At 71.3% G+C, this 452,876-nt stretch carries 392 protein-coding genes, 1 other RNA gene, 7 pseudogenes and 1 riboswitch (1 of these 401 running past the window's edge); of the genes and pseudogenes, 202 read left to right on the forward strand and 198 right to left on the reverse strand.

Translation table 11 applies throughout. The features are described 5' to 3' along the window. The first annotated feature begins 499 nt into the window (after positions 1-499). Together Q0863_RS05060 and Q0863_RS05065 are read left to right on the forward strand one after the other, a co-directional pair. On the forward strand, positions 500-949 hold the full coding sequence (locus Q0863_RS05060) for a DUF192 domain-containing protein (protein ID WP_298575983.1): 450 nt from the start codon (positions 500-502) through the stop codon (positions 947-949). A gap of 53 nt (positions 950-1,002) precedes the next feature. Further along, complete coding sequence (locus Q0863_RS05065; protein WP_298575986.1) at positions 1,003-1,848, forward strand: tetratricopeptide repeat protein; 846 nt, start codon at positions 1,003-1,005, stop codon at positions 1,846-1,848. A gap of 15 nt (positions 1,849-1,863) precedes the next feature. On the opposite strand, the gene Q0863_RS05070 is transcribed toward Q0863_RS05065, so the two are convergent. Next, a complete protein-coding gene (locus tag Q0863_RS05070) occupies positions 1,864-2,043 on the reverse strand; it encodes a rubredoxin (protein WP_298575988.1) in 180 nt (59 codons plus the stop codon). A 38-nt stretch (positions 2,044-2,081) separates the two neighbouring features. Here Q0863_RS05070 and thiE point away from each other — a divergent pair, with 38 nt between their 5' ends. Genes thiE through Q0863_RS05085 form a run of 3 tightly spaced genes read left to right on the forward strand, consistent with a single transcriptional unit; the run spans position 2,082 to position 4,986 of the window. Continuing rightward, entirely contained in the window at positions 2,082-2,768 is a 687-nt protein-coding gene (gene thiE, locus Q0863_RS05075) for a thiamine phosphate synthase (protein WP_298575990.1), read from the forward strand. Between the two features lie 36 nt (positions 2,769-2,804). Beyond that, a complete protein-coding gene (gene hemL, locus Q0863_RS05080) occupies positions 2,805-4,109 on the forward strand; it encodes a glutamate-1-semialdehyde 2,1-aminomutase (RefSeq protein ID WP_298575993.1) in 1,305 nt (434 codons plus the stop codon). Then, positions 4,093-4,986, forward strand: a complete 894-nt coding sequence (locus Q0863_RS05085; protein WP_298575996.1) for an ion transporter — start codon at positions 4,093-4,095, stop codon at positions 4,984-4,986. The genes hemL and Q0863_RS05085 overlap by 17 nt, the downstream gene beginning before the upstream one ends. 2 nt (positions 4,987-4,988) lie before the next feature. Here the strand turns inward: Q0863_RS05085 and Q0863_RS05090 are convergent, their stop codons facing one another. Both Q0863_RS05090 and Q0863_RS05095 read right to left on the reverse strand, forming a co-directional pair. Beyond that, positions 4,989-6,230, reverse strand: a complete 1,242-nt coding sequence (locus Q0863_RS05090) for an acetylornithine transaminase (RefSeq protein ID WP_298575999.1) — start codon at positions 6,228-6,230, stop codon at positions 4,989-4,991. 142 nt (positions 6,231-6,372) lie between these two features. Continuing rightward, positions 6,373-6,810, reverse strand: a complete 438-nt coding sequence (locus tag Q0863_RS05095; protein ID WP_298576001.1) for a VOC family protein — start codon at positions 6,808-6,810, stop codon at positions 6,373-6,375. A 72-nt stretch (positions 6,811-6,882) separates the two neighbouring features. Here Q0863_RS05095 and Q0863_RS05100 point away from each other — a divergent pair, with 72 nt between their 5' ends. Further along, entirely contained in the window at positions 6,883-8,016 is a 1,134-nt protein-coding gene (locus Q0863_RS05100) for an aminotransferase class I/II-fold pyridoxal phosphate-dependent enzyme (protein WP_298576004.1), read from the forward strand. A 61-nt stretch (positions 8,017-8,077) separates the two neighbouring features. Here Q0863_RS05100 and Q0863_RS05105 read toward each other — a convergent pair whose 3' ends face one another. Next, positions 8,078-8,896, reverse strand: a complete 819-nt coding sequence (locus tag Q0863_RS05105) for an NAD(P)-dependent oxidoreductase (RefSeq protein ID WP_298576006.1) — start codon at positions 8,894-8,896, stop codon at positions 8,078-8,080. An 83-nt stretch (positions 8,897-8,979) separates the two neighbouring features. Then, positions 8,980-9,642 carry a serine/threonine protein kinase gene (locus Q0863_RS05110; protein WP_298576009.1) on the reverse strand — a complete coding sequence of 221 codons (663 nt, stop codon included), beginning with the start codon at positions 9,640-9,642 and terminating at the stop codon, positions 8,980-8,982. 48 nt (positions 9,643-9,690) lie between these two features. Here Q0863_RS05110 and Q0863_RS05115 point away from each other — a divergent pair, with 48 nt between their 5' ends. Then, positions 9,691-11,712, forward strand: coding sequence for a bifunctional DedA family/phosphatase PAP2 family protein (locus tag Q0863_RS05115; protein ID WP_298576012.1), 2,022 nt, complete (start codon positions 9,691-9,693; stop codon positions 11,710-11,712). Between the two features lie 35 nt (positions 11,713-11,747). On the opposite strand, the gene Q0863_RS05120 is transcribed toward Q0863_RS05115, so the two are convergent. Both Q0863_RS05120 and mpl read right to left on the reverse strand, forming a co-directional pair. After that, positions 11,748-12,317, reverse strand: a complete 570-nt coding sequence (locus Q0863_RS05120; protein ID WP_298576015.1) for an LON peptidase substrate-binding domain-containing protein — start codon at positions 12,315-12,317, stop codon at positions 11,748-11,750. Positions 12,318-12,478: 161 nt separating this feature from the next. Then, positions 12,479-13,840: a UDP-N-acetylmuramate:L-alanyl-gamma-D-glutamyl-meso-diaminopimelate ligase gene (mpl, locus tag Q0863_RS05125; protein WP_298576018.1), complete on the reverse strand. Its 1,362-nt coding sequence runs from the start codon at positions 13,838-13,840 to the stop codon at positions 12,479-12,481. A 266-nt stretch (positions 13,841-14,106) separates the two neighbouring features. On the opposite strand from mpl, the gene Q0863_RS05130 reads away from it, so the two are divergent. Then, a complete protein-coding gene (locus tag Q0863_RS05130; RefSeq protein ID WP_298577045.1) occupies positions 14,107-14,481 on the forward strand; it encodes a DUF411 domain-containing protein in 375 nt (124 codons plus the stop codon). Positions 14,482-14,567: 86 nt separating this feature from the next. Here Q0863_RS05130 and Q0863_RS05135 read toward each other — a convergent pair whose 3' ends face one another. Beyond that, complete coding sequence (locus tag Q0863_RS05135; RefSeq protein WP_298576021.1) at positions 14,568-15,146, reverse strand: adenylate kinase; 579 nt, start codon at positions 15,144-15,146, stop codon at positions 14,568-14,570. A gap of 127 nt (positions 15,147-15,273) precedes the next feature. On the opposite strand from Q0863_RS05135, the gene Q0863_RS05140 reads away from it, so the two are divergent. Next, positions 15,274-16,530: a 6-phosphofructokinase gene (locus Q0863_RS05140; RefSeq protein WP_298576023.1), complete on the forward strand. Its 1,257-nt coding sequence runs from the start codon at positions 15,274-15,276 to the stop codon at positions 16,528-16,530. 156 nt (positions 16,531-16,686) lie between these two features. Here Q0863_RS05140 and ilvD read toward each other — a convergent pair whose 3' ends face one another. Next, positions 16,687-18,525: a dihydroxy-acid dehydratase gene (ilvD, locus tag Q0863_RS05145; protein ID WP_298576025.1), complete on the reverse strand. Its 1,839-nt coding sequence runs from the start codon at positions 18,523-18,525 to the stop codon at positions 16,687-16,689. A gap of 366 nt (positions 18,526-18,891) precedes the next feature. On the opposite strand from ilvD, the gene ilvC reads away from it, so the two are divergent. From ilvC to gdhA, 8 genes are all read left to right on the forward strand, one after another. Further along, positions 18,892-19,884 (forward strand): ketol-acid reductoisomerase, encoded by a 993-nt coding sequence (gene ilvC / locus Q0863_RS05150; RefSeq protein WP_298576027.1) that lies wholly within the window; start codon positions 18,892-18,894, stop codon positions 19,882-19,884. Then, positions 19,884-21,650: an acetolactate synthase 2 catalytic subunit gene (gene ilvG / locus Q0863_RS05155; protein WP_298576029.1), complete on the forward strand. Its 1,767-nt coding sequence runs from the start codon at positions 19,884-19,886 to the stop codon at positions 21,648-21,650. Before ilvC ends, ilvG begins: the two co-directional genes overlap by 1 nt. Continuing rightward, entirely contained in the window at positions 21,634-21,870 is a 237-nt protein-coding gene (locus Q0863_RS05160; RefSeq protein WP_298576031.1) for an ACT domain-containing protein, read from the forward strand. The genes ilvG and Q0863_RS05160 overlap by 17 nt, the downstream gene beginning before the upstream one ends. Positions 21,871-21,924: 54 nt before the next feature. Beyond that, a complete protein-coding gene (locus Q0863_RS05165) occupies positions 21,925-22,860 on the forward strand; it encodes an aminotransferase class IV (protein ID WP_298576034.1) in 936 nt (311 codons plus the stop codon). 23 nt (positions 22,861-22,883) lie between these two features. Further along, a complete protein-coding gene (locus Q0863_RS05170) occupies positions 22,884-23,975 on the forward strand; it encodes a threonine dehydratase (RefSeq protein ID WP_298577047.1) in 1,092 nt (363 codons plus the stop codon). Continuing rightward, positions 23,972-25,522, forward strand: a complete 1,551-nt coding sequence (locus Q0863_RS05175) for a 2-isopropylmalate synthase (RefSeq protein WP_298576035.1) — start codon at positions 23,972-23,974, stop codon at positions 25,520-25,522. Before Q0863_RS05170 ends, Q0863_RS05175 begins: the two co-directional genes overlap by 4 nt. A 102-nt stretch (positions 25,523-25,624) precedes the next feature. After that, positions 25,625-26,683 (forward strand): 3-isopropylmalate dehydrogenase, encoded by a 1,059-nt coding sequence (gene leuB, locus Q0863_RS05180; protein WP_298576038.1) that lies wholly within the window; start codon positions 25,625-25,627, stop codon positions 26,681-26,683. Between the two features lie 64 nt (positions 26,684-26,747). Next, entirely contained in the window at positions 26,748-28,088 is a 1,341-nt protein-coding gene (gdhA, locus tag Q0863_RS05185) for an NADP-specific glutamate dehydrogenase (protein WP_298576041.1), read from the forward strand. Positions 28,089-28,169: 81 nt separating this feature from the next. Here gdhA and leuD read toward each other — a convergent pair whose 3' ends face one another. Further along, on the reverse strand, positions 28,170-28,817 hold the full coding sequence (leuD, locus tag Q0863_RS05190; RefSeq protein ID WP_298576044.1) for a 3-isopropylmalate dehydratase small subunit: 648 nt from the start codon (positions 28,815-28,817) through the stop codon (positions 28,170-28,172). Positions 28,818-28,829: 12 nt separating this feature from the next. After that, positions 28,830-30,257 (reverse strand): 3-isopropylmalate dehydratase large subunit, encoded by a 1,428-nt coding sequence (gene leuC / locus Q0863_RS05195; protein WP_298576047.1) that lies wholly within the window; start codon positions 30,255-30,257, stop codon positions 28,830-28,832. A gap of 168 nt (positions 30,258-30,425) precedes the next feature. Here leuC and Q0863_RS05200 point away from each other — a divergent pair, with 168 nt between their 5' ends. Beyond that, positions 30,426-31,304: a LysR family transcriptional regulator gene (locus tag Q0863_RS05200; RefSeq protein ID WP_298576050.1), complete on the forward strand. Its 879-nt coding sequence runs from the start codon at positions 30,426-30,428 to the stop codon at positions 31,302-31,304. A 68-nt stretch (positions 31,305-31,372) separates the two neighbouring features. On the opposite strand, the gene Q0863_RS05205 is transcribed toward Q0863_RS05200, so the two are convergent. Beyond that, the gene (locus Q0863_RS05205) at positions 31,373-34,642 is read right to left on the reverse strand and encodes an efflux RND transporter permease subunit (protein WP_298576052.1); all 3,270 of its coding nucleotides are present in this window, start codon (positions 34,640-34,642) and stop codon (positions 31,373-31,375) included. A 50-nt stretch (positions 34,643-34,692) separates the two neighbouring features. Further along, positions 34,693-35,814: an efflux RND transporter periplasmic adaptor subunit gene (locus tag Q0863_RS05210; protein ID WP_298576055.1), complete on the reverse strand. Its 1,122-nt coding sequence runs from the start codon at positions 35,812-35,814 to the stop codon at positions 34,693-34,695. 79 nt (positions 35,815-35,893) lie between these two features. Here Q0863_RS05210 and Q0863_RS05215 point away from each other — a divergent pair, with 79 nt between their 5' ends. From Q0863_RS05215 to Q0863_RS05225, 3 genes are all read left to right on the forward strand, one after another. Then, the gene (locus Q0863_RS05215; protein ID WP_298576057.1) at positions 35,894-36,559 is read left to right on the forward strand and encodes a TetR/AcrR family transcriptional regulator; all 666 of its coding nucleotides are present in this window, start codon (positions 35,894-35,896) and stop codon (positions 36,557-36,559) included. A gap of 134 nt (positions 36,560-36,693) precedes the next feature. Further along, a complete protein-coding gene (locus Q0863_RS05220) occupies positions 36,694-37,347 on the forward strand; it encodes a protein-L-isoaspartate O-methyltransferase (RefSeq protein WP_298576059.1) in 654 nt (217 codons plus the stop codon). Between the two features lie 32 nt (positions 37,348-37,379). After that, positions 37,380-38,711, forward strand: coding sequence for a TolC family outer membrane protein (locus Q0863_RS05225; RefSeq protein WP_298576060.1), 1,332 nt, complete (start codon positions 37,380-37,382; stop codon positions 38,709-38,711). A gap of 159 nt (positions 38,712-38,870) precedes the next feature. Here Q0863_RS05225 and waaA read toward each other — a convergent pair whose 3' ends face one another. Continuing rightward, complete coding sequence (waaA, locus tag Q0863_RS05230; RefSeq protein ID WP_298576063.1) at positions 38,871-40,175, reverse strand: lipid IV(A) 3-deoxy-D-manno-octulosonic acid transferase; 1,305 nt, start codon at positions 40,173-40,175, stop codon at positions 38,871-38,873. A gap of 195 nt (positions 40,176-40,370) precedes the next feature. Here waaA and lpxL point away from each other — a divergent pair, with 195 nt between their 5' ends. Beyond that, complete coding sequence (gene lpxL / locus Q0863_RS05235) at positions 40,371-41,285, forward strand: LpxL/LpxP family Kdo(2)-lipid IV(A) lauroyl/palmitoleoyl acyltransferase (protein WP_298576065.1); 915 nt, start codon at positions 40,371-40,373, stop codon at positions 41,283-41,285. 134 nt (positions 41,286-41,419) lie between these two features. Here the strand turns inward: lpxL and Q0863_RS05240 are convergent, their stop codons facing one another. From Q0863_RS05240 to Q0863_RS05265, 6 genes are all read right to left on the reverse strand, one after another. Then, entirely contained in the window at positions 41,420-42,760 is a 1,341-nt protein-coding gene (locus Q0863_RS05240; RefSeq protein WP_298576067.1) for an O-antigen ligase, read from the reverse strand. Then, the gene (locus tag Q0863_RS05245) at positions 42,717-43,856 is read right to left on the reverse strand and encodes a glycosyltransferase (RefSeq protein ID WP_298576069.1); all 1,140 of its coding nucleotides are present in this window, start codon (positions 43,854-43,856) and stop codon (positions 42,717-42,719) included. Before Q0863_RS05245 ends, Q0863_RS05240 begins: the two co-directional genes overlap by 44 nt. Before the next feature lie 19 nt (positions 43,857-43,875). Beyond that, positions 43,876-44,076: a zinc-finger domain-containing protein gene (locus tag Q0863_RS05250; protein WP_298576072.1), complete on the reverse strand. Its 201-nt coding sequence runs from the start codon at positions 44,074-44,076 to the stop codon at positions 43,876-43,878. Between the two features lie 87 nt (positions 44,077-44,163). Further along, complete coding sequence (locus tag Q0863_RS05255) at positions 44,164-44,874, reverse strand: pirin family protein (protein WP_298576075.1); 711 nt, start codon at positions 44,872-44,874, stop codon at positions 44,164-44,166. A gap of 9 nt (positions 44,875-44,883) precedes the next feature. Next, complete coding sequence (locus tag Q0863_RS05260; RefSeq protein ID WP_298576078.1) at positions 44,884-45,591, reverse strand: YceI family protein; 708 nt, start codon at positions 45,589-45,591, stop codon at positions 44,884-44,886. Positions 45,592-45,699: 108 nt separating this feature from the next. Further along, on the reverse strand, positions 45,700-46,287 hold the full coding sequence (locus Q0863_RS05265; RefSeq protein WP_298576081.1) for a malonic semialdehyde reductase: 588 nt from the start codon (positions 46,285-46,287) through the stop codon (positions 45,700-45,702). Positions 46,288-46,361: 74 nt separating this feature from the next. Here Q0863_RS05265 and Q0863_RS05270 point away from each other — a divergent pair, with 74 nt between their 5' ends. Next, on the forward strand, positions 46,362-47,351 hold the full coding sequence (locus tag Q0863_RS05270; protein ID WP_298576083.1) for a mitochondrial fission ELM1 family protein: 990 nt from the start codon (positions 46,362-46,364) through the stop codon (positions 47,349-47,351). Between the two features lie 104 nt (positions 47,352-47,455). Here the strand turns inward: Q0863_RS05270 and Q0863_RS05275 are convergent, their stop codons facing one another. Together Q0863_RS05275 and Q0863_RS05280 are read right to left on the reverse strand one after the other, a co-directional pair. Continuing rightward, entirely contained in the window at positions 47,456-47,779 is a 324-nt protein-coding gene (locus Q0863_RS05275) for a hypothetical protein (protein ID WP_298577048.1), read from the reverse strand. A gap of 74 nt (positions 47,780-47,853) precedes the next feature. After that, positions 47,854-49,062: a fatty acid desaturase gene (locus Q0863_RS05280; RefSeq protein WP_298576086.1), complete on the reverse strand. Its 1,209-nt coding sequence runs from the start codon at positions 49,060-49,062 to the stop codon at positions 47,854-47,856. Between the two features lie 107 nt (positions 49,063-49,169). On the opposite strand from Q0863_RS05280, the gene Q0863_RS05285 reads away from it, so the two are divergent. From Q0863_RS05285 to Q0863_RS05300, 4 genes are all read left to right on the forward strand, one after another. Further along, on the forward strand, positions 49,170-49,997 hold the full coding sequence (locus tag Q0863_RS05285; protein WP_298576089.1) for an ATP-binding cassette domain-containing protein: 828 nt from the start codon (positions 49,170-49,172) through the stop codon (positions 49,995-49,997). Beyond that, on the forward strand, positions 49,990-50,802 hold the full coding sequence (gene mutM / locus Q0863_RS05290; RefSeq protein WP_298576093.1) for a bifunctional DNA-formamidopyrimidine glycosylase/DNA-(apurinic or apyrimidinic site) lyase: 813 nt from the start codon (positions 49,990-49,992) through the stop codon (positions 50,800-50,802). The genes Q0863_RS05285 and mutM overlap by 8 nt, the downstream gene beginning before the upstream one ends. A 70-nt stretch (positions 50,803-50,872) precedes the next feature. After that, on the forward strand, positions 50,873-51,433 hold the full coding sequence (locus Q0863_RS05295; RefSeq protein ID WP_298576096.1) for an ECF-type sigma factor: 561 nt from the start codon (positions 50,873-50,875) through the stop codon (positions 51,431-51,433). A gap of 91 nt (positions 51,434-51,524) precedes the next feature. After that, positions 51,525-54,353: a serine/threonine-protein kinase gene (locus tag Q0863_RS05300; RefSeq protein ID WP_298576099.1), complete on the forward strand. Its 2,829-nt coding sequence runs from the start codon at positions 51,525-51,527 to the stop codon at positions 54,351-54,353. Here Q0863_RS05300 and Q0863_RS05305 read toward each other — a convergent pair whose 3' ends face one another. Continuing rightward, on the reverse strand, positions 54,354-54,977 hold the full coding sequence (locus Q0863_RS05305) for a thymidine kinase (protein ID WP_298576102.1): 624 nt from the start codon (positions 54,975-54,977) through the stop codon (positions 54,354-54,356). Positions 54,978-55,118: 141 nt separating this feature from the next. Here Q0863_RS05305 and Q0863_RS05310 point away from each other — a divergent pair, with 141 nt between their 5' ends. The 3 genes from Q0863_RS05310 to Q0863_RS05320 all read left to right on the forward strand — a co-directional run bounded on the left by Q0863_RS05310 (position 55,119) and on the right by Q0863_RS05320 (position 60,284). Then, positions 55,119-57,095: a UvrD-helicase domain-containing protein gene (locus tag Q0863_RS05310; protein WP_298577050.1), complete on the forward strand. Its 1,977-nt coding sequence runs from the start codon at positions 55,119-55,121 to the stop codon at positions 57,093-57,095. Positions 57,096-57,163: 68 nt separating this feature from the next. Continuing rightward, a complete protein-coding gene (locus Q0863_RS05315; protein WP_298576104.1) occupies positions 57,164-58,069 on the forward strand; it encodes a 5'-nucleotidase, lipoprotein e(P4) family in 906 nt (301 codons plus the stop codon). Between the two features lie 451 nt (positions 58,070-58,520). After that, complete coding sequence (locus Q0863_RS05320) at positions 58,521-60,284, forward strand: hypothetical protein (protein ID WP_298576107.1); 1,764 nt, start codon at positions 58,521-58,523, stop codon at positions 60,282-60,284. A 22-nt stretch (positions 60,285-60,306) separates the two neighbouring features. Here Q0863_RS05320 and Q0863_RS05325 read toward each other — a convergent pair whose 3' ends face one another. From Q0863_RS05325 to Q0863_RS05405, 17 genes are all read right to left on the reverse strand, one after another. Continuing rightward, positions 60,307-61,113: a hypothetical protein gene (locus Q0863_RS05325; RefSeq protein ID WP_298576110.1), complete on the reverse strand. Its 807-nt coding sequence runs from the start codon at positions 61,111-61,113 to the stop codon at positions 60,307-60,309. Between the two features lie 51 nt (positions 61,114-61,164). After that, on the reverse strand, positions 61,165-61,593 hold the full coding sequence (locus Q0863_RS05330) for a hypothetical protein (RefSeq protein ID WP_298576112.1): 429 nt from the start codon (positions 61,591-61,593) through the stop codon (positions 61,165-61,167). A gap of 173 nt (positions 61,594-61,766) precedes the next feature. Then, positions 61,767-62,105: a hypothetical protein gene (locus tag Q0863_RS05335; protein ID WP_298576115.1), complete on the reverse strand. Its 339-nt coding sequence runs from the start codon at positions 62,103-62,105 to the stop codon at positions 61,767-61,769. A gap of 77 nt (positions 62,106-62,182) precedes the next feature. Further along, a complete protein-coding gene (locus tag Q0863_RS05340; protein ID WP_298576118.1) occupies positions 62,183-62,791 on the reverse strand; it encodes a hypothetical protein in 609 nt (202 codons plus the stop codon). A 95-nt stretch (positions 62,792-62,886) separates the two neighbouring features. Next, a complete protein-coding gene (locus Q0863_RS05345) occupies positions 62,887-63,336 on the reverse strand; it encodes a hypothetical protein (protein WP_298576120.1) in 450 nt (149 codons plus the stop codon). Between the two features lie 75 nt (positions 63,337-63,411). Continuing rightward, a complete protein-coding gene (locus Q0863_RS05350; protein ID WP_298576123.1) occupies positions 63,412-63,621 on the reverse strand; it encodes a hypothetical protein in 210 nt (69 codons plus the stop codon). Between the two features lie 133 nt (positions 63,622-63,754). Further along, positions 63,755-64,477 (reverse strand): hypothetical protein, encoded by a 723-nt coding sequence (locus tag Q0863_RS05355; RefSeq protein ID WP_298576126.1) that lies wholly within the window; start codon positions 64,475-64,477, stop codon positions 63,755-63,757. Positions 64,478-64,487: 10 nt separating this feature from the next. Next, positions 64,488-64,991 (reverse strand): hypothetical protein, encoded by a 504-nt coding sequence (locus tag Q0863_RS05360; RefSeq protein WP_298576128.1) that lies wholly within the window; start codon positions 64,989-64,991, stop codon positions 64,488-64,490. Further along, positions 64,988-66,343, reverse strand: a complete 1,356-nt coding sequence (locus Q0863_RS05365; RefSeq protein WP_298576130.1) for a FliI/YscN family ATPase — start codon at positions 66,341-66,343, stop codon at positions 64,988-64,990. Before Q0863_RS05365 ends, Q0863_RS05360 begins: the two co-directional genes overlap by 4 nt. Continuing rightward, positions 66,340-67,029: a FliH/SctL family protein gene (locus tag Q0863_RS05370; protein WP_298576132.1), complete on the reverse strand. Its 690-nt coding sequence runs from the start codon at positions 67,027-67,029 to the stop codon at positions 66,340-66,342. Before Q0863_RS05370 ends, Q0863_RS05365 begins: the two co-directional genes overlap by 4 nt. 7 nt (positions 67,030-67,036) lie before the next feature. Beyond that, the gene (locus Q0863_RS05375; protein WP_298576135.1) at positions 67,037-67,672 is read right to left on the reverse strand and encodes a hypothetical protein; all 636 of its coding nucleotides are present in this window, start codon (positions 67,670-67,672) and stop codon (positions 67,037-67,039) included. A 9-nt stretch (positions 67,673-67,681) separates the two neighbouring features. Further along, positions 67,682-68,473 (reverse strand): type III secretion inner membrane ring lipoprotein SctJ, encoded by a 792-nt coding sequence (gene sctJ, locus Q0863_RS05380; RefSeq protein WP_298576137.1) that lies wholly within the window; start codon positions 68,471-68,473, stop codon positions 67,682-67,684. A gap of 19 nt (positions 68,474-68,492) precedes the next feature. Continuing rightward, on the reverse strand, positions 68,493-68,915 hold the full coding sequence (locus Q0863_RS05385; RefSeq protein WP_298576140.1) for a hypothetical protein: 423 nt from the start codon (positions 68,913-68,915) through the stop codon (positions 68,493-68,495). Positions 68,916-69,023: 108 nt separating this feature from the next. Beyond that, entirely contained in the window at positions 69,024-69,356 is a 333-nt protein-coding gene (locus tag Q0863_RS05390; protein ID WP_298576142.1) for a hypothetical protein, read from the reverse strand. A 148-nt stretch (positions 69,357-69,504) separates the two neighbouring features. After that, positions 69,505-70,755 carry an FHA domain-containing protein gene (locus Q0863_RS05395; RefSeq protein ID WP_298576144.1) on the reverse strand — a complete coding sequence of 417 codons (1,251 nt, stop codon included), beginning with the start codon at positions 70,753-70,755 and terminating at the stop codon, positions 69,505-69,507. 68 nt (positions 70,756-70,823) lie between these two features. Then, a complete protein-coding gene (locus Q0863_RS05400; protein WP_298576147.1) occupies positions 70,824-72,881 on the reverse strand; it encodes a flagellar biosynthesis protein FlhA in 2,058 nt (685 codons plus the stop codon). A 232-nt stretch (positions 72,882-73,113) separates the two neighbouring features. Then, positions 73,114-73,554, reverse strand: coding sequence for a flagellar biosynthetic protein FliO (locus tag Q0863_RS05405; RefSeq protein WP_298576150.1), 441 nt, complete (start codon positions 73,552-73,554; stop codon positions 73,114-73,116). 93 nt (positions 73,555-73,647) lie between these two features. On the opposite strand from Q0863_RS05405, the gene Q0863_RS05410 reads away from it, so the two are divergent. The 7 genes and pseudogenes from Q0863_RS05410 (at position 73,648) to sctT (ending at position 78,572) form a co-directional block, all read left to right on the forward strand. Continuing rightward, entirely contained in the window at positions 73,648-74,727 is a 1,080-nt protein-coding gene (locus Q0863_RS05410; protein WP_298576153.1) for an ATP-binding protein, read from the forward strand. Positions 74,728-74,730: 3 nt separating this feature from the next. Beyond that, positions 74,731-75,327, forward strand: coding sequence for a response regulator (locus tag Q0863_RS05415; RefSeq protein ID WP_298576155.1), 597 nt, complete (start codon positions 74,731-74,733; stop codon positions 75,325-75,327). Next, positions 75,320-76,435, forward strand: coding sequence for a type III secretion system cytoplasmic ring protein SctQ (sctQ, locus tag Q0863_RS05420; protein WP_298576157.1), 1,116 nt, complete (start codon positions 75,320-75,322; stop codon positions 76,433-76,435). The genes Q0863_RS05415 and sctQ overlap by 8 nt, the downstream gene beginning before the upstream one ends. Positions 76,436-76,484: 49 nt before the next feature. Continuing rightward, positions 76,485-76,733, forward strand: a pseudogene (locus Q0863_RS18445) (hypothetical protein); the annotation flags it as partial. Positions 76,734-76,757: 24 nt separating this feature from the next. Next, complete coding sequence (locus Q0863_RS05425; protein ID WP_345780518.1) at positions 76,758-77,492, forward strand: hypothetical protein; 735 nt, start codon at positions 76,758-76,760, stop codon at positions 77,490-77,492. Between the two features lie 25 nt (positions 77,493-77,517). Beyond that, positions 77,518-77,784 (forward strand): type III secretion system export apparatus subunit SctS, encoded by a 267-nt coding sequence (sctS, locus tag Q0863_RS05430; protein ID WP_280942213.1) that lies wholly within the window; start codon positions 77,518-77,520, stop codon positions 77,782-77,784. Beyond that, the gene (gene sctT / locus Q0863_RS05435) at positions 77,784-78,572 is read left to right on the forward strand and encodes a type III secretion system export apparatus subunit SctT (RefSeq protein ID WP_298576163.1); all 789 of its coding nucleotides are present in this window, start codon (positions 77,784-77,786) and stop codon (positions 78,570-78,572) included. The genes sctS and sctT overlap by 1 nt, the downstream gene beginning before the upstream one ends. 94 nt (positions 78,573-78,666) lie before the next feature. Here sctT and mdoH read toward each other — a convergent pair whose 3' ends face one another. From mdoH to Q0863_RS05460, 5 genes are all read right to left on the reverse strand, one after another. Continuing rightward, a complete protein-coding gene (gene mdoH, locus Q0863_RS05440; RefSeq protein WP_298576165.1) occupies positions 78,667-80,544 on the reverse strand; it encodes a glucans biosynthesis glucosyltransferase MdoH in 1,878 nt (625 codons plus the stop codon). After that, on the reverse strand, positions 80,541-82,076 hold the full coding sequence (locus Q0863_RS05445; RefSeq protein WP_298576167.1) for a glucan biosynthesis protein: 1,536 nt from the start codon (positions 82,074-82,076) through the stop codon (positions 80,541-80,543). The genes mdoH and Q0863_RS05445 overlap by 4 nt, the downstream gene beginning before the upstream one ends. Positions 82,077-82,163: 87 nt before the next feature. Next, positions 82,164-84,194 (reverse strand): M3 family metallopeptidase, encoded by a 2,031-nt coding sequence (locus Q0863_RS05450; RefSeq protein WP_298576169.1) that lies wholly within the window; start codon positions 84,192-84,194, stop codon positions 82,164-82,166. Positions 84,195-84,347: 153 nt separating this feature from the next. Then, entirely contained in the window at positions 84,348-85,748 is a 1,401-nt protein-coding gene (locus Q0863_RS05455; RefSeq protein WP_298576171.1) for an FAD-linked oxidase C-terminal domain-containing protein, read from the reverse strand. A gap of 315 nt (positions 85,749-86,063) precedes the next feature. Then, positions 86,064-87,452, reverse strand: a complete 1,389-nt coding sequence (locus Q0863_RS05460; protein ID WP_298577051.1) for a serine hydrolase — start codon at positions 87,450-87,452, stop codon at positions 86,064-86,066. Positions 87,453-87,634: 182 nt separating this feature from the next. Between Q0863_RS05460 and Q0863_RS05465 the strand changes: the two genes are divergently transcribed. Both Q0863_RS05465 and Q0863_RS05470 read left to right on the forward strand, forming a co-directional pair. Continuing rightward, positions 87,635-88,396, forward strand: a complete 762-nt coding sequence (locus Q0863_RS05465) for a DUF72 domain-containing protein (RefSeq protein WP_298576173.1) — start codon at positions 87,635-87,637, stop codon at positions 88,394-88,396. Continuing rightward, the gene (locus tag Q0863_RS05470) at positions 88,389-89,120 is read left to right on the forward strand and encodes a DNA-formamidopyrimidine glycosylase family protein (protein ID WP_298576175.1); all 732 of its coding nucleotides are present in this window, start codon (positions 88,389-88,391) and stop codon (positions 89,118-89,120) included. Before Q0863_RS05465 ends, Q0863_RS05470 begins: the two co-directional genes overlap by 8 nt. Positions 89,121-89,159: 39 nt before the next feature. Here Q0863_RS05470 and Q0863_RS05475 read toward each other — a convergent pair whose 3' ends face one another. Then, the gene (locus Q0863_RS05475; RefSeq protein WP_298576177.1) at positions 89,160-90,512 is read right to left on the reverse strand and encodes an MFS transporter; all 1,353 of its coding nucleotides are present in this window, start codon (positions 90,510-90,512) and stop codon (positions 89,160-89,162) included. 11 nt (positions 90,513-90,523) lie between these two features. Further along, on the reverse strand, positions 90,524-91,564 hold the full coding sequence (locus tag Q0863_RS05480; RefSeq protein ID WP_298576179.1) for an SDR family oxidoreductase: 1,041 nt from the start codon (positions 91,562-91,564) through the stop codon (positions 90,524-90,526). Positions 91,565-91,706: 142 nt separating this feature from the next. On the opposite strand from Q0863_RS05480, the gene Q0863_RS05485 reads away from it, so the two are divergent. After that, positions 91,707-92,615 (forward strand): LysR family transcriptional regulator, encoded by a 909-nt coding sequence (locus tag Q0863_RS05485; protein WP_298576181.1) that lies wholly within the window; start codon positions 91,707-91,709, stop codon positions 92,613-92,615. Between the two features lie 559 nt (positions 92,616-93,174). Here the strand turns inward: Q0863_RS05485 and Q0863_RS05490 are convergent. The 3 genes from Q0863_RS05490 to dtd form a co-directional block, all read right to left on the reverse strand. Further along, positions 93,175-93,555: a hypothetical protein gene (locus Q0863_RS05490; protein ID WP_298576183.1), complete on the reverse strand. Its 381-nt coding sequence runs from the start codon at positions 93,553-93,555 to the stop codon at positions 93,175-93,177. A gap of 200 nt (positions 93,556-93,755) precedes the next feature. Next, positions 93,756-95,621 carry an RNA polymerase sigma factor RpoD gene (rpoD, locus tag Q0863_RS05495; protein ID WP_298576185.1) on the reverse strand — a complete coding sequence of 622 codons (1,866 nt, stop codon included), beginning with the start codon at positions 95,619-95,621 and terminating at the stop codon, positions 93,756-93,758. Positions 95,622-95,817: 196 nt separating this feature from the next. Next, on the reverse strand, positions 95,818-96,258 hold the full coding sequence (gene dtd, locus Q0863_RS05500) for a D-aminoacyl-tRNA deacylase (protein WP_298577052.1): 441 nt from the start codon (positions 96,256-96,258) through the stop codon (positions 95,818-95,820). Positions 96,259-96,371: 113 nt separating this feature from the next. Here dtd and Q0863_RS05505 point away from each other — a divergent pair, with 113 nt between their 5' ends. From Q0863_RS05505 to Q0863_RS05515, 3 genes are read left to right on the forward strand one after another with little or no spacing between them, the layout of a single operon-like run. Further along, positions 96,372-97,292 carry a lauroyl acyltransferase gene (locus Q0863_RS05505; RefSeq protein WP_298576187.1) on the forward strand — a complete coding sequence of 307 codons (921 nt, stop codon included), beginning with the start codon at positions 96,372-96,374 and terminating at the stop codon, positions 97,290-97,292. Then, the gene (locus Q0863_RS05510; RefSeq protein WP_298576189.1) at positions 97,289-97,819 is read left to right on the forward strand and encodes a PH domain-containing protein; all 531 of its coding nucleotides are present in this window, start codon (positions 97,289-97,291) and stop codon (positions 97,817-97,819) included. Before Q0863_RS05505 ends, Q0863_RS05510 begins: the two co-directional genes overlap by 4 nt. After that, positions 97,806-99,323, forward strand: coding sequence for a PH domain-containing protein (locus tag Q0863_RS05515; RefSeq protein WP_298576191.1), 1,518 nt, complete (start codon positions 97,806-97,808; stop codon positions 99,321-99,323). The genes Q0863_RS05510 and Q0863_RS05515 overlap by 14 nt, the downstream gene beginning before the upstream one ends. Here the strand turns inward: Q0863_RS05515 and Q0863_RS05520 are convergent. Beyond that, a complete protein-coding gene (locus tag Q0863_RS05520) occupies positions 99,300-100,313 on the reverse strand; it encodes a glycosyltransferase (protein WP_298576193.1) in 1,014 nt (337 codons plus the stop codon). The two genes, Q0863_RS05515 and Q0863_RS05520, sit on opposite strands and share 24 nt — an antisense overlap. A gap of 145 nt (positions 100,314-100,458) precedes the next feature. Beyond that, on the reverse strand, positions 100,459-101,493 hold the full coding sequence (locus Q0863_RS05525) for a CDP-glycerol glycerophosphotransferase family protein (protein ID WP_298576195.1): 1,035 nt from the start codon (positions 101,491-101,493) through the stop codon (positions 100,459-100,461). 123 nt (positions 101,494-101,616) lie between these two features. Here Q0863_RS05525 and Q0863_RS05530 point away from each other — a divergent pair, with 123 nt between their 5' ends. Then, a complete protein-coding gene (locus tag Q0863_RS05530; protein ID WP_298576198.1) occupies positions 101,617-102,672 on the forward strand; it encodes a glycosyltransferase family 9 protein in 1,056 nt (351 codons plus the stop codon). Between the two features lie 21 nt (positions 102,673-102,693). On the opposite strand, the gene rsmB is transcribed toward Q0863_RS05530, so the two are convergent. The 3 genes from rsmB to def are packed head-to-tail and all read right to left on the reverse strand — an operon-like array spanning position 102,694 to position 105,465. Next, on the reverse strand, positions 102,694-104,010 hold the full coding sequence (rsmB, locus tag Q0863_RS05535; RefSeq protein WP_298576200.1) for a 16S rRNA (cytosine(967)-C(5))-methyltransferase RsmB: 1,317 nt from the start codon (positions 104,008-104,010) through the stop codon (positions 102,694-102,696). 1 nt (position 104,011) lies between these two features. After that, positions 104,012-104,938: a methionyl-tRNA formyltransferase gene (fmt, locus tag Q0863_RS05540; protein ID WP_298577054.1), complete on the reverse strand. Its 927-nt coding sequence runs from the start codon at positions 104,936-104,938 to the stop codon at positions 104,012-104,014. A 5-nt stretch (positions 104,939-104,943) separates the two neighbouring features. Next, entirely contained in the window at positions 104,944-105,465 is a 522-nt protein-coding gene (gene def, locus Q0863_RS05545; protein WP_298576202.1) for a peptide deformylase, read from the reverse strand. A gap of 142 nt (positions 105,466-105,607) precedes the next feature. Here def and Q0863_RS05550 point away from each other — a divergent pair, with 142 nt between their 5' ends. The 11 genes and pseudogenes from Q0863_RS05550 to Q0863_RS05600 all read left to right on the forward strand — a co-directional run bounded on the left by Q0863_RS05550 (position 105,608) and on the right by Q0863_RS05600 (position 121,525). Continuing rightward, entirely contained in the window at positions 105,608-106,774 is a 1,167-nt protein-coding gene (locus Q0863_RS05550; RefSeq protein WP_298577056.1) for a LysM peptidoglycan-binding domain-containing protein, read from the forward strand. Positions 106,775-106,851: 77 nt separating this feature from the next. Then, entirely contained in the window at positions 106,852-107,982 is a 1,131-nt protein-coding gene (gene dprA, locus Q0863_RS05555) for a DNA-processing protein DprA (protein WP_298576204.1), read from the forward strand. Between the two features lie 33 nt (positions 107,983-108,015). Continuing rightward, on the forward strand, positions 108,016-108,489 hold the full coding sequence (locus Q0863_RS05560; protein ID WP_298576205.1) for a DUF494 family protein: 474 nt from the start codon (positions 108,016-108,018) through the stop codon (positions 108,487-108,489). Positions 108,490-108,606: 117 nt separating this feature from the next. After that, positions 108,607-109,116, forward strand: coding sequence for a pilin (locus Q0863_RS05565; RefSeq protein ID WP_298576207.1), 510 nt, complete (start codon positions 108,607-108,609; stop codon positions 109,114-109,116). 46 nt (positions 109,117-109,162) lie between these two features. Further along, positions 109,163-110,098 (forward strand): RDD family protein, encoded by a 936-nt coding sequence (locus Q0863_RS05570; protein WP_298576210.1) that lies wholly within the window; start codon positions 109,163-109,165, stop codon positions 110,096-110,098. Between the two features lie 177 nt (positions 110,099-110,275). Next, positions 110,276-112,741, forward strand: a pseudogene (locus Q0863_RS05575) (DNA topoisomerase I); the annotation flags it as partial. A gap of 502 nt (positions 112,742-113,243) precedes the next feature. Next, positions 113,244-113,804: a Sua5/YciO/YrdC/YwlC family protein gene (locus Q0863_RS05580; protein ID WP_298576212.1), complete on the forward strand. Its 561-nt coding sequence runs from the start codon at positions 113,244-113,246 to the stop codon at positions 113,802-113,804. 179 nt (positions 113,805-113,983) lie between these two features. Next, positions 113,984-118,441: a glutamate synthase large subunit gene (gene gltB / locus Q0863_RS05585; RefSeq protein ID WP_298576214.1), complete on the forward strand. Its 4,458-nt coding sequence runs from the start codon at positions 113,984-113,986 to the stop codon at positions 118,439-118,441. A 127-nt stretch (positions 118,442-118,568) separates the two neighbouring features. Further along, positions 118,569-120,050 (forward strand): FAD-dependent oxidoreductase, encoded by a 1,482-nt coding sequence (locus tag Q0863_RS05590; RefSeq protein ID WP_298576216.1) that lies wholly within the window; start codon positions 118,569-118,571, stop codon positions 120,048-120,050. 75 nt (positions 120,051-120,125) lie between these two features. After that, entirely contained in the window at positions 120,126-120,878 is a 753-nt protein-coding gene (locus Q0863_RS05595; protein ID WP_298576218.1) for a DUF4124 domain-containing protein, read from the forward strand. Then, complete coding sequence (locus Q0863_RS05600; RefSeq protein WP_298576220.1) at positions 120,878-121,525, forward strand: DUF4124 domain-containing protein; 648 nt, start codon at positions 120,878-120,880, stop codon at positions 121,523-121,525. The genes Q0863_RS05595 and Q0863_RS05600 overlap by 1 nt, the downstream gene beginning before the upstream one ends. Before the next feature lie 372 nt (positions 121,526-121,897). On the opposite strand, the gene Q0863_RS05605 is transcribed toward Q0863_RS05600, so the two are convergent. From Q0863_RS05605 to Q0863_RS05615, 3 genes are all read right to left on the reverse strand, one after another. Further along, the gene (locus tag Q0863_RS05605) at positions 121,898-122,338 is read right to left on the reverse strand and encodes a VOC family protein (RefSeq protein ID WP_298576222.1); all 441 of its coding nucleotides are present in this window, start codon (positions 122,336-122,338) and stop codon (positions 121,898-121,900) included. 73 nt (positions 122,339-122,411) lie between these two features. After that, the gene (locus Q0863_RS05610; protein WP_298576224.1) at positions 122,412-122,915 is read right to left on the reverse strand and encodes an isoprenylcysteine carboxylmethyltransferase family protein; all 504 of its coding nucleotides are present in this window, start codon (positions 122,913-122,915) and stop codon (positions 122,412-122,414) included. Then, the gene (locus Q0863_RS05615) at positions 122,905-123,681 is read right to left on the reverse strand and encodes an SDR family oxidoreductase (RefSeq protein WP_298576226.1); all 777 of its coding nucleotides are present in this window, start codon (positions 123,679-123,681) and stop codon (positions 122,905-122,907) included. Before Q0863_RS05615 ends, Q0863_RS05610 begins: the two co-directional genes overlap by 11 nt. A 58-nt stretch (positions 123,682-123,739) precedes the next feature. Here Q0863_RS05615 and Q0863_RS05620 point away from each other — a divergent pair, with 58 nt between their 5' ends. After that, positions 123,740-123,874: a hypothetical protein gene (locus tag Q0863_RS05620; protein WP_298576228.1), complete on the forward strand. Its 135-nt coding sequence runs from the start codon at positions 123,740-123,742 to the stop codon at positions 123,872-123,874. A gap of 10 nt (positions 123,875-123,884) precedes the next feature. On the opposite strand, the gene Q0863_RS05625 is transcribed toward Q0863_RS05620, so the two are convergent. The 8 genes from Q0863_RS05625 to Q0863_RS05660 all read right to left on the reverse strand — a co-directional run bounded on the left by Q0863_RS05625 (position 123,885) and on the right by Q0863_RS05660 (position 131,938). Then, positions 123,885-125,012, reverse strand: coding sequence for a cupin domain-containing protein (locus tag Q0863_RS05625; RefSeq protein ID WP_298576230.1), 1,128 nt, complete (start codon positions 125,010-125,012; stop codon positions 123,885-123,887). A gap of 127 nt (positions 125,013-125,139) precedes the next feature. Then, a complete protein-coding gene (gene kduD, locus Q0863_RS05630; protein WP_298576232.1) occupies positions 125,140-125,898 on the reverse strand; it encodes a 2-dehydro-3-deoxy-D-gluconate 5-dehydrogenase KduD in 759 nt (252 codons plus the stop codon). A gap of 22 nt (positions 125,899-125,920) precedes the next feature. Then, on the reverse strand, positions 125,921-126,769 hold the full coding sequence (gene kduI / locus Q0863_RS05635; RefSeq protein ID WP_298576234.1) for a 5-dehydro-4-deoxy-D-glucuronate isomerase: 849 nt from the start codon (positions 126,767-126,769) through the stop codon (positions 125,921-125,923). Positions 126,770-127,089: 320 nt separating this feature from the next. After that, positions 127,090-128,139, reverse strand: a complete 1,050-nt coding sequence (locus Q0863_RS05640) for a LacI family DNA-binding transcriptional regulator (protein ID WP_298576236.1) — start codon at positions 128,137-128,139, stop codon at positions 127,090-127,092. Positions 128,140-128,286: 147 nt separating this feature from the next. Continuing rightward, entirely contained in the window at positions 128,287-129,570 is a 1,284-nt protein-coding gene (locus Q0863_RS05645; protein ID WP_298576238.1) for a TRAP transporter large permease, read from the reverse strand. A gap of 3 nt (positions 129,571-129,573) precedes the next feature. Next, positions 129,574-130,110 (reverse strand): TRAP transporter small permease, encoded by a 537-nt coding sequence (locus tag Q0863_RS05650; RefSeq protein ID WP_298576240.1) that lies wholly within the window; start codon positions 130,108-130,110, stop codon positions 129,574-129,576. A gap of 8 nt (positions 130,111-130,118) precedes the next feature. Then, positions 130,119-131,111, reverse strand: a complete 993-nt coding sequence (locus tag Q0863_RS05655) for a TRAP transporter substrate-binding protein (RefSeq protein ID WP_298576242.1) — start codon at positions 131,109-131,111, stop codon at positions 130,119-130,121. Then, on the reverse strand, positions 131,108-131,938 hold the full coding sequence (locus Q0863_RS05660) for a 2-keto-4-pentenoate hydratase (RefSeq protein WP_298576244.1): 831 nt from the start codon (positions 131,936-131,938) through the stop codon (positions 131,108-131,110). Before Q0863_RS05660 ends, Q0863_RS05655 begins: the two co-directional genes overlap by 4 nt. Positions 131,939-132,088: 150 nt before the next feature. Here Q0863_RS05660 and Q0863_RS05665 point away from each other — a divergent pair, with 150 nt between their 5' ends. Then, complete coding sequence (locus tag Q0863_RS05665; protein WP_298576246.1) at positions 132,089-133,426, forward strand: hypothetical protein; 1,338 nt, start codon at positions 132,089-132,091, stop codon at positions 133,424-133,426. Positions 133,427-133,428: 2 nt separating this feature from the next. After that, complete coding sequence (locus tag Q0863_RS05670) at positions 133,429-135,036, forward strand: carboxylesterase family protein (RefSeq protein ID WP_298576248.1); 1,608 nt, start codon at positions 133,429-133,431, stop codon at positions 135,034-135,036. A 577-nt stretch (positions 135,037-135,613) separates the two neighbouring features. Here Q0863_RS05670 and Q0863_RS05675 read toward each other — a convergent pair. After that, positions 135,614-138,400, reverse strand: coding sequence for a TonB-dependent receptor (locus tag Q0863_RS05675; RefSeq protein WP_298576250.1), 2,787 nt, complete (start codon positions 138,398-138,400; stop codon positions 135,614-135,616). Positions 138,401-138,592: 192 nt separating this feature from the next. Between Q0863_RS05675 and Q0863_RS05680 the strand changes: the two genes are divergently transcribed. Further along, on the forward strand, positions 138,593-139,618 hold the full coding sequence (locus Q0863_RS05680; protein ID WP_298576252.1) for a sugar kinase: 1,026 nt from the start codon (positions 138,593-138,595) through the stop codon (positions 139,616-139,618). 196 nt (positions 139,619-139,814) lie between these two features. Here Q0863_RS05680 and sppA read toward each other — a convergent pair whose 3' ends face one another. Beyond that, positions 139,815-141,701, reverse strand: coding sequence for a signal peptide peptidase SppA (sppA, locus tag Q0863_RS05685; RefSeq protein ID WP_298576254.1), 1,887 nt, complete (start codon positions 141,699-141,701; stop codon positions 139,815-139,817). Positions 141,702-141,756: 55 nt separating this feature from the next. Next, positions 141,757-143,139, reverse strand: a complete 1,383-nt coding sequence (locus Q0863_RS05690; RefSeq protein ID WP_298576256.1) for an MATE family efflux transporter — start codon at positions 143,137-143,139, stop codon at positions 141,757-141,759. Between the two features lie 241 nt (positions 143,140-143,380). Here Q0863_RS05690 and Q0863_RS05695 point away from each other — a divergent pair, with 241 nt between their 5' ends. Further along, positions 143,381-144,607 (forward strand): DUF3667 domain-containing protein, encoded by a 1,227-nt coding sequence (locus Q0863_RS05695; RefSeq protein ID WP_298576258.1) that lies wholly within the window; start codon positions 143,381-143,383, stop codon positions 144,605-144,607. A gap of 169 nt (positions 144,608-144,776) precedes the next feature. Here Q0863_RS05695 and Q0863_RS05700 read toward each other — a convergent pair whose 3' ends face one another. After that, positions 144,777-145,370 (reverse strand): DUF3106 domain-containing protein, encoded by a 594-nt coding sequence (locus tag Q0863_RS05700; RefSeq protein ID WP_298576260.1) that lies wholly within the window; start codon positions 145,368-145,370, stop codon positions 144,777-144,779. Continuing rightward, a complete protein-coding gene (locus Q0863_RS05705; RefSeq protein WP_298576262.1) occupies positions 145,357-146,289 on the reverse strand; it encodes a sigma-70 region 4 domain-containing protein in 933 nt (310 codons plus the stop codon). Before Q0863_RS05705 ends, Q0863_RS05700 begins: the two co-directional genes overlap by 14 nt. A gap of 465 nt (positions 146,290-146,754) precedes the next feature. On the opposite strand from Q0863_RS05705, the gene Q0863_RS05710 reads away from it, so the two are divergent. Beyond that, complete coding sequence (locus Q0863_RS05710; RefSeq protein ID WP_298576265.1) at positions 146,755-148,995, forward strand: primosomal protein N'; 2,241 nt, start codon at positions 146,755-146,757, stop codon at positions 148,993-148,995. On the opposite strand, the gene Q0863_RS05715 is transcribed toward Q0863_RS05710, so the two are convergent. Beyond that, positions 148,989-149,780 (reverse strand): NYN domain-containing protein, encoded by a 792-nt coding sequence (locus Q0863_RS05715; RefSeq protein ID WP_298576267.1) that lies wholly within the window; start codon positions 149,778-149,780, stop codon positions 148,989-148,991. The genes Q0863_RS05710 and Q0863_RS05715 overlap by 7 nt on opposite strands. 136 nt (positions 149,781-149,916) lie before the next feature. Between Q0863_RS05715 and tal the strand changes: the two genes are divergently transcribed. From tal to Q0863_RS05735, 4 genes are all read left to right on the forward strand, one after another. After that, positions 149,917-150,864 (forward strand): transaldolase, encoded by a 948-nt coding sequence (gene tal, locus Q0863_RS05720; RefSeq protein WP_298576269.1) that lies wholly within the window; start codon positions 149,917-149,919, stop codon positions 150,862-150,864. Between the two features lie 184 nt (positions 150,865-151,048). Continuing rightward, complete coding sequence (locus tag Q0863_RS05725; RefSeq protein WP_298576271.1) at positions 151,049-152,317, forward strand: NAD(P)/FAD-dependent oxidoreductase; 1,269 nt, start codon at positions 151,049-151,051, stop codon at positions 152,315-152,317. An 83-nt stretch (positions 152,318-152,400) separates the two neighbouring features. Next, positions 152,401-153,210 carry a zinc transporter ZupT gene (gene zupT, locus Q0863_RS05730; RefSeq protein WP_298576273.1) on the forward strand — a complete coding sequence of 270 codons (810 nt, stop codon included), beginning with the start codon at positions 152,401-152,403 and terminating at the stop codon, positions 153,208-153,210. A gap of 134 nt (positions 153,211-153,344) precedes the next feature. Then, a complete protein-coding gene (locus tag Q0863_RS05735) occupies positions 153,345-154,025 on the forward strand; it encodes a DUF2306 domain-containing protein (protein WP_298576275.1) in 681 nt (226 codons plus the stop codon). Here Q0863_RS05735 and Q0863_RS05740 read toward each other — a convergent pair. From Q0863_RS05740 to Q0863_RS05760, 5 genes are all read right to left on the reverse strand, one after another. Beyond that, positions 153,964-155,046: an AraC family transcriptional regulator gene (locus Q0863_RS05740; RefSeq protein ID WP_298576277.1), complete on the reverse strand. Its 1,083-nt coding sequence runs from the start codon at positions 155,044-155,046 to the stop codon at positions 153,964-153,966. The two genes, Q0863_RS05735 and Q0863_RS05740, sit on opposite strands and share 62 nt — an antisense overlap. Before the next feature lie 97 nt (positions 155,047-155,143). Beyond that, on the reverse strand, positions 155,144-156,034 hold the full coding sequence (gene rpoH / locus Q0863_RS05745; protein ID WP_298576279.1) for an RNA polymerase sigma factor RpoH: 891 nt from the start codon (positions 156,032-156,034) through the stop codon (positions 155,144-155,146). Between the two features lie 246 nt (positions 156,035-156,280). Beyond that, the gene (locus tag Q0863_RS05750; RefSeq protein ID WP_298576281.1) at positions 156,281-158,902 is read right to left on the reverse strand and encodes a TonB-dependent receptor; all 2,622 of its coding nucleotides are present in this window, start codon (positions 158,900-158,902) and stop codon (positions 156,281-156,283) included. Positions 158,903-158,951: 49 nt separating this feature from the next. Beyond that, entirely contained in the window at positions 158,952-159,866 is a 915-nt protein-coding gene (locus Q0863_RS05755; RefSeq protein ID WP_298576283.1) for an AraC family transcriptional regulator, read from the reverse strand. Between the two features lie 54 nt (positions 159,867-159,920). Further along, entirely contained in the window at positions 159,921-162,245 is a 2,325-nt protein-coding gene (locus Q0863_RS05760; protein WP_298576285.1) for a winged helix-turn-helix domain-containing protein, read from the reverse strand. Positions 162,246-162,597: 352 nt separating this feature from the next. Between Q0863_RS05760 and Q0863_RS05765 the strand changes: the two genes are divergently transcribed. After that, positions 162,598-162,969: a hypothetical protein gene (locus Q0863_RS05765; RefSeq protein WP_298576286.1), complete on the forward strand. Its 372-nt coding sequence runs from the start codon at positions 162,598-162,600 to the stop codon at positions 162,967-162,969. 50 nt (positions 162,970-163,019) lie between these two features. Here Q0863_RS05765 and Q0863_RS05770 read toward each other — a convergent pair whose 3' ends face one another. The 3 genes from Q0863_RS05770 to Q0863_RS05780 all read right to left on the reverse strand — a co-directional run bounded on the left by Q0863_RS05770 (position 163,020) and on the right by Q0863_RS05780 (position 166,785). Further along, a complete protein-coding gene (locus tag Q0863_RS05770) occupies positions 163,020-163,616 on the reverse strand; it encodes a DUF4136 domain-containing protein (RefSeq protein WP_298576288.1) in 597 nt (198 codons plus the stop codon). A 254-nt stretch (positions 163,617-163,870) separates the two neighbouring features. Beyond that, on the reverse strand, positions 163,871-165,751 hold the full coding sequence (gene thiC, locus Q0863_RS05775) for a phosphomethylpyrimidine synthase ThiC (protein WP_298576289.1): 1,881 nt from the start codon (positions 165,749-165,751) through the stop codon (positions 163,871-163,873). 73 nt (positions 165,752-165,824) lie between these two features. Beyond that, a riboswitch (TPP riboswitch) is annotated at positions 165,825-165,931 on the reverse strand. A gap of 50 nt (positions 165,932-165,981) precedes the next feature. Further along, entirely contained in the window at positions 165,982-166,785 is an 804-nt protein-coding gene (locus tag Q0863_RS05780) for a hypothetical protein (RefSeq protein WP_298576291.1), read from the reverse strand. Positions 166,786-167,159: 374 nt separating this feature from the next. On the opposite strand from Q0863_RS05780, the gene Q0863_RS05785 reads away from it, so the two are divergent. The 4 genes from Q0863_RS05785 (at position 167,160) to thrC (ending at position 172,301) form a co-directional block, all read left to right on the forward strand. Beyond that, positions 167,160-167,288, forward strand: coding sequence for a hypothetical protein (locus Q0863_RS05785; protein ID WP_298576293.1), 129 nt, complete (start codon positions 167,160-167,162; stop codon positions 167,286-167,288). 89 nt (positions 167,289-167,377) lie between these two features. Further along, positions 167,378-169,942: a bifunctional aspartate kinase/homoserine dehydrogenase I gene (gene thrA / locus Q0863_RS05790; protein WP_298576295.1), complete on the forward strand. Its 2,565-nt coding sequence runs from the start codon at positions 167,378-167,380 to the stop codon at positions 169,940-169,942. Next, a complete protein-coding gene (locus Q0863_RS05795) occupies positions 169,939-170,877 on the forward strand; it encodes a homoserine kinase (protein WP_298576297.1) in 939 nt (312 codons plus the stop codon). The genes thrA and Q0863_RS05795 overlap by 4 nt, the downstream gene beginning before the upstream one ends. Positions 170,878-171,014: 137 nt before the next feature. Beyond that, complete coding sequence (gene thrC, locus Q0863_RS05800; protein WP_298576299.1) at positions 171,015-172,301, forward strand: threonine synthase; 1,287 nt, start codon at positions 171,015-171,017, stop codon at positions 172,299-172,301. 12 nt (positions 172,302-172,313) lie between these two features. Here the strand turns inward: thrC and Q0863_RS05805 are convergent, their stop codons facing one another. Further along, complete coding sequence (locus tag Q0863_RS05805) at positions 172,314-173,636, reverse strand: aminopeptidase P N-terminal domain-containing protein (RefSeq protein ID WP_298576301.1); 1,323 nt, start codon at positions 173,634-173,636, stop codon at positions 172,314-172,316. Positions 173,637-173,741: 105 nt separating this feature from the next. Beyond that, the gene (locus Q0863_RS05810; RefSeq protein ID WP_298576303.1) at positions 173,742-174,275 is read right to left on the reverse strand and encodes a UPF0149 family protein; all 534 of its coding nucleotides are present in this window, start codon (positions 174,273-174,275) and stop codon (positions 173,742-173,744) included. Positions 174,276-174,474: 199 nt separating this feature from the next. Between Q0863_RS05810 and Q0863_RS05815 the strand changes: the two genes are divergently transcribed. The 7 genes from Q0863_RS05815 to rpiA all read left to right on the forward strand — a co-directional run bounded on the left by Q0863_RS05815 (position 174,475) and on the right by rpiA (position 179,486). Continuing rightward, a complete protein-coding gene (locus Q0863_RS05815) occupies positions 174,475-176,655 on the forward strand; it encodes an EAL domain-containing protein (RefSeq protein ID WP_298576306.1) in 2,181 nt (726 codons plus the stop codon). A 30-nt stretch (positions 176,656-176,685) separates the two neighbouring features. Beyond that, positions 176,686-176,907 (forward strand): TIGR02449 family protein, encoded by a 222-nt coding sequence (locus Q0863_RS05820; protein WP_298576308.1) that lies wholly within the window; start codon positions 176,686-176,688, stop codon positions 176,905-176,907. 10 nt (positions 176,908-176,917) lie between these two features. Beyond that, positions 176,918-177,217 (forward strand): cell division protein ZapA, encoded by a 300-nt coding sequence (locus Q0863_RS05825; RefSeq protein WP_298576310.1) that lies wholly within the window; start codon positions 176,918-176,920, stop codon positions 177,215-177,217. Positions 177,218-177,400: 183 nt separating this feature from the next. Continuing rightward, positions 177,401-177,585: non-coding RNA, 6S RNA (gene ssrS / locus Q0863_RS05830), on the forward strand. Between the two features lie 104 nt (positions 177,586-177,689). Continuing rightward, positions 177,690-178,271, forward strand: a complete 582-nt coding sequence (locus Q0863_RS05835; protein ID WP_298576313.1) for a 5-formyltetrahydrofolate cyclo-ligase — start codon at positions 177,690-177,692, stop codon at positions 178,269-178,271. Beyond that, the gene (locus tag Q0863_RS05840) at positions 178,268-178,735 is read left to right on the forward strand and encodes an EVE domain-containing protein (protein ID WP_298576315.1); all 468 of its coding nucleotides are present in this window, start codon (positions 178,268-178,270) and stop codon (positions 178,733-178,735) included. The genes Q0863_RS05835 and Q0863_RS05840 overlap by 4 nt, the downstream gene beginning before the upstream one ends. A 100-nt stretch (positions 178,736-178,835) precedes the next feature. Next, positions 178,836-179,486 carry a ribose-5-phosphate isomerase RpiA gene (rpiA, locus tag Q0863_RS05845; protein WP_298576317.1) on the forward strand — a complete coding sequence of 217 codons (651 nt, stop codon included), beginning with the start codon at positions 178,836-178,838 and terminating at the stop codon, positions 179,484-179,486. A gap of 87 nt (positions 179,487-179,573) precedes the next feature. On the opposite strand, the gene Q0863_RS05850 is transcribed toward rpiA, so the two are convergent. The 3 genes from Q0863_RS05850 to Q0863_RS05860 form a co-directional block, all read right to left on the reverse strand. Then, positions 179,574-179,903: a hypothetical protein gene (locus tag Q0863_RS05850; protein ID WP_298576319.1), complete on the reverse strand. Its 330-nt coding sequence runs from the start codon at positions 179,901-179,903 to the stop codon at positions 179,574-179,576. A gap of 83 nt (positions 179,904-179,986) precedes the next feature. After that, a complete protein-coding gene (locus Q0863_RS05855) occupies positions 179,987-180,907 on the reverse strand; it encodes a patatin-like phospholipase family protein (RefSeq protein ID WP_298576321.1) in 921 nt (306 codons plus the stop codon). Further along, positions 180,904-181,872, reverse strand: a complete 969-nt coding sequence (locus Q0863_RS05860; protein WP_298576323.1) for a YafY family protein — start codon at positions 181,870-181,872, stop codon at positions 180,904-180,906. Before Q0863_RS05860 ends, Q0863_RS05855 begins: the two co-directional genes overlap by 4 nt. A gap of 227 nt (positions 181,873-182,099) precedes the next feature. On the opposite strand from Q0863_RS05860, the gene Q0863_RS05865 reads away from it, so the two are divergent. After that, positions 182,100-183,854 carry an SLC13 family permease gene (locus Q0863_RS05865; RefSeq protein ID WP_298576325.1) on the forward strand — a complete coding sequence of 585 codons (1,755 nt, stop codon included), beginning with the start codon at positions 182,100-182,102 and terminating at the stop codon, positions 183,852-183,854. Positions 183,855-183,951: 97 nt separating this feature from the next. Continuing rightward, positions 183,952-184,629, forward strand: coding sequence for a DUF481 domain-containing protein (locus Q0863_RS05870; protein ID WP_298576327.1), 678 nt, complete (start codon positions 183,952-183,954; stop codon positions 184,627-184,629). A 41-nt stretch (positions 184,630-184,670) separates the two neighbouring features. Here Q0863_RS05870 and hemC read toward each other — a convergent pair whose 3' ends face one another. The 6 genes from hemC to Q0863_RS05900 all read right to left on the reverse strand — a co-directional run bounded on the left by hemC (position 184,671) and on the right by Q0863_RS05900 (position 193,628). Beyond that, positions 184,671-185,585, reverse strand: a complete 915-nt coding sequence (gene hemC, locus Q0863_RS05875; protein ID WP_298576330.1) for a hydroxymethylbilane synthase — start codon at positions 185,583-185,585, stop codon at positions 184,671-184,673. 56 nt (positions 185,586-185,641) lie between these two features. Beyond that, complete coding sequence (locus tag Q0863_RS05880) at positions 185,642-186,373, reverse strand: LytTR family DNA-binding domain-containing protein (protein WP_298576332.1); 732 nt, start codon at positions 186,371-186,373, stop codon at positions 185,642-185,644. A 72-nt stretch (positions 186,374-186,445) separates the two neighbouring features. Next, positions 186,446-187,135, reverse strand: a complete 690-nt coding sequence (locus Q0863_RS05885) for a carboxylesterase (RefSeq protein ID WP_298576335.1) — start codon at positions 187,133-187,135, stop codon at positions 186,446-186,448. Positions 187,136-187,387: 252 nt separating this feature from the next. Continuing rightward, positions 187,388-190,159 (reverse strand): bifunctional [glutamate--ammonia ligase]-adenylyl-L-tyrosine phosphorylase/[glutamate--ammonia-ligase] adenylyltransferase, encoded by a 2,772-nt coding sequence (glnE, locus tag Q0863_RS05890; protein WP_345780516.1) that lies wholly within the window; start codon positions 190,157-190,159, stop codon positions 187,388-187,390. Positions 190,160-190,814: 655 nt separating this feature from the next. Further along, the gene (locus Q0863_RS05895) at positions 190,815-192,443 is read right to left on the reverse strand and encodes an NAD(P)/FAD-dependent oxidoreductase (protein WP_298576337.1); all 1,629 of its coding nucleotides are present in this window, start codon (positions 192,441-192,443) and stop codon (positions 190,815-190,817) included. Between the two features lie 90 nt (positions 192,444-192,533). Further along, positions 192,534-193,628, reverse strand: coding sequence for a UDP-N-acetylglucosamine--N-acetylmuramyl-(pentapeptide) pyrophosphoryl-undecaprenol N-acetylglucosamine transferase (locus Q0863_RS05900; protein ID WP_298576340.1), 1,095 nt, complete (start codon positions 193,626-193,628; stop codon positions 192,534-192,536). Between the two features lie 259 nt (positions 193,629-193,887). Here Q0863_RS05900 and Q0863_RS05905 point away from each other — a divergent pair, with 259 nt between their 5' ends. Next, on the forward strand, positions 193,888-195,402 hold the full coding sequence (locus tag Q0863_RS05905) for an acetyl-CoA hydrolase/transferase family protein (RefSeq protein ID WP_298576343.1): 1,515 nt from the start codon (positions 193,888-193,890) through the stop codon (positions 195,400-195,402). Positions 195,403-195,445: 43 nt separating this feature from the next. Here the strand turns inward: Q0863_RS05905 and Q0863_RS05910 are convergent, their stop codons facing one another. The 4 genes from Q0863_RS05910 to Q0863_RS05925 form a co-directional block, all read right to left on the reverse strand. Beyond that, positions 195,446-195,721, reverse strand: coding sequence for a GIY-YIG nuclease family protein (locus tag Q0863_RS05910; protein WP_298576346.1), 276 nt, complete (start codon positions 195,719-195,721; stop codon positions 195,446-195,448). Between the two features lie 187 nt (positions 195,722-195,908). Beyond that, the gene (groL, locus tag Q0863_RS05915; protein ID WP_298576349.1) at positions 195,909-197,549 is read right to left on the reverse strand and encodes a chaperonin GroEL; all 1,641 of its coding nucleotides are present in this window, start codon (positions 197,547-197,549) and stop codon (positions 195,909-195,911) included. A 143-nt stretch (positions 197,550-197,692) separates the two neighbouring features. Continuing rightward, positions 197,693-197,983: a co-chaperone GroES gene (gene groES / locus Q0863_RS05920; RefSeq protein WP_298576353.1), complete on the reverse strand. Its 291-nt coding sequence runs from the start codon at positions 197,981-197,983 to the stop codon at positions 197,693-197,695. A gap of 710 nt (positions 197,984-198,693) precedes the next feature. Next, positions 198,694-199,167 carry a winged helix-turn-helix transcriptional regulator gene (locus tag Q0863_RS05925; protein WP_298576356.1) on the reverse strand — a complete coding sequence of 158 codons (474 nt, stop codon included), beginning with the start codon at positions 199,165-199,167 and terminating at the stop codon, positions 198,694-198,696. Positions 199,168-199,417: 250 nt separating this feature from the next. On the opposite strand from Q0863_RS05925, the gene Q0863_RS05930 reads away from it, so the two are divergent. Both Q0863_RS05930 and alr read left to right on the forward strand, forming a co-directional pair. Then, entirely contained in the window at positions 199,418-200,701 is a 1,284-nt protein-coding gene (locus Q0863_RS05930) for a D-amino acid dehydrogenase (RefSeq protein WP_298576358.1), read from the forward strand. After that, entirely contained in the window at positions 200,701-201,777 is a 1,077-nt protein-coding gene (alr, locus tag Q0863_RS05935) for an alanine racemase (protein ID WP_298576362.1), read from the forward strand. Before Q0863_RS05930 ends, alr begins: the two co-directional genes overlap by 1 nt. A gap of 72 nt (positions 201,778-201,849) precedes the next feature. On the opposite strand, the gene Q0863_RS05940 is transcribed toward alr, so the two are convergent. Next, positions 201,850-202,335: an acyloxyacyl hydrolase gene (locus Q0863_RS05940; protein WP_298576365.1), complete on the reverse strand. Its 486-nt coding sequence runs from the start codon at positions 202,333-202,335 to the stop codon at positions 201,850-201,852. Between the two features lie 228 nt (positions 202,336-202,563). On the opposite strand from Q0863_RS05940, the gene cutA reads away from it, so the two are divergent. From cutA to Q0863_RS05955, 3 genes are read left to right on the forward strand one after another with little or no spacing between them, the layout of a single operon-like run. After that, positions 202,564-202,893, forward strand: a complete 330-nt coding sequence (cutA, locus tag Q0863_RS05945) for a divalent-cation tolerance protein CutA (protein ID WP_298576368.1) — start codon at positions 202,564-202,566, stop codon at positions 202,891-202,893. After that, positions 202,890-205,286: a protein-disulfide reductase DsbD gene (locus Q0863_RS05950; protein WP_298576371.1), complete on the forward strand. Its 2,397-nt coding sequence runs from the start codon at positions 202,890-202,892 to the stop codon at positions 205,284-205,286. Before cutA ends, Q0863_RS05950 begins: the two co-directional genes overlap by 4 nt. Beyond that, the gene (locus Q0863_RS05955; RefSeq protein WP_298576374.1) at positions 205,283-205,879 is read left to right on the forward strand and encodes a TlpA disulfide reductase family protein; all 597 of its coding nucleotides are present in this window, start codon (positions 205,283-205,285) and stop codon (positions 205,877-205,879) included. Before Q0863_RS05950 ends, Q0863_RS05955 begins: the two co-directional genes overlap by 4 nt. 8 nt (positions 205,880-205,887) lie before the next feature. On the opposite strand, the gene Q0863_RS05960 is transcribed toward Q0863_RS05955, so the two are convergent. Then, positions 205,888-206,505 carry a glutathione S-transferase family protein gene (locus Q0863_RS05960; protein ID WP_298576377.1) on the reverse strand — a complete coding sequence of 206 codons (618 nt, stop codon included), beginning with the start codon at positions 206,503-206,505 and terminating at the stop codon, positions 205,888-205,890. 186 nt (positions 206,506-206,691) lie between these two features. On the opposite strand from Q0863_RS05960, the gene aroQ reads away from it, so the two are divergent. From aroQ to Q0863_RS06000, 8 genes are all read left to right on the forward strand, one after another. Then, on the forward strand, positions 206,692-207,138 hold the full coding sequence (gene aroQ, locus Q0863_RS05965; RefSeq protein WP_298577058.1) for a type II 3-dehydroquinate dehydratase: 447 nt from the start codon (positions 206,692-206,694) through the stop codon (positions 207,136-207,138). 39 nt (positions 207,139-207,177) lie between these two features. Further along, entirely contained in the window at positions 207,178-207,666 is a 489-nt protein-coding gene (gene accB / locus Q0863_RS05970) for an acetyl-CoA carboxylase biotin carboxyl carrier protein (protein WP_298576379.1), read from the forward strand. Positions 207,667-207,707: 41 nt separating this feature from the next. Beyond that, complete coding sequence (locus tag Q0863_RS05975) at positions 207,708-208,139, forward strand: four helix bundle protein (RefSeq protein WP_298576382.1); 432 nt, start codon at positions 207,708-207,710, stop codon at positions 208,137-208,139. Then, on the forward strand, positions 208,129-209,496 hold the full coding sequence (gene accC / locus Q0863_RS05980; protein WP_298576385.1) for an acetyl-CoA carboxylase biotin carboxylase subunit: 1,368 nt from the start codon (positions 208,129-208,131) through the stop codon (positions 209,494-209,496). The genes Q0863_RS05975 and accC overlap by 11 nt, the downstream gene beginning before the upstream one ends. Before the next feature lie 90 nt (positions 209,497-209,586). After that, positions 209,587-209,754 (forward strand): hypothetical protein, encoded by a 168-nt coding sequence (locus tag Q0863_RS05985; RefSeq protein WP_298576387.1) that lies wholly within the window; start codon positions 209,587-209,589, stop codon positions 209,752-209,754. Between the two features lie 12 nt (positions 209,755-209,766). Then, the gene (locus Q0863_RS05990; RefSeq protein ID WP_298576388.1) at positions 209,767-209,973 is read left to right on the forward strand and encodes a hypothetical protein; all 207 of its coding nucleotides are present in this window, start codon (positions 209,767-209,769) and stop codon (positions 209,971-209,973) included. Between the two features lie 106 nt (positions 209,974-210,079). Further along, entirely contained in the window at positions 210,080-211,897 is a 1,818-nt protein-coding gene (locus tag Q0863_RS05995) for a copper resistance system multicopper oxidase (protein ID WP_298576391.1), read from the forward strand. Then, positions 211,894-213,186 (forward strand): copper resistance protein B, encoded by a 1,293-nt coding sequence (locus tag Q0863_RS06000; RefSeq protein WP_298576394.1) that lies wholly within the window; start codon positions 211,894-211,896, stop codon positions 213,184-213,186. Before Q0863_RS05995 ends, Q0863_RS06000 begins: the two co-directional genes overlap by 4 nt. A gap of 213 nt (positions 213,187-213,399) precedes the next feature. Here Q0863_RS06000 and ung read toward each other — a convergent pair whose 3' ends face one another. From ung to rhlB, 5 genes are all read right to left on the reverse strand, one after another. After that, positions 213,400-214,128 carry a uracil-DNA glycosylase gene (ung, locus tag Q0863_RS06005; protein ID WP_298576397.1) on the reverse strand — a complete coding sequence of 243 codons (729 nt, stop codon included), beginning with the start codon at positions 214,126-214,128 and terminating at the stop codon, positions 213,400-213,402. Beyond that, the gene (locus Q0863_RS06010) at positions 214,125-214,970 is read right to left on the reverse strand and encodes a response regulator (RefSeq protein ID WP_298576398.1); all 846 of its coding nucleotides are present in this window, start codon (positions 214,968-214,970) and stop codon (positions 214,125-214,127) included. Before Q0863_RS06010 ends, ung begins: the two co-directional genes overlap by 4 nt. A 6-nt stretch (positions 214,971-214,976) precedes the next feature. Beyond that, positions 214,977-215,924, reverse strand: a complete 948-nt coding sequence (gene ftsX / locus Q0863_RS06015; protein WP_298576401.1) for a permease-like cell division protein FtsX — start codon at positions 215,922-215,924, stop codon at positions 214,977-214,979. Continuing rightward, positions 215,917-216,606: a cell division ATP-binding protein FtsE gene (gene ftsE, locus Q0863_RS06020; RefSeq protein WP_298576404.1), complete on the reverse strand. Its 690-nt coding sequence runs from the start codon at positions 216,604-216,606 to the stop codon at positions 215,917-215,919. Before ftsE ends, ftsX begins: the two co-directional genes overlap by 8 nt. Positions 216,607-217,009: 403 nt before the next feature. Beyond that, complete coding sequence (gene rhlB / locus Q0863_RS06025) at positions 217,010-218,803, reverse strand: ATP-dependent RNA helicase RhlB (protein WP_298576406.1); 1,794 nt, start codon at positions 218,801-218,803, stop codon at positions 217,010-217,012. A 375-nt stretch (positions 218,804-219,178) separates the two neighbouring features. On the opposite strand from rhlB, the gene trxA reads away from it, so the two are divergent. The 3 genes from trxA to Q0863_RS06040 all read left to right on the forward strand — a co-directional run bounded on the left by trxA (position 219,179) and on the right by Q0863_RS06040 (position 222,283). Then, a complete protein-coding gene (gene trxA / locus Q0863_RS06030; protein ID WP_298576408.1) occupies positions 219,179-219,505 on the forward strand; it encodes a thioredoxin TrxA in 327 nt (108 codons plus the stop codon). A gap of 327 nt (positions 219,506-219,832) precedes the next feature. After that, complete coding sequence (gene rho, locus Q0863_RS06035) at positions 219,833-221,533, forward strand: transcription termination factor Rho (RefSeq protein WP_298577060.1); 1,701 nt, start codon at positions 219,833-219,835, stop codon at positions 221,531-221,533. Positions 221,534-221,752: 219 nt separating this feature from the next. After that, entirely contained in the window at positions 221,753-222,283 is a 531-nt protein-coding gene (locus Q0863_RS06040) for a GAF domain-containing protein (RefSeq protein ID WP_298576409.1), read from the forward strand. A gap of 4 nt (positions 222,284-222,287) precedes the next feature. On the opposite strand, the gene Q0863_RS06045 is transcribed toward Q0863_RS06040, so the two are convergent. The 4 genes from Q0863_RS06045 to Q0863_RS06060 form a co-directional block, all read right to left on the reverse strand. Next, complete coding sequence (locus tag Q0863_RS06045; RefSeq protein WP_298576411.1) at positions 222,288-223,208, reverse strand: energy transducer TonB; 921 nt, start codon at positions 223,206-223,208, stop codon at positions 222,288-222,290. Between the two features lie 219 nt (positions 223,209-223,427). Beyond that, the gene (locus Q0863_RS06050) at positions 223,428-224,345 is read right to left on the reverse strand and encodes a TonB family protein (protein WP_298576412.1); all 918 of its coding nucleotides are present in this window, start codon (positions 224,343-224,345) and stop codon (positions 223,428-223,430) included. Positions 224,346-224,496: 151 nt separating this feature from the next. Continuing rightward, entirely contained in the window at positions 224,497-227,790 is a 3,294-nt protein-coding gene (locus Q0863_RS06055; protein ID WP_298576414.1) for an ankyrin repeat domain-containing protein, read from the reverse strand. Then, positions 227,783-228,055 (reverse strand): YcgL domain-containing protein, encoded by a 273-nt coding sequence (locus tag Q0863_RS06060; protein WP_298576415.1) that lies wholly within the window; start codon positions 228,053-228,055, stop codon positions 227,783-227,785. Before Q0863_RS06060 ends, Q0863_RS06055 begins: the two co-directional genes overlap by 8 nt. Before the next feature lie 180 nt (positions 228,056-228,235). Here Q0863_RS06060 and Q0863_RS06065 point away from each other — a divergent pair, with 180 nt between their 5' ends. From Q0863_RS06065 to Q0863_RS06105, 9 genes are all read left to right on the forward strand, one after another. Next, positions 228,236-230,608 carry a prolyl oligopeptidase family serine peptidase gene (locus Q0863_RS06065; protein WP_298576417.1) on the forward strand — a complete coding sequence of 791 codons (2,373 nt, stop codon included), beginning with the start codon at positions 228,236-228,238 and terminating at the stop codon, positions 230,606-230,608. Next, positions 230,605-231,147: a hypothetical protein gene (locus Q0863_RS06070; RefSeq protein ID WP_298576419.1), complete on the forward strand. Its 543-nt coding sequence runs from the start codon at positions 230,605-230,607 to the stop codon at positions 231,145-231,147. The genes Q0863_RS06065 and Q0863_RS06070 overlap by 4 nt, the downstream gene beginning before the upstream one ends. A 45-nt stretch (positions 231,148-231,192) precedes the next feature. Continuing rightward, positions 231,193-232,122 (forward strand): oxygen-dependent coproporphyrinogen oxidase, encoded by a 930-nt coding sequence (gene hemF, locus Q0863_RS06075; RefSeq protein ID WP_298576421.1) that lies wholly within the window; start codon positions 231,193-231,195, stop codon positions 232,120-232,122. Between the two features lie 4 nt (positions 232,123-232,126). Continuing rightward, complete coding sequence (locus Q0863_RS06080) at positions 232,127-232,891, forward strand: YggS family pyridoxal phosphate-dependent enzyme (RefSeq protein ID WP_298576423.1); 765 nt, start codon at positions 232,127-232,129, stop codon at positions 232,889-232,891. After that, on the forward strand, positions 232,888-233,754 hold the full coding sequence (pdxY, locus tag Q0863_RS06085; RefSeq protein ID WP_298576424.1) for a pyridoxal kinase: 867 nt from the start codon (positions 232,888-232,890) through the stop codon (positions 233,752-233,754). Before Q0863_RS06080 ends, pdxY begins: the two co-directional genes overlap by 4 nt. Before the next feature lie 190 nt (positions 233,755-233,944). Next, positions 233,945-235,390, forward strand: coding sequence for a Wadjet anti-phage system protein JetA family protein (locus Q0863_RS06090; protein ID WP_298576425.1), 1,446 nt, complete (start codon positions 233,945-233,947; stop codon positions 235,388-235,390). Continuing rightward, positions 235,387-236,040 carry a DUF4194 domain-containing protein gene (locus Q0863_RS06095; RefSeq protein ID WP_298576427.1) on the forward strand — a complete coding sequence of 218 codons (654 nt, stop codon included), beginning with the start codon at positions 235,387-235,389 and terminating at the stop codon, positions 236,038-236,040. Before Q0863_RS06090 ends, Q0863_RS06095 begins: the two co-directional genes overlap by 4 nt. Next, positions 236,027-239,455, forward strand: coding sequence for an SbcC/MukB-like Walker B domain-containing protein (locus Q0863_RS06100; protein WP_298576429.1), 3,429 nt, complete (start codon positions 236,027-236,029; stop codon positions 239,453-239,455). Before Q0863_RS06095 ends, Q0863_RS06100 begins: the two co-directional genes overlap by 14 nt. Then, entirely contained in the window at positions 239,452-240,693 is a 1,242-nt protein-coding gene (locus tag Q0863_RS06105) for a Wadjet anti-phage system protein JetD domain-containing protein (RefSeq protein ID WP_298576430.1), read from the forward strand. Before Q0863_RS06100 ends, Q0863_RS06105 begins: the two co-directional genes overlap by 4 nt. A gap of 40 nt (positions 240,694-240,733) precedes the next feature. Here Q0863_RS06105 and Q0863_RS06110 read toward each other — a convergent pair. Then, positions 240,734-242,799, reverse strand: a pseudogene (locus tag Q0863_RS06110) (TonB-dependent copper receptor). A 214-nt stretch (positions 242,800-243,013) separates the two neighbouring features. Here Q0863_RS06110 and Q0863_RS06115 point away from each other — a divergent pair. Beyond that, the gene (locus Q0863_RS06115) at positions 243,014-243,253 is read left to right on the forward strand and encodes a hypothetical protein (RefSeq protein ID WP_298576432.1); all 240 of its coding nucleotides are present in this window, start codon (positions 243,014-243,016) and stop codon (positions 243,251-243,253) included. 238 nt (positions 243,254-243,491) lie between these two features. Here the strand turns inward: Q0863_RS06115 and glmS are convergent, their stop codons facing one another. Next, positions 243,492-245,321 (reverse strand): glutamine--fructose-6-phosphate transaminase (isomerizing), encoded by a 1,830-nt coding sequence (gene glmS, locus Q0863_RS06120; protein ID WP_298576434.1) that lies wholly within the window; start codon positions 245,319-245,321, stop codon positions 243,492-243,494. A gap of 178 nt (positions 245,322-245,499) precedes the next feature. Between glmS and Q0863_RS06125 the strand changes: the two genes are divergently transcribed. The 8 genes from Q0863_RS06125 (at position 245,500) to Q0863_RS06160 (ending at position 253,867) form a co-directional block, all read left to right on the forward strand. Further along, entirely contained in the window at positions 245,500-246,795 is a 1,296-nt protein-coding gene (locus Q0863_RS06125) for an efflux RND transporter periplasmic adaptor subunit (protein WP_298576436.1), read from the forward strand. A gap of 1 nt (position 246,796) precedes the next feature. Then, on the forward strand, positions 246,797-247,006 hold the full coding sequence (locus Q0863_RS06130; RefSeq protein WP_298576438.1) for a hypothetical protein: 210 nt from the start codon (positions 246,797-246,799) through the stop codon (positions 247,004-247,006). 108 nt (positions 247,007-247,114) lie between these two features. After that, positions 247,115-247,840: an ABC transporter ATP-binding protein gene (locus Q0863_RS06135; protein WP_298576440.1), complete on the forward strand. Its 726-nt coding sequence runs from the start codon at positions 247,115-247,117 to the stop codon at positions 247,838-247,840. A gap of 63 nt (positions 247,841-247,903) precedes the next feature. After that, positions 247,904-249,205 (forward strand): ABC transporter permease, encoded by a 1,302-nt coding sequence (locus Q0863_RS06140; RefSeq protein WP_298576442.1) that lies wholly within the window; start codon positions 247,904-247,906, stop codon positions 249,203-249,205. Between the two features lie 26 nt (positions 249,206-249,231). Then, a complete protein-coding gene (locus Q0863_RS06145; protein WP_298576444.1) occupies positions 249,232-250,464 on the forward strand; it encodes an FtsX-like permease family protein in 1,233 nt (410 codons plus the stop codon). A gap of 12 nt (positions 250,465-250,476) precedes the next feature. Continuing rightward, positions 250,477-250,971 carry a nuclear transport factor 2 family protein gene (locus Q0863_RS06150; RefSeq protein WP_298576446.1) on the forward strand — a complete coding sequence of 165 codons (495 nt, stop codon included), beginning with the start codon at positions 250,477-250,479 and terminating at the stop codon, positions 250,969-250,971. A gap of 39 nt (positions 250,972-251,010) precedes the next feature. Then, the gene (locus tag Q0863_RS06155; protein WP_298576448.1) at positions 251,011-252,354 is read left to right on the forward strand and encodes a sigma-54 dependent transcriptional regulator; all 1,344 of its coding nucleotides are present in this window, start codon (positions 251,011-251,013) and stop codon (positions 252,352-252,354) included. A 196-nt stretch (positions 252,355-252,550) separates the two neighbouring features. Continuing rightward, on the forward strand, positions 252,551-253,867 hold the full coding sequence (locus tag Q0863_RS06160; protein WP_298576450.1) for an ATP-binding protein: 1,317 nt from the start codon (positions 252,551-252,553) through the stop codon (positions 253,865-253,867). Between the two features lie 249 nt (positions 253,868-254,116). On the opposite strand, the gene glmU is transcribed toward Q0863_RS06160, so the two are convergent. Continuing rightward, positions 254,117-255,484 carry a bifunctional UDP-N-acetylglucosamine diphosphorylase/glucosamine-1-phosphate N-acetyltransferase GlmU gene (gene glmU / locus Q0863_RS06165; protein WP_298576452.1) on the reverse strand — a complete coding sequence of 456 codons (1,368 nt, stop codon included), beginning with the start codon at positions 255,482-255,484 and terminating at the stop codon, positions 254,117-254,119. A 201-nt stretch (positions 255,485-255,685) separates the two neighbouring features. Between glmU and Q0863_RS06170 the strand changes: the two genes are divergently transcribed. Beyond that, positions 255,686-256,069, forward strand: coding sequence for a GtrA family protein (locus Q0863_RS06170; protein WP_298576454.1), 384 nt, complete (start codon positions 255,686-255,688; stop codon positions 256,067-256,069). A gap of 15 nt (positions 256,070-256,084) precedes the next feature. Here Q0863_RS06170 and Q0863_RS06175 read toward each other — a convergent pair whose 3' ends face one another. From Q0863_RS06175 to aceF, 12 genes are all read right to left on the reverse strand, one after another. Further along, a complete protein-coding gene (locus Q0863_RS06175; RefSeq protein WP_298576456.1) occupies positions 256,085-257,248 on the reverse strand; it encodes a P1 family peptidase in 1,164 nt (387 codons plus the stop codon). A 221-nt stretch (positions 257,249-257,469) separates the two neighbouring features. Next, complete coding sequence (locus tag Q0863_RS06180; RefSeq protein WP_298576457.1) at positions 257,470-257,892, reverse strand: F0F1 ATP synthase subunit epsilon; 423 nt, start codon at positions 257,890-257,892, stop codon at positions 257,470-257,472. A gap of 151 nt (positions 257,893-258,043) precedes the next feature. After that, a complete protein-coding gene (gene atpD / locus Q0863_RS06185; RefSeq protein WP_298576459.1) occupies positions 258,044-259,447 on the reverse strand; it encodes a F0F1 ATP synthase subunit beta in 1,404 nt (467 codons plus the stop codon). 147 nt (positions 259,448-259,594) lie between these two features. Next, positions 259,595-260,458, reverse strand: coding sequence for a F0F1 ATP synthase subunit gamma (atpG, locus tag Q0863_RS06190; protein WP_298576461.1), 864 nt, complete (start codon positions 260,456-260,458; stop codon positions 259,595-259,597). 127 nt (positions 260,459-260,585) lie between these two features. Beyond that, positions 260,586-262,151: a F0F1 ATP synthase subunit alpha gene (atpA, locus tag Q0863_RS06195; protein WP_298576462.1), complete on the reverse strand. Its 1,566-nt coding sequence runs from the start codon at positions 262,149-262,151 to the stop codon at positions 260,586-260,588. A gap of 139 nt (positions 262,152-262,290) precedes the next feature. After that, on the reverse strand, positions 262,291-262,818 hold the full coding sequence (locus tag Q0863_RS06200) for a F0F1 ATP synthase subunit delta (RefSeq protein WP_298576464.1): 528 nt from the start codon (positions 262,816-262,818) through the stop codon (positions 262,291-262,293). A gap of 4 nt (positions 262,819-262,822) precedes the next feature. Next, positions 262,823-263,293, reverse strand: coding sequence for a F0F1 ATP synthase subunit B (locus tag Q0863_RS06205; protein ID WP_298576466.1), 471 nt, complete (start codon positions 263,291-263,293; stop codon positions 262,823-262,825). A gap of 116 nt (positions 263,294-263,409) precedes the next feature. Continuing rightward, positions 263,410-263,691: a F0F1 ATP synthase subunit C gene (gene atpE, locus Q0863_RS06210; protein WP_013534007.1), complete on the reverse strand. Its 282-nt coding sequence runs from the start codon at positions 263,689-263,691 to the stop codon at positions 263,410-263,412. A 64-nt stretch (positions 263,692-263,755) separates the two neighbouring features. Then, positions 263,756-264,553: a F0F1 ATP synthase subunit A gene (gene atpB, locus Q0863_RS06215; RefSeq protein WP_298576472.1), complete on the reverse strand. Its 798-nt coding sequence runs from the start codon at positions 264,551-264,553 to the stop codon at positions 263,756-263,758. Positions 264,554-264,586: 33 nt separating this feature from the next. After that, entirely contained in the window at positions 264,587-265,150 is a 564-nt protein-coding gene (locus Q0863_RS06220) for a hypothetical protein (protein ID WP_298576473.1), read from the reverse strand. Positions 265,151-265,494: 344 nt separating this feature from the next. Then, positions 265,495-267,645: a dihydrolipoyl dehydrogenase gene (gene lpdA / locus Q0863_RS06225; RefSeq protein WP_298576475.1), complete on the reverse strand. Its 2,151-nt coding sequence runs from the start codon at positions 267,643-267,645 to the stop codon at positions 265,495-265,497. A gap of 96 nt (positions 267,646-267,741) precedes the next feature. After that, positions 267,742-269,124 carry a dihydrolipoyllysine-residue acetyltransferase gene (aceF, locus tag Q0863_RS06230; RefSeq protein ID WP_298576477.1) on the reverse strand — a complete coding sequence of 461 codons (1,383 nt, stop codon included), beginning with the start codon at positions 269,122-269,124 and terminating at the stop codon, positions 267,742-267,744. 509 nt (positions 269,125-269,633) lie between these two features. Here aceF and Q0863_RS06235 point away from each other — a divergent pair. Then, positions 269,634-270,251, forward strand: coding sequence for an OmpW family outer membrane protein (locus tag Q0863_RS06235; protein ID WP_298576479.1), 618 nt, complete (start codon positions 269,634-269,636; stop codon positions 270,249-270,251). 86 nt (positions 270,252-270,337) lie between these two features. Here Q0863_RS06235 and Q0863_RS06240 read toward each other — a convergent pair whose 3' ends face one another. Genes Q0863_RS06240 through Q0863_RS06255 form a run of 4 tightly spaced genes read right to left on the reverse strand, consistent with a single transcriptional unit; the run spans position 270,338 to position 274,017 of the window. After that, complete coding sequence (locus tag Q0863_RS06240) at positions 270,338-270,889, reverse strand: DUF1453 domain-containing protein (RefSeq protein WP_298576481.1); 552 nt, start codon at positions 270,887-270,889, stop codon at positions 270,338-270,340. 10 nt (positions 270,890-270,899) lie between these two features. Further along, positions 270,900-271,811, reverse strand: a complete 912-nt coding sequence (locus tag Q0863_RS06245) for a DMT family transporter (protein ID WP_298576483.1) — start codon at positions 271,809-271,811, stop codon at positions 270,900-270,902. Then, on the reverse strand, positions 271,811-272,851 hold the full coding sequence (locus Q0863_RS06250) for an NAD(P)-dependent alcohol dehydrogenase (RefSeq protein WP_298576485.1): 1,041 nt from the start codon (positions 272,849-272,851) through the stop codon (positions 271,811-271,813). Before Q0863_RS06250 ends, Q0863_RS06245 begins: the two co-directional genes overlap by 1 nt. Positions 272,852-272,904: 53 nt before the next feature. After that, a complete protein-coding gene (locus Q0863_RS06255) occupies positions 272,905-274,017 on the reverse strand; it encodes a prephenate dehydrogenase (RefSeq protein WP_298576487.1) in 1,113 nt (370 codons plus the stop codon). Between the two features lie 220 nt (positions 274,018-274,237). Between Q0863_RS06255 and Q0863_RS06260 the strand changes: the two genes are divergently transcribed. Together Q0863_RS06260 and Q0863_RS06265 are read left to right on the forward strand one after the other, a co-directional pair. Beyond that, complete coding sequence (locus tag Q0863_RS06260; RefSeq protein WP_298576489.1) at positions 274,238-274,720, forward strand: YajQ family cyclic di-GMP-binding protein; 483 nt, start codon at positions 274,238-274,240, stop codon at positions 274,718-274,720. Further along, entirely contained in the window at positions 274,713-275,306 is a 594-nt protein-coding gene (locus Q0863_RS06265) for a DUF1415 domain-containing protein (RefSeq protein WP_298576491.1), read from the forward strand. The genes Q0863_RS06260 and Q0863_RS06265 overlap by 8 nt, the downstream gene beginning before the upstream one ends. Before the next feature lie 100 nt (positions 275,307-275,406). Here Q0863_RS06265 and Q0863_RS06270 read toward each other — a convergent pair whose 3' ends face one another. From Q0863_RS06270 to Q0863_RS06280, 3 genes are all read right to left on the reverse strand, one after another. Next, positions 275,407-276,069, reverse strand: a complete 663-nt coding sequence (locus tag Q0863_RS06270) for an HAD family phosphatase (protein WP_298577062.1) — start codon at positions 276,067-276,069, stop codon at positions 275,407-275,409. A 23-nt stretch (positions 276,070-276,092) separates the two neighbouring features. Then, positions 276,093-276,803 carry a 16S rRNA pseudouridine(516) synthase gene (locus Q0863_RS06275; protein ID WP_298576493.1) on the reverse strand — a complete coding sequence of 237 codons (711 nt, stop codon included), beginning with the start codon at positions 276,801-276,803 and terminating at the stop codon, positions 276,093-276,095. Positions 276,804-276,864: 61 nt separating this feature from the next. After that, a complete protein-coding gene (locus Q0863_RS06280; RefSeq protein WP_298576495.1) occupies positions 276,865-277,887 on the reverse strand; it encodes a methyltransferase in 1,023 nt (340 codons plus the stop codon). Positions 277,888-278,040: 153 nt separating this feature from the next. On the opposite strand from Q0863_RS06280, the gene Q0863_RS06285 reads away from it, so the two are divergent. Beyond that, a complete protein-coding gene (locus tag Q0863_RS06285; RefSeq protein ID WP_298576496.1) occupies positions 278,041-278,298 on the forward strand; it encodes a hypothetical protein in 258 nt (85 codons plus the stop codon). Between the two features lie 68 nt (positions 278,299-278,366). On the opposite strand, the gene Q0863_RS06290 is transcribed toward Q0863_RS06285, so the two are convergent. Next, positions 278,367-278,810: a hypothetical protein gene (locus tag Q0863_RS06290; protein WP_298576498.1), complete on the reverse strand. Its 444-nt coding sequence runs from the start codon at positions 278,808-278,810 to the stop codon at positions 278,367-278,369. Next, positions 278,807-279,415 (reverse strand): sigma-70 family RNA polymerase sigma factor, encoded by a 609-nt coding sequence (locus tag Q0863_RS06295; RefSeq protein ID WP_298576500.1) that lies wholly within the window; start codon positions 279,413-279,415, stop codon positions 278,807-278,809. Before Q0863_RS06295 ends, Q0863_RS06290 begins: the two co-directional genes overlap by 4 nt. A 138-nt stretch (positions 279,416-279,553) precedes the next feature. Here Q0863_RS06295 and Q0863_RS06300 point away from each other — a divergent pair, with 138 nt between their 5' ends. From Q0863_RS06300 to fabB, 3 genes are all read left to right on the forward strand, one after another. Continuing rightward, positions 279,554-279,880 (forward strand): DUF6249 domain-containing protein, encoded by a 327-nt coding sequence (locus Q0863_RS06300; protein ID WP_298576502.1) that lies wholly within the window; start codon positions 279,554-279,556, stop codon positions 279,878-279,880. A gap of 176 nt (positions 279,881-280,056) precedes the next feature. After that, positions 280,057-280,566, forward strand: a complete 510-nt coding sequence (fabA, locus tag Q0863_RS06305) for a 3-hydroxyacyl-[acyl-carrier-protein] dehydratase FabA (RefSeq protein WP_298576504.1) — start codon at positions 280,057-280,059, stop codon at positions 280,564-280,566. Then, on the forward strand, positions 280,563-281,795 hold the full coding sequence (gene fabB / locus Q0863_RS06310) for a beta-ketoacyl-ACP synthase I (RefSeq protein ID WP_298576505.1): 1,233 nt from the start codon (positions 280,563-280,565) through the stop codon (positions 281,793-281,795). The genes fabA and fabB overlap by 4 nt, the downstream gene beginning before the upstream one ends. Positions 281,796-281,840: 45 nt before the next feature. Here fabB and Q0863_RS06315 read toward each other — a convergent pair whose 3' ends face one another. The 3 genes from Q0863_RS06315 to Q0863_RS06325 all read right to left on the reverse strand — a co-directional run bounded on the left by Q0863_RS06315 (position 281,841) and on the right by Q0863_RS06325 (position 285,454). Continuing rightward, positions 281,841-282,062, reverse strand: a complete 222-nt coding sequence (locus Q0863_RS06315; protein ID WP_298576507.1) for an RNA-binding S4 domain-containing protein — start codon at positions 282,060-282,062, stop codon at positions 281,841-281,843. 130 nt (positions 282,063-282,192) lie between these two features. Further along, a complete protein-coding gene (locus tag Q0863_RS06320; protein WP_298576509.1) occupies positions 282,193-284,718 on the reverse strand; it encodes an FtsX-like permease family protein in 2,526 nt (841 codons plus the stop codon). Between the two features lie 7 nt (positions 284,719-284,725). Then, entirely contained in the window at positions 284,726-285,454 is a 729-nt protein-coding gene (locus tag Q0863_RS06325; protein ID WP_298576511.1) for an ABC transporter ATP-binding protein, read from the reverse strand. Between the two features lie 259 nt (positions 285,455-285,713). Here Q0863_RS06325 and Q0863_RS06330 point away from each other — a divergent pair, with 259 nt between their 5' ends. After that, positions 285,714-286,358 (forward strand): arylesterase, encoded by a 645-nt coding sequence (locus Q0863_RS06330; RefSeq protein ID WP_298576513.1) that lies wholly within the window; start codon positions 285,714-285,716, stop codon positions 286,356-286,358. A gap of 310 nt (positions 286,359-286,668) precedes the next feature. Here the strand turns inward: Q0863_RS06330 and Q0863_RS06335 are convergent, their stop codons facing one another. Further along, positions 286,669-287,361, reverse strand: a complete 693-nt coding sequence (locus Q0863_RS06335) for a M23 family metallopeptidase (protein ID WP_298576515.1) — start codon at positions 287,359-287,361, stop codon at positions 286,669-286,671. A 10-nt stretch (positions 287,362-287,371) separates the two neighbouring features. After that, positions 287,372-288,331: a L,D-transpeptidase gene (locus tag Q0863_RS06340; protein ID WP_298576517.1), complete on the reverse strand. Its 960-nt coding sequence runs from the start codon at positions 288,329-288,331 to the stop codon at positions 287,372-287,374. Between the two features lie 140 nt (positions 288,332-288,471). On the opposite strand from Q0863_RS06340, the gene Q0863_RS06345 reads away from it, so the two are divergent. From Q0863_RS06345 to Q0863_RS06365, 5 genes are all read left to right on the forward strand, one after another. Then, positions 288,472-289,038: a DUF3016 domain-containing protein gene (locus Q0863_RS06345; protein WP_298576518.1), complete on the forward strand. Its 567-nt coding sequence runs from the start codon at positions 288,472-288,474 to the stop codon at positions 289,036-289,038. A 133-nt stretch (positions 289,039-289,171) separates the two neighbouring features. Further along, entirely contained in the window at positions 289,172-289,456 is a 285-nt protein-coding gene (locus Q0863_RS06350; protein WP_298576520.1) for a DUF4031 domain-containing protein, read from the forward strand. Between the two features lie 48 nt (positions 289,457-289,504). Beyond that, positions 289,505-289,753: a DUF3297 family protein gene (locus Q0863_RS06355; protein WP_298576522.1), complete on the forward strand. Its 249-nt coding sequence runs from the start codon at positions 289,505-289,507 to the stop codon at positions 289,751-289,753. A 112-nt stretch (positions 289,754-289,865) separates the two neighbouring features. Beyond that, entirely contained in the window at positions 289,866-290,327 is a 462-nt protein-coding gene (msrB, locus tag Q0863_RS06360) for a peptide-methionine (R)-S-oxide reductase MsrB (protein WP_298576523.1), read from the forward strand. A 22-nt stretch (positions 290,328-290,349) separates the two neighbouring features. Then, positions 290,350-290,745: a YciI family protein gene (locus Q0863_RS06365; RefSeq protein WP_298576525.1), complete on the forward strand. Its 396-nt coding sequence runs from the start codon at positions 290,350-290,352 to the stop codon at positions 290,743-290,745. A 54-nt stretch (positions 290,746-290,799) separates the two neighbouring features. Here the strand turns inward: Q0863_RS06365 and Q0863_RS06370 are convergent, their stop codons facing one another. Continuing rightward, positions 290,800-294,396, reverse strand: coding sequence for an alpha-1,6-glucosidase domain-containing protein (locus tag Q0863_RS06370; protein ID WP_298576527.1), 3,597 nt, complete (start codon positions 294,394-294,396; stop codon positions 290,800-290,802). 414 nt (positions 294,397-294,810) lie between these two features. Here Q0863_RS06370 and Q0863_RS06375 point away from each other — a divergent pair, with 414 nt between their 5' ends. Continuing rightward, positions 294,811-296,013: a serine hydrolase domain-containing protein gene (locus Q0863_RS06375; protein ID WP_298576552.1), complete on the forward strand. Its 1,203-nt coding sequence runs from the start codon at positions 294,811-294,813 to the stop codon at positions 296,011-296,013. Between the two features lie 321 nt (positions 296,014-296,334). After that, positions 296,335-296,958, forward strand: coding sequence for a DUF998 domain-containing protein (locus tag Q0863_RS06380; protein WP_298576554.1), 624 nt, complete (start codon positions 296,335-296,337; stop codon positions 296,956-296,958). Positions 296,959-296,964: 6 nt separating this feature from the next. Here the strand turns inward: Q0863_RS06380 and Q0863_RS06385 are convergent, their stop codons facing one another. Then, positions 296,965-297,357: a hypothetical protein gene (locus Q0863_RS06385; protein WP_298576556.1), complete on the reverse strand. Its 393-nt coding sequence runs from the start codon at positions 297,355-297,357 to the stop codon at positions 296,965-296,967. A gap of 259 nt (positions 297,358-297,616) precedes the next feature. Here Q0863_RS06385 and Q0863_RS06390 point away from each other — a divergent pair, with 259 nt between their 5' ends. The 3 genes from Q0863_RS06390 (at position 297,617) to Q0863_RS06400 (ending at position 299,580) form a co-directional block, all read left to right on the forward strand. Then, positions 297,617-298,378, forward strand: coding sequence for a hypothetical protein (locus tag Q0863_RS06390; RefSeq protein ID WP_298576558.1), 762 nt, complete (start codon positions 297,617-297,619; stop codon positions 298,376-298,378). 190 nt (positions 298,379-298,568) lie between these two features. Then, a complete protein-coding gene (locus Q0863_RS06395; protein WP_298576560.1) occupies positions 298,569-298,781 on the forward strand; it encodes a hypothetical protein in 213 nt (70 codons plus the stop codon). 13 nt (positions 298,782-298,794) lie between these two features. Beyond that, a complete protein-coding gene (locus Q0863_RS06400) occupies positions 298,795-299,580 on the forward strand; it encodes a hypothetical protein (protein ID WP_298576562.1) in 786 nt (261 codons plus the stop codon). A gap of 430 nt (positions 299,581-300,010) precedes the next feature. On the opposite strand, the gene Q0863_RS06405 is transcribed toward Q0863_RS06400, so the two are convergent. The 3 genes from Q0863_RS06405 to Q0863_RS06415 all read right to left on the reverse strand — a co-directional run bounded on the left by Q0863_RS06405 (position 300,011) and on the right by Q0863_RS06415 (position 302,367). Further along, a complete protein-coding gene (locus Q0863_RS06405; RefSeq protein WP_298576564.1) occupies positions 300,011-300,682 on the reverse strand; it encodes an SDR family oxidoreductase in 672 nt (223 codons plus the stop codon). 134 nt (positions 300,683-300,816) lie between these two features. Further along, positions 300,817-301,407, reverse strand: coding sequence for a hypothetical protein (locus Q0863_RS06410; protein WP_298576566.1), 591 nt, complete (start codon positions 301,405-301,407; stop codon positions 300,817-300,819). 150 nt (positions 301,408-301,557) lie between these two features. After that, positions 301,558-302,367 (reverse strand): hypothetical protein, encoded by an 810-nt coding sequence (locus Q0863_RS06415; RefSeq protein WP_298576568.1) that lies wholly within the window; start codon positions 302,365-302,367, stop codon positions 301,558-301,560. 209 nt (positions 302,368-302,576) lie between these two features. On the opposite strand from Q0863_RS06415, the gene Q0863_RS06420 reads away from it, so the two are divergent. From Q0863_RS06420 to Q0863_RS06435, 4 genes are all read left to right on the forward strand, one after another. After that, the gene (locus Q0863_RS06420; RefSeq protein ID WP_298576570.1) at positions 302,577-303,437 is read left to right on the forward strand and encodes a DUF2167 domain-containing protein; all 861 of its coding nucleotides are present in this window, start codon (positions 302,577-302,579) and stop codon (positions 303,435-303,437) included. Next, positions 303,434-304,156, forward strand: coding sequence for a hypothetical protein (locus Q0863_RS06425; RefSeq protein ID WP_298576571.1), 723 nt, complete (start codon positions 303,434-303,436; stop codon positions 304,154-304,156). Before Q0863_RS06420 ends, Q0863_RS06425 begins: the two co-directional genes overlap by 4 nt. Beyond that, positions 304,156-304,497, forward strand: coding sequence for a DnaJ domain-containing protein (locus Q0863_RS06430; RefSeq protein WP_298576572.1), 342 nt, complete (start codon positions 304,156-304,158; stop codon positions 304,495-304,497). Before Q0863_RS06425 ends, Q0863_RS06430 begins: the two co-directional genes overlap by 1 nt. Before the next feature lie 114 nt (positions 304,498-304,611). After that, positions 304,612-305,481, forward strand: coding sequence for an SAM-dependent methyltransferase (locus tag Q0863_RS06435; RefSeq protein ID WP_298576574.1), 870 nt, complete (start codon positions 304,612-304,614; stop codon positions 305,479-305,481). Positions 305,482-305,777: 296 nt separating this feature from the next. On the opposite strand, the gene Q0863_RS06440 is transcribed toward Q0863_RS06435, so the two are convergent. Together Q0863_RS06440 and Q0863_RS06445 are read right to left on the reverse strand one after the other, a co-directional pair. After that, positions 305,778-306,608 carry an arylamine N-acetyltransferase gene (locus tag Q0863_RS06440; protein ID WP_298576576.1) on the reverse strand — a complete coding sequence of 277 codons (831 nt, stop codon included), beginning with the start codon at positions 306,606-306,608 and terminating at the stop codon, positions 305,778-305,780. A gap of 176 nt (positions 306,609-306,784) precedes the next feature. Then, positions 306,785-308,392 carry an MFS transporter gene (locus tag Q0863_RS06445; RefSeq protein ID WP_298576578.1) on the reverse strand — a complete coding sequence of 536 codons (1,608 nt, stop codon included), beginning with the start codon at positions 308,390-308,392 and terminating at the stop codon, positions 306,785-306,787. A gap of 205 nt (positions 308,393-308,597) precedes the next feature. Here Q0863_RS06445 and Q0863_RS06450 point away from each other — a divergent pair, with 205 nt between their 5' ends. Both Q0863_RS06450 and Q0863_RS06455 read left to right on the forward strand, forming a co-directional pair. Continuing rightward, on the forward strand, positions 308,598-309,449 hold the full coding sequence (locus Q0863_RS06450; RefSeq protein WP_298576579.1) for a DUF3883 domain-containing protein: 852 nt from the start codon (positions 308,598-308,600) through the stop codon (positions 309,447-309,449). A gap of 1,078 nt (positions 309,450-310,527) precedes the next feature. Next, on the forward strand, positions 310,528-313,617 hold the full coding sequence (locus Q0863_RS06455) for a DUF3427 domain-containing protein (protein ID WP_298576582.1): 3,090 nt from the start codon (positions 310,528-310,530) through the stop codon (positions 313,615-313,617). Between the two features lie 385 nt (positions 313,618-314,002). Here the strand turns inward: Q0863_RS06455 and aceE are convergent, their stop codons facing one another. Further along, the gene (gene aceE, locus Q0863_RS06460; protein ID WP_298576584.1) at positions 314,003-316,699 is read right to left on the reverse strand and encodes a pyruvate dehydrogenase (acetyl-transferring), homodimeric type; all 2,697 of its coding nucleotides are present in this window, start codon (positions 316,697-316,699) and stop codon (positions 314,003-314,005) included. A 388-nt stretch (positions 316,700-317,087) separates the two neighbouring features. Between aceE and Q0863_RS06465 the strand changes: the two genes are divergently transcribed. Genes Q0863_RS06465 through Q0863_RS06475 form a run of 3 tightly spaced genes read left to right on the forward strand, consistent with a single transcriptional unit; the run spans position 317,088 to position 319,741 of the window. After that, positions 317,088-318,890, forward strand: coding sequence for an ATP-binding protein (locus Q0863_RS06465; protein ID WP_298576586.1), 1,803 nt, complete (start codon positions 317,088-317,090; stop codon positions 318,888-318,890). Continuing rightward, on the forward strand, positions 318,887-319,327 hold the full coding sequence (locus Q0863_RS06470) for a response regulator (protein WP_298576588.1): 441 nt from the start codon (positions 318,887-318,889) through the stop codon (positions 319,325-319,327). The genes Q0863_RS06465 and Q0863_RS06470 overlap by 4 nt, the downstream gene beginning before the upstream one ends. Before the next feature lie 3 nt (positions 319,328-319,330). Further along, complete coding sequence (locus Q0863_RS06475) at positions 319,331-319,741, forward strand: response regulator (RefSeq protein WP_298576590.1); 411 nt, start codon at positions 319,331-319,333, stop codon at positions 319,739-319,741. A gap of 137 nt (positions 319,742-319,878) precedes the next feature. Here Q0863_RS06475 and Q0863_RS06480 read toward each other — a convergent pair whose 3' ends face one another. From Q0863_RS06480 to Q0863_RS06495, 4 genes are all read right to left on the reverse strand, one after another. Then, positions 319,879-320,481, reverse strand: a complete 603-nt coding sequence (locus Q0863_RS06480) for a cytochrome b/b6 domain-containing protein (RefSeq protein ID WP_298576592.1) — start codon at positions 320,479-320,481, stop codon at positions 319,879-319,881. Beyond that, on the reverse strand, positions 320,478-321,563 hold the full coding sequence (locus Q0863_RS06485; protein WP_298576594.1) for a catalase family peroxidase: 1,086 nt from the start codon (positions 321,561-321,563) through the stop codon (positions 320,478-320,480). The genes Q0863_RS06480 and Q0863_RS06485 overlap by 4 nt, the downstream gene beginning before the upstream one ends. Before the next feature lie 303 nt (positions 321,564-321,866). Continuing rightward, positions 321,867-324,182, reverse strand: a complete 2,316-nt coding sequence (locus Q0863_RS06490; protein WP_298576596.1) for an NADP-dependent malic enzyme — start codon at positions 324,180-324,182, stop codon at positions 321,867-321,869. A 159-nt stretch (positions 324,183-324,341) separates the two neighbouring features. Next, positions 324,342-325,580 (reverse strand): flavohemoglobin expression-modulating QEGLA motif protein, encoded by a 1,239-nt coding sequence (locus Q0863_RS06495; RefSeq protein WP_298576598.1) that lies wholly within the window; start codon positions 325,578-325,580, stop codon positions 324,342-324,344. A gap of 130 nt (positions 325,581-325,710) precedes the next feature. Between Q0863_RS06495 and Q0863_RS06500 the strand changes: the two genes are divergently transcribed. Then, entirely contained in the window at positions 325,711-326,943 is a 1,233-nt protein-coding gene (locus Q0863_RS06500; RefSeq protein WP_298576600.1) for a S41 family peptidase, read from the forward strand. A 6-nt stretch (positions 326,944-326,949) separates the two neighbouring features. On the opposite strand, the gene rsgA is transcribed toward Q0863_RS06500, so the two are convergent. Beyond that, positions 326,950-328,050 (reverse strand): ribosome small subunit-dependent GTPase A, encoded by a 1,101-nt coding sequence (gene rsgA, locus Q0863_RS06505; protein ID WP_298576602.1) that lies wholly within the window; start codon positions 328,048-328,050, stop codon positions 326,950-326,952. Positions 328,051-328,147: 97 nt separating this feature from the next. Here rsgA and Q0863_RS06510 point away from each other — a divergent pair, with 97 nt between their 5' ends. From Q0863_RS06510 to Q0863_RS06520, 3 genes are all read left to right on the forward strand, one after another. Next, the gene (locus Q0863_RS06510) at positions 328,148-329,416 is read left to right on the forward strand and encodes an aminotransferase class I/II-fold pyridoxal phosphate-dependent enzyme (protein ID WP_298576604.1); all 1,269 of its coding nucleotides are present in this window, start codon (positions 328,148-328,150) and stop codon (positions 329,414-329,416) included. A 221-nt stretch (positions 329,417-329,637) separates the two neighbouring features. Further along, on the forward strand, positions 329,638-330,270 hold the full coding sequence (locus tag Q0863_RS06515; protein ID WP_298576606.1) for an SGNH/GDSL hydrolase family protein: 633 nt from the start codon (positions 329,638-329,640) through the stop codon (positions 330,268-330,270). Beyond that, positions 330,263-330,970: a class I SAM-dependent methyltransferase gene (locus Q0863_RS06520; RefSeq protein ID WP_298576608.1), complete on the forward strand. Its 708-nt coding sequence runs from the start codon at positions 330,263-330,265 to the stop codon at positions 330,968-330,970. The genes Q0863_RS06515 and Q0863_RS06520 overlap by 8 nt, the downstream gene beginning before the upstream one ends. 164 nt (positions 330,971-331,134) lie before the next feature. Here Q0863_RS06520 and Q0863_RS06525 read toward each other — a convergent pair whose 3' ends face one another. Continuing rightward, positions 331,135-331,914: a polysaccharide deacetylase family protein gene (locus tag Q0863_RS06525; protein ID WP_298576609.1), complete on the reverse strand. Its 780-nt coding sequence runs from the start codon at positions 331,912-331,914 to the stop codon at positions 331,135-331,137. Positions 331,915-332,013: 99 nt separating this feature from the next. Here Q0863_RS06525 and grxD point away from each other — a divergent pair, with 99 nt between their 5' ends. Then, the gene (gene grxD, locus Q0863_RS06530) at positions 332,014-332,940 is read left to right on the forward strand and encodes a Grx4 family monothiol glutaredoxin (RefSeq protein ID WP_298576611.1); all 927 of its coding nucleotides are present in this window, start codon (positions 332,014-332,016) and stop codon (positions 332,938-332,940) included. Between the two features lie 296 nt (positions 332,941-333,236). On the opposite strand, the gene Q0863_RS06535 is transcribed toward grxD, so the two are convergent. Continuing rightward, positions 333,237-333,782 carry a DUF924 family protein gene (locus Q0863_RS06535; protein ID WP_298576612.1) on the reverse strand — a complete coding sequence of 182 codons (546 nt, stop codon included), beginning with the start codon at positions 333,780-333,782 and terminating at the stop codon, positions 333,237-333,239. Between the two features lie 47 nt (positions 333,783-333,829). Further along, positions 333,830-334,606, reverse strand: a complete 777-nt coding sequence (locus tag Q0863_RS06540; RefSeq protein ID WP_298576614.1) for an AMP nucleosidase — start codon at positions 334,604-334,606, stop codon at positions 333,830-333,832. A 212-nt stretch (positions 334,607-334,818) separates the two neighbouring features. Between Q0863_RS06540 and Q0863_RS06545 the strand changes: the two are divergent. The 5 genes and pseudogenes from Q0863_RS06545 to Q0863_RS06565 all read left to right on the forward strand — a co-directional run. Continuing rightward, positions 334,819-336,090 (forward strand): annotated as a pseudogene (locus Q0863_RS06545) (amidohydrolase); the annotation flags it as partial. Then, positions 336,087-337,415: an amidohydrolase family protein gene (locus Q0863_RS06550; protein WP_298576617.1), complete on the forward strand. Its 1,329-nt coding sequence runs from the start codon at positions 336,087-336,089 to the stop codon at positions 337,413-337,415. The pseudogene Q0863_RS06545 and the gene Q0863_RS06550, both read left to right, overlap by 4 nt. A 118-nt stretch (positions 337,416-337,533) precedes the next feature. Continuing rightward, a complete protein-coding gene (locus Q0863_RS06555) occupies positions 337,534-338,475 on the forward strand; it encodes a DegV family protein (protein WP_298576619.1) in 942 nt (313 codons plus the stop codon). A 62-nt stretch (positions 338,476-338,537) separates the two neighbouring features. Beyond that, a complete protein-coding gene (locus Q0863_RS06560; RefSeq protein ID WP_298576621.1) occupies positions 338,538-338,879 on the forward strand; it encodes a hypothetical protein in 342 nt (113 codons plus the stop codon). Further along, positions 338,880-339,563 carry an ATP-binding protein gene (locus tag Q0863_RS06565; RefSeq protein ID WP_298576623.1) on the forward strand — a complete coding sequence of 228 codons (684 nt, stop codon included), beginning with the start codon at positions 338,880-338,882 and terminating at the stop codon, positions 339,561-339,563. It abuts the gene before it with no gap. Positions 339,564-339,606: 43 nt separating this feature from the next. Here Q0863_RS06565 and Q0863_RS06570 read toward each other — a convergent pair whose 3' ends face one another. The 5 genes from Q0863_RS06570 to frmR all read right to left on the reverse strand — a co-directional run bounded on the left by Q0863_RS06570 (position 339,607) and on the right by frmR (position 344,507). Continuing rightward, positions 339,607-341,400: a methyl-accepting chemotaxis protein gene (locus Q0863_RS06570; protein ID WP_298576625.1), complete on the reverse strand. Its 1,794-nt coding sequence runs from the start codon at positions 341,398-341,400 to the stop codon at positions 339,607-339,609. Positions 341,401-341,486: 86 nt separating this feature from the next. Beyond that, positions 341,487-342,317, reverse strand: coding sequence for an S-formylglutathione hydrolase (gene fghA, locus Q0863_RS06575; protein WP_298576627.1), 831 nt, complete (start codon positions 342,315-342,317; stop codon positions 341,487-341,489). Positions 342,318-342,360: 43 nt separating this feature from the next. Beyond that, positions 342,361-343,047, reverse strand: a complete 687-nt coding sequence (locus tag Q0863_RS06580; RefSeq protein ID WP_298576629.1) for an NAD(P)H-binding protein — start codon at positions 343,045-343,047, stop codon at positions 342,361-342,363. A gap of 10 nt (positions 343,048-343,057) precedes the next feature. Then, a complete protein-coding gene (locus Q0863_RS06585; RefSeq protein ID WP_298576631.1) occupies positions 343,058-344,167 on the reverse strand; it encodes an S-(hydroxymethyl)glutathione dehydrogenase/class III alcohol dehydrogenase in 1,110 nt (369 codons plus the stop codon). Positions 344,168-344,231: 64 nt separating this feature from the next. Continuing rightward, positions 344,232-344,507 carry a formaldehyde-responsive transcriptional repressor FrmR gene (frmR, locus tag Q0863_RS06590; protein ID WP_298576633.1) on the reverse strand — a complete coding sequence of 92 codons (276 nt, stop codon included), beginning with the start codon at positions 344,505-344,507 and terminating at the stop codon, positions 344,232-344,234. A gap of 140 nt (positions 344,508-344,647) precedes the next feature. Here frmR and Q0863_RS06595 point away from each other — a divergent pair, with 140 nt between their 5' ends. Both Q0863_RS06595 and Q0863_RS06600 read left to right on the forward strand, forming a co-directional pair. Then, positions 344,648-345,550: an alpha/beta hydrolase-fold protein gene (locus Q0863_RS06595; protein ID WP_298576634.1), complete on the forward strand. Its 903-nt coding sequence runs from the start codon at positions 344,648-344,650 to the stop codon at positions 345,548-345,550. Positions 345,551-345,833: 283 nt separating this feature from the next. After that, positions 345,834-346,784 (forward strand): transposase, encoded by a 951-nt coding sequence (locus tag Q0863_RS06600; RefSeq protein WP_298576636.1) that lies wholly within the window; start codon positions 345,834-345,836, stop codon positions 346,782-346,784. Between the two features lie 270 nt (positions 346,785-347,054). On the opposite strand, the gene Q0863_RS06605 is transcribed toward Q0863_RS06600, so the two are convergent. The 3 genes from Q0863_RS06605 to ppc all read right to left on the reverse strand — a co-directional run bounded on the left by Q0863_RS06605 (position 347,055) and on the right by ppc (position 350,756). After that, complete coding sequence (locus Q0863_RS06605) at positions 347,055-347,330, reverse strand: DUF4326 domain-containing protein (RefSeq protein ID WP_298576638.1); 276 nt, start codon at positions 347,328-347,330, stop codon at positions 347,055-347,057. Between the two features lie 10 nt (positions 347,331-347,340). Then, positions 347,341-347,973 (reverse strand): glutathione S-transferase family protein, encoded by a 633-nt coding sequence (locus Q0863_RS06610; RefSeq protein WP_298576640.1) that lies wholly within the window; start codon positions 347,971-347,973, stop codon positions 347,341-347,343. A gap of 65 nt (positions 347,974-348,038) precedes the next feature. After that, entirely contained in the window at positions 348,039-350,756 is a 2,718-nt protein-coding gene (ppc, locus tag Q0863_RS06615; protein ID WP_298576641.1) for a phosphoenolpyruvate carboxylase, read from the reverse strand. A gap of 116 nt (positions 350,757-350,872) precedes the next feature. Between ppc and Q0863_RS06620 the strand changes: the two genes are divergently transcribed. Next, positions 350,873-351,556 (forward strand): hypothetical protein, encoded by a 684-nt coding sequence (locus Q0863_RS06620; RefSeq protein ID WP_298576643.1) that lies wholly within the window; start codon positions 350,873-350,875, stop codon positions 351,554-351,556. Between the two features lie 36 nt (positions 351,557-351,592). Here Q0863_RS06620 and Q0863_RS06625 read toward each other — a convergent pair whose 3' ends face one another. Then, positions 351,593-352,957 carry a glutamate--cysteine ligase gene (locus Q0863_RS06625; protein ID WP_298576645.1) on the reverse strand — a complete coding sequence of 455 codons (1,365 nt, stop codon included), beginning with the start codon at positions 352,955-352,957 and terminating at the stop codon, positions 351,593-351,595. A 230-nt stretch (positions 352,958-353,187) separates the two neighbouring features. On the opposite strand from Q0863_RS06625, the gene Q0863_RS06630 reads away from it, so the two are divergent. Both Q0863_RS06630 and Q0863_RS06635 read left to right on the forward strand, forming a co-directional pair. Beyond that, positions 353,188-355,023, forward strand: a complete 1,836-nt coding sequence (locus tag Q0863_RS06630) for a glycoside hydrolase family 13 protein (RefSeq protein ID WP_298576647.1) — start codon at positions 353,188-353,190, stop codon at positions 355,021-355,023. A 174-nt stretch (positions 355,024-355,197) separates the two neighbouring features. Then, the gene (locus tag Q0863_RS06635; protein ID WP_298576649.1) at positions 355,198-355,902 is read left to right on the forward strand and encodes a VIT family protein; all 705 of its coding nucleotides are present in this window, start codon (positions 355,198-355,200) and stop codon (positions 355,900-355,902) included. 3 nt (positions 355,903-355,905) lie between these two features. Here the strand turns inward: Q0863_RS06635 and Q0863_RS06640 are convergent, their stop codons facing one another. Beyond that, positions 355,906-356,484, reverse strand: coding sequence for a hypothetical protein (locus Q0863_RS06640; protein ID WP_298576651.1), 579 nt, complete (start codon positions 356,482-356,484; stop codon positions 355,906-355,908). 81 nt (positions 356,485-356,565) lie between these two features. Continuing rightward, complete coding sequence (gene yihA / locus Q0863_RS06645) at positions 356,566-357,171, reverse strand: ribosome biogenesis GTP-binding protein YihA/YsxC (RefSeq protein ID WP_298576653.1); 606 nt, start codon at positions 357,169-357,171, stop codon at positions 356,566-356,568. 159 nt (positions 357,172-357,330) lie between these two features. Between yihA and Q0863_RS06650 the strand changes: the two genes are divergently transcribed. The 4 genes from Q0863_RS06650 (at position 357,331) to Q0863_RS06665 (ending at position 360,590) form a co-directional block, all read left to right on the forward strand. Continuing rightward, positions 357,331-358,233, forward strand: a complete 903-nt coding sequence (locus tag Q0863_RS06650; RefSeq protein WP_298576655.1) for a c-type cytochrome — start codon at positions 357,331-357,333, stop codon at positions 358,231-358,233. Beyond that, positions 358,233-358,910, forward strand: a complete 678-nt coding sequence (locus Q0863_RS06655; RefSeq protein ID WP_298576657.1) for a thiol:disulfide interchange protein DsbA/DsbL — start codon at positions 358,233-358,235, stop codon at positions 358,908-358,910. Before Q0863_RS06650 ends, Q0863_RS06655 begins: the two co-directional genes overlap by 1 nt. Positions 358,911-358,972: 62 nt before the next feature. Beyond that, a complete protein-coding gene (locus tag Q0863_RS06660; RefSeq protein ID WP_298576659.1) occupies positions 358,973-359,818 on the forward strand; it encodes a thiol:disulfide interchange protein DsbA/DsbL in 846 nt (281 codons plus the stop codon). A gap of 13 nt (positions 359,819-359,831) precedes the next feature. Next, the gene (locus tag Q0863_RS06665; protein WP_298576661.1) at positions 359,832-360,590 is read left to right on the forward strand and encodes an endonuclease/exonuclease/phosphatase family protein; all 759 of its coding nucleotides are present in this window, start codon (positions 359,832-359,834) and stop codon (positions 360,588-360,590) included. Positions 360,591-360,637: 47 nt separating this feature from the next. Here Q0863_RS06665 and Q0863_RS06670 read toward each other — a convergent pair whose 3' ends face one another. After that, on the reverse strand, positions 360,638-363,529 hold the full coding sequence (locus Q0863_RS06670) for a TonB-dependent receptor (protein ID WP_298576663.1): 2,892 nt from the start codon (positions 363,527-363,529) through the stop codon (positions 360,638-360,640). 227 nt (positions 363,530-363,756) lie between these two features. On the opposite strand from Q0863_RS06670, the gene plsB reads away from it, so the two are divergent. Continuing rightward, on the forward strand, positions 363,757-366,375 hold the full coding sequence (plsB, locus tag Q0863_RS06675) for a glycerol-3-phosphate 1-O-acyltransferase PlsB (RefSeq protein WP_298576665.1): 2,619 nt from the start codon (positions 363,757-363,759) through the stop codon (positions 366,373-366,375). 88 nt (positions 366,376-366,463) lie between these two features. On the opposite strand, the gene Q0863_RS06680 is transcribed toward plsB, so the two are convergent. Beyond that, positions 366,464-366,670 carry a YdcH family protein gene (locus tag Q0863_RS06680; RefSeq protein WP_298576667.1) on the reverse strand — a complete coding sequence of 69 codons (207 nt, stop codon included), beginning with the start codon at positions 366,668-366,670 and terminating at the stop codon, positions 366,464-366,466. Positions 366,671-366,832: 162 nt separating this feature from the next. On the opposite strand from Q0863_RS06680, the gene bamE reads away from it, so the two are divergent. Then, the gene (gene bamE / locus Q0863_RS06685; protein WP_298576668.1) at positions 366,833-367,429 is read left to right on the forward strand and encodes an outer membrane protein assembly factor BamE; all 597 of its coding nucleotides are present in this window, start codon (positions 366,833-366,835) and stop codon (positions 367,427-367,429) included. A gap of 64 nt (positions 367,430-367,493) precedes the next feature. On the opposite strand, the gene adhP is transcribed toward bamE, so the two are convergent. Further along, positions 367,494-368,522, reverse strand: a complete 1,029-nt coding sequence (gene adhP, locus Q0863_RS06690) for an alcohol dehydrogenase AdhP (RefSeq protein WP_298576670.1) — start codon at positions 368,520-368,522, stop codon at positions 367,494-367,496. A 170-nt stretch (positions 368,523-368,692) separates the two neighbouring features. Between adhP and ttcA the strand changes: the two genes are divergently transcribed. The 4 genes from ttcA to Q0863_RS06710 all read left to right on the forward strand — a co-directional run bounded on the left by ttcA (position 368,693) and on the right by Q0863_RS06710 (position 372,137). Then, positions 368,693-369,586, forward strand: coding sequence for a tRNA 2-thiocytidine(32) synthetase TtcA (gene ttcA / locus Q0863_RS06695; protein WP_298577064.1), 894 nt, complete (start codon positions 368,693-368,695; stop codon positions 369,584-369,586). A gap of 167 nt (positions 369,587-369,753) precedes the next feature. Further along, positions 369,754-370,659, forward strand: a complete 906-nt coding sequence (locus Q0863_RS06700) for a recombination-associated protein RdgC (protein WP_298576672.1) — start codon at positions 369,754-369,756, stop codon at positions 370,657-370,659. Positions 370,660-370,761: 102 nt separating this feature from the next. Next, a complete protein-coding gene (locus Q0863_RS06705) occupies positions 370,762-371,544 on the forward strand; it encodes a SprT family zinc-dependent metalloprotease (RefSeq protein ID WP_298576674.1) in 783 nt (260 codons plus the stop codon). A gap of 68 nt (positions 371,545-371,612) precedes the next feature. Further along, the gene (locus Q0863_RS06710) at positions 371,613-372,137 is read left to right on the forward strand and encodes a hypothetical protein (protein ID WP_298576676.1); all 525 of its coding nucleotides are present in this window, start codon (positions 371,613-371,615) and stop codon (positions 372,135-372,137) included. Positions 372,138-372,153: 16 nt separating this feature from the next. Here Q0863_RS06710 and Q0863_RS06715 read toward each other — a convergent pair whose 3' ends face one another. Beyond that, complete coding sequence (locus tag Q0863_RS06715; RefSeq protein WP_298576677.1) at positions 372,154-373,038, reverse strand: alpha/beta hydrolase; 885 nt, start codon at positions 373,036-373,038, stop codon at positions 372,154-372,156. Further along, on the reverse strand, positions 373,038-374,003 hold the full coding sequence (gene hemH / locus Q0863_RS06720) for a ferrochelatase (protein WP_298576679.1): 966 nt from the start codon (positions 374,001-374,003) through the stop codon (positions 373,038-373,040). Before hemH ends, Q0863_RS06715 begins: the two co-directional genes overlap by 1 nt. Positions 374,004-374,214: 211 nt before the next feature. Here hemH and Q0863_RS06725 point away from each other — a divergent pair, with 211 nt between their 5' ends. The 5 genes and pseudogenes from Q0863_RS06725 (at position 374,215) to Q0863_RS06745 (ending at position 377,441) form a co-directional block, all read left to right on the forward strand. Beyond that, a complete protein-coding gene (locus tag Q0863_RS06725) occupies positions 374,215-375,096 on the forward strand; it encodes a YSC84-related protein (protein WP_298577066.1) in 882 nt (293 codons plus the stop codon). An 84-nt stretch (positions 375,097-375,180) separates the two neighbouring features. Then, positions 375,181-375,390, forward strand: a pseudogene (tatA, locus tag Q0863_RS06730) (Sec-independent protein translocase subunit TatA); the annotation flags it as partial. Positions 375,391-375,440: 50 nt separating this feature from the next. Beyond that, positions 375,441-375,998, forward strand: coding sequence for a Sec-independent protein translocase protein TatB (gene tatB / locus Q0863_RS06735; RefSeq protein WP_298576680.1), 558 nt, complete (start codon positions 375,441-375,443; stop codon positions 375,996-375,998). Beyond that, a complete protein-coding gene (gene tatC, locus Q0863_RS06740; RefSeq protein ID WP_298576682.1) occupies positions 375,982-376,743 on the forward strand; it encodes a twin-arginine translocase subunit TatC in 762 nt (253 codons plus the stop codon). The genes tatB and tatC overlap by 17 nt, the downstream gene beginning before the upstream one ends. Further along, positions 376,740-377,441: an RDD family protein gene (locus tag Q0863_RS06745; RefSeq protein ID WP_298576684.1), complete on the forward strand. Its 702-nt coding sequence runs from the start codon at positions 376,740-376,742 to the stop codon at positions 377,439-377,441. Before tatC ends, Q0863_RS06745 begins: the two co-directional genes overlap by 4 nt. A gap of 121 nt (positions 377,442-377,562) precedes the next feature. On the opposite strand, the gene Q0863_RS06750 is transcribed toward Q0863_RS06745, so the two are convergent. Together Q0863_RS06750 and Q0863_RS06755 are read right to left on the reverse strand one after the other, a co-directional pair. Continuing rightward, positions 377,563-378,480 (reverse strand): hypothetical protein, encoded by a 918-nt coding sequence (locus Q0863_RS06750; RefSeq protein ID WP_298576685.1) that lies wholly within the window; start codon positions 378,478-378,480, stop codon positions 377,563-377,565. A gap of 80 nt (positions 378,481-378,560) precedes the next feature. Beyond that, complete coding sequence (locus tag Q0863_RS06755) at positions 378,561-380,366, reverse strand: GspE/PulE family protein (protein WP_298576687.1); 1,806 nt, start codon at positions 380,364-380,366, stop codon at positions 378,561-378,563. An 88-nt stretch (positions 380,367-380,454) separates the two neighbouring features. Here Q0863_RS06755 and glyQ point away from each other — a divergent pair, with 88 nt between their 5' ends. The 5 genes from glyQ to Q0863_RS06780 all read left to right on the forward strand — a co-directional run bounded on the left by glyQ (position 380,455) and on the right by Q0863_RS06780 (position 390,245). Next, complete coding sequence (gene glyQ, locus Q0863_RS06760) at positions 380,455-381,372, forward strand: glycine--tRNA ligase subunit alpha (RefSeq protein WP_298576689.1); 918 nt, start codon at positions 380,455-380,457, stop codon at positions 381,370-381,372. Then, positions 381,369-382,022 carry a glutathione S-transferase family protein gene (locus tag Q0863_RS06765; protein WP_298576691.1) on the forward strand — a complete coding sequence of 218 codons (654 nt, stop codon included), beginning with the start codon at positions 381,369-381,371 and terminating at the stop codon, positions 382,020-382,022. The genes glyQ and Q0863_RS06765 overlap by 4 nt, the downstream gene beginning before the upstream one ends. Continuing rightward, complete coding sequence (gene glyS, locus Q0863_RS06770; protein WP_298576692.1) at positions 382,019-384,145, forward strand: glycine--tRNA ligase subunit beta; 2,127 nt, start codon at positions 382,019-382,021, stop codon at positions 384,143-384,145. Before Q0863_RS06765 ends, glyS begins: the two co-directional genes overlap by 4 nt. Before the next feature lie 351 nt (positions 384,146-384,496). After that, positions 384,497-386,314, forward strand: a complete 1,818-nt coding sequence (locus Q0863_RS06775; protein WP_298576694.1) for an autotransporter assembly complex family protein — start codon at positions 384,497-384,499, stop codon at positions 386,312-386,314. A gap of 1 nt (position 386,315) precedes the next feature. Continuing rightward, positions 386,316-390,245: a translocation/assembly module TamB domain-containing protein gene (locus tag Q0863_RS06780; RefSeq protein ID WP_298576695.1), complete on the forward strand. Its 3,930-nt coding sequence runs from the start codon at positions 386,316-386,318 to the stop codon at positions 390,243-390,245. A gap of 88 nt (positions 390,246-390,333) precedes the next feature. Here Q0863_RS06780 and Q0863_RS06785 read toward each other — a convergent pair whose 3' ends face one another. From Q0863_RS06785 to oleC, 11 genes are all read right to left on the reverse strand, one after another. Then, on the reverse strand, positions 390,334-390,903 hold the full coding sequence (locus tag Q0863_RS06785; protein WP_298576696.1) for a type 1 glutamine amidotransferase domain-containing protein: 570 nt from the start codon (positions 390,901-390,903) through the stop codon (positions 390,334-390,336). A 145-nt stretch (positions 390,904-391,048) separates the two neighbouring features. Then, the gene (locus Q0863_RS06790) at positions 391,049-392,152 is read right to left on the reverse strand and encodes a toxic anion resistance protein (protein WP_298576697.1); all 1,104 of its coding nucleotides are present in this window, start codon (positions 392,150-392,152) and stop codon (positions 391,049-391,051) included. A 4-nt stretch (positions 392,153-392,156) separates the two neighbouring features. Beyond that, positions 392,157-392,909, reverse strand: a complete 753-nt coding sequence (locus Q0863_RS06795; protein ID WP_298576698.1) for a hypothetical protein — start codon at positions 392,907-392,909, stop codon at positions 392,157-392,159. Beyond that, the gene (locus Q0863_RS06800) at positions 392,906-398,230 is read right to left on the reverse strand and encodes a DNA repair ATPase (RefSeq protein ID WP_298576699.1); all 5,325 of its coding nucleotides are present in this window, start codon (positions 398,228-398,230) and stop codon (positions 392,906-392,908) included. The genes Q0863_RS06795 and Q0863_RS06800 overlap by 4 nt, the downstream gene beginning before the upstream one ends. A 168-nt stretch (positions 398,231-398,398) precedes the next feature. After that, the gene (locus tag Q0863_RS06805) at positions 398,399-400,378 is read right to left on the reverse strand and encodes a hypothetical protein (protein ID WP_298576700.1); all 1,980 of its coding nucleotides are present in this window, start codon (positions 400,376-400,378) and stop codon (positions 398,399-398,401) included. Between the two features lie 30 nt (positions 400,379-400,408). Further along, positions 400,409-401,026, reverse strand: coding sequence for a hypothetical protein (locus tag Q0863_RS06810; protein WP_298576702.1), 618 nt, complete (start codon positions 401,024-401,026; stop codon positions 400,409-400,411). Between the two features lie 183 nt (positions 401,027-401,209). Then, positions 401,210-402,880 carry a ubiquinone biosynthesis regulatory protein kinase UbiB gene (ubiB, locus tag Q0863_RS06815; protein ID WP_298576704.1) on the reverse strand — a complete coding sequence of 557 codons (1,671 nt, stop codon included), beginning with the start codon at positions 402,878-402,880 and terminating at the stop codon, positions 401,210-401,212. Beyond that, entirely contained in the window at positions 402,877-403,521 is a 645-nt protein-coding gene (locus tag Q0863_RS06820) for an SCP2 sterol-binding domain-containing protein (RefSeq protein WP_298576706.1), read from the reverse strand. Before Q0863_RS06820 ends, ubiB begins: the two co-directional genes overlap by 4 nt. A 157-nt stretch (positions 403,522-403,678) precedes the next feature. Beyond that, positions 403,679-403,837 (reverse strand): DUF1328 domain-containing protein, encoded by a 159-nt coding sequence (locus Q0863_RS06825; protein WP_149102795.1) that lies wholly within the window; start codon positions 403,835-403,837, stop codon positions 403,679-403,681. Positions 403,838-403,957: 120 nt separating this feature from the next. After that, positions 403,958-404,983 (reverse strand): 2-alkyl-3-oxoalkanoate reductase, encoded by a 1,026-nt coding sequence (gene oleD / locus Q0863_RS06830; protein WP_298576709.1) that lies wholly within the window; start codon positions 404,981-404,983, stop codon positions 403,958-403,960. Next, a complete protein-coding gene (oleC, locus tag Q0863_RS06835) occupies positions 404,980-406,617 on the reverse strand; it encodes an olefin beta-lactone synthetase (RefSeq protein ID WP_298576711.1) in 1,638 nt (545 codons plus the stop codon). The genes oleD and oleC overlap by 4 nt, the downstream gene beginning before the upstream one ends. Before the next feature lie 136 nt (positions 406,618-406,753). Here oleC and Q0863_RS06840 point away from each other — a divergent pair, with 136 nt between their 5' ends. From Q0863_RS06840 to Q0863_RS06850, 3 genes are all read left to right on the forward strand, one after another. Continuing rightward, positions 406,754-407,404, forward strand: a complete 651-nt coding sequence (locus Q0863_RS06840; RefSeq protein WP_298576712.1) for a TenA family protein — start codon at positions 406,754-406,756, stop codon at positions 407,402-407,404. Beyond that, entirely contained in the window at positions 407,404-408,072 is a 669-nt protein-coding gene (locus Q0863_RS06845; protein ID WP_298576713.1) for a TenA family protein, read from the forward strand. Before Q0863_RS06840 ends, Q0863_RS06845 begins: the two co-directional genes overlap by 1 nt. Positions 408,073-408,165: 93 nt before the next feature. Continuing rightward, positions 408,166-408,594: a YkgJ family cysteine cluster protein gene (locus tag Q0863_RS06850; RefSeq protein WP_298576715.1), complete on the forward strand. Its 429-nt coding sequence runs from the start codon at positions 408,166-408,168 to the stop codon at positions 408,592-408,594. 111 nt (positions 408,595-408,705) lie between these two features. Here the strand turns inward: Q0863_RS06850 and Q0863_RS06855 are convergent, their stop codons facing one another. Continuing rightward, the gene (locus Q0863_RS06855; protein WP_298577067.1) at positions 408,706-409,548 is read right to left on the reverse strand and encodes an alpha/beta fold hydrolase; all 843 of its coding nucleotides are present in this window, start codon (positions 409,546-409,548) and stop codon (positions 408,706-408,708) included. A 209-nt stretch (positions 409,549-409,757) separates the two neighbouring features. Here Q0863_RS06855 and Q0863_RS06860 point away from each other — a divergent pair, with 209 nt between their 5' ends. After that, positions 409,758-410,324, forward strand: a complete 567-nt coding sequence (locus Q0863_RS06860; RefSeq protein WP_298576717.1) for a biliverdin-producing heme oxygenase — start codon at positions 409,758-409,760, stop codon at positions 410,322-410,324. Next, positions 410,321-412,057, forward strand: a complete 1,737-nt coding sequence (locus Q0863_RS06865) for a GAF domain-containing protein (RefSeq protein WP_298576719.1) — start codon at positions 410,321-410,323, stop codon at positions 412,055-412,057. The genes Q0863_RS06860 and Q0863_RS06865 overlap by 4 nt, the downstream gene beginning before the upstream one ends. Before the next feature lie 78 nt (positions 412,058-412,135). On the opposite strand, the gene Q0863_RS06870 is transcribed toward Q0863_RS06865, so the two are convergent. Beyond that, positions 412,136-413,125: a siroheme synthase gene (locus Q0863_RS06870; protein WP_298576721.1), complete on the reverse strand. Its 990-nt coding sequence runs from the start codon at positions 413,123-413,125 to the stop codon at positions 412,136-412,138. A gap of 91 nt (positions 413,126-413,216) precedes the next feature. Between Q0863_RS06870 and Q0863_RS06875 the strand changes: the two genes are divergently transcribed. The 8 genes from Q0863_RS06875 (at position 413,217) to cobA (ending at position 423,440) form a co-directional block, all read left to right on the forward strand. Continuing rightward, positions 413,217-413,792, forward strand: a complete 576-nt coding sequence (locus Q0863_RS06875) for an ANTAR domain-containing protein (protein WP_298576722.1) — start codon at positions 413,217-413,219, stop codon at positions 413,790-413,792. Continuing rightward, positions 413,789-414,853, forward strand: a complete 1,065-nt coding sequence (locus Q0863_RS06880; RefSeq protein WP_298576724.1) for a CmpA/NrtA family ABC transporter substrate-binding protein — start codon at positions 413,789-413,791, stop codon at positions 414,851-414,853. Before Q0863_RS06875 ends, Q0863_RS06880 begins: the two co-directional genes overlap by 4 nt. A gap of 496 nt (positions 414,854-415,349) precedes the next feature. Then, a complete protein-coding gene (locus tag Q0863_RS06885; protein ID WP_298577069.1) occupies positions 415,350-416,519 on the forward strand; it encodes a nitrate/nitrite transporter in 1,170 nt (389 codons plus the stop codon). Further along, a complete protein-coding gene (locus Q0863_RS06890; protein ID WP_298576726.1) occupies positions 416,516-417,004 on the forward strand; it encodes a GNAT family N-acetyltransferase in 489 nt (162 codons plus the stop codon). The genes Q0863_RS06885 and Q0863_RS06890 overlap by 4 nt, the downstream gene beginning before the upstream one ends. Next, positions 417,001-419,472 (forward strand): nitrite reductase large subunit NirB, encoded by a 2,472-nt coding sequence (gene nirB / locus Q0863_RS06895; protein ID WP_298576727.1) that lies wholly within the window; start codon positions 417,001-417,003, stop codon positions 419,470-419,472. Before Q0863_RS06890 ends, nirB begins: the two co-directional genes overlap by 4 nt. Before the next feature lies 1 nt (position 419,473). After that, entirely contained in the window at positions 419,474-419,845 is a 372-nt protein-coding gene (gene nirD, locus Q0863_RS06900; RefSeq protein ID WP_298576728.1) for a nitrite reductase small subunit NirD, read from the forward strand. Beyond that, positions 419,845-422,625, forward strand: coding sequence for a nitrate reductase (locus Q0863_RS06905; protein ID WP_298576730.1), 2,781 nt, complete (start codon positions 419,845-419,847; stop codon positions 422,623-422,625). The genes nirD and Q0863_RS06905 overlap by 1 nt, the downstream gene beginning before the upstream one ends. A gap of 65 nt (positions 422,626-422,690) precedes the next feature. Then, positions 422,691-423,440 (forward strand): uroporphyrinogen-III C-methyltransferase, encoded by a 750-nt coding sequence (gene cobA, locus Q0863_RS06910; protein ID WP_298577071.1) that lies wholly within the window; start codon positions 422,691-422,693, stop codon positions 423,438-423,440. Between the two features lie 21 nt (positions 423,441-423,461). On the opposite strand, the gene Q0863_RS06915 is transcribed toward cobA, so the two are convergent. Further along, positions 423,462-423,707, reverse strand: coding sequence for a hypothetical protein (locus Q0863_RS06915; protein WP_298576731.1), 246 nt, complete (start codon positions 423,705-423,707; stop codon positions 423,462-423,464). A gap of 252 nt (positions 423,708-423,959) precedes the next feature. Here Q0863_RS06915 and Q0863_RS06920 point away from each other — a divergent pair, with 252 nt between their 5' ends. Further along, positions 423,960-424,691 (forward strand): UPF0149 family protein, encoded by a 732-nt coding sequence (locus tag Q0863_RS06920; protein WP_298576733.1) that lies wholly within the window; start codon positions 423,960-423,962, stop codon positions 424,689-424,691. Positions 424,692-424,743: 52 nt separating this feature from the next. Here Q0863_RS06920 and Q0863_RS06925 read toward each other — a convergent pair whose 3' ends face one another. Both Q0863_RS06925 and Q0863_RS06930 read right to left on the reverse strand, forming a co-directional pair. Beyond that, positions 424,744-427,248 carry a DEAD/DEAH box helicase family protein gene (locus Q0863_RS06925; RefSeq protein ID WP_298576734.1) on the reverse strand — a complete coding sequence of 835 codons (2,505 nt, stop codon included), beginning with the start codon at positions 427,246-427,248 and terminating at the stop codon, positions 424,744-424,746. 1 nt (position 427,249) lies between these two features. Beyond that, positions 427,250-427,546, reverse strand: a complete 297-nt coding sequence (locus Q0863_RS06930) for a hypothetical protein (RefSeq protein ID WP_298576736.1) — start codon at positions 427,544-427,546, stop codon at positions 427,250-427,252. Between the two features lie 135 nt (positions 427,547-427,681). On the opposite strand from Q0863_RS06930, the gene Q0863_RS06935 reads away from it, so the two are divergent. Next, positions 427,682-428,632 (forward strand): IS481 family transposase, encoded by a 951-nt coding sequence (locus tag Q0863_RS06935; protein WP_298576738.1) that lies wholly within the window; start codon positions 427,682-427,684, stop codon positions 428,630-428,632. Here Q0863_RS06935 and Q0863_RS06940 read toward each other — a convergent pair. The 7 genes and pseudogenes from Q0863_RS06940 to Q0863_RS06970 form a co-directional block, all read right to left on the reverse strand. Then, a pseudogene (locus tag Q0863_RS06940) lies at positions 428,627-429,934 on the reverse strand (site-specific DNA-methyltransferase); the annotation flags it as partial. The gene Q0863_RS06935 and the pseudogene Q0863_RS06940 overlap by 6 nt on opposite strands. After that, entirely contained in the window at positions 429,931-431,880 is a 1,950-nt protein-coding gene (locus Q0863_RS06945; protein ID WP_298576742.1) for an ATP-binding protein, read from the reverse strand. The gene Q0863_RS06945 and the pseudogene Q0863_RS06940, both read right to left, overlap by 4 nt. Continuing rightward, positions 431,877-432,062, reverse strand: a pseudogene (locus Q0863_RS06950) (hypothetical protein); the annotation flags it as partial. The gene Q0863_RS06945 and the pseudogene Q0863_RS06950, both read right to left, overlap by 4 nt. Before the next feature lie 142 nt (positions 432,063-432,204). Then, positions 432,205-433,374, reverse strand: a complete 1,170-nt coding sequence (locus Q0863_RS06955) for a Fic family protein (RefSeq protein ID WP_298576743.1) — start codon at positions 433,372-433,374, stop codon at positions 432,205-432,207. Positions 433,375-433,538: 164 nt separating this feature from the next. Next, positions 433,539-434,555, reverse strand: a complete 1,017-nt coding sequence (locus tag Q0863_RS06960; RefSeq protein ID WP_298576745.1) for a 3-oxoacyl-ACP synthase III — start codon at positions 434,553-434,555, stop codon at positions 433,539-433,541. A 272-nt stretch (positions 434,556-434,827) separates the two neighbouring features. Further along, on the reverse strand, positions 434,828-435,136 hold the full coding sequence (locus Q0863_RS06965; protein ID WP_298576747.1) for a DUF4156 domain-containing protein: 309 nt from the start codon (positions 435,134-435,136) through the stop codon (positions 434,828-434,830). Positions 435,137-435,449: 313 nt separating this feature from the next. After that, the gene (locus tag Q0863_RS06970; RefSeq protein ID WP_298576748.1) at positions 435,450-438,305 is read right to left on the reverse strand and encodes a pitrilysin family protein; all 2,856 of its coding nucleotides are present in this window, start codon (positions 438,303-438,305) and stop codon (positions 435,450-435,452) included. A gap of 114 nt (positions 438,306-438,419) precedes the next feature. On the opposite strand from Q0863_RS06970, the gene Q0863_RS06975 reads away from it, so the two are divergent. From Q0863_RS06975 to Q0863_RS06990, 4 genes are all read left to right on the forward strand, one after another. Continuing rightward, positions 438,420-439,127 carry an SDR family oxidoreductase gene (locus Q0863_RS06975; RefSeq protein WP_298576750.1) on the forward strand — a complete coding sequence of 236 codons (708 nt, stop codon included), beginning with the start codon at positions 438,420-438,422 and terminating at the stop codon, positions 439,125-439,127. Positions 439,128-439,136: 9 nt separating this feature from the next. Next, the gene (locus tag Q0863_RS06980) at positions 439,137-439,640 is read left to right on the forward strand and encodes a tRNA (cytidine(34)-2'-O)-methyltransferase (RefSeq protein WP_298577072.1); all 504 of its coding nucleotides are present in this window, start codon (positions 439,137-439,139) and stop codon (positions 439,638-439,640) included. A 334-nt stretch (positions 439,641-439,974) separates the two neighbouring features. Then, positions 439,975-440,688: an AraC family transcriptional regulator gene (locus Q0863_RS06985; RefSeq protein ID WP_298577074.1), complete on the forward strand. Its 714-nt coding sequence runs from the start codon at positions 439,975-439,977 to the stop codon at positions 440,686-440,688. 220 nt (positions 440,689-440,908) lie between these two features. Then, positions 440,909-441,469 (forward strand): diffusible signal factor-reguated Ax21 faimly protein, encoded by a 561-nt coding sequence (locus tag Q0863_RS06990; protein ID WP_298576752.1) that lies wholly within the window; start codon positions 440,909-440,911, stop codon positions 441,467-441,469. Between the two features lie 267 nt (positions 441,470-441,736). On the opposite strand, the gene Q0863_RS06995 is transcribed toward Q0863_RS06990, so the two are convergent. From Q0863_RS06995 to Q0863_RS07015, 5 genes are all read right to left on the reverse strand, one after another. Continuing rightward, on the reverse strand, positions 441,737-442,774 hold the full coding sequence (locus Q0863_RS06995; protein WP_298576754.1) for an NAD(P)H-dependent glycerol-3-phosphate dehydrogenase: 1,038 nt from the start codon (positions 442,772-442,774) through the stop codon (positions 441,737-441,739). 3 nt (positions 442,775-442,777) lie between these two features. Next, positions 442,778-443,305 (reverse strand): protein-export chaperone SecB, encoded by a 528-nt coding sequence (secB, locus tag Q0863_RS07000; RefSeq protein WP_298576755.1) that lies wholly within the window; start codon positions 443,303-443,305, stop codon positions 442,778-442,780. 56 nt (positions 443,306-443,361) lie between these two features. Next, a complete protein-coding gene (locus tag Q0863_RS07005; protein ID WP_298576756.1) occupies positions 443,362-443,799 on the reverse strand; it encodes a rhodanese-like domain-containing protein in 438 nt (145 codons plus the stop codon). A gap of 118 nt (positions 443,800-443,917) precedes the next feature. Further along, positions 443,918-444,361 carry a hypothetical protein gene (locus Q0863_RS07010; protein ID WP_298576758.1) on the reverse strand — a complete coding sequence of 148 codons (444 nt, stop codon included), beginning with the start codon at positions 444,359-444,361 and terminating at the stop codon, positions 443,918-443,920. A 32-nt stretch (positions 444,362-444,393) separates the two neighbouring features. Continuing rightward, complete coding sequence (locus Q0863_RS07015; RefSeq protein ID WP_298576760.1) at positions 444,394-444,861, reverse strand: YiiD C-terminal domain-containing protein; 468 nt, start codon at positions 444,859-444,861, stop codon at positions 444,394-444,396. A gap of 70 nt (positions 444,862-444,931) precedes the next feature. On the opposite strand from Q0863_RS07015, the gene Q0863_RS07020 reads away from it, so the two are divergent. The 5 genes from Q0863_RS07020 (at position 444,932) to Q0863_RS07040 (ending at position 449,748) form a co-directional block, all read left to right on the forward strand. Beyond that, on the forward strand, positions 444,932-445,702 hold the full coding sequence (locus tag Q0863_RS07020; RefSeq protein ID WP_298576762.1) for a uroporphyrinogen-III synthase: 771 nt from the start codon (positions 444,932-444,934) through the stop codon (positions 445,700-445,702). Between the two features lie 47 nt (positions 445,703-445,749). After that, the gene (locus tag Q0863_RS07025; RefSeq protein ID WP_298576764.1) at positions 445,750-446,721 is read left to right on the forward strand and encodes a hypothetical protein; all 972 of its coding nucleotides are present in this window, start codon (positions 445,750-445,752) and stop codon (positions 446,719-446,721) included. Between the two features lie 88 nt (positions 446,722-446,809). Further along, positions 446,810-448,063 carry a heme biosynthesis HemY N-terminal domain-containing protein gene (locus Q0863_RS07030; RefSeq protein ID WP_298576766.1) on the forward strand — a complete coding sequence of 418 codons (1,254 nt, stop codon included), beginning with the start codon at positions 446,810-446,812 and terminating at the stop codon, positions 448,061-448,063. 45 nt (positions 448,064-448,108) lie between these two features. After that, positions 448,109-449,347, forward strand: coding sequence for an MgtC/SapB family protein (locus Q0863_RS07035; RefSeq protein WP_298576768.1), 1,239 nt, complete (start codon positions 448,109-448,111; stop codon positions 449,345-449,347). 26 nt (positions 449,348-449,373) lie between these two features. Further along, the gene (locus tag Q0863_RS07040; protein WP_298576769.1) at positions 449,374-449,748 is read left to right on the forward strand and encodes a VOC family protein; all 375 of its coding nucleotides are present in this window, start codon (positions 449,374-449,376) and stop codon (positions 449,746-449,748) included. A 48-nt stretch (positions 449,749-449,796) separates the two neighbouring features. Here the strand turns inward: Q0863_RS07040 and Q0863_RS07045 are convergent, their stop codons facing one another. After that, positions 449,797-451,671 (reverse strand): ATP-binding cassette domain-containing protein, encoded by a 1,875-nt coding sequence (locus Q0863_RS07045; protein WP_298576771.1) that lies wholly within the window; start codon positions 451,669-451,671, stop codon positions 449,797-449,799. Between the two features lie 102 nt (positions 451,672-451,773). Here Q0863_RS07045 and pncB point away from each other — a divergent pair, with 102 nt between their 5' ends. Continuing rightward, on the forward strand, positions 451,774-452,876 hold the 5' portion of the coding sequence (pncB, locus tag Q0863_RS07050) for a nicotinate phosphoribosyltransferase (protein ID WP_298576773.1). Its footprint extends 202 nt past the window's final position; 1,103 of the gene's 1,305 nt are visible here — the first part of the coding sequence; it begins with the start codon at positions 451,774-451,776; its stop codon lies off the right edge, out of view.

Consider the following 452,876-nt stretch of genomic DNA (forward strand, 5'->3'; position numbering starts at 1 on the left):
ACTCGCTTGCATTTGCATGCATTTGAATTGACTTGTTGCTCTGTTACGAACGTCTGCAAGATGGACAACCATCCACCTGCCAGACGCCCGCACAAGTCACCTGCGCACACTGTCAAAGATCTTCGGACACCGGCCTCAGCGCCTGGTTCCGTCCCGAAGCGTTTCGCTTCAGGGAGCCGCACATTCTGCCACGGCCTGCTTGCTTCGTCAACACCCCGTGAGGGGCTTCGACCTCCCTCCAACCCCGCGCCCGAAGGCGTTTCGTTGAAGCGAGCCGCATATTCTAGCCCGTTCCTCGTTTCCGTCAACACCCTTTTTCGAGGGGCTGCCGGGCCGATCGGTGGACCCGTGTGCTTGCGCCTGCGGGTCCCGGTGCTGCGCGGGGCGCGCATTCTGCGCCATTGCCGGTGGCTTGCATAGCCCTGTCGCCAAACGCCGCCTTGACTCTCCCGCGCGGCTGCCGGATGTTGCCCGCTGACCCGCCCACGGAGCCCGCTCCATGCCGTCCTTTCGAACCCTTGCGGCCCTGCTCGCGCTCTCGCTGTCGGGCTGCGCCAGCGCCGATGCGCACTGGGTGGAACTGGCCGGGCACCGCTATACGGTGGAAGTGGCCGACGACGATGCCGAGCGCGCGCGCGGACTGATGTTCCGCGACACGCTGGCCGAGGGCCACGGCATGTTCTTCATCCACGAACGCACCAGTCAGCTGGCGTACTGGATGAAGAACACCCGGATCGCGCTCGACATCCTCTACTTCGACGAGTCGCTGCAGCTGGTCTCGCAGCAGCGCGACGTGCCGCCGTGCACGGGCGGCAATGCCTGCCCCGCCTATCCGAGTACGGCGCCGGCGCGCTACGTGCTGGAACTCAATGCCGGCGAGGCGGCGCGGATCGGGCTGTCCGACGGCGCGCGGCTGGAGCTGTCGCCGGCCCTGCGCGAAATGCGCTGAACCGCGATGGGCCGGCCTTGCGCGCGCCGCCGCGGCGGAGCAGTCTTCCGGGCATGAGCAGGATCCGACAGCTGCCTGAATGGCAGGCGCTCGCCGCCCTCGACGACGCGGCGTTGCCGCTGCTCGACGTGGCGCTGCTGATCGCGCGCGACGAGTATCCCGATCTCGATCCCGGCCGTTACGCGCTGCGGGTGCAGGGCCATGCGTCGCACCTGCGCCGCGCGGTGGAGCGCGAGTCCCGGCTTGCGTTGAAGATGCGCACGATCAACCAGTACCTGTTCGAGGAAGTCGGCTATGCCGGCAACCACGACGAGTACTACGACCCGCGCAACAGCTACATCAACGAGGTGTTCGAGCGGCGCCTGGGCAATCCGATCTCGCTGGCGCTGGTGCAGATGACGGTCACGCGGGAGGTCGGCCTGCCGCTGGACGGCGTCTCGTTCCCCGGGCACTTCCTGGTGCGCCTGCCGGTCGACAACGGCGTGCTGGTGATGGATCCGTTCAACCGCGGACGGCCGCTCGACGTGGACGAACTGCGCGAGCGGGCCAGCGCCCACCTGGGCGGCGGCGTCCCCGATGACGACGCGCTGTCGCAGATCCTCAACCCGGCCTCGAACCGCGCGATCCTGGTGCGCATGCTGCGCAACCTGCACGGCGTCTACCAGAAGCACGGCGACTGGGAGCGCGCAGTGCGCAGCGCCGACCGCGTGCTGCGGCTGCTGCCGGACGATTGCGAAGCGCTGCGCGACCGCGGCGTGGGCTACCTGGAAATCGGCCACCGCGCGGGCGCGCGCGAGGACCTGCAGCGCTACCTGCAGCGCCAGCCGGGCGCGCCCGACGCGGGCCGGATCCGGCTGCGGCTGATCGAAGCGGGACTGCAGCCGGCGCGGCTGCACTGAGCGTCGGCGCGCCGATTACAGCGCGATCATCTCGAAGTCGTCCTTGGTCACGCCGCAATCCGGGCACGTCCAGGTGTCCGGGACGTCCTCCCAGCGCGTGCCCGGCGCGAGGCCGTCGTCGGGCAGGCCGGCCGCTTCGTCGTAGACGAAACCGCAGACCACGCACATCCAGCTGCGGTAGGGCGTGTCGTTCATCGGATAATGGGCGCGCAAGCGTCGGAGGATTCATGCCATTGTCCCATCCCCCGCGCCGGGGCGAAACCGGCGCACGGGCCCCGCGCGGGCTCTACGCGATCACGCCGGACCTGGCCGACACCTCCCTGCTGCTGGCGAAGGTGCAGGCCGCGCTGCCGTGGACGTGCTGGCTGCAGTACCGCAACAAGGCGGCCACGCCGGCGCTGCGGCGGACGCAGCTGGAGGCGCTGATCCCCGCCTGCCGCGCCCATGGGGTCGCGCTGATCGTCAACGACGACTGGCGCCTGGCGGCGGAGTGCGGCGCGGACGGCGCCCATCTGGGCGAGGACGACGGCGACCTGCGTGCGGCGCGCGCGGCGCTGGGTCCGGACGCCATCCTCGGCGCCTCCTGCTACGACTCGCTGGCGCTTGCCCGGCAGGCCGTGGCCGCGGGCGCCTCCTATGTCGCCTTCGGCGCCTTCCATCCCAGCACCACGAAGACCGCGACGCGACGGGCACGGCCTGCGTTGCTGCAGCAGGCCGCAGCCCTGGGCGTGACGCGCGTGGCGATCGGCGGCATCACCCCCGACAATGCGGCGGCGCTGGTCGCTGCCGGCGCCGACCTCATCGCGGTGGTCAGCGGCGTGTTCGGCGCCGATGATCCCGCTGCCGCGGCGCAGGCATACCTGCGCGCGTTCGACCGCAGCAACGCCCTGCCCCGCGACGGCAGCCTGCCGCGCCACTGACGCCTCCATCCGCATTCCGATCCAGGATTTCCGACCATGAACCACGAACGCTCCCACGCCCTGTTCTCCCGCGCGCGCACGCTGCTGCCCGGCGGCGTCAATTCGCCGGTGCGCGCCTTCAAGTCGGTGGGCGGCGAGCCGTTCTTCGTCGCGCGCGCGGACGGCCCGTACCTGTACGACGTCGATGGCAACCGCTACATCGACTACGTCGGTTCGTGGGGGCCGATGATCGTGGGCCACAACCATCCGGCGGTGCGCGAAGCGGTGGCCGACGCGATCGGCAACGGCCTGTCCTACGGCGCGCCGTGCGCAGCCGAAGTGGCGATGGCCGAACGCATCACCGGCCTGGTGCCGTCCTGCGAGATGGTGCGCATGGTCAACTCCGGCACCGAGGCCACGCTCTCGGCGATCCGCCTGGCGCGCGGCGCCACCGGCCGCATGAAGATCGTCAAGTTCGAAGGCTGCTACCACGGCCACGGCGACTCCTTCCTGGTCAAGGCCGGGAGTGCCGCGCTGACCTTCGGGGTGCCGAACTCGCCCGGCGTGCCGAAAACGCTGGCCGACCTCACCCTGACCCTGCCCTACAACGATTTCGATGCGGCCACCGCGCTGTTCGACGAGGCGGGAAGCGAGATCGCCGGCCTGATCATCGAGCCGGTGGTCGGCAACGCCAACTGCCTGCCGCCGCGCGAAGGCTACCTGCAGCACCTGCGCGAGCTGTGCACCCGGCACGGCACGCTGCTGATCTTCGACGAGGTGATGACCGGCTTCCGCGTGGCGCTGGGCGGCGCGCAGGCGCGCTACGGCGTAGTGCCGGACCTGAGCACCTTCGGCAAGATCATCGGTGGCGGCATGCCGGTGGGCGCCTACGGCGGCCGGCGCGAGCTGATGGAGCAGATCGCGCCAGCGGGCCCGGTCTACCAGGCCGGCACGCTGAGCGGCAATCCGGTGGCGATGGCGGCGGGACTGGCGATGCTCGACCTGGTGTCCGCGCCCGGCTTCCACGACCGGCTCGAAGCGACCACCCACGCGCTGTGCGACGGCCTGGAAGCGGCGGCGCGCGCGGCCGGCGTGCCGTTCACCACCACCCGCGTCGGCGCGATGTTCGGGTTGTTCTTCACCGGCGCCCCGGTCGTGGACACCTATGCGCAGGCGGTGGCCTGCGATACGGCCGCGTTCAACCGCTTCTTCCACGGGATGCTCGACCGCGGCGTGTTCCTGGCACCGTCGGCGTTCGAAGCCGGCTTCGTGTCAAGCGCGCACGACGGCGACGTCGTCGCCGCGACGCTTGAGGCCGCGCACGCGGCGTTCCGGAGCCTGGCCGATGCCCCAGCCAGCTGAACCCCGGGCGCCGCAGCCCCGCGACGGCGGCAGCCCGTTCGAGAAGGAGTACCTGCCGGCCTCGACCGAGGGCGCGCGCTACCGCTGGTTCAGGCGCATCTTCCACCACGACGCGCCCGACGAGCGCAATTTCGACCTGGTGCTGATCGCGGTCATCCTCGCCAGCGTCGTGGTCGTCCTGCTCGACAGCGTGCCTTCGATCAAGGCGCGCTGGCACGGCTGGCTGTATGCCGCGGAGTGGGCCTTCACCCTCGCCTTCACCTTCGAGTACGCGGTCCGGCTGTGGGTCGTGAAGCGGCCGCTGCGCTACGCCAAGAGCTTCTTCGGCATCATCGACCTGCTGGCGATCCTGCCCACCTTCCTCTCGCTGCTGTTTCCCGCATCGGCCTCGTTCGCGGTGATCCGGGCGCTGCGCCTGCTGCGCGTGTTCCGGGTCCTGAAGCTGGTCGAGTACTCCAGCGAGGCCGGGGTGCTGATCCAGGCACTGCTGCGCAGCAGGCGCAAGATCTTCGTCTTCATCGCCACCCTGGTCACCATCGTGGTCATCTTCGGCGCGCTGATGTACGTGGTGGAGGGGCCTGATCGCGGCTTCACCAGCATTCCGGCCGGCATGTACTGGGCGATCGTCACCGTCGGCACCGTGGGCTACGGCGACATCGCGCCCGGCACGCCGTTCGGCCGCTTCGTCACCTCGGTGCTGATCGTGATCGGCTACAGCATCATCGCCGTGCCCACCGGCATCTACACCGCGGAGCTGGCGCGCTCGCTGCAGCCCAGGCGCCGCCAGGTGCGCTGCACCGAATGCGGACTGCCGGAACACGAGGCCGACGCCTGGCACTGCCGCAAATGCGGGCGGGCGCTGCCGCACGAGGAGTGACGTTACGGGCGCGCCGGCGGGATCGCCTGGCGCAGGGCGCGCTCCAGCCGCTGCAGGCCCTCGGCCACCTCGGCGTCGGTGATGTTGAGCGGCGGCACGAAACGCAGCACGTCCGGGCCGGCCTGCAGCAGCAGCAGGCCCTGCGCGGCGGCCAGGTCGAGCAGTTCGCCGGCGCGGCCGGCGTGGGCCGGCGCGAGCACCGCGCCCAGCATCAGGCCGCGGCCGCGCACCTGCGAGAACAGGCCGAGTTCGCGGTCCAGCGCCGCCAGGCCCTCGCGCAAGGCCGAGGACTGGCGGCTGACGTTGGCCTGGATCTCCGGCGAGGCCAGCTTGCGCAGCGCGACGCGCGCCACGGCCGCGGCCAGCGGATTGCCGCCGAACGTGGTGCCGTGGTCGCCGAACTGCATCGCCCCGGCCACCTTCGGCCCGGCCAGCATGGCGCCGATCGGGAAGCCGCCGCCCAGCGCCTTGGCCAGGGTGACGATGTCCGGCTCGACCCGGTCGTGCCAGTGCGCGAACAGCGTGCCGGTACGGCCCATGCCGCTCTGGATCTCGTCGAGCACCAGCAGCGCGCCGTGGTGGTCGCACAGCTCGCGCGCCGCGCGCAGGAAGCCCGGCGCCGCCGGCGTGACCCCGCCTTCGCCCTGCACCGGTTCGACCATCACCGCCGCCACGTCGCCGCTGGACATGGCGACCTCGAGCGCGGTCGCGTCGTTGAAGTCCACGTAGCGGAAGCCGCCGGGCAGCGGCTCGTAGCCGGCCTGGTACTTGGGCTGCGCGGTCGCGGTGACGGTGCCCAGGGTGCGGCCGTGGAAACTGCCGCGGAAGGTCACGATCACCCGCCTGGCCGGTTCGCGTCCCTGCGCGGTGGCCCACTTGCGCACCAGCTTGATCGCGGCCTCGTTGGCCTCGGCGCCGGAGTTGCACAGGAACACGCGCTCGGCGAAGCGCGAGGCGGCGACCAGTTCCTCGGCCAGCCGCAGCGGCGGTTCGCTGTAGAAGACGTTGCTGGTGTGCCAGAGGCGACCGGCCTGCGCGGTGAGCGCGGCGACGAGGTCGGGGTCGCCGTGGCCGAGGCTGCAGACCGCGATGCCCGCGGAAAAATCGATGTAGTCGCATCCGTCCAGGTCCCACAGGCGCGCACCCTGGCCCCGATCGAGGATCACCGGCCGCTGGCGGTACACGGGCAGGTAGCGCTGCTGGCCGAGGGCGACCAGGTCGGCGGTGGGATCGGACTGGCTCATGCGCGTGGCGGGACGTGGGAGGGTCGGACATTGTGCCGCGTCGGCGGCCACTGCGCCGGCGTCCCGCGGCGCGCCCGTCCGGTGGCGATGCATTCGGGCCGGGACCGGCGCAGCGGCACTGCCGCGCCGCAGGCCCGCCGCTTCACCAGCTGCCGGTGTTGGGCATGGACGCCCAGGGTTCGGCCGGCGCCAGTGCCTCGCCCTTCTGCAGCAGCTCGATCGAGATCAGGTCGGGCGTGCGCACGAAGGCCATGCGGCCGTCGCGGGGCGGGCGATTGATGGTGACGCCAAGCGACTGCAGGTGCGCGCAGAGCGTGTAGATATCGTCGACCTCGAAGGCGAGGTGGCCGAAGTTGCGGGCGCAACCGTAGTCCTCCGCCGCCGAGCCGTCCTCGGGCGGCCAGTTGTAAGTCAGTTCGACTTCGGCCTCGGGATTTTCGGGAGCGCCGAAGTAGACCAGGGTGAAGCGGCCGGATTCGTTGTCCATGCGCCGGGTCTGGCGCAGGCCCAGGCCCTCGGTGAAGAAGCGGCTGGTCGCGTCGAGGTCGTGGACGCGGATCATGGCGTGGAGATATTTCATGGCGGGTTCCTGTGCGGACGGCAGCGCGTGCGGCTGGCATTATCGCCCTCCCCTCCCGCTTCCGGCGCCGCCATGACCCGCCCGCACCGATTCGACACGCTCGCCGCCCATGCCGGCGTCGCACCCGACCCGGCCAGCGGCGCGCTGTCGCCGCCGCTGCAGCTGGCCACGACGTTCGAGCACGCGCCCGACGCGAGTGCGCCGATGGGCTATCTGTACCAGCGTTACGGCAGCCCCAACCAGACGCAGCTGGAGCAGGCACTGGCGACCCTGGACGGCGCGGCGCGGGCGATGTTCTTCGCCACCGGCATGACCGCCGGCACCACGGCCATGCAGGCGCTGCCGGCCGGCAGCGAGCTGCTGATCGCCGACGACACCTACTTCGGCTACCGCGCGGTCGGCGCGAAGTGGCTGGACCGCTGGGGCGTGCGCCACCGAGTGGTGGACATGACCGACCTCGACGCGTTGCGCGCCGCGGTCACGCCCGACACGCGCCTGCTGTGGGCGGAAACGCCGTCCAATCCGCTGCTCAAGGTCTGCGACATCGCCGCGCTGGCCGACATCGCGCACGACGCGGGCGCGCGGCTGCTGGTCGACGGCACCTTCGCCACCCCGGCGCTGCAGCAGCCGCTGTCGCTAGGCGCGGACATCGTCCTGCACTCGGCGACCAAGTACCTGGGCGGACATGGCGACGTGATGGGCGGGGTGCTGGCGTTCGCGGCCGACGACGACTTCGCCGCCGAGTGCGGCGAGCTGCGCGGCCAGACCGGCAACACCGCCTCGCCGTTCGCGGCGTGGCTGGTGCTGCGCGGGCTGCGCACCCTGCCGGTGCGGGTGGAGCGGCACTGCCGCAACGCGCAGGTGGTGGCGGAGTTCCTGCAGTCGCATGCCGGCGTCGAGGCCGTGCATTACCCCGGCCTGGCCACGCATCCGGGGTACGCCATCGCCGCGCGCCAGATGCGCGGCGGCTTCGGCGGCATGCTGTCGTTCGAGGTGGCGGGCGGACGCGAGGCGGCGCTGGCGGTGGCCGGGCGCCTGTCGCTGTTCACCAACGCGACCTCGCTGGGGTCGACCGAATCGCTGGTCGAGCACCGCGCCTCGATCGAAGGGGCCCAGTCCGCCTCGCCGCAGGGCCTGCTGCGGCTGTCGGTGGGACTGGAAGATCCGCAGGACCTGGTCGAGGACCTGGCGCAGGCGCTGGCCTGAGGCGGCAATCCCGGCGCGGGCCCTGGCTGCGCCGCGTACGGCGCAGGCCGAAGGCGCGCGCTCAGTCCAGGAACAGGTCCGGCAGCAGCGGCTGCGAAGGGTCGACTGCGTAACCGGACAGGTCGGTGATCCCGGCTTCGGCCAGCACTTCGTCGTCGATCAGGAAGCGGCCGGTGAAGTCCTTGGCCGGCCGGCACAGGATCGCGTGCGCGGCATCGGCCATGATCTCCGGCGAGCGGCCGTTGCCGGCCGACACGCCGGGGATCATGTTCAGCGCGTCGGTGGCGATCAGGGTGCGCGGCCACAGCGCGTTGATCGCGACGCCGCGGTCGGCGAACTCCGCCGCCAGGCCCAGCGTGACGAAGCTCATGCCCATCTTCGCCAGGGTGTAACCGGTGTGCGGCGCCCACCACTTCGGATCCAGCGACGGCGGCGGGCACAGGGTCAGGATGTGCGGGTTGGCCGCCTGCAGCAGGTGCGGCAGGCAGGCCTGGGCGCACAGGAAGCTGCCGCGGGCGTTGACCTGCTGCATCAGGTCGAAGCGCTTCATCGGCGTGTCCAGCGCGCCGCGCAGCCAGATCGCGCTGGCGTTGTTGACCAGGATGTCGAGCCCACCGAAGGTGTCCACGGTCTTGGCCACCGCATCGCGGACCTGGTCTTCCTCGCGGATGTCGCAACGGATCGCCAGGGCGCGGCCGCCGGCCGCCTCCACCGCAGCTGCCGCACTGTGGATGGTGCCGGGCAGCCTCGGGTTGGGCACGTCGGACTTGGCGGCGATGACCACGTTGGCGCCGTCGCGGGCGGCGCGCAGCGCGATCGCCAGGCCGATGCCGCGGGACGCGCCGGTGATGAACAGGGTCTTGCCTTGGAGAGCCGGCATTGGGGATTCGGGATTCGTGATTGGCAAAGCCTACCCCAACCCGCCTTTTCGAATCCCCAACCCCGGATCCCCAATGCCGGCTCTCAAGGCTTCGGCCCCTGACCCTCGTTGTCCTCCCACTTGAGCAGCCGCCGGGTCACGAAGCGGTAGACCGGCTTGCCGGTGCGGAACCAGGCGTCACGCACCCACGAACTGCGCTTGAGCAGGCGTCGTTCCACCGGGGTCAGCGCCTCGCGGCAGTACATGCGCTTGTGCTTGAGCAGGTGGCGCAGGTCCTCGCGGTACAGCAGCCGCATCCAGCGCGCGCGCGGGTCGCCGCGGCTGGCGAGCTGGAAGTCGATGATCGCCGGGCGTCCGTCCTCCAGCACCAGCCAGTTGGCTTCCTTGGCCAGGTCGTTGTGGGCGATGCCGCGGCGATGCAGCTGCTGCAGCAGTCGCCGGGCGGCGTGGAACCAGGCCGCGTCGCCGCGCGGCGGCCGCTGGTACATCGCCGCGCCCGCCATGTAGCTGCGATCGAGGCGGCGCCCGTCCCAGGCCAGCAGCTGCGGCACGTCGGCCATGCCGTGGATGGCGCGCAGCGCGAGCGCCTCGCGGCGGGCCAGCCACCAGGCGGGCAGGCGCAGCCAGATCGGCACGTGCGCCAGGTCGCGGCGCACGAACGGGCCGCCCGATCCGCGCATCAGCGAGATGCGGCCGAAGCTGTCGGCCTTGAGCGCGTGGATCTCGGTGGCGGCGTCGCGGTGCATCGCGACAGTGTAGGCGAGCGGTCAGCGGCGGCTGTCATAATCGCCGGCATGGACTCCGGCTGGTTCGACGCCACGCTCGCCTGGATCAGCGCGCACCCCGTCGCGGCCGGCGGCCTCATCTTCCTGATCGCATTCTGCGACGCGATCGTCGTGCTCGGCATCGTGGTGCCGGCCCTGCCGCTGCTGTTCGCGATCGGCGCGCTGATCGGCCTGGGCCACATCGACGGCCCCTACGCCATCACCTGCGCCGCGCTGGGCGCCTTCGCCGGCGACGGCATCGGCTACTGGGTGGGCCGGCGCTGGGGTTCGCGGCTGCGCGAGCACTGGCCGTTCCGCCGCTATCCGCAGCTGCTCGACCGCGGCGAACAGGTGTTCCGCCGGCACGGCATCAAGGGCATCGTGATCGCGCGCTTCGTCGGCGCCATCCGCGCCTTCGTGCCGGCCATCGCCGGCATGCTGGGCATGCGGCCGCGGCGCTACCTGCCGATGAGCCTGCTGGCCTGCGTCCTGTGGGCGGGGCTGTTCCTGGCGCCGGGCTGGATCTTCGGCGCGTCCTACGACGCGGTGGCCGCGGTCGCCGACCGGCTGGTGCTGGTGCTGGGCGGCCTGCTGCTGGTGCTGGCCCTGGCCTGGGCCGGCGTGCTCTACACCTACCGCTGGTTCGATCGCCACGCCAACGCGCTGCTGGCCAGGCTGCTGCGCTGGACCCGGCTGCATCCCCGGCTGGGTCGCTATGCCGCCGCGCTGGTGGATCCGCGGCGCCCGGAATCCTCGTCGCTGATGATCCTGGCTGCCTGCCTGTTGGCAATCGGCTGGGCCTGGTTCGCGCTGCTGGGCACGGTGTGGATGCGCGGCGAACCGCTGGCGCTGGACCTGAGCGTGTTCCAGGCGATGTACACCCTGCGCAATCCGCTGGCCGACCGGCTGATGGCCGGGCTGGCCTCGATCGGCAACTGGGAGGTGCTGCTGCCGGCCGCGTCGCTGGCCCTGCTGTGGCTGCTGTGGCGGCGGCGCTGGATCGCGGCCGCGCACTGGGTGGCCGCGCTCGCGTTCGGCCTGGTGCTGACCACCGGCCTGTCGCAGCTGATCGACATGCCGCTGCCGCCCACCGCGCACAGCGGCTTCGGCTTCCCGTCGGTATCGGTGACGATGACCACGATCACCTTCGGCTTCTTCGCCGTGCTGATCGCGCGCGAACTGCCCGGCCGTAGCCGGGTCTGGCCCTACCTGGTGGCCGGCATCGTCGGGGTGCTGCTGGGTTTCGCCAGGCTGTACCTCGGCGCGCACTGGCTCAGCGACGTGGTCGGCGGGATGCTGCTGGGCATCGTCTGGCTGCTGGTACTGGGCCTGGCCTACCGGCGGCACGTGGCGCGCTCGTTCTGGATGCGGCCGCTGGCGGCGATCTTCTATCTCAGCTTCGCGGTGGCCGCGCTATGGCACGCGCCGCGGGCGGTGGACCCGTTGCTCGAGCGCTTCCATGCGCCGGAGCCGAGCATGGTGCTCGAGCGCGACGCCTGGTGGGAAAGCGGCTGGAGCCAGCTGCCGGCGCAGCGCCGCGAGCGCGACGCCAGTCGCCGCTGGGCGCTGGAAATCCAGGTCGCCGGGCCGCTGGAGCCGCTGCAGGGGCACCTGCAGTCGCTGGGCTGGCGGGTCCAGCCGCAGGCGGACTGGATCGCCACCCTGGGCCTGCTCGATGACGACGCCGCGCCGGCCGACCAGGCGGTGCTGCCGGCCACGCTGGGCTCCGAGGCCGAACGCCTGCTGCTGCGGCGCCCCGCCGGGGACGGGCGGATCCAGGCCCTGCGCCTGTGGCGCGCGCCGGCGCGGCTGGCCGACGGCACGCCGCTGTGGATCGGCACCACCCAGACCCTGTCGTTCGAGCGGCCGCTGGGTGGCCTGTTCGGCATCTGGCTGCCGGTGCTCGACGATGACGCCGCCCACGCCGCGGTGCATCGGGCGCTGACCGGGTTCCCGATGCGGCAGGCGCCGCACCCCGCGACCGGCGCGCCGGTGCTGCGGCTGCGGACCGACCGCGACGCGCTGGCCGGCCACGACAGCCGGCCGCGCTGAGCAGGGCATCCGGCGGCAGGCGTCGGCAGCAACGATCAGCGGATCAGTTCGAACATCGCATCCAGGCGCAGGTCCGGATCGTCCTCTTCCAGCAGCCGCTGGCGCTGCTCCAGGCTGAGCGGCAGCACCTCGGCCAGCCGCCAGCCGACCCAGGCGGCCTCGTCGAACCGCTGTTCCGGCACCGCGAGGTCGACCTCCAACTGCTCCAGGATCCGCCGCAGCACCTCGCCCAGCAGCATGTGCTGGGGCTGCAGTTCGGCAACCGGGTCCGGCTCGCACCAGTCGACCTCGGCCACCACCAGTCCGTTGCCGCGCACCTGGGTGGACGCGACACGGAAGCGGCGGTGGCCGCGCAGGCGCAGGTGCAGCAGGCCGTCGGGGCCGGTGTCGAAGTCCTCGATGCGCGCCTCGGTGCCGCAGGCGGCAGGCACCGCGGGCGCACCGGCCTCGGCGCCCTCGGCGATCATGCACACGCCGAAGCCGCTGCCCTGGCGTCCGCATTCGCGCACCAGGTCGAGGTAGCGCGGCTCGAACACGCGCAGGCCCAGCGCGGCGCCGGGCACCAGCACCGTGTGCAGCGGGAACAGCGGCAGCAGTTCGGCCATGGCGCCAGTCTAGGCCGTCCGCCGCGCAGGTCGCGTCCACGGACGGGGTGTGCGACGATCTGGCCGACCGCGCGGAGCGACCGCCGATGTGGCGACGCGAGGCATTGGCGCGCGCCGTACCGGCTCACGCCGGACGCGCGCGTTCCGCCGGGCCAGCAGGCTCACGCCCCGCGCAGCTGCGCCAGGAACCGGCGCGGCGCGCCGTCGAAGCCGCCGTTGGACATGAACACGACGTGGTCGCCCTCGCCCACAGTGCCCTGCAGAGCCGCCAGCAGCGCGTCGACATCGGCGACCGCGCGCGCCTGCCCGCGCACCGCCGAGACCACGGCGGTCGCGTCCCAGGGCAGTTCCGGCCGGGTCAGGAACACCACCGCATCCGCGCCTGCCAGCGACGGTGCCAGCGCCTCGGCATGCGCGCCCTGCCGCATCGAGTTGCTGCGCGGCTCCATCGCCACCACGATCCGCGCCTGCCCCACCCTGGCGCGCAGGCCCGCCAGCGTGGTCGCGATCGCGGTCGGGTGGTGGGCGAAGTCGTCGTAGACGGTGATCCCGCGCGCCTGCCCCAGCAGCTCCATGCGCCGCTTCACGCCGCGGAAGTCCGCCAGCGCCGGCAGCACCGAGGCCACGTCCACGCCCACCGCCGCGCAGGCGGCCAGCGCGGCCAGGCCGTTGAGCACGTTGTGGTCGCCGAGCAGCGGCCATTCCACCGTGCCCAGCACGCGCCCGTCGCGCAGCACCTCGAACGCGCCGCCGTCCTCGCGCAGCCTGCGCGCCTGCCATTCGAACCCCTCGTCGAAGCCGAAGCGCTCCACCGGCGTCCAGCAGCCCATCTCCAGGGTCTGGCGCAGGTGCGCGTCGTGGCCATTCACGATCAGCCGGCCGCGCCGGGGCACGATCCGCACCAGGTGGTGGAACTGCCGCTGGATCGCGGCCACGTCCGGGAAGATGTCGGCGTGGTCGTACTCGAGGTTGTTGAGGATCGCGACCAGCGGCCGGTAGTGCACGAACTTGCTGCGCTTGTCGAAGAAGGCGGTGTCGTACTCGTCGGCTTCGACCACGAACTCGCGCCCGGCGCCGATCCGCGCGGACATCCCGAAATCCTCCGCCACCCCGCCGATCAGGAAGCCCGGTTCGCGCCCGGCGGCCTGCAGCAGGAAGGCCAGGATGGTCGTGGTGGTGGTCTTGCCGTGGGTGCCGGCCACCGCCAGCACGTCTCGGCCCGGCAGCACCTGTTCGTGCAGCCACTGCGCGCCGGAGGTATAGGCGCGGCCGCTGTCGAGCACCGCCTCCACCGCCGGATTGCCGCGCGAGAGCGCGTTGCCGACCAACACCGTCTCGCAGTCCGCGGAGATGTGGTCGGGCAGGTAGCCCTGGCGCAGGGCGATGCCCAGGCGCTCGAGCTGGGTCGACATCGGCGGATACACCGCCTGGTCGCTGCCTTCGACCTCGTGCCCGAGTTCGCGCGCGAGCGCGGCGACGCCGCCCATGAAGGTGCCGGCGATGCCGAGGATGTGGAGTTTCAAGGCGGACCCTGCGTGCTGCGTGACAGCCGCGCACTTTACCCAAACGCGCGTCCGCCGGCCGGCCTGATCCCGGTCAAGGCCGGTTCCGGCCGGACCGTTAGACTCTGCGCATCGCCCGCCATTGGCCAGACCCTGCCATGACCCGCATTCCCTTCGCCATCGCCGCGCTGGCCCTGCTCCTGGGTGGCTGCGCGGCCGCCGGATCGGCCGGCAAGCCGGGCACGGAGGCCGCTGCCGCAGCGTCCGCGGCCGCGACCCTGCCGTCGATGACCGTGCACAAGCACCCGAGCTGCGGCTGCTGCAGCGTGTGGATCGAGCACGTGCGCGAGGCCGGCTTCCGCGTCGACGTCCGCGATGTCGAGGACATGGCCACCGTGAAGGAGCAGGCCGGCGTGCCCACGGAGGCGGCGTCCTGCCACACCGCCGAAGTCGGCGGGTACTTCATCGAGGGCCACGTGCCGGCCACCGACATCGCCCGCCTGCTGCGCGAGCGTCCGGCCGCGCGGGGCCTGGCCGTGCCGGGCATGCCGCTGGGCTCGCCGGGCATGGAGCATCCCGACGGCCTGGCCCATCCCTACAGCGTGGAGCTGGTGCTGGAAGACGGCAGCGCGCGCGAATTCAGCCGCTATCCCGCGGACTGAGTCGCGCCGGCCCGCCGGGACCCATGCGGCGCCGGCGCCCGGCTTTCCGAGGTGCGGGTGCCGCCTCGGCGGCCATCGCGGGGCCGTCAGCCGACCGCCTTCTCCGGCGCGATCGCCTCGATGATGCGGTTGAAGACCTCGTCCAGGGCACCGACGCCGTCGACGATGGTGAGCTGACCGTGCTGGCGGTAGAACGCGATCACCGGCGCGGTCTGCTGGTCGTACACTTCCAGCCGCTTGCGCACCGATTCGGGATTGTCGTCGGCGCGGCCCTCGGCCTTGGCGCGTCCGGCCAGACGCTCGACGATCTGCTCGTTGTCGACCGTCAGCTGCACCGCCGCATCGAACTTCTGCCCCAGGCTCGCCAGCAGCTCGTCCAGCGCCGCGGCCTGGGCGAGGTTGCGCGGGTAACCGTCGAGGATGAAGCCGGCTTTCGTGTCGTCGCGCGAGAAGCGGTCCTTGAGCATGCCCAGCAGGATGTCGTCGCTGACCAGTTCGCCCCGGGCCATCACTTCCTTGGCCTGCAGGCCCAGCGGGGAGCCCGCGGCCACTTCGGCGCGCAACAGGTCGCCGGTGGAAATATGCGGAACCTGCAGGTGCTCCTTGAGCCTTGCCGCCTGCGTGCCCTTGCCCGAGCCGGGCGCTCCCAACAGTACCAATCGCATCGACGACTCCCAGCAGAACGAGACCGTAAGCGGTCGCGGACCGTTGCTACACTCCGGCCGTCACCGCGGATTCAGCCGCCACTTTAACCTATCGACCCGCCCCTCCGATCCCCTCCAAAAGGCGCATATGGCTTCCGAAACCCTGCTCTACTCCCAGTCCGGCGGTGTCACCGCCGTCATCAACGCCACCGCCTCGGGCGTGATCGCCGAGGCGCGCGCCCGCAAGGTCAAGGTGCTGGCGGCGCGCAACGGCATCCTCGGCGCGCTGCGCGAGGAGCTGGTGGACACCTCGAAGGAGACCGCCGCGACGGTCCGCGGCCTGGCCCACACCCCCGGCGGCGCGTTCGGTTCCTGCCGCTACAAGCTCAAGTCGCTCGAGGCGGACCGGGCGAAGTACGAGCGCCTGCTGGAGGTGTTCCAGGCGCACGACGTGCGGTGGTTCCTCTACAACGGCGGCAACGATTCGGCCGACACCGCCAACAAGGTGTCCCGGCTGGCGGCCGAGTACGGCTATCCGCTGACCTGCATCGGCGTGCCCAAGACCATCGACAACGACCTGGCCGTAACCGACTGCTGCCCGGGCTTCGGCTCGGCCGCCAAGTACACCGCGGTGTCGGTGCGCGAGGCGGCGCTCGACGTGGCGGCGATGGCCGAAACCTCGACCAAGGTGTTCGTCTACGAGGCGATGGGCCGCCATGCCGGCTGGCTGGCTGCCGCGGCCGGCCTGGCCGGCAAGGGGCCGGACGAGGCACCGCACCTGATCCTGTTCCCGGAACGCCCCTACGACGAGGCGGATTTCCTGAAGAACGTGCGGAAAGTGGTCGAACGGGTCGGCTACTGCGTGGTGGTGGCCAGCGAGGGCATCCAGACCGCCGACGGGCGCTTCGTCGCCGATTCGGGCGGCGGCAAGGACTCCTTCGGCCATACCCAGCTGGGCGGCGTGGCCTCGTACCTGGCCGGCAAGGTCAAGGACCAGCTCGGACTCAAGGTGCACTGGACCCTGCCCGACTACCTGCAGCGCAGCGCCCGCCACCTGGCCTCGAAGACCGACGTCGAGCAGGCCATCGCGGTGGGCAAGGCCGCCGTGCAGTTCGCGCTCAAGGGCCAGAACGCCACCATGCCGGTGATCGTGCGCACCTCCGACAAGCCCTACCGCTGGAAGATCGGCAGCGCGCCGCTGGACAAGGTGGCCAACCACGAGAAGACCTTCCCCAAGGGCTACATCCGTCGCGACGGCTACGGCATCACCGACAAGGCCCGCACCTACCTCGAGCCGCTGATCCGCGGCGAGCTGCCGCCGCCGTACGGCCGCGACGGCATCCCGGCCTATGTGTCGCTGAAGAACGTGGCGGTGAAGAAGAAGCTGCCGCGCTGGGAGGGATAGGCTGCGGCACGGCAAGGGCGGGCGCGCGACCTCACTCCCCGGGCGCGCGTCGTCGACGTCCGCGGCGAGGTCCACGGGGGCGCGCCTGTCGCACCCCGGCACGACGGCTGCGCCAATGCACGCCCAGGCGCGTGCCCGCCCCGGGCCAGATGCGCCTCAGCCTTCGAGCAGGGACAGGTTGCGCACGGCTCCCTTGTCGGCACTGGTCGCGAGCAGTGCATACGCCTTGAGCGCGGCGGTGACCTTGCGCGGTCGCGGCAGCGCGGGCTTCCAGCCGGCCGCATCCTGGGCGGCGCGGCGCGCGGCCAGCTCGCCCTGCGGCACCAGCAGTTCGATCGAGCGCGCGGGAATGTCGATGCGGATGCGGTCGCCGTCGCGGACCAGGCCGATCGCGCCGCCAGCCGCAGCTTCGGGCGAGACGTGGCCGATCGACAGGCCCGAGGTGCCGCCGGAGAAGCGGCCGTCGGTGAGCAGGGCGCAGCGCTTGCCCAGGCCCTTCGATTTCAGGTAGCTGGTCGGATACAGCATTTCCTGCATGCCCGGGCCGCCCTTCGGGCCCTCGTAGCGGATCACCACCACCTCGCCCGCCTGCACCTCGTCGCCGAGGATGCCCTGCACCGCCGCGTCCTGGCTCTCGAAAACGCGGGCGCTGCCTTCGAACACGTGGATCGATTCGTCCACGCCCGCGGTCTTCACCACGCAGCCGTCGAGCGCGATGTTGCCGCGGAGCACGGCCAGGCCACCCTCCTCCGAATAGGCCTGCGCGACGGAGCGGATGCAGCCGGCCGCGCGATCGGTATCCAGGGTGGGCCAGCGCGTGGACTGGCTGAACGCGGTCTGCGTCGGGATGCCGGCGGGACCGGCACGGAAGAAGGTCGACACCGCCTCGTCGCCGTTCTGCGTCACATCCCACCTGGCGATCGCCTCTCCCAGCGTCCTGGCGTGCACGGTCGCCGCGCCGGTGTGCAGCAGGCCGCCGCGCGCGAGTTCGCCGAGGATGGCCATGATGCCGCCCGCGCGGTGCACGTCCTCGACGTGGTAGTCCGGCGAGTTCGGCGCCACCTTGCACAGTTGCGGCACCCGCCGCGACAGCCGGTCGATGTCGTCCAGGGTGAAGGGCACGCCCGCTTCCTGCGCCGCGGCCAGCAGGTGCAGGATGGTGTTGGTCGAACCGCCCATCGCGATGTCGAGCGTCATCGCATTCTCGAACGCCTCGAACGTGGCGATGCCGCGTGGCAGCGCACGCTCGTCGCCTGCGCCGTACCAGCGGTGCACGAGTTCGACCGCCGTGCGGCCGGCACGCAGGAACAGTTGCTCGCGGTCTGCGTGCGTGGCCAGCACCGTGCCGTTGCCCGGCAGCGACAGGCCCAGCGCCTCGGTCAGGCAGTTCATCGAGTTGGCGGTGAACATGCCCGAACACGAGCCGCAGGTCGGGCAGGCGCTGCGCTCGACCGCCGCCACCTCCTCGTCGGTGGCCGAGTCGTCGGCCGCCATCACCATTGCGTCCACCAGGTCGAGCTTCTGGTCGGACAGCCGGGTCTTGCCGGCCTCCATCGGGCCGCCGGAGACGAACACGGTCGGGATGTTGAGCCGCAGCGCGGCCATCAGCATGCCGGGCGTGATCTTGTCGCAGTTGGAGATACACACCAGCGCGTCGGCGCAGTGCGCGTTGGCCATGTACTCGACCGAGTCGGCGATGATCTCGCGGCTGGGCAGCGAATACAGCATGCCGTCATGGCCCATCGCGATGCCGTCGTCGACCGCAATGGTGTGGAATTCCTTGGCCACGCCGCCGACGCGCTCGATCTCGCGCGCGACGAGCTGGCCCAGGTCCTTCAGGTGCACGTGACCGGGCACGAACTGGGTGAAGGAGTTGGCGATGGCGATGATGGGTTTCTGGAAATCCTCGTCACGCATGCCAGTGGCGCGCCACAGCGCACGGGCACCGGCCATGTTGCGACCGTGGGTGGAGGTTTTCGAACGGTATTCGGGCATGGACTTCGCGGGGGATGACGCAACGCGTCAAAGCGGGGATTCTGCGGGCTTTGCGACGTTACGGCTGCAATGATTTCACCGGCAACCAAAGCCATGACAATTTGTCAAGCTTTGCGCTTGACAAGCCCCGAAAGGCGGGGTTAGTTTGCAGGAATGTTGCATCGCCACACTCCTGCGACGAATGCCCACGACGCCAACGCGGCGGCCATTCTCGTACTCGTGCTTATTACCTCGCCGACAGGTGCGGGACGATCGGGCGCGTAAGCAGGAAGCGCCAAATCGCAGAACCCCGCACCGCAAGGGCGGGGTTTTTTATTGCCTTGCACCCACCCCCTTCCAACACACCGTTCCGCAGAGAGCCCTGAAATGACCCAGTCTTCCCTTCCCAAGCCCAGCGTCGCCATCGTCGGTTACGGCAGCCAGGGCCGCGCGCATGCGCTGAACCTGCGCGATTCGGGCTTCGACGTGACCGTCGGCCTGCGCGCCGGCGGCCCGACCGAAGCCAAGGCCAAGGCCGACGGCTTCACCGTCAAGACGCCGGCCGAGGCGGTGAAGCACGCCGACCTGGTCGCCGTCCTCACGCCGGACATGGTGCAGCGGCAGGTGTACGAGGAGGCGATCGCGCCGAACATGAAGCCCGGCGCCTGCCTGCTGTTCGCGCACGGGCTGAACGTGCACTTCGACATGATCAAGCCGCGCGAGGACCTGGACGTGGTGCTGGTCGCGCCCAAGGGCCCGGGCGCGCTGGTGCGCCGCGAGTACGAGATCGGCCGCGGCGTGCCGTGCATCTACGCCGTGTACCAGGACAAGAGCGGCAAGGCCCGCGACCTGGCGCTGGCCTACGCCGGCGGCCTGGGCGGCGCGCGCGCCAACCTGATCGAGACCACCTTCAAGGAAGAGACCGAGACCGACCTGTTCGGCGAACAGGCCGTGCTCTGCGGCGGCGCCTCGTCGCTGGTGCAGGCCGGTTTCGAAGTACTGGTCGAAGCGGGCTACCAGCCCGAAATCGCGTATTACGAAGTGCTGCACGAGCTGAAGCTGATCGTCGACCTGTTCTATGAAGGCGGCATCACCCGCATGCTCGAGTTCGTGTCGGAGACCGCGCAGTACGGCGACTACGTCAGCGGTCCGCGCGTGATCGACGCCGGCACCAAGGAGCGCATGCGCGAAGTGCTCAAGGACATCCAGGACGGCACCTTCACCCGCAACTGGGTGGCCGAGCACGAAGCCGGCCTGCCGAACTACAACAGGTTCAAGCAGGCCGACCTCGAGCACCCGATCGAAGTGGTCGGCAAGCAGCTGCGCGCGAAGATGGTGTGGCTGGACAACTCCCCGAAGGATCAGAAAGAGGCCGCGTGATGAACGGTGCGCAGTGGCTGGTGCAGGCGCTCGAGGCCGAGGGCGTTGACGCGCTCTTCGGCTACCCCGGCGGAACGATCATGCCGTTCTACGACGCGCTGCACGGCGCGCCGGCGCTCAAGCACGTGCTGGTACGGCACGAGCAGGGCGCGGCCTTCGCGGCCAACGGCTATGCCCGTGCCAGCGGCCGCGTCGGCGTCTGCGTGGCGACGTCCGGCCCGGGCGCGTCGAACCTGGTGACCGGCATCGCCGACGCCATGTTCGACTCGGTGCCGATGGTGGTCCTCACCGGCCAGGTGCCGACCTTCCTGATGGGCACCGACGCGTTCCAGGAGCTGGACGTGTTCGGCATGACCATGCCGATCGTCAAGCACAGCTTCCTGCCGCGCAGCGTCGACGACCTGCCGCACATGTTCGCCGAGGCGTTCCGCATCGCCCGCAGCGGACGCCCCGGCCCGGTGCTGATCGACCTGCCCAAGGACGTACAGGTGGCCGATGCCTCGCACCTGCCGGTGCATTCGCCGCTGCCGGTCGATCCGGTGCCGGGTCCGCCCGACGCCGCGCTGCACGAGGCCGCCGCACTGATCTCGCAGTGCACCCGGCCTGTGGTCTATGCCGGCGGCGGCGTGGTGCTGGGCGATGCGATCGACGCGTTCCGCGAGTTCGTCGACCTGACCGGCCTGCCCACCGTGCTCACGCTCAAGGCGCTGGGCGCGCTGCCGGCGGCGCATCCGTCCAACCTGGGCATGCTGGGCATGCACGGCAGCCGCGCGGCCAACATGGCGGTGCAGGAATGCGACCTGCTGTTCGTGGTCGGCGCGCGCTTCGACGACCGCGCCACCGGCAAGCTGGCCGAGTTCGCGCCCAATGCGCGAGTGGTGCACCTGGACGGCGACTGCTGCGAGATCGGCAAGCTGCGCAGCGTCGACGTGTCGGTGCCCGGCGACATCGCCGCCAGCCTGAGCCGGCTGGCCGCACCGCTGGCCGCCCAGATGGACGGCCGGCACGCGGCGGCGCGCAAGGCCTGGCGCCAGACCTGCGCCGAGCGGCGCAGCCGACATGCCCCGCGCTACGACGCGCCCGGCGAGAAGGTCTACGCGCCATCGCTGCTCAGGCGCCTGAGCGAACTGGCTCCGCACGCGGTGGTCGCCTGCGACGTCGGCCAGCACCAGATGTGGGTCGCGCAGCACTGGCGCTTCCAGCACCCGCGCCAGCACCTGACCAGTGGCGCGCTGGGCGCGATGGGCTTCGGCCTGCCGGCCGCGATGGGCGCGCAGGTGGAAAGCCCGGCCGCGCAGGTGATCTGCGTCAGCGGCGACGGCTCGTTCATGATGAACATCCAGGAGCTGGCGACGATCCGCCGCTACCGGCTGCCGGTGAAGATCGTGCTGCTCGACAACTCCGCGCTGGGCATGGTCCGGCAGTGGCAGGAACTGTTCTTCGAGAAGCGCTATTCGGAGATCGACCTGTCCGACAACCCGGATTTCGCCGAGGTCGCGCGCGCCTTCGGCATCCAGGCGCTGCACGTGGACAAGGCCGCCGGCGTGGACGCCGCGCTCAAGGCGCTGCTGGCCGCGGAAGGACCGACCCTGCTGCACGTGGCGATCGACACGGCCGCCAACGTCTGGCCGCTGGTGCCGCCGAACCACAACAACGCCCAGATGATGGATCCAGACGATGCCGGCACGCTGGATACCGGCGAACCGTCGACGCCCTCCTCCACTTCGCCGGCCTCCGGGGAGCCGAACAATGCGCTACCAGCTTGATTTCATCCTGCGTCGCGCCGAGGGCGTGCTGCCGCGCGTGCTGGGCGCGACCGAGCGGCGCGGCTTCCGCCCGCTCGCGGTCAACGGCGAGGCCGGTGCCGACGGCGAGCAATGGCGGCTGCGCCTGACCGTCGAGGGCGAGCGGCCCGACGCGACCCTGCAGTCCCAGCTGGCCAAGCTCTACGACTGCCTGTCGGTACAGGTCCAGCCCTGCCCCTGATCGGCACCGCCCTGCCGTCATCACCCCCACCGCGACCCGCCCCACGGACCCCTCATGAGCGCCACCGTCACTCCCATCGCCGAAGCCCACGCCCGTCACGCCGCATCCGCGCAGCCGGCTGCCTCGCCCGCGCAGGCACTCGCCTGGTTCGACGGCGCTCTGGTCGCTGCCGACACGCTGCAGGCCGGCCTGACCACCCATGCCATGCACTACGGCAGCGGCGTGTTCGAGGGTATCCGTGCCTATGCCACCGACGAGGGCGCGTCCGTGTTCCGCCTGCCCGAACACCTCGAGCGCATGCGCCAGGGCGCCGAGATGTTCGGCCTGCCCTTCGATCCGGCGCAGTGCGCGCAGGCCACGCTCGCCACGCTGCGTGCCAACGGCCATCGCGATGCCTACATCCGCCCGCTGGCCTGGTTCGGCGAGGGCAGCTTCGGCCTCGACGTGGAGGGCCACGTGCCGCACCTGATGGTCGCCACCACTGCCACCCAGGTGCATCTCAATGGCAGCCGCGCGCGCCTGGGCGTGGGCCGCTGGCGCCGCAATCCGGCCGACTCGCTGCCGCCGCTCAAGCTCTGCGGCAGCTACGTCAATTCGATCCTGGCCAAGCGCGAGGCCAAGGCGCGCGGCTTCGACGAGGCGCTGTTCACCGACCGCGAGAACAACGTGGTCGAATGCACCGGCGCCAACGTGTTCATGGTCAAGGACGGACGCATCACCGCGGTCGAGCATCGCGACGCCCTGCCCGGCATCACCCGCGACACGCTGCTGCAGCTCAGTGGCGCCGGATCGCGGATGGTGCCGCTGTCGGAGCTGCTGGACGCCGACGAGGTGTTCGCCTGCGGCACCGCCGCCGAGGTGGCGCCGGTCGCGCAGATCGAGGATCGCGTGTATGGCGACAACCCGGTGACGCGCGAACTGCAGGCGCTGTACGGTCGCGTCGTGCGTGGCCAGGAAGCCGCGTACCGCCACTGGCTGACGACGGTCTGATGGACCCTGCCGTAGCCAGCACCATCGACGTGTCCGCCAGCGACGTGCTGGCGGCGCAGGCGCGGCTGCGCAAGTACCTTGACGTCACGCCCACCCATTACGCCGAGCGCTTCGGCACCTGGCTCAAGCTCGAGAACCTGCAGCGCACCGGCTCGTACAAGGTGCGCGGCGCGCTCAACGCGCTGCTGGCCGCGCGCGAACGCGGCGACGACCGCTACGTGATCACCGCCTCGGCGGGCAACCACGCGCAGGGCATGGCCTGGGCGGCCTACCGGCTCGGCATTCCCGCGATCACCGTCATGCCCAGGACCGCGCCGGACACCAAGGTCGCCGGCGTCGCCCACTGGGGCGCCACGGTGCGCCTGCACGGCGAGACCTACGACGAGGCCAAGGCCTTCGCGAAGGAGCTCGCCGAACACAACGGCTTCCGCCTGCTGTCGGCCTTCGACGATCCGGACGTGATCGCCGGCCAGGGCACGGTCGGGCTGGAGATCGCCGCGGCGATGAATCCGGACGTGGTGCTGGTGCCGATCGGCGGGGGCGGCCTGGCCTCCGGCGTGGCGCTGGCGCTCAAGTCGCAGGGCGTGCGCATCGTCGGCGCCCAGGTCGAGGGCGTCGATGCGATGAGCCGCGCGCTCAAGGGCGACCGCAGCCTGGTCGATCCACGCCCCACGCTCGCCGACGGGGTGCGGGTGAAGGAACCGGGCTACCTCACCGAACGCATCCTGCGCGACCTGCTCGATGACGTGGTGATCGTGCGCGAGGCCGAGCTGCGCGAGACGCTGGTGCGGCTGGCGCTGGAAGAACACGTGATCGCCGAAGGCGCGGGCGCGCTCGCGCTGGCCGCGGGCAAGCGCGTGGCGGGCAAGCGCAAGTGCGCGGTCGTGTCCGGCGGCAACGTCGACGCAGGCGTGCTGGCCGCCCTGCTGTCGGAGGTCCGCCCGCGCCCGCCGCGCAAGCCGCGCCGGCGCGTGCGCGAGCGACTTCCCTTGCCGGCGGCGAAGCAACCCCCGCTTCCCGCCGGCCTTCTCCCCGCATCCGATGCACCGTCGCCGCGGCAGAAATCCGCACCGAGTAACATCCGCAAGGACCTTCCCGAGGAACTCCTCGCATGAGCAGCAACCCCGAATTCGTACGCATCTTCGACACCACGCTGCGCGATGGCGAGCAGTCCCCCGGCTGCAGCATGACGCCGCAGCAGAAGGTGGTGATGGCGCGCGCGCTCGCCGAGCTCGGCGTGGACATCATCGAAACCGGATTCCCGGCCAGTTCCCAGTCCGACCGCGACGCCACCGCGCAGATCGTGCGCGAGCTGCGCCACACCACGCTGGCGGTGCTCTCGCGCTGCCTGCCGGGCGACATCCAGGCCTCGGCACGCGCGCTCGAGGGTGCGGCCAGCCCGCGCATCCACGTGTTCCTGTCCACCAGCCCGCTGCACCGCGAGCACAAGCTGCGGATGAGCCGCGAGCAGGTGCTCGACTCGATCGGCACGCACGTGGCGATGGCGCGCCGCTACGTCGACGACATCGAGTTCTCGCCCGAGGACGGCACCCGGACCGAGGAGGACTTCCTGCACGAAGCGGTCGCCGTGGCGATCGCCGCCGGCGCCACCACCATCAACGTGCCCGACACCCTGGGCTACACCACGCCGGAAGAGATCCGCGGCCTGTTCGAGCGCATGATCGGCAACATCCCCGGCGCCCGCGACGTGGTGTTCAGCGCCCACTGCCACAACGACCTGGGCCTGGCGGTCGCGAACTCGCTGGCGGCGATGGAGGGCGGCGCGCGCCAGATCGAATGCACCATCAACGGCATCGGCGAGCGCGCCGGCAACGCCGCGCTGGAAGAACTGGTGATGGCGCTGAAGGTACGCAACGCCTTCTACGACATCGACACCCGCATCGACACGCGCCGCCTGGTACCGACCTCGCAGCTGCTGCAGCGCCTGATCGGCATGCCCGTGCAGCGCAACAAGGCGATCGTGGGCCAGAACGCGTTCGCGCACGAGTCCGGCATCCACCAGCACGGCATGCTGCGCAACCGCAGCACCTACGAGATCATGAATCCCTCCGACGTGGGCTGGCCCGACACCAAGATGGTGCTGGGCCGGCACAGCGGCCGCGCCGCGGTCGGCCACCGCCTGCGCGCACTGGGCTACACGATGGAGGACGAGCAGCTCGACCAGGTGTTCGCCCGCTTCAAGGAGCTGTGCGAGCAGCAGCGGGTGGTCGAGGACGACGACCTGGAGCGCCTGATCGATGGCGGCGTCGTCGGCCAGGGCTACCGGCTCTCGTCGATGACGATCAGCGACCGCGGCCAGCGCGCCAGCGCGCAGGTCGAGCTGTCCGATCCGGACGGCCGCAGGATCAGCGAGAGCGCGCTGGGCGATGGCCCGGTGGATGCGCTGTTCGCCGCGCTGTCCAACGCGACCGGGGTGAAGCTGTCGCTGGAGAGCTACAGCGTGCACAGCGTCGGCCTCGGCGCCGACGCGCAGGGCGAGGCCGCGCTGAGCGTCCATCACGAGGGCGTCGAATACCAGGGCACCGGCACCAGCCGCGACATCATCGAGGCCAGCGCGCTGGCCTGGCTGGACGTGGCCAACCGCATCCTGCGCCGCCAGCCGGCGGCCACGCCCGGTCTCGACAGCCGCGCCAGCGCCTGACCGTTCCGCCCCCGACGGCCCGCGCCTGCGCGCGGCCGCCGGATCGCACACGCCGCGGCGGTCCGCGCCGGCGGCTCCCTTCCACGTCCGCAATCGAAGTCCATGCACGCTGACATCGTCGTACTGCCCGGGGACGGCATCGGCCCCGAGATCATCTCCGCCACCCTTCCCGTCCTCGAGGCCGTCGGCCGCCGCTTCGGCCACGATTTCGCCTTCTCCACGCACGACATCGGCGGCTTCGCCATCGACCGCCACGGCGAGCCGTTGCCGGCGGCGACGCTGGAAGCCGCACGCAAGGCGGACGCCATCCTGCTGGGCGCGGTGGGCGGGCCGAAGTGGTCCGATCCCAACGCGAAGGTGCGCCCGGAACAGGGCCTGCTGGCGATCCGCAAGGCGCTGGGCCTGTTCGCCAACCTGCGCCCGGTCAAGCCGCACGCCGCCGCGCTGGGCGCCTCGCCGATCAAGCCCGAGTTGCTGCAGGGTGTGGACATCGTGGTGGTGCGCGAGCTGACCGGCGGCATCTACTTCGGCGACAAGACCCGCAGCGACACCGAGGCGACCGACCTGTGCCGCTACAGCGTGGCCGAGATCGAGCGCGTGGTGCGCAGCGCAGCGGCGCTCGCCCGCCAGCGCCGCGGCCACCTGACCTCGGTCGACAAGGCCAACGTGCTGGAAACCTCGCGCCTGTGGCGCGACGTGACCACGCGGGTGATGCGCGACGAGTTCGCGGACGTGACGGTCGAGCACCAGCTGGTCGACTCGATGGCCATGCACCTGCTTTCCAAGCCGCGCGCCTACGACGTGATCGTCACCGAGAACATGTTCGGCGACATCCTCACCGACGAGGCCTCGATGCTGGCCGGATCGCTCGGTTTGCTGGCTTCGGCCTCGCTGGGCGCGGGCAAGGTGGGGATCTACGAGCCGATCCATGGTTCGGCACCCGACATCGCCGGCAAGGGCATCGCCAATCCCTACGCCACCATCCTGAGCGCTGCGATGCTGCTGCGCCATTCGCTCGGGCTCGAAGCGGAGGCGGCCGCCGTGGAGGCGGCGGTGTCCGCCGCGCTCGACGCGAGGGTGTTCACCGCCGACCTGGCCGCCGCGGGCGAGGCGGTGGGCACGACCGACGCCGCGCAGGCGGTGATCGAACGCCTCGCCTGAGGCCCACCGCCGGCGCGCAGGGATGCAGCGCCGGCCGACGACATCGAACAGACAGGGGGATGGCATGCCGCTTTCCAGGGACGAGTTTCTTGCGCGCGTCGAGCGTCGCGATCCAGGCCAGCCGGAGTTCCTGCAGGCGGTCAAGGAAGTCACGGCCAGTCTTTGGCCTTTCCTGCAACGCTTTCCCGAGTACGGCCGCGACGGGTTGATGGACCGGCTCGTCGAACCCGAGCGCGTGATCCAGTTCCGCGTGAGCTGGGTGGACGACCACGGCAAGGTGCGGGTCAACCGCGCCTGGCGCGTGCAGCACAGCTCCGCGATCGGCCCGTTCAAGGGCGGCATGCGCCTGCATCCGTCGGTGAACCTGTCGATCCTGAAGTTCCTCGCCTTCGAGCAGACCTTCAAGAACGCCCTGACCACCCTGCCGATGGGCGGCGGCAAGGGCGGCGCCGACTTCGACCCCAAGGGCAAGAGCGATGGCGAGGTGATGCGCTTCTGCCAGGCGCTGATGCTGGAGCTGCACCGGCACCTGGGTCCGGACACCGACGTGCCCGCCGGAGACATCGGCGTGGGCGCGCGCGAGGTCGGCTACATGGCCGGGATGATGAAGAAGCTGTCCAACCACGCCGGCGCGGTGTTCACCGGCAAGGGCCTGTCCTACGGCGGCAGCCTGATGCGTCCCGAGGCGACCGGCTACGGTACGGTGTACTTCGTCGAGCAGATGCTGCACCACGCGCGGCGCGAAACCCAGGGCGCGCGGGTGCTGATCTCCGGTTCGGGCAACGTGGCGCAGTTCGCCGCGCTCAAGGCCGAGGAACTGGGCGGCAAGGTGCTGACCTTCAGCGATTCGGACGGCACCCTGTACGCGCGCGAAGGCTTCGACCCGGACGCGATCCGCGAAGTCGCCGAGCTCAAGAACCTGCGTCGCGGCCGCCTGTCCGAACTGGCGGAGGACGCGCGGTTCGAATACCTGCCCGGCAGGCGGCCGTGGCACATTCCGGCCGAGATCGCCCTGCCCTGCGCCACCCAGAACGAGCTGGACGGCGAGGATGCGCGCACCCTCGTCGGTAACGGCGTGGTCTGCGTAGCCGAAGGCGCGAACATGCCGAGTACGCTGGAGGCGGTGGACGTGTTCCTCGAGTCCGGCACGCTGTACGCGCCGGGCAAGGCCAGCAACGCCGGCGGGGTGGCGACCTCGGGGCTGGAGATGAGCCAGAACGCGCTGCGTCTGTCCTGGCACCACGCCGAGGTCGACGAGCGCCTGCACGCGATCATGAAGGAGATCCACGGCCACTGCGTGCGCCACGGAAAGCGCGAGGACGGCAGCATCAACTACGTCGACGGCGCCAACATCGCCGGCTTCGTCAAGGTCGCCGATGCGATGCTGGCGCAGGGCGTGTACTGACATCGCCACCGCGCGATGCGAGAACGCTGCCCCCGGGCGGCGTTCTTCGTTGCGGCCTCCGGCGGACCGACGGCGCGACGCTCAGCCCAGCGCGTCGAACAGCCAAGGCTGGCTCGCGCGGTGCCGGGCCTCGAACGCGGCGATCGCTTCGTGCTCCTGCAGGGTCAGGCCGATGTCGTCCAGGCCGTTGAACAGGCAGTGCTTGCGGAACGCATCGATCTCGAAGCGGTACTGCACGCCATCGGGGCGCGTCACCGTCTGCGCGGCGAGGTCGACCGCCAGCGAGTAGCCCTCGTTCGCCTCGCACTGCGCGAACAGCGCATCGACCTCCGGCTCCGCCAGCACGATCGGCAGCAGTCCGTTCTTGAAGCTGTTGTTGTAGAAGATGTCGGCGAAACCCGGCGCGATGATGGCGCGGAACCCGTATTCCTCGAGTGCCCAGGGCGCGTGTTCGCGCGAGGAGCCGCAGCCGAAGTTCTCGCGCGCCAGCAGCACGCTGGCGCCGGCGTAGCGCGGGAAGTTGAGCACGAAATCGGGATTGACCGGACGCGTGCTGCTGTCCTGTCCGGGCTGGCCGACGTCGAGGTAGCGCCATTCGTCGAACAGGTTGGGGCCGAAGCCGCTGCGCCGGATCGACTTGAGGAACTGCTTGGGGATGATCTGGTCGGTGTCGACGTTGGCGCGGTCGAGCGGGGCGACCAGGCCGGCGTGGGTAGTGAAGGCTTTCATGTGGTCAGGTCCTCAGGCCGGTGCCAGTTCGCGCACGTCGACGAAGTGGCCGGCGACGGCGGCGGCCGCCGCCATGGCCGGGCTGACCAGGTGGGTGCGCCCGCCGGCGCCCTGTCGCCCTTCGAAGTTGCGGTTGGAGGTCGACGCGCAGTGCTCGCCGCTGCCGAGCCTGTCGGGATTCATCGCCAGGCACATCGAGCAGCCCGGCTCGCGCCATTCGAAACCGGCCTCGATGAAGATACGGTCCAGCCCCTCGGCTTCGGCCTGCGCCTTGACCAGGCCCGAACCCGGCACCACCAACGCCTGCTTCACGCTGGCGGCGACCTTGCGCCCCCTGGCCACCGCCGCGGCGGCGCGCAGGTCCTCGATGCGCGAATTGGTGCATGAGCCGATGAACACGCGGTCGAGCCGGATCGAAGCGATCGGCTGGTTGGGCTGCAGGCCCATGTACCTGAGCGCACGCTCGATCGAATCGCGCTTCACCGGATCGGTTTCGCACGCCGGGTCCGGCACGTTCCGGTCGACGGCCAGCACCATCTCCGGCGAGGTCCCCCAGCTGACCTGCGGCTTGATGTCCTCGGCGCGCAGTTCGACCACCGTGTCGAAGTGCGCGTCGTCGTCGGATACCAGCGTGCGCCACAGCGCCACCGCCGCGTCCCAGTCGGCGCCCTTCGGCGCGAAGGGCCGGCCGCGCACGTACTCGATGGTCTTGTCGTCCACCGCCACCATGCCCACGCGCGCGCCGGCCTCGATCGACATGTTGCAGATGGTCATGCGGCCTTCGATGGACAGCTCGCGGATCGCGCTGCCGGCGAACTCCAGCGCGTGGCCGTTGCCGCCCGCGGTGCCGATCCTGCCGATCACCGCCAGCACGACGTCCTTGGCGGTCACGCCCGGACCGAGCCGGCCTTCGACGCGCACCTGCATGTTCTTCATCTTCTTGGCGACCAGGCACTGCGTGGCCAGCACGTGCTCGACCTCGGAAGTGCCGATGCCGTGCGCCAGCGCGCCGAACGCGCCGTGCGTGGAGGTATGCGAATCGCCGCAGACCACGGTCATGCCGGGCAGGGTCGCGCCCTGTTCTGGACCCACGACGTGAACGATGCCCTGGCGCGCGTCGTTCATCCTGAACTCGAGGATGCCGAAGTCGTCGCAGTTCTCGTCCAGGGTCTGCACCTGCAGGCGCGAGACCTCGTCGACGATCGCCTCCAGGCCGCCCTGCCGTTCGGCCTTCGTGGTCGGCACGTTGTGGTCGGGCGTGGCGATGTTGGCGTCCACCCGCCAGGGCTTGCGCCCGGCCAAGCGCAGGCCTTCGAAGGCCTGCGGCGAGGTGACCTCGTGCAGGATGTGGCGGTCGATGTAGATCAGCGAGGAGCCGTCGTCGCGACGCCGCACTTCGTGCATTTCCCACAGCTTGTCGTACAGGGTCTGGCCGGGCATTTGGCGTGGGTCCTGGTGTCGTTGCGTGGCGCGCGGCGCTTCCCCGCCTCCGTGCGCGAATGCGGCAGCGCGGTGGCCGTCGGGGCGTCTGGTCCAGCCCATCGTAGGCACTTGTTTTCGATAACTCCAATTCATATTTTTCATTCATCGCATAACTGGAACGACTGGATGGACCTCGCCAGCCTGGACGCCTTCGTCGCGGTCGCCGACAGCGGCGGCTTCTCCGCGGCCGGTGAACGGCTGCATCTCACCCAGCCGGCGGTCAGCAAGCGCATCGCGGTGCTGGAGCAGCACCTCGGCCGGCGCCTGTTCGACCGCATCGGCCGCGAGGTCGCGCTGACCGAGGCCGGCCGTGCACTGCTGCCGCGCGCGCGCCGCATCCTCGGCGAGATGGAGGACACGCGGCGCGCCCTGGGCAACCTCGATGCGGACGTGGGCGGCCGGCTCAACCTCGCCACCAGCCACCACATCGGCCTGCACCGGCTGCCACCGATGCTGCGCGCCTTCGTCCACCAACACCCACGGGCGGCAGTGGACATCCGCTTCCTCGATTCCGAACACGCCTGGTCGGAGGTGCTGCACGGGCGGCTGGAGCTCGCGATCACGACGCTTGGCCCCGCCGCGCCCCCGCTGCGCGCGGTGCCGGTGTGGGACGACCCGCTGGAGTTCGTGGTCGCGCCGGACCATCCGCTGGCCGCGCGCGGCCGCGCCACGCTGGCCGAACTGGCGACGCACCCGGCGGTGCTGCCGGACGCCAGCACCTTCACCCACCGGATCGTGGCCGGGCGCTTCGCCGACGAAGGGCTCGCGTTGCGACTGCACATGACCACCAATGCGATGGAAACGCTGAAGATGCTGGCCGGCGTCGGTCTGGCCTGGAGCGTGCTGCCGCACACGATGCTCGATGCGTCGACCGTGGTGCTGCGCGTGCCCGGCACGCGGCTGCGGCGCCGGCTGGGCTACGTGACCCACACCGGGCGCACGCTGTCGAATGCGGCGCGCGCGTTCATGGCGCTGCTGGACGCGGACGCCGCGCGGCGTCGCTGAGCGGCTGCGGCAGCGGACTCGCAATCAGCGGCGGGCGCAGCCGCCCGCCGGCGCGAGACCCGTGGCGTTCAGTGCGCCGGACCGGGCGCCGGCTCGTCCCGGCGCACCTTGAACCAGGCCGCATACAACGCCGGCAGGAACAGCAGGGTCAGCACGGTGGCGACGGCGAGGCCGCCCATGATCGCCACCGCCATCGGCCCGAAGAAGGCGCTGCGCGAGAGCGGGATCATGGCCAGGATCGCCGCCAGCGCGGTCAGCACGATCGGCCGGAAACGCCGCACCGTCGCGTCGATGACCGCGTCCCAGCGCGCGTGCCCGGCGGCGATGTCCTGCTCGATCTGGTCGACCAGGATCACCGAGTTGCGCATGATCATGCCCGCCAGCGCGATCGTGCCCAGCATCGCCACGAAGCCGAACGGCACGCGGAACGCCAGCAGGAACAGCGTCACGCCGACCAGCCCCAGCGGCGCGGTCAGCAGCACCAGCAGCGAGCGCGACAGGCTGCGCAGCTGCAGCATCAGCAGGGTCACCACCACCAGCAGGAACAGCGGCAGGCCGGCCTTGATCGAATCCTGTCCGCGTGCCGAATCCTCGACCGTGCCCCCGGTCTCGAGCAGGTAGCCCGGCGGCAGCGCATCGCGGATGTCCTGCAGCGTGGGCAGGATCTGCGCCACCACCGTCGGCGGAGTGACGCCGTCGCGGATGTCGGCGCGCACGGTGATCGTGGGCAGCCGGTCGCGATGCCAGATGATCCCGTCCTCGTAGCCGTACTCGAGCGTGGCCAGCTGCGACAGCGGCACCGGACCGCCCTCGCCGCCCGGGATCGCCAGGCTGCCCAGCAGCTCCAGGTGGGTGCGCTCTTCGCCGGTGCCACGCAGCAGCACGCCGATCAGCTCGTTGCCCTCGCGGAAGGTGCTCACCTGCAGCCCGCTGAGCGAGCTGGACAGGAATTGCGCGACGCGTTGCGAACTGATGCCCAGCGCGCGCGCGCGATCCTGGTCGATGCGCACGCGCACGACCTTGCTCGGCTCGCTCCAGTCCAGGTGCACGTTGACCAGGTACGGGTTGTCGCGCACGCGGTCGGCCACCTGCGCGGCCAGCTCGCGCACGCGCTCGACGTGTTCGCCCGACACGCGGAACTGCACCGGGTAGCCCACCGGCGGCCCATTCTCGAGCCGGGTCACGCGCAGCTGCAGCTCGGGGAACTGCGACGCCGCCTCGTCGATCAGCCAGGCGCGCACCGCCTCGCGCGAGTCCTGGTCGTGCGTGCGCACCACGAACTGGGCGAAGTTGGTCTGCGGCAGCTGCTGGTCCAGCGGCAGGTAGAAGCGCGGCGAACCGGTGCCGACATAGGCCACGTAGTTGTCGATGCCCTCGCGCCCCTCGAGCAGCGCCTCGAGCCTGCGCACCTGCGCTTCGGTCGCGCGCAGCGAGCTGCCCTCGGCCAGCTCCATGTCGATCATGAGCTCGAGACGGGTCGAGTCGGGGAAGAACTGTTGCGGCACGAAACGGAACAGCGCCAGCGACAGCGCGAAAGCGCCGACCGTCGCGCCGATCACCAGCCAGCGGTGGCGCAGCGACCAGTCCAGCAGGCCGCGGAAACGCTGGTAGAAGCGCGTCTGGTAGGGGTCGTGCGCAGGTGGTGCGACTCCGCCGGCATCTGCTCGTTCGCTCCCTGCCCCGCGCGCGGACGAGGGTTGGGACGGGGGCAGGCCGGTCGCCACGTCCGCAGGCGACGCTTCGCCGCGTGCCCCCGCCCCGGCCCTCGTCCGCATGCGGGGGAGGGAGCGGGAACGCAATCCCGACAGGAATGCCGACGCGCGCCGAAGCACCGACGGCTTGCCGGCATGTCCGTCCATGTCCGGCAGCATCTTCTCGCCCAGCCAGGGGATGAACAGCACGGCCGCGATCCACGACACCACCAGCGCGATCGTCACCACCTCGAACAGCGAACGCGTGTACTCGCCCACCCCCGAGGCGGCGGTCGCGATCGGCAGGAAGCCGGCGGCGGTGACCAGGGTGCCGGTGAGCATCGGGAAGGCGGTATTGGTCCAGGCGAAGCCCGCGGCGCGGAAGCGGTCGAAGCCCTGCTCCATCTTGATCGCCATCATCTCCACCGCGATGATCGCGTCGTCGACCAGCAGCCCCAGCGCCAGCACCAGCGCACCGAGCGAAATCTTGTGCAGGCCGACGCCGAACCACTCCATGACCACGAAGGTCATCGCCAGCACCAGCGGGATCGACACCGCCACCACCAGCCCGGTGCGGAAGCCGAGCGAAAAGAAGCTCACCAAGAGCACGATCGCCACCGCCTCCGCCAGCACCTTGACGAACTCGCCGACCGAATCGCGCACCGCGGCCGGCTGGTCGGTGACCTTGCGCAGCTCCATGCCCGCGGGCAGGGTGCGCTGCAGCCGCTCGAACGCGGCATCGAGGGTGCTGCCCAGGCGCAGGATGTCGCCGCCTTCGCGCATCGACACGCCCAAGCCGATCGCGTCCTGCCCCATGAAGCGCATGCGCGGCGCGGCCGGGTCGGAGAACCCGCGGCTGACGCTGGCGATGTCGCCCAGGCGGACGGTGCGGTCGCCCGCCCGGATCGGGAAGTCGCGGATGTCCTCGACCGAGCCGAAGGCGCCGTCCACGCGCAGCTGCACGCGGTCGCTCGGCGTTTCGAAGAACCCGGCCGGCGAGACCGCATTCTGCTGCGACAGCGCCTGCTGCACCGCCTGCATCGGAATGCCGAGCGTGGCCAGCCGGGTATTGCTGACCTCGATCCAGATCCGTTCGTCCTGCAGTCCGATCAGCTCGACCTTGCCGACGTTGTCGATGCGCTGCAGCTCCAGCTGCACGCGGTCGGCATAGTCCTTGAGCACCGCGTAGTCGAAGCCTTCGCCGGTGAGCGCGTAGATGTTGCCGAAGGTGTCGCCGAACTCGTCGTTGAAGAACGGCCCGACCACGCCCTCGGGCAGGGTCGCGCGGATGTCGCCGACCTTCTTGCGCACCTGGTACCAGAGCTGCGGCACGTCGCGCGAGTGCATCGAATCGCGCGCCATGAAGATCACCTGCGATTCGCCCGGCCGCGAGTACGAGCGGATGTACTCGTACTCGCCGGTTTCCATGAGCTTCTTCTCGATGCGCTCGGTGACCTGGCGCGCGACCTCCTCGGCCGTGGCGCCGGGCCACAGCGTGCGTACCACCATGGCCTTGAAGGTATACGGCGGGTCTTCCGAGCGCCCGAGCTGCAGGTAGGACAGCGCGCCGCCGATCGCGACCACGATCATCGCGTACAGCACCAGGCTGCGGTTGCGCAGCGCCCACTCGGAGAGGTTGAAGCGCATCGGTCAGCGTCCCGCGCGGCCGGCGGCATCGCGGCGCTGGCGGACCGCCGTCACCGCGGCGCGTCCGCGGCCGCGACCACCGGGCGGTTGTCGCGATCGACCGGCGCCACGACCTGGCCTTCGCGCAGCAGATGGCCACCGGCCGCCACCACCCATGCGTCCGCCTCGAGTCCGGACAGCACCGGCACCCGCGACTGGCCGAGCCGCCCGGTTTCCACCGGAACCAGGCGCAGCGCGCCGCTGCCCGGCTCCACCACCCACACCGCATGCCCGCCGGACGCGGCAGGCTGCAGCGCCGACAGCGGCACGCTCAGCGCCGCGCCCTCGCCGTCCTGGCGCACGTACACGCGCGCGCTCTGGCCCAGCGCCACCTGGTCGATGGCGCCCGGCTCCAGCGCGACGCGCGCGGCGAAGGTGCGCGCCTGCGGTTCGGCCGCGGCGGCGATCTCGCGGATGCGGCCCGGCAGGCGCCGGTCCGCCGCGTCCCACAGTTCGACCTCGACCGGCTGCCCCAGGCGGACCTCGCCGATGCGCGATTCGGGCAGCGCGATCGCCACCTCGCGGCCGCCATCTCCGGCCAGGGTGTAGACCGCCTGCCCGGCGGCGACGACCTGCCCGGCCTCGGCCAGGCGGCTGGCGATCACGCCGTCGCGCGGCGCGCGCAACTGCGCGTACGCGGCCTGGTTGCGGGCCACGTCCAGCTGCGCCCGCGCGGCGCGTGCCTGTTCCTCGGCCGCGCGCCAGGCGGAGTCCTGCGCGTCCATGGCCGACTGGCTGACCAGCCGCTCCTGCGCCAGCGCCTGGAAGCGGGCCCGGTCGGCGCGGACGCGCGCCAGTTCGGCCTCGGCGGCCGCCAGCTGCGCGCGCGCAGCCTCGGCCTGCAGGCGCTGGTCGCCCGGATCGAGCTCGGCCAGCACCTGGCCGGCGCGCACGTGCTCGCCGGCATCGACGTGGCGCCGCGCCAGGTTGCCGCCGATACGGAACGCGAGCGGGCTTTCCTCGCGCGCGCGGATTTCGCCGGCATAGGTCGAGACCGCCGCCTCGGCGCCGCCGCGCGGCTGTACGACCAGGACCGGACGCGGCCCGGACGCTTTTTCGTCTTCGCTGCCGCAGGCCGACAGCAGGCCGGCCAGCGCGAGGCCGACGATCCATGCGGGGAAGCAACGTCCCATGGTGTGCATCCGGAGCGCCGTGTGAATGCCAGGACGCGCAGAGTATAAATAGCAAACCGATTAGTCTAGTATTACCTGCATGGCACCCAAGCTTCCGTCCGCAGCCGCGCAGTCCAGGCCCTCCGCCGGCCCCGGCCGCCCCAAGGACCTGGCCAAGCGCGCGGCGATCCTCGATGCCGCCGCACGCATGTTCACCCGGCTCGGCTTCGAAGGCGCCAGCATGGACCAGATCGCGGCCGAGGCCGGCGTGTCCAAGCTCACCGTCTACAGCCATTTCGGCGACAAGGAAGCCCTGTTCGGCGAGGCGGTGCGGCTGGTCTGCGACTCGCTGATGCCCGACGACCTGTTCGTGGCCCATCCGTCGGCGCCGCTGCGCTCGCAGCTGGTCGGGATCGCCCGCGCCTTCTTCACGATGATCACCAGCGAGGAAGCGCTGGCCACGCACCGCATGATGATGAGCCCCGGCGGCGACGAGCGCCTGCGCCAGCTGTTCTGGCAGGCCGGGCCCGAGCGCGTGCAGCGCGCCTTCGCCACCCTCCTCGAGGCGCGCGAGGCCGAACTGGACATTCCCGACCTGGCGCGCGCGGCGCGGCAGTTCTTCGCGCTGCTCAAGGGCGACCTGCACACGCGCATGGCCTGCGGCCTGTGCGAGCGGCCCAGCGCGGCCGGCGTGGACGAACACATCGCGGCCACGGTCGACATGTTCCTGCGCGCCTATGGCCGCGGACCGCGGCCGGTGGCGTGAACCGGCAGGCCATCGGTCGCGGTGACTTCCGGCACTCAGCCGCCCCCGGGCCGCTGGCGATGATGGCCACCGGGGAATTCGCGCGATCCGGCCGGTAGAATCGCGTTCCCTCCCTCCATTTCCCGGACCGCAAGATGACGTTCGATTTCGCCAAGGCCCGCGAGTTCATGGTCGAGCAGCAGATCCGTCCTTGGGACGTGCTCGACGGGCGCGTGCTGGACGTGCTGGCGCGCCTGCCGCGCGAGGCCTTTGTGGGCGAGCGCCACCGGGCCCTGGCCTATGCCGACCTGGAACTGCCGATCGGCCACGGCGAGACCATGTTCAAGCCCGTGCTCGAAGGCCGTGCGCTGCAGGCGCTTGAGCTGCAGGGCGGCGAATCGGTGCTCGAGATCGGTGCCGGCAGCGGCTTCATGGCCGCCTGCCTGGCGTCGCTGGCGCGCGAGGTGGTCGGCATCGAACGCCACGCCGACCTGGCCGAGGCCGCCGGCGACCGCCTGCGTGCGCAGGGCATCGGCAACGCGGCGGTCGTCGCCGCCGACGCATTCGCATGGACGCCCGGCCGCCAGTTCGACGCGATCTGCGTGTCCGGCGCGGTCGACACCATCCCGTCACGTTTCCTCGAATGGCTGCGTCCCGGTGGGCGCATGTTCGTGGTGCAGGGCCGCGCGCCGGCGATGGATGCGGTGCTGGTGCACGGCGACGTCAACGGACACCGCATCGAGTCGTTGTTCGAAACCGGGCTGGCTTACCTGGCCGGCGCCGAGCCGCCGGCAGAATTCCAGTTCTGACACGTTCCCGCATTCTTCGCCAAGGATTCCCGATGCTCCGCCGCCCCCTCGTTCTCTCCCTCGCCCTGGCCCTGTCGTCCGCGCCGGTCTTCGCCGAAGACCTGATGCAGACCTACGAGCTGGCGCGGGTCAACGATCCGCAGCTGTCGATCGCGGAATCCCAGCGCCTGTCGACCCGCGAGAACGCGGTGCAGGCGCGCGCGGCGCTGCTGCCGCAGATCGACGGCACCGCGACCCTGGGCCGTGGCCACGATGCGGGCGAAACCGGCTCCTCGCGCAGCCGCAACTACTCGGCCAGGCTCAGCCAGAGCGTGTTCGACCTCGGCACGATCTCCAACGTGCGCGCGCAGCGCAAGTACGCGATCGCCGCCGACTACGACCTGGAGGCCGCGGGCGACGAACTGATCTCGCGCACCGCCAACGCCTACTTCGACGTGCTGGTGGCGCTTGAAACGCTCAACGCGGCCGAGGCTGCGGAAGCGGCGTTCCAGAAGCAGTTCGACTACGCCGACCGGCGCCTGGAGGTCGGCCTGGCGCCGATCACCGACGTGCACGAGGCCCGCGCCCAGTACGACGGCGCGCGCGCCAACACCATCCTCGCGCGCAACGCCCTGCAGGATGCCTACCAGGCGCTGGCCGAGATCACCGGCACGCCGATCAATGCGCTGCGCGCCCTGCCCGAGGATTTCCGCCCCGAGCTGCCGGCCGGCGGCGACGTGGAAGCCTGGGTGCAGCGCGCCCTCGACACCAACCCGAGCCTGCAGGCGTCCCGGTACGCGGTGCAGGGCGCCGAGCACGGCGTGACCACCGCCCGCGCCGGGCACCTGCCGTCGCTGGGCCTGGGCGTGACCTACAGCAACAACACCGGCTGGTACTCGCCGTCGCCGGGCCAGGTCTCGCTCACCGAGGAAGGCCATTCGATCGGGCTGACGCTGACCGTGCCGATCTTCTCGGGCGGCGCCACCCAGTCGCAGGTGCGCCAGGCCATCAACAGCCGGGACATCGCCCAGGACCAGCTCGAGCAGGGCCGCCGCGCCATCGAGCGCAACACCCGCTATGCCTACCAGGCGCTGGTGGCGGGCATCAGCGAGGTCGAGGCCCGGCGCCTGGCGCTGGTATCGGCGCAGAGCGCCTACGACGCTTCGCAGGTCGGCCTGGAAGTGGGCACCCGCACCGTGATCGACGTGCTGATCAACCAGCAGAACCTGTTCGTCGCGCGGCAGAACTACGCGACCGCGCGCTACAACTACCTGCGCAACCGGCTGCTGCTCGAGCAGGCCGCCGGCACGCTGGACGCGTCCACCGTGCAGGACGTGAATCGCCTGCTGACCGTGGACACCACGGCGCCTGCGCCGCAGCAGTAGGCACACGCGCCGGTGCGACCCCGGAGCCGGCGCCTGCGCCGGCTTCGTCGTTCCGGGCCGCTGCCCCGTGTTCGCCTTGGCAGCAGGAAACAGACACCGCCGCCGCGGGATGGTGTCGCACCTGCGCTCCCGTGCGTGCCGGCGTCGCCGGCCTCCCGGTCAGGCGTCGGCCGCCGGAAGATCCGGCGCGATGACATCCAGCGTGCGCTGCAGCGCGCCCCGGCCGTCGCGCACCAGGGCCAGGCCCGCCTCGCGCATGGCCCCGCGCGCGGCGGTGTCTTCCAGCAGCTGGGCCAGGATGGCCGATACCGCCGCGGGATCCTGACCCACGCGCAGCGCGCCGGCGGCCTGCATCTGCCGCGCGATGTCGGCGAAGTTGTGCAGGTGCGGGCCGCTGGTGACCGGCGTGCCGACCGCCGCCGGCTCGAGCAGGTTGTGCCCGCCGATGTCCTGCAGGCTGCCGCCGACGAAGGCCACGTCGGCGCAGGCGTAGAACTGCTGCAGCTCGCCCAGCGTATCGAGCACGAACACCGCGTCGCCCGCGTCCGGCCACTGCGTCAGCCGGCGCGTGGCCACCCGCCAGCCGGCGTCGACCGCCTGCTGCGCGGCGCCGCGGAACCGTTCGGGATGGCGCGGCGCCCACAGCATCAGCAGGTCCGGCCAGCGCTCGCGCAGGCGCCGGTGCATCTCGAGCACCGGCGCTTCCTCCTCCGGATGGGTGCTGGCGGCGATCCAGACCGGCCGGTCGCCGATGCGCTCGCGGAAGCGGCCGGCCGCAAGCGTGAGCGCTCCGGCATCGATGGCGATGTCGTACTTGAGGTTGCCGGCGACCACCAGCGAAGCCTCCGGCGCGCCCAGCTCGCCGAAGCGGCGCGCGTCGTCCGCCGACTGCGCCACGACCCGGCGCAAGGTGGCCAGCACCCGCGACAGCAGCGGCCGCAGCACGCGATAGCCGCGCAGCGAGCGTTCGGACAGGCGGCCGTTGACCAGGTAGGCCGGGACGCCGGCATCGCGACAGCACAGCAGCAGGTTGGGCCACAGCTCGGTTTCCACCACCAGCGCGATCCGCGGCCGGAAATGCTCGAGGAAGCGGCGCACCGCACCGACGAGGTCGTACGGCAGGTAGACGTGGTCCACGCGCTCGCCCCAGATTGCGCGCACCCGCGCCGAGCCGGTCGGGGTGATGGTGGTCACCAGTAGGCGCCGCTCCGGCGCCGCTTCCAGCAGCGCATTGACCAGTGGCGCGACCGCGTTCACCTCGCCCACCGACACCGCGTGCACCCATACCGGCGTGTCGCGCGCGGGCGTCGCATAGCGCGCATAGCGCTCGCTCCAGCGCTCGAAATAGGCCTCCTGGCGGAAGCCGCGCCAGATCAGGTGATAGACCGTGACGGGTACCAGCAGATACAGCGCCGCCGAGTACAGGCCGCGCAACAGGCGTTCGGTCTTGTCGGCGGCGGGCATGGCGACAGGATAGCGGGAATGGCCGAGCGGCCGGGAGCCGGAGTCCGCGCCTCGTGCGTGCTTGCGGGTGCGCCGGCGATGACGGCGCGGCGCGGCGCGTGGCATAGCGGCGCTGCACGCAAGACTCGCGATGCGCCGCGTCCCTCGCCGTACCGGCGCAGCGTCCCGCCACGCCCCGCCGACTACAATCGGCGCATGGCTTCGGACACCACCCCCCTGCCCCCGCCGCCGCTGTCGCCGCGCCACTGGCCGACGTGGCTGGGCATCGGCCTGATGGCGCTGGCCGCGCGCCTGCCCTGGCTGTGGCAGCGCGCCATCGCGCGCGGCATGGGCACGCTGCTGCGCGTGCTGCTGCGCGACCGGCGCGAGGTGGCCGCACGCAACCTGGCGCTGTGCTTCCCGGAACTGGACGCCGCGGCGCGCGAGGCGCTGCTGCGCGCGCACTTCACCTCGCTGGGCACCGGCCTGTTCGAATTCGCGCGCGCCTGGTGGGGCTCGGTCGATCCGATGCGGCGCGGCCTGACGGTCGAAGGCCTGGAGCACATCGAGGCCGCGCGCGCTGGCGGCCGCGGGGTGATCGTGGTGTCGGGACACTTCAGCACGCTGGAGATCTGCGGCCGGCTGATGTGCGACCACGTGCCGCTGGCCGGCATGTACCGGCCGCACGCCTCGCCGGCCATGGAATGGGCGGTGCGGCGCGGACGCGCGCGCTACGCGGCGGCGATGTTCCCCAAGCAGGACGTACGCGGTGCGGTCCGCCACCTGAAGAAGGGCGGGCTGCTGTGGTATGCGCCCGACCAGGATCCGAGCCGCGGCGAGGCGGTGTTCGTGCCCTTCTTCGGCCAGCCGGCGCACAGCCTCACCTCGACCCATTCGCTGGCGCGGCTGTCGGGCGCGGCGGTCGTGCTGTTCCAGCACCGGCGCCGGGCCGACGGCAGCTATGCGCTGTGCCTGTGGCCGGCGCTGGAAGGATTCCCGTCGAAGGACGCCACCGCCGACACCGCGCGGGTGATCGCCGGGATCGAGGACATGGCGCGTGCGGCCCCCGATCAGTACCTGTGGATCCACCGGCGCTTCAAGCGCCAGCCGGACGGCGGCTCGGTCTACTGAGACATCGCGACCTGACGGCGCGGGACCGCGGCCCGGATTGCGATGCAGGATCAGGTCCGATCACTGCTCGCGAATGCCGACGTCGTGGACAGGCGTCGCCAATGCGCTGGGGCGGGCGCGCAACCGCAGCCGCGTCAGCGCGCCTGCACCGGTTCGCGCCCGGCCAGCAGGCTGCCGGCGTAGAGCGCGGCCAGCAACAGGGTCAGGCCGCCCCAGAACGTGGAATAGAACGCCAGGTGGGTGTTGAACGGGAACACGGTCACCGCCAGCGCCAGCATCGCCGGGCGCGCGCGGTCGCGGGCCTCGGCACCGGCGAAGCGCCAGGCCCGCCAGGCCATCGCCGCGCCGGCCAGCCACAGCAGCAGGCCGAACAGGCCGGTCTCGCTCAACACCTCCAGCACGATCTGGTGCGCGTGGAAGGCCGGGCCTTCGCCCCAGGCCGCCGGTTCGCCGGGCTCCGGGTCGCAGGCCGGGAAGGCGCTGCGGAAGCCGCGCGCACCCACGCCGTTGACCGGGTGCTCGCGCGCCATGCACAGCGCGGCGCCCCAGATGCGGGTGCGGCCGGACAGCGCGGTATCGACGCCGTCGCCGCCGTCCGCGGTCCAGGCCTGGGCGGTCCGCGCCACGCGCTGCTGCACCTGCGGCGAGAACCAGGCCAGCGCCGCCAGCGCGATCGCGCCGGCGGCGAACACGCCCAGCAGCTTCTTCCAGCCCAGCAGGCTCCAGCCGCTGGAGGCCAGCACCAGGGCGAAGGTGATCCACGACGCACGCGAACCGGCGAACAGCACCACCACGCCGACCAGCAGCGCGGCGACGATCCAGCCGGCGCTGCCCAGGCGCCGCCCCGCGAAGTACAGCGCGAACGGCGACAGGCTGGCCAGCACCACGCCCAGCTTGAGGTTGCACGGACCCAGCACGCCGCCGAGGCGGTCGGCGAGCGCGAGCTGCTCGGCGCTGCACATCGGCCGCCCGCTGATGGCCTGCTTGAGCGTGTCGATCCCCCAGAACAGCGGGCTGGTGCCGGTCACCACCTGGATCAGTGCGTCGACGGTCCAGGCCAGCACGATCACCGCCAGCCCGCCGAAGGTGAGCCGGCGCCCGCGCGCCGACGCGACGGCCGAGGCCGCCAGCCACAGGAACGGCAGGTAGCGCAGGTCCACCAGCGACTCGCGGAACGCGCGACCGTGGTCCAGCGCATCGAACGAGGACACCAGCTGCGGCAGCCAGTAGGCGCAGAACAGCACGCTGGTCAGCGCCCAGGCCTGGTGGCTGAGCAGGCGCATGCCGCCGCGGAAGCGCCCGACCAGCAGGTGCACGATTGCCGCCAGCGCGCCCAGCACCATCACCGCTTCGGCGTAGCCCGGCGCCGGCCACAGCGCCACGAACGCCAGCACCCAGTGCGGCGCCCAGCGCCATCCGGCGGACGGCGTCTCAGCGGACAGGGAGGGCGGTGGGATCGTCGCGGAGTTCGTCATAGACCGACAGCGTGGCGTCCTGCATCGCCTGCAGGGTGAAGGGAATGGTATCGGGAAGCGGCGGCGGCCGTTCGAGCAGGGTACGCGCGGCCAGCGCCAGCGCCGGGGCGTCGAAGGGCGGCACCGCCCCGGCCGGCTGCAGGTCGCGCAGCAGTTCGCCGCTGCCGCCATGCTCCCAGCCGAGCACCGGGCGGCCGCAGGAAAGCGCCTCGATCACGGTGCGACCGAAGGCCTCGGGCTTGCGCGAGAGCTGCAGCACCAGGTCGCTGGCCGCATAGGCCGCCGCGATGGCGGAGGTCGGCGGGGTCATCGCCAGCGCGGCCAGCACGCCGTGGCGCCGGGCCTCGTCCTCGAGCTCGGCGATGTAGCGCTCGCGGCCGCGTTCGCGCGCGCCGGGCATCCACAGCCGCGCATCCAGGCCGTTCGCCCGAAGGGTGGCCAGCAGCGCCAGCGCGTCGGCATGGCCCTTGAGCCGGGTGCCGCGCCCCGGCAGGAGCAGCAGCGGGCCGTCGCCGCCGAGCGCCGGATGCTGCGCGGCGATGGCGGCGCGCGCGGCGCGGTCGGGACGCGGCGCGCGCGGGAAGTCGACCGGATCGATCCCGCGCGGCACCAGCCGCAGGCGCAGCGGATCGGTCCCGGGGTAGTGGCGCAGCACGTAGTCGCGTACCGTGCGCGAGACGCAGATCACGCGCTCGCCGCGTGCCATGATCGCGCTGTAGCGCGAGGGCGAGTTGAGTCCGTGGACGGTGGTGACGAAGCGCGGCCGGGCCTCGGCGGGCATGCCGGCCAGCGCGCGCCAGCCCAGCCAGGCCGGCAGCCGCGAGCGTGCGTGCACGATGTCGATCCGCTCGGCGGCGAACAGGCGGCGCAGCTCGGGCACGTGCCGCAGCACCAGCGGCGACTTGCTGCCGATGGCGAGGGTGACGTGCTGCGCGCCGGTCGCGCGCAGCGCGCGCTCGAGCCGGCCGCCGGCCGAGACCACGATGGCGCGGTGGCCGGCGCGTACCAGCGCTTCGGACATCTCGAGGGTGGAACGCTCGACGCCGCCGGACTCCAGCGCCGGCAGCAGTTGCACCACGGCCAGCGGGCGCGGCATGCGGATGCCGCCGGCGACGTCAGTCGACGAGGACGAAGTGCGCGCCGCAGTACGGGCAGTCGCTTTCCCCGCCATCGGCCTCGATCGGCAGGTACACGCGCGGATGCGAGTTCCACAGGGCCATCGACGGCAGCGGGCAGCTCAGGGGCAGGTCGCCGCGACGGACTTCGTAGCGGGTCTGCGCGTTGGCCTGCGTGGTCTGGGGCTGCGTGGCGGTCATGGCGTGCGGGATCCGGAAGAACCGCGGCATTCTAGCGCGGAGCGGCCCGCGGCCGTGAGCGGGCGCCGGGACCGTGGGGCCGCGTCGCTAATGCGGCAGGTCGAACAGCAGCAGGTCGGCGACGCCATCGCCGCTGCCGGCCAGGCGCAGCATGCCGCCCTCGTCCTCGATGCCGATGGCGTCGCCCGCCGCCAGCGCCTGTCCGTCCACCTCGACCGCACCTTCGACCAGGTGCAGCCAGTAGCGGCGCGCCGGATCCAGCGCATGCTCCACTTCGACGCCGCGCGCCAGCCGGGTGCCGCGCAGGCGGGCCTGCTGGCGGATCGCCAGGCTGCCGTCGACCCCGTCGGGCGAGGCCAGCGTGGCCCAGCGGCCCTCGCGCAGCGCCGGATCGAAGGCGCGCTGCGCGTAGCCGGGCTCCAGCCCGGTGGCTGCGGGCAGGATCCAGATCTGCAGGAAATGCACCGGCTCGAGTTCCGAAGCGTTGTACTCGCTGTGCTCGATGCCGCGGCCGGCGCTCATCCACTGCACTTCGCCCGGCCGCAGCACGCCGCTGCTGCCGGTGCTGTCGCGGTGCGCGAGCGCGCCGCTGACCACGTAGCTGAGGATCTCCATGTCCGCGTGCCGGTGCGGCGCGAATCCGCCCCCCGGCGCGACGCGGTCCTCGTTGATCACGCGCAGGGGGCCAAAGCCCATCCACGCAGGATCGTGGTAGTGGCCGAACGAGAACGTGTGCCGGCTCCGCAGCCAGCCGGCGTCGACGTTGCCGCGTCCGGCGGCGGGCCTGGCGATGCGCATTGCCTTGCCTCAGCCGGCCGCCGCCTCGGCAGCCGGGGCAGCGACGGCCGCTTCGGTGGTGATGCGGATCTGCACCTCGTCGCTGACGTTCGGCGCATAGGCTCCCACGCCGAAGTCGCTGCGCTTGATCGTGGTGGTGGCGTCGAAGCCGGCCGCCGCGCGCTTGAGCATCGGATGCTCGCCGAAGCGGTTCATGGTCACGTCGAGCACCACCGGATGGGTGTTGTCCTTGATGGTGAGGTCGCCGGTGACCTTGAGGCGGTTGGGGCCGGCCGGTTCCACGGCGGTGCTGCGGAAGGTCGCGGCCGGGTACTTCTCGGCCTCGAAGAAGTCGGCGCTGCGCAGATGCGCGTCGAAGTCGGCGACGAACGAATTCAGTCCGGTGAGCGGCAGCGTCACCTCGACCGACGAGGCGGCCACGTTGTCGGCGTCATAGACGATGCGGCCTTCGGCCTGGCCGAAATTGGCGACCGGGTTGGAGAAGCCGAAGTGGCTCCACTGCGCGACCACCGTGGTGTGGGTGGGATCGATCACGTAGGTGCCCGACACGCCCTGGACCGCTTCGGGCGCAGGCGCCTGTGCGGGATCGGCAGTGGCGGCGGCGACCTCGGCCGTCGGGCTCGCCGCATCGGCGGGAGCCGGCGGTTCGGCCTGCTGGCAGGCGGCCAGGGCGAGGGTCAGGGCGAGCGGAAGCAGGAGCCTGGGTGCGGTATGCATGGGGTAAGGACCTCGGAAAGCGATGGTGGGAGGGAGGCGCGCGCCACGGACAACGCGCCGCATTCGTACTGCACCGCGGACGGCACCGCCCGCGGGGAAATCATGCGCTCATTCGATCCTTGCGGCTTCGTCGAACGGCAGCCGCGGGGAACGCGGATAGACCGCGGCCGGGTCGCCGTGGCCCAGGTTCACCAGCACGTTGGAGCGGATCGAGGTGCCCTTGAAGAAGGCCTCGTCGACCCTGGCGTTGTCGAAGCCGGTCATCGGCCCGGTATCCAGCCCGAGCGAGCGCGCGGCCATGATCAGGTAGGCGGCCTGCATGCTCGAACCGCGCAGCGCGACGCGCTGCAGCCGCTCCTCCGGCGAGCCCTCGAACCACGACTTGGCGTCCGCGTGCGGGAACAGCACCGGCAGCTTGTCGTAGAAGCGCAGGTCGTGTCCGACGATCACCGTCACCGGCGCCGCCATCGTCTTGGCCAGGTTGCCTTCGCTCAGCGCCGGGCGCAGCTTGTCCTTCGCCTGCGGCGAGGTCACGAACACGAAACGCGCCGGGCAGGCGTTGGCTTCGGTCGGGCCGAGCTTGAGCAGGTCGTAGAGCCGGCGCAGCGTGGCCTCGTCGACCGTGCCCGAGAAGGCGTTGTGGGTGCGCGCGTTGCGGAACAGCTGGTCGAGCGAGGGATCGGGCAGCGGAGTCATGGGCGTCCTGGCGGTAGCGGAATGGCACAGTGTAGTGTTCCATGTGCGGTGCTTTGCTTCACTACTCGCAACTGATGATCGCAAAATTGGAACGATCAGCGTCCCACGACAGCGATTCCCCCCAAATCTGGGCGCTCAGCGACGGCCGGGCCGGCAATGCACGCCAGGCCGAAGCGATGGCGGCCGCCCTGGGCGGCGCGGCGCGGACCCTGCACCTGGAACCGCGCGCGCCCTGGCGCTGGGCGGCTCCGCGGATCCTGCCCGGCGCGCGCGCGGCGTTCGGCCCGGACTTCGCCGAGGCACTCGACAACGCGACTCCGACGCTCGCCATCGGCTGCGGTCGCCAGGCGGCGCTGGCCACGCGGCTGCTGCGCGCCCGCGGCGCCGCGGCCGTGCAGATCCTCGATCCGCGGATCGGCACGCGCCATTGGGACGCCGTCATTGCGCCGGAGCACGACGGGCTGTCCGGCGCCAACGTCATCACCCTGCTCGGCAGCCTGCATCCGGTGGACGACGCCTGGCTGCAGCGCGCGCGCGCCGGGTTCGCCCAGCTTGACCACCTGCCGGGCCCGCGCAGCGTCGTGCTGCTGGGCGGTCCCACCCGCCATGCGCCCTGGACCACAGCCCATCTGGACGCCCTGCTCGGCCGGTTGCTGGAGGTCCGCGCCAGCGAAGGCGGCAGCGTGCTCGCCACCGTCTCGCGCCGCACCCCGACGGCGATCGCGGCGCTGCTGCGCCGGCGCCTGGCCGGCGTACCCGGCCTGCTGTGGACCGGGTCGGCCGACGGCCCCAATCCCTATCCGGGCCTGCTCGCCTGGGCGGACCGGATCGTGTGTTCGCCCGATTCGGTGAACATGGTGTCCGAAGCCTGCGCTACCCGCGTGCCGGTCCACGTGTTCGATGCCGTGCTGGCGCGCAGCCGCCCGCGCCGCTTCCTCGACGCGCTGGCCGCGCGGGGCCGCCTGGGCGCGCTGGATGCGCAACCGCGGATGGTGGAACCGCTGCGCGAAACGCCCAGGGTCGCCGCGGAGATCCGCGCACGGCTGGCGACCGGCCTGGCCTGAGCCAGCGCAGCGTGGCATCGCCGAGACGGTAACGATTGCTACCGGGCTTCGCACGGCCGGAAACGTGGGTATCGCGGCGCGGACGCGGCCCCGAAACGCCGGACTCAGCGCGGCGGCGCCGCCAGCTCGCGCGCGTCGAGGAATCCGTCGCCGTCCACGTCCTGCCGGGCGAAGCGCTCGGCCAGGCGCGCAAGATGCTGCGCGCGCGTCAGCGCCGGGGCCTTGCCGCCCGGCTGCTCCTGCGGCGACAGCACGCCGTCGCCGTCGCGGTCCATGCCGTCGAAGGCATAGCTCATCCAGGCCTGGTACTCGGCCAGCGAGACGCGGCCGTCGCTGTCGCCGTCCATGCGGGCCAGGTACTCGTCGGTCCGCGTGACCTGGGCCAGGCCTGCGACCGGCCACGGAAGCAGGCAGGCCGCCACCACGATCGCGATGCAGCGGCCCCCGGGAAGGTGCGCGGCGCGGCGCCCACCCGCCCGCGGGCGAGGGGCGCCGGATGCCATCAGGCGCGCACCGACTGCAGCGAATAGCCCTTCAGGCGCGCCGCGTAGTCCTGCAGCGCGCGGATGCCGGTCGCCTCGGCTTCGCGGCACCAGGCCTGCAGGTTCTGCAGCGCCTCGTTGGCATTGCTGGTGCGCGCCTCGAGCACGGCGGCGAGCCGGCGCCGGTATTCGACCAGGGTATGGATGCGCGGACGCTGCGAGATCCATGCCTGCATCTGCTCGCGCGCTTCGGGATCGAGCCAGCGGCCGTCGTCGACCAGGCCCTTGCGCAGCTTGCGCGGCAGCAGCGACCGCAGCTTCGCGCCCGCGGCCTGCGCCTCTTCGCGCAGCGCCGGCATCAGCACGTTGCGCTGGTAGTCGGTCATGGCCAGGAAGCGGTGCGCGAGCAGCGCGCGCATGGTGTCGGTGTCGGGCACCTGGATGTTGGGACGCACGTCCAGCGACGGAGCCACGCGCAGCACCTTGGCCAGGCGGACCTTCTCCAGGCTCTTGATCACCACCCAGCCGATGTCCAGTTCCCAGCGGCGCAGGGCGAACTTGGCCGAACTCGGGAAGGCATGGTGGTTGTTGTGCAGTTCCTCGCCGCCGATCCACAGCGCCCAGGGCGTGAGGTTGGTGGCCGTGTCGGTGGTCTCGAAGTTGCGATAGCCCCACCAGTGGCCCAGCCCGTTGACCACGCCCGCGGCCCAGAACGGGATCCAGAGCATCTGGATCGCCCAGACCGCCACGCCGGCGAAGCCGAACAGGCCGAAGGAGATGAACAGCAGCAGGGTCGGGCCGAGCGTCGCGTACGGGGTGTAGAGGTGGCGCTCGAGCCAGTCGTTGGGGGCCCCCTTGCCGTACTGCTCGATGTCCGCGCGCATGCCGCGCGCCTCGCGGTACAGCTCCACGCCGCGCCAGAACACGGTCTTGATGCCCTTGAACTGGGGGCTGTGCGGGTCGTCCTCGGTCTCGCACTTGGCGTGGTGCTTGCGATGGATGGCCACCCATTCGCGGGTGATCATCGAGGTGGTCAGCCACGTCCAGAAACGGAAGAAGTGGGCGATCACGGGGTGGAAGTCCACGCCCCGGTGCGCCTGGCTACGGTGCAGGTACAGGGTGACCGAGAAGATGGTCAGCTGGGTGGCCACCAGGAGGTAGAGCACGAGCTGCCAGAAGCCGAACTGCAGCAGGCCGCCGGCAAGGAAATCGATGTAGGACGCAGGCATGACGGTGTCGAAGCGGAGGGATCCCCGGCATGATGGCGCCCGCGCTGCCGCAAGGCCAGCCCTGCGCGCCCGCAGGGGCCGCCCGGTTCATCCCCATCGACCCGTCCATGACCCAGGCCACACTTTCACCTCCCGCCCTGATCGAACTCGACGAGGCGCGCGTCTGGCGCGATGGCCACCCGGCGCTGGACGGCGTGAGCCTGCGCCTGCCGCAGGGCCGGCATACCGCCATCCTCGGGCCCAACGGCTGCGGCAAGTCGAGCTTCATCCAGCTGCTGACCCGCCAGCTGTACGCGGCCGCGCATGCCGACGGGCGGCCGCCGGTGCGGATCCTCGGCGAGCACCTGTGGGACGTGCGCGCGATCCGCTCCCGGCTCGGCATCGTCACCGGGGCCCTGCACGAAGACCTGCTGTCGCTGCCCGGCCTGGCCGCCCGGGACGTGGTGCTGGGCGCCTTCGACGCCCGCCTGGCGCCCCCTGACGATGAAGTCGAGCCCGCCCGCCTGGCGGCCGCCGACGCCGCGCTGGCGCGGGCCGGCGCGGCGCATCTGGCCGGGCGCGACTACGCCAGCCTGTCCACCGGCGAGGCGCGACGGGTGCTGCTGGCGCGTGCTCTGGTGCACGCGCCGATGGCGCTGCTGCTCGACGAGCCGGCCGCCGGCCTGGACGTGGTGGCGCGGGCGCGCCTGCTGCGGACCCTGCGCCGCCTCGCGGCCGAGGGCGTGACCCTGCTGCTGGTCACCCACCACGCCGAGGAACTGCTGCCCGAGATCGGCCACGTGGTGCTGCTGCGCGAAGGCCGGGTGGTGGCCGACGGACCGCGCGCCGGGGTGCTCGTGCCGGAACTGCTGTCGCAGGCCTTCAGTGCGCCGCTGCGCTTCGTCGACGGCGACGTCCCCGCTTTCGTGCCCGGGCCGGAGACCAGCGATGCCTGAACTGCCCGAAGTCGAGACCACCCGCGCCGGGCTGGCGCCCCACGTCGAGGGCCGGCGGGTGCGCGCGGTCACCCTGCGCCGGCCCGACCTGCGCTGGCCGATCCCGCCCGAGGTGGCCGAACGGCTGCCGGGCCAGCGGATCGACGCCGTGCGCCGCCGCGCGAAGTACCTGCTGCTCGACACGTCCGCCGGCAGCGCGCTGCTGCACCTGGGCATGTCCGGCAGCCTGCGCGTGCTGCCGGCCGATGCCCCGCTGCGCGCCCACGACCACGTCGACGTGCTGCTGGAATCGGGCCAGGTGCTGCGCTTCAACGATCCGCGCCGCTTCGGCTGCTTGCTCTGGCAGCCGCCCGGGGAGGTGCATCCGCTGCTGCACGGGCTGGGGCCGGAGCCGCTGTCGGACGCCTTCGACGGCGATTACCTGTTCGCCCGCAGCCGCGGTCGCCAGGCGCCGGTCAAGACCTTCCTGATGGACCAGCGCATCGTCGTGGGCGTGGGCAACATCTATGCCGCCGAAGCGCTGCACGCGGCCGGGATCTCGCCGCTGCGCGCGGCCGGGCGGGTCTCGCGCGAGCGCTACCGCGCGCTGGCCGATGCCGTGCGGCGCATCCTGGCGCAGGCGATCGACCGCGGCGGCACCACCCTGCGCGACTTCCTGGCCCCGGACGGGGCGCCGGGCTATTTCGAGCAGGAGCTGTCGGCCTACGGCCGCGGCGGCGAACCCTGCCCGCGCTGCGGCCGGCCGCTCCGGCAGGCCAGCATCGGCCAGCGGGCGACGGTCTGGTGCGGCCACTGCCAGCGCTGAGCGGGCGCGATCCCGCGTGCCATGCGCCTTCGCGGTATAGTCCGGGCCGCTGAAGGGAGCACGGCGCCACATGTCCGACACCGCAGATATCACGCTCTGGCTGGACGCGGCCCGCGGCGGCGACCGGGGCGCCCTCGACCAGGTCCTGGCCACGCTGTACCAGGAACTGCACACCATGGCCCGGCGCCAGCTGTCCGGCCAGCTGGGCCAGACCCTCGACGCGACCGCGCTGGTGCACGAGGCCTATCTCAAGCTGATCGGCCGGCGCGAGATCCAGTTCGACGACCGCGCCCACTTCTTCGCCTACGCCGCCTCGGCCATGCGCAGCGTGGTGGTCGACTATGCCCGCCAGCGCCTGGCGCAGAAGCGCGGCGGCGACCTGCACCGCGTCACCGACCTGCCGCACGACCTCGAAGGCGGCCTGCGCATGGACGAGGACATGCTGGCGCTCGACGTCGCCCTCACCCGCCTGGCCGGGGTCGATGCCAAGCTCGCACAGGTGGTCGAGCTGCGCTATTTCGGCGGGCTGTCCGAGGCCGAGATCGCCACCCTGCTGGACCGCTCCGACCGCAGCATCCGCCGCGACTGGCAGAAGGCGCGGATGTACCTGCTGGCCTCGCTGCAGGGCTGACGCCGCCGGACGTGGACGGCCGGGGGGACCAGGTCTTGCGCAGCAGCCGCGCGGCGTTCCGCGGACGTGCCTGCGCACGCGGGCCGCGCTGATGGACGCCGAACGCTGGCAGCGCCTGTCGCCGCTGCTCGACGCACTGCTCGAACTCGACGAGGCCGCGCGCGCCAGCAGCCTGGCGTCGCTGCGCGAGGAGGACGCGCAGCTGGCCGACGACCTCGAGGAGCTGCTGGCGCTCGAGGCCGGCAGCGAGGACTTCCTCTCCGAACCGCTGATCACCCCGCACCCGGGCGTGCACGCCGGCGCCAGCGTCGGTCCCTACGAGCTCGAACGCATGCTCGGCGAGGGCGGCATGGGCCAGGTCTGGCTCGCGCGCCGCGCCGACGGCCTGTACGAGCGCCGGGTCGCGCTGAAGCTGCTGCGCCCGGGCCTGGCCGATCCCGGGCTGCGCCTGCGCTTCACCCGCGAGCGCCAGATCCTGGCGCGGCTCGAGCATCCGCACATCGCGCGCCTGCTCGATGCCGGCATCAGCAGCGACAACCAGCCCTACCTGGCGCTGGAGTACGTCGAGGGCGAGCCGATCACCGACTGGTGCCGCGCGCGCGATCCCGGCGTGGTCACCCGCGTGCAGCTGTTCCTGCAGGTGTGCGAGGCGGTGAGCCACGCGCACACCAACCTGATCGTGCACCGCGACCTCAAGCCGTCCAACATCCTGGTCACGCCGCTGGACGACGTGCGCCTGCTCGACTTCGGCATCGCCAAGCTGCTCGACACGCCGGAGCAGTCGCTCGACCACACCCGCACCGGCCTGCGCGCGTTCACCCTGCACTACGCGGCGCCCGAGCAGATCCGCGGCGAGCCGGTCACCACCATGACCGACGTGTATTCGCTGGGCGTGGTGCTGTACGAGCTGCTCGCCGGTCGCAAGCCCTACCAGCTCAAGCGGCCGAGCGACGCGCAGTGGGAAGAGGCGATCCTGACCGTCGACCCGCAGCGGCCGTCGCTGGCGTTGCAGCGCGACGCCGAGGGCAATACCGCGTCCCCCGCGGTACGCCGGCGCGGGCGCGAGGTGGCGGGCGACCTCGACAACATCGTGCTCAAGGCGCTGGGCAAGAAGCCCGAGCAGCGCTACCCGTCGGTCGAGGCGATGGCGCTGGACCTGCAACGCTGGCTGGACGGCAAGCCGGTGCACGCGCGGCCGCAGAGCATGTCCTACCGCATCGGCAAGTACGTCAGCCGCCATCGCTGGGCGCTGTCGACCGCAGCCGCGGTATCGCTGGTGCTGGTGGCGGCGCTGGGCATCGTCGCCTGGCAGGCCCGGCAGGCGGTGAACGAATCCGCGCGCGCCCAGGCCATGCAGAACTTCGTCGTCGGCCTGTTCGAGAACGCCGGCGGCGTGCCCGCGGGCGCGCCGGTGGACATCCACCGCCTGCTCGACGACGGTGAGCGCCGCATCGAGCGCGAACTGGGCAACCAGCCCGTCGCGCGCGCCGAGCTGCTGGGCGTGGTGGCCAGGCTGCGCTCGGGACTGGGCGACTACGCGGCCGCGCACGACCTGCTGCGGCGCCAGGCCACCCTGGTCGACGCGCTGCCCGATGCGCCGCCGAGCCTGCGCCTGCAGTCGGCCACCGACATGGGCCGGGTGCTGCGCCTGACCGGCGATTCCGCGTCCTGCCTGGCGCGGATGCAGCCGCTGCTGGCACTGGCCCGCCGCAGCGAACATCGCCTGCCGCTGCCGGCATCGGCCTTTTATACCCAGCTCGGCCGCTGCCATGCCGCGGCACGGCGCCTGGAGGACGCGCGCGCGCTGTACCTGCGCTCGCTGTCGCTGCGCCGCGACACCCTGCACGACGACGCTGGCGTGGTCGAGAACCTCGGCGACCTGGCCAACCTGCACGCCGCCGCGGGCGACACCGCGCGCGCGCTGGCCGCCTCGCGCGATGCGCTCGCGCTGCTGCGCAGCACCGTCGGCGAGCGCCACCCGCTGGCGATCGACCTGCTGCGGACGCTGTGCTCGTACGAGCGCGAGTCGAGCAACACCGCGGCCGCCGAACGCGACTGCCGCCGGGCCGTGGAACTGGCCCTGGAGCTGCGCGGCGCGCAGCACCACGCCACCATCGACGCGCGCCGCCAGCTGGCCGCGCTGTACGTCGACCAGGGCCGCCTGGCGGACGCGGAAGCCGAGTTCCGCGACACCCTGGCGTGGCTGGTCGCACGGCTTGGACGGGACCATGTCGACGTCGCGCGCGCGCGCGGATCGCTGGCGATCGTCGCCTGGGAGCGGGGCCAGCTGGACGCGGCGCTCGGCGACCTGGCGCGTTCGGTGGCGACCTGGCGCGCGCAGCGCAGCGAGGTGCAGCTGGCCGGCGGCCTGTTCAACCAGGCGATGATGCTGCACAGCGCCGGGCGCGACGCGGAAGCGCTGCCGCTGCTGTTCGAATCGCTGGAACTGCGGCGCGGCGCATACGGCCATGAACATGGCCTGGCGGGCGACACGCTGCGCCTGCTGGGCGAAGTGCAGGCCGCGCTGGGGCGGGACGAGGCGCTGTCCAGCCTGCAGCAGGCACAGACGCTCACCCGCGCCGGCTACGGCGCCCGGCATTCGCACACCCGACGCGCGGAGATCTCGCTGGCGCGCTACCAGGCGCAGCGGGGCGACGCGGCCGCCCTGACCCGGCTCGACGCGCTGGCCGAACTTCCGCAGCAGGAAGCCGAACTGCGCAAGGCCGGCTGGCTGGCGCGCGCCTACGCGGCCGAGGTGCGCTGCACCACGCCTGCGCAGCGACGGCTCGCCCTGGCCAGTTTGCAGGCGCTGCAGACCCAGGTCGCGCAGGCGCGGCCCGAAGGCGGCGCGCTGACCCGGGAGATCGACGGCCTGCACGCCGCCTGCGTGGGCGGACGCGGCCCCGCGCAGGTGCGCTGATCAGTCCAGCGGCAGCGACGGCTGCAGCGGTTCGATCCGCCCCTCGCCGCGCGAGATCCGCTTGAACTCGGCGCGGCTGACCGACACGTAGCGCTCGTTCCCGCCGATCTCCACCTGCGGCCCTTCGCTCACCGCGAAGCCCTGCCCGTCCACGCGCACCGTCATCGTGGCCTTGCTGCCGCTGTGGCAGATGGTCTTGATCTCGCTGATCTCGTCCGCCCAGGCCAGCAGGTACTGGCTGCCCTCGAACAGCTCGCCGCGGAAATCCGTGCGCAGCCCGTAGCACAGCACCGGCACGCGCAGCGCGTCGACCACCTCGCCCAGCTGCCAGACCTGGGCGCGCCCCAGGAACTGGGCCTCGTCGACGAGCACGCAGTGCAACCGGCCGTGCGCGGCGATGTCGCGCTCGACCAGTGCCTGCAGGTCATCGTCGCGCCCGAACGCCAGCCCGTCGGCCCGGAGCCCGATGCGCGAGGCCACCGTGCCGCTGCCGGCGCGGTGGTCCAGCCGCGGCGTGAGGATCAGCGTGCGCATCCCGCGTTCGCGGTAGTTGTGCGCCGACTGCAGCAGCGTGGTGGTCTTCCCGGCATTCATCGCCGAGTAGTAGAAGTAGAGCTTGGCCATGCCGGAATTCTACCGCCGGCCCGGCGGGCCCGAGGGGCGCCATGCCCGGTTGCAGGCGGCTGGAACCGCGATCGCCGCCGGGGTGAGGCCGGGCTTCGGGATGGGCGGGTAGAATGCGCGGCCGTCTCCCGCAGTTCCATGATGCACGGCCTCAATCCCCAGCAATCCGCCGCGGTCGCGCACTGCGACGGCCCCCTGCTCGTGCTCGCCGGCGCGGGCAGCGGCAAGACCCGGGTGATCGTGGAGAAGATCGCGCACCTGATCGCCACCGGCCGCTACCCGGCCAGGCGCATCGCCGCGATCACCTTCACCAACAAGTCGGCCAAGGAAATGCGCGAGCGCGTGGCCAGGCGCATCAAGGGCGATGCGGCCGAAGGCCTGACCGTCTGCACCTTCCACGCGCTGGGCCTGCGGATCCTGCAGACCGACCACGCCAAGCTCGGCCTGCGCCGCGGCTTCTCGATCTTCGACAGCGACGACACCCTGGCGCAGGTGAAGGACCTGATGCCGGGCGCCAAGCCCGATGCGGTGCAGGCGATGCAGTCGCTGGTGTCGAACATCAAGAATGCGGGCCTGTCGCCGGAACAGGCCGCCGAAGCCGCGCGCAGCGCGCGCGAGCACGAGGCGGCGTCCCTGTACGCGCGCTACCAGCAGCGCCTGGCCGCGTTCAACGCGGTCGATTTCGACGACCTGATCCGGCTGCCGGTGCAGCTGCTCGAATCCGACGAGGACGCCATCGCCGGCTGGCGCGAGCGCATCGGCTACCTGCTGGTCGACGAGTGCCAGGACACCAACGACGCGCAGTACCGCCTGCTCAAGGCGCTGGCCGGACCCAAGGCCAACTTCACCTGCGTGGGCGACGACGATCAGAGCATCTACGCCTGGCGCGGCGCCAACCCGGAAAACCTGACGCAGCTGGGCACCGATTATCCGAACCTGGTGGTGGTCAAACTCGAGCAGAACTACCGCTGCTCCAACCGCGTGCTGCGCGCGGCCAACGCGCTGATCGCCAACAATCCCCACGAGCACCCCAAGACGCTGTGGAGCGCGCAGGCCGACGGCGAGCGCATCCGCATCTGGGAATGCCGCGACGCCGCGCACGAGGCCGAACGCGTGGCCGGCGAGATCCACTTCATCGCCACCGCGCGCAAGGCCGAGTGGGGCGAGTTCTGCATCCTGTTCCGCGGCAACCACCAGTCGCGCGCGCTGGAGAAGGCGCTGCAGCTGCTGCGCGTGCCCTACCACCTGTCGGGCGGCACCGCCTTCCTCGACCGCGGCGAGGTCAAGGACGCGCTGGCCTGGTTGCGGCTGCTGGCCAACCCCGAGGACGATTCGGCGTTCCTGCGCGCGGTGCAGTCGCCCGGCCGCGGCATCGGCGCGGCCTCGCTGGCCAAGCTCGCCGAGATGGCCCAGCACGCGCAGCTGCCGCTGTCGCGCGCAGCCGAGTCGATGGGACTGCTCAAACAGCTGCAGCCGCGCATCGCCAACGCGCTGGGCGCGTTCACCGACATCGTGCGCGACCTGCGCCGTGACGCTACCCGGCTGCCCGCCGCCGAGCTGGTGCGTGCGCTCAACGAGAAGTCCGGGCTGATCGCCTCGCTGCGCGAGCAGTGCAAGAGCGACGAGCTGTTCCGCATCCGCCGCGGCAACCTCGACGAACTGGCCGACTGGTTCGAAGGCACGCGCAGCGCCGGCCCCGGCGAGCTGGCCGCGCAGCTGGCCCTGCTCTCGCACGCCGACAAGGGCGATCCGGGCAACCAGGTGCGGCTGATGAGCCTGCATGCCGCCAAGGGCCTGGAGTTCCGCTACGTGTTCATCGTGGGCATGGACGACAACACCCTGCCGCACGAGGCCAGCCTGGACGAGGGCCGGCTCGACGAGGAGCGGCGCCTGCTGTACGTCGGCATCACCCGCGCCAAGGAGCAGCTGTGGCTGTCCTACAGTCGCGAGGCGCAGCGCTGGGGGGCGAAGCTGCGGCTGGCGCCCAGCCGCTTCTTCGACGAGTTGCCGGCGGCCGAAGTGCAGCGCGACGGCGCCGACCCGGTCGCCGATGCGGCGCGCAAGGCCGAGCGTGCCGACGTGGGCTTCGCCTCGATCCGCGCGCTGCTGGGCGACTGAGCGCCGCGCCGGCCTGCAATACCGCTTCGCTACACTCGCCCTCCCGTTCCGGACCCGAGATTCCACGCATGCGCGCGCAAGCCTTCGCCGCCCCCCTGATCGCCGCCCTGTTCGTCGCGGGCTGCGCCTCGGTGCCCGCCACGCGCCCCGCGCCGGCCGTCGATGCGCCATCAGCGCCCGCCGCGGCAGCGGTGGCCACCGACGACAACCTCAACGCGGTGCTGTGGGTGCAGCGTTCGACCGAGTACCAGGCCAACGCCATCTCGCTGTACCGCGCGGCCACGGCCCGGCTCGACAGCGCCCTGGCCACGCCCGGCTGGGATGCGCTGGTCCCGTCCGAGCGCGCGCAGGCCGCGCCGCTGTCGGACCTGCCGCCCGCGGTGATCATGGACATCGACGAGACCGTGCTCGACAACTCACCGTACCAGGCCAGGCTGGTCGCGGGCGGCGGCGAGTACGACGAGGCCACCTGGTCGGGCTGGGTCGAGGAGCGCAAGGCCCGTCCCGTGCCGGGCGTGCTGGAGTTCGCCCGCGCCGCCCAGGCCCGCGGCGTGACCATCCTGTACCTGTCCAACCGCGCCCAGCACCTGCAGGCCGCGACCCTGGACAACCTGCGCGCGGTCGGCCTGCCGGTGAAGGACGACAGCGTCTTCCTCGGCCTGGGCACGCACGTCGACGGCTGCGAGCAGCACGGTTCCGAGAAGCTCTGCCGGCGGCGCCTGGCCGGACGCGACTACCGGGTGCTGATGCAGTTCGGCGACCAGCTCGGCGATTTCGTCGAGGTGGTCGCGAACACGCCGCAGGCGCGCGCCGCGCTGCTGGACGAACACCGGGCCTGGTTCGGCGAACGCTGGTGGATGCTGGCCAACCCGACCTACGGCTCCTGGGAACCGGCGCTGTTCGACAACGCCTGGCGCGAATCGCGCGACGCACGCCGCCGCCAGAAGCGCGAAGCCTTGATCTTGTCCAATTGAATCAACAAGTTGTGCGGCGTGAATTAAAGTATTGCATCAGGTAACGGGGAGGACTAGGCTGTCCCCGCCACAACAAGTCCTCCGGCTCCGCCGGATTGCGGGAAACCAGCCGGTTTCCCGTTTTTTTTGGGCGCGGAAGCCGGGACCGTGCGACTGCCGATGCCGCCGTCGCTGGACGGATATGGCAGGCGCGCCGCGACCCCGACATCGTTCGCATCCGCCGTGGCTGGTGGCGCGAGGGCGGCAGACTCACCCGACAGGCCCCGCGTTCGGCTGACGCCGGCGGGTTCGGCGGGCTGGACGATGCCGCACCGCCCGACACCCTCGTACGCTGGCGAGTTACGGTTCCGCGCGGACCCTAGGGTCTACCCGGGGTATCGGCCCGCGAAACGGCGTCGTAGCGTTGAAAAGCCACCGGCCGATGCGCCGGCCCCAGTCGCGGGGTATCGCCATGTCGTCCTTCCCGTCGCTGCACGATGCCCTGTCGTCCCTCCTGCCCGGCGCCCGAGGCGGCCCGGAATGGCTGATGCGCGCCGGCATGCTCGGGGCGGGTGGCGATGTCGTCGACATCGACGACCGTCGCGGCGACCCGGCCCGTGGCCACGGGCCGCACGACGTCGACGTCGACCTCGACGCGGTACCCCGCCCCACGCACCCGGCCGATGGCGGCAACGGCTCCGTGCGTCACGGACATTCGGGCACGGACATTCCGGCGCACGCGCGGCAGGCGATGTCCGACGCCCTGCGCGGGCCGGCGCCGCAGCCCTTGGCACCGCCGCAGGGTCAGAGGCCGCTGGAACCTTCCCTGCATGCGCTGGCGCGCGAGCTGCAGGCGCTTCCGCCCAGCGTGATCCGCCAGCTCAGCGACGCGCTCCACAGCCATCCGGAAGCCCTGCGGGCGCTGCCCGCGCAGCCCGAAGCGCTCGCCGCCGTGCTCGCGCGGGCGACTCCCGACACCACCCCCGCGCCGCATGCCGCCGCTGCGGAAGCGCGCCGGCTGGTCCATGGTGGCGAGGGCGCACACCCGGTCCCGCGCGGCCAGGACGCCGACGCACCGCGCGAGGCCCGCCAGGCCGTGCCGCCCGGCGTGGCCTCGGATCCGCGCGCGGCGGGCGAAACCAGGCCGGGCCTGCCGGGCCAGGACCTGCGTCCCGGCATGCCGCCGGCCGAATCGCGGCAGGGCCAGCCCGCGGAGGCGCGGCCGGCCTGGGCGGCCGGCATGGATCCGGCACTGGCGGCAGGCCTGCGCGGCCAGGGCGCCGGCGCCGAGGCGCCGACGCCGGCCGCTGCGCAATCCCGCGCGGACGCGCTGGCCACGCCCCAGCCGTCGTTCGCCCCCGCGGGCAGCACGTCGGCCACCCCCACGACCGCGACGACAGCCACGCCCCTGCCTGCCGGCTCGACCCAGGCGCCCGCGGCTCCGGGACCGCTCGCGCAGGACGTGCCATCGCTGCAGGCCGCGCGTGCGGACGCGGCCGGCACGACCGTCGAACGCGGCGGACAGGGTCCGGGCCTGTCCGGCCTGGGCGGCGTCGCTGCGGGCGTGACCCTGGCGGCCGTGGCCAATCCGGCCGGCACCACCCACGCCCATGCGCCCGACAGCGCGGTCCGGGCGCGAGGGGCGCAGAAAGGGCGCGACCACCAGCGCGACGACCCGGCGCACGAGGGCGGCAACGGGCGCCAGGCGCGCGGCCGCAAGGCGGGAACAGAATCCGATTCGGGCGCGCAGCGTGACAGGGCGGCCTCTGCGGCCTCTGCTGCTGCCGCATCCGTGGCCACAGTGGGCCAGAGCCCGGGAACCGGCGCCGCAACCGCGGGAAGCGTCGATGCGGACAGCGCCGCCGACGCAGGCACGGATCCCCGCCACCCGGCCGGCGCATCGCATTCGCCACCGCAGCAAGGCGCCACCGCAGCCGGGCACACCGTCGAAAGCGGGCCGGCCGGTCGCCCCCTCGCGGACGCGACGGCCACAGCAGCAGCGGCACGCGAGCCGCTCGATCCGGAGGCACGGCAGTCGCGCCAACGGCAGTGGCTCTACTGGTCGCTGATCGCCGTGACCTACGCCTGTCTCGGCGTCGCGCTCGCGACGGTGGCGCCCGACCTGTCGGGGCTGCCAATCGCCCCCGAATCCCTCGGCACCTGGCGCAACGTCCTGACCGGCGCAGGCCTGCTCACCGGGCTGTGGGCCTGGCTGCTGGCACGCCGGATGCGCTAGCCGCCGGTGATCGTCGCCCGCATCAGCCGCCCGGGCCGGCGCGCGCGCCAGCCAGCGGCGGCAGGCTGTCGACGTCCCCCTCGCGCAGGTCGATGCCGTGGCGCGCCAGGAAGTCGGCCGCCACCCGCTCGCCATAGCGCCGCAGCGCCGCGTCCTCCCCTGCCTGCAGCAGGCTGACGTATTCCCGGCTGCGGATCGCGGTGAGCATCGCGGCGCGATCGGCCGCCTCCTGCCGGGCGGCGTCGCCCGCGGCGTCCAGTTCGGCCATCATCTCGGACGACGCGATCGCCTCCCGGATCGCGGGCAACTGCTCGCGGCGCACACGGTCGCGATTGACCACCGCCCAATGCACGGCGTGGTGCATGGCCAGCACGTCCACCAGGTCGTCGCCATCGAGTCCGAGCGACGCCATCGCGGCGTCCGCATCGCGGAACGCTTTGCCGTTTTCCAGCATCGCCTGCAGCTCGCCGCGCGTGGCCTGTTCGAGTGGCCGGTAGTCGCGCAGGAAGGCGTGCACGATCCGGCTGCGAACGGCGTCCGAGCGCTGCAGGGCGTGACCACGCGCGGTATCGGGCACCCCGCGATGCCAGCCCTCGAGGTACAGACGTTCGAAGTGGTCGTCGAAAGCCGGCGCGGAAGACGACCCGGATGCCTCGACGCCCTCCGTCGGCGCACTGTCAGGAGCCGCCCCCGCCTCGCCGGACGACCGGTCCCCGCATCCCGCCAGCAGCGCGAGCAAGGCGATCACCGCCACAACGGGGCCGCCAATCGACCCACGCGACGCTCCCCGCAAGCGCGGAGCGTACGTTGCCGAGATGCGTGGCGTCATGGTCGCGGACAAGACGGTGCCGCCGCCTTTCGAGAGCCGCGGCAACCGCGCCTACTGTCCGTATCGGGCCCGGATCTGCGCGCCATCACGCCGCCCCATTTCGGTGGCGACCTGGCGCAGCCAGCGGTCCGCGCTGGGGCGACCCTCGTTGCGCACGCGGCGTTCGTACTCGGGAAGGAGTTCGGCCCGCCGCCGGTCGATCATGCGGCGCATCTCCTGTTCCAGCGCGACCTCGTCGACGGCGCCCGCCTGGCGCGCGGATCGCGGCAGCACCCGGCCACCGTTCTTCCTGCGCAGGGCTTCCCGATCCACCCAGTCCGGGCCATCGCCCGTGCTCTGGTTGCGCATCATCGCGTGCTGCTGCATCAGGGCCGCCTGGCCACCGGCATCGATCAGCTGGGCGCGTGCCGGCGTCAGGACGCAGGTCGCGGCCAGCAGGCCCAGCGACAGCAGCGCGGCACGCGACGATACCTTCGTCATTGCCTGCATGACTTCCTCCTGGCAAGGGCAACGCGTCGAACCTAGCACCCGCGGGATTAACGCCCCGGCAAGGCCACGTACCTGCGCATGCCGCCGCCGTCTCACGACGACGGCGGGCATATGCCCGCCGTCGCGTACCGCGTCCGGCCGAGGCCGGACGCCATTGCAGCCGGTTACTGCTTGCGGGCCACCTGGGCCATGCCCTCGCCCACCGACTTGATCGCCGTGGACACCGCCTGCGCGGTCTGCGAGAAGATCTGCGACTGGACCTGGAACTCGGTCATCGCCGCCATGTACTCCTCCGACTGCTGCTTCTTGTCGCTGTCGTAGGTGCGCTCCATGGTCTGCTGCGCATCGATCATCTTGCCGGCGCGCGCGGCGAGGATCTTGCCCAGCCCAGCGGCCAGCGCCTCGAACCAGGAGCCGCCCTTGCCGGGCTTGAGCTCGGCCGAGTTGACTTCGCCGTTCTCGATGCGGGTGGTGAACATGTGGAGGATGTAGTTCTGCGTCATGGTCGTGTCCTCTGGGGGTCGTCTGGATGTGTTTCGATCTGATCTTTGCAACTGCGGTGCGGTGACTCAGCGCTCGGTCAGATGCATCCAGGCGGCCCGCGCAGGCGGCGTGACCGTGACTTGGTGATGGACTGCTTGCCCGGCAGGATGGCCGTTTCGCCAATCCCGCCGCCTGCCTGCCGCGCCGGGGCAGCGCCCGACCGCAGCGAGGCCAGCCATTCCATGGCGGCTTGTTCGCCGTCGCGTTCGATCCGCTGCGCGAGCTCGAGCGCAACCTGCACTTCGCGGCTCTGCAGCTGGTTGGTGGCCTCGCCGAACTGGCGGATCAGGCCTTCGCGTTCGTCCTGCGCCAGCAGTCCGTCGAGCGTCAATGCTTCGAGGGTATCCACCCACGCGTTGCGCTCGCTCCCGGTCACCGCGGGCTGCAGATCGGCTTCGGCGACCGCCTTGCGCATATGGGCGATGACGAAATCCAGATCCTCGTCGCCACCTGCCGGTGCGGTCGCACGCAGCGATGCCTCGAGCAGGTCGAGGACCTCACGCTGGGGGTCGTCGCTGCCGGCGCCCGGCTGCGGCGCGACGCCCGGCACTGCCGCAGTGGCGGCGGCTTCCGCGGTGCCGGCGAGCGCGACCGGCCCGCGCGGGGCGGGACGGCTGGCAACTCGACGGGGCGGGCGGATGGCCATGGGCCGGGAGATCCTTCAGAGGGTGAATGCGGGTACGGCGTGAATCGAGTGTCCCCGTCGCCCCCGCAGGCGACAACTGGGGGCGACCCTAGGCATCAGGCTGGCGCGACGGGCGCGCTCAGCGCGGGGATGGTCTGGAACAGCTGACGCATGCGGGTGCCTTCGCGCCGACCTAGCGCCTGGGCGGCTTCGGCCAGCCACGCCTGCGCCGCCTCCACGCCTTCCCGGTCCGTGCGTTCGCGGAATTCGGCCTCCAGCCGCGTCTTCTCTACCTTGAGGTCCGCCAGCAACATGTCGTACTGGCGCAGGATCGCCGCCTCGTCGGCCACGTCCAGGGCGCCCTGCGCACGCAGTTCGCCCAGCGACTCGACGAATTCCTGGCGGCTCAGCGGCAGTGCCCGCCCGTCGGCTTCGACGTTCGCCACGGCAGGCCGCTCGCTGCTGGACGGGGACGGTGCCTCGGCCTGCGCGAACGCGCCGATGTCGAGCGCGGCGCCGCCGTCGTCATGCCGGGTCTGTACGCGCTGGGGGGGACGTCTGGCCATGCTGTGCACCGGTCCTGCAGGAAACGGGAGCAGCGGCCGGCCTGGGCGCGGCCGCTGCCGGGACTGGGCGCGCCGTCAGGCGTCGATGGCGCCCAGGAAGCCGTTGGTGAACGCGGAATTGAACACGTCGTCGAATGCGGAATTACCCGATCCGCCCGACTCGCTGAGAACCGAGCTGACGATGCCGCCGGCCAGCTGGCCGAGCATCGGGTTGCCGGTATAGGCCGTGACCACGGCACTGACCACGGAGGAGAGAACGTCGCTGAGGCCGCTGAGGAAGCTCATGGGGTGACTCCTGTCTGAAGATGATGTCTTGGGGATCGATTCTTCGCAGAGCGCTGGTCCGCGTCTGGGAGTCTGTGGAGAACCTCGGCCCGCTCCAAGCTGGGGCGTTCCCCACCTGGGGTGAACCCTGGCCTCAGCCGTCGAAGTGCGGATCAATCTCGAGCGTGCCGAGGTTCTGTTCGGCGAAGCGCCGTGCCAGCGCCGGTCCCGCTTCGCGGATCGCGTCGTAGCTGTCGCGCGAGCGCACGTCGGCGCGCAGTCGCCAGCCCTCGGCCGTGCGGCTGAGCAGCAGGTCGGTGCCGGGCAGGGTCGCATCGGACATGCGCAGCAGCACCTGGCCATCGCCCTCGCCCGCGGCGCCCTCGACCGCGCACTGGCGGACATGGCGTTCGAGCATCTCCGCCAGCGCGCGTCCGCTGGCCGTCGGCGGCGGTGGCGCGGCCGTCGGCGCCACACCGGACGCATCCCGCAGCGCGGACTGGGCCTGCATCATCGCCAGCAGATCGGCGCCGTCGATGGCGTTGGCACTCATGCCGTGGTGCTCGGTGCCACCCTCCTGCTGTCCGCGGCCGTCGAGGCCGCGCAGCGCGGCCTGTTCGTCGGCGCGCTGTGCGGCGGCGGCCGATGCGTGATGTCCGGTGCCGGCCGGCCCCGGGCGCTGCTCCTGCGCCGGCCGTTCGGGCAGCCCCGCACGGCCTTCCTGGCGGCCGTGCTGCATCAGCTGGCGGAAACGGTCGACCTGTTCCTTCGGCGGCGCCTCGCGCGGCCGCTCGGCGGGACGGTCGGCCTCGGCCGGACGCGTGTCCTGCGCCGGGCGGCTGGAGAGCGATGACGTGCCGGAACGGTCGATGCTCATGCTGCGCTCCTCAATGGCGGCTGCGGCTGATGTGGGCGGCCTGTACCAGGTCGGCTGCGGCGTCCTCTTCGCGGCGCGTTTCCAGCGCCAGCACTTCGCCGCGCCATACGTCCCTGCGCTTCTCCAGCGCGTCCTCGCGCGCCTTCGCGCGGAAGAACTCCTGCATGGCCTCGGCCAGCGCCTGTTCGGCCTGCTGCAGCTTCTGGCGTGCCTGCTGCAGTCGCTGCTGGGCGGCCTGCTCCTGCTCGCCCAGCCAGTCGATGTGCGCCTCGCGCTGCTCCAGCGCCAGCGGGAACGGGATGCCGGGCGGCGGCGGCTCCAGCATGCGCAACCGCTGGCCAGTGCGCTCGCTGCGCAGCCGTACGATGTCCTGCTCGATCCGCTCGCAGGCGTCGCGGCAGTCGCGCACCGCGCGCTGCCGTTCGGCCACCAGCAGCCGCGCCTTGCCGGTGCGGTGCGCGCGCAGCTGCAGCAGCTTGTGCAGGGGATAGCGCTTGCGCGAAGCATCGCTCATGCGAACAGCTTCCTCAGCGTCTCCGACGACTGCGCGAATGGCACGAGTTCGCCGGAGGACTGTTGCAGCAGCTGGCGGATCGGGCCGATGCGCTCGATCGCGAAGTCCGCGTCGGGGTCGGTGCCGCGCTTGTACTCGCCCAGCTGCAGCAGCAGCTCGATGTCCTGGTGCTTGGCCAGCGCCTTGCGCAGCTGCCCGGCGGCGCGCAGGTGGGCCTGATCGACCACGCGCGGCATGGTGCGGCTGAGGCTGGTGAGCACGTCGATCGCCGGATAGTGGTAGGCGGCGGCGAGCTTGCGCGAGAGCACGATGTGGCCATCAAGGATCGAGCGCACTTCCTCGACGATCGGGTCGCCGCCGTCCTCGTCCTCGGCCAGCACGGTGTAGAACGCGGTGATGCTGCCGGTCTCGTTGTTGCCGGCGCGTTCGAACAGCCGCGGCAGGGCGCTGAACACCGACGGCGGGAAGCCGCGCCGCGCCGGCGGCTCGCCGATCGCCAGGCCGACGTCGCGCAGCGCGCGCGCGAAGCGCGTCACCGAATCGAGCAGCAGCAGCACACGCTTGCCCTGGTCGCGGAAGTACTCGGCGATGGCGGTGCCGACCCACGCCGCGCGGCTGCGTTCTAGCGCCGGCCGGTCGGAGGTGGCGACGACGATCACCGACTTGGCCAGCCCGGCATCGCCGAGGTTGTCGCGGATGAACTCGTTGACCTCGCGGCCGCGTTCGCCGACCAGCACGATCACGTTCACCTCGGCGTCGCCGCCGCGCGCCAGCATCCCCAGCAGGGTGCTCTTGCCGCCGCCGGCCACGGCGAAGATGCCCACGCGCTGGCCCTCGCCCGCGGTCATCACCGCGTCGATCGCGCGCACGCCGGTGGAGAACGGGCGCTCGATCAGGTTGCGGGTCAGCGGGTTGGGCGAGGCGGCATAGATCGGCATGTCGACGCCGGCACCGACCGGGCCGCCGTCGTCGATCGGTTCGCCGTGCGCATCAAGGATCCTGCCGAGCAGGCCCGGCCCCGCGCGCACCGACGCCTGGCGCCCGCTGGCGACGATCTCGGTGGTGGCGGAAATCCCGTCGAGCGCGCCCAGCGGCGTGAGCAACGTGTGCTGCCTGGACACGCCGACGACTTCGGCGGCGAGATTGAAGGACGGGTCGCCATCCCCCGGCGGGTTGCGCAGATGGCACAACTCGCCGATCGCGGCCTTCAGTCCGGTGGCACGGATCAGCGTGCCGTAGGCCTCGACGACGCGGCCGACCCGCTGGATCGATTTCACCCCCGCCAGCGCGCTCAGCAACGGGTCGAGCGACTCCTCGCCCGGCGGCTGCACCAGCGCGCCCGGCAGGTTCATCGTTCGGCGCCCGCGGCGCCCACGCCGGCCAGTGCGACGCGGATCGCCTCGATCTGCTGGGCGACGCCGGCGCGCACCTCGCCCGCTTCGGACACCACCACGCAGCTGAGCGGATCGAGGCTTTCGTCGTCGACCAGCTCGATCACGCCCACCGCAGGATGCGCCTGGCGGACCGCACCCAGGCCCGCCTGCACCGACGCGCGCACGTCGGGATGCACGCGGATCAGCAGGAACTGCTCGGCTTGCGCGGCTTCGACCGCCTGCATCACCAGCGGCGGCACCACGCTGGACGCGTCGAAGCCGGGCGCGATCCTGGCGACGATCGCGCAGGCCAGCTCGGAAATGCGGCCTGCCGCCTCGCCCAGCACGCGCGCACGACGTTCGTTGAGCGAGGTCAGCTGCTGGGTCATCTGCTGCTGGGCGCGGCGCAAGCCTTCGGCGAAGCCTTCGGCATGGCCGGCCTCGCGCGCCTGCGCGATGCCGGCCTCGACCTCGTCGTAGAGCGCGTTGACCCGCTCGAGGAGGCTGTCGAGCTCCTCGAGGCTGGCCTGGTGCTGCGGCTTGAGCACGCGTGCCGACAGCGCCCGTTCGAACGCCCGGCGCTCGAACACCGTGACGCTGCCGGCCGCCGGCGCGACGTCGCCGTGCATGGCCGACGCGGCTTCCGCCGCGATCGCGGCGGACACGGGCGCACTAGTCTCCATCGCGGCCCTCATGGTGCGAGACCACCACCAGCAGCGCCTTTTCCGGCAGGTGCGCGGGAGCAGGCTCTTCCCTGGCGTGCAGCAGCCGCGTCCAGTCCGCCAGGGGACGATTGCGACGCTGCGCCCAGGCCAGCAGTTCGCCCCGGCCCTGTCGGTCGAGCACCTCGCCCAGCAGCTCCGGATCGGACAGGAAGCGCGGGTCGGCGAGCAGAGCCTCCCAATGCGCGGACAGCCGGGCGTGGATGTCGTGGGCCACGTGGCCATCCCAGACCGAGCGGTCCAGCGCCAGCAGGTAGCTGTTGCCGAGGCTGCGGCGCAGCCAGCGCACCGGTTCGCGACGGACCTCGGCGCGGATCAGCGGCGCATGGGCCAGCACGCCCAGGTCGCGCACCAGCGCCTGCAGGCGCGGACGCGGCCAGCGCCGCACGATGGCGGCGCTGGTGCCGCCCTGCGGCGCTGGCGCGAACAGGCCGTCCATGCAGTCGGCCGGCAGGCTGCGCAGCAGCAGGCGCCGGCCCAGCCGGCTGGTGGCCGCGCGCGCGGCCAGCGGCGCGTCCAGCCCCGCCTGCGCATCGCCCGCGTGCCAGTCGGGATGGAGTTCGTCGAGCAGTGCCAGCAGCGCCATGTGCGCGCCTCAGCCGTTCCAGAGCCTGCCGCTGTCGCCCGCGGACTGGCGCAGGCGCCGCTGCCGCAGCCTGCCCCAGGCGGCCCAGACTAGGCCGAGCAGGGCCAGCACGCCCAGGCCGACGCCGATCGAGGTGGCATTCGCCGCCGACATCGCCGCCGGCGCGTTCTGCCGCTGCTGCAGGGCGGGCGCGGCAGGCATCGGCACGAACTCGACCGACACCTTGTTGATGTCTTCCAGACCCTCGATGCCGTCCTTGACCACGGTCTTGATGCGCGTCTGCAGGTTCTCCAGGTTGGCGCCCGGCTGCTGGAAGATCACCACCGACGCCGACGAGTCGCTGTCCTCGCCGCCCAGGGGGTCGCGACGGGCCATGGCGATGTGCACGCGCGCGTCGACAACGCCCGGATAGCCGGCCAGCGTGCGCGCCAGCTCCTGCTGGCGGCTGCACAGGTAGCGCGCGTTCTCCTCGATCGAGGACGAGGCGATACCTTCCTTCTTGAACACGTCGCACATCGACACGTACTGCTGGCGCGGCAGGCCGCGGGCCTGCAGCACCTGCATGGCGTGCGCGAAATCGGCGCGGTCGACGCGGATCTCCCATCCGGTCTTGCTCAGCGAGGTCTGCTTCTCGGCGTCGATATTGGCCGACAGCAGGGCGGCAAAGACCTCGTTGGCCTGCCGTTCCTCCAGGTCGCCATACATCGTGACCTTGGTGCAGGCGGCCAGCAGCAGGCAGGCCAGCAGCACGACGCCGGCGCGCGCGGCGCCGGTGCCGCAGCGGAAACGGGAAAGATCCATCAGCGGCGCTCCGGAAAGGTCAGGACTGCTGCCGGAACAGCTGCTGCACGCCGTCGGAGGTGCGGTTGGCCACGTTGGACGTGAGCTGCGACTGGAACAGGAACTGGTGGCACTGCATTGTCATCTCCAGCATCTGCCCGGGCGTCATCTCGGTGGCGCTGGCCGCCATCGCGCGCGACAGCGTCTGGATCTTGCTGGCGGTGCCGTTGAGGCTGTCGAAGGCGTTGACCATCATCTTCGCGGTGGCCGATTCGCCCGCGGGCGCCGCCGGGGTCGCGGCCTGCGCGCCGGCATCGTTGCGCACCGATGGCGCGCCGCCCGCGCGCTCGAGCGCCTGGGCGAACTCGCGGACGTCCACCGCCGCGGCCTGGGGCTGCAGCGCGGGTGCCGCGGCTGGATTGGCGGCCGCGTCCATCGCCGCGACCTGGATTGCATCGATCATGTTGGCTTGCTCCTGGTGCCTGCGCCCGTGGGCGCACCTGCCTGCCGTGGACCGGCGCCCATCCGCGCCGCGACGCGAGGCATCGCGGACAGCGGGTGGCGCGCGCGGTTACTGCTTCCTGGCGACCGCGTTCAGCGACTCGGCCACGCTGTTCTGCGAGGTGGCCGCGTTGTTGGACATGAACTGCATCTTCAGGCTGGCTGCGGTCAGCGCGACCATCTGCGAGGGCTCGTCGGAGCCGGTGCCTATCTGGTCGGACAGCGAGGTGATCTCGGCAGCCTGCGCATCGAGCGTCTGGCCCCACGCGCGCGACATCGCTTCGTACCAGCTGGTGCCGCCGGATCCGCCGCTGCGCGAGCCGGACGGGCCGCCGGGACCGTTGGCGAACGTCGCCACGCCAACGAACTGGTTGATGAGGTTGTTGTCGGTCGGGATCGTCATCGCGATGACTCCTTGTGCATGCGAGGCGCGCGCCTCGGGGGGACTCGGGGGATAGCGGACCGGTTGCACTGCGGAGGCCGGTCGCGCATGGACTGTAGCGGATAAATGTTGCGTCGAATCGGGACCTAGGGTTTACCGCAGGGGATGTTCACATCGTGTCTGCAGCCGCGCCCGCACGCATGCGGCCGCGCCGCGCGAGCGAGGTGGCCGAGGCCGCCAGACCGGTCACCGGCTCGGCTGCGGGGGTCTCCGCCGGCTCCGTCGCGACGTCCGCCGGCGCGGGCGGCGGCGCGGGCGATGGCGTGAGCTTCACCAGGGTGCCGTCGGGCCGGATGACGTGCGCGAACTGGCCGATCGACACCAGTTCGCCCCAGCCTGGCACCACCGCGCCATCGTGGTAGATGTTGCCTTCGGCATCGACGATGTGCGGCGTTTCGCCGCGCACGATCGAGACGATGTGCGCCTTGCCTTCGTCGCCGGCGGGCGCGGCGTCGGCCATGGCGTCCACGGCCGGCGCGCTGAGGTTGACCGGCTCGACCTTGTTGACGCCGGTCTCGATCATCGCGCGCGACGTCAGGAAATCGTGCAGCGCCTTCGGGTCATCGCCCAGTTCGCCGGTCACCCGCACGTTGTTGTTGCCCAGGTATTCGGTGCGCACCGTGTAACCGCCGGTCCGCATCACCTCGGCCACGTCGAGGGCCAGGTCCTGGCCACTGCGCAGGGCGACGCTGGCCGCAAGGCCTTCGCTGGCGATGCGCGCTTCGAACCGCTTGCGCGCGGCCTCGTCGTCGACCGTCCCGGAGAGCACCGCGCGTCCTTCGACATCGCGTCGCACCTCCACTTCGCTCACGTCGAACTCACGGGCCAGTTCGCGCAGGCGATGCTCCACGTCGACCTTGGGCGGCGGCGCGGGCGTCAACGCCGCGATGATCGCCAGCGCCGACAGCGCCAGCACCGCGACACCGGCGATCAGCGGCATGCGGCTGGCGAAGGCCGGCCTGGGACGCGCCAGCGGCGCATCGCTGCCCGGACCGGGCGCCAGCGCCAGCCACTCGACCGCATCGACGCGGCCGAAGGCGATGGCGGCCTGGCCCAGCGCGATGCGCTGCACCTGCGCCACTTCGACCGGATCGCCCGGGTGCAGGGTGCCGCCGGGCAACTCGACCGGGGCATCGAGCGCACGCAGGTGGAAGCGGCCGTCGACGACGTTCAGCAGCGCGTGGTGCGGCGCCACGCCGAGGTCGGCCAGGACCACGTCGCAGTCGTCGCCGCTGCCGATGAGCACCATCTCACGGCGCGACAGCGGGCGGGTGGCGCCGGCATGCAGGCCGGAGACGATCCGCAGCACGGCCGCATCATGGTCGGGGGATTCGGATCTGTCTTTCTCGGTGGAGGACATCGGTTCTGGCTCCTGCGGGCGGGGGACCCCACGGGACGGTCATGGAACGGGACAGCGTCTGGCGCGGCTCAGGCATTGACCTGCCCGGCCTGGACGATGCGAAGGTCCGGTGCGAGCTCCTGGTAGGAGAGCACCGGCAGGTCGAAGAAATCCACCTCGAGCAGCTTGCGCAGGTGGCGGCGCACGTCGAGCGAACACAGCAGCACCGGACGCACGCCCGGCGCCTGGCGCGCCAGGTGCGCGCGCACCTCGTTGCCGAGCCGGCCGGCGAGCTCCGGCGAGATCGCCAGCTGGCTGGCGCCGCCGGCCACGCGCACCGACTGGCGCAGCTTGTCCTCGAGCTCGGGGTGGATCAGCAGCACGTGCAGGTTGCGGTCGGCATCCGACCAGCGCTCGGCGATCTCGCGCTTGAGCGCCACGCGCACGTATTCGGTCAGCAGCACCACGTCCTTCTCGCGGCTGCCCACGTCGGTGATCGCCTCGAACGCATCGCGCAGGTTGCGGATCGGCACGCCTTCCTCGGCCAGCCGCCGCAGCACGTCGGCCACGCGCTGCGGCGCGACCACGCGCAGCATTTCCTTGACCAGGTCGGGATAATCGCGCTGCATCTTGCCGAACAGGTTCGAGGTTTCCTGGATGCCCAGGAAGCTGCCCAGGCGCCGGCGCAGCGCGATGTCCAGGTGCAGGGTCAACACGTCGAGCGGGGCGAGCGCGCCTTCCGCGGCCACCGCTTCGCTCCAGCGGCCGGCCAGCGGCGGGAAGAAGCCGGGCAGCGGTTCGGCGCCGGCCGCCTGCGCCACGAAGCCGCCCGTGCGCGGCAGCCGCCCGGAGGCCACGCGTGCGCCATGCGCGCTGAGCCGGTATTCGGTCTCGGCCAGCGCCGCCGACACGCGCACCACCGGCACCGGCACCGGCACGCCGAACTCGTCGCGCACCCGGCGCGCGGCCTCGGACGCGCGCGTGCGCGGCGGCTCCTGCCCGATGGCCGAGGCCAGCGCCGGCGAGAGTTCCAGCAGCAGCGGCGGCGGAGGCGCGAACTCGTCGGTCTCCACCGGCTTGAGCGCGGCGCTGATCTCCTCGTCGCTGATCCGGAACATGCGCCGCAGGCTCTCGAACTCGTAGCGGTAGCGCCAGGCGCTGTAGCCCACCAGGGCCAGGCCCAGCACCAGGAACACCGGCCACGGGAAGCCGGGCACCAGGGTCATCAGCAGCGCCAGCAGGCCGGTGATCAGGGCCACGCGCGGCTGCGCGCCAACCTGCCGGCTGATCGCGTCGCCCAGGTGGCGGTCGTCGATCTCGCCGGTGGTGCGCGTGACCACCAGGCCCGCGGCCATCGTCGCCAGGATCGCCGGGATCTGCGACACCAGGCCATCGCCGATGGTGAGGATGCTGTAGGTGTGCGTGGCCTGGGCGAGCGACATGTCCTTCTGCAGCACGCCGATGGCCAGGCCGCCCAGCAGGTTGACCAGGATGATGACGATGCCGCAGATCGCGTCGCCCTTGACGAACTTCATCGCGCCGTCGAGCGAGCCGTGCAGCTGGCTCTCGGTCTCCAGCAGGCGCCGCTTGCGTCGCGCCTCGTCCTTGTCGATCAGGCCCGCGCGCAGGTCCGAGTCGATCGAGAGCTGCTTGCCCGGCATCGCGTCGAGGGTGAAGCGCGCCGCCACCTCGGCCACGCGCTCGGAACCCTTGGCGATGACGATGAACTGCACCACGGTGATGATCAGGAACACCACCAGGCCAACGACGAGGTTGTTGCCCGCCACCAGGGTGCCGAAGGTCTCGACGATGTGGCCGCCGTCGGCGTGCAGCAGGATCGACTTGGTGATCGCGATCGAGATCGCCAGCCGGAACAGCGTGGTCAGCAGCAGCACGCTGGGGAAGCTGGAGAAGGCGACCGGATTGGGGATGTAGATGCCCAGCAGCAGCAGGCCGAAGCCGATCGAGATGTTGACCGCCACCAGCGCGTCGATCGCCACCAGCGGCAGCGGCAGGATCATCACGCTGATGATCAGCACCGCGCCGAAGGCGAGGATCACGTCGCTGTAGCCGAGACCCTTGCGGGGCGCGGCGCCATCGGGAGCGGCGAACAGGGAGTTCAGCCAGCTGCGTACGCTTGTGGTCATCCATGGCCCTCGGGGGAAGGGGCGTTGTCGACGTCGCCGGGCGTGGACGCCGCGGACGCTTCCTTCGCATCGGGGGCTGCGATGGGAAGCGCGATCGCGGTGGGCGCGCCACGACACGCACTGCGTGCCGCGTCGTCGGGTGCTACATATATCGTCGCCATGTTATACGCCAGTCAACGGATTGTTGCAGATGACTGCATGCGCTGGAATGTGACCGGGAACACGCGCCGCATCACGGGCGTTTAACCCGGTAACGTTGTAATAGCGACATCGGCGCGGTCTGCTGCGGCGGGGAGCCGTCGGCGGCAGGTCCGAGATCTTCACTGTCCAGGTTGGAGATCAGCGTGACCGCGCCGGCACCGACACCGACGGCGAACGCGCGGCCGGCGCGCGAGCGCAGCACGACGATGCGTTCGCGTGGACCGACCGGCAGCACCTGGACAACGGAAAGGGGCGCGTCCGGCCCGGACAGGCTGAAACGCCTCCGCAGCATCCGCAGCAGGACAAGCAGGCAGACGATGATGAAGGCCAGCGGCAACAGGATCGCCAGCAGTTCCCAGATGTACGGGGTCTGCGTGGGAGCAGGCGCGGCCGCCGCGGCCGCGGCGCTGCCGGCCCAGGGCGCGGCCAGCAGGCACGACAGCGACGGCAGGACGTGGCGTGGACTGGGCATCATCGGAATCGTTCCGTTGGATGGACGGGCGGGCGCCACGTCCGCGATGGCCGCATACCCTAGCAGGCGCGGCGCCGGGCGGAGCGCAGCTGCGTGAGTCCGTCGGCCGCGGGTCGCCGCGTCGCCGCGGATGCGGCATCGACCACGCTCGGCACGATCCTCGACGCGGTGCCGTTCGCCTGCGCCGCGTTCTCGCAGGCCAACGGGGCGCTGGTCGCGGGCAACCGCGGGTTTTCCGATGCGTTCTCGGGACTGCCCGGCCACCGCGACCGCGCCGCCCTGCTGGCCGCGCTGGGCGCCTCCGGGCCGGCCGACGGCGCGGAAGTGCGCGCACCGCACAGCGGTCACTGGTACGCGCTGCACTGGCGTCCGCTGGCCATGGAGAAGGGCGGCGTCGACGTCCTGACCGCAGTCGACATCAGCGAGCGCCTGCAGGCGCTCGACACCCACAAGCACCAGCAGGAAAAACTGCTGTTCACCTCGCGGCTGATGTCGGTGGGCGAGATGGCCGCGACCCTCGCGCACGAGCTCAACCAGCCGCTGGCGGCGATCGTGAACTACCTCAACGGCAGCCTGCGCCTGGTCGGCCAGGCCGGCGGGCCGGCGCAGGTGGAGCGTGCGCTGGTCGCCGCCCGCACCCAGGCCGAACACGCCAGCGCGGTGATCTCGCGGGTGCGCGAGTTCGTGCGCGCGCGCGAACCCCGGCGCGATGCGCACGAGGTCGGCACGATCGCCGGCACCGTGCTGGAACTGCTTCGGCTGGAGGCCGAGCGCCAGCAGCTGTGCATCGAGCTGGCGCTGGCGGAAGACCTGCCCGCGGTCTTCGCCGACCGGGTGATGGTCGAGCAGGTGCTGCTCAACCTGGTGAAGAACGCCATCGAGGCCATGCGTTCGGTGCCCGCGGGCCAGCGCGAACTGCGCATCGAGGGCCGCGTGAACCTCGACGATGAAGTGGAAGTGCGCGTGCTCGACCGCGGCGGCGGCCTGAGCCCGGCCGAGAGCGAGCAGCTGTTCTCGCCCTTCTTCACCACCAAGACCGATGGCCTGGGCATCGGCCTGGCCATCTGCCGCTCGATCATCGAATACCATGAGGGCCGTCTGTTCTTCGAGGCACGCCCGGGTGGCGGCAGCGTATTCGCGTTCACGCTGCCACCGGCGGAAGGGAGGATCTAGGGAATGGCATCGGCGCGGGTGTATCTGGTCGACGACAACGACGGCTTCCGCGATTCGACCGCATGGCTGCTGGAAACCGCCGGCTTCGAGCCGCGGCCGTACGCCTCCGCCGCCGAGTTCCTGGCCGCGTACGAGGGCGAACGCCACGGCGCGCACGAGGAATGCCTGGTGTCCGACATCCGCATGCCGCAGATGAGCGGGCTGCAGCTGCAGGACGAACTGCTCCGGCGCGGCATCCGCCTGCCGCTGGTGTTCGTCACCGCCCACGGCGACGTGCCGCTGGCGGTGGAGGCGATGCGCAAGGGCGCGGCCAACTTCCTGGAGAAGCCCTTCACCGAGGAAGCGCTGACCCACGCCATCCGCGCCGCCTTCGCCAGCCGCCGCGAGCACGCGCCGCTGCACAATCCGGCGCTGGAGAAGCTCAGTCCGCGCGAACGCCAGGTGCTCGACCTGGTGGTCGCCAGCAAGCCCAACAAGATCATTGCCGACATCCTCGGCATCAGCATCAAGACCGTGGAACTGCACCGTGCCAACATGATGGCCAAGCTCGGCGTGCGTTCCCTGCCCGAACTGATGAAGGTGGCACTTGGCCATGGCTGACCACGCGACGTCCACCGCCGGCAAGGGCGCGCGCAAGCGCCGGCCGGCCACCTCTCCCACGGCCGATGCGGGACGCCCGGTGCGGCCGCTGCGCGACGTGCTGCCCGCGCTCGCGCCCGCCCAGGCCGCGGCGCTGCGCAGCTTCTTCGCCGCGCCGCAGACCTGGAGCCTGTCCGGCGGCGGCCTGCTGCAGTTCGTGCCCGGGCGCCCGGCGCCGGCGGCGCAGACCTTCGAGCTTGACGCCGAAGGCACGCGCATCGGCCTGGCGCTGCTGGCGCCCGCGCAGGGCGACGGCCCGCACTGGAGCGACTACCAGGGGCGCTCGCGCGTGCTCGCCTGGAGCCTGGCCCACGAGACCCAGCTGATGCAGCTGAGCGAAGCCTTCGGCGTGGTGCTGACGCCGATCGCCGAGGCCGTCGACGCGCCGCAGGAGCAGGTGCCGCAGCTGTGGCTGGACTTCATCGTCGACGAGGACGCGCCGGAAGGCTCGAGTTCGCGCATGCCCGCGCTGCAGGGCGCGCTGCGCGCGCCGGCCGCATGGATCGAACGGCTGCTGGAGCGCGCCGACCCGCCGGGTGGCGAGGGTCCGCCGCTGGACGGCTGGCGCGGGCTCGGCGTGCCGATCCGCCTGCAGTGGCGGATCGCGCCGCTGCCGTGGGCCGACTGGCGTGCACTCCAGCCCGGCGACGTGCTGGTCGCCGGCCGCCGCAGCCAGCCGCCCGCGGCGGAAGCCTGCACGCACGGCCTCGCCTGGCCGCTGGAACCCGCGACGGGCGGCTGGCGCATCAGCGGCCCTCCCCGCCATTCACAGACCACAGCGCAGGACACCTCCCCCATGAACGATGCCCCCCGCGCCGGCGACGCCGGCGAGACCACCGATCCCGACGCGCTCGCGCGGCGCCTGCCGCTCGAGGTGAGCTTCGAGCTGGGCCGCACCGAACTGCGCGTGGGCGACCTGTCCGCGCTGCAGCCCGGCTACGTGTTCCCGCTGGCCGGCGCGCTGGAAGGCGCCAACGTGATCATCCGCGCCAACGGCCAGACCGTCGGCCAGGGCGAAGTGGTCGCGGTCGGCGACACGCTGGGCGTCCGCCTGCTGGGCTGGAGCTGAGCGGCCCGCGCCGCACGGCCCGACCCGCCCGCGCAACGCAGGAGCGTCCATGGATCTGAGCAGCTACTCCCCCGCCCTCGTCCTCGTCGTCATCGTGGCGCTGGCGCTGGCGCCGTTCGTCGCGGTGATGGTCACCTCGTTCACCAAGATCGTGGTGGTGCTGAGCCTGCTGCGCAACGCGCTCGGGCTGCAGCAGGTGCCGCCGAACGTGGTGATCAACGGCCTGGCCATCGTGCTGTCGATCTACGTGATGTATCCGGTGATCCTGGAAACCTACGACGCGGTCAGTGCGCACCAGCAGGGACGTCCGGTGCCGGCCTCGGTGCAGAAGAAGATCGACGAACGCGAGCAGGAGCAGGAGCGGCGCCGGCAGGCGCTGGCGCGGCGGGCCGCCGAGCGCGCCGCGCAGGCGCCGTCGGACGCGGGGCCGACCCTGGCTCCGTCCGCGGGCGAGCCGGCGCCGGCGAGTCCGGCGGCGGCCGACGCGCTGCGTGCCGAGGCCGAGGCCGTGGCGGCCGGGAATGCGGCCGAGGACGGGGCCGACGGCCCTGGGCCGCTGTTCCGCAACGTCGTCACCAGCTCGGCGCCGGCCGGCACGCCCTCGCCGCCGGCCGCGGCCGCCGCTCCCGAACCGGCCACACCGCTGGTGCCCGCCGGCAGCGAAGGCGCGCGCCTGCTGGCCATGTTCGAAGCGGGCAAGGAACCGCTGCGTGCGTTCCTGATCGACCACTCCAATCCGGCCGAACGCGCGTTCTTCCTGCGCAGCGCGCAGAGCCTGCTTCCCGAGGAACGGCGCGGCTCGCTGAGCGCCAACGACTTCATCGTGGTGGTGCCCGCGTTTACCGTGAGCGAGCTGACCACGGCCTTCCAGATCGGCTTCCTGATCTTCCTGCCGTTCCTGATCATCGACCTGGTGGTGGCCAACATCCTGCTCGCGCTGGGCATGATGATGATGTCGCCCACCACGGTCTCGCTACCGTTCAAGCTGCTGCTGTTCGTGCTGATCGACGGCTGGGCCAAGCTGGTGCACGGCCTGGTGCTGACCTACACGCCCTGACGGGCCGCGCGCGACGGAGGCGAGCATGGGCGAGACACTCGAACTGACCCGGCAAGCGCTGTGGCTGGTACTGATGCTGTCGGGACCGCCGATCGCGGCGGCGGCGATCGTCGGCCTGGTGGTGGCCTTCCTGCAGGCGGCCACCCAGATCCAGGAGCAGACGTTCGCCTACGCGCTGAAGTTCGTGGCGATCGTGCTGGCGCTGTTCGTCACCGGCGCGATGATCGGCGGCACGCTGTACACATACTCGAACCGGATCTTCATCGAGTTCCCGAGCCTGACCCGGCGCTGATGGAGATCTTCGCCTCCGCCGAGACCGCGATGCTGGCCTTGGGCCTGACGCTGCCGCGGATCATCGGCGCGTTCATCATGCTGCCGCTGATCAGCCCGCAGAACATGCCGGCGATGGTGCGCAACAGCTTCCTGGTGAGCCTGGCGATCGTGGCCCTGCCGATCGTGGTGACGGCCGCGCCTGCCGGCACCATGAGCACGCTGTCGTGGCCGGCGCTGGTGGTCAAGGAGCTGTTCATCGGCGTCGCCATCGGCTTCTGCTTCGGCATCGTGTTCTGGGCGATCTCGGCCGCCGGCAACGTCATCGACACCCAGGTCGGCATGAGCATGGCCACCGTGTTCGATCCGATCCAGGGCCACCAGACCTCGCTGCACGCGGAATTCCTGTCGATGTTCGCGGCCTGGGTGTTCATGGCCAGCGGCGCCTTCCTGATCTTCCTAGACCTGCTGATGCAGAGCTACGCGATCTGGCCGCCGACCTCGTTCTACCCGGACCTGCCGGCCGTGGGCATGAACCTGTTCGTGGGCCAGTTCGGCTTCTTCATGACCACGCTGCTGGTGCTGGCCGCGCCGGTGATGGTGATCCTGCTGATCGTCGACCTGTCGTTCGGCCTGGTGAACCGCTACGCGCCGCAGCTCAACGTGTTCGCGCTCACCCTGCCGCTGAAGGCCTGGGCGGCGACCGGCATCATCCTGCTGCTGCTGGGCGTGTACGTGGAGATCCTGGTGCGCCGCCTGCACGACAGCGAGGGCCTGCTGAAACTGCTGCGGCAAACCTTCGGTGGCTAGCGCGAATTCACCCCGGCATGTTCGCGGGACGATGACCACGGTGCGCGTGCCCGGGCGCGGCGACTGACGTCGCGCCCGCAGCCCCGCGCCCGCTTCATTCCGCCTGCCGCAGCGCCTCGGCGCGCTGCAGGATCGCCGGCGGCGCCACCTCCTCGGGCGTGGCGAAGACGCCGGCGCGGCGCAGCCACTGTCCCGGCCGGCGCGCCGAGGTCAGCGCCACCACCGGGATCGACAGCACCATGCCGGCGATGACCGGCGACATCCACGCGGCCAGTCCGGGGGAGACCAGCCAGGCCACCGCGCCGGCGCCCGCACCGAACAGGCTCAGCCCGCCGTAGCGCGCGACCAGCGCCGACAGCGGCAAGGTGCCGTCGTCGCGCCGCTGCGCGTGCCAGCCCGAATCTTTGCCGGCCAGCACTTCGGCCACGCCGCGCGACTGCAGGTACATGGTGATCGGCGCCATCAGCGCGGCCAGCACGGTCTCCAGCAGGGCGCCCGCAGCCAGGCGCAGGCCGCCGCCGAACGCGCGGCGGGTCCGGCCATCCAGCAGCGCCGCGACCAGGCCCAGCAGCTTCGGCCCGAACAGCAGCGCCATGGTCAGGGCGAACACCCAGAGGAAGCGCTCGGGATCGACCCCGCGCCAGTACGCCAGCGGCGCGTAGCCTTGCTCCACGCCGGCCTGCAGCGGGATCGACAGGCCCACCAGCATCAGCATCGCCCACATCGGCGCGGTGAAGTAATGGCCGATGCCGATCATCATGTGGAGCCGGCTGACCGGATGCAGTCCGCGCGCGGGCAGCACCAGCGCGTGCTGCAGGTTGCCCTGGCACCAGCGGCGGTCGCGCACCAGCATGTCGGTCAGCGACGGCGGGCCTTCCTCGTAACTGCCGCCGAGGCCGGGCTCCATGTGCAGCGCCCAGCCGCCGCGCCGCATCAGCGCGGCCTCGACGAAGTCGTGGCTGAGCACGTTGCCGCCGAACGGTTCGCGTCCCTGCAGCGCCGGCAGTCCCGCCGCGGCCGCGAATGCGCGCGTGCGGATCATCGCGTTGTGGCCCCAGTAATTGCTCTCCGCGCCGTGCCACCATGCCACGCCGTGCGCGATCACCGGGCCGTACACGCGCCCGGAGAACTGCTGCATGCGCGCGAAGATGGTGCTGCCGTTGACCACCAGCGGCAGGGTCTGGATCAGCGCGACGTCCGGATGCCGCTCCATCGCCGCGGCCAGGCGCACGATGGTGGCGCCTTCCATCAGGCTGTCGGCGTCGAGGATCAGCATGCTGGCGAACGCGCCGCCGAAGCGCCGGACCCAGCCGGCGATGTTGCCGGCCTTGCGTTCGGCGTTGTCGCGCCGTCGCCGGTAGTAGATCCCGGCATCGCCGCCGAGCCGGGTGCGCAGGTCGAGGAAAGCCTGCTCTTCCGCCGCGGCGATCTCGGGGCGGCGCGTGTCGCTGAGGATGAACAGGTCGAAGCAGGCGCCCTGCCCGGTCGCCAGCACCGACTCGAGGATCGCCTGCACGCCGGCGAAGGTGCGGTGCGGGTCCTCGTTGTAGACGGGCACCAGCAGCGCGGTGCGCGTGGACAGTCGCGGCAGCGGCCCGTCGGTGGACAGCCCCAGCCGCAGCGGGCGCTTGCGCAGCACCCGCACGAAGCCCGGCAGCGCACTGACGCAGGACAGCGCGATCCAGGCGAACAGCGGGACGAACAGCGCCAGCAGCACGCCCTCGAGCACCGAGATGCCGTCCACGCGCAGCAGCCACCACATCTGGTACGCCGCCAGCAGGCCGAGCAGCGCGGTGCCGCCGAACACCAGCGTGCGCCGCAGCCCCATGCGCGGCGGCGTCGTGGGCAGGCGCGGATGCGCCAGCCGGCCGCGGCGCAGGTCCTGCACCGGCATCTCCAGCGGCGCCTCCGGCGGCAGCCAGGGCAGGTCGTCCACCGGCGGATCGATCAGCATCGCCGCGGCCCCGTTCATGCCGGCCACCGCGACAGCCAGGTTTCCGACAGCGGCGCGCCATCGCCATCGAGCAGGCGCGCGCGCAGCTCCACCACCTCGGCCGCGCCGGGCAGCAGTTCGAAACTCAACCGCCAGCGGCCGTTGGCGGCGAGCCGGTAGACCACCGGATTGCGCAGCTCGCCGGCCGAGGCCTGCGCCTCGACCCGCGGCGCGGCGTCCTGCGTGCGGTCCGCCAGGCGGCCACCTTCGAAGTCGATCACGAACATCCTCGGCGCCGCGCCTTCGGCATCGGCCAGGCCGCTGCGGGTGGCGGCCACGCGCGCGAGCTGCGGCAGCCAGGCGTGGTCGGCGCACCAGTGCAGGCGATAGGCGAAGCGGTGTTCGCGACCCGCGGCGAGCGGCGCGCGCGGGCGCCAGAACGCGACGATGTTGTCGGCGAACTCGTTGCCGGTGGGCAGTTCGACCAGGTGCACCTCACCCTCGCCCCAGTCGCCCTGCGGCTCGACCCAGGCGCTGGGCCGCTTCTCGTAGCTGCCCTCGGCATCCTGGAAGGCCTCGAAGCCGCGCTTGCGCTGCATCAGCCCGAAGCCGCGCGGACCATCGTCGCGGAAGCCGCTGTGTTCGACCTGGGCGGGATTGCGCAGCGGCCGCCAGACCTGCTCGCCGGCGCCGTTGAGGATCGCCAGGCCATCGGAGTCGTGCACCGCCGGGCGGAAGTCGTCGATCCCGGCGCGGTCGCCGTGGTCGAACTCGAACATGCTGGTGAGCGGGGCGATGCCGGCGTGGCGCAGCTCCACGCGCGGGAACAGGCGCGCCTCGATGTCCATGACCGTGCGCTCGCCGTCCGGCGTGATCGTGAAGCGGTAGGCGCCGGCCACGCTGGGCCCGTCGAGCAGCGCGTGCACCACCGCCGAGGCGCCGCCCGCGGCGGGCTGCTCGAGCCAGAACGCGCGGAACAGCGGGAACTCCTCCGGCCCGGGCTCACCGGTGCCCAGCGCCAGCCCGCGTGCCGACAGTCCGTAGACCAGGCCACGCGCCACCGCGCGGAAATAGCTGGCGCCCAGGAACACGCACAGCTCGTCGAAATATCCGGCGCGGTTGACCGGCGCATGCAGGCGGAACCCGGCGTAGCCGAGCGCGGGATCCGCCGGCGGCGGCACCTGCGGGCCGAAATCGAACAGTTCGCGCCGGTACGGCAGCGGCGTGGCGCGGCCGTCCTGCACCAGGTGCAGCTCGACCAGGTCCTTGAAGATGAAACCGCGATGGAACAGCTGCGCCTGGAAGGGCGCGCCGGTGTCACGCCACAGCGCCTGTTCGGGGCGGAAGCGGTAGTCGCGGAACTGGTCGTAGTCGATCGTGTCCAGCGACGCGGGCAGCGCGCGCGAAGGCGGCTGGTAGGCGCGCGCGGCCAGCGCCCGCGCCAGTGCGGGCACGGTGTCCTGGTCGAATGCGACCGGCGCCCCGGCCGGCGCGGCCCAGGCGCCGCGCAGCGGCAGGCACAGCAGCAGCGGCAGCGACGTACCGGCCGCGAGCAATTGTCGGCGATGCAAGGGAAGCCTCGTGGGGAGGTCTGAAAACCTCGCATCATTAGACGGGCGGTTGCTTAACGCTGCGTCAACGCCGCCGGCCGCGCGACCTCAGCCGGCCATGCCCGAATGCCGCAACAGCGCCTCGATGCGCGGCGCGCGGCCGCGGAAGGCGTGGAAGTTCTCGGCCGCGCTGCGACTGCCGCCGCGAGCCAGCACTTCGGCGCGGAACCGCGCCCCGGTCGCGGCCACCGCATCGGGCGCCTCCTCGAAGGCGGCATAGGCGTCGGCGCTGAGCACCTCGGCCCACTTGTAGCTGTAGTAGCCGGCCGCGTAGCCGCCGGCGAAGATGTGGCTGAACTGGTGCTGGAACCGGTTCCACGGCGGTGGCAGGTTGACCGCGACTTCGGCCCGCACGCGCTCGAGCAGCGCCTGCACCGGCTCGCGGGCCGGATCGTGTGCGTCGTGCAGCAGCATGTCGAACAGGGCGAACTCCAGCTGGCGCACGGTCGACATCCCGCTCTGGAAGTTCCTCGCCGCCAGCATCCTGTCGAACAGCGCGCGCGGCAGCGGCTCGCCGGTGTCCACGTGCGCGGTCATCGCCTCGACCCGCGGCCATTCCCAGCAGAAGTTCTCCATGAACTGGCTGGGCAGCTCGACCGCGTCCCATTCCACGCCGTTGATCCCGGCTACGCCCAGTTCGCCGACGTCGGTCAGCAGCTGGTGCAGGCCGTGGCCCATCTCGTGGAACAGCGTGGTGACCTCGGCGTGGCTGAACGTCGCCGGGCGGCCGTCGACGCCACGGCCGAAGTTGCAGACCAGGTACACGATCGGCGTCTGCGTGCCACCGGAGCGCTCGCGGCGGTTGCGGCAGTCGTCCATCCACGCGCCGCCGCGCTTGCCCGCGCGCGCGTAGAGGTCGAGGTAGAACTGGCCGACCAGGCGGCCGTCGCCATCGACCAGGCGATGGAAGCGCACGTCCTCGTGCCACACCGGCGCCGTGTCCGGTTCCACGCGCAGGCCGTACAGGTCATGGATCAGGCCGAACAGGCCGGCGAGCACCTTCGGCTCGGTGAAGTACTGCTTCACTTCCTGGGCGGAGTAGCTGTAGCGCGCCTGCCGCAGCCTGTCGGCGGCGAACGCCAGATCCCAGGCTTCGAGCGCGTCGATGCCGAGGTGTTCGCGCGCGAAGGTTTCGAGCTCGGCCCGGTCCCGCTGCGCATGCGGCTTCGCGCGCGCGGCGAGGTCGCGCAGGAAGGCCAGCACTTCGTCCGGGGTGTCGGCCATCTTGGTCGCGAGCGAGTAGCTGGCGTAACGACCGAAGCCGAGCAGCGCAGCGAGCTCCGCGCGCAATGCGAGGATGCGATCGATCAGCGCGCCGTTGTCGAGTGCGGGATCGTCGCCGAGTTCGGATGCACGCACCGCGTTGGCGCGATACAGCGCGGCGCGCAGTTCGCGGTCCTCGGCGTAGGTCTGCACCGGCAGGTATACCGGCATCTGCAGGCCGAGCTTCCAGCCGGGCCTGCCGTCCTTCTCCGCCGCGGCGCGGCAGGCGGCGAGCACGTCGACCGGCAGGCCGGCCAGCCGCGCCTCGTCGTCGACGTACAGGGCAAAGGCATCGGTGGCGTCGAGCACGTTCTGCGAGAAGCGCGCCTGCAGCGCGGCCAGCTCTTCCCGGATTTCGCCGAAGCGCACCTTCTGCGCCTGCGGGAGCTCCGCGCCGCCGAGGCGGAAATCGCGCAGCGCGTTCTCCACCACCTTGCGTCGCGGCTGGTTCCAGTCGGCGAAGCCGGGCGCTTCGGCCAGCCGCCGGTATTGCGCAAACAATGCCTGGTTCTGCCCCAGCGCGCTCCAGAAGCGGGTCACCGCCGGCAGGGTCTCGTTGTAGGCCGCGCGCAGCTCGGGCGTGTTGGCCACCGCCTCCAGGTGGGTGACCTGGTTCCAGGCGCGTGCCAGCCGTTCGGTGGCATCGTCCAGCGGTGCGACGAAGCGCTCCCAGTCCACAGGCTTGACCGTTTCCGCATGCCGGACCGCCGCCTCGGCCTCCGCCAGCAACTGCGTCATGGCCGGCGCGACGTGCGCGGGCCGGATCTCCCCGAAGCGCGGCAGGCCGGAAAAATCGAGCAGCGGGTTGGCGGACATGGCGTGCCTGGGGAAACGGCGGGAGGAACAGGATGCCACGCAGCCGCATGCAGGCCGTGGAACGGGGCGTGCCCGCCCTGCAGCGGCTGGGCACGTGCGTGGCTGGGTCGTTCGCCGGGCCTGCGCGCAGCGGGCGTGCCGCGCCCCTGCGGCTCAGCCGCAGGCCACGTCCGCCGGCGGCAGCACCTTGCCCGGATTGAGGATGCCGTCCGGGTCCAGCGCCGCCTTCACCGCGCGCATCGCCGCCAGGGTCGGGGCATCGAAGGCGCGGGCCATCCAGTCGCGCTTGGCCACGCCGATGCCGTGCTCGCCCGACAGCGTGCCGCCCAACCGCAGCACCAGCTCGAAGAGGCCCTCCGTCGCGGCCGCGGCGCGCGCGGCTTCGGCCGGGTCGTCTGGGTGGTACATGATGTTGACGTGCAGGTTGCCGTTGCCGGCATGCCCGAACGCCACGATCGGCAAGGCGCTCGCGGCGGCCAGCGCCTCGACCCCGGCGACGAGGTCGGCGATGCGCGAGACCGGTACCACCACGTCCTCGTTGATCTTGCCCGGGGCGATCGTGCGCAACGCTGGCGAGAGCGCGCGCCGCGCCGCCCACATGCGGTCGCGCGCGACGCCGTCGGCGGCCACGTCCACCTCCAGCAGGCCTTCGCCGGCGGCGGCGTCGGCCAGCGCCTGCAGCGCATCGGGCAGGCTGTCGTGGCTGCCATCGGCCTCCACCAGCAGCATGGCGCCGGCCTCGGGCAGCGCCACGCCGTGGCCGCGCAGCAGCGCCAGCGCGCTGCCATCCATGAATTCCAGCATCGCCGGCACCTGCGGCTGCCGCATCAGGCGCGAGACCGCGGCGGCGGCCGTCGCGGCGTCGCGGTAGAAGGCGCGCAGGCCCGCGTGCGCCGCCGGGCGCGGATGCAGCCGGAGCGTGGCTTCGACGATCAGCGCCAGCGTGCCCTCGCTGCCGACGATCAGGTGGCCCAGGTCGTAGCCGGTCGCATCCTTGGTCAAGGGACCGCCGCAGCGGATCAGCTCGCCACTGCCGGTGACCGCGACCAGCCCCAGCACGTTGTCGCGGGTGGCCCCGTACTTCACCGCGCGCGGTCCGCCCGCATTGCAGGCCAGGTTGCCGCCGATGGTGCAGCGCTCGAAGCTGGACGGATCCGGCGCCCAGAACAGCCCCAACGGCTGCAGCGCCTGCTGCAGCTGGCCGTTGAGCACGCCCGGCTCGACGATGGCGCAGCGATCGTCGGGCAGGATCTGCAGGATCCGGTCCATGCGTGCGAACGAGACCACCACCCCGCCCTGCAGCGGTACCGCCGCCGCCGTGGTCCCCGTGCCGGCGCCGCGGGCCACCACGGGTACGCGGTGGGCGCGGCAGGCGCGGACGATGGCGACCACCTGGTCGCGGTCGCGCGGCAGCGCCACCGCGTCGGGCATCGACCATTGCCGCGAGTCGTCGCCGCCGTGCGCACGACGCGCCCCCTCGTCGACGCGCCAGCCCTGCGGACCCAGCACGGCGGACAGTTCGGCAAGCAGCGGTTCGGGCAGTGCGGAGGTCATCGTCGAAGTCGGGGCGTCGGGCGACGCGGTGGCAGGCGGACAGGCGCGGCGGCCGGACGAACGGCGCGGGCCCGGCGCGACGCGCGCGCGGGTGCGATCGGCCATTGCGCCCGCTGCGTCGCCGCGGGGCGCAAAGCCTGACGGACTTGCCGGTGCGATTCAATCGGCGCGGGGCGCTGCACAGGCTCGTCCGCGCCAGCGGGCGCGCTGCCGGAAGCGACCACCCTTTCGTCGCGCTGCGCAGCGACGCCTGCGCCGCCGTGCCCGCGGACGTCCGGCGCCGGCCGGAACGTGCCGGGCACCGGCGATTGGCGGCTACCGCACCGGCTGGAGCAGCAGGTCGTGGTAGTCGTAGCTGAAGTCGGCCAGCGGCGAGACGGCCTTCATCGTGACCCGGTCCACCGCGCCGGCCGCGTCGAGCGCGAATGTCACGTAGGCGGGCTCGATCGCCGCGTCGTCCCAGTCCGCGCGGAAGGTGTCGTACTGCCAGTGGCTGAGCGTACCGGTCATGCCCGGGCTGCGGGTGAAGTCGATGCGCAGCCGGCCGCCCTGGTCGCGGATCTTGATCGGGCCGTACCAGGCATCGGCATAGTCGCCGGCGTAGGCGGCGCGCGGCAGCGAAGGCTTCGACGCCGTGCGCGCCTGTTTCGCGCTGTCGGCCAGCAGGGCCAGGCCGCCCTCGAGCCGCGCCTGGTTCCACTGCGAGAACGCGGCGACCCAGTCGCGCGGCGCGAAGCCCAGGTAGTGGTCGAGCAGCTCGTAGCCCAGCCCGCGCAGGACGTCCACGTCCTCGGAGTTGATCTGCAGCGCGATCCCCAGGTCGTGCCCGGGCACCAGCACCACGAAGGCCAGCACGCCGAACACCGCGCCGCCGTGCTGCACCACCCGGACGCCGCGATAGTCCTGCACGCTCCAGCCCAGCGCGTAGCTGGAGAACTGCGGGGTCATCGCCTCGATCGGCGCCGGCCAGGGACGGATCGCGACCGGCACCTGCGGCGTCCACATCTCGCGCGCGCCCGCTTCGCTCCACAGCCGTTCGCCACTGCCGCCCGGCACGGCGCCGAGCGCGAGCTGCGCCTGCATCCAGCGCGCGAAATCCTTTGCGCTCCAGGACAGGCCGCCCGCCGGCGCGCCGACCTGGCCCAGCCCCTCGCGCTCGGGCAGCAGCTGCTGCGCGCCCAGTCCGCGCAGGCGCGGATCGATGCGCGCGTGCGGATGCGCGCGGTTGGCCGTGGCGAAGCGATCGTCCTCGTGGCTGGTGGCGGTGGCCATGCCCAGCGGCGCGAAGATGCGCTCGCGCACGAAGGACTCCCAGTCCTGCCCGCTCACCGCGGCCACCAGTTCGCCGGCGACGATATAGAGGATGTTGTCGTAGGCGTAGGCGCTGCGGAAGCTGGTGGCCGGCCGGATGTGGCGCAGGGCCTGCACGATCTCGGTGCGGCTGCGCGAGCTGCGCGGGATGAACAGCAGGTCGCCCGCGCCAAGGCCCAGGCCGCTGCGGTGCACCAGCAGGTCGCGCACGGTCATCTCGCGCGTGACCCAGGCGTCGTACATGCGGAAGTCCGGCAGGTGGTCGATCACCGGATCGTCCCAGCCGAGCTTGCCCTCGTCGACCAGGATCGCCAGCGCCGCGGCGGTCACCGCCTTGCCGGTGGAGCCGGTGGGAAAGATGCGCGCACCGCAGCCGGCGGCGGCCAGGCCCACCGCGCGCAAGGCGACCGCAAGGAAGTAGCACCGGCCCGCGCGGGACCCGCCTGGCCGTGCCCGCTCCGGGCGCCTCACGGGGCATTGATGGCGGCTGCGTCAGCCTCCCGGCTCCATCGATGCACGAGCCGAACCGGTGCAGCAGGCACTTGCCACGTCCGATCCCTGGCGCCGCTGACGCCATGGCCAACCACCGCATCCGCACCGGCTGCGCGGGCTGGTCGATCGGCACGCCCCAGCGCGGCCTGTTCGGCGATGGCCCGAGCATGCTCGCGCGCTACGCCACGCGTTTCGACATCGCCGAGATCAACTCCTCGTTTTACCGCCCACACCGGCGCGAGACCTGGCAGCGCTGGGCGGCGAGCGTGCCGGCGGGATTCCGTTTCTCGGCCAAGATGCCGCGCACCATCTCGCACGAACTGGCACTGCGTGGCACTGGACCGGCGCTGGACCGGTTCCTCTCCGAAGTAGACGGCCTTGGCCGCAAGCTCGGCGGGCTGTTGCTGCAGCTGCCGCCCAGCCTGGCGTTCGACGCGCGCAGCGCATCGGCCTTCTTCCGGATGCTGCGCAGGCGCAGCGACCTGCCGGTGGCCTGCGAGCCGCGCCATGCCAGCTGGTTCGACGCGCGCGCGTCGGACCTGCTGGCGCAGCATGCGATCGCGCGGGTGGCCGCCGATCCTGCGCGACTGCCGGCGGCCGCGCTTCCGGGCGGCTCCGCAGCGGGCTGGACCTACTGGCGCTGGCACGGCTCGCCGCGCATGTACTACAGCCGCTACGGAGATGACGCTCTTGCCGCACTGGCCGCCCAGGTCGCATCCCGCAAGGGCGCGCCCGCATGGGTGATCTTCGACAACACCGCGCATGGCCACGCCGCCACCGACGCCCTGCGCTTCCAGACCATCGCCGGCGCCACCCGGCGGCGTCCCGGGGGACAACATGCCTGAAGGTCCATCCATCGTCATCCTGCGCGAGGAGGCGGCGCATTTCCGACGCAGGACCGTGCGCCATGTCGAAGGCAACAGCAAGCTCGACCTCCAGCGCATGCAGGGCCGGCGGGTCGTGTCGGTCCGCAGCTGGGGCAAGCATTTCCTGCTCGAGTTCAGCAGCTTCAGCCTGCGCGTGCACATGCTGATGTTCGGCACTTACCGCATCGACGATCCCAAGCCCGACAAGCCGCCTCGCCTGTTGCTGCAGTTCGACAACGGCACGCTGTACTTCTATTCGTCCTCGCTCAAGTACATCGAGGGCCCGCTGGACGACACCTACGACTGGCGCGGCGACGTGATGTCGCCGGACTGGGACCCGGCGCTGGCACGGCGCAAGCTCAAGGCCCAGCCCGACATGCTCGTCTGCGACGCGCTGCTGGAGCAGGACGTGTTCGCCGGCGTGGGCAACATCATCAAGAACGAGGTGCTGTTCCGCATCCGCGTGCACCCCGAGACCCGCATCGGCGACCTGCCGCCGCGCAAGCTCGGCCAGCTCATCGCGCAGGCCCGCGACTACAGCTTCGACTTCCTCGAATGGAAGAAGCAGTACGTGCTGCGCAAGCACTGGCTGGTGCATCGAAAGCGCGACTGCCCCGAATGCGGCAGGCGCCTGGAGCTCGCACACCTCGGCACCCGCCAGCGGCGGACCTTCTGGTGCGGCCACTGCCAGCTGCACTACTGAGCAGCGCAGGTGCGCACGATCGCGCGCCCGCCCGCCACGTCAACGCACCGCACCGGCGCGCGCGATGCCGGCCCCCGGCGCCGGTGCAGGATTGCCACCTCTCGGCTGGCGCCCTCCCAGCGCATCCGCGCGGCCACCGAGGTACCAGCCCAGCGCGCCCCAGGCCAGGGCACAGCCCGCGCCGATCATCGCCACCCACGCCATGCCCGGCCCGAACAGGTCCAGCGCACTCTTGACCCAGGCGCTGGCGGCGTCGCCGCCGCGGTACACCACCGTGTCGATGAATGCCTTGGCCTTGTACTTGCTCTCCGCGTCCAGTGGCGCGAACAGCATTTCCCGGCCCGGCCGCACGAACGCGTGTTCGCCGACGCGGCGCACGACCATCAGCGCGGCCAGCATCGCGAAGCCGGGCGCCAACGCCAACCCGACGAAGCCCACGCAGACCAGCAGCGGCACCCTGGCCAGCAGCACCCGCACGCCCAGCTTCTGCGCGACGCGCCCGGTCACGAAGGCCTGCGCCAGCAGCGCGCCCGCCTGCACCACCATGTCGATCACGCTGAACACCCGCACCTGCTCGTCGCGATCCGGGAACAGCGTCGCCACCAGCCGCGCCTGTTCGAAATAGAGGAAGGTGGTGACGCCCGCCAGCAGCACGACGAAGCCCGACACCGCGAGCAGGTACGGCGAGCGCAGCACGCGGGTGAGTCCGCTGAACGGGTTGCCGGCGACCGGCCTGCGCGTGCTCTCGGCCGGCACCGCGCCCGGCCTGCCGGCGCCGCCGCGTTCGCGCCAGCGCATCAGCGGTCGCTTCAGCGCAAGCGCCACGCCCAGCAGCAGGCCCGCAAGCAGCACCAGCCCGGCGTGCCCCAGCGTGTCGACCAGCAACGCGCCCGTAGCCGGGCCCGCCAGCCCGCCGACACTCGCGCCCGCGGCGATGAAGGCGAACAGGCGCCGCGCCTGCCGCGCATCGAACACGTCGGCCATCACGCTCCAGGTCACGGACACCACGAACAGGTTGTAGACCGAGATCCAGACGTAGAACGCGCGTGCCACCCAGAGGCTGTCGCCAGCGGCATGGAAGGCCAGCGCGAACGCCGCCAGGTTCACGCAGAACACGCCATAGACCCAGCTGGCGAACTGACTGCGCGGCACATGCGCGCTGAGCCATGCGAACAGCGGCACCACCAGCACCGTGGCCGCGAAGGTGGCGGTGAACAGCCACTGCAGCTGGTCGATGCCGGCGGCGATGCCCATCGCCTCGCGCACGGGGCGCAGCATGAAATAGCCGGAGAAGATGCAGAAGAACAGCGCGAATCCGGTGAGCGCCGCGCCGGCTTCCTCCGGCTCGGCATCGATCGCCGAGGCGACGATCCGCGGCATGACGATGGGCATGGCCGCCTCCCTCAGTCGAAGTCGAGGCCGGTCAGGCGCTCGGTCAGCGTCCACAGGCGCGCTGCGGCGTCGGCGTCCTGCGCGGCCGCCGGCACAGTGGCCAGGCCCAGCGGTCCGCGACGCTCGCCATCGGCGGTAGGCCCGTAATAACTTCCGGGTCGGGCTTCGAGGGCGGTCGCGGCATACAGGGTCGACAACGCGCCCTGCGCAGCCGAGTGGTACTGGTCGCGGTCGCGGGCCCAGTTGCGGCCGAACTCGCTGTCCAGGCCCGGGCCGCGGCGGATCAGTTCGGTGACCGCCACGCCCGGGTGCGCGGCGAAGCTGGCGATGCCCCAGCCCGCGGCCTCGCTGCGGCGCTGCAGCTCGAAGGCGAACATCAGGCAGGCCAGCTTGGATTGCGCATAGCTCGCGTAAGGGTCGTAGGCCTGCTCGGAGTGCAGGTCGTCGAAGTCGATGCGGCCGCGCGCGGCGGCGATGCTCGACAGCGTGACGACCCGCGGCGCCTCGCTGCGGCGCAGCAGCGGCAGCAGCTGCGCGGTCAGCGCGAAGTGGCCGATGTAGTTGGTGGCGAGCTGCGCCTCGAAACCGTCGGCCGACACCCCCCGCCCGGGCGGCGCCATGATCGCGGCATTGTTGATCAGCCCATCCAGCCGCGGCAGCGAGGCGCGGAGCCGCTCGCCGAGCGCTCGCACCGAGGCGAGGTCGGCGAGGTCCAACGTCTCGAAGCGCACCTGTGCGCCGGGGTGCGCCTGGCGGATCCGGGCGGCGCTCTCCTCGCCGCGGGCGGTATTGCGGGCGGCGATCACCACCTGCGCGCCAGCGCCCGCCAGCGCCTTGGCATCTTCGTAACCCATGCCGCTGGTGCCGCCGGTGACCAGGAAGATGCGGCCGTCCTGCGCGGGGATGTCGGCCACGCCCCAATCGGGTTCGGGACCGGAGTGCGCGATCGCGCTGCCGGCATGGAGCAGGCCGCCCAGCCCGAGTCCGAGCGCGAACAGGCGGCGGCAGATCCGGCCGCCGGGGGAAAGCGAGGGGCGTCGTGGCTGGTGCATGGTCGATCCTCCTGGTGGAAGCGCGGCCTGCCCGGAGCGGGCGACATCGCGCGGAGGCCATGTTGGGCGCTTGATACCTCTGGATAAACCGGATAAAAGCGAATGCCTTGTACGGCATCCCGTACAGTCAGGGGAGCCCCGCGTGCGCCAGCCGGACCTGAGCGATGTCGCCCTGTTCGCCGCCGTGGTCGAGGCCGGGGGCTTCCGGGCCGCGGCCGAGCGCCGCGGGCTGTCGGCCTCGTCGCTCAGCGACCGCGTCCGCAGGCTGGAACACGACCTGGGACTGCGCCTGCTCCACCGCACCACCCGCAGCGTGACTCCGACCGAAGCGGGCGCGCGACTGCTCGACCGGCTGCGTCCGGCGCTGGCCGAGATCGCGTCGGCCTTCAACGACCTCGACGACAGCACGCAACGCCCGGTCGGCACGCTGCGGCTCAACGTGCCGGTACCGACCGCGCGCTTCGTCCTGCCCGGGCTGATCCCGCCATTCCTGGCGCGCTGCCCCGGGGTCAGCGTGGAGGTCGCGATGGACAACACCCACATCGACGTCCTGGCCGCCGGCTTCGACGCCGGCGTGCGCTACGACGAGAGCCTGGCGCGCGACATGATCGCGGTGCCGATCGGCCCGCGGCGCCAGCGGTTCGTGGCCGCGGCCTCCCCGGCCTACCTGCAGTCGCACGGCCTGCCCGGCCATCCACGCGACCTGCTCGAACATCGCCTGGTCGGCCACCGCTTCGAGAGCGGCAAGCTCGCCGTCTGGGAACTCGAACACGACGGCGCGCGCTTCCGCGTGTCGCCGCACGGCCCGCTGCTGACCTCCTCGCAGTACCTGGAAGTGGCCGCCGCACTCGCCGGCACCGGCATCATCTACACGTTCGAGGAATACCTGCGGCCCCTGCTCGATGCGGGCCGGCTGCAGCCGGTACTCGAATCCTGGTGGCAGTCGTTCGACGGTCCCTACCTGTACTACAACGACCGCCGCCACGTGCCGTCGCCGCTGCGCGCCTTCGTCGCGTTCCTCAGGGAGCAGCAGGCCGGCGCCGTCGACTAGCGCCGGCGGGTCCGGCACGGCCTTGTGCGGCGGCGCGACAGGTACGGAAATGGGCCCACCAGGATTCGAACCTGGAACCAAGGGATTCGCTTTGGCCGGGGGTTTCCTCCCGGAGCGGACTATCTCTTCGCCCTTCGCCGCGGCCGTGGGCCGGGGCGGATGGGGCGCGGGACGCTCGAGCCTGTGATCAAGGGCACTGGAGCCCCCAGGTAGTCTCTGCACCTTCCGGCGGTGTACCGCCGGCTTGGCTCAGGATTGCCACCGTCCGGCATCGCTGCCGCCGCTGCGGTTCCCCTGAATTCATCCCGTTCCCGTCCACGCATTCCTGCGCGGCGGCACCTTGTCGATGAGTCCCCTGCTCTAACCGTTGAGCTATAGGCCCGAACGGGCATCGTAGCAAAGGCGGGCATCGTCGCGACGCGGCGCGACGGATCCGAACACGTTGGCCGCAGGACCCGTGGCGTAAAGAATCGCGCGACCGTGACCCGTCGACGAGTACCGGCCCCGGCCGCGCGACACGAGCCGGGCGGCGCGAGCCGCCCGGTCGTCCGGTGACGGCTTACTGGCCGTCGGTGTTGTTGCGACCATCCGCCGCGGCGTTGGCTTCTTCAGCGGCGTCCTGCGCCTGTTCGGCGGCGTCCGCGGCCTTCTCGGCGGCGTCGGCCAGGTCCTCGCGACGGGTCATGTCGCCATCGGCGCCCATCGCCTGGCCGGCGATCTGGGACGCCGCATCGGCGGCGGCGTCGGCCGCCTCGGTGGCGGCCTGCGCCGACTGCGCGGCGGCCATGTCGCCGGTGGCGGCGGCGCTGTCCGCCGCCTGCTGCGCCTCGGCGGCGGAATTGGCGGCTTCCTGGGCAGAATTCTGGGCCTGGTCGGCGTTGGAGCAGGCGCTCAGGCCAGCGGCCAGGGCAAGCGCGAGGATGGTCTTGGTCGCATTCATTCGGTGATCTCCTGTTGATCGGGCGCTCGCTGCGCCCTCGGGAGGCGACTCTGCCCGGAGGGATGTGGGCGCCGTGCGAATGCCCGCGCGCTCGGACCCGGCACGTTCAGCTTCGGGGCCACCAATGCAGATCGCCCCGGCACGCGTGGGCGGGCCGGGGCGATCGGACGGCATGCAGCGGCCCGTGCGGCCGCGATGCTTCAGTCGATATCGAGGAACGAGCGCAGCTGCTCCGAACGGCTCGGGTGGCGCAGCTTGCGCAGCGCCTTGGCCTCGATCTGGCGGATGCGCTCGCGGGTGACGTCGAACTGCTTGCCCACTTCCTCGAGGGTGTGGTCGGTGTTCATGTCGATGCCGAAGCGCATGCGCAGCACCTTGGCCTCGCGCGGCGTCAGCCCGGCGAGCACGTCGCGCACGGTCTCGGACAGGTTGATGTTGGTGGTAGCCTCGATCGGGGACTCGACGTTGGTGTCCTCGATGAAGTCGCCCAGGTGCGAGTCCTCGTCGTCGCCGATCGGGGTCTCCATGGAGATCGGCTCCTTGGCGATCTTCATGACCTTGCGGATCTTGTCCTCGGGCATGTCCATCTCCTTGGCCAGCTCCTCCGGCGTGGCCTCGCGGCCGTACTGCTGGAGCATCTGCCGGGAAATGCGGTTGAGCTTGTTGATCGTCTCGATCATGTGCACCGGGATGCGGATGGTGCGCGCCTGGTCGGCGATCGAGCGGGTGATCGCCTGGCGGATCCACCAGGTGGCATAGGTCGAGAACTTGTAGCCGCGGCGGTATTCGAACTTGTCCACCGCCTTCATCAGGCCGATGTTGCCTTCCTGGATCAGGTCGAGGAACTGCAGGCCGCGGTTGGTGTACTTCTTGGCGATCGAGATCACCAGGCGCAGGTTGGCCTCGACCATCTCCTTCTTGGCCTTGCGCGCCTTGGCCTCACCGTAGGCCATCGCGCGGTTGATCTCGCGCAGGTCGGCGAGCGTCACCATCATCGCCTTCTCGACGGCGAGGGTGGCCTCCTGCTCGATCACGATCTGGTCCTTCACCTCGCGCATGCCGCTCGACCACTTCTGCTTGCGCTTGAGCACCTCGTCCACCCAGCCCAGGTTGGTCTGGTTGCCTTCCCAGGCGCGGATGAAATCCTTGCGCGGCATCCGCGCGACGCGCGTGGACAGGTCGAGGATGCGGCGCTCGTGGTCCTTGATCTGGCCCACCACGTCGCGCAGCTTCCGCACCAGGGTGTCGGTCAGCGGCAGCGGCAGCTTGAAGGTGGTGAAGATCTCGGCCATTTCCTCGCGCAGCTTCAGCACCGGCTTGGCTTCGGCGCCGCTCTTGGCGTAGGCCTTCTGGAACTTGGCGTAGAGGGCGGCCAGCGCCTCCATGCGGCGCGCGACCTCGGCCGGATCGGGACCGGTGGGGCCGGCTTCCTCGGCCTCGCCGTCGTCGGCGTCGTCTTCCTCGTCGGCCTCGGCATCGTCGGCGGTGGCGGCGTCGCCGCTGTCGGCCACGACCGGTGCCTCGGGGACGGCCTCTTCGAGGTCGTTGAAGCCCACCACCAGTTCGGCCAGGCGCTTCTTGCCGGCCTTGTGCAGTTCGTAGTCCTCGAGCAGCAGCTGTACCGACCAGGGGAAGCTGGCCAGCGAGGACAGCATCTGGTTGAGGCCTTCCTCGATGCGCTTGGCGATGGCGATTTCGCCCTCGCGGGTCAGCAGCTCGACCGTGCCCATCTCGCGCATGTACATGCGCACCGGGTCGGTGGTGCGGCCGCCCTCGGCGTCGAGCGCAGTCAGCGTGGCGGCGGCTTCCTCGGCAGCGGTGTCGTCGACTTCGCGGTTGCCGGTGGAGTCGCCGGTGAGCAGCAGCGATTCGACATCGGGCGCGATCTCGTGGACCTCGATGCCCATGCCGTTGATCATGCCGATGATGTCTTCGATCTGCTCCGGATCGACGAGGTCGTCGGGCAGGTGGTCGTTGACTTCGGCGTAGGTCAGATAGCCCTGTTCCAGCCCCTTGGAGATCAGGAGCTTGATGTCGGACTGCTCGGCTGGACGTTCATTCGCCATGAGGCGCGCACCGGGGAGAAAAGTGAACCCGTAATTATACATCGCCCAGGGGTCGGGGTTCCCCCGCGGGGCTGCTGGCCGCCCCCTGGAAGGGGTGCCGGGAGCCTAGATGGGCCCGGGATGCCCGGTTTTCCAGCCGCGGCGGCGCCCGCCTCGATGTGCCGGCGTTCAGGCTCGCGGCGTCGCGGTCGGGGGCTCAGGCCCTGAGCAGGAAGGTCACCGGTCCGTCGTTGACCAGCCCGACCACCATGTGGGCGCCGAAGCGGCCGGTTTCAACCACCCCGCCATGCTGCGTCCGGCACGCCTCCAGCAGCCGGGCGAAGACGCGCTCGGCCTCGTCCGGGGGGGCTGCGGTGCTGAAGCCGGGGCGCATCCCCGAGCGGGTATCGGCCGCAAGGGTGAACTGGCTGACCAGCAGCAGCCCGCCACCGGTGTCGGCCAGCGACCGGTTCATCCGCCCCTGGTCGTCGGTGAAGACCCGGTAGCCGAGCAGGCGCCCGGTCATCCGCGCCACCTGGGCGTCGCCGTCGCCCGGTTCGACGCCCACCAGCGCGAGCAGCCCGCCGCCCACGCGACCGATCACCTCGCCATCGACGGCCACGCTGGCTTCGGTCACGCGCTGGATCAGGGCAAGCATGGGCATGGGGTCGCAGGCGGGGGACCACAGCCTATCCGGATTCGCCTGCCCGCCCCTGCGCCGGTCGCCGCGCCGGCGCGGGGCGCGTCGCCGCGCCTCGCTACACTGGCACGATGACCGAACTCGCCGCCCGCCTGCTGTACGCACTCGCCGCGCTCGCCGGACGCCTGCCCTGGCCCGTGCTGCGCACGCTCGGCGACGCGCTGGCGTGGCTGTGGCTGCGTACCGGCGCACGCGAGAGCGAGGTCGCGCTGCGCAACCTCGAACTCGCCTATCCCGACCTGCTGCCGGCGCAGCGCGAGGCCTGGCTGCGCGACGTCCTGCGCACGACCGGGCTGCAGACGCTGGACACCCTGCGGCTGTGGACCCGGCCGCACGCCGAAAACCTGGCGCAGCTGCGCGAACGCAGCGGCGAGGCGCTGTTCGACGCGGCGCTGGCCTCGGGGCGCGGCCTGATCGTCGCCGCGCCGCACTTCGGCAACTGGGAGCTGCTGAACCAGTGGCTGGCGGCGAAGACGCCACTGGCGATCCTGTACAAGCCGCCGGAATCGGCGATCGGCGAAGCCTTCCTGCGCCGCGTGCGCGCCGATGCCGACGCCGACCGCATCACCCAGGTCCGGGCCGAGGGCGCCGGCGTGCGCCAGCTGTTCAAGCGGCTGCAGGCCGGCGGCGTGGTGGGGATCCTGCCCGACCAGCAACCCAAGGGCGGCGACGGCGAATTCGCGCCGTTCTTCGGCGTGCAGGCGCTGACCATGACCCTGCTCGGGCGCCTGGCCGCGCGCAGCGGCGCGGTGGTGCTGTTCGCCTGGTGCGAACGCATCGGCGCCGGCCCGGACTACGCGCTGCGGATCGAGGCCGCCTCCCCCGGCGTCGCCGATGCCGACGCCGCGGTGGCGACCGCCGCGCTCAATGCCGACGTCGAGCGCATCGCCCGCCGCGACCCCGCGCAGTACCAGTGGACCTACAAGCGCTTCAAGGCGCGGCCACCGGGCAGCGGCGAACCCAATCCCTACGCCGACCTGGAAGGCCGATGACGCGCGAACCCGACGACCTGTCCGCCCCGGTCGCCCCCGCCGACGCCGACCCGCTGCCCGAAGGCTGGCAACCCCTACCGAAGGCCGCGCGCCGACTGTTCGTGCTGGGCAACGTGCTCGGGATGGGCGCGCTGGCGCTGGGCCTGCTGGTGCCGATCGGACTGCTGGTCGACCACAAGCCGCTGGCGCTCGCGTTGGCCCTGCTGGTGCTGGTGCTGCTGCCGGCGTGGGGCGCGTGGCTGGCATTCCGGCAGTACGCCGCGACCCGCTGGCGGCTGGACGGGGATGGCTACGCGCTGCGCCGCGGCCGCCTCTGGCAGCAGGAAACCTTCGTGCCGAAGTCGCGGGTGCAACACCTCGACCTGCAGCGCGGGCCGATCGAGCGCCGCTTCGGGCTGTCGACGCTGGTGATCCACACCGCCGGCACCCGCTCCAACGCGGTCTCGACCCCGGGGCTGGATGCGGGCGACGCCGAAGCGCTGCGCGACCGGCTCGCGCGCTGGATCGAGCACGATGACCTCGACTGAGCCGACACCCGCGCCGACGCCGGCCAGCGACGTCGCGGCCGGACACGAACGCCGCCTGCATCCGTGGTCGTGGCTGTTCGTCCTGCTCGGCGCGCTGCGCCAGTTCATCGTCCCGCTGCTGGTGCTGATGTTCTTCGGCCGCGGCGACCGCTACGCACTGTGGCCGCTGGTCGGCGTCGGCGTGCTGGCCCTGTTCGCGGTCTGGCAGTACTTCACCTACCGCTACCGGATCGACGGCGACAGCCTCGTGATCCGCAGCGGGCTGCTGGAGCGCAGCCTGCGGCAGGTGCCGTTCTCGCGCATCCACAATGTCGAGCTGCGGCAGACGCTGCTGCATCGCCTGTTCGGCGTGGCCGAGGTGAAGCTCGAATCGGCCGGCGGCGACAAGCCCGAGGCGCAGATGCGCGTGCTGCGGCTCGACGAGGCGCTGGCGCTGGAACGGCTGATCCGCCATCGCGCGCAGGGCGGCGAAGCGGAGGCGCCGGAAGCCGTTGCCGGCGACACCCTGCTCGCGCTGTCCACGCCCGAGATCGTGCGCCTGGGCCTGATCTCCAACCGCGGGATGATCGTGGTCGGCGCGGCCTTTGCGCTGGCGTGGCAGATGTTCCCGGAAGACACGATGGAAAACGCGTTCCGACAGGCCTGGCGCAGCGCGTTCGGGTATGTCGAGCACCTGCATGCCGGCTGGAACACCGCCCTCGCCGTCGCGGGCGTGGTGGTGCTGGCCCTGGTGCTGGTGCGCCTGTTCTCGGTGGTGCTGGCACTGGTGCGCTACCACGGCTTCCGCCTGCAGGCGCTGGGCCGGCGCCTGACGATCGAACGCGGGCTGCTGGCGCGCGTGCGCAGCAGCGTCTCGCGCCGCCGCATCCAGGCCTGGACCCTGCGCGAGGGACTGCTGCACCGCGTGTTCGACCGGCGCTCGCTGTCGATCGACACCGCCGGCGCGCAGGGCGAGGACGGCCAGGCGCAACGCGAACCACCGGAACTCGCGCCGATTGCCACGCCCGCGGCCTGCGATGCGTTGCTGCAGGAACTGCTCGGCGATGGCGCATGGCCACCGGCCGGCTGGCAGCCCCTGCATCCGCGTGCCTGGCAGCGGTTGCTGCTCGGCGACGTGGTGTTCGCCGTGCTGCTCGCCGCCGGGCTGTGCTGGTACGTCGGCCCCTGGGGCCTGCTCGGGCTGCTGTGGCTGCCCTGGGGGGCGTGGCTGGCGCTTCGGCACGCGCGCTTCGCCGGCTACCACATGGACGCGCGCCTGTTCGCGGTGCGCGAAGGCTGGTGGTCGCGCCACTGGCGTTTCGCCGAACTCGACAAGCTGCAGGCGCTGCAGCTGCGCCGCTCGCCGCTGGACCGCTGCTTCGGCATGGCGTCGCTGTGGCTGGATACCGCCGGCGCCGGCGCGATGTCGCCGCCGCTGCGCGTGCGCTACCTGCCCGACGCCGAGGCGCGCGCGCTGTACGTCGCGCTCAATCGCGACGTGTCACGCCGCCCGCTGCGCTGGTAGCGGCGCGGCCGCCGCCGTGCCCGTGATGGCTTCACCGACCGCTTCGACCATCCGGGTCCGGAAGCCGCGGTCGATCGCCTCGTATGCCCGCCGTGCGCGGGCCGACATCGCATCGACCACCACCTCCGGCAATCCCAGCACGCGCTCCACGGCGCGCTCCACGCCCTCGGCATCGACATGGAACCGGCGCGCCAGCCCGAGCTGCCCGATCCGCGCCGGCGGGATCAGCACGCCGTAGTCCGGCCGCACCAGTTCGTTCATCGGTTCGCCATCGGTCGTCAGCATCACCGCGCCCACGCCCAGCGCTTCGACCAGCACGTGGCCGAAGCCTTCCGCCTCCGACGGGCAGACATGGAAGCGGCAGCTGTTCTGCAGGATGCGCAGCTCGTCGTCGCTCAGCCGCCCGACGCGGTGGTCGATGTTCGCCGCGCCCTGCCGGGGCCGCGCGTGCCGGCTGGTCTGCACCACCACCAGGGTCGGCCACTCCGGGTGCCGGCACCAGGCTTCCAGCACCGCCTCGGTGCCCTTGACCGGGCTCTTGCCGGCGAGGTGCAGGAACATGCGTTCGCGCGGCACGCCGGGAAGCCGGCGATCCTGGCTGGTGAAGCCGACATGCCGCGCGTCCACGCCCATGCCCGAGAAGATGCGCTGCGCATGGACGGTCTTGCACAGCATGCCGTCGAGCCGGTGCAGGCTGCCCTGCCACTTGCGGGTCCGGAACCACTCCGGGTTGGGCATCAACAGGTTGCGCCGCGCCAGTGACAGGGTATTCGGATAGACGTGCTCCAGCGACAGCTGCAGGTCGACCCGGCCACGCCAGAAGCGCGCCAGCCGCATGCCGCCGATCTGCAGCGCACGCACGCCCTTCTCGTTGTGGAAGCCGACCGGATCGACCGCGTACCCGGCCTGCCCGAGCAGGTCGGCGAGCAGGTCGAGGTCCTTGGCAAGGCCGTGCCCGTTGCCGCGGGCGAGGATCCGGATCGAGGGCATGGCATGGGCGCCGCGCGGGGGCGTCGGCGAGGTGCGGGGGAGCGCGCAGCTTCCATGGTGGATCGCTGCCGTTCCGTGAACACGTTGGAAATGTGGCGTCGCCGCGCCCCCTCGTTCATCGCGCAGCCAGCCTGCGCGCCCGGCGTCAGCGCCAGCCCGCCGGCCCCCAGTAACCGATGCGCCGACGGATCTTGAGCTTGCGCCACAGGTTCAGCGGCTTGCTGCGGCGGTTGCGCCCGCCGGCGGCGACGAAGGCGTCGATCGCCTCGAGCACGCGCTCGCTGGAGCGGCCATCGCGCCAGGGATGCAGCTGGTCGGCGAACTGCTTCACCGCCGCCATCAGCTCGGGCGGGCGCGACAGCGCGCGCCGGATCGCGGGTTCGAACTGCGCCGGATCGTCGATGTCGATCAGCTGCGGGCCCGGCCGGCGGTTCTTGAACGTCACCACCGGCTTGTAGGTCAGCAGGAACTCGTTGAGCGCCGAGGACGTGTCCGAACACATCACGTCCGCCTCCTCGAACAGGTCGAGGATGTTGTCGTTCTCGGCGAAGACCAGGTGTTCGCCCTGCAGCGCCTTGTACTTCGCGACCATCTCCGGATCCATCTTCGGGTGGAAGGTGACGATCCAGCGCCACTCGCCGCTGCGCGACAGGCGCGCGATCTCGTCGTACAACACCGGCGCCGCGCTCCACGAAGGCGAGAACGTCGAGTGGTAGAGGATCACCGGCGGCTTGCGCATGGGGGCGGGCTCGTTGCCGAGCGAGGCCATGAACGGGTCGATCTTCGGGAACCCGGTTTCCGCCACCGAGAAATGCCCGAGTTTGTGCGAAAGCTCGCCAAAGGCCGCGGTATCGCGCGGGCCGGTGGTGCAGTACAGGTCGAAGAAACCGCGGATGTAGATGTGCCGCGGCTTGCCGGCATCGAAGCCATGGAAGGTTTCCACCTTCACGCCGGGGAAGAAGTGCGGCACCGCGTTGGACGAGGTGATCACCGCGTACGGCTTCCACGCCCGCACCTGCTCGACCGTCAGCAGGGTCTCGTCGGCCGCCAGGTCGCTCGCGCCGGGGCCGTCGAAGAACCACGCGGCCTCGTCGCCGCGGGCGCGGATCGCGGCCTGGATCGGGCGCAGGATGGCCAGCGCGTAGCGTTCGGAACCGTAGAGCAGGTAATGGCGGGGCACGTCGCGCTCCTTGCGCGCTGGCGACGCGGGAGTATCGCATCGCCGCGCCGGCGAAGCCGGCATGCGGACCGGCCATCGCGGTGCCCGTATGATGCGCGCCATGTTCGATACGCACGTCCCGCCATGCCTGCGCGTCCGCTGATCGTCCGCTGCGGCGCCCTTGGCGACATGGTGCTGCTGACCACGCTGATCCGGCTGGTGTCCGCGCGCCACGGCAGCCCGGTCGACCTCGTGAGTTCCGGCGGCTGGACCGCACCACTGCTGCAAGCCGAACCGGCGCTGGGCCATCTCCAGCTCGTCACCAGCCGCAACACGCCCTACTGGCTGTGCCCGAGCCAATGGGCACTGGTGCGCTGGCTGCGGCAGCGCGGGCGCGGGCCGGTCTACCTGGCCGACGTCAACGGCGACATGCCGCGCCTGCTGGCGCGGGGCGGCGTGCATCCCGACGACATCGTGGCGCGGCGACTCGAGGACGATGCGCTGCCGATGCTCTGGCCCGACCGCTGGCTGGCGCTCGGGCAGCAGGATCCGGCGCATCCGTATCCGACCGTCCCGGTGCAGGCCGGGGAGTTCCGGATGCCGCGCCTGGTGGTGCCAGCGCACGAGCGCGAGGCGCTGCTGGCGTGGCGCGCGCAGGAGGATCTCGCCGGTCCGCTTGTGCTGTTCCAGCCCGGCAACAAGCGCACCCACAAGCGCGGCAAGGTGATGACCGCCGACCATCCCAAGCACTGGGATCCGGAGCGCTGGGCCGCCGTGGCCAACGACGTGCTGCAGGCACTGCCGGACGGGCGCGTGCTGCTGTGTGGCTCGCCGCCGGAACACGGCCTGCTCGAGGACATCCGGGCTGCTGCCGGCAACGACCCGCGCATCCGCAACCTGGCGAACGACCTGCCGATCCCGCGCATGCTCGCCGTGCTGGAAGTGGCGCACAGCATGGTGTCGGTCGATACCGGGCCGGCCCACGCCGCCGCCGCACTGGAATGCCCGCTGGTAGTGATGTTCGGCGCGGCGCCACCCGAGCGCTGGCGCCCCATCGGCAACGGTCCGATCACGGTGCTCGGCGGCGAGCGCGGCGACGCCAGCCGCGTGCAGGACATCGCCGCAACGCGCGTGATCGAGGCTTGGCGCGCACTGCCGGGTCGCGGCAGCGCAGGCGCCACCACGCCGCCTGCGCCGTAGCGTTTCGGTGCCGGCGGGCGGTTACGCCGCGTCGCGCTTGCGTACGACCAGGTAGAAGAAACCGTCCATCCCTTCGTCGCCCGGCAGGCGCTGCCGGCCGGGGCCGGATGCGCGACCGAAGTCGTCGCCGAGCGGCGCGACCTCGGCATCGGCATGGCGTTCGAGGAAGGCCGCGGCCTGCGCCGCGTTCTCCGCCTGCAGGACCGAACAGGTCGCGTAGAGCAGGCGGCCACCGGGCGCGAGCAGCGGCCACAGTGCATCGAGCAGGCGTGCCTGCAGCGCCACCAGCGCCGCGAGGTCGGTTGCGCGCCGGTGCAGCAGCACGTCCGGCTGGCGCCGCACGATCCCGGTTGCCGAACACGGCGCGTCGAGCAGGATCGCGTCGAACGGCGTGCCATCCCACCATGACGCGGTGTCGGTGGCATCGGCGGCGAGCAGTCGCGCATCGGCGCCCACGCCGAGCCGGTCGAAGGTGTCGCACACGCGGCGCAGGCGACGCGCGTCCACGTCGAGCGCCGTCAGTTGCAGGGTCGGGTCGCGTTCGAGCAGGTGCGCGGACTTGCCGCCCGGCGCGGCGCAGGCATCGAGCACGCGTCCGCCACGCGGCGGCGACAGGGCGTCGGCCACGCGCTGCGCGGCGGCGTCCTGCACCGACGCATCGCCTTCGGCGAATCCCGGCATCGCCAGCGGCGACACCGGATCGTCCACGCGCAAGGCATCGGGCAGGCCGTCGACGGCGTGCGCATCGATCCCCGCCTCGTGCAGGCGCTGCGCGTACTCCGCCACGCCGGTGCGGGCGCGGTTGACCCGCAGCCAGGTCGGCCCGGGCACGGCGCTGGCCGCGAAGATCGCATCCGCGTCCTGCGGCCAGTCGGCGCGGACCTGCGCCCGCAGCCAGTCCGGCCAGGCGGCATCGGCATCGGCGGCGGGCAGGCCTTCGCGCTGGGCGCGACGCAGCAGCGCGTTCACCAGGCCGGCCTGGTGCGTACGACCCGACGCCCGTGCAGCCTCCACCGTTGCCGCCACCGCGGCATGCGCCGGCAACGCCAGCGCGTCGAGCTGGGCGAAGCCGACGTGCAGCAACGCACGCAGCGGCGCATCGCGGCGCGGCAGCGGTCGCGGCATCCACGCGCCAAGCGCGGCATCGAAGCGATGGCGGTTGCGCAAAGCGGCGAAGCAGATCGCCTCGAGCAGGGCGCGGTCGCGCGGGTCAGGCAGCGTCGGCAGGGCCTGCGCGAGCTCGGCCTTCAGCGAACGCCCGCCATGCAGCACCGCATCGAGCACGGCCGCGGCGCGCACGCGTACCTCCACGCCGGGGCGTTCGCGCGGAGCGGCCATATCAGGACGACGACGCGACGAGATCGCGCCGTGCATTGAGGTAATCGGCGGCGGTGATCGCCTTGCCGCCGGCGCGCTGCAGCGCGCGGATGCGCAGCGCACCCTCGCCGCAGGCGACATCGATGCCGTCGCGACCGGCGAACAGCACCGTGCCCGGTGCCGCGCGATGCGCCAGCGGCAGCGCGACCGCGCCATGGACACGCAGGCGCTCGCCCGCGACCTCGGCCTCGGCCACCGGCCAGGGGTGGAAGGCCCGCACCTTGCGCGCCAGCGCGTCGGCCGGCTGCGTCCAGTCCAGCCGCGCCTCGGCCTTGTCGAGCTTGTGCGCGTAGGTCGCGCCAGCGTCGGGCTGGGGTCGCGGCGCAGGCCGGATGCCGGCGCGCAGCAGCGCCAGTCCGTCGCGCAGCACCTGCGCGCCGAGGTCGGCCAGGCGCGCGTGCAACTGGCCGCCGGTCTCCTGCGGCCCGATCGGCGTGGCCTGCGACAGCAGCACCGGGCCGGTGTCCAGGCCCTGTTCCATCTGCATCAGGCAGACGCCGGTTTCGGCATCGCCGGCCTCGATCGCGCGTTGGATCGGCGCGGCGCCACGCCAGCGCGGCAGCAGCGACGCATGCACGTTCCAGCAGCCGTGGACCGGGAGTTCCAGCACCTTTGGCGGCAGCAGCAGGCCGTAGGCGACCACCACCATCAGGTCGGGCCGCAGGTCGCGCAGTTCGCGTCGCGCCTGCACCGTGCGCAGGGTCTCGGGTTGCAGCACGGGCAGGCCCAGTTCGAGCGCCGCCTGCTTGACCGGCGAGGCCGCCAGCGCGCGCCCGCGCCCCGCAGGGCGGTCGGGCTGGGTATACACCGCCACCACCTCCCCCTGCGCCGCGGCCACGCGCAGCGACGGCACCGCGAAGTCCGGGGTGCCGGCGAAGACGATCCGCAGGGCCATCAGTCGGCGCCGGCCTGCTTGCGCAGCTTCTCGAGCTTCTTGATCGCGCGGTCGCGCTTGAGCGCCGAGAGGTAATCGATGAACAGCTTGCCGTCGAGGTGGTCGACCTCGTGCTGCACGCACGTCGCCAGCAGGCCGTCCACGCGCAGCTCGAACGGCTTGCCGTGGCGGTCGAGCGCCTCGACCACGATGCCGTCGGGGCGGGTGACGTCGGCGAACACGCCGGGAATCGACAGGCAGCCTTCCTGGTGCAGGCGCAGTTCGGTCGAACGCTCGCGCACCACCGGGTTGACGAAGACCAGCGGCTGCTCGCGGCCTTCGGTCACGTCGATCACCATGAAGCGCTGGTGCGTATCGACCTGGGTCGCGGCCAATCCGATGCCCGGCGCCTCGTACATGGTCTGGAACATGTCGTCGAGCAGACGCTGGAAGATCGGATCCTCCAGTTGCGTTGCGTCGACCGGCCGGGCCACGGTCCGGAGCCGGGGGTGGGGATATTCGAGGATCGGGAGCAGGGCCATGTCGGAAAGGTGGCGGCGGTCACAACCGCGCGGAACGGCTGGGCATTGTAGCGCCCCGCAGCTTGCAACCGGCCGCCCCTTTCAGGCTATAGTGCGGCCGCTGCACGGGGAAATCTTCAAGGGGAGCAATTAGATGGCCCGTATGCTTAAGCGCCTGTCTCAGGGGCTCCGCACGACGTGCGTGGTCGCATTGATGACGGTGGCCACCTACGCGACCGCGCAGACGATGCGTGGCGATCATCCGGATACCTATGTCGTCGTCCGCGGGGACACGCTGTGGGATATCGCGGGCCGCTTCCTGCAACGGCCGTGGCTGTGGCCGGAGATCTGGCAGGCCAATCCGCAGATCCACAACCCGCACCTGATCTACCCGGGCGACGTGATCAGCCTGGCCTACCTCAACCGGGTGACCGCGACCGAAGGTCCGCGCGAGGCGACCGCGCAGCCGATCAACGCGATTCCGCTGTCCGACGTCGAGGCCTTCCTGAAGGACCTGCGCGTGGTCGACGACTTCGAGCACCTGCCCTATGTGGTCGGCCTCGAGGAAGACCGCATGCGCGCCACCCAGGGCCAGGTGGCCTACATCCGCGGCCTGCCCGGCGCCAGCGCCGGCCAGCGTTACGCGGTGGTGCGCCCGACCGTGCGCTATACCCACCTGGACCGCAGCGGCCTGTGCTGCGACCTGTTCCACAAGGACGACCTGGACTTCCGCGGCAAGCGCATCGCCGACTTCCAGCAGTACTGGACCAACGTGGTCACCCCCGACAAGGGCCAGGAACTGCTCGGCTACGAGCTGCAGCGGGTCAACGTCGGCACGATCACGCGGGGCGAGGTCGGCGGCATCCAGGCCAGCACCCTGCTGCTGGACGAGACCGGCCGCGAGGTCCGCGTCGGCGACCGGCTGATCCCGGTCGACGCCCAGCCCTACGACCTGCAGTTCTTCCCGCACGCGCCTGCGCAGCAGCTCGAGTACGGCCGCGCACGCGTGCTGGCGGTGGCCGACACCCTCACCCACGGCGGCCCGCGCGACGTGATCGTGCTGTCGGTCGGTGCCCGCGAGGGCGTGGACAACGGCACGGTGTTCTCGCTGTGGCGCGAAGGCACCAACGCCATCGACCGCGTCGAGAAGGGGCCGGACCGCGATGCCGACACCGTGTTCTACGAGAACAAGGTGCGCCTGCCCGACGAGTTCGCCGGCCACGCGATGGTGTTCCGTACCTACGACAAGGTCAGCTACGCGCTGGTGATGGACAGCATCAAGCCCACCCGCATCGGCTACCACCTCAAGCACCCCGACGCGCCCTACTGACGGCGCGGGGTTTTCCGACACAGCACAGCGACGGCGCCCGAGGGCGCCGTCGTCGTCTGTGCGGCACGCTGGGGGCCATGACGCCCGACGACCTCGCCCTGCTGCGCCTGATCGACTGCGGCGGCGCCAGCGCCCCGCGCCGCCGGCTGCTCGAACGCCATGCCGGCCCCGCCGCCGCGCTCTCCGCGGGCCCGCGTGCCTGGCGCGAGGCCGGACTGGAACCGGCCCAGGTGCGCGCGCTGGATGCCGATACCGCGCCCGCGCCGGCACACGCCGACTGGCTGGGCGACCCGCGCCATCGCCTGGTCGGCTGGCACGATCCGGACTACCCCGCCCTGCTGCGCCGCATCGCCAGCCCGCCGCTGGCGCTGTTCGTGGCCGGCGACCCGGGCCTGCTGTGGCACCCGGCCGTGGCCGTGGTCGGCACCCGCGCCCCGACAGCCGGCGGGCGCGACCAGGCGCGCGACTTCGCCCGCACCTTCGCAACGGCCGGCCTGGGCGTGTGCAGCGGACTGGCCGCGGGCATCGACACGATCGCCCACCAGGCGGCGCTGGACGCGGGCGGCATCACCGTGGCGGTGCTGGGCAGCGGCATCGACGTGCCCTATCCACGCTCCAACACCGGCCTGCACCGGGCCATCGCCGAGCACGGCGCGGTGGTGAGCGAACACCCGCCCGGCACCGGCGCCCGACGCGAACACTTCCCGGCCCGCAACCGGATCATCGCCGGGCTGGCGCTGGGCACCGTGGTGGTGGAGGCGGCGCAGCGGTCCGGCGCGCTGATCACCGCGCGCCTGGCCGCCGACGCCGGGCGCGAGGTTTTCGCCCTGCCCGGCTCGATCCGCAACCCGATGGCACGCGGCTGCCACCGCCTGCTGCGCGACGGCGCCACCCTGGTCGAAGCGCCCGGCGAGGTGACGGCCGCGCTCGCGCCGCTGGCCGCCAGCCTGGCCGAGGCCTTGCGCAACCGACTGGCGGCCCCCATCCAGGTGTCCGCGGACCTGGTTCGAGGGTCCGCGGGAAACACCGCGCCGGACGACCCCGACTACCATCGCTTGTGGTCGGCCCTGTGCCACGACCCAAGCCCTATGGATGAATTGCTGGAGCGCACTGGATTGACGACCGCGGAAGTGTCGTCCATGCTCCTGCTCATGGAGCTGGATGGCCGGGTCGTGCACGAGCACGGCAGGTATTCCCGAAAGTCATGACATTTCGCGCCCTCGGGCGCAGGCCGGGGGGAAATGAAAGAGAGCATCCTGGACGTCCTGCTCTATCTGTTCGAACACTATTTCAGCGAGGACGCGGACCTGGTCCGCGACCGCGATTCGCTCCAGACCGGCCTGCTCGAGGCCGGATTCAGCCCGGCGGAAATCAGCAAGGCCTTCGACTGGCTCGATGCGCTGGCCCAGCAGCGGCCAGGCGCCGGCGTGCTGCGCGCGGACGGCCCGGTGCGGGTCTATTTCGGCCCGGAACTCGACAAGCTCGACGTCGACTGCCGCGGCTTCCTGCTGTTCCTGGAGCAGCACGGCGTACTCGACGCCGGCCAGCGCGAACTGGTGCTGGACCGGGCGATGGCCCTGGACCAGGACGAGCTGGACCTGGACGACCTCAAGTGGGTCGTGCTGATGGTGCTGTTCAACCAGCCGGGAATGGAGGCGGCCTACGCCTGGATGGAAACCCAGATGTTCGCCGACGAGCCCGAACCGGTGCACTAGGCGCGCCTGCTCCGGGGCGCCGTCGCGCTCCTGCATCGGGCCCGACCGTGTCCGATGCCCCCGCCCGGATCCCGGTGCGGCTTCCGACCCATCCGCCCCTGCAAGGGACCTGCACGCTTGTCATCGCACATTCCCGGCGCCGGGCCGCCGCCGCTGCCGTCCCGGCCCGTCCGTCCCGCCCCGCCGCCGCGCAAGGGCCTGCATGGCTGCCTGGTCGCCCTGATCGTCGTCGCCTGCCTCGCGATCCCCGCGGTCGCGATCCTCGCCGCGATCGCGATTCCGGCCTACAACGACTACCTGGCGCGGTCGAGGGTGGCCCAGTCGGTGGCCGCGACCGCGCCGCTGCAGCGGGCGGTGGCCGCGTTCGTCGACGGGCGGCGCCGCTGTCCGGCCAACGGCGACCCGGGGTTCGAGGCGGCCGCGACCTACCGCGGGCCGGCGCACGCCTCGATCGTGTTCGGCGAGAGCGACGCGGGCGTATGCGCGATCGAGGTGCTGCTGCAGGACGATCGCCACGAGACGGTGGACGGCTATCGCCTGTGGCTCGAATACGATACGGACTCCGGCGTCTGGCACTGCAGTTCCGAGGCCGGGGACCGTTACCTGCCGACGCACTGCCGCGGCTGAATCATCCGCCGCCGGGGAGCGGCGCGGGACACTGAAGCAAGGGGGAATGACGATGTCCATGTGGTACTACGCCGATGCCGACCATGCGCGGCAGGGGCCGATCGATGCTGCCGAACTGGTCCGCCTGCGCCTGCAGGGCCGCCTGGCCTGGGACACGCTGGTCTGGCGCGAGGGGATGACGGACTGGCAGCCGATGCGCGACTTCGCATCCGAACTGGCCCAGGCAGACGACCGCGCGCCGGCGCTGGCGGGGACCGCGCCCCTTGGCGCGGCCGGTGCGACGGTGCCGCCTGCCGGTGCGGCGGCCGCGACCGAACCGGCCTCGCCCTATTCCCCGCCGGTCGCCTCGGTGACCTCCCACGGGACCGTGGTGGCGGGCGGCGAGGTCGTGCACGCCGGGTTCTGGAAGCGCTTCGCCGCCATGGTGATCGACGGCATGGTGACCGCCGCGGCGTCGTGGGCGATCCAGATCCCGCTGCTGCTGATGGCCGGCGCGGCCGGCGCGATCGGCGGGGACCTGCTCGGCGGCGGCGGGCCGCTGGCGATCGTGCTGCTGTCCTACGGCGTCGGCTTCCTGGTGCCGCTGGTGTACTTCGCCTGGATGCACTCCTCGGCCAGCCAGGCCTCGCTGGGCAAGCTCGCGGTCGGGATCAAGGTCTGCCGCAGTTCCGGCGAACGGCTGGGCTTCTGGCGCGCGTTCTGGCGCTACGGCGCCTACTTCGCCACGGTGGTGTTCAGTTTCGGCCTCGGCGGCCTGGTGTCGGCCCTGACCACCGGCCTGGGACAGCGCAAGCAGGCGCTGCACGACATGATCTGCGACACCCTGGTGGTGGACAAATGGGCCTTCACCGACCGCCCGGACCTGCAGCGCCGGGAGCTGGGCGCGGTCACCTGGGTCATACTGGTGATCGGGCTGGGCCTGCTGGGCCTGCTGCTGATCGGAATCGTGGCCGCTGTCGCAATTCCGGCCATGACCGGCTGATCGGCCGCCGCCCGGCCGCAGGGCGCTTGCTTGACACCGCCATGCGCGCCGTGATTCCACTATAAATGGCGCCGTCCCCGGACGGCGCCACCCCAGCGCCCGGGACCTCCCGGGCGTCGTGTTCTTCACACCCCCAGACTGGCGCGGACCCCAGGTCCGCGTGGAAACCGCACCCCGATGCCCAAGCACCTGCTCATCGTCGAATCGCCGGCCAAGGCCAAGACGATCAACAAGTACCTCGGCAAGGACTTCCAGGTCCTTGCCTCGTACGGCCACGTCCGCGACCTGGTGCCCAAGGAGGGCGCGGTCGATCCGGACGACGGCTTCCGCATGCGCTACGAGCTGATCGAGCGCAACGAGAAGCACGTCGAGGCGATCGCCAAGGCCGCGCGCGGCGCCGACGGCATCTGGCTGGCGACCGACCCGGACCGCGAGGGCGAGGCGATCAGCTGGCACATCGCCGAGATCCTGCGCGAGCGCGGGCTGCTCGAGGGCAAGGCGCTGCAGCGGGTGGTGTTCACCGAGATCACGCCCCGCGCGATCAAGGAAGCGATGGGCCAGCCGCGCGACATCGCCGACGAGCTGGTCGATGCGCAGCAGGCGCGGCGCGCGCTCGACTACCTGGTGGGCTTCAACCTCTCGCCCGTGCTGTGGCGCAAGATCAAGGCCGGGCTGTCGGCCGGGCGGGTGCAGTCGCCGGCGCTGCGCATGATCGTCGAGCGCGAAGAGGAGATCGAGGCGTTCAAGGCGCGCGAGTACTGGACCATCGAGGCCGAATGCGCGCATCCCTCGCAGGGCTTCAGCGCCAAGCTGGTCAAGCTCGACGGGCAGAAGGTCGAGCAGTTCACCATCACCGACGGCGAGACCGCCGAGGACGCACGCGCCCGCATCGCGGCCGCCGCACAGGGCGCGCTGCACGTCACCGACGTGGCCAGCAAGGAGCGCAAGCGCCGCCCGTCGCCGCCGTTCACCACCTCGACCCTGCAGCAGGAAGCCGCGCGCAAGCTCGGCTTCACCACGCGCCGGACCATGCAGGTCGCGCAGAAGCTGTACGAAGGCGTGGCGGTCGGCGAGGAAGGCACGGTCGGCCTGATCACCTACATGCGTACCGACTCGGTGAACCTGTCGCAGGACGCGCTGGGCGAGATCCGCGACGTGATCGCGCGCGACTTCGGCACCGGCTCCGTCCCGGACAAGCCCAACGTGTACCAGACCAAGTCCAAGAACGCGCAGGAAGCGCACGAAGCGGTGCGTCCGACCTCGGCGCTGCGCACGCCCGCGCAGGTCGCGCGGTTCCTGTCCGACGACGAGCGCCGCCTGTACGAGCTGGTGTGGAAGCGCGCGGTCGCCTCGCAGATGATCCCGGCCACGCTCAACACCGTCACCGTCGACCTCGCCGCCGGCGCCGAACACGGCTTCCGCGCATCCGGCACCACCGTGGTGGTGCCCGGCTTCCTCGCCGTGTACGAGGAAGGCAAGGACAGCAAGGGCAAGGAAGACGAGGACGAGGGCCGCAAGCTGCCGGCGATGAAGCTGGGCGACCGCGTGCCGCTCGACCGCGTCCACGCCGACCAGCACTTCACCCAGCCGCCGCCGCGCTTCACCGAGGCCTCGCTGGTCAAGGCGCTGGAGGAATACGGCATCGGCCGTCCCTCCACCTACGCCTCGATCATCCAGACCCTCACCGGCAAGCAGTACGCCGTGCTCGACGGGCGCGCGTTCAAGCCGACCGACGTCGGCCGCGCGGTCAGCAAGTTCCTGAGCAACCACTTCGCCAAGTACGTCGACTACGACTTCACCGCCAACCTCGAGGACGAACTCGATGCGGTGAGCCGCGGCGAGGAGGAGTGGGTGCCGCTGATGGAAAAGTTCTGGGGCCCGTTCAAGGAACAGGTGGACGACAAGAAGGCCACGCTCGACAAGGCCGACGCCGGCAGCGTGCGCGTGCTGGGCGAGGATCCCAAGAGCGGGCGCCAGGTCAGCGCGCGCATCGGCAAGTTCGGGCCGCTGGTGCAGATCGGCACGGTCGAGGACGAGGACAAGCCGCGCTTCGCCTCGCTCAAGCCGGGCCAGAGCATCTACTCGATCAGCTTGGACGAGGCGCTGGAGCTGTTCCTGCTGCCGCGCGTGCTGGGCCAGGACAAGGGCGAGGACGTCAGCGTGGGCATCGGCCGCTTCGGCCCCTTCGCCAGGCGCGGCAGCACCTACGCCTCGCTGACCAAGGAAGACGACCCGTACAAGATCGACCTGGCGCGCGCGGTGTTCCTGGTCGAGGAGAAGGAAGAGATCGCACGCAACCGCGTGATCAAGCAGTTCGATGGCAGCGACATCCAGGTGCTCAACGGCCGCTTCGGCCCCTACATCAGCGATGGCCGCCTCAACGGCAAGATCCCGAAGGACCGCGAGCCGGCCTCGCTCACGCTCGAGGACGTGACCAGGCTGCTGGAGGAAACGGGCAAGCCGGCGCGCCGCGGCTTCGGTGCGAAGAAGGCGGCGAAGAAGGCGACCAGGAAGGAAGCGGCGCCGAAAAAGGCGGCTGCGAAGAAGGCACCGGCCAGCAAGGCCGCGACGAAGAAGGCACCCGCGAAAAAGCCGGCGAAGAAGGCCACCGCCAGGAAGGCGCCCGCGAAGAACCTCGCCCGCCCCTACTCGTCCGACCTGGAGGAAGCCAGGCCCCTGGTGACCGCGGCGAAGTTCGAGCCGGGCAAGAAGCGCGTGGTGAAGAAGGCGGACGACGCGCCGTTCTGAAATCCGTCTTCGGGCACGGCCATCGGCGTTTGGCAACGCCGGCGCGGTGAGCGCACGGGTTGCCGGAGATGGAAAGCAGCCCAAGGAGGCTTCGCGCGAGAGCCGGGCTTCGGCGGTGGAACGCGGCCCGGCTGTCAAACGCGCCCCGTGGGAGCGCGCTCGCGCGCGAAGCACTCGCGACCAGGGTCGCTCCCACGGCAGGTCCGACCCTCAGCCCCGCCCTGCGTCGTCCTCGTCCGTCGAAGGCGAAGGTCCTGTTTCCGCGTTGAACCGATGCTCCTTCGCGGGCATATCGGACGATGCCGGCGCAGCTCCCCACTGCTGCTCACGCCGGCGGCCGGCGGACGGCCCGACCCGGCGGTTGGTATTCGCGCGCCGCATCCCTAAGCTGGCGCCCATGTCCGCGCCGACCGACATTGCCCAGGCCGTTGCTCTCCTGCGGGGCGGCGGCGTGGTCTCCTATCCCACCGAAGGCGTGTGGGGACTGGGCTGCGATCCGTTCGACGAGGCGGCGGTGCTGCGCCTGCTCGCGCTCAAGCAGCGTCCGGTCGACAAGGGGCTGATCCTGGTCGCCGCGACGGTAGCGCAGCTCGATGGACTGCTCGACTGGGACCGGCTCGATCCCGATGTCCGCGACCAGGTGCTCGCCAGCTGGCCGGGCCCGCACACCTGGATCATGCCCGCCACCGCGCGCGTGCCACGCTGGATCACCGGCACCCACGACGGTGTCGCGGTGCGCGTCAGCGCCCACCCGGTGGTGGCCGCGCTGTGCAACGATTACGGCGGCGCGCTGGTGTCGACGAGCGCCAATGTCGGCGGCCTGCCGGCGCCGCGCAACCGGACCGAACTGGCGGCCGAGATCGGTGCCGGCGTCGACGCGATCGTTGCCGGAGAAACCTCCGGACTGGCCCATGCGACCGGCATCCGCGACGCCCGCGACGGTCGCCTGATCCGCTGAAAAACAAGGGCTTTTCCGCACGTCCCGTTACAGCGGAAACCAACTCGGCACGCGCGTTTGCCGCGTCGCACAAATTGTGTTTTATTCGGATCTCGTGGAAGCGCCGTCGGGTCATTCGCGCCCTGGATCCCGGCTTCGATCCCCACGCCACCCGACCACTCCACCACGACGACATGACGATGCGGGCATACCCGGATCGGGGCCTCCACGACCCCGCAAGCGAACACGACAGCTGTGGTTTCGGCCTGATCGCGAAGATCCAGGGCGATCCCGAACGCGCCATCGTCGACATCGCGCTCGAAGCGCTGTCGCGCATGGCGCATCGCGGCGGCGTCGCGGCCGACGGCCTGTCGGGCGACGGCTGCGGCGTGCTGATCCACGGCGCGGACGCGTTCGTGCGCGTGCTGGCGCAGGAATCGGGCTTTCCGCTGCACGCGGGAACGGTCGCCGCCGGCATGGTGTTCCTGCCGCACGCGGATGCCGACGCCGCACGCTGCCGCGACGCGCTCGCCGCGCAGCTGCAGCGCGAAGGCGTGCGCGTGGCCGGCTGGCGCGTGGTGCCGATCGACCTGACCGCCTGCGGCAAGCTGGCGCAGAGCACGGTGCCGCGCATCGAGCAGGTCTTCATCGAATCGGACGGCAGCGACATCGCCGCGCTCGAGCGCGCGCTCTACCTGGCGCGACGGCGCAGCGAGGAGGCGCTGGCCGGCGTGCCCGACTTCTACGTCGTCGGCCTGTCGCCGCGGCTGCTCGGCTACAAGGGCATGGTGCTGCCCAGCCACCTGCGCCAGCTGTTTCCCGATCTCTCGCACCCGGCCCTGGCCGCGCGCGCGGTGGTGTTCCACCAGCGCTTTTCCACCAACACCCTGCCGCGCTGGCCGCTGGCGCACCCGTTCCGCAGGCTCGCCCACAACGGCGAGATCAACAGCATCGAGGGCAACCGGCGCTGGGCGCAGGCGCGCAAGGACGTGTGGCGTTCGCCGCTGCTGGACGTGTCCGAGTTCCAGTCCACCGTGACCCTGCACGGTTCGGATTCGCAGTCGCTCGACAACATGCTCGAGTGGCTGCTGCTCGGCGGCATGGACCTGCCGCAGGCGATGCGCATCCTGATCCCGCCGGCGACCCAGTCGCTGGAGTACAAGGACGCCGACCTGTCCGCGTTCTACGAGTACTACTCGATCAACTCCGAGCCCTGGGACGGCCCGGCCGGCGTGGTGATGTGCGACGGGCGCTTCGCCGCCTGCACGCTCGACCGCAACGGCCTGCGCCCGGCGCGCTGGACGCTGTCGAACGACGGCGTGTTCGTGATCGCTTCCGAGGCGGGCGTGTGGGACCTGCCGCCGGACCAGGTGCAGGCCAAGGGCAAGCTCGGGCCCGGCGAGATGATCGCGATCGACCTCGAGGGCGACCGGCTGCTCGACAGCGAGGCGATCGACGACCTCAACCGCGCGCGCGCGCCGTACAAGCAGTGGCTCAAGCGCGGGATGCGCTGGCTGCACACCGAACTGATCGACCCGGCCCTGACCGACGCGCCGTTCACCCCGGAAATGCTGCTCGCCTTCCAGAAGCTGTTCCAGCTCTCGCGCGAAGAGCAGGAAGCGGTGCTGCGGCCGCTGGCCGAGACCGAGCAGGAGGGCATCGGCTCGATGGGCGACGACGTGCCGATGGCGGCGATCAGCCAGCGCGTGCGCCCGCTCTACGACTGCTTCCGGCAGGCCTTCGCCCAGGTCACCAATCCGCCGATCGACCCGCTGCGCGAGGAGTGCGTGATGACGCTCTCCACTCAGATCGGGCGCGAGGGCAACCTGTTCCTCGACCAGGCCGAGAACGTCGACCACGTGATGCTCAACTCGCCGGTGCTGTCGCAGCGCAAGCTGCACCAGCTGCTGGCGCTGGAGCGCTTCGAGTCGCGGCATCGCTACATCGACCTGTACTTCGACCGCCGCAGCGGGCTGCGCGCCGCGCTGACCCGCATCTGCGCCGAGGCCGAGGCCGCGGTGCGCGCAGGCGTGGAGCTGCTGATCCTCAGCGACCGCCGGCCGCGCCACGGGCACGCCGCGGTGCACGCGCTGCTGGCCACCGGCGCGGTGCACCTGCACCTGGTGCGCCAGGGCCTGCGCTGCGACACCAACCTCATCGTCGAGACCGGCACCGCGCGCGACCCGCACCACTTCGCCTGCCTGATCGGCTTCGGCGCGACCGCGGTCTACCCCTACCTCGCCTACCAGACCCTGGCGGCGCTCGCGCGCCGCGGCCTGCTCGGCGGCAAGACCAGCAACGAGCCGACCCAGTTCGGCCGCAGCTACCGGCGCGGCATCAAGAAAGGCCTGCTCAAGATCCTGTCGAAGATGGGCATCGGCAGCATCGCCAGCTATCGCGGCGCGCAGCTGTTCGAGATCGTCGGGCTGGACGAAGCGGTGGTCGCGCTGTGCTTCGAGGGCACGCCCTCGCGCGTGGGCGGCGCGGGCTTCGCGCGGCTTGAGGCCGACGCCTGGACGCTGGCCGCGCACGGCTGGGACGACACCGCCCTGCCCGAGCCCGGCGGCCTGATGCGCTACGTGCACGGCGGCGAATACCACCAGTACAACCCGGACGTGGTGCAGGCCCTGCAGCGCGCGGTGCTGACCGGCACGCGCGAGGACTGGAAGGTCTACGCCGGCCACGTCGACACCCGCCCACCCGCCGCGCTGCGCGACCTGCTGCGTTTCAGGCCGCTGGGCGCGCCGGTGCCGCTGGACGAAGTGGAACCGGTAGCCTCGATCGTCAGGCGTTTCGACTCGGCCGCGATGAGCCTGGGCGCCCTCTCGCCCGAAGCGCACGAGGCGCTGGCCATCGCCATGAACCGCCTCGGCGGACGCAGCAACTCCGGCGAAGGCGGCGAGGACCCCGCCCGTTACGGCACCGAGAAGCGCAGCAAGATCAAGCAGATCGCGTCGGGCCGCTTCGGCGTCACGCCCGAATACCTGATCAACGCCGAGGTGCTGCAGATCAAGGTCGCGCAGGGCGCCAAGCCTGGCGAGGGCGGCCAGCTTCCCGGCAGCAAGGTCAATCCGCTGATCGCACGGCTGCGCTACGCGCGGCCGGGCATCGGCCTGATCTCGCCGCCGCCGCACCACGACATCTACTCGATCGAGGACCTGGCGCAGCTGATCTTCGACCTGCGCCAGGTCAACCCGACCGCGCTGATCTCGGTGAAGCTGGTCTCGCACGCGGGCGTGGGCACGATCGCCGCGGGCGTGGTCAAGGCCGGCGCCGACCTGATCACCATTTCCGGCCACGACGGCGGTACCGGCGCCAGCCCGCTGGGTTCGATCCGCTATGCCGGCGTGCCCTGGGAGCTGGGCCTGTCGGAGGCGCGGCAGGCACTGCAGGCCAACGAGTTGCGCGAGCGCGTGCTGCTGCAGACCGACGGCGGCCTCAAGACCGGCCTGGACGTGGTCAAGGCGGCGATGCTGGGCGCCGACAGCTTCGGCTTCGGCACCGCGCCGATGATCGCGCTGGGCTGCAAGTACCTGCGCATCTGCCACCTCAACAACTGCGCCACCGGCATCGCCACCCAGGACGAACGCCTGCGCTCGGCCCATTTCACCGGGCTGCCCGAGCGCGTGGAGAACTTCTTCCGCAACGTGGCGCAGGACGTGCGCGAACTGCTGGCGTCGCTGGGCGCGCGGTCGCTGGAGGAGATCACCGGCCGCACCGACCTGCTCGAGCAGCACCTTCGCCAGACCCGCGAGGACGTGGAGATCGACCTGTCGCGGATGCTGGCGCGCGATGCGGCGCAGCCGGCCGCGTACTGCGGCGCGCCCGCGCTGCAGGCGCCGCCTGACGGACTGGCCGCGCGACTGGACGCGGCGCTGTCGGAGGCGATCGAACGCGGCCAGGGCGGCGAGCACGTCGACACCATCCGCAACACCGACCGCAGCATCGGCACGCGCCTGTCGGGGCTGATCGCGCGCCACCACGGCAATGCCGGCATGGCCGCGCGCCCGATCACCCTGCACCTGACCGGCAGCGCCGGCCAGAGCTTCGGCGCCTTCAACGCCGGCGGCCTGCGCCTGCAGCTCGAGGGCGAGGCCAACGACTATGTCGGCAAGGGCATGGCCGGCGGCTGCATCGTGCTGTCGCCGCCACGCGGCAGCGCGTTCGAATCGCGCCACGCGCCGATCCTGGGCAACACCTGCCTGTACGGCGCCACCGGCGGCGAGCTGTACGCGGCGGGGCGCGCGGGCGAGCGCTTCGCCGTGCGCAACTCCGGCGCGGTGGCGGTGGTCGAGGGCGCGGGCGACCACTGCTGCGAGTACATGACCGGCGGCAGCGTGGTGGTGCTCGGCCGCACCGGCCTGAATTTCGGCGCCGGCTTCACCGGTGGCCTGGCCTACGTGCTCGACCTGGAACGCGACTTCGTCGACCGCTACAACCACGAGCTGATCGACATCGTCCGCATCTCGCCGGAAAGCTTCGACAACTACCGCCAGCACCTGACCGAACTGCTGCAGGCGCACGCCAGCCTCACCGGCAGCGCCTGGAGTGCGCGCATCCTCGACGAGTTCCGCGATTTCGTCGGCAAGTTCTGGCTGGTCAAGCCGAAGGCGGCGAGCCTCGAGGCGCTGGCGCACGAGCTGCGCAGGGCGGCGTGATGAGGGCCGGGAATCGGGAATCGGGAATCGGGAACCGGACACGCGGAGGCGTGCCTCCCGACCCATGCGCCGCATTCGCGCGTGGCGCCTTTCCGAATCCCGACTCCCCAATCCCGAATCCCGGCCCATGAGCAAGAAGCAGGTTTTCCAGTTCCTTGATATCCCGCGCGACATGCCGCGCAAGGTGCCGCTGCAGCTGCGCACCGAGGGCGACTGGAACGAGCTGTACGGCAAGTTCGGCCAGGCCGAGGCGGTGCACCAGGCCGGCCGCTGCCTGGATTGCGGCAACCCGTACTGCGAAGCCAAGTGCCCGGTGCACAACTACATCCCCAACTGGCTGGCGCTGGTGGAGGAAGGCCGCATCCTCGAGGCGGCCGCACTGTGCCACGAGACCAATCCGCTGCCCGAGATGTGCGGGCGGGTGTGCCCGCAGGACCGCCTGTGCGAGGGCGCGTGCACGCTCAATGCCGGCTTCGGCGCGGTCACCATCGGCGCGGTCGAGAAGTACATCGTCGATACCGCCTTCGAACAGGGCTGGCGGCCGGACCTGTCCAAGGTCGTGGCCACGGGCCATCGCGTGGCGGTGATCGGCGCCGGTCCGGCGGGCCTGGCCTGCGCCGACCGGCTGGCGCGTGCCGGCATCGCGGCCACGGTGTTCGACCGCTACGAACAGATTGGCGGGCTGCTGCAGTTCGGCATCCCCAGCTTCAAGCTCGACAAGTCGGTGATCGACACGCGCCGCGAAGTGCTGGAAGAGATGGGCGTGCGCTTCAGGCTGGGCGTGGAGGTGGGCCGCGACGTCGCCATCGGCACCCTGCTGTCGGAGTACGACGCGGTCTTCCTCGGCGTGGGCGCCTACCGCTATACCGACGGCGGCCTGCCCGGCCAGGACCTGGACGGGGTGCTGCCCGCGCTGCCGTTCCTGGTGCAGAACGGGCGCCTGGTCACCGGGCGCGAGCCCCACGGCCGGCCGATCGCGGGCTGGGAAGACCAGCTGCAGCTGCCGGCACTGGCCGGCAAGCGCGTGGTCGTGCTGGGCGGCGGCGACACCGGCATGGACTGCGTTCGCTCGGCGGTCCGGCTGGGCGCGGCCAGCGTGACCTGCGCCTACCGCCGCGACGAGGCCAACATGCCCGGCTCGGCGCGCGAGGTGGCCAACGCGCGCGAGGAAGGCGTGCGCTTCCTGTTCAACCGCCAGCCGCTGTCGATCGAGAGCGGCGACGGCCGCCACGCCTGCGGCGTGCGCGTGGTCGAGACGCGACTGGGCACGCCCGACGCGAACGGACGCCAGCGCGCCGAACCCATCGCCGGCAGCGAGTCGGTGATCGAGGCGGACGTGGTGATCATCGCCTTCGGCTTCTCGCCACGGCCGCCGGAATGGCTGGAGGCGCTGGGCGTGAAGGCGCGCGAGAACGGCCGCCTGATCGTCGGCGGCGAGGGCCGCCTGCCCTACCAGACCGCGCACGAGCGCCTGTTCGCCGGCGGCGACTGCGTGCGCGGAGCCGACCTGGTGGTGACCGCGGTGCAGGAAGGCCGCGACGCCGCGGCCGCGATCGCGCGCCAGCTGCGCCGCCAGTCGCAGCCGGCCGCGGCGCTCGACGCGGCCTGATGGCCGACTGAATCGCGGGCACGATCTGCGACGCCCGCGTTTGCAGCGTCCCCCAGGCGCCGGCAAGATGGCCGCATGCGCCCGCTGCCGCCCTGCCGTCTGCTGCTCGCGATGCTCCTGGCCGCCGGCGGCGCGCACGCGGCCGATCCGGTCACGGTGCACCGCTGCGTGGATGCCGATGGCCACGTGACCCTGGGCAACGTGCCCTGCGACGCCGGCAGCACCGCGGAAACCCGCGAGATGCAGCGCCCACAGGATGGCGAACCGCTGGCTCGGCCGGCCCCGCCGCCGCCCGCACCTGCGGCAGTGGCCGCGCCGCAGGTGGTGATCGCGCGCGCCCCGCAGCCGATGTACGAGTGCGTGACCCCCGAGGGGGACCGCTACACCAGCGATACCGGCGACGGCAATCCGCGCTGGGTGCCGCTGTGGACGCTGGGATACCGCGGCGACCGGCGCCGCGGCCACCCGGATGCCGACCGCGGCGGCAGCGCGCTGGGCGAGTACTTCGCCAACCGGCCGCTGGGCGGCTACGTGGGCGCGCCCACCCCGAGACCGGAGCCCCCGTCGGCTGGCGGTGACCACCCGCCACGGCCCGGCCATCCGTCGCGCCCCGGACATGGGATCCACCGCGGTTACGGCGGCGCCGGCACCTGGGTCCGCGACACCTGCCATGCCCTGCCCCAGGCCGAGGTGTGCTCGCGCCTGGTCGATCGCCGCGAGCAGATCCGGCGCCGCTTCTTCAACGCCCAGGAGCGCGAGCGCGACACCCTGCGGGTCGAGGAACGCGGCATCAACGCGCGGCTCGCCGCCGACTGCGCCAGCCACTGATGTGCCGGCTGCTGCTGACTGCCGCGCTGCTGGCGGGCGCATCGCTCGCGCCGGCGCAGGACGCCACCACCATCTACCGCTGCACCGCCGCCAGCGGCGAGGTCACGATCCAGAACGGCACGCCCTGCCCGGCCGGCAGCCGCCAGGAGATTCGCCGCGTCGAGGCATTGCCGACCCGGTCCGCGCCGCCGGCACCCGCCCTGGTAGTGGCCGAGGAGCCGGCCTGGACGCCGCCGCCGCTGGCCGATTTCGAACAGGTCGCCGGTCCCCAGGACGAGGCGATCGCCGGGCCCGAGCGTCCCGAAATGCCGGCGGCGGCGCGGCTGGCGGCCGACGCGCGCCTGCCCCCGCCGCCGATCTACCAGTGCGAGACCTGGGACAACGACAGCTACGTGAGCGAGGATCCGGCGCCCAAGCCGCGCTGCGTGCGCCTGGACACCGGCGGCGTCGGCCAGGCCTGCGAGAACCGCTACGACGCCTGCGCGCGCATCGGACAGAAGGCCGAATGCGCGGGCTGGAAGCGGCGCCAGCGCGAGATCGAATCGGCCTGGCGGCATGCGCGCGCCGGCGACAAGGCGGCGCTGCAGGAAGACTTCGCGCGGGTCACGCGCATCCTCACGGATTCCACCTGCGCGCTGCCGCCCTGAACCGCGGCACGCCGCGAGGGTCGTCGCGCAATACGCCGGGCTGCCGGCAGGGCGGACGGTCCGGGTGCCAGCGCGCGCTTCGGCAGCCGGATCCCCGTGGGAGCGACCTTGGTCGCGAACATTTCCGGTCGCGCAGCCGGAGCGAATGCTACCGATGCGTCGCGGCGCTTCGCGCGCCAGCGCGCTCCCACGGTCGGAGAGTCCTCATGCAGAGCGACCTTGGTCGCGAACGCTTCGCCCCCGTCGCTCCAGGAGGCGAATCCCGTCGAGAGTCGCCGCTTCGCGCGCAAGCGCGTTCCCACGTGGGGAGCGTTTTTCTGTGGGAGCGACCTCGGTCGCGAACGCGGCAGGCGCAGAGGTCGACCGCCGGCATCACTCCGGCGCGTCGAAGCTGATCTTCACCGCCTCGGCGCTGCGCTGCGCGGGTCCGTGGTACACCGCCTCGATGTTGTTGCCGTCCGGGTCGAGCACGAAGGCCGCGTAGTAGCCGGGGTGATAGGGGCGCTCGCCCGGCGCGCCGTGGTCGCGGCCACCGTTGGCCAGGGCCGCGGCGTGGAAGGCCTCGACCATCGCCCGGTCGCGCGCCTGGAAGGCGAAATGGTGGCGGCCGGTCGGCTTGCCCTGCGCGGCCTCGCTGTCGATGCTGGAGACGAACAGTTCGTCGGCCCAGAACCAGGTGTCGCTGCTGCCGCCCAGGGGAATGCCCAGCGTCGCCAGCACCGGTTCGTAGAAGCGGCGGCTGGCGTCGAGGTCCTGCACCACCAGTTGCAGGTGGTCGATGAGGCGGCCGCGGAACAGTTCACTGGTTTCCATGTGCGCATCCGGCTGTCGGGGCGCCCTTCATAGCACCGCCGGGCGCCCTGCGCCAAGGCCGGGCAACGCACGACTAGAGCCAGCGCGGCACGGCGTCGCGATAGGCCAGGTAGTCGCTGCCGAAGCGCGCCTGAAGCCCCGCCTCCTCCCAGGGGATGATCGCCCGCTGCAGGATCCACAGCGGCGCCGGAAGCAGGGCCAGCGCCCACGGCAGGTCGCACATCACGGCCAGGCCGACGTAGCTGGCGAGCATCCCCAGGTAGGCCGGGTTGCGCGTGTACCGGAACGGCCCGGCGCGCACCAGGCCGCTGGGCGCGCCGCCGGGCATGATCGTGGTACGCCGGCGCGCGAACAGCGCGAAGCTCCACAGCACCAGCAGCAATCCCGCATTGGCCAGTACGGTGGCGGCCAGGTGCAGCGCGTCGCGCAGGCCGCCCTGCGGCACGGGCAGGCCCAACAGCGCCTGCAGCAGCCCGCCAGCGGCAAAGGCCAGCAGGCAGTGCAGCGGCGCGGTGGAACGCACCAGCCAGGGCGCCAGGGCGCGCGGCGCGCACGCCGGCGCGACGTCAGAACCCATAGCGCAGGAAGCCTCCGTCCACCGCGATGCATTCGCCGGTGATGTAGGCGGCCGCGGGCAGGCACAGGAACGCGACCGCGGCGGCCACCTCCTCTGGTTCGCCCACGCGCCCCATCGGCGTGCGCAGCAGCACCTCGTCCAGGTAGTCCGGGTCGGACAGCTTGTCGGAGGTGCGGCGCGTGCGGATGTACCAGGGCGCCACCGCGTTCACCCGCACCCCATCCTCGGCCCACTCGACCGCAAGGTTGCGCGTCATCTGGTGCATCGCCGCCTTGCTCATGCCGTAGGGCGCGCCGCTGCGCACATGGGTCAGGCCGGAGACGCTGCCGACGTTGACGATGCACGAGGCCGCATGCACGGTGAGCAGCGGATGGGCATAGCGCGAGAGTTCGAAGGCGCTGAAGAGGTTGACCTCGAAGATCTCGCGCCACTCGTCCTCGGTGTAGTCGTTGGCCGCGCGGGTGAGGTTGCCGCCGGCGTTGTTGACCAGGATGTTCAGGCCCTCGCCCTGGTCCTCGACCCAGTCCAGCACCTCGCGCCGCTGCTCCTCGTCGGCGACGTCGCCGATGAAGGCGCGGATGTCGCCGTCCGGGAACTCCTCGGCCAGCTCGTCGCGCGCGGCCTCCAGCGCGTCGCCGTTGCGCGCGACGATCAGCACGGTGGCGCCGAAACCCAGCAGCTCGCGCGCGATCGCGCGACCGATGCCGGCGCTGCCGCCGGTCACCAGCGCAAGTTGCCCATCCAGGCGCCAGCGGTGCGGATCCATGCTCAGTTCCCCTTGATGTGACCGGCGTAGCATAGCGCCGGACACACAGGAGGCCGCCATGCACGCGATCCGCCGACTGGGCCTGCTCGCCGCGCTGTTCGCCTGCAGCGCCTGCGCGCCACCGTCCGATCCGCCCGAGGAAACCCCGCCCGAACCACGGGCCGCGACCCCGGCGGACGGGTCCGCGCACTGAGGCGCGCCACTCAGGGCTTGCGCGAGGCCTCGTCGAAGACGATGAAGATCACCAGGTCCTCGTCGCCGATCTGTCGCAGCGCGTGGCTGTCGCCGCTGCGGGTCAGGATCGCGTCGCCCGCGCCGACCTCGCGCTCCTGTCCGTTGAGCGTCAGCGCACCGCGACCGGAGAGCACGTAGTAGATCTCGTCCTTGTCGTTGACGTGCGCGCCGATCGTCGCGCCCGGATGCAGCGCGCGCTTGCGGAACACCAGGTCGAAGCCGGTGGCATCCGCGAAGAACGGATACGCCGTCGTGGTGCCCGCGCCGTCGTGCGGACCGGGCTGCGTGGTGGCGATGTCGCGTTCGGCGACCACGACCGAAGGCGAGACCGGCGGCGGCGCGGGCGCCGCGATGCGATGGCAGTCCTGCGGCGCCACCGCGCGCACCGGCGCCCCGGGATCGGCCGCGCGCCATCCGGCCGCCACCAGGCAGGCCACGAGCTGCGCGCCGGCCGCGCTGAAATGGGTGTCGTCGGCCTGCTTCTGCGCCGGCACGTGCATGAAGTACGGCCTGGAGTCCGCGTCGCCCAGCAGGCGCAGCCAGTCCATGCTCGATGCGGCGAGGTCGACCAGGGGCACCCGCTCGCGGCGCGCGAGTTCGCGTACCGCCTGCGGATAGGGCCCGTGTGTGTCCAGCAGCTGGTTGCCGTCGAACTTGCGCCGCGCCACCGGCGTCACCAGTACCGGGGTGGCGCCGCGCTCGCGCGCCAGATCGACGTAGCGCATCAGCCAGCGCGGATACGCGGCCATCGGCTCGCTGTAGCGCGCCGGGTCCTCGACCTTGGCATCGTTGTGGCCGAACTGCACCAGCAGCACGTCGCCCGCGCCCAGCTCGTTGGCGATGCCGTCCAGCCAGCCCTGCTCGATGAAGCTGCGCGCGCTGCGGCCGCTTTGCGCGTGGTTGCGCACCTCCACGCCATCGGCCAGGTAGCGGTGCAGCTGCATGCCCCAACCCTCGCGCGGCGCGCGCGTGGCCGGATACGCGCTGGCGGTCGAGTCGCCGGCGATGAACACACGGACGGGCCGCTCCGCGCCCACGGCGGCGGTGGCGATGCACAGGCCCGCGTACGCGAGCAGCAGCTTGAACCGGTGCGCCATGTCGCGTCCCCGGAAGACCGGCCTCGCGCGCCTCAACACGCGCGGGCGCAGGGCAGGAAGAAGAGGAACGGACGGATCACCACATCGGGGAGGACGTCGATCGTCCGCCCGTTCCGTAAAACCGCGGTCAGCGTGCCAGCCAGCCACCGTCGACCGGGATCACCGCGCCGTTGACGTAGTCCGAGGCACGGCTGGCCAGGAACACCGCGGTGCCGCCCAGGTCGGACGGCTCGCCCCAGCGCGCGGCGGGGATGCGGTCGAGGATCGCCTTGTTGCGCTCGGCATCCGCGCGCAGCTGCGCGGTGTTGTCGGTGGCCATGTAGCCTGGCGCGATCGCGTTGATGTTCACGCCCTTCGCGCCCCACTCGTTGGCCAGCAGCCGGGTGATGCCGGCGATGCCGCTCTTGGACGCGGTGTAGGACGGCACGCGGATGCCGCCCTGGAACGACAGCATCGAGGCGATGTTGATGATCTTGCCGCTGCCCTGGGCGATGAAATGGCGCCCTGCCGCCTGCGACATGAAGAACGCGGACTTGATGTTGACGTTCATCACGTCGTCCCAGTCCTTCTCGCTGAAGTCCACCGCGTCGGCGCGGCGGATCAGGCCGGCGTTGTTGACCAGGATGTCAAGCCCGCCGAGCTGGGCGATGGTGTCCTGCACCAGCCGGCCCACCGGCTCGATCGACATCAGGTTGGCCTCGAGGTTGACGAAGCGGCGTCCGAGCGCGCGCACCTTTTCGCCGGTTTCCGCGGCTTCCACGATGCCGGCGCCGGCGATGTCGGCGCCGGCTTCGGCCAGCGCCAGCGCGATGCCCTGGCCGAGCCCGGTGTTGGCGCCGGTGACCAGCGCGACCTTGCCTTCCAGACTGAAGGGATTGCCTGCCACGTTGTTGCCTCCTGGAGTCGGGTTACTTGAGCTGGCAGATGTCCAGCACGTGCATGTCGGTGTAGTCGAGGTTCTCGCCGCCCATCGCCCAGATGAAGGCGTAGTTGGACGTGCCGGACCCCATGTGGATCGACCACGGCGGCGAGATCACCGCCTCGTCGTTGCCCATGACGATGTGGCGCTGCGCGTCGGGCTGGCCCATGAAGTGGTAGACGCGGTCGTTCTCGCCGAGATCGAAGTAGAAATAGATCTCGCTGCGGCGGTCGTGCAGGTGCGGCGGCATTGTGTTCCAGACGCTGCCCGGCTTGAGCACGGTCAGGCCCAGCAGCAGCTGCGAGGACTGGCAGGTGGCCGGCACGATGAACTGGTAGATGGTGCGCTCGTTGCTGGTCTCCAGCGCGCCGCGATCGAGCGCGACCGCGTCCTTGATCGACAGCTTCTTCGTCTCGAAGCGCGCATGCGCCGGGGTCGAGGTGAGGTAGAACTTGGCGGGACTGGCGGCATCGTCGGACGCGAACGACACATCGGTGCTGCCCATCGCGACGTACAGTCCGTCCTTCGGCCCGAGTGCGTACTCGGTGCCGTCCACGGTGACCTTGCCCGCGCCGGCGCCGACGTTGATCACGCCCAGTTCGCGGCGCTCCAGGAACGGATGGCCCTTGGCCGATTCGGGCTCGGTCTGGTGCGGCAGGACCACCGCCCTGGACACCGGCGCGGCGCCGCCGATCACGAAACGTTCGTTGTGCGAGTAGTTGAGCTGCACCGTGTCCGCGACGAACAGGTTGCCGACCAGGTAGCGGTCGCGCAGCTGGTCGTTGCTGGCGCCATCCATCATGTCGGGGTGGGTGGCGTGGTAGGTCTTGCAGAACATGGCGGGACTCCGTGATTCGGAAGGCCGGCGCAGGCCGGCCAGGGGATCGACGGGGGCCAGTCTACCCATTCTGGTAACCGGTGTCATATTGCGCTGCGGCATGCGTCGGGCAGGCGCGACGGGCGCCAGCCGACGTTCGATCCGTATCGCGGTTGGAACGGCCGATGCCCGGCTGCGACCGTCGCCGGCAGCGCCGGATCGGCCGTCGAAGCCGCCCCGGATGCAGCGCAGGCGGGGACTGGACCGTTCACGCCGACCGCCCGCCGTATCGACAGCCGAAACCCGAAGGCATCCGCCGCCCCCGGAAGGCTCGACTGGCTTTACGCCGGCGGCTGGCAGGAGTCGCGGATCACCAGGTGCGGCCGCACGCTCGCCAGCGGGCGGCTGGCCGACTCGGCCTGCAGCAGCATTGCCGCGGCCATGCGGCCGGTGTCGCGCGTGTCGCGTCGCACCGAGGTCAGCGGCGGCCACAGGCGCGAGGCCAGGGTGCTGTCGTCGTAGCCCACCACCGACAGCTGCTGCGGGATCTGGATCCCGGTGCGCAGCGCCACGCGGTAGACGCCGGCCGCCATCTCGTCGTTGCCGCAGAAGATCGCGGTGGGACGCTTCTTCGCGGCGAGCAGCTTCTCGGCCGCGGCCACGCCCGACTCGAAGGTGTAGCCCGCTTCGACCAGCCGCGATTTCGGCAGCTCGATGCCGCGCCGCTGCAGCGCGCCCACGAAGCCTTCCGTGCGCTCGATCGCCGAGCGGTAGGCCGCGGGGCCGGTGATCATCGCCACGTCGCGGTGGCCGAGGCTCTGCAGGTAGTCGGCCACCTCCGCCGCGCCGTCGCGGTCGTGGGTGACGACCATCTTCTCCGGGCCGTCCAGCGACACCGCGGCGATGCGCGCGTAGCGGCAACCGATCTGGTTGAGCATGTCGCACAGCGCCTGGTCTTCGGACACGCGCGGCACCAGCATCACCCCGTGCAGCTTCTGCTGCTGGACGAAGCGGCGCACGCCGTCGACGTAGTCCGGGCTGCGACTGTCGCAGGGGTGCACCACCAGCTCGAAGCCCGAGTCGCGCAGCGCATCGAGCGCGCCGTACTGGATGTCGACGATGTACTGCGCGGTGGGGTTGTCGTAGATCATCCCGATCAGGAACGAGCGCCGGAACGCCAGCCCCCGCGCCATCGGGTCGGGCACGTAGCCGACCTCGCGCATCAGCGTCTCGACCTTCTCGCGGGTGTCGCTGCGCACCAGCGGCGAATGGTTGATGATCCGCGACACGGTCTTCTTCGACACGCCGGCGAGCCGTGCGATGTCGTTGATGGTGGCCGCCTTGCCCGCGAACGCGGCCTTGGGGCTGTCTTCCCTGGGATTGCGCGACATACCGTTCCTGCCCGGTGATACCGGTTTCCGGGCAGTCTAGCGCGGCGCGGCGCGTTTTGTGGCGGCCGGCGGCGGTCCGGCCCGCCCTGGGGGCCGGGTCCGGAGCGCCAGCAGCTGGATGCGGCCGTCCGGGGCGTGCGGCCCGGCTCAGCTCCGCAGCAGCGCCGGCAGCCACAGCGACAGCTGCGGGAACAGCACCACCCCCAGCAGCACCGCCAGCCCGGCCAGCCAGAACGGCCAGATCGAGCGCAGGCTCTCGGCGATGCTGATCTTGCCGATAGCGGTGCCGACGAACAGCACCGAGCCCACCGGCGGCGTCACCAGCCCCAGGCCGCCGGTCAGCACCAGCACCATGCCGAAGTGCACCGGATGGATGCCGTAGGCCTTGGCCACGGGCAGGAAGATCGGAGTGCAGATCAGGATCATCGGCGCCAGGTCCATGAAGGTGCCCAGCAGCAGCAGGATCAGCACGATCAGCAGCAGCACCGCGTAGCGGCTGTCGGCGATCGACTGCAGCGCCTCGACCGCCGCCACCGGCACCTGCAGGTAGGCCAGCATCCAGCCGAACGCGGCCGCGCAGGCGATCACGAACAGGATCACGCCGGTGGTGCGCGAGGCATGCACGATGGTGTCGATGAACACGCGCCACGGCAGCTGCCGGTACAGCGCCACCGTGACCAGCAGCGCGTACACCACCGCCACCGCTGCGCTCTCGACCGCGGTGAACACGCCGGCCCGGATGCCGACGAAGATCAGCGCGACCAGGCCCAGCCCGGGCAGCGCCGACACCAGCCGCAGCAGCACCGTGCGCACGCCGGGGAAGGGTTCGGTGCCGTAGCCGCGCCGGCGCGCGACCACGTAGCCGGTGAGCATCATCGCCGCGGTCATCAGCAGCGCGGGCAGGATGCCGCCGGCGAACAGGTCGGCGATCGAGATGCCGCCGCCGGCCGCGGCCGAATACAGGATCAGGTTGTGCGAAGGCGGCACCAGCAGCGCCACCAGCGCCGCGGTGATGCTGACGTTGACCGCGAAGTCGCGGTCGTAGCCGCGCTTGACCATCTGCGGGATCATCGTGCCGCCCACCGCCGACACGTCGGCGATGGCCGAGCCGGAGACGCCGCCGAAGAACAGCGACGAGAGCACCGATACCTGTCCCAGTCCGCCGCGCATGCGGCCGACCAGGCCCGCGGCCAGCGCGATCAGGCGTTCGGAAATGCCGCCGCGCATCATGATCTCGCCGGCGAAGACGAACAGCGGAATCGCGATCAGCGAGGCGGTGCCGATGCCGGCCCCCACCTGCTGCACCAGCACCACCGCCGGCAGGTCGAGATAAAGCAGCGTCGCCAGCGATGCCGCGGCCAGGGCATAGGCCACCGGCACGCCGATCACCAGCAGCGCGAGGAACACCACGAACAGCAGCGCGATGCCCATGGCTCAGCCCTCCCCGCCGCGCAGCAGCGCCGGCAGCCGCGCCAGCGCGAACACGCACATCAGTGCGCCGCCCAGCGACAACGGCAGGAGGTTGATGCTCTGCGGCATCGGCGCACCGGCCACGCGCACGTCCAGCCCGTCGGCGAGCAGCACGCCGCCCCAGACGGCCAGCACCCCGCCGATGCCGGCCACCACCACCAGACCGCAGCTGTCCATGAGCCTGCGCACGCCCGGACGCATGGCCTCGGCCAGCAGGTTGAAGCAGAAGTGCCGCTGGGTATGCACGCCCGCCGCGGCGCCCAGGCTCATCGCCGTGCTCAGCAGCAGCAGGGTCACCGGCTCGGTCCAGCTGGGCGAGTTGTTGAACACGTAGCGGGCGACCACCTGCCAGCCCTGCACCACGACGAGCCCCGCCAGCGACAGCGCCGCGATGCCGATCGCCAGGCTGCCGAGGCGGTCGAGCAGGCCGGGCGCCGGCGCCGGCTCGTGGAGGCGGTCGTCGTCGTCGCGGGTCGGGGTGTCGGCCGGGGCTGCAGTCATCTGTGTCCTCATGCGCTGGCGCGGATGCGCGCGTGCAGTGCGTCGATGCGTGGGTCCTTGCGGTACTCGGCGAGCAGCGGCGCGGCGGCGCGGCGGAAGGCCTCCACGTCCACCGCGTTGGCCTCGACGCCTGCGGCCATCACCTGCTCGCGCGCGCTCGCCTCGGACGTATCCCAGGCCTGGCGCATCACCTCGACCGAGCGGCGCGCGGTCTCGCGCAGCAGCTCGCGGTCCGCCGGTGCCAGCGCATCCCAGGTGCGGCGCGAGAGCAGCAGCACGTCCGGCGCGTAGGAATGCTCGCTCTGCGACCAGTAGCGCGCGGCCTCGAAGTGCCGGCTGGAATGGAAGCTGCGGATGTTGTTTTCCGCGCCGTCGATCATGTGCGTCTCCATGCCCGAGTACACCTCGCCCAGCGACAGCGGGGTGGCGTTGGCGCCGAACAGGCGCAGCATGCGGATGAAGATGTCCGACACCGGCACCCGGATCTTCATGCCGTCCAGGTCGGCGGGTGTGCGGATCGGGCGACGCGCGTTGTAGAAGCAACGCGCGCCGGAGTCGTAGATGGCCAGGCCGACCAGATCGCGCGTGCCGAAGCCGTCCAGCACCGCCTGCCCGACCTCGCCATCCATCGCCCGGCGCATGTGCGCCACCGAATCGAACACGTAGGGCAGGCACAGCGCGCGGGTCAGCGGGAAGGCGTTGTTGAGCGCGCCGCTGTAGACGCGGGCGAAATCGATCGCACCGAAACGGGCCATGTCGATGGCCTCCGCCTCGCGCCCCAGCTGGCCGGAGTGGTAGAGCCGGATACGCAGCCGGCCGGCGGTCTCGCGCTCGAGCGTCTCGCCGATCCAGCGCATGGCCTGCACGGTCGGGTAGTCGCTCACGTGCACGTCGGTGGCGGTGAGCAGGCCTTCGCGCGGCGGCGCGGCACTTGCCGGCAGCCGCAATCCGGCGATCGAGGCGAGGCCTGCGCCGGCGGCCAGCAGCTGGCGCCGCTTCATGCCGCGTCGTCCCTCGGTGCGGCGGCCACCACGCGCCCGCTGATCCGGCCGTAGCCGCCGAAGTCCACGCGCACCTGCTGGCCGACCCGGACGTCGTGGATGCCGGTGGCGTTGCCCGTGGCGATCAGGTCGCCGGCCTTGAGCGGACGCCCGCGCCGGGCCGAACGCGACAGCGCGAAGGCGTAGGCGGCGAGCAGCCCGCCGGGCAGGGTCGTGGCGCCGCCGCGGCCGACGCATTCGCCGTCGATCCAGCTGCTCGCGGTCAGCCCGGTCCCGGGGATCGAACGCCAGTCGGGGATCTCGGCGCCCATCACCAGGCCGTTGTTGTTGCCGAAATCCGACACCACCACCCGCGGCCCGAGCTGATTGATCGTGGCCAGCGGGCTGCTGGCGATTTCCAGGCCGACATGCAGCGTGGCGGGGACCGCGCCGGCGGCCGCGGGCGTCCAGTCGAACACGTCGGGCGGGGCGTCCGCTTCCAGCCGCAGTACGTACTCGGCCTCGATCGCGCCGAAGCCACCGACGAAGACCGGCACCTCCGCGTCCTCGACCCGGGTCGTGCACTGGCGGGCATAGATCGGGCCGAGCAGGCGCGCGTCGCCCGAGCCGTCGCGCCGGTCCGGCGCGATGTAGCCGACCTTCCAGCCGACCACGCGGTCCGGCCAGCGCGCGATCGCCAGGTCCTGGACGCGGTAGGCCGCCACCAGGTCGTCGGGAATCACGCCCGGGAAGCCCGGCAGGCTGGCGCCGCGCAGGCGCGCCTCGACGAACGCCGCGGCGATGTCCGCGCCCAGCGGCGCCGTGGATGTCTCGATATTGCTGCTCAAGCCCCCTCCCGGAGAGATGTTGCGGTGCAGATCGCCGCAGCCCGGATGTCCTTGTAAGGTAAACCGGTGTCATCTTCAATGTGCAGTGCGGCATACCGGTGGACATTCCGGTCCCGGCCGCCCGAATCCGCCCGTCCTGGAGCCATCCGTATGCCTGCGATCCACCGAACCCTGCTCTGGTCGAGCGCCCTCGCCTGCCTGCTGGCCATCGTCCTGCCCGCGGCGGCCGCACCGGAGCCGACACCGGCGTTCCCCGGCGCGCAGGGCTGGGCCGCGCATACGCCCGGCGGCCGCGGTGGGCGGATCCTGCGCGTGACCACGCTGGCCGCCGAGGGCCCGGGCTCGTTCCGCGCGGCGGTCGAGGCCGAGGGGCCGCGCATCGTGGTGTTCGAGGTGGGCGGCGTGATCGACCTCGATGTGCAGACCCTGCGCATCACCGAGCCCTATCTCACCATCGCCGGACAGACCGCGCCGGCGCCGGGCATCACCCTGATTCGCGGCGGCCTCGACATCGCCACCCACGACGTCGTCGTGCGCCACATCCGCGTGCGTCCGGGCGACGCGGGCAGGCCGCTGCGCAGCGGCGTGGACTTCGACGCGATCTCCACCGTGCGCGCCGAGAACGTCATCGTCGACCACTGCTCGCTGACCTGGGGCACCGACGAAGGCCTGTCGTCCTCCGGCACCCGCTTCATCGAGGGCGGTACGACGCTGGAGGATTTCCGCAAGGGCACCTCGCGCCGCATCACCTTCAGCAACAACCTCATCGCCGAAGGGCTGGCCTACTCCAGCCACGGGAAGGGCGAGCACTCCAAGGGCACGCTGGTGCACGACCACGTGCAGGACATCCTGATCACCGGCAACCTGTATGCGCACAATTACGAGCGCAACCCGCTGTTCAAGGGCGGAGTCTCCGGGCAGGTGCTCAACAACCTGATCTACAACCCCGGCGCGCGCGCCGCGCACTACAACCTGATCGCCGAGGAGTGGCTGGGCCACGAGTACGCCACCGGCAGCATGATCCTGCGCGGCAACGTGCTGCGCGCCGGGCCGGACACGCGCAAGCTGGCGCTGTTCATGGTCGGCGGCTCGGGCGATGTCGACCTGTTCCTGGAGGACAACCTCGCGGTCGACGTGATCGGCGAGGCGACGATTCCGGAGGTCGGGCGCTACACCACCGCGCCGGTCAAGGTGAGCATGTTGCGCAGCGCGCCGCCGCTGCCGTTCGGGGTGAGCCTGCTGCCTTCGGCCCGGGTGCAGGACGCGGTAATCGCCAATGCCGGCGCCACGCCGTGGAACCGCGACCCGATCGACCGCCGGATCGTCGCCGACGTGGTCGAGGGCCGCGGCGAGATCATCGACAGCCAGGACGAGGTCGGCGGCTATCCGCAGTACGCCGCGACGCGCCGGCCCTTCGTCGAAGCCGAATGGAACCTCGACACGATGGAACCGCACGCCGGTTACGCGCGCGGCGAGCCGCTGCGCTAGGGATGCCGGTGCAGCCGGAACGTCGACGGCTGCTGCGGCTGGCGGCCGTGTCCGCGGCGGCGACCCTCGCCCCGGCCGCCGCATTCGCCGTACCGTCGCCGTCGCCCACGACCAGCCACGCCCGCGTGCGCGGCGGCCGCGTGGCCGGCACGCGCGAGGGCGGCGTGCACGTGTTCCGCGGACTGCGCTACGGCGCCGACACCGGTGCGCAGCGGTTCCTGCCGCCGCGCCGGGAGGCCGCCTGGCGCGGGGTGCACGAGGCCACCGCGTTCGCTGCGTCCGCGCCGCAGCGTGGCGAGGGCGGGTCGGGCAGCGAGGACTGCCTGTTCCTCAACGTGTGGACGCCGGCCCTGCGCGATGGCGGCCGGCGGCCCGTGCTGGTCTACATCCATGGCGGCGGCTTCAGCACCGGCTCGGGCAGCGATCCGCTCTACGACGGCACGCGGCTGTGCCTGCGCGGCGACGTGGTGGTGGTCACGCTCAACCATCGCCTCAATGCCTTCGGCTACCTGTACCTGAAGGACCTGCTGGGTCCCGGTTACGCGGCCTCCGGCAACGCCGGCCAGCTCGACCTGGTGCAGGCGCTGCACTGGGTGCGCGAGCACGCGGTGGAGTTCGGCGGCGATCCGGACAACGTCACCGTGTTCGGCCAGTCCGGCGGCGGCGCCAAGATCGCGACGCTGATGGCGATGCCGTCGGCGCAGGGCCTGTTCCACCGCGCCTGGACCATGAGCGGACAGCAGGTCACGGCGGCGGGCCCGCGCGCGGCGGACGGGCGCGCGCGCCTGCTGCTGGACGCGCTGGGCATCGCCCACGACCGGGCGCGGGCGCTGGCCACGCTGCCGCAGGAGGTGCTGCTGCAGGCCACCGCCACGCGCGATCCTTCGCGGGTCGAGGACACGGCGCTGTACCTGGGGCCGGTAATGGACGACGCGGCGCTGCCGCGGCATCCGTTCTGGCCGGATGCCCCCGCGCAGTCGGCGTCGATCCCGATGGTGATCGGCAACACCCGCGACGAAACGCGCGCCTTCCTCGGCGGCGACCCTGGCAACTTCAGCCTCGACTGGGCCGCGCTGCCGGCGAAACTGCGCACGCAGCAGTTCGTGGACCTCGATCCGGAATCGGTGGTCGCCGGATACCGGCGGCTGTATCCGCACTGCACGCCCAGCGAAATCTTCTTCGCCGCAACCACGGCGGGACGCTCATGGCGCGGCGCGATCGAGGAACTGCAGGTGCGCGCCCGCGATGGACGCGGCAATACCTGGGCCTACCAGCTCGACTGGCATCCGCCCGGCGCCGAAGGCGAGCGCCTGCGCGCATTCCACACCCTCGACATCCCGCTGGTGTTCGACAACATCGGCCAGCCGGGGTCGCGGACCGGCACGACGCTGGCGGCGCAACGGGTGGCCGGCGCCATGGCCGGGGCGCTGCTGGCCTTCGCGCGCACCGGCGATCCGCGCGCGGGCGCGACCGCGGACTGGTCGCCCTACTCGCTGGAGCGGCGCGAGACGATGGTGTTCGCCGGCAGCGCGCGCATGGAGGACGATCCACGCGGCGGTGAACGGCGGCTCTTCGAGCGCGCGCCGTTCGTCCAGCGAGGGACGTTCTGACGCCGCACGGTGGCCATGGGGCTGGATCCGTTCGGATCGTTTGAACGCCCCAGGTCGACTGCACGGACCGTGGCGGGCAGGTGGCCGCGGTCGCTGATCGGCCCACCGGCATGCGGCAGCTGAATCGGCACCGCCCGCTCGTTGCAAGCCCTGTCAGGACCGCCGCGCCGCCGCGCTTGTGGGAGCGACCTTGGTCGCGAATGCCTTCGCGCGCGAGCGCGCTCCCACGGCCGGAGGGATGATCTGCCCTGTCAGGACCGCCGCGCCGCCGCGTTTGTGGGAGCGACCTTGGTCGCGGAATGCCTTCGCGCGCGAGCGCGCTCCCACGGCCGGATGGGTGATCCGCCTGTCAGGACCGCCGCGCCGCCGCGTTTGTGGGAGCGACCCTGGTCGCGAATGCCTTCGCGCGCGAGCGCGCTCCCACGGCCGGATGCCTGATCGGACCTGTCAAGACGGCCGCCGCAGCCGCGCTCTTGTGGGAGCGACCTTGGTGACAAAAAAACGGGGCCCGCAGGGCCCCGATGGAGAGCAGCGATGGGACGCGCCGACCCCGCCCGGGCGGGGCCGGCGGTCCGGGTCAGAACTTGTAGCGGAACCCGACCATGTACTGGCGGCCGGTGTGGGTGTAGGCGATCGGCATGTTGCGCTCGCTGTCCAGCCACAGGTCCGACCACTCGTCGGTCAGGTTGAGGCCCTCGAGCGAGACCGAGAAGTTCTCGTTGATGTTGTACGACAGCGAGGCGTCGACCGTGGTGGTCGCGGCCGCGCCTTCCATGTCGGTGCCTTCGCGGCCGGGGACCAGGTTCATGTACTCGTCGCGGTACGCCGCCGAAACGCGGGCGGAGAACCGGTCGTTGTCGTAGTACAGCGTCGCGTTCCAGGCATTGTTGGACAGGCCGACCATCGGGCCCTTGGCGCTGGGCGCACCCGACGAGGACAGGTACTGGATCTCCGAATCGACGTAGGTGTAGTTGAGCTGCACACCGAAGTCGCTCCAGATCCCCGGCAGGAAGGTGAAAGGCTGCTGGTAGCCGATCTCGAAACCGGTCAGTTCGCCGCCGGGAGTGTTGAGCGGCTGCTGGAACACGAACTCGTCGTCCGGCGTCACGCCCCACTCGGGCAGCAGCAGCGAGGCCGGCAGGCCCGAGGTGTTGAACGGCCGGCTTTCGCGCGAGGTCTGGATGTAGCTGTCGATGTCCTTGTAGAACGCGCCCACCGAGACCAGGCCGCCGTCGCCGAAGTACCACTCCAGGCCGAGGTCGAAGGTCTTGGCGCGGAACGGCTCGACGCGCGGGTTGCCGGTGGTCACCGTGCGCGCACCGCCGGCCACGCTGAAGCTGGTGCCGATGCCGAGGAAGCCGAGGTTGGGCCGGGTCATCACCTCGGCGCCCGCCACGCGCAGCAGCAGGTCGGGCGTCAGTTCGGCGACGAGGTTGAACGACGGCAAGGTATCGGTGTACTTGTGGACCACCTGCCCGGGCGTGTTGATGTCGACCCAGCCGATGCTGGTCAGCTCGGTGTCCACCCGCCGCACGCCAACGTTGCCGCGCACCGGGATCGCGCCGATGTCGAAGTTGAAGTCGCCCTGCAGGAAGAAGCCCAGGCTCTCCTCCTGGATCGCGCGGTTGTTGGCGATCGTGTTGGTCAGGTCGGTGTGGACCGCGTACGGCCCGGCATTGCCGTGGATGCCCATCAGCGCCGCGAACGCCTGCACGTCCGGCACCACCGCGCGGCCCGCGTTGCCGGCGCGGATGTTGTATTCGCGCATCAGCGACGCCAGCGTCGCATCGTCGATGGAAATGCCGGCGACCCCCTCCACGCGACCGCTGCCGGGCGTACCGCGGCCCCATTCTCGGCTCTTGTACTCGTAGCTCTTCCAGTTCACGCCGCCCTTGAGCGTGAAGTAGGGCGACGCCGCCCAGGACAGGTCCATCGTCGCGGTGTCGAAAGTGTTCTCGACGTACTGCGGACGCAGCCGGATCTCGGCCAGGGTCCAGCCGGTGGGGTCGGTCGGATCGAGGTCGCCATAGTCGAACACCGGCAGCCGGTCGTTGCCGCGGTAGTCCCAGCTGTAGCCGTCCACGTTGAACTTGTCGACGATGACCGTGGTCTGGATCGGGTTGTCGTATTCGGACTGCGACATGCCCAGCAGCACGTTCATCTGTACGCTGTCGCTGAAGCCATGCTCGAGCGCTGCGGTGAGCTGGGTGAACTCCGTCGACTGTTCGTCGTAGCGGCCTTCCGAGCGGATGTCGACGTTGTCGAACACGCCATAGACCAGGTTGCCACGGCTGTCGATCTCGCCGTCGCGGACGACGGTCTCCTGCTTGCCCGAGGCGTTGGTGCGGCTGAAGGACACCGCGTTGATGTTGTCCTGCCAGCGGTTGGCGTCGAAACGCGCGTAGAGGCCGTCGAACACCAGTTCGGTGCGCTCGCCGAGCTTGAACTGCAGCGCGCCGGTGATGCCCAGGCGCTCCTGCTCGTGGCGGTAGCTGTTGTAGCGCGGGATGCGCGGATGGTAGACGTCGGGGTCGAGCGCGGCCTGGAACGGCGAATCCTGGTCGAAGAAGTTGGTGGTGCTGTTCTGCGCGGTCCACCAGCGCACCGAATCCGATCCTTCCTCGACCACGGTGCGGTCGGTGTAGGCGATCGACAGCAGCGCGCCGGCATGCCCGTCGGCGAAGGTGTTGCTGACCAGGAACGTGCCGCGCGGGTCGTACTCTTCGGCCAGGGTGTTGTAGCCCATCTGCCCGCCGACGGCCATGGTGAAGCCGTCATAGTCGAACGGGCGCGCGGTGCGCAGGTCGACGGTCGCGCCGAGCGAGCCTTCCTCGATCTCCGCCGCCGAGGTCTTGCGCACCACGAGCTGGGTGAACAGCTCGGACGCGAAGGTGTTGAAGTCGAAGTTGCGCGCGCGGTTCACGCCGCCGGAGGTGTCGGTGCCGCCGCCGGTGGCCAGTCCCTCGATGCCGTTGATGCGCACCCGGGTGAACTGCGGGCCGAGGCCGCGCACCGAGATGTTGCGACCCTCGCCGCCCTCGCGGGTGATCGACACGCCGGGAATGCGCTGCAGCGATTCGGCGAGGTTGAGGTCGGGGAAGTCGGCGATGTCCTCGGCGACGATCGCGTCGACCACGCCCGCCTCGCCGCGCTTGATGTCGACCGCGCGCTCGAGGCTGGCGCGGTATCCGGTCACGACCATCGTGTCCAGGGTCTGCGCGTCCTCCCGCGGCGCGGGCGCGACGTACGCCGCCGGGGCGGCGTCCTGCGCCACCGCCGTCAGCACCTGCGCCTGCAGTGCGAGACCGATGGACAGCGCGAGCAAGGTAACCGGTGTCTTTTTTCCCTTCGAAGCAGCTTGCATAATTCCCCTCCCGTGGTGTCAGACGTAGGCCCTGCAACGGCTGACGGTTGTATGGTGTCGCTGGTCGAATTGCCGAGCGGGCCGAATGACACCGCTGGTCAAAACTAGCAAAACCTTTCCCCGCAAGCATGCTGCGGCGCAAAAGGCCCTACCCGCCCCGGCCTCCGGGGCGCAACGCTGACAGGAGACCCCATGGCCGGTCGTATCGCGTGTTTCGGTGAAATCCTGCTGCGCCTGGCGGCGCCCGGGCGCGAACTGCTGCTGCAGTCGCCCGCGCTGGAAGTACGGATCGGCGGCGCCGAGGCCAACGTCGGCGTCTCGCTGGCGCGCTTCGGCCACGAGGTGTCGATGCTGGGCACCACCGCCGACAACGCGCTGGGCCACGCCGCCCTGGGCGAGCTGCGCCGGCACGGCGTGGACACCCGCGCGGTGCGCGCGGTCGACGGCCGCATGGGCCTGTATTTCCTGGCTGCCGGCGCCGGCCACCGGCCCAGCGAGGTGCTGTACGACCGCGCCGCCTCGGCCTTCGCGATGGCCCCGGCCGCCAGCTACGACTGGCCGACGCTGCTGCAGGGGGCCGGCTGGCTGCACGTTTCCGGGGTGACCCCGGCGCTGGGCGCGGCCACCGCGACCGCGGCCACCGAGGCAGTGCGCGCTGCGGCGGCGCTGGGCGTGCGCGTGTCCTTCGACGGCAACTTCCGGCCCAAGCTGTGGGCGGCATGGGACGGGGATCCGGCGCGGATCCTGCGCCCGCTGCTGGAAGGCGCGGAGATCGCCTTCGCCGACCACCGCGACGTCGACGTGGTGCTGGGCGCCGAGAGCGGCGAGCCGGACGCGCCGCATGCGCAGCGCTTCGCACGCGCGGCGCGGCGCGCCTTCGACGCCTTCCCGCGCCTGCAGCGGCTGGCCTGCACCACGCGCGCCCAGGCCAGCGTGGAGCATCACGCGCTCGGCGCGCTGATGGCCACGCGTGGCGGCGACCTGCACCAGGTCGAGCCGCGCGAGCTGCCCGGCATCGTCGACCGCATCGGCGGCGGCGACGCGTTCGCGGCCGGCGTGCTGCACGGGCTGCTGTCGGGCTGGGACGATGCCGAAAGCCTGCGTTTCGGCCATGCCGCCGGCTGCCTCAAGCATTCGGTACCAGGCGATTTCAACCTCTGCGATGCGCAGGACGTGATGGCGCTGGTACGCGGCGACCGCCTGGACGTGAAGCGCTGAGGCGTCCGGGCACGCACTGCCGGCGCGCTGGCGTCCGCCGGACTGCGGCGCGCGCGCCAACCGGTGCGGAAACGGCAGGGGACCGCCCGATGCGGTGACCCTCAGGCGCCTGCCCGATCCGGGCGGACGATGCGCGCCGACCTGCGCGTGGCTGGCGGCCGCGCAGGCACGAGACCTGCGCGGCGATCCGTCGCGCTCAGATCCCGCAGAAGCAGTGCGCCAGCACCGAGACCGGGGCGCCGTCGCGGGTCTGCAGCACCTGCTCCAGCACGCGCAGGTCGCGCTCGGCCTGCGGCACCGCGCTCGACAGCAGCGAGCGGGCGAACGCCGAATCCTTGATCCAGGCCTGGCCAATGCGGCCCTGCACGAAGCCCGCGAAGAGCTTCTCGAACGGCGTCGCCGCACGCTCGACGTAGCGCACGCGCCACTTGCCGGCCTCGCCCAGCCGCGCCCGTGCGGCCGCGTCGGCCACGGCGGCCTGGATCCCGCCGGCCTCATCCACCAGGCCCCGCTCCATGGCCTGCGCGCCGGTCCACACGCGGCCGCGCGCGACCTCGTCGATCTGCTCGGGCGTCCGGTTGCGGCCCTGGGCCGCGCGGGTGATGAAGTCGCGGTAGCCCTTGTCGATGTAGGCCTGGATCACCTGGCCCACTTCCGGCGACAGCGGCCGGCTGAGGTCGAAGGCGCCGGCCATGCGCGTGGTCGCCACGCCGTCGGTGTGCACGCCGATCTTCTCCAGCGCGCGCGGGAAGGTCGGGATCAGGCCGAAGATGCCGATCGAGCCGGTGATCGTGGACGGGTCGGCGTAAATGCGGTCGGCGTCCATGCTGATCCAGTAGCCGCCGGAGGCGGCCACGTCGCCGAACGACACCACCACGGGCTTGTCCGCGGCCTTGAGGCCGAGGATCTCGCGGCGGATCACTTCCGAGGCATAGGCCGAGCCGCCGGGCGAGTTGACCCGCAGCACCACCGCCTTCACGTCCTCGTCGTCGCGGGCCTCGCGCAGCAGGGCCGCGGTCGATTCGCCGCCCACCCGGCCCGGCGGCTGCCGGCCGTCGAGGATCTCGCCTTCGGCCACCACCACCGCCACCTGCGGACGCGGATCGGCGGCGCGCGGCGGGCCGTCGGCATGGCGCAGGTAATCGAGGTAGCCGACCTGGCGGAAGCCGCCCTGCGCATCCTCGTCCGCCTCGCCACGTACGGCCAGCAGGTTCTCCACCTCTTCCTGCGTCTTCAGCCCGTCGACCAGCTTCTGCTGCAGCGCGTACTGCGCGGTGTCGCCGTTGGCGGCGGTGATGCCGTCGGGCAGGCTGTCGATGTCGGCCGCGAGCTTCGCGGCGCTGGTGCCGCGCAGGCGGGCGACGTCGGCCAGGTAGCGCTGCCACACGTCGCCGCGCCAGAACAGGTCGGCTTCCTTGGCTTCGGGCGAGGCGTCGTCGCGGATGAAGGGCTCGGCGGCGGACTTGTACTCGCCCACCTTGAACAGGTGCATGTCGATGCCGAGCTTGTCCTGCAGGCCTTCGCGGTAGAACTGGCGGTAGCCGCTCAGGCCCAGCAGCAGCACCTCGCCCTGCGGGTCGAGGTAGACCTCGTCGGCGTGCGCGGCCAGCAGGTACTGCGCCTGGGTGAAGCGCTCGCCGAAGGCGACCACCTGCTTGCCCGATTCGCGCAGCGCCTGGATCGCCGCGCCGATCTCGCGGATCGCGGCGAAACCGCTGAAGCCCATGCGGTCCACGCGCAGCAGCACGCGCTCGATGTTGTCGTCCTGGCGCGCGGTCTCCAGCACCTTCAGCACGTCGCGCAGCTGCACTTCCGCCGGTCCCTGGCCGAAGCTGGCCTGCAGCGAGCGGCTCATCGGATCGGAGGTGTACTGCTCCACCAGCACCGCCTCGGGCGCGAAGACCAGGGTGGTGCGCTTGTCCAGCGGCGCCAGGCCCTTGCCGCCCTCGACCACGACCGCCAGCACCAGCAGCAGCAGGAAGAAGAACAGCAGGTTGAGGATCAGCCGGCGGACGAAATTCATGCCGTCCCAGACACCGACGATGGCGCGGGCCACGGGGCCACGCGAAGGGGCTTGACTCATTTGGGGGCTTGCTCGCTGTTCCGGATGCTCAGGGTACCCGGCACGTGCGGGGTTTTCATGCGCCTTTGGTCACCCGGCCGGGTGGCAGGGCCCCGGGCCGGCTGCTGCGCAGCAGGCGCCAGCCCATCAGCACCGCGGCCACCAGCAGGCCGGCGATCAGGCCCAGCCACATGCCCTTCGGGCCCCAGCCCAGGCCGAGGCCCAGCCCGGCGCCCAGCGGCATGCCCACGCCCCAGTAGGCGAGCGCGGCGATGAACATCGGCACGCGGGTGTCCTTGAGCCCGCGCAGGGCGCCGGCCGACAGCACCTGGACCCCGTCCGGGAACTGGAACGCCGCGGCGAACAGCAGCAGCGTCCCGGCCAGCGAGGCCACCGCCAGGTCGCGCGTGTAGACCGCGGCGATCGCGTCGTGCCAGCCCAGCAGCACCGCCGCCGACAGCGCCTGCGTGGCCAGCACCAGCACCAGCCCCGCGCAGGCGGCGCGCCGCACGCCGTGGGCGCCGCGGCCGGCGCCGATCGCATGGCCGACGCGCACGGTGGTGGCCTCGGCCAGGCCGAACGGGATCATGAAGCACAGCGAGGCCACGTTGATCGCGATCTGGTGCGCAGCCACCTCGAGCTCGCCCAGGCGCCCGATCAGCAGCGCGGTGACCACGAACAGGCCGCCTTCCATCGCCACGGTCACGCCGATCGGCAGGCCGGTGCGCAGCAGGCTGGAGATCTCTTCCCGGCGCGGCAGGTCGAAGCGCTCGAACAGGCGCAGCGCCTCGAACCTGCGCGCCCGCGCCAGGTAGACCAGGAACCCGGCCACCTGCAGCCACATCATCGTCGCCGAGGCCAGGCCCAGGCCGCCCGCCCCCATTTCCGGGAAGCCGAACGCGCCGAAGGTCATCGCATAGCCCAGCGGCAGCAGCACCAGCAGCCCGCCGAAGCCGAAGGCCATGGTCGGCAGCGTCCAGTGCAGGCCGTCGCACAGGTAGCGCATGCACAGGTACAGGGTGAGCGCCGGAATGCCCCAGCGGATGCCGTGCAGGAAGGCCGCGGCCGTGGGCCGCACTTCCGGCGCGATGCCCATCGGTTCGAGCGCATGCACCGACAGGCTGAGGAAGGCGAACAGCAGCAGCCCCAGCATCAGCGACAGCCACAGCGCCTGCCGGAACAGCGACCCGACCTCGGCGCGGCGACCGGCGCCATCGAGTTGCGACACCGACGGCGGCAGCGCCATCAGCGTGCCCATCGGCACCATCATCGGCAGCCAGAACATGGCGGTGCCGACCGCGACGCCGGCCAGCGTATTGGTGCCGTGGCGGCCGGCGATGACGTTGTCGACGAAGCCGATCAGGCCGGTGGCGAGGTGGCCGGCGACCAGCGGCGCGGCGAGCACCGCGGTGGTGCGCACTTCGCCGCGGAAGCGCGCCGTCGGGGCGGGCGGAGTCATGGGAGTCGGGGGAGGCGCGACTGCGGCCGGCAGCGATCCAGTGTCGCGCGCTGGCGCCGGGTCGGCGGCGGCCGGTATCTTAACCGCCCGTCCCGTGACCGTCATGGATCGGCGCAGGCTCCGCACGGGTCCACCGCGCCCCGCAGGCGCGCATGTCCGTCCGGGTGGGGTCCGGGCGGAACGCCTGGCCGGCTCTGCCACCTGGAGGGCAAGGGTTGAATCTGTCGAGGACCGCAACGCCATGAGTACATCGCAGCCGCCGCCGGCCGCCGCAGGCCCGAGCCTCCCGCGCGCCGCGCAGGTCGCCTGCGCCAACTGCGGCACCGCCTTGCTCGGAGACCACTGCTACGCCTGCGGGCAGCCGGTGAAGGGGCTGGTGCGCCATTTCTCGAGCCTGGTGGGCGACGTGCTCGACAGCGTGTTCGAGTGGGACGGACGGACGCCGCGCACGCTGTGGCCGCTGCTCGCCCGGCCAGGCTACCTGACCCTGGAATACATCGCCGGACGCCGCATCCGTTACGTCAGTCCGTTCCGGCTGTTCTTCTTCATCGCCGTCGTGACCTTCTTCATCGGCAAGCTGACCCTGAGCTTCGGCGGCGAGAACCCGGTCCAGCTGGGCGGCGATTCCGGCATCGAGACCGCGCGCGACATCGCCGAGGTCGAACAGGCGCGCGACCGGGCGCTGGCCAGACTCGCGGCCGAACGCGCCGAACTGGCACCGAAGATCGCGGTGGCCGAGGACGACGCGCGCATTCCGAACGTCGGCGCGATCACGGGACTGCGCACCGCCGATGCCGCGCTACAGGCCTCCGAGACCGCGATCCGTGCGCAGGCCGACGAGCGCATCGCCGCCTTCCGCAAGGCCGAACAGACCGGCGGCCCGCCGCCCGTCCCGCGCCTGCACCGGCTGCAGTTCAGCGGCAGCGAGCCCTGGGACGCGGAGACCAACCCGGTCCGCATCGCCTCCCTGCCCGGCTTCGCCAACGACTGGATCAACCGCCAGATCGGCCGCCTGGAAAAGAACATCCCGCGCCTGCAGGAAGACCCCGACCTGTTCAAGGACGCGGTGCTCGGCGCGATCCCCTCGACCCTGTTCCTGCTGCTGCCGCTGTTCGCACTGATGCTCAAGGTCGCCTACGTGTTCAAGCGGCGGCTGTACATGGAGCACCTGATCGTGGCGCTGCACAGCCATGCGTTCCTGTGCCTGGCGCTGCTGCTGATGTTCGTGACCATGGGCCTGGAGCACTGGCTGGCGCCGACGCAGCTGGCGGCGCTGATCGCGTTCGACCTGGTCGAGGCCGCGATCTGGATCTGGATGCCGCTGTACCTGCTGCTGATGCAGAAGCGCGTGTATGGGCAGGGCTGGCCGATGACCCTGTTCAAGTTCGGCGTGATCGGGCTGTGCTATTCGATCCTGCTGAGCTTCGGGGCGGTGTTCACGACGATCACCAGCCTGGTCTGGCTGTAGCCGGGAGGGCGATACTGCCCGACGCGTCGGTCGTGCGGGCCGAGCGCGAGTTCGCGCGGACCAGCTGGCGTGGCGGCCGGGACTCGTGCGGCGCATGCTGGCGCTGCCGCTGCCCCGCTGGGCCGTCCCGCGTGCAGGGCGGCGGCCGCGGCACCCTGGCCACGTACGCCTAGGGATCGACGCGCCGGCGCAGCCACTGCGCGCGCTGCGACTGCGGCTGCGCCAGCAGCGCGTCGCGCAGCGCGTCGCGCTCCTGCGGCGGGGTGCGCTGGGCGAGGACGGCCAGATCGTCGCGTGCCTGCGCCGGCAAGGCGCGCAGCACCTGCAGCAGCACGTCGCGCTCCGCCGGCGGCACCTGCGCGAACAGCGCGTGCAGTCGCGGCCAGTCCGCGCCCAGGACCGGACCCAGCAGCCAGCCGCGGGCCATGCCCGCATCGAGTGCGTCGAACCGGGCGCGCAGCGCCTGCTGCTCGGCGACCGGCAGCGAGCGCCAGGTCTCGCGCGCGGCGCGCATGCGCCGGCGTTCGTCCTCGGGCAGCGCGCGCCACGCATCCCAGACCTCGCGGCGTTCGCGCCGCAGCGACTCCGGCAACGCTTCCCACGCCTGCAGCCGCCGCTGCAGCGCTTCGCCCTGTTCGGGGGTGAGCGCGGCCAGCCGCGCCGCGTTGCGCTGCAGCGCATCCGGCGATTGCGCGCCCGCCACCGCGGCTGCCAGCAGCAGCGCCAGGGCCGCCAGGGCCGGGACCGGGCTAGCGCTGCGCATCCACCAGCTCCTGCGAGGCGGCATCGCCATCGACCGCGGTGGTGTCGGGCGCCGCCGGCAGGCCGTCTTCCTGCGCCAGCGCGACCACCAGCCAGGCGTCGAAGGCCGGATCGGCGTCGTCGTCGAAGCTGCCGGTGGCCTGGGCGAGGAGCAGGTCGAGATCGCGATGGCCGGCCAGCGCCTGCGCCGGGTCGAAGCGCGCGGCGGGCGCGTCCGGCGGCGGCAGGTCCTCGACGCGGATGCGGGCCTGGTCGTCGGTCGCCGGCGGGGGCAGCCACGGCCCCCACCAGGTCGCCGCCAGCGCGGCCGCAGTGAGCGCGACTACCGCCAGCGTCGCCGGCCACACCCAGCCCGCGCGCGAATGCGTGGACGGCGGCGGCGTGGGGCGTACCGGACGAGGGCGCAGGCCGTCGCGCAGCATGGCGATGGTTTCCAGGCGCTCGGCCGGCACGGCGCGGATCGCCACCTGCGCGGCCTGGGACAGTTCGCGCCAGGTCTCGGGATCGGCGCTGCCGTCGTCGCGGTGCGGCAGCGCGCGCTGCAGCGCCAACCGGTAGGTCGGCCGGGCGATGCCCAGCACGGCCGCGGCCTCGGATTCGGCCAGGCCGGCCACCACCCGCAGCAGCAGCGCCGCGCGCGGGCCGCTGGCCAGCGCCGCGACCGCGGCGGGCAGGTCGCCCGCGTGGCCGGCGGTACCGCGCAGCTGCGGGGCGGCCAGCAGCATGGCCCAGAACCGGCGCGGCCACTCGGCGAACGGCAGGGTCGGGGCGGCCTGGGCGAAACCGCGCAGGGTGGCGGCCAGGGCGGCGTCGCCGGTCGCGGCATCGCCCCCCTGCCAATGGGCGAACACCACGCCGCGGCGTTCGACGCCGCGCAGGAAAGCGGTCAGGGCAGCACGGGCCGCGGCAGGATCGTTCAAGGATGGAAAACCGGTTTACAGGCCCGGGGGCGGCCTGCTGCGCGCCATGATACGGCCCCCTCCCGCGCCGCCGCCGGGCTTGACGACGGTCTCATTCGCTGATCCGCGCCGGATTGTGCAGGCGCACGTTGTGCACATGCGTCGCGAAAACGTCATACGGACCGGACCGTGAAGCCCGTTTGCGTATGTGAACGCTTTGTTTCACGATCAACTCATTGAATTTATTGAAAAAATGCCGGTTGGCGTTTTTTTCGCCAAGGCAGCTCTTCACCTGCATGGCGCGGCAGAAATGATGCCGGAAAGCGCTTCGTGCACAGACTTATCCACACAAATTGTGGATAAGGGGAAATCCCTTCCCCGCCATCGACTTGCACGCCCTACATCCAATGCGCGGGAACTTGGGCGCGCAAGTCGCCGTCGCCGGCCCGCGCCGGACGAGCGGCCCGCAGTCGCTAGACTTCCGCGGTGTCCGATCCCACGCCCGTCTTCCAGGTTGCCCTGCCGCTGCCGCCGCTGCGGCTGTTCGACTATGCCGCCCCGGCGGGGCACCTGGCCGGCGCGGACGACATCGGGCGGCGGGTGCGGGTGCCGTTCGGGCCCCGCGAACTGGTCGGCGTGGTCGCCGGGGTGGGGTCGGCCGCCCCTGCCCCCGAGGGCCGGCTGCGGCCGGTGCACGAACTGCTCGACGGGACGCCGCTGCTGCACGGCGAACTGCTCGAATCGCTGCGTTGGCTGGCCCGCTATACCCATGCGCCCCTGGGCGAGGTGCTGGCCACGGCGCTGCCTGCGGCGCTGCGTCGCGGCGAACCGCTGCCCGCCACCCATGCCTGGGCCTGGCGCCTGACCGAAACCGGAGCGACCGCCCTGCCCGGCCTGCGCAGCGGCAGCCGGCCGCGGCGCCTGGCCGAACTGCTGGCCGACGCGGTGCGCGACGAGGACGCGCTGGCATCGGTGGTGGAGGACTGGCGCACGGCGGCGCGGGCGCTGGAACGGCGCGGCTACGCCGAGCGCGTGGCCATTCCGGCCTCGGCGCTGGCGCCCGATCCGCGGCCCGGCCCGACGCCCAACGCCGAGCAGCGCGCCGCGATCGAGGCGCTGCGCGAGGCCCGGGGCTTTGCGCCGATGCTGCTCGACGGCGTCACCGGCAGCGGCAAGACCGAGGTCTACCTGCATGCGATCGCCGACTGCCTGGCGCGCGGACGCCAGGCGCTGGTGCTGGTGCCGGAGATCGGGCTGACCCCGCAGCTGCTGGCGCGCTTCCGCGCCCGCCTGGGCGTGCCGGTGCATGCCACCCATTCCGGACTCAACGACAACGAGCGCGCACGGACCTGGGCGGCGGCCTGGCGCGGCGAGGCGCGGGTGATCGTCGGCACCCGCTCGGCGGTGTTCACGCCGCTGCCCGAGGCCGGCCTGATCGTGATCGACGAGGAGCACGACGGCAGCTACAAGCAGCAGGACGGCATCCGCTACCACGCCCGCGACTTCGCCCTGGTGCGCGGCAAGGCGCTGGCGGTACCGGTGCTGCTGGGCAGCGCGACGCCCTCGCTGGAAAGCCTGCACAACGCCGGCGCCGGACGCTACGACTACCTGCGCCTGGCGCGTCGCGCCGGCGATGCGCAGCCGCCCGCGGTGCGCGTGGTGGACGTGCGCAAGCGCGCGCTCGATGCCGGACTGTCGGGGCAGATGCTCGACGCGATCCGCGCGGCGCTCGACAGCGGCGGCCAGGTGCTGGTGTTCCGCAACCGTCGCGGTTACGCGCCGGTGCTGCTGTGCCACGACTGCGGCTGGAGCGCGCAGTGCCCGCGCTGCAGTACCCCCGAACACGGCAGGCCGATGACCGTGCATGCGCAGGGACGCCGCCTGCAGTGCCACCACTGCGGCCATCGCCGGCCCGCACCCCCGGCCTGCCCGGACTGCGCCAGCCTGGCGCTGCAGCCGCAGGGCGCCGGCACCGAGCGCATCGAGGAAGTGCTGGTCGAGAAGTTCCCGGACGTGCCGGTGCTGCGCATCGACCGCGGCAGCACCCAGCGCCGCGATGCCCTGGCGCAGCTGCTGGGCAGCCTCGGCGACCGTCCCGGCATCCTGATCGGCACGCAGATGCTGGCCAAGGGCCACGATCTGCCCGACCTGAGCCTGGTCTGCGTGGTGGGCGTGGACGAAGGGCTGTTCTCGGCCGACTTCCGCGCGCACGAGAAGCTGGCCCAGCTGCTGATCCAGGTGGCCGGGCGCGCCGGACGCGCGCGCCGCGCCGGCGAGGTGCTGCTGCAGACCCACCATGCCGACCATCCGCTGCTGGCCACGCTGATCGCCGGCGGCTATCCGGCCTTCGCCGGCGACGAACTGGCCCAGCGCGAGGCCGCCGGCTTTCCGCCCTACGCGCACCTGGCGCTGCTGCGCGCCGAGTCCAAGCACGCCGAACCGCCGATGGCCTTCCTGCAGGCCGTGCGTCGCCTGCTCGAACCCGCGGCGCGCGCGCGCGGGCCGGCGTCCGCCGACGCCCAGGCGCCCGCGCTCTCGATCAGCGGACCGATGCCGGCGCCGATGCCCAGGCGCGCAGGCATGCACCGTGCCCAGCTGCTGCTGCTGGCGCCGACGCGCCGCGGCCTGCACGCCGCGCTGCAGGACGCGGTGCCGGCGATCCACGCCCTGACCGAAGCGCGCAAGGTGCGCTGGTCGCTGGACGTGGACCCGGCCGACCTCTACTGAGCGCCGCCGCCCGGTCCGGCCTTGCCCGCCGCCGGCGCCTTCGCCGTGCGCCGGCGTCGGCGCGGCTCGGTGCGCGGACGCTCGCGCACCAGCACCTTCTGCCCTTCGCGGCGCACCTCGAACAGTTCCACCGCATCGATCAGCGCGCTCAGGCTGCGGTAGCCGTAGTTGCGCGGATCGAACGACCCCTGGTTGCCGAGGTGGCTGCCCACGCCGCCCAGGTGCGCCCAGCCCTCGTCGTCGGCCACCGCCGCGACCGCGCCGCGCAGCTGGTGCGCCAGCGCCTGGTCGCCCTTGAGTTCGCCCGAGGTCTTGGGCCGCGCCTGGTCGGGCGCCACGTCGCCGTCGTCGCCCAGCTTCTCCAGGAACAGGAAGGTCGAACAGGCCTTCACGAACGGCAGCGGCGTCTGCTTCTGGCCGAAACCGTAGACCGCGTAGCCGTCGTTGCGCAGGCGCATCACCAGCGGGGTGAAGTCGGCGTCGCTCGACACCACCGCGAAGCCGTCCAGGGTGCGCGCGTACATCAGGTCCATCGCGTCGATCACCATCGCCATGTCCGAGGCGTTCTTGCCGGGCGAATAGGCGAACTGCTGGATCGGGCGGATCGCGTACTCGTGCAGCACCTTCTCCCAGCCCATCAGGTTCTGGCTTTTCCAGTTGCCGTAGGCGCGGCGCACGTTGACCACGCCGTGGCGCGCGACCTCGTTGAGGATCGCGTCGATCTTCGCCGCCGGTGCGTTGTCGGCATCGATCAGCAGGGCGATGCGCTTGTCGCTGTCGGCCATGTGGGTTCCCGTGTGTTCGCAGGCATCAGGGTAGCGCGACCCGGACGCGATCGTACGTGCTGAAACCAACACGGCAGGGCCACGATGGATCGGCGACAATACGCACTTCCGCCGCTGCCAGACCGCCCACGCCGACATGCCCAGCCAGCTCGAACAGCTCCGCTCCCTGTCCACCGTCGTCGCCGACACCGGCGACATCGAGGCCATCGCCCGCTTCAAGCCGATGGACGCCACCACCAATCCCTCGCTGCTGTTCAAGGCCGCCTCGCTGCCGGCCTATGCCGCACACGTGGACGGGGCGCTGGCCCGCGCGGCCGGCAGTGGCGAAGCGAAGGTGGCCGACGCCAGCGACCGGCTGGCGGTGGCGATCGGCGGCGAGATCCTCAAGCTGATCCCCGGGCGCGTCTCCACCGAGGTCGACGCGCGCCTGAGCTTCGACACCGAGGCCACCGTCGCCAAGGCGCACCACCTGGTCGGGCTGTACGACCAGGCCGGCGTCGGCCGCGACCGCCTGCTGATCAAGATCGCCTCGACCTGGGAAGGCATCCGCGCCGCCGAACGGCTCGAGCGCGAAGGCATCCACTGCAACCTGACCCTGCTGTTCTCCTTCGCCCAGGCCGTGGCCTGCGCCGAGGCCGGCGTGTACCTGATCTCGCCGTTCGTGGGACGCATCCTCGACTGGCACCTGGCCAACGGCATGGACAAGCCGGCCACGCCGCAGGACGACCCGGGCGTGCAGTCGGTCACCCGCATCTGGCAGTACTACAAGCAGCACGGCTACCAGACGGTGGTGATGGGCGCGAGCTTCCGCAACACAGGCGAAGTGCTGGCCCTGGCCGGCTGCGACCGCCTCACCATCTCGCCAGACCTGCTCGGCGCCCTGGAGGCATCGGACGCGACGGTCGAACGCGCCCTGGTCGAGGGCGGCGAACGCGCGACCGCGCCGGCCGCGCTCGACGAAGCGGGCTTCCGCTGGCAACACAACGAAGACCCGATGGCGACCGAGAAGCTCGCCCAGGGCATCCGCAACTTCGCCGCCGACCAGCGCAAGCTCGAAGCCCAGCTGGCGGCGAAGCTCGGTTGACCGCCCGCGGCTCGTCGCCGCGCGCACGCGCGGTCGACGCCCGCCGGTTTCCCGCCGCAACGGCGCTGCCTCGCACGCAGGGTCGTCGCGAGCGACCCGCGCGCAAGCGCATCGGCCTGGCGTGCATGGTCCGGCGTCGCGTCGCGTCCACGGACGCTTCGCGCCGCGTGCCTGGAATGGACGCATGACCCGGGCGCTTCCGCACGTGGTGATCGTCGGCGGCGGCTTCGCCGGCCTGTGGGCGGCGCGCGCGCTGAAGTCCGCGCCGGTCCGCATCACCCTGGTCGACCGCGGCAACCACCACCTGTTCCAGCCCCTGCTCTACCAGGTCGCCACCGCGGGCCTGTCGGCGCCCGATATCGCCGCGCCGCTGCGGCAGATCCTGCGCCGGCAGAAGAACGTGGTGGTGCGCATGGCCACGGTGGCCCGGATCGACGCGCCGGCCCGGCAGGTCGAACTGGCCGACGGCGCGCGCATCGGTTTCGACTACCTGTTGCTGGCCAGCGGCGCCACCCACGCCTACTTCGGCAACGACCACTGGGCCGAACACGCGCCCGGACTGAAGACGCTCGACGACGCCCTCGAGCTGCGCCGCAAGCTGCTGCTGGCCTTCGAGCGCGCGGAAGCGGCGGCCGATCCCGCCGAGCGCGACGCCTGGCTGAGCTTCGCCATCGTCGGCGGCGGCCCGACCGGCGTTGAACTGGCCGGCACCCTGGCGGAGATCGCGCGCCACACGCTGCAGGGCGAGTTCCGCAACATCGACCCGGCACGCGCGCGGGTGCGGCTGATCGAGGCTGGCCCGCGGGTGCTCTCCTCGTTTCCCGAAGACCTGTCCGCACGTGCGCGTGCGCAGCTCGAGCGGCTCGGCGTGGAAGTGTCGACCGGCGCGGCGGTCGAGGACATCAGCGCCGACGGCTACCGGATCGAAGGCCGCTTCGTGCCCGCGCGGACCGTGGTCTGGGCTGCCGGCGTCGCGGCATCGCCGCTGGCGCGGTGCCTGGACGTGCCGCTCGATCGCGCCGGGCGGATCCGCGTGACGCCCGGGCTCTCGATCCCCGGCCATCCCGACATCTTCGCCGCCGGCGACCTGGCCAGCCTCGACCAGGCCGACGGCAGACCGGTGCCCGGCGTGGCGCCGGCCGCCAAGCAGATGGGCCGGCACGTGGCGAAGGCGATCCGCGCGCGGCTGCAGCAGCGAGATGCGCCAAGCTTCCGCTACCGCGATGCCGGCAACCTGGCGACCATCGGCCGCATGGCCGCGGTAGTCGACCTCGGCGCGGTGCGCTTCTCCGGCATCCTCGCCTGGTGGTTCTGGCTGGTCGCGCACCTGTTCTTCCTGATCGGCTTCCGCAACCGATCGGTGGTGCTGCTCAACTGGTCGGTGGCGTACTGGACCCACCAGCGCGCGGCGCGGATCATCCTCGGCGGCGACGATCGACCCGATACAAAGTAGCGATCGACGCGACGTCCGATGCAGGCGTCGCGCGCACCATGCGCTGGGCTAGGATGTCGCGTCCCCCGGAGCCCACGCCGCGCATGACCGACATCCCGACGCAGAACCTGCTGATCGCGCTCGCAGTGACCACGGTGGCGGGTCTGTTCACCGGCTTCGGCAGCCTGCTGGTGTTCGCGTCGAAGGGACCCAATGCGCGCCTGCTCGCGTTCGGCCTGGCGTTCGCCGGCGGCGCGATGGTGTACGTCTCGCTGGGCGAGATCCTGGGCAAGTCGGTCGCCGCGTTCTCGGCGCAGTTCGGCGACAGGCTCGGCTTCACCTGGGGCACGTTGTCCTTCCTCGGCGGCGTGCTGCTGATCGTGACCATCGATCGCCTCATCCCCAACCCGCACGAACGGCTCGAGGTCGACGATCCCTACTTCCGCGAGCACAACCGCGACTACATCAAGCGCGTCGGCCTGCTGACCGCGATCGCGATCACCGCGCACAATTTCCCGGAAGGCCTGGCGACCTTCTTCGCCACGCTGGAGAACCCCGGGGTGGGCCTGCCGCTGGCCTTCGCGATCGCCATCCACAACATCCCCGAGGGCATCGCCATCGCGGTGCCGGTGTACTTCGCGACCAACAACAGGACCTACGCCTTCATCGCCTGCCTGGTCTCGGGCCTGGCCGAGCCGATCGGCGCGATCATCGGCTACGTCCTGCTGCGCCCGTTCCTGTCCGACGCGGTGTTCGGCGCGGTGTTCGGCCTGATCGCCGGGGTGATGGTGTTCCTGGCCCTGGACGAGCTGCTGCCGGCCGCCAAGCGCTACGCCAAGGGGCACGAGACCGTGTACGGCCTGGTCACCGGCATGGGCGCGCTGGCGATCAGCCTGGTGCTGTTCAAGTGGTGAGCCGCGGCTAGCGGCGTCCGGTCCGGCTGGATCGCACCATCGCGGGCGCCTGGTGGCGTTCGAACCCGCCGGTCCGGACGACCGGCGACGCCCGGTTGCGCAGGCTGCTCCCATCGACCCCGATGGAGAAGCCCATGCGACCGCGCCTGTACGCCCTCGCCACGTCCCTGCCCCTGGCCCTGTTCTCGCTCGCCTGCGTGGCGACCGCCGCCTATGCCTTCGCCTACCTGTTCATGGCGTACCGCAGCGGCGATCCCTTCGCCGCGCAGTTCGCGGTTTCGGGCGTGGACGTCCCGGCGCACTTCTTCGGCGCCGGGCTGGCGCTGCTGCTGGTGCCGCTGCAGCTGAGCCGGGGCGTGCGCCGGCGCTGGCCGGCGCTGCACCGCCTCGGCGGCTGGCTGTCGGCGGTGGCGATCCTGGTCGGCGGCGTCTCGGGGCTGTCGCTGGCCCAGCACGCCCAGGGCGACTGGCCGAGCCGGGCCGGCTTCAGCCTGCTGTCGCTGCTGTGGCTGGGGGTGACCGCGAACGGCATCCGCCTGGCGGTGGTCGGCCAGATCGCCAGGCATCGGCGCTGGATGGCCTATTCGATGGCGCTGACCGCGGGCGCGGTGACCCTGCGGGTGATGCTGGCGCTGGGCACCGGCGTGTTCGGATGGCCGTTCATGCCGGTCTACGTGGGGACGGCGTGGGCCAGCTGGCTGTTCAACCTGGCCCTGTGCGCGTGGCTGCTGCGCCTGCGCGCGCCCGATGCGCTCAGCGTGGCTGCGCGTGGCGGCTCCGGTAGGCGCTGGGCGTCTGGCCAACCATCCGCTTGAACGCGGTGTTGAAGGTCGACTTGGAGGTGAAGCCGGCGTCGTAGGCGATTTCCAGGATGCCGCGCCGGTCGCTGGCGTCGGCAAGGCAGGCGCGGACCGCCTCGATCCGGTGCCGGTTCACGTATTCCCAGAAGTTGCCGCCCAGCCGGCGGTTGATCACCGCCGAGACCAGGTATTCGGGATAGCCGCTGCGTCGCGCGACCTGGGCGATGCCCAGCGCCGGCTCGCGATACAGCGCCTGCTCGGACATCAGCCGGGTCAGCCGCGCCTCGACCTCGTCGAAGCGCGGATCGTCCCCGGCCTCGCCACCGGCCTCGGGCGCCGGCGCTGCCGCATCGCCGAGCGGCTCGGCGACCGGCGGCTGGCCGAGGCTGAACCAGCCGACCACGCAGACCCAGGCCGCGACCGCGGCATAGATCAGGACGTAGTCGACCCCGGGCAGCCGCGCCGTCGCGTGCAGGGCCGCGATGGCCCAGATCACGAACTGGCAGCCGCTCATCGCCGCGAGCCAGCGCAGCGACAGGCGGTCGGCATCCGAGCGCCGGCCGCGCAGCCAGCGCCGGTAGCGGCGCACCTGCCAGGTGGCCGCGGCCAGATAGGACAGGGCGACCGAGAACAGCAGCGGGTCGAACCAGCGCCGGTGCCAGTCGCCGTCGGCCGACACCGGATCGCCCACCAGCCAGCGCCACGTCATCCACGCCAGCAGCAGGCCCAGCCAGACGCCATGCCACAGGTCGCGCAGGCGCGGCGCGCGCCCGCCCACCAGGGTGCGCACGTAGAGGAAGAACAGCGGCGCGTAGGCGAACGGCAGCAGTCGCGCCACCCGGTAGGCCGCGGCAAAGCCGGCGTCGGGCGCGGACATGTGCGCGGCCTTGAGCGCGAGATCCGCGGCGATGATCGCCAGCCACAGCGACAGCACCCGGTTGGCCGGGGTGTTCACCGGGCAGCGCCACAGCACGGGCGCGAGCATCGCGGCCTGCACCGCGCCCACCGCATACAGGAGGATCCAGAAACTGGTCACGTGGCAACCGGGTCGAGCACCGCCGCACAGGGTACAGCGCGCAAAAAACAAAGCCCGGCGCAGGGCCGGGCTTCGCGTGGTGCCGCAGGCGGTCCGGTCAGGCCGTGAACAGCGCCTTCATCTTCTTCAGCGCGTTCGCCTCGACCTGGCGGATGCGCTCGGCCGACACGCCGTACTCGTCGGCCAGTTCCTGCAGCGTGACCTTGCTTTCGGCATCCAGCCAGCGGCGCCGGATGATGTCGCGCGAACGCGCGTCCAGGCGGGTCATGCCCTCGCGCAGCAGCTCGAGCTGGCTGTCCTCGCTGTCCATGCGCTCGTAGGCCTGCGCCGGATCCTCGTCGCGCGAGATCAGGTAGGCGGCCGGCGCGGGCGGCGCGCGGTCGTCGTCCTCGTCCGAGGGCGCATCGAAACCGATGTCGCGACCCGACAGGCGCGACTCCATCTCCAGCACCTCGCGCTCGGAGACGTTGAGGTCCTTGGCCACCGCGCTGACTTCCGCCGCGTTGAGCCAGCCCAGGCGGGTCTTGCTCTTGCGCAGGTTGAAGAACAGCTTGCGCTGCGCCTTGGTGGTGGCGACCTTGACGATGCGCCAGTTCTTGAGGATGAACTCGTGCATCTCGGCGCGGATCCAGTGCACCGCGAAGCTCACCAGGCGCACGCCGATGTCGGGATCGAAGCGCTTGACCGCCTTCATCAGGCCGATGTTGCCTTCCTGGATGAGGTCGCCCAGCTGCAGGCCGTAGCCGCTGTAGCCGCGGGCGACGTGCACCACGAAGCGCAGGTGCGAATGCACCAGCTCGCGGGCGGCGTCGAGATCCTCGCCGTCGCGGTAGCGGCGCGCCAGCGCCTGCTCGTCCTCGGCCGACAGCACCGGGATCTGGTGGACGGCCCCGATATAGGCCTCCAGCGAACCGAGCGGAGTCAGGCCGTTGAAGGCGGCAACCGGCAGGTTGTTGGCAACGAGGGCTTGGGACATGGGCATGCTCATGGGAGGAGTCTAGCAGTCGGCAACTGTGACTGCTAAGGCCTCGGAAAGTTCCCTGTGTTGCACTGCTGGAACGGAGAACCGAGTCTGCGGCGGCCTCCGCGACGGTCCCGTGAATCGCGGCCGCGCCGGCCACGATTCAAAGCGGATCAATGGGTTATGTCGAATCCTGGAGGAGGCCGCAGCGCATCCCTGCGCTGCAACCTGAACGCACCGGAATCCGGCCGGGTGCCGTCCCCGGTCGCCGGCTCAGAAGGTCTGCGCGTAGCGCAGGTACACCGTGCGGCCGTAGGCGTCGTAGAGCTCGAAGTTCCAGGGCCGCCCGCGCACCTCCAGCAGCTCCGGGTAGCGGTCGCCGGCGTTGTTGACCCCGACGGTGATGCTCCCCTGCCACGGCGCCCGGTAGGTCACCGACAAGTCGTGGGTGGTGTAGCTGCCCAGGCGCGAGCCGGGACCGCCGCCGGTGAAGCCGAACGCCGGCGTGGTTCCCGGGTTCTCCTGCGAGTCGATGTAGTTGAGGTTCCAGTTCGCGGTGAGCGCCCCCAGCGTCCAGCTGTTGCGCAGGGTCGCGCGCAGGTCGGGCGAGGCGATCCAGCCGAGGCGGTCCTTGACCGTGGTGCCGTCGGTGACCGTGTAGTCCAGCACCCTGGCCACCTGCAGCCAGTTCTCGAGCCGGCCCGGGTCCCCCAGCTCGATGCGGGTCCGCAGGTTCAGGTCGATGCCGCTGGTTTCCAGGTCGCCCTCGTTGGCGTAGGCGGTGTTGACTTCGCTGATCGACCCGTTCGCCCGCCGCAGCACCGAGGTGCCGGTCGGAAGCGGCATGCCGGCGCTGTCGAAGTTCACCAGCTCCTGGTACTCGATCAGGCGGATGCGGTCCTCGACGTCGATCGAGTAGTAGTCCACGGTCAGGTTCAGCCAGTCCGTCGCATCCCAGGCCAGGCCCACGCTGTACTGGCGCGAGGTCTCCGATTCCAGGTCCATGTTGCCGCTGGACCAGGTGTCGACCTGGTAGCTGACGTCGTCGCTCTGCGGGGCATCGGCGATGTTGTCGCCGTCGGCGTCGCCGCCGCAGTCTGCCGGGCTGTAGCCGAGCACCACGCAGGTGCGGTAGTCGGCCACCTGCTCGGCCGAGAACGCGCGCTTGCCGTGGACGTAGGGCAGCGGCGGCGCACGGAAGCCCTGCCCCACCGACCCGCGCAGGGTCAGGTTGTCCAGCGGCTGCCAGCGCAGCGAGACCTTGGGCGAGACGTCGCTGCCGTAGTCGCTGTAGCGGTCGTAGCGCGCGGCCACGGTGAAGTCGAAGCTGTCGACGATCGGGAACAGCCATTCGGCGTAGGCGGCGTAGATCTCGCGCGAACCGGCGGCCGAATTGCCCGACGAGCCCGCCACCACCCCGGCTTCGGACAGCGAGTCGTAGATGTCGGCGTAGTCCTCCTGCCGGTACTCCGCGCCGAACGCCATCACCGAGGTGCCGCCGCCCATCTCGAACAGGTCGAGCGTGGCGTTGGCGTAGAACTCCTCGATATCGAAGATGCCGTCGCGCGAGGTGGTCGCGGTGAAGCCCTTGACCACTTCCTCCGAGTTGCCGAACGGATCGAACAGGTCGTACGTCCCGTCCGCGACCGCCTGCTCGGCCAGCGGCGTGACGATGTAGCCGCGCCCCAGTTCCTTGAACTTGGCCTTGCTGCGGCGCAGGCCGAAGTCGACGTAGAGCTTGTCGGTGGCCTGCCAGGTGAAGCCCAGGTTGAGGTCGGCGACGCTGTTGTCGACGAAGTTGTCGCGGTTGCCCGCCGCCGCATAGCGGTGGTAGACGAACGCACCGAGGCCGTCGCCCGGCACCGGGTCGTTGGGCGAGCCTTCCGGCACATACAGCGCGCCGGGCGTCGGCGCGAAGCGTCCGAAGCTGTCGGTGGTGCTGTAGCTGCCCGAGGCGTAGACCGACCAGTCCTCGTCGATCCGCCAGCTGCCGCGCGCGAACAGCGACTTGTTCTTGACCGAGGCCTCGTCGGCGGCGACCGCGTTGAAGTCGTACACGCAGTTGTCGCCGTTGCGCCAGAAGTTCGGGTCGTCGCAGGCATAGCCCGGCAGCGCGCCGCCGAACTCGCCCTCCTCGCCCGGATCGGTGGCGCTTTCGAGATAGTAGTTGTTGCCGTAGAACGAGCCGCCGCGGATCGTGCCGCTGATCTGGTCGCGGGTGTAGACCATGTCGCGCGAGTTGGCCGATGCGCCGAGGATCACGCTGCCGCGGTCGGACGAGGTGCCGAATACCAGCGAGGCCTCCTCGGTCTCGCCGCCGCGCACCGCGGGGTTGCCGATGCCGTACCGGACTTCGGCGCCATCGTAGTCCTTGCGCAGGATGACGTTGACCACGCCGCCGATGGCGTCCGAACCGTACAGCGCCGAGGCGCCGTCGGAGAGGATCTCGATGCGCTCCACCGCCGCCAGCGGGATGGTGTTGAGGTCGGCGTTGTTGCCGGTGGACGGGGCGTACGGCACGCGGCGGCCGTCCACGAGCACCAGGGTGCGGTCGGAACCGATGCCGCGCAGGTCGATGTCGGCGGTGGCCTGGGCCGAACTGCCCGACTGCGGACGGAAGTTGCCGAACGACGAGAACGTGGAATCGCGCAGCACGTCGGCCACCGACACGTCGCCGCTGGCGTCGATGGCCGCGCGGTCGATCACGGTCAGCGGCACCGCGCCCTCGATGTCGGCGCGACGGATGCGCGAGCCGGTGACCTGGATGCGGTCGAGGGTCTGGGTGTCGTCGGCGGGGGCGTCCTGGGCGACGGCAGGAAGCGCGGGCAGCGCGCAGGCAATGGCGATCGGCAGCGCCGCGAGCCCGCGGCCACGCGATCGGAACGGGGATGTCATGTGGTGTTCTCCGGATCTCGTTATGTGTGCGTTAAACGCAGCGAGGACGTTACGGCGCCGATGCCGATGCCGCTTGCCGCCTCGTGCCGGTCCGGTTTGCCGCATGTGGCGCGACGGCCACGCGGTAGCGCGATGGCGGCACGCCGAAGCGCGCACGGAAGGCGCGCGAGAAACTGCAGTTGTTCTCGAAGCCGCAGGCCGCGCCCGCCTCGCTCACCGACAGCCGGGTGCCGCGCAACAGCCGCGCCGCGTGCGCCAGGCGCAGGCGGCTGGAGGCCGCCTGCGGGCCTTCGCCGTAAAGCGCCTGGAAGGTCTTGGTGAAGTACCAGACCGAGACGCTGCCCAGGCCGGCGAGTTCGGGAATGCGCATCGGCCGGTCGAGGTTGCCGGCCATGTGCATCCAGGCGCGCTGCATCCGCGCGAAGACCTGGCGGCGGCGCCGCAGCGAGCGGCCCGGACAGCGCTCGACCAGTTCGCGGAACCCCGCCTGCTGCACCGCCAGCAGCCGCAACAGCGGCTCCAGCTGCAGTCGCGCCACCTCCTGGCGCCGGCCCGCATTGCGCGCGAACGGGGCGCAGCGTCGCCATGCGCGCAGCGCGTCGCCACGCGCGCCCGGCGCCATCTGTCCCAGCCCGGTGAACAGTCCGCCGTCCGCCGCGGCCAGCGACTGCAGCCGCGCAGGCAGCGCGATGCCCACGACCAGGCCGTCGGTGCCCGCCTGCAGCAGCGGCCGCGCGTCGCGCTCGAGCACGATCCACTGTCCACGCGCGAGGTTGAAGCGACCCTCGCGGCACGCCAGCGCGGCGCTGCCGCGCAACACCAGCCAGGCGCTGGCGGCCGCGTGGACCACCGCGACGCTGGCGCCGCGGCTGGCCACCACCAGGGTAGCGTCATCATCGCCCGGTCCCGTTCCACCCGCGGCATGCATGCCGCCGCGGTCGCTCCAGATCGTGTGCAACTGCATGGCTGTCTCCTGTGCGGAATCCAGCCACCTGTTTGACGCGTCCGCTTCCGAAATTCAGGAAACCAGCACGAAATCGTGCCGACATCGCCCCGCAGCGCATCCGAAAGTCATGCCGCGCAGCGGGCGATCCATGACTTTCGCCAGGGTCCATCGGCGTTCTGGCACCACCGGCGTCGCCGCAGCGCGCAGCGCCTGCGGCAATCGTGTCCAGCCGATGTCGACGCTCTGCGTCATCGGCAGCCCGAGGTACAGCCAGCGTCCCTGCCCGTCCACCGCGGGCGAGCCGCCGACCGCCACGCCGTCGCGCGAGAGGCAGCTGCCGGGCCCGGCTGCCTGCAGCTCTCGCCACGGCGTCGCGCATCCCGGTTCCGGTCCGATCGAATACGCGCGCCCGCCATGCATGCCCCAGTGGCGGTAGTGCTGCGGTTCGGGCCGCGTGTCGGAGATCCGGGCGATGCCGCGCAGCGAGGCATCGGCGCGCCACAGGCCGGGCGCCGACGGACGGGTGAACACGATCGCGTCGCTGGCCGCGTCGTAGCGGGCCAGGCCGACGTCGTCCTCGGCCGCGAGTTCCCGCCAGTCGTCGCGCGCGTACAGCACCAGCCGCACCCGCCCGCGGCCATCGTCCACGCCCACCAGCAGCCGGTCGGGCCGCGCGGTGTACGCAGCGAACACGGGGCGCGCCGCCGGCACCGGCAGCGCCTGCAGTCGGCCCGAGCCCGCGTCGACCTCGAACAGGCGCTCGCCCGCGCCGGTGCGCCCGAGCACCAGCAGGCTGCGACCATCGCCCGACCACACCGGCGGATGCCGCGGCAGCGGCTGCAGGCCTTCGACCGCGCGCAGGGTGGCGGGCTGGTCGACTTCGCCCAGCCACAGCTGCACCGACATCGAGCGGTCGGACAGGAACGCCAGGGTGCGGCCGTCGGGCGAGATCGAGGGCAGCATGTCGACGCCGCTGGAGGCGAACACCGGCTCGGGCGGCGACTCGCCGCCCGCGTCGAGGCGCGTGCGGAACAGGCCGCTGCGCGACTGGTCGATCTCGAACACCATCGACCAGGCGTCGGCGGCGATGTCCGGGTGCACCGCGTTGCCCATCGGCAACCGCGGCAGCGGCTGCAGGCCGCCATCGGCCAGGCGAAGCATCCAGAGCGTGGATTCGCCGGAGACATGGCTGAGCACCAGCCCGCTGCCGTCGGGCAGCCAGTCCCAGCCGCGGATGTCGCCGCGCAGCCGGGTCAGCGGCCGCGGCGTGCCACCTTCGGCCGGCATGATCCACAGGTCGGCGAGCGACAGGTTGCGGCGGAACACCAGCTGCCGGCCATCGGGCGAGTAGCGCGGCAGCTGGTCGACATCGCCTTCGTCGAAGGCATAGTTCAGCGGTTGCCAGCGCCCCGAGGCGAAGTCGAGCCGTTGCAGCGGCGCGCTGGTGCCGCCGTCGGCGCGTGGACCGCCCATGACCAGGCCGCGGCCGTCGGGCGTCCAGTCGAACTGCGACCAGCTGCCGTGCAGGCAGGGCCCGGCTTCGCGCGGCTCGCCGCCGCTGGCGGCCACCAGCATGAACCGGCAGTCGTCGGGCGAGACGCGGACGAACGCGATGCGCGTGCCGTCGCGCGACCAGACCGGCATGCTGTCGGATTCGCCCGCGCCCGGCTGGGTGAGCGCGCGCGCCGCCGCCTGCGCCACCGGCTGCAGCATCAGGACGCTGTCGCCGTTGGCCCCCGCCTGGGCGAAGGCCACGGTCGAACCATCCGGGGACAGCGCGGGCAGGCGCTCCTGCCCGGGCGTGGACGTGATCGCGCGATAGTCCAGATCGAGCGCGGCGGGCACCTCGGCCACGGCGGCGCCGGACGCCGCATCGCCCGCGGCAAAGGTCCACAGCGTGGCGGCGGCGGCAAGCATCAGCAGGATGGCGGCGGCGGCGAACGCCGACGCCGGCAGCCGTCGGCGCGGCGCTGGCGAAGCGGGTGCCGGTTCCGGTCCCGACGTGTCCATCGCCGCCGATGGGTCGGACGCGGGCTGCATCGCCTCGTCCCCAACCGCCTCGTCGAGCCAGGCCGTGGGTGCGAGCAGGCGATAGCCGGTCTTGGCGATGGTCTCGATGTAGCGCGGCGCGTCGCGGTCGTCTCCGAACGCCTTGCGCAGCTGGGTGATGGCCTGGGTCAGCACATCGTCGGTCGGCATCGTGTCCGGCCAGACCTGCTGGAACAGCGTCTCGCGGGCGACCACGCTGCCGCCGCGCTCCACCAGCACCAGCAGCACCTGCAGCGCCTTGGGCGTGAGCCGGCGCGCTTCGCCGCCCTCGTCGCGCGCCACCATCCGCCGCTGCGTGTCGACTTCGCAATCGAGCACGCGAAGCCGCGTGGCCGTCGGACGGATCACGCGTCGCGGGCCGCGCCGTTCGGCGACGGCACATCGATGGGACGGGAAGTGGCGACCTGACGGTGCATGCGTTCGCGGCGCGGCACATGGGGGGACAGGACCGGCAGGCTCTCACCCCCGATGGCGCACGGCATGTGTCATTGGTAGGGCAAGCGCCGCAGGCAGACGGTTTCAGGCGCAACCGGCCTGGCGCGGGCATGCAGGCCGGCGCGGCGATCCGACATGCGGACATCCACGGCTTTGCCGCTTCCGGCCGCAGCCTCTGGCGGTGGGCACGGGCACTTCAGGCAGATTCGCCGCGGACTGCCGGCGCCTAGCCTGCATCACGTCCCCATACCCAGGAAGACCCCTCATGAAGACCATCGCGATCACCCTCGGCGCGGCCCTGCTCGCCGGCTCGCTGCTGCCCGCCGCCGCCAGCAACGCCAGCGCGCTGCCCGATTGCGTGTCGCTGTCGCCCGCGCACCAGGGCACCCGCGCAGCCGACAACGCGCAGCTCCTGCTCAAGGATGGCGACGCCCATTACCGGGTCGGCTTCAACGGAGCGTGCGACGCGATCGCCCGCAGCTCGCGCATCACCCTGGAAACCAACGGCGAGGCCAACCTGCTGTGCCCGCAGGGCACCACCGTGCGCGCCGCCAACGCCCGCTGCAGCGCTCGCTCGGTGGAACTGATTGAAGCGGACGTTTACGAGCGCAGGGCGCGCATGAACCGGCGCCGCTGAGCGGCCGCGTCCGGAACGCGGCATGTGCGTTGCGGACGGCGACCGTCCCCTTATCGGGGCGCCGGCACCATGCCGGCGCGATACGGATACTGGGCGAAGATGTCCGCCATCGCACCATCGATGCGAGCGCCACGCTCGGCGGCATCGCCGCTGCGCCCGACGCGACCGACCGCGATGCCTTCCCACACCAGGCGGTTGCGCGACGCGTCGATCAGGTCGACGTTGAGCGTGCCCTCGGTGTAGCGGTGCACGTCGGTGCGGTCGCGCCAGTACGGCACCACGTAATAGCCGCGCGCCCGGTAGCTGTAGTAGTAGGCGTAGTCGACCGTGGGCATCGAGGTCACGTCGGTACGCTGCTGCGTGTAGGCGTTGATGTTGAGCCAGAGGTCGGGCTTCTCGGTGGTGAACACGTAGCCGCGCGCTTCCATCTCGGCCCGCGCCGCCGCCTTCATGCGTTCGCTGGACGCGGAACTGTAGCCGCGCGATTCGATCGCCAGCGGCGAGTAGAAGGCGAAGCTGCGGTAGCGGCTGAAGTCGGCTTCCGGATCGGCCTCGGTGGTGATGCGCGGGCCGGTGGCGCAGGCGGCAAGCAGGGCGACCAGGGCGGCGAGGCCCAGGACCCGTGCTGCAAGGCGGAAAGTACTCATGGGCATGGCTCCTGTCGGTCAGGCGGACGCTAGCATGCGCGCCGCTACGCGGAGTGAATGGAACGGGTCCGGCGGCCGGCCGGGCCCGACCGCCGACAGGCGGCGTGCACATGGTCGTGACTGCCGATGGCTCAGGCTTGCACCACCAGCCCGACCGGTCGATCGGGCCTCTCTCTCCGATCCATGTTCAGGCGCCGGGCCCGGCGCCTTTTTTCTTGGTCCAGCATGGCCGCTTCCCTGCCACGGCGTGCGCGTCACCCGGGCCGGTAGACCTCGGCGCCCTGTTGGCGGAACTCGGCCGATTTCGCCGCCATGCCCGCCTCCAGCGCCTGCGTCGCCTCCACGCCCTCCGCGGCAGCGTAGTCGCGCACGTCCTGGGTGATCTTCATCGAGCAGAAGTGCGGGCCGCACATCGAGCAGAAATGCGCCAGCTTGTGCGCGTCCTTCGGCATCGTCTCGTCGTGCATCGACTGCGCCTTCTCGGGATCCAGCCCCAGGTGGAACTGGTCCTCCCAGCGGAACTCGAAGCGCGCCTTGGACAACGCGTTGTCGCGCACCTGCGCGCCGGGATGGCCCTTGGCCAGGTCGGCGGCGTGGGCGGCGATCCTGTAGGCCATGATGCCGTCGCGCACGTCCTCGCGGTTCGGCAGGCCCAGGTGCTCCTTGGGCGTCACGTAGCAGAGCATCGCGGTGCCGTACCAGCCGATCATGGCCGCGCCGATGGCGCTGGTGATGTGGTCGTAGCCCGGCGCGATGTCGGTGGTCAGCGGTCCCAGGGTGTAGAACGGCGCCTCGCCGCACTCGGCCAGCTGCTTGTCCATGTTCTCCTTGATCAGCTGCATCGGCACGTGCCCCGGGCCTTCGATCATGGTCTGCACGTCGTGCTTCCAGGCGATCTTCGTCAGCTCGCCCAGGGTCTCCAGCTCGCCGAACTGTGCGGCGTCGTTGGCATCGGCGATGCAGCCGGGGCGCAGGCCATCGCCCAGAGAGAAGGCGACGTCGTAGGCCTTCATGATCTCGCAGATGTCCTCGAAGTGTTCGTAGAGGAAGCTCTCGCGATGGTGCGCCAGGCACCACTTGGCCATGATCGAGCCGCCGCGCGAGACGATGCCGGTCACCCGCTTCGCGGTCAGCGGCACGTAGCGCAGCAGCACCCCGGCGTGGATGGTAAAGTAGTCCACGCCCTGCTCGGCCTGCTCGATGAGCGTGTCGCGGAAGATCTCCCAGGTCAGCTCCTCCGCGCGGCCGTCGACCTTCTCCAGCGCCTGGTAGATCGGCACCGTGCCGATCGGCACCGGCGAGTTGCGGATGATCCATTCGCGCGTTTCATGGATGTGCTTGCCGGTGGACAGGTCCATCACGTTGTCCGCGCCCCAGCGGATCGCCCACACCAGCTTCTCCACTTCCTCGGCAATGCCGGAGGACACCGCCGAGTTGCCGATGTTGGCGTTGATCTTGGTCAGGAAGTTGCGGCCGATGATCATCGGCTCGCTTTCGGGATGGTTGATGTTGCACGGCAGGATCGCGCGGCCGCGGGCGATCTCGTCGCGCACGAACTCCGGCGTGATCAGCGTCTGGATGCTGGCGCCGAAGGACTCGCCCGGATGCTGGGCCAGCAGGCCGGCATCGCGCACCGCGTCGAGCCGCTGGTTCTCGCGGATGGCGACGTATTCCATCTCGGGCGTGACGATGCCGCGGCGCGCATAGTGCATCTGGGTGACGTTGGCGCCGGTGCGGGCGCGGCGCGGCAGCGCGCGGTTGGGGAAGCGCACCGCGTCGAGCCTGGCGTTGGCCTCGCGTGCGCGGCCGAACTCGGAGCTGAGTGCCTGCAGCGCCTCGCTGTCGCCGCGCGCCTCGATCCAGCGTGCGCGCAGCGGCGGCAGGCCCGCCGCCAGGTCGATGCGCGCATCCGGGTCGGTGTAGGGGCCGGAGGTGTCGTACACGGTGACCGGCGGGTTGTCCTCGCCGCCGAACAGGGTGGGCGTGGACGACTGCGCGATCTCGCGCATCGCGACGCGCACGTCCGGCCGGGATCCTTCGACGAAGATCTTGCGCGAGCCGGGAATGGGCCGGGTGACGGAGGCGGAGAGTTCTCCGGTCTGCTGGATCAGCGAGGCTGCGGGGATGGCGTTCATCGGCGTCGTCCGTTGGCGGCCGCGAGGAATTCGCGGCGCGGAAACGAAGCGAAGACGCAGGCGCCCCGAACCGGGGCGTTGCCGCGAAGCTTCCCTACGCCGGTGTCAGCCGGATCAGGTTCGAAGGGACTGTCTCAATCCGTCCGGCGCCAGGCGCCGCGGATACCCCCGCTTCGTCGACCATTAGACCGCGCCCGCCGCGCCGGCGCCAGCCGCGGCGGGCGCGCGGCTCAGAACGCCAGGGTCACGCCCGCGATCGGGCCGCGGAAGCGCTGGTCCAGGCCCGCCGTGCCGTCGCCGCCATGCTGGCGGACGTTGAGCTTGAACCAGTCGTAGCCGGCGTACAGGCCGAAGTTGTCGGTAAAGCGGTATTCGACCAGCGCATTGGCCCGGCTCAGGTCGCCTTCGTAGTCGTCGAAGTCGCCCCAGTCGGCATCCAGGTACTGGCCCTGCACGACGAAGCGCCAGCGCTGGTCCGGGGTGTTGAAGCCCAGGCGCACGCCCACCACCGGCGCGGTGCCGCTCTCGGTTTCGCGCGCGGTGTAGCGCTCGCCGTCGCTGTCGGCGCGCAGTTCGGCCGCCAGCTTCGCGCGCTGCACGCCGACCTGCAGGCCGATGCTGGTGGTCGGGTTCTCGACCACGGCGAAGTCGTAGACCGCGCCGCCCAGGTCGAACTCGGTATCGAGGGCGGCGGTGGTGCCGGCGGGGATGCTGGTGTCGCCCAAGTCGATGTCCTCGCCCAGCACATAGCTGCGGTCCTGTCCGTAGCGGAAGTAGTTGAACAGCAGGCGGTGGCGGTTGCCGAAACGGAAGGCGCCTTCCACGCGCGGCACGGTCTTCTCGCCGAGCTCGTAGCGCTCGCTCTCGAAGGCGTATTCCTCGCCGCCGAACACGGTATCGGCGGAAAACTGGCTCTCGGCCTTGGCATGCATGCCGCCCAGGCGCAGGGTGAAGCGGTCGTCGTCGGCCTGCGCCGCAAGTGCGGGCGTCAGCAACAGTGCGCCAAGGGCGCAGGAAAGTAGCGTCTTGTTCACGGCATGGATCCTGTGGGGAAGAAAGCGCCAGCAGGTGGCCGGAAATATTGAAAGAGAGCGCGGGTAAAACATGCGTGAGCGCGCGCTGCGAATCGTGAAGGCGCGATTCAGCCGCGCAAGCGTGGTGCCCTGTGGCGACACACCACCGCTGGAAGAATTCCGGCAGGACCTTCGCCATGCCGCAGCGCCGATCGGCGGCGTCCGCAGGATGGACGCGTCGGGCAAGATGCACTGTCCGCGATCTTCGCTGGCGCGCCGGGAGCGTCGCCGGCCATCCGCCGTGCACCCGCCCAGCGACCCGCGACGATGGTTCCCGATGCAATCAAAACTGCGTCTTGACGCGCTGCATCATCGTCCGGTATTCATGACGGACCATGACGAACGTCCCCACCCTCTTCGCGTCCCATGCCGCAGCGCCCCGCGCGCAGGCGGTTGCGATTGCGACGATTATCACCACCACCGGCACCATTGGCGCCGGGGTGCGGACGCGCGTGCAGGATTGATCGACCACGCCGCTCCGCACCCGATCCGGGTGCGGGCCGCACGGCTTCCACCTCGACCGGACGCGGAGCCCAACCGGAGCTTCCAGAGCATGTCGTCCGCACCACAACTTCTCGGCGACGCTGTCGCCTCCGCCGCCTCGTCGGTGCTGGCGGCATTGCGGCCTGCGGCCGCAACCACGCGCGTGCACAAGTTCGGCGGCAGCAGCGTGGCCGACGCCGAACGCATCGCGCGCCTGGCGCCACTGGTCGACGACGGGGCGCAGGTGTGCGTGGTCGTGGTATCGGCCATGGCCGGCACCACCAACGCGCTGGTCGCGATGGCCACGCAGGCCGCCTCCGGACAGGACTGGAGCGGCGACTGGTCGGCGCTGCGCGAGCGCCACCTGCAGACGGCTGACGCCCTCGACCCGGATGGCCGGCACGGCCTGCGCGACGCGGTCGGACGCGATTTCGACGGCCTGCGCGACGACCTCCTCGCCCTGGCCTCGGCGACCGGCGACGTCGCCCCCCTGGTCGCGCAGGTGCATGGCCTCGGTGAGCTCGTGTCCTCGCGGCTGGTGCAAGCCGCGCTCGGCGGCGAAGCCGGCGGCTGGCAGCGGCTGGACGCCCGCGACGTGCTGGTCGTGCATCCGGGCGACATGGGCGTGGGCGTGGACTGGGACGCCTCGCGCGCGCGCTTCGGCGACTGGCGCGCACGCAACCTGCCGGCGCGGGTGGTGGTCACCGGCTTCGTCGCGCGCAACGGCGACGGTCAGAGCACCACGCTGGGCCGCAACGGCAGCGACTACTCCGCGGCGATCTTCGCCAACCTGGCCGATGCCGACGAACTGCTGATCTGGACCGACGTGGACGGCGTGCTGTCGGCCGACCCGCGCCTGGTGCCCGACGCCATGGTGCTGCCGACGATGTCCTACGCCGAGGCCTGCGAACTGGCCTATTTCGGCGCCAAGGTGCTGCATCCGCAGACCATGGCGCCGGTGCAGTCGCGCAGCATCCCGCTGTGCATCCGGAACACGCTCAACCCCGGCGCGCCCGGGACCTGGATCCTGGCCGAGAATCCGGAAGGCGACGCGGCGCTGTCTCCGGTCAAGGGCCTGACCATCGTCCGCGACATGGCGGTGCTCGAGCTCACCGGCAACGGCATGGTCGGCGTGCCCGGCACGGCGGAAAAGCTCTTCGCCGCGCTGCACCGGGCCGGCGTCTCGGTGGTGATGATCTCGCAGGGATCGTCCGAGCATTCGATCTGCTGCGTGGTCCGCGACAGCCAGGTCGAGCGCGCCCGCGCCGCGGTCGAGGCCGCGTTCGCCGATGCCATCGCCGACACCCAGGCGCAGACGGTGCACCTGACCCGCGGCATCGCGATCCTGGCCGCGGTCGGCGACGGCATGGTCGGCATCCCCGGCGTCGCCGCGCGGCTGTTCTCGGCGCTGGCGCAGGCGCGGGTGAACATCCGGGCGATCGCCCAGGGCGCCAGCGAACGCAACATCTCCGTGGCGATCGCCGATGCCGATGCCACCCGCGCGCTGCGCGCCACGCACTCGGCGTTCTGGCTGTCGCCGCAGACGGTGTCCGTGGGCCTGATCGGCCCCGGCCAGGTCGGGCGCGCGCTGCTGTCGCAGATGGCGGCGGTGCTGCCGCGGCTGCGCGCCACCTCCCAGGTCGACCTGCGCCTGCGCGGGATCGCCAACAGCGGCTACATGGCGCTGGACCATTTCGCCATCCATCCCGACGAGGCGACGTCGCGCCTGACCGGCATGACCACGCAGTCGTTCGACGCCTGCGCCTTCGCCGCGCACATCCGCGCCGAGCACATCCCGCATGCGCTGATCGTGGACTGCAGCGGCAGCGACGCGATCGCCCGCCACTATCCGCAGTGGCTCGCGGCCGGCATCCACATCGTGACCCCGAGCAAGCACGCCGGCAGCGGCGACTGGGACCGCTACGTCGCGATCCGCGAGGCGCAGCGCGGCGGCAGCCGCTTCATGTACGAGGCGACCGTCGGTGCGGGGCTGCCGGTGATCAGCACCCTGCGCAACCTGGTCGACACCGGCGACACGGTGCAGGCCATCGACGGCATGCTCTCGGGCACCCTGGCCTGGCTGTTCAACAGCTTCGACGGCAGCCGGCCGTTCTCGGCGCTGGTTCGCGAGGCGCGCGAACTGGGCTATACCGAACCCGACCCGCGCGACGACCTGTCGGGCCTGGACGTGGCGCGCAAGCTGGTGATCCTGGCGCGCGAGGCCGGACGCGAGCTGTCGCTGGACGACGTGCAGATCGAAAGCCTGGTGCCCGAAGCGCTGCAGGGCGTGCCGCGCGATGAATTCCTGGCCCGGCTGGAGGAGCTCGACGCGCCGATGCAGGCGCGGCTGGAAGCGGCCCGGGCGCAGGGACAGTCGCTGCGCCACATCGCGCACCTGTCCAGCGAGGGTGGCGCGCGCGTGGGCGTGGTCGCCCTGCCCGCCACGCACGCCTGCTGCCACACCCGGCTGACCGACAACCTGGTCCAGTTCACCACCGAGCGCTACGCCAGCAACCCGCTGGTCGTGCAGGGGCCCGGGGCCGGGCCGCAGGTCACCGCCGCAGGCGTGTTCGGCGATGTCCTGGCGATCGCGCACTCGCTCAGCGCCGGCGTCGGCGTCGGCGTGCAGGCATGAGCGCATCCGTCCGCGCCTTCGCGCCCGCCAGCGTCGGCAACATCGGGGTCGGATTCGACCTGCTCGGGCACGCCGTCGATGGCCCGCGCGACGTGGCCATGGTGCGCCGCATCGACGAGCCGGTGGTGCGCATCGACTCCATCGGGGGCAGCATCGCCGGGGTCGACCGACTGCCCCTCGAGGCGTCGCGCAACACCGCCGGCGGCGCGCTGATCGCGCTGCGCGAGTCGCTGGCGCTGCCGTTCGGCTTCGCCCTGGCGCTGGACAAGGGCATTCCGCTCGGGTCCGGGCTCGGTGGCTCGGCCGCCTCATGCGTGGCCGCCCTGGTCGCGGCCAATGCGCTGCTCGACGCGCCGCTGCCGCGCGAAGCCCTGTACGGGTTCGCGCTGGACGGCGAGGCGCTCTCCAGCGGCAGCCGCCACGGCGACAACGTGGCGCCGATGCTGCTCGGCGGCGTGGCGGTGGCGACCGCCAGCCGCGCGCTGCGACTGGAAGTCCCCGGGTGGCTGCACGCGGTCGTGGTGCATCCGGACCAGGTACTGGAAACCCGTCGTTCGCGCGAAGCCCTGGCCGCGCCCTACCCGCTGCACGCGCTGGTCGAACAGACCGCGCACCTGGCGCAGTTCCTGCTCGGGCTGCAGCGCGGCGACGCCGAACTGATCCGCGCCGGGCTGCACGACGTGCTGGTGGAGCCGCGGCGGGCGCCGCTGATCCCGGGCTTCGCCGCGGTCAAGGCGGCGGCACTCGACCACGGCGCGCTGGGCTCGAGCATTTCCGGTGGCGGACCCAGCGTGTTCGCCTGGTTCGACTCGCGCGCCGCCGCCGAGCGCGCCGCGCCGTCGATGCGCCAGGGCTTCGTCGATGCCGGCTTCGACGCGCGCGCCTACGTCACCCCGGTGGATGCACCACGCGCCGAGGTGCTGGCGGCGCAGTAGGCGGCGTGCGCACCGCCTCGCCGGTGCGCGGTGGAATCGGCAAGGCGGTCGTGGCAACCGGTACGAGTCCGCGCATCCGCGCGGCGAGAACGCGCCCAGGCGCAAGCGAACCAGTCGTTGGAGGTCGAGCAGGCACCATGGAGTTCATCAGCACCCGCGGGCAGGTCGCGCCCACCCCGATCGATGCCGCGCTGGTCGCGGGACTGGCCCCCGATGGCGGCCTGTACGTGCCCGAAGCGATCCCGACCGTCGACTTCACGGTCCCGGCCGGCACCCTGGCGGCGACCGCGTTGCGCACGCTGGCGCCGTTCTTCGTCGACTCCGCGCTGCGCGGGCGGCTCGAGGCGATCTGCGCCGACGCGTTCTCGTTCGACGCACCGCTGCGTCCGCTCGCCGGCCGAGGCGATCACGTGCTGGAGCTGTTCCACGGGCCGACGGCCGCGTTCAAGGACTACGCCGCGCGCTTCCTGGCGCGCGCGCTGGAAGGGCTGCGCGACCCGGCCTCGCCGCCGACCACGATCCTGGTGGCAACCTCGGGCGACACCGGCGCGGCCGTGGCCGCGGCGTTCCATCGCCGCCCGGGCTTCCGCGTCGTCATCCTGTATCCCGACGGCAAGGTGTCGCCGCGGCAGGCGCACGGACTGGGCTGCTGGGGCGACAACGTCTCGGCCTGGCGCGTCGAGGGCAGCTTCGACGACTGCCAGCGACTGGCCAAGCAGGCGCTGTCGGACGAGGCGTTGCGGGCCAGGGTCGCACTGGGCTCGGCCAACAGCATCAGCCTCGGCCGGCTGCTGCCGCAGGCGGCGTACTACGCGCACGCGGCCAGCCACTTCCACGCCGCGCACCGCCGGACGTTGAACTTCATCGTGCCGACGGGCAACCTCGGCAACGCCAGCGCCGCGTTCGTCGCACGCTCGATGGGTGCGCCGGTCGGCGAGATCCGCCTGGCCTGCAACGCCAACGACACGCTGCCGCGTTACTTCGCCGGTGGCGACTACGCGCCGCACGCCACCCGCGCCACCCTGGCCAACGCCATGGACGTGGGCGCGCCCAGCAACTTCGAACGGCTGCGCCACTGGCACGGGAGCGACGCGCAGCTGCGTGCGGGCTTCGTCGCAGGATCGGTCGACGACGCCACCATCCGCAAGGTGGTCGCCGCGGCGCCGGCGCGCCACGGGATCGTCGCCTGCCCGCATACCGCGACCGCGCTCAGGCTGCTGCAGGACCTGCGCGACGCCGGCGACGTGCGCGACTGGGCGGTGGTGGCCACCGCGCATCCGGCCAAGTTCGAGACCATTGTCGAGCCGCTGGTCGGCCGCGTCGTCGAGCCGCCGCCGGCCCTGGCCGAATGCCTGGCCAGGCCGGCGCAGGCGCAGGCGTTGGCCGCAGACTACGACGCGCTGCGCCGCTTGCTGGAAGGCTGAAGCGCGCCGCGCTCAGCGCGCCATGAACGCCTCGATCTCGTCGGCGCTGCGTGCGAGCTCGCCGGTCAGCACTTCATGGCCGTCGCGGGTGATCGCCACGTCGTCCTCGGTGCGGATGCCGATGCCGCGCCACTTGGCCGCCACGCTGGTGTCGTCGGCGGGAATGTACAGGCCCGGCTCGATGGTGAAGACCATGCCCGGCTCGAGCAGCCGCGACTCGCCGTCGAGCCGGTAATCGCCCACGTCGTGCACGTCCAGGCCCAGCCAGTGCCCGGTCTTGTGCCGGTAGTAGCGCTTGTAGCTGCCGTCGGCGATGTTCTTTTCGAGCTTGCCGCGCAGCAGCCCCAGCCGCAGCAGGCCCTCGGTCAGGGTCTGGACGGCGGCGTCGTGGCCGGCTTCGTAGGGCAGGCCGGGGCGCGCCTGTGCCAGCGCCGCGGCGTAGGCGGCGTCGACCAGGTCGTGCAGCGCGCGCTGGGCCGGGCCGAAGCGCCCGCTGACCGGGAAGGTGCGGGTGATGTCGGCCGCATAGCCGCGGTATTCCGCACCGGCATCCACCAGTACCAGGTCGCCGCTGCGAGCCTGGCCGCGGTTGGCCCGGTAATGCAGCACGCAGGCGTTGGCGCCGGCGCCGACGATGCTGGCGTAGGCGGGCTCGGCGTCGGCCGCGCGGAACACCCGTTCCAGTTCCGCCTGCAGCTCGTACTCGCGCACGCCCGGGCGCGCCGCGCGCATCGCCGCCTCGTGCGCCTGCACGCTGATGTTCGCGGCATGCCGCATCAGCCGGATCTCGTCGCGGGTCTTGAACAGCCGCATCTCGTCGAGCAGGTGGCCCAGCTCCAGGAACTCGTGCGGCGGCTGCGCGCCCAGCCGCACCTGCGCGCGCACGCGGTTGAGCCAGCCGATCAGCTTGAGGTCGAACTCGGTGTCGCGACCGAAGTGGTAGTAGACGCGGGTGCGGCCCTCGAGCAGGCCGGGCAGGATCTCGTCGAGATCGTCGATGGGATAGGCGTCGTCCATGCCGAAGGCCTCGACCGCGCCTTCCGGGCCGGCACGCGGGCCGTCCCAGCCTTCCCGCTCGGGGTCGCGTTCGCGGCAGAACAGCAGCGTCTCGCCGTGAGCCCGACCCGGCACCAGCACCAGCACCGCCTCCGGCTCGGGAAAGCCGGTCAGGTACCACAGGTCCGAATCCTGTCGGTAGGGATAGTGGGTGTCGCGGCTGCGGATCCGCTCGGGCGCCGCCGGCAGCACGAGGATGGCGTCGTCGCCGGCCATGCGCATCAGCTGGCGCCGGCGCCGGGCATAGGCTTGGGCGGAGATGCCGGAGACCGGGCGCATCAGCGCACGTCCGCGCCAGCGGCGCCGGGGGGCAGCGTGCGTGTCGAGGCGGGCGGCAGCGGGCCGCGGACGGAGCAGGCGACAGGCGTCATCGGCACGCGGTGGCTAGTTCAGGCGCCCGCGGTGGCGCGGCCCCAGCGCGCAGTCGCCGTGCAGCAGCAGCACCGCGACGCGCACGTATTCCTCGATCTCGGCCAGTGCGTCCTCGTCTTCCTCGTCGCCGCCTTCCTCGGCCGCCGCGGCCGACAGGCGGACGAGGTCGGCCAGCGCTTCCTGGCCCTCGGCGGACAGCGGCGGGGTCGGCCCGGCGGCCAGGCCGAAGCCGCCGACGAAGCCCCGGCACCAGTCGAACAGGGCACCGCTGCGCTCGTACAGGCTGGCGTCTGCCTCGGGCAGCAGCAGCTCGAAGCCGAATTCCCGATCCTCCAGCTGCGCCACGCTGGCCTCGCGCAGCCGGTCGAACGCGTCGCCTGGCGCCACCGCGTCGATGTCGGCATCGGCCAGCACCCGCGCGAGCCAGTCGGGACCGTCGCTGCCGCCACCGGCCAGCCAGCCGCACAGGCCGCCGTGCAACTCGCTCGCGCCCGTGCCCAGTTCGCGACCGCGGCTGGCCGATTCGACTTCCTGCAGGGGGGGCAAGGCTGGAGGCACAGGCGGTTTCCGGGCGGTGGAACGCAAGTCTAGAACGTCGACGGCGCTGCTGCATGCGGCCGTGCCGCGCGCGATGCGCCTGATCGCGCTTGTTGCGGGCCTGCGCTGGCGCCTACACTCGTCATGTCCATGAACGCTACGCGCAGGGGTTCTCCGCGTGCCGACCAATCCGGGGGATCTCCAGCTCATGGCTGCGGCGGCTGCCGTGCTCGTGCTGCTGGTCGCGCTGGTGGTCATCACCCTGCGCCGTCGCCAGAGCGAGCGCTCCCATGTCGCGCGCCTGCGTGACCGCGAGGAACGGCTGAAGCTCGCCCTGTGGGCCACGGGCGAGCGCTACTGGGACTACGACGTGGCCAGCGGCCGGGTCAACCGCCTGGCGCTGGACACGCACGAGGATACGGGCGGACGCCTGGGCGAGGACGTCGTCGACCTTGGCGCCATCATCCACCCCGACGACCTGCCGGTGGCCCGCCAGCGCATCGCCGAGTACCTGGCCGGCGGTACCGACACCGTGCTCGCCGAGCTGCGCATCGAGCGCGAGGGCGAATGGGTGTGGATGCGCGCCCGCGGGCGGGCGGTGGCCCGCGACGAGCAGGGCAGGATTCTGCGGATCGCCGGCACCGCGCTCAACATCACCGGCACCCGCGCCGCCGAGCGCGAACTGCGCATCTCCAGCGAAGTGCTGCGCAGCATGAACGAGGCGGTCGTGGTGATCGACCGCAACTTCGACTTCGTCTCGGTCAATCCGGCGTTCCTGCGCATGACCGGCTACGAGGAGGACGAGCTGACCGGACGCAACGCCAGCATCCTCGACAGCCTCCAGCACGACGGCGCGTTCTACCAGCACATCCGCGAACAGATCCGGCGCAAGGGCCGCTGGACCGGCGAGATCTGGCAGCGGCGCAGGGATGGCGAGGAATTCCTGTGCCAGATCGAGTCCAGCACGGTCTACGACAAGAACGGCCAGCTGATCCTGTACGTGATCGTGCTCAACGACATCACCCAGCAGAAGCGCGCCGAGCAGGAACTGCGCTACCTGGCCAACTTCGACACCCTGACCAACCTGCCCAACCGCTCGCTGCTGTCCGAGCGCCTGTCGCGGGCGATCGTGCGCGCGCACCGCGAGGACAACCGCATCGCGGTGCTGTTCCTCGACCTCGACCGCTTCAAGGACGTCAACGACTCGCTCGGCCACGCCGCCGGCGACCGCATCCTGCGCGCCGCCGCCGCGCGCCTGCAGCAGACCGTGGGCATGCACCACACGGTCGCCCGGCTGGGCGGCGACGAGTTCACCGTGGTGCTGGAGAACCTCGCCTCGCCCGAGGAAGCCGACCACGTGGCGCGCGAGATCATCATGGCCTTCGAGGCGCCGCTGTTGCTCGACGACCGCCGCGAGATCGCGATTTCGCCCTCGATCGGCATCAGCCTCTACCCCGACCACGCGCACGTGCCGACCGAACTGCTCAAACAGGCCGACACCGCGATGTACCAGGCCAAGGCCGCCGGCCGCCGCACCTTCATGCGCTACGACGACGCGATGGACGTGGTCGTGCGCCAGCGCGCGACCATCTCCGGCGCGCTGCGCAAGGTGCTCGATCGCGGCGAACTGCGCCTTGTGTTCCAGCCGCAGATGGCGCTGGCCCAGGGCCGCATCACCGGCGTGGAGGCGCTGCTGCGCTGGCGCAGCGCAGAGCACGGCGAGATCCCGCCCTCGGATTTCATCCCGATGGCGGAGGAAAGCGGTCTGATCCTGGAGATCGGCGAATGGGTGCTGCGCGAGGCCTGCCTGACCCTCCAGCGCTGGCGCCAGCACGGCCTGACCAACCTCACCGTGTCGGTCAACGTGTCCGTGCTGCAGCTGCTGCGCGGCGACTTCCCCGAAGTGGTGAGCCGCGTGCTGGCCGACATCGACCTGCCGCCGAGCGCGCTCGAGCTGGAGCTGACCGAGAGCGTGCTGATGGCCAATGCCGAGCACGCCGCCGCCAAGCTGCAGTCCTTCCGCGAACTGGGCGTGTCGCTGGCGATCGACGATTTCGGCACGGGCTATTCCTCGCTGGCCTACCTCAAGCGCCTGCCGATCACCACGATCAAGATCGACAAGGCCTTCATCGGCGATCTCACCCACGACCCGGAAGACGCGGCGATCACCAGCACGGTCATCACCATGGCCCACTCGCTGGGCCTGAACGTGGTGGCCGAGGGCGTGGAGACCGACGCCCAGGCGCGCTTCCTGAGCGACCACCAGTGCGACGAGGTCCAGGGCTTCTGGCTGTCGCAGCCGCTGGAGGCGCATGCCTGCCTGGCCTTCATCCGCAACTGGCGCCCGGCCCGCGAGCAGGTGCCGGCGCCGCCGCTGGCCGCGCCTTGACCGCTCCGCGCGGCCTGTTATCGTGCCGCCATGGACCGCCCCGACGTGATCGCCCAGCTCCGCGCGCTCACCGCGCGCATCGACGCGCTGGTCGACCGCGCCCAGAAGCTGTCCGAGGAGAACCGCTCGCTGCGCCAGCAGCACGAGCAGATCTCGGGCGAACGTTCGCAGCTGCTGGCCAAGAACGAGCAGGCGCGCTCGCGGGTCGAGGCGATGATCGCGCGGCTCAAGTCGCTGGAACAGCACACGTGAGCGTGCGCGCATGAGCGGGACCAGCGAGGCGGTCAACGTCCGCCTGCTCGACCGCGAGTACACGGTGGGCGTGTCGGCCGACGGGCGCGAGAGCCTGGTGGCGGCTGCGAAACTGCTCGACGAGCGCATGCGCGAGGTCCGCGGCAGCAACCGCATGGCCGCGGTCGACCGCGTGGCCGTGCTCGCGGCGCTGAACCTGGCGCACGAACTGCAGCAGGTGCGGGTGGAGAACGCACAGCGCGACCGCGAGATGGCCGACCTGCTCGAAAGCCTGCAGCGCAAGCTCGACGACCTGATCGACGCGCGCTGACGCCGCCGCGACGCATGGGTGCCCGTCACGGATGTCACCGCTGCGCCTGAACGCGCTGCGCGGGCCGGGCAACGCGATCCGCCACCGCAATGCGCCGCGCGCGACCGGGCGGAAATGAACCGATGCACGCGGCGCCCGACGAACGGACTTGGCAGGTTTTACCGGCGGGCTATACTTCGTTTGCGTCCTCTGCCGTGATCGACGGCATGCGCAACATTCGCCTTGTCCCTTAATTACGACCACGGGGGCGCGAGGAATCCGGGAGTGCAGGTCCGCCTTGCAGCGGGAAGCCCGATGGAAACCGAACGCTCCCACTTGAACCCCGGGTTCAAGGTCGTTTCGCAGGCATCGGCATGTGCGGAGGACGTATTCATTCCGGTCGCGCGCCGCCACGGATTCCGTCGCGGCGCCGCTTCCAGTGACCCGGCAGGGGCGGTCACAATAGCGCGCATGCTCTTGCGCGGATCCCACCATGAACGATGACCGCGGCGCACTGCGCCGCGAGATGCGCGCACGCCGTCGCGCCCTGCCCGCGGCGACGCGCATCGCCGCGGCGGACGCGCTGGCTTCGCGCCTGCTGGCGTTGCCGTTCGCCCCGCAGGCCGGCGCGGTGGCGGGCTACTGGGCGATGGACGGCGAGATCGCGCTGCACGCCTGGCAGCTGCGCCTGCCGCGCGCCGTGCGCTACTGCCTGCCGGTGCTGCACGCCGACGACACCCTGCGTTTCGCGCCGTGGAAACCCGGCGCGCCGCTGTCGACCAATCGCCACGGCATCCCCGAACCCGACGTGCCCGAAGCCGAACTGCTGCGCCCCGAACAGCTCGACCTCGTGGTCGCGCCGCTGGTTGCGTTCGACGCGGCCGGGCACCGGCTCGGCATGGGCGGCGGCTGGTACGATCGCAGCTTCGCCGCACGCCTGGACCGGCCCGCGCCGCCCCACCTGGTCGGCGCCGCGTTCTCCGTGCAGCAGGCCGACGCGATCCGGCCCGAGGCCTGGGATATCCCGCTCGACGCGGTCTGCACCGAATCCGACACCTTCCTGGTGAGCCCATGAGTCCGCGCAAGCGCTACTGGCTGATGAAGTCCGAACCCACGGATTTCTCGATCGACGACCTCCAGCGCGTCCGCACCGAACCCTGGACCGGCGTGCGCAACTACCAGGCGCGCAACTTCATGCGCCAGATGCAGGTCGGCGACGGCGTGCTGTTCTACCACTCCAACACCGAGGTGCCGGGCATCTACGGGATCGGCGAGGTCGCGAGCGCGCCGTATCCGGACCCGACCCAGTTCCAGAAGAAGTCCAAGTACTTCGACGGGAAGTCCACGCGCGAGCAGCCGCGCTGGGACCTGGTCGACGTGGGCTTCGTGCGCAAGCTGGAGCGTGCGATCCCGCTCGACGAGATCCGCGGGCACGCCGAGGCGCTGGGCGAGGAGTTCGCGCTGATCCGCAAGGGCACGCGCCTGTCGGTGCTGCCCGTGACCGCCGCGCAGTGGAAGCTGCTGCTGGCGCTGGAGTGAGTCCGGTCATCCATTCTCCGCCGCGCCCGGCCAGGCCCGCTCCGGGCCGCCCGGGCTGACCGGCCGCCGCCACCCAACAGACACCCCCCGGGAACCGCACATGTCCGAATCCAAGCGCCTGGCCGGCGAGAAGGCCATCGAATTCGTCGAGGACGGCATGGTTGTCGGCGTCGGCACCGGCTCGACGGTGGCCTACTTCATCGACGCACTGGGCAGGATCCGCGACCGCATCGCCGGCGCGGTATCGAGCTCGGAGCAGAGCACGCAGCAGTTGCGCCGGCTCGGCATCGAGATCCTCGACCTCAATGCCACCGGCCCGCTACCGCTGTACGTCGACGGTGCCGACGAATGCGATCCACGGCGCTGCCTGATCAAGGGTGGCGGCGCGGCGCTGACCCGCGAGAAGATCATCGCCGAGGCCAGCGAGACATTCGTCTGCATCATCGACCCGGCCAAGCAGGTCGACGTGCTGGGCAGGTTCCCGCTGCCGGTCGAGGTGATCCCGATGGCGCGCAGCCTGGTCGGGCGCGAGATCCTGGCCCGGACCGGCGGCCAGCCGGTGTGGCGCGAGGGCGTGGTGACCGACAACGGCAACCTCGTGCTCGACGTGCACAACCTGCGCATCACCGACCCGGTGGCGCTGGAGCGTGAACTCAACCAGATCCCCGGCGTGGTGAGCGTGGGCCTGTTCGCGCGACGCCCCGCCGACGTGGTGATCGTGGGCGGACAGCCGCCGCAGATCCTGCGCTGAGGTCCGGCGACGCCAGGAGTCACGCAGCGCGGGCCGCGTGGTTTCCGGACGGGTCCGTCCCTGGATCCACCCGAAAGACGAAGGTTTTCAGCGCAATGCCAGCGCCGCGAGCAGGCGCGATGCGGGCCGCGGCGCCGGGCCGCGCCTGCGTGCGGCCATGGCCGCGGCCGGACGACGGCGGCGCAGGACAGGGGTCGCGCCGGTCGCGCGGGCGGCCCCGCTGCGCCGCGACAGGCGCAGCGCGGCGGCCATCGCCAGGCCCGAGCCCGGCGCCAGCGCCAGCCACGGCGCCGCCCAGCCCGGCGCCGGCAGCGACAGCATCGCCACCACGCCCAGGAACAGCGCGCCCAGCAGCGCGGCTTCGATGGTGCGCAGCGGCGCCTCGGCGGTGCGGTGCAGCGGGGTCGGTGCGGTCATGGCGGCGGCTCCTGGGTGGGAGCGCAGCCTCGCCCAGGCACATCTCAACGGCTGCGACGGCCGCGGATGGCCGGACGCCGGGCTCAGTAGCCGGCGGTGTCCAGCGCCCGGGTCGCCACGGCGCGGCCGACGTCGATCAGTTCGGCCGCGCGCCAGAATTCGTAGAACTGGCAGACGTCGCGGGGGATGCGGATCAGCAGCTCGGGCGGATCCAGCGCCAGCTGCACGCGCGAGATCTGCGCCTGCATCGTGTCCAGCGAACGCGACATGATCTCGGGCAGCGACATGCGCAGCGCGTCGCCGCCGGCGTCCCCCGCCTCGCCCGCCACCGCGCGTTCCAGCCAGTTGCCGATGCGCGCGCCGAAGCCGGGGCCATCATCCCTCTGCGGCGGCGAAGCCGGTTCGCCCGGCGGACGCCGTGGCCAGCCATGCATGTCCACGGCCACCAGGCGGTGCGCGTCGGCCAGCCGGGTCGCGGTGATCGGCAAGGGCGCCAGCAGGCCGCCGTCGACCAGCGCGCGGCCGTTGACCCGGTGCGGCGTGAACAGTCCCGGGATCGCGAACGAAGCTCGCAGCGCATCCCACAGGCGGCCCTCGCGGATCCAGACCTCGCGCTGACGCTCCAGGTCGACCGCGACCGCGGTGAACTCGACCGGCAGCGTCTCGATCAGCGGATCGCCCACCACCTCGCGCATCGTCTCCACCAGGCGCTGTCCCTGCAGCACGCCCGAGCGCCGCCAGCCCGGATCGAGCAGGCGCAGGAAATCGTTGCGCGACATGGCGCGCAGGCGCTCGTCGAAGGCACGCAGGCGGCCGGCGGCGAAGATCCCGCCGACCAGGGCGCCGCTGGACGATCCGGACACCGCGTCGATGGCGAAGCCGCGCTCCTCCAGCACCTCGATCACGCCGATCTGCGCCAGCCCGCGCGCGCCGCCGGCGCCCAGCGCCAGCGCGATGCGTTCACGCCCGGCCTGCGCGGGGGCGCCCGGTGCGTCGGACGTCACCGTTCGTAGTTCGACAGCGCCAGCTGCAGCAGCGCCTTGGCCTGCTCGCGCAGGGCCGGCGGCGCCACGATCTCGGCGTCCGCACCGTAGTGCAGCACGTCCATCAGCAGTTCGCGCGACGCGCTGTAGGGCAGCTTGAGCTCGTAGCGCCCGTCGGGCAGCAGGCGACCCTGCTGTTGCGAATGCCAGTGTTCGTCGGCCACCCAGCGCGCAGCCTTGGCGCTGAACATGATCGTCGCCACGCCCTTGGCCGGGCCGGAGAAGATGCCGTAGCTGCCGGCCAAGTGGGTGTCGAGTTCGGCCTCGTCGATGTCGCGGGCCGCGGCGTCGAGCACGCGCGCGGTGGCAATGCGGTCGACCGAGAAGCTGCGCAGCGCCTCGCGCTCCTGGTCCCAGGCGTCGAGGTACCAGTTGTCGCGGTAATGGGTGATGCGCTGCGGGGACACGGTGCGCCGGGTCTTCTCGTCGGTGGAGCGGGCGCGGTAGTCGAACGCCAGCTGCTTGCGCTGCAGCACAGCCGAGCAGACGTTGCGGAACACGTGCTCGTCCATGCGCCGGCCGCGGTGCGGCACCACCCGCACCCGCTCGACCGGCCACTGCTTGCCGGCCGAATGCTCGTCGAGCAGCTTGTCGATGCGCGACTGCAGCGGCGCCAGCGCGCTGGACAGCACCCCGCCGGCGCTGCGCGAGAGCAGCTGCTGCGCGGCCAGCAACGCGTGCAGTTCGTCGGAGTTGAGCCACAGCCCGGGCAGTTCGAAGCGGCCGCCCTCCTCCGCGTCGTAGCGAAAGCCGGCCTCGCCATCGCCGACGATCGGCGCCATCAGCGCATCGCGCAGGAACGCCAGGTCGCGGTAGACCGTGGCGCGCGAGCATTCGAGTTCCTCCTGCAGCCGCGCGACCGTCACCGGGTAGCGCGAGGTCTTGAGGATGCGGTGCAGGGACAGGATGCGTTCGTATCGGTCCATGCGGGCGATTATGCGCTGTCCGCGGCCGCTTGGCGCCAGCCGGGCGGGCGCGGAAACGTCCGGCACGGCCTGCGGATTTGCAGCATCGCGGCACCGGCCGCACCATGTGCAGTGGATTTCGCGGGGACATGGCCGGACGTGGCCGACAGGACAACCGGACCGACGACGGCGGAAGCGGGGCGCGCAGACTTGCGTGCGGCCGCCGCGCGCGCGCGCAGGGAGACGCCATGGCCCTGTGGCTGACCCTGGGGATCCTGGCCGGGGCGATCTACCTGTTCGTCACCGAGCGGCTGCGCGTGGACGTGGTCGCGCTGCTGGTGATGACCGCGCTGGTGGTCACCGGCGTACTCAGCATGACGGAGGGGCTGTCGGGCTTCAGCAGCCAGGCCACGATCATGGTCGCGGCAATGTTCGTGCTGAGCGCGTCCCTGCAGCGCAACGGCGCCGTGGCCGCGATCGGCGAGGTCCTGTCCAGGATCCGCTCCCAGTGGCTGTTCCTGCTGGTGATGCTGGTGCTGGTCTCGTGCGTGGCCGCGTTCGTCAACAACACCGCGACGGTGGCCGTGTTCCTGCCGCTGGTGCTGGCCGCCAGCACCGCCAACCGCTGGGCGCCGTCGAAGTTCCTGATCCCGCTGTCCTACATGTCGCAGGCGGCCGGGGTGTGCACGCTGATCGGCACTTCGACCAACCTGCTGGTGGACGCGATGGCGCGAGACGCGGCGGGCGTGGGCTTCACCCTGTTCGAGTTCGCACCGCTGGGCATCGTGTTCGTCGGCATCTGCATGCTGTACCTGATGACGGTCGGACGCTGGCTGCTGCCCGACCGCGGCGTGCCGGGCACCGCGGAGAACGAGCACGTCGGCCGCTACGTCGCCGAGCTGCTGGTGCCGGAGGAGTCGAGCGCCATCGGCCTGCGCCGCAACCAGGTGGTGCCGGCCAGCATCGACGATGCGGTGGTGCTGGAGATCCTGCGCGACGGGCGCGCGGTGTACGGCGCCGATGCCGAGGTGCGCGCCGGCGACCGGCTGCTGTTGCGCGGCGAATGGAAGCACATCGCCGCGGTGCGCAAGGCGCGCCGGCTGAAGTTCGACCACGTCGCACGCGACCTGGACGGCGACATCGACGCCGAACGCGTGCAGGTCGAGGTGATGGTCTCGCCCGGCTCGCACCTGATCGGGCACACGCTGTCGGGGATGCGCTTCGGCCACATGTACCGCGCGCGGGTGCACGGCATCCACCGGCGCCTGCTCGACGTGCGCCAGCCGCTGGACCACGTGCAGCTCAACCTGGGCGACGTGCTGCTGCTGGACGCGCCGGCCCGGGCGATCGAGGACCTGCGCGCGGACAAGGGCATGATCGTGCTGGGCACGCGCAAGCAGGCCCGGCCCGACCCGTTCCGGGCGACGCTGTCGGTGCTGGTGATGGTGGCCACGATCGGGGTGGCCGCGCTGGGCTGGCTGTCGATCGTGGAGGCGGCGCTGGTCGGCTGCGGGGCCCTGCTGGTGTTCGGCCTGATCGAACCGGACGAGGCCTACCGCGCGATCGACTGGCGGGTGATCCTGCTGCTGGCCGGGATCCTTCCGCTGGGCGTGGCGCTGCAGAAGAGCGGCGGCGCGGCACTGGCAGCCGACTTCATGATCGGCACCCTGGGCGGTTTCGGCCCGCTGGCCGCGCTGGCCGCGGTCTACCTGATGACCTCGATCGCCACCGAGTTCATGAGCAACAACGCCTCGGCGGTGCTGGTGGTGCCGATCGCGCTGGCCACCGCCGAATCGATGGGCATCGACCCCAAGCCCCTGCTGGTGGCCGTCGCCTTCGCCGCCTCGACCAGCTTCGCCACGCCGATCAGCTACCAGACCAACACGATGGTGTTCACGGCCGGCGGCTACCGGTTCTCGGACTTCGTGCGCATCGGACTGCCGCTCAACGTGGTGTTCTGCACCGCAGCGATCGTGCTGATCCCGCGCTTCTTCCCGTTCTGAGCGCGGCGCCGGACGGTTTTCGTCTCCGGTTCAGTTGAGATCACGGCCGCGCTTGGCACAATGGCGGCCGGAAATCGTTTCCACCCCTGGAGTCCGGATGCTCGCCAGCTGGTGGCTGGCCGTGATCGGCCTGCCCGTGTTCCTGCAGCCCCTGCCCGAAGCGCCGGACCAGCCGGCGGCGCTGGCGGTCGCCTCCGGGCGGGTGTCGCTGCGCCAGCCCTGCCTGCGCCTGGTCTGCCCCGACGCCGAGTGGCGGCAGTCCCGGCGCACGCTGGCCCGCAGCGACGCGCCCGGCGTGGTGGCCGAGATCAGGCCGCAGCGCCTGCCGCGCCTGGCCACGCGCCGCTTCATCGGCCTGCATTCGCCCGCGTCGCGCCGCGACTGGTTCGACTCCAGCGGCGGCGCCGCCCTGGTCGATGCCCGCTACGGGATGGAGGCGGTCCGCAGCGCGCAGACCCGGATCCAGGTGGAGGTCGGCACCGGCTATCGCCTGCAGCCCTACGCCAACTACGGCACCGCGACGCAGGGACCGGTGGCGATGGGCCAGCTGCGCCTGTCGCAGCGACTGGGCGAGTTCGGCTCGCTGAACCAGCAGGTGCGGGTGGAGCGCGGCCGCGAGAACGCCTACCTGCGCCAGACCATCGGCGTGGACCTGGAGCTGGCCCCGCAATGGTCGCTGCTGGGCGATTTCGAGCTGCGCCACGACACCGCCGGCAACGGCGGGCAGGGCCATACCGACCGGGAAGGCTCGGTCCGGCTGCGCTACGCCTTCTAGGCCGGGCGGAGGCGATCGGCCGCCATCTGGCGCCGCGGCGATCAGGTGTGCGGCGCGAGCAGCGCCCCGGCGCCGTCTTCCAGCAGCCGTCGCGCCACCTCCGCACCCACGCCCGCAGCGTCCTCGCCGCTGGCCTCGGCACGCAGCAGGCGGCCACTGCCGGCATCGCCGACCAGCCCCTGCAGCTGCAGCCGCCCGCCGTCGATTTCCTGGGCGAAGGCCGCCACCGGTACGTGGCAGCTGCCGTGCAGCGCGCGGTTCATTGCCCGCTCGGCCTCGACGCAGCGCCGCGTGGGCGCATGGTCGAGCACCGAAAGCAGGCGCTGCACGGCGGTATCGCCGTCGCGGCTCTCGATCGCGATCGCGCCCTGCGCGGGTGCGGGCAGCCAGCCCGGCGCCAGCAGCCGCGAACGGATCCGCGCCTCCAGCCCCAGCCGCAGCAGGCCCGCGCAGGCGAGCACGATGGCGTCGTAGTCGCCGCCGTCGAGCCGCGCCAGCCGCGTGTTGACGTTGCCGCGCAGGTCGCGCAACTGCAGGTCGGGCCGGCGCGCGCACAGCTGCGCCTGGCGCCGCAGCGACGAGGTGCCGACGCAGGCGCCCTCGGGCAGGTCGTCGATCCCGTCGAAGCGGTTGCTGACGAAGGCATCGGCGGGGTCGGCGCGCTCCAGGATCGCCGGCAGGGCGAAGCCCGGCTCCAGCGCCATCGGCACGTCCTTGAGCGAATGCACCGCGCAATCCGCCTCGCCGCGCTGCATCGCCACTTCCAGCTCCTTGAGGAACAGGCCCTTGCCGCCGATCGCGGCCAGCGAACGGTCCAGCACCTCGTCGCCGCGCGTACTCAGCGGCACCAGCGCGACCTCCAGGCCCGGATGCGCCGCGCGCAGGCGCGCGGCCACGTGTTCGGTCTGCCACAGGGCGAGCGGGCTCTTGCGGGTGGCGATGCGAAGCAGGTCCATGCGCGCATTATCCCCTGCGCGGGCGCCTCGGTGGCGCGACCGCCGGCCTGCGCGGGCTAGAGGCTGCGGATGGTGTCGCGCAGCTGCGCCACGCAGCGGCGGCTGACTTCCAGCGGGCGGTCGCCGTGGCGCAGGATGGCGTGGACGTGGCCGTCCAGCCCGCGCCGCAGCTCGACCAGCTCGTGCCGGGCCACCAGGCAGTTGCGGTGGATGCGCACGAAGCGGTCGCCGAACTCGTCCTCAAGCGACTTGAGCGACTCCTCGATCAGGTCCTCGCCGCGCGCGTGGTGGACCACAACGTACTTCTCCTCGGCCTGCAGGTAGCGCACGTCCTCGACCGGGATCAGCCGCAGGCTGCCGCGCAGCCGCGCGCACAGATGGGTGCGGCGCGCGCCGTCGGTTCCGCCACCGGGCCGGGGCTGGCGGCCAGCGGTCAACGCGCGCGCGCGCTGCAGCGCCGACGCCAGCCGTTCGGCGCGCACCGGCTTGACCAGGTAGTCGACCGCTTCGGCGTCGAAGGCCGACAGCGCGTGCGCATCGTAGGCGGTGCAGAACACCACCGCCGGCCGCGGCTCGAACGCCTGCAGGTGCCGCGCCACTTCCAGCCCGTCGATGCCGGGCATGGCGATGTCGAGCAGGACCAGGTCCGGATCGTGCTCGGCGCAGGCGTGCAGGGTCTGGTGCCCGTCGCCGACCTCGGCCACCACCTCCACGTCGGCCTGCGCGGCCAGCAGCGCCCGCAGGCGCTCGCGGGCAAGCGGTTCGTCGTCTGCGATGACGATCTTCACTGGGGCGTCCGGTTCCAGGAAAAACGTGTCATCGGCATGGTAGCCGCAGCCCGGCCGGCCGCCAAACGCGGCTCAGGCCGCAACCGCAAGCCGCCTGCCGATCCAGTCGCCAAGGTCGCGGATCTCCTCGATGCAGACCGAGTGCGGCATCGGGTAGCGATGGAACTCGACCTCGAAGCCATGCTGGCGCATCCAGGCCGCGCTCTGCTCGCCGGCCGCGAAGGGCACCACCGGATCGGCGGTGCCGTGGGCCATGAACAGCGGCTGCGACTTCGCGGCCGCGGCCAGCGCAGCGGCGGCGGTCGCCGCGCCGGGCAGGTAGGTGGACAGGCCCACCAGGCCGGCCAGCGGGGTCGTGCGGCGCAGGCCGGCGGCGAGGGTGATCGCGCCGCCCTGCGAGAAGCCGGCCAGGAAGATCCGCGAGGCCGGGATGCCGCGCGCGATCTCGCGGTCGATCAGCGCCGTGACCTGGGCGATGGATTCGACCACGCCCTGCTCGTCGGCGCGATTGGCCAGGTCGAAATCGCGGATGTCGTACCAGGCGCGCATGCGGGCGCCGTTGTTGATCGTCACCGCGCGCACCGGCGCATGCGGGAACACGAACCGCATCGCCGGCCAGCCGGGCCGCACCAGTTCGGGCAGGATCGGCACGAAGTCGTTACCGTCGGCGCCCAGGCCGTGCAGCCACAGCACGCTCCACGCCGGATCGGCGCCTGTTTCGCGCTCGATCGTCTCCAGCCACTGCGGCCCACCGTCGCTCATCGCGTTGCGTTCCCTTCGATGCAGCGGCGCACTATAGCGCGCCGGCTGGCGCCGTCCGCTCGACGCGCCGGTTGGTGGCAGCCGCGCAAACGGGGCGCGCGACGACCCGATACGCGCGCCCGCGCGATACGGCATCACCGGGCCAGGGCCGCGACAGGGTGCCGGCAGCGCAGGGGGCATCCTGCGCGAGCGCGACCGGCCCGCCGGGTTCCTCGCGACATCGCCGGCGGACGTCCGCTGCAGGCGTCCGGCTCAGTCCACCAGCCCGTGGCTTCGCCACGCATGGCCGATCACCGCGCGCGCCGCCTGCAGCGGCACATCGAGCGGCACGATGCGCGCGCGCCGGTCGAGCGTGCAGTCCAGGCCGGTGGCAACCAGCAGGGCGTGCGCCTCGCCCAGCGCCTGCGCGGCCTCGGCGTCGAGCACGCCCGCACGCGCCAGCGCCTCGACCAGCAGCGGGGTCGCGCGCGGGAGCAGCAGTTCGGGGCGCGCCACGGCCTCGCGCAGCACCAGGTACTGCAGCAGGAACTCCAGGTCGACCAGGCCGCCCTCGCCCTGCTTGAGGTCGAACAGGCCCTCGCCGCCGCGGTCGAGTTCGGCGCGCATGCGCGCGCGCATCGACACCACGTCCGCGCGCAGCGTGTCCTGCGCGCGCTCGCGACCGAGGGTGGCCGACCTGATGCTGTCGAAGGCCGCGGCAAGTTCCGGATCGCCGGCCACGCAGCGCGCGCGCACCAGCGCCTGGTGTTCCCAGGTCCAGGCGCGTTCGCGCTGGTAGTCGCCATAGCTGGCCAGCGACGACACGAGCAGACCCTTGCCGCCATCGGGACGCAGCCGCACGTCGATGTCGTACAGGCGCCCGGCGCCGGTCACCGCGCCCAGCAGGGCCACGATCTTCTGCGCCAGGCGCGCGAACCAGCGCGGCGCGTCGAGCGGGCGCGGCCCGTCGGACTGCACGTCCAGCGGCGCGTCGTACAGGAACACCAGGTCGAGGTCGGAGCCGAATCCCAGCTCCTCGCCGCCGAGGCTGCCGTAGCCGAGTACCGCGAAGCCCGCGCCGGCGATCGCGCCATGCGCGGCGTGCAGCTCGCGCCGCGCCAGCGCCAGCACGGCCTGCACGATCGCATCGGCCAGCCAGGCCAGCTGGCGCGTACTGTCCTGCGCGGGCTGGCGCCGGTCGAGGGTGGCCAGCGCGATGCGGAAGCTGAGCTGCTGGCGGATCTCGTTGAGCGCGAACAGCGCGGTTTCGGTGTCGTCGGCATCGACCCCGGCGCAGGCCGCCTCGAACAGCTCGCGCGTGGGCAGCGGACCTTCGGCGCGGGCGTCGAGCAGTTCGTCGAGCAGCAGCGGGTGCGCGGCCAGCCGCTCGGCCAGCAGCGCGCTGCGGGTGACTAGGTCGACCAGCCGCGCCAGCGCCGGCGGGTGTTCGTCGAGCAGGGCCAGGTAGCTCGACCGCCGCAGGATGTTGTGCAGCAGCGCCAGCAGCCGCCGGATCGCCTGCAGGGGACGGTCGGCCGGCGCCGAGGCCTGCAGCAGCACCGGCATCACCCGGTCCAGCCGCGCCCGGGTGGCGTCGGACAGTTCGCGCACGCTGGGCGAGCGGGCGAAATCGCGCAGCGCCGCGTCCACGCTGCCGGCATCACCGAACCCGGCGGCCGCCAGCGCATCGGCGCTGCTGCCGTCGGGAAGCGCGCGCCAGTAGGCGGCGATGTCGTGGGCCACGGCGGGCTGCTGCCCCCGCTGCGACAGCAACGCGTCGAATTCCTGGGCGACATCGTCGCGATGCCGGCGGATCTCCGGCTCGAGCGTCTGCCAGTGCGCGTGCCCGAGCCCGCGCGCGATCCGGTCGCGGTCGACATCGGTCGCGGGCAGCACGTGCGTCTGCGCGTCGCGCAGCATCTGCAGCCGGTTCTCCAGCCGGCGCAGGAAGCGGTAGTCGCCCGCCAGCGCCTCGGCGGTGTCGGCGCCGATCTGGCCGGCTTCGCACAGCGCGGCCAGGGCGGGCAGCAGCTGCGGCTGCTGCAGCGCGGGTTCGCGACCGCCGCGGATCAGCTGCAGGGCCTGGGCGAGGAACTCGATCTCGCGGATGCCGCCCGGCCCGCGCTTGACGTCGTCGGCCAGCTCCTGGCGCACGACCTCGGCGGCGATCATCGCCTTCATCTGGCGCAGGCCGTCGAGCGCGCCGAAGTCGAGGTAGCGTCGATAGACGAAGGGGCGCAGCGCTGCCAGGAAGCGCTGCCCCGCCTCCACGTCGCCGGCGACCGGGCGCGCCTTCTGCCAGGCGTAGCGTTCCCAGTCGCGGCCTTCGCGCTGGAAGTACAGCTCCATCGCGGCAAAGCTCATCGCCACGCGCCCGGCATTGCCGAAGGGGCGCAGGCGCAGGTCGACCCGGTGGCAGAAGCCGTCGACGGTCGTCTCGTCGAGCAGCCGCGCCAGCTGCTGCCCCAGTCGCGCGAAATAGTCCTCGGCGGCCAGCATGCGCGTCCCGTCGCTTTCTCCGCCGTGCTCGTAGGCATAGACCAGGTCGATGTCGGAACTGAAGTTGAGCTCGCCGCCGCCGAGCTTGCCCATGCCGAACACGACCAGCCGCACCGGCTGGCCCTCGCCATCACGCACCACGCCATGGCGGCGGGCGAAGTCCTGCTCCAGCGCGTCGAGGGCGATGTGCAGGCACGCTTCGGCTAGGCGCGTGGTGCCGGTGAGCGTGGCATCGACATCGTCGATTCCGAGCACGTCGCGCCAGACCAGGCGGGTCGACTCGGCGCGTCGATACTGGCGCAGCAGGCGCGGCCAGTCGTCGCGACCGTCCGGGTCGAGCACCGGCGGCGCAATCGCCGTCGCGCCGTCGTCGAGCGCCAGCTGCGCGAGCACGGCCGGCTGCTGCACCAGCACGTCGATGGCGAAGTCGCTGGCGATCGCCACCTGCCGCAGCCGTTCGTACAGCGGTCCCTCGCCGGCCAGCGTGGGGAAGCGCGCAAGTGCGCGATCGGCGATCGCCTCGGACTGGGAGCGGGGGTCATCCATGGCGGGATTGTGCAGCAGCGGCGGACCCGCGGCTTCGTTGCCCGGCGCTGGTCCTGCCGGGCCGTGCCTGGCGACGCGCCCGTCCGGAGGGCGCGCTGCGGGGAAGAGGACGAAACGATGCACCCGGTGCTCCGGGCGTCGTCGTCGGGGATCGCGGGATCCCGCGCGCTGCCGGCGGGCGCGCTGCGCGCATGTCGCTGGCACGCGACCGCAGGCGCTGGCCGCCCTTGGGTTCCGCGATGCAGGCTTGCCTGCCCGCGGGACAGTCGGCCGTGGGTGGCGAGAGTGGAGAGCGGCTGCGGATGCACGGGACCTGTCTCTTTCCGCGCGCGTTGCGCCCGCCGTCAAACCAGGCATGCACAGGCGCCGACGACGTCTTCGTCGGCCTGCGCGCCAGGCTCCGGGCAATAAAAAAGCCCGCTCGCAGTTGCCTGCCAGCGGGCTTTGCTCCCTCCCCCACGTCGGGTGCGGGGGCATCGTGAACGATTCGTTACCCCGGTTGCACGCTGCACCGCAAAACGATACCGGCCGGTTTACTAAGCGGTGTGCAGGTCGCGCTCGCCGCACTGCGGTTGGTAACGATTACATCCACGCGAGGAGCCGATGCGTCGAGTGCGTGCCCGCTCTTTGGGCGCGCGCGACGCCGCCCGGGACGTCAGTCCGGCCGCGGCCGGCGCCGCAGGTCGCGTAGGATTTCGCGCGCGGCGTTGCGCCCGGGCAGGCCGGTGACGCCGCCGCCCGGATGGCTGCCGGCGCCGCACAGGTACAGGCCGGGCAGCGCGCCGCGGTAGTTGCCCTGGCCCAGCAGCGGGCGTGCGCTGAACATCTGGTCCAGGCCGAGTGCGCCGTGGAAGATGTCGCCGCCGACCAGGCCGAACTCGCGCTCCAGGTCCAGCGGCGAGAGCGCGCGGTAGCCCAGCACGCTGCGCGCGAAGTTCGGCGCCACCGCGTCCACCGTGTCGATCATCAACCGGGCGACCGTGTCGCGATGTGCGTCCCAGCCGCCCTCGCCCGCCGGCAGTTCCGGATTGACGTGCTGGCAGAACAGGCTCGCCACGTGCTGCCCGGGCGGCGCCAGGGTGTCGTCGAGCGTGGAGGAGATCACCAGCTCGACGATCGGCGCGCGCGCCCAGCCGGGATTGTGGGCACGCGACTTGGCGTCGAAGTAGGCGTTCTCGAAATACTGCAGCGAGGGTCCGACCAGGATCCCGCTCTGGTGATGCGGCTGCAGCCGGGTTCCGGGCGCGGCCGTGAAGTCGGGCAGCTCCGACAGCGCCACGTTCATGCGGAAGGTGCCCGAGCCGCAGCGATAGCGCCCGATGCGTTGCACGGTGTCCTCGTCCAGGTGCGCGGGGGCGACCAGGCGCGTGTACAGCAGCTTCGGGTTGAGGTTGGACACCACGGTCGCGGCGCGCAGCTCGCGGCCACCGGCCAGCACCACGCCGGTCGCGCGGCCGCCTTCCACCAGCACCTGCTCCACCGCCTGCCCGCTGTGGACCTGCACGCCGCGCGCCGCGCACTCGGCCGCGATCGCCTGGGTGATGGCGCCCATGCCGCCGATCGCATGGCCCCACACGCCCGGCTTGCCGTTGGTCTGCCCGAACACGTGGTGCAGCAGCACGTAGGCACTGCCGGGCGTGTACGGACTGGCGAAGTTGCCGACCACCGAATCCCAGCCCAGCGCCGCCTTGAGCGGCGTGGATTCGAACCAGTGGTCGAGCAGTTCGCCTGCGGACTTGGTGAACAGGTCGAGCAGGTCGCGGCGGCCGCGCAGGTCGAGGTGCCGCAGTCGCCGCGCGGCATCCAGCGAAGCCAGCCAGTCGGCCAGCGCCATGCGGTCGCCCAGGTTGGGCGGGGTGCGCTGCATCAGCTCGCGCAGCACCGCGACGACGCGATCGAGCATCGCGCCGTAGCCGGCGAGGCGCTCGATGTCCCGCGGCGACGAGGCCTGCAACGAGGCGGCGGTGTGGCCCTCGCCCAGGCGGAACGCGCTGCCGTCGGGCAGCGGCAGGAAGTTGGCGAAGGGGCGCTCGACCACGCGCAGGCCGTGCCTGGCCAGGCGCAGCTCGGCGATCACCTTCGGATCGAGCAGGCTGACGGTGTAGCTGGCGGTGGAGTTGCGGAAGCCCGGGTGGAACTCCTCGGTGACCGCCGCGCCACCCACCACCGCGCGGCGCTCGAGCACGGCGACGTCCAGGCCGGCGGCGGCGAGATAGGCCGCGCACACCAGGCCGTTGTGGCCCCCTCCGATCACCAGCACGTCGTGGCTGTCGCGCATTCGCATCCTTCCCCGCGGCGAGCCATGCCGCGGCCCATTGTAGGAGCGCCTTCGGGCGTGCTGCGACGCCCGCTGTGCAGGCTCGGCTGCGCTGCCCTACGCCGCGGGCAGCAGGCGCTCGACCGCATCGGCCAGGCGCGCCGCCGCATCGGGGCGTCCGAGCGCGGCGGCGGCGCGGGCGGCGTCGGGCAGCCGCGTGGGGGATTCGAAGGCGTCGCGCAGCACCGCGGCCAGCGTCCCGGGCAGGAGATCGGCTTCCGCGATGTGCCAGCCGACGCCGGCCTGCGCCAGCGTCTGCGCGTTGCGGCGCTGCTCTTCGCGCGCGCCGCCATGCGGCAGGGGCACGAAGATCGCCGGACGGCCGATGGTCAGCAGGTCCGCGGCGGTGGTGGCGCCGGCGCGGGTGACGACCAGGTGCGCGGCGCGCAGGCGCTCGCCCATGTCGTCGAAGAACGGCCGCACGGTCGCGTCGATGCCGGCTTCGCGCAGCTGCGCGGCCAACACGTCGGCATCCTCGCCGCGGTACTGCAGCGACAGCTGCAGCCGCCTGCGCAGTGATTCGGGCAACAGCGCCAGCGCCGGCGGCACCACGCGGCCGAACACCGCGGCGCTCTGGCTGCCGCCGACCACCAGCAATCGCAGCGGACCCTCGGCGTCGAGCGGCGGATAGTCGCCGCGCGCCTGCAGGATCGCCTGCCGCACGGGATTGCCGGTCTCGACGATCCTGGCCGGATCGAATCCCTCGGTGCCCGCGACCTCGGGAAACGAGGTCGCCAGCGCGCTGGCGATGCGCAGCAGCTGCACGTTGGCCTTGCTCAGGCGCGTGGCCTGTTCGTGCAGCAGCAGTGGCAGGCCCAGGCTTCGCGCCGCCAGCGCCGGCGCAAAACTGGGATAGCCACCGAAACCGACCATCACCGCAGCGCGGCGGCGCCTGAGGTCGCGGCGCGCGGCCAGCACGCCACGCAGGATGGTGAACGCGGCCCGGGCCTTTGCCGCAAGGCCGCCTTCGAGCGAGCTGGCGGGCAACACCACGTGCGCGATCCCTTCCAGCGCCCGGGTGAACTGCGCGCCGCGCTGCTCGGTGTGGATGACCACATCGTGGCCGCGCGCCATCAGCTCGCGCGCCAGCGCCTCGGCCGGGAACAGGTGGCCGCCGGTCCCGCCGGCGGCAAGTGCGATCGTGTGTTTCAAGCCGTGCTTCCGACATCCGCGTTGCCGCGGGCCTGCGCGCCGCGGAGGCCGGCATTATGCGTCAGCCGCAGGCGGCGGCAGGACGCGAAGGATCCGGGTCGACCCCCGCGATCGCGCGGCCGGTCCGGCGATGCGCATGCAGGTGCCGGCCAGCGGCGCACTGTCGAAACGCAGCGTCTTCCGCCGCAGGCCGCCTTCGCGCACGGCGACGGGCATTCCGCGGGAGATAATGACGTCCCCATGTCGCCGCAGTGCCCCGATGTCTGAAGAACGGATCCGCAACGCGCCACTCAGGGCGCGCGTGGTCGATGCCGCCACCGCCGCGGCCCATATCGCCCCCGGCAATACCGTCGCCATGAGCGGTTTCACCGGCTCGGGCTATCCCAAGCTGGTGCCGCTGGCGCTGGCCGAGCACATGGGCGTGGCCCACGCCGCCGGCGAGGCCTTCCAGATCAGGCTGCTGACCGGCGCATCCACCGCGCCCGAGCTCGACGGCGCCCTGGCCAAGGTCGACGGCATCGCGCTGCGCCTGCCGTTCCAGAGCGATCCGGATGCACGCCAGCGCATCAACGACGGTTCGCTGGCCTATATCGACGCGCACCTGAGCCACGTCGCCCAGCACGCCTGGTTCGGCTTCTACGGCGATATCGACGTGGCCGTGGTGGAGGCGGTCGCGATCCGCGAGGACGGCAGCATCGTGCCCTCCACCTCGGTCGGCAACAGCAAGACCTGGCTCGACCTGGCGAAGAAGGTGATCGTCGAGGTCAACGCCTGGCAGCCAGCCGAACTGGAAGGCATGCACGACATCTACTACGGCACCGCGCTGCCGCCGCAGCGCAAGCCGATTCCGCTCGAACGTACCGACGACCGCATCGGCGACACCGCGCTGCGCGTGGATCCGGACAAGATCGTCGCGATCGTGATGACCAGCGGTCCGGACCGCAACAGCCCGTTCAGCCCGGCCGACGCCACCAGCGAACAGATCGCCGCGCACCTGATCGACTTCCTGCAGCACGAGGTCGCGCGCGGCCGCCTGCCGCCCAGCCTGCTGCCGCTGCAGTCGGGCGTGGGCAACATCCCCAACGCCGTGCTGGCGGGGCTGGCGCAGAGCGGCTTCCGCGGCCTCACCGCCTTCACCGAAGTGATCCAGGACGGCATGCTCGACCTGCTGCGCAGCGGCGTGCTCGCCAGCGCCTCGTGCACCGGTTTCGCGATGAGTCCGGAGGCGAACGAAGCGTTCAAGCGCGAGATCGACTTCTTCCGGCAGAAGATCATCCTGCGCACGCAGGAGATCTCCAACCATCCCGAACTGGTGCGGCGCCTGGGCTGCATCGGCATGAACGGGATGGTCGAGGTGGACCTGTACGGCAACGTCAACTCGACCCACATCATGGGCAGCCGGATCATGAACGGGATCGGCGGCTCGGGCGACTTCGCCCGCAACGGCTTCCTGTCGATCTTCCTCTCGCCCAGCACCGCCAAGGGCGGCAGCATCAGCTCGATCGTGCCGATGGTCAGCCACGTCGACCACACCGAGCACGATGTGTCGATCATCGTTACCGAACGGGGCCTGGCCGACCTGCGCGGGCTGTCGCCCAAGCAGCGGGCGAAGGTGCTGATCGAACGCTGCGCGCATCCGGACTATCGCGACGCGCTGCAGGACTATTTCGACCGTGCACTGCGCGACAGCTACGGCAAGCACACCCCGCACCTGCTGCCGGAAGCGCTGTCCTGGCACCAGCGCTGGCTCGACAGCGGCTCGATGCTCGGCTGAGCCGCATCGCGACCGGACCGGCGCACGCGCCAATGCGCGCCGTTCACGCGTCGAAGAACGCCCGCTTGCGTTGCCGCGGCAGGCGCTTGAGCTGCCATTCCGCGCGCGAGGCCGCGGCGCGATCGGGATAGGCGCGCTGCGCCAGCAGCTGGAACGGGCCGCGCCCGCGCGTATAGCGCGCGCCCTTGCCGGCCGCATGCGCGCGCAGCCGCGCGGCGACATCGTTGCTGATGCCCGCGTACCAGCTGCCGTCGCCGCATTCGACCAGGTACAGCCACCAGCCATCGCCGCCCTGCCCCTGGGGCTGGGCCGGCGGCACATCGTCCGGACGGGGATGCGTTGGGCAAGCAGGTTCGCGCATGGGCGCAGGATGCCTGAAGCGGGACATCGCGCCCAGCACGACCAGCGGGTGGCCGGGCAGCACGTGCCTCGGCAGGGGCCGTACAAAGAAAAACCCCGCCTCGCGGCGGGGTTTTTCGTGTCGCAGTGGAACGGTTGGCGCTGGATCAGAAATCCATGCCGCCCATGCCGCCCATGCCGCCGCCGCCCGGCATCGCCGGCTCTTCCTTCTTCGGCAGCTCGGCCACCATCGCTTCGGTGGTGATCATCAGGCCGGCGATCGAGGCCGCGTTCTGCAGCGCCGAACGGGTGACCTTGGTCGGGTCGAGGATGCCGAACTCGATCATGTCGCCGTACTCGCCGGTCGCGGCGTTGTAGCCGTAGTTGCCCTTGCCGTCCTTGACCGCATTGAGCACCACGCTGGGCTCTTCACCACAGTTGGTGACGATCTCGCGCAGCGGGGCTTCCATCGCGCGCAGGGCGATCACGATGCCGTGGTTCTGGTCTTCGTTCGCACCCTTGAGCTGGCCGATGGCCTGCAGCGCGCGCACCAGGGCCACGCCGCCGCCCGGGACCACGCCTTCTTCCACCGCCGCACGCGTGGCGTGCAGGGCGTCTTCGACGCGCGCCTTCTTTTCCTTCATCTCGATCTCGGTCGAGGCACCGACCTTGATCACCGCAACGCCGCCGGCCAGCTTGGCCACGCGCTCCTGCAGCTTCTCGCGGTCGTAGTCCGAAGAGGTCTCTTCGATCTGCGCCTTGATCTGCTTGATGCGGGCTTCAATGCCGGCGGTCTCGCCGGCGCCGTCGATGATCGTGGTGTTCTCCTTGGAGACCTGGATCTTCTTGGCGCGGCCGAGGTCGGCGATGGTCGCCTTCTCCAGCTGCAGGCCCACTTCCTCGGAGATCACGGTGCCGCCGGTCAGCACGGCCATGTCTTCGAGCATCGCCTTGCGACGGTCGCCGAAGCCCGGGGCCTTGACGGCGCAGACCTTGACGATGCCGCGGATGGTGTTGACCACCAGGGTCGCCAGCGCCTCGCCCTCGACCTCTTCCGCCACGATCAGCAGCGGCTTGCCGGCCTTGGCCACGCCTTCCAGCACGGGCAGCAGGTCGCGCACGTTCGAGATCTTCTTGTCGTGCAGCAGGATGAAGGGATCATCCAGCTCGGCCGACATCGACTGCTGGTTGTTGATGAAGTACGGCGACAGGTAGCCGCGGTCGAACTGCATGCCCTCGACGACGTCGAGCTCGTTCTCCAGGCCCGAGCCTTCCTCGACCGTGATCACGCCTTCCTTGCCGACCTTCTTCATCGCGTCGGCGATGATGTTGCCGATCGACTCGTCGGAGTTGGCCGAGATCGTGCCGACCTGGGCGATCGCCTTGTCGTCGGCGGTGGGCTTGCTGATCTTCTTCAGCTCTTCCACGGCGGCCTTCACCGCCTGGTCGATGCCGCGCTTGAGGTCCATCGGGTTCATGCCGGCGGCGACCGCCTTGGAACCTTCGCGGATCAGCGCCTGCGCCAGCACGGTGGCGGTGGTGGTGCCGTCGCCGGCGTTGTCGGAGGTCTTGGAAGCGACTTCCTTGACCATCTGCGCGCCCATGTTCTCGAACTTGTCGGCAAGCTCGATTTCCTTGGCGACGGAGACGCCGTCCTTGGTGATGGTCGGGGCGCCGAAGCTCTTCTCGAGCACGACGTTGCGGCCCTTCGGGCCGAGGGTGGCCTTCACGGCATTGGCGAGCGTGTTGACGCCGCGCACCATCTTGGAGCGCGCGTCCTCACCGAAACGGATTTCCTTGGCAGCCATGTTGAAACTCCGGGATTGGGGATTGGGGATTGGGGATTGGGAAAAGCGGAACGACGGATTCGGGACGGGGAAGGATTGCGGGCGCCTGGCGCTCTTACGAATCCCTGATCCCCAATCCCGAATCCCGTCGCGGTGTTCGGCGCTTAGCCGAGCACCGCGAAGATGTCGTCTTCCTTCACCACCAGGTAGTCGGTGCCGTCGAGCTTGACCTCGGTGCCGCTGTACTTGCCGAACAGGACCTGGTCGCCAGCCTTGACCTTGGGCGCGCGCACGCTGCCGTTGTCGAGCACCTTGCCCTCGCCCACGGCGACGACCTCACCCTTGATCGGCTTTTCGGTGGCCGAGTCGGGGATCACGATGCCGCCGGCGGACATCTTTTCTTCTTCCATGCGCTTGATGACCACGCGGTCGTACAGCGGCTTGATGTTGCTCATGTTCAACCCTCGCAAGTGATTGATTGGACTACAAAACGGGCGGCGATGTTAGCACTCTCACACAACGACTGCCAGCATCGCGGGCGCGAAAATCCCGGACGGGCCGGGAGGTGGGCGGAACATGGGGAGGCTTCACGTGGCTTTCAAGGGGGGCAACATGATCCGGCGCCACGCCGGCTTGGCCGGGGGCGCAGGAAGGGCCGGGCCTTGCCAAGACGCGGGGGCCGGATGCGGGTGTGCCCGGCGACGAATGCCCCCCGGTGCCGGCCTGCAGGCCGGCACCTCCTCCTTGATTTCGTCCCCGGGCACACCCGCATCCGCCATGACCCGAGGTAGAGGCCGATGGCAAAGGCAACGGCAACGGAGTGGCGCCGCAGCCCTGCCAATCAGCCAGCCACTGGCTACCCCGGAACCGTCTGACCCTGGCCGCCCGGTGCCCGGCCGGGGATAGTCGACCGGCCACCACCGCTACCGTCAGCCGCGCCACGTCGAGGTCGGCAGGCCCCTGCGGCCAAATCAAGGAGGAGGCCTTCGCCGGGAGGCGGAGGCCGGGGGACATTCGCGGCAGGGGCCTGCCGGCCGCGCGGGGCCCGTCAGGTGCGACGCTCTCTCGAGATTCCGCACGCCTGGACAACCACGACCGCATACCGCACCGCTCCGAGAACCAGGCAGCCGTACGACGCCCGCCAGATCGGGAAAGAGCTTGGGGCTCAGTCCGCCACCGGCAGCTCCAGCGTCTCCTTCACTTCTTCCATGACGATGTAGCTCTTGGACTCGCGCACGTGCGGCAGGGTCAGCAGGGTGCTCCCCAGCAGCTTGCGGTAGGAGGCCATCTCCGAGATCCGGGCCTTGATCAGGTAGTCGAAATCGCCCGAGACCAGGTGGCACTCCAGCACGTTGGGCAGGCGCAGCGCGGCGCGGCGGAACTCCTCGAAGATGTCGCCGGACTTGTAGGCCAGGCTGATCTCCACGAACACCAGCAGGCTGGCCTTCACCGCCGCGGGCGAAAGCCGCGCGTGGTAGCCGGTGATCACGCCGTCGCGCTCGAGGCGGCGCACGCGCTCGGTGCAGGGGGTGGTCGACAGTCCCACGCGTTCGCCCAGCTCGGTGAACGGGATCCGCCCCTCCTGCTGCAGGATGCGCAGGATCCGGCGGTCGATGCGATCGAGTTCGCGTGCCTTCATGGGTGTCCCGCGGGAAGCCGGTTTCCGAGCGATTTTACCTGCCACAGCGCTGCAAAACGGAGAATTTCACTGGATTTTGCTTCCTATACTGGTGGAAGCCCCGGCTTTCTCCTTCCACCGGGTCCAGCGTCGTCGTCCACCCCTCCCGGGCGATGGCGCTGGACTCCGGCCTGCGCGGGAACGGCGTCATCCGCCCCGCCGGCGGCTTCCGATTTCCACCCTTTTTGACCTTTCGTCGAGACCAGAGGCGATGCGCATCCTGATCCTGGGTTCGGGCGTGATTGGCGTGACCAGCGCCTGGTACCTGCGCCAGCAGGGACACGAGGTGGTGGTGGTCGACCGCGAGGCGGCGCCGGCCCTGTCCACCAGTTTCGGCAACGCCGGCCAGGTGTCGCCGGGCTACGCCTCGCCGTGGCCGGCGCCGGGCATCCCGCTCAAGGCGGTGAAGTGGCTGCTCTCGCGGCACGCGCCGCTGGCGATCCGCCCCACCGCCGATCCGGCGCAGTACCGCTGGCTGTGGCAGATGCTGCGCAACTGCACCCATCGCCGCTATGCGGTGAGCAAGGCGCGGATGGTGCGGCTGGCCGAGTACAGCCGCGACTGCCTGGCCGAGCTGCGCGTGGCCACGGGGATCGAGTACGAGCAGCGCACCCTGGGCACGACCCAGCTGTTCCGGACCCAGGCCCAGCTCGACGGCGCGGCGCGCGACATCGCGGTGCTGCGCGAATACGGCGTGCGCTACGAACTGCTCGACCGCGACGGCATCGTGCGCGCCGAACCCGCGCTGGCGCAGGTGCGCGACACGCTGGCGGGGGCGCTGCGCCTGCCCGGCGACGAGACCGGCGACTGCCACCTGTTCACCACCAGGCTGGCGGCCATGGCGGCGGCGGCCGGGGTGGAATTCCGGCAGGGCCAGGACGTCGAGGCGCTGCTGGCCGATGGCGACCGCCTGGCCGGCGTGCGCATCGACGGCCGCGTCGAAACCGCCGACCGCTACGTGCTGGCCCTGGGCAGCTGGTCGCCGCAGCTGCTGGCGCCGCTCGGCATCCGCCTGCCGGTGTATCCGCTCAAGGGCTACTCGCTCACCATCCCGATCACGCGGCCCGAAATGGCGCCGCATTCGACCGTGCTCGACGAAAGCTACAAGGTGGCGATCACCCGCTTCGACGACCGCATCCGCGTGGGCGGCATGGCCGAGGTGTCGGGCTACGACCTGTCGCTGCCGCTGCGCCGGCGCGAGACGCTCGAACTGGTGGTGCGCAGCCTGTACCCGGACGGTGGCGACCTGGCGGCCGCGGAGTTCTGGACCGGCCTGCGCCCGTCCACGCCCGATGGCCCGCCGGTGGTGGGCGCGACGAAATTCCGCAACCTCTGGCTCAACACCGGCCACGGCACCCTGGGCTGGACCATGGCCTGCGGTTCGGCGCGCTACCTGGCCGACCTGATCGACGGACGAACCCCGGCCATCGACACCGAAGGCCTGGACATCGCGCGCTACGGCCGGCCCTGGCCGAACCCGAAGGGACTGCGCTGATGCGCCCCTCGCGCGCCACCATCGACCTGGACGCGCTGCGCCACAACTATCGCCATGCGCGCGCGCTCGGCGGCGGCCGGGCGCTGGCGGTGGTCAAGGCCGACGCCTACGGCCATGGCGCCATCGCCTGCGCGCGCGCGCTCGAGCCGGAGGCCGACGGCTTCGGCGTGGCCTGCATCGAGGAAGCGCTGGAACTGCGCGAAGCCGGGATCCGCGCGCCGATCCTGCTGCTGGAGGGCTTCTTCGACGCCGGCGAACTGCCGCTGATCGAGCACCACGACCTGTGGACGGTCGTCGCATCGCCCTGGCAGGTCGAGTTGCTGGAGCGGCATCGTGCGGCGCGGCCCTGGCGGGTCTGGCTCAAGCTCGACTCGGGCATGCACCGGCTGGGCCTGTCGCCCGCCGAGTATGGCGTCGCGTGGCGCCGCCTGGCCGCACTGCCCTGGATCGAACGGATGGTGGCGATGAGCCACTTTTCGCGCGCCGACGAGCTTGCGCACGCCAGCACGCCGGAACAGCTGGACACCTTCGACGCAGCGCTCGCGCAGCTGCCGCCGGGCGTCCCGGTCAGCCTGGCCAATTCGGCGGCGCTGATGGCGTGGCCGGCGACGCGCCGCGACTGGGTCCGGCCCGGGCTGATGCTCTACGGCTCGCATATGCTCGACGCGCCGCGTGCCGAGGCCGGTGCGCTGCGCGCGGTGATGACACTCGAATCGAAGGTGATCGCAGTGCGCGAACTGGCCGCGGGCGAGCCGATCGGCTACGCCGGGACGTTCACCACCACCCGCCCCACCCGCGTGGGCGTGGTCGCGGCCGGCTATGCCGACGGCTATCCGCAATACGCCACCTCCGGCACGCCCGTGGTCATCGACGGCCAGCCGGGCGAGCTGATCGGGCGCGTGTCCATGGACATGCTGACCATCGACCTGACCGACCATCCGCGCGCCGGCCTGGGCAGCACGGTGGAGCTTTGGGGTCCGCGCCTGCCGGTGGCCGACGTGGCCGCGCGCAGCGGCAACAGTCCCTACCGCCTGCTGACCGGGCTCAAGCGCGTGCCGCGCCTGCATCGCGGCTGAGAACGGCAGGCGCCGCCCCGGACCGGAAGTGACGTACATCCTCGCCGCGAGCGGGCACGACCGCCACGGCGGCTAGAACCGCCACGCCCCCTGCAGCATCGTCTCGCCGTCGTTGGGCTGGTGCAGGCTGGCGTTGGAGATATGCCGGGCCAGCAGCGAGAAGCGGCCCCAGCGCCAGCCGAACGTGCTGATGAACTGCGGATCCCCGGACAGGGCATCGGTCGAGCCGCTCTGCACGCCCACGCCGAAGCCGCCGACCAGGCCGCTCGGCCGTTCGTAGCGCAGGCCGCCGTGGACCAGGGTGACGTCGTCGCCGTTGTCGTAGTCCGAGTCGTTGCGGCCGCGCACGTGCATCGCGCCGAGCTCCCAGTGCAGGGTACCTCCGCGGAATTCGCGCCATTCCGGCAGCCAGGCCAGCGCCACGACCGGCGTGTCCTCGTTGCCGCGGGTCAGCGACACCCCGGCACCGGCTTCGACCTGGGCCGCGGCCGCGACGCTCCAGCCGCACAGGACCGGCAGCATCAGCAGGGCAAGCCGGCGCAATACGACACGTGGCATCGGCGACATGGGCAACCTTGGGCACGCTGGGGTGGGGGAAGAATAATGGCAGCGACGCGGGCGGAATGGTGCGGGTCCCGGCACGCAGCGTTGCGGCAAGTCCGCCAGCGCCGCGCCGCGCGGCCCGGGCAGCCGCGCTCCGGGCACGGGGCCTTCCGCCATCCGCGCGGCTGCGCGACCGGCGTCGGCTATCCTATCCGGCCCCGGAAACCCGATGCCCGCCCTGTCGTGACCGCCCTCGCCTGCCTGTGTACCTGTCCCGATGCCGCGGTCGCCGCGCGCATCGCCGAGGCGCTGGTCGACGAACGGCTCGCCGCCTGCGTGAACGTGTTGCCGGCGGTGGGCTCGGTCTATCGCTGGGACGGCCGGGTCGAGCGCGCCGAGGAGGTGCTGCTGGTCATCAAGACCGTCCGCGCACGGCTCGAGGCGCTGACCACACGCGTGCTCGAACTGCATCCCTACGAACTTCCGGAAGTGATCGCGGTCGATATCGCCGGCGGACTGCCGGCCTACCTGGCCTGGATCGCAGACGCGACCCGCCCCGGAGCCGACGCTTGAACCAATTGACCGCCCACCTGGCCCGCGCCGCCATGCTCGCGCTGCTGGCCTTCGCGCTGCCGGCCCAGGCCGTCGACGAGAGCGAACTGCTGCCTGTCGACGAGGCCTTCGTGCTGCAGGCGCGCGCCGTCGAACGCGGGCGGATCGCGATCGAATGGACGATCGCCGAGGGCTACTACCTGTATCGGCACCGCACCTCGGTGCAGGTCGCCGAGGGCGGCTTCAAGGCCAATCCGCTGGAGCTGCCGCCGGGCAAGCGCCACACCGACGAGTTCTTCGGCGAGGTGGAAACCTATCGCGGCCGCCTCGTCGCCATGCTGACCGGCGCCGCGGCCGACGGCGTGCGCGAACTCGGGCTGCAGGTGAAGTACCAGGGCTGCGCCGACCTCGGCATCTGCTACCCGCCACAGACGCGCACGCTCCGGGTCGCGCTGCCGGCGGGCGATGCCGGCGGATCCGGCGCGGCGCCTGCAGGCGATACGCGGTTCACGGCGCTGGGCCGCAGCCTGGCCGGCGCGGCGCCGACGGGCCTGCGCGGCGTCGACGCCAGCGGCGCGGCGCAGCCGCTGCCGCTGCCGCCGGAACAGGCCTTCGGCTTCGAGGCCATCGCCGGCGACGGCGACACCCTGCTGCTGCGTTTCACCCCCGCCCCCGGCTACTACCTGTATCGCGACCGCAGCAGCTTCCGCGTCGACGGCCACGCCGGCATCGGCGCCGGCGCGCCGGGCTGGCCGCCGGGCGTGGCGCATCGCGACGAGCACTTCGGCGAGGTGGTGGTCTATTTCGACCAGGTCGACGTGCCGCTGCCGCTGCGCCGCACCACCGCCGACGCCGCCACCGTGCGCCTGACCGCGACTTTCCAGGGCTGCCAGGACGAGGGCATCTGCTACCCGCCGATGACGCGCGCGGTGGAGGTGGCCCTGCCGGCCGGAACGGTCGACACGTCGGACGACGCGGCATCGGCCCGACCCGCATCGGAATCGCAGCCGCCGACCGCCGGGGACGACGCAGCGGCGGAACCGGGGGCAGCCGCGTCGGGGTCAGAGTCACCTTCCCCCGAGCGACTCGCAGCCTCGGAAATGGCCGATGGGGAAAGTGACTCTGACCCCACCTCCTCGCCACCTGACGCCTCCGCCGACAACGCCGCGCGCACCGCGCCGCCGGCCAGCGCGCTGCCGGCCGGGGGGGCGCTGGGCGCCCTGCTGCTGGCGCTGCTCGGCGGTCTGGTGCTCAACCTGATGCCCTGCGTGCTGCCGATCCTCTCGCTCAAGGTGCTGGGCCTTGCGCAGAGCGGCGAGAGCCGCGCCCGTGCGCGCAGCCACGCACTCTGGTACACCGCCGGGGTGCTGGTCGCCTTCGCCGCGATCGGCGCGCTGGTGCTGGCGCTGCGCGCCGGCGGCCAGGCGCTGGGCTGGGGCTTCCAGCTGCAGCAGCCGTGGTTCGTGGCGGCGCTGGTGTACCTGATGTTCGCGGTCGGCCTGAGCCTGTCGGGCGTGTTCACCCTCGGCGGCAGGATCGGCAGCGTCGGCCAGGCGCTGGCATCCCGGACCGGGCCAGCCGGCGACTTCTTCACCGGCGTGCTGGCCTGCGTGGTGGCCAGCCCCTGCATCGCGCCGTTCATGGGCGGCGCGCTGGCGTTCGCCTTCACCGCTTCGCCGTGGCTGGCGCTGGCGGTGTTCCTGATGCTCGGCCTGGGGCTGGCGCTGCCGTTCCTGCTGATCGGCTTCGTGCCCGCGCTGGCCGACCGCCTGCCGAGGCCGGGAGCGTGGATGGAGACGTTCAAGCAGGTCCTGGCGTTCCCCATGTACCTGACCGCGATCTGGCTGCTGTGGGTGCTGGGCAAGCAGCGTGGTGTCGATGCGATGGCGCTGGTGACGGTGGGCCTGGCGGTGTTCGCGCTGGCGCTGTGGTGGCACGAGCGCAGGCGCTGGACCGGCGGCGCGGCCGGCCGGCTGCTCGCACTGGCGCTGGCCGTGATGGCGCTGCTGCCGGTCTGGAAGGTCGATTCCATGGCCCCGCCGCAGCGCGCGGCCGAGGCCAGCGTCGACGGGCGCCAGGCCTGGTCCGAGGAGCGCCTGCAGGCGCTGCGCAGCGAAGGCCGCGCCGTGTTCGTCAACATGACCGCCGACTGGTGCGTGACCTGCAAGGCCAACGAGCGCCGGGTACTGTCGCAACCCGCGTTCCGCGCCGCACTCGAGCAGGCCGACGCCGCCTACCTGGTGGGCGACTACACCAACACCGATCCGGCCATCACCGCCTTCCTCGACCGCCACCGGGCGGTGGGCGTGCCGCTGTACGTGGTCTATCCGCGCGGCGGCGGCGAGGGCGAGGTGCTGCCTGCGCTGCTGAACGACGAGATCGTCACCGCGGCGCTGCGCCGGGCCGCGCCATGAAGCTCACCCCGCTCAAGATCGTGCTGGTGGCCGCAACCGCCGGGGCGCTCGGCGTGGTCGTGGGCATGTTCGCCACCGGGCCGGGGCCGCTGCTGGGCAGCGAGTTCGGCCAGCGCGTGCTCAACGATGCGCTGACCGCCAGCACCGCCGTGCCCGAAGGCGTGGAGGTCGCGCGTCGCGGCGAGCCGCTGCCGGCGATCCGGGTGCAGGGCCTCGACGATCCGTCCTTCGACCTGCCCGGCGACTTCGCCGGACGGCCGCTGCTGGTCAACGTCTGGGCCAGCTGGTGCGGCCCGTGCATCAAGGAAATGCCGGAACTCGACCGCTATGCCCGCGCCCAGGGCGAGGCCGGCGTGCAGGTGCTCGGCCTGGCCCTGGACGACCGCCAGGCGGTGCGCGAGTTCCTGCAGCGCGTGCCGGTGGACTATCCGCAGGCGATCGACGCGCCCGGCCCGGCCGATGCCGGCGTGCAGCTGGGCAATCCGAAGGGCGTGCTGCCCTACTCGATCCTGGTGTCGGCCGACGGGCGCCTGCTCAAGCAGAAGATCGGCCCGTTCGAGCACGGCGAGATCGACGCCTGGGCGCGGCCCTGAGCCGAGCGTCAGTCCAGTCCCGCGAAGGGATCGCGCCAGGCCTCGATCTGCTCCAGCCGCGCGTACCACGCGCGCACGTGCGCGAACGGCGCGAGCGGGAGGCCGGCCTGCGCCGCGAACGGCAGCGCCGAGGCCACCCGGAAGTCGGCGTAGGTCGGCGCATCGCCCACCAGCCAGCGGCGCCCGGCGAGGATCCCGTCGAGCACCGCGGCGAAAGGCTGGAACTCGGCGTCCGCCGCCGCGATGGCGGCCTCGTCCGGCGCCCGCGTGAAGTAACGCGGCACCACGATGCGTTCGAAATACCGCACCCCGGCCCAGTGGGTGAAATGGTGGGCGCTCCAGCTGACCCACTGCATCACCTCCTCGCGCCGCGCCTGCGGCCAGAACCCCGGGGCGAAGCGGCCAGACAGCCGCATCGCGATGGCATCGGTTTCCCACAGCGTCAGCGCCGGCTCGACCAGCACCGGCACCCGCGTATTGGGGTTGATGGCGCGGAACGTCGCCTGGTCGCGCCCCATCGGCTCGACCCGGACCAGGCGCACGGGCGCCTGCAGGTAGCGGGCCACCGCTACCGCCACGCGTGGATTGAGGTGGTGCGAGTAGTACAGGATGTCGTCGGTCTGCATGCTGCGCTTCCAGCGGTCGGCCTCTTTCCCGGCGAACGGGCGGGGCGCGGATCGACAACCACGCCGGACACCGGGCTTGACCGGGCGGAAACTCAAACACCCGCTTAAATCCGGCAAACTTCGGCGAACTGGACAGCATCCGCGACATCCCCCAGACTGCGCGCCTTGTCCCGCCCCGCCCGACCGATGGCCCAGCTGCTGCTCCTGCACGGCCCCAACCTCAACCTGCTCGGTACCCGCGAGCCGGAGGTCTACGGGCACGCCACCCTGGCCGACATCGACGCCGACCTCCAGGCGCGCGCCGCCGAGGCGGGCCACGCGCTCGAAAGCCTGCAGTCCAATGCCGAGCACGTCCTGGTCGACCGCATCCAGGCCGCCCGCGGCGACGGCACCGCCTTCATCCTGATCAACCCCGCGGCCTTCACCCACACCAGCGTGGCGATCCGCGACGCGCTGGCGGCGGTGGCGATCCCGTTCATCGAGATCCACCTGTCCAACCCGCATGCCCGCGAGCCCTTCCGCCAGCACAGCTACCTGAGCGACAAGGCGGTCGGCGTGGTCTGCGGCTTCGGCGCCGACAGCTACCGCTACGCGCTCGACGCGGCCCTGCGCCGGCTGCCGGCAGCCGCCTGACCCCTTTTCCTTTTCGCAAGCCCGAACACGAGGCCGTCCATGGACCTTCGCAAGCTCAAGAAACTCATCGAACTGCTCGAGGAATCGAACCTCGCCGAAATCGAGATCAAGGAAGGCGAGGAGTCGGTGCGCCTGTCGCGCGGCAGCAGCGCCGGCGCCCAGATGGTCTATGCGCAAGCGCCCGCACCGGCGCAGGCCCTGCGCGCCGACCAGGTGATGCCGATGCAGTCTCCGGTCGACGCCGCCACCGGAGGCCGCGCCCCGGCGCCGGAGGCCGCGTCCGGCCTGCCGGCCGGGCACGTGGTGACCTCGCCGATGGTCGGCACCTTCTACGCGTCCCCGGCCCCGGACAAGCCGCCCTTCGTCACCGTCGGCCAGGCGGTCAAGGCCGGCGAGACCATCGGCATCATCGAGGCGATGAAGATGTTCAACCCGATCGAGGCCGACGCCTCCGGCACGATCCTGGCGATCGCCTGCGAGAGCGGCCAGCCGGTGGAGTTCGACCAGCCGCTGTTCGTGATCGGCTGAGCCGATCACGACGGGATTCGGGATTGGGGATTCGGGATTTGGTGGAAAACCTGTCGCTGCCGAGACCGCACGAACGCCTGGACGTCTGGCGCGATGCAATGCTGCTCGTGGAAGCGGTCTACCGCGCAACATCCCGGTTTCCGGTGGAGGAACGCTTGGGGCTGACGGCACAGATGCGCAGATGTGCGGTCAGTGTCCCGTCCAATATCGCCGAGGGTGCCGCCCGCCGCTCCACGTCCGAATATCTGCGTTTCCTGTCGATCGCACGCGGCTCCCTTTCAGAACTGTCGACTCAGCTTGAAATTTCCCGCCGCCTTGGTTTCGACGAAGGCTCCGCTATCGATCCGGATCTCCTCGACCGCACGTTCGCGCGCCTCAATGCGTTGATCCGCGCAAACGAAAGACGCCTCCGTGAGCCGGACGACGCGCTTCCCGAATCCCCAATCCCGAATCCCGAATCCCATGCTCGATAAAGTAGTCATCGCCAATCGCGGCGAGATCGCGCTGCGCATCCTGCGCGCCTGCCATGCGCTGGGCATCCGCACCGTCGCCGTGCATTCCACGGTCGATCGCAACCTCAAGCACGTGGCGATGGCGGACGAGTCGGTCTGCATCGGCCCGGCGCCGTCCAACCGCAGCTATCTCGACATGCCTGCGATCATCGCCGCGGCCGAGGTCACCGACGCCCAGGCGATCCACCCCGGCTACGGCTTCCTCAGCGAGAACGCCGACTTCGCCGAGCGCGTCGAGCAGTCGGGCTTCATCTTCATCGGCCCCCGCGCCGAGACCATCCGCCTGATGGGCGACAAAGTCGAGGCGATCCGGGCGATGAAGGAGGCCGGCGTGCCCTGCGTGCCCGGCAGCGGCGGCCCCCTGGGCGACGATCCGGACACCAACCAGCGGATCGCGCGCGAGATCGGCTATCCGGTCATCGTCAAGGCCGCGGGCGGCGGCGGCGGCCGCGGCATGCGCGTGGTGCACACCGAGGCCGCGCTGGCCACGGCGGTGTCCACCACCAAGACCGAGGCCAAGGCCGCGTTCGGCAACGACATGGTCTACATGGAAAAGTTCCTGGAGAACCCGCGCCACGTGGAGATCCAGGTGCTCGCCGATGGCCAGGGCAACGCGATCCATCTGGGCGAGCGCGACTGTTCGATGCAGCGCCGCCACCAGAAGGTGGTGGAGGAAGCGCCGGCGCCGGGGATCAGCGAAGAACAGCGCGCCGAGATCGGCAAGGTCTGCGTCGAGGCCTGCATCCGCATCGGCTACCGCGGCGCGGGCACGTTCGAGTTCCTGTACGAGAACGGCCGCTTCTACTTCATCGAGATGAACACGCGCATCCAGGTCGAGCATCCGGTCACCGAACTGGTCACCGGCATCGACCTGATCCGCGAGCAGCTCAAGATCGCCTCCGGGCAGAAGCTCTCGATCCGCCAGGAAGACGTGGTGCTGCGCGGCCACGCGATCGAATGCCGCATCAACGCCGAGGACCCGGACAGCTTCCTGCCTTCGCCCGGCCTGATCCAGCACTTCCATTCGCCCGGCGGCCCCGGCGTGCGCGTGGACTCGCACATCTACGAGGGCTACACGGTCCCGCCGAACTACGATTCGATGATCGGCAAGCTGATCGTGCACGGCGCCGACCGCGACCAGGCGATCGCGCGGATGCGCGTGGCGCTGAGCGAGATGGTGGTGGACGGCATCAAGACCAACATCCCGCTGCAGCAGCGGATCATGGGCGACGGCGGCTTCCAGGCCGGCGGCCAGAACATCCATTACCTCGAAAAGCGCCTGGCCGAACGCCGGGAAAAGGCGCTGTCGATCGGCTGAACCGGGCGTCGCGCCCCGCCCGCGCGGCGGGGCCGCCCCACCGGCGCTGCGGTATCCTCGCGGCGCCCCCCGTCTCCCGCTTTCCCGCCCATGTTGCCGCCGCTGCTGCGCCTCCTGCTCTGCCTGTGCCTGCTGGTCGACGCCGTCGCCCCGGCCGTCGCGGGCACGCACCTGGCGATGGCGCAGGTCGACACCGTGGGCGCCCCGGCTGCGGCGGCAGGCGATACGCAACCGGCCATGGCGGACTGCCACACGTAGCCCGGGGCGGATGTGGAGCGCGTCGCGCCGGCCGCGCCCGCACAGGACGACGGCTGCCTCGAGCGCTGCCTGGACCTGTGCCTGCAGCATGCCGCGGCGAGCGTTCCGGCCGTGGCGGCGCTGTCCGCGCCCGGCCCCGCCGGGGCGCCTGCGCGCGCGGCCGCCGCGCAGGTCGAGGCGGTGCGCGCGTTCCCGATCCTGCGTCCTCCGATCGGCTGATCGCCGCCGCGCCAGCGGCGCCAGGAGCCCGTCCGCCGACGCGCGCGACGCCTTCCCGACCAGCCAACGTGCGGACGCGCCCGGTCGCCTCCGCCTGGAGCACGACATGATCCATACCAGCCCGCGCCTCGAGCGCGCAGCGACCTCGACCTCGCGCCGCCATTTCGTGCAGGGCCTGCTGCTCGGCGGCGCCGCGCTCGCCGCAGGCACCCTGCGCGTCCCGGCGCAGGCGCGCGAACGCACCCTCGCCACGCCGGGCCAGACCCTGGCAGGCACCGACTTCCAGCTCGATATCGGCACGTCGCTGGTGAATTTCACCGGCCAGCCGCGCCCGGCGATCACCATCAACGGCAGCCTGCCGGCGCCGCTGCTGCGCTGGCGCGAGGGCGACACCGTCAGCCTGCGCGTGACCAACCACCTGCCGCCCGGGACCCAGACCTCGATCCACTGGCACGGCATCCTGCTGCCGGCGAACATGGATGGCGTGCCCGGGATGAGCTTCGACGGCATCCTGCCCGGCGAGTCGTACCTGTATCGCTTCACGCTGAAGCAGTCGGGCACCTACTGGTACCACAGCCATTCGATGCAGCAGGAACAGGCGGGTCTGTACGGCGCGATCATCGTCGACCCGCGCGAACCGGCGCCCTACCAATGGGACCGCGAACACGTGGTGCTGCTGTCGGACTGGACCGATCTCGACCCGGCCGACCTGTTCGCGCGCCTGAAGAAGGCGCCGCACCACGACAACTGGTACAAGCCGACAGTCGCCGACTTCTTCCGCGACGTGCGCCGCGACGGCCTGGCCGCCACGCTCGCCGACCGCCGCGCCTGGGGCGCGATGCGGATGACGCCCAGCGACCTGTCCGACGTCAACGCGCACACCTATACCTACCTGATGAACGGCGTGACCCCGGCGGGCAACTGGACCGGCGAATTCCGTCCCGGAGAGAGAGTGCTGCTGCGCCTGGTCAACGCCTCGGCGATGACCCATTTCGACGTGCGCATCCCCGGCCTGAAGATGACCGTGGTCGCCGCCGACGGCCAGTACGTGCACCCGGTGAGCGTGGACGAGTTGCGCATGGGCGCGGCCGAGACCTACGACGTGATCGTCGAGCCATCCGGGCAGGACGCCTACACGCTCTTCGCCCAGGACATGGGCCGCACCGGCCACGCCCGCGGCACGCTGGCGGTACGTGCCGGCCTGCAGGCGCCGGTGCCGGCGGTGGACCCACGACCGCTGCTGACCATGGACGACATGGGCCACGGCGGGCATGGCCGGCATGCCGCTGCGCCGGAAGGCGGCTGCGGCGCGGCGATGGCGGCCGAAGGTGCCTGCGGCGCCCGGCCCGCGCCCGCGTCGCACGATGCGCATGCCGCGCACGGTGGTGGCGGCATGCAGTCGCATCCGGCCAGCGAGTCGGGCAATCCGCTGGTGGACATGCAGACCATGACGCCGTCGCCACGACTCGACGATCCGGGCATCGGCCTGCGCGGCAACGGCCGCCGCGTGCTGACCTACGCCGACCTGAAGAGCGTGTTCGACGATCCCGACGGCCGCGAACCCGGCCGCACGGTCGAACTGCACCTGACCGGGCACATGGAAAAGTTCTCCTGGTCCTTCGACGGCATCCCCTTCGCCAGCGCCGAGCCGCTGCGACTGAACTACGGCGAGCGGATGCGCATCGTGCTGGTCAACGACACGATGATGCAGCACCCGATCCACCTGCACGGACTGTGGAGCGACCTGGAGGACGAGGCCGGCGGGTTCATGGTGCGCAAGCACACCATCGACATGCCGCCCGGCACCCGCCGCAGCTATCGCGTACGCGCCGACGCGCTGGGGCGCTGGGCCTACCACTGCCACCTGCTCTACCACATGGACGCGGGGATGATGCGCGAAGTGCGCGTGGAGGAAGGCGCATGAGCCGGCCATTCCGCGGCACCCTCGGCCTGCTGCTGGCCTGCGGCCTCAGCGGCGCGGCGCTGGCGCAGCATGCGCATCGCCACGACGCGCACGACCCCACGCATGCCGATGCCGGTCGGCCGGTCGCGGATGCCACGCCACCCGCGTCCGTCGGCGTGCCGGCCTGCTCCCCGGAACACGCCGCCATGGGCCACTGCACGCCGGGCGCCAGCCAAGCCCCCGCCGATGCGCATGACGCGCATGACGCGCACTGGCACAGCGCGGCGCCCGGACAGCCGCAGGTGCACGACCACGGCCAGGGCGAGGGACACGCGAATCATGCCGCGTCGCCACCACCCGCGGCTGCGGCCGGCTGCACGCCGCAGCACGCGGCCATGGGCCACTGCACGCCGGCTGCCAGCGAAGTCCCCGCCGCAGCGCACGAGCAGAATGCGGCACCGGAGCAGCCGCCGCCGCACGACCACGGCCAAGGACACGCGAATCCCGCCGCGTCGCCACCACCCCCGGCCGCGCGCGACTGCACGCCGCAGCACGCGGCGATGGGGCACTGCACACCCTCGCCGGCCGGCGGGACGGTACCGCGCGAGCCCATTCCCGTCGTGACGGAAGACGATCGCAAGGCCGCGTTCCCGGTGCTCGCGCACGGCCACGTGGCGCACGGCGCCACGACCTATACGCGGGTGAAGTTCAACCGCTTCGAGGCCTGGGACAGCGACACGGGCAGCGGCCAGGCCTGGGAAGGCAGCGCGTCGGTCGGCGGCGACCTGCACCGTCTGTGGCTGCGCAGCAGCGGCAGTCGCACTTCCGGCCGCACCGCGTCCGCGAATGCCGAACTGCGCTGGTCGCGGGCGGTCGCGCGCTGGTGGGACGTGGTCGCAGGCGTGCGCCATGACGTCGAGCCGGGACCTGCGCGCACGCGGGGCGCGGTGGGGCTCCAGGGCATCGCGCCCTACCAGTTCGAGGTTTCCGCGCTGGCCTATTTCGGCGAGGGCGGACTCGCCGCCAGGCTGGAGGCCGAGTACGACATGCGCTTCACCAACCGGCTCGTGCTGCAGCCGCTGATCGAAGTGGAGCTGCATGCGCAGGACGATCCGGCACGCGGCATCGGCAGCGGCCTGTCGAAGGCCGAAGCGGGGCTGCGGCTGCGCTACGAGATCACCCGCCGGTTCGCGCCCTACGTCGGGGTCGCGCACGAACGTACGTTCGGGCGCACCGCGCGCTTCCATGAAGCCGAAGGCGAGGACTCGCGCGAGACGCGCCTGGTGGCCGGCGTGCGGTTCTGGTTCTGAAGGGGACCCACCCCGGACGATCCAGCCCCCACCCCCGCCGTCGTCCCCGCGAAGGCGGGGGCCCGGCATCGTCATGGGCTGGGCCGCGCAGGGCGCGGACCGCATCGGTTACGGGTTGACGCGTCGGAGACCAGCCGATGCTGCGCCCTTGCGTGCAGAACAGCGCCTTGTATGGAGCGGCCCGCGTCCACCCGAGGCGACAGCTGGCCGGCTTCAGGCCTCCAGCCGCATCGGCTCCACCGCTTCCAGCTGCGCACGCATCGGCAACGCCCAGTCGATCGGCGTCTGCCCGCGCCTTGCGAGGTACCGGTTGGCCTTCGAGAAGTGTCCGCAGCCGAGGAAGCCGCGATGCGCCGACAGCGGCGAGGGATGCGTGGTGCGCAGCACGCAGTGGCGGCCGGCATCGACGATGCTGCCCTTCTTCTGCGCGTAGCTGCCCCAGAGCAGGAACACCAGGCCCTCGCGCTCGCGGTTGAGCACGTCGACCACGTGGTCGGTGAAACCCTCCCAGCCCTTGCCCTGGTGCACGCCCGCGCGGCCGTCCTCGACGGTGAGCACCGCATTGAGCAGCAGCACGCCCTGCCGCGCCCATGGCATCAGCCAGCCGTGGGCCGGCGGCACGATGCCGAGGTCGCGCTGCAGCTCCTTGTACATGTTCTGCAGCGACGGCGGCACCGGCACGCCCGGCGCCACCGAGAAGCACAGCCCGTGCGCCTGACCGAGGCCGTGGTAGGGATCCTGTCCGAGGATGACCACCTTCACCGCGTCGAAGGGCGTGGCTTCGAAGGCCGAGAAGATCTGCGGCCCGGGCGGATAGATCCGTGCACCGGCCGCCTTGCGCTGGCGCAGGAAGGCCGACAGCGCACGCATGTCCTCGCGCGCGAACCAGTCGCCCACGCGCGCCTTCCAGGAAGGTTCCAGTCGAACGCCGTCCTCGCTCACGACTGCTGCGCTGGCGAGACCGGCAGGCGCGACAGGCGCAGCTGGAACAGCGCCTTGGTCGCCAGCAGCCGTTCCTCGATCGGCTTGAGCACCAGGTCGTTGGCGCCGTCGCGCAGCAGCGCGGCCTGGTTGGCGCGATTGTCGTCGCCCGTCATCACCAGCACCGGCAGCCGGCGCTTGCCGTAGCCCAGGCCGTTGCGGACCTTGTCGAGCACGTCGCGGCCGTCGAGCTCGCCCTTCAGATACAGGTCGGTCAGCACCAGGTCCGCGCCGGGCGCGGCCTCGGTGCCGGCGTAGGCCTCCAGATACGCGATCGCGTCCTCGGCGGTGGTGACATGGGTGACGCGCATCTGGTGCGCTTCGAGCATGCGCCGGATCGCGGTCGCCACGGTGCGGCTGTCCTCGATGTACAGCACGTGCGCATCGGGGATCGGCTGCGGCTGCACGTAGCCGCGGATGAAGGCGGCCAGCGCGTTGTGCCCCAGCGCCTTGTCGAAATAGTCGGTGACGTCCTCGGTGAAGCGCCGGTCCTCCAGGTGCGCCTGCACGTCGCCGGAGATCACGATGACCGGCACGTAGCGCTGGCTGCCGGCTTCGCGCACCGCGCGCGCCACCTGCAGGCCGTCGCCGTCGGGCAGCACCAGCGCGGTGGTGACCAGGTCGATCGGTTCGCCAGCCAGCAGCGCGCGCGCCTCGGCCAGGGTGCCGCCCTCGACCACGTGCACCCCCGGCAGCTCCTTCACCAGCACCGCGTGGATCAGCTTGCGCACCAGCTTGGAGCCGTCCACGACCATGACGCGAGGGCTGTCGGATTCGAGGTGGCGGAGATCGTGCTGGTTCATGCAGGCTCAGAGTCCGGTGGGGCGCGTCTGGCGCAGGAAGTGGCCGGCGACCAGGCCGGCGCCGAGCCAGCCCAGCAGCGTGGACCCGCCGGTGACCGCCAGCGCCCAGGGCAGGTCGAGCCCGGCCAGGGCGAAACGGCTGCCGTAGCTGGCGGCAAGCCCGGCCAGCGGTTCGCGCAGCGCCAGCCCGGCCAGGGCCAGCAGCGCCACCGCCAGCGCCCCGGCCGCCAGTCCGTACCAGGCGCCCAGGTACAGGAACGGACGGCGGATGAAGCCGTCGCTCGCGCCCAGCAGCTGCAGCACGCCGATCTCCTCGCGCCGCGACTGGATGTCCAGGCGCACCGTATTGCCCACCACCAGCAGCGCGCCCAGCCCCAGCAGCACGGCCAGCACCCAGGACACCCGGCCGCCGAAGCGCAGCCAGGTGTCGAGCCGCTCACGCCACTGCACGTCGTGCTGCACCAGGGCGGCCTCGGGCAGTTGCTCGAGCGAGGCGGCGACCATCAGTTCGTCGCCCGCCGGCGTCACCACCAGCAGGTGCGGCAGCGGATTGTCCTCGCCCACCGCGTCGACGATGCCGGCCAGCGCGCCGCCCTCGCGCAGCGTGGCCAGGCCCTGCTCCGGGGTGACGTGCGCCACCGCGCCGATGTTGGCGCGCGCGCGCAGTTGGTCCGCGAGCGCGACCGCGCGCGCGGCGTCGATGTCCTGCTCCAGGAACACGCTGATCTCGCGCGAGCGCTCGACGTTGCCGGCCAGCCGTTCGACGTTGCCCAGTACCAACCACAGTCCCAGCGGCAGGGCCAGCGCCAGCGCCATCACCGAGACCGTCAGCAGCGCCGCGCCGGGCTTGCGGAACACCCGGCCGAGGCTGGCGACCAGGCTGTAGAGATGGTGGTCGAACCAGGTGCCGAGCTGCGATCCGGACCGGGCGTCGCGCGCGTTCGCCTCAGCCATCGGCCAGGTCCTCCGGCGCGATGTCGTCGACCAGGCGGCCATGGTCGAGGACCAGCACGCGCTTGCGCATGCGCTTGACCAGGCCCAGGTCATGGCTGGCGACCAGCACGCTGGTGCCGCGTTCGGGCAGCGAGGCGAACAGCGCCATGATCTCGCCCGACAGGGTGGGATCGAGGTTGCCGGTCGGTTCGTCGGCCACCAGCAGCCGCGGCTCGGCCACCACCGCGCGGGCGATGCCCACGCGCTGCTGTTCGCCGGCCGAAAGCTGGCCGGGCAGCGCGGCCTCGCGATCGGCCAGGCCCAGCCGCTCGAGCACGCTGCGCACGCGCTTGCCGATCTCGCCGCGGCGCAGGCCGCGCAGGATCAGCGGCAGCGCGATGTTGTCGAACACGCTGCGATCGGTGAGCAGGCGATGGTCCTGGAACACCACGCCGACCTCGCGCCGGTGCAGCGCCACCCGCCGGCCGCGCACCTTCAGCAGGTTGCGGTCGTTGAACAGCACCGCGCCGCGGCTGGGCCGCTCGGCGAGGTGGATCAGCTTGAGCAGGGTGCTCTTGCCGGCGCCGGAATGCCCGGTGAGGAACAGCATCTCGCCCGCGGCGACGTCGAAACTGACCTCGGCGAGCGCGACGCGCCCACCGGAATACTGCTTGCTGACGCTGTCGAAACGCAGGACGGCCATGGCGGGGGAGTATCGCAGAACTGCATGCGCGGGACCGGACCGCGTGCCGGCTTTGCGACGACGTTGACGAAGCCGCGGACGCCGCGATCCCGGGCCACGATGCCGGCCACCACGTGCCGCGACGCATCTCGCAGCACGCGGCGTGGGGCCCGCGTGCGGGCTGCCGCGATCCTGCGCAAGGGTGGGCGCGATGCCGTCGTCGGCCACGCCAGGACGGCAGGTTCCGCCGGTCATGGGGAACGCCGCCGATACCGGCACCACCGCGCCCGCCAGTGCGACCCGAACGGAATCGCGATCGCCGGGTCCGACCGCCACAGCGCCGGTGCGGGGCGGCCGTTGATTGCGCCCGTCGCCGACAGGCGCAGCGACGACGCCGGCGCGCGTGCGCCGGCGCCGCGTTCGCTCAGTGCTGGCTGTGCGGCGCGCGGGTGACGAGCTTGCGCAGGCGCGCGCCGATGCGCGAGATCAGCGACGGCGCCTGGGCCGAAGCGGCATCGGACGGCCGCGACTCCTTCTGGCGCGCCGCAGGCGCAGGCCTGGGCTCGCGCGCCCGGGCCTGTCCGGACTCGCCCTGCGTGCCGTTGGCGGTGGTGTTGGCCGCAGCGTTCTCCGCGCCATCGACGCGCTTGCCGCCGCGGCGCCGACGGCGCTTGCGGGGCGGACGCGACTCGTCGGGCATGGCGGCGGCCACGGCCGCGTCGATCGCCGGCCTGGCCGCCGCGGGGCGCTCGACCGCCGCCGCATCCGCCGCGGCAGCGGCCGGCGCCGTCCCCTCGCCTTCGGTGCGGGCACGCGGCTGGCGCCGTGGCCGGGCGCGGTCGCTGCCCTCGCCACCGTTGCGCGGTCCACGTCCGGCGCCTCCGGACCCACCCGGGCCGCCGCGGCCGCTGCCGCTGCGGCCACCGCCGCGCTTGGCGTCCTCGGCCGCGCGCGCCTCGCGCACCTCGCGGTAGATCTCGTTGATGCTGTCGCCGTCCTCGTTGTCGCCGGCCTCGACCGCGGCACGCGGGGTGCGCGGCTGCGCCACCAGCAGTTCCGAGGTCACCGGCTCGGACGGGATCTTCTGCTCGATGTAGGCCTCGATGTCCGGCAGGCCCATCGCATAGCGCTCGCAGGCGAAGCTGATCGCGTCGCCCTCGGCGCCCAGGCGCGCGGTACGCCCGATGCGGTGCACGTAGTCCTCGGCGTCGAACGGCAGGTCGTAGTTGTAGACGTGGCTGACGCCGTCGATGTGCAGGCCGCGCGCGGCCACGTCCGTGGCCACCAGGATCTCGAGCTGGCCGGCCTGGAACTTCTTCAGCAGCGACTCGCGCTTCTTCTGCGGCACGTCGCCCGACAGCACGCCGACCCGGTAGCCGGCGCGTTCGAGCGAGCGCGCCACGCGCTCGACAAAGACCTTGGTGTTGACGAACACCATGGTGCGCGCGCCCTCGCTGCGCGAGAGCAGGCCCAGCAGCAGCGGCAGCTTCTCCTCGTCGGAGGGGTAGTACAGGCGCTGGCGCACGCGCGCGGCGGTGATCGTCTCGGTCTCGACGACGATCTTCTCCGGCTCGTTCATGTGCTCGTAGGCCAGCTCCAGCACGCGGTGGCTCAGCGTCGCCGAGAACAGCAGGGTCTGGCGCTCGGTGCGGGCCGGCATGCGCCGCAGCAGGAAGCGGATGTCCTTGATGAAGCCGAGGTCGAACATGCGGTCGGCCTCGTCCAGCACGCAGACCTCGCAGGCGTGCAGGCTGACCACCTTGTGCTGCTTGACGTAGTCGATCAGGCGGCCCGGAGTCGCGATGATCACGTCGGCACCAGCCTGCAGCAGGGCGCGCTGCTTGTCGTAGTCCACCCCGCCGTAGACCAGGGCGAACTTCAGGCCCAGCTCCGGCGCGAGCTTCATCGCGTCCTTGTGGATCTGGATCGCCAGCTCGCGGGTCGGGGCCAGGATCAGCGCGCGCGGATCCTCGGGCTTGCGCTCGGCCAGCGCCGGCTTCGACAGCAGGCGGTTGATGACGGTGACCAGGAAGGCGAGGGTCTTGCCGGTGCCGGTCTGGGCCTGGCCGGCGACGTCGCGCCCGGCGAGGGTGATCGGCAGGGTCAGCGCCTGGATCGGGGTGCAGCGGGTGAAGCCCGCCGATTCAAGTCCGGCCAGCAGGGCCGGGTGCAGCTCGAAGCTGGAAAAGGTGATGTCGGTAAGTGGCTTGTCGCTCATGTATGGGATCTTGAGTGCGGCGCCAGGGCGTGCCGTGTGCTCCGAAGCGGCTCCCGGTCCGCTTGGGTCGCCGCAATGCGGCGTGTTCCGCCGCATACCGGCGACCCAAACGGGCAGGGAATTCGTTGAAGCTGCATGACACGCTCTGGTGCTTGCGTGGGTGGCGCCCGCATCGCAGACTGCCTGGAAACGGGATGGCGCCGGAGCGCGTTCCCGGAAGCTCGCGGACCATGGACGCGTGGGGCGCCCGACCTTCCCGGAGCCGGGGCGACCCGGACGGGTGGCCCTTGATTCGGGCCGCGAATCGCCCAAGTTTACCATTCATCCCCGCGGCCGCCCTTGCCAGCCCGCCGCCCCCATTCCAGGAGCCTTTCCGTGAGCGAACACGTCATCCATGCCAGCGACGCCGATTTCGATGCCACCGTGCTGCAGTCCCCCGAGCCGGTGCTCGTCGATTTCTGGGCGCCCTGGTGCGGACCCTGTAAGATGATCGCCCCGGCGCTGGACGAACTGGCCGACCAGTACGCCGGCAAGGTCAGGATCGCCAAGGTCAACGTCGACGAGAACCGCGCGACCGCCCTGAAGTACCACGTGCGCTCGATCCCGATGCTGCTGCTGTTCAAGGACGGCCAGGTGCAGGCCACCCAGATCGGCGCCGTGGGCAAGGCCCAGCTGGCGCAGATGATCGACAAGGCGGTCTGATCCACGCGGCGGGCGCCCGTCGCCCGCCCCCTGTCGCGACGGCCCGCACACGCGGGCTGACGCGGGCGTCACGGCCGCCGCCCCAAGCTGCAGTGCCTGGCAGCAGGGTGACCGGGCCGCCGGGACGCATGAACGCAGCCCCGCCGGCGCTTGCCGGCGGACTGCCGCCGGTGTTAGTTTGGCGGCATCCGGCGTGGAATTCGGCGCCGCACCCCGTCTGCAGGACTCCCCTCAACATCCCCGCCCGTTCCCGGGCGCTCGCACCGAGCGAGGAAATCGCACTTGTCCGACAACACCCCCGACGCCGGCGACACCGCCGCCAAGCGCGTGCGCAAGACTGCCGCGCGCACCCCGAAGAAGGTCGCCAGGTCCGCCGACGCGGACACGCCCAACCTGTTCGAATCCAGTTCCGCGCCGGCCGAGCCGCGTCCGGCCGAACCGCGCCCCGCCGCGGCCGAGCCGCCTGCCGCCAGGCCCGCCAGCGAACCTGCGCCGGCACAGCCGGCCCAGGGTGGTGGCGGCAACGACGCGCCCGCCGCCGACGCGGGACAGCCCCAGCGGCAACAGCAACAGCAACAGCAGCAGCAGCGCCAGCACGACCAGGGCGGCGGCGCCCAGGGCAACCGGCGCGACCGCTTCCGCAATCGTCGCGACCGCCAGCGCGGCGACCGCCCGCGCGACGGCGGCCTGCCGCAGGACGACGGCGGCAACGGCCACGAGCAGGCCAACCGCATGCCGCCGCCGAACATCCCCGAAGGCTTCCCCCAGTATTCGCTGGGCGAACTGAAGCGGATGCCGGCGCACAAGCTGTTCGACATCGCCGAACAGCTCAACATCCACGAAGGCGTGGCCCGCGCGCGCAAGCAGGACGTGATCTTCGCCCTGCTCAAGGTGCTCACCCGCACCAACGAGGGCGTGCAGGCCGACGGCGTGCTGGAGATCCTGCCCGACGGCTTCGGCTTCCTGCGCGGCGCCGAGGCCAGCTACCTGGCCGGCCCGGACGACACCTACATCTCGCCCAGCCAGATCCGCCGCTTCAATCTGCGCACCGGCGACCACCTGTCCGGCCGCATCCGCTGGCCCAAGGACGGCGAGCGCTACTTCGCCCTGAACGTGGTCGACACGATCAACGGCGAGCCGCCGGAAGCCAGCAAGGGCAAGGTGCTGTTCGAGAACCTGACCCCGCTGTTCCCGCGCAAGCGCTTCAAGCTCGAGCGCGGCGACGGTTCCAGCGAGGACATCGCCGGCCGCATCCTCGACCTGATGGCGCCGCAGGGCAAGGGCCAGCGCGCCCTGATCGTCTCGCCGCCCAAGGCCGGCAAGACCATGCTCATGCAGCAGATCGCCACCGCGATCACCACCAACCACCCGGAAGTGTTCCTGATCGTGCTGCTGGTGGACGAGCGGCCCGAGGAAGTGACCGAGATGCAGCGCACCGTGCGCGGCGAAGTGGTCTCCTCGACCTTCGACGAGCCGGCCGCGCGCCACGTGCAGGTCGCCGAAATGGTGATCGAGCGCGCCAAGCGCCTGGTCGAGCACAAGAAGGACGTGGTGATCCTGCTCGACTCGATCACCCGCCTGGCCCGCGCCTACAACAACGTGGTGCCGAGCTCCGGCAAGGTGCTCACCGGCGGCGTCGACGCCAACGCCCTGCACCGCCCCAAGCGCTTCTTCGGCGCGGCGCGCAACGTCGAGGAAGGCGGCTCGCTGACCATCATCGCCACCGCGCTGGTCGACACCGGCAGCGCGATGGACAAGGTGATCTACGAGGAGTTCAAGGGCACCGGCAACTCGGAAATCCACCTGGATCGCCGCATCGCCGAGAAGCGCGTGTACCCCGCGATCGCGGTCAACCTCTCCGGCACCCGCCGCGAGGATTTCCTGATCGAGCCCGACCTGCTGCAGCGCATCTGGATCCTGCGCAAGCTGCTGCACCCGATGGACGAGATCGCGGCAATGGAATTCCTGCTCGACAAGATGAAGAGCACCAAGTCCAACGACGAGTTCTTCGCTTCGATGAAGCGCTGAATTCCACCGGTTCGAGACAAGGCGGGCGCCGGGCAACCGGCGCCCTTTCTCGTCTGGGCGGAATCAGCCGTCCAGGCAACCCGGCCGGGGCACGTCACACCCGGTCGCGTCAGCCGTCCAACCCGCTGGTCGTCGGCGGTGCCCTGCCCCGGCCTTGCCGTTGGACTTGATCGCTGCATCGCAGCACCATGGCGCCAGCAAACAGCCGGAACCGTCGCGATGGACGCAATCGCTACCGCCTTCCTGGCAAACGCAGCACGCCGGCTCGCGCCGCTGGACGACACGCTGCAACAGGCGCATTCGCCCGACGATGTCGCATGGACGCTGTGCCGCTTCGCCGGCAAGGAGCTGGAGCTGGTCGACGTGATCGTCTACCTGTGCGATCCGGGCGGCCGCACGCTTACACAGCAGGCGGCATGGGGGCCCAAGCGCGCGGCGAGCCGGGTACTCGAATCGCGCCTCACGCTCGCCTTCGGCCAGGGCATCGTGGGCCGCTGCGCACAGTTGCGCCTGCCCCAGCGCACCGGCGACGCACGCTTCGATCCGCGCTACGTCCCCGACGACCAGTCCAACCTGTCCGAGCTGGCGGTGCCCATCCTGCTTGGCGAGACGTTGTACGGCGTCCTCGACAGCGAACATCCCGCCGCCGACCACTACACGCTCGAGCACGAGCATGCACTGCAGGCGATCGCCGAACGCGGCGCGCGGCGCCTGCGCGCGCTCGAGCAGGCACCGCGCACCGGCGCCTGACGAATCAACCGCCTTCGAGCGGACCCAGCAGCTTCAGCGCCATCCCGACCTGGTGTACTTCCCCCGCGACGAGGGTATCGGGCGCGATGTCGACGCCCTCGAGGCCCTCCATCCGCCATGGCACCGGCATGCGCGGCCCCGGCACGTAGACTTCCCAGCGCCCGTACTCCTCCGGCTGCCCCACGCCGTGGATGCGGAAGCCGACGGGCACCCGCAACGACCAGAACGGCTGGTCCGCAGTCTCTCCGTGAGTCGGTGGGTGAAACTGCCAGCGGCGTGCGGCGGCCAGCGCCGACTGCGCCAGCATGTTGCGCATACGGGCCATTTCCCGCTCCGGCGCAACCACCCGCAAGTTGACCTGTTCCGCCACGGCATCCTCGACCTGCCCCGAGCGTCCAATCCGCAAGACCAGATAGACGTTGCCGGTCACTCCGGCTTGCAACGCCAGTTGCGGATAGTTCGGGGCGTCCATTCGCGCCTTGCCCACCTGGTCTCCGGGAGCCTCGCCGGCGGACTCATCCGCTTGACCGTCCACCTCCCGCGCCATCCGGATGGCGTCCCGTCCGAAGTAGCCGTTGCGGATCGAGACGCGGAAACGTTCCTCGTCCACGCGCTCGGCAACCATCCGCAGACTCATCCGGGCGCTGCCGTGCACCGGCTTTCCGTCGACCAGGATCGGCTCGAAGCGCCAGCCGGGCGCGGATGCATCGATTACGTTGACCACTGCCGGTGGCAGGTCCTCGCGGCGATCGATCGTCCAGTCGCCGACGGTGCCTTGCTGCGTGATCGTGACCCGCCCGGTCACCAGCATGCTGCCTTCGGCCTGCCTGCGCGCCGCCCTGGCGTTCTGGGCGTCCGCAGCCGACGTGAAGCAGCACAGCACGACTGCCAGCCACAGCGCCGGTAGTGCGTAGATGGTTTTCATCGCTCTTTTTCCTGTCCTTGGTGATGAGTCGGTGCCAGCCGCCGACGAGCAGGCTGGCAGGTCGAGGGAAGCTTCCCCGCGTGGGGCCTTGGTGGCGCTCAGTGCCCCGGCAACCGTCGGCGGCCACCAACGCACGAGAATGTATGAGCAGTCGCCGAACGCGACGCGTGGCGACAGCAGGCACGGGGCCTTGGCGAAAAGGCCTAGGCCCGGGACAGCTCAACCCCCTTCCAGCGGGCCAAGTAGTTTCATACCGGTTCCAACCTGGTGCACTACGCCGGCCACCAGCGTTTCGGGCGCGATCTCAAAACCTTCCAGGCGCTCCATTTCCCAGGGAATCGGATTGCGCGGGCCGGGAACGTAGGACTCCCACTGCCCGTAGCGGGGCTTGCCGTCGTCGGCGAAACGGTAGTCGACCGGAACCCGCGCCGACCAGCGCTCCTGGTCGGCCCACTCGCCCCGCGTGGGCGGCTTGAAGGTCCATCTGCGTGCGGCCACCAAAGCCGACTTCGCCAGCAGCTCGCGCGCCTGCTCCATCTCCCGCTCGCTGCCCAGTATCCGCAGGTTCACCAGCTCTGCCACGGCGTCCTGCACCCGACCGCTCCGGTCCACACGTACGACGACATAAACGACGCCATGCACGCCGGCATAGATCGCCTGCACCGGATAACGCGGCGGCTTCAACTCGATCGCCGTCAGTTGGTCGCTCTCTTCCCCCGTGGAAGTGCCGGACCGCTCGCCGGAATGGCTTGCGGCCATCAAGACCGCTTCGCGCCCGAAGTAGCCGCTGCGGATCGACGCGCGGAACCGCCGATCGTCGATCCGTTCGGCCACCACCAGCAGGCTCATCCTGGCGCTGCCGTGTACCGGCTTGCCGTCGACCAGGATCGGCTCGAAACGCCAGCCCGGTGCGGCGGCATCGATCACCTTCGCGACCGCCGCCGGCAGCCGGTCCCGCTGGTCGATGGTCCAGTCGCTGACGGTTCCCTCGAGCGTGATGGTGACCCTTCCGGTCACCAGCATGCTCGCCTCGACCTGCTCGCGGACCTCGGTCACCCCGCCGCCCGCAGCTTGCAAGGCACCGGCCGCGAGCCACGCCAGCAGCGCGCACCAGCGCGTGCACCATCCCATCCCCATGTCCCGGCTCCCTGACGCGATATCGCCACGTCGCGCCCACCCCCGGCGGCACGACTCCCTGGCGCAGGCAGCCGCACTGCGGCCGCTGCAGGCGGACTCTAGGCCCGCATTGGGGTCGCTGCAAGGGCGCGCGCCCGGCCCTGCGCGCGTGCTAGCCCCGATCGCGCAGGAACCGGGCCATCGACACGCCGGTGGGCGTGGGAACGTACTCGTGGGCGACGTCGACGAAGCCGCGCATCACCGCGATCTCGCGCGGGGTGCGGTTGAGGGCGTCGCGCGCCTCGGGGTCGGCGCCGGCGCGCAGCAGGCGGCGGGTCAGGCGCAGCAGGCCGTGTAGCGAGGCCAGGTGCAGCGGGCCGAAGCCGCGCGGATCGCGCGCATCGAGGGCCGCGCCTTCGTCGAGCAGGTGTTCGAGTACCGCCAGCAGCACGTCCTCGTCGCAGGCGGTGCCGGGTTCGGCGCGTGCGCCCAGCAGCAGCAGCAGCGGCGTCACGCCGCCGGCGGCGACCGCGTCGACCTCTGCGCCGGCCAGCAGCAGGGTGTCGAACAGCGCCACCAGGCGGGTGCGGTCGCGCGAGGTGAATCCGTACAGCGCCGCGCAGTGCAGCGGGGTCAGGCCCTGGGCATCGGTGGCGTGGACGTTGGCGCCGGCGGTCATCAGCTTCGCGCACAGGTCCGGCAGGCCGAGCGCTGCGGCCAGCATCAGCACGGTGACCTCGCCGGGCAGGCGCTGTTCGAGTTGTGCGCCGGCGGCCAGCAGGCGATCGACCAGTTCGCCGTGGCGCATGCTCACAGCCGCCGACAGCGGCGTGGCGCCGGTGTGGGCGACGTGCTGCGGGTTGGCGCCGCGCGCAAGCAGCAACTCGACCACGGTGCGATGGCCACCGCCGCAGGCCCGCAGCAGCGCGGTGCAGCCCTGCGCGTCGGCGCTGTCCACGGGCAGGCCGAGGTCGATCAGGCGACGCACCGCGTCGGCATCGCCGGCCATGGCCGCAGCGGGCACGTCGGCCGGCTGCAGCGTGCGCCGCGGCAGGGTCCAGCCGCGCCAGTCCAGCCAGTCGGCAAGATCGCGGCGGCCGCTGGCCAGGGCCACGCCCAGCGGGGTCTGTCCGTCCTGCGCCCGCACGTCGACCGCGGCCCCGTGGCGCACCAGGGTCTTGAGCACGTCCTCGCGGGCGAGCGCGGCGGCCAGGTGCAGCGCGGTCATGCCGCGAGCGTCGCGCGCGTCGGCGTCGACGCCGATCGCGAGCAGGCGCTCGATCAGCCGCGTCCAGCCCAGGTGCACGGCCAGCGACAGTGGCGGATCGCCGGCCGGCGAGGCCGCGAACGGATCGGCGCCGCGTTCGACCAGGTCCAGCGCGGACTGCTCGAGCGCGCGCCCGGCCTGGTCGCCCTTGACGCAGGCGGCCAGGAAACGGGCCAGGCCGCCGCTGCCGGCCGGCGAGGCGCCATGGCCCAGCAGCGCCTGCAGCGCGGGCAGGGCGACCGGGCCGCGCGCGAGCAGGCGGAAGGCGGGCGTATCGCCGTGGGCATCGCGGACTTCGCAGTCGGCGCCCTGGGCGATGAGCCAGTCGATCCGCGCCGGCGACGGAATCGCCTCGCCATCGAGCAGCAGGCTGCCCAGCTCCGCCGGCGACACCAGGGCGGCCACGCGCTCGAGGTCGTCATGGCGGCCCGCATCCAGGCCTTCGCGCAGCAGCAGCATCGGCGCGCGCTGCTCGGGGACGGCTTCGCCGGCGTCGGGGCGCACGCTGGCAGGCAGGGCGTAGTCGGGATCGAGCATCGCCACCAGCCGCCAGCGGCCGGCTTCGGCGGCGAGTTCGGCCGCGCGCCTGCCGTCGCGGCCGGTGGCGCCGGGATCCAGGCCGAGTTCGAGCAGGCGCCCGACCAGGGCCGAGGACGGCGTTTCGGCGATGCAGGCCAGCAGCAGGGCATTGCGACCCTGCGCATCGACCGCCTTCGGGTCGGCCCTGGCCGCCAGCAGGGCTTCGAAGGCTGCGGCCGAGCCGCCGCGCGCGGCCTCCAGCAGCGCGGTCGCGCCGGCGCCGTCGCGCGCCTGTACGTCCGCGCCTGCATCCAGCAGCGCCGCGACGATGGCCGCATGGCCCTGGAAGGCGGCCACGTGCAGCGCGCTGCGCTGGTCCCGGTCGCGGGCGTCCACCTTGGCCTTGTGCCGCAGCAGCAGCTGCACGCCGGCCGGATCGTCCTCGTCGCCGCCGGCTGCGGCCAGCAGCGCCGGCGTGCCGTCGGCAAGGACCGGCCTGGCGCCGCGTTCGAGCAGGAACCGCGCCAGCCGCCAGTTGCCCGCGGCGCAGGCCACGCCCAGCGGGGTCAGGCCTTCGTGGTTGGCCACGTCCAGTTCGGCCGAGGCGTCGCGCAGCAGCGCCGCCACGCCCGGATCGGAGCTGCGGGCGGCGTGGTGCAGCGGGGTGTTGCCGTCCTGGTCGGCGGCACGCGGGTCGGCACCGTTGGCCAGCAGGGTCATCACCGCCTCGGGACGCCCGTGCCAGCTGTCGCGGGTTGCGGCCAGTAGCGGCGTGACCCCGGCATGGGCGGCATTGAGGTCGACGCCGCGCGCGATCAGCGCGCGCAGCAGGCGCAGGTCCGGCAGTACGGCGGCCAGCACGGGCAGTCCGCGCTGGTCGCGCTCCTCGGCCAGCGGCAGCGCGCGCACGTCGGCGCCGGCCTCGACCAGGGCCAGCGCCTGGTCGACGCGGCCGGCGCGCGCGGCGGCATAGAGCGCGCGGTGCAGGTCTCCGTCCAGCGCGGGCAGCGGCAGGCTCGACGACTCGCCTTCCATCTCCACCACGGGGATCGGGCGTTCGGCATCGGCCGCGGCCGGCAACCGCTGCAGCAGCACGTGCAGCAGCGGCCAGGACAGCGCCGATGCGACCGCCAGCGACCAGCGCGCGGTGTCGCCCAGCAGCTGCGGCCAGGACAGCAGGACCGTGCACGCCAGGATCGCGGCGACGCAGGCGGCCGCGGCCGCGCCGATCCATCCGGAGGCGTCGCGCGCGCCCAGCCCCCGCCAGTGGCGCGCGAGGCTGCCGCCGTCGCGCTCCAGCGCCTGCCACACCGGCCAGGTCCGCCACAGGCCCAGCACGCACAGTCCCGACAGCGCGCTCAGTCCGAGCACCGCGCCCAGGCCGCCGCTGCGCAGCAGGGCGAGCAGCGGCCAGGACACCAGCAGCGCGGCGGCCAGCAGGCCGGCCGCCCACAGCGAGAGCAGCGCGCGCGCATCGCGCAGCAGCGCGCCGCGGCCTGCGGGCAGGTCGCCGCGCCAGCCGCGCACCGCCAGCGCCAGCGCAGGCTGGGCCAGCAGCGCGGCCAGCAGCGCGACCACGCCGCCCAGGCCGGTGGCCAGCACCAGGGCGAGGCCGATCGCGGCGGCGGCAGCGGAAGTGCGTCGGTCAGATCGGGGCGCGCGTGCCCGGGACTCAGGCATCGGTGCCCCAGTCCTCGCTCATCGGATCGGCGACCGTGCCCGGCGGACACTGCAGGTGGAAACCGCGCTGCACCAGGTTGGCGCGCACTTCGTCGGGGTTCGCGCGCGCGAGCGTGCGGCCGGGCACGAGCGCCACGTCGAGCACGAACTGCAGCGGACCCAGGCGTTGGCGCAGCGCGTCGGGCAGCCGGTCGAAATCATCGCGGGCGGCGAGATAGACGTAGGTCTCGGCCCGGCGCTGGCTCTTGTAGACGTAGGCGTGCATGTCCGCGCGTGATCACAGGTCGCGGAATTGTGCGGGAAATCGGCCCTGCGGGGAACGTCGCGGCGTTCAGGCGGCCGTGGCCGACCGGTCCACCACCGCTCCGACGGGCATGACCCCCGGCAGGTGACGCGCCCGCAGCGACTGCTAGGCTGTCGCGATTCCCGCTGCCCGTGCAACGCAATGCCACGATCCGCTCCGCTGCTGTCCTGCCTGTTCCTGTCCGCCTTCGCCGCCATGGCACAGGCGCAACCCGCGCAACCGCTGACGCTGGACCGGATCATGGCCGATCCGGACTGGATCGGGCCGGCGGTGGAACAGGCCTGGTGGTCGTGGGACGGACGCCAGGCCTATTACCCGCTCAAGCGCGAGGGCAGCGGCATCCGCGACCTGTACGTGCAGGACATCGACGGCGGCCAGGCGCGGATCGTCGACGGCGCGTCGCGCGCCGGCATCGACGCAGCGCGGCCCGTGCTCGATCCGCAACGCACGCGCATGGCGTTCGTGCGCAATGGCGACGTGTTCGTGCGCGACCTGCGCAACGGCGCGCTGACCCAGCTCACCCGCAGCGACGCGACCGAAGCCACACCGCGCTGGTCCAGCGATGGCGCCCTGGTCTGGCGCAGCGGCCACGACTGGTTTCGCTGGAGCGCGCGCGACGGCGCCACCACCCACGCCGCCTCGCCGCAGGCCCAGGACGACCCGGCCGCGGCGCCGAAGCCCGACCTGCTGCGCGACGAGCAGCTGCGGCTGGTGGAGACGCTGCGGACCGAGCGCGAGCGCCGCGAGGCGCAACGCAAGCGCGAGGCCGAACTGCGCCGCGCCGATCCTTCGCGCGCGCCGGCGCCGGTCTACCTGGGCAAGGACGTGGAGATCGCCGCCACCGCGCTGTCGCCCGACGGCCGCTGGCTCGCGGTCGCGACCGAACGCAAGTCCGACGATCGCGGGCAGGGCGGCAAGATGCCCAGGTACGTCACCGAATCGGGCTACGAGGAGTTCGAGGACGTGCGCACCCGCGTCGGCCGCAACCTCCCGCGCGCGCAGACCTTCTGGCTGGTCGACATGCACGACGGCTCGCGCCGCGAGCTGTCCACCGCCACCCTGCCCGGCATCGACCAGGATCCGCTGGCGGCGCTGCGCAAGGCCGCGGACAAGGAGCCGCTCAAGGGCGCGCGCGCGCTGCGCCTGGAGGACAGCACGGACGGTCTGCTGTGGAGCGCGGATTCGCGCCACCTGGCGCTGATGCTGCACTCGGTGGACAACAAGGACCGCTGGCTGGCGACCCTGCAGCCGGAAGCCGGCACGCTGCAGTCGCGCCACCGCCTCACCGACCCGGCCTGGGTGAACTGGAGCTTCAACGAGTTCGGCTGGTTGCCCGACCAGCGCAGGCTGTGGTTCGTGTCCGAGGAAAGCGGGCATGCGCACCTGTACACGGTCGATGCCGGCCGCGGCCGCGCGACGGCGCTGACCTCGGGTCGCTGGGAGGTCTCGCAGCCGGCGCTGGCACCGGACGGCGCGCGCTTCCACTTCACCTGCAACCGCGCCCGACCGGGCGACTACGAACTGTGCACCGTGCCGGCGACCGGGGGCGAGGTCGCGGAGCTGACGCAGCTCGGCGGCGTCGAGGATTTCGTGGCATCGCCCGACGGCGCGCGGCTGCTGCTGCGGCACTCCTCGAGCTACGTGCCGCCGCAGCTGGCGGTGATGGACGCCGACGGCGGCAACCTGCGCACGCTCACCGATACGCGCAGCGACGAGTACCGCGCCTTCGACTGGCTGCAGCCGCAGGTCGTGCAGGTGCCCTCGAAGCACGGCGCCGGCACGATCTGGGGCAAGTACTACGGCCCGGCGACGATGGAACCGGGACGCACCTACCCGGTGGTGCTGTTCGTGCATGGCGCCGGCTACCTGCAGAACGTCAGCGACCGCTATCCGAACTACTTCCGCGAGCAGATGTTCCACAACCTGCTGGTGCAGCAGGGCTACATCGTGCTCGACCTGGACTTCCGCGCCTCCGAGGGCTACGGCCGCGACTGGCGCACCGCGATCTACCGGCAGATGGGCCATCCGGAACTGGAGGATTACCTGGACGGCATCGACTGGCTGGTCGAGCACCGCCAGGCCGATCGCGAGCGCGTGGGCATCTACGGCGGCAGCTACGGCGGCTTCATGAGCTTCATGGCGCTGTTCCGCGAGCCGGGCAAGTTCAAGGCCGGCGCCGCGCTGCGCCCGGTCACCGACTGGAGCCAGTACAACCACACCTACACCGCCAACATCCTCAATACCCCGGACATCGATCCCGAGGCGTATCGCAAGTCGTCTCCGATCGAATACGCCGCCGGGCTGCAGGACCACCTGCTGATCGCGCACGGCATGATCGACGACAACGTGTTCTACCGCGACTCGGTGGTGCTGGCGCAGCGGCTGATCGAGCTGCGCAAGGACAAGTGGGAGCTGGCCAGCTATCCGATGGAACGCCACGGTTACGTGCACGCCGATTCCTGGTACGACCAGTACCGGCGGATCCTGGAACTGTTCGAACGCGCGTTGAAGTGAGCCCCGTGCGCCCGGCAGGCAACGACCCCGGCTTCGCGGGCGCGCCACCGGGCGCCACGCAGGTCCTGCGGCCGTCGCCGGCGCGATGGCTGGCGACGGCCGCCATCTGCGCGGCCCTGGTCTGGGCCGGGATCGCGATCATGCCCAGCCATGCGCTGCTGGCCTGGGCCTGCATCGCGTTCTTCGGCCTGGGCGTGGCCGTGGCCCTGGTCAACCTGCTGCCCGGCGCGAGCGCGCTGGTGCTCGACGCCGAGGGATTCGAGGTCGTGTCGCTGTTCCGCCGCTCGCGCATCGCCTGGTCGCAGGTGGCACGCTTCGGCGAGGTGCGCGTGGGCCTGGAGCGCATGGTCGGCTTCGATTTCGTCGACGGCGCGCGCGGCGACGGCCGCCTGCACCGGATCAACCGCCGGGTCAGCGGCTTCCACGGCGCCCTGCCCGACCGCTACAGGCACGATGTCGCCGACCTGGTCCGCCTCCTGGAGCAGTACCGGCAGGATGCGCAAGGGGCCTCGAACGGGTCGCGGCTGATCCGCAACTGATCCGGCGCAACGCCAGCCATACCCGGCGCGCCTAGAATGTCGCGCATGGACCGATTCGACGACATCCGCGACTACCTCACCGGCCTGCAGGACCGCATCTGCGCCGCCATCGAAACCGCCGATGGCCGGGCCCGCTTCGTGGAGGACGCCTGGCAGCGCGATCCCGCCGACGCCAGCACCCACCTGCGCGGCGGTGGCCGCACGCGGATCCTGCGCGATGGCGCGGTGTTCGAGCAGGCCGGCATCGGATTCTCCGATGTCTCCGGCGACACGCTGCCGCCCTCGGCCACCGCGGCGCGGCCGGAACTCGCCGGCGCGTCCTGGCAGGCGGTGGGCGTGTCGCTGGTATTCCATCCGCGCAATCCGCACCTGCCCACCACCCACGCCAACGTGCGCCACTTCCGCGCGCGGCGCGATGGCGAAACCGTGGCCTGGTGGTTCGGCGGCGGCTTCGACCTGACGCCGTTCTATCCCGTCGACGAGGACGTGCGGCACTGGCACCGCACCGCGCGCGCGCTGTGCGAGCCCTTCGGCGGCCAGGCGCGCTACGACGCGCACAAGCGCTGGTGCGACGAGTATTTCTACCTGAAGCACCGCAACGAGACGCGCGGCGTCGGCGGCCTGTTCTTCGACGACCTGCACGACGACCTCGAGCAGGACTTCGCCTACCTGCGCGCGGTCGGCGACGGCTTCCTCGAGGCCTACCTGCCGATCGTCGAACGCCGCAAGGACACGCCCTACGGCGAGCGCGAACGCGAATTCCAGCTGTACCGGCGCGGCCGCTACGTCGAGTTCAACCTGGTCTACGACCGCGGCACCCACTTCGGCCTGCAGAGCGGCGGCCGCGCCGAATCGATCCTGATGAGCCTGCCGCCGCTGGTGCGCTGGGAATACGGCTACGCGCCCGAACCGGGCAGCCTCGAGGCGCGCCTGCACGATTACCTGGTGCCGCGCGACTGGCTGGCGGGAACCTGACGCCATGGAGACCTACGCCGCGCAACTGCAGGGCAACCTCGACGCCATCCGCACCCGCATCGCGGCGGCCTGCCGCGCCGCTGGCCGCGATTCCGGCGACGTGCGCCTGCTGCCGGTCAGCAAGACCGTCGATGAGGCGCGGCTGCGCCTGGCCCATGGCATCGGCCTGCGCGAACTGGGCGAGAACAAGGTGCAGGAGGCGATGGGCAAGTGGGAAGCCATGGCCGACCTGGCCGACCTGCGCTGGGTGCTGATCGGGCACCTGCAGACAAACAAGGCCAAGTACGCGGCGCGCTTCGCCAGCGAATTCCAGGCGCTCGACAGCCTGCGCGTGGCGCAGGCGCTGGATGCGCAGCTGCAATCGCGCGGCCGCGCACTGGACGTGCTGGTGCAGGTCAACACCTCCGGCGAGACCACCAAGTTCGGGCTGGCGCCCGAGGACGTGCCCGGCTTCGTGCGGCAGCTGCCGGCGTTCTCCTCGCTGCGCGTGCGCGGGCTGATGACGCTGGCGCTGTTCTCCGACGACGCGGCGCGCGTGCGTCCGTGCTTCGCGCGCCTGCGCGGGCTGCGCGACCGCCTGCGCCAGGACGCGCCCGACGGCATCGCGATGGACGAGCTGTCGATGGGCATGTCCGGGGACTTCGAACTGGCCATCGCCGAAGGCGCCACCACGGTGCGCGTGGGTACCGCGATCTTCGGCAGCCGGCCCACGCCCGACAGCGCCTACTGGCCCGGATTCGCCGGCGGCGCCGAAGGCACGGCGGCATGAGCGGCGAGGACGCCGGCTTCGCACCGGCGGTGGGCGCGCGCCTGGTCGACGTGATCTCGGTGCAGTCGCAGGTGGCCTACGGCGGCGTCGGCAATTCCATCGCGGTGCCGCTGCTGCAGGCGCTGGGCCTGTACGTGGCGCCCGTGCCGACGGTGCTGCTGGGCAACACGCCGCACTACCCGAGCATGCACGGCGGGCCGCTGCCGCTGGACTGGTTCGAGGGGCTGCTCGACGACCTGGAAGCGCGCGAAGTGGCCACGCGCGCGCGCCTGCTGCTGGTCGGCTATCTCGGTTCGCCGCAGCAGGGGCTGGCGCTGGCGCGCTGGATCGACCGCATCCGCGCGCGCAGCCCCGCGCTGGCGGTGCAGATCGACCCGGTGATCGGCGACCACGACAGCGGCCGCTACACCGATCCGGCGCTGGAGCCGGTATGGCGCGACCAGCTGATGCCGCGCGCGCAGGGACTCACGCCCAACCACTACGAACTCGAACAGCTCAGCGGCCGCACGCTGCACACGCTGGAGGACTGCATCGAGGCCGCGCACGGCTTGCTCGGCGCGACCACGCGCTGGGTGGTGGTGACCAGCGCCGCGCCGGCCACCTGTCCGCCCGGACGGCTGCAGCTGGTGCTGGCGACCGCGGACGGCGGCACGACCCTGGAACACGACCTGGTGCCGCATCCGGTCAAGGGCGTCGGCGACCTGTTCGCCGCGCTGGTCGCGGGCCGGCTGCTGCGCGGGGTGGGCATCGACGCTGCCGCGCGCCAGGCCTGCGACGACGTCGTCCAGGTGCTGCGCCAGGTGCAGGCGCAGGGCTGGCAGGAACTGGCGCTGCCGCGGGACATCGCGCGGCGCCTGGATTGAACCGCGGCGCGACAACGTCCCCGGTGCCACCGCAGCGGCGCGATGCGGATGCCCGGGCACGCCGGTCGATCGCTGCAGCTGCGGCTATCCCGAGGCCAGTCGCCCACGGTCCGCAGTCTCGCTGCGCGCGACCGGGCGCACTATCCTTGTCGCTGGACATCGCCGGCCTGCGCCCGGCCCGGGAACCTGCTTGACGACCACGCCGCCGCCCCTGTTTTCCGTGGTGCCACCGGGGCTGTTCGGGCCGCTGGCCTCGGCCAACCGGGCCCACTACTGGCAGTTGCTGTGCCGGCTGTTCGACGAGTTCTTCGGGCCCGACGCGCCGCTGCCGCCGAGCATCGGCCTTCCGCGCCGCGAGATCACCGCCGCGATCGAACGCACCCTGCTCAGCGACGATCCCTGGGAGGACGAGGACGGCGATCCGCCCGACACCCCGCGCGCGATCCGTGCCGCCCACATCTACGAGCGGTTCCGCGGCGCCGGCTGGCTGCGCCAGGAGCGCATCGGTGCACGCGAGATGGTCACCATGCCGCCCGCGGTGTCGCAGCTGCTCTCGGCCCTGGTCGAGTTCGCCGAGCACGGCCCCACTTTCGTGTCCGCGCGCATGCGTTCGATCGAGCTGCAGCTGCAGCAGGTGGCCGAGGGCAAGGCCGCGGGCGATGCGCTCGACGAAGCCGCCGACCAGTCGCGCCGCCTGCTGGTATCGCTGTCGTCGATGAGCCTGCAGGTGCGCGACCTGATGCCGGAGCTGAGCAAGGCCGAGACCACCGCGCAGTTCGCCCGTCAGTGGTTCGAGCGCTACGTCGGCGAGTTTTTCATCGGCGACTATGCCGAGCTGCACAAGGCCGACCACCCGCTGGCGCGGCGCAGCGCGATCCTGGCGATGGTCCAGCAGCTCGAATCGGGAGAGCGCCGGGCCGGCCTGCTGGCCTGGTACGGCGAACACGCAACAGGCGATGCCGTGCGCGCCGAGCAGCGTTTCGGACGCAGCCTGCGCCGCCTGCACGAGCTCGAGCGCATCGACGAGTACCTGGCGCGCCTGGACGACGACATCCGCCAGGCCAACCGTCGCGCGCTCGCTTTCCTCGACTATCGCCTGCGCGCGCCCGACCGCCTCGACATCCTGCTGCGGCGCGCCTGCCGCGGCGTGCTCACCGCGCCGCCCGACGCGCTGCGCCTGCCGGTGGCGCCGGGCGCGCTGATGGACGCCGCGCGGCTGCGCCCACCGCGGCAGAAGCCCGCGCCGATCCCGCGCACCGCCAACGCCGGCGTGCCGCCTTCGCCCGAACAGCTCGCGCGCCTGTCGCTGCTGCGGAGGATGAAGCGCGCGCGCCTGGTCACGCCCGAGGACATGGCGCGCTACGTCGGCCGCCACCTGGGCGATGCGCCGCAGGTCGAGTCGGCCGCGCTCGCGATCGGCAGCATCGAGGACCTGCGCGCCTACCAGACCCTGCTCACCCTGGCGCTGCGCAGCCACCGCATCGGCGGACTGCGCCGAGAGGATCCGCTCGGCCGGCTGCTGCGCGGCTACCGCGTGGAGCTGCTCGACGCCGGCCAGCGCGACGACAACGGCTACCTGCGCGCGCCGCGCTTTCGCGTGCACCGGGTCGGCCAGACCACACGGAACACCGCATGAAACGCAGCTGGAACACGCTGAGCCAACAATCCAACGGCATCTACGCCGTGCAGGATTTCGAACGCGCGGCCTATCGCCTGGTGGTCGAGCAGGTGCTGTACGCCTCCGACCGCAACACGCGCCTGGCCTACCACCTGGTCGAGGACCATTTCGACGATTTCGTCGCGGCGCTCGCGCCGCTGGGCATCCGCCTGGAGCGCAACGCGCACCATCGCTACATCGTCGCGCTGCCGGTGCACGGCGAAGGCGTGCCGGTGTCGCTGGCCGAAACCCTGCTGCTGCTGGTGCTGCGCCAGCGCTACGACGAGGCGATGCGCCAGGGCATGGTCGAGGACGAAGGCGTGGTCACGGTCGAACTGCCCGAGCTGCAGGAGGCCTACCAGGCCCTGGCGGGACGCGCGATGCCGGACATCGGCAGCCTGCGCGAACTGGCCCGCACGCTGCGCCGCTGGGGCGTGGGGCGGCTGGTCGATTCGGAGGCCGACGATCCGCAGCCCTTCCACCTGCAGGTGCGTCCGGCCATCGTCGACATCGTCGGCGAGCACTGGCTGCAGCGGCTCGACCAGCACAACCGCGACGACGATCCGGGCGACAGCGAGCCCGGCATCGAGTGCGAAGCCGCGGCGGAGGACGACGATGCAGCTGCTTGAACGCGTGCACCTGGTGCAGTTCTTCCTGTTCGAGGCGCAGACCCTCGAACTCGATGCCACCAGTGCGATCATCGCCCCCAACGGCGCCGGCAAGAGCGCGCTGCTCGACGCGCTGCAGATCGTGCTGCTGGGCGTGGACCGCAGCCGCATCCGCTTCAATGCCCAGGCCGGCGGCAGCCACCGCGCGCGCAGCATCCGCGACTACTGCCTGGGCGTGTTCCGCAGCGGCGACGAGGGCCGCAAGCGCCGCACCGCCACCACCTACATCTCGCTGGTGTTCCGCGACACCGACAGCGGTGAAACGTTGACTGCCGGCGTGTCGCTCGGCGCGTCGGTGGACGAGCCGGACCACCGGCTGCACGGCATGTACCTGCTGCCGGGCGTGGCGCTGGAACTCGACGACCACCTGGAGCGGGTCAAGGGCCAGGAACTGCCGCTGGCCTGGAGCAGCTTCCGCGAGAACGCCGCGCGCCGCTGCCGGGACGCCGGCAGCAAGCCCGAACTGCACACGGTGGCCGAGCGCTTCGTCAAGGACCTGCTGTACCGGCTGCGCGCCGCACCCGGCGCCAATCCCGACGTCAATGCCTATCGCAAGGCCTTCCTCAATGCGCTGAACCTGCAGCGCGTGGAGGACGTGGACCTGTTTGTGCGCACCCTGGTGGCCGAAGACCGGCCCACCGACGTGGCCCGCTTCCGCGCCCTGCTGGAAAGTTTCCGCCAGATCCGCGACCGCATCGAGCAGGTGCGCCTGCGCATCGAGTCGGCCGAGGGCGTGGAGCACCAGTACGACCGCATCGCCGCGCAGTCGGTGCGCGCGGCGTCGTATCGCGCCCTGGCCGCCGAGTACGCGCGCGACCTCTACGCCGAGCAGGTGGAACAGGCCGAAGAAGGCGTGCAGGCCGGCGACGCGCTGCTGGCGGGTCTGCGCCGCGCGCTGGAAGAAGCCCGCGGCGAACGCGACCTCGGCCGCGACGAGCTGCAGCGTGCCCAGGCCGCCCTGCAGGGCAGCGAAGGCTACGGCGAGCAGTCGCGATTCGAGGAGATCAGCGGACGCGACCTCGACCGCCTGCGCCAGCTGCGCAGCGAACTGCTGCGCGAAACGGCGCAGGTGCGCGACCAGCTGCGTGCCACCGCCAGCCTGGCCCTGTCGCCTGAACTTCTTGCCACCGTGGAAGACGCCGCCGCGCCCTGGGCGCGCTGGCACGAGGCACTCGCCGCGCTGGAGGACGACGCGGCGCTGCCGTGGAACGCCGCGCAGCTGTTCGAGGACGCGGGCACCACGCTGCGCGCCGCGGCGCCGCTGATCGAGGCGGTGGAGCGCCTGGCCCGCGCGCGCCACGAGGCCCTCGACCAGGCCCGCGACCGGCTGACTGCCGCGCGCCAGAACCAGAAGCGCATCGCCGCCGGACAGGCGGAACTCAATCCCGACACCGTGCGGTTGATGAGCTACCTGCGCGAGGCCGGCATCGACGCGCGCCCGGTCTGCGACCTGGTCCAGGTCACCGACAAGGCCTGGCAGGCGGCGATCGAAGGCTACCTGCGCAGCAACGTCGAGGCGCTGCTGATTCCCGAGGCCGACGAGGAACGGGCGACGAAGCTCTACCGCGGTCTCGGCGGCGGGCGCGCGGTGTACGGCGTCAAGCTGGCGCTGTCGAGCCAGGCGCGTCGAGGTCGCGCGGGCGAGGTGGCCGCAGGCTCGGTGGCCGCCCTGCTCGATGGCGTCAATGCCGAAGCGCTCGCGTTCCTGCGTCGCCAGCTCGGCGAGCTGCAGTGCGTGGACGGCGAGGCGGAACTGGTGAAGAGCCGCCAGGGCCTGACCCGCGACGGGCTGCTTGCGCGTGGCGGCAGCATCGAGCGGCTGCGCCTGCCCGCGACAGGCGATCTGAAGATCGGGGCCTCCGACAACCGGGCGCGCCTGCGCGTGCTGCGCGAGGACGTGGAGGCGGCCGAACGCGAGGTACAGGCACTGGAGCCCGCGCTGCGCGAGATCGACGGCCATCGCCGCCAGCTCGCGCGCCTGGCCGATGCCGACGCGGTGGCGCAGGCGCTGCACGCGCGCAGCCTCGAACATCAGCAGGCCAGGCAGCGCTACCGCAGCGCGCGCGACAGCCGCCAGGCCCTGCACGACCCCGACCTGCTGCGCCTGTCCGAACAGGTGCGCACGCTCAAGGCGGCGGTGGAGGCCAGCGAACGCCAGGTCGAACGTCTCATCGGCGAAGAGGCGGTGGCCCTTCGCCAGGGCGAGGACCGTCGCCGCCTGCTCGCCGGCCTGCGCGAACAGGAAGCGCTGGTGGCGCGACGCGCGGTCGAGGCGTTCCAGGATCCGGACGTCGATCCGAACCTGGTCGAACGCCATCGCGACGAACTCGACGACAAGCTCGATTCGCTGGACGAGCGCGCGCGCACCTGCGAGCGCCGCGCCGACGAAAGCGATCGCCAGCTGGCCCGGCTGCTGCCCGAGGCCTGGAGCGCGCTGGCCCAGTACGCGCGCGACCATGGCCTGGTGCTGGAGTTCGACGCCAATGCCTGGCGCCAGGCCCTGGCCCTGCTGCGGCGCGAGCTCACGCAGCTGCGCGAGACCGACCTGGTCCGCTACGAGGGAGAGGCGCGCCAGGCCTACGACACCGCGGTGGAGACCTTCCGCTCCAGCGTCGCCGCCGCGCTCAACGACAACTTCGTGCGCCTGCGCCAGCAGATCGCCACGCTCAACCGCACCCTGCGCAGCAGTCCGCCGTTCTCCAACAACGAGCGCTACCAGTTCCATTACGAGGTGGTGGCGGAGTTCCGCGAGCTGGAGCGCTTCATCAAGCGCGCCACCGACGTCGGCGGCGAGGACGGTCTGTTCGGCAGCGCCGGCGAAGTGCCCGGCGCGTTCCGCGAGCTGATCGAGGACGATGCCGCCGCGCGTACCGCCACCTCGCCGCTGGACGACTACCGGCGCTTCTTCCGCTTCGAGGTGCAGATCCGCCAGGACGACCGCGTGATCGGCACGCTCAGCGAACGCATGCGTTCGGGCTCCGGCGGCGAGCACCGCGCGCCGCTGTACGTGATCGCCGGCGCCGCGCTGGCCGCGGCCTATGGCAAGACCGAGGCCCAGCCCGGCGGCATCGGCCTGATCCTGCTGGACGAGTTCGGCGACAAGATCGACGCGCAGAACGCGCGCGCCACCACCAACTACCTGCGCTCGCTCGGCCTGCAGCTGGTGCTGGCCGCGCCCGACACCGCCCAGGGCACGCTCAGCGGCGTGCTCGACAGCTACATCGAGCTGTTCCGCGACGGCGAACTGCTGCAGGCCGAACGCATCGAGGTGCAGGCCGCCGCGCGCGAGCTGCTGCTCTCCGACCAGTTCGACCTGCACCCGGACCTGCTGGCCGCGGAAATCGCCGGCATCGAGCGCCAGACGCCCGCACCGTGAGCGATGCCACGCCCCTGCTGCAACGCCTGCTGCGCAAGGGCGAATCGGCGCGGCTGCGTGGCGATCCGCGACCGGCATCGCTGCCGATGACCAGCACGTCCAACGCACGCGAATACCTGGCCCTCGCGACGCTCGAAGCGCGCGATGCGTTCCACGGCCAGATCGCGCTGGCCGAGCGTGCCGGCGCCATCGACGCGGTACGCGATCGCCACCGCGGCGACGGCGAGCAGCTGCTGCGCATCGGCGTGAAGGACCTCGATGCATTGGCCGCGCATCTGGGCGTGGAGTTGCTCGCCTCCCGGATGGAAGTTGCCGACGCCGCACTCTCCGGGTGGGTGTCTCGCTTTCCCGTCATCACGACCACACTCGATGCCTGGCGAAACGGCCGCAAGGTACGCGGCGCCGGGCCGGAGGCGGCCGCGGATCTTGCCGACGCCGCGCGCGCGGTGGCCAGTTGCCTGGCCGCGCCGGAGCGGGAGCGCCTTTTGCGCCGCGAAAGCGTGCGCCTGTTTGGCGACAGCAAGCGGCTGGAGGCATTGACGCCGTGGCTGGACCTGCTGACCGGCGGCGAGCCCGCCAACGCCGCGCTGGACCGCAGCCATGTCTGGGCGACACTGGGACTGCGCCGCGAACCCCAGCCGCTGTTGCTGGCCGGTACCGGCCAGCTGCAACTCGACGAGGCGCGTCTCGCGCTCGTGCGCCCCTGGTTGGGCATCCCGCCCGAAAGCCTGCGCGGCCTGGAAACTTCCGCACGGACGCTGCTCAGCATCGAGAATCTCGCCAGCTTTCACGAAGCTGCGCGCCTGTCCGTCGACGATGCCTGCCTGCTGCTCTACACCGGCGGCATGCCCTCGCCAGCATGGCGCCTGGCCTATACGCGCATCCTCGCCCACCTCGATCGCGACGCCTGCGTGTACCACTGGGGCGACATCGACGAGGGCGGTTTCCGAATCGCCGCGGTACTGGCGGAGGCGGCCGCGGCATCGGGCCATCGTCTTCGTCCGTGGCGCATGTCGGCTTCGACGTTGCCGGCCGACATCCTCGAGGGCGCAACCGCGCCGGACGCCGCGACCCTGCATGCGATGCAGCATTGGGCCGTGCGCGCCGGATGGTCCGAGGTGGCGGAGGAACTGGCCCGCCATCCGCTCCGACTGGAGCAGGAAGCGCTGGATCCCGCACGCGACGAGGCCGCGTTGCCGCGGCCGGGGCCGGGCGGCGGGACCACGCCGCCCGGATGAAGCTCCGGTGGCCGCGCCCACGCGGCCCGCGCAGGCGCCCCTAGAGGCTGGCGCTGAGCTTGACCCATGCGGTGCGGCCCGGCTCGTGGATCCGCACCGGATCGGCCGGGTAGCCGAAGGCGCTGTTGCCGGCCAGGTTGAGGTGTTCGGCGTAATCGCGGTCGAACAGGTTGTCGATGCCGGCGGCCAGGCGCACCCTGTCGTTGATGCGCCAGGCGCCGTTGAGCGAGAACACCGCAAAGCCGCTGCTGGGACCCAGGTCGCGGCCGACCACGTTGCCCAGCGCGGGACTGACCCGGTCCTGCGAGGCCACCGCGCGCAGCAGCGCACTGGCCGACCAGGTGCCGTTGTCGTAACCGGCGTTCAGGCGCGCCTCCAGCGGCGGCATTTGCGGCAGGGCCTGGCCGCTGTCGGCCAGTTCGCCCCACGAGTACGCCACCGTGCCGCCCAGCTTCCAGTGCTCGGCCATGCGCCACTCCACGCCCGCCTCGCCGCCGCGGATGTCCGCATCGGCATTGCGCGCTCGCGTGGTCGTTCCGGCCATGCCGCTCATGTAGTCGAAGGCGATGTAGTCGGTCATGCGCCCGGCGTAGGCCGAGACCCAGGCGTCGACGCGCTTGCCGGCGTAGCGCATGCCGACATCGAGCTGGGTGGTGCGCTCGGCCTGTACGCCGGCGAAGGCGTTGGCCGCGCCGTCGGGGCCGCGAGTGGGCGAGAACAGCTCCCAGTAGTCGGGCATGCGCTGGGTGTGGCCGACGCCGGCGTACCAGCGCAGCGGCTGGCCTTCGATGTCCTGCTCGAAGCGCACGAAGGCCGAGGGCAGCGTTTCCGAACGGGTCTGCCCGGCAGTGGGATTGGGCATCGGCATCATGCCGCCGGTGCTGGCGCGGCGATCCTCGGCCTCGGCGCGGCCCACGCGCGCGCCGGCGATCACATGGTTGCGCGCGTCCAGGTGCCAGTGCAGTTCGGCGAAGGCGCCGGCCTGGCGGAAGCGCGCGTCCACCGTCCACGGCTGCGCCAGGTACCGGTCGCGGCCCATCGCGCTGCGGCGCGCATGGCGGCTGCTGCGCGCGTCCAGGCCTGCGGTCAGGTCCCAGTGTTCGCCGCCGAAGCCCAGCGCCACGCGGCCGCCGCTGGTGCGATGGGCGATGTTGCTGGCCATCGGCATGGGCATCGTGCCATTGGGGTCCGGATCGCGCAGCGTGTAGTTGTCCATCACGTGGTCGACGTCGTTGTAGTAGGCGTTCGCGGCGATTTCGCGCAGGCGGCCCTCCATGCCCTTCTTCTCGAAGCGCAGGCCGTAGGTGGTGCGGTCGAACTGCGTGCCGTCCATGCCGCGCCCGGCGTAGCGCGCCTGCCCATCGCCGGTGCCGATGCTGGCTTCCAGCACCGTGTCCGGATCCGGCGTCCAGCCGATCGCCGCGTCGGCATTCCACTTGTCCCAGGCCGAGGGCACGGCACGGCCGGCGCCGTCCTCGTAGTCGCCCGACTCGGACCGGTTGGCAGTCAGCCGTCATACACCTGCGGGTTGCCGGCCAAGGCGTTGATCACCTGGTCGTTGCGGCCGTGGCTGGCGAACATGGCGCTACCGTCCAGGCGCAGGCCGGGTTCGTCGAAGTACGGGATCTCGCGCTCGAAGCGCACCGTGCCGGCCGAGGCACCGCCGCCCCACAGCACCGTCTGCGGCCCCTTGACGATGGTCAGCCGGTCGTAGGTTTCCGGCGAGACGTAGGACATCGCATTGTCCATGCGCGACGGGCAGGCGCCCATCAGGGCGCCGTCGCCGGCGAGCAGGTTCAGGCGCGAGCCGAACTGGCCGCGCAGCACCGGATCGCCATTGGTGCCGCCGCTGCGCAAGGTGGCGAAACCCGGCACGGTCTTGAGGTAGTCGGCGCCATCGCTGGCCGGCACCGGCTGGCGCGGCAGGCGCGGATCGGTCACCCAGGTCAGCGAGGCCACCGGGGCCACGCCCACCACGACCAGCGTGTCGAGGTTGACCACGCGCTCTTCCGTCGGCGATGCCGCCTCGTTCGCGGCCCATGCGACGCCGCCGGCAAGCTGCGCCAGCACGGCCGCCACGCCCAGGTACAACACCTTGCTCTTCATCTCTGATCCTCCGTTCGTGGCGCCATTGCAGCGCGGTTCGATACGGCAGGGAATGGACAAAATGTCCGGATTCGGAGCGGTCTTGACCTGGGTCACGGGCCGCGCATCCGGCGCCCGTCGACTGATCCAGATCAAGGCGTGCGGAGGCGGCGGCGCACATGCTGGCGCAGCCGTCGGCCATGGCCGTCACCGTCATCGTTACCGAGGAAGCCCCATGCAATTCCACGTACAGCTCGACACCGGCCGCATCGACCTGGCCTCGCTGGAGCAGCAGCTGCAGTCGCAGGATCCGTCGGCGCTGGCCGACTTCGATGCGCTCAGCCGCACCCTGCGCCTCTCGACCACGCTGGCCGAAGGCGACATCGCCGCGGGCCTGGCCCGCGCCGGCATCGCGGTGCCGGAGCAGGCGATCGAACGCCAGGCCTCGACCTGCTGCGGCGGCTGCGGCGGCTGAGGCGCGCGTCGCGACAGTCCGGCGCCCTCGCGGGCGAGAACTCGCAGCGAAGCCCTCGCGCACTACCCGACCCGCAAGCCCGGGTCACCTGCACGCGTCTGTGCGATGCGATGCGCTGCGCGCGCCGGCCTCAAGCGCGGCCGCTCCCCTCCGCCGTTTATGACGCGCGCGCCGATCCGCATCGCATGCGAACTGGCAGTTCGCCTCCCCCGCAGGCGGCCGGTCCGGCCGCCGCGGCCTATTCGACCGTGACCGCCTTGGCCAGGTTGCGCGGCTTGTCCACGTCGGTGCCACGTGCCAGCGCGGCGTGGTAGGCCAGCATCTGCACCGGGATGGTGTGCACGATCGGACTGAGCACGCCGACATGGCGCGGCGTGCGGATCACGTGCACGCCCTCGGACTCGCTGAAGTTGCTGTCGGCATCGGTGAACACGAACAGCTCGCCGCCGCGCGCACGCACTTCCTGCATGTTCGACTTCACCTTCTCCAGCAGGCCGTCGTTGGGCGCGATCACCACCACCGGCATGTCGACGTCCACCAGCGCCAGCGGGCCGTGCTTGAGCTCGCCGGCCGGATAGGCCTCGGCGTGGATGTAGGAGATTTCCTTGAGCTTGAGCGCGCCTTCCAGCGCGATCGGATAGTGCACGCCGCGACCGAGGAACAAGGCATGCTGCTTCGGTGCGAAGCGTTCGGCCCATGAGGCGATCTGCGGCTCCAGGTTGAGCGCGTGCTGGATGCTGCCGGGCAGGTGGCGCAGCGCCTCGATGTATCCGGCTTCCTTCTCCGCGTCGAGCCGGCCGTTCAACTTGGCCAGGGTCGCGGCCAGCGCGAACAGGCCCACCAGCTGGGTGGTGAACGCCTTGGTCGACGCCACGCCGATCTCGGCGCCTGCGCGGGTGTAGAAGACCAGCCTGCTGGCGCGTGGGATCGCGCTCTCGGGCACGTTGCAGATCGACAGCGTGTGCTCGTGCCCCAGCGACTTGGCGTACTTGAGCGCTTCCATCGTGTCGAGCGTTTCGCCCGACTGGGAGATGGTGACGATCAGGTGCTTCGGGTTCGCCACCGCCTTGCGATAGCGGTATTCGCTGGCGATCTCGACGCTGCAGGGCAGGCCGCCGATCGACTCGATCCAGTAGCGCGCGACCGAGCCGGCATAGAAGCTGGTGCCGCAGGCGAGGATCTGCACGCCCTCCACCTCGCCCAGCACCTGGCGCGCGTCCTTGCCGAACAGCTCGGGCTCGAAGCCGTTGGCGTCGATGATCGCCTCGAGCGTGTCGCCGATGGCGCGCGGCTGCTCGTGGATCTCCTTCTGCATGAAGTGCCGGTAGGGGCCGAGCTCGAGCGAGGCCAGCGACACGTCCGACAGGTGCACCTCGCGCTCCACCCGCGCGTCCTGCGCGTCGTACACGCGCACCGCATCGCGGCAGATCTCGGCGGTGTCGCCCTCCTCCAGGAAGATCACGCGGCGCGTGGCCTGCAGGATCGCCGAGACGTCGGAGGCCACGAAATTCTCGCCCTCGCCCAGTCCCACCAGCAGCGGGCAGCCCATGCGGGCGACCACCATGCGGCCGGGCTCCTTGCGGCTGATCACCGCCAGCGCGTAGGCGCCATGCAGTTCCTTGACCGCGCGCTGCAGTGCGCCGAGCAGGTCGTCGCCGGACGTGAGGTAGTGGTGGATCAGGTGCGCGATCACCTCGGTGTCGGTCTGCGACTCGAACGCGTAGCCGAGCTGCTGCAGGCGCGCGCGCTGCTCCTCGTGGTTCTCGATGATGCCGTTGTGCACCAGCGCCACGCCGTGGCTGATGTGCGGGTGCGCATTGGCTTCGGTGACGCCGCCGTGCGTGGCCCAGCGGGTGTGGCCGATGCCGAGCGTCGCGTGCACGCCCTCGCCCTGCGCGGCGGCCTCCATCTCGGCCACGCGCCCGGTGCGGCGCACGCGGCGCACGTCGCCATCGGCGACCAGGGCGATGCCGGCGGAGTCGTAGCCGCGGTATTCCAGACGCTTCAGCCCGTCGATCAGGACGGGAACCACATCGCGATCCGCGATCGCGCCGACGATGCCGCACATGTATCCGCTACTCCTCGATTGTCCAGCAAGTCTACGGGAAAGCGCCGTCCGTCCGGACACGAGCGGCGTCCGCCCGGACACCGGTCGCATTGGTATTTCGCAGTCCAATCATGCACTTGGAGGTTGGCACGGTGATTGCGTGCAACCCCCGTACGCCTTCCTGCATCCAGATCCAGACATGGACATCCAAGCCCGCATCCGCGACACCTCCGCACAGGACCAGGTCCTGGCCAGCCCGACCGGGCTGCGCCGCGTGCCCAGGACCTGGCTGCTGGCCGGTGGCGCGGCGCTGGCCGTCGCCGCGCTGGTGGCTTGGGTCGCCAGCGGCTGGGCCTCGGGCAGCTCGTCCTACGACGCCTCGCGCGTGCGCATCGCCGAGGTGACCCGCGGCGACCTGGTGCGCGACCTGTCCGCGGACGGTCGCGTGATCACCGCCAACAGCCCCACCCTCTACGCGATCGCCGGCGGCACCGTGTCGCTCAAGGTCGTGGCCGGCGACGTGGTCGAGGCCGGGCAGGAGCTGGCCGTGATCGACAGCCCCGAGCTGCGCAGCCGGCTGGTGCAGGAGGAATCCACCCTGGCCAGCCTGGAAGGCGAAGCCAGCCGCGCCGTGCTCGATGCGCAGCTCACCCGCTCCGAGGCGCAGAAGCTGCTCGACCAGGCGCAGATCGACCACACCGCCGCGCAGCGCGACGTCGAGCGCTACCAGCGCGCCTTCGAAGGCGGGGCGGTGTCGAAGAACGAGTACGACCGCGCGCTCGACGGCCTGAAGAAGGCCGACTTGGGCCTGGCCGCGGCGCGCAGGGACTTCTCGCTGCAGGGCCAGGGCGCCGGCATCGACGCGCGCAACAAGCGCCTGCTGGCCGACCGCCAGCAGGCGGTGGTGGCCGAGCTGCGCCGCCAGGTCGACGCGCTCACCCTGCGCGCGCCGTTCGACGGCCAGGTAGGCCAGGTGCAGGTCGCGCAGGGCACCAACGTCGCGATCAATGCGCCGGTGCTGGGCGTGATCGACCTGAGCGTGTTCGAGGTCGAGATCCGCGTGCCGGAAAGCTTCGCCCGCGACCTCGCGATCGGCGTGCCCGCGCAGGTCACCAGTTCCGGCACCCGCTACGCGGCCAAGGTCGCTGCGGTGTCGCCGGAAGTGGTCAACGGCGAGGTCACCGCGCGGCTGCGCTTCGAGCAGGACCAGCAGCCGCCGAACCTGCGCCAGAACCAGCGCCTGTCCGCGCGCATCGTGCTGGACACGCGCGAGGACGTGCTGATGGTCGAGCGTGGCCCGTTCCTGGAACAGGACGGCGGCCGCATCGCCTGGGTGGTCGAGGGCAGCAGTGCCACCCGCCGCCCGATCCAGGCCGGGGCCAGCAGCCTCAACGCCGTGGAAATCGTGTCGGGACTGCGGGAAGGCGAGCGCATCGTCGTCTCGGGCACCGACCAGTTCGCCAACGCGGACCGCGTCCGCATCTCGGGACAATGACATGCACACCTTCCCCCACTTCCCCTCCCGTCCGCACTGGACCGCCCAGCAGCTGACCGATGCGGTCCCGCTGCGCCTGCACGAGCTGTACGTGTTCGACGCCTCGGTCGACGGCGCAAGCCGCGCCGCCAACGGCGAGCACAGGACGCGCCCGGCGCCGGGCCACTACGTCGCGCGCTCGCAGCTGCCGGCCCGCTTCGGCGTCGGCTGAGTCCGCCCCGCCTTCATCCCGGCTGCCGCCCGCGCCCGACTCTCTCCGGGCACGACGCGGCGGCGGGATGGTCTTCCTCTTCCCAGCAGCGCTTCGAAGGAATCCACCATGCTCGACATGCGCCAGGTCACCAAGGTCTACCGCACCGAACTCGTCGAAACCCACGCCCTGCGCTCGCTCGACCTGCAGGTGCGCGATGGCGAGTTCGTCGCCGTCACCGGCCCGTCGGGCTCGGGCAAGACCACCTTCCTCAACATCGCCGGCCTGCTGGAGACGTTCACCGGCGGCGAGTACCGGCTCGATGGCGTGGACGTCAAGGGGCTCAACGACAACCAGCGCTCGCGCCTGCGCAACGAGAAGATCGGCTTCATCTTCCAGAGCTTCAACCTGATCCCCGACCTCAACCTGTTCGACAACTGCGAGGTGCCGCTGCGCTACCGCGGCATGCCCGGCAACGAACGCAAGCTGCGCATCGAGGAGGCGCTGTCGCAGGTCGGACTGGGCTCGCGCATGAAACACTACCCGGCCGAACTGTCGGGCGGCCAGCAGCAGCGCGCGGCGATCGCGCGCGCACTGGCCGGTTCGCCGCGCCTGCTGCTGGCCGACGAACCGACCGGCAACCTCGACTCGCAGATGGCGCGCAGCGTGATGGAGCTGCTGGAGGACATCAATTCGCGCGGCACCACCATCGTGATGGTGACCCACGACCCGGAACTGGCCGCGCGCGCCCAGCGCAACGTGCACATCGTCGACGGCATGGCCACCGACCTGTCGATCGAGCCGGGCCTGGGGCGCGCGCCGCACGCGGCCCACGCCGAAGCCGAAACCGCCTAGGCCCTGCTTCCAGGCACAGACCGCTCACCCGCCGCGGGCCGACGCCCGCTTCCGGAGCCTTCCATGTTCGGCTACTACTTCAACCTCGCACTGCGCAGCTTCCGCCGCAACCGCGTGCTCACCGCGCTGATGGTGCTGGCGATCGCGCTGGGCATCGGCGCGTGCATGACCACGCTGACCGTGTTCCGCGTCCTGTCCGGCGACCCGCTCCCGGGCAAGAGCGGACAGCTGTACTACGTGCAGCTCGATCCCGAGGGCATGCAGGGCTACACCCCCGGCGGCGAACCCAACGAACAGGTCACCCGGACCGACGCGGAAACCCTGCTGCGCGAGAAGCGCGGCGACCGCCAGGCGATGATGACCGGCGGCGGCGTCTCGGTCACGCCCGACCGCGCCGACCTGACCCCGTTCCTCTCCGACGCGCGCTACGCCAGCACCGACTTCTTCCCCATGTTCCAGGTGCCGTTCCTGTACGGCAACGGCTGGTCGCAGCAGGACGACGAGTCGCGTGCGCGGGTGGTGGTGATCTCCAGCGACCTCAACGATCGCGTGTTCGGCGGCAGCGACAGCGTCGGCAAGCGCCTGCGCCTGGACCAGACCGATTTCACCGTGATCGGCGTGATCGACGAATGGCGCCCCACCCCGCGCTTCTACGACATGAACAGCGATCGCTACGGCGAGCTTGAAGACGTGTTCCTGCCGTTCTCGACCTCGCGCGACCTGCAGATGGGCCGCAGCGGCAACATGAACTGCTGGGGCGATTCGCGCGGCGACAACACCGCGCTCAACGTGCCCTGCGCCTGGATCCAGTACTGGGTGGAGCTGGGCTCGGAGGAAAAGCGCAAGGCCTACCACGATTACCTGACCAGCTACTCCGAGCAGCAGCGCGCGGCGGGACGCTTCGAGCGCCCGACCAACGTGCGCCTGCGCAGCGTGATGGAGTGGCTGGACTTCAACCGCGTGGTGCCCACCGACGTGGTGATGCAGCTGTGGCTGGGCTTCGGCTTCCTGCTGGTGTGCCTGCTCAACACCGTCGGGCTGCTGCTGGCCAAGTTCCTGCGGCGCAGCAGCGAGATCGGCGTGCGCCGCGCGCTGGGCGCATCGCGCGCGGAGATCTTCAAGCAGTGCCTGGTCGAGGCCGGCACCATCGGACTGGCGGGCGGCATCCTCGGCCTGGGGCTGGCGCTGCTGGGACTATGGGCCGTGCGCCAGCAGCCGGCCAGCTACGCCGAGCTTGCCCACCTGGACCTGGGCATGCTGCTGACCACCTTCCTGCTCGCCATCGTCGCCAGCCTGTTCGCGGGGATCCTGCCCGCCTGGCGCGCGATGCAGGTCACTCCCGCGCTGCAGCTCAAGTCGCAGTAGCGCCCGCCGCCTTCCCGGAGACCGCCATGGAAATCCGTCCCATCCTCTCCACGCTGATGCGGCACAAGACCGCCGCCACCCTGATCGTGCTGGAGATCGCGTTGACCTGCGCGATCATCTGCAACGCCCTGTTCATGATCGGCGAGCGCATCACCTTCGTGAACGAGCCCAGCGGCCTGGTCGAGGACGAGCTGGTGCGCGTGCAGATCACCGGCATCGGCAACGACGACAACGCCGCCGCGCAGACCCGCACCGACCTGGCCGCGCTGCGCGGCATGCCCGGCGTCACCGCGGCCACCGTGCTCAACCAGGTGCCCTTCACCAATTCGTCCTGGAACAGCGGCGTGCGGCTGAGCACCGAGCAGACCCAGTCCAACATGGTCGCGACGGTCTACATGGCGGAGGACCAGCTCATGGACACGCTGGGCCTGCGCCTGGTCGCCGGCCGCTGGTTCCAGCCCGACGAGTACCTGGAGTTCGAAGCCGTGGACCGTGCCGAGGGGCCGGTGCGCATTCCCGCCGCGGTCATCACCCGCAAGATGGCCGAACGCCTGTTCCCGGGCGAGGACGCGGTCGGCAGGAACTTCTACAGCTGGGGCGACGAGCCGACCCGCATCGTCGGCGTGGTCGAACACCTGGTGCGACCGAGCCTGCAGGGCGGCCCCGAGGCCCGCGAATACAGCATGATCTTCCCGATCCGCCCGACCTACGCGGTCGGCGGCAACTACGTGGTCCGCACCTCGCCCGAGCGGCGCGACGAGATCCTCGATGCCGCGATCAAGACCCTGCGCGCCAGCGGCCCGCAGCGCATCGTGCTGGAGGAGAACACCAAGACCATGCAGGCCCTGCGCGCGGAGTTCTACCAGGCGCCCAGGGCCATGGCCTGGCTGCTGGGCATCGTCTGCCTGGGACTGCTGTTCATCACCGCGCTGGGCATCGTCGGCCTGGCCAGCTTCTGGGTGCAGCAGCGCACCAAGCAGATCGGCGTGCGCCGCGCGCTGGGCGCGACCAGGGGCCAGATCCTGCGCTACTTCCAGACCGAGAACTTCCTGCTCGCGACCATCGGCATCGTGCTGGGCATGCTGGCCGCCTACGGCATCAACCAGCTGCTGATGAACCAGTACGAGCTGGCGCGGCTGCCGCTGCACTACCTGCCGCTGGGCGCGCTGGCGCTGTGGCTGCTCGGCCAGGCTTCGGTGCTGGGCCCGGCGCGACGCGCGGCCTCGGTGCCGCCTGCCATCGCCACGCGCAGCGTCTGAACCATGGCGACCATGCATCGTGACCGCGCCCGCATGGGCGCAACGACGGCCGGCCTGTTGTCGGGACTTCTCTGCGCCGGCGCCTGCGCCGGCAGCGGGCCTGCCGATGCGGCGCTGGACGCGACGATCGCGGGCCTCGATGCCGAAGTCTTCGCAGCGTTCAACCAGTGCGCCGATCCGGCCGCCCTCGCGCGCCACGCGGCGCACTTCGACGAAGACGTCGAGTTCTACCACGACACCGGCGGCGTCACCTGGACGCGGGAGGCGATGCTCGACAACACCCGCCGCCATGCCTGCGGCCGCTACACGCGGCAGCTGGTCGAGGGCAGCCTGCAGGTCCATCCGGTGGCGGGATTCGGCGCGATCTCGCAGGGTCGCCATCGCTTCTGCGCGACCGGCACACAGGCCTGCGACGGCCTGGCGGAGTTCACCATGGTCTGGCGGCTGCGCGACGGGCGCTGGACCATCACCCGCGTGCTCAGCTACGGCCACCGCGCCGCGGACTGACAATCGCTACGATACGCACAGGCCTGCCCACGCTTCCCCATGCCCACCCTCCTGGTCATTGACGACAACCCGTCCGTCGGCACCGCGCTGGAACTGCTGTTCTCGCTGCACGAGATCGATGTCGAGCGCGCCGAAACCCCGGACGCCGGCCTGGCGCTGCTGCAGCGTGGCGGCATCGACCTGGTGATCCAGGACATGAACTTCCACGCCGACACCACCGGTGGCGACGAGGGCGTGGCGCTGTTCCGCGAGATCCGCGACCGGCACCCCGACATGCCGGTGATCCTGCTCACCGCGTGGACGCGGCTGGAGTCGGCGGTGGACCTGGTCAAGGCCGGCGCCGCCGACTACATCGGCAAGCCCTGGGACGACCACAAGCTGCTGGCCTCGGTGAACAACCTGCTCGAACTGGTGGAAACGCGGCGCGAACTCGCCGCGCGCAGCGCGGGCGAGCGCGGCCGGCGCGAGGCGATGGCGCACCAGCACGACCTGCGCGGCCTGGTCTACGACGACCTGGCCAGCGAGACGGTGCTGTCGCTGGCGCTGCAGGTCGCGCGCTCGGAGCTGCCGGTGCTGGTCAGCGGCCCCAACGGCGCTGGCAAGGAGAAGTACGCCGAGATCATCCACTACAACTCGGCGGTGAAGTCCGGTCCGTTCGTGGCGGTGAACTGCGGCGCGCTGCCCAGCGAGCTGATCGAGGCCGAGCTGTTCGGCGCCGAGCCCGGCGCCTATACCGGCGCGGGCAGCAGGGCGCGCGTCGGCCGCTTCGAGGCCGCCGATGGCGGCACCCTGTTCCTGGACGAGATCGGCACGCTGCCGCCGGCCGGGCAGGTCAAGCTGCTGCGCGTGCTCGAGACCGGCCGCTTCCAGCGCCTGGGCGGCCACCAGGAGCGCAGCGCGAAGGTGCGAGTGGTCAGCGCGACCAACGCCGACCTGGCGTCGATGATCGCCGAGGGTCGCTTCCGCGAGGACCTGTACTACCGCCTCAACGGCATCGAACTGCGCCTGCCGGCGCTGGCCCGCAGGCCGCGCGACATCCTGCCGCTGGCGCGTCATTTCCTGCCTGCCGGGCGCAAGCTCGGCTCCGGCGCCGAGCGCGCGCTGCTCCAGCACCCCTGGCCCGGCAACGTGCGCGAGCTGCGCAACGCGGTGCAGCGCGCGGCGCTGCTGTCGGGCGAACTGATCGAAGCGTCCGCGCTGGGCCTGATGCCACTGCCGTCGGACGGCACCGCGCCCGGCCACGGCGACGAGCCCGACCGCGCCATGATCGAAGCGGCGCTGCAGCGCGCCGGTGGCGTAATGGCGCAGGCGGCGGCGGACCTGGGCATGTCGCGGCAGGCGCTGTACCGGCGCCTGGACCGCTACGGCATCCCCCGCGGCTGACACAGGGCCTGTCAATGCCAATGACACATGCCGCATGGATCTCCCGTGGCCGTCGGGTGGTGCTGCGTGGCGCAGCGCCCGACTGGCCGTCAGCTCAAGCCATGCGGCGCCGCATGGCCACGGGAGGTCCAACCGACGGGCCGCTCCCGCGGGCGCGAGCAGCGGCGTATGTCACAAGCGTTGGAAGGCCCTAGGTATGCGCATCCTCCGCGTCCTGCCGCTGGCGATCCGCATGGTCGCACTGGTGCTGGTGGCGGTCGCGTCCACCGCCGCGCTGACCGCGCTGCTCACGACGTGGCTGCCGCCGTGGCTGGCCGCGGCCTGCGCCGCGCTGGCCAGCGGCGCGCTCATGGGCCTGGTGGTCTGGCGCACCTTCGTGCCGCTGCGCGCGCTGTTCCGCGCGCTCGCCGGCACCGTGGCCGGCTATCGCGACGGCGATTTCAGCTTCGGCATCACCTGGGACCGCTACGGCGACCTGATCGAACTGGTGGATGCGCACAACGCGCTCGGCCAGGCGCTGCGCGAACAGCGGCTGTCGCTGGTGCAGCGCGAACTGCTGCTCGACACCATGGTGCAGAACACGCCGGTGGCGATGCTGCTGCTGGACCCGGGCCGGCACGTGGTGCTGGGCAACCTGGCCGCGCGGCGCATGCTGGGTGACGGCCGGCGGCTCGAGGGGCGTTCGCTCGAGGCGCTGCTGCAGCAGGCGCCAGCGGCGGTGAACGAGGCCTTCGCCCGCGGCGGCGACGGCATGTTCACCGTCGGCGACGAGGACCACGAGGACATCTACCATCTGGCGCGGCGCATGTTCCGCCTCAACGGTCGCCGCCACGAGCTGGTCCTGTTGCGGCAGATGACCGCCGAGCTGCGTCGCCAGGAGGTGCAGACCTGGAAGAAGGTGATCCGGGTGATCAGCCACGAGCTCAACAACTCGCTGGCGCCGATCGCCTCGCTCGCGCATTCGGGCGCCGAGCTGCTGCGTCGCGGCCAGTACGAAAAACTGCCGCTCGCGCTGGCCACGATCGAGGAGCGTGCCCGCCACCTGGAAGGCTTCCTGCGCGACTACGCCCGCTTCGCCAAGCTGCCCACGCCACGCGGCGAGCCGATCGCGCTGGCGCAGTTCGTGGAGAAGCTGCGCAGCCAGGTGGAGTTCGCGATCGAGGGCGTGGTGCCCGACGAGATCGTGCGCTTCGACCCCGCGCAGATCGAACAGGCACTGTTGAACCTGCTCAAGAACGCGCACGAGTCGGGCACCCCGCACGATGCAGTGGCGATGGCCGTGCGCCGCACCGCGGAAGGCTGGCGCATCGACGTGCTCGACCGCGGCAGCGGCATGAACGAGTCGGTGCTGGCCAACGCGCTGCTGCCGTTCTATTCGACCAAGCGCAGCGGCACCGGATTGGGCCTGGCCCTGGCCCGCGAGATCGCGGAAGCCCATGGCGGGCGCATTGCCCTGCTCAACCGCGATGGCGGCGGGCTGTGCGTGTCGATGGTGCTGCCGGTCGCAAGATAACCATGCCTCGGCGGTGACCAACGCGTCCGCACGCGCGGCGGGCTGGAACGCCTGCGTCCACGCCTGTCGTTATTGGCGCGCGGGCGGCGGCGCGATTACGCCGCTCGTGAGCCGCCCGTGGGAGCGGCTTCAGCCGCGAACGCCCCGACGGCAATCAGCATTCACCACCGAAGTCGCATGCATTCGCCGCCGAGTTGCAGGCATTCGCGGCTGAAGCCGCTCCCACAGGGCCAGGGCCGGGCGGAGTGGCTAGGACTTCTTCTGCGGCCTTTCCCAGCCTTCGATCGTCACCTGGCGCGCGCGGGCCACGGTGAGTTTGCCCGGCGCGGCGTCGATGCCGATCACCGAGCCGGCGCCGATGGTCGCGCCCTCGCCGATCGCGACCGGTGCGACCAGCGCCGAGTTGGAGCCGATGAAGGCGCCATCGCCGATCGTGGTGGTCGACTTGTTCACGCCATCGTAGTTGCAGGTGATGGTGCCGGCGCCGATGTTCACCTTGGCACCCACCTCGGCGTCGCCCAGGTAGCTCAGGTGGTTGGCCTTGCTGCCCACGCCCAGGCGTGCGTTCTTGGTTTCGACGAAGTTGCCCACGTGCACGCCGTCGGCCAGCACCGTGCCCGGCCGCAGGCGCGCGAACGGTCCGATGGTCACCGCCCCTTCCGCACGCGCACCCTCGAGATCGCAGTGCGCGCGCACCTCCGTCCCCGCGCCGAGCACCACGTCCTTGAGCCGCGTGAACGGGCCGATGCGCACGCCGTCGCCCAGCTCCACCCGGCCTTCGAACACCACGTCGGCATCGATCTCCACATCGCGGCCCACGATCACCTCGCCGCGGATGTCGAGCCGCGCCGGATCGGCCACGCGCGCACCCTGCAGGCACAGCGCCCGCACCGCGCGCAGCTGGAACGCGCGCTCGAGCTGCGCCAGCTGCCAGGGGTCGTTGGCGCCTTCGGTCTCGCGCGCATCGTCCACGATCACCAGCTCGGCCGCGGTGAAGTCGGCCGCGGCCATGCCGGCCACGTCGGTAAGGTAGTACTCGCCCTGCGCGTTGTCGTTGGACAGTCTCGAGAGCCAGTCCTTGAGCGCGGTCGCGTCCGCCGCGATCACGCCGGTGTTGACCAGGCCGATCGCGCGCTGCTCGTCGCTGGCGTCCTTCTCCTCGACCACGGCGGCGACGTGGCCCTGTGCGTCGCGCAGGATCCGGCCGTAGCCGGTGGGGTTGTCCAGCTGGGTGGCGAGCAGGGCCAGGCGACCCTCGGACGCGAGCAGCCGCCGCAGCGTCTCCACGGTGAACAGCGGCGCGTCGCCGTACATCACCAGCACGCGCGCCTCGTCGGGCACGTCGGGCATCGCCTGCTGCACGGCATGGCCGGTGCCAAGCTGCCGCGCCTGCTCGGCCCACACCAGGTCGTCCTGGTCGGCGAACGCGGCCTGCACCTGGTCGCCGCCGTGGCCGTACACCACGTGGATGCCGGCGGGCGCGAGCGCGCGCGCGGTCGCGATCACGTGCCCGAGCATCGGCCGCCCCGCGATCTTCTGCAGCACCTTGGGCAGGGACGACTTCATGCGCTTGCCTTCGCCGGCGGCGAGGATCACGACGTGCAGGGGATTGCTCATGGGGCTTCCAGCGGGTCCGGACCGGGAATTCTAAGGCGCTCCCCGCATGTACGCAGAATCGCGCGCGGTCCGGTCTGCCCACCGGTGCCTGCGACGTGGCGATCCGGAACCGCCGGCCGATGGTCCGTTAACCCGGCTGGCGCTACCCTAGGCGCCCATGACCGGTCCCCGTCCAACCGCACGCGCAGCGGAGCCTCGCCCATGAGCCTGCGGCGCCAGGGCGGGCACTACCTCGTGATCGGCGGCCTGCAGTGGCTGCTCGACTGGGGCGTGACGGTGTGGCTGTCGCACCTGGGCATGATGATCGAGCCGGCCAATATCACCGGCCGGGTCAGCGGCGCGATGCTGGGCTACTGGCTCAACGGCAAGTTCACCTTCGCCGGCGACGACACCGCGCTGGGCCGGGTGCAGTTCCAGCGTTTCGCGCTGATGTGGCTGTGCACCACCGCCGTCAGCACCTTCGCCGTCGGCGCGATCGACGACGTGCTGGGCCTGAAATGGGCCTGGCTGGGCAAGCCGCTGGTCGAGATCGTACTGGGCCTGGTCGGTTTCGTGCTGTCGCGACACTGGATCTACCGTCGCTGAGCCGGCGGACCCGCGCTATCGCGGCGGCGCCGCAGCCTGGCCCTCGGGCCGGAGCAGGGGCAGCGCGCGTTCGAGCGGGAGGGCCTGCACCGCACCGCGGTGGCCATCCATGTCGCGGGCCCGGAACAGCGAGTTGACGATGGCTTCTTCCGTGGCCTCGGCCACCGCCTCGAACAGCGGCGTCATCGCGTCATTGGACAGGACCACCCGGCCCGGCGCCGGATCGCCGCCGGGACCACGCAGGCCCGCCGCGGTGGAGAAGGCGATCACGTAGTCGCCCGAGCCGTTGCTCATCGACGAGCCGGTGCGACCCAGGCCCAGCAGCGCGCGCGAGGCCAGGCGCCGCAACAGGCGCGCATCGAGCGGCGCGTCGGTGGCGACCACGATCATGATGCTGCCGTCTCCGCGCGCAGGCGGCGCTTCCCGCGCGGCGACGCGCCGTGGCTGCAGGGCATCGAGGGCGACGCCACCGATCGTCAGGCGTCCGCCATAGTTGCTCTGCACCAGGACGCCGACCGTGTATCCGCCCCGCGCCGGATCGAGGCGGCGCGAGCTGGTGCCGATGCCGCCCTTCCAGCCGAACGCGATCGTGCCGGTGCCCGCGCCGACGGCGCCCTCCTCGACGTTGTCGACCGAGGCCGTGTCCAGGGCCCGGCGCACGTGTTCCGGCCGCAGCGGACGGGCACGGATATCGTTGAGGTAGCCATCGTTGGTCTCGCCGACCACGGGGTTGAGCGAGCGCACCTCCTGCATTCCCGGCCGCGCCAGCTGCCACTCCACCAGCGCATCGGCCGCGCGCCAGACCCCCAGCGTGCCGGTGAGCAGGATCGGCGTCTCCAGTTCACCGAGTTCATCGACCTGGGTGATGCCGAGCAGCTTGCCGTAGCCGTTGCCGACCACGATCGCCGCCGGCACGCGCTCGCGGTACAGGTCGCCAGGATGCGGCACGATGGCGGTGACGCCGGTCCGGATGCGGTCGCCCTCGATCACCGTCGCGTGGCCCACCGCCACGCCCGGGACGTCGACGATGGCATTGCGCGGGCCGGGAGCCAGCGTGCCGATCACGACGCCCGCCTCGCGCGCGCGCGGGCGTTCCGCGGCGAGGGCCTGGCCCGCCGACCCGCAGGTCGCCAGCGCCGCGGCCAGCAGCCAGATCCAACGCCAGTGGGCGTCTGCCATTGCGCACTCCCGGGATCACGGTGACGGGAGCATTGTGTCGCACTCGCGCGCAGACCGCCGGCCGGGTCGCCCGGCGTGCGACCGCCCGCGGACCGCAGCGCGCGCGTCATCGCCATGACCGCGCCCATCGCGTTGCGGTGGCGGGCCGGACTCCCGGCGCCACAAACGGAAAACGCCGGCGCGAGGCCGGCGTTTCCGTGGCACGGCGTGGGCGCCGCCCGTCAGTGCTTGAGGTTCTTGCGCAGGCGCTCGAGCGCCGACAGCTGCGCCATCACCTCGGCCATCTTCTGCTGCGCCTCGGCGATGTCCATCGCCTCGCCGCGGCCGGCCAGCACCCGCTCGGCCTCTTCCTTGGCTGCCCTGACGGAGGCCTCGTCGATCTCGTCGGCGCGGATGGCGGTGTCGGCCAGGATGGTCACCACCTGCGGCTGCACCTCGAGGATGCCGCCACCGATGGCGAAATCCAGGACGCTGCCGTCGGGCTGGGTCACCACGACCTTGCCGGGCTTGAGCCGGGTGATCAGCGGCGCGTGGCGCGGCGCGATGCCGAGCTCGCCCATCTCGCCGGTGGCGACCACCAGGGTGGCTTCACCCTGGAAGATCTCGGCCTCGGCGCTGACGATGTCGCAACGGATGGTAGACATTGTTTCCTCGCTACGCTCGGAAACGGGATTCGGGATTCGGGATTCGGGATTCGCAACGGCACATGCCGCGCTTGACCCTCGTCGCCCTCAAACCGGTGCCCGCTTCTCCGAATCCCTAATCCCGAATTCCGAATCCCGAGAAGATTTCCGCTTACGCGGCAATCTTCTTCGCCTTCTCGACCGCCTCGTCGATGCTGCCGACCATGTAGAACGCCTGCTCGGGCAGGTGGTCGTACTCGCCTTCGACGATGCCCTTGAAGCCGCGGATGGTTTCCTTGAGCGAGACGTACTTGCCCGGGGAACCGGTGAACACCTCGGCCACGTGGAACGGCTGCGAGAAGAAGCGCTCGATCTTGCGCGCGCGGGCGACGGCCAGCTTGTCCTCTTCGCTCAGTTCGTCCATGCCCAGGATCGCGATGATGTCCTTGAGCTCCTTGTACTTCTGCAGCGTGGACTGCACCCGGCGCGCGGTGTCGTAGTGCTCGTGGCCGATCACGTTCGGGTCGAGCTGGCGCGAGGTGGAGTCGAGCGGATCGACCGCCGGGTAGATACCCAGCGAGGCGATGTTGCGCGAGAGCACGACGGTCGCGTCGAGGTGGGCGAAGGTGGTCGCCGGCGACGGGTCGGTCAGGTCGTCCGCGGGCACGTACACGGCCTGGATCGAGGTGATCGATCCGGTCTTGGTCGAGGTGATGCGCTCCTGCAGGACGCCCATTTCCTCGGCCAGCGTGGGCTGGTAGCCCACCGCCGACGGCATGCGGCCCAGCAGCGCCGACACTTCGGTACCGGCCAGCGTGTAGCGGTAGATGTTGTCGACGAACAGCAGCACGTCGCGGCCTTCGTCGCGGAAGTACTCGGCCATGGTCAGGCCGGTCAGCGCGACGCGCAGGCGGTTGCCCGGCGGCTCGTTCATCTGGCCGTAGACCATCGCCACCTTCGACTTCTCGGGCTCTTCGACGTTGACGACGCCCGACTCCTGCATCTCGTGGTAGAAGTCGTTGCCCTCGCGGGTACGCTCGCCCACGCCGGCGAACACCGACAGGCCCGAGTGCTCGGTCGCGATGTTGTTGATCAGCTCCATCATGTTGACGGTCTTGCCGACGCCGGCGCCGCCGAACAGGCCGACCTTGCCGCCCTTGGCGAACGGGCACATCAGGTCGATGACCTTGATGCCGGTTTCCAGCAGCTCGGTGGTCGAGGACTGGTCCTCGTAGCTCGGCGCGGCACGGTGGATTTCCCACGTGGTGTCGGCCTTGACCTCGCCCGCCTCGTCGATCGGGCGGCCCAGCACGTCCATGATGCGGCCCAGCGTGCCCAGGCCGACCGGCACCGAGATCGCGCGACCGGTGTTCTCGGCCACGAGGTTGCGCTTGAGGCCGTCGGTGGAGCCCAGCGCGATCGTGCGCACGACGCCGTCGCCGAGCTGCTGCTGCACCTCGAGCGTGATGGCGGTGCCCTGCACCTTCAGCGCGTCGTACACCTTCGGCACTTCGCTGCGCGGGAATTCCACGTCGACGACGGCGCCGATGATCTGAACGATCTTGCCCTGACTCATGTTGTTGCTCCGGTTAACTTTATTCTGTCTGGACGATTCGATCGTCCTTGGGATTTCGAGATTGGGAATTCGGGATTGGGGATTAGGAAGAGCGCAGCCGCTGCTTTCCCGAATCCCCAATCCCGAATCCCGAATCCCCCGCCGTCGTCAGACGGCGGCAGCACCGCCGACGATTTCCGAGATTTCCTGGGTGATCGCCGCCTGGCGGGCCTTGTTGTAGACCAGGTTCAGCGTGTCGATCAGCTTGGTGGCGTTGTCGCTCGCCGACTTCATCGCCACCATGCGTGCGGCGTGCTCGGACGCCACGTTCTCCATCACCGCCTGGTACACCAGCGACTCGACGTAACGGGTCAGCACGTGGCTGAGCACGCCTTCGGCGTCGGGCTCGTAGATGTAGTCCCAGTCGTGCCGCGCGACCGAGGTCTCGCCTGCCGGCAGCGGCAGCAGCTGGTCGAACGAGGCGCGCTGGGTCATGGTGTTGACGAAGTCGTTGTAGACCAGGAACACCTTGTCGACCTTGCCCGCGTCGTAGGCTTCCAGCATCACCTGGACCACGCCGACCAGCTGCTCGACCTCGGGCTGGTCGCCCAGGTGCGCGACGCTGGCGAGCATGTTGACCTTCAGCCGGCGGAAGAACACCGCCGCCTTCTGGCCGATGGTCACCACGTCGACCTCGACGCCCTTGTCCTGCCACTGCCGGATCTCGACCAGCAGCTTGCGGAACAGGTTGTTGTTCAGGCCGCCGGCCAGGCCGCGGTCGGACGAGACGATCACGTAGCCCACGCGCCTGATCTCGCCACGCTCGACCAGGTACGGGTGCTGGAACTCGGTGTTCGCCTGCGCGAGGTGGCCGATGATCTGCTTCATCGCGCGCGCGTACGGCCGCGAGGCGCGCATGCGTTCCTGCGCCTTGCGGATCTTCGAGGCCGAGACCATTTCCAGCGCGCGCGTCACCTTGCGGGTGTTCTGCACGCTCTTGATCTTGGTCTTGATTTCTCTTCCACCAGCCATCTAGCTCGCTCCGCTCGCAGGATTGGGGATTCGGGATTAGGGATTCGCAAAAGCGAAGCCCGCACTCCTCAGCCCAATCCGCTGTTCCGAATCCCGAATCCCGATTCCCGAATCCCGGCAGCTGGTCCTACCAGCTGCCCGTCTTCCTGAACTCCTCGATGCCGGCCTTGTACGCCGCCTCGATCTCGTCGTTCCAGTCACCACTGCCGTTGATGCGGTCGATCAGCGCGCCCTGGGTGTTGGCGAAGTGCGCGTGCAGCGCCTCTTCGAATGCCAGGATCTTGCCGACCGGCACGTCGTCCATGTGGCCCTTGTCGACCGCGTAGATCGACAGCGCCTGGTAGGCGATCGACATCGGCTGGTACTGCTTCTGCTTCATCAGTTCGGTGACGCGCTGGCCGCGCTCGAGCTGCTTGCGGGTGGCGTCGTCCAGGTCGGAGGCGAACTGGGCGAAGGCCGCGAGCTCGCGGTACTGCGCCAGCGCGATGCGGATGCCGCCCGAGAGCTTCTTGATGATCTTGGTCTGCGCCGCGCCGCCGACGCGCGAAACCGAGATGCCGGCGTTCACGGCCGGGCGGATGCCGGCGTTGAACAGGTCGGTTTCCAGGAAGATCTGGCCGTCGGTGATCGAGATCACGTTGGTCGGCACGAACGCGGACACGTCGCCGGCCTGGGTCTCGATGATCGGCAGCGCGGTCAGCGAGCCGGTCTGGCCCTTCACTTCGCCGTTGGTGAACTTCTCGACGTAGTCGGCCGACACGCGCGCGGCGCGCTCGAGCAGGCGGCTGTGCAGGTAGAACACGTCGCCCGGGTAGGCTTCGCGGCCCGGCGGGCGCTTGAGCAGCAGCGAGATCTGGCGGTAGGCGACGGCCTGCTTGGACAGGTCGTCGTAGACGATCAGCGCGTCCTGGCCACGGTCCATGAAGTACTCGCCCATGGTGCAGCCCGAGTACGCCGAGATGTACTGCATCGCGGCCGACTCGGACGCCGTGGCGGCGACCACGACCGTGTGCGCCAGCGCGCCGTTCTCTTCGAGCTTGCGCACGATGTTGGCCACGGTCGAGGCCTTCTGGCCGATCGCGACGTAGACGCACTTGATGCCCGTGCCCTTCTGGTTGATCACCGCGTCGATGGCCATCGCGGTCTTGCCGGTCTGGCGGTCGCCGATGATCAGCTCGCGCTGGCCGCGGCCGATCGGGATCATCGCGTCGACCGACTTGTAGCCGGTCTGCACCGGCTGGTCGACCGACTTGCGCCAGATCACGCCCGGGGCGACGCGCTCGACCGGCGCCGACAGCTTGGCGTCGATCGGGCCCTTGCCGTCGATGGGCTCGCCCAGCGCGTTGACCACGCGGCCGAGCAGCTCCGGTCCGATCGGCACCGACAGGATCTGGCCGGTGGTCTTGGCCACGTCGCCTTCGCGCAGGTGCTCGTAGTCGCCCAGCACCACCGCGCCGACCGAGTCGCGCTCCAGGTTCAGCGCCAGCGCGTAGGTGGGCGTGCCGCCCTCGGCGGCGGGCAGCTCGATCATCTCGCCCTGCATCGCGTCGGCCAGGCCATAGATGCGCACGATGCCGTCGGCCACCGAGGTCACGGTGCCTTCGTTGCGCGCTTCCGCGGCCAGCTTGACGTTGTCGATGCGGCTCTTGATGAGGTCGCTGATTTCGGACGGGTTGAGCGTGGTGGTTGCCATCTTCGTTTCCTTGGAGGTGGGCCGCTGCGTGCGGTTCACCGCTTCGATTGCGTTTCGGGATTCGGGATTCGGGACTGGGGATTCGGAAGAGAGAGCGCTGCTTCCACGAATCGCCAATCCCGAATCCCGAGTCCCGGCTTCATCCTGCCAACGCCGACTGCAGGCGCGCGAGCTTGCCGCGCAGCGAGCCGTCGATGACGACGTCGCCGGCATCGATCACCGCGCCGCCGATCAGGGACTCGTCCACCGCCGTTTCCAGCTCGACCTCGCGGCCGAAGCGCTTGCGCAGCGCGGCCCGGATGCCGTCGAGCTCGGCTTCCGGCAGCGCCATGGCCGAGGTGACCTTCGCGCGCACGATGCGTTCGGCATCCGCGCGCAGCTCCTCGAACAGCCCGGCGATCTCCGGCAGCAGCACGATGCGGCGGTTGTCGGCCAGCAGCGACAGGTAGTCGCCGAAGCCGGCCAGCGGCGCCTGCGGCGACAGCAGCGCCACCGCCTGTTCGCGCGTGAGCGAAGGATGGCCGAGCATGCCCGCGGCCTGCGGATCGGCGGCGATGCGCGCCGAGAAGGCCAGCGCCTGCGACCAGGACGCGAGCGCACCGGCTTCGCGCGCGAGCATGAAGGCAGCGCGTGCATAGGGACGGGCGAGCGTGAGGGCCTGGCTCATGGAATCAGATCTCCGCCGCCAGCTCGTCGAGCAGCGCCTTGTGGGCGTTGGCGTCGATCTCGCGGCGCAGCAGCTTCTCGGCGCCGGCCACCGCCAGCGACGACACCTGCCGGCGCAGGTCTTCGCGCGCACGGGTGGTGGCCGCTTCGATCTCGCCTTGCGTCGCCGCCTTCAGGCGCGCCGCTTCCAGCAGCGCCTCGGCCTTGGCCGCATCGACGATCTGGTTGGCGCGCTGGTGGGCGTGGTCGATGATCTCGTTGGCCTTGGCGCGGGCCGCCTTCAGCTCTCCGGCGACCTGCTCCTCGGCCTGCGCGAGGTTCTTCTGCGCATGGTCGGCGGCCGCGAGGCCTTCGGCGATCTTCTTCTGGCGCTCTTCGATCGCCGCCAGCAGCGGCGGCCAGATCTTGCTGGCGATCAGCCAGATCAGGGCGGCGAACGCCAGGGCCTGGGCGATTAGGGTCAGATTGAGGTTCATTGGTGCGCTCTGCCTGTACTCAGGGCGCCACCGGTCGTGCGACCGGGGCTACCCACATGCCGCCAGGCGGGCCGCGAAGCCCGCCCGGAGGCGCCATCGGCTCGGAAGGCCGACAGTTACGGGGCCAGGCCGCCCACCAGGAACGGGCTGGCGAAGGCGAACAGCAGGCCGACGGCGACGCTGATGATGAACGCGGCGTCGATCAGGCCGGCGGTGATGAACATGCGGACCTGCAGCACCGGGATCAGCTCGGGCTGGCGCGCGGCCGATTCGAGGAACTTGCCGGCCATGATGGCCAGGCCCAGACCGGCGCCGAGCGCGGCCAGGCCGATCATGATGCCGATGGCCAGAACGGTCGAAGCCTGGACGGAAGCGAGGGCGGTCAGTGCGGTTTCCATGGTTTTCTCCGAAACAACGAGCTTGGTAAGGGTGAAGGATTGCGTGGAACGGAAAGCGTGAACTCTAGTGCGCGTCTTCCGACAGGCTCAGGTAGACGATCGACAGCATCATGAAGATGAAGGCCTGCAGCGGGATCACCAGCAGGTGGAAGATCATCCAGCCGAAGCCGAACACGGCGCTGCCGAGCAGGCCCAGCAGGCCGGCGCCACCGAGCACCCAGATCAGCAGGAACACGATCTCGCCGCCGAACATGTTGCCGAACAGTCGCATCGCCAGAGAAATCGGCTTGCTCAGCCATTCGACGATGTTGAGGATCAGGTTGAACGGCATCATCCACTTGCCGAACGGCGCGGTCAGGAATTCCTTGGTGAAGCCGCCCACGCCCTTGGACCGCAGCGCGAAGAACAGCATCAGGAAGAACACGCTGATCGACATGCCGAGCGTGGCGTTCACGTCGGCGGTCGGCACCGGCTTCCAGTAGGGCACGCCAAGCAGCTCGAGCGGCTTGGCGATGAAGTCCGCCGGGATGAACTTGAGCATGTTCATCAGCAGGATCCAGAAGAACAGGGTGATCGCGATCGGCGTCACCAGCTTGCTCGTGCCGTGGTAGGTGTCGCGGGCCTGGCGGTCGACGAACTCGAGCATGATCTCGACGAAGGCCTGCCACTTGCCGGGCACGCCGGCGGTGGCCTTGCGCGTGGCCAGCCAGAAGATGAAGACCATGAACAGGCCCATCGTCACCGAGGTGGCGAGCGTGTCCACGTTGATCGTGAAGAAGCCGCCCTCGCCCACCTGCGCGGTCAGGTTGTGCAGGTGGTGCTGGATGTAGCTGGTTGGGGTCAGTTCCGACTCGCCCGCCATGTCTCGACTCGTCCTGTTGATGACTGCTCTGGATCAACGCCGCGCCAGCGCCACGATCTGGGCAACCAGCGCGACAAGGGTGCCTGCCAACACCGCGACCGGCGGCCAGCCGGCCCCTGCCACCGCCGCCAACAGCACGGCGAATACCACCACCCACTTCGCCAGCATGCCGCCCAGGAGGCGCAGCAGCGCAGTGGTTCCCGGCCCGACGCCGCCACCCAGCGCCAGGCGCGTGGACAACCAGCCTCCGGCGATGACCGCAGCCCCGCCGGCCGCCACTCCCAGCGACCACGCCCCGTCCTGGGTGAGCAGGGCGGCGACCGATGCCAGGGCTGTCGCGATCACCTGCGGCACCACTGCCTGCGCGAGGGCGCGCCGGTGAGCGGAGATGGGATCGCGCAAAGCCCGTGCCTCTGGTCGTCGGAGGGTCGGCCGAGGGAAACGGCCCGGCAAAGCCGCAAAATTATAGCAAGGGCGGGATTTGAACGGCAACGTGTTGCATCGCACAACCCGACAATCCCGGTCCCATGCGGCCTGCAGCGGGTCGGCGGGCGCCAGCAGCGTGATCGGGGTCACCAGCAGCGTGATCGGGGTCATGGATGGGCCGGCGCCGGGGAACTTGTCCAGGCTCCGCCGGTCCATCCCTGCAGGCCCGTGATCACCTCGTCGATCCTCCGGGCCGCCGAGCCCCGGCCCTGCCGGGGCTTTCTTTTTTCAGCTGGGAGCGCCCGATCGGGCCAGCGCGCCGCGTCCGCGCGCGAACACGCGTCGACGGGCAGGACGCCCAGATCCGCGGCCTACCGCGCGTCGCGCGTCGCGAACGCGGTCAACGGACGGCGGACGCCGATCGCGACCGCCCCGCCGATGACGGAGCAGCGCCTTCCTGCACGGCCCCTCTCCCTGGAGGGAAGAGGCACCCGGTCGATCCTCGGTGCGGCGCCCTACTTCTTCTTCGGCAGGTACAGGTCGGTGATGGTGCCGTCGTAGACCTCGGCCGCCATCGCCACCGACTCGCTCAGGGTCGGATGCGGATGGATGGTGTGGCCGATGTCCTCGACCTCGCAGCCCATCTCGATCGCCAGCGCGGCCTCGGCGATCAGCTCGCCCGCGTGCACCCCGACGATGCCGGCACCGAGGATGCGGTGGGTGGCCTCGTCGAACACCAGCTTGGTGAAGCCCTCGGTGCGCGACAGGCCGATGGCGCGGCCGGAAGCCGCCCATGGGAACTTGCCCACGCCAACCTTCAGCCCCTTGGCCTTCGCCTCGGTTTCGGTCACGCCGACCCAGGCGATTTCCGGATCGGTATAGGCCACCGACGGGATCACCCGCGCCACCCACTCCTTCTTGTGGCCGGCCGCGACTTCCGCCGCCAGCTTGCCTTCGTGGGTCGCCTTGTGGGCCAGCATCGGCTGGCCGATGATGTCGCCGATGGCGAAGATGTGCGGCACGTTCGTGCGCATCTGCGCGTCGACCTCGATGAAGCCGCGGTCGGTGACGATCAGCCCGGCCTTCTCCGCATCGATCTTCCTGCCGTTCGGGGCACGACCCACCGCCACCAGCACGCGGTCGAACAGCTTGCCGTCGGGAATGTTCTCGCCCTCGAAGCTGACCTCGATGCCCTTCTTGCCGGCCTTGGCCTCCACCACCTTGGTCTTGAGGTGGGTGGCGACGCCCTGCTTCCTGAGGCGGTCGGCGAGCGGCTTGACCAGGTCCTTGTCGGCGCCCGGCATCAGCTGGTCGGCCAGTTCGACCACCGTCACCTCGCTGCCGAGGCTGCGGTACACGGTCGCCATCTCCAGGCCGATGATGCCGCCGCCGACCACCAGCAGCTGCTTCGGCACATCGGCGAGCTCGAGCGCGTCGGTCGAATCCATGACGCGCGGGTCGTCCCAGGGGAAGCCCGGCAGCTTCAGCGCCTGGCTGCCCGCGGCGATGATGCACTGGCCGAAGCGCAGCAGCTGGGTCTTGCCGTCGTCACCGGTGATCTCGATTTCATTGGCCGAGACGAACCTGCCCACGCCCTGCAGCACCCGCACCTTGCGCTGCTTCGCCATGCCCGCCAGGCCCTTGGTGAGCTGGCCGACGACCTTGTCCTTGTAGCCGCGCAGGGTGTCGAGGTTGATCTTCGGCTTGCCGAAGTCCACGCCGTAGTCGCTGGCGTGCGCGGCCTGTTCGATCACGTCGGCCGCGTGCAGCAGCGCCTTCGACGGAATGCACCCGACATTGAGGCAGACGCCGCCGAGCGCGGCATAGCGCTCGACCAGCACCGTATCCAGGTCGAGGTCGGCGGCGCGGAACGCGGCCGTGTAGCCGCCGGGGCCTGCGCCCAGCACCACCACCGCGCATTCCACGTCGGCCTTGCGGCCCGACGCGGCCGCCGCTTCCGGCGCCGGTCCGGCCGGGGCGCGATGCGAAGGCGCGACCGGCGGCTTGCTGCCGGGCGCCACCTTCTCCGGGGTGCGCGCATAGGCGGGCGTATCGCCCTCGGCTTCGATCAGCGCGACCACGGCGCCCTCGGACAGCGTATCGCCCACCTTGACCTTGAGTTCGCGCACCACGCCGGCATGCGAGGACGGCACTTCCATCGTCGCCTTGTCCGACTCCAGCGTGACCAGGCCCTGGTCCTTGGCCACCGTGTCGCCGACCGCGACCAGCACCTCGATCACCGGTACGTCGTCGTAGCCGCCGATGTCGGGCACGGTGGCCTCGACCAGTCCGCCCGTCGCCGGGTCGTCCTGGCCGGATGCGGCGCCTGCCGCAGCTGCCGGGGCCGTCTGCGGTGCCGCCGGCGCGGCGGGAGCCGCCGGACCAGCCTGTTTCGCAGGCGCAGGAGCCGCCCCTGCCGGGGCGCCTTCCACCTCCAGCACCAGCACCACGCTGCCTTCCGACAGCGTGTCGCCGACCTTGACCTTCAGCTCCTTCACCACGCCGGCATGCGAGGACGGCACCTCCATCGTCGCCTTGTCCGACTCGAGCGTCGCCAGACCCTGGTCCTTGGCCACCGTGTCGCCGACCGCGACCAGCACCTCGATCACCGGAACATCGTCGTAACCGCCGATGTCGGGCACCTTCACTTCAACCGTGTTCGCCATGCTCTGTTCCTTTCATCGGGCGGGCCGCGGCCCGTCTCATCGCGCAACGTGGAGTGCCGCGGCCGGGCGATCGCACCCGGCCAGTCCCGGCTCGCGCTACAGCAGCACCCGCCGCATGTCCGCGAGCAGCTGCGCGAGATAGGCGGTGAAACGCGCCGCGGCGGCGCCGTCGATCACGCGGTGGTCGTAGCTCAGCGACAGCGGCAGCATCAGCCGCGGCTGGAACTGCTTGCCGTCCCAGACCGGCTTCATCGACGACTTCGACACGCCCAGGATCGCGACTTCCGGCGCGTTGACGATCGGCGTGAACGCGGTGCCGCCGATGCCGCCGAGCGAGCTGATCGAGAAGCAGCCGCCCGACATGTCGGCCGGGCCGAGCTTGCCATCGCGCGCCTTCTTCGCCAGTTCGCCGGTTTCCTGGGCGATCTGGATCACGCCCTTGCGGTCCACGTCGCGCACCACCGGCACCACCAGCCCGTTGGGCGTATCTGCGGCGAAGCCGATGTGGAAGTACTTCTTGAGCGTCAGCGTCTCGCCCGAGGCATCGAGCGAGGCGTTGAAGTCGGGGAACTTCTTCAGCGCATTGGCGCTGGCCTTGATCAGGAACGCCAGCATGGTGAGCTTGATGCCGGCCTTCTCGTTTTCCTTGTTGAGCGCGACGCGCAGCGCCTCGAGTTCGGTGATATCGGCGTCGTCGTGCTGGGTGACGTGCGGGATCATCGCCCAGTTGCGCGCGAGGTTGGCACCGGAGATCTTCTTGATCCTCGGCAGCGGCCGCTCCTCGATCTCGCCGAACTTCGAGAAGTCCACCTTCGGCCAGGGCAGCAGGCTCAGGCCCGCGCCACCGCCGGCGGCGGCGCCCGGAGCGGCGGCGCCGCCCGCCAGCGCGCCCTTGACGAACTTCTGCACGTCCTCGCGGGTGATGCGTCCACCCTTCTCCGTACCGGTGACCCGCGACAGGTCCACGCCGAGTTCGCGGGCGAACAGGCGCACCGCGGGACTCGCGTACGGCACCTTGCCGGGGATCAGCGCGTCGGCTTCGAACCGCACCGGCGGCTGCCCGGGCGCCGGCGCGTGGCTGGCCTGGGCGTCGATGGACGCCTGCGCCAGGCGGTCCGGACGATCGCCGACCGCCACCGGCTCGACCACCGGGTCGGGCTCCTTGGCCCGCACCGGCACCGGCCCGGCCGCCGCGGGCGCCTTCGCCGCGGGCTTCGCTTCGGCGTCGGCATCGGCGCCGGCGGCTTCGATCACCGCCACCACCCCGCCTTCGGACAGCGTATCGCCGACCTTGACCCGGAGTTCGCGCACCACGCCGGCATGGGCCGACGGCACTTCCATCGTGGCCTTGTCCGACTCCAGCGTGACCAGGCCCTGGTCCTTGGCCACCGTGTCGCCGACCGCGACCAGCACCTCGATGACGGGGACATCGTCGTAGCCGCCGATATCGGGGACGAGGGATTCTTTGAGGTCGGCCATACGGCCCTCTCCAGGCGCAAGGGGATTCCTATTGTGGCGGCATGGCTCGCTTGCCGCCAACCGCCGGCTTGCGCGAGCCGCGGCCTCGCCGGCGCCGGATCGACGCAGGTCGCGCGAACCGCGGCCTTTGCCGCGTGATTCGCCGCTTCTGGGACCGCGCAGCGTCGCCACGATACTGCAGCGCACTGTCGTGCCCGCGCGGCCGCGCTGCGCATGGTTGCCGATGCAAGCGTGTGCGGACGGGTGGATGCGGCAGCAGGTTTCTTCACATCCGCGCAGCGATTCGCGTGATGAATGCGTCGACGCACGCGCGCCAGCCCGCGCCGCCACACCCCTCGCAGCGGTCGACCCCGCCATGCCCTCCGCACGTCCTCGATCACGGCACTGAATGCAGCCTCGACGGTCGGCGCGGGCTGCCGCCACGCAAGGGCATGCGTTCATCCACGCGTGCCTAGGGTAGGCGCCGCCCACCTCAAGGGCGAACACAGAAAACCACTGAGGAGTCCCCCATGCAGTCCATGCGTCTTTACGGTCTTTCCGCCGCCATCGCCGCCCTCCTGGTCGCCCCGTCCGCGTTCGCGCAGGATGCCGACACCGCCTCCGGCAAGCGCTTCTCCGTGGTCGGCAGCGCCACCATCCTCGAGCCCGATTCCGATCCGCTGGGTGCAGACGTCGATGGCGACGTGGCGCCGACGCTGAGCGCGACCTGGCACGTCAACGACAACATCGGCGTCGAACTCTGGGGCGCGGCCGACAAGTTCAACCACCGCGTGCGCGGCGCCAGCGGCAACATCGGCACGGTCGAGGCGCAGCCGATCGCGCTGAGCGGCCAGTACCACTTCGGCGCCGCGGACAACACCTTCCGTCCGTTCCTGGGCCTGGGCTACCACCAGACCAACATCAGCAACGAGTCGATCGGCAGCGGCGAACACGTCGGCATGACCACGCCCAAGGGCGCGATCGGCACCGCCGGCGTGGACATCAACATCAACCCGACCTGGTTCGCCCGCGTCGATGCGCGCTACCTGGACGGTGACGCGGATGTCAAGGTCGCCGGCGACACGGTGGAACGCGACGTCGGCTTCGATCCCTGGACGATCGGGTTCGGCGTCGGCGCACGCTTCTGATCCACCGATCCTCAGAGCACGGCAAGGCGACGGACCCGCAAGGGTCCGTCGTCGTGTGCGGCGCAGGCAGTCGCGCCGGTGCGGTGTCAGCGGCGGCGCAGCATCCCCAGCCGACGCAGCTTGCGGCGCAGGCCCACGGCGAAGGCCAGGTGATAGCCCAGCAGCAGGGCGCCGATCGCCCACAGGCTGGCCGGTTGCGCCAGCCACGGCCACGGCACCGGGGCCGGCACGCCTTCCCACGCGCGGTGCCACGCCTGCCACCCGGCCAGGGCCACGCGCACGGCCACCAGCAGGGTCAGCGCGAGTACCAGCCAGGCGTTGGCGGTGTAGTACAGCTGGCCGTTGCCGGCTTCGAACCGCGCCAGCCACAGCCCCAGCATCCCCACCCCGATCCCGGCCAGCAGGCCGGCGCCAGCATTCCACGCCGCGTCTTCGATCCAGATCGCGGCCACCATCGCGGCGGCCAGCAACAGCAGCGACGACAGCAGCAGGCCGGCGGCATTGAGCGTCACCCAGCCTGGCCGAGCGCGCCTGCGTGCGCGACCGACGCGGTAGCGCTGCCACAGACCGAGCGGCCACAGCAGCAACAGCATGGCCAGCAGCGACAGCAGCAGCGCGGGGATCAGCAGCAGCGGCATGGCGGGACCCTCAGGGCGGCGGCGTCTGCGCGATCCCGCTGTCGCGCGCGCCGCCGACCGCGCGCTCGCGCCGGATCAGGTACAGGCCGCTGGCGACGATGATCGCCGCACCCAGCCAGGTCATGGCGTCGGGCAGGGTCTGCCACACCGCCAGGTCCAGCAGCACCACCCACAGCAGCGCCGCGTATTCGAGCGGCGCGATCTGGCTGGCCTCGCCAAAGCGGAACGCATGGGTGAGCGCCACCTGGCCCAGCGCCCCGCTCACCCCGACCACGCCGATCACCCACAGGTGCCCCGCCTGCACCGGCCGCCAGTCGAAGGCCGCGACCGCACCGGCGAACACCCCCAGCAATACCAGGAACCAGAACACCATCGCCTCGGGGCTGTCGCGCAGCGCCAGCTTGCGCACGGTGATCGCGGCGATGGAGTAACACAGCGCCGCCGCCACCACCACCAGTCCCGCCGCCGTGGCCACGCCATCGCCGGTCGGCCGCAGCACCACCAGCACGCCGGCCAGGCCCACGCAGATCGCGGTCCAGCGGCGCGGGCCGACCTTCTCGCCCAGCAGCGGCACGGCCAGTGCGGTGATCATCAGCGGCGCCACGAACACGATGGCGTAGGCGGTCGACAGCGGCATCCGCGCCAGGCCGTAGACGAAGCCGACCATCATCCCCACGCTCAGCAGGCCGCGCAGCACGTGCAGCGGCCAGTGCACCCGCAGCAGGCTGCCGCCGCGGCCACGCGCCACGATCCACACCGCCACCAGCGGCAGCGCCGACAGGCTGCGCAGGGTCGCCACCTGGAACGGCGGATAGTGGTCCGAGAGCCACTTCATGCCCGCGTCCATGAACGCGAACATCAGGCCGGCGGCGAGCATCCACGCCGCCGCCGTGCCCGGTCGCAGGCCGGCCGGGGGCGTCATCAGCGGGCCAGGCTGGCGGTGTCGATCACGAAACGGTAGCGCACGTCGCCGCGCAGCATCCGCTCGTAGGCCTCGTTGACCTGCTCGACCGCGATCAGCTCGATGTCCGCGGCAATGCCGTGCACGGCGCAGAAGTCCAGCATCTGCTGGGTTTCGGCGATGCCGCCGATCATCGAGCCGGCGATGCGGCGGCGCTTGGACACCAGCGGAAACGCCGACAGCGGCGACGGCTCGGGGATGCCCAGCAGCACCAGCGTGCCATCGACCTTGAGCAGGCCCAGGCAGGCGTTGTAGTCGTGCGGCGCGGACACCGTGTCGAGGATCAGGTCGAACTGGCGCGCATGGCTCTTGAAGGCGCGGCCGTCGCCGGTGGTGGCGAAATCCTGCGCGCCCAGCGCCAGCGCGTCGGCGCGCTTGGATTCGCTGGTGCTGAGCACGGTGACCTCGGCGCCCATCGCCACCGCCAGCTTCACCGCCATGTGGCCCAGCCCGCCCAGGCCCATCACCGCCACCCGGTGGCCGGCGACCACGCCGAAATGGCGCAGCGGCGACCACGTGGTGACGCCGGCGCACAGCAGCGGCGCGGCCCGGTCGAGCGGGATGCCCTCGGGGATCCGCAGCACGTAGTCCTGGTCGACCACGATCCGCGTCGAATAGCCGCCGTAGGTCGGCGCGCCGCTGCTGCGTTCGTGCGAGTTGTAGGTGGCGGTCATGCCCTCGTCGCAGTACTGCTGCTGCCCGGCGCGGCACTGCGGACAGGCCCGGCAGGAGTCGACGAAGCAGCCCACCCCGACCGCGTCGCCGACCGCGTAACGGTCGACCGCGGCCCCGGTCGCCGAGACCCGGCCGATGATCTCGTGGCCCGGCACCATGGGAAACAGCGAGGCGCCCCATTCGTCCCGGACCAGGTGGATGTCGGTATGGCAGACGCCGCAGTAGAGGATGTCGATCTGCACGTCGCGCGGACCGGGCTGGCGACGCTCGATCGCGAAGGGCGCCAGCGGCGAACCGGCGGCCTGGGCGGCATAGGCGGGAATCATGGAGGGGGCCTGGCGGAAGGGTCGATGCGCATGATGCCGCATCCGCCGCCGCCTCAGCCGGCCTCCAGCACGTGTCCCAGGCCGGTCGCGTCGATCTCGGCCACGGCCGTCGCCAGCGCCGCCGGATCGGTGCCGCCGACGAAGCCGATGCGGAAATGCACCTCGCCTGCCGGCGTGCGCGAGGAGTGGATCGATTCCAGGCTGACGCCGTGGCGTTCGAACACGTGCAGCAGCGCGCGCAGCGATCCGGGCCGGTCCTGGGGGAGGTGGACGCTGGCGTAGCGCCGGGTCACCAGGTCGGCCAGCAGGTAGCCGACCCGCTCGTAGGCGTAGCTGCCTTCGTCCAGCGCCTGCTGGCCGAAGACCTCGCGGCTGTGCAGGAAGCGTTCGCGGAACCGCGCCCGCGCCGCGTCGTCGCCCTGGCGCACCAGGCCACGCAGCTCGGTGAACTGCGCCAGCAGCCGGTCCAGCACCTCGGCCGCATGGCGGTTGCCGAACTGGATCTCCTCGTAGATCGCCGGGTTGAGCGAGAGGATGCGCGCGGCGATGGCGGCATCGAGCTCGAACGACGCCGAGCGGAACGGCAGGATCGCCCGCAGCCCGCCCAGGTCTTCGGCGTATTCGCCCAGCACGCCGGCCTGGGCCAGGTGCGAGGCATGCACCATCGCCTGCACCAGCGCCATCATCCGGTCGTGGCGTTCGGCGCTGGCGTGCACGTACTCGCCTTCCAGCGCGTCGAGCAGCACCTGCAGCCACGGCCGCCAGCGCTCCAGCCGCGACTCGCACACCACCACCACCCGGCCCTTGAGCGTGGGCGCCTTGGGCGGCGCGGTCATCGGATGCAGCCCGGCCACCTCCGCCCGCGAACGCAGCATCGCCTCGGTCGGCGCCTGCTTGATCGAGGTGATGTCCAGCCACAGCCGCCCGGCTTCGCGGCCGGCCGAGCGCCGCACGTAATCGTCGATCACCTCCGTCGTCTGCCGGATCGGGGTGGCGAACAGCAGCACGTCGGCGTGCTCGAGCAGGGTTTCGGGCGTGTCGCTGCCCGGATCGCCGGGATCGTGGCCGAGCACGCGCAGGCCCATGCGCCGCTCGAAGAAGCCGCGCAGCCAGCGGCCGTAGGTGCCGGCGCTGCCGACGATGGCGATGGTGGGGGATGGGGTCACGCGATCCGGGCCTGCGCCGCACAAGCGCGACACGGTAAGGGCTGGCGCAGGCGCGCGCATCCGTTGCTTGCGCAACCTTGGGGTAACCTATCGATGGCCGGCCCGGTGCCGTGATCGCCGTGCTGCCGCAGCGGCAGCCTGCACGATGCGCCGGGCCAGCGCCGCAGCCACGACCACGGCGCCCGGCGCCGCCGCCCCCTCCACTTCCTTCCGGAGCGCCATGCCTTCCTTCGACATCGTTTCCGAAGTCGACACCCACGAGCTGATCAACGCCGTCGACCAGGCCAACCGCGAACTCACCACGCGCTTCGACTTCAAGGGCGTGGACGCGAAATTCGTGCGCGAGGACGCGGTGATCACCCAGTCCGCGCCGAGCGAGTTCCAGCTGCAGCAGATGACCGACATCCTGCGCGCCCGCCTGATCGCACGGAAGATCGACGCGCGCTGCCTGGAGTTCGGCGATGTCGACACCAACGTCGCCGGCGCGCGGCAGAAGGTGACGGTACGCCAGGGCATCGAGCGCGAGCTGGCCAAGAAGATCCAGGGCAAGCTCAAGGACGCCAAGCTCAAGGTCGACAGCCAGATCAACGGCGACAAGCTGCGCGTGACCGGCAAGAAGCGCGACGACCTGCAGGCCGCGATGGCGCTGCTGCGCGGCGAGGACTTCGAGCTGCCGCTGCAGTTCGACAACTTCCGTGACTGACGGTCCGCACGACGCCGCGCAGGTCGAGCGCGAGGTCCGCCGCTGGCTGGAGCGCGCGGTGATCGGCCTGAACCTGTGCCCGTTCGCCAAGGCGGTGTACGCCAAGGACCAGGTGCGCATCGTGGTCAGCGACGCCAGCACCGAGCGCGCCCTGCTCGAGCAGCTGGGCGAGGAGCTGGCGCTGCTGCGCGACACGCCGGCCGACTCCATCGACACCACCCTGCTGGTGCATCCGCAGGTGCTGGGCGATTTCCTGGCCTACAACGAGTTCCTCGGCGACGCCGACGCGCTGGTGGAGGCGCTGGAACTCGACGGCGTACTGCAGGTGGCGAGTTTCCATCCCGACTACCAGTTCGCCGACAGCGCGCCGGACGACGTCGAGAACCTGACCAACCGCGCGCCCTACCCGATCCTGCACCTGCTGCGCGAGGCCAGCGTGGACCGCGCGGTGGAGGCCTATCCGGAGCCGGACGCGATCATCGAGCGCAACATCGCCACGGTGCGCGCGCTCGGCCTCGAGGGCTGGCGAGCGCTGCTTGACGGAAGCGATGCGCAGGCAGCCGACGGGGCAGCCGTGGCTCCGTAAGCCGCCGCGCCGCAGCACGCCGGCGCCCTCCGCGCATTCTGTGGGAGCGACCTTGGTCGCGAACGCCTTTCGCGCGCAAGCGCGCTCCCACAGGGCAACCTCAGGCGCGCTGAGGCGCTGCGGCCGCCTCCAGCAGCTGCTGCGCCTGCGCCAGCGACGCCACGATCCGGTGCCCCAGAGCGCGCAGTGCCGCGTCGGGTTCGACCATGTCGGGCACCTGCACCGGCAGCATGCCGGCCGCCAGCGCGGCGCGCACGCCGGCGGGCGAGTCCTCCAGCACCAGGCAGCGCGCGGGCTCGACCTCGAGCCTCGCCGCCGCGAGCAGGTAGACATCCGGCGCCGGCTTGGGCCGGGCCACGTCGCTGCTGGTGCAGACCGCGTGGAAGCGGTCCAGCAGGCCGGCACGCTGCAGCTTGCGCAGCGCCAGCGGCCGCCGGGTGGAGGTGGCGACCGCGCGCGGCATGCCGCGCCCCTCCAGCCAGTCCAGCAGGGCGACGATGCCGGGACGGTGCGGCATGCCGGCCTCGACCACGGCCTCGTACAGCGTGTCGGCCTGCGCCAGCATCGCCTCCGCCGCCTCGCCGCCCAGCCGCTGCGACAGGATCTGCCGGCAGGCGTCCTCGCCGGTCCCCACCAGCGACAGCCACAGCGACGGCGGCAGCGCGTGGCCGGCCTCGGCGGCGGCGCGGGCCATGCAGTCGGTGATCGCGCGTTCGCTGTCGAGCATCAGCCCGTCCATGTCGAACACGACCGCGTCGGGCATGAACGGCAGCGGTTCGACCGGGTTCACGGCGCCGGGGCGCCGAACAGCTGCGCCAGGTCGCCGGCCTCCAGCAGTCGCCACTGTCCCTCCGCCAGGTCGCCGAGCCCCAGGCCGCCCACGCGCGAGCGATGCAGCGCCTGCACGTGGTTGCCGACCGCCGCGAACATGCGCCGCACCTGGTGGTAGCGCCCCTCGGTGAGGGTCAGGCGCGCATGCGTGGCGTCGACCACCTCAAGTACGGCCGGGCGCAGCGGCGTCTTCTCCGATTCCAGCATCAGCGTGCCGCTGGCGAACAGCGCCGCCTCGTCGCCGCGCAGCGGCTGCGCGAGCGTGGCCTCGTAGACCTTGGGCAGGCTCGACCTGGGGGAAATGATCCGGTGCAGCAGCTGGCCGTCGTCGGTCATCAGCAGCAGCCCGCTGGTGTCGCGGTCGAGCCGGCCGACCGTGGACAGCACCGGGTCGCGCAGGCGGAAGCGCGGCGGCAGCAGGTCGTGGACCAGGCGGCCGGGGTCCTTCGTCGAGCATGTGCAGCCGACCGGCTTGTGCAGCATCAGCACCATGCCGGGTGCCGGGTCGAGCGGCTCGCCGTCGATGCGCACGGCCTCGTGCGCGGCGCGGTCGTCGGCATACAGCACCTCGCCGCCGGCATCGGTGATGCGCCCTTCGCGGAACATCCACTGCACGTCGCGGCGGCTGCCGTAGCCGAGGTTGGCGATGTAGCGGAGCAGCTTCATCGCGCGCCGTCCGTTTGCACGGGCGGCACGCTGCCGCAGCGGCAGCGCCGGGTCCCCACGCTCAACGCCCCTTCACCGCGGTGATGACCTTGAAGCCGCCTTCCTGCGCCACGTCGCGCAGCTGCGTGAACCTGGCGCCGAGCACCTCTTCGTAGGGCAGCTGCCGGTTCGCGACCAGCCACAGCGTGCCGCCGGGTCGCAACGCCTCGGCGGCCGCGGCGATGAAGGCGCGTCCGATCTCCGGCCGCGGCTCGCCGCGCAGGGCGTGGAAGGGTGGATTGCTGACGATGAAGTCGTAGCGTCGCGGCAGCCCGGCGGTGACGTCGTGCCAGAGGAAGTCCAGCGCCACCCGCGGCGCGTGCGCGGCCAGGTTGGCCCTGGCGCAGTCCAGCGCCCGCAGTTCGGCCTCGACCACGTCCAGCGCGGTCACGCCCGGGCAGCGCTCCAGCAGCTGCGTCGACAGGTAGCCCCAGCCCGCGCCCAGGTCCGCGCCGTGGCCGGACAGCGTCGCAGGCAGCTGCCGCGCCAGCAGCGCCGACGCGGCGTCGACGCGGTCCCAGGCGAACACGCCGGGGCGGCTGAGATGACGACCGTCCAGGATCGGCCGCGCCGCGTCCAGCCCGGCCCAGCTCGACGCCAGCGCCGCATCGGCGCGGTCCACGCCGGCCCAGAAGACCCGGCACTTGTGCTTGCTCTGCACTGCGGCGCCGCCCAGCAGGGCCTCGAAGTCGGCCTGGCCGGAGCGCGCGCCGGCATCGTTGGGCATGGCCGCGACGATGCTGCCGCCCGGCGCGGTGCGCGCCAGCGCCTGGGCCAGCAGCGCGCGCGCCTCCTCGCGCTGGCGCGGCGGCAGCACCAGCACCAGCGGGAAGGCGTCGCTGCCCGCGGCCCGGGTGGGGAAGCCCGCGCGCTGCAGCGCATCGTGCTCGGGACGGAACGACTGCTCGCACACCAGGGTGCGCGGCGCATGCGTGTGCAGGGCCGCGCCGGTGCGGGCGCGCAGGAACAGCGCGCCAGCCTCCGGCCAGGCCAGCTGGCCGCTGGCGAAAGGCAGCATCAGGGCATCGAGGGCGGGATCGGACATCGGCACGGCAGCACGTCAGGGCGCACGATTCTAGCGGGCCTACGCCGCCGCGCCGCCTGCGGACGGCCGGCAACGGCCGCCATACGCGGTCTTGACCGCGCGGCAACATCCCAGCCCGCAGTCTGCCGGCAGGCACATCAATGGAGAGGCGGCATGCGCGCACTGTTCGTCGGCGGCGTCATCGACAATGGCGAGCTCGACCTGGATGGCGGAGAGCCGCCGAAACACTACCCGCCCGAAACCGGCAGCGGCCAGTCGCGTTACCGGCTGCAGGCGGTGGGACGTGGCGACGACGGCATCGCCTGCGCGGTGTACGGCGCCCCGGATTTCGACCGGGCCGAGGTGAAGCGGATCAGCGACGAGCGCGACTACGCGCGCCGCTTCGAGGCCAACCTCGAGTTCCTGGACTGACGGCCGCACTGACCGCCGGGGTGTCGCTGCCCTGCCCGCCGGACGGCAGGCGGAGCAGCGCGTTGCGGTCAGGCCCGGCCCGGGACCGGCTGGCCGGTTTCGCGCAGCCGTCGCGCCGCCTCGGGCAGCCACGACAGCAGCAGGCAGGCCGCGCCCAGCAGCGCCCACTGCGCCGCGCCGTCGCCCAAGGCGCCGCGGGCCAGCCGCCACCAGTCGCCGCCGAAGTAGGCAACCGTGGCCAGGGTGGCCAGCAGCAGCACCGCCAGCAGCCCGTCGAGCAGGGCGCGCTCGAACCGTGCATCGACGGCGGCGGGGGATGGGCCGGCCGCGGCCAGGGCCGCCACCTCCGCGGCGAAGCCGGGCGGCGGCTGCGACGCCGGCAGGCTGGCAAGCGCGCGCGCCAGCAGCGCGTCGGCGCGGTGGCCGGGCGAGGACAGGGCCTGTTCCTGGGCCAGCCAGTCGCGTTCGGCGACGGGTCCGGAGGCGGCGTGGCGGGGCGGGCGCGTATTCATGCGGCGAAAACTCCCAGGCTCGGTTCCAGCAGTTCGCGCAGGCGCTTGCGGCTGCGGAACAGGTGGCTCTTGATCGTACCGTCGGCAAGTCCGGTCACCCGTGAAATCTCGCCGATCGGCATGTCTTCCAGGTGATACAGGGTGAGCAGCGTGCGCTGCAGCGGCGGCAGGCGCCCGATCGCGGCATGCAGCAGCCCGACCGCCTCGTCGTCCGCGACCGCGGCTTCCAGGTCGAAGCCATCGCCCACCGTTTCGGCCAGCGACGGTCCCTCGTTCCCGGCGGGGGACTGGGCGATCGGGATGCGCTTCTTCTCCAGGTGCCGCCTGGCCACCGACCAGGCCACCTGCGCGATCCACGACTTGAGCGCGCTCTCGCCACGATACTGGTGCAGCGCCTGGTGCACGCGCAGGAAGGCCTCCTGACACAGCTCGCGGGTGTCGTCGGGATGTCGCACCATGCGGTCGATCACATGCCAGCACAGGCCCTGGTATTCGCGCACCAGCCGTTCGAACGCGCCGGGCGCCCCGTCGAGCACCGCGGCCACCAGGGCCCGGTCGGCGGCGATCGCGTCGGTGGTCTCGGGGGTGTCGGGGGAAGCGGCCATCAGCGACAGGGATACGCCGGTCGCGCGAACGGTTGCAAGGCCGGAAAGGCGGGGGCCGCACCGGCGCTGCAACCGCGGCGCAAGCGCCCGTATCTCCTGTGACGAACCCACCGCCTTGCGCACCCACAGGAACCACTCATGGATATCGCCGTCTTCATCCCGATCACCCTGTTCGTCTGCATCTACCTGGCCATCCGGGCCGTGGTCGACGCCCGCGCCCGCAAACACATGGTCCAGTCGCACGGCTCGGAAGACATGCTGCGCACCCTGCTCGACGGCGAGGAGTCGCGCCGCCGCCATGCCTCGCTGCGCTGGGGCGTGATCCTGGTGGTCCTGGCCGCGGGATTCGCGGTGCTCGAGGCCGTGGACTGGAATGATCCTTCGCCGCTGATGTTCGCGATCCTGCTCGGCGCCACGGGCCTGGGCAACCTGGCCGCCTATGCGGTGACGCGCCGCCTGAAATGACCGGCCTGCGGCGGGCCGCGGCCGCGGCCCGCCCTGCCTTCAGACCACCTCCACACCGCATCTGCGACTTTGGTCGAGGCACGGAAGCGGTGCGCCGGCCACGCGGGCTGCCCGGCCGGCGCGCTTTTCCGCGATACTTGCGGGATTGTCCCGCGCAAGACGAGTCGTCCGTCCAGATGAAGGATTCCTTTACCTACGAGCAGCTCATCGCCTCCGGCGAGGGCAGCCTGTTCGGCCCCGACGCGGGCCGCCTGCCGCTGCCGCCGATGCTGATGTTCGACCGCATCACCCACATCGACGACGACGGCGGCGCCCACGGCCTGGGCCGGGTCGAGGCCGAACTCGACATCCGCCCGGACCTGTGGTTCTTCCAGTGCCACTTCAGCGGCGATCCGGTGATGCCCGGCTGCCTGGGCCTGGATGCGATGTGGCAGCTGGTGGGCTTCTACCTGACCTGGCAGAAACTGCCCGGCCGCGGCCGCGCGCTTGGCGCCGGCGAGGTGAAGTTCACCGGCGAGGTCGGTCCGGAGGCGAAGCTGGTGCGCTACGAGATCGACATCAAGCGCGTCATCAAGCGCAAGCTGATCCTGGCCGTCGCCGATGCGCGCATGTACTGCGATGGCGCCGAGATCTACACCGCCAGCGACCTGCGCGTGGGCCTGTTCCAGCGGGAAGGCGCGGCATGAGCCTGGCGCTTGGCCCCCGCCGCGTGGTGATCACCGGGGCGGGCATCGTCTCGTGCCTGGGCAACGACCTGGAGACCGTCGCCAGCGCGCTGCGCGAAGGGCGCTCGGGCATCCGTTTCGACCAAGGCTTCGCCGACAAGGGCCTGCGCAGCCAGGTGTCCGGCATGCCCCAGGTCGACCTGGAGGCGCTCATCGACCGCAAGCTGCGCCGCTTCATGGGCGACGCGGCGGCCTACGCCTACCTGGCGCTGCGCGATGCGATCGCGCAGTCCGGGCTGGACGAGGCGCAGGTGTCCAATCCGCGCACCGGCCTGATCATGGGCTCGGGCGGCGGTTCGCCGACCAACCAGATCGAATCGGCCGACACCCTGCGCGAGCGCGGCATCCGCCGCATTGGCCCCTACCAGGTCACCCGCACGATGAGTTCGACCGTATCGGCCTGCCTGGCCACGGCGTTCGGCATCAAGGGCCTGAACTATTCGATTTCCTCGGCCTGCGCGACCTCGGCGCACTGCATCGGCGTGGCCGCGCAGCAGATCCAGGCAGGGCTGCAGGACGTGGTGTTCGCCGGCGGCGGCGAGGAATCCAGCTGGGGCATGGCCATGCTGTTCGACGGCATGGGCGCGCTGTCCACGAAGTACAACGACACGCCCGAACGCGCCTCGCGCCCCTACGACATCGACCGCGACGGCTTCGTCATCGCCGGCGGCGGCGGCGCGCTGGTGCTCGAGAGCCTCGAGCACGCGCAGGCGCGCGGCGCCACGATCCTGGGCGAACTGGTGGGCTTTGGCGCCAGCTCCGACGGCGAGGACATGGTCGCGCCCTCGGGCGACGGCGCCATCGCCTGCATGCGGCTGGCCATCGAAGGCCTGGACGGGGGCATCGACTACGTCAACACGCACGGCACCTCGACCCCGGTCGGCGATGTCGCCGAGCTGCGGGCGATGCGGGCGGTGTTCGGCGACGCGGTGCCGCCGTTCTCCTCGACCAAGTCGCTCACCGGCCATCCGCTGGGCGCGACCAGCGTGCACGAGGCGATCTTCTGCCTGCTGATGCTGCAGCGCGGCTTCATCGCCGGCTCGATCAACGTCGACAACGTGGATCCGGAAGCGGCCGACCTGCCGCTGGTGCGCGAGAGCCGCGACGCGCCGCTGCGCACCGCGCTGTCCAACAGCTTCGGCTTCGGCGGCACCAACGCGAGTCTGGTGCTGCGCCGCTGGGGCGACTGAGCCACGGCGATCGCCGTGGCGCAACGACGGCCGGAACGCCGGCCGTCAGCCCTCGCCGGTCACCACGATCCGCGCGTCGCCGACCTCCACCGCCTGTCCCGCGCGGATCTTGCAGGTCTTGCGCAATTCCACCGCGCCATCCACGCGCACCGCGCCGCTGGCCACCAGCGCCTTGCCGGCGCCGCCGCTGTCGACCAGGTCGCACAGCTTGAGCAGCTGGTTGAGTTCGACGAACCCGCCTTCGAGCTGGAATCCGATCTCGCGCACGCACTTCTCCCGGTCCGTGGGCCGCCGTGTGGCGGCCCGATCTCCATTGTCCCGCAGGCAGCCCGTCCGGCCCTGGCGCGGGCGCGCGCCCGTCGACGACGACGCCAGCAAGCGCAGCCGCGCGTCCTGCCTAGCCCTGCAGCTCGCGCAGCGTCGCCGACGGCGGCGCGTCCAGCACCCGCCGCGTGGCGAACAGGCCCGCCAGCACCGTCATCGCCATGCCGAGCGCGCCGCCGACCAGCGCCAGCGACCAGTTGGCCCGCCACGGCAGGTCGAACACCTGCACCGCGATCACGCCCGACAATACCGAGGCGGCGATCGCCGCCACCAGTCCCGACAGCAGCCCGATCGCGGCGAACTCGGACACCTGCGCCATGCGCAGCTGCGCGCGGCGACCGCCCAGCGCGCGCATGACCCCGCCCTCGAGCAGGCGTTCGTCCTGGCTGGCGCTCACCGCCGCCAGCAGCACCAGCACGCCGGCCAGCAGCGAGAACCAGAACACCACCTGCACCACGGTCGAGACCTGGTCGGCGGTGGAGCGCACCTGCGCCAGCACCGCATCGACGTCGATCACCGACAGGTTGGGGAAGCGCTGCACCAGCTCGGCGGTGAAGCGCGGCTGCGAGGCGGGCACCTGCACCGCGGTGATGTGGCTGGCCGGATAACCGTCGAGCGCGCCGGGCGAGGCCAGCACGAAGAAGTTGGGCTGGAAGCTCTCCCACTCCACGCTGCGCAGGCTGGTGATCGGCGCCTCGAAACGCTGCCCGGCGATATCGAAGGCGATGCGGTCGCCGATCTCCCAGCCCAGCCCCTTGGCGAAGTTTTCCTCCACCGACAGTTCCGGCGTCGCCGGCACGGCGGTCCAGAAGGTCCCCGCGGTGACCTTGTTGTCCTCGCGCAGCGCGTCGGCCATCGACAGGTTGAACTCGCGTTCGGCGCGCCGCTGCGCCTGGCGATCCTCGTCCTCGTCGCCGCTGCGGCCGACGTAGTCGGCGCCGCTCGCCGGTTCGCCATTGCGTTCGACCAGGCGCGCCCGGACCATCGGGAACAGCACCGGTTCGGCAACCCCGCGTTCGGCGATGAACGCGCGCACCGGATCGATCTGGTCGGACTGCACGTTGATGATGAAGCGGTTTGGCGCATCCTGCGCCAGCGCGAGCTGCCAGCGGTCGAGCAGGTCGGTGCGCACGAAGGTCAACAGCAGCAGCGCCATCAGCCCCAGGCCCAGCGCGCTGACCTGGGCGATCGACGTCCCCGCACGACGGCTGACGTTGGCCAGGCCATAGCGCAGCGCGCCGCGCAGCCGCGTGCGCAGGCGCCGCACCAGCAGGATCAGGCCCCAGGCCATCAACGCCAGCACCGCCAGCGTCGCCACGATGCCGACCAGCATCGCCGTGGCCAGCGTGGCCGAACCGGCCTGCCACCACAGCAATGCGGCCAGTCCGCCGAACCCGGCCAGGGCGACGATCCACGCGGACGGCTCGACACCATCCAGGTCGCGGCGCAGCACCCGCAGCGCGGGCACGCGCCGCAGCGCCAGGACCGGCGGTGCGCCGAAGGCCAGCAGCACCACCAGGCCGACCCCGTAGCCGCGCAACGCCGGCCACAGGCTGGCCGGCGGGATCTCGACCTTGAGGGCCTGCGCCAGCCAGCCGGCCACCGACCATTGCAGCGCGAACGCGATCGCCACGCCCACGCTGCAGGCGACCAGGCCGAGCAGCAGCAGCTCGCCGACGTGGATGCCCACCAGGGTGCGCTGCTGCGCGCCGAGGCAACGCATCACCGCCACGCCGGAGAGGTGCCGCTCGCTGTGCCTGCGCGCGGCCATGGCGACGGCGACCGCCGCCAGCACCACCGAGACCAGTGCGGCGAGGCCCAGGAAGCGTCCGGCACGATCCAGCGCCGAGCGCACTTCCGGGCGCGCGTCGGTGATGGTCTCGATGCGCTGGCCGCGACCGAGGTTTTCCTTGGCGACGGTGGCGAAGCGCTCCACGGCCGCGGCATCGCCGGCCACCACCAGCCGGTAGCGGATCCGGCTGCCTTCCTGCACCAGGCCCGTGGAGTCAAGGTCGGCGAGGTTGAGGAAGGCCTTGGGCGCGACGTTGAAGTAGTCGATCGAGGCGTCGGGCTCCTGCAGCACCAGCGCGGCCAAGCGGAACTCGCGGGTGCCGATGCCGACGCTGTCGCCGATGCGCGCGCCCAGCGTGTCGGCGCCGGCGCGGCTAAGCCACAGCGTGCCCGGCTCGGGCACCGCGGCGGCATCGCGCTCCACGCCCGCGCCATCGGCGATCCGGAACGTCCCGCGCAGCGGAAAGCCTTCGCCCAGCGCGCGCAGGTCGCCCAGCCGCAGCTGCGCCTCGCCGCCCGCGCCGACGCGGATCATGCTGTCCAGTTCGACCGTCTGCGTGCGCTGCAGACCGGGCGCATCGGCGGCGGCGTCGATCACACCGGCGATCGGCGCATCGCCGCGCACCAGCGCGTCGCCGCCAAGCAGGCGGTTGGCCTCCATCGCCAGCGCGCGGCCGGCGCGATCGGTGACGAAGCCCACCGAGCTCACCGCCACCACCGCCAGCACCAGCGCGGCGAACAGGATGCGGATGTCGCCGGCCTTGATGTCGCGGCGCAGCTGGCGCCAGGCCAGGGCAAGAGTCCTCATGCGCCGCTCAGCCGCGGTCGTCGGCGACGAGCCGACCGCTGTCGAGACGCAGGGTGCGGTGGCAGCGCGCGGCGAGGTGGTCGTCGTGCGTCACCAACACCAGGGTGGTGCCGGCATCGGCATTCATCGCGAACAGCAGGTCGATGATCGCCTGCCCGGTCCCGGTATCGAGGTTGCCGGTGGGTTCGTCGGCGAACAGCAGCGAGGGCCGGGTCACGAAGGCGCGCGCCAGCGCCACGCGCTGCTGTTCGCCGCCGGACAGCTGCCGCGGATAGTGCCCCAGGCGTTCGCCGAGCCCGACCTTGCCCAGCATCGCGCGCGCCGGCGCCTGCGCATCGGCGTCGCCGCGCAGTTCCAGCGGCAGCATCACGTTCTCCAGCGCGGTGAGCGAGGGCAGCAGCTGGAAGTTCTGGAACACGAAGCCGACCTTCTCGCCGCGCACCCGCGCGCGACCGTCCTCGTCCAGCGCCGAGATCGATTCGCCGTCCAGTGCGACGCTGCCGGTCGAAGGCGTGTCCAGCCCGGCCAGCAGCGACAGCAGGGTGCTCTTGCCCGAACCCGAGGCGCCGACGATGGCGACCACCTCGCCACGCGCGACCTCGAAGCCGACGCCGTCGAGAATGGTCAGCGGGCCGGAGGGCAGCGCCACGCGCTTGCCCAACCCCTGCACGCGCAGGGCGGGCAGCTGGGCACGGGCGGCGGGGTCGGCGGCAAGGGGCGCGGTGGCGTCGGCCATGTTCATTCCGGATTGGTTATCTTGGATCGCAGGCACAGCTCAGGTGCGGCGAATGAGGATCGGGTCGATGCAGCAGGTCGCGACACACACCGGGCAGCCCCCGGCGCAACCCGGGGCAACGTCCCGGCGACGCCCGCGCGGCGCGATCTTCCGCATCCTGCACGCCCTGGGCGCATGGACGCGGGCAGACCGCCCGCACGGCCGCGCGCAGCGGGATTCGGCGCGCACCGGCATTCCTTATGCGGGCAGTCGCGGGCCGATGCAATGGGCCATCGGTTTACTGGCCGCGCTGGTGCTGCTGCCCGCGTTCGCCCAGCCGGCACCGGCGACCGCGTCGCAGCCGCGCACCGTCCTGGTGATGGGCGACTCGTTGTCGGCCGGCTACGGCATGGCCGCGCACGAGGGCTGGGTGTCGCTGCTGGGCGAGCGGCTGGCGCGCGAACACCCCGGCTGGCGCGTGGTCAACGCCAGCATCAGCGGCGAGACGACGGCGGGCGGTTCCTCGCGCATCGTCGGCGAGGTGCTGCGCCACCGGCCGGCCGTGGTGGTGATCGCGCTGGGCGCCAACGACGGGCTGCGTGGCCTGCCGCTGCGCGAGGCGCGACGCAACCTGGCGCGCATGATCGGTGCCTCCCGGCACGTCGGCGCGAAGGTGCTGCTGGTCGGCATGCGCATGCCACCCAACCTGGGCGAGGACTACACGCGCGGCTTCGAGCGCAACTATCGCGAACTGGCGGCACTGTTCGACACCGCGCTGCTGCCGTTCCTGCTCGATCCGATCGCGCTCGACCGCAACGCCTTCCAGGACGACAACCTGCACCCGACGGTCGAGGCCCAGGAGAAGCTGCTCGACCACGTCTGGCCGGCGCTGGAGCCGCTGCTCGACCGCGCTGGCCCGCGCTGAACGCGGGGCGGGGCGCATCGCAAGGCGGCTCGGAAGGCGGTCTTCGGATCCCCAGCGTTTCGGCTATCGGGGTTGCCACCGGCGCGACCGGCGCGTTGTCGTGGACGGGGCGGAACGACGCCGGACATGGGCGGCATGCGTCGCGCACGCGCAGGCAGGTGCGGCCCGAGGCCCATCGGCCGACCCGGCTCGCGCTGCGGAAGGCATCGGTGCGGAAGGCATCACTGCGCTTTTTGTCCATGGCGGCGCGCCAGCCCTTCTGGGCAGACCGGTCGGTCGATCACATCCATGTGCGCCGGCGCGCGGCAGCTCAGCGCACCGTGCCGCCCAGCATCGGATACGGGTTGAGCGGCGTGCCGGTCCACCATTGCCGCTCCGGGGTCAGCGCGAATATGGCGAAGTGCAGATGCGGCGCGGCCGGATCGGCGTTGCCGCTGCTGCCGACGTAGCCGATCACCTGGCCGCGCGTCACGGCCGCGCCCTCGGACAGGCCCGGCGCATAGGACTGCAGGTGCGCGTAGTAGTAGCACCAGCGGCCGGAAGGTTCGAACTGGTAGATGGTCAGCCCGCCGCGCTCGCTGTCGAACAGCTTTTCGACGCGGCCATCGGCCACCGCCAGCACCGGCGTGCCGGCGGGGGCCATGATGTCCAGCGCCTCGTGCCGGCGCTCGCTGCCGCGCGCATCGTCGAAGGTGTCGTCCAGATCCCGGGCGCGCACGCCCTGCACCGGCACCAGCAGATTCGCCGGCGCGGCTGGATCGTTCGCGGCGACTGCCGGCGCCGCCGGGTCGGCCGGCTCCAGGACGCCTCCGGCATCGGGCGCGGACTGCACCGGCGCCGACGCGGGCGCGGCGTCGGGCGTGGTCGCGGGGACGGGCGCGTCTGGCGCGGCCACCGTCGGCACCGGACTCCGTTGCCAGGACCATCCCCGGTCATCGCGCAGCAGCCACCAGCCCGCATTGGCGAGCAGCAACAGCAGCGCCGCGACACTCAGCCAGCGCATCGGGCCGGTCTCATTCCTGCAGCAGGACGCGGGTGCCCGCCTGGACCGCGCCGGCCACCGCCCGCGCGGACCAGTTGGTCAGGCGGATGCAGCCATGCGACTGGGTCTTGCCGATCCGGGCCGGCTCGGGCGTGCCGTGGATGCCGTAGTGCGGCTTGGACAGGTCGATCCACACGCTGCCCACCGGATTGTTGGGCCCCGGCGGCAAAGTGGCCTTGGCGTGCGCGGGATCGGCATCCCAGAACAGGTCCGGGTTGTAGTGGAAGGTAGGATCCGGAGCCACCGCCTCCACCTTCCATTCGCCAACCGGGAGCGGATCGTGTTCGCTGCCGGTCGACGCGGGGAACTGCGCATAGACCTTGCCCGAGCCGTCCTGCAGCCGCAGCACCGAGTCGGAGCCGTCGACCACCACCGTCGCCGCGGCCGGCAGCTCGGGCAGGCCGGCGACGTTGGGCACCACCAGTTCGGTACCCGCGGCGAGCGCCTTGCCCGGATTGAGGCGCGCGATCAGGTCCGGCGAAGCGTGGAATTTCTCCCCCAGCGCCTCTTCCACGGAGGTATGGCCGAGGGCGTCAAGCTTGGCCTTCTCCATCGCGTCGTCGGGAATCTCCTGGAAGGGGCCGGCCACGTCCTCGGCGGTGAGCGTGTAGGTCACGAGCGCGGGGGCGGCATCGGTCGCCAGCGCCTGCCACGTCGGTTCGTCCAGCTCGCCGCCTGGTTCCAGTCCCTTCGCGCGCTGGAAGGCGGCAATGGCGCGACTGGTGTTGGTGCCGGCGCCGCCGTCGATCTCGCCGGGAGAGAAGCGGGCGCGTTCGAGCAGCACCTGCGCGCGCAGCAGGGCGGCGGGTCCGCTGCCGGTCGCGGTATTCACCGTGTCGGGTTCCAGTTTCGCGGCATCGTCGGCGGCGACTGCGGGCGCGATGGCCAGGCACAGCAGCAGGGCAAGCAGGGGCGAAGGCAGTCGGCTCATGCGCATGGGTCCGGCGTCGGGTCGGGCCGCATCATGGCGTGGCCACCTGCCTGCACGACGTGAACGCGGCGCACGGCCGGGGTCGTGGACGGTTAAGCCCGGCCGGCGCAGACTCGCGGTGTCCACCCCGGAGTCCCGCCATGAGCCGCGTCGCACGCCTGCTCCTGCTGGTCGTCGTCCTGCTGGCGACCGCCACCGTCACCGCAAAGACCCGCAACGTCACCGATCCCGACGCTCCGCGCAGCCTGCCGGCCGAAGGTCCGGTGCAGGTGCAGTGGACCGATCCGGGCGAGTTCAGCGACCTGAAGTTCAGCAGCAACCGCTGGCGCGCCGCGCAGGGCAACTGGGTCGAACAGCTGGCCGAACACCTGCGCGAATCGGCTCAGAAGCGGTTGCCCGCGGGCGAAAGGATGGAAGTGACCATCACCGACATCAAGCGCGCCGGGCGCTACGAGCCGTGGCACGGCATGCACCTGCAGGACGTGCGCTTCCTGCGCGACCACTACCCGCCGTCGATGGCGCTGGAGTTCAGGCATTACGACGCCAACGGCCAGCTGATCGCCGAGGGCACCCGCGAGATGCGCGACATCGGCTTCCTCACCACCGGTTCCAATCCAGGCGCGCGCGACAACCTGTACTACGAGAAGCGCATGATCGATGGCTGGGTGCGCGACGAACTGCGCCGGTCGGAAGTGGCGAGCCACTGAAGCGAGGTTCGCGCCGTCGGCTAACAGCGCACGGCGTGGGGATGTGCATGTGGCGCCGGCCCTGGCCGCGGACGGCGAGGAACGCCTCGTTGCGCGAAGATGCGTCATTCGTCCCGCGAGGAAACGCCGCCGCATGACCGTCTATGTCGATGACGCCGTGACCCTGTGGCGCGGCCGGCGCTGGGCGCATCTGATGGCCGACACGCTCGACGAGCTGCACGCCTTCGCCGCCCGCCTAGGCATGCCTCGCCATGCCTTCCAGAACAAGACCAGCGGCGCGCACTACGACGTGACCGCGGAACTGCGCGAGCTGGCGATCGCGCTCGGTGCGCAACCCATCTCCCGCCACCGCGACCGCGTGCTGGTGCGCGCGGTGATCGCGCGCGCCCGCGCACAGGGACGCGGCGAGGCGCCCTGAACTGTCCGCTACAATCGCGGGCCCACATCGTCCAGTCCCACGCCCAACATGTCCGAGACGCCCCCCGACCGCCTCTGCAACGACCCGCGCAGCCCCCATTACCACGCCGCCTCGCTCGAGCGCGGCATCGGCGTGCGCTTCAAGGGCGTCGAGCGCCGCGACGTGGAGGAGTACTGCATCAGCGAAGGCTGGATCCGCGTCGCCGCCGGCAAGGCCCTGGATCGCCGCGGCCAACCGCTGACGATCAAGCTCAAGGGCGAGGTCGAAGCCTGGTACCTGCTGCCGCAGGCCGAGTAGCGCGCGCATCTTCCGCAGCGGTCCTGGACCGCGCGGTGGCATCGGCTCCGCGCACGCCACCGCGACCCGAAGCTGGCAAACTCGCCACAGGCCATACCGCAAGGACCCGACCGTGTCCGCATTCGACCTGACCCCGCCCGATCCCGCGCAGCGCGCCACGCTCGAAGCCGGCCTGGACGAGGCCGAACGCCGGGTGCTGCTGGCGCACGGCACCGAGGCGCCGTTCTGCGGCGTGTTCCTGGACAACAAGCGCGAGGGCGTCTATGCCTGCCGGCTGTGCGGACTGCCGCTGTTCCGCTCGGCCGCCAAGTTCGATTCCGGGACCGGCTGGCCGAGCTTCTTCGCGCCCTACGCGCCGGCGCACATCCGCTACGTGTCCGACAACAGCCACGGCATGGTCCGCGTCGAAGAGGTGTGCGCGCGCTGCGGCAGCCACCTCGGCCACGTCTTCCCGGATGGCCCGCCGCCCACGGGCGAGCGCCACTGCATCAATTCGGTGTCGCTGGGCTTCGTCGACGACGGCGAGCCGCTGCCCGACCCGCTGGGCCGCGGCGACAACCAGGCCGCCACCTGAGCATCCACCCACGGAGGATCCGATGCAGTACCTGCTGCTGGTCTACGTCGACGACTCGATGATCGAAGCACTGCCGGACGGCGAGTACGACCGCCGCATGCGCCACTGCCTGGAGCGCGCCGACGCGCTGCAGGACGAAGGCACCGTGCTGGGTTTCCAGCAGCTGGAACCCGCGCCTACCGCCAAGTCCGTGCGCCGGCGGGCCGGCAAGGTCACCGTGGTGGACGGGCCGTTCGCCGAGACCAAGGAGATGCTGGCCGGCTTCAACCTGGTCGAGGCCGACAGCCTGGAGGACGCGATCCGCATGGCCGAGGAGCTGCCCTGGGCCGAGACCGGCTGCATCGAGGTGCGCGCGGTGCGCAATGTCGACGCGGTGCGCGCGCGGGTCGGCGCGCCGAGGCGCCCGGCCGCGGCCTGAGCAACAGCGCGGCGCGGACGGACGCTAACCCCGCGCCCGCCTCCCGACGTCAGTTCACGGCACCACGAACGCCACCGCGGTGCGGGCGGGCACGTGGAAGGTGCCGGCCGCGGGATCGTAACGCGCGCCTGCGGCGCGGCGGTCCGCGGCGTCGCGGGCCTGGTGCACCGGATGCAGTCGGTAGGACTTGCCCGCTTCGGCGGGGATCGGCAGCGCGTGCGCCCGCTTGTCGACGTTGACCAGGTAGACGATCTCGCGGAAGCCGGCGCCGGCGTAGCCACGGCCGTCGAGGTGGGCGGCCAGGACGGTCGGTTCCTGCCGGCTGCCGGTGTTGTGGAAGCGCAGCCGCTGCGCAACGTCGTCGGCGGTGCGCATGCGGAACAGCGTGGAGCTGGCGCGGATGCGCAGCAGGTCGCGGAACGCGTCCCGGGCCCAGCGGATGTCGGCAGGCATCGGCCGGATCGACGGATCGGCGAGCAGCGGCGCCATCACCGGCCAGTTCGCACCGTTGTCGGACTGCATCGGCAGGCCGACGCCGAAATTGTTGCTGCGATAGGTCCAGTCGAGCGCGTTGAACCAGTCGCCGCTGTCGTAGCTGTTGCGATCCAGCGACTTGCTGCGCAGCGTGTCGATGCCGGCGTGGAAGTACGCAACGCCCTGGCTGAAGGCGGTGATCGCCGCGCCCAGCACCTGCACCCGCGCCCGGTCCTCGCGGCTGGTGCCGCGCGGCAGCTTGTAGGCGTTGACGTCGAACAGGGTCGGGTTGTCGTGGTTGTCGACGTAGTTCACCACTTCCTGCGGATCGACCACGTAGCCGGCCGGCTGGCCGTTGTAGTCGAGCTGTTCTAGCCGCAGCACCTCGTCCCAGTGGGTCTGCAGCGGGTAGCCGCGCAGCGAACCGGCCAGCCCGACCCGGATCATGTCGGCCGACCACATCAGCGCGCTGCGCGGGTGGTTGCCGCCGCTGCCGTTGTCGTCGTAATGCAGGCCGTTGAGGAAACCCTGGCTGCGCAACAGGTCCTGGCCGCTGTCGAAGCCGGAACCGCCGCGTGCATGGTCGCGGGCACGGTCGCTGAAGGTGCCGATGCCGCTGCCATTGAGCGAGAGCTGCGACGCCTGCTCGAAGCGCGCACCGTTGGCGACCTCGCCGAAGTTCCAGCCTTCGCCGATCAACTGCACCGGACGCCCGACCGCGGCATCGACTTCCGCCTGCAGGCGCTCCATCACCGCCCGCGGCTGGTGCCCCATCAGGTCGAAGCGGAACGAATCGACGTTGTACTGCGTGGCCCACAGCTTCACCGAGTCGATCATGAGCTTGCCCATCATCAGGTGCTCGGTGGCGGTGTTCTCGCAGCAGGTGGAGCGCTCGATGCGGCCTTCGGCGTCGAGGCGGTGGTAATAGCCGGGGACGATCCGGTCGAGCACCGATTCCGGATCCTGCCCGGAGGCGCTGGTGTGGTTGTAGACCACGTCCATGCCCACGCGCAGGCCAACCGCGTGCAGGGCCATCACCATCGCCCGGAACTCGCGCACTCGCGCCGCGCCGTCGTCCGCATTGCTGGCGTAGCTGCCCTCGGGCGCGTTGAAGTGCCAGGGGTCGTAGCCCCAGTTGAAGCAGTCGCTGCCGCGACTCGCGGCGACCGCGGCCTGCTGCGCGTCCGAATCGGGCGCCGCCTCCGGCACGGCCGGCGTCGCGCAGCCGGTTTCGGGCACGCTCGCGAAATCGAAGGCCGGCAACAGGTGCACGTCGGTCAGGCCGGCCTGCGACAGGGCCCGCAGATGGCGCATGCCGTCGCTGTTGTACTGGGCGAAGGCCAGGTATTTGCCGCGCAGCGGTGCGCGCACGCTGGCGTCGTTGATCGAGAAGTCGCGTACGTGCAGTTCGTAGATCGACATGTCCTCCTGCGCGCGCACCACGCCCGGGGTGCGGTCGCGGGCCCATCCGGGCGGCGCCATCACGGGCGAGGACAGGTCGCCGATGTAGCTGCGCTGCGAATCGGCGTCGAGGCTGATCGAATAGGGGTCGGTAACCAGGTTGCGCACCAGGCCCACCCCGCGCACGAACACCTGCACCGCATAGCGGTAGTGGTCGCCCGCACGCAGGTCGCGACGCGCGGCCGACCAGCTTCCGGTTGCCGGGTCGAGCTCCATCTCCGCCAGCACCGGAGCACCGCCACGCGCGCGATACCCGCACAGCCACACCCGCTGCGCGGTCGGCGCCCACAGCCGGAACCGCGCCTGGCCGCGGTCGATCCGCACGCCCAGGTCGTCCAGCCCGTCGGCGGCGGCATAGCGATCGTCCAGCTGGCCCGGCAGCTGGGTCGTGGTCGCGGAGACGACGCGGCCCTGCGCATCCTCCTGGACCAGCACCAGCTGTCCGCGCACCAGCGACGCCAGCGCGGCATCGTCCGCATCGGCCACCGACAACACCACGCCCGCGCCCACCCAGCGGAAGCGCTCCGCCAGCGCCGGCGGCACGGCCTGCGTGACCAACAGGGCCAGCGCACCGTCGGCGCCGGCGACCGGTTCGCCCTTGCGCGCAACGATGCCGCCTCGCACCGAATGATGCAGCCGGAAGCGGCCCGTCGCATCGGTGCGAGGCCACTGCAGCAGTCGACGCGACAGCCATATCGCGCGCGCATCGGTGGTCGAGGCGCGGCCCAGGTCCGGCGGCGCGGTGAACACGCGCGGCTCCTGCTGCACCAGCCAGGCGTGGCCGGTGCCATCGGCCACCTGCAGCGAGGCGAAGCGGATGCCGATGTCGGAGGTCCAGCCATCCTTGTTGTCCACGCCGCCCTGGGGGTTGTCGGGCACGCCGTGCAGGACGAGGTCGACGCGGGTGCGGCCGGCGGCGTCGCGCGGATTGAGCACCGGCAGGTCGAAGGCGACTTCCGAGCCGTCCGCCGCGGCCACGTAGTTGGGCATCGCTGAGAGCGGCACGGGATTGTTCCAGTCGCCGATCGCCAGCCCCGTCAGGCGCGCCACGTCGATGCCGCTGCCGTCCCACAGGTGCAGGCCCCAGTGCGCATAGCCGCCGTCGTAGCGGCGGTAGTGCACCCGCACCGTGTCGATGTCCGGGGTGGCGGCCCGCGGATTGGCGGGATACACGGTCGCGTCGCCGGACAGCAGCCAGAGCGCATCGCCATCGGCGAACTGCCAGGTCCGGTCGACGGCGGGATCGCCCGCCTGTCCGGGCGGATGCACGATGAAGCCGAAGCCGGTGGCGGCCGCGTCGAACGCGGATGCGTCGATATCGAAGTAGGCACCGTCACCGTCGATGCCCGAGCGCGGCAGCGGCGCGTTCCAGCTCACGCCGGGATAGTCGGCCAGGTACTGTCCGTCGCCGTCCACCTGCCACACGTGCAGGCCCCAGCCGGCGTAGTCGCCATCGGGACGGTGGTAGTGCACGCGCACGCTGCGTGCGCCGTCGCCGGGCGTGGCGGGCACCGGGACCAGCACGGTGGCATGCGGCGCCTCGCAGATCGACGCGGCCTCGTCATCGACGGGAACGGCCTGCGACGGCAGCGGCCGCACATCGGATGAGGGCGGGTTCGCCGCCAGCGGTTCGTCGCAGGCCGCAAGGCCGGCACAGACGCCAAGCAGCAGGAGGACGCGCAATGCGCGCAGGCAGGCGGCGACGGGATCTCGCATGGCGGCTCCGCGGTTCGGAAGGTCGACGCCTTCGCGCGGCAGGCTTGCGCTGCCGCGTTCGATGAATCGGCGCTGGTCCGACTCTGCGACGCGGAGCGGGCAACGGCAAGGCATTGCGCGGCTCCTGCATATGTATTCAGCTGCGGAACCCGCGCGGCCGCGATCATCACGCTGTCTGTTTCGCGACCAACGCAGCCGCCGGACTGCGTGCACCACCAGTTGCGCTGCGGCGCAGCAAGCGCCACTGCGGAAGCACGGAAGGAGTTCCGGAAGTGCACGGCACACAACCGCCGCGTGCAGGGCACCGCCGCTCACACTGGCTGCCTGCGACTGCGCTCGACTACCATCGACGCATGCCGCACGCACGAGCCACTGCGCGAGGCGGCCCTTCCCGATCAGATGGAGCATCCATCCATGCGCATGGCGTCCTGGCTGCTGTTGTCGACCCTGTACGCCGGCATCGCCTGCGCAGGCGATCCTGTCGCCAGCGTGCGCGTCGCGTTCGACCGCGCCGGACCGACCGCGATCGAGACCCGGGGCCATGCCGATCTCGCGACCGGCCGCGCCGTCAGCGCCGATGATCCGGTGCGCGTGGCGTCGATCTCCAAGCTGGTGGTGGCGATCGGCGTATTGCGCCTGGTCGAGGACGGCCGCCTGGACCTGGAGGCCGATGTCTCCGATGCGCTGGGCTGGCCGCTGCGCCATCCGCAGTGGCCGCAGGTGCCGATCACCCTACGCATGCTGCTCTCGCACCAGGCCGGGCTGACCGACGCCGCCGGCTACTGGCAGGTGCCGCTGGGCAGCGAGCTGCGCGGCCTGCTCGACGACCCGCGCGCCTGGGATGCCGAACATCCGCCCGGCAGCTTCTTCCGTTACGCCAACCTCGGCTTTCCGCTGGTCGCCGCCGCCATGGAACGCGCCACCGGCGAACGCTTCGACCTGCTGATGCAGCGCCTGGTGCTGCAGCCGCTCGGCATCGCCGGCTGCTACAACTGGGCGGCCTGCGACGAGGCCACCGCCGCGCGCGCGGTCGTGCTGTACGACGATGCGCGCACGCCGGTGCGCGACGACCATCACGGCCGCAAGCCTGCCTGTTCGGTCATCACCGGAGAAGGCGCCGAATGCGATCTGGCGCAGTGGCGGGCAGGCGCCAACGGCGCACTGTTCTCGCCACAGGGCGGATTGCGCATCAGCGCGCGCGACCTGGCGAAAATCGGCCGCCTGCTGCTGGGTGAGGGCGAGGTGGACGGGGTGCGCCTGCTGTCGCCCGCATCGGTCCGCAGCCTGCTCGCGCCGCAGTGGCACTACGCGCCGGGCAACGGGATCGGCCACGAGGAGGACACCGGCGATGGCCAGGGGCTGGCGTTCTTCTGCCGCTACGGACTGGCCGCGCAGACGCTGGCGACGCCGCAGTCCGGGTGCGGCGACGATCCCTTCGGCGACGGCATCGAACGCGTCGGCCACAGCGGTTCGGCCTACGGTTTGCGTTCCGGGCTGTGGATCGATCGCGCGGCCGGCACCGGCGTGGTGTATTTCGCCACCGGCGTACCGGGCGAACGCGGCGATGCGCGCTCGGCCTTCAGCGCGATCGAGGAGCGGCTCGCGCGCGGCGAGTGAGTCCACCACGCCGCGCCGGCGAGGCGGACGCTCATTCCGACCGCGGACTTGCTCGGCGGGCGGCAACGTCGCCATGCCGCTGCAGCCGCCGAGTGGCCCGGCAGTACCGCACCAGCACCGACCGCTTCGCCGTGCAGTCGATAATCGGCTGCGAGGACGCGACGAAACTCCGTCGCTGGCCGGCGCCCGCGGCGTGGCCTGCGCTTGCGCCGCCAGCCCGGTAGAAGTCGTGCGGAAGCTGCGTCCGGGTCCACCCGCGCATCCTGGCAAGGCCCGGTCACGTCCGTGCTACAACGCCGCATCCACGCACGCACGCCACGCATGCCAAGACCCGCCTCCGCTTCCACCGTCCTGCCGCGCCTGGCCGTCGCCTGCCTGGCCTTCTTCGTCGCCGCTGCGGTGGCCCTGCACGTCCTCCGGCCGGAACTCGATCCGGTCCACAGCCAGATGAGCCTGTACCTGATCGGGCCATGGGGCTCCCTGCTGCAGGCCGCCTATGTGGCGCTGGCGCTGGCGATGGCGGGGCTGGCCTGGAACGCCTGGCGCACCGCGCCCTTGCCTGCGCGCAGCGCGGCCCCGCTGCTGATGCTCGGCCTGGGCGGCCTCTGCCTGTGCATCACCGCCTACGCGTGGATGGACCTGCCCGGCGTCGACGCCAGCTTCGAAGGCCTCGTGCACGGCATCACCGCGCAGGGCGCGTTCCTGTTCACCACCACCGGCCTCGTGCTGCAGGCATTGCGGTTGCGTCGCGATCCGCGCTGGCGCCGGCATGCACGCTGGCTGCTGCCGTGGGCACTGGCCTGCTTCGCGGCCATCTGGGTGCTGGCGCTATGGCGCGAGCTGCCTCGCGGCCTGGCGCAGAAGGCGGTGATCGCGCTGATCGTCGGCTGGCTGGGCGCGCTGGCGGCCCTGTCCTGGCGCATCCCCCGCGCGAACGGATCCTGATCCCGATCAGCCCGCGACCGGCGGGTCGTCCTGCTGGCCATAGCGCAACCACAGCGCTGCCGAATGCACGTCGGCGAACACCTGCGCCTCGAGGCCGGACCCGATCGCCGAAAGCATGCAGTGCTCCACCGTGTCGAGGCCACGCGGCTTGACGTGCGCCACGCGCAGCCGGCCCAGGCGCGGCCCGAATTCGGCCACCAGTTCGCGCCAGTCCTCGGCGTCCAGCGGTGGGCCGTCCAGTTCGTCGACCAGCAACAGCAGGCCGGCGCGCTGCGCATCCAGCGCATCGGCGATCGCGCCCCAGTAGCCGAAGGTGTTCTCGCGCGTGTTGGGGCCGCTGACGTGGGCGTGCAGCTCGCCCGCCTCGCGTCGCAGCGTGATGCGCATGTCAGCAGCCATGGCCGCGCCCTCCTTCCCCCGGTGCGACACCGCACCGATGCGTCTTCCCCTTCCTGCAACGAGCCGCGCCAGCGCGCGCTCGCCCCTGTCCTGCAGTCGTGGCGTTCATGTACCTCGCTCCTGAGGTTCCACAGGCCGACATCCTAGATCACCCCGTCCTCACCGGCTCGTTAAGTCCGTCGCCACGCGACGTGCACGGCCCACGCACGCGGCCGAACGCATGATCGCCGGACATCCCCCGCCCCACAGGAGCAACACCATGGACAAGCACGACCAGAACCGCGATCCGATCACCGGCGCACCGGGTTCCCACCCTATCGGCGTCGCCGCCGGTGGCACCGCAGGCGCGATTGCGGGCGCCGCAGTCGGCAGCTTCTTCGGCCCGATCGGCACGCTCATCGGTGGCGGCATCGGCGCGGTGGGTGGCGCATCCGGCGGCAAGGCCATCGCTGAACGCGTGGACCCCACCGCCGAAGTCGAATACTGGCGCCAGGATGCGACCGGCCGCGAGTACTACCGCGCCGACCGCGACTTCGATCGCGACTACGCCCCGGCCTACCGCCTCGGCACCGAGTACCGCAACGAAGCCGGCCGCCGCGACTGGCAGGAGGCCGAGACCGACCTGAAAACGCGTTGGGACCAGACCCGCGGCCAGTCGACCCTGGACTGGGAGGCCGCGCAGCCGGCCGTCCGCGATGCCTGGGACCGGACCGACCGCACCTATGGCGCCTACGAGCAGACCGACCGCCACTTCGGCGAGCAGTACAACAAGGCGCCGTACTACCGCCAGGACTTCGAATACCAGGATTACCGCCCCGCCTATCGCTACGGCACCCAGGCGCGCAGCCTGTCGGGGTCGAGCAACTGGGACGCCGACACCGAGTCGCGCCTCGAGCAGGGGTGGGAACGCGCGAAGGGCGAATCGCGCCTGTCCTGGCAGGAGGCCAAGGAAGCGGTGAAGGATGCCTGGCATCGCGTCGAGCATCGCCTGCCGGGCGATGCGGACAACGACGGCCGCTGACACATCGCGTTGCAGCCTGGACGAAGCCCCCTTGACCGGGGGCTTCTTCCTGTTCCGCCGCGGTGTTTCCCGTTCCGCGGCGCCTCGCAATCCGGGTGCGGCCCAGCCTGCGGCGTCGCGTCGCAGCGGTCACATCCGGATCACCACCGCTGTTCCAACCTGATCACCCTTCCCGTCCCGGAGACATCCCATGTCATTGATCAAGCTCATCGCCTACGGCACCGTCGGCTACATTGCGTGGCGCGCCTGGCAAAGCCACCAGGAAACCCGCGACCTGCGCCACCGGGACGATGGTTCGCGCACGGCGCCGCACGGAGACCCGGTCCTGGCAGGCGAACGCATCGACGTCGCCGAACCGCTTCGCACGGCTGCACATGCCAGCCGCGGCTTCGGCGAAGGTTGAGTCGGGAAGTCGCATGCGCCTGCTCGTCGTATTGACCGCCCTGGCCATGCCCGTCGTGGCCTGGCTGTCCAGCACCGGCGCGTTCGGGCCCGACCAGGGCACGATCTCGGACCGCTATCCCACGCTGCTGGTCGCGGCCGGCTACGCGTTCTCGATCTGGAGCCTGATCTTCCTGCTCGACCTGGTGCACGCCGGCTGGCAGGCGAGCGGCGGCCGCAAGGACGACGCCACGCTGGGGCGCGTTGCGCCCTGGACGGCCGCCGGTTTCTTCCTGACCACCATCTGGATGCCGCTGTTCTCGCAGGAGCTGTTCTGGCTGTGCCTGCTGGTGATCTTCGGCGCGCTGTCGTGCCTGGCGTACAGCGCCATCCAGCTGACGCGGGACCCGACCCCGCGCGAGCGCCAGCGACTGTGGGCCTGGCTGCCCTTGTCGCTGCACGCGGGCTGGCTGACGCTCGCCGCCTTCCTCAACCTGGCCCAGGTCATCGTCGCCTACGAGTGGATGCCGGTGGACCGACAGCTCCCCTGGTCGCTTGCGCTATACGCCGTGGCCGCCATCGTGCTGCTCGCGCTCAACCATCGCATGCGCGGCAACGTGGTCTATGCGGCGGCGGTATTGTGGGCGCTGGTCGCCGTGTACGTGCGACAGTCCGGGCACGAACTTCCCGGGGCGGATACCTCGGCGTGGGTCGCGATCCTGATCGCCGTGGTGCTGATCGTCCAGACGGCCATGCTCAGACTCCGCCATCCCGGAGGCTGGGTGCCCGAGCCAGCACGACGCGTACCGGCCCGGCGCTGACGCCGGGCAATATCGACCCACGCACCAAGTCGCACATGGTTTACGCGTTCAGATGTGGAGCGTGGGCGCCTCGGGTTGACGTGAGGCAGCGGCCAACTCCGCATCTCTCGTCGACCCCGCCTCCATCGCATCAGCGCGATGAGTTGCCAATGGATCCCGGACCGCAAAGCCGAGCGCGATCCGGTTCGCCAGCGCACTGTCGCCCGCGATCACCGCGGCGTAGCAACGGTTGAGTCCGGGATCCTCGAAGGGGCCGGGCGGCGATGCAGCATCGTCCTCCGCGTCCGGAATCGATGGATTCGCCTCACGGCCGCAACGCATCATTGGTCCCGGCGGAGCGCGGGTTTCGATGTTCGGCGAACATCATTTCCACAGTGCCCAGGGCGAACCGGCCCAAGGCGCTCATGGTGTCGCCGTCGACGCGAACGCCCTACCAGGGCAGCGGCGTGCCGTTGGCGTGCCAGAAGCTGCCGGTGTCGGCGAGCGTCAGGGCATCCAGGCGCGCGAGCAGGTTGGCCGCCGCTTCGTCCGGGCCGATGTCGCCCTGCCCGCCCAGCATGTCGGTGGCCACGCGCCCGGGGTGCAGCAGGACAACCGCGATCCCGCGCGGGGCCAGGTCCATCGCCAGCGACTTGCCGATCGCATTCACCGCCGCCTTGGAGGCGCGATAGCCGTAATAGGCGCCCGAACCGTTGTCGGCCACCGAGCCCATGCGGCTGGTGACGATGCCGACTTTCGCGCCCTGCGCCAGGTGCCCCTGCAACGCGGCGGCCACGCGCAGCGGGCCGAGCGTGTTGACCTCGAACTGGCGCTGCATGCGCGCGAAGGCATCCGCGTCCAGCGCGTCCAGCGTTTCGTTGCTGAAGATGCCGGCGTTGAGCACGAGTCCGTCGATCCGGCGATCGCCGAGTTTCGCCGGCAGCGATGCCACGGCGTCGGCATCGGCCACGTCCACGCCGTCGATCACCTGCGCGCCGGTGGCCGCCAGCGCCGGGCTGGTCTGCCGGCAGACGCCGATGACCGAGTCACCGCGTGCCGCCAGCTGCTGCGCCAGCGACAGGCCGATGCCGCGATTGGCGCCGGTGATCAGATAGGTGGCCATGGCGTGTCCTCTTGCGTGGGGGCGCACATTCTAGTCCCGGTGCGAAACGTCTCCATCACCGGTCGCCGACTTCATGCCCATCGCTGTTGCCCATCAATCGATCGCACAACGTCGCAGACGGCGCCGATATCGATTCAGGGCCCGCACTGCCACTGCCCCTCGAAGCTGCGGCTCGCCCCATCGGCCCGCAGGTAGGTCAGCGTCGCCGGACGTGGCGGCGATTCGCCGCCGCCGATTGCCGGGCCGGTCGTCCGGATCCTGAGCGTCATGCCGCGTCCGGTGAAGGTGGGGTTGTCGAGGATGCCGTCGTAGCCGCCCGGCGCCCGCACCTGCTCCACCACGCCGGAGACCTTCACGAGCCCCAGCGCGGGATCTTCGGACGCGACCGTGCCGATGGCGTACAGCAGCGATGCGCCATCGCGCAGGAAGCCGCAGGACAGCTCGCCAGGCAGCGCGGCGTCCGCCACATCCTGTCCGTCTAGCGGGTCGAGCTGGATCGCCGACCCGTCGCCACCGATGGTGTCGCTGTCGGCGGCCGGACCGTCGGAACCTCCATCGACCGGTGGCGCGACAGCCGTGGGCTGCGGCGGCGGCACGGGCGCCGCCTCGACCCCGGCATCCGGCGTGGGCTCGCGCCCGCAGGCGACCAGCAGAACCATCGATGCGAGCGCCGCGATGCGCGGGCAACGACTGCCGGGGATGCGATCGAACAGGGAAACGGGCATGCAGTGTCCTTCAGGCAACGCCAGACATCGGGACGACGCCAGGCGGGCTGCCATCGTGACCACGTCAGTCACCAGGCCACGTGAAGGTCGAAGGCGCCCGAATCACCCACTTCAGCAAGACTTCGCAGCGTTACGCGTCACAACCCGCGATCAGAGGCGCGCCGCCTGCACGTGCATCCAGTCGCGACCGATGGCGCGGCCGAGCGACAGCCAGCCGTGCGCTTCCCAGATATCGAAGAACGTCCTGTACCCGCTTCCACAGAACAGCGCCTGCGGGCAGCGCGTGGTCAGCCCGTTCGGCCCGGCAAAGAAGTCCCAGGCGCAGCCGTAGGCGTGCATCGACCAGGCCGATCCGCCGCGCATGCGGCGATGGCTGTAGGTGCCGGCGTTGCGATCCAGTCCAAGCCGGCGCAACTCGTCGAGACCGTACTTGCGCAGGATCTCCTTCATCGCCGCCGCGGCGCTGTCGGCGCAGCGCGCATGCAGCTGGACGCGCGAGACGCGCTTGCGCAGGTTCCAATCCAGGCGCATCGCGAGCGGCAACTCCACCATCACCAGCTGCCGCTCGACGGCAGGGCCCGGATGTCCGTAATACGCCTCGCACTCCGACTGCTTCGGGAAAGCGCTGTCGATGGTCGGACCGCTGGGCGTGCGATCCAGCACGAGATCGCGTCCGTAGCTCTGGCGATGGTTCCACTCCAGCAGCGCGCCGGCCGTCTGGTTGCCCGCGAACCCGTCGATCGGACCGGGCGCGTGCCCCGCCAGCCTGAGCGCCAGCTGCCCGGCGCCGATGCGCCTGCGCCGGCCCGACCAGGCGGACGGATCGGACGTGCAGTCGTCCGCGTGCGCGGCGAGGATGGCCTCGATGGCGGCGAGGCTCTTCGGACCGATCTCGCCATCGATGGCACCGGCGTAGTGGCCGCTGGCCGCCAGCAGGCGTTGCAGCTCGGTCGGCGTCATGGTGACGGCTCCGCGTGCCCCTGCCCAGGGAACAACGCGCTGCCGGTGCGTGGGCGGACAGCGCCGGCCGGTAACCGAGGCGGCGAACGCTTCGCTGCTAAGATCGGGCCGCGCCCCGGAAGGATCCGGCCCTGGGCGCTACGGCCGCAGGGGGAAGTACGCGGTCCATCGGGGAGTCGGGATCGCCACGTAAATCCAAGGACACCAGAATGACGCGCCTCATGCTTGCGCTCTGCATGGCCGTTGCTGCCTGCCTGTTGCCGATGGCCCAGGCTTTCGCGCAGGACGCCGCCGACCCCGTCTCGCAGCTGCCCTGGCAGCACGGCCCCACCGTCGGCAGGATCGGCGACCGCGCGACGATCAAGGTGCCCAAGGGCTACGCCTTCCTCGGCGCCGACGCGGCGCGGCGCTTCAACGAACTGCTCGAGAACCCGCCCACCGAGGTCGACGAGTACGTGCTCGCACCGGACGATTTCGAGTGGATCGCGTTCTTCAGCTTCAGCGAGATCGGCTACGTCAAGGACGACGAGACGCTGGATCCGGACGACGTGCTGTCCAGCATCCGCACCGGCCTGGAACACGGCAACGAGGAGCGTCGCAGCCGCGGTTGGGAAACGCTGAATCTGGTGGGCTGGTCGTCCAAGCCGCAGTACGACCAGCAGATCCGCGCACTGGCCTGGGCGATCCTGCTGGAGAGCGAACAGTCCGGCGCGAAGGTGGTCAACTACAACACACGTCTGCTCGGTCGGCGCGGCGTGATGGAGGTGACCGTCGCCGCGGATCCCGACGTGCTGCAGCCCGCCATCGCCGACTTCAAGTCGCTGGTGCCCGGCTACACCTATGTCTCGGGTGAAGGCTACGGCGAGTTCCGGCCGGGCGACCATGTCGCCGAGATCGGGCTCGCCGCGCTCATCACCGGCGGCGCCGCGGCGGTCGCCTCGAAGAAGGGCTGGCTGGCGGCCATCGGCATCGCGCTCGCCAAGTTCTGGAAGCTGCTGCTGGTGGGCGTGGCCGGTGCCGGCCTGGCCATCCGCAAGCTGTTCGGCGGCAAGAACAACGCGCGCAAGTGATCCTGCTGGACGCCGAGCTCCTGCTGGCCGTGGCCCTGGTCGCGCTGTACCTGCAGGACTCGGCGCTGCTGCTGCATTTCGACGAAGTGCTGGTCGAAGGCGGCAGCCGCGGATGGCGGGTCTCGGTCGGCCCCGGCCTGGAGTTGCGGGGGCGCTTCCTGTCGGTGCCCAACCCGCTGTTGCCGATGCGCACGCGGTTCCGGGCGAGTTGGCTACACGTCGCCGCGGCCACGCCGGACACCTCCGCCACGCTGGTGCGGTATGCGCGCACGCTGTGGCCGGTCCGGTTCGGATGCGCGCTCACCGGCGTGCTGCTGCTCGGTGTCATGCCCTGGCTGCTGCTGGCCGTGCGCGATCCCACGCAGCTGCTGGCCGCACTGGGCGCGGCGTGGCTGCTGATCCTCGCGATGCTGGCCTACCTCGTGCTGCGCCGGTCGGCCCTGCAGCTCACTCCGCGCCAGCTGACCGGACTGGCGGCGGAAACGCTGCTGTGCCCGCCGCACGCGATCAATCTCTATCGCCGGCTGTGCGCGATGCGCGGCTTCCGTGGCGATCCGATCGCCTTCGCGGCATGGCAGCTGCGCGAGGATGCGCGCGGTCGCCTGCGCGGCGCGATCGATGCGCGGCTGGACCTGTTCGCCCTGGCCGACGAGACCGACGACGAACGCACCGGCCAGCTCAGTGCTGCCCGCGCGCGCGTCGCCGGGCTGTTGCGGTGATGCTCGCCTTCCTCGTTGCCGCCAGCGGCCTGGTGCTGGGTTACTGGCTGGTCAGCGTGTTCCTGTCGACGCCAAAGCCGTCCGGCGCGGAGTCCGGCGACGACCGCGAGCCCGAAGCGCCACATGTTGTCGACATCGGCGCCCGGCACTGGACCGAAGTGCTCGGCGTCGCCGCGGACGCGGACGAAGCGCAGATCACCGCCGCCTACCGGCGCTGCATCGCCGAAAACCATCCCGACCGCGTGGCGACGATGGCCGCGGAGATCCGCACGCTCGCCAGCGAACGGACTGCCGAGATCAACGCGGCGTACGACCTGGCGATGCGGTCCACCAAGCGCTGATCCTGTCGCGCGTCCAGATCGGAGTCCAGCACCGATCGCGGACTGCACGCCTGCACGCACGCTCGCCGCCGGTTCCACATCGGACGACGCGCCCACACGGCCGGAGCGGTTACGATGGCGCGCCCCGTCGATGCCCCGCCCGTGCCGCACGCCACCGGACCCCTGCTGACTCGAGAGATCGCCGATGCCCTGTGCGCGGCACGCGATGCCGGTGCCGGCACGTGGACCGGCTCGCTGGACCTGGGACGCAGCACCACGCAGGCGAACCTCGCCGCGACACACTGGCGCTGGCGGGACCGCGAGTTCCCCTATCCCGAGCGCCTCAAGGACCGCAGCATCCACTACTGGAATGGCGAGGCCTTCGTCGCCGCCTCGCGCTACGGACGGGCGCTGTACAAGCTGGTGCCCACCGCCTGGGGCGCGCCGACCTTCGAGATCGACGGCATCAAGATGCTGCCGACGGCAAAGGTCTCGCCGTTCGAGGACGCGCGCAGCAAGGTCGCACTGATCGACCCGCGCGGCCGCCGCGTGCTCGATACCTGCGGCGGGCTGGGTTATTTCGCCGCGGGCTGCCTGGAGGCCGGCGCAGCGGAAATCGTGTCGTTCGAAAAGAGCGAGGACGTGCTGTGGCTGCGCACGCTCAACCCCTGGTCGCCCGATCCGGACGCACCCGAACACGGCGGCCGCCTGCAGTTGCGGCAGGGCGACGTGTCGCAGGAGATCACGCGCCTGCCGGACGCCGGCTTCGACGCGATCCTGCATGACCCGCCCCGCTTCGGCATCGCCGGCGAACTGTATTCGCAGGCCTTCTACGGCCAGCTCGCACGCGTGCTGCGCAAGGGCGGCAAGCTGTTCCACTACACCGGCAGTCCGAACAAATTGACCAGCGGACGCGACGTGCCGCGCGAGGTGTCGAAGCGGCTGGAGAAGGCGGGCTTCCGCACGCAGCTGGCGCTGGACGGGGTGCTGGCGCAGCGGCGTTGAGCCGCAGGTAGCGCTGCGCGAACGGCGCCTCTGTCCATGGGTCGCCGCCGTACCGGGTGGCGGACAACGATGCACCGGGCGCTCTTTCCGTGGCGGGCATGTCGCCCTCCGAGCAACGGATCTCGCCGGCAAGCTGGGAGAGAAGATGGAACGCCGGCTCCGTTGCAGCAGGAAACTGCGCCGACACTGGTCCCTCTACCTGCTTTGCATCGTCCCGCCGCGCGTACGCGCACACAGGCAATGCAAACTTTGCCAGGCACCGTTCCCCGTGGAGAGATGGCCTGCCTCGCCCGCTTTCAACCGCCTGCGCGCGTCGCCTCCAGCCGCGCCTGCAGCGCGTCGTGCAGGGCCGGACCGGGAGGCAGGCGCAGGCCGAACTCCTCCTGCAGCACCTGCAGCACGGCCTCGGCATCGGCCAGTTCGTGGCGCTCGCTGGGCGCTCCCATGCGGTGGATGGCGAAGCTGCCGTCGCGCAGTGTCTTGCGTACCTGCGGCCCATCGGTACGGGCGGCGCGCAGCTGTCCGATGAAGGGCGACCCTGGGTGGGTGGAGACGTACCAGCTCCCCATTTCGAGGTCGATGTCGAGCTGCCGCTGCAGGTCGAACGTATACAGCTCGCGCCACTGGCCCAGCACCTGGGTCCGGAGGAGATAGCCATCCGCGGTGGCCACGATCCGGTAGGGCTCGTGCGGCGTCGCCTGCGGCTCTTCGCCGTGCAGTCGCAGGGGAGCGGTGGGCACCATGCCGCCGAATCCGACATCGACGACATACGGCTCGCCGTCGACCTTCACCAGCAACAACAGATGCGTCCGCGCCAAGGGCGCGTCCCCCTCGATCACGCGCCCGGCCAGCGCCGTCGCCTCGAAGCCCAGGTGCTGCAGCAGCGCCAGAAACAGGCGGTTGAGTTCGAAGCAGTAGCCGCCACGCCCGTCGCCCAGCAGCTTGCGCTCCAGCGTTGGCAGGTCCACCGGTACCGGGCGCCGCAGCAGGGTATCGATGGTCTCGAACGCGAATGCCGAAGTGTGGCGCAGCTGCAGCGTCTGCAGGGTTTCAAGCGTGGGCGGTGGAGGCGTGCGGTAGCCGAGCCGCGCGAGGTAGGTGGCGGGGTCCTGGAGTGTTGCGGTCATGTTGGTGGGGGATGTCAGGTGAGGATGGAACGCTAGAACTTCGACCCCAGGTGATGTCAACCCATCCGCCAGGTGCACAGCCTGGAACCTGGGCCCGTTCTCCCTTCGCGTGGTGCAATGCCTGGTTCCAGCGGGGCGCTGATCGCCAGCCGTAACAGGCATTCGTTACGCGTGCCTCACCCCTGCGCCGCCAACTGCGATTCGATCTCCTCCAGTCGCCGCCCGCGCGTCTCGATCCCGTGCCGCAGCAGCATCCAGCCCGACAGCGCCATGGGCAGCGCGATCAGCAGCGCCGACCACGCGAAATGGTCGAAGAAGCCGACCACGCCCAGCCCCGCGCCGAGGATGCCGCCCGCCTTCGAGCTGGCCGCGACCACGCCAGAGCCGGTGCCGCGCAGGCGCACCGGGTAGATCTCGGCCGCGTACGGGATCAGCATCGCGATCACGCCGCTCACGCTGACCAGCAACGCCACCGTTGCGGCCACCACCGCGCCCGGCGCACGCACCTCGGCAAAACCCATGGCCGCGAACGCCAGCAGCGACAGCGTCGTGGCCGCGATGAACAGCACCAGCGCGCGCACGCTGCTCCAGCGGTGGTACAGCCAGATCACCACCGCGATGCCTGGCAGCGCCAGCAGCGCCGAACGTGCCAGCACCGCGCTCGCGCCCGCCGCGTCCACGCCCAGCTCCACCAGGTTGGTCGGCAGCCACAGCAGGAAGCCGAAGTTCGCCAGTCCCCAGGCCACGCCGCACACCAGCAGGCCGGAGGTGATCGGCCGGTGGCGCCCGTGCATCAGCGCGCGCAGGCCGCTGACCGGGTGCGATTCCTCGATCACCGGCGCGCCGGGATGCGCGGCGTCGTCCACCTCCACCGCGTCGTGCCGCTGGCCCGCGAACCGCCGTAGCACTTCGCGCGCCGCCTCGTGCAGGCCGGCGTTGGACAGGAACCGCGGCGACTCGGGAATCCAGCGGTTGAGTACGATGATCACCGCACCAGTGGGCAGCCCGAGCAGCCACAGCACGCGCCAGCTGAACATCGGTTCCAGCCACGCCGCCGCGCCCGCCGCCAGCAGGTAGCCGGCCGACGTGCCCACCCCGCCCAACGCCACCAACAGCCAGCCGCGGTGCGCGGCCGGCACGGTCTCGGCCATCAGGGTGAAGGTGATCGGCAGCAGGCCACCGGCCGACGCGCCCATCAGGAAGCACATCGCCAGGTTCCATTCGAACGTCGGCATCGCGCCGCAAATCGCGGTGCCCATGAACATGAGCGCCGAGAGCAGGATCGCCGCGCGGCGCCCGGCGATATCGGCGATGCGTCCCCACACGATCGAGCCGACCGTGGTGCCGGTGAGCGCGAACAGCGCCAGCAGGCTGGCGCGCGAAGTGCCGATGTCGTATTCGGCGCGCATGCCGGGCATCACGAAGCCGAGCGTAGCCGGCTTCATCACGTCCACCGCCAGCGCCACGATCAGCACGAACACCAAGGTGGCGTGGGCACGGTTGAGCGGCACGCCGTCGGCGACATGGAAATGCAGGTGCGCGCCCGAAACCACGGCGCCGCCGCCGGGCAGGCGCGGCAGCATGCCGAACGCCGACAGCGCCAGCCCCATCGGGATCGCGGCCATGCCCAGCCACATCTCCGTGGTCATCGGCATGCCCACCATCTGCCAGTGCGTGTGCTGCCCCATCAGGAACATCGGCGCATGCGCGAACACCCCGCCCACCAGCAGCGCACAGCCAAACCAGAACACAAGCGGGTGGCGGAAGGACAGGCCGTTGGTCATCGGGGCGTGCGGGGACTGAGGAGCGGTGCGCAAGTGTGCGCGAGCGCGGGCACATTCGCATCCCTCGAATCGGGACGGACTCTTCATTTGGGCCGGCCGGGGGTGAGCTGGCGTACGTCGGATCTCGACTAGGATCCTGGCCCTCAAGCTCCCGGGTTCCCGGGTTCGGGGTAACCTGGACAGGGATCTCCAGGGGTGGCGCCGCATGGCGACGGGCGAGGACTGGTCACGGCTGGAAGTGGAAGCGTGCGTCGCGGACTACCTGCACATGCTGGAGTTGGAACTCAATGGCCAGCAGTTCAACAAGTCCGCGCGCATCCAGGCCTTGATGCAGAAGCTCGACGGGCGCAGCAAGGCGTCGGTGGAGTACAAGTTCCGCAACATCAGCGCGGTGATGCAGGAATTGCAGTGGCCCACCGTCAGTGGGTACAAGGCCTTGGAGAACTACCAGTTGCTACTGCTTGAGGTCGTGGAAGCGCAACTGCGCCACAGGCCTGCGCTGCAAGTAGCGGCCGAGCACGCGGTGACGCGACCGGCAGCGGTCGCGGAAACTGTAATCGTCGAGCAGGTCTGGATCCCGAAGCCGAAGCCCAAGCGCCTGAAGGAGGCGCCGCCGCAGTATGCGCCACGCTTCTCTCCCGCCCGCCGCGACTACCTGGCCCGCGAGTCACACAACCGCTCCCTGGGCAGGGCAGGCGAACTGTTCGTCATGGAGTTGGAAGCGCAGCGCCTGCACGCCGCCGGCCGCAAGGTGCTGGCCGAGCGTGTCGAGCAGGTGTCCGAAACGCAGGGCGACGGCTTGGGCTTCGATGTGCTGTCCTTCGAGACGGACGGCCGCGAACGCCTGATCGAGGTCAAGACCACGGCCTTCGGAGAACTCACACCATTCTTTGTGTCACGCAACGAACTGGCCCGCTCCAGCACCGATGCCGAACGCTACCAGCTGTATCGCGTGTTCGATTTTCGGCGACGGCCGCGGGTGTTCAACCTGCCGGGAGCCATCGAGGGGCATTGCCAGTTGGATGCGACGACGTTCCTGGCGCAACTGGCAGACTAATTCTCGCCAGACGCCCGGAATTCGTGCCTGAACCCAACCACGTTCCTACCCATCCTTCTCGCTTGTGGCGAGGCGTCACACCAGACTGTGAGCCTTGAGTACACCCGGCTCCTTAAGCTGCTCCTGGACCAAAACTACACCTGGCCCCGTTAGCCCGCGGGGAGGACTACGAGCTGACACGCATCGACATTGGATGGGGCTAACAGGCCTGCGAGAGGTACGCAGGGAATGTGCCAAGCCCCATTGACCTGCCCCCTCCTACCGTTCCTTACGAGAGCTATCGGGAGAAGTGAACCTGACCCCGATACCATGGCCCGAAGGACCGGGCTCACTCGAACCTGATTCCCGAGAGTCGTCAACGCTTCGGAAAGTCGACTCTGACCCCTGTTTCCGTCATCGGGGCGTGCGGGGACTGGGGAGCGGTGCGCAAGTGTGCGCGAGCGCGGGCACGTCCGCATCCCTCGAACCGGGACGGGCTCTTCATTTGTGCCGGCCGGGGGTGAGCCGGCTTGCGTCGGACCTTAACTACCTCCGTCCCCCTGAGGCTGTCCCACGTCAGCGCACGGACGCAAGGCCTGGACAACATGCCGTTGCGGGCGACGTATGGACTCAGAGATCACAGTTGGGCGACAAGCTCACGTCCCATCGCCCAGCTGCAGCCTGCATCCGTTGCACCATCCGGTCGATCGAGCCCCACACCCGGAGACCAGGAGAGTCCGCCTCAACGTTTCGCAGCCCCAGAAACTCGTGAAAGGCGTGATCGAGCTCCGAGGGTTCTTCGCCTACGGCTTCCCAATGCTCGGCGCACAGGGGGGGGCACACCGATCTGCTCGGCCACGAACTGGTCGCCCCAGTCCAGGCACCGCCGAATGGCTCCCTCCGCCTGCGGGTCCTGCCCCGAAAGCAACAGCCGCCCGGTTGTCTTGAAGTTGCCGGCGTCCCGATACATGTACTCGAATAAGGTGAACTTGGGCTCCATCCGGGGGTCTCCTTGGCAGGACCGCCCAGCCTGGGTCGCGGCGGTCTCAGCGCCTGCGAGGGCTCGCGGCCTCCGGGCTAAGTTGCTAGCCTGGGCGCGATGACGGGACTCCACCGCGGTCTTTACGAGCAGCTGATCACTGAAGGCCTCGAAGAGGCTCTCTCGGTGTTGGAATCCACACAACGCGCAGAGCGGGTGGACCTCCATCCGGCCGAGGCGGCGGATCGAATCTCCTTCCATCTGGCCGCCCTGGTCCGGCGAAGCGTGGCGGCGCTGGATGCCAAACAGCGCGCGGAGGTGGGCGCCAAGCTTGCGCGGGAGGTCGTCCGATTGCTGACCGCGCAAAGCAAAGGCATCGATGCCTCGGATGCCCTGTCTGAAAACTCGGACGTCCTGCGGTCGATTGTCGGTCTGAAACCGGATGGGCAGCCGGAGTCGATTCCCCTGCCCGCCACGCCCCTGCTCGATACGGCCCTGCTGACGAATGCACCAGGCGAGCCCCGGATCGGGTTCCAGCTGAGTTCGGAGGTACCGTCCGCGGACCGCATCGATATCCTGATGGCGTTCGTGCGCCAGACGGGCATCCGCCCAATGCTCGACCTGTTGCGCAGACACGTTGACGAAGGGCGCGCGCTGCGCCTGCTCACGACCACCTACACCAACTCCACCGAACTGTCGGCACTAGAGGCCCTGCGTGACCTGGGTGCGAGCATCCGCGTCTCTTATGACGTTTCCAGTACCCGACTGCACGCCAAGGCCTGGCTGTTCCATCGCCATACGGGGTTCTCCACCGCCTACATCGGCTCATCCAACCTGACCCACTCAGCGCAAGTCACGGGACTGGAATGGAATGTGCGAGTCTCCGGCGCTCGCAACCCGGATGTCATCGACAAGTTCTCGGCCGTGTTCGAAAGCTACTGGCAAAATGAGGACTTCCGAGAGTTTGATCCCGAAGAGTTCCGAGCCCTCGCCCGGACTCCGGACTCAGGCCAAAGGGTCTACCTGAGTCCGGTCGAGATCCGTCCGGAGCCATTCCAGTCACGTTTGCTCGAACTGATCGAGCTCTCCCGCCTGCAGGGACACCATCGGAATCTGCTTGTCGCCGCGACGGGAACAGGCAAGACCGTCATGGCGGCGCTTGACTACCAGCGTCTGCGCAAGCGGCTGCCGCGGTCGCGACTACTGTTTGTCGCCCACCGCAAGGAGATCCTCGACCAGAGCCTCGCAACCTTCAGGCACGCCCTGCGTGATGCGGCGTTTGGCGAACGATGGGTTGGCGGCGAGCGCCCTGCCCGGTTCGAGCATGTCTTTGCGTCGATCCAGAGCCTGAGCGCCAGCGGACTCGACAGCCTGCCTCGCGACCATTTTGATGTGGTGATCGTCGACGAGTTCCACCACGCAGCGGCCCGTACCTATCACGAACTTCTGGAGCATCTGCTGCCACGCGAGCTGCTCGGCTTGACCGCGACGCCCGAGCGCAGCGATGACGAGCCGATCCTCCATTGGTTCGGCGGGTGCATCGCGGCCGAGCTCAGGCTGTGGGATGCAATTGACCAGCATCGCCTGGTGCCGTTCGCGTATTACGGGATCGCGGACGGCGCCGACTATCGGCAGGTCGACTGGCGCCGGGGTCGTGGATACGATCTCGAGCAGCTCAGCCAGCTCGTGACCGGCAACCATGTCCTGGCTCGCCGAATCATCTCCAATACACTCGAGACGGTCACCGACCCCGAGCGCATGCGCGCCCTTGGCTTCTGCGTATCCGTGGCGCATGCGCATTTCATGGCGGATCAGTTCAACCGGGCAAACCTCCCAGCGATAGCGGTGTCCGCACAGACACCGCCCCAGGACCGTGAACAGGCCTTGCGAGCGCTCGCCACGCGCGAGGTTCGCATCGTGTTCTCCGTAGACATCTTCAACGAAGGCGTCGACGTCCCATCTGTCGATACCTTACTGCTCCTGCGCCCGACGGACAGCCCGACGGTATTTCTACAACAGCTTGGCCGTGGCCTGCGTCGCACGCCTGACAAGACGGTCTGCACGGTGTTGGATTTCGTCGGCCAGCATCGCAAGGAGTTCCGGATGCATCGGCGCTATGCCGCTCTGCTGGGCGGCAGCCGGAGGCAGGTCGAGCGCTCCATCGAGCAGGGGTTCCCCTACTTGCCGAGCGGGTGCCATATGCAGCTGGACGCCGTGGCCACGCAGCATGTGCTGGACAACATCCGCGAAAGCATTCCGACCACCTGGCCAGCCCGTGCCCGCGAGCTCAGGCGGGTTGCCGAGGCAGACCCGGCAGTCACGCTCAGGAATTTCCTTGAGCAAACCGGAATCGAGCTCGAGGAGGTCTACGCCAACAACAGAAGCTGGTCGGATCTACTCGAGGCCGGTGGGGTTTCGACGCTCCCTGCCGGTCCGCACGAGCCGGCATTGCGACGCGCCATTGGCCGGCTGCTGCATCTGGACGATTCGCTGCGCATCGATCAGTACCGCGCCCTTGCCGAAGCGGCGACAGCGCCCGACGTCGCAACGATGGATGCCCGGACTCGCCGCCTCTTCCACATGCTCGCAACCGTGATGACCGAGTCTGTATCCAAAGGCGAAGAGACCTTACAGGACGCGGCCGAGCTGCTTTGGGCACACCCGCAGGTGCTTGCCGAACTTCGCCAGCTTGTCGATGTGCTGGGCGACAGGATCGATCATCTGCAACAGGCACTTTCGACGCATGATGATGTTCCGCTACGCGTCCATGCCCGGTACACGCGCAGGGAAGTGCTGGCGGCATTCGCCACGGAAGACATCCTGAAAGTCCCCGAATGGCGCGAAGGGGTGCGTTGGCTGCCCGAAGCCCAGGTGGACCTCCTCACGATCACCTTGGACAAGACCGGGGACCGCTTCTCGCCCACCACCCGCTACCGCGACTATGCGATCAGCCCCACCTTGCTTCATTGGGAGAGCCAGTCAGGGACTCGGGAAAGCAGCGAAACCGGGCAGCGGTACCAGACGCATGTAAGCCGTGGCACGACAGTGCTGCCCTTCGCACGCCTGACCCCCGACGACCGAGCCTTCTGGCTGCTTGGCCCCGCCAGCTACGTCAGTCACGAGGGCGAACGCCCCATGGCCATTACCTGGCGCCTGGCGCATGAGCTGCCAGGCGACCTGTTCGCACGCTTCGGTGCTGCAGTCTCCTGAGATCGGTTCCGTTAAGGCTGAAAAGTCGACTCTGACCCCTGTTTCCCGCCCGGCTCTTACAGCGACGCCGCATACATGGGGATGGTGGATGTCATCGGTGTAGCGGGCGATCGGCCCATGCGCGTGACGTTCCAGCTGAGCGATAGAGTTCCCGAGGCGGTCATGAAGCAGCTAGGAGAAGGGGGTCATTCCCCGCAAGCCCGAACTGCTCAATTGGTTGGGTCCACCGGCAAGTTCGCTCGTGAGCGTCCGGAAGATCGGGAGTGTGCTTGTTCGGGTTCGCAGAGCGGGGTCCAGATCGCAGAACGGGTCGAATTTCCTTTTTTTCGCCCAACGAAAAAGGGCGGCCCCGTGGCCGCCCTTTCCATTCAGTCCGAGGGGCGCCTCAAACCCCCAACGGATTCGGCTTCTCCTGATCCAGCTTGTAAAGCTTGATCGCCCGGGCCGCATCCTTCGCCGTCATCTTCCCGTCCTTCGCCAGCGCATCGATCGCGGCATGCGCGATGTAGTACCGGTCCACCTCGAAGTGCCTGCGCAGATTCGCACGCGTATCCGAGCGGCCGAAGCCGTCCGTCCCCAGCACGGTATAGGTGCGCGGGATGAAGCCGCGGATCTGGTCGGTGAAGTTGCGCACGTAGTCGGTGGCGGCGATCACCGGGCCGGCGGGGCGGCTCTCGATGCACTCGGTGACATACGCCTTGCGCGGGCTCTTGGCCTCGGGGTGCAGGCGGTTCCAGCGCTCGGCGTCGTAGCCGTCGCGGCGCAGTTCGGTGAAGCTGGGGCAGGACCAGATGTCGGCGGTCACGCCGAAGTCCTTGTCCAGCAGCTCGGCCGCGGCGATGGCCTCGCGCAGGATGGTGCCGCTGCCCATCAGCTGCACGCGCAGCTCGCCCTTCTTGGGCTTGGCGCCGGCATCCTTGAGCAGGTACATGCCCTTGATGACGCCCTCGGCTGCGCCTTCGGGCAGCTCGGGGTGGCTGTAGTTCTCGTTCATCAGGGTCAGGTAGTAGTACTCGTCCACCTGTTCCTCGAGCATGCGCCGCATGCCGTGCTGCAGGATTACCGCCACTTCGCCGGCGAAGCTGGGGTCGTAGCTGCGGCAGTTGGGGATGGCGCCGGACAGCAGGTGGCTGTGGCCGTCCTCGTGCTGCAGGCCTTCGCCGTTGAGTGTGGTGCGGCCGGCGGTGCCGCCGAGCAGGAAGCCGCGCGCGCGCATGTCGGCCGCCTGCCAGGCGGCGTCGCCCACGCGCTGGAAGCCGAACATCGAGTAGTAGATGTAGAACGGCAGCAGCTGCAGGTTGTTGGTGGAGTAGCTGGTGGCCGCGGCCATCCACGAGGCGAAGGCACCGGCCTCGGTGATGCCTTCCTGCAGCACCTGGCCGGTGCTGTCCTCGCGGTAGTACATCAGCTGGTCGCGGTCGACCGGCTTGTACTTCTGCCCGGCCGGGGCGTAGATGCCGATCTGGCGGAACAGGCCTTCCATGCCGAAGGTGCGCGCCTCGTCGCAGACGATGGGCACCACGCGCGGGCCGACCTGCTTGTCGCGCAGGATGATGTTGAGCGACTGCACGAAGGCCATCGTGGTGCTCATCTCGCGCTCGCCGGTGCTCTTCATCAGGCGCTCGAAGCTTTCGAGCTTGGGCGCGGTGAGCGATTCGTCGGCCTTGCGGCGCCGCTGCGGCACGAAGCCGCCCAGCGCGCGGCGGCGCTCGAGCAGGTACTGCACTTCCTCGGACTTCTCGCCCGGGTGGTAGAACGGGATGTTGCCGTCCTTGAGCTGGGCGTCGTCGACCGGGATCTTGAAGCGGTCGCGGAAGGCGCGCACGGCGTCGTCGTCGAGCTTCTTGGTGTTGTGGGTGGGGTTGAGCGCCTCGCCCGCGCTGCCCAGGCCATAGCCCTTCACCGTCTTGGCGAGGATCACGGTCGGCTGGCCGGTGGTCTTCATCGCCTTGTCGTAGGCGGCGTAGACCTTGTGCGGATCGTGGCCGCCACGGTTGAGGCGCCAGATGTCGTCGTCCGAGAGGCTGGCGACCATGGCCGCGGTCTCGGGATACTTGCCGAAGAAGTTCTCGCGCGTGTAGGCGCCGCCGAAGGCCTTGCAGTTCTGGTACTCGCCGTCGACGGTTTCCATCATCAGCTTCTTGAGGATGCCCTGGCTGTCCTTGGCCAGCAGCGGATCCCAGTAGCTGCCCCAGATGGTCTTGATCACGTTCCAGCCGGCGCCGCGGAACTGGCTCTCCAGCTCCTGGATGATCTTGCCGTTGCCGCGCACCGGGCCGTCGAGGCGCTGCAGGTTGCAGTTGACCACGAAGATCAGGTTGTCCAGGCCCTCGCGGCCGGCGATCGACAGCGCGCCCAGGCTCTCGGGCTCGTCGGTCTCGCCGTCGCCCATGAAGCACCACACCTTGCGGTCAGTCTTGGGCATCAGGCCGCGCGATTCGAGGTACTTCCAGTTGCGCGCCTGGTAGATCGCGGCGATCGGGCCCAGGCCCATCGACACCGTGGGCACCTGCCAGAAATCGGGCATCAGCCACGGGTGCGGGTAGGACGAGATGCCGCGGCCGTCGACTTCCATGCGGAAGTTGTCGATCTGCGACTCGCTGATGCGGCCTTCGAGGAAGGCACGCGCGTAGATGCCCGGCGAGCTGTGGCCCTGGGTGGCGACGACGTCGCCCGGGTGCTCGCCTTCCGGGCCGCGGAAGAAGTGGTTGAAGCCCACGTCGTACAGCGTGGCCGAGCTGGCGAAGCTGGCGATGTGGCCGCCGAGGTCGCCGGGCTTGCGGTTGGCGCGCACCACCATCGCCATCGCGTTCCAGCGGATGATCGAGCGGATCCGCCATTCCAGGGTCTGGTCGCCCGGGATCTTGGGCTCCAGGTGGGTGGGGATGGTGTTGATGTATTCGGTGGTCGGGGCGAAGGGCAGGTGCGCGCCGGCGCGGCGGGTCAGCTCGACCATGTCCTCGAGCAGCTGGTGCGCGCGCTCGGGGCCGTTGTGGTCGATCACCGCCTTGAGCGATTCGATCCACTCGCGGGTTTCGGTGGGATCGGGGTCGTTCTGCAGCACGTCGGTCAGCCAGTTCATCGCCTTGCTCCGCCGCGGCCCCTGGCCGCGCAATGTCGTGGGGAAGTTGGACCGCCGATTCTAGCAGGGGGCATGGGCCCGGCCCTGCGGCGGCCGCCCCACCGCAGGGCGGGTCCATGGTTGCCATGGCAACCATCCTGCCGCGAACGGCGGCGATCGCGCAGCAATGGGCGCGTTTGAAACGCGCCGCGGCGGCAGGCGCTCGATCCCGCCCCGAGGGCGGCCGCGCGCCGTCTTCGCACCGCCTGCACACCGGGCGGGGAGAATGCCCGGTTTTTGGCGACCGGCGCCCGCTTGCCCTCGTTCACCGGGTCGGCAATCATCGCCGGCCAGGGGGCAGGCGCCGGTCGGTGCCGGGGTCCCGGCCACCCCTCACCAGATGCGATTGATGCTGCAAGCCGCCGCTCCCACCCCGTTGTCGAACTGGCGCCTGGCCGCGCTGGGCGTGCTGGTGGCCGCGATCATCGTCACCCCGTTCATCCTGCTGCAGCAGGCCACCCGGAATGCGGACGATGCCTGGCGGGCGGTGTCGCACTCGCAGCAGGTCGAGGTGACGGTGCAGGGCCTGGCGGCGGACATGCGCAACCTGGAGAACGGGGCGCTGTCGATGGCGTCCGGCGTGGACAACGCGCCCATGCGGCAGCGTGCCTCCGCCAGCCGCGACCGCATCCTGCCGCTGCTGCGCCAGTTGCAGGAGCTGACCCGCGACAACGCCGAGCAGCAGCTGCGGATCGGCGCGCTGCAGACGCACATCCTCCTGCGCAAGACCCAGGCCGAGCGCGTCATCGAACAGGGCACCGGTGCCACCGTGGCAGACATCGACCAGATGGTGGCGCGCTATCCCATCCACGACCTGATCGACGCGATCGTCCGAGCCGAGCAGCAGTTGCTGGGCGAGCGCCAGGGACGTGCCGAGGTGGTGGCTGCGCGCGCACGGGCGGGCGCGTGGATCGCCATGGCCGCCCAGTTGCTGCTGCTCGGCGGCCTGCTCACCTACGCCGGACGCCAGATCGCCCACCGCCTGCGCGCCGAGAGCGACGCCTCGCGCGCCAGCGCGCGGGCCACCGTGGTGCTGGACACGGTGCGCGAACCGATCGTGGCCGTGGACCATGAACAGCGCGTGGTCATGCACAACGCCGCCTTCGCCGAGCTGTTCGGCGTGGAGGGCGACGCGCGCGGGCAGCGGCTTTCGGAGCTGGGCAACGGCGCCTGGGCCGACGAGCGGATGATGCACCGGCTGGCCGACGTGCTGGGCCGCGGGCGCGAGCTGTGGGATTTCGAACACGAGCAGCGCACCGCCGACGGCATGGAGCGCACGATGATGATCAACGCCCGGCGCATGCCCCTGCCCGACAGCGAAGACTCGGTGGCGCTGGTGACCGCCAGCGACATCAGCGTGCAGAAGGCCAGCGACCGCCAGATCCGCGAGCTCAACCGGCAGCTGGAGGGCAAGGTCGAACAGGTCTCGGACGTGAACCGCGAGCTGGAGGCCTTCAGCTACTCGGTCTCGCACGACCTGCGCGCGCCGCTGCGCCACATCGCCGGCTTCGGCGACAAGCTCCGCCGACACCTGGGCGACGACGCGGACGAGAAGTCCCGCCATTACCTGGAGGTGATGGTGTCCTCGGCGCGGCGCATGTCGGCGCTGATCGACGACCTGCTGGTGTACTCGCGCCTGGGCCGCAGCGCGCTGCGGGTGCAGACGGTGGACATGCAGTCGCTGGTGTCGGACACGCGGGCGATGCTCGACGCCAACAGCGCCACCGAGGCGCCCGGACACACCATCGAATGGCGGATTGCGCCGCTGCCGGTGGTGGTGGGCGACGAGAACATGCTGCGCCAGGTGTGGCTCAACCTGCTGGGCAACGCCGTCAAGTACAGCCAGGGCAGCGAGCCGGCGCGCATCGAGGTGGAGTACCGGCGCGGCACCGACGGCCACCACTTCACCGTGCGCGACAACGGCGCCGGCTTCGACATGAAATACGCCGGAAAGTTGTTCGGCGTGTTCCAGCGCCTGCATGCGCTCAGCGAGTTCCCCGGCACCGGCATCGGCCTGGCCAGCGTGCGCCGGGTGCTGGCCCGCCACGGCGGCCGGATCCACGCCGAAGGCGAGCCCGGCAAGGGTGCTACCTTCCACTTCACACTGCCCGAGGCGGGCGATCTGCCCGCCCACAACGAGACCACGCCATGACCGAACTGCGCACCATCCTGCTGGCCGAGGACAGCCCACACGACGCCGAAATGGCGATCGATGCGCTGCGCGAGGCGCACCTGGCCAACCCCATCGTGCACGTCGAGGACGGGGTGGAAGTGCTGGACTACCTGCACCGGCGCGGCAAGTGGGCCGACCGCCCCGAAGGCGACCCGGCGGTACTGCTGCTCGACATCAAGATGCCGCGCATGGACGGGCTGGAAGTGCTGACCGACCTGCGCCGCAACGATCGCTTCAAGGCGCTGCCGATCGTGGTGCTGTCGTCTTCGCGCGAGGAAAGCGACCTGGCGGTGAGCTGGAACCTGGGCGTGAACGCCTATGTGGTCAAGCCGGTCGACGTGGACCAGTTCTTCGATGCGGTGCGCACGCTCGGCCGATTCTGGGCCGTGCTCAACGAGCCGCCGAAGAAGGACTGAGGCATGGCGGCCGGGCCAGTCGGCGATGCGTCCAGGGGCGCCTGGCGGGTGCTGCTGGTCGACGATTCGGCGGACGATGCCGAACTGGCCGAATACGCCCTGCGCAAGGGCCGGCTGGAGGTGGAGTGCCGGCGCGCCTGCACCGCGGCGGGGGTCGCGCAGGCGCTGCGCGAATTCGCCCCGCAGGTGGTGGTGTCGGACCTGAACCTGCCGGGATTCTCCGGCGCGGAGGCGCTGGCGCTGACGCGGGCGCATGATCCGGACCTGCCGTTCGTGTTCCTGACCGGCGGCCTGGCGCCGCACGATGCGCCGCCCGCTGCGGACGGCCTGCTGCTCAAGGACGATCTGGATGCGCTGCCGGCGCTGGTGCGCAGGCTGCTGCAAACGGGTCGGGTGCACGTGTCCCTGTCCTGAGGCGGCGGACCTGGAAACCCCAGGGCGAGTGGCGACTTGTGGCGCGCGTGGTCGCAATCACCCGCTGCCAGCCACCAGCGCAGTGCCTGCCGACGCGGCCCCGACCGTTTGCACGGGGTGGCCGATCCGTCCCGCTTTCAGGGAGAGTCCGACGCACCCTGCCCGGCGTCCTGCTCGGGCCAGTCGTTGGCGTCTTGCGGCAGGCCCAGCGCACCGCTGCGGGCCATGCTCTCGAAGACGCCATCCTTCCGCACCCACGCGTGGAACAGCGCCGCTGCCAGGTGCAGCAGCACCAGCCCGAACAGCAGGCGGGCCAGCCACGCATGCGCGCCACGCAGGAGGCTGTAGACGGCCGGATCGTGCGGTGCGATGGCCGGCAGCGTGAGGCCCGGCCACAGCAGTACCGGATTGCCCGCCGCCGACACCATTGCCCAGCCCACCAGCGGCATGGCGAACAGCAGTGCGTACAGCAGCCAGTGCGACGCATGCGCGGCCATGGCCTGGATCCATGGCAGGTCCGCGGGCAGCGGGGGCGGCGGATGCCGCAGCCGGTTGGCCAGGCGCACCACCGCCAGCAGCAGGATCGCCACGCCGAGCGGACGGTGCAGCGACAGCAGCGCCGGGCGCAGGGTCATGGACGAGACCATGACCACCCCGACGAACAGCATCGCCAGCACCATGGCGGCCATGCCCCAGTGCAGCCAGCGCGCGGTGGCGTTGAAATGTCGTGGCCGGTTCATCGGGCCACCCCCTGCCCGGGCGCCAGGCCCCGGGCACGCTCGCGCTGGCGCCGGTCGAACGACTGCGCATACACCGCGGCGCGCGCGGCGAGGATGGGGTCGTCCGACAGCGTCACCCCGGGCGGCACCACGGTGGGATCGAAGTTGAGGTCGCGGCACGCGCCGGTGGCCTGCGGCTGCGCGCGTTCGATCACCACCGTGCCGACGACCACCTGGTCGCGGTCGTCGGGCCACGGCGTCGACGGGTCGCGGCTGTCGTCGCCCGGCCCGGCGATGGTGACGACCATGTCCCAGCGCAGGGGGCCATCACCCAGCCGCGCCTGCAGTTCCGTCCCCAGGTAGTCGGGATCCGCGGCTTCGCGCTGGGCCGGCGTGAGCGCCACGAACGGCGCCTGCGGCCGCATCGACCAGCGCACCATCCGGCTGCCGCCGCGCGAATCCTCGAAGCCGAACGCATGGATGCCGTTGTACTGAGTGTTGGCGTAGCTGTCCGGCCACGGCGCGCTGCGCGCCCACTCGGCGAATTTCGCCGACTCCGGGTGCGCCTTGGCGAACGCCGCCAGCCGCGCGGGATCCGGCTTGCCGGTCGCGGGGTCGGGCGCGCCGGCCAGGGTCTGCGCGTGGAAGGCCTCGACCGAACCGACCCCGAAGAAGGGGAAGCTGTTCATCGCCATGCGCCACTCCTGGCCGTCGTCGCCGCGCAGCAACAGCGCCATGCTGCGCACGCGAGCCTGCGCATCGAGTCCATACGGCGAGCCGCCGCCGATCGACATGCGCCCGAGCAGTTGCGAACGCCCGGGCGCCAGCACGCGCGCCTTCGACAACGCCGCGGCCTCGGCGCTGCCCTCGAAATACCCGGTCACGCAGATGCCCTTGGCATGCGCGCGGCGGAACCCGGGATGGGGTTGCAGCGAGGTGGCCTCGATGGCGTCGGTCAGGCGCGCCGGGGTCAGGCGCTGGGGCGACAGCCAGCCGGCCGCCCAGGCGAAGGCCAGTGCCAGGGTCCCGACCACGGCGAAGATCGCGGCGAACTGCGCGGACGGTCGACGCGGGGACGGCGGGGGCGACTCGGCGTCCGGCATGGGCTGGGCTCAGGTGGGTTGGCCAGAGCATACGCGCGGCGTGGCCCGGGCATGACCCGCAGCGCCATGCGTTCAGTGATCCGATCACTGCCCGCGGGCCAGGCAGACCCGGTCGACATGCGCCGGGGTCGCAGGCCAGCGATGCCCGCGCGACCCGACCGCCGCCATGCCCATGGCAGACCTGTGCAGGGTGGGTGATGGACCCGGACACGCGAGCCACCCGGGAAACGCGGACACCGCGACGCCGGCGTGCCCCCTCGCCGTCCCTGCCCCCGCGGTGCGGGAGCAGAGTCGCAGCTGCGTTCAGCCCCCGCGTTCGGCCAGTCGCTGCTTGCGGATCTGGGCCTCGACCGCGGCGATCGCGGTCATGTTGACCACGCGGCGCGGACGCGAGGCGGTGGTGAGCACGTGCGCGGGCTTGCTCACGCCCATCAGGATCGGGCCCAGGGCCACGCCGTCGGTCATCACCCGCACCATGTTGTAGGTGATGTTGGCCGCGTCCAGGTTGGGCATCACGAACAGGTTGGCGCGCCCCTCCAGCGTGGTGTTGGGGAAGATGCGGCGGCGGAAGTCGTCGTCCCACGCGGTGTCGGCCATCATCTCGCCGTCCACCTCGAGTTTCGGCGAGCGCTTGCGCAGGATTTCCAGCACCTGGCGCATCTTGCGCGCGCTGGGGTCGTCGTGGCTGCCGAAGTTGGAGTGCGACAGCAGCGCCACCTTCGGCTCGATGCCGAACAGCTTGAGCCGGTAGGCCGCCTGGATGGTGCTCTCGGCGATCTGCTCGGGGCTGGGATCGGGCTGCACGTGGGTGTCGAGGAAGAACCACAGGCCGCGGTCGTTGATCACCCCGGTCATGGCCGAGGTGCTCTGCACGCCCGGATCCAGCTCGAACACGCTGCGGATGTAGCCGAGCTTCTTGTGGTAGCGGCCGACCAGGCCTGTGATCATCGCATCGGCCTCGCCGCGGTCCACCATCACCGCTGCGATCAGGGTGGTGCGCGAGCGCAGCAGGCTCTTGGCCGTTTCCGGGGTGACGCCGCGGCGCTCGGTGAGCTTGTGGTAGTGGTTCCAGTACTCGTGGAAGCGCGGGTCGTCGTCCTGGTTGGTGACTTCGAAGTCGACCCCGGCGCGCAGGCGCAAGCCCAGGCGCTGGATCCGCGACTCGATCACGTCCGGGCGCCCGATCAGGATCGGCAGGGCCAGGCCTTCGTCGACCACGGTCTGCACGCCACGCAGCACGGTCTCGTTCTCGCCCTCGGCATAGACCACGCGCTGGCGGTCGGCGCGGGCGCGGTCGTACAGCGGACGCATCACCAGCGCGGTGCGGTGGTGGAACTGCGAGAGCTTCTCGCGGTAGGCGGCCATGTCCTCGATCGGGCGCAGCGCCACGCCGGTGTCCATCGCCGCCTGCGCCACGGCCGTGGCGACGATCGTCAGCAGCCGCGGGTCGAACGGGCGCGGGATGATGTAGTCCGGGCCGAAGCAGGGAATCTCCTCGCCGTAGGCCGCGCCCAGGTCGCTGGCCTCGCTCTTGGCCAGCGCCGCGATGGCGTGCACGCAGGCCAGCTTCATCGCCTCGTTGATGCCGGTGGCGCCCACGTCCAGCGCGCCGCGGAAGATGTAGGGGAAGCACAGCGCGTTGTTGACCTGGTTCGGGAAGTCCGAACGGCCCGTGGCGATGATCGCGTCCGGGCGCACCGTGCGCGCCAGCTCCGGCATGATTTCCGGGTAGGGGTTGGCCAGGGCCAGGATGATCGGCCGCTCGGCCATGGCCGCGACCATGTCCCCGGTGAGGATGCCGCCGGCCGACAGGCCGAGGAAGATGTCGGCGCCGGCGACGATCTGCCCGAGCTCGCGGTGGCCGGTGTCGCGCGCGTAGCGGCGCTTGGCCTCGTCGAGGTCGTCGCGGCCGCTGTGGATCACGCCGCCGCGGTCGAAGGCGGTGATGTTCTCCGGCTTCAGGCCCAGCGCCACCAGCATGTCCAGGCAGGCGATGCCCGCCGCGCCGGCGCCGGTGGTGGCCAGCTTCACGTCCTCGATCTTCTTGCCGGCGATCTCCAGGGCGTTGACCACGGCCGCGCCGACGATGATCGCGGTACCGTGCTGGTCGTCGTGGAACACCGGGATGTTGAGCCGTTCGCGCAGCTTGCGCTCGACGATGAAGCACTCCGGCGCCTTGATGTCCTCGAGGTTGATGCCGCCGAAGGTGGGCTCGAGGCTGGCGATGATGTCGACGAGTTTGTCGGGGTCCTTTTCGTCGACCTCGATGTCGAACACGTCGATGCCGGCGAACTTCTGGAACAGCACGCCCTTGCCTTCCATGACCGGCTTGCCCGCCAGCGGGCCGATGTCGCCCAGGCCCAGCACCGCGGTGCCGTTGGAGATCACCGCCACCAGGTTGCCGCGCGCGGTGTAGTCGCTGGCCTTGGTCGGGTCGGCGGCGATTTCCTCGCAGGCGTAGGCCACGCCCGGCGAATAGGCCAGGGCCAGGTCGCGCTGGGTCAGCATCGGCTTGGTCGCGGCGACCTTGATCTTGCCCCGCGGCTCGAGCCGGTGGTAGTCGAGCGCGGCCTTGCGGAAGGCTTCTGCGGAATCGGTGCTGCTGGATTGCTCGGACATCTCGGACGGGACCGTGGACGGGACATGGATTCTAGCCCCACGCCCCCGATCGATCCCGCGCGAGCGTCGCCGCGGGCGCGCGGACGGCCGTTGCAAGCGTCGCCACGCAGCTCGACGCGCGGCCGCGCGCGCGACGCGCAGCCACGTGGCCGCGCCGCCTCAGTCGCCGTCGGACAGCCGGTCGAGCCGGATCCGGTTGGCGAACAGCGAGAACGCCAGCTGTCCGGCCAGGCCGTTGGCGCGCGCGACCCAGTCGGGCAGCCAGCGCGGCGGCGCCAGCACGCCGGCATCGAACAGCGGGTCGAGCCGCGCCACGTCGTCCAGGGTCATCTTGCCGGCGAACAGGCGCCGGCACTGGCGCAGGCGGCCCTCGCGCAGGGCGCGGCGGAAGAAGGTGTGCACCTCCACCAGGCCGCGCAGGTACACCGTGTCCTTGGCGAAGGCGCTGCCGCCGGTGGTCGGCACGCCGCGGAACACGCGCTGGGCCGAGGCGAAGCTCTCGGCCGGGTCCTGGCCGGCGGCGCCGAACCAGTCGAACACCTGCAGGAAATCCGCGCCGTCCAGCGCCATCGCGATCGCCTCGGTGCGCAGGCTCACCCGCTTCATGCGCTCGATGTCGATGCTGCCGGTGATCAGTTCGGCCAGCACCGCCAGGCCTTCCTGGGTGGCGGTGATCCGTGGCGAGGACATCGCCAGGCTGGGCAGCGTGGCCTGGGCGCGGCCGTTGAGCGCGGTCAGCGAATGCACCAGCGCCTCGTGGTGCAGCAGCTGCGCGCGGTCGTAGTCGCTGAACGCGGCGCCGTCGCGCAGGCGGATGCGGTAGGCGCCGGCGGCCGCCTTGGCGATCAGCTCCGGGTCCAGTTCGACCGTGACCACGCGGCCATCGAAGAAGGCGTCGAGCTGGTTCTGCAGCTGCAGGCGCAGCGCGGTGGCGGAGATCGTCACCTGCTCCTCGGGCGCGACCAGTTCGCGGTCGAGTTCGTCGGCGATGCGGATGAAGTGGCCGGCCGCCTCGCATGTGGTGGTGCCGCCACCCGGCAGCGGATCGTGCGGGTGGCCGTAGAGCATGATCGACAGCGCACTGGCCGCCTGCGTGCCCAGGGCTTCGAGCATGCGCGCGGCAAGCGCCCAGTCGCGCGCGGACTCGACCAGGTAGGCGCCCAGCGGATGACCGGGGTCCGCGGCCGCGGCGATCGCGTCGAGTTCGCGGCGGGCCTCGCCGAAATCGTGCGCCGGGTAGTCGAAGCGCGGCAGGCGCCGCTGGCCGCGCGCCAGGTCGGCCAGGAACTGCCGCTGCACCGTCGCCGGCCAGCTCGCCAGCGACAGCACGCGCAGTTCGCGGGCGACGCGCACCATGCGGGCATCGAGCGCGGCGTGGTGGGCGACGGGATCGGCCATGGAAGCGGACGCGGCGGGGAGTGAGCGCCCACGCTAGCGGAAAACGCCGCCGCGTATGCCGCAGGCTGGGCGAACGACCTGGCGGGCAGGGGGTTCGCCAGCCGGCCCGGCCTTCGCATACGCTAGCCGTATGCACCGTTTCCGCCTGCTTGCCGCCCTCTGCCTGCTGGCTCTCGCCGGCTGCGCCAGCATCCCCTACGAGCGCCCGCACGAACGCGACCAGCCGCCGCCGGCAGCGCGCCCGGCCGACGGCTCGCCCGAGCGCATGACCCTCAATGCCAGTGTCCACGATGCGGTGGTGGGCCATGTCGACCGGCTGTTCTACCGGCGCGATTTCGACCGCGCCGCGTTCGCGGCCCGGGCCGCGGCGATGCGCCCGGCCACGCTGGCGGCCCCGGACGAGGCCGGGCTTTACGCGCACATCCGCAGCCTGCTCGAGGCCCTCGACGACGACCACAGCCACGCGTTCTCGCCCACTGCGCGCGAGCGCCGAGCCGCGCAGCGCAGCGGGCAGTCCCGGGCCGGCTGGGGCCTGGCGACCACCGAGGTGGGCGGGCGCCATCGCGTGCAGCGAGTGCAGGCCGACGGGCCCGCAGCCGCGGCCGGCGTGCTGCCCGGCTGGTGGCTGGTGTCCGTGGATGGTCAGCCGCCGACTGAATCCGCACCCCCTCCCGAGGGGCGCAGCACGCACTTGGTGTTCGAGGACGAGCGCGGTGCCCGGCACGGCCTGGACCTGGTGGCGCGCGCGCTGCCGCCGCGGCCGCGCCACGAGGCACGGACACTGCCCGGCGGAATCGCCTACCTGCGTTTCGACGATTTCGACCAGGCCAGCGAGGACTGGCTGGGCGCCAGGCTCGTCGACCTGGCGGGGACGCGGCCGCCCGCCGGCGTGGTGCTGGACCTGCGCGACAACGGCGGCGGCCACTGGGACGTGGCGGCGCGCATCCTCGCGCGTTTCCATGCCCAGCCGCAGACCTTGCTGGTGCTGCACGGCCGCCTGTCCGACCACCGTATCGGTGCGCCACCGCCGGCGCGGGTCTACGAAGGTCCGCTGGCGGTGCTGGTCGGCCCCGGCACCGCCAGCGCGGCCGAGCTGCTCGCCGCGCGGCTGCAGGAAACCGGACGCGCGCGCCTGTTCGGGGAGCGCAGCCGCGGCGCGGTGGTCGGCACGCGCGGGATCAACCTGCCCGACGGTGGGCTGCTGCGGGTGGGCATGTGGGCCATCACCACCGGCGGCGGGCGTGCGCTGGACAAGGTCGGCGTGAGTCCCGACGTTTCCCTGCCGCCGGACTGGGCCGCGGTCCGGGCCGGGAACGATCCGGCGCTGGAGACCGCCGTGCAGGCGCTGCTGGCCGGACGCTGAAGCGGCTCAGCGGCGGCCGGGGCCGCGCGCCGGCGGTTTGCCCGGCGGACGGGACGCCGGCTTCTGCGCCAGGCGCGAGGCCAGCCGTCCGGACGCGGCCACCACCTCGTCGCGCAGCTTGAGGTAGTTGGCCAGCCTGCCCGGATCGAGCGTGCCGGCCTCGACCGCGGCGCGCACCGCGCAACCCGGTTCGGCCGCGTGGCGGCAGTCGCGGAACCGGCACTGCGCCGCGAGCGCCTCGATCTCGCCGAAGCCGCCATCGGCCAGTTCCTCCTCGCCGGTGGGCTTGAGCTCGCGCATGCCCGGGGTGTCGATCAGGCAGGCGCCCGAGGGCAGCGCGATCAGGGCGCGGTGGGTGGTGGTGTGGCGGCCGCGCGCGTCGTGCTCGCGCACCTCGGCGGTCTTCATCCGCTCGACGCCGAGCAGCGAGTTGGTGAGGGTGGACTTGCCGGCGCCCGAGGAACCGACCAGTACCGCGGTGGTGCCGGGCTGGAGCCAGCGGTCGAGCACGCGCACGCCGGCGGGGTCGCGCGCGTTCACAGCGACCACGTCCACGCCCTGCGCGCGCACGCCCGCCAGCGCCGCCAGCGCCGCGTCCGCATCGGTGCCGGGGCGATCGGCCTTGGTGAGCACCACCACCGGGGTCACGCCTTCGGCCTGGACCAGCAGCAGGTAGCGCTCGATCCGGCGCGGATTGAAGTCGCCGTCGAGGCCGCACACCACCAGCACCACGTCGATGTTGGCCGCGATCAGTTGCTGCCGGTAATGCTCGCCCGCGGCGCCGCGCTTGATCGCGCTGCGCCGCGGCAGCAGGGCGACGATGCGCCTGCCGTCCTCGACCAGCACCCAGTCGCCCACCACCGGCCGGTCCTCGGGCGCCACCTTGCCCTTGCGGTAGCCGGGCGGCCGTTGCCATTCGGGCAGGGATTCGACGGTGATCGCGCGGTCGGTTGCATCTGCAACCACGTAACCGCTGCGGTGCTGTTCGACCACGCGCGCCGGACCCGCCGCCGGGTGCGCGTCCATCAGTTCGGCCCAGGGCCCCGGCGCGGGCCTCCCGGCCCAGGGCCAGCCGATCGCGCGCAGCGCGTTGGTGGCGGGGATCAAACGCGGGCGCTGGCGGTCGTCATGGCCGCGATTCTAGCCCCGTCGCGGCGTATGATCCGGAAATCCGCGGCCTACCGCCGCACGCCCGCCGCCCCCGATGTCCGCTCCCAGCCTGCCCGTCCGCGAACGCCTGTCCGAAGTCCGCTACGAGATCCGCGGCGAACTCGCCCGCCGCGCGCGCGAACTCGAGGCCCAGGGCCGCACGCTGATCAAGCTCAACATCGGCAACCCGGGGGCGTTTGGCTTCCGCGCGCCCGAGCACCTGCAGCGCGCGATCGCCGACCACATCCACCGCACCGATCCCTACACCCACCAGCAGGGTTTGCCGGAGGCGCGCGAGGCCATCGCCGCGCACCACGTGGCGCGCCGCACGCCCTACGCGTCGCCCGAGCGCGTGTTCGTCGGCAATGGCGTGAGCGAGCTGATCGACATCTCGCTGCGCGCCCTGCTCAATCCCGGCGACGAGGTGCTGGTGCCCTCGCCCGACTACCCGCTCTGGTCGGCGGCCACCATCCTCAACGACGGGCGCCCGGTCTTCTACCAGTGCCACGCCGGCAACGGCTTCCTGCCCGATCCGGTGGAGATGGAGGCGCTGGTGTCCGCGCGCACCCGCGCGATCGTGCTGATCAATCCCAACAACCCGACCGGCGCGAACTATCCGCGCGAGCTGCTCGAACGCATCGTCGCGATCGCCGCCCGCCACAACCTGCTGCTGCTGTGCGACGAGATCTACGACGGCATCCTCTACGACGGCGCGCAGTTCGAGCCGGTCGCGCCGCTGGCCGGCGACGTGCCCTGCCTGTCCTTCGGCGGCCTGAGCAAGGTGCACCGCGCCTGCGGCTGGCGCGTGGGCTGGGCGGTGCTGTCGGGCGATCCGGCGCGCAGCACCGCATTCCGCCACGCCATGGACCTGCTTGGCGCGCTGCGCCTGTGCGCCAACGTGCCGGGGCAGTTCGCGATCGAGGCTGCGCTCACCGGCGCCGACACCATCTCGCCACTGTGCGCACCCGGCGGCCGCCTGTACGAGGCGCGGCGCGCGGTGACCGAGGCCTGCGCGGCCAGCGAACACCTGGAGCTGGTGGCACCGGCGGGCGCGCTGTACGCGTTCCCGGGCGTGGTCGGCGATGCGGCGAAAGGCTTCGACGACCACGGCTTCGCGCTGGAGCTGATGGAGACCGAGGACGTGCTGCTCGTGCCGGGTACCAGCTTCAACGTGCCCTACCGCAACCACTTCCGCGTCACCCTGCTGCCGCAGCCGGAGATGGTGCGCGAGGTGTTCGCGCGCATCGACCGCGTGCTCGAACGTCGCGCCCTGGCGAACGGCAAGGTCGTGCCGCTGAAGAAGCAGGCGCGGCCGGCGGCGTGAGCCGCGCGGTGGGGCGTCGCGGTGCGGGTTGGGCCACGCGCCGCGATCGCGCCCCTGGCGCTGGTCGCGTCGCGCGGCAGCAGACCCTTCCGGCGGAAGCCGCGGAAGCAGCGACCACACCACGGGATATGCGCTGGGTGAGCGGGCGACCTTCCGGTTGACGCAAGCCCGCGACGAACATCCCGCCCCACAAGTCCACACGACCAGGATCCACGGCTTCGATGCAGACGCCCGCTCCCACGCTGCGCTACCTCGCCCTCGGCGACAGCTACACCATCGGCGAGGGCATCGCCGGGGACGGCCGCTGGCCGCTGCAGCTGGCGCAGGCGCTGCGCGCCGACGGCATCGCCCTGGCCGACCCGTGGATCATCGCCACCACCGGCTGGACCACCGACGAGCTGTCCGCCGCGATCGACGCGGCCCGGCCCGCACCGGGCTTCGACCTGGTTTCGCTGCTGATCGGGGTCAACAACCAGTACCGCGGGCGCGGCCTGGACGAGTACCGCGCGCAGTTCGACGCCCTGCTGGCGCGGGCGATCGGATTCGCCAGCGGCCGCGCCGGCCGGGTGCTGGTGCTTTCCATTCCCGACTGGGGCGTGACCCCGTTCGCGGCGGGCAGCGGCCGCGATCCGGCCACCATCGCGCGCGAGCTCGACGGCTTCAATGCCGTCGCCCGGGCGCAGTGTGCGGTGCGCGACGTGGCCTTCGTCGACATCACCGCGGTCAGCCGCGAACGCGGCGCGGAAGCTGCGATGCTGGCGGCCGACGGCCTGCATCCGTCGGCGGCGATGCATGCGCAGTGGACGCGTCTGGCGCTGCCGGTGGCGCGTCGGTTACTGTCCGCCGATGACTGAACAGACTCTGCGGCCGCTCGATGCGGCCACCGCGAAGGGAATTGCGCGCGCCTTCCTGCCGGCCCACGTCCTCGGCAACCGCTACGACTACTACTACACCCTGGCCAAGCTGCGCACCGACCCGCTGTACCCAGGCGTGCTCGACGCGCTGCGCGGCTGCGAGGCGCCGCTGCTTGACCTGGGCTGCGGCCTCGGCCTGCTGGCGCACGCGCTGCGGGTGGACGGGCAGACGATGCCCTACCAGGGCGTGGACATCGATGCGCCGAAGATCGAACGCGCCCGCCGCATCGCCGGCCAGTCGGCGCTGGCCGACGCGCACTTCGAAGTGGTCGACCTGGCGCGCGGCTATCCGCCGCATTCGGGCAGCGTGGCGATCCTGGACGTGCTGCAGTTCCTGACCCGCGAACAGCAGGCCGCCCTGCTCGATGCCGCGATCGCGATGCTGGCGCCGGGCGCGCGGCTGGTCATGCGCGCCGCGCTCGACGACGGCGGCGCGCGCATCCGCCGCACCCGCGCCGGCGACCGCTTCGCCGCACTGACCGGCTGGATGCCCGACCGGCCCAAGCACTACCCCACCGTGGACGAACTGCGCGCGCGCTTCGACGCCGCCGGGCTGGCCGTGGACATCCGTCCCTGGTTCGGCAACACGCCGTTCAACAACTGGCTGGTGGTGGCGCAGCAACCGGCCGCGCCGGGCTGACCCGGCGTCGCCGCCTCATCGGCGTGGGAGCGCGCTCGCGCGCGAAAGCCGTTCGCGACCAAGGTCGCTCCCACAGGGCTGTCGCGACCCGAGGTGGTGGGAGCGCGCTCGCGCGCGAAGGCCGTTCGCGATCGAGGTCGCTCCCACGGGGCTGCAGCGGCGACCTATGCTTGTGCCGGTGCCGGCAGTACTGCGCGATAGCCCAGCGCGTCGAGCCGCTGCAGCAGCGCGGCGATCATCTCGACGCTGCGCCCGTGCGGCGCGCCCTCGTGCAGCAGCACGATCGCGCCGGGCGCGAGATCGCGCTCGATCGCCGAGACCACCTTGTCCACGTCGCGCTGCACGGCGTCAAAGCCGCGCGCGCTCCAGGCCACGCGCGCAAGGCCGGCGCGCCGCAGCGGCGCATGCACGAACGGATTGCTGTGGCCGACCACCGAACGGAACCAGCGTGGCGCGCGGCCGGCGATGGCGGCAAGCTGGCGCTGCGCGTCCTCGATCTCGCCGCGCATCCGCCGCGGTCCCAGCGCCCAGAACCGGGCCTGCGGATGCGAGCGGCTGTGGTTGCCGATGCCGTGGCCGCGGCGCACGATCTCGCGGACCAGTTCCGGCCGGGACGCGGCGCGGTCGCCGACCAGGAAGAAGGTGGCCTTCGCGGCGTGTGCGTCGAGCAGGTCGAGCACCGCGGCGGTGTCGTCGGACGGGCCGTCGTCGATCGTCAGCCAGATTTCGCGCCCGGTCCACGGCAGCCGCGACAGCACCGGCCCGTACAGCGCCGCATTCGGCGCCAGCACGCCCCACCAGGCCAGCGCATGCGTGGCCAGCATCAAGGGCAGGCCGGCGCCCCAGCCCCAGCGCCACCACACCCACGCCACCAGCAGCTGCGAGAGCAGCAGCAGGGGCAGCCAGGCGTGCGGCCGGCGCGGCGGGCGATGCGGGATTTCCATGCGCGCAATGATGCCATCCCGTCCGCGCGCAACGCGCCGTTGCGGCCGGCTGCGCGGCGATCGCGGTACCATGGACGGCCCGCTCCAAGGATCGCCGCCATGTCCCTCGAACCCGCCGTGCGCGCCCGTATCGAATCGCTGCTGCAGGCCAACCGCGCCGTCCTGTTCATGAAGGGCGTGCCGGCCGCGCCGCAGTGCGGCTTCTCGGCCAAGGCGGTGTCGGCGCTGGACGCGCTGGGCGCCGACTACGCCCACGTGAACGTGCTGGCCGACGGCGAGATCCGCGAAGGCATCAAGGCCTACGGCGACTGGCCGACGATCCCGCAGCTGTACATCGACGGCGAGCTGGTCGGCGGCAGCGACATCATCGCGCAGATGGTCAACAGCGGCGAACTGCATACCGCACTCGGCCTGGCCGCGCCGGACCGCACGCCGCCCTCGATCACGATCACGCCGGCGGCGCTGGCGATGATCCGCCAGGCCATCGACGATGCCGGCGGCGAAGTGGTGCTGCAGGTGGACGTGGACCGCAACTTCCGCACCCGCCTGAACCTGGGTCCGGCCGACGCCGATGCGGTGTCGACCGAGGTCGAGGGCGTGCGCGTGCAGTTCGACCTGGCCGGCGCGCGCCGCGCCGAGGGCCTGCGCATCGACTTCGCCGACGACATGCGCGGCAAGGGTCTGGTGATCGAGAACCCGAACGCGCCGCCGCCGGTGTCGCAGACCAGCCCCGGCGAGGTCGAGGCGCGCGTGCGCGCCGGCGAGATGGTGCTGGTGGACGTGCGCCCGCCGGAAGAGCGCGCGATCGCGTCGGTGCCGGTGCCGTTCATGACCTTCGACGCCGGCCGCGCCGACGTCGAGGCGCTGCCCAAGGACGCGGCCATCGCGTTCCTGTGCCACGGCGGCGGCCGCAGCGGCCGCGCTGCCGAGGAGTTCCGCCTGATGGGCTTCCGCAACCTGCACAACGTGGCGGGCGGCATCGTCGCCTGGTCGGACACGGTCGACCCGTCGATTCCCAAGTACTGAGGACGCCAGGCCCCGGGTTGCCTCGCTGCCCTGCCCAGGCCTTGTCGACGCGGCTTCAGCCGCGTCCGGAGACCGGGTTCCGCCGCCCCGCCGAAGGCTTGTGGGAGCGGCTTCAGCCGCGATACGTCCGGTGCGCGGCATCACCACAGCGGCGACACGGTTGCCATCGCGGAGCGGTGGCTCCGTCGATCCGAAGTCATGGCAACCGATGCGCCACCGGCGTCGCCAGCCGCATGGGTGTTTCCAGGCCGGGTGGACGGTTCGCGGCTGAAGCCGCTCCCACGGCGCCCGGCGTCTCAGAATCCCCCGCCGGCGTCGAGCCAGGCCTGTTCCTCGGGCGTGTTGCTGCGGCCCAGCGCGTGGTTGCGGTGCGGGAAGCGGCCGAAGCGCTCGATCACGTCCAGGTGCCGCCGGGCGTAGTCGAGATACCCGTCCTCGCCCATGGCCGTGAACAGGGCGACGGCGCGATGCTGGTCCTCGATCGCCTCGGAATGCTCGAAGGGCATGTACATGAAGGTGCGCAGTTCGGCCTCCACCTTCCTGTCGAAACCGGCGTCGACCACGCGCACGGCATAGTGCAGGGCCAGCGGATCGGTGGCGAAGGCATGTCCGCTGCCGCGGAAGATGTTGCGCGGGATCTGGTCCAGCAGGATCAGCAGCGCGAGCGCTCCGTCGGCGCTGTCCATCCAGGAGTCGTACTCGCGCCGCGCGGCGGCGAAATGCGCATCGGTGAAGCGTTCGCGGCATTGCGCATCGAACGCCGCGCCGCCGTTGAACCACTTCGTGTAGCCGGCTGCGCGCCAGAAGTCGATGACGTGCCGGATGTCGGGTTGCGGATCCATGCCCCATCTTAGCGCCGGCGCGCGTGGTGCGGGCCCGCACAGCCGCGCTATTCGTCGAATCGCAGGTGTCGCACCGACTTGCCGTGGCGGCGGATCAGGCGCAGCGCCTCGATGCCGATCTGGATGTGGCGCTCGACGAACTCCGCGCTGACCTTCGCATCCGATGCCTCGGTCTTGACCCCTTCCGGGATCATCGGCTGGTCGCTGACCAGCAGCAGCGCGCCCGATGGAATGCGGTTGGCGAAGCCGGCGGCGAAGATCGTCGCCGTCTCCATGTCGATGGCCATGCAGCGCATCGCGCGCAGCCGTTCCTTGAACGCGTCGTCGTGCTCCCAGACCCGGCGGTTGGTGGTGAACACCGTGCCGGTCCAGTAGTCGTGGCCGAGGTCGCGGATCATGGTGGAGACGGCGCGCTGCAGGGCGAAGGCGGGCAGCGCCGGCACTTCCGGCGGCAGGTAGTCGTTGGAAGTGCCCTCGCCGCGGATCGCGGCGATCGGCAGCACCAGGTCGCCGAGCTGGTTCTTGCGCTTGAGCCCGCCGCACTTGCCCAGGAACAGCACCGCGCGCGGCTCGATCGCCGACAGCAGGTCCATCATGGTCGCCGCGTTGGGGCTGCCCATGCCGAAGTTGATCATGGTGATGCCGTCGGCGGTGGCGCTGGGCATCGGCCGGTCGAGGCCGACCACCGGCGCACCGGTCATGCGGCTGAAGTGGCCGAGGTAGCCACCGAAATTGGTCAGCAGGATGTGCTGGCCGAAATCGTCGAGCGGCACGCCGGTGTAGCGCGGCAGCCAGTTGCCGACGATGTCCTGCTTGTCCTTCATGCGCGGTCCTCCTGCCGGGCATTTTGTCACGCGACATGACTTTCGGCCGCTTGGCGGCGACCGGGGGAGCGGGTACCGTCGGGCGATTCAACCTGCGAAAGGCCGCCATGATCCGACCCCTGACCGCTGCGCTGTGCGCAGTCCTGTTCGCCGGCTGCGCCAGCACCGGCGATACCGCGCCGGCGCCGCAGTCCGCTGCGGGGACCGGTAGCGACGCCTACGCCAGCACCTACCGGCCGATCGCCTCGGCACCGGTGCTGATCACCGGAGCGACCGTGCTCACCGGCGACGGGCGGCGCCTGGACAATGCCGACGTGCTGCTCCAGGACGGCAAGGTGGCGCAGGTCGGCAACGGCCTGGCGGCGGGCGCCGACGCGATCCGCGTCGACGGCAGCGGCAAGTGGGTCACGCCGGGTCTGATCGACGTGCACTCGCACCTGGGCGTGTACCCCAGCCCCGGCGCCAGCGCGCACAGCGACGGCAACGAGGCGACCAGCCCGGTGACCGCCCAGGTCTGGGCCGAGCATTCGGTGTGGCCGCAGGATCCGGGCTTCGGCGCGGCGCTGGCCGGCGGCGTGACCGCGCTGCAGATCCTGCCCGGTTCGGCCAACCTGGTCGGCGGGCGCGGGGTGACGCTCAAGAACGTGGCTGCCACCACCGCGCAGGGCATGAAGTTCCCCGATGCGCCGCACGGGCTGAAGATGGCCTGCGGCGAGAACCCCAAGCGCGTCTACGGCCAGAAGGGCGGCCCGGCCACGCGCATGGGCAACGTGGCCGGCTACCGCGCGGCCTTCATCGACGCGCAGGACTACGCGCGCAAGCGCGAGAAGGACGGCTCGACCAAGCGCGACCTCAAGCTCGAGACCCTGGCCGGGGCGATGGCCGGCGACATCCTGGTGCACATCCACTGCTACCGCGCCGACGAGATGGCGCAGATGCTGGACCTGGCGAAGGAGTTCGACTTCAAGGTCGCCGCCTTCCACCACGGCGTGGAGGCCTACAAGCTGGCCGACCGGCTCGGCGCCGAGGGCGTGTGCGGCGCGCTGTGGGCGGACTGGTGGGGCTTCAAGATGGAGGCGTTCGACGGCATCCAGGAGAACATCGCCATCGTCGACCGCGCACCGGGCGGCTGCGCGATCGTGCATTCGGATTCGGACGAGGGCATCCAGCGGCTCAACCAGGAGGCGGCCAAGGTGATGGCGAACGCACGCCGCGTGGGCATCGAGATCGCGCCCGAGCGCGCGATCCGCTGGATCACGCAGAACGCCGCCAGGGCGCTGGGCGTGGACGATGTCACCGGGACGCTGGAAGCCGGCAAGATGGGCGACGTGGTGCTGTGGAGCGGCAATCCCTTCAGCGTGTACGCGCAGGCCGAGCAGGTGTTCGTCGACGGTGCGCGCGTGTACGACCGCAACGATCCTTCGCTGCGGCCGGTGACCGACTTCATGCTCGGGCAGCCGACGGCGCAGGGAGGTGTGCGATGAGCCGCCGTCAGGTCCGCCGCCGGACGCGTCCGGCATCCGCCACGGCGGCGCTGCTGCTGGCGGCGCTGCTGCCGGTGGCGGCGGCCGCTCAGGACGTGCTGATCCGCAACGCCACCGTGCACACCGCGACCGCGCGCGGCACCCTGCAGGGCGCCGACGTGCTGGTCCAGGACGGGCGCATCGCCGCGATCGGCAGCGGCCTGGCGGCCGGGTCGGCGCAGGTGGTCGATGCACAGGGCCAGCCGCTGACGCCGGCGTTCTTCGGCGGCATCACCGGGATCGGCATCGAGGAGGTTTCGGGCGAATCCTCGACCCGCGACGCCTCGCTGGCGCTGGGCGAGAACGCCAAGGACATCACCGTCCGCCCCGAGTTCGACGTGACCCTGGCCTACAACCCCGAGTCGATCCTGCTGCCGGTCGCGCGGGTGGAAGGCATCGGCTACACCCTGCTCAGCGCCGGCACCACCGCGGGCGGCTCGATCATCGGCGGCCAGGGCGCGCTGGTGCGCCTGGACGGCGGCCCGGACCCGGCCGGCCCGAAGGTGCTGTTCGTCGCGCTCGGCGCGGGCGCCTCGAACCTCAGCGGTTCCTCGCGCGCCGGGCAGTGGATGCTGCTGGAGCAGATGGTCGACGAGGCGCAGGGACGGATCCCGGCCGATTCGAACTTCGCCCTGCTGACCCCGGCCGGGCGCGCCACGCTCGGCCGATTCCTGGAGAACCGCGGACTGGTGGTGGTCGAGGTCGACCGCGCCGCCGACATCCGCCAGCTGCTGCGCTGGTCGCGCCGGCACCGGGTCCGGATCGCCATCTCCGGCGGCGCCGAAGCCTGGAAGCTGGCCAGCCAGCTGGCCGAGGCCGACGTGCCGGTGTTCGTCGATCCGCTGGCCAACCTCCCGGGCAACTTCGACCGCCTGGGCGCGACCCTGGACAACGCCGCCCGGCTGCATGCGGCGGGCGTGCGGGTGGGCTTCACCCAGGCCGGCGACGCTTCGCACAACGCGCGCAAGGTGCGCCAGCTGGCCGGCAACGCCGTCGCCAACGGCCTGCCCTGGGAGGCGGCGCTGGCCGGACTGACCCGGATCCCGGCGCAGGCGTTCGGCGGCGGCGAGCGGTTGGGCACGATCGCGGTGGGCCAGACGGCCGACCTGGTGCTGTGGAGCGGCGACCCGCTCGATGTCGCCCACACCGCGCGCCAGACCTGGCTGGGCGGGCGCGCGATGCCGATGCGCTCGCGCCAGACCGAGCTGCGCGACCGCTACCTGCGCGCCGAGCCGGCGCGCGAGGCGGGGGCGCTGCCGCGCGCCTATCCGGCCCGGGTCGACTGACCTGGCCCGGCTCCCGCGCCAGCCGGCGCGGGAGCCGGCGGCGCGTTCAGCCGCGCCAGCGGCAAGCGCGCGACAATGCGCGCTTCGCGTGGCGGGGCAAGACCCCACGGGAGCTGCAATGCGCATCGGAATCGTCGTCGACTCGACCTGCGATCTGCCGGTCGACTATCTCAAGGCCAATGAAGTCGAGATCCTGCCGATCTCGGTCCGGATCGGGAACGAGCTGCAGGTCGACTACCGTGGCGAGGCCGAGACCCTGGCCTTCCTGCACGCGCACATCGCCGAACGCGGCGCCAGCGCCGAGACCATCCCCTTCAGCGTCGAACAGATCCGCGACCTGTTCCTGCAGCGGCTGGTGGTCGACTACGACCACGTGTTCTGCATCACCGTCACCAGCACGCGCAGCCAGATCTTCGAGAACGCGCGCCAGGCCAGCTACGCGATCCTCAACGACTACCGGCCCACGCGCGCCGCGGCCGGCCACAACACGCCGTTCGCGCTGCGCGTGATCGACAGCCAGAACCTGTTCTCGGCGCAGGGCATCCTGCCGGTCGAGGCGGTGCGGCTGCGCGCGGCGGGCGAGGGGCCGGGCCGCATCCGCGGGCGGCTGGAACACCTGGCGCTGCACACCTACGGCTACCTGGTGCCGCGCGACCTGTACTACATCCGCAACCGCGCGCGCCACAAGGGCGACCGCAGCGTCAGCCTGTTCAGCGCCGCGCTGGGGACCGCGCTGGACATCAAGCCGGTGCTGCGCGGCTGGCGCGGCGACACCGCTCCGGTCGCCAAGATCAAGGGCTTCGATCCGGCGGTGCGCGCGCTGTTCGAGTTCGCCACGCGCCGCGTCGAGGCCGGCCTGCTCACTCCCACCCTGTGCCTGTGCTACGGCGGCGAGCTCGACGAGATGCGCGCCATGCCCGGCTACGACACGCTGCTCGGCGCCTGCGCCGAACGCGGCATCGAGGTGTTCGAAACGGTGATGAGCCTGACCGGCATGGTCAACGTCGGCAAGGGCGCGGTCTGCGTCGGCTTCGCGGCCGATCCGCACGAGTTCGCCTGACCGCGACGCATCGTCGACGCGGCGCTGCTACTCTGGCGGCCTCCGTCCACAGGCGCGTGCCCATGTCCGTCCGTTACCTGATCCGCCTGCCCGACCCCGAACGGGTCCGCGCGTCCGGCGAGTTCGCCTTCCGCTCGCAGAGCGCCGAAGGCATGGCATCCGAACTGCAGGACGCGCTGCGCGGCGACGCGCTGTTCCAGCGCTGGCGCGCGATCCAGGACGACCCGGATTCGGTCGATCCCGCGCTCGGCGTCACCGACGCCGCGGCGGTGGTGGAAGGCCGGCAGCACGACCTGCACATCGACCTGGTGGCGGACACCGCGATTGCCGGAACGGTGTTCAAGCACCGCATGCGCCTGCTCGCCGGCGCCACCTGGGAACTGCGCGACGTGCGCACCGGCTGAGTGCGCCCTCCCGTCCTGCTGTCGTGGAGCGGCGGCAAGGATGCGGCCTGGACGCTGCACCGTCTGCGCGCGGCCGGCGAGGTCGAGGTCGTGGGCCTGCTCGCGACGCTGGACGCGGACGCGCGCGCTTCGATGCAGGGCGTGCGGGCAAGCGTGCTGCGGGCGCAGGCGCGGGCGGCCGGCCTGCCGCTGCTCGAAGCGCCCCTGCCGCCGGCCGCTTCGAACGCAAGCTATGAGCAGGCGATGGCCGCCGCGCTGGACGAGGCGGCGCGACGCTGGCCGGGCCTGGAGACGCTCGCGACCGGCGACCTGCTGCTCGAGGACCTGCGCGAATGGCGCGAGGCGAGCCTGTCGCGGCTTGGCTGGCGGCTGTCCACGCCGCTGTTCGGCGAGGACACCGCCGCGCTCGCGGCCGGGATGCTGCACGGCGGCCTGCGCGCGTCGTTGTGCTGCGTGGATACGCAGCAGCTGGATGCCGCGTTCGCCGGTCGCGGCTTCGATGCGGCATTGCTGCAGGCGCTCCCGGACGGAATCGACGCCTGCGGCGAGCACGGCGAGTTCCACACCTGCGTGTACGCCGGGCCGATGTTCGGTGCGCCGCTGCCGCTGGCACGGGGCGACACCTGGTTGCGCGACGGCCGCTTCGCGATCACCGACTTCGCGCTGGCGGCGGCCGGGGACTGAGCCGGGCCTGCGCACGCGCCGCGCGGCCTGCACGCAGGACCCGTCAGTCCAGCGTGTAGCCCACGCGGAATCCGCCCCAGTGGCGACCGTGGACGAACACCGGCACCGACAGGTCGAACATGATCTGCCCGGTGTCGCGGCGGTAGACCTGCAGGCGGTAGGGGTCGGTATGCGCGCCGACGCTGCGGCCGACGCGGTCGGAGAAGATGCGCTTGGTGCGGTTGCCGACCAGGTCGCGCGCGCGGTCGCCGGTCAGCGGCTGGCAGAAGCGGTCGTTGTGGGTGGGCACGTAGCCGTCTGGATTGGCGCTGATCGCGAACACGATCCAAGGATGCGCGGCGGCCACCGGCTCCTGCAGCGGCGGCAGCAGTTCGTCGCACAGAGCGTCGAACGGGGTCTCGTACTTGGCCGGCTCCACGCCGGCGATGGCGGCGTAGTCGCGCGAGAACAGCGCTTCATCCTCGATCCAGCCCTGTGCCAGCGCCTCCTCGAAGGTGGCGCCGATCGACCGGGAGGTCTCGCTCGCCAGCTCCAGCACGCGCGCGTGGCGCGGCTCGCGCAGCGGATCGGCCGGCAGCCGGAACAGGCCGACGCAGTCGTGCAGTGCGTCGGCGCCGGCACCCAGCGCCTCGCTGCGCTCGGCCACCTTGGCGGCGTGTTCGAGGTTGCTGCGGCCCAGTTCGGCCACCTGCCCGACCGCGCGGTCGATGTCGGCGATCGCATCGCCCTGCTGGACAATGCCGCCGGCGACGGTCTCGATCGCCGCGCTGGCACGGCCCAGCAGGCCGCCGATGCCGCCCAGCACCTGCTCGGTGCGGGCGGCCGAAGCGGCGCCCTCGCCCAGCGCGTCGCTGTTCTCGCCGATGATCCGGCGCACGTCGCGCGCCGCTTCCGCGGCGCGCTCGGCCAGGCGCCGGATCTCGGTCGCCACCACCGCGAAACCGCGGCCGGCGGGTCCGGCATGCGCGGCTTCGATGCTGGCGTTGAGCGACAGGATGTTGGTCTGGAACGCGACCGAGTCGATCACCTCGATCACGTCGTTGGCGCGGGCCGAACTCTTCTGCACGGCGGCCATGGCCCCGGCCAGGGCGCGCGCGGCCGCGGCGCCCTCGCGCGCGCTGTCGTCGGCGCTGGCGGCGACTTCGGTCACCGTCCGCAGGTCGCCGCGCAGGCCTTCCAGGCCGGCGAGCAGCTGGCGGGTCGAGGCCACCACCGTCTCCAGCGCGTCCACCTGCGCCTGCGACTGGCGCACCAGTTCGTCGTTCTCCGCGACCACATGCGGCACCTCGGCCGCGACCTGCAGCGACAGGCCCACCGCCTGGCGGATCGCCTCGGCCAGGTTGCCGAAACCGGCGGCGAGGCGGCGGACCCCGGGCTGGTCCTCGTGGCCGGCATCCAGGCCCAGGTCGAGCTCGCAGGCGGCCAGGCGGTCGCCGACCATCGCCAGCAGTCGCGCGGCCTGGCCATCATCTTCGGGCGGTGCGGGAGCCGCGGCGGGCGCGGCCGCCCGCTCGCGCCACAACGCGGCGCTCTCGGCATCGGGCAGCGACAGCAGCCAGCCGCCGCCATCGCGGTCGAGCTGGTAGCACACCCGTCGCGCGGGATCGGCGCCAGGGGCCACCCAGACGCCTTCGTCGCCGGACAGGTTGCCCGGCGCGAGGCCCCAGACGCAGTCGCACGACAGCGTCGTCGGATCGGCGCCGGGCAGGTCGAGCAGGTCGACGGCGGCGCGGTTGAGCGCCAGCACGCGCCCGTCGGCGCCGAGCCGGATCAGCGCGACCGGCGCATCGGGCAGCGCCGGCAGGCAGGCAAGACTTGGATCCTCGAACGCTGGCATGACCCCTCCCCGGGGTTGTACCTGTCCTGTAACGGCCGCCGTCGAGGGTCCTTGAGCGGCGCCGGGGAAGGGCCGGCGCGCGCGGCTCAGCCGCGCAGCGCCCGGGCGTGATGGGCGATGTGCTCGCCGATGAAGCTGGCGATGAAGTAGTAGCTGTGGTCGTAGCCGGGGCGGATGCGCAGCTCGAGCGGATGGCCCGCCGCCTCGCACGCGGCCTGCAGCAGCTGCGGGCGCAGCTGGCCGTCGAGGAATTCGTCGTCGCCACCCTGGTCGACGAGCAGCGGCAGGCGCTCCGGGGCGGATTCCACCAGCTCCACCGCGTCGTAGCGCTTCCAGGTTTCGCGGTCGTCGCCCAGGTAGGCGGCAAAGGCCTTCTGGCCCCAGGGCACCTGGCTCGGCGCCACGATCGGGGAGAACGCCGACACGCTGCGGTAGCGGCCCGGATTGCCCAGCGCGATGGTCAGCGCGCCGTGGCCGCCCATCGAATGGCCGCTGATCGCGCGGCGGTCGCCGGCGGCCGGATCGGACTCCACCCAGGCCGGCAGCTCGTCGACGATGTAGTCGTACATGCGGTAGTGCTTCGCCCACGGATCCCGGGTGGCGTTGAGGTAGAAGCCCGCGCCCTTGCCCAGGTCATAGCCCTCGGCGTCGGCGACGTCGTCGCCGCGTGGACTGGTGTCGGGCGCGACCAGGATGATCCCGTGCTCGGCGGCGTAGCGCTGCGCGCCGGACTTGGTGATGAAGTTCTGCTCGTTGCAGGTCAGGCCCGAGAGCCAGTACAGCACCGGGCAGGGGCCCTGCTGCGCCTGCGGCGGGAAGTACACGCCGACGGTCATGTCGCAGCCGAGGACCTCGGAGCGGTGGCGGTAGACGTCCTGCCAGCCGCCGAAGCAGGCGCGGTGTTCGATGCGTTCCATGGGTTCCTCCTGAAGATCTGTCAGTGGGTGCGGGCTGCGCGGCTCACGCCGTGGCGGCGCCCTGCATGCGGGCCGAGTCGAGGACGAGGCGGCCGCTGGCGCATGGCACGGCCCTCGCCAGCGCGGCCGCCACGTCCGCCGCGGCGATGCCGCGCAGGCGTGCCGGGAGCAGCGGCCGCAGCCAGCGGTCGAACCCTGCGGCCAGGCGCTCGCCGCGGCGGCGCGGCTGGCCGAGGCGCTCGCGGTCGCCGAGCAGCAGCGACGGCCGGGCGATCACCAGCGCATCGAGCGGCAGCGACGCCAGCGCGTCCTCGAGCTCGCCCTTGGTCCGGCTGTAGAAGACGCGCGAGCCGGCATCCGCGCCCATCGCGCTGACCAGGCCGATGCGACGCGCCCCGGCGGCCAGCGCCGCGCGGGCGACGGCGAGGTTGGCGTCGAAGTCGACCGCGCGGAACGCGGCCCGGCTGCCCGCCACGGCGATCGTGGTGCCGAGCGCAAGGTAGGCCTCGTCCACTGCCGGCAGCGCCGACAGGCGGTCGAACGCGACCACGTGCGCCTGCAGCTTCGGCGCGTCGAAATCCAGCGGCCGGCGCACCAGCGCGTGCACCCGGGCCACGCCCGGATCAGAGCACAGGCGCGTCGCCAGCGCGCGTCCCACCAGTCCGCTGGCGCCGGCCAAGAGCGCGACGCGTCCGCGCGCGTCCTGGCCGTTGCCCTCGCCCGCGTGCATGGCTGCGACCTCAGTAATGGATGACGGTGCGGATCGACTTGCCCTCGTGCATCAGGTCGAAGGCCTCGTTGATGCGCTCCAGCGGCAGGGTGTGGGTGACGAAGGGCGCCAGCTGGATGTCGCCGCGCATCGCGTCCTCGACCATGCCCGGCAGCTGGCTGCGGCCCTTGACCCCGCCGAACGCGGTGCCCAGCCACTTGCGGCCGGTGACCAGCTGGAACGGACGCGTCGAGATCTCCTGCCCCGCGCCGGCCACGCCGATGATCACGCTCTGGCCCCAGCCGCGGTGCGCGCATTCGAGCGCGGCGCGCATCACGTTGACGTTGCCGATGCACTCGAAGCTGTGGTCCACGCCCCAGCCGGTCATTTCCACGATCACCTGCTGGATCGGCCGGTCGTGGTCCTTCGGGTTCACGCAGTCGGTCGCGCCCATCCCGCGCGCGAGTTCGAACTTGGACGGATTGGTGTCGATGGCGATGATGCGGCCGGCCTTCGCCTGCTTCGCGCCCTGGATCACCGCCAGGCCGATGGCGCCGAGGCCGAACACCGCGACGCTGTCGCCCGCCTGCACCTTGGCCGTGTTGTGCACCGCGCCGATGCCGGTGGTCACGCCGCAGCCGAGCAGGCAGGTGTGTTCGGGATTGGCCTCGGGGTTCACCTTCGCCAGCGACACCTCCGCCACCACCGTGTACTCGCTGAAGGTCGAGCAGCCCATGTAGTGGTAGACCGGCTGGCCGTTGTAGGAAAAGCGCGTGGTGCCGTCGGGCATCACGCCCTTGCCCTGGGTGGCGCGCACGGCGACGCAGAGATTGGTCTTGCCGGACTTGCAGAACAGGCACTCGCCGCACTCGGCGGTGTACAGCGGGATCACGTGGTCGCCGGGCTTCACGCTGGTGACGCCCTCGCCCACTTCCACCACGATGCCCGCGCCCTCGTGTCCCAGCACCGCCGGGAACACGCCTTCGGGATCCTCGCCCGACAGGGTGAAGGCATCGGTGTGGCAGAGCGCGGTGTGGGTGATCTTCACCAGCACCTCGCCGGCCTTCGGCCCTTCCAGGTCGAGTTCGACGATCTGCAGCGGCTGGCCTGCTTCGAAGGCGACGGCGGCACGGGTTTTCATGGTTTGGCTCCTGCGATGCGGTTGTTTCGGAAGGTCGCGGCACGGTCGCGGCCCTGAGGGGAATTCACTTCAGGTACGAGCGGATCAGCCCGGTCATCTCGGCCACGCGGGCGGCACGCTCGTCGTCGCCGTGCGCGGCCTGGCCGAACTGCTCGCGCAGGTGCGACTCGAGCACCTCGCTCATCAGCCCGTTGACCGCGCCGCGGATCGCGGCGATCTGCTGCAGCACCGGCGCGCAGTCGGCGCCGGCTTCCAGCGCGCGATCCAGCGCATCGCACTGGCCGCGGATGCGGCGGATGCGGGCGAGGACCTTCTTTTTCTCTTCCGGCGAGTGCGGCATGCGGGCACCGGCGTGAATAGTGGGGGGTAGTATACCAGCCTTGTCCGGAGGGGTCGGCCATCCCGGGCCTCCCTTGCGGCGCTTCCACGCAGCTGCGGCAGGCCGCCTCTCCGCGCATGGTGGGCGCTAGACTCCGGCACATGACCCGGACCCCGCTGCTGCCTGCCACGATCTTCCTGCTGGCCGGATGGCTGTCGTGCGCGCACGCGCAGGACCCGTCCGCCGCCGCAGGCCCCACCGCACCTGATCGCGGCGCGGTGCCGCTCGACCACCTGCCCGCGCTGCGCGGTGGCTACTTCCCGCTGGTGGATGAGGCCAGCGGTCGCAGCCACCACGTGTACGTGCGCCTGCCCGAAGGCTACGAGGCCGCGCCCGAGCGCCACTGGCCGGTGGTGGTCCTGCTCGATGGCGACAGCCTGTTTCCGCTGCTCGCGCCGACCCACCTGTTCCTGACCTATGACGAAGGCCTGCCAGAGGCCATCGTGGTGGGCATTGCCTACGGCAGCTTCGATCCGGCGATCAACCGGCGGAACCACGATTTCACCGCCGCGGGTACCGACACGGCGTCGGACCAGGGCGGCGCCGAGGCGTTCCACCGCTTCCTGGCCGGGCGCCTGCTGCCGGCGGTGGAATCGCGCTATCGCGCCGATCCGGCGCGGCGTGTCCTGCTCGGGCAGTCGCGCGCAGGCTACTTCGTGCTGTGGTCGGCGCTGCACGATCCAGACCTGTTCTGGGGCCGGATCGCCAGCAACCCGGCTCCGGCGCCGGCGCGCGAGCAGCTGTATCGCAATCCGGCGTCGCATCGTCGCGACGACCTGGGCGTCGTCGTGGCCAGCGGCGCACGCGACACCGCCGCCCGCGTGGCGCATGCGAGGGAGTGGGCGGCGACCTGGTCCGCACGGTCCGACGCACCCTGGCAGGTCGAGCTCAGCGTGCTGCCCGACGGCACCCACGCCGCCAGCATCGGCGAGGTGTACCGGCGGGCGATGCTGTGGCTGTTCGACGAGGCCCGCACGGAGGCCGTGCGAGCGCCCGTGCCTTGAAGGACGCGCGCGCGGGATTGCGATTTCCTGCTCGGCCACCTCAAGCAGCTGCCCCGGCATTCGCGCGCAAGCGCGCTTGTATGTTGGGCCTGTCGGGGTGGAGGGACCCTACGCGCATCTGGCAGCAGCACAGACTGTGGGAGACATCGTCCCGCCCCCTCACCACAAGCGCCGATCAGGAATCCAGCGGCTGGCGTCACCACACGCCCGACCGCCCATCTTGCAAGCCAGCGCCGGTGAGCCCCCGACAGGCCCTTGGATACATTAGTCGGGAGCAACGCACATGGCAAAACGCTATGAACCGGAACTGATCGGAATCGATACCGGCAAGTCGGAACTGGTGATCTGCCGACATGACGGGCAGATGCAGTCCCTGAACAACCGGGACACCGATATCAGGCGCTGGCTCAAATCCCTGCCCGGCCCGGCCTGCATCGCGATCGAGGCAACCGGAACCTACCACCTGCAGCTGCTGGAGCTGGCGCATGCCGCCGGCCATCACTTGTACGTTGTCGATGGCCTGCGCCTGAGCCGCTATCGCGAGAGTGTCGGGGGCCGGGCCAAAACCGACCTGGCCGATGCCCGGCTGCTGCAGCGCTATCTCCAGCGCGAGCGTGACCAGCTCCGGCTCTGGGAGCCGCCTCCGCCGGGCTACATCCGCCTGCAGCGCTTGCTGCACCGGCGCGCCCGCATGGTCAGGATGCGCACCGCACTGAACCAGAGCCTGGCCGAAGTTCCCGACCTGCGGAAGGCCTGCCGCGCCCTGCTGACCCAACTCGATATCGTGTTGCGACACTTCGACCGCGCCTTGCAACAGCTCGCCGTGCAGACCGGGCTGCACCAGGATCTGACCCGGCTACAGGCCGTGGAAGGACTCGGCCCGCTTACCTGCGTCGCCTTGGCCAACGTCTTCCGACGGGGCCACTTCCGCAACAGCGACGCCTTTATCGCCTTCCTCGGCATGGACGTGCGTGTGCGTGACTCCGGTGGCTCCCGCGGCCGGCGAAAACTGACCAAGCAAGGCGATCCCGAACTCCGGCGTCTGCTCCACAACGCTGCGATGGCCGCCGCACGCAGGGGCCGATGGAAAACCCTCTACGAGGCCTACCAGGCCCGTGGACTGAGCAAGACCCAAGCCCTCGTCATCCTCGCCCGAAAGCTGGCTCGCCTGGCCTTCTCGCTTCTCAAATTCCAATCCGACTACTGCTCGAACCGCCATTGCATGCAGACATAGAATCTCCCACAGGGCCACTCCCCTGCCCCTGTGGGAGCGAGCTTGGTCGCGAATGCCTTCTGGCGCAGGTGTGCTCCTTTTGTCTTGCAGGAGCGACCTTGGTGGTGAGTGCTTTCGGGCACGGGTGGCCTCCCCTGCCCTTGTGGGAGCGCCCTTGGTCGCGAATGCATTCGGGCGCAGGCGTGTTCCTTCCGTCCTTGTGGGAGCGACCTTATCGCGAGTGCTTTCGCGCGCAAGCGCGCTCCACGGGAGCACGGAAGTACTGGCGCCTCAGCGGTTGGCCAGTTCCAGCAGCACGTCCGCGTGGCAGGGGGCGTCCAGCGCGCACCAGCAGGCCAGGTCGCGGCCGCGCAGCGATGCACGTGCGGCGTCCACGCGGGCCGCCTCGGCCAGCATCCACTCGCGGAAATGCGCCACGCAAGCCGCCGCATCGCCGTCGACGCCGATGCGGAACGGATTGCCCCAGCGCGTGGGCCGGGCCACGCTCACCGCGTTGTCCGGCAGGCGCCAGCCACGCCGACGGCTGAGCTGGAGGCGAACCGGCAAGGCGCGGCCCTCAGCCTGCCGCGGGCATCAACGCATCATCGGCGGCCCTGGCACGACGATAGGCGTCGCGCGCGCGCAGCCGCTCGGCCCAGGCGGTGAACGCGGGACGTTCGGGGATGGACTTGAACGCCAGGCCGAAGTCGACCTGGCCGCCCACGTACACATCGGCGGCGCTGAAGCGCTCGCCCAGCAGCCACGGCGAAGCCGACGCGGCCGCCTGCTCGAGCACGTCCATCGCCTGTTCGTAGCTGCCGTAGCCGACGAAGCCCGCCTTCTCCGGCGGCGGCAGGCTGCCCAGCGCGCGTGCGGTGACCGCCGCTTCCACCGGTCCGGCGGCAAAGAACATCCAGCGCAGGTAGGGGCCACGCAGCGGGTCGCCGAGCGCCGGGGCCAGCCCCGCCTGCGGGCACGCATCGGCGAGGTAGGCGCAGATCGCCGCGGCCTCGGTCACGACCACACCGCGATGTTCGATCGCCGGCACCTTGCCCATCGGGTTGATCGCCAAGTACTCCGGCGACTTCATCTCCGCGCCGTAGCCGTGCACCACCGTGCGGTAGGCCACCCCGAGTTCCTCCAGCATCCAGCGCACGATCCGGCCGCGGGACATGGGGTTGGTATGGAACACGAGTTCGCTGCCGGCCATTGCGCTGCTCCGTCGGGAAAGCTGCCGACGATACGCCCTCGACCGTCGCGATGCGCGCCCGCGCCTCAGCCGGTGTTCTGGATCCCGGCCGAAATGCCGTTCACCGTCGACACCAGGGCGCGCAGCAGGTCCTCGTCCTCGCGCCCGCCGGCGCGCCAGCGCTGCAGCAACTCCACCTGCAGCAGGCTGAGCGGGTCGACGTAAGGATTGCGCAGGCGGATCGACAGGCGCAGGCGGTAGTCGTCGGCGAGGATGGCGTCGCGCTGCTTGAGCAGCAGGATCGCATCGCAGGTGCGCAGGAATTCCTCGGCGATGCCGGGGTGGAAGACGTCGTGCAGCGGGCCGGCCAGCTGCGAATAGCGCTCGAAGATGGCCAGGTCGGACTTGGCCAGCAGCATCTCCACGTCATCGAGCACCGCGGCGAAGAACGGCCAGTCGCGCGCCATCTCGGTCATCGCTTCCTGGCCATAGCGCTGCACGCCCGCGCACAGGGCATGGCCGATGCCGTACCAGCCGGTCAGGCCCGAGCGGTTCTGCGACCAGGAGAACACCCAGGGGATCGCGCGCAGGTTGTCGATGCCGCCCTCGCGCCGGCGCGAGGGGCGCGAGCCGATCTGCAGGCGCTCGATCACGTCCACCGGCGTGGCCGCGCGGAAGTAGTCGGGGAAGTCCGGATGCTCGTGCACCAGCGCGCGATAGTGGGCGCGCGAGGTCTCGGCCAGGGTCCTGGCGATGTCCTTCCAGCTGTCCTCGCGCGGATCGCGCGGGCGCGGGCGCAGCGTCGCGCGCAGCACCGCGCCGGTGGTCTGCTCGAGGTTGCGCAGCGCCAGCGCGCGGATGCCGTACTTGCGGTGGATCACCTCGCCCTGTTCGGTGACGCGCATCGAGCCGTTCACCGAGCCGCGCGGCGCGGCGATGATCGCGCGCTCGGTCTTGCCGCCGCCGCGGCTGACCGAGCCGCCGCGGCCGTGGAAGAACATGATGCGCACGCCATGGCGGTTGGCCAGGTCGGTCAGCTCGACCTGGGTGCGCTGCAGCGCCCAGCGCGAGGCGAACAGGCCACCGTCCTTGGCGCTGTCCGAATAGCCCAGCATCACCGTCTGCTCGTTGCCGCGCGCGGCCAGGTGGGCGCGGTAGGCCGGATCCTCGAACAGCGAACGCATCACTTCCGGCGCGGCCTGCAGGTCGTCGACGGTCTCGAACAGCGGCGAGATGTCCAGCGGCACCGCGTCCGATTCCACGCAGCCGGCCACGCGCGCCAGCGCCAGCACCGCCAGCGCGTCGGCGGCGCTGCGCGACATGCTGATGATGTACAGGCCGATCGCGTCGACGCCGTGGCTACGGCGCAGCGCGAGCACCGCGCGGAAGACGTCCAGGGTCGAGCCGAGCACGTCGCCGGGCGCGTCGGGCGCGGCCGGCGGCTCGCGCAGCAGCGCCTGCAGGCGTGCGTTGCGGTCCTCGGCCGGGCGCGCCGCCCAGCCCTCGTCGCCAAGCAGCGCGGCCAGCGCCGCGTCGTGGACCGCCGAATCCTGGCGCAGGTCGAGCGCGGCCAGGTGGAAACCGAAGGTGCGCGCGCGCCACAGCACGCGCTGCAGGGCGAAGCGGCCGGCGTGCTCGCCACGGTGCTCGCGCAGGCTGGCGTCGACCAGTTCGAGATCGGCGATCAGCCCGCCCGCGCCGGCATAGCCGCGCTCGTCGCCCTGGGCGGTCAGCGCCAGGCGCGCCTTGATCAGGTCGATCAGGCGCCGGTAGGGCATGTCGGCCAGGCGCGGCCGCAGCTTCCTGGCCGCCTGCGGCAACAGCGCCACGTACTCGTCGATGCGCGCGGTCACGGCCGGATCGACGTCGACGCGCCCCAGCGACTGGGTCAGCAGGTTGCTCAGTCCGCGCAGGTCGGCGCGGTAGCGCTCGATCGCCTGCGCGCGCTGCGCGTCCAGCGCCGCGCGCACGGTACCCGCGTTGACGTTGGGGTTGCCGTCCATGTCGCCGCCCACCCAGGTGCCGAAGCGCAGCACCTGCGGCAGCGAGATGCGGCGGCCGTACACCGCTTCGACCGCATCGGCGAAGGCCTCGTAGTACACCGGCACCACGCGGTAGAGCATGTGCGCCAGGTAGTAGCCGACGTGCTCGACCTCGTCGGCCACGGTGGGCTTGTGCGCCGGCGTGTCGCTGGTCTGCCAGCCCGCGGTGAGCGCGACGCGGATGCGCTCGATGTCGGCGCGGCGCTCCACCGGCGTGCGCGTGCGGTCGATGTCCTCGACCAGGCGCTCGACGATGTCGCGTTCCTTCTCCAGCATCACCCGCCGCACCGCCTCGGTGGGATGCGCGGTGAACACCGGCTCCACCCACAACCGCGGCAGCGTGGCCTCGAGCTCCTCGAAGCTCACGCCATCGTCGCGCAGGTCGCGCAGCACCGCCTCGAAGCCGCCGGGCTGCGGCAGCTCGCTGATGCGCTCGTAGTCGCGGCGGCGGCGGATGCGGTGCACGCGCTCGGCCAGGTTGATCGCGCCGAAGTAGGTGGAGAATGCGCGCACCACGGCCTCGGCGTCGGCCAGCGGCACCCGCGCCATCTCCGCGGCCAGCGCGTCGACCGGCAGGCCCTGCTCGCGACGCGCGATCGCGGCGCGGCGGATGGCTTCGACTTCGTCCAGCAGGGCGGGCGAACCCTGCTCGGCGAGCACCTCTCCCACCAGCGCGCCAAGCCGCCGCACGTCATCGCGCAACAGGGTGTCGGTCTGGGCGAATTCGAGCTGCTCGCGCAGCGGGCCGTCGGGGATATTCATCGCGGGAACGTTACACGGAATCCGTGCGGCGATGCAGCATCGGTTGCGGCGGCAACCGACCTCACGCCCTATAGTGCGCGGCGTTTTCACCCGCCATCGACAAGGAACATACGGAAATGAAGTCAACCCACCTGCCGCACGTCCGCCTGCCCCTCCTCGCCGCCGCGCTCACGCTGGCCCTGGCCGGCTGTGGCGATGGCGCCGCACCGCAGGCCACCGGCCCCGATGCAGGCAGCAGCGCCGCCCCCACCGCTCCCGAAGCCGCGCCCGCCGCGGCGATCCCGCGCTTCGCAGACGGCCACGACGCCTGCTTCCGCGCGGTCGCAGAGCAGCTCGGCGCCGACACCGAAGTGTCCGAGATCACCTCGACCTTCAGCGCCGACAGCGGCGAGCTGCAGGTGTGCACGGTGGACTACCGGAACCCGGCCGATCCCAGGAAGCTGGTCGGACAGCGGCTCGACCCGGCCACCGGCCGCTTCTCCGAACCCTACGACATCGAACTGTCGGTGTCCGGCAACGCCGCCGACTTCCGCCTGGACGACTACCTGATGCCGCTGTCGCAGGTCGACGCGGCCGCGCTGTCGGGCGTGATGGAAGCGCAGAAGCCGGCACTCGACGGCGTCTACAGCAGCTACAGCTGGACCGGCGTGCGGCTGGTGCCGCCGGGCGCATTCAGCGACGAGCACACCCTGCGCCTGGACCTGGAAGGCCGCCTGGCCGCCAACGACATCAAGAACGGCGGCTACCTGTCGGTCTCGGTCGATGGCGGCACCATCGCCGCCAACCACCTGCTGCCCTGAACGCGGGCGCGCCGCGGCTGGCCGGCCGCGGCGCGCTCAGTAGGCGAACTCGCGGAACACGCGGTCGATGTCGCCGTTCCACTCGCCGTGGAACAGCGCCAGTTTGTATTCCGCGGGCGTCTGCCCGGCTTCGACCGTCTCCAGCAGGGGCGAGAGGAAGTCGCGCTCGTCCTCGCCGCGGGCGTTGTGGCGCGCGCGGCGCTCCAGGCCGGCGGCGGCGATGCGCAAGGTCTCGCGCGCCAGGTCGCGCACGCTGCCGCCACGGAACGGCAGCTTCAGCGCATCGCGCGGCACGCCGTCGCGCAGGGCGTGGCGCTCCTGCCGGGTGAAGTCGCGGACCAGGTCCCAGGCCGCGTCCAGCGCGGCATCGTCGTACAGCAGTCCGACCCAGAACGCAGGCAGCGCGCACAGCCGGTTCCAGGGCCCGCCGTCGGCGCCGCGCATCTCCAGGAACTTCTTCAGCCGCACCTCGGGAAAGGCGGTGGTCATGTGGTCGTTCCAGTCCTGCAGGGTCGGCAGGACGCCGGGCAGCACATCGAGCCTGCCGGCCATGAAGTCGCGGAACGACTTGCCCGACGCATCGACGTACTCGCCATTGCGGTAGGAGAAGTACATCGGCACGTCGAGCAGGTAGTCGACGTAGCGCTCGTAGCCGAAGCCGTCCTCGAACACGAAATCGAGCATCCCGGTGCGGTCGGGATCGGTGTCGGTCCAGATGTGCGAGCGGTAGCTCAGGTAGCCGTTGGGCCTGCCTTCGGTGAACGGCGAATCGGCGAACAGCGCGGTCGCGATCGGCTGCAGCGCCAACGACACGCGGAACTTCTTCACCATGTCCGCTTCGGTGGCGTAGTCCAGGTTGACCTGCACCGTGCAGGTGCGGGTCATCATGTCCAGGCCCAGCTTGCCCACCTTCGGCATGTAGTCGCGCATGATCCGGTAGCGGCCCTTGGGCATCCACGGCATGTCCGCGCGTGCCCACTTGGGCTGGAAGCCCATGCCCAGGAAGCCGACCTGGAGCTCGTCGGCGACGGCCTTGACCTCGCGCAGGTGGCTGCCGACCTCGCGACAGGTCTGGTGGATGTCCTCCAGCGGCGCGCCCGACAGTTCCAGCTGCCCGGCCGGTTCGAGCGTGACCGAGGCACCATCCTTCTGCAGCGCGATGACCCGGCCATGCTCCTCCACGGCTTCCCAGCCGAAGCGGGTGAGGCCCTTGAGCAAGGCCTCGATGCCGCGCTCGCCGTCGAACGCCGGCGGCCGCAGGTCGTCCAGGCGGAAGCCGAACTTCTCGTGCTCGGTACCGATGCGCCAGTCGCCGCGCGGCTTCTCGCCCGAGGCGAGGACCGCGACCAGCTGGTCGCGACGGGTAACCGGGTTGTCGCCGGCGTGGCTCGGACTCGACATGCGCATCGCTCTTGGGAAGGGCGCGATCCGGGATCGTCCGGCGTTCGCGGGCGCATTATGGAACGCCGGAGCGGGCCACGGCATTCCGGCGCTGGAACGCAGGCACCCCACCGGTGCGGGGATGCGCAGCCCCGCAGCGGCCGCTGCATACGAATTCATCGCCTGGCGCATTGCCGCGGCGCCGGTGCGGCCGTTAGCCTCGGCCGCACCATTGCCCCCGGGGAACCCGCATGACGCGAGCGGTCTTGCTGCTGTGCCTGCTGCTGTCTTCGCTGCCGCTGCAGGCGGCCACCGTGGCGCGGGTGGAGCCGGCCAACTGGTGGATCGGCATGCAGCACCGCCAGGTCGAACTGCTGGTGTACGGACGCGACATCGCCGCGCTGCGCCCGCGCATCGCGCATCGCGGCGTGCGCGTGACAGGCGCGCAGGCGCTGGAGAATCCCAACTACCTGTTCGTCACCGTGGAGATCGACGACGACGCCGAGCCCGGGACGCTGGACATCGAGTTCCTCGACGGCGACGCGGTGGCCGCGCGCCATCCCTGGCGCATCGAGGCGCGCGCACCGGCGCCGCCCCGAGGCTTCGACGGCCGCGACGCGATCTACCTGGTCACGCCCGACCGCTTCGCCAACGGCGATCCGGGCAACGACAGCGTCGCCGGCATGCGCGAGGCCGCCGACCGCGCCGATCCCGACGGCCGCCACGGCGGCGACCTGGCCGGCATGCGCGCGCAGCTGGGCTACATCGCCGCGCTCGGCTTCACCCGGCTGTGGCCGACGCCGGTGCTGGAGAACGACCAGCCCAGCCACTCCTACCACGGCTACGCGATCACTGACCTGTACCGGGTCGATCCACGCATGGGCAGCAACGCGGACTTCCGCGCGCTGGCGCGCGAGGCCCGCGCGCACGGCATCGGCATCGTGATGGACGTGGTGCTCAACCACATCGGCTCGGAGCACTGGTGGATGCGCGACCTGCCCAGTCTCGACTGGATCCACCATGCAGCGCGCTTCACGCCCACCAACCACCGCCGCACCACGATCCAGGACCCCCACGCCGCGCCCGGCGACCGCACCGGCTTCACCGACGGCTGGTTCGTCGACACCATGCCCGACCTCAACCAGCGCAATCCGCAGCTGGCGCGCTACCTGATCCAGAACACGCTGTGGTGGATCGAGTACGCCGGCCTGGCCGGGATCCGCGAGGACACCTTCGGCTACGCCGACGCGGACTTCCTGTCGGCCTGGGCGCGGGCGGTGATGGCGGAGTACCCGGACTTCGACATGGTCGGCGAGGAGTGGAGCGCCAATCCCGCAGTGGTCGCGCACTGGCAGCGCGGCAAGGCCAACGCCAGCGGCCACGTGCCGCACATGACCAGCATGATGGACTTCCCGCTGCATATCGCGCTGCGCGATGCGCTGCTGCGGCCCGATACCTGGGAAAGCGGCTGGATGCCGCTGTACGAAGGACTGGCCAACGATTTCCTGTATCCGGATCCGGATGCGCTGGTGGTGTTCGCCGAGAACCACGACAGCACGCGCCTGCTCGCCCACGTCGGCGGCGACCCGGGCCTGTGGAAGCTGGCCCTGGCCTGGACCGCCACGGTGCGCGGCATCCCGCAGTTCTACTACGGCTCGGAAGTGCTGCTGCGCGGCCCGGCCGAGCGCCGCGACGGCGAACTGCGCGCCGACATGCCGGGCGGCTGGGCCGGCGATGCGGCCAACGCGTTCACCGGCCAGGGGCTGTCGCCCGCGCAGCGCGAGGCGCAGGACTTCGTGCGGCGGCTGTTCAACTGGCGCCGCGGCGCCACGCCCGTGCACGCCGGCACGCTGGTGCACTACGCGCCGGTCGACGGCGTGTACGTGTACTTCCGCGAGCACGCCGGGCAGCGGGTGATGGTCGCGCTTAACCGCAACGACGCCGACACGCCGCTCGCGCTGGCCCGCTTCGCCGCTTCGATCGGCGACGCGCGCACGGCCACCGACGTGCTGGGCGGCGGTCGCATCCGGCTCGGCGAGCGCCTGCTGCTGCCGGCGAAGGCGCCACTGATCCTCGAGCTGGAATAGCCGTATCGCAGGCTGCACACGGTGTGCGGCGACCTGCCGGACGTAGAACCCTGCGCGCGGAGCGCCGCCGCGGCGGTCCTCGCGCGCGACCGCGCAAACGCATGCGCGTCCCATTCCGCCGGTTCCCCGTGCGCGGCGCGACAATGCCCGCATCGACCGGACCGGAGTCCACGGATGAAGAAGGCCAGCGGCACGCACCACGAACAGCACCGCAGCCATCGCGCCGGCTGGCTGCGCGCGGCGGTCCTCGGCGCCAACGACGGCATCGTCTCGGTGGCCGGCGTCGTGGTCGGCATCGCCGCGGCCGGCGCGACCCAGGAGGCGGTCCTGGTCGCGGGCGTGGCCGCCACCGTCGCCGGCGCGATGTCGATGGCCGCCGGCGAGTACGTCTCGGTGCAGTCGCAGGCCGACACCGAGGCGGCCGACCTGGCGGTCGAGCGCCGCGAACTGCGCGAGGCGCCGGACGCCGAACTCGACGAACTGGCCGGGATCTATGCGCGCCGCGGCCTGGAGCCGGCGCTTGCGCGCCAGGTCGCCGAGCAGCTGACCCGGCACGACGCGCTCGGTGCGCACGCGCGCGACGAACTGGGCATCACCGAAGCACTGCGCGCCCGTCCGCTGCAGGCTTCGCTGTCGTCGGCGGCCGCGTTCTGCGCCGGGGCGGCGCTGCCGGTCCTGGCGGCGCTGCTGTCGCCGCCGGCGCGGGTGCAGGCGGTGGTCGCGGCCGCGACCCTGGCCGGCCTGCTGCTGTCCGGTGCGGTCGCCGCCCGGCTCGGCGGCGCGCCGGTGATGCGCGGCGCGCTGCGGGTCGGGTTCTGGGGCGTGCTGGCGATGGGCGCGGCCGCGCTGGTCGGGCAGCTGTTCGACGTGCGCGCCTGAGCCCTACAGCGGCCGCAGGAACACCTGGAACGCCAGGTCGCGGGTGCCGCCCGCGTCGAACAGTTCGATCCATCCGGGCGGGTTGTCCGCGGCGATGAACCAGGCCCTGGCCGCCGGGTAGGGATCGCCGTGCGGCCCGGCCACCACGCCGCAGTCGTATCGGCCCTTGACCCGCAGCGTGACCGCATAGGTTCCGGGACCGACCAGGGGCGGCGCGCCGAATTCGATCATGCGCATGCCGATCGCGGGCGTGGGCACCGAGTCGAACACGAAGCCGGGCAGTTCCTCGTAGGCCAGCACCGAGCCGTCGGGCATCCCGCCGCTGGTCTTTTCCAGGGTGACGCGCACGTCGGCCTTCGGCTGGCAGCTCATCGGCACCATGACGTGGCTGATGTAGCCCGCCTGCACCACCTCGAACGACTGCGCCAGCCGCTGCTGCACCGAACCGCCCAGGGCCAGCCAGGCGCCCGGATCGATGTTGACCTGTTCGGCCTCCAGTTCCGGTGGCGACGCCGCCACCGCGACGCCGGCCAGCAGCAGTGCCGGCACCATCGCCATCGCCCGTCCCGTCCGCTTGCGCATGGGTGTTCCTCCGCGGCGGCGACAGGCCGCCCTGCCAGCACATACGCAGCGCGGCGCGGCGGAGTGCCAGGGAGGTGGCGGTTACAGCTCCAGCCAGCCGGCGACCACCGCCCGCAGTTCCTCGACGCCGGCCTTGGTCTCGCCCGAGAAGGCCTGCACGCCGATGCTGTCGCCGTAGCTGGCCGACAGCTGGCGGCGCACCGCCTGGACGGTGTTGCCGGCGGCCCCGCGCGAGAGCTTGTCGGCCTTGGTCAGCAGCGCGTGCGCGGGCAGGCCCCGGCGCATGGCGTAGCCGAGCATCTGCAGGTCGTACTCCTTGAGCGGGTGGCGGATGTCCATCACCACCACCAGGCCGCGCAGCGCGAAGCGATCCTGGAACCACTGGTCGATGAAAGCCTGCCAGTGCTCGCGCAGGGCCAGCGGGACCTTGGCGTAGCCGTAGCCGGGCAGGTCGACCAGGTACTTGTTCTCGTGCGGCGGCAGGGAGAAATAGACCAGCTGCTGGGTCCGCCCCGGCGTCTTGGACACCCGCGCCAGCGCGTTCTGCTGGCACAAGGCATTGAGTGCGCTGGACTTGCCGGCGTTGGAGCGGCCGGCAAAGGCGACCTCGGCGCCGCCGTCGGGAGGCAGCTGCCTGGGGGTGTGGGCGGCGAGCAGGTAGCTGGCACGCGCGAACGGGCTGGCCATCGCGATCCTGGACTTCTGGGCCGGCATAGCTTCTCACGGCGCCGGCCCCGGGGCGCCGCGGCGGCGGCGGTTTGACCGTCCCTGCGGCGCACCGCGATAATCCCGGACCTTGCGGCCGGGGCAGCCCCTGCCGCGATCCATCGCTTTCGGAGTCCTGCAATGCGCCACGCCCGCGCCATCGGTGTCGCCGGTTTCGTCGCCCTCGTGGCCGGCGCCGTCGCGTTCGCCCAGTCCACCGTCGAACCGCTGGAAGAGACGCCGCCGGTGGAGGTCGTGTCGCTGGACGCCAGCGCCCTGGCGGCGCTCAAGCAGACCCGCGCCGGCGATCCCGAGAACGGCGCCACCCTGGCCGGCACCTGCGCCGCCTGCCACGGCCTGGACGGCAACCCGCCGGAGGGCATGCCCTATCCGCGCATTGCCGGCCAGAGCGAACGCTACATCTCCCAGCAGCTGGCCCTGTTCAAGAGCGGCGAGCGCAACACCGGCATGGCCGCGGTCATGATCCCGTTCGCCGCGCCGCTGAGTCCGCAGGACATGCGCGACCTGGGCGCGTTCTTCGCCACCAAGCAGGCCGGTGCCGGCATCGCGGACGACACCGTGGTCGAGGGCGGCGCCTACGCCGGCATGAAGTTCTACGAGATCGGCCAGCAGCTGTACCGGGCCGGCGACGCCGCGCGCGGCATCCCGGCCTGCATGGCCTGCCACGGCCCTTCCGGGCAGGGCAACCCGGGCCCGGCCTACCCGGCCGTGGCCGGGCAGGAGGCCAGCTATGTCGACCGTCGCCTGCAGGAATACCGCTCCGGCGAGACCAGCCTGGGCGACCGCCACCTGTTCGACATCATGGCCGAGGTCGCCGCGCCGCTGACCGACCAGGAAATCCAGGCCCTGGCCAGCTACCTGCAGGGCCTGCACCAGCGCCCCGACGCCGCCACGCTGGCCGCGATCGAGGCGGCCGGCCCGGTCGCCGCGCCGGCACCGGCACCGGCGCCTGCCGCGCCCGCCGCGGAGCCGGTCGACACCACCACCGAGCCGGCGGCCGACGCCGTCGACGCGCAGGGCTGATGCCGCTCCCGGACCCGGCCCTGGCCAGCCACGGCCGCACGCCGATGCGTGCGCGACTGTTCGCCCTGTGCCTGCTGTGGCTGCTGCCGCTGGCCGCGCTGGCGCAGGCGATGCCGCCGGGCATGGGGATCGAGTACATCCCGATCTCCGACGGCAAGCGCTGGAGCGAGGAGCCCGGCACGATCGAGGTGGCCGAAGTCTTCGCCTACGGCTGCAGCCACTGCGACGACTTCCATCCGATGCTGACCGCGTGGAAGCGCCGCGCCGGCGACGACCTGCGCCTGCGCTACGTGCCGGCCGTCTGGTCCACCGACGACGCCTACGGTCGTGGCTACTTCGCGATCGAGGCGCTCGGCCGCGTGGCCGAGCTCCATCCGCGCCTGTTCGATGCCGTCCACCGCGAAGGCAGCCTGCCCGGGCGTGGCGCCTCGCTGCAGGAGATGGCGACCTTCCTGGTCGCGCAGGGCCTGGACCCGGCGCAGGTGCGCACGGCGCTGACCTCGGCCGACACCACCGCGAAGATGAACGCCGCCAAGGCGTTCGCGGTGCACGCCGGGGTCCGTGGCACGCCGACCCTCATCATCAACGGCAAGTACCGCGTGCAGGGCGCCTCGCTGGAGGAGTCCCTGCGGATCGCCGACGCGCTGATCGCGGTCGAACGCGCCGCCGCGCGCTGACCCCGCCGGCCTCACGGCCGTCGCTGTACGCTTCGTCCCAACCAAGATCCAGGAACCCGTCGATGAACTTCCGCGCCGTCTCCCGCCTCGTCCTGGCGCCCGCCGCCCTTGCGCTGCTGCTGGCCGCCTGCCAGCCGTCCGAACCTGCCGCGCCGACGCCGGCGCCTGCGGCCGATGCGCCCGCCCCCGCCGCCGCGCCGGAGGCCGTGGGCGACGAACCCGCGCTGGACCCGGCGGCGCCGGCAGCCGACGCCGCCGGCAGCCCGGATGCGGCGCCCGCGCCGGCCGCAGGCGACAGCGCGGCACCGCAGGCCACGCCGGCTACCCCGGCCGCGACCTTCGCCGTGCAGGGCGAGCACTACGACCTGATCCAGGGGGGCCAGCCGTTCGAGCCGCTGGACGGCAAGATCGAGGTGGTCGAGGTGTTCAACTACGTCTGCCCGGCCTGCGCGATGTTCCAGCCGCTGGTCAACAACTGGAAGGCGCAGCTGCCCGCCGACGTGCGCTTCACCTACGTGCCCGCGCCGTTCGGCGGCAACTGGGATCCCTACGTGCGCGCCTACTACGCGGCCGAGGCGATGGGCATCGCCGACAAGGCCCACGACGGCATCTTCCAGGCGATCCACGTCGAGCGCAGCCTCAAGGGCGAGCGCGGCACCGATTCGCCGCAGGACATCGCCCGCGCCTACGCGAAGTTCGGCGCCGATCCGGCGCAGTTCGCCAGCACCATGGCCAGCTTCACGGTGAACGCGAAGTTCGGCCGCGCCAAGCAGTACATCGCCCAGCAGCGCGCCAACTCGACCCCGACCATGATCGTCAACGGCCGCTACCGGGTGAAGGGCCGGAATTTCGAGGACATGCTGCAGAACACCGACCGCGTGATCGCGCAGGTGCGGGCCGGCGGCTGATGCCCGAACGCGCATGTCCACGCAACGGCTGAGGCTGCTCAGCGCCAACATCCAGGCAGGCTCCAGCACCCGGCGCTACAGCGATTACGCCACCCGCAGCTGGTCGCACGTGCTGCCGGTGGGCAAGCGCACCTCGCTGGACGCGATCGCGCAGCTGGCCGGCGAGCACGACATCGTCGGCCTCCAGGAAAGCGACCCGGGCAGCTGGCGCTCGGGCTTCACCAACCAGACCCATTACCTGGCCGAACGCGCCGGATTCGACTACTGGACCCACCAGCCCAACCGGCGCGTGGGCAACGTGGCCTCCAGCGCCAACGGCCTGCTCAGCCGGCTCGAGCCGGTGGAAGTGGTGCACCACCCGCTGCCCGGCCGCATTTCCGGGCGCGGCGTGCTGCTGGGCCACTTCGGCAATGGTGCCGCCGGCCTGACCGTGGCGGTGGCGCACCTGTCGCTGGGCGCGCAGTCGCGCCGGCTGCAGCTCGACTTCATTGCCGAGCTGCTGCACGACTTCCCCAACGCGGTGCTGATGGGCGACTTCAACTGCGTGATCGACTGCCCGGAGATGGGCAGCCTGTTCCGCGCCACCCGCCTGCAGCCGCCGGCGTGCGCGGTGCATACCTTCCCCAGCTGGAAGCCGCAGCGCGCGATCGACCACATCCTGGTCACCGATACGCTGCGCTGCGAAGGGCTGCGCGCGGTGCCCGCCGCGTTCTCCGACCACCTCGCGCTGTCGGTCAACCTCGAGGTGCCGGAGTCCGCGCTGTTGCGCTGAGGCGCGGAAAACCGGGGCCGGAGGCCGGCCCCGTCCCCGCCCTTCCCTCAGAAGCCGAAGCCTACCCGCGCGTACCAGAAGCGGCCCGGCAGGTCGTAGGTCGAGGCGTCGTAGCCGTTGAGCGAACAGCTCAGGCAGATCGGCGGATCCTTGCCGAACACGTTGTTGAGTCCGAGCGTGATGCGGAAGTCCTTCATCCACGCATCCGTGCCCCAGGACAGCTGCGCGTCGTGGTAGGTGGTGGCGCCGAGATCGTTGCGGTCGTTGCTGCTGTCGTCGCAGATGTCGAAGCCGTTGGCACCGGCGCAGGATTCGCGCAGGCGGTCGATGTAGCGCGCCGTCCACGCCGCCTGCCAGCCGCCGCCACCGCGCCACACCGCCGACAGGGTGGAGGTGAGGTCGGGAATCGCGCTGTTGTTGATCTCCACGCCCGGCGCGCGCGGCTCGGCCTGGCCCGCTTCGTTGACCAGTTCGTAGCGCGTCACCCAGGTGGTCTTCCAGGCGAACGCGAGCTGCCCCCAGCCCTGCTCGGGCAGGCGCCAGTCGGCGCTGAAGTCCCAGCCGTCGGTGCGAATGGTGCCGACGTTGCCCAGGATGTTGTCGAAACGCACGATCTGGCCGCGCGCATTGCGCTCGTAGAACCCGCACGAGACCGGGTCACGCGTGGAGATGCAGCGCTCGAGGATGGTCTGCGCGTCCAGCGCCTGGATCGCGCCGTCAATGGTGTGGCGGTAGAACGTCATGCCCAGGTCGAGCCGGTCCGACCAGGCCGTGGCGTCGGCGAACGACGGGCTCCACACCGCCCCCAGCATCAGGCTGCGGCTGGTTTCCGGCTGCAGGTCGATGTTGCCCGAGGTCACCACCGAGATCTGCGGATTGGACTGCTCGTAGTCGGCCGGCACGCCTTCGGCCACGCAGGCCGGCGTGGTCGAGGCCGGCACGTTGCACGGATCGACCAGGGTCGCGTCGAAGCGGCTGAGCGTGCCGTACAGCTCCCCGATCGACGGCGCGCGGAAGCCCTCGGCGAACGAGCCACGCAGCAGGAACTCGTCGGCGACCTGCCAGCGCAGGCCGATCTTGCCGGTGTTGGTGCTGCCGAAGTTGGAGTAGTCCGACCAGCGCCCGGCGAGGCTGAGGTCGAGGCTCTTGCCGGCCCAGCCGTCCTTCATCAGCGGCACCAGGAATTCGGCGTAGGCCTCGCGCACGTCGTACTCGCCGCTGCTCGGCCCGGACGGCACGCCGTTGTACTCGCCGGCCACGGTCAGCGGATCGGGCTGGTACTCGCCCTCGTATTCGCGGTACTCCACGCCGGCCGCGAACGAGACCGGACCGGCCCAGCCGTCGAACAGGTCGCCGGTGATGTTGGCCGAGGCCAGGCTGATGCTGTTGTTGCTGCGGTCGCGCACCACCGGCTGGATCCAAGCCAGCATGGCGGGCGTGATCGAGCCGGGGCCGCCGAACAGGTCCAGGTCGACGCAGCCGGCGATCGCCGCGCACGCGGCCTCGCCGCTGAGCGCCTCGTTGATGCGGCGGATGTTGTAGCTGCCGCTGTTGGTCTGCTCGGCGGTGCTTTCGCTGCGCATCAGGTTCACGTCCCAGTTCCAGGTGCGCGCGCCGACGTCGAACAGGCCGTTGAGCCCGGCCGAGGCGTACCAGGTTTCCACCTCCTGCACGAAGCGGCGGGGTCCGCCCTCGACCGGACGTCGTCCGATCAGGAACAGGTTGGGGCTGTCGCCCATCGTGGTCAGGTCGAAGTCGAACGGGCTGTAGGGATTGGTGGCCGAAATCACCAGCCGGGTCTCGGCCCATTCGTTGTAGACGCCGGCGTCGGTGCCGAGGAAGAACGGCTCCGGCGCGGCCTGGTTGGCCGATTCGCGCTCGTTGTAGAGCACCCGCACGTAGCCGCCGAAGGTCGGGCTGAAGTCGAACTGCACCTGGCCGAACAGCGACTTGCGCTCCGAAGGCGTCAGCAGCAGGTTGTAGGGCGCGAAATTGAAGCGGTCGGGCGTGCCGAAGCAGTGGAAGCCGTCGCTGCGATCGCAGCCGGTCTGCGCCGGATCGAACGCCGGGCTGGTGTCGCCGGTATTGGGTGTCAGGTCGTAGACCACGCCGGTGTCCGGATCCTGGAACACGAAACGCCCGTGCGGCGTGGCCGAACTGCCGTTGGACAGGCCCGTGCCCGGCACCGGCACGCTGGCCGGGCCGTACTCGGTCGAGGCGATTTCCTTCTGCTTGAAGTAGGAGGCGCCGACGAACCAGCGGGCGCGCTCGCTGCTGCCGCCCCACCCCAGGTCCGCGCCCCAGGTCTCGCCGCCGGCCAGGTCGCTGTAGTCGCCGGTGTGCAGCTGCACGCTGGCGCCGTCGACGTCCTTGCGGGTGATGATGTTGACCACGCCGGCGATCGCGTCCGAGCCGTAGATCGACGAGGCGCCGTCCTCCAGCACCTCGATGCGCTCGATGATCGACAGCGGGATGGTGTTGAGGTCGACCGACGAACCCACGCCCGAGGCCGAGGATTCGTTGACCCAGCGCATGCCGTCCACCAGCACCAGCACGCGCTTGGCGCCGAGGTGGCGCAGGTCGACCGTGGCCGCGCCCGCGCCGACGCCGCCGCCGTCGGGCGGGAAGCCGAAGTTGCCGGAGGAATTGAACTTGGTGTTGAGCGCGGCGCCGCTGGCGGTGAGGTTCTGCACCACCTCGGCCACCGAGGTGAAGCCGCTGCGGTCGATGTCCTCGCGGCTCAGTACCTGCACCGGGACCTGGGTCTCCAGTTCGGCGCGGCGGATGCGCGATCCGGTCACCTGGACCGTGTCCAGGGTGCGGGCGCCGGGTTCGGGTTCGGGCGCCGCCGCCTGCTGGGCCAAGGCGACGGGACTGAGGATGGACAGCAGCAGGCCACGGCGCACGGCGGCGCCCAGGCGATGGGAACGGGGCAACATCGGGTCTCTCCTTGGAAGTGATGCAGCGGGAAATCCAGTTCCGCACGCCCCCTCGCGCGTTGCCTGTTTGTAAACAAGCTGTAAAGCCGCGCAAGCCTGTCCATCGGACAAGCGGCCTCGCGTCACAGTTTTCGCGCGACTGGGCGGAATTTGTTCAGCCAACCTTGACATTGCTGACTGGCGGCATCGTCCCAAGCGCGTCCGCGCGCTTGGGCATAATGCGCGGGATGCCAAGCCAGCCCACCCTCTTCCAGGCCGATCCGCCCGCCGGCCCGGGCGGCGATCGCCCGCCCACCGATCCCGACCGCGGCCCACCGCCGCCACGCGTGGCCGCGATGCGCAGCGGACGGCCGTGGTGGGCGACGCTGGCCGGGTGGGTGCTGCAGCCCTGGATCGGCTTGAAGATCGAACCACAGGCGCCGCCCGAACTGGTCGACGCGCGCCCGGTCTGCTACGTGCTCGAGGACTACGGCCTGTCCAACGCGCTGATCCTCGACCGCGCCTGCAGCGAGACCGGCATGCCGGCGCCGCTGCGCCCGCTGCCCGGCGATCCGCTGGGGCGCAAGCGCGCCTACGTGGCGCTGTCGCGACGCAACGCCGGCGGCACGCTGGCACTGGCGACCGGCCAGGCGCCGCCTAAGAAGACCCACTCCGAGTCGCTGGCCCGCCTGCTCGAGGCGCACCGGGAGGATCCGGCGCTGGACGTGCAGCTGGTGCCGGTGTCGATCTTCGTCGGACGCTCGCCCGACAAGGCCTCGGGCTGGTTCTCGGTGCTGTTCTCGGAGAACTGGGCCATCGTCGGCCGCTTCCGCCGGCTGCTGGCGATCCTGCTCAACGGCCGCGACACCCTGGTGCAGTTCGCCGCGCCGGTGAGCATCCGCGAGCTGCTGGCCGAGGACCTGCCGCCCGAGCGCAGCGTGCGCAAGCTCTCGCGCTTGCTGCGCACCCATTTCAACCGCCTGCGCGAAGCGATCATCGGCCCCGACCTGTCCACGCGCCGGCTGCTGATCGACAAGGTGCTCGCCTCGCCGCCGGTCAAGGAGGCGATCTCCGACCAGGCCCGGCGCGACAGCAGCTCGCCCGAGGACGCGTGGAAGAAGGCCCACGCGATGGCCTACGAGATCGCCGCCGACTATTCGCATCCGGTGGTGCGTTCGGCCTCGTTCCTGCTGACCTCGGTGTGGAACCGGATCTACCGCGGCGTGCTGGTGCACCACCTCGACGGCCTGAAGGCGGTGGCGCCGGGCAACGAAGTGATCTACGTGCCCAGCCACCGCAGCCACATGGACTACCTGCTGCTGAGCTACCTGCTCTACACCAAGGGCATCGTGCCGCCGCACATCGTCGCCGGCATCAACCTCAACCTGCCGGTGATCGGGCCGATCCTGCGCCGCGGCGGCGCGTTCTTCATCCGCCGCTCGATCCGCGGTTCGGCGCTGTATTCGGCGGTGCTGGCCGAATACGTGGCGCAGCTGATCGCCGGCGGTTACTCCATCGAATACTTCATCGAGGGCGGGCGCTCGCGCACCGGCCGGCTGCTGCAGCCCAAGGGCGGCATGATCTCGATGACCTTGCGCGCCTACCTGCGGCAACCCTCGCGCCCAGTGCTGTTCCAGCCGGTCTACATCGGCTACGAGAAGCTGATGGAGGGCGGCAGCTACCTGGACGAGCTGTCGGGCAAGCCCAAGGAAAAGGAATCGATCTGGGCCCTGCTGTGGAGCATCCCCAAGGTGCTGCGGCAGAACTACGGACAGGTCGTGGTGAATTTCGGCGAACCGATCCCGCTGTCCGAACTGCTCGCCGAGCACGCCACCGACTGGGACGGCCGCCCGCTCTCGGACGAGGACAAGCCCGACTGGCTGTCCGACACCGTGGACGCGGCCGCGCAGCGCATCCAGGTCAACATCAACCGCGCCGCCGACGTCAATCCGATCAACCTGCTGGCGCTGGCGCTGCTGTCCACGCCCAAGCACGCCATGGGCGAGGCCGACCTGCTGGCGCAGATCGCGCTGTCCAAGACCCTGCTGGCCGAGGTGCCGTACTCGGACCGGGTGACGGTCACCCCGCACTCGCCGCGCGAGATCGTGGCCCACGGCGAGGAGATCGGCGTGCTGCGCCGGATCGCGCATCCGCTGGGCGACGTGTTCAGCGTCGGCGACGACGACGCGGTGCTGCTGAGCTACTTCCGCAACAACGTGCTGCACCTGTTCACCGCCTCGGCGTGGATCGCCTGCTGCTTCCAGCACAACCGCCGCATGGCGCGCGACACCCTGATGCGCATCGGCCGGGCGGTGTATCCGTTCCTGCAGGGCGAGCTGTTCCTGGCCTGGGACGAAGACGGCTTCGCCGAGCGCATCGACCGCACCATCGACGTGTTCCTCCGCGAAGGGCTGCTGCAGCAGGTCGGCGAGGACGACGGCGGCATCCTCGCGCGCAACGCCGGGCAGTCGGACGAGGTGTTCCGCCTGCGCGCGATCGGCCATCCGCTGCAGCAGGCGTTCGAGCGCTACTACATCGCCATCTCGGTGCTGGCCAAGAACGGGCCCGGCACGCTGGGCGCCGGCGAACTCGAAAGCCTGTGCCAGCTCGCCGCGCAGCGCCTGAGCCTGCTGTACGCGCCTGCCGCGCCGGAGTTCTTCGACAAGAGCCTGTTCCGCGGCTTCATCCAGAAGCTGCGCGAACTGGGCCTGGTCAAGCTCGACCAGAACAGCAAGCTGGTGTTCGACCAGCGCCTGGAAACCTGGGCGCGCGACGCCAAGATCATCCTCGGCCGCGAGCTGCGGCACACCATCGAGAAGGTGAGCCCCGAAGCGGTACGGGCGGAGGAACCGGCGCCGCAGGCCTGAGCGTGGCCGAACATGGGATCGGCCGCCCGCGCCGGTCGTGCGCGATGGCGCCCGTGTCCGGGGATGTCGGCGGCGCTGCGCCGCCGCCCTAGGCCGGCTCGTCCGGGATCAGCGCGCTTTCCAGCCGCGCGATCTGGTCCTTGAGCATCAGCTTGCGCTTCTTCAGCCGCTTGATCGTCAGCTCGTCGTTGGCGATGTCGGCCTGCAATTGCGCGATCGCGGTGTCGAGGTCGCGATGCTGGAGCCGCAGTTCGGCCAGCTGGCGGGTGATCTCGGCGGAATCTGTGCTGTGCATTCCTGCGCCAGCTTACACGCCCGGACCGCCGCCGGCGCCTGTTCGGCCGCAACGCCGGCGGGCACAATGTTCCGGCGCGACGGGGGCAACGCGCACGGGGCCAGGCGGCTCCGGCAACTCGATCGCGGCGCGCCCGGCCGCCGGGGAAAGGAGCACGAGAAGATGGACAAGGTCGGAAAGGACGCGGCCGGCATGCGCCGGGGCCTGCGCACGCTGGGCATCGTCGCGGCGCTGGTGGCGGGGAGCGCCGGCGCGCAGGACAAGTACGACGGCTACCTGTGCTGCAACATGCGCAGCGACGGCAGCTGGATCAGCGACAGCAACTACGCCGAGGGCGGCAAGCGGGTGATCCCCGCGGGCACGCCGGCCAGGGTGACCGGCTACGGCCGCTACCGGGTCAAGGTGCTGATCGATGGGCAGAAGCAGGAGATCGGCAACGACTACAGCCGCGACCTGGACAATGCCGCGTTCGCCGCCCGCTACGTGGTGGCCGCGGACCCGAAGGCCGCCATCGCCGGCTGGCCGGCGAAGGTGCAGGAGGCGGTCCGCCAGGCGCGCGTGACGCCGGGCATGACCCGCGAACAGGTCATCACCGCGCTGGGCTACCCCATGAGCAGCGAGAACCCGGACCTGGACGCGCCCCTGTGGCGCTACTGGCTCGGCAGTTTCGCCGAGTTCCAGCTGCACTTCGACGCACGCGGCCGGGTGAGCGACATCACCACCGACCCCTCGACCCGCAACCGGGTGTGGACACCCTGATCCTGTAACCGGATGTGGCCGCCGCCCCTCTCGCGGGGGCGGCCGCCGTGCCACGACGGACGGATCAACCCGCCATGTCGAGCACGACGCGGCCCTCGATCGTCCCGGACTGCATGCGGGCGAAGATCTCGTTGATGTTCTCGAGCCGGTCGGTCGTGACGGTCGCGGCCACCTTGCCGGCGGCGGCGAATTCCAGCGATTCCTGCAGGTCGAGCCGGGTCCCCACGATCGAACCGCGCACGGTGATGCCGTTGAGCACCATGCCGAAGATGTCGAGGGGGAAATCGCCCGGCGGCAGCCCCACCAGCGACATCGTCCCACCCCGTCGCAGCATGCCGGTGGCCTGGGCGAAGGCCGATGGCGAGACCGCCGTCACCAGCACCCCGTGGGCACCGCCGATCTCCTTCCTGAGGTGGCCGGCCGGATCGGTGTCGCGCGCGTTGACCGTGATCGTGGCACCCAGGCGCCCCGCCAGGCGCAGCTTGGCATCGTCCACGTCCACGGCCGCGACGTTGAAGCCCATGGCGCGGGCGTACTGCACCGCCATGTGGCCGAGCCCGCCGACACCCGAGATCACCACCCAGTCGCCCGGCTTGGCCCCGATGACCTTCAGGCCCTTGTAGACGGTCACGCCCGCGCACAGCACCGGTGCGATCTCGACGAAGCCGATGCCCGGGGGCAGGTGGCCGACGTATCCGGCGTCGGCCAGCACGTACCGCGCGAAGCCGCCGTTGACCGAGTAGCCGGTGTTGCGCTGCGATTCGCACAGCGTTTCCCAGCCGCCCAGGCAGTGCGTGCAATAGCCGCAGGCCGAATACAGCCAGGGCACGCCGACCCGGTCGCCTTCCCGCACGTGGGCGACGCCGGTGCCGACGGCGACCACGTGGCCGACGCCCTCGTGACCGGGGATGAACGGCGGGGTGGGCCGGACCGGCCAGTCGCCGCGGGCCGCGTGCAGGTCGGTGTGGCATACCCCGCACGCCGCCACCTCCACCAGCACCTCGCCGGCGCCCGGGCGCGGCACCGCGACTTCCTCCATGACCAGCGGCTGGCCGAATGCACGCACCACCGCGGCCTGCATCGTCCTGTCCATCGGAGCCTCCTGCGCAGTTGAGAGAACACCAGCCCAGCCTACGCTTCCGCGCATGCACCCGGCCCCGTCCCGGACAAAACGCCTCCACAGCCCGCGCCGGACCGTCGCAACGGCCCCTGCCCGCGCGCAGCCGGTAAAATCGGCGCATGGAAACCGTCGTCCCCCTGCCCATGCCCACCCTGCGCCACGCCGACCGGCGCGGCGCGCACGAGGCCAACCGCCTGGCCAAGCGGCTGCGCCACCAGGTCGGCAAGGCGATCGCCGACTTCGGCATGATCGAGGAGGGCGACCGGGTGATGGTGTGCCTGTCCGGCGGCAAGGACAGCTACACGATGCTCGACGTGCTGCTGCAGCTGCAGAAGAAGGCGCCGGTCTCGTTCTCGATCACCGCGGTCAACCTCGACCAGAAGCAGCCCGGCTTCCCCGAGCACGTGCTGCCGGAATACCTGCGCTCGATCGGCGTGGATTTCCACATCATCGAGCAGGACACCTATTCGGTGGTCACGCGGGTGGTGCCCGAGGGCAAGACCATGTGCTCGCTGTGCTCGCGGCTGCGCCGCGGCGCGCTGTACACCTGGGCCGAAGAGCACGGCTACACCAAGATCGCGCTGGGCCACCATCGCGACGACCTGGTCGCCACCTTCTTCCTCAACCTGTTCTTCCACGCCAAGCTCAGCGGCATGCCGCCGAAGCTGCTGTCGGACGACGGCAGGCACGTGGTGATCCGGCCGCTGGCCTACGTGCGCGAGGACGACATCGCCGCCTACGCCGAAGCGAAAGCGTTCCCGATCATTCCCTGCAACCTGTGCGGTTCGCAGGAAAACCTGCAGCGCAAGCAGGTGCAGAAGATGATGGCGCAGTGGGAGCGCGAGTCGCCCGGCCGCATCGAGACCATCTCGCGCGCGCTCGGCGACATCCGTCCCTCGCAGCTGAGCGATCCGGCCCTGTTCGATTTCCTGTCGCTGGGCCACCGCGAAGGCGCCGCACTGCCCGACGCGCATGCCTGGCTCGCCGGCGATCCGGAGGCGGGCACGCCGGCGCCCGCCGGGAGCGGCCGCAGCTGAGGTGACGATCCGCTCCAGTCGTTGCACCCGCGCGCGCATCGTCCCGCGCGGCGGCGCACCCGGCATCCCGCACGCGTGACAATGACCGCCTTCCCGCGCCGGGCTGACGGCCCTCGTCCGCGCCTTGCACCATCATTCCCTATTCCCTTCTACGGTCCGCATTCCCCATGTTCTTCCGAAATCTCACCCTGTTCCGCTTTCCCACCACGCTCGACTTCTCCAGCCTCGAGGAACTGCTGGCCGGTCATCCGCTCAAGCCGGTCGGTCCGCTGGAACTGTTCTCGCGCGGCTTCATCTCGCCCTTCGGCCGCAACGGCGAGGCGCTCTCGCACCGCATCGGCGATGCGATCTGGCTCACCGTCGGCGGCGAGGACCGGCTGCTGCCCTCGTCGGTGGTCAACGAGATGCTGGCCGACCGCCTGGCGGAAATGGAACAGAAGCAGGGCCGCCGTCCCGGCAGCCGCATGCGCAAGCAGATGAAGGACGACCTCGTCCACGAGCTGCTGCCGCGCGCCTTCGTCCGCCCCTCGCGCACCGACGCGCTGATCGACCTGGAGCACGGCGTGATCGCGATCGACACCTCCAGCCGCAAGAGCGGCGAGGCGGTAGTCTCGGAAATCCGCAACGCGATGGGCAGTTTCCCGGCGCTGCCGCTGAACGCGGAAGTCGCGCCGCGCAGCGTGCTGACCGGCTGGATCGCCGGCGACCCGCTGCCCGAAGGCCTGTCGCTGGGCGAGGAGTGCGAGCTCAAGGATCCGGCCGAGCACGGCGCCATCGTCAAGTGCCAGCGCCAGGAACTGCAGTGCGACGAGATCACCAAGCACCTGGACTCGGGCAAGCAGGTGACGAGGCTGGCGCTGACCCTCGACGACCACGTCTCCTTCGTGCTCGGCGAGGACCTGGTGGTGCGCAAGTTCAAGCTGCTCGACGGTGCGGTGGACCAGCTCGAATCGAGCGAGCGCGACGACATCCGCGCCGAACTTGACGCGCGCTTCGCGCTGATGAGCGCCGAATTCTCGCGGCTGTTCACGGTGCTCGAGAAGGCGCTGAAGCTGTCCAGGGCCGACGCCTGATCCCCACTCCACGGGCCGCGCGTCGCGCGCGCCGCGACCATCGCGTCGATGCCGCGATCCGCGGCGTGGGCGATGCGGTCCACAGCAGTTAGCATTCCCCCCATGCCTTCCCTGTTCCGACTGTCGCCGACGGCGCCGGGCGTTTCCCGGTTGCAGCGCGACACGTTCGCCTTCGTGCTGTCCGACGGGCGGCGCATCGACGTGCTGCGCGTGCGCGACCCGCGCGCCAAGCGCCTGCGCCTGAGCGTGGGCGAGCGCGGCGCGCGCCTGACCCTGCCGCCGCGCACCAGCCTGGTCGCAGGCGAGCGCTTCGTGCACGAGCATCGCGACTGGCTCACCGACCAGTTGGCGCAGCAGCCCGGCGACGTGGTGCCGCTGGTGCCCGGCGAGCCCGCCCTCGTGCCGCTGCGCGGCCAGCTGCTGCCGCTGCACTGGGCGGAAGGCCGGGTCGCGCGCGTGGTCGGCGACGACCAGGGGCTGAGCCTGCAGCTGCCGCCACGCGCCGGGCAGGCGGCGATCGCGCGCGCGCTGCGCGATTTCTACGAGGCGCAGGCGCGCGCCGACATCGGCCGCTGGCTGCCGGCCTACCTGCCCGGCCTGCCGCGGCCGCCATCGCGGATCCGGCTGCGGGTGCTGTCCTCGCAGTGGGGCTCGCTGGCCCCCGACGGCACGCTCACCCTCGACCTGGCGCTGGTGCTGGGCCGGCCCGCCGCGTTCGAGTACGTGCTGGTGCACGAACTCTGCCACCTGCTCCACGCCGACCATTCGCGCCGGTTCTGGCGCGAGGTGGAGGCGCGCTGCCCGGACTGGCGCGCCTCGCGCGACTATTTCCGGGAGGAAGGCCGCCGACTCAAGGCCGGACTGCACGTCCTGCTGTCGGCCTGACCTGTTCCGGCACCGGTCCGCGTTATCCAGAACATCGACCACTCCACCAGACCGCCTCAGGGGATGCGATGAACGGTGTTGCCAAGCGCGTATCGCAGCTGTCGCTCGTCCTTGCCCTGGTGCTGGCCGCGGGCGCCTGCAAGAAGGTCGGCGAGAGCGCCGCCGACGCCGCCATCGAGCGCGCGACCGGGGTCAAGGTGGATCGCGACGGCGACCAGGTCACGCTGCATTCGAAGGATGGCGACCTCGCGATCCGCACCGGCGAGTCGGTGGCGCTGCCCGACGATTTCCCGGACGACATCTACCTGCCCGCCGATTACCAGGTCAACAGCGTGATGGACCTGCAGGGTGTCAGCATGATCAGCCTCACCGCACCCGGGCAGGTGTCGAGCCTGTTCGCCGCCGCGCGCGAGGCGATGCAGGCGCAGGGCTGGACGCAGTCGATGTCGGCCCAGCATTCGGCCGACACCGCGATCCTGGCCTTCGAGAAAGGCGAGGACGAGCAGCGCCGCAACGCCACGCTGTCGTTCAACCGCAACAACGGCGACGAGCGCGTGATCGTCGGCGTGCAGCTGCAGGGTCCGCGCCAGTAGCCGGGTCCCGGACGCCTCAGCGTCCGGCAGGGTCGCCATCCGCCCGCAGGAAGTCGCCGATCGCCGCGGCCACCGCGGCGGGCTGTTCCATGTGCAGGTGGTGGCCGCCGGGCAGCACCCGCAGCTCGCCATCGGGCAGCAGCGCCGCGTGTTCGCTGCGCCGCGGCTCGGGCAGGTAGGGCTGCGGCGGATCGGCGTGGATCACCCGCGTCGGGCACTGGATGCCGCGGATCAGCGCCTGCACCTGCCCGGGCGTCATGCGCACCAGGGTCGGCAGGGTCAGCCGCGGGTCGCTGCTCCACACCCAGCCGCGCCGGCCGTCGTCCGCCACCACTTCGCGCACGCCGCGCTCGACCAGCAGGCGCGCCGCGGCTTCCCCGATCGCGCCGGTGCGGGCCAGGGTGCGCGCGCGCACCGGCGTCTCCAGTTCCTCGAACATGCGCATGCGCTTGCCGCCGAGCGCGCGTCCGGCGCCGATCGCCTCGCGCAGCCGCGGCACGGTGTTGTCCTCGCTGTCGGGCAACGCGCCCAGCGCCTCGATCGCCACCAGCCGCGTCACCCGCGCAGGGCAGGCGGCGGCGAGCAGGCTGGCGATGCCCGCGCCCATCGAGTGCCCGAGCAGCGCGAACCGCCCCCAGTCCAGCGCATCGGCGATGTCGAGTACCGCATGCAGGGCGCCGGCGAAGGAGTAGTCGGCGCCCGGCGGCAGGTGCGCGCTGCGGCCATGCCCGGGCAGGTCGACCGCGACCAGTTCGATGCCGTCCAGGTGTCCGGCCAGCGGCACGAAGCTGGCGGCGTTGTCGAGCCAGCCGTGCAGGGCCAGCACCCGCGGCTGCCCGGCCCGGCCCTGGCGCAGGCCGTGGATGCGGCCCAGCGGGATATCGAGGTGGAACTCGCGCATCAGCCGGCGCCGTTCCAGCCGGCGAGTTCGCGCTGCGCCAGGGCGGCCAGCGCGTCGGCGTGGGCGGGCGCGTCGTTGAGGCAGGGGATGTAGCGCATCGCGCGGCCCCCGGCCTCGACGAAAAGCGAGGCGTTCTCCATCGCGATTTCCTCCAGCGTCTCCAGGCAATCGGCGGCGAAGCCCGGGCAGACCACGTCGACCTCGCGCACGCCCTCGCCGGCCAGCGCGCGCAGGGTGTCGTCGGTCGCCGGGCCCAGCCACCGTTCGCGGCCGAAGCGCGACTGGTAGGCAAGCAGGTATTCGTCGGGCTCCAACCCCAGCGCGCGCACGATTTCGGCGGTACTGGCCTCGCACTGCGCCTGGTAGGGGTCGCCCGCGTCCACCAGCCGCTGCGGCAGGCCGTGGAAGGAGAACAGCAGGCGTTCGCCCCGGCCGTTCGCCTGCCAGTGCGCTCGGATCGAGTCGGCCACCGCGGCCACCCAGCCCGGATCGGTGGCGTAGTCGTCCACGATGCGCAGCGACGGCGCGCCAGCCGTGCGCCGGGCCAGGTCGGACACGGTGCCGGTGGTGGTCGAGGAGTACTGCGGGTAGAGCGGCAGCACCAGCGCCCGCCGCACGCCGGCCGCGCGCAGTTCCCGCAGGCGCGCACCCAGCGCCGGTTCGCCGTAGCGCATTGCGTGCACGACGGCGATGCCCGGCAGGCGCGGCTGCAGCGCCTCGGCCAGCCGCCGCGTATGCACCGCCAGCGGCGACCCGCCCTCCATCCAGATCTCGGCGTACTTCTTCGCCACCCGCGGCGAGCGCAGCGGCAGGATCACCCCGTGCAGCAGCGGCCACCACAGCAGTTTCGGGATCTGCACCACGAACCGGTCGCCGAGGAATTCGCCCAGGTAGCGCTTCACCGCGGCTGCGGTGGGCGCCTCGGGCGTGCCGAGGTTGACCAGGATGACGGCGGTGTCTGGCATTGCGCCGCCGGGCGCAGGGGCTGGGGTCGTCATCGGCATAGGATGGCAGGCCGCACGGTGCTTTGGCACCGGCTGTTTTCTATCGCCGCGATAGGCCCGCTCAACTCATGCCCGATTCATCGCCCCGTCCCTAGCCTGAGCCGTCGCCGCGAGCGCGGTGCCCACTGTCTTTCCGGAGTCCGCGATGCCCGTTTCCCGCCCTTCGTTCCCCTTGCGCAAGGCGCTGCTCGCATCGCTGCTGGCCCTCTCGCTCGCCGGTGGCACGGCGGTCGCCGGTCCCGAGGAGGATGCGCGCGCGGCCAACGCGGTGCGCGTGCTCAACGAGGTCCAGGAAATCCCCGAATCGGCGATCCCGGACAAGCTGCTCGACGAGGCGCGCGCGATCGTCGTGATCCCCGACACGCTCAAGGTCGGCCTGGTGCTCGGCGGCCGTCGCGGCCACGGCCTGCTGTCGGTGAAGTCGCCCGACGGCACCTGGTCGAATCCGAGCTTCGTCAAGCTCACCGGCGGCAGCATCGGCTTCCAGGCCGGCGTGCAGTCCTCGGACGTGGTGCTGGTGTTCCGCAACGACCGCAGCCTCGAATCCATCGTCAACGGCAAGGTCACCCTGGGCGCCGATGCCGGCGTGGCCGCCGGCCCGGTCGGGCGCAATGCCTCCGCCGCCACCGACGGCCAGCTCAAGGCCGAGATCTGGTCGTGGTCGCGCGCGCGCGGCCTGTTCGCCGGCGTCGCGCTCGACGGCGCGGTGCTGCAGATCGACAACGACGCCAACCAGCTGGTCTATGGCGTGGGGACCACGCCGCGGATGATCTTCGAGGGCCGCGCCGGGCAGGCGCCGTCGAACGATGTGGTCGCCTTCCGCGACCAGCTCGAGGAGGCCACCGCCGCGGCCCGCGCCGCACGCGGCACCGGCGAGCGTCCCGCGCCCGCGGTGGCCATGCCGGCAGCGCCCGCAGAGCCCGCGGAGTCCGCCGGCGCCAGCACGGTGCCGCTCTCCGGGCAGCCGGTGGTGGATCCGCAGCCGCAGCCGCAGCCATTCGAGCCGGTGGACGACAACCCGGCGATGGTCGAGCCGCTGCCCGAGACGCCCTGAACCGGCAAGAGGGGCTGCGCTCACGGTCGCGCCGCGCGGCGTGGAGTATCCTGAGCGCTCCTCACCTGTTCCCGGAAGCATGCAATGGGTAGTTTCAGCATCTGGCATTGGCTGATCGTGCTGGTCGTGGTGCTGCTGGTGTTCGGCACCAAGCGCCTGCGTGGCGCCGGCCGCGACCTGGGCGAGGCGGTGAAGGGATTCAAGAAGGGCATGGCCGATGAGGACAAGCCCGCCGGTGAACTCGACCACCAGCCGCCGCAGCACGAACGCGACGGCACCGTGTCGGGCAAGGCCCGGCAGGACGACACCGTCTCGCGCTGAGCCGCGGGTCCGCGGCCGCCAACATGTTCGATATCGGCTTCACCGAACTGCTGCTGGTCGCAGTGGTCGCGCTGGTCGTGCTCGGCCCCGAGCGCCTGCCCAAGGCGGCGCGTTTCGCCGGGCTGTGGGTGCGTCGCGCGCGCGCGCAGTGGTACTCGGTGAAGTCCGAGCTGGAGCGCGAGCTGGCGGCCGACGAACTCAAGCGCAGCCTGCACGACGCCAGGACCGCGGCATCGGACCTGCACAGGACCATGCAGGAAACCGAGGCCGAAGTGCAGGCCAAGGTGCGCGCGGCCGAGGCCGAGGCACGGCGCGAGATCGAGAGCCTGCGCCGGGAAGTGACCGGCGGGCCGGACGCCGCGTCCAGCCCGCCCGCGATCCTGACCACGGACGCGGCCGACTACGTCTCGCCAGCACAGGGCTCCGACGCCGGACAGGGCGTGGAAACCCCGTCGCCTGCGTCCGAAGGCACGCCCGCGGGAGCCGTCGCGGACGCGGCGCAGCCTGTCCCCGGCGCCGCCACGCCTGCCCACCACGGCAATTCCAATGACGCGGACGGGGACGATGGCCGGCAGCGCTGAACACGACAGCGGCGAGAGCAGCCTGATCGAACATCTGGTCGAGCTGCGCACGCGCCTGCTGCGCGCGATGATCGGGCTGGGCATCGCCCTGGTCGCGCTGCTGCCGTTCGCCAACCGGCTGTACGGCTGGTTCGCCCAGCCGCTGCTGGACAAGCTGCCGCAGGGCGCGCACCTGATCGCGGTGGAGGTCGCTTCTCCGTTCTTCGCGCCGCTCAAGCTGGCGCTGTTCGCCGCGGTGCTGGTGACCATGCCCTGGCTGCTGTACCAGGCCTGGGCCTTCGTCGCACCGGGCCTGTACAGGCGCGAGAAGCGGCTGGCGCTGCCGCTGCTGGTGTCCGCGGTGGCGCTGTTCTATGCCGGCTGCGCGTTCGCGTTCTTCCTCGTGCTGCCGGCGGTGTTCGGCTTCCTCACCGCGGTGACGCCCGACGGCGTGGCGATGATGACCGACATCAACGCCTACCTGAATTTCGTGCTGGTGATCTTCCTGGCCTTCGGCATCAGCTTCGAGCTGCCGGTGGCGCTGGTGATCCTGGTCGCGCTGGGCTGGGTGACGCCCGGGCAGCTGCGCGAATGGCGCGGCTATTCGATCGTGGGCGTGTTCATCCTCGCCGCGGTCATCACCCCGCCCGACGTGGTGTCGCAGCTCATGCTGGCGATCCCGATGTGCCTGCTGTACGAGGCCGGCATCATCGCCGCGCGCATGATCGTGCCGCGCAGCGGGAACGGGGCCGCCGACGAGGCATGAGCGGCGCGCAGGCGGCGCCGGCCGGGCTGCTGCGGCGCTATGCGGCCTGGTCGCTGGACATGGCGGTGCCGGGCCTGGCCGTCCTGCTGGCGTGCGCGGCCCACCTGCGCGGCGGCATTGTGAGGATCGCCGCGGCATTCGACGCGGTGGTGCAGGCGATGGCGCGCTCGATGCTCGACCTGCTGCTGCAGGGGGGCTCGCCACTGGCACTCGCGCGCCAATGGCTGTCCGACCCCGACCAGCACGCACTGGTGCGCAGCCTGTCGCAGGCGATCGGAGACACCCTGCTGCCGCCGCTGCTGGCCTGGGGCGTGCTCGCCCTGCTCTGGTTTGCCGCCTGGGAGGCCTCGCCCTGCCAGGCCACGCCCGGCAAGCGCGCGCTGGGCCTGCGCACCTGCGCCGTGGACGGCGCCCGCATCGGCATCGCACGCGCGGCCGGGCGACACCTGGCCGGGATCCTGTCCTGGCTCACGCTCAACATCGGCCACCTGCTGGCGGCGACGCCGCCGCACTACCAGGCCCTGCACGACCGCATCGCCGGCACGCACGTGCGGCAGCCCGGCGGTCGCGCGGCGCTGCCGGCCTGGGCCAAAGCCTGGCTGGCGGCCCAGTGCGTGGCGACGCTCGCTGTCGCGATCTGGCTGTTCGTCGCGACCCAGGCGGCGATGCAGCGCGCGCTCGACGCCCTGCTGCTCTAGGCATGCACCGCGACGCGGACTGCGCGCCGGACGCGACCGCATCCGGCGCCATGTCGCTCGCGCAACGGTGCGCCGGCACTGCAACCACGACGCGCGGCTACGCGCGCCGCGGCGCAGGCCTTCAGAGTTCGACCTGGTTGTCCGGCAGCGGCGGCGGCGCCACCGGTTCGGCGCAGATGTCGCGCCACATGTGGTACATCACGCCGAACATGACCACGTACATCAGCATGATCATGCCCAGGTAGACCGGCGCGACCAGCAGCGCCGCCAGCCCCGGATGCACCAGGCCGCCGACCAGGGCCAGCACGCCGCCGATCAGGGTCACCACCAGGGTCAGCGCGAACAGCGCGACGATCGCAAGCACCGCCATCACCACGATCGGCAGCAGGTTCTTGAGCGCGCCGGCGAGGCCATCGCCCACCGCCGCGAATACCCCGCGTCCGCCCAGCGCGACCTGGCCGAAGCCGATCGCGTAGGCGCCGCCCAGGAACAGGCCGAACAGCAGGCCCAGCGCCATCACCATGCCCAGGCCGGACGGCGGCGACGGGATGTCGTCCGGCTGGACCGGCTTGCCGCCGGCTTCCATGGTCAGCTGCACCATCTGCATGTACCACTCCGGCAGGCCCTGGCCGAAGCTGCCGATGATCGTGCCGAAGACGAGCAGGTAGAGCGCGGTCATCAGCAGGCCGAAGCCGATCAGGCGGCCGCCGCCATGGCCGCCGCGGAAAGGTTCGAACACGCCGGTGGCGGAGGCCGGAAGGCCGCGCTCGGTCGCGTCGATCACGCGCAGCACGCCGCCGATCAGCAGCGGGAACACGATCAGCGACACCAGCGTGGTCAGGCCCGCCACCGTCAGCAGCGCATCGGGCTGCACGCCGACCGTCGACTGCAGCAGCATCTGCACCACGCTCGGCAGCACCGCCAGCAGCGCCACCAGCGCGATTCCTCCGATCACCGCCTTCGGATTGCCGCGCCCGAGGTTGACCGCCCGCGCCAGCCACGACCAACCGGTGGCCGGACCCATTGCCCGCGTCGACATGACTGCCCTGCTTCGCCTTCGATGTGGCTGCGCCACGATGGCGACATGCTACTGCATCGGCTGCGTGGGCCTCCGCCGCCCTATTCCGTCGGCGGCAGCACCGTCAGCACTTCTTCCACGGTCGTCAGCCCCTGCGCGACCTTCTCCGCGCCGGCCATGCGCAGCGTGCGCAGGCCCTCGCCCACCGCGGCGCGGGTGAACGCGGCCAGCTCCATGTCCGGGCGGATCAGGGCGCGCAGCCGGGGCGTGACCGGCATCAGCTCGTAGATGCCGACGCGGCCGAGGTAGCCGGTATTGCGGCATTCCAGGCAGCCGACCGGGCCATTGGCGGTGGTCGGCAGGGGCGGCGGGTTCGGGCCGGGCAGCAGCGCATGCCAGGCTTCGGGCGCGAGCGGCCTGGGCGCCCTGCAGTGCGGGCACAGGGTGCGCACCAGGCGCTGGGCGAGGATGCCGTTGAGGGTCGAGGCGATCAGGTAGTGCGGCAGGCCCAGGTCGAGCAGGCGGGTGATCGCCGAAGGCGCGTCGTTGGTGTGCAGGGTGGAGAGCACCAGGTGGCCGGTGAGCGATGCCTGCACCGCCATCTGCGCGGTGTCCAGGTCGCGGATCTCGCCGATCATGATGATGTCGGGGTCCTGGCGCAGCAGGGTGCGCACGCCCTGGGCGAAGCCCAGGTCGATCTGGTGGTGCACCTGCATCTGGTTGAGTTCGACCGCGATCATCTCGATCGGGTCCTCGACCGTGCATACGTTGACGTCGGACGTCGCCAGCCGCTTGAGGGTCGAATACAGTGTGGTGGTCTTGCCCGAACCGGTCGGCCCGGTGACCAGCACGATGCCGTGCGGGCGATTGGTCAGCTCCTGCCAGGTGGCGGCTTCGCGGGCATCGAAGCCCAGTTGCTCGATGCTCTTGAACGCGGTGTCCGGGTCGAAGATGCGCATCACGCACTTCTCGCCGAACGCGGTGGGCATGGTCGACAGGCGCATCTCGACCTCGCGACCGCCGGGCGAGCGGGTCTTGATGCGGCCATCCTGCGGGCGCCGGCGTTCGGCCAGGTCCATGCGCCCGAGCACCTTGATGCGCGAGACCACTGCGGTCATCACCGGCGGCGGCATCTCGAACACCTTGTGCAGCACGCCGTCGATGCGGAAGCGCACCCGGCCGACGTCGCGGCGCGGCTCCAGGTGGATGTCAGAGGCGCGCTGCTCGTAGGCGTACTGCAGCAGCCAGTCGACGATGTTGACGATGTGGTGGTCGTCGGCATTGACGTCGCCGGCGCGGCCGAGTTCGACCAGCTGCTCGAAGCTCGGCGCCGCCTGGCTGCCCTTCTCGCCACCGTCCTGGTGGGCGCCGCGCACCGAGCGCGTGACGCCGTAGAACTCCATGGTGTAGCGGTGCAGGTCGAGCGGATTGGCGACCACCAGCTCGATCTCGCGCCGCAGCAGACGCTGCACGTCGGGCAGCCAGTCCAGCGCCATCGGTTCGCTGGTGGCGATGCGCGCGCGGTCGGGCGTGACTTCCACCGGCAGGATGCGGTGCCGGCGCGCGTAGGCATGCGAGACCAGTTCGGTGACCTCGGCCACCACGATCTTCGTCGGGTCGATGCGCAGGTAGCGCCGGCCGCTGGCGCTGGCCAGCCATTCGGTCAGCGTTTCCAGGCCCAGTTCGCTGCCGGCGCGCTGCGCCGAAGGCAGCTTGAGGTTGGCCAGCAGCACCAGCGGATGCACCGCGTCCAGCCCGCGCACGTGGCGGGCGCTGGCGCGCGCGTGCTCGGCGTCCTTCGGCGCGAGCAGGCCGTCGGCGAGCAGGCCCGCGATCACCGGTTCCAGCGCCAGCCGGCCAGGCGGCAGGCGCGCGGGTGTCGGGGCGGGACGCAGCGCTTCGTTCAACGTGGCTCCGGTGCCGGAAAATCCGGGTGCAGCAGGGTCCGCCGCTATACTAGCGCGCCCCGCGAAAGCGCCGAATCGACGCGTGCCGATGACCGGACCCACGTTCCAGGAACTGATCACCCGCCTCAACGCCTACTGGGCGGCGCAGGGCTGCGTGCTGATCCAGCCGCTCGACCTCGAGGTCGGTGCCGGCACCTTCCATCCGGCCACCTTCCTGCGCGCGCTCGGCCCGGAGCCGTGGAACGCGGCCTATGTGCAGCCCTCGCGCCGCCCCACCGACGGCCGCTACGGCGAGAACCCCAACCGCCTGCAGCATTACTACCAGTACCAGGTGGTGATGAAGCCCAATCCGGACAACATCGTCGAGCTGTACTTCGGCTCGCTGAAGGAACTGGGCATCGACCCGCTGGTGCACGACCTGCGCCTGGTCGAGGACAACTGGGAATCGCCCACGCTCGGCGCCTGGGGCCTGGGCTGGGAGGTCTGGCTCAACGGCATGGAGGTGACCCAGTTCACCTACTTCCAGCAGGCCGGCGGACTCGAATGCAGGCCGGTGCTGGGCGAGATCACCTACGGCCTCGAACGCCTGTGCATGTACCTGCAGAACTGCGACAACGTCTACGACCTGGTGTGGACGCAGGGCCCGCAGGGCGTGGTCACCTATGGCGACGTGTTCCTGCAGAACGAGCGCGAGCAGAGCGCCTACAACTTCGAGCACGCCAACGTCGAGGAGCTGTTCCACCGCTTCGACGCCTGCGAGGCCGAGGCGATGAAACTGGTGGAAGCGGGGCTGCCGCTTCCGGCCTACGACCAGGTCACCAAGGCCAGCCACAGCTTCAACCTGCTCGACGCGCGGCGCGCGATCAGCGTCACCGAACGCCAGCGCTACATCCTGCGCGTGCGCAGGCTGGCGCAGGCGGTGGCGCAGGCCTACCACGCGCAGCGCGAGAAGCTCGGCTTCCCGGGCCTGAAGGTCCAGCCGGCCGCGCAGCAGGCTGCGCCGTGATCCTGATCGGCATGTACGACTCGTCCTACACGCGCCGGGTGGCGATCGCCATGGCGCTGTACGGCATCGACTTCGAGCACCGCGCGTGGTCGGTCGGGCGCGACTTCGACCGCATCCGCGAGTACAACCCGCTCGGCCGCGCGCCGACCCTGGTGCTCGACGACGGCGAGGTGCTGACCGAGTCGTCGATGATGCTCGACTACCTCGACGACCTGGTCGGCCCCGACCGCGCGCTGATGCCGGCCACCGGCCACGCGCGCCGCGATGCCCAGCGCCTGATCGCGCTGGCCACCGGCGCGATCGACAAGGCGATCCTGATCGCGCTCGAACGCATCTTCCGCCCCGTGGAGCAGCACAGCCAGGCCTGGCTGTCGCGCTGCCGGGTGCAGGTGGAGGGCGCGCTGGGCGAACTGGAGAAGGCCTGCGTCGCGCGCGGCGACGCGCCGTGGCTGGTCGGCGATGCGATGGGCCATGCCGACATCGCCGTGGCCTGCTATGCCACCCACCTGCGCGAGGCGATCCCGCTCGACCTGGCGCCCTGGCCGGCGCTGCGCGCGCGGGTGGACCGCTGCGAGGCGCTGGAGGTGTTCCGCAGCCACTACAGCCCGTTCTCCGCCCCCGCCCCAACCGCACAGGCCAATCCCGCATGAGCACCGTCCCGATGCCCTCCCTGCTGATCGAACTGGGCACCGAGGAACTGCCCGTGCAGGCGCTCCCGGGACTGGCGCAGGCGCTGTTCGACGGCGTGCTGTCGGCGCTCGAGCGTCGCGGGATCGCGGTCGAGCGCGACGGCGCCAGGCCGCTGTACACGCCGCGCCGGCTGGCCGTGCTGCTGCCTGGCGTGGCGGCCGAACAGCCGCAGCAGGCGTCCGAGGTGTTCGGACCGTACGTGAACATCGCGCTCGACGCCGACGGGCAGCCGACGAAGGCGCTGCAGGGCTTCGCCGCCAAGGCCGGTGTCGAGTGGACCGCGCTCGAGCGCGCCAGCGACGCCAAGGGCGAGCGCTTCGTGCATCGCTCGGTGACGCCCGGTGCGAAGACCGCCACGCTGCTGCCCGAGGTGCTGCGCGAATCGATCGCCGCGATGCCGATTCCCAAGCCGATGCGCTGGGGCGACCACGAGTACGCCTTCGCGCGCCCGGTGCTGTGGCTGGTGCTGTTGCTGGGCAAGGACGTGGTGGAGGCCGAGGTGTTTGGCGTGCGCGCCGACCGCATGAGCCGCGGCCATCGCTTCCTGCACGACAAGCAGGTGTGGCTGTCCACGCCCGCGGACTACATCGATTCGATGCGCGGCGCGAAGGTCCTGGTCGACCCGCAGGAGCGTCGCCAGCGCATCGTCGAGCAGGTCGAGTCCGCGGCGGCCGCGGCCGGTGGCCGGGCGCGCATCGATGCCGGCAACCTCGACCAGGTCGCCTGCCTGGTCGAATGGCCGCACGCGGTGTCGTGCACGTTCGAGGAGGAGTTCCTCGCGGTGCCGCAGGAAGCCTTGGTGGCGACGATGGAAGCCAACCAGAAGTTCTTCCCGGTGCTCGACGGCGACGGCCGCCTGGGTGCGCATTTCATCGGCATCGCGAACATCGAGCCGAAGGACGACAGCGAGATCCGCAAGGGCTACGAGCGGGTGATCCGTCCGCGCTTCGCCGACGCGAAGTTCTTCTTCGTCGAGGACATGAAGCAGGGCCTGGCGTCGATGAACGCCGGGCTTTCGACCGTGACCTACCAGGCGAAGCTGGGCACGGTGGCCGACAAGGTGGCGCGCGTGGCGGCCCTTGCCGAGGCGATCGCGCCGCAGGTGGGCGTGGATCCGGCGTTGGCGCGCCGCGCGGCGGAGCTGTCCAAGGCCGACCTGCAGTCGCGCCTGGTCAACGAGTTCCCGGAACTGCAGGGCATCGCCGGCCGCCATTACGCGATGCAGGACGCGGTGCTGGCCGACCTGGGCCACGAACAGCGGGTCGCCATCGCCGAGGCGATCGACCAGGCCTGGCAGCCGCGCTTCGCCGCCGACGCCATCGCGCCATCAAAGCTGGGCCGGGTGCTGGCGATCGCCGAACGCCTCGACACGCTGGCCGGCGGCTTCGCCGCAGGACTCAAGCCGACCGGCAACAAGGATCCATTCGCGCTGCGGCGCAATGCGCTGGGGCTGGCGCGGACGATGATCGAGGGCGATCTGCCGCTGTCGTTGCGCGGCCTTGTCGCGGCGGCGGTCGAGGGTGTCGGACCGGTGGCCGTCGGCAAGGGCGACGAGCGCGCCTGTGCCGATGCAGACGAGATCTACGACTTCATCATCGAGCGCCTGCGCAGCTACTACGCCGACAAGGACGTGCCGGTGCAGCACTTCAATGCCGTCGCGGAGCTGAAGCCGTCGTCGCTTGTCGACTTCGGCCGCCGCCTGGCGGCCATCGGCAGCTTCGCCTCGCTGCCCGGCGCCGAGGCGCTGGCCGCGGCCAACAAGCGCATCGGCAACATCCTGCGCAAGGTCGACGAGCCGGTGCCGGACGTCGTGGCAGGCGCGCTGCTGCACGAGCCGGCCGAGATCGCGCTGGCCGAGGCGGTCGAAGCCGCCTGCGCGGACACGGATGCGGCGCTCGCGCAGGGCGAGTACGCGGACGTGCTCGCGCGCCTGGCGCAGCTGCGTCCGCAGGTCGATGCGTTCTTCGACGGCGTGATGGTCAACGTCGATGATGAGGCGGTGCGTCGCAACCGCCTGGCCCTGCTCAAGCGCCTGGCAGCGCGGCTGGGCAGCGTGGCCGCGATCGAGCATCTGTCGGTCTGAGGGGCGGGAAGAGCTGTCGCTTCGGCGGCCCCCACCCAACCCTCCCCCGCAGGCGGGGGAGGGCTCGGAGCGATGCGTCGTCTTGCTCCCTCCCCGCGGGCGAGGGAATCGAAACGATACGTCGCCTTGCTCCCTCCCGCAGGCGGCAGGACTCGAAGCGATACGTCATCTTGCCCCTCCCCGCATGCGGAGGACTCGAAGCGATACGTCGTCTTGCCCCCTCCCCCGCCTGCGGGGGAGGGTTGGGGTGGGGGCAGGGCCGGAGCGACGCAGCCGGCGTCGCATCGTTCCGGCACGGATCGGCACGGATCCGTTAAACGTCCTTCAACTCCGCTTCGGTATCCTCCCGCGATGCGCCTCCCCCACCGCATTGCCGCCATCGCCGCGTTGTCTTTCCTGTTCGCCGGCGCCGCGCATGCGGTCACCGTGGGCGCGGTCGAGATCCTGGGCCTCGACGAGGACATGACCAACAACGTGCGCGTGTCGCTGTCGCTGGTCGACGCGGCCGGGCAGGAGGTCAGCGGCCGCCGCATGGGCTACCTGGTGCGCGCGGCCGAGGACGAGACGCGCGAGGCGCTGGAGCCGTTCGGCTTCTATTCGCCCGTCATCGAGGTCGAGCGCAGCCGCGAGAACGGCAGCGTCTCGGTGACGATCCGGGTCGATGCGGGCGAACCGGTGCGGGTGCGCAACGCCGACATCGCGATCATCGGCGAAGGCGGCCAGGACCGCTACCTGCAGTCCGACCTGGACGACTTCACCCCCTCGCCCGGCGCGATCTTCAACCACGCCGACTACGAGGACAGCAAGATCCGCATCAGCCGGCGCCTGACCGAGCGCGGCTACTTCGATGCCGACTTCTCCTCGCGCCGGGTCGAGGTCACGCGGGCGCAGAACGCCGCCGACATCGAGCTGGTGTGGACCAGCGGCAGGCGCTACGACATGGGCCCGACCCGCTTCGAGCAGACCCGTCCGATCATCCGCGACGAGCTGCTGGAGCGCCTGGTCTACTGGGACGAGGGCGACTACTACCACCAGGGCCGCATCGACCGCCTGCGCACCTCGCTGGCGCGGCTCGACTACTTCGGCGACATCGAGATCAGGCCCGAACCCGACGCGGCGATCGACGGCCGGGTACCGGTGAACGTGAAGCTCACCCCGGCCAAGCGCAACATCTACACCGCAGGCCTGAGCTACGGCACCGACAGCGGCGCAGGCGTGCGCCTGGGCGCGGAACGCCGCTACGTCAACAGCCGCGGGCACAAGGCGCTGGCACAGCTGGACTACGCGCAGAAGCGCAAGACCCTGACCCTGCAGTACCGGATCCCCGCCTTCGCCTGGCGCGACGGCTGGTACACGATCAGCGCGCAGGGCTACGACGAGCAGACCGACTACATCGACACCCGCCGCATCGAACTGGTCGGCAGCCGCAGCGGCCAGTACAGCCCGCAGGTGGACCTCGTCGCCTCGCTGCACGTGCTGCGCGAGCGCTGGGCCTATCCCACCCGCGACGAGGCCGCCGATCCGGCCACCCCGCTGGCCTACCGCTATGCGACCTTCACCTTTCCCTCGGTGCGCGCCGAATACGTCAACGTCGACGACCGCATCTTCCCCACCAGCGGCGCAGGCGGCTCGCTGGTGCTGCGCAGCGGCCTGGAAGGCGCGGGGTCGGACGCCAGCTTCGCGCAGCTGCATGCGCGCGCCAGCACGTTCAAGGGCATGGGCGAGAACGGCCGGCTGATCCTGCGCGCCGAGGCCGGCTACACCTGGACCAGCGCGCTGGTGGACATGCCGCCCAGCCTGCGCTTCTACGCCGGTGGCGACCGCAGCATCCGCGGCTACGAGTGGCGCGAGGTCGGACCGCGCATCACCCGCTACGAGGAAGACGAGGACGGCGTGCTGCGCGAGACCGGCTACCTCGCCACCGGCGCGCGCAACGTGGTGACGGCCAGCGTGGAGTACGAGCGCTACTTCTTCGGCGACTGGGGCGCGGCGGTCTTCGTCGACAGCGGCAGCGCCTTCGACAGCACATCGCCGGACTGGCATACCGGCGTGGGCATCGGCGCACGCTGGCGTTCGCCGGTGGGTCCGCTGAAGCTGGACATCGCGCGCGGCCTGGACGATCCGGACTCGCCGTTCACCGTCGGCCTGAGCATCGGGGCGGAATTCTGAGATGGCCTTCCGACGCCGCCCGCGGCTGCCCGACGACATCACCCCCGAGGAGCGCGAACGGCGCATCGCCGAACTGCGCGAGCGCAGGCGCCGGCGCCTGCGCGTGCTGGCGATCCGCAGCGCGCTCGTCTCGCTGGTCGTGCTGCTGCTGGCCGGCGCGCTGCTGTACTGGTTGCTGGCCACCTTCGGCGGGCGCGACTTCCTGCTCGCGCGCATCAGCGCCGCCCTGCCCGACGGCACCGAGCTGGCCTGGGACCGCGCGCAGGGCCCAGCCTCCGGCCCGCTGACCCTGCACGGCGTGCGCTACGTGCAGCGCGGCTGTCCCGACGTGGACGGCGAACCGGTGCCCTATGGCGAGTGCGCGGACCCGTCGGTGCTGACCTTCAGCGCAAGGCGGGTCGTGCTCGACCCGGCGATCATGCCCCTGGTCGGTCGCCGCCTGCGCCTGGACGCGCTGGACGTCGAAGGCGCCACGCTCGACCTGCCCGAGCCGGCGGACACGCCCTTCGAGCTGCCGACCTGGCCGGAGGTGCTGCCGCGCATCGACCTGCCGCTGTCGCTGCAGGCCGACCGCATCCGCGTGGACGGGCTGCGCGTGACCCGCTCGGGCGCGGCGCTGGTCGACATCGCCACGATCCGCGGCGGCCTCGACGCGCGCCAGGGCGAACTGCGCATCGCCGGGCTGGTGGTGGACAGCGACCGCGGACGCTTTGGCGTCGACGGCGTGTACGCGCCAGGCGACCACTACCGCACCGACCTGACCGCGAGCGCGCTGCTGCCGGCGGCGTTCCCGCGGCCGCGGCCTCGCATCGGCCTGGTTGCGCGCGGCGACCTCGACCACATGGACGTCGCCGTGGTCGGCCATGCGCCCGAGCCGCTGCGGCTGGCGCTGGCGCTGCGTGGCAAGGAGTGGAGCCTGCGTGCCTCGTCGGACGCGCTGGATCCCGCGCTGCTTGCCGGCGGCGACGCCGGCGAGCCGCTGTCGTTCACGCTGCTCGCCGATGGCCGCGGCGGCGCGGCCGACGTGCAGGGCGAGCTGCGTCGCGGCACGCTGCACGCGCTGCTCCAGCCCTCGAAGCTCAGGCTCGAGGAGCAGGTGCTGGAGCTGCAGCCGCTGGTCGTGGACGTCTTTGGTGGCCGCATCACCGCGCGCGGGCGCGGCGACTTCCGCGAGCCGCGCGCGGCCGGGTTCCGGTTCGCGGTCAATGCGCGCGGGCTGCGCCTGGCGGGCGATCCGCAGGCGCCCGATGCCGAGCCGGCCGATCCCCCCCCGGCAATCGACATCGACGCCGACCTGGGCATCGCCGGCACCTCCCGCGCCTGGGCGGTGATGGGCAAGGCCACGCTCGAACGCGACGCCCTGCGCGCCCGGGTCGACCTCGACGGCCGCGGCAATCTCGAGGCCCTGCGTCTGGTAAGCCTGTCCGCCACCACGCCCGGCGGCCGGCTGGATGCGACCGGGGACATCGGCTGGTCGCCCGCCCTGCACTGGGACCTGGACGCGACCCTGGCCGGCTTCGACCCGGGCTACTTCGCACCGGCCTGGAACGGCGCGGTCGACGGCCAGCTGGCCAGCCGCGGCAGCACCCGCGACGACGGCGGGCTCGACCTGCAGGTGCAGGCCAGCGAACTGGGCGGCAGCCTGCGCGGGCGCGCCATCGCCGGCCAGGCCTCGTTCGCCATGCGCGGGCCGGCGACCGGCCAGCTGCGCAGCGACTACGAGGGCGAGGTGGCCCTGCGCGTGGGCGACAGCCGCATCGACGCGCGCGGCACCCTGGCCGACCGCCTGCAGCTGGACGCGCGGCTGGCGCCGCTGGACCTGGCCGACCTGCTGCCCGGCGCCGCCGGCAGCCTGCGCGGCACCGTGCAGGCCGACGGCGCCCGCACCGCGCCGGACGTGGAGGCCGACCTGCAGGGCGCGGGCCTGCGCTGGAACGATTACGCCGCGGCGACCCTGCGCGTGCAGGGCAGGCTGCCGTGGTCGCGCGGCAGCGGCCAGCTCTTGGTCGAGGGCGAGGGTTTGAGTGCCGGGGTGGCGCTGGACCGGGTACGCGTCGAGGCGCGCGGTGCGGTCGAGGACCTGCGGCTGGACGCGCGCGCAGCCAGCGCGGAGTTCGGGACGCTGGCCGTGCAGGGCAGCGCCCGGCGCGGCAACCAAGGCTGGGGCGGCGAACTGGCAGACCTCCACCTGGTGCCGGCGCGCGGCGCGGACTGGCAGTTGCAGGCGCCGGCGCGCTGGAGCCAGCGCGGCACCGGCTGGACCCTGTCGCGCGCCTGCCTGGACGCCGCGGGCGGCGGCGGGCTGTGCATCGAGGCGGACTGGCCGCAGCGCGGCCTGTCGCTCGCGGGCAACGGGCTGCCGCTGGCCCTGGTCACGCCCTGGTTGCCCGAGCGCGAAGGCGGGCGACCGTGGACGCTGCGCGGCGAGGTCGATTTCGACGGCCAGCTGCGTCCGGCCGGCCGCGCCTGGCAGGGCCACCTGGACCTGCGCTCGGCCGAGGGCGGCCTGCGCAACAGCGCGCGTTCGCGCAGCGACCTGCTCGGCTACCGCGACCTGCGCCTGGAAGCCGACTTCAGTTCCGCGCGCATCGAGGCGACCCTGGCCACCGTCTTCAACGACGACGGCCACATCCGCGCCCGCGTCGCGACCGGCTGGGAGGCGGCCTCGCCGCTCTCGGGCGAGATCAGCGCCGACACCGACGAGCTGACCTGGCTGGAGCTGTTCTCGCCCGACATCGTCGAGCCCGCGGGCCGGCTCACCGCCGACCTCCAGCTGGGCGGGCGCCGCTCCGCACCCACCCTGGGCGGGCAGGCGCGCCTGAGCGGCTTCAGCACCGAACTGCCGGCACTGGGCATCCTGCTCGAGCAGGGCGAGGTCGCGCTGCGGGCGCAGGACGACGGCAGCGCGCTGATCGACGGCAGCGTCGTCTCCGGCGGCGGCACGCTCGCCGTCGACGGCAGCCTGAACTGGCGCGACAGCAGTGCCCCGCTGCTGCTGCGCCTGACCGGCCAGGACGTGGTGGCCTCCAACACGCGCGACCTGCGCATCGTCGCCGACCCCGACATCGAGGTGCGCTACAGCGCCGGCCAGCCGCTGTCGGTGTCCGGCACGGTCGCCGTGCCCAGCGCGCTGATCGACCTGGAGCGGCTCGACCGGGGCGTCTCGGCCTCACCCGACGTGGTGGTGCTGGATCCGGTCGACCCGGAAGCCGGCGCCGCCTCGCCGCTGCTGCTCGACCTGACCCTGGCCATGGGCGAGGACGTGCGCCTGCGCGGCTTCGGCCTGGATGGCACGCTCGGCGGCAGCATGCGCGTGCGCGCCTGGCCCGGGCGCGAGATGACCGGCAGCGGCACGCTCGAGGTCGGCGGCCGCTACACCGCCTATGGGCAGAAGCTGCAGGTCACGCGCGGACGGCTCACCTTCGACGGGCCGGTGTCCGACCCGAGGCTCGATATCCGCGCCGAGCGCCGGATCGAGGCCGAGGGAATCACCGCCGGCATCAGCGTCACCGGCCGCGCCTCGGCGCCGCAGGCCGACGTGTACACCGACCCGGCCAGCGACAACTCGCAGGCGCTGTCGTACCTGGCGCTGGGACGGCCGCTGTCGAACCTGTCCAGCGCCGAGGGCCGGCAGCTGGACGCGGCCTCGGCCGCGCTCACCGCCGGCGGCAGCATGCTGGCCGGACAGCTGGGCGCGCGCCTGGGCCTGGACGACGCGGGCGTGTCGGAGTCGCGCGCGCTCGGCGGCAGCGTGCTGGGCATCGGCAAGCAGCTCTCGCCGCGGCTCTACGTCGGTTTCGGCGTGTCGCTGCTGGGCACCGGCCAGGTGCTGACCCTGAAGTACCTGCTGCGGCGCGGCTTCGACATCGAGATCGAATCGAGCACGCGGGAAAGCCGCGGCTCGATCAACTACCGCATCGAGCGCGATTGACCGCGCGCGAGTTCGCCGTGTGGGAGCGCGCTCGCGCGCGAAAGCATTCGCGACCAGGGTCGCTCCCACACGGGCCGGGTGACGGGTTTCAGGCTACCGAGCGCTTCTGCCCGGCGTGGCGGCCCTCGTCGATTTCCTCGACCAGCTTGGCGCAGAAGGCCGGCAGGTCCTCGGGCGTGCGGCTGGTGATCAGGCCCTGGTCGACCACGACCGCCTCGTCGACCCACCTGGCGCCGGCGTTTTCCAGGTCGCGGCGGATGTTGGGCACCGAGGTGACGGTGCGGCCCTTGAGCACGTCGGCGTTGGCCAGCACCCAGGGGCCGTGGCAGATCGCGGCGACCGGCTTGGCCGCGGTGAAGAACGCGCGGGTGAACGCCAGCGCCTGTTCGTCCACGCGCAGCGCGTCGGGATTGAACAGGCCGCCGGGAATCACCAGGGCGTCGTAGCGCCCGGCATCGGCCTGCGCCAGTTCCACGTCGACCGGCACCTGTTCGCCCTTGTCGAAGTGCTGGAAACCCTGCAGCTGCCCGCCCTTGGGCGAAACGATGTCGACCTCGGCCTGGTGCTCCTTCAGTGCGCGCAACGGTTCCAGCAGTTCGGACTGCTCGAAACCGTCGATGGCGAGGATGGCGACGCGCTTTCCGGTGAGATGGCTCATGAGTGGCTCCTGTGGGGGTAGGAGCCGGTGACGCTAGCGCGCGTGGCGCTCATGCACCGCGAAGGAAACGTCCAGTGCGCGTCAACGCCGCGGCGCGACCACGATGCGGGCCGTCTGGAGCCGTCTGGAGCCGCCTGGGGCCGCGCTACGGCGCCTGCGCCGGCGCGGCGAGACGCTGCTGCACCTCTTCGCGCAGCTGGGCCAGTTCGACCTCGGCGTGGCGGCGCTGCTGCATGCCTTCGCGGTGGATCTCGCGCACCTCCTCCACGGTCTGGATCAGCTGTTCGTGCACGTGCCGCAGGGTGGCCACGTCGATCACCGCGCGCTGGTTGGCCTTCGCGGTCTCCACCGAGGTCTGGCGCATCAGTTCGGCGTTCCTGCGCATGATCTCGTTGGTGGCGTCGTCGATGGCGTTGGACAGCTCGACCGCGTTCTTCTGTTCGCTGAGCGAGAGCTGGATCGCGAACTGGCGCTTCCACGACGGGATGGTGATGTTGCGCACCGCGTTGAACTTCTCGATCAGCTGGATCGCGTTGGCCTGGATGATGCGGATCATCGGCAACGACTGGTCGGCCGCGTGCTGCATGACCGCCAGGTCGCCGACGCGCTTGTCGAGCAGGCGCATCGCGTTCTCGACCTCGGCGCGGCGGGTGCGCGACTGCGGATCCTCCAGGCCGGCCAGCGCCTGCTGCTCCCGTGCCAGTTCGGCCAGGCGCAGGCGGCCCGCGGCCACGTGCAGGCCCAGCGCACGACGCTCCTCGAGCACGATGTCGTACATGCGGTCGAACTCGCCCACGCGCTGGCCCTGCGTGCCCTGCTGCCGCGCCACGTCCTGCATCAGCTGCTCGATCTGCTGGTTGGTGTCGCTGAACTTCTGCACCAGCTCGCCCTTCGAGGCGCGCATGCGGTCGATCAGGCCGCCGATCACCGGCAGCTTCGACTTGCCGGCGAAGCCTTCCAGGTTGAGCGAGCGCGCGATCCGCACCACTTCGCCGAGCTTGTCGCCGGCGCCGTCGAGGTCGCGATTGCGCACCTGGTCGAGCAGCTGGCTGGAGAACGCGGCGGTTTTGCCGGCGGCCTCGCGGCCGAAGACGTGCAGGTTGCCGGGGGTGATGTCCTGCAGCGACCTGCCGATCTCGGCGATCGCGCCGCGGTCGGCCTCGGCCAGGCCCAGCGATGCGAGCGCGGCTTCGTCGAGCGTGCCGGAGGCGGAAACGACGGCGCTGCCGCCGGGGGTGTCCTGGGTCATGCGTCTACTCCGGTGCCTGCGGTGCGGGTCGGGGATCGAGTGTAGCGGCCATGGCGACGACTTCCGATTCGATCGCGGCATGGGCGCGGGCGGCCTCGCCGGCGCGCTGGCCGCCGGCTGCGGCGGCGTCGCCCAGCGCATGCTGGCGCCAGACCGGCAGCAGCACGTCGCGGATGCGCTGGTAGCGGGCCAGCAGGTCGAGCGATTGATCGCGCAGCAGGGCCAGCTGGGACGCGCCGATGGTCCAGGCGGCGCGCACGGTGTCGAGCTGGTCGAGCCGCTGCAGCAGGCGCTCGCGCGGCGACGCGACCAGGCCCGACCCCGTGCCGGCCTGCGGATGCGCGTCGAGCCAGTCGCGCGCCTGGCCGGTACGCGCTTCGATCGCGTGGATCGACCGCTCCACCTCGTCCAGCAGCGCCTGCTGCACGCGGGTGCGGGCGCGCACGCCCCCGGCATCGGCGTCGGCCCGCGCGATCAGCACGCCGAGCCGGTCGCGCAGGCGCAGTGCCTCGGCTTCCGCCTGCACGTCGCGACCCAGCAGCCGGCCGACCAGGCCCGCGCCACGGCGCGTAACACGCGGGCTGCCGGCCTGCAGCGCGCGCCGCAGCTCGTCCAGCCGCTGCACCAGCGCGGCCGCGGGCGCATGGTCGAGCGCCTCGGCCAGGCGTGCGTCCAGCGCCCCGTCGAGCGCGTCCGCGCCGTAGCCGACCACGGCCAGCGCGTCGTCCAGGTCGACCGGCGCCGGGTCGCGGCTCACGACTCGCCCGGCTTCCGGTCGGCGCGGAAGCGCAGCTGGCGCAGCAGTTCTTCCAGCTCGATCTCCTGCGCGCTCTTGGGCCGCGCGCGCCGGCCCGGCGCCTGCGCCGGCGCGACCGCTGCTTCGGACAGCTTCGTGCGCAGCAGGTCGAGGATCTGTACCAGCGCCGAGTTCAGCTGCGCCTGCCGCTCCTGGCCCTGTGCCAGGTGCGAGAGCACCGGATCGAAGGCGCCGCGCATGGCCTCCGGCAGCGACTGCAGCCACTGCGCCGCGCCATCGTCCTGGCCGCTTCGCGCGGCCATGGTCTGCTGCAGCGACGCCAGCAGGCGCTCCCAGGGCACGTCGGGCGCGGCCTGTACCGGCGCAGGCTGGGTGCGCAGCGAGGTCAGGCCTTCGGCGATGTCGGCCAGCTGCGCGACCACGCGCGCGCCGGTGTCGGCATCCTCGCCGCCCATCGCCTTGTTGCGCAGGAAGTCGCGCTTGATCTGCGCCCAGCGCGCGGCCCGCGCCTCGTCCAGCGTGCCGCGCAGCTCGGCCAGCTTGAGCAGGTTTTCCTCCGCGCCGGTGGTCAGCAGCTGCGCTTCGCCCAGGTAGTGGTCGGCGATCAGCTGCTGCAGCTCGGCCGGGTTCATCACCGGCGAGACCTTCTCCGCCAGCTTGTTCATGTTGCGGTAGCTGCCCTGCAGCCGGAACGGCGGCTCGGTGCGGTAGCGGTCGGCCTGGGCGGCGCTGGCGATGTACTGCTGGTTGACCCGGTAGACCACGTCGCGCACCTGCATCAGCCGCTGCAGCGTGGCCACGATCTCGTTGACCTCGGCGCCGCTGTAGGCGTGGCTGAGCGCATTGGTGGACACGTCCTTGCCCGACGCCCTGTCCACCAGCAGGTACAGGTCGGCCAGGTCGCGCGTGGCCAGCGGCGCCAGCACCGGATTGGAGGTCAGGCTGTTCTCGATGTAGCTGAGCTTGAAGGCGTCCTCCATTCCGCCGAGCACGTCGCCGAGGTTGTAGATGTCGGCACGGTTGGCCAGCATGTCGGGGATCCGGAACACCTCGCCCGACTCGGTGTAGGGGTTGCCCGCCATGACCACGCAGAACTTCTTGCCGCGCATGTCGTAGGTCCGGGTGCGGCCCTTCCACACGCCCTCGATGCGGCGGGTGCCGTCGCACAGCGAGATGAACTTCTGCAGGAACTCGGGGTGGGTGTGCTGGATGTCGTCGACATACAGCATGGTGTTGTTGCCCATCTCCAGCGCGAGGTTGAGCTTCTCCAGTTCCTGGCGCGAGGTGGCGTCGGGCGCCTGCGCCGGATCGAGCGAACGCACCTCGTGGCCCAGCGCCGGCCCGTTGATCTTCATGAACACCAGGCCCAGGCGGCTGGCGACGTACTCCATCAGGGTCGTCTTGCCGTAGCCCGGCGGCGAAATCATCATCAGCAGGCCCATCAGGTCGCTGCGCTTGTCCTCGCCGGCGGTGCCCATCTGCTTGGCGAGGTTGTCGCCGATCACCGCCAGGTAGACCTCGTTGATCAGCCGGTTGCGGACGAACGAGCTCAGCGGCCGGGCGCGGAACTCGGACAGCCGCAGCGTCTCGCGCTCGCGCGCGGCGATGCGCTGGCGCAGCGCCTGGTAGCGTTCGAAGCCGGGCACGAACCGCTCGCGATGGCTGCCGAAGCGGGCCAGGAAATCGTCGACCGACAGCGCCAGGCGGCCGCCGGCGATACGCGGATGCTCGCCGAGCAGGCCGTCCACCGCCGCCACCAGGGTGGCCTCGACGTTGCGATGGCGCAGCTCGCGCCCGGCCAGGCGCAGGGCGATCGCCTCGGGCACGTAACCGGCGAGGGTCGCCTGCGCCGGCTCGCGGGTCATCGCCCGCAGCCACTGCGCCAGCTGCGCCCACTGCGCGGCCGGCGACGGCGACTGGCGCAGCGAGCGCTCGAACCCCTCCGCCAGCCCGGCGGTGCGCAGCTGCGCGTCGAGCGCCTCGAGCAGGTCGCGCGCGTAGTGGCTGAAGCCGAAGGTCGGCTCGCCCTCGCGCAGTTCGGCAAACAGATAGAGGGCCGCGGCCTGCACCTGCGCGTCCTCGAACGGCAGCCCGCTCTCGCCGATGAATTCCGCCAGGGCCGCCGCCATCTCCGCCTGCAGCGCCTCGATGCCTTCGCGCGTGCCGAACAGGCCGCGCACCGCCTCCGCACCGAGCGCGCGTTCGGGCCAGGCCTGCACGTCCTGCCGCTGCTGGTGGCGCGCCCAGAACAGCAGCGCCAGCGCGCGGGCCGCGGGTGCATGCACCAGGGTGCCCGCGCCGCGGTACAGCGGCACCAGCGCCTGCAGCAGCCGCGCCGCATCGTGGTCGTGGATCCCCTTCTCGTAGCCGTCGCGATAGCGCGGCGCGGCGAACTCGCGCACCAGCCGATCGAGCGCGGCCGGGTCGGCCAGGGCATGTTCCAGCGTGTCCAGGTCCAGTCCATCGCGCCCGTGCACGGCGGCGTCGAGGATCAGCCCGGCCAGGTATTCGCCGCGGTAGAGCGCCGGCGATTCGGAATCCAGCGACACCTGCCACCAGTCGCGCAGCGCGTCGAGTTCGGGATCGTGGATGGCCTCGTAGTAGTCGGTGCCGGTCAGGTGCACGGCCAGGCCGTCGCCGCGCGGCAGGATGGTCAGGTCCAGCGGCTGCACGTTGACGCTGAACCGGTGGCGCGGACCCAGCCGGATGACGTGGCCGCCGTCCTCGAACAGGTCGCTGCGGTCGCGCAGGCTGCGCACCGCCTGGTCGCGCACGCCCTTCAGACGCGCCTCCAGGTCGTCGGCCTTGACGCTGTCGCGGTACTCGCGCAGGCGCCCGGCCAGCTCGCGCAGCTTGAGGATCAGCGGGTCGCCGGCGAAGAAGGCGTTGAGCTCGTCGAGCGTTACGAAGCGCTCGGTGCGCCGGACCAGGCCTTCGAGGATGCGCGCGGCCGCATCGAACACCGACTGCGCCTTGCGCTGGCGCTGGTCGAGCAGCGCCTGGCGGTGCGCCTCGAAGGTGTCGAGCAGTTCCTCGCGCTTGGCCAGGATGTCGCCGAGGAACTGTTCGTGCTCGCCGAACTGGCTCTCCAGCTCCTCCAGCTGCACCATCAGCCGCGACAGCTGCTCGTCGGCGCGCTCGGGATCGGTGGCCAGGCCCAGCGCACTGGAGACCGACTGCCCGAACAGCGCGAACTGCGCGCCGAACTGGGCCACGGCCTCGGCCGACCCGAGGCTGCGCCGCTTCTGCTCGGCGCGCGCGCGGGCCTGGTTGAGGCGCGCGTAGAGCGCCGAGATCGCCTCGACCACGCGGGTGCGCTGCGTGGCGTCGTCGACCTTCAGGCTGGCCATCAGCTCCGACAGCATGTCCAGTTCGGCCGACATGGCCTGCATCGCGGCCAGCTGTTCGGCCAGCGCGCGTGCGGTCCCGGCCTGCTGCGCGGCCGCGTCGAGCTCCTGCAGGCGCGCGTGCAGCGGCGCCAGCGCCTTCTCGCCGCCGAGGAATGCGCCGGTGGCCGCGCCCACCCGCTCCTGCGCCTGCTGCAGCGCCTGGCCCATCGCGTCGATCGCGCCAGTGTCGATGTAGCGGTAGTCGCGGATGGTGAGCAGGTGCCCGCGCTGGCGCGAGATCGCGCCCAGCGCCTCGACGAATTCGTCGATCGCGGTCCAGTTCTCCGGCTGCAGCTTCGCCAGCAGCGCGCGGTGCGCCGCGCTGGCCTCGGCCATGGCCGTGTCGGACTGGCGGCGGATGTCCTCGACCTTCTCGTACTCGTCGAGCACGGACTCGCCGGTGGCGCTGATCTCGTGCAGCAGCGAGGCCGCGCCGTCGCAGTGGGCATCGTCGAGCCAGTGATGCGCATCGAACATGCGCCGGGTGCCGTGCACCAGCAGCTGGTAGCGCTGCGCGGAGACGCGCGCGTCGTCGATGCCGCGGCCCAGTTCGAGCAGGTCGGAGATGCCGCGTACCAGCGCGGCATTGCCGATCCGGCCCATGAAGCTGTTGCCGGCCGGCCGCTGCGCGGCGAACTCCTCGCTGGTGAACGGGGTCTGCCAGACCTGCATCGGGTGGATGCGCGTGGGCGCGTCGCCCTCGGCGTGGAACAGCACCATGCGCCCGTCCTGCAGGAAGGCGTAGCCATGGCCGAACAGCGGATTCTGCAGCTCGCGGCGGATGGTGTTGTAGACGAACAGCGCCGAGCGGCCGCCGTCGCGCTCGTAGAATACGTACAGCACGTCCTCGCCATTGGGCGAACGCACGCTGCGCTTGTACTGCATGCCCTGCATGGCCGCGTCGAAGGCCTTGTGCTCGCCGCTCTGCAGGTAGTAGCCCCCGGGAAAGATGACCCCGTGGTCCTCGGGCAGCTGCACGCAGGCCTGCACGATGGCGTCGTTGCGCACCACCGATCCGGTGATGGTGTTGTAGATCAGGCCGCGCCACTGCTGCTCGCGATACGGCAGGATCTTCAGCAGCACCAGCGAGCCGACCCGGGCGTAGTCGATGGTGGCATCGTCCAGCGACTGGGTACTGTCCTCCACCGGCTCGCTGTACACGCCCTGGCCGGTGCCGGTGTTGTTCTCGACCTTGATCGTGAGGTCGCCGCCGGTGGTTTCGACGAACAGCGTGTCGAGGATGTTCAGGTGGGGATGGCGGCCGGCCACCATCAGGTCGCGGGTAGCGCGGGTCCATTCGAAGTCGAACGGCGGCGGCAGGGCGATGTCGCGTTCGCCGCGCGAGTCGATCCACGCCAGCGTGCCGTCGCTGCCGATCGCCCAGCGGAACACGCGCACGTCGCTGCTGCGCTCGCCGATCTGGAACGCGGCCAGCAGCTTGCCGTCGCGCTTGATCAGCTGCAGCAGGCGCGCATGGCGATAGTAGGCGTAGAGTTCGGTGAAGTCGTGGACGAAGCCCGGCTGCGCCAGGAAGCTGTCCTTCGGGTCGACCGGGGTCACGTCGTAACCGTCGGGCCCTTCGACCAGCCGGTACAGCCCGAACACGTCCTCGATCCGGGTCTGGGTCTTGAGTCCCAGGAACACGTTGTAGCCGAACAGCAGCAGGTCGTCGCCAACCTGGACGATGTCGCGGCCGACGCAGTTGTGCTCGGTGCGCACCCGGAACCGGCCCGCCACCTCGAGCCGGCTGTCGCCGAATTCCTGCAGTCGACGCGCGTTGAGGCCATCGGCCAGCGCGCGCAGGCGCGCGCCCTGCTCGACCAGCCGACGGCGCAGCACCTCGTACGCACCGCCCTGGGCGACGGCCTGGTCGACGGTGCTGGTGGCGCCGCTTTCAATCCCGCCGGTGTTGTCCTGCTTCGGATCGGTCATCGCCGCTCGTCATCCTGCTGGGCTGGTACTTCTTCCCCGCTTGCGGGAAGGCTGGGAGGGGACGCGCGCGAAGCGCGCTGGAAGGGACGTTGCGATCGTTGCCCCCACCCCAACCCTCCACCCGTAAAGGGCGCAATGCCCCGCAAGCGGAGGAGGGGGTTTGAAGCGTCAGCTTGCGGGCGCGTCGGCGTCCGCCTTCGGCAATCCCCGATTCAGGCCCACGCCCAGGTACTTCTGCATCAGCTCCTGCACCACCGGGCTCTTGTCGGCCAGGCCTTCGATCGACTTGCCCAGCGAGATCGCCCGCACCAGGCTGTCGAACATGCCGCCGTCGCCGCCGACCATGTCGATGTCGGCATTGCGCAGCGCGGTGGCGATGACCTCGGCGTTCTCCTTGGACACTTCCTTGCCGGCCTCGATCGAAGCCAACGCCTGCTTGAGGCTGGTGTCCAGCGCCATGCGGTACTCCTCGTGCACGCGCGCGTTCTCGCTGAGCGAATCGAGCGCCGCGAACTTGCGGGTCAGGCCTTCGGCCTCGGCGGCCAGCTTCCTGCCCACGACCTCGGCTTCGGCGGTGCCGATCGACTCGACCGCGGTCGCCCGCGCCCGACCCATCTGCTCCTCGCCCTGCGCCTGCGCGCCCAGCTTCTCGGCCAGCACCTTGGCTTCGGCCGCGCCCTGCTTGAGGTTGGCGTCGGCCATCGCGTCGACCACGCGCGCCTCGGCGATGCCGACCTTCTCGATCGCCACCGCGCCGGCCTCCTTGACCTGCGCCTCGGCCAGCCCCGGCGCGGCGCGCTCGGCGCGCACGCCATCGGCGATCACCTTCTTGGCCTCGGCCTGGCGGTTGGCGGCCTCGAGCTCGGCCTGCGCCAGGGTGGTGATCTCCACTGCACGGTGCTTGGCTGCGGTCTCGCCCGCCTCGGCCTTCTTCACCGCTTCGAGCAGCGCCTGCTGCGCGCGCGCCTCGGCGTCGAGGATCGCGATCTGCTTGAGCCGGTCGGCCTCGGACACCTCGCGCACCTCCTTGATGCGCTCCTCCTCCTGGGCCACGGTCTTGTCGATGGCGATGCGCTCGCGGGTGATGTTGGCCACGTCCATGCGGCCCTGCTCGACCACCTTGTCGCGCTCCACGCCCTGCAGCTGCACCTCGCGATCGGTGGTCACCTGCTCGAGCTGGCGCGCGCGCGCCACGCGTTCGGCCTCGATGGCCACGGCGCGCTGGCGGTTCTGTTCGGCCACTTCCACCTCGCGCATGCGGTTCTGGTCGCGGATGTCGATCAGCTGCTGCGCCTCGATGCGCGCGGCCTCGGCCAGCTGGCGCTGCTCCTCCTGGACGCGCAGGGTCTCTGCGGCCTCGCGTGCCTGGATGGTCTCGATCTCGCGCTTCTGCCGCGCCTCGGCCTCGGCCTGCTGGCGCTCCAGCGACAGCGTCGCCTCGCGCGTCTCGACGTTCTTCTTGGTGATCGCCAGGTGCTCGTTCTGCGAGAGCTCGTTGGTGATCACGTTCTGCGAGGCGGTCAGCTCGGTGATCTTGCGGATGCCCTCGGCGTCGAGGATGTTGTTCGGGTCAAGCACGTGCTTGGGCGTCTGCTCGAGGTAGTCGATCGCCACGTCCTCGAGCACGTAGCCGTTGAGGTCGTTGCCGATGACCTTGATGATCTCGTCGCGGAACTCCTGGCGCTTCTCGAACAGGTCGGTGAATTCGAACTTCTTGCCGACCGTCTTGAGCGCCTCCGAGAACTTGGCGTTGAACAGCTCGTCGACCGCGTTCTTGTCCGAGGCGCGGTCGGCACCCAGCGCCTTGGCCACGCGCAGCACGTCGGCCTGGGTCTCGTTGACGCGCAGGTAGAAGGCCACCGCGATGTCGGCGCGCATGTTGTCGCGGCAGATCAGGCCCTCCTTGCCGCGGCGGTCGATCTGCAGCGTGATCAGGCTGATCTTCATCAGCTCGGCGCGGTACAGTACCGGGATGATCAGCGCACCGGTGAAGTGCACCTTGGGCTGGGAGCTCATGTCGTTGACGATGAGCGCCGTGCCCTGGTCGACCTTCTTGTAGAAGGACTTGAAGACGATCGCCAGCACGACCAGCGCGAGTGCGACGCCGGCGGCACCGATGACGAAGGGGCCCAGCAGTGCGAGTTCCATGTAGCGGCTCCTGAAGAACGATCCGGTGAATCAGAGGGTGTGGTAATCGCGCTCGGCCATCACCCGCCAGGTGTTGGCCTGCGCATCGTGTTCGATCAGCACGACGCGGTCGCCGCGCGCGATCGCCGCGTCGCCGTCGTGGCGCACCTGCAGGATCAACCCGGCGCCGCCGTCATCGAGCTCGGCCATGCCGTGGCGCGCATCGACCAGCGGCGTGCGCACGGTCGCCACGCGTCCGAGCAGCGAGGCCACCGGCGCCGGACGCATGCGCAGCACCGCGCGACGCAGCGGCCGCAGCAGCGCCGCGGCGAGCAGGATGGCGGGAATCGGCGAGAGCAGCAGGACCAGCGTGCCGAAGGCGTAGCGCAGCAGCGCCGGCAGCGGCGCGAGCAGCAGCAGGTGGGTGAAGTAGGTCAGCATCCAGGCCAGGAACGCGACCACGCTCAGCACCAGCAGCGTGGGCAGCCCGTCCAGCCCCAGCCGCGACACCATGCCGCCCGCGTCGGCGCCGTCGGCCACGTCCAGGCCCGCCGCGTCGAGGCCGAGCATGCCCAGGGCCGCCACCAGCCAGAACAGCAGCAGCCCGCCCAGCACGATGCTCCATGCGAGCGTGGGATATCCCAGGCTGGTGGCCAGCAATAGCGTCATGTCCCCGTCCCTGTGCCGATGCGGCTGGCGCCGGCTCCCCTCCGGCCGCCTGTCATCGAAGACAACGCGGGCCGGGGGGGAATGATGCCAGTTTCCTGCTTCGTTCCGAACCCAGACGGCCGGGCGCGCGGGATGTGACCGGAGGACAAGGTCGCGCGAGCCGGGCGCGAGACCGGGTCGGCGCTAGCCGCGTCGCGGCAAGGCCGCCAGGATCGCCCACAGCCCGCCGACGCCGGCCACCCAGGCCGACAGCGGCACGCCGACGAAGGCCGGGCCGCCGGCCTCGAGCGCGTACAGCACCGCGGCGACCACCAGCAGGCCCACGCCGAGGATCGCGGCGACCATCCGCCGCTGCAGCGCCTTGAGCGTCTGCGTGATCTCGGCCACGTCGGTCGAGCGCATCCGCAGTTCGTGCCGGCCCTCGACCTGCTGCTGCAGCCAGGCGTGCAGCAGGCGCGGCATCTCCGGGGCCTGGGTGATGAGCTCGGGCAGCCGCTTGCGGAACTCCGATGCCAGCCTGCGCGGGCTGTAGCGCTCCACCAGGATGCGTTCGAGCACCGGCCGCGCCACCGCCCAGATGTCGATCTTCGGATCCAGCAGGCGCCCGATCCCCTCGATGGTCAGCAGGGTCTTCTGCAGCAGGATCAGCTGCGGCTGCAGGGTCAGTTCGTAGCGCTGCGCGGTGCGGAACAGCTTGCCCAGCACCTCGCCCAGCGAGATCTCCGACAGCGGCCGGGTGAAGTAGGGCTCGCACACCGAGCGCACCGCCGCCTCCAGCTCGTCGATACGGATGTGCGACGGCATCCAGCCGGCCTGCATGTGCAGCTCGGCGATGCGGCGGTAGTCCTTGTTGAAGATCGCCATGAAGTTCTCGGCGAGGTAGTACTGGTCCTCGCCGGAGAGCTGTCCCATGATCCCGAAGTCGAGCGCGATGAAGCGCGGGTCGGTCTTGCGGTCCGGGTCGACCCAGATGTTGCCGGCGTGCGCGTCGGCATGGAAGAAGTTGTCGCGGAAGACCTGGGTGTAGAACACCCGCACGCCCTTGGCCGCCAGCGCGCGGCGGTCGATCCCGGCCGCATCGAGCGCCCGGATGTCGTCGCTGTTGATGCCGCGCACGCGTTCGAGGGTGAGCACGTTGCCGGTGGTGTGGCTCCACACCGGCTCGGGCACGTACAGGTCCGGCGAGTGCAGCCAGAAGCGGCGCAGCACCGAGGCGTTGGCGCCCTCGCGCTGCAGGTCGATCTCCGCGGCCAGGGTGTTCTCGATCTCGGCCACCACTTCGCGCGGCCGGATCTTGTCGGCGTTGGGATGGGTGCGGTCGACCAGCCCGGCCAGGTTGTGCAGCAGGGCGGTGTCGCCGGCGATCTGCCGGGCGATGCCCGGGCGCAGCACCTTGACCACCACCTCGCGGCCCGGGCCGTCGCCGACCGGATGCATCCGCGCCGCGTGCACCTGGGCGATCGAGGCCGAGGCCAGCGGCACGGTGTCGAATTCGGCGAACAGCGCGTCGATCGGCGCGCCCAGCGCCTTCTCCACGATCTGGCGCGCGATGTCGCCGTCGAAGGGCGCGACCTGGTCCTGCAGCAGCGCCAGGTCGTCGACGATGTCGGGCGGCAGCAGGTCGCGGCGGGTCGAGAGGATCTGTCCGAACTTGACGAAGATCGGCCCCAGTTCCTGCAGCGCCAGGCGCAGCCGCGCGCCACGCGGCTGCGCGGCGATGGCGGCCGAGGCGCGCGGCACGAACGGCCGCATCAGCTTCAGCCAGCGCTCGGCCGGGGTGGCATCGAGCAGGGAATCGAGCCGGTAGCGCAGCAGCACGCGGCCGATGCGCGCGGCGCGCAGCAGGCTGCTCAAGCCACGCTCCCCGAAGACAGCCGCGACAGGCGCGCGGCGAGGCGGTCGACGTCCTCGCGCAGGCCGTCGACGTCGTCGAGGAAGGCCTCCAGTTCGGCGCGCGGCACCACGTCGCGCGATTCCTCGGTGACGTATTCGGCGGCGCTGCGCGCCAGGCCGCCACCGAGCGTGCGCGCCTGCGCCAGGGCGGTGCCGATCGCATTGGCGACCTGCACGCCGAGGATCTCGCCGAACACGCTCACCAACGGCTGCTGCCAGTCCGGGTCGAACCGCTCGGCCAGGCGCTGCAGGCTGCGCGCCAGCTCGGCGTCGCCGGACACGCGCACCCGGCCCACCGCAGGCGCGTCGTCCCGACGCAGGAACGGCAGCTGGGCCAGCAGGCCGCCCAACGTGGTCCGCACCGCCAGGTCCGGATCGCCCGCGGGCTCGACCGGACCGACCGCGAGGCGATCGCCCTGCACGCGCAGCTGCAGCGCCAGCGGCGGCGCGGCGAGCGTGAGCTCGACCACGCGCCCGTCCAGGCGCGCCAGCGCGGCGCGGGTGTCGGCGTCGAGTGCGATCGCGCGATTGAGCGCCATCTCCAGCGCGCGGCCGGCGACCGGTTTGAGGGCATCGAAGGGAAACGGAGGGACGCTGGCCATGCGCGGCATTGTAGCGGTGGCCCGGGTGGCGGCGTGTGGCCGTCGCGTCGCCATCCGTCGCCGGGTGGGCCGGCGTGCGCGGACGCAGCGCAAGGTCCCGGACACGCGAAAGGCCCGCCTCGCGGCGGGCCCTTCTGCGACGCGACTCAATCCCGGGTCAGACGCGTTTGCCGCGCAGCAGCGACACGATCGCCAGGATCACGAAGACCACGAACAGGATCCAGGCGATGTTGGTGGCGGCACCGGCGACGCCGGAGAAACCGAGGACCGCTGCGATGAGCGCGATGACGAAGAAGATGACGGCGTACCTGAGCATGGAGCGTCTCCGTGGCAATGGGCGCGTGGCCCGTGGAATGGATGCACGGCAGACGCTACGGCAGGCCCGGTCGCGGGCCAGTGAGAGCCGGGTGAGACCGTCGTGAAACCTGCGCCTCGCTCAGCCAGCCCCTGCGCCGCCGGACCACGCGGCCTGCAGTCGGCGCAGGCCCTCCTGGATCGACACGCGCGGCACGTAGCCGAAATCACGCCGCGCCGGCTCCATCGAATACCAGTGGGTGGTGCTGAGCTGCTCGGCCAGGAAACGCGTCATCGGCGGCTCGCCCTTCAGCCGCAGCAGCGGCCACAGCGTCTCGCAGGCCGCGCCGATCGCGTAGGCGGCCGCGAACGGGATCGTGCCCTCGACCTGCGGGGCGCCTGCGGCGGCCAGCAGCGCGTTGACGATCTCGCGCGTGGGCATCGGCTCGCCGTTACTGATGAAGTAGGCGCGGCCGGCGCAGGCCGCGCCCGGCGCGAGATGTTCGAAGGCATCGAAGTGCGCCTGCGCGGCGTTGTCGATGTAGGTGGTGTCGATGCGGTTGTGGCCGTCGCCAACGAAGCGCAGCCGTCCGGCCCGCGCGCGCTCGACCAGGCGCGGCAGGATCTGCTGGTCACCCGGACCCCAGATCAGGCGTGGACGCAGGGCGACGGTCGCCAGGGTCGCGCCGCCGGCCAGCGCGCTGCCGTTGGCGGCCAGCACCTCCTTCTCGGCGATGGTCTTGGTGGTCGCGTACGGCGCCTTGAAGCCTTCGCCATAGGGCACGGACTCGGCGGTACCGCCTTCGACCGGATGCGTCTTGCGATGGGTCACACTGGGCGTGGAGGTGTAGACCAGCCGGCCGATGCCGTGCGCCGCGCAGGCCTGGAGCACGTTGCGCGTACCGATGACGTTGGCCTGGTAATAGCTGTCGTAGCTGCCCCAGGCGCCGGCCTTGGCGGCGTTGTGGAAGATGGCGTCGATGCCTCCGGCCGCCGCGCGCACGGCATCGCCGTCGGCCAGGTCGCCCTGCACCTGGCGCACGCCCAGCGCGTCGAGCGCCGGATAGCGGCTCCGGTTGAAGCTGGTGACCTCATGCCCGCGTTCGACCAGGCCACGGCACAGGGCCTGGCCGAGGAAACCCCCACCCCCGGTGACGAGCAGCTTCATGCCTGGCTCCTGCGCGCGGCCCAGCGCGCGAGCGATTCGCGGCCGATCTTGGCGTTGTGGCGGATGTCCACCGGGAACTTCGGATGGAACACGATGCGGTCGATGCGCGCGGTATGCGCGAAGCGCGCCCCCAGCGCGCGCAGTTCCTGCGCGATCCGCGCGTGCTGCGCGGCGCCGGTGCCTGCCACGGTTTCCACGCACAGCACCGGCCGTTGCGCGCCGGCGGCGCCGATGCCGACCAGCGCGGTGCGACGCACCTCGGGATGGACGTTGAACACCGGCTCGACCTGTTCGGTGTAGAGCGGGCCGTCGGCGGTTTCCACCCGATGCGACTTGCGCCCGCAGAACCAGAGCCGTCCGTCGCCATCGAACCAGCCGACATCGCCCATCCGGTGGACGGTGCGCACGCCGTGTTCGCCGCGTTCCTCGATCTTCGCCAGCCGCGTCTGCGCCTCGCGGTTGAAGTAGGCATCGGTCGCGCTGGGCCCGGCCACCGTGATCTCGCCGACCTCGCCCGGCGCGACCAGCAGCTCGTCCGACCACTGCGCGATCGCCTCGTCGCCGATGCGGATGATGCGCACCTGGTTGGGCGCCACCGGACGCCCGACGCAGGTGCCGGCGCCCTGCTCGGTGCGCTCGCGCAGCGACAGCAGTTCGCGCCCTTCGATCACCGCCACGGGCAGGCACTCGGTGGCGCCGTAGGGCGTCCAGAACGATGCCTCGTCCGGCAGCAGCTCCAGCATCCTGGCCACCACCTCCGGCGGTACCGGCGCGCCGGCCGAGGTCACGCGCCTGACCGTCGGCAGCGGAGCGCCATGGTCGGCCAGCACCCGCATCAGCGCGGGCGAGCCGAACAGCTGGTCGACGCCGAAGCGCGCGATCGCCGCATGCAGCTTCACCGGATCGGCTTGGGCGGGCCGGGTCGGATCCATATCGGGAATGATCGAGGTCAGCCCCAGCGCCGGATCGAACAGCGCGAACGGCGGGAAGGTCGGGAAATCGACGCCGCCGCCGGCGATCCCGAACGCATCGCGCAGCATCGCGATCTGCGCGACGAAATGGCGGTGGCGGTAGACCACGCCCTTGGGCACGCCGGTCGAGCCGCTGGTGAACAGGATCGCGGCCACGTCGTCGGGCGCGGTGTCGCTCAGCTGCGGACCGGCGCCGGCGCCGTCGCGCTCGACCTGCGCCAGGGTCGCGTCGGCGAGCAGGGCGCGGCGCCCGGTGGTGACGCGCACCCGCGCCGACTTCGCCCAGCCCAGCAGCACCCGCGCGAACTGCGCCAGCGGGATGCCGATGAAGGCCTCCGGCTGCGCCTCGTCCAGGCACTGGCGCAGCGCGCGCCGGTCGATGCCCGGATCGACCAGCACCGGCACCGCGCCGGCCTTGAACAGCGCGAACATCAGCAGGAAGAACTCCGGCGTGGGCCGCACCATCAGCACCGTGCGGGTGCCGCGGACGATGCCGCGCCGGGCCAGGCCGGCGGCGATGGCGTCGCTGCGCGCGTCCAGTTCGCCGTAGCTGAGCGACATGGCGTAGTCGCCGCGCGGGCCGGGGCAGTGCATGGCGATGCGCGCAGGCGCCTCGGCGGCCAGCCGCGGCAGCGCGGCGGCGATGTTGCAGGGAGCGGTCATGCCGGGATTATCGCCGACCGTCCGCGTCGCGGGCCGGTGGCGCGCAGCGTGGCCGCGCTCCGCATGGACGGCGCCGCGCCGGTCCCGGACAATCGCGCCGGCCGCGCGCCGCGCCGCCACCACCAGGAGAAGCGCGATGTCCCCCCGTTTCAGCGAACACCTGCGCGCCGGCACCGAACCGGCCTGGACGCAGGCCGTGCAGCACCGCTTCGTGCAGGAGCTGTGCAGCGGCCGCATCGCCGACGCGGCCATGGCGCGCTACCTGGTGCAGGACCACCGCTTCATCGACGCCTTCGTGACCCTGCTCGGCGCGGCCATCGCCAGCGCCGACAGCTTCGAGGCGCGGCTGCGCCTGGGCCGGTTCGCCGGCATGGTCTACAGCGAGGAGAACGACTATTTCCTGCGCGCGTTCACGGCGCTTGGCGTGGATGCGTCCACGCGGGCGAACGCGCCCGATGCCGCGCCGACCGCCGGCTTCAAGGCGCTGATGCGCGAAGCCGCGGCGACCCGCTCGTACGCCGCCACGCTGGCCGTGCTCAACGTCGCCGAAGGCCTGTACCTGGACTGGGCCACGCGGGCACCGCAGCCGCGTCCGGGCAACTTCGTCCATGCCGAGTGGATCAGCCTGCACGACAACCCGTTCTTCGCCGGCTTCGTCGGCTTCCTGCGCGACGAGCTCGACCGCGTGGGGCCGGGCGAAGCAGCGCTGGCGCGCGACTTCTTCCAGCGCGCGGTGGCGCTGGAGCTGGCGTTCTTCGACGCCGTGTACGACGCGGAGGCTGCGTGATGTCGCTGCTGGAACGGCTCAAGGCGGCCGCGGCCGACGACTGGAGCGCCTATGTCGACCACGCCTTCGTGCGCGGCCTGGGCGACGGGAGCCTGCCCGCCGCCGCGTTCCGCCAGTACCTGGTGCAGGACTACCTGTTCCTGATCCAGTTCGCGCGCGCGCATGCGCTGGCCGCGTGCAAGGCGCGCACCCTGGCCGACATGCGCGCGGCCAAGGACGGGCTGGCCGCGATCGTGGACGTGGAGATGCAGCTGCACCTGCGCTTGTGCGAACGCTGGGGCCTGTCGCCGGCCGACGTCGAGGCCACGCCCGAACACGCCGCGACCGTGGCCTATACCCGCTGGGTGCTGGACATCGGCATGTCCGGCGACCTGCTCGACCTGCAGGTGGCGCTGACCCCGTGCACCCTGGGCTATGCCGAGATCGGGCGCACGCTGGCGCCGCGCGGCGTCGGCGCCCTGGACGACGCGCACCCCTACCGCGAATGGATCGGCGAGTACTCGGGCCCGGCTTTCCAGGCGGTGGCCGCGGACGCGCAGGCCTGGCTGGACGACCTCGACCGGCGCTACGGCAGCGCGGCGCGGTTCCCGGAACTGGTGGCGATCTTCGCCAAGGCGGCGCGGCTGGAAGCCGGCTTCTGGCAGGCCGGCCTGGACGCCGGAACCTGACCGCGGGCACCGCGCCGGCCGGTCCTGCGATCCCACTTGCGCGCGGCTGCGGCGCCCGGAAGAATCCGCCTCCCATCCTCGCGCCGCGCCCCGATGCCGCATCCCTGTCTGACCTGTGGCGCCTGCTGTACCCAGTACCGGGTCGCGTTCCACTGGATGGAGTCGGACGAGGCCACCCCGGGCGGCGTGCCGGCCGGGCTGACCGAGCGCCTGGACCCGCACCGGCTGTGCATGCGCGGCACCCACAGCGCGCCGGTGCATTGCGTCGCCCTGGATGCACGGATCGGCGAGTACTCGCGCTGCACGATCCACCCGCGCCGCCCGTCGGTGTGCCGCGAAGTGGACGCCTCGTGGGAGTACGGCGCCGCCAGCGCGCAGTGCGACAAGGCGCGGCTGGCCCACGGCCTGCCCCTGCTCACCCCCGCCGACTGGCGCTGGCGCGATGCGGCCGACAACGACGACCGGCCCGACGACAACGGCAACAGCCCGCCCACGCCGCGGCTGCCGCCGGTGGCGGCCTGAGCGTCCTGCTTCGATCCTGACGCCAGGACGATCGGGCGCCGCCAATCGGCGCGGCGCGGCGCTCCAGCCGGCTCCGATCGACCGGGACGCCCCGTGGCGAACGCCGCACGCCTACAGCGGATGGCGGTCCAGGAATTCCCGGATCGCCGGCACCAGCACCTCGTGCCGGTCCTCCAGCACGTAGTGGCCGGCGTCGTCGAAGGCCATCACCTGCGCATCGGGCAGGTCGCGGCGGAAGCGCGCCAGGAAATGATGGTCGAACACGAAATCCTTCAGGCCCCAGCCGATGAACGCCGGGCGGTCGGCGTAGCCGGGCAGGCGCTGGCCGGCCGCTTCGAGCAGCGGCCAGGCGCGGTCGTCCGGCGTCAGCGGGATGTCCTGCATGAAGCGCACGGTGGCAATGCGGTGCTTCCATGAATCGTAGGGCGCGACGTAGGCGCGGCGCACCGCGGCCGGCATGCGGCGCTCCACGCCCAGCCACGAAGCGCCGGCCGAGAATGCGTTGAACCCGCGGATCACCAGCTCTCCCACGGTGTAGTCGCGGCCCAGCGCGATCTGCCAGGGCATCGGCTTGTCGGCCGGCATCGGGAACGCCGCGGTATTGAGCACCACCAGCCGCTGCACCTGCGCCATGTGCGACAGCGCCCAGCCGAAACCGATCATCCCGCCCCAGTCGTGCACCGCCAGGGTCACCGGGCCGTCGATGCCCAGGCGGGCGAGCAGCGTCTCGAGGTCTTCGACGCGCGAGCGCAGGGTGTAGTCGTAGCGCGGCAGCGCACTGGCCGCGTCGTCGGGCTTGTCCGACAGGCCCATGCCGACATGGTCGGGCACGATGCAGCGGTAGCGGTCGCGCAGGCCGCGCACCAGGTGGCGCCAGTAGTAGCTCCACGAGGGATTGCCGTGGACCATGACCACGACTTCGCCCTCGCGCGGGCCCTCGTCGAGGTAGTGCATGCGGATGCCCGGCCGCACTTCCAGGTGGTGGCTGGCGAAGTCGTAGTCGGGAAAGCGCACGGGTTCTGCGTCGGACGAGCGGGACCGCATTGTAAGCGGCGGGCCTCGCACGCACCCGCCCTCACCTGGCTGAACACCCCGGTCGGCGACGTGCACAGGCGGTCGGTTATGCTGGCCCGCACATGACTCCCCCCTCCGGATCCTCTCCCGTGCCCCGCGTCGGCGCGGCGCATGCACGACTGCGCGCGGCCACCACCGACCTGCATGCGCAGGTGGACGGGCTGTTCGCCGACGGGCTCGACTCGGCCTGCGGATACCGCCGCTATGTGCTGGGCATGCACCGCTTCGCGGCGGACTACGAGGCCGCGGTCGGGATCGCACCGCGGCACTCGGCCTGGCTCGCCGAGGACCTCGACCTGCTGTCGCTGGCCCCGCTCGCCGCGCGGGACGCGCAGCACCTCCTGGCGGACGCGGCGACGCGGCTGGGCTGGCGCTACGTGATGGCCGGCAGCAGCCTGGGTGCGCGCGGCCTGCTGCGCGACGCGCATCGCCTGGGCCACGCCGACGGGCGCGGTGCCACGTTCCTGGCACGCCATGCCGCCTCGGACGAGTGGGCCGGGCTGCGCGCGCGCCTGCAGGCGTTCGATGCCGGCGACGCACCGCGCATGGCCCGCGCCGAAGCGGGCGCACGCGCGGCCTTCGCCCGGGTCCACGCCTGCCTGCAGCGCAGCTTCGATCGCCTTTCCGCCACTGCCGAGCCCGAACCCTGCCGATGACTCCCGAACTGCAACGCGCCCTGCAGACCTGCGCAAGCGAGCCGATCCACCTGTCCGGCGCGATCCAGCCGCACGGCTACCTGATCAGCTGCCGCCTGCCGGACTGGTCGATCCACCACGTCTCGGCCAACATCGAAGCGCTGACCGGCGCGCCACCCGAGGCCATGCTGCGCCAGCCGCTGCGCGAGTTCCTCACCGGCGACGTCATCCAGACGATCGCCGAGACGGTGGGGTTCAGCGATCCCGGCGGCCCGGCGCAGCGCGCGGCGGTGGCCAACATCGGGCCGCTGGCCGCCCTGTGCGAAGTCAGCGTGCACGCCGCCGATGGCCTGGTGCACATCGAGGTCGAGCCGCAGCAGCGCGGCGCCGGCGACCGTTCGCCCACCGTGGTGGCGCAGACGATGATCGCGCGCGTGGCCCAGGGCGAGGACGAAGAGGCCTTCCACGAACGCGTGGCCGAACAGGTGCGCCAGCTCACCGGCTACGACCGGGTGATGGTCTACCGCTTCCGCCACGACGACGCCGGCGAGGTGGTGGCCGAGGCGCGCGACGCCGACGTGCCGTCCTACCTCGGGCTGCGCTATCCGGCCTCGGACATCCCCGCCCAGGCGCGGCGGCTGTACCTGCACAACCGCATCCGGGTGATTCCCGACGCGTGCTATGCGCCGGTGCCGGTGCTGCCCGATCGCACCGCCGGCGGCCAGCCGCTGGACCTGAGCCAGATGTCGTTGCGCAGCGTCTCGCCGGTGCATCTGGAATACCTGGCCAACATGGGCGTGGCGGCATCGATGTCGATCTCGATCGTCGCCGGCGGACGCCTGTGGGGACTGATCGCCTGCCACCATCGCCAGGTGCGCCACGTGCCGCCGGGGGTGCGCGCGGCGGCGGACCTGTTCGGGCTGTTCGTGTCGATGCGCGTGGCCGCGCGCGAGCAGCAGCAGGCCGCGCGGATCGAGGACGATGCGCGCGGCGCGCGCGACGCGCTGGCGCTGCGGCTGTCGCAGTCCGGGAACGGGCGCGCGGCGCTGGCCGGCGAACTCGACGTGGTGCTGCGCACCCTGCCCGCCGATGGCGCGGCGCTGCTGCAGGCCGGCCGCTGGCAGGCCGCCGGACGCGCGCCAGCGGCGGCCGCCATTGCCGGCCTCGACGCCTGGCTGGCGCGCGCCGCGCACGGCGGCGCACCGGTCGCGACATCGCGTGCCGACGACTGGTGCGCACAGCCCGGATCCACCGACGGCATCGCCGGCGTGCTGGCGCTGCCGCTGGATCCGGCGCGCGGCGAGTGGCTGCTGTTCTTCCGCTGCGAACAGGTCGAGGACGTGCGCTGGGCCGGACGCCCGGACGAACCCTTCGTCATCGATGCCGACGGCACGCGCATCGGCCCGCGCGCGAGCTTCGCCGCCTGGAACGAAACCGTGCGCGGCGCCAGCGAACCCTGGAGCGATGCCGACCTGCGCATGGCGGCGCGGCTGCAGCTGGTGCTGCGCGACCATTACCGCACCGCGGACGCCCGCATCGCGCCGCACGAAGAACTGCGCGCGCGCCGCGGACGCCTGGAACTCGACGATCACCGCAGCCGGCTGCGGCAGATGTCCGAGCTGCTGGAAAGCCTGGTGCACGTGAGCCCGGCCGAAACCGAAGTGCTGGCCGAGCGGATCTCGCGGCTGGAGCAGGACCTGCAGCGGCTGGCGCTGGCCTCGGGCAGCGACCTCGGCGCGTTGGCGACGGTCTAGCAGCCAGGCAGCCGTTCGCCCCGGGACACCCGCTGGCGGCCACGCCGTGCCGCGCGGGGCGACTGCGAACGCCGCCGGTCAACCGCCGTCCGGCGCGATGCCCGGATGCAGTTCGCAGGGCCATGGCGATTGCCGCAGCGCCGCGGCGACCGCAGCGAAGGGCGCGACGCGGAAGCCGTCGCCGGGGCGCAGCCACACCGCGTGGCGCCCGTCGCGGGCATGGGCCAGTACCTGCGCCTGGGCGGCCGCCAGATCCGCCGGCGCCGGTTCGCGTTCGGCGTCCTTGCGCGCCAACGCCAGCACCGCGGCGCCCACGCCGGCGTCCACCAGCAGCACGTCGGCGAGGTTCATCGCGCGCAGCGCGGCCAGGCTGAGCTGGCCGGGGTCGCCCGGCCCGGTGCCGACCAGGCTGATGCGTCCGCCGGCGCCATCCAGGCCGCCGGGCTCGAGCATGCGCAGGAACGCCTCGGCCGCCTCGGCGTCGCGACCGGCGCGCAGCAGCGCCGGGACCGCGCCATCGATCACCGCATCGAACCAGCGGCGGCGCCGGGCCAGGTCCGGCAGGCGTTCGCGGATCGCCGCGCGGTGCGTGGCGAACAGCCGCGCCAGCGCGCCCAGCGCGGGATCCAGTTCGACTTCGAGCCGTTCGCGCAGGCGCCGCGCCAGCATCGGCGCCGCGCCGCCGGAGGAGATCGCCAGCTGCAGCGGCGCGCGGTCGATCACCGCCGGCACCTGGAAGCTCGACAGGCCCGCATCGTCGACCACGTTGACGAACACGCCGCGCGCCTCCGCCAGCGCCGCGAGCCGCGCGTTGACGCCGGCATCGTCGGTCGCCACCACCAGCAGCCGGCAGCGCGCCAGCCAGGCCTCGTCGAAGGCGCCGTCCAGCCGCTCCAGCCGCCCCTCCGCCCCCCATCGGGCCAGTTGCGGATGCAGTTCGCGGGCATGCACGCGCACCCGCGCATCGGCCTGCAGCAGCGCCTCGATCTTGCGCAGCGCCACCTCGCCGCCGCCCACCACCAGCACTTCGCGGCCGGACAGATCGGCGAACATCGGATAGAGCGGCATCGCGGCTCCCTTGGCAATCGACGCTGGTTGCGCTTATGTTGCAAGGCAACATAGCGCCGAACGCCCCTCCCCGCCAGCCGCCGAGCCGCGCATGCCGCGCATCCTGCTGATCAACGACACCGCCAAGCCCATCGGCGACCTGCGCGCGGCGCTGGTCGCGGCCGGGCACGAGGTGTTCGACGGGATCGAGGGTCCGACCGCGCTGCTGCGAGCGGTGGAAACCCACCGGCCGGACGTGGTGATCCTGGACGTCGATTCTCCCTCGCGCGACACCCTCGAACAGCTGGCGATGCTGCACCGGCACGCGCCGCGGCCGGTGGTGATGTTCTCGGCCAACGACGACGAACAGCTGATCCGCGCCGCGGTCGGCGCGGGCGTCGCGGCCTACGTGGTCGACGGCCTGGCGCCCTCGCGCCTGCGCCCGATCATCCAGCTGGCGCTGGCGCGCTTCGAGCAGGAAGCGCAACTGCGCCAGCAGCTCGAAGGCGTGCAGCAGCAGTTGCAGGACCGCAAGACGATCGAGCAGGCCAAGGGGCTTTTGATGGAGAAGCGCGGCATGAGCGAACGCGAGGCCTACGCGGCGCTGCGGCAGCAGGCGATGCGGCAGAACCTGAAGCTGGCCGAGCTGGCGCGGCGGATCGTGTCCATGGCGGACCTGCTCGGATGAGCCGCGATCCCGCCAGGCCCCGCGAGCTGCGCGTGGGCTACATGCCGCTGGTGGACTGCGCACCGCTGCTGGCGGCGGCCAGGCTCGGCCTGGACCGCCGCTACGGACTGCGCCTGGAGCTGCTGCGGCAGGGCTCGTGGGCGGCCGTGCGCGACAAGCTGCTGTCGGGCGAACTCGATGCCGCGCACGCGCTGGCCGGCATGGTCTACGGCATCGAGGCCGGCATCGGCGGCCCGGGCGGACAGATGGCGCTGCTGATGGTGCTCAACCAGAACGGCCAGGCCATCGTCCTGGCGCCCGGCGCCGCGCAGGCCCTGGGCGCTGGCGCGTCGCTGCGCGAGGCGCTGCAGGTGTCGACGGCGCATGCGCCGAGGCTGGCGCAGACCTTCCCCACCGGTACCCACGCGATGTGGCTGTACTACTGGCTCGCCGCGCAGGGCATCGATCCGCTGCACGAGGTGCAGGCGCTCACGCTGTCGCCGGCGGAGATGCCCGCGGCGCTCGCGCGCGGCGAGATCGACGGCTACTGCGCGGGCGAACCCTGGGCCGCGCGGGCCGAATCGCTCGGCGCGGGCGTGCGCGTGATCCGCAGCGACCAGATCTGGCCGGGCCACCCGGAGAAGGTGCTGGCCTGCCGGCGCAGCTTCGCCGCGCTCGAGCCGGACACCGCCACCGCCCTGACTGCGGCCGTGCTCGAGGCCTGCCGCTGGCTCGACGAGGATCCCGACCATCGCCGCCAGGCCGCCACCTGGCTGGCCGAGGGCGCGATCGACCTGCCCGCGGCGCAGCTCGCCGACTGCCTGCGGCCGGCCGGCGACAGCCGCCTGCGTTTCCACGGCGATGGCGCGGTCAACTTCCCCTGGCTGTCGGACGGGCGCTGGTTCCTGCACCAGTTCCGGCGCTGGGGCTGGCTGGGCCCCGATGCCGCCGGCGACGACGCGCTGCTGGCCGAGGTGCACCGCATCGACTCCTACCGGCTGGCGGCGCTGCAGGCCGGCGTGTCGCTGCCGCGCGGCGACTCGCGCACCAGCGTGCTGTTCGACGGCATGCGCTGGGAATGAGGCCGGCCCGGCGCGTGCCGGGCGCTCTGGATGGCGCAACGGGCCGGTGCCGCCCGGATGCGGGAGTTAGTCGCAAGAGACGCTGACGTTCCGCTCGCAGTTCGCCTTACTGCACCAATCGAGCGCAATGAGCGCACCACAATAGTGCAGTCCGGAAAGGACTTCCCGCCACCGCCGGGCCGCCCCGCGGTGCCGCCGGTTCGTCCAACTCGTTGATCCTGAGGTCTTTTGCCACCTGCGCCAACCGTCTTCCAGCGGTTGGCATGCATGTTGCGATGCAATAACCGTCGGGCGCAAAGCCGCTCCCGGCCACCATTCGACCGGCAGCCAACGACGGCAGCCCGGTCGCCGACAACGGCGTCTCTCCGGCCCACACCGGAGGACGCCGTTTTTCGTTCCGCCTTCCCCTTCCGGCCGCGCCCGCGGGCAGCGGCCCTCCTCCAAGGAGCGCGCACGGATGAACCGATCGTTCTGGCAGGCCGGCCACACGCCCACCCTGCTGTCGGCCTTTCTCTACTTCGACCTGAGCTTCATGGTCTGGTACCTGCTGGGACCGATGCAGGTCCAGATCGCCGAAGCCCTGCTGCTGGACACCCAGCAGCGTGCGTTGATGGTGGCGGTGCCGATCCTGTGCGGGGCCGTGCTGCGCCTGTTCCTGGGGCTGCTGGCCGACCGCATCGGTGCCAGGCGCACCGGGCTGCTCGCGCAGGTGCTGGTGATCGCCGCGCTGCTGGTGGCCTGGCGGCTGGGCGTGCACAGCTTCGGCCAGGTCCTGCTGCTGGGGCTGATGCTGGGCGTGGCCGGCGCCTCGTTCGCGGTGGCGCTGCCGCTGGCCTCGCGCTGGTATCCACCCGAGCACCAGGGGACGGCGCTCGGGATCGCGGGTGCCGGCAATTCCGGCACCGTGCTGGCCGCGCTGTTCGCGCCGCTGCTGGCGACGATGTTCGGCTTCCAGACGGTATTCGGCCTGGCCTGCATCCCGCTGGTCGCGGTGCTGGTGGTGTTCGCGCTGTGCGCGAAGGACGCGCCGGTGCCGGTGGCGCGCAAGAGCCTGCGCGACTATGCCGGCGTGCTGGTGGGCAACCGCGATTCGTGGTGGTTCATGGGCTTCTACGCGATCACCTTCGGCGGCTTCGCCGGGTTCGCCAGCGCCCTGCCCGGCTATTTCCACGACGAGTTCGGGCTGGTGCCGAAGATCGCCGGATGGGCAACCGCCGCCTGCGTGCTGGCCGGCTCGGTGATGCGCCCGATCGGCGGGGTGATCGCCGACCGCATCGGCGGCACGCGCACGCTGCAGATGGTCTACGTGGCGGTCACCGCGCTGGTCGCGGCGGCGGCCCTGGGCGTCGGCGGCGCCGGCGCGACGGTGGCGCTGTTCGTGCTCACCCTGCTGTGCCTGGGCGCGGGCAACGGTGCGGTCTTCCAGCTGGTGCCGCAACGCTTCGGCGCGGAAATCGGGCTGATGACCGGCCTGATCGGCATGGCCGGCGGCGTGGGCGGGTTCCTGCTCGCCGCCGGGCTGGGCGTGGTCAAGCAGCAGTCGGGCAGCTATGCGCCGGGCCTGTGGCTGTTCGCGGCGATCGCGCTGGCGGCCTCGCTGGGCCTGGTCGGGGTCAAGCAGCGCTGGCGGATGCACTGGTCGACGGTCGGTACGGCGCGCGTATGAACCTGCAGATCGCCATCGATCCACTCGAAGGGCCGCAGGTCGCCGCCCTGCTGCAGGCGCACCTGGACGAGATGCACCGCATCTCGCCGCCCGAAAGCGTGCATGCGCTCGACCTGTCGCGCCTGCGCGCGGCCGACATCACCTTCTGGAGCGCGTACCAGGGCGACACCCTGCTCGGTTGCGCCGCGCTGCGCGCGCTCGACGCGGCCCACGGCGAGGTCAAGTCGATGCGCACCACGCCGCAGGCGCGCCGTCGCGGCGTGGCCGCCGCATTGCTGGAGCAGGTGATGGCCGAGGCACGCCGCCGCGGCTACCGGCGGCTGAGCCTGGAAACCGGCAGCCAGCCGGAGTTCGCGCCGGCGCGCGCGCTGTACGCGCGCTTCGGCTTCGTCGAATGCGGCCCGTTCGGCGACTACCGCTTGGATCCCTGCAGCACCTTCATGACCCGCGCCCTGGCCGGCGCGCAAGACGAGGCATCGCGATGAAACAGCCACGACTGGTGGTGGTGGGCAACGGCATGGCCGGCATCCGCACGCTCGAGGAGCTGCTGAAGCTGGTGCCCGGGATGTACGACATCACCGTGTTCGGCGCCGAGCCGCATCCCAACTACAACCGCATCCTGCTCTCGCCAGTGCTGGCCGGCGAGCAGGACTTCGACGACATCGTGCTCAATCCGCTGTCCTGGTACGAAGACAACGGCATCCGCCTGCACCTGGGCAAACAGGTCACGCGCATCGACCGGGTGCATCGCCGCGTGATCGCGGCCGACGGCACGCAGGCCGAGTACGACCGCCTGCTGCTGGCCACCGGTTCGCTGCCCTTCATCCTGCCGGTGCCGGGCAAGGACCTGAAGGGCGTCATCGGCTACCGCGATATCCACGACACGCAGGCGATGATCGATGCGGCGAAGGTCAAGCGCCACGCGGTGGTGATCGGCGGCGGCCTGCTGGGGCTGGAGGCGGCCAACGGATTGATGCTGCGCGGGATGGACGTCACCGTCGTGCACCTGGCCGGCTGGCTGCTCGAGCGCCAGCTCGATCCGGTGGCCGGCGCGCTGCTGGAAAAATCCCTGGTCGAGCGCGGGCTGAAGTTCCGGCTCAACACCTCGACCAGCGAACTGCTCGGCAACGCCGCCGGCGAAGTCGTCGGCGTGCGCTTTTCCGACGGCAGCGAAGTACCGGCCGACCTGGTGGTCATGGCGGCCGGCATCCGCCCCAACACGGCGCTCGCACAGGAGGCCGGCATCCACTGCAACCGCGGCATCGTGGTCAACGATTCGCTGCAGACTTTCGACCCGCGCGTCTATGCGGTCGGCGAATGCGCAGCGCACCGCGGCATCGCCTACGGCCTGGTGGCGCCGCTGTTCGAGCAGGCCAAGGTCTGCGCCAACCACCTGGCCAGCTTCGGCATCGGCATCTACAAGGGGTCCGCGGTCTCGACCAAGCTCAAGGTCACCGGCATCGACCTGTTCTCGGCCGGCGAGTTCATGGGCGGCGAGGGCACCGAGGAGATCGTGCTCTCCGACCCGGCCGGCGGGCTGTACAAGAAGCTGGTGATCCGCGACGACCGGCTGGTCGGCGCCTGCCTGTACGGCGATACCGGCGATGGCGCCTGGTACTTCAGGCAGATCAAGGACGGCGCGGCGATCGGAGACCGCCGCGACACGCTCGCTTTCGGCGAGACCGCGATGGGCGATTCCGGCACCGGCGGCCAGGACCGGGTCGCGAACATGAGTGATGCCGACGAGGTCTGCGGCTGCAACGGCGTGTGCAAGGGCACGATAGTGAAGGCGGTGCGCGAGCAGGGCCTGTTCACCGTCGACGAGGTCAAGAAGCACACCAAGGCCGCCAGCTCCTGCGGCTCGTGCACGGGCCTGGTCGAACAGATCCTGATGAACTGCCTGGGCTCGAACTTCCAGGAAACGCCCAAGACCAAGGCGGTATGCGCCTGCACCGACCGCACCCACGGCGAAGTGCGCCAGGCGATCCGCGAGCACCACCTGGTCAGCCACGCCCAGGCCTACGCCTTCATGGAATGGCGCACGCCCAACGGCTGCGCCACCTGCCGGCCGGCGATCAACTACTACATGCTGTCCACCTGGCCGCGCGAGGCGATCGACGACCCGCAGAGCCGCTTCATCAACGAGCGCGCGCACGCCAACATCCAGAAGGACGGCACCTTCTCGGTGATCCCGCAGATGAAGGGCGGGGTGACCAACGCCAGCGAACTGCGCCGCATCGCCGATGTCGCCGACAAGTACGCCGTGCCGATGGTCAAGGTCACCGGCGGCCAGCGCATCGACCTGCTCGGGGTGAAGAAGGAGGACCTGGTCGACGTCTGGCGCGACCTCGGCATGCAGTCGGGCCACGCCTACGGCAAGTCGATCCGTACGGTGAAGACCTGCGTGGGCAGCGAGTTCTGCCGCTTCGGCACCCAGAACAGCACGCAGATGGGCATCGACCTGGAAACGATGCTGGCCAACATGTGGAGCCCGCACAAGGTCAAGCTGGCGGTGTCGGGCTGTCCGCGCAACTGCGCCGAAAGCGGGATCAAGGACGTGGGCATCATCGCGGTGGATTCGGGCTGGGAACTGCACGTCGGCGGCAACGGCGGCATCCGCACCGAGGTCGCGCGCTTCCTGTGCAAGGTGAAGACCGCCGAGGAGGTGAAGGAATACACCGGCGCGTTCCTGCAGCTGTACCGCGAGGAGGCGTACTACCTCGACCGCACCGTGCACTACATCGAGCGCGTCGGCCTGGACTACATCAAGCGCAAGGTGGTGGACGACGCCGACAGCCGCCGCGCCCTGTACGAACGGCTGCTGTTCGCGCTCTTAGGCCTGCCCGACCCCTGGGCCGCGCGCATCGCCGGCGCGCAGCCGCGCGAGTACGCGCCGCTGAAGCTCGCTGCGGTCGAGCCGGCGCGCCCCATCGCCCTTGCACTGGAGGACTGAGATGCGCGATGCCGACACCTGGGTGCGCGTCTGCGCGGTCGACGAGATCCCGCTGCTGGGCGCACGCGTGCTCGAATGCGGCGGCAGCGACAACATCGCGCTGTTCCGCCCCGCCGCCGACCGCGTGTTCGCGCTCACCGATCGTTGCCCGCACAAGGGCGGACCGCTGTCGCAGGGCATCGTGTCCGGCGACAGCGTGACCTGTCCGCTGCACGGCTGGAACATCGCGCTCGACAGCGGCCAGGCCTGCGCGCCGGACGTGGGCTGCGCGCGGCGCCATGCGGTGCAGTTGCGCGATGGCGAGGTCTGGCTGCTGCTTGCGCAGGCCGCCGATCCGGCGACCGAAACCGCCACCGCGGGCGCGATCGCCTGATGGACGGCGCCGGCGTCGCGCAGCCGCAGCAGCGCAGCACGCGCTCGACCTGCTGCTACTGCGGCGTCGGCTGCGGCTTGCTGGTCCACAGTGCGCACGAAGCCGATGGCCAGTCCCGCATCACCGGCGTCGAGGGCGATCCGCACCATCCCGCGAACGCCGGCCGGCTCTGCAGCAAGGGCCGCGCCCTGGCCGACAGCGCACGCAGCCTGCACGGGCGCGTGCTGCAGCCGGAACTGCGCGAACGCCGCGGCGATGCACGCCGCGCGGTCGACTGGGGACTGGCGCTGGACACGGTGGCCGAGCGCCTGGCTGGCATCGTCGAACGCCACGGCCCGGACTCGGTCGCGTTCTACCTCTCCGGCCAGCTGCTCACCGAGGACTACTACGTCTTCAACAAGCTGGCCAAGGGCCTGCTCGGCACCGCCAATATCGACACCAACTCTCGGCTGTGCATGTCCAGCGCGGTGAGCGGCTACAAGCTCGCCTTCGGTGCGGACGGCCCGCCCACCTGCTACGACGATCTGGAACACGCCAAGACGGTCCTGTTCGCCGGCAGCAATGCCGCATACGCGCACCCGGTGCTGTTCCGGCGGCTGGAGGAGGCGAAGGCGCGCGACCCGGGCGTGCGCTGGATCGTGGTGGACCCGCGCCGCACCGACACCGCCGCCATGGCCGACCTGCACCTGCAGATCCAGCCGGGCACCGACGTCGCGCTGTTCAACGGCATGCTCCACCACCTGGTGTGGGAAGGGCTGCTGGACGAGGACTTCATCGCCGCGCACACCACTGGCTTTGCCGGACTCAAGCAGCTGCTGCGCGAGTACACCCCGCGCATGTCGGCCGAGATCTGCGGCATCGCCGCGCAGGACCTGGTCACCGCCGCCGAATGGTTCGGCCGCAGCCCCGCGGCGCTGTCGCTGTATTGCATGGGCCTGAACCAGTCCGCGCACGGCACCGACAAGAACCTGGCCCTGATCCACCTGCACCTGGCGACGCGCCAGCTGGGGCGCCCCGGCGCCGGGCCGTTCTCCCTCACCGGCCAGCCCAATGCGATGGGCGGACGCGAAGTGGGCGGCATGGCGACCATGCTGGCCGCGCACCGCGAGCTCGACAACGACGCGCATCGCGCCGAGGTCGAAGCGCTGTGGAAGCTTGCGCCCGGCGCGTTGCCGGCACGGCCCGGCCTGGCCGCCGTGGAGCTGTTCGACGCGCTGCACAGCGGCAAGGTCAAGGCTGTGTGGATCGCCTGCACCAATCCCGCGCACTCGATGCCCGACATCGGCCGCGTGCGCGAGGCACTGCAGCGCGCCGAGTACGTGATCGTGCAGGAGTGCTTTGCCGGCACCGACACCGTGCCCTATGCCGACGCGCTGCTGCCGGCCGCCACCTGGGGCGAGAAGGAAGGCACGGTCACGAATTCCGAGCGCCGCATCTCGCGCGTGCGCGCCGCGGTGGCGCCCCCGGGGCAGGCGAAGCCCGACTGGTGGATCGCGCGCGAGATCGCGCGCAGGCTCGAGGCCCGCCTGGGCGCGCCGGGCGCCGCGCCGCTGTTCGCCGCCGAGACGCCAGCGGCGATCTTCGACGAGCACCGCAGGCTCACCGTCGGCCGCGACCTCGACATCGGCGGCCTCGACTACGACGTGCTGGAACGCGACGGCCCGCAGCAGTGGCCGTTCCCCGCCGGCAGTCGCTCCGGCCAGCCGCGTCGCTACGGGGACGGCGTGTTCGCCACCACCGACGGGCGCGCGCGCTTCCACCCCACGCCGTATCGCCCCGTTGCCGAGCCGACCTCGGCGCGCTTCCCCCTGCGCCTGCTCACGGGCCGCCTGCGCGACCAGTGGCATGGCATGTCGCGCAGCGGCCGCGTGCCGGAGCTGTTCGCGCACAGCCCCGAACCGGGCCTGCGCATGCACCCTGACGATGCCGCGCGACGCGGACTGCAAGCCGGCGACCTGGTGCGCGTGGCCAGCAAGCGCGGCGAACTGGTCCTGCCGCTGGAGCTGTCCGACGAGGTCGGCTCCGGCACCGTGTTCGCGGCCATGCACTGGGGCGGCCAGCACCTGTCCAGTGGCGGCATCAACGAACTCAGCCTGCCGGCGGTGGACGCGCGTTCGCAGCAGCCCGAACTCAAGCATGCGGCGGTGCGCGTGGAGAAGGCGGCGTTCGACTGGCATCTGCTGGCCGCGCGCCGTGGCGACGCGCTGTCGATGCGCGAGGCGCTGCAGCCGCTGCTGCGCGACTGCGGCTACGCCGGGCTTTCGCTGCACGCGGATGCCGGCACGCAGGCCGGCGACGCTGCCCCGGGGGAGACGGCGTGGGTGGTACTGCGCGCCGCCGCGCCGGCGCCGATGCCGCACGACTGGCTGGCCGCGCTCGATGACGCGCTCGCGCTGGCCGCGGGCGCCGATACGCTCGAATACCACGACGCGCGTCGCGGCCTGCGCAAGCGCGTGGCCTGGCGCGGCGCAGGCGACGCCAGCCGCATCGACGGCCTGCTGTGGAGCGATGTCGCGCCCGGCGGCGACGCGCTGCTGCGCATCGCGCTGTCGGGACAGCCCTGGCAGGGGCCGCGCCTGGGCGCGTTCTCGGCGCGGGCCGGGGCCGCGCGCGATGCGGTGGTGTGCAGCTGCCGCCACGTCACCGAATCGGCGATCCGCGCCGAGATCCGCAACGGCGCCGACCTGCCCGCGCTGCAGCAGGCACTCGGCTGCGGCAGCGTCTGCGGTTCCTGCATTCCCCAGCTGGTGCGCCTGTTGCGCCAGCCCGCCATCGCCTGAGTCCCACGGAGGTTCCGGTGTCCATGTCCGCGCATCCGCAGTCCGCTCGCCGCCCTCCGCAGGACGTGGTCCTGCTGTCCGCCGGCCCCGGCGATCTCGAGCTGCTCACGCTCAAGGCGGTGCGCGCGCTCGCGCAGGCCGAGGTGCTGCTGCTGGACGAACTGGTCGACCCGGCCATCGTCGAACTCGCGCCGCGCGCGCGCGTGGTCCGCGTCGGCAAGCGCGGCGGCTGCCGCTCCACTCCGCAGGATTTCATCTGCCGGCTGATGCGCCGCTGCGCACTGCAGGGCCAGCGGGTGGTGCGGGTGAAAGGCGGCGAGGCACTGCTGTTCGGCCGCGCCGGCGAGGAGATCGCCTTCCTGCGCGCGGCCGGCGTGGCGGTGCGCATCATCAACGGCGTCAGCGCCGCCTTCGCCGCGGCGGCTGCGCTCGGCGCCTCGCTCACCCACCGCGAGCACTGCCACGGCCTGACCCTGGTCACCGCACACACCGCCGACCACGGCGAGCCGGACTGGGCCGCGCTGTGCGCGACCGGCACCACGCTTGCGATCTACATGGGCATGCGCCGCATCGATTCGCTCACCCACGCGCTGCTGCGCCACCTGCCGGCAGACACACCGGCCGCGGTGGTGCAGGCCGCCAGCCAGCCGGGCGAGCAGCGACTGCTCACCACCCTGTCGGCGCTGGCCAGCGATGCCGCGGGCCTGTCGCCTGGCGCGCCCGGCGTGATCCTGGTCGGCAGGGCGCTGGGCGAAGCGCTGCAGACGCCGGTGCCCGCCGCCGCGGCACGCGCGCACGCCACATCGGTCGCCTAGGCGCGGGCGGGTCGACCCGCGTCAGCCGGCCAGGTGCTCCCGACGGATGCGGTCGATGCGCGCCTGCACGTCAACCGCCACGCCGCCGGCCTCGGCCCGGTCCATCACGTTGCCCAGCACGCGCTTCTCGTCGTCGTCGAGGCGATGGTCGGCTAGCGCCTTTGCCAGCAGCGACTCCAGTTCGGTCAGATCGAGTTTGCCGTCGTCGGTGAACACATCCACCGAGGCCAGGGCGAGCTGCAGATGCGAGGGAAGACGGTCGGGCATTCGGGCGTTCCTTGCAGATGCCGGTCGCGGGGACCCGACGATAGCATGCGCTTTCGCGGGCAGCGGGTGCCGCATTCCCGACCCGCTGATCGGGATCAACGCAGCCATCGCACTTCGTCGGCCCCGGCGCGGAGTCCGTGTCCGCGCCGAACGCGTGGACGGCGCCCGTGCCGCAGTCGACGGCGCAGCCAGGACGGGCCATTGGCGGCGGGCGCGGCTACCATGCACGCCTCCCCGCCGGATGCCGCCGCCATGTCCACGCCCCCGCCCTATCTCGACGACGCCCAGATCGAACGCCTGGCCGAGTTGCTGGAACAGCGCGCGGTGCCGTTCAAGGGCTTCAACCTGGAGGCGCTGGACGGCTTCCTGTCGGCGCTGGTGGTCTCGCCTTCGCTGGTGATGCCCAGCGAATGGCAGCCGCTGGTCTGGGGCGGCAAGCCGCCGCGCTGGGACAGCCCGGAGGAGGCGCTGGAGGTGCTGCAGCTGCTGATGGGCCACTGGAACATGTGCGCCGCGCGCGTGCGCCACGGCGAGGACGACCTGCCCGACCATCTCGCGCCGCTGATGTGGCTGCCCGAGGACCCGGAACTGACCGGCGAGGAAGCCCTGCACGAGGACGAACTCGACGTCGGCCACGACTGGGCCCTGGGCTTCTTCGACGGGGTGGCCCTGCGCGAGGCCGAATGGGATCGCTGGCTGGACGAGAACGACTGGATGGAGGAGATCTTCGACCACCTCGACCGGCTCGCCAGCGGCGAGGCCATCAACGGCGACGACCCGACCGCAGCCCCCACGCCCGTCGGTTACCGCGAGCGCCTCGCGGTCGTCCTGTCGCTGCCGGGCATGCTGGCCGACCTCCACCACCACCGCATCGACGCGCTCACCCCGCGCACCCCGATCCGCCGCGAGGACGGGCCCGGCCGCAACGACCCCTGCCCCTGCGGCAGCGGCAGGAAGCACAAGAAGTGCTGCGGGGCGCATTGATCGCGAACGCATCCGCCGCCTGGACCGGGCGGACGCTCACCTCACGCCGGGATCAACCGAAGCGCAACCGGTCGATACTGAACGCTCCGTCGCTTTGGAGCTTCCCGCCCAGTTCGCGCAGGAAGACGAACGCGCGCTCGCCGCGCTTGCGCCCCACCATGAACACGCGCCCATGCTCCGGATGCACGGCGGCGCTCTTGTCGACCTCGCTGTCCTTGCCCCACAGGTGTTCGCCCTTCGGCTCGAGCAGGGCGATGCCACTGCCCGGCCGCCCCTCGATGCAGACCACGAAGTCGGGATAGAAGCCCGCACCATCGTCCCAGCGGTACAGCCCCAGACCGCGTTGTGGCGTGTTGCGGTGCCACCAGCGCACCAGCGGACTCGAGTCGAGTTGCTCGGCGATGGCCAGCTCGTCCCCGTTCATCCCAGGCGGAAACACGCCATAGAGCGCACGGTTCGCCGGCCGCAGGCGCAGGTCGCTGTGCAGCTCGGCCGGCAGCGGCACGTCGATGTCCTGCACATGGTCCCGGCGCATGCTGCGGTAGGCGTCGCGCAACAATGACGGCCGCCGCACCAGTACCAGGTCGAGCTGCTGCATCCGCGCTTCCTCGTCATCGGGGACATCGGCGCCGGACTCCTCCACGGCCGCGACGAATCGCTCCAGCAGCCGGGCATACAGCTCGCGGTCGTTCGCATCCGGCAGCCGCAGGCGGATCTGCTCGGCGCGCTCTGCCACCGCCTCCGGGGACATCGTGGCCCAGATGTCCTGGCCATCCTCGGCGACGCCATCCTGCCCGTCGAACAATCCGCCCTCGATCCGCTGCACCTGGACGCGGCGCCGGGTACGCTCGTTCAGCACCTCGGCGGAGAAGTTGACGTGCGCGGCGATGCCGGCCTCGAAGTCCGCCGGCACGGGCGGCAGCTTCTCGCCACGCAACGATGCGGGCGCATCGGCGCGGCGCGGGTAGCGGTAGCTGCTCTCGCCCGCCAGGGCGAAGGCCGACAGCAGCGAGTCGGCCGCCGTGTCCATCGTCGCCTCGCCGCCGGCCATCTGCAGCAGCGCCTGCGTGGCCCCCGCGAGCGAAGCGAAGGGCGATTGCGACAGCGCACTCGTGGCCTGTGCGTCGGAGTCCAGATCCTGCCGCGTTGCATCGCTTCCCGACGTATCGACGATGCTGATCCGACCGTCGGCCACCAGCAGGCTGAGCGGTTCCCCACTGCGCACCACCTGCAGCCGGGAGGCATCGCCGACCACGGTCACTACCGTCTGGGTGCCCAGCTCCGGCGCCTGCGTGGTCAGGGTATTGATCTGCTCGCCGGCTTGCAGCAGGCCCGCCTGCGATTCGGAATTGGCCAGGAACACGTAGCCATTGTCGAGCAGCGGCGGGAGCGCCGTGCGCGACTGCAGCAGCGAATGGCGGCGCACGATACGGCCGATCACCTGCACCCCGAAGTCCACGTCGCGCGCGCCGCGCAGCGCCGCCAGGGTGAATGCGCGCGGGGCATCGAACCCGAGCGCGACCGCCATCTTGAACACCAGCACTTCCACGGTCGGGTCGTCAGCCAGCGACAGCAGGTCCGGGTCGGGCTCGTCGGCGGTGTGCACACGCACGGCCGCGGCATCGAAGCCCAGCTCCTCGACCAGGTGACGCCGCGCTTCCTCTTGCGCCGCCCGGCCGTCCGGTACCTGCACCAGCATCAGCGGGGTGAGCGCCACGCCCTGGGCGCGCAGTTCGCCCTGGATGCGACGGTGCATGGCCGCGCATTCGCGCAGGGCCAGGTGCTCGAAGTCCACGAGCTGGGCGGTATCGCCATCGCGCGCGATGAAGCGCACTATGCGCACGCCGCGCTTGAGCAGGCCCGCATCCACCGCGTCGGCCCGGCTCACCGAGGCCCAGTCCGCCGGCTCGCCGACGTTGTAGCCGGTGGCGCGCTCGAACGCAGCCATGTCGGCGTCGCGCGGAGTGGCGGTCATCAGCAGCGCATAATCCGGCTGCAGCACATCGGTGAAGAACGCACGCGCCTGCGCGGCGCGCTGGAAGCCGTGATGGGCCTCATCCACCACGCAGCCGATGCGCAAGCCCTGCTCGCGCGCCTGCGCGATCAGCGTATCGATGGCCAGGCCGGCATCGCCGGTCTGGCGCGCACGCCGGCTCTCGGCGCTGCGCGCCGCCAGCGAGGCCCAGGTGACCACGAACACGCCGCCGCCGCGCACGGCGTCGGGCTGGCGGTCGCTGACCAGGTCGAACAGCGACAGCTCGGGCGCCTGCGCCGCGATCACCCGGCGCGACTGCTCCACCAGGCCGGTGAACGGCGCAAACCAGAACCACAGCACCAGTTCCTTTGCCGACACGCGACGCATCGCCTCCACCGCGACCAGCGTCTTGCCGGCGCCGGTGGGGGCCTGCAGCACCAGCGCCGCATCGTTGCGGCGTGCCTCCTGCAGACGGTCCGGGTCGGCCTGCGACAGGCGGGCGTACAGTTCGCGCACATTGTCCAGGCGGGCGACGATGCCGGTGCACACCGTTTCCTGGAAGGGCTTGAGGGTGGCGGCCATGTCAGCGTCCGAACCGTTCGCGCAGGTGCTGCGGGATGGGGCGCCAGTCGTGCGGGGAGTCCACGCCGCGATAGCGCTCGGGCGACCAGCTGTAGACGGTGGCCGCCTGCGCGCCGCGCGCCGCCAGCCACGCCTCCATCCGGGTGCGGCTGGCGGGATAGGCGTCGGCCAGGTAGGCGATGGCGTCGCCATCGCCCTCGTCCACCGCGAAGCCGCCGCCCGGCCAAGGGGTGAGCGGCCGGTTGTGCAGCAGCTGCAGCGCGGTCCAGATCTCGGCGTGGTCGAGCTTCTGGCTCATGCGGTGCTTCGGCACGCGCCGTGCGCGCAGATAGGCGAAGCCGCCGCCTAGGTGTGATCTCTCAGTAGGTTGTTCATCCGGGGCATCTCTGGAAGATGGGGGTTACGAAGCCAACCCAACCCCCAGGAGCCCCGGATGAACCTGCATAAACATGCCCGTCTTACACCTCGCGGTCGAGCCCTGCTTGTCGAGCGGGTGATCGACCATGGCCTCCGGGTCGAGGAAGCCGCCCACGCAGCCGGGGTCAGCGTCAGGACCGCTTACAAGTGGTTGCGCCGCTTCCGTGAAGAAGGCCCGGGCGGCCTCCATGACCGCTCGTCCCGGCCTCTTCAATCGCCGTCGGCCACACCGCCGGAGCTGGTCGAACAGGCGGTCACACTGCGTCGCCAGCGCCAGCCCTATCGGCAGATCGCATTGGCCTTGCCCATCGGGTTGAGCACGATCGCCCGGTTGATGCGGCGTGCCGGACTGCACCGGCTGGCCGAACTTGAACCAGCGCGCCCGGATAACCGCTACGAGTACGCGCAGCCCGGTGACCTGCTGCACCTGGACATCAAGAAGCTGGGCCGGTTCTGGCGCCCCGGCCATCGGGTCACAGGCGATCGCCAAGGCGCTTCCGATGGCGCAGGCTGGGAGTTCGTCCACCTCGCCATCGACGATCACTCCCGGGTCGCCTTCGGCACCATCGAAAACGACGAACGTGGCTCCAGCGCCTGCCGCGCACTGTTGCAGGCACTACGCTACTACCGTTCTCTCGGCGTAGCCTTCCGCCGGGTGATGACCGACAACGGCGCCTGCTACAAAAGCCGGCGGTTCCGCCGGCTCCTGCGGCGGCTGGGCCTACGCCATCTGCGCACGCGGCCCTACACCCCGCGCACCAACGGCAAGGCCGAGCGACTGGTCCAGACCGCTTTGCGCGAATGGGCCTATGCCCGTTCCTACGACAACTCGGAGCAGCGCCGGCACGCTCTTCCTCGTTGGCTGCACCAGTACAACTGGCACCGGCCGCACGCCAGCCTTGGCTACCAACCCCCAATCAGCCGCATCCAGCTTCCACTGAACAACGTCTTGGGTTTACACACCTAGGCCCGCGACCACCTGGCCCCTGGCATTGGTGTAGCCACCCAGCACCCGGCGCACACGCTCTGCGCAGACATCGCGGCAGAGGTTCTTGCCCGGCTCGTCCTCGGTGGCTTCGGTGCTGCTGACGAGGATGAACTTGCGGTTGCCGCCGTCTTCGGCATTGAGCCTCGCAACCGCGTGGGCGGTCGTTCCCGAACCTGCGAAGAAGTCGAGCACGACACCATCCTGCATCCCTGTGGTCCTGAGGATCCGCTCGATCAGCTCTACCGGTTTTGGGGTGCTGAACAATTCCGATGTTTGAAAGATGTCCCTGAGAAGCGCCTTTGCCTGCCTCATGGTAGCGAGATCGTGCCAGATCGTTGGCCAAGGTCGCGTCGGAATCTGTGGCGCGTACTCCCGCGTGTACGGCTCCCACACCACCCTCCCCTGCTTCTCGCGCTGCTTCCAGACCAAAGTTCCATCAGCAATATGCACATCGACCGCGGCGCGTCCTTTTGCCCAGCACGCCTCTTGGCCGTTGTCATGCATAGGGTAGACGTCCACGCCGTCGGGACCAGAGATCGGAAAGTACATGCTGGGGCGGTCCCGCCTCAGACTATTGGCGCCGTTCTTCTTCAGGAGGCGGTCTCGGTACCTACGACCATCTGGTTCGACTTGACCGTATGCAGCGACAATCTCAGGCGCAGGCTTCTGGATGAACTTCGCTTCATCTAGCCGGCGCGCATAGCAGATCACGTATTCATGGTCTGGTGTGATTGCGACCTTGTTATCGTTCGGGCTATCAACTTTTCTCCAGATGAACTGCGCAACAAAGTTGTCCGGACCGAAGACTCGCTCCATCAACATCCCGAGCCGGAGCAACTCGTTGTCATCGATGCTGACGAAGATCACCCCATCGTCCGCCAGCAGGTCTTTCGCCAGCTGCAGGCGCCGGTACATGAACTCCAGCCACAGCGAGTGGCGGAAGCGGTGCGTGCGGTCGACGAAGCGGTCGTTGTAGACGAAATCCCGGTTTCCGGTGTTGTACGGCGGGTCGATGTAGATGCAGCGGATCGCACCCTTGTGGCTCATGCGCAGCGCGCGCAGGGCGTCGAAGTTGTCGCCCTCGATGATCAGGTTGTCCCACGGCGCATCGCCGTGGCTGAGCGCCGGATCGGGCTGCAGCGCCACGTAGTCGGTGTTGACCGCCGCGTCGGCCTCGATCTCGTCGCGCTCCCACACCAGCCCCAGCTGGCGCTCGGCATCGCGCCGCTGCAACAGGCGGATCAGCGTCGCGCGGTCCAGGTCGTCGTACTTTTGTGTCATTCCCGTCCGCTCCCCGTTGTCTCGATGGCCCGATAGGCCTGCTCGGGATCATTCGGTACCTCGGGGCGGGTCATGGCGATCCGCCCGGTCCGCATCAGCGGGCGCAGGTAGTTCTGGCGTACATACCTTGGGTGCCTGCCCAGCAGTTGGGCAAGTTCCTCCGCGGTCCACTTACGGATGCCGCATACCGCGACGATCAGATCCGCCACGTCTGCGGGCGTACTGCGCTGGCCCAGCGCGCCCACCTGCGCCGCCAGCTCACCAGGCAACTCGTTCAGCAACGCCACCCGGCGGGCCCGTGCGGGTGCGGGGAACGGCTCGGCGAACCCGCTTCCGGGCTCGGCAGACAGGCCGTCCAGCTGGGTAGACAAGGGGCCCTGGTTGGTAGACAACACGCCCGGGTTGGTAGACAACGCGCCCGGGTTGTCAGACAAGGCGCCTCCCAGGGCATCCTCCCCCAGCAAGATGCCGGTCGGGCGGTACCAGGTGGCCGATCCACGCCCCTGCTGCTCGAACAGGCCGGCATCGCGCATCCTGCGCAGCGCGGCGCTGGCTGCAAGCGTGTCCACCTTGTTCAGGTCCCGATAGGTGGCGTTGTCCATGGCGCCGGCCTCGCGGGCCACCACCAGCGCCCGGGCCTCGGCCTCGCTCAGGTGCAGGTCGCGGAACCGGGCCAGCCAGCGCAGGTCGTCCTCGCCGAGGAAGTGGTGGAAGAAGAAGCGGGCTACGAACTGGTCCCGCCCGCGGTCGGATTCGAACAGCGGCGGGGTCAAGCCGGCTTCCGCCGCCTTGTCGCGCATGACGCGGATGCCGCTGCCCTTGGTCTCGGCAAACCGGGTTTCGTGGAGCACGGCGGCAATCTTGGGGTTGCGCGGCGCGGACCCGGGTTCGCCCAGATGCTCCGGCGATTTCAGCGAGAACCCGGGATTGCGGATTTCCAGGCGGTTGGCATAGCGGATGATCTGGACAGGGACATGGCTGCGATAGTTGCGATGCATCACCGCGTTGACCAGGGCTTCGCGGATCACGACCTGCGGGATCAATGGCCGGTCCTGCCGCTGCAGCTCCCCTTCCTGCAGGCCGAAGGCCTTGGGTAGATCGTCGAGGATTGCGGCCTGGGCACGGCGGACAAGTCGGAACAGGGGGTCGCGCAGTTCAAGGGTGTCGAAGCGCCGCTCGGGGTCGGGCACCCAGTCCCGGCCGGGAACGCGGATGTAATCGACGCGTGTCATCGGGAAGCAACGCCGCAGCGCGGTCGGCTTGCCGAACAGAAGCAGGCCCGCCACCGTCGGCTGCCAGTCACCCCGCGGGTCGCGTCGCACGCAGCCCAGGGCCTGCAACAGCTCTTCGTCGCTCCAGCGAAGCGCTTCGGCATCCGGATTGGCTTCGGCAAGGGCGGTGCGATACTCGGCGATCGCCTCCGGCGAGAAGTCGTCCATGCTGGCGTCCGGCACTCGCCCGGCATCGAAGCTCTCGACCTGCCGGCCTTGGTACAGAAGCAGAAGGTCGTCCTCGGTGCAGCGCTGGTCGGTGCTTCCGATGCGACGGAACGCGCCGCGTGGCAAGCCTTGCGCCTTGAAGTAGATCGGCTTGTCCTGTGCTGCGGCCTCCGGCACGGATACCACGATGACCGGCTTGCCATCCAGCTGTTCGGTCGCAATCTGGATGCGCACCGGCTGGTTGAACGTGGCTGCACACTGGCTGGCGAGGTCTGCGCTGATCTTGTCGGGATGGTCGAGTCCCTCGACTTCGTAGCTGGGGAACAGCGCGAGTTCTTCTCGTGTGACGCCAAGCAGGATCCACCCCCCGCCCAATCCGGGTTCGTTGGCAAAGGCGCAAATCGTTTCCAGCAGCGACTTGCCGACTTCGTCGGAGCGCTTGGCCTCGATGCGCTCGTGCTCGTCGAGCAGATTCAGGCTCTGCAGCAGATCATACGCGCTCGTCATGCTCGATTACCTGCAAGACGGGCCATGGCGACGGCGTTGTTCGCAGCGTAAGACAGGAGGTGATGATCGGCATTGGACAGCAGCTGCAGGCAGGCCGTGTGCAGGAACAGCTTCCCCTTGCCCATGCGCTGCTCCTGCAGCATGCCGATGTCCACCAGCTCGCGCAGATAGCGCGCGGCGGTTCGCGCTTGGCGATCGAAGTCGTTCCAGAAGCTCTGCGCCTCGGCGCGCTCGGAGGTCTCGCCGTCCCATTCGCGCGCGAACGCGCGGGCGCGGTCCCGGATTTCGTTGAGGCTCAGCGACACTGGCCGTTCCCCCGGTTGCTCACAGCGGCTGTGCCCCTTCGCTGAGGATGTCCAGATAGCGACTGTAGGCGAAGACCCGGTGCCTTTGCTGGCCGGTGACCTCGTTGACGATCTCCAGATCCTGCAGCGCGCGCACGGCTGCGCGGATGGTGGGCGCGCTGAGCGGAATCTGCGGCGCGACCTGCGGCACACTCATGACGATCCGCCGCGCGAACTGGTCGAACACCAGTCCGATGTTGCCGGCACGACTGCCCAATGCACCGATCCGCGCCCGGTCCTCGGCCAGCAGCTTGAGCAGACGCTGCGCGGTATCCACCGCCTGCTGTGCGGTGTCGGCCACGCCGTCGAGGAAGAACCCCAGCCAGCCTTCCCAGTCGCCCTGCACGCGCACATTGTTCAAGTGCTCGTAGTACTCGGTGCGGCGGCGCTTGAAGTACAGGCTGAGGTAGAGGCTCGGGTCACGCAGCACGCCTTCGTTGCACAGGATGAGCGCGATCAGCAGGCGACCCAGCCGGCCGTTGCCGTCGCCGAACGGATGGATGGTCTCGAACTGAACGTGCGCCAGCGCCGCCTTCACGAGCGGCGGCATTCGGCCGGGGGGTTCATGCAGGAACCGCTCCAGCGCCGCCAGCGCATCGGGCAGGGCCTCCGGCGGTGGCGGCACGAAGTGCGCCAGGGCGGGCGACGGGCCACCGATCCAGACCTGTCCCTTGCGGAATTCCCCGGGCTGCTTCGTGGCACCGCGCCCGCCGCGCAGCAGCAGTGCGTGCATTTCACGGATCAGGCGCAGGGACAGCGGGAAGTCGTCCTCGCGCAGGCGACGCAGCCCGTGCTTGAGCGCGGCCACGTAGTTGGAGACTTCCTCGACATCGTCGACTGGTACGCCCGGCGCGGCATCCGCCTCGAACAGGAGCAGGTCGGACAGGGAAGACTGCGTACCCTCGATCTGCGAGGACAGCAGCGCCTCCTTGCGCACGTACTGGTACAGGAACAGTTCGGGGTCGGGCAGCATCAGGGTGATGCCGTCCAGCCGCCCCAGCGCCTGGTCGGCCCGTTCCTTGCGCGCCACCAGGTCCGCGGCCGAAAAGTCGAGCGGCGGCTGGGGCGGCAGCGGATCGGGGATGAAAGCCTGGTAGCGGCTTCCCGCGAGGGAACCGGGAACGTAGTGGCCCGTCGTCCTTTCAGGCATGTTCTTTCCTTGCAGCGGGAAGCCGCTGGACAAGGAAAACTATACCGCAGATTTTTTCCTTGCTTGCTGGGCTCGTCCTCGCAAGGGAAATGCTTCTTCCGCGTCAGCCCAAACGACAAAGGGCCGGACAAGCCGGCCCTCGTCTCAACCGCCTGCGGCGGGAATCACCAGACTACTTCTGCCATCGAGCAGTTCAGGCCGGAGCCGATGCCCAGCAGGGCCACGCGGTCGCCCTTCTTCAGGCGGCCCATCTCGCGCAGCTTGCTCAGCACGATCGGCACGGACGCCGGACCGATGTTGCCGTGTTCGCCGAAGATGGTCAGCACCTTCTTGGGATCGATGCCGATCGCCTTGGTGAACGCGGCGGTGTGCACCTTGCTGACCTGGTGGATGACGAACTGGTCCAGTTCCTCGGCCACCCAGCCCAGCGCCTGCTTGGCGGCGCCGAAGGTCTTCTGCGACAGCTTGATGCCCTCGATCAGCAGCATGCGGGTGTCGGTGACCATGCCGTCGAGATTGCCGCGGCACAGCTTGTTCCATTCGGTCGCGGCGCGGGTGACGCCGCCGCGGTAGCGCGGCGCGCCCGGTGCGAGTTCGGCGCGCGCCAGCACCATGGCCGCGGCGCCGGAACCCAGGGTCAGGGTCGCCAGTTCGTTGCGGAACTGTTCCTCGGTCGCATCGGCGCTGGTGAGGCGCTCGAGGGTCTTCTCGTAGGCCAGGTCGGCGGTCTCGCCGTCGACGATCAGGGCGTAGTCGATCTCGCCGCGCTCGATCATGCGGCTGGCGATGTCCATGCCGTTGATGAAGGCCAGGCAGGCGTTGGCGACGTCGAAGTTCTGGCAGGTGTCGGGGAGGCCGAGGTTGCCGGAGACGATGCTGGCCGTGGACGGTTCGAGGTAGTCGCGGCTGACCGAGGTGTTGACCAGCAGCCCGACCTTGTCCGGGTCGATGCCGGCATCGGCCAGCGCCTTGACGCCGGCCAGGGTGGCCACGTCGGAGGCCTGCACGTCGTCTTCCCACAGGTAGCGGGAGTGGATGCCGGCCACTTCGCCCAGCACGTCGATGCGGATGCCGAGCCGGTCGAGGGTCGGCCGCAGGCGCTCGTTGATCTCGGCCGAGGACAGGCGACGCGGCGCGTCGATGTGGGCCAGGCCGGCGATGGCGACGTGTTGGAAGAGCATGGGCTGGGCAGCCGGTGACGGATACGGAGCCGTATAGGGTACCGCCTTCGGGGCCGGCCCGCATGGAACTGGCTGAATCGCGGGCCGGCCGGGCGCCGGGAAACCGTGGCGTGGTGCGGTTTCCCCGAGGGCCTGTCGACGCGGCCGGGACGGCCGGACCCCCGTCGCCCGGGCCCGGAAGTGGGCGCCAGCTGCTGGATGCGGCCGGCGTGCCCACTGCCCGGCGCCCGGACGGGAGCGAAACGGGAGCGTGTGCGGCCTCGGGCAGCGCCTCAGCGGCCGCAGCGCCAGGCGGCGAAGCGCTGGCTGCCGCCGCTGGGGCCGGCGAGCGGGTGGATGGTGTCGGCCTGCAGGCCCGGGGCCTCGTTGCGGGCCAGGGTCTCGAGTTCGTCGCGGACCTTGATCGGGTTGCGGTCGATGAAGGCGATGGAGTGCTTGACCGACACCTCCACCTCGCCGCGCTTCTCGCAGCCGCCCGGGGGGCCGCTGACGACCTTCACGGCGCTGGCGCCGGGCGCCATGTGCACCCAGGTGCAGGCAGACAGGACCAGGGCCAGCGGAACGATCAGGATCATGCGCATCAGGGCTTCCTCGTGGATGTCGGGGCGCGGGCGCGGCCATTGTGGCGGGCATCGATCGCGCGGATGGGGACGCGGCAGGCGGCGATAGCGTGGCTGTTCATCCTGGCGGTGCTGCGCCGCGCCGGCACCGTTGATCTTCCGCGGCACCGCCAGGGCCGGGCTGGACGTGCTCCACGGGGACTTGCAGAAGCCTGCGCTGCCACCCGGCCTCGGCGGCAACCCTCGTGCGCAACGACCGGCCGGGCCCGGCGGCGCGGCTGGCCCGCACGGCGATCGCGCCGCCCCACCTGCATCCGGGGCGGCGGCGACGCGATCACTCGCGGACGGGCTGGCCGTCCGCGTCGATGACCTGCACCGGGCCCAGCTCCAGCGCGCGGACCGCCGCTTCGGTCTGGGCGAGGTCGCCGACCACCACCCAGGTCAGCGCCTCGGGACGGATGCTCGTGGCCGCTTCGGCCAGCTGCTGCGGGGTGGCGGCCTCGACCTCGGCCTTGCGCCGCAGCACGTAGTCGTCCGGACGGTCGAAGCGGACGATCCCGCCGATCGCGCCCATCACCGACCATGCCGTCTCGTAGGCGCCGGGCAGGCTCAGCGTCTGGATCGCCTTGACCCGCGCCACCTCGGCCTCGCTCGGCGGCTGCGCGCCGCTGGCGAACTGGCTGATCTCGCGCTGGATTTCGGCCATCGAATCGGCCGTGCGGTCGATCTGCACCGGCGCCGACACCATCCAGCGGCGCTGGCCCAGCGCGCCGCCCAGCGAGCTGTTGGCGCCGTAGGACCAGTGCTTGTCCTCGCGCAGGTTCATGTTCAGGCGCGCGGTGAAGTCGCCGCCGATCACGCCGTTGGCCAGTTCCAGCCACACCGCGCCCGGGTCGCGCGTGCCGGGCACCAGGTGCGCGGCGAAGATGTTGGCCTGGACCGCGCCGGGCTGGTCGATCAGGAACACGCGCGGCGCCTGCGGCAGCGCGACCTGCGGCACCTCCACCTGGGCCGGCGCCGCGCCCTGCCCGCGCCAGTCGCCGAAATGGCGCTCGAGCTGCGGCACGATCTCGTCCAGCGTGGTGTCGCCGACCACGATCAGGGTCGCGTTGCGCGGCTGCACCCAGCGCTGGTGGAAGGCGAGCAGGTCGTCGCGGTCGAGCGACGCGATCGAGGCCTCGGTGCCGCTGCCGGGCGCGCCGTAGGGGTGGCTGGCGCCGTAGAGCAGCGCCGGCAGCACGCGCATCGCCATGCCGGCGGGCTGCGCCTTCTGCTGGCGGATGCCGGCGATCCAGGTCGCCTGGACGCGGTCGATCTCGGCCTGGTCGTAGTTCGGGCGGCGCACCATGTCGGCGAACAGCGCCAGCGACGGATCGAGGTTCTCCTTCAGCGCCGACAGCCAGGCGTTGCCGCCGTCCTGCGAGGCGCCGGCGCCGAGGCTGGCGCCCAGCGCTTCGGCGCGGTTGGCGAATTCCAGCGAACCGATGCCGGCCGCGCCCTCGTCGAGCAGGTCCATGGCGAAATCGGCCACGCCCTCGCTGCCGTCCGGATCGCTGCTGTAGCCGCCGTGGAACTCGTAGCTCAGCTGCACCACCGGGATGTCGTGGCGCTCGGCCAGCACCACCTGCGTGCCGTTGCCCAGGGTGGCGCGCTGCAGCGCGGGGAACGTCAGCTCGGGGAAGCGGGTGGTCTTCGGCACGCCCAGGCTGCGGTCGACCGCGGCGGGCGTGGCGCTGAACTTCGGATCGGGCGCGGGCAGCTCGAACGGTGCCGGAACCGCCGCCGGAGCCTCGGCCAGCGCGGTGCGCTCGCCGGGTTCGACCACGATGGTGTGGCTGCCTGCGCCGAGCCATTTCGCGCCGACCGCCTGGATGTCGGCGGCGGTCGCGCCGGCGTAGTTGGCCAGCTGGGTGCGGAAGCAGCCCGGATCGCCCTCGAACACCGCGCATTCGGCCAGCACGTCGGCCTTGCCGCCGAAGCCGCCGATGCGCTCGACGCCGCGGATGAAGCCGGCGCGGATCATGGTGCGGGCGCGCTCGAGTTCTTCCGCGGTCGGGCCCTTCGCCACCAGCCGCGCGATCTCCTCGTCGATGATCGCCTCGACCCGGCGCGGATCGACACCCTGCTTGACCGTGGCCACGATGTAGAAATTGGAGCCCAGCTGCGAGGGGCCTGCCATCGCGCTGATGTTGTCGACCAGCTTCTCGCCGTGCAGCAGGCGCGTATCCAGGCGCGAGGACTTGGCCCCGCCCAGCACGTAGCCCAGCACCTGCAGCCGGTCGAGCTCGACGCTGCCGGTTTCCGGCACGTTCCAGACGCGGTAGATGCGCGGCTGCGGCACCTTGTCCTGCATCACCTCGCGCGTGGTCTGCGCGCGGCGCGCCACGTCCACCGCCGGCTGCGACATGGTCGGGCCGGCCGGGATGTGGCCGAAGTACTTCGCCACCTTCTCCTTCGCGGTCGCCACGTCGATGTCGCCGGCCAGCACCAGCACCGCGTTGTTGGGGCCGTACCAGGCGTGGAACCACTGCTTCACGTCGTCGAGCGAGGCGGCGTTGAGGTCGTTCATCGAACCGATGACGCTGTGGCCATAGGGATGGCCGGCGCCGTACAGCGCCTGGGTCATCTTTTCCCAGACCTGGCCGTAGGGCTGGTTTTCGCGCTGGCGCTTCTCGTTCTGCACCACGCCGCGCTGCTCGTCGAGCGCGGCCTGGTCGATCGCGCCAAGCAGGTGGCCCATGCGGTCCGATTCCATCCACAGCGCCATGTCCAGCGCGGTGGTCGGCACGTTCTGGAAATAGTTGGTGCGGTCGGTGTTGGTGGTGCCGTTCTGGCTGGTGGCGCCGACGGCGCGGAACGGATCGAAGAACTCGCCCGGATGGTGCTCGCTGGACTGGAACATCAGGTGCTCGAACAGGTGGGCGAAGCCGCTGCGCCCGGCCGGTTCGTCCTTGCTGCCGACGTGGTACCAGATGTTGACCGCGACGATCGGCGCCTTGCGGTCGGTGTGGACCACCACGCGCAGGCCGTTGGGCAGGGTGAAGCTGTCGTGGGCGATGTCGACGACCGGCACGGCCACGTCCGCCGCGGCGGCTGGCAGCCCGACCAGGCCGGTCCCCAGGGCCAGGCCGAGGGCGGCGGAAAGCAGCGCGCGGCGCGCGGGGTGGCGGTGGGGTGCGTTCGACGACATGCGGTGGCTCTTGGGTTCGGTGATTGCCCATCTTAGCCGCGGCCCCAGGGGCGCCTCGCGGGCCGGAAGTCCCCCACCACGCCCCATGCACCGGTGCGGGCGCACACTGGCGCCATGCCTGACCACCCTGCCCTCGTGACCGGCGCCAACCGCGGCCTCGGCCTGGAGTTCGTCCGCCAGCTGCTGGCCGCGGGCCGCCACGTGGTCGCCGCCTGCCGGCATCCGGGCAAGGCGACCGCTCTCAACCAGCTGGCCGGCGAGCATCCGGGGCGGCTGCACGTGCTGCCGCTGGACGTGGCGGCGCCACGCACGCATGCCGAACTCGCCCGCGAACTGCCGCTGGTGCTGGGCGACGAGGGACGCCTGGACCTGCTGATCAACAACGCCGGCGTGCTGCATTCTGGCGAACGCTTCGGCCACCTCACCCTGCCGAATTTCGAGGACAGCTTCCGCACCAACGCGGCCGGCCCGCTGCTGCTCACCCAGGCGCTGGCGCCGCTGCTCGCCGACGGCGCGCGCGTGGTCAACCTGTCCTCGGAACTGGGATCGATCGGCACGACCACGCGCTTCGGCACGCCCAGCTACAACATGGGCAAGGCCGCGCAGAACATGGCCACCGTGCTGCTGTCGCATGCGCTGGCCGATCGCGGCATCGTCGTGGCCGCGCTGCACCCGGGCTGGGTGCGCACCGACATGGGCGGCGAGAAAGCTTCGCTGGCGCCGGCCGACGCCGCCGCCGGGATCCTGCGCGTGGTCGCGGGCCTGAAGCCGGGCGACAGCGGGCAGTTCCTGGACTGGCAAGGGCGGGCCATGGCCTGGTGACGGCGGCGCCTGGGCGACAATGAGCGCCCTGCATCCGCGGCCCGACCCGTGTTCGACCTGCTGCTCTTCCAGCCCGAGATCCCGCCCAACACCGGCAACGTGATCCGGCTGTGCGCCAACACCGGCGCGCGCCTGCACCTGATCCGCCCGCTGGGCTTCGACCTGGACGACCGCAACCTGCGGCGCGCGGGCCTGGACTACCACGAGTACGCCACGCTGCGGGTGCACGATTCGCTCGACGCGGCGCTGGCGGCCATCGCGCCGCCGCGCCTGTTCGCGCTCAGCACGCGCAATAGCGTGCGTTACGACCAGCCACGCTACGCGGCGGGCGATGCCTTCCTCTTCGGACCCGAAACCCGCGGCCTGCCCGCGGAGGTGCTGTCGCGGGTGCCCGGGTCCCAGCGCCTGCGCCTGCCGATGCGGCCGGACAACCGCAGCCTCAACCTGTCCAACGCGGTGGCGGTGGTGGCGTTCGAGGCGTGGCGGCAGCTGGGCTTCGAAGGAGGCGGTTGAGGCTCGGCGACCGCGCCGGGTGTCACGGCGCCATCCCGCGGAGCGCGGGCGGGCCGCCTTCTTGCCATTGATCGCCGGTCACCAGCGCCGGATCCACCGCAGCGGATGCTGAAATCCGCACGTCGGCCGGTGCCCGCGGCGACCGCGCCCCCCGGCCGCGGCCATCGGCGGATCGGAGCCGCCAGCCCGTATCGGGCGTTCCGGTAAGCCATCGTCGAGGCAGGCAGCGACGAGCCGGCCTCGCGCGGCAACAGGCATAATGCCGGAGGCCGCGAGACGGCGCCGTCCGGTCCGTTCTCGCGCTGGCGCCATTGCCGCGTCGCCCGTCCGCGAGATCGCCGCCATCGACGTCCCCCTGCTTCCCCAGCAACTGCAGAGCCTGTTCGATCCGCTGCCGGACGTGGTGTTCTTCGTCAAGGACGCCGACTGCCGCTACGCGCACGTCAACCAGACCCTGATCCAGCGCCTGGGCCTGCCGCGGCGCGAGGACATCCTCGGCAAGAGCGTGCTGGAGCTGTACCCGGCCAGCCTCTCGGCCACCTACATCGCCCAGGACCGCCGCGTGCTGGCCGGCGAGGTGATCGAGAACCTGCTGGAACTGCAGCTCTATCCCAACCGCATGCGCGGCTGGTGCCTGACCTTCAAGCAGCCGCTCTACCAGGACGGGCGCATCGCCGGCCTGATCGGCATCTCCCGCGACCTGGGGCAGCCGGACAACCAGCATTCCTCGTACGCGCGCCTGCAGCAGGCGGTAAGCCACATGCAGGCCCATTTCCACGACCCGCTGCGGGTGCAGACCCTGGCCACGATCGCGGGCGTCTCGGTGTCGCAGCTGGAGCGGCTGTTCAAGCGCGTGTTCCAGATCACCCCCCAGCAGATGCTGACCAAGCTGCGGATCGAGACGGCGATGCGCCTGCTGCATACCGGGGCCAGCATCGCCGAGATCGGCCAGGCCTGCGGCTTCTCCGACCAGAGCGCGTTCGCGCGCCAGTTCAAGTGCACCGTGGGCATGCCGCCGCGCGATTACCGGGCACTGGCGCGGCGCTGAACCACTCCGTGCGGGGGTCCGCGGGCGCGTCGCGCGCCGTGGCCGGGATCGAAACGTAAGATTTCATGAACCGTCCAGTTCAGTATTCAGCCGGGGTTGCGCCGCGGTGACCAGAATCCGCTTGCCGCCCCGGGTGGAACCGTTTTCCCCGACGGTTGGCTCCCTCCCCCTCCCGCCCGGGGCGGCCCTTTTTCCCCGACTGCAGAACAAGAGGAAGCCGATGAAGCGTTCCCTGGTCGCCATGACCCTTGCCGCCGCGCTCCCGTTCGCGGCCACCGCCGCCGACGGCGTGTCCTACAACTACGTCGAGGCCGGCTACGCCGCCACCAACCTCAGCGACGGCCTGCCCGATGCCGACGGCTTCGGCACCCGCGCCTCGGTCGCGTTCCACCCCAATTTCCACGTGTTCGGCGATTACTCGAACCAGGAATTCGACGACACCGGCATCGACGCCGACCAGTGGCGCGTCGGCCTGGGCTACAACCACGAGATCTCCCCGCGCGCCGACCTGCTCACCCGCGTGGCGTACGAGAAGGTCGATTTCGGCAGCCTCGGCAGCGCCGACGGCTGGAGCGTGGAAGCCGGCGCGCGCGGCGCGCTTGCGAGCAATTTCGAAGGCTATGCGCTGGCCGGCTACCAGGATGGCGACGAGATCGACGGCGACTTCTACGGCCGCCTGGGCGCCACCGTACAGTTCAACCGGAACTGGGGCCTCAATGGCGACGTGAAAGTGAGCGACGGCGACACCGCCTGGTTCGTCGGACCGCGCTTTACCTGGTAAGGGCTGGAAAAGGGCGGCATCGCCCCCATCCAGTCAGCACGCGGCGTTGCCCTCCCTCTCTCCCGACGTCGCGCGTGGCCCGGCCGGAAACGGCCGGGCTTTTTTGTGGGCCGGTTCCCGTGGGGATCGTCGGGCCTGGCCGCCCGGACGCGCCGCGATGCGGCTCGATACGGGACTGCACCCGCCTGCGCGGCGGCATGCCTTGAATCCAGGGGACGTCGTCGGCACCAGGGCGCCCGGTGTGGCACCGGGACCGGTCCGGCGCGGTCAGCGCTCGGACTGTTCGAACAGCGCTTCGGCGTATTCGGGCTTGCGCTCGCGGGCCATCAGCCGGGCCAGGCCTTCGGCCGGGGTGATGTCGCCGTGCAGCACGTCGCGCACGTTGCTGGAAATCGGCAATTCCAGGCCGTAGCGGTCGGCCAGGCGCATGACTTCGTCGGCGGTCTGCACCGATTCGACCACCTGCCCGATCTCGCGCACCGCCTCGGCCACGCTCTTGCCGCGGCCCAGGGCCAGGCCCAGGCGGCGGTTGCGCGACAGGTCGCCGGTGCAGGTGAGCACCAGGTCGCCGAGGCCGGCCAGGCCCATCAGCGTTTCCGGGCGGCCGCCGATCGCGGCGTTGAGCCGCAGCATCTCGTTGAGGCCGCGGGTGACCAGGCCGGTGCGGGCGTTGAGGCCCAGTTCCATGCCGTCGGCCACGCCGGTGGCCACGGCCAGCACGTTCTTCATCGCGCCGCCGAGTTCGGCGCCGCGCATGTCGCTGCCGGTGTAGGCGCGGAACTCCGGGCCATGCAGCACGTCGGCCACCTGCTGCACGAACACCGCATCGTCGCCCTGCACGGTCACCGCGGTCGGCAGGCCGAGGGTGACTTCCTTCGCGAACGACGGTCCGGTGACCACCGCCAGCGGCACGTCCTCGCCCAGCACGTCGGCCGCGACCTCGTGCAGGAAGCGGCCCGAACCGGGCTCGAAGCCCTTCGCCGCCCAGGCCACACCGGCACGCGCCGGGCGCAGCGGCGCCAGCGCATGCAGGGTTTCGGTGAAGGCGTGCGAGGGCACGACCACGAGCACCAGGTCGGCCTCGCGCACCGTGGCGGCGAGGTCGGTGGTCGCGCGCAGCGAGGCCGGCAGCGGGATGCCGGGCAGGTAGCGCGGATTCTCGTGGCGCCGGTCGATCGCCTCGGCGACCGCCGCGTCACGGCCCCACAGGATCGTGGGATGGCCGTGGCGGGCGATCAGCGAAGCAAGCGCGGTACCCCATGAGCCCGCGCCAAGGACCGCGACCCGGACGGTCGGGCTGGACATCGATCAGGCGTTGCCGGCCGTCTCGCTGCTGGCCAGGTCGCCGCCGGGCTGCTGCGCCTGGCGCTGGCGCAGGCCTTCGGCATACAGCGCGTCGAAGTTGATCGGCTGCAGCAGGAACGGGGCGAAGCCGCCGGCCTGGATCAGTTCGCCGATCAGCTGGCGCGCGTAGGGATACAGCACGTTCGGGCACTGGGTGCCGAGCAGCGCGTCGAGCACGTTGGGTTCGAAGCCGGCCAGGCCGAACACGCCCGCCTGCTGCACCTCGACCATGTACACCGAATTGCCGTCGCCTTCGCCGGCGGTGCAGGTCAGGGTCACGCCCAGCACCACTTCGTAGGCGTTCTCGCCCAGGCGCTGGACGCGCTGGTTGAGGTTCATGTTGATCTGCGGCTGGGTCTGCTCGTTGAACACCAGCGGCGCCTTGGGCGACTCGAACGAGACGTCCTTGACGTAGATCTTCTCGACGCTGAACTGCGGGCCGGTGGGCTGCTGCGCGGGCTCGGCGCCGCCATTGAGGGCTTGGTCGGACATCCTGGTACTGCTCCGGTATCTGGGTCGGAAAGAGGGCGATTATCGCACTTCGAAACTCAGCCGCGGCCCTTGGCCAGCGGCAGGTCGGCCTGCAGCCAGCCGCCGATGCCGCCGTCGAGCACGAACACGCGCTCGAAGCCGGCCTTTTTCAGCCGCTTGGCGGCCTCGCCGGCGCTCTGCCCGGTCTTGCACACCAGCACCACCGGCAGGCCCTTGGCCGCGGCCAGGCGCTTGTTCTCCGGGTCGAACTGGCTCATCAGCACGTTCTTCGAGCCGGGGATGTGGCCCTTCTCGAAGTCCGCGATCGCGCGCAGGTCGACGACCAGGGCGTTGTCGCGGTTGACCAGCGCGGTTACCTCGGCCGGGCGCACCACCTTGAAGCTGCGCGTCAGGCGTGCGATTTCGGTGACGATGATCGCGCCCGTCAGGCCGGCGAAGGCCAGCGCGAGCATCTGGTTGCGGCCGGCGAAGGCCATCAATTCCTGGAAGTCCACGGCGGATCGGCTGTGCGGAAGGGGACGGGATTGTCGCACAGGGGCGCGGCGGCGGGCCGGCGCCCTTACAGGGGCCGCGCCTGCCGCCGGCGCACGGGACCGGCCGCGCGCCGGAGCGCTATTCGCCCGCCCAGAAGTCCGGCAGCCCGCCGGTGATCCACCAGGTTTCCTTCTCCGCGTCGTAGCGCCACTGCTCGGTGTAGCGCACGGTGCGTTCGGCCATGGTGTGGCGGTTGATCACGCCGATCTCGATCTCGCGCATCGCCTCGGATTCGCCGGGGCTGGAAGCCAGGTCGCGGTAGTGCGAGACCTGGATCTGCCGGTAGCGCTCGAGCTGCAGGTCGTCGAGCGGATGGGCCTCGCGCCAGTCGGGGTCGACCAGGTTCCAGGCGCCCTCGAAATCGTTCCAGCGGATCGCGGCCGACCACGAATACTGCGCGCGCTGCAGCGCGGACATCTCCTTGCCGGTGCTGGCGCAGCCGGCCAGCAGCAGCACCGCGCACGCCATCCACCACAGTCGCCATCCGCGCATCGCCACTCCCCCGCTGGTCGTCGCCGTCATGCTAGCAGCCGCCGGCGCGCCAACTGTCCGGATCAGCCGCGCCGCGGGATCGCCACGTAGCGCGACGACGCCTGCGCGGCGACGCCGCCGTCCGGCAGCAGCACCTGCGCCTGCAGCGTGGCGCGTGCGCGGCCACGGTTGCGCAGGGTGGACAGGAACACCGCCCAACCCCCGTCCGCCTCGATCCACGCTTCGGCGAGCAGGTCGGCGCGCAGCGGGGTCAGGTAGCGCAGCTGCGCGTCGGCGACGTAGACCTCGGCATCGAGTCCGGCCTGCTCCACCTGGAGCGCGGTCAGGCCCCAGGCCGCCAGCGTCATCAGCGACGCCAGGCTGCCGCCGAACGCGCTGCCCTTGTCGTTGACGTTGGCCGACAGCGGCGCGTGCAGCCGCAACCGCCCCTGCGCGTAGCCGTCCACGCGCGGCTGCAGCGCGCGCGCCGGCGGCATCGCCAGCAGTTGCGATTGGAGGCGGTGCAGGGCACCGTCGGACAGGTCGGTCATGCGCCAGGGAATCCGGAGAGAGGACGTCGGGTGCTTGCGACGCGCGGGAGCAGCGACCAAGCTGGCCAGCATGCCGCAGGACACCACCGCGCCGAAGCAGCGCGCATGCTACGTGATCTCGCTGCGCCCCGTCGGCGGCCACGCCCCGATGCGCCGCGCCGCCGCCGCGCACGGCATGCGCGTACTCGCATTGTCGCCATGGCGGATCGAAGCGCGCGACGACCGCGCGACGCGCGCCGCGCTCGCCGAGGCGCTGCAGGCCGATGTCGTGCTGTTCACCAGTCCGGCCGCCGTGCACGCGGCGGCCGCGCTGCGGCGGTTGCGCACCCGGCGCGAGCAGGCGTGGGTGGCGGTCGGCGCCGGCACCGCGGCGGCCCTGCGCCGCGCCGGCGTCGCGGAAGTGGCGGCGCCGTCGCGGATGGACAGCGAAGGGCTGCTGTCGCTGCCGGCGCTGCAGCAGCTGCGCGGGCGCAGCGTCGGCATGGTGACCGCACCCGGCGGTCGCGGCGTGATCGCACCGACGCTGGCGGCGCGCGGCGCGCGCGTGCTGCGCGCCGAGGTCTATGCGCGGATCCCGGTTGCGCCCTCGCCGGTGGCGCTGGCCCGGCTGCGCGCGCTGGACGGGCCGGCCTGCCTGGCCCTGAGCAGCGGCGAAGCGCTGCAGCGGCTGCTGCAGTCGCTGCCGGCCGGGCTGCTGTCGCGCCTGCGCCAGGCGCGGGTGCTGGCCGCGAGCCAGCGGCTCGCCGCGCTGGCGCGCGCGTCGGGCTTCACCGACGTGCACCTGGCCACCGATGCGCGGCCGGCCTCGCTGCTGGCCGCGGCCGCCGCGGCGTGCGACTGACGTTCCAGCTCCGATAGCATGCGCAGCCCCCCAAGTCCGCAATCCCGATGAGCGACAGCGCCCCCTCCCCCGACACGTCGCGGCCACGCCGCAGTGCCGGCCGCCCCTGGCTGTTGCTGGTCGTGGCCGCGCTGCTGGCGCTGGGCGCCTATGCGGCCTACCGGTGGAACGCGGCGCAGGCCGCGCAGGCCGAGATCGCGGCCGGCGACCGCCTGCGCATCGACGCGCTCGAACAGCGCGCCGACGCGCTGCGCCGCGACCAGCGCGCGCAGACCGCGCGCCTGCAGCAGGCCGAAGCCACCAACCGCCTGCTGCGCGAGGAACTGATCGGCCTCGGCCAGCGCGCCGCGCTGATGGAAGACAGCGTGCGCAAGCTCGCCGACCCCGCGCTGCATGCCGGCCAGGCGCTGCGCCTGGACGAGGTCGAACTGCTGCTCGCCCAAGGCCAGCAGCGGCTGCTGCTGGCGGGCGACCTGGACGGCGCGCGCCGCGCCTACGCGCTGGCGGCGCAATTGCTGGACGGCGTCGCCGACCATGCCCGGCTCGACCTTCGCCAGGCGCTGGCGCAGGAGCGCGCCGCGCTCGACGCGCTGGGAGAGGACCCCGGCGCCATCGCCGCCGGCCGCCTCGAGGCGTTCGCCGCCTCCCTCCCGGCGCTGCCCCGGCAGGCCGCGCCGGCCCGCGCACGGGCGTGGTGGGACCGGACCCTGTCGCGGCTGGTGGACGTGCGCCCCACCGCCTCGGCGGTGGCGAGCGATCCGGCCGACCGCGCCGCCGGGCTGGCCGCGCTGCAGCTCGAATTCGGGCTGGCGCGCGCCGCCATCGAGCGCCGCGACGAGGACGCCTACCGCGCCGCGCTGGCCCGCGCCGACGGCTGGGTCGTGCGACTATGGCCCGGATCGGCCGGGCGTGAGCGCCAGCGCGCCGCGCTGCAGGCCCTGCAGGCGCAGCCGCTGTCGCTGCAGTTGCCCACCCTGGGCAGCACGCTGGAGCAGCTGCGCCGGCAGCGCGGCGGCTGAGCGTGCATTCAGCGCGTCCACGCCACCTCAACACGCGGCACGCGAGTCTGGCCGCTGCCCGGAACGCCTGGACGACGAGGATGCTGCCATGAACCTGTTCCGCACCCTGCTGCTCTGGCTCGTGCTGGCCCTGGCCGGCGCCCTGGCCGCGCAACTGCTGCTGTCGCAGGACCCGGGCACCGTGCTGGTGCGCTGGCGCGGCTACGACTACACCACCACCGTGCTGGTCGCCGTGGCCCTGCTGTTCGCCGCCGCGTTCGCGCTGTGGTTGCTGTGGACGCTGCTGGCGCTGCCGTTCCGGGCCTGGGGCAGGCACCGCGACACCCGCGCCCGTGCGCGCATCGGCGACGGTCTTGACGCGCTGCACCAGGGCCACTGGTCGCGGGCCGAGAAGCTGCTGGCGCAGGCTGCCGAGGACGAACGCGTGGAATCGGCGGCCCGCCTGGGCGCCGCCGAAGCCGCGGTGGCGCGCGGCGACCACGCCGCCGCACGCACGCACCTGGCCGGCTTCGGCGAACGCCACCCGGCGCTGCGCGCGATCGCCACGGCCGAGCTGGCGCTGCGCGAACAGCGGCCGACCGATGCGCTGGTCGCGCTCGACGCCCCTGCGGCGCAGCCGCTGCCGCCGCGCGGCCTGGCGCTGCGCGCGGAAGCCCTGGCCGCCAACGGCCAGGCGGCCGAAGCCTGGGGTCTGCTCGGCGCGCTGCGCAAGCAGCACGCCTGGCCGGCGTCGATGCTGGACGAGCGCGAACTGGCCTGGGCCGAAGCCTCGCTGCGCGAGGCGCCCGACGCCAATGCGCTGGCGGAACGCTGGGATGCCCTGCCCAAGACCCTGAAGACCGAACCGGCCGTGGTCGACGCCTATGCCGGCCGCGCCGCCGCCTTCGGCTGGGAGGACGCGGCCACCCGCAGCATCGAGCACGCCCTGGACACGCGCTGGGACGAAGGCCTGGCCGGCCGCTACGCCCAGCTGCCGGTGGGACGCGTGGAGCATCGCCGCGCCCAGGTCGAGCGCTGGCTCAAGGCCCATCCGGGCAGCCCGGCGCTGCTGTCGGCCCTCGCCCGCCTCGCCCAGGACGGCGGCGACTGGCCGCAGGCCGAAGCCGCCCTGCACCGCGCCCTTGCCCAGGGCGGCGGCAGCGATGCCTGGGAGGCGCTGGGCGATGGTTACGCGCGCAGCGGCGATGAATACCGCGCGCGCCAGTGCTACGCCAACGCACTGGCCGCCAGCCGCGGCCAGGCGGTGGTGCCGCTGCCGCCGCGCGAACTGCACGAGCGGATCGCCGACGAGGCGCTGGTCGAGGACCGCGACGAGCACGGCCTGCCGCGCCTGCGCGAGTAGCCCTGCAGCGCCGGCCGGCGGCCGCACGCGTGGCATAGTGGACCGATGCCCGATGCGTCCGCGCTGCCCCTGCTGTCGCTGACCACCGCGCTCGGCGCCGGGCTGCTGATCGGCCTGCCCTACGAGCGCCGCAAACGCGACGACCCCGCCATTGCCGCGGGCCTGCGCACGCACACCCTGCTGGCCCTGGCCGGCGCGGTCTCGCTGTGGATCGGCGTCCCGGCCTTCATCGCCACCCTGCTGCTGGGTGGCAGCTTCGCGGCGCTGAGCTACCTGCGCACCAGCGCGCACGACACCGGCATCACCGCCGAGGTCGCGATGCTGTGCAGCACCCTGCTGGGCGGGCTTGCGATGCGCGCGCCGGGCGTGGCGGCTGCGCTGGCGGTGCTGGTCGCGATCCTGATCTACGCCAAGCCGCGCCTGCACCATTTCAGCCGCGAGCACCTCAGCGACCGCGAGATCGGCGACGGCCTGGTGCTGCTGGCCTTCGCGCTGATCGTGCTGCCGCTGCTGCCGGACGCACCGATCGGTCCGCACGGTGCGATCAACCTGGCCACGGTGTGGAAGCTGGTGGTGCTGGTGATGGCGATCGGCGCGCTTGGCCACATCGCGCTGCGCCTGGTCGGCGTCCGCTGGGGCCTGCTGCTGTCGGGCTTCTTCGCCGGCTACGTGTCCTCGACCGCGGCCACCGCCGGCTTCGGCCAACGCACCCGGGCGCAGCCGGCGCTGCTCACGTCCGCGGTGGGCGCCACGATGCTGTCCAACCTGGCCTCGCTGAGCCTGTTCGTGCCGGTGCTGCTGGCGGTCTCGCCGGCGCTGCTGCGCGCCGCCGCATGGCCGCTCGCGGCCGCGGCGGCGGTGCTGCTGGCCGGCGCGGGGCTGGGCCTGCATCGCGGTGGCCATGTCGACGTGCCGCCGCCCACGGCCGACACGCGCATGTTCCGCATCGGACAGGCGCTGGGCCTGGCGGCGCTGATCGCGGGAGTGCTGTTCCTCTCGCAGCTGGCGGCGCAGTGGCTGGGACCCGGCGCGGCGCTCGTCGCCGCCATGCTCACCGCGCTGGCCGAACTGCATGCCGCCGTGGCGGGCGTGGCCACGCTGTTCGCCAACGGCACCATCGACGTGGCGCAGGCGCGCTGGGCGCTGGTCGGCCTGCTCGCGGCGAGCACCGTGGCCAAGTCGGTGGTGGCGTTCGCCAGCGGCGGTCGCGCGTTCGGGCTGCGCGTGGCGCTCGGGCTGTCGGCGACCACGCTTGCCGCGGCGGCGGCCACCGGCGCAGGCTAGCGAGGACCATCGCAACGGAGCGCGCCATGTTCCAGAAGCTGATCCCGAAGATCTTCTACGACCGGCTGCAGGACGGCCTCGATTTCTTCGTCGAGGCGCTCGGCTTCGGTGTCGACTACCGCGACGCGACGATGGCCGTGGTCTCGCGCGATGGCGCCAAGGCCTATCTGGTCGAAAGCCCCGAGTACGCGGCGAAGGACCGGCCGGAACTGGCGATCGAGACCGACGATGTCGATGCGGTGTACCGCGAGATGGCGGCGCGCGCGCCGCAGCTGCTGCATCCCGATGCCAGCCGGGTGGAGCGCAAGCCCTGGGGTGCGCGCGAGTTCGCGATGCTCGACGGCACGACCGTCTGCGTGAACTTCCGCCAGTGGCCTGACGCGCCGCCGCCCGGGCACTGAACATGCACGCCAGCGCGCCCCGGCGAAACGCGCTGACGCGAAGCCAGCTCAGCCGGCGTCGAGTTCGGCCCAGCGCGCGTAGGCCGCGTCGAGTTCGGCCTGCAGGGTCGACAGCGCGTCGTTGGCCGCGGTGATCGCCGCGCTGTCCTGCTGGAAATAGGCCGGATCGTTCATCGCCTCGCCGCGCGCGGCGACCTCGGCCTCCAGCCGTTCGATCAGCGCCGGCAGCTGTTCGAGCTCGCGCGCTTCCTTGTAGCTGAGCTTGCGCCTGGGCGGCGGCGCCGCCGCTGGGGGCGCGGGCGCTGGTGCGGGCCTGGCGGCGACGGTGGCGACGGTGGTGGCGCCCGGCGCCGGCCGCTGCCGCAGCCAGTCGGTGTAACCGCCGACGTATTCGCCGAGCCGGCCGTCGCCTTCCAGCACCAGGGTGCTGGTGACCACGTTGTCGAGGAAGTCGCGGTCGTGGCTGACCAGCAGCAGCGTGCCCTTGTAGTCGAGCAGCAGCTCCTCCAGCAGCTCGAGCGTCTCCACGTCGAGATCGTTGGTCGGTTCGTCCATCACCAGCAGGTTGGACGGCTGCGCGAACAGGCGGGCCAGCAGCAGCCGGTTGCGTTCGCCACCGGAGAGGCGGGTGATCGGCGCACGCGCGCGCTCGGGCGTGAACAGGAAGTCCTGCAGGTAGCCGATCACGTGCTTGCGCGCGCCGTTGATCTCGACGAACTCGCGGCCCTCGGCCACGTTCTCCAGCGCGGTCAGCGACTCGTCGAGCTGGCTGCGGTGCTGGTCGAAGTAGGCGACCTGCAGGCCGGTGCCCTGCTTCACCTCGCCCCGCTGCGGCGCCAGTTCGCCCAGCAGGATCTTCAGCAGGGTCGACTTGCCGGCGCCATTGGGGCCGATCAGGCCGACCCGGTCACCGCGCATGATCGTGGTCGACACGTCGTCGAGCAGCACCCGGCCCGAATAGGCATGGTGGATGCCGGTCGCCTCGATGACCTTCCTGCCGGAGGATTGCGCCGCGGCCGCCTCCATCTTCACGTTGCCCGACAGCTCGCGCCGCTGCGCGCGCTCGCGGCGCAGCGCCTTGAGCGCGGTCACCCGGCCCTCGTTGCGGGTACGGCGCGCCTTGATGCCCTGGCGGATCCACACTTCCTCCTGCGCCAGCAGCTTGTCGAAGCGCGCGTTCTCCATCGCCTCGGCATGCAGGCGCTCCTCGCGCCGGCGCAGGTAGTTGTCGTAGTCGCCGGGCCAGCTGGTCAGCTGGCCGCGGTCGATCTCGACGATGCGCGTGGCCAGCGCGCGCAGGAAGCTGCGGTCGTGGGTGACGAACAGCAGGCTGCCGGCGAACGACCTGAGGAAGCCTTCCAGCCAGGCGATGGCCTCGATGTCGAGGTGGTTGGTGGGTTCGTCCAGCAGCAGGATGTCGGGCTTGCGCGCCAGCGCCTGGCCCAGCAGCACGCGCCGCTTCATGCCGCCCGAGAGCGCGGCGAAGTCGGCATCGCCGGGCAGTTCGAGCTGTTCGATCACCTGGTTGATGCGGCGGTCCAGGTCCCAGCCGTTGCGGGCCTCGATCCGGGTCTGCGCCTCGCCCATGGCCGCCATGTCGCCGGCGTCGAGCGCATGGTGGTAGCGCGCCAGCAGCTCGCCGAGCTCGCCCAGGCCCTGCGCGACCACGTCGAACACGGTGCCGTGCGCGTCGGCCGGCACTTCCTGCGCCATCCGCGCCACGACCACGCCCGACTGCAGGCGGACCTCGCCGTCGTCGGGCCTGAGCTCGCCGGCGATCAGGCGCATGAGGGTGGACTTGCCGGCGCCGTTGCGGCCGACGATGCAGACGCGCTCGCCCGATTCGATGGAGAGGTCGACGTGTTCGAGCAGCAGCGGACCGCCGACGCCATAGTCGACGCGCTGGAGTTGGAGTAGGGACATGGCGCAATTCTACCGGGGCGGCCGGTCGGCAGGCGCGCCGCGCCCGCCGTGGCGTCGCGTAGGCTATGGCCGACGCGACACGCGTTGCCGGCACACTTGCGCATGCTCCACACCGATCTCGCCACCCGCGCCTACAACCAGGGCTGGCGCCTGGACCCGATCGTCCGCAGCCTGCTGGACACGGACTTCTACAAGCTGCTGATGCTGCAGATGATCTGGCGGCGCCATCCGGACGTGCAGGCGACGTTCGAGCTGATCAACCGCAGCCGGAGCGTGCGCCTGGCCGACGACATCCCCGAGGAGGAGCTGCGCGCCCAGCTCGACCACGTGCGCAGCCTGCGTTTTTCCCGCGGCGAGCTGATCTGGCTGGCCGGCAACACCTTCTATGGCCGCCAGCACATGTTCGCGCCGGAATTCCTGGCGTGGCTGGCGCAGGTGCAGCTGCCCGAGTACGAGCTGTCCCGGCGCGACGGCCAATACCTGCTGCGTTTCCCCGGCCCGTGGATGCTGACCACGCTGTGGGAGATCCCGGCGCTGGCGATCGTCAACGAATTGCGCGTGCGCGCCGCGCTGCAGGGCCGCGGCCGCTTCGCGCTCGATGTCACCTACGCGCGCGCCAAGGCCAAGCTGTGGGCCAAGCTCGAACGGCTGCGCCAGCTGCCGGACCTGGTGCTCTCGGATTTCGGCACGCGCCGCCGGCATTCGTTCCTGTGGCAGCGCTGGTGCGTGGAAGCGCTGAAGGAAGGCCTGGGCGAGCGCTTCATCGGCACTTCCAACGTGCTGATCGCGATGGAAAGCGACCTGGAGGCGATCGGCACCAACGCGCACGAGCTGCCGATGGTGATGGCGGCGCTGGCCGACGGCGACGAGGCCCTGCGCGCCGCGCCCTACCGCGTGCTCGAGGAGTGGCGCGAGCTGTATTCGGGCAACCTGCTGATCGTGCTGCCCGACGCCTTCGGCACCGCCGCCTTCCTGCGCGACGCGCCGGACTGGGTGGCCGACTGGACCGGCTTCCGTCCCGACAGCCTGCCGCCGATCGCGGCCGGCGAGCAGGTGATGGCGTGGTGGCGCGAGCGCGGGCGCGATCCGCGCGACAAGCTGCTGATCTTCTCCGACGGCATGGACGTGGATTCGATCGAGCGCAGCTACCGGCATTTCCACGGGCGGGTGCGCATGAGCTTCGGCTGGGGCACCAACCTCACCAA

The organism is uncultured Luteimonas sp., from assembly GCF_947492465.1.
In the GTDB taxonomy this organism is placed as follows: Bacteria; Pseudomonadota; Gammaproteobacteria; order Xanthomonadales; family Xanthomonadaceae; genus Luteimonas.

What these genes read in the sequence shown, in the direction of transcription:
- Q0863_RS05060 (WP_298575983.1), top strand. Translation starts at nt 500, where the DNA reads ATGCCGTCCTTTCGAACCCTTGCGGCCCTGCTCGCGCTCTCGCTGTCG.
- Q0863_RS05065 (WP_298575986.1), top strand. Translation starts at nt 1,003, where the DNA reads ATGAGCAGGATCCGACAGCTGCCTGAATGGCAGGCGCTCGCCGCCCTC.
- Q0863_RS05070 (WP_298575988.1), bottom strand. Translation starts at nt 2,043, where the DNA reads ATGAACGACACGCCCTACCGCAGCTGGATGTGCGTGGTCTGCGGTTTC.
- hemL (WP_298575993.1), top strand. Translation starts at nt 2,805, where the DNA reads ATGAACCACGAACGCTCCCACGCCCTGTTCTCCCGCGCGCGCACGCTG.
- Q0863_RS05085 (WP_298575996.1), top strand. Translation starts at nt 4,093, where the DNA reads ATGCCCCAGCCAGCTGAACCCCGGGCGCCGCAGCCCCGCGACGGCGGC.
- Q0863_RS05090 (WP_298575999.1), bottom strand. Translation starts at nt 6,230, where the DNA reads ATGAGCCAGTCCGATCCCACCGCCGACCTGGTCGCCCTCGGCCAGCAG.
- Q0863_RS05095 (WP_298576001.1), bottom strand. Translation starts at nt 6,810, where the DNA reads ATGAAATATCTCCACGCCATGATCCGCGTCCACGACCTCGACGCGACC.
- Q0863_RS05100 (WP_298576004.1), top strand. Translation starts at nt 6,883, where the DNA reads ATGACCCGCCCGCACCGATTCGACACGCTCGCCGCCCATGCCGGCGTC.
- Q0863_RS05105 (WP_298576006.1), bottom strand. Translation starts at nt 8,896, where the DNA reads ATGCCGGCTCTCCAAGGCAAGACCCTGTTCATCACCGGCGCGTCCCGC.
- Q0863_RS05110 (WP_298576009.1), bottom strand. Translation starts at nt 9,642, where the DNA reads ATGCACCGCGACGCCGCCACCGAGATCCACGCGCTCAAGGCCGACAGC.
- Q0863_RS05115 (WP_298576012.1), top strand. Translation starts at nt 9,691, where the DNA reads ATGGACTCCGGCTGGTTCGACGCCACGCTCGCCTGGATCAGCGCGCAC.
- Q0863_RS05120 (WP_298576015.1), bottom strand. Translation starts at nt 12,317, where the DNA reads ATGGCCGAACTGCTGCCGCTGTTCCCGCTGCACACGGTGCTGGTGCCC.
- Q0863_RS05130 (WP_298577045.1), top strand. Translation starts at nt 14,107, where the DNA reads ATGACCGTGCACAAGCACCCGAGCTGCGGCTGCTGCAGCGTGTGGATC.
- Q0863_RS05135 (WP_298576021.1), bottom strand. Translation starts at nt 15,146, where the DNA reads ATGCGATTGGTACTGTTGGGAGCGCCCGGCTCGGGCAAGGGCACGCAG.
- Q0863_RS05140 (WP_298576023.1), top strand. Translation starts at nt 15,274, where the DNA reads ATGGCTTCCGAAACCCTGCTCTACTCCCAGTCCGGCGGTGTCACCGCC.
- ilvD (WP_298576025.1), bottom strand. Translation starts at nt 18,525, where the DNA reads ATGCCCGAATACCGTTCGAAAACCTCCACCCACGGTCGCAACATGGCC.
- ilvC (WP_298576027.1), top strand. Translation starts at nt 18,892, where the DNA reads ATGACCCAGTCTTCCCTTCCCAAGCCCAGCGTCGCCATCGTCGGTTAC.
- ilvG (WP_298576029.1), top strand. Translation starts at nt 19,884, where the DNA reads ATGAACGGTGCGCAGTGGCTGGTGCAGGCGCTCGAGGCCGAGGGCGTT.
- Q0863_RS05160 (WP_298576031.1), top strand. Translation starts at nt 21,634, where the DNA reads ATGCGCTACCAGCTTGATTTCATCCTGCGTCGCGCCGAGGGCGTGCTG.
- Q0863_RS05165 (WP_298576034.1), top strand. Translation starts at nt 21,925, where the DNA reads ATGAGCGCCACCGTCACTCCCATCGCCGAAGCCCACGCCCGTCACGCC.
- Q0863_RS05175 (WP_298576035.1), top strand. Translation starts at nt 23,972, where the DNA reads ATGAGCAGCAACCCCGAATTCGTACGCATCTTCGACACCACGCTGCGC.
- leuB (WP_298576038.1), top strand. Translation starts at nt 25,625, where the DNA reads ATGCACGCTGACATCGTCGTACTGCCCGGGGACGGCATCGGCCCCGAG.
- gdhA (WP_298576041.1), top strand. Translation starts at nt 26,748, where the DNA reads ATGCCGCTTTCCAGGGACGAGTTTCTTGCGCGCGTCGAGCGTCGCGAT.
- leuD (WP_298576044.1), bottom strand. Translation starts at nt 28,817, where the DNA reads ATGAAAGCCTTCACTACCCACGCCGGCCTGGTCGCCCCGCTCGACCGC.
- leuC (WP_298576047.1), bottom strand. Translation starts at nt 30,257, where the DNA reads ATGCCCGGCCAGACCCTGTACGACAAGCTGTGGGAAATGCACGAAGTG.
- Q0863_RS05200 (WP_298576050.1), top strand. Translation starts at nt 30,426, where the DNA reads ATGGACCTCGCCAGCCTGGACGCCTTCGTCGCGGTCGCCGACAGCGGC.
- Q0863_RS05205 (WP_298576052.1), bottom strand. Translation starts at nt 34,642, where the DNA reads ATGCGCTTCAACCTCTCCGAGTGGGCGCTGCGCAACCGCAGCCTGGTG.
- Q0863_RS05210 (WP_298576055.1), bottom strand. Translation starts at nt 35,814, where the DNA reads ATGGGACGTTGCTTCCCCGCATGGATCGTCGGCCTCGCGCTGGCCGGC.
- Q0863_RS05215 (WP_298576057.1), top strand. Translation starts at nt 35,894, where the DNA reads ATGGCACCCAAGCTTCCGTCCGCAGCCGCGCAGTCCAGGCCCTCCGCC.
- Q0863_RS05220 (WP_298576059.1), top strand. Translation starts at nt 36,694, where the DNA reads ATGACGTTCGATTTCGCCAAGGCCCGCGAGTTCATGGTCGAGCAGCAG.
- Q0863_RS05225 (WP_298576060.1), top strand. Translation starts at nt 37,380, where the DNA reads ATGCTCCGCCGCCCCCTCGTTCTCTCCCTCGCCCTGGCCCTGTCGTCC.
- waaA (WP_298576063.1), bottom strand. Translation starts at nt 40,175, where the DNA reads ATGCCCGCCGCCGACAAGACCGAACGCCTGTTGCGCGGCCTGTACTCG.
- lpxL (WP_298576065.1), top strand. Translation starts at nt 40,371, where the DNA reads ATGGCTTCGGACACCACCCCCCTGCCCCCGCCGCCGCTGTCGCCGCGC.
- Q0863_RS05240 (WP_298576067.1), bottom strand. Translation starts at nt 42,760, where the DNA reads ATGACGAACTCCGCGACGATCCCACCGCCCTCCCTGTCCGCTGAGACG.
- Q0863_RS05245 (WP_298576069.1), bottom strand. Translation starts at nt 43,856, where the DNA reads ATGCCGCGCCCGCTGGCCGTGGTGCAACTGCTGCCGGCGCTGGAGTCC.
- Q0863_RS05250 (WP_298576072.1), bottom strand. Translation starts at nt 44,076, where the DNA reads ATGACCGCCACGCAGCCCCAGACCACGCAGGCCAACGCGCAGACCCGC.
- Q0863_RS05255 (WP_298576075.1), bottom strand. Translation starts at nt 44,874, where the DNA reads ATGCGCATCGCCAGGCCCGCCGCCGGACGCGGCAACGTCGACGCCGGC.
- Q0863_RS05260 (WP_298576078.1), bottom strand. Translation starts at nt 45,591, where the DNA reads ATGCATACCGCACCCAGGCTCCTGCTTCCGCTCGCCCTGACCCTCGCC.
- Q0863_RS05265 (WP_298576081.1), bottom strand. Translation starts at nt 46,287, where the DNA reads ATGACTCCGCTGCCCGATCCCTCGCTCGACCAGCTGTTCCGCAACGCG.
- Q0863_RS05270 (WP_298576083.1), top strand. Translation starts at nt 46,362, where the DNA reads ATGATCGCAAAATTGGAACGATCAGCGTCCCACGACAGCGATTCCCCC.
- Q0863_RS05280 (WP_298576086.1), bottom strand. Translation starts at nt 49,062, where the DNA reads ATGCCTGCGTCCTACATCGATTTCCTTGCCGGCGGCCTGCTGCAGTTC.
- Q0863_RS05285 (WP_298576089.1), top strand. Translation starts at nt 49,170, where the DNA reads ATGACCCAGGCCACACTTTCACCTCCCGCCCTGATCGAACTCGACGAG.
- mutM (WP_298576093.1), top strand. Translation starts at nt 49,990, where the DNA reads ATGCCTGAACTGCCCGAAGTCGAGACCACCCGCGCCGGGCTGGCGCCC.
- Q0863_RS05295 (WP_298576096.1), top strand. Translation starts at nt 50,873, where the DNA reads ATGTCCGACACCGCAGATATCACGCTCTGGCTGGACGCGGCCCGCGGC.
- Q0863_RS05300 (WP_298576099.1), top strand. Translation starts at nt 51,525, where the DNA reads ATGGACGCCGAACGCTGGCAGCGCCTGTCGCCGCTGCTCGACGCACTG.
- Q0863_RS05305 (WP_298576102.1), bottom strand. Translation starts at nt 54,977, where the DNA reads ATGGCCAAGCTCTACTTCTACTACTCGGCGATGAATGCCGGGAAGACC.
- Q0863_RS05310 (WP_298577050.1), top strand. Translation starts at nt 55,119, where the DNA reads ATGCACGGCCTCAATCCCCAGCAATCCGCCGCGGTCGCGCACTGCGAC.
- Q0863_RS05315 (WP_298576104.1), top strand. Translation starts at nt 57,164, where the DNA reads ATGCGCGCGCAAGCCTTCGCCGCCCCCCTGATCGCCGCCCTGTTCGTC.
- Q0863_RS05320 (WP_298576107.1), top strand. Translation starts at nt 58,521, where the DNA reads ATGTCGTCCTTCCCGTCGCTGCACGATGCCCTGTCGTCCCTCCTGCCC.
- Q0863_RS05325 (WP_298576110.1), bottom strand. Translation starts at nt 61,113, where the DNA reads ATGACGCCACGCATCTCGGCAACGTACGCTCCGCGCTTGCGGGGAGCG.
- Q0863_RS05330 (WP_298576112.1), bottom strand. Translation starts at nt 61,593, where the DNA reads ATGACGAAGGTATCGTCGCGTGCCGCGCTGCTGTCGCTGGGCCTGCTG.
- Q0863_RS05335 (WP_298576115.1), bottom strand. Translation starts at nt 62,105, where the DNA reads ATGACGCAGAACTACATCCTCCACATGTTCACCACCCGCATCGAGAAC.
- Q0863_RS05340 (WP_298576118.1), bottom strand. Translation starts at nt 62,791, where the DNA reads ATGGCCATCCGCCCGCCCCGTCGAGTTGCCAGCCGTCCCGCCCCGCGC.
- Q0863_RS05345 (WP_298576120.1), bottom strand. Translation starts at nt 63,336, where the DNA reads ATGGCCAGACGTCCCCCCCAGCGCGTACAGACCCGGCATGACGACGGC.
- Q0863_RS05350 (WP_298576123.1), bottom strand. Translation starts at nt 63,621, where the DNA reads ATGAGCTTCCTCAGCGGCCTCAGCGACGTTCTCTCCTCCGTGGTCAGT.
- Q0863_RS05355 (WP_298576126.1), bottom strand. Translation starts at nt 64,477, where the DNA reads ATGAGCATCGACCGTTCCGGCACGTCATCGCTCTCCAGCCGCCCGGCG.
- Q0863_RS05360 (WP_298576128.1), bottom strand. Translation starts at nt 64,991, where the DNA reads ATGAGCGATGCTTCGCGCAAGCGCTATCCCCTGCACAAGCTGCTGCAG.
- Q0863_RS05365 (WP_298576130.1), bottom strand. Translation starts at nt 66,343, where the DNA reads ATGAACCTGCCGGGCGCGCTGGTGCAGCCGCCGGGCGAGGAGTCGCTC.
- Q0863_RS05375 (WP_298576135.1), bottom strand. Translation starts at nt 67,672, where the DNA reads ATGGCGCTGCTGGCACTGCTCGACGAACTCCATCCCGACTGGCACGCG.
- sctJ (WP_298576137.1), bottom strand. Translation starts at nt 68,473, where the DNA reads ATGGATCTTTCCCGTTTCCGCTGCGGCACCGGCGCCGCGCGCGCCGGC.
- Q0863_RS05385 (WP_298576140.1), bottom strand. Translation starts at nt 68,915, where the DNA reads ATGATCGATGCAATCCAGGTCGCGGCGATGGACGCGGCCGCCAATCCA.
- Q0863_RS05390 (WP_298576142.1), bottom strand. Translation starts at nt 69,356, where the DNA reads ATGACGATCCCGACCGACAACAACCTCATCAACCAGTTCGTTGGCGTG.
- Q0863_RS05395 (WP_298576144.1), bottom strand. Translation starts at nt 70,755, where the DNA reads ATGTCCTCCACCGAGAAAGACAGATCCGAATCCCCCGACCATGATGCG.
- Q0863_RS05400 (WP_298576147.1), bottom strand. Translation starts at nt 72,881, where the DNA reads ATGACCACAAGCGTACGCAGCTGGCTGAACTCCCTGTTCGCCGCTCCC.
- Q0863_RS05405 (WP_298576150.1), bottom strand. Translation starts at nt 73,554, where the DNA reads ATGCCCAGTCCACGCCACGTCCTGCCGTCGCTGTCGTGCCTGCTGGCC.
- Q0863_RS05415 (WP_298576155.1), top strand. Translation starts at nt 74,731, where the DNA reads ATGGCATCGGCGCGGGTGTATCTGGTCGACGACAACGACGGCTTCCGC.
- sctQ (WP_298576157.1), top strand. Translation starts at nt 75,320, where the DNA reads ATGGCTGACCACGCGACGTCCACCGCCGGCAAGGGCGCGCGCAAGCGC.
- sctS (WP_280942213.1), top strand. Translation starts at nt 77,518, where the DNA reads ATGGGCGAGACACTCGAACTGACCCGGCAAGCGCTGTGGCTGGTACTG.
- sctT (WP_298576163.1), top strand. Translation starts at nt 77,784, where the DNA reads ATGGAGATCTTCGCCTCCGCCGAGACCGCGATGCTGGCCTTGGGCCTG.
- mdoH (WP_298576165.1), bottom strand. Translation starts at nt 80,544, where the DNA reads ATGAACGGGGCCGCGGCGATGCTGATCGATCCGCCGGTGGACGACCTG.
- Q0863_RS05450 (WP_298576169.1), bottom strand. Translation starts at nt 84,194, where the DNA reads ATGTCCGCCAACCCGCTGCTCGATTTTTCCGGCCTGCCGCGCTTCGGG.
- Q0863_RS05455 (WP_298576171.1), bottom strand. Translation starts at nt 85,748, where the DNA reads ATGACCTCCGCACTGCCCGAACCGCTGCTTGCCGAACTGTCCGCCGTG.
- Q0863_RS05465 (WP_298576173.1), top strand. Translation starts at nt 87,635, where the DNA reads ATGGCCAACCACCGCATCCGCACCGGCTGCGCGGGCTGGTCGATCGGC.
- Q0863_RS05470 (WP_298576175.1), top strand. Translation starts at nt 88,389, where the DNA reads ATGCCTGAAGGTCCATCCATCGTCATCCTGCGCGAGGAGGCGGCGCAT.
- Q0863_RS05475 (WP_298576177.1), bottom strand. Translation starts at nt 90,512, where the DNA reads ATGCCCATCGTCATGCCGCGGATCGTCGCCTCGGCGATCGATGCCGAG.
- Q0863_RS05480 (WP_298576179.1), bottom strand. Translation starts at nt 91,564, where the DNA reads ATGCACCAGCCACGACGCCCCTCGCTTTCCCCCGGCGGCCGGATCTGC.
- Q0863_RS05490 (WP_298576183.1), bottom strand. Translation starts at nt 93,555, where the DNA reads ATGAATGCGACCAAGACCATCCTCGCGCTTGCCCTGGCCGCTGGCCTG.
- rpoD (WP_298576185.1), bottom strand. Translation starts at nt 95,621, where the DNA reads ATGGCGAATGAACGTCCAGCCGAGCAGTCCGACATCAAGCTCCTGATC.
- dtd (WP_298577052.1), bottom strand. Translation starts at nt 96,258, where the DNA reads ATGCTTGCCCTGATCCAGCGCGTGACCGAAGCCAGCGTGGCCGTCGAT.
- Q0863_RS05505 (WP_298576187.1), top strand. Translation starts at nt 96,372, where the DNA reads ATGACCGAACTCGCCGCCCGCCTGCTGTACGCACTCGCCGCGCTCGCC.
- Q0863_RS05510 (WP_298576189.1), top strand. Translation starts at nt 97,289, where the DNA reads ATGACGCGCGAACCCGACGACCTGTCCGCCCCGGTCGCCCCCGCCGAC.
- Q0863_RS05515 (WP_298576191.1), top strand. Translation starts at nt 97,806, where the DNA reads ATGACCTCGACTGAGCCGACACCCGCGCCGACGCCGGCCAGCGACGTC.
- Q0863_RS05520 (WP_298576193.1), bottom strand. Translation starts at nt 100,313, where the DNA reads ATGCCCTCGATCCGGATCCTCGCCCGCGGCAACGGGCACGGCCTTGCC.
- Q0863_RS05530 (WP_298576198.1), top strand. Translation starts at nt 101,617, where the DNA reads ATGCCTGCGCGTCCGCTGATCGTCCGCTGCGGCGCCCTTGGCGACATG.
- rsmB (WP_298576200.1), bottom strand. Translation starts at nt 104,010, where the DNA reads ATGGCCGCTCCGCGCGAACGCCCCGGCGTGGAGGTACGCGTGCGCGCC.
- def (WP_298576202.1), bottom strand. Translation starts at nt 105,465, where the DNA reads ATGGCCCTGCTCCCGATCCTCGAATATCCCCACCCCCGGCTCCGGACC.
- Q0863_RS05550 (WP_298577056.1), top strand. Translation starts at nt 105,608, where the DNA reads ATGCTTAAGCGCCTGTCTCAGGGGCTCCGCACGACGTGCGTGGTCGCA.
- dprA (WP_298576204.1), top strand. Translation starts at nt 106,852, where the DNA reads ATGACGCCCGACGACCTCGCCCTGCTGCGCCTGATCGACTGCGGCGGC.
- Q0863_RS05560 (WP_298576205.1), top strand. Translation starts at nt 108,016, where the DNA reads ATGAAAGAGAGCATCCTGGACGTCCTGCTCTATCTGTTCGAACACTAT.
- Q0863_RS05570 (WP_298576210.1), top strand. Translation starts at nt 109,163, where the DNA reads ATGACGATGTCCATGTGGTACTACGCCGATGCCGACCATGCGCGGCAG.
- Q0863_RS05580 (WP_298576212.1), top strand. Translation starts at nt 113,244, where the DNA reads ATGTCCGCGCCGACCGACATTGCCCAGGCCGTTGCTCTCCTGCGGGGC.
- gltB (WP_298576214.1), top strand. Translation starts at nt 113,984, where the DNA reads ATGCGGGCATACCCGGATCGGGGCCTCCACGACCCCGCAAGCGAACAC.
- Q0863_RS05590 (WP_298576216.1), top strand. Translation starts at nt 118,569, where the DNA reads ATGAGCAAGAAGCAGGTTTTCCAGTTCCTTGATATCCCGCGCGACATG.
- Q0863_RS05595 (WP_298576218.1), top strand. Translation starts at nt 120,126, where the DNA reads ATGCGCCCGCTGCCGCCCTGCCGTCTGCTGCTCGCGATGCTCCTGGCC.
- Q0863_RS05600 (WP_298576220.1), top strand. Translation starts at nt 120,878, where the DNA reads ATGTGCCGGCTGCTGCTGACTGCCGCGCTGCTGGCGGGCGCATCGCTC.
- Q0863_RS05605 (WP_298576222.1), bottom strand. Translation starts at nt 122,338, where the DNA reads ATGGAAACCAGTGAACTGTTCCGCGGCCGCCTCATCGACCACCTGCAA.
- Q0863_RS05610 (WP_298576224.1), bottom strand. Translation starts at nt 122,915, where the DNA reads ATGGGTTCTGACGTCGCGCCGGCGTGCGCGCCGCGCGCCCTGGCGCCC.
- Q0863_RS05615 (WP_298576226.1), bottom strand. Translation starts at nt 123,681, where the DNA reads ATGGATCCGCACCGCTGGCGCCTGGATGGGCAACTTGCGCTGGTGACC.
- Q0863_RS05620 (WP_298576228.1), top strand. Translation starts at nt 123,740, where the DNA reads ATGCACGCGATCCGCCGACTGGGCCTGCTCGCCGCGCTGTTCGCCTGC.
- Q0863_RS05625 (WP_298576230.1), bottom strand. Translation starts at nt 125,012, where the DNA reads ATGGCGCACCGGTTCAAGCTGCTGCTCGCGTACGCGGGCCTGTGCATC.
- kduI (WP_298576234.1), bottom strand. Translation starts at nt 126,769, where the DNA reads ATGTTCTGCAAGACCTACCACGCCACCCACCCCGACATGATGGATGGC.
- Q0863_RS05640 (WP_298576236.1), bottom strand. Translation starts at nt 128,139, where the DNA reads ATGTCGCGCAATCCCAGGGAAGACAGCCCCAAGGCCGCGTTCGCGGGC.
- Q0863_RS05645 (WP_298576238.1), bottom strand. Translation starts at nt 129,570, where the DNA reads ATGGGCATCGCGCTGCTGTTCGTGGTGTTCCTCGCGCTGCTGGTGATC.
- Q0863_RS05650 (WP_298576240.1), bottom strand. Translation starts at nt 130,110, where the DNA reads ATGACTGCAGCCCCGGCCGACACCCCGACCCGCGACGACGACGACCGC.
- Q0863_RS05655 (WP_298576242.1), bottom strand. Translation starts at nt 131,111, where the DNA reads ATGAAGCGGCGCCAGCTGCTGGCCGCCGGCGCAGGCCTCGCCTCGATC.
- Q0863_RS05665 (WP_298576246.1), top strand. Translation starts at nt 132,089, where the DNA reads ATGCCTGCGATCCACCGAACCCTGCTCTGGTCGAGCGCCCTCGCCTGC.
- Q0863_RS05670 (WP_298576248.1), top strand. Translation starts at nt 133,429, where the DNA reads ATGCCGGTGCAGCCGGAACGTCGACGGCTGCTGCGGCTGGCGGCCGTG.
- Q0863_RS05675 (WP_298576250.1), bottom strand. Translation starts at nt 138,400, where the DNA reads ATGCAAGCTGCTTCGAAGGGAAAAAAGACACCGGTTACCTTGCTCGCG.
- Q0863_RS05680 (WP_298576252.1), top strand. Translation starts at nt 138,593, where the DNA reads ATGGCCGGTCGTATCGCGTGTTTCGGTGAAATCCTGCTGCGCCTGGCG.
- sppA (WP_298576254.1), bottom strand. Translation starts at nt 141,701, where the DNA reads ATGAGTCAAGCCCCTTCGCGTGGCCCCGTGGCCCGCGCCATCGTCGGT.
- Q0863_RS05690 (WP_298576256.1), bottom strand. Translation starts at nt 143,139, where the DNA reads ATGACTCCGCCCGCCCCGACGGCGCGCTTCCGCGGCGAAGTGCGCACC.
- Q0863_RS05695 (WP_298576258.1), top strand. Translation starts at nt 143,381, where the DNA reads ATGAGTACATCGCAGCCGCCGCCGGCCGCCGCAGGCCCGAGCCTCCCG.
- Q0863_RS05700 (WP_298576260.1), bottom strand. Translation starts at nt 145,370, where the DNA reads ATGCGCAGCGCTAGCCCGGTCCCGGCCCTGGCGGCCCTGGCGCTGCTG.
- Q0863_RS05715 (WP_298576267.1), bottom strand. Translation starts at nt 149,780, where the DNA reads ATGGCCGACAGCGACAAGCGCATCGCCCTGCTGATCGATGCCGACAAC.
- tal (WP_298576269.1), top strand. Translation starts at nt 149,917, where the DNA reads ATGCCCAGCCAGCTCGAACAGCTCCGCTCCCTGTCCACCGTCGTCGCC.
- Q0863_RS05725 (WP_298576271.1), top strand. Translation starts at nt 151,049, where the DNA reads ATGACCCGGGCGCTTCCGCACGTGGTGATCGTCGGCGGCGGCTTCGCC.
- zupT (WP_298576273.1), top strand. Translation starts at nt 152,401, where the DNA reads ATGACCGACATCCCGACGCAGAACCTGCTGATCGCGCTCGCAGTGACC.
- Q0863_RS05735 (WP_298576275.1), top strand. Translation starts at nt 153,345, where the DNA reads ATGCGACCGCGCCTGTACGCCCTCGCCACGTCCCTGCCCCTGGCCCTG.
- rpoH (WP_298576279.1), bottom strand. Translation starts at nt 156,034, where the DNA reads ATGAGCATGCCCATGTCCCAAGCCCTCGTTGCCAACAACCTGCCGGTT.
- Q0863_RS05750 (WP_298576281.1), bottom strand. Translation starts at nt 158,902, where the DNA reads ATGACATCCCCGTTCCGATCGCGTGGCCGCGGGCTCGCGGCGCTGCCG.
- Q0863_RS05755 (WP_298576283.1), bottom strand. Translation starts at nt 159,866, where the DNA reads ATGCAGTTGCACACGATCTGGAGCGACCGCGGCGGCATGCATGCCGCG.
- Q0863_RS05765 (WP_298576286.1), top strand. Translation starts at nt 162,598, where the DNA reads ATGAAGACCATCGCGATCACCCTCGGCGCGGCCCTGCTCGCCGGCTCG.
- Q0863_RS05770 (WP_298576288.1), bottom strand. Translation starts at nt 163,616, where the DNA reads ATGAGTACTTTCCGCCTTGCAGCACGGGTCCTGGGCCTCGCCGCCCTG.
- thiC (WP_298576289.1), bottom strand. Translation starts at nt 165,751, where the DNA reads ATGAACGCCATCCCCGCAGCCTCGCTGATCCAGCAGACCGGAGAACTC.
- Q0863_RS05785 (WP_298576293.1), top strand. Translation starts at nt 167,160, where the DNA reads ATGACGAACGTCCCCACCCTCTTCGCGTCCCATGCCGCAGCGCCCCGC.
- thrA (WP_298576295.1), top strand. Translation starts at nt 167,378, where the DNA reads ATGTCGTCCGCACCACAACTTCTCGGCGACGCTGTCGCCTCCGCCGCC.
- Q0863_RS05795 (WP_298576297.1), top strand. Translation starts at nt 169,939, where the DNA reads ATGAGCGCATCCGTCCGCGCCTTCGCGCCCGCCAGCGTCGGCAACATC.
- thrC (WP_298576299.1), top strand. Translation starts at nt 171,015, where the DNA reads ATGGAGTTCATCAGCACCCGCGGGCAGGTCGCGCCCACCCCGATCGAT.
- Q0863_RS05805 (WP_298576301.1), bottom strand. Translation starts at nt 173,636, where the DNA reads ATGCGCCCGGTCTCCGGCATCTCCGCCCAAGCCTATGCCCGGCGCCGG.
- Q0863_RS05815 (WP_298576306.1), top strand. Translation starts at nt 174,475, where the DNA reads ATGGCTGCGGCGGCTGCCGTGCTCGTGCTGCTGGTCGCGCTGGTGGTC.
- Q0863_RS05820 (WP_298576308.1), top strand. Translation starts at nt 176,686, where the DNA reads ATGGACCGCCCCGACGTGATCGCCCAGCTCCGCGCGCTCACCGCGCGC.
- Q0863_RS05825 (WP_298576310.1), top strand. Translation starts at nt 176,918, where the DNA reads ATGAGCGGGACCAGCGAGGCGGTCAACGTCCGCCTGCTCGACCGCGAG.
- Q0863_RS05835 (WP_298576313.1), top strand. Translation starts at nt 177,690, where the DNA reads ATGAACGATGACCGCGGCGCACTGCGCCGCGAGATGCGCGCACGCCGT.
- Q0863_RS05840 (WP_298576315.1), top strand. Translation starts at nt 178,268, where the DNA reads ATGAGTCCGCGCAAGCGCTACTGGCTGATGAAGTCCGAACCCACGGAT.
- rpiA (WP_298576317.1), top strand. Translation starts at nt 178,836, where the DNA reads ATGTCCGAATCCAAGCGCCTGGCCGGCGAGAAGGCCATCGAATTCGTC.
- Q0863_RS05850 (WP_298576319.1), bottom strand. Translation starts at nt 179,903, where the DNA reads ATGACCGCACCGACCCCGCTGCACCGCACCGCCGAGGCGCCGCTGCGC.
- Q0863_RS05860 (WP_298576323.1), bottom strand. Translation starts at nt 181,872, where the DNA reads ATGGACCGATACGAACGCATCCTGTCCCTGCACCGCATCCTCAAGACC.
- Q0863_RS05865 (WP_298576325.1), top strand. Translation starts at nt 182,100, where the DNA reads ATGGCCCTGTGGCTGACCCTGGGGATCCTGGCCGGGGCGATCTACCTG.
- Q0863_RS05870 (WP_298576327.1), top strand. Translation starts at nt 183,952, where the DNA reads ATGCTCGCCAGCTGGTGGCTGGCCGTGATCGGCCTGCCCGTGTTCCTG.
- hemC (WP_298576330.1), bottom strand. Translation starts at nt 185,585, where the DNA reads ATGGACCTGCTTCGCATCGCCACCCGCAAGAGCCCGCTCGCCCTGTGG.
- Q0863_RS05885 (WP_298576335.1), bottom strand. Translation starts at nt 187,135, where the DNA reads ATGAGCGACGGTGGGCCGCAGTGGCTGGAGACGATCGAGCGCGAAACA.
- glnE (WP_345780516.1), bottom strand. Translation starts at nt 190,159, where the DNA reads ATGGATGACCCCCGCTCCCAGTCCGAGGCGATCGCCGATCGCGCACTT.
- Q0863_RS05895 (WP_298576337.1), bottom strand. Translation starts at nt 192,443, where the DNA reads ATGCGAATGCGCGACAGCCACGACGTGCTGGTGATCGGAGGGGGCCAC.
- Q0863_RS05905 (WP_298576343.1), top strand. Translation starts at nt 193,888, where the DNA reads ATGTCTGAAGAACGGATCCGCAACGCGCCACTCAGGGCGCGCGTGGTC.
- groL (WP_298576349.1), bottom strand. Translation starts at nt 197,549, where the DNA reads ATGGCTGCCAAGGAAATCCGTTTCGGTGAGGACGCGCGCTCCAAGATG.
- groES (WP_298576353.1), bottom strand. Translation starts at nt 197,983, where the DNA reads ATGAGCAACATCAAGCCGCTGTACGACCGCGTGGTCATCAAGCGCATG.
- Q0863_RS05925 (WP_298576356.1), bottom strand. Translation starts at nt 199,167, where the DNA reads ATGAAGGCACGCGAACTCGATCGCATCGACCGCCGGATCCTGCGCATC.
- Q0863_RS05930 (WP_298576358.1), top strand. Translation starts at nt 199,418, where the DNA reads ATGCGCATCCTGATCCTGGGTTCGGGCGTGATTGGCGTGACCAGCGCC.
- alr (WP_298576362.1), top strand. Translation starts at nt 200,701, where the DNA reads ATGCGCCCCTCGCGCGCCACCATCGACCTGGACGCGCTGCGCCACAAC.
- Q0863_RS05940 (WP_298576365.1), bottom strand. Translation starts at nt 202,335, where the DNA reads ATGCCACGTGTCGTATTGCGCCGGCTTGCCCTGCTGATGCTGCCGGTC.
- Q0863_RS05955 (WP_298576374.1), top strand. Translation starts at nt 205,283, where the DNA reads ATGAAGCTCACCCCGCTCAAGATCGTGCTGGTGGCCGCAACCGCCGGG.
- Q0863_RS05960 (WP_298576377.1), bottom strand. Translation starts at nt 206,505, where the DNA reads ATGCAGACCGACGACATCCTGTACTACTCGCACCACCTCAATCCACGC.
- aroQ (WP_298577058.1), top strand. Translation starts at nt 206,692, where the DNA reads ATGGCCCAGCTGCTGCTCCTGCACGGCCCCAACCTCAACCTGCTCGGT.
- accB (WP_298576379.1), top strand. Translation starts at nt 207,178, where the DNA reads ATGGACCTTCGCAAGCTCAAGAAACTCATCGAACTGCTCGAGGAATCG.
- accC (WP_298576385.1), top strand. Translation starts at nt 208,129, where the DNA reads ATGCTCGATAAAGTAGTCATCGCCAATCGCGGCGAGATCGCGCTGCGC.
- Q0863_RS05985 (WP_298576387.1), top strand. Translation starts at nt 209,587, where the DNA reads ATGTTGCCGCCGCTGCTGCGCCTCCTGCTCTGCCTGTGCCTGCTGGTC.
- Q0863_RS05995 (WP_298576391.1), top strand. Translation starts at nt 210,080, where the DNA reads ATGATCCATACCAGCCCGCGCCTCGAGCGCGCAGCGACCTCGACCTCG.
- Q0863_RS06000 (WP_298576394.1), top strand. Translation starts at nt 211,894, where the DNA reads ATGAGCCGGCCATTCCGCGGCACCCTCGGCCTGCTGCTGGCCTGCGGC.
- Q0863_RS06010 (WP_298576398.1), bottom strand. Translation starts at nt 214,970, where the DNA reads ATGAACCAGCACGATCTCCGCCACCTCGAATCCGACAGCCCTCGCGTC.
- ftsX (WP_298576401.1), bottom strand. Translation starts at nt 215,924, where the DNA reads ATGGCTGAGGCGAACGCGCGCGACGCCCGGTCCGGATCGCAGCTCGGC.
- ftsE (WP_298576404.1), bottom strand. Translation starts at nt 216,606, where the DNA reads ATGGCCGTCCTGCGTTTCGACAGCGTCAGCAAGCAGTATTCCGGTGGG.
- rhlB (WP_298576406.1), bottom strand. Translation starts at nt 218,803, where the DNA reads ATGAGCGACAAGCCACTTACCGACATCACCTTTTCCAGCTTCGAGCTG.
- Q0863_RS06040 (WP_298576409.1), top strand. Translation starts at nt 221,753, where the DNA reads ATGGACGCAATCGCTACCGCCTTCCTGGCAAACGCAGCACGCCGGCTC.
- Q0863_RS06045 (WP_298576411.1), bottom strand. Translation starts at nt 223,208, where the DNA reads ATGAAAACCATCTACGCACTACCGGCGCTGTGGCTGGCAGTCGTGCTG.
- Q0863_RS06050 (WP_298576412.1), bottom strand. Translation starts at nt 224,345, where the DNA reads ATGGGGATGGGATGGTGCACGCGCTGGTGCGCGCTGCTGGCGTGGCTC.
- Q0863_RS06055 (WP_298576414.1), bottom strand. Translation starts at nt 227,790, where the DNA reads ATGCCTGAGTCCCGGGCACGCGCGCCCCGATCTGACCGACGCACTTCC.
- Q0863_RS06060 (WP_298576415.1), bottom strand. Translation starts at nt 228,055, where the DNA reads ATGCACGCCTACGTCTACAAGAGCCAGCGCCGGGCCGAGACCTACGTC.
- Q0863_RS06065 (WP_298576417.1), top strand. Translation starts at nt 228,236, where the DNA reads ATGCCACGATCCGCTCCGCTGCTGTCCTGCCTGTTCCTGTCCGCCTTC.
- hemF (WP_298576421.1), top strand. Translation starts at nt 231,193, where the DNA reads ATGGACCGATTCGACGACATCCGCGACTACCTCACCGGCCTGCAGGAC.
- Q0863_RS06080 (WP_298576423.1), top strand. Translation starts at nt 232,127, where the DNA reads ATGGAGACCTACGCCGCGCAACTGCAGGGCAACCTCGACGCCATCCGC.
- pdxY (WP_298576424.1), top strand. Translation starts at nt 232,888, where the DNA reads ATGAGCGGCGAGGACGCCGGCTTCGCACCGGCGGTGGGCGCGCGCCTG.
- Q0863_RS06095 (WP_298576427.1), top strand. Translation starts at nt 235,387, where the DNA reads ATGAAACGCAGCTGGAACACGCTGAGCCAACAATCCAACGGCATCTAC.
- Q0863_RS06100 (WP_298576429.1), top strand. Translation starts at nt 236,027, where the DNA reads ATGCAGCTGCTTGAACGCGTGCACCTGGTGCAGTTCTTCCTGTTCGAG.
- Q0863_RS06115 (WP_298576432.1), top strand. Translation starts at nt 243,014, where the DNA reads ATGCAATTCCACGTACAGCTCGACACCGGCCGCATCGACCTGGCCTCG.
- glmS (WP_298576434.1), bottom strand. Translation starts at nt 245,321, where the DNA reads ATGTGCGGCATCGTCGGCGCGATCGCGGATCGCGATGTGGTTCCCGTC.
- Q0863_RS06125 (WP_298576436.1), top strand. Translation starts at nt 245,500, where the DNA reads ATGGACATCCAAGCCCGCATCCGCGACACCTCCGCACAGGACCAGGTC.
- Q0863_RS06130 (WP_298576438.1), top strand. Translation starts at nt 246,797, where the DNA reads ATGCACACCTTCCCCCACTTCCCCTCCCGTCCGCACTGGACCGCCCAG.
- Q0863_RS06135 (WP_298576440.1), top strand. Translation starts at nt 247,115, where the DNA reads ATGCTCGACATGCGCCAGGTCACCAAGGTCTACCGCACCGAACTCGTC.
- Q0863_RS06140 (WP_298576442.1), top strand. Translation starts at nt 247,904, where the DNA reads ATGTTCGGCTACTACTTCAACCTCGCACTGCGCAGCTTCCGCCGCAAC.
- Q0863_RS06145 (WP_298576444.1), top strand. Translation starts at nt 249,232, where the DNA reads ATGGAAATCCGTCCCATCCTCTCCACGCTGATGCGGCACAAGACCGCC.
- Q0863_RS06150 (WP_298576446.1), top strand. Translation starts at nt 250,477, where the DNA reads ATGCATCGTGACCGCGCCCGCATGGGCGCAACGACGGCCGGCCTGTTG.
- Q0863_RS06155 (WP_298576448.1), top strand. Translation starts at nt 251,011, where the DNA reads ATGCCCACCCTCCTGGTCATTGACGACAACCCGTCCGTCGGCACCGCG.
- Q0863_RS06160 (WP_298576450.1), top strand. Translation starts at nt 252,551, where the DNA reads ATGCGCATCCTCCGCGTCCTGCCGCTGGCGATCCGCATGGTCGCACTG.
- glmU (WP_298576452.1), bottom strand. Translation starts at nt 255,484, where the DNA reads ATGAGCAATCCCCTGCACGTCGTGATCCTCGCCGCCGGCGAAGGCAAG.
- Q0863_RS06170 (WP_298576454.1), top strand. Translation starts at nt 255,686, where the DNA reads ATGAGCCTGCGGCGCCAGGGCGGGCACTACCTCGTGATCGGCGGCCTG.
- Q0863_RS06175 (WP_298576456.1), bottom strand. Translation starts at nt 257,248, where the DNA reads ATGGCAGACGCCCACTGGCGTTGGATCTGGCTGCTGGCCGCGGCGCTG.
- Q0863_RS06180 (WP_298576457.1), bottom strand. Translation starts at nt 257,892, where the DNA reads ATGTCTACCATCCGTTGCGACATCGTCAGCGCCGAGGCCGAGATCTTC.
- atpD (WP_298576459.1), bottom strand. Translation starts at nt 259,447, where the DNA reads ATGAGTCAGGGCAAGATCGTTCAGATCATCGGCGCCGTCGTCGACGTG.
- atpG (WP_298576461.1), bottom strand. Translation starts at nt 260,458, where the DNA reads ATGGCTGGTGGAAGAGAAATCAAGACCAAGATCAAGAGCGTGCAGAAC.
- atpA (WP_298576462.1), bottom strand. Translation starts at nt 262,151, where the DNA reads ATGGCAACCACCACGCTCAACCCGTCCGAAATCAGCGACCTCATCAAG.
- Q0863_RS06200 (WP_298576464.1), bottom strand. Translation starts at nt 262,818, where the DNA reads ATGAGCCAGGCCCTCACGCTCGCCCGTCCCTATGCACGCGCTGCCTTC.
- Q0863_RS06205 (WP_298576466.1), bottom strand. Translation starts at nt 263,293, where the DNA reads ATGAACCTCAATCTGACCCTAATCGCCCAGGCCCTGGCGTTCGCCGCC.
- atpE (WP_013534007.1), bottom strand. Translation starts at nt 263,691, where the DNA reads ATGGAAACCGCACTGACCGCCCTCGCTTCCGTCCAGGCTTCGACCGTT.
- atpB (WP_298576472.1), bottom strand. Translation starts at nt 264,553, where the DNA reads ATGGCGGGCGAGTCGGAACTGACCCCAACCAGCTACATCCAGCACCAC.
- Q0863_RS06220 (WP_298576473.1), bottom strand. Translation starts at nt 265,150, where the DNA reads ATGACCCCGATCACGCTGCTGGTGACCCCGATCACGCTGCTGGCGCCC.
- lpdA (WP_298576475.1), bottom strand. Translation starts at nt 267,645, where the DNA reads ATGGCGAACACGGTTGAAGTGAAGGTGCCCGACATCGGCGGTTACGAC.
- aceF (WP_298576477.1), bottom strand. Translation starts at nt 269,124, where the DNA reads ATGGCCGACCTCAAAGAATCCCTCGTCCCCGATATCGGCGGCTACGAC.
- Q0863_RS06235 (WP_298576479.1), top strand. Translation starts at nt 269,634, where the DNA reads ATGCAGTCCATGCGTCTTTACGGTCTTTCCGCCGCCATCGCCGCCCTC.
- Q0863_RS06240 (WP_298576481.1), bottom strand. Translation starts at nt 270,889, where the DNA reads ATGCCGCTGCTGCTGATCCCCGCGCTGCTGCTGTCGCTGCTGGCCATG.
- Q0863_RS06245 (WP_298576483.1), bottom strand. Translation starts at nt 271,811, where the DNA reads ATGACGCCCCCGGCCGGCCTGCGACCGGGCACGGCGGCGGCGTGGATG.
- Q0863_RS06250 (WP_298576485.1), bottom strand. Translation starts at nt 272,851, where the DNA reads ATGATTCCCGCCTATGCCGCCCAGGCCGCCGGTTCGCCGCTGGCGCCC.
- Q0863_RS06260 (WP_298576489.1), top strand. Translation starts at nt 274,238, where the DNA reads ATGCCTTCCTTCGACATCGTTTCCGAAGTCGACACCCACGAGCTGATC.
- Q0863_RS06270 (WP_298577062.1), bottom strand. Translation starts at nt 276,069, where the DNA reads ATGCCCGACGCGGTCGTGTTCGACATGGACGGGCTGATGCTCGACAGC.
- Q0863_RS06275 (WP_298576493.1), bottom strand. Translation starts at nt 276,803, where the DNA reads ATGAAGCTGCTCCGCTACATCGCCAACCTCGGCTACGGCAGCCGCCGC.
- Q0863_RS06280 (WP_298576495.1), bottom strand. Translation starts at nt 277,887, where the DNA reads ATGTCCGATCCCGCCCTCGATGCCCTGATGCTGCCTTTCGCCAGCGGC.
- Q0863_RS06285 (WP_298576496.1), top strand. Translation starts at nt 278,041, where the DNA reads ATGCGCGCACTGTTCGTCGGCGGCGTCATCGACAATGGCGAGCTCGAC.
- Q0863_RS06290 (WP_298576498.1), bottom strand. Translation starts at nt 278,810, where the DNA reads ATGAATACGCGCCCGCCCCGCCACGCCGCCTCCGGACCCGTCGCCGAA.
- Q0863_RS06295 (WP_298576500.1), bottom strand. Translation starts at nt 279,415, where the DNA reads ATGGCCGCTTCCCCCGACACCCCCGAGACCACCGACGCGATCGCCGCC.
- Q0863_RS06300 (WP_298576502.1), top strand. Translation starts at nt 279,554, where the DNA reads ATGGATATCGCCGTCTTCATCCCGATCACCCTGTTCGTCTGCATCTAC.
- fabA (WP_298576504.1), top strand. Translation starts at nt 280,057, where the DNA reads ATGAAGGATTCCTTTACCTACGAGCAGCTCATCGCCTCCGGCGAGGGC.
- fabB (WP_298576505.1), top strand. Translation starts at nt 280,563, where the DNA reads ATGAGCCTGGCGCTTGGCCCCCGCCGCGTGGTGATCACCGGGGCGGGC.
- Q0863_RS06320 (WP_298576509.1), bottom strand. Translation starts at nt 284,718, where the DNA reads ATGAGGACTCTTGCCCTGGCCTGGCGCCAGCTGCGCCGCGACATCAAG.
- Q0863_RS06325 (WP_298576511.1), bottom strand. Translation starts at nt 285,454, where the DNA reads ATGGCCGACGCCACCGCGCCCCTTGCCGCCGACCCCGCCGCCCGTGCC.
- Q0863_RS06330 (WP_298576513.1), top strand. Translation starts at nt 285,714, where the DNA reads ATGCAATGGGCCATCGGTTTACTGGCCGCGCTGGTGCTGCTGCCCGCG.
- Q0863_RS06335 (WP_298576515.1), bottom strand. Translation starts at nt 287,361, where the DNA reads ATGCGCTGGCTGAGTGTCGCGGCGCTGCTGTTGCTGCTCGCCAATGCG.
- Q0863_RS06340 (WP_298576517.1), bottom strand. Translation starts at nt 288,331, where the DNA reads ATGAGCCGACTGCCTTCGCCCCTGCTTGCCCTGCTGCTGTGCCTGGCC.
- Q0863_RS06345 (WP_298576518.1), top strand. Translation starts at nt 288,472, where the DNA reads ATGAGCCGCGTCGCACGCCTGCTCCTGCTGGTCGTCGTCCTGCTGGCG.
- Q0863_RS06350 (WP_298576520.1), top strand. Translation starts at nt 289,172, where the DNA reads ATGACCGTCTATGTCGATGACGCCGTGACCCTGTGGCGCGGCCGGCGC.
- Q0863_RS06355 (WP_298576522.1), top strand. Translation starts at nt 289,505, where the DNA reads ATGTCCGAGACGCCCCCCGACCGCCTCTGCAACGACCCGCGCAGCCCC.
- Q0863_RS06365 (WP_298576525.1), top strand. Translation starts at nt 290,350, where the DNA reads ATGCAGTACCTGCTGCTGGTCTACGTCGACGACTCGATGATCGAAGCA.
- Q0863_RS06370 (WP_298576527.1), bottom strand. Translation starts at nt 294,396, where the DNA reads ATGCGAGATCCCGTCGCCGCCTGCCTGCGCGCATTGCGCGTCCTCCTG.
- Q0863_RS06375 (WP_298576552.1), top strand. Translation starts at nt 294,811, where the DNA reads ATGCGCATGGCGTCCTGGCTGCTGTTGTCGACCCTGTACGCCGGCATC.
- Q0863_RS06380 (WP_298576554.1), top strand. Translation starts at nt 296,335, where the DNA reads ATGCCAAGACCCGCCTCCGCTTCCACCGTCCTGCCGCGCCTGGCCGTC.
- Q0863_RS06385 (WP_298576556.1), bottom strand. Translation starts at nt 297,357, where the DNA reads ATGGCTGCTGACATGCGCATCACGCTGCGACGCGAGGCGGGCGAGCTG.
- Q0863_RS06390 (WP_298576558.1), top strand. Translation starts at nt 297,617, where the DNA reads ATGGACAAGCACGACCAGAACCGCGATCCGATCACCGGCGCACCGGGT.
- Q0863_RS06395 (WP_298576560.1), top strand. Translation starts at nt 298,569, where the DNA reads ATGTCATTGATCAAGCTCATCGCCTACGGCACCGTCGGCTACATTGCG.
- Q0863_RS06400 (WP_298576562.1), top strand. Translation starts at nt 298,795, where the DNA reads ATGCGCCTGCTCGTCGTATTGACCGCCCTGGCCATGCCCGTCGTGGCC.
- Q0863_RS06405 (WP_298576564.1), bottom strand. Translation starts at nt 300,682, where the DNA reads ATGGCCACCTATCTGATCACCGGCGCCAATCGCGGCATCGGCCTGTCG.
- Q0863_RS06410 (WP_298576566.1), bottom strand. Translation starts at nt 301,407, where the DNA reads ATGCCCGTTTCCCTGTTCGATCGCATCCCCGGCAGTCGTTGCCCGCGC.
- Q0863_RS06415 (WP_298576568.1), bottom strand. Translation starts at nt 302,367, where the DNA reads ATGACGCCGACCGAGCTGCAACGCCTGCTGGCGGCCAGCGGCCACTAC.
- Q0863_RS06420 (WP_298576570.1), top strand. Translation starts at nt 302,577, where the DNA reads ATGACGCGCCTCATGCTTGCGCTCTGCATGGCCGTTGCTGCCTGCCTG.
- Q0863_RS06430 (WP_298576572.1), top strand. Translation starts at nt 304,156, where the DNA reads ATGCTCGCCTTCCTCGTTGCCGCCAGCGGCCTGGTGCTGGGTTACTGG.
- Q0863_RS06435 (WP_298576574.1), top strand. Translation starts at nt 304,612, where the DNA reads ATGGCGCGCCCCGTCGATGCCCCGCCCGTGCCGCACGCCACCGGACCC.
- Q0863_RS06440 (WP_298576576.1), bottom strand. Translation starts at nt 306,608, where the DNA reads ATGACCGCAACACTCCAGGACCCCGCCACCTACCTCGCGCGGCTCGGC.
- Q0863_RS06445 (WP_298576578.1), bottom strand. Translation starts at nt 308,392, where the DNA reads ATGACCAACGGCCTGTCCTTCCGCCACCCGCTTGTGTTCTGGTTTGGC.
- Q0863_RS06450 (WP_298576579.1), top strand. Translation starts at nt 308,598, where the DNA reads ATGGCGACGGGCGAGGACTGGTCACGGCTGGAAGTGGAAGCGTGCGTC.
- Q0863_RS06455 (WP_298576582.1), top strand. Translation starts at nt 310,528, where the DNA reads ATGACGGGACTCCACCGCGGTCTTTACGAGCAGCTGATCACTGAAGGC.
- aceE (WP_298576584.1), bottom strand. Translation starts at nt 316,699, where the DNA reads ATGAACTGGCTGACCGACGTGCTGCAGAACGACCCCGATCCCACCGAA.
- Q0863_RS06465 (WP_298576586.1), top strand. Translation starts at nt 317,088, where the DNA reads ATGCTGCAAGCCGCCGCTCCCACCCCGTTGTCGAACTGGCGCCTGGCC.
- Q0863_RS06470 (WP_298576588.1), top strand. Translation starts at nt 318,887, where the DNA reads ATGACCGAACTGCGCACCATCCTGCTGGCCGAGGACAGCCCACACGAC.
- Q0863_RS06475 (WP_298576590.1), top strand. Translation starts at nt 319,331, where the DNA reads ATGGCGGCCGGGCCAGTCGGCGATGCGTCCAGGGGCGCCTGGCGGGTG.
- Q0863_RS06480 (WP_298576592.1), bottom strand. Translation starts at nt 320,481, where the DNA reads ATGAACCGGCCACGACATTTCAACGCCACCGCGCGCTGGCTGCACTGG.
- Q0863_RS06485 (WP_298576594.1), bottom strand. Translation starts at nt 321,563, where the DNA reads ATGCCGGACGCCGAGTCGCCCCCGCCGTCCCCGCGTCGACCGTCCGCG.
- Q0863_RS06490 (WP_298576596.1), bottom strand. Translation starts at nt 324,182, where the DNA reads ATGTCCGAGCAATCCAGCAGCACCGATTCCGCAGAAGCCTTCCGCAAG.
- Q0863_RS06495 (WP_298576598.1), bottom strand. Translation starts at nt 325,580, where the DNA reads ATGGCCGATCCCGTCGCCCACCACGCCGCGCTCGATGCCCGCATGGTG.
- Q0863_RS06500 (WP_298576600.1), top strand. Translation starts at nt 325,711, where the DNA reads ATGCACCGTTTCCGCCTGCTTGCCGCCCTCTGCCTGCTGGCTCTCGCC.
- Q0863_RS06510 (WP_298576604.1), top strand. Translation starts at nt 328,148, where the DNA reads ATGTCCGCTCCCAGCCTGCCCGTCCGCGAACGCCTGTCCGAAGTCCGC.
- Q0863_RS06515 (WP_298576606.1), top strand. Translation starts at nt 329,638, where the DNA reads ATGCAGACGCCCGCTCCCACGCTGCGCTACCTCGCCCTCGGCGACAGC.
- Q0863_RS06520 (WP_298576608.1), top strand. Translation starts at nt 330,263, where the DNA reads ATGACTGAACAGACTCTGCGGCCGCTCGATGCGGCCACCGCGAAGGGA.
- Q0863_RS06525 (WP_298576609.1), bottom strand. Translation starts at nt 331,914, where the DNA reads ATGGAAATCCCGCATCGCCCGCCGCGCCGGCCGCACGCCTGGCTGCCC.
- grxD (WP_298576611.1), top strand. Translation starts at nt 332,014, where the DNA reads ATGTCCCTCGAACCCGCCGTGCGCGCCCGTATCGAATCGCTGCTGCAG.
- Q0863_RS06535 (WP_298576612.1), bottom strand. Translation starts at nt 333,782, where the DNA reads ATGGATCCGCAACCCGACATCCGGCACGTCATCGACTTCTGGCGCGCA.
- Q0863_RS06540 (WP_298576614.1), bottom strand. Translation starts at nt 334,606, where the DNA reads ATGAAGGACAAGCAGGACATCGTCGGCAACTGGCTGCCGCGCTACACC.
- Q0863_RS06550 (WP_298576617.1), top strand. Translation starts at nt 336,087, where the DNA reads ATGAGCCGCCGTCAGGTCCGCCGCCGGACGCGTCCGGCATCCGCCACG.
- Q0863_RS06555 (WP_298576619.1), top strand. Translation starts at nt 337,534, where the DNA reads ATGCGCATCGGAATCGTCGTCGACTCGACCTGCGATCTGCCGGTCGAC.
- Q0863_RS06560 (WP_298576621.1), top strand. Translation starts at nt 338,538, where the DNA reads ATGTCCGTCCGTTACCTGATCCGCCTGCCCGACCCCGAACGGGTCCGC.
- Q0863_RS06570 (WP_298576625.1), bottom strand. Translation starts at nt 341,400, where the DNA reads ATGCCAGCGTTCGAGGATCCAAGTCTTGCCTGCCTGCCGGCGCTGCCC.
- fghA (WP_298576627.1), bottom strand. Translation starts at nt 342,317, where the DNA reads ATGGAACGCATCGAACACCGCGCCTGCTTCGGCGGCTGGCAGGACGTC.
- Q0863_RS06580 (WP_298576629.1), bottom strand. Translation starts at nt 343,047, where the DNA reads ATGCACGCGGGCGAGGGCAACGGCCAGGACGCGCGCGGACGCGTCGCG.
- Q0863_RS06585 (WP_298576631.1), bottom strand. Translation starts at nt 344,167, where the DNA reads ATGAAAACCCGTGCCGCCGTCGCCTTCGAAGCAGGCCAGCCGCTGCAG.
- frmR (WP_298576633.1), bottom strand. Translation starts at nt 344,507, where the DNA reads ATGCCGCACTCGCCGGAAGAGAAAAAGAAGGTCCTCGCCCGCATCCGC.
- Q0863_RS06595 (WP_298576634.1), top strand. Translation starts at nt 344,648, where the DNA reads ATGACCCGGACCCCGCTGCTGCCTGCCACGATCTTCCTGCTGGCCGGA.
- Q0863_RS06600 (WP_298576636.1), top strand. Translation starts at nt 345,834, where the DNA reads ATGGCAAAACGCTATGAACCGGAACTGATCGGAATCGATACCGGCAAG.
- Q0863_RS06610 (WP_298576640.1), bottom strand. Translation starts at nt 347,973, where the DNA reads ATGGCCGGCAGCGAACTCGTGTTCCATACCAACCCCATGTCCCGCGGC.
- ppc (WP_298576641.1), bottom strand. Translation starts at nt 350,756, where the DNA reads ATGAATATCCCCGACGGCCCGCTGCGCGAGCAGCTCGAATTCGCCCAG.
- Q0863_RS06620 (WP_298576643.1), top strand. Translation starts at nt 350,873, where the DNA reads ATGAAGTCAACCCACCTGCCGCACGTCCGCCTGCCCCTCCTCGCCGCC.
- Q0863_RS06625 (WP_298576645.1), bottom strand. Translation starts at nt 352,957, where the DNA reads ATGTCGAGTCCGAGCCACGCCGGCGACAACCCGGTTACCCGTCGCGAC.
- Q0863_RS06630 (WP_298576647.1), top strand. Translation starts at nt 353,188, where the DNA reads ATGACGCGAGCGGTCTTGCTGCTGTGCCTGCTGCTGTCTTCGCTGCCG.
- Q0863_RS06635 (WP_298576649.1), top strand. Translation starts at nt 355,198, where the DNA reads ATGAAGAAGGCCAGCGGCACGCACCACGAACAGCACCGCAGCCATCGC.
- Q0863_RS06640 (WP_298576651.1), bottom strand. Translation starts at nt 356,484, where the DNA reads ATGCGCAAGCGGACGGGACGGGCGATGGCGATGGTGCCGGCACTGCTG.
- yihA (WP_298576653.1), bottom strand. Translation starts at nt 357,171, where the DNA reads ATGGCCAGCCCGTTCGCGCGTGCCAGCTACCTGCTCGCCGCCCACACC.
- Q0863_RS06650 (WP_298576655.1), top strand. Translation starts at nt 357,331, where the DNA reads ATGCGCCACGCCCGCGCCATCGGTGTCGCCGGTTTCGTCGCCCTCGTG.
- Q0863_RS06655 (WP_298576657.1), top strand. Translation starts at nt 358,233, where the DNA reads ATGCCGCTCCCGGACCCGGCCCTGGCCAGCCACGGCCGCACGCCGATG.
- Q0863_RS06660 (WP_298576659.1), top strand. Translation starts at nt 358,973, where the DNA reads ATGAACTTCCGCGCCGTCTCCCGCCTCGTCCTGGCGCCCGCCGCCCTT.
- Q0863_RS06665 (WP_298576661.1), top strand. Translation starts at nt 359,832, where the DNA reads ATGTCCACGCAACGGCTGAGGCTGCTCAGCGCCAACATCCAGGCAGGC.
- Q0863_RS06670 (WP_298576663.1), bottom strand. Translation starts at nt 363,529, where the DNA reads ATGTTGCCCCGTTCCCATCGCCTGGGCGCCGCCGTGCGCCGTGGCCTG.
- plsB (WP_298576665.1), top strand. Translation starts at nt 363,757, where the DNA reads ATGCCAAGCCAGCCCACCCTCTTCCAGGCCGATCCGCCCGCCGGCCCG.
- Q0863_RS06680 (WP_298576667.1), bottom strand. Translation starts at nt 366,670, where the DNA reads ATGCACAGCACAGATTCCGCCGAGATCACCCGCCAGCTGGCCGAACTG.
- bamE (WP_298576668.1), top strand. Translation starts at nt 366,833, where the DNA reads ATGGACAAGGTCGGAAAGGACGCGGCCGGCATGCGCCGGGGCCTGCGC.
- adhP (WP_298576670.1), bottom strand. Translation starts at nt 368,522, where the DNA reads ATGGACAGGACGATGCAGGCCGCGGTGGTGCGTGCATTCGGCCAGCCG.
- ttcA (WP_298577064.1), top strand. Translation starts at nt 368,693, where the DNA reads ATGCCCACCCTGCGCCACGCCGACCGGCGCGGCGCGCACGAGGCCAAC.
- Q0863_RS06700 (WP_298576672.1), top strand. Translation starts at nt 369,754, where the DNA reads ATGTTCTTCCGAAATCTCACCCTGTTCCGCTTTCCCACCACGCTCGAC.
- Q0863_RS06705 (WP_298576674.1), top strand. Translation starts at nt 370,762, where the DNA reads ATGCCTTCCCTGTTCCGACTGTCGCCGACGGCGCCGGGCGTTTCCCGG.
- Q0863_RS06710 (WP_298576676.1), top strand. Translation starts at nt 371,613, where the DNA reads ATGAACGGTGTTGCCAAGCGCGTATCGCAGCTGTCGCTCGTCCTTGCC.
- Q0863_RS06715 (WP_298576677.1), bottom strand. Translation starts at nt 373,038, where the DNA reads ATGCGCGAGTTCCACCTCGATATCCCGCTGGGCCGCATCCACGGCCTG.
- hemH (WP_298576679.1), bottom strand. Translation starts at nt 374,003, where the DNA reads ATGCCAGACACCGCCGTCATCCTGGTCAACCTCGGCACGCCCGAGGCG.
- tatB (WP_298576680.1), top strand. Translation starts at nt 375,441, where the DNA reads ATGTTCGATATCGGCTTCACCGAACTGCTGCTGGTCGCAGTGGTCGCG.
- tatC (WP_298576682.1), top strand. Translation starts at nt 375,982, where the DNA reads ATGGCCGGCAGCGCTGAACACGACAGCGGCGAGAGCAGCCTGATCGAA.
- Q0863_RS06745 (WP_298576684.1), top strand. Translation starts at nt 376,740, where the DNA reads ATGAGCGGCGCGCAGGCGGCGCCGGCCGGGCTGCTGCGGCGCTATGCG.
- Q0863_RS06750 (WP_298576685.1), bottom strand. Translation starts at nt 378,480, where the DNA reads ATGTCGACGCGGGCAATGGGTCCGGCCACCGGTTGGTCGTGGCTGGCG.
- glyQ (WP_298576689.1), top strand. Translation starts at nt 380,455, where the DNA reads ATGACCGGACCCACGTTCCAGGAACTGATCACCCGCCTCAACGCCTAC.
- glyS (WP_298576692.1), top strand. Translation starts at nt 382,019, where the DNA reads ATGAGCACCGTCCCGATGCCCTCCCTGCTGATCGAACTGGGCACCGAG.
- Q0863_RS06775 (WP_298576694.1), top strand. Translation starts at nt 384,497, where the DNA reads ATGCGCCTCCCCCACCGCATTGCCGCCATCGCCGCGTTGTCTTTCCTG.
- Q0863_RS06780 (WP_298576695.1), top strand. Translation starts at nt 386,316, where the DNA reads ATGGCCTTCCGACGCCGCCCGCGGCTGCCCGACGACATCACCCCCGAG.
- Q0863_RS06785 (WP_298576696.1), bottom strand. Translation starts at nt 390,903, where the DNA reads ATGAGCCATCTCACCGGAAAGCGCGTCGCCATCCTCGCCATCGACGGT.
- Q0863_RS06790 (WP_298576697.1), bottom strand. Translation starts at nt 392,152, where the DNA reads ATGACCCAGGACACCCCCGGCGGCAGCGCCGTCGTTTCCGCCTCCGGC.
- Q0863_RS06800 (WP_298576699.1), bottom strand. Translation starts at nt 398,230, where the DNA reads ATGACCGATCCGAAGCAGGACAACACCGGCGGGATTGAAAGCGGCGCC.
- Q0863_RS06805 (WP_298576700.1), bottom strand. Translation starts at nt 400,378, where the DNA reads ATGGAACTCGCACTGCTGGGCCCCTTCGTCATCGGTGCCGCCGGCGTC.
- Q0863_RS06810 (WP_298576702.1), bottom strand. Translation starts at nt 401,026, where the DNA reads ATGACGCTATTGCTGGCCACCAGCCTGGGATATCCCACGCTCGCATGG.
- Q0863_RS06820 (WP_298576706.1), bottom strand. Translation starts at nt 403,521, where the DNA reads ATGGCCAGCGTCCCTCCGTTTCCCTTCGATGCCCTCAAACCGGTCGCC.
- Q0863_RS06825 (WP_149102795.1), bottom strand. Translation starts at nt 403,837, where the DNA reads ATGCTCAGGTACGCCGTCATCTTCTTCGTCATCGCGCTCATCGCAGCG.
- oleD (WP_298576709.1), bottom strand. Translation starts at nt 404,983, where the DNA reads ATGAAGCTGCTCGTCACCGGGGGTGGGGGTTTCCTCGGCCAGGCCCTG.
- oleC (WP_298576711.1), bottom strand. Translation starts at nt 406,617, where the DNA reads ATGACCGCTCCCTGCAACATCGCCGCCGCGCTGCCGCGGCTGGCCGCC.
- Q0863_RS06840 (WP_298576712.1), top strand. Translation starts at nt 406,754, where the DNA reads ATGTCCCCCCGTTTCAGCGAACACCTGCGCGCCGGCACCGAACCGGCC.
- Q0863_RS06845 (WP_298576713.1), top strand. Translation starts at nt 407,404, where the DNA reads ATGTCGCTGCTGGAACGGCTCAAGGCGGCCGCGGCCGACGACTGGAGC.
- Q0863_RS06850 (WP_298576715.1), top strand. Translation starts at nt 408,166, where the DNA reads ATGCCGCATCCCTGTCTGACCTGTGGCGCCTGCTGTACCCAGTACCGG.
- Q0863_RS06855 (WP_298577067.1), bottom strand. Translation starts at nt 409,548, where the DNA reads ATGCACTACCTCGACGAGGGCCCGCGCGAGGGCGAAGTCGTGGTCATG.
- Q0863_RS06865 (WP_298576719.1), top strand. Translation starts at nt 410,321, where the DNA reads ATGACTCCCGAACTGCAACGCGCCCTGCAGACCTGCGCAAGCGAGCCG.
- Q0863_RS06870 (WP_298576721.1), bottom strand. Translation starts at nt 413,125, where the DNA reads ATGCCGCTCTATCCGATGTTCGCCGATCTGTCCGGCCGCGAAGTGCTG.
- Q0863_RS06875 (WP_298576722.1), top strand. Translation starts at nt 413,217, where the DNA reads ATGCCGCGCATCCTGCTGATCAACGACACCGCCAAGCCCATCGGCGAC.
- Q0863_RS06880 (WP_298576724.1), top strand. Translation starts at nt 413,789, where the DNA reads ATGAGCCGCGATCCCGCCAGGCCCCGCGAGCTGCGCGTGGGCTACATG.
- Q0863_RS06890 (WP_298576726.1), top strand. Translation starts at nt 416,516, where the DNA reads ATGAACCTGCAGATCGCCATCGATCCACTCGAAGGGCCGCAGGTCGCC.
- nirB (WP_298576727.1), top strand. Translation starts at nt 417,001, where the DNA reads ATGAAACAGCCACGACTGGTGGTGGTGGGCAACGGCATGGCCGGCATC.
- nirD (WP_298576728.1), top strand. Translation starts at nt 419,474, where the DNA reads ATGCGCGATGCCGACACCTGGGTGCGCGTCTGCGCGGTCGACGAGATC.
- Q0863_RS06905 (WP_298576730.1), top strand. Translation starts at nt 419,845, where the DNA reads ATGGACGGCGCCGGCGTCGCGCAGCCGCAGCAGCGCAGCACGCGCTCG.
- Q0863_RS06915 (WP_298576731.1), bottom strand. Translation starts at nt 423,707, where the DNA reads ATGCCCGACCGTCTTCCCTCGCATCTGCAGCTCGCCCTGGCCTCGGTG.
- Q0863_RS06920 (WP_298576733.1), top strand. Translation starts at nt 423,960, where the DNA reads ATGTCCACGCCCCCGCCCTATCTCGACGACGCCCAGATCGAACGCCTG.
- Q0863_RS06925 (WP_298576734.1), bottom strand. Translation starts at nt 427,248, where the DNA reads ATGGCCGCCACCCTCAAGCCCTTCCAGGAAACGGTGTGCACCGGCATC.
- Q0863_RS06930 (WP_298576736.1), bottom strand. Translation starts at nt 427,546, where the DNA reads ATGAGCCAGAAGCTCGACCACGCCGAGATCTGGACCGCGCTGCAGCTG.
- Q0863_RS06935 (WP_298576738.1), top strand. Translation starts at nt 427,682, where the DNA reads ATGAACCTGCATAAACATGCCCGTCTTACACCTCGCGGTCGAGCCCTG.
- Q0863_RS06945 (WP_298576742.1), bottom strand. Translation starts at nt 431,880, where the DNA reads ATGACGAGCGCGTATGATCTGCTGCAGAGCCTGAATCTGCTCGACGAG.
- Q0863_RS06955 (WP_298576743.1), bottom strand. Translation starts at nt 433,374, where the DNA reads ATGCCTGAAAGGACGACGGGCCACTACGTTCCCGGTTCCCTCGCGGGA.
- Q0863_RS06960 (WP_298576745.1), bottom strand. Translation starts at nt 434,555, where the DNA reads ATGCTCTTCCAACACGTCGCCATCGCCGGCCTGGCCCACATCGACGCG.
- Q0863_RS06965 (WP_298576747.1), bottom strand. Translation starts at nt 435,136, where the DNA reads ATGCGCATGATCCTGATCGTTCCGCTGGCCCTGGTCCTGTCTGCCTGC.
- Q0863_RS06970 (WP_298576748.1), bottom strand. Translation starts at nt 438,305, where the DNA reads ATGTCGTCGAACGCACCCCACCGCCACCCCGCGCGCCGCGCGCTGCTT.
- Q0863_RS06975 (WP_298576750.1), top strand. Translation starts at nt 438,420, where the DNA reads ATGCCTGACCACCCTGCCCTCGTGACCGGCGCCAACCGCGGCCTCGGC.
- Q0863_RS06990 (WP_298576752.1), top strand. Translation starts at nt 440,909, where the DNA reads ATGAAGCGTTCCCTGGTCGCCATGACCCTTGCCGCCGCGCTCCCGTTC.
- Q0863_RS06995 (WP_298576754.1), bottom strand. Translation starts at nt 442,774, where the DNA reads ATGTCCAGCCCGACCGTCCGGGTCGCGGTCCTTGGCGCGGGCTCATGG.
- secB (WP_298576755.1), bottom strand. Translation starts at nt 443,305, where the DNA reads ATGTCCGACCAAGCCCTCAATGGCGGCGCCGAGCCCGCGCAGCAGCCC.
- Q0863_RS07010 (WP_298576758.1), bottom strand. Translation starts at nt 444,361, where the DNA reads ATGACGGCGACGACCAGCGGGGGAGTGGCGATGCGCGGATGGCGACTG.
- Q0863_RS07015 (WP_298576760.1), bottom strand. Translation starts at nt 444,861, where the DNA reads ATGACCGACCTGTCCGACGGTGCCCTGCACCGCCTCCAATCGCAACTG.
- Q0863_RS07020 (WP_298576762.1), top strand. Translation starts at nt 444,932, where the DNA reads ATGCCGCAGGACACCACCGCGCCGAAGCAGCGCGCATGCTACGTGATC.
- Q0863_RS07025 (WP_298576764.1), top strand. Translation starts at nt 445,750, where the DNA reads ATGAGCGACAGCGCCCCCTCCCCCGACACGTCGCGGCCACGCCGCAGT.
- Q0863_RS07030 (WP_298576766.1), top strand. Translation starts at nt 446,810, where the DNA reads ATGAACCTGTTCCGCACCCTGCTGCTCTGGCTCGTGCTGGCCCTGGCC.
- Q0863_RS07035 (WP_298576768.1), top strand. Translation starts at nt 448,109, where the DNA reads ATGCCCGATGCGTCCGCGCTGCCCCTGCTGTCGCTGACCACCGCGCTC.
- Q0863_RS07040 (WP_298576769.1), top strand. Translation starts at nt 449,374, where the DNA reads ATGTTCCAGAAGCTGATCCCGAAGATCTTCTACGACCGGCTGCAGGAC.
- Q0863_RS07045 (WP_298576771.1), bottom strand. Translation starts at nt 451,671, where the DNA reads ATGTCCCTACTCCAACTCCAGCGCGTCGACTATGGCGTCGGCGGTCCG.